The organism is Streptomyces sp. NPDC052043 (assembly GCF_044548235.1).
Taxonomy (GTDB): domain Bacteria; phylum Actinomycetota; class Actinomycetes; order Streptomycetales; family Streptomycetaceae; genus Streptomyces.
On record NZ_JBIUBT010000002.1, the window covers coordinates 115,344 to 576,716 of the forward strand.

374 protein-coding genes, 1 tRNA gene, 12 pseudogenes and 1 riboswitch (2 of these 388 running past the window's edge) are annotated in these 461,373 nt (G+C 71.8%); of the genes and pseudogenes, 204 read left to right on the forward strand and 183 right to left on the reverse strand.

The features are described from left to right. The 4 genes from ACIHCX_RS05270 to ACIHCX_RS05285 form a co-directional block, all read left to right on the forward strand. Positions 1-130 carry the end of a DUF5998 family protein gene (locus ACIHCX_RS05270; protein ID WP_400026764.1) on the forward strand. Its footprint begins 467 nt before the window's first position, so 130 of the gene's 597 nt are visible here — the last part of the coding sequence; its start codon lies off the left edge, out of view; the stop codon is at positions 128-130. Beyond that, positions 130-1,341 (forward strand): alkaline phosphatase family protein, encoded by a 1,212-nt coding sequence (locus tag ACIHCX_RS05275; RefSeq protein WP_400026766.1) that lies wholly within the window; start codon positions 130-132, stop codon positions 1,339-1,341. Before ACIHCX_RS05270 ends, ACIHCX_RS05275 begins: the two co-directional genes overlap by 1 nt. A gap of 70 nt (positions 1,342-1,411) precedes the next feature. Next, positions 1,412-2,062: a thymidine kinase gene (locus ACIHCX_RS05280; RefSeq protein ID WP_400026768.1), complete on the forward strand. Its 651-nt coding sequence runs from the start codon at positions 1,412-1,414 to the stop codon at positions 2,060-2,062. Between the two features lie 327 nt (positions 2,063-2,389). Beyond that, positions 2,390-3,592, forward strand: a complete 1,203-nt coding sequence (locus tag ACIHCX_RS05285; RefSeq protein ID WP_400026770.1) for an RNA-guided endonuclease InsQ/TnpB family protein — start codon at positions 2,390-2,392, stop codon at positions 3,590-3,592. A gap of 34 nt (positions 3,593-3,626) precedes the next feature. Here the strand turns inward: ACIHCX_RS05285 and ACIHCX_RS05290 are convergent, their stop codons facing one another. From ACIHCX_RS05290 to ACIHCX_RS05300, 3 genes are all read right to left on the reverse strand, one after another. Continuing rightward, positions 3,627-4,883, reverse strand: a complete 1,257-nt coding sequence (locus ACIHCX_RS05290; RefSeq protein WP_400026772.1) for an MFS transporter — start codon at positions 4,881-4,883, stop codon at positions 3,627-3,629. 2 nt (positions 4,884-4,885) lie between these two features. Continuing rightward, positions 4,886-5,488 (reverse strand): ArsR/SmtB family transcription factor, encoded by a 603-nt coding sequence (locus ACIHCX_RS05295; protein WP_400026774.1) that lies wholly within the window; start codon positions 5,486-5,488, stop codon positions 4,886-4,888. Positions 5,489-5,585: 97 nt separating this feature from the next. Beyond that, positions 5,586-7,040, reverse strand: coding sequence for a PLP-dependent aminotransferase family protein (locus tag ACIHCX_RS05300; RefSeq protein ID WP_400026776.1), 1,455 nt, complete (start codon positions 7,038-7,040; stop codon positions 5,586-5,588). A 157-nt stretch (positions 7,041-7,197) separates the two neighbouring features. Between ACIHCX_RS05300 and ACIHCX_RS05305 the strand changes: the two genes are divergently transcribed. Next, a complete protein-coding gene (locus tag ACIHCX_RS05305) occupies positions 7,198-7,749 on the forward strand; it encodes a YitT family protein (protein ID WP_400026778.1) in 552 nt (183 codons plus the stop codon). A 27-nt stretch (positions 7,750-7,776) separates the two neighbouring features. Here the strand turns inward: ACIHCX_RS05305 and ACIHCX_RS05310 are convergent, their stop codons facing one another. Next, positions 7,777-8,580: a VOC family protein gene (locus tag ACIHCX_RS05310; RefSeq protein WP_400026780.1), complete on the reverse strand. Its 804-nt coding sequence runs from the start codon at positions 8,578-8,580 to the stop codon at positions 7,777-7,779. Between the two features lie 302 nt (positions 8,581-8,882). On the opposite strand from ACIHCX_RS05310, the gene ACIHCX_RS05315 reads away from it, so the two are divergent. Then, positions 8,883-9,734, forward strand: coding sequence for a sulfurtransferase (locus ACIHCX_RS05315; protein WP_400026782.1), 852 nt, complete (start codon positions 8,883-8,885; stop codon positions 9,732-9,734). A gap of 201 nt (positions 9,735-9,935) precedes the next feature. On the opposite strand, the gene sepH is transcribed toward ACIHCX_RS05315, so the two are convergent. Further along, positions 9,936-10,955 (reverse strand): septation protein SepH, encoded by a 1,020-nt coding sequence (sepH, locus tag ACIHCX_RS05320; RefSeq protein WP_400026784.1) that lies wholly within the window; start codon positions 10,953-10,955, stop codon positions 9,936-9,938. Between the two features lie 497 nt (positions 10,956-11,452). On the opposite strand from sepH, the gene ACIHCX_RS05325 reads away from it, so the two are divergent. Continuing rightward, positions 11,453-12,334 (forward strand): hypothetical protein, encoded by an 882-nt coding sequence (locus ACIHCX_RS05325; RefSeq protein ID WP_400026786.1) that lies wholly within the window; start codon positions 11,453-11,455, stop codon positions 12,332-12,334. Here ACIHCX_RS05325 and ACIHCX_RS05330 read toward each other — a convergent pair. Beyond that, positions 12,258-13,577 carry a D-arabinono-1,4-lactone oxidase gene (locus tag ACIHCX_RS05330; RefSeq protein ID WP_400026789.1) on the reverse strand — a complete coding sequence of 440 codons (1,320 nt, stop codon included), beginning with the start codon at positions 13,575-13,577 and terminating at the stop codon, positions 12,258-12,260. The two genes, ACIHCX_RS05325 and ACIHCX_RS05330, sit on opposite strands and share 77 nt — an antisense overlap. Continuing rightward, complete coding sequence (locus tag ACIHCX_RS05335; protein WP_400026791.1) at positions 13,537-14,775, reverse strand: MFS transporter; 1,239 nt, start codon at positions 14,773-14,775, stop codon at positions 13,537-13,539. Before ACIHCX_RS05335 ends, ACIHCX_RS05330 begins: the two co-directional genes overlap by 41 nt. Positions 14,776-14,922: 147 nt before the next feature. Here ACIHCX_RS05335 and ACIHCX_RS05340 point away from each other — a divergent pair, with 147 nt between their 5' ends. After that, positions 14,923-16,050, forward strand: coding sequence for a ferrochelatase (locus ACIHCX_RS05340; protein ID WP_400026793.1), 1,128 nt, complete (start codon positions 14,923-14,925; stop codon positions 16,048-16,050). An 8-nt stretch (positions 16,051-16,058) separates the two neighbouring features. Beyond that, positions 16,059-16,874 (forward strand): inositol monophosphatase family protein, encoded by an 816-nt coding sequence (locus ACIHCX_RS05345; protein ID WP_400026795.1) that lies wholly within the window; start codon positions 16,059-16,061, stop codon positions 16,872-16,874. Between the two features lie 93 nt (positions 16,875-16,967). Here ACIHCX_RS05345 and ACIHCX_RS05350 read toward each other — a convergent pair whose 3' ends face one another. Continuing rightward, entirely contained in the window at positions 16,968-17,141 is a 174-nt protein-coding gene (locus ACIHCX_RS05350; protein ID WP_019981855.1) for a hypothetical protein, read from the reverse strand. Positions 17,142-17,564: 423 nt separating this feature from the next. Between ACIHCX_RS05350 and ACIHCX_RS05355 the strand changes: the two genes are divergently transcribed. The 4 genes from ACIHCX_RS05355 to ACIHCX_RS05370 all read left to right on the forward strand — a co-directional run bounded on the left by ACIHCX_RS05355 (position 17,565) and on the right by ACIHCX_RS05370 (position 21,173). After that, on the forward strand, positions 17,565-18,218 hold the full coding sequence (locus ACIHCX_RS05355) for a response regulator transcription factor (protein WP_306189769.1): 654 nt from the start codon (positions 17,565-17,567) through the stop codon (positions 18,216-18,218). Positions 18,219-18,224: 6 nt separating this feature from the next. After that, positions 18,225-19,472, forward strand: a complete 1,248-nt coding sequence (locus ACIHCX_RS05360; protein WP_400026798.1) for a sensor histidine kinase — start codon at positions 18,225-18,227, stop codon at positions 19,470-19,472. 392 nt (positions 19,473-19,864) lie between these two features. Further along, entirely contained in the window at positions 19,865-20,161 is a 297-nt protein-coding gene (locus ACIHCX_RS05365) for a DUF4193 domain-containing protein (protein WP_005481602.1), read from the forward strand. A gap of 13 nt (positions 20,162-20,174) precedes the next feature. Beyond that, on the forward strand, positions 20,175-21,173 hold the full coding sequence (locus ACIHCX_RS05370) for a hypothetical protein (RefSeq protein WP_400026800.1): 999 nt from the start codon (positions 20,175-20,177) through the stop codon (positions 21,171-21,173). Positions 21,174-21,238: 65 nt separating this feature from the next. On the opposite strand, the gene ACIHCX_RS05375 is transcribed toward ACIHCX_RS05370, so the two are convergent. Continuing rightward, positions 21,239-21,715 carry a DUF3093 domain-containing protein gene (locus ACIHCX_RS05375; protein ID WP_400026802.1) on the reverse strand — a complete coding sequence of 159 codons (477 nt, stop codon included), beginning with the start codon at positions 21,713-21,715 and terminating at the stop codon, positions 21,239-21,241. Positions 21,716-21,773: 58 nt separating this feature from the next. Here ACIHCX_RS05375 and ACIHCX_RS05380 point away from each other — a divergent pair, with 58 nt between their 5' ends. The 8 genes from ACIHCX_RS05380 to ACIHCX_RS05415 all read left to right on the forward strand — a co-directional run bounded on the left by ACIHCX_RS05380 (position 21,774) and on the right by ACIHCX_RS05415 (position 29,132). Beyond that, positions 21,774-22,358, forward strand: coding sequence for a PaaI family thioesterase (locus tag ACIHCX_RS05380; protein WP_400026804.1), 585 nt, complete (start codon positions 21,774-21,776; stop codon positions 22,356-22,358). Next, positions 22,355-22,906 carry a dUTP diphosphatase gene (dut, locus tag ACIHCX_RS05385; protein ID WP_400026806.1) on the forward strand — a complete coding sequence of 184 codons (552 nt, stop codon included), beginning with the start codon at positions 22,355-22,357 and terminating at the stop codon, positions 22,904-22,906. The genes ACIHCX_RS05380 and dut overlap by 4 nt, the downstream gene beginning before the upstream one ends. 1 nt (position 22,907) lies before the next feature. Further along, a complete protein-coding gene (locus ACIHCX_RS05390) occupies positions 22,908-23,675 on the forward strand; it encodes a DUF3710 domain-containing protein (protein WP_400026808.1) in 768 nt (255 codons plus the stop codon). Between the two features lie 182 nt (positions 23,676-23,857). Further along, positions 23,858-24,550, forward strand: coding sequence for an ABC transporter ATP-binding protein (locus ACIHCX_RS05395; protein WP_400026810.1), 693 nt, complete (start codon positions 23,858-23,860; stop codon positions 24,548-24,550). A gap of 138 nt (positions 24,551-24,688) precedes the next feature. Continuing rightward, a complete protein-coding gene (locus tag ACIHCX_RS05400) occupies positions 24,689-27,232 on the forward strand; it encodes an ATP-binding protein (protein WP_400026812.1) in 2,544 nt (847 codons plus the stop codon). Then, positions 27,229-27,912, forward strand: a complete 684-nt coding sequence (locus ACIHCX_RS05405) for a response regulator (protein WP_400026814.1) — start codon at positions 27,229-27,231, stop codon at positions 27,910-27,912. Before ACIHCX_RS05400 ends, ACIHCX_RS05405 begins: the two co-directional genes overlap by 4 nt. Positions 27,913-27,953: 41 nt before the next feature. Then, positions 27,954-28,352 (forward strand): OB-fold nucleic acid binding domain-containing protein, encoded by a 399-nt coding sequence (locus ACIHCX_RS05410; RefSeq protein ID WP_390827755.1) that lies wholly within the window; start codon positions 27,954-27,956, stop codon positions 28,350-28,352. Between the two features lie 3 nt (positions 28,353-28,355). Beyond that, complete coding sequence (locus ACIHCX_RS05415; protein WP_400026817.1) at positions 28,356-29,132, forward strand: DUF3159 domain-containing protein; 777 nt, start codon at positions 28,356-28,358, stop codon at positions 29,130-29,132. Between the two features lie 94 nt (positions 29,133-29,226). On the opposite strand, the gene ACIHCX_RS05420 is transcribed toward ACIHCX_RS05415, so the two are convergent. After that, positions 29,227-29,895, reverse strand: a complete 669-nt coding sequence (locus ACIHCX_RS05420) for a potassium channel family protein (protein WP_400026819.1) — start codon at positions 29,893-29,895, stop codon at positions 29,227-29,229. Beyond that, positions 29,895-30,566: a potassium channel family protein gene (locus tag ACIHCX_RS05425; RefSeq protein WP_400026821.1), complete on the reverse strand. Its 672-nt coding sequence runs from the start codon at positions 30,564-30,566 to the stop codon at positions 29,895-29,897. The genes ACIHCX_RS05420 and ACIHCX_RS05425 overlap by 1 nt, the downstream gene beginning before the upstream one ends. A 410-nt stretch (positions 30,567-30,976) precedes the next feature. Between ACIHCX_RS05425 and ACIHCX_RS05430 the strand changes: the two genes are divergently transcribed. The 5 genes and pseudogenes from ACIHCX_RS05430 to ACIHCX_RS05450 all read left to right on the forward strand — a co-directional run. Beyond that, on the forward strand, positions 30,977-33,037 hold the full coding sequence (locus ACIHCX_RS05430) for an APC family permease (RefSeq protein WP_400026823.1): 2,061 nt from the start codon (positions 30,977-30,979) through the stop codon (positions 33,035-33,037). A 122-nt stretch (positions 33,038-33,159) separates the two neighbouring features. Continuing rightward, positions 33,160-34,545 carry a class I SAM-dependent RNA methyltransferase gene (locus ACIHCX_RS05435; protein WP_400026825.1) on the forward strand — a complete coding sequence of 462 codons (1,386 nt, stop codon included), beginning with the start codon at positions 33,160-33,162 and terminating at the stop codon, positions 34,543-34,545. Positions 34,546-34,898: 353 nt separating this feature from the next. Beyond that, positions 34,899-35,732: a PIG-L family deacetylase gene (locus ACIHCX_RS05440; RefSeq protein ID WP_400027687.1), complete on the forward strand. Its 834-nt coding sequence runs from the start codon at positions 34,899-34,901 to the stop codon at positions 35,730-35,732. Between the two features lie 293 nt (positions 35,733-36,025). Continuing rightward, positions 36,026-37,036 carry a YHYH protein gene (locus tag ACIHCX_RS05445; protein WP_400026827.1) on the forward strand — a complete coding sequence of 337 codons (1,011 nt, stop codon included), beginning with the start codon at positions 36,026-36,028 and terminating at the stop codon, positions 37,034-37,036. A 42-nt stretch (positions 37,037-37,078) separates the two neighbouring features. Then, positions 37,079-37,230 (forward strand): annotated as a pseudogene (locus tag ACIHCX_RS05450) (DNA-binding response regulator); the annotation flags it as partial. Between the two features lie 187 nt (positions 37,231-37,417). Here ACIHCX_RS05450 and ACIHCX_RS05455 read toward each other — a convergent pair. Then, positions 37,418-37,846, reverse strand: a complete 429-nt coding sequence (locus ACIHCX_RS05455; RefSeq protein ID WP_400026829.1) for an organic hydroperoxide resistance protein — start codon at positions 37,844-37,846, stop codon at positions 37,418-37,420. Positions 37,847-38,060: 214 nt separating this feature from the next. Here ACIHCX_RS05455 and ACIHCX_RS05460 point away from each other — a divergent pair, with 214 nt between their 5' ends. The 3 genes from ACIHCX_RS05460 to ACIHCX_RS05470 all read left to right on the forward strand — a co-directional run bounded on the left by ACIHCX_RS05460 (position 38,061) and on the right by ACIHCX_RS05470 (position 40,218). Further along, positions 38,061-38,759: an alpha/beta fold hydrolase gene (locus ACIHCX_RS05460; RefSeq protein ID WP_400026831.1), complete on the forward strand. Its 699-nt coding sequence runs from the start codon at positions 38,061-38,063 to the stop codon at positions 38,757-38,759. Positions 38,760-38,768: 9 nt separating this feature from the next. Beyond that, complete coding sequence (locus tag ACIHCX_RS05465) at positions 38,769-39,443, forward strand: winged helix-turn-helix transcriptional regulator (RefSeq protein WP_400026833.1); 675 nt, start codon at positions 38,769-38,771, stop codon at positions 39,441-39,443. A gap of 253 nt (positions 39,444-39,696) precedes the next feature. Next, entirely contained in the window at positions 39,697-40,218 is a 522-nt protein-coding gene (locus tag ACIHCX_RS05470; RefSeq protein WP_400026835.1) for a hypothetical protein, read from the forward strand. Between the two features lie 90 nt (positions 40,219-40,308). Here ACIHCX_RS05470 and ACIHCX_RS05475 read toward each other — a convergent pair whose 3' ends face one another. Continuing rightward, positions 40,309-41,421, reverse strand: coding sequence for an aminotransferase class V-fold PLP-dependent enzyme (locus ACIHCX_RS05475; protein ID WP_400026837.1), 1,113 nt, complete (start codon positions 41,419-41,421; stop codon positions 40,309-40,311). Between the two features lie 137 nt (positions 41,422-41,558). Then, positions 41,559-41,701, forward strand: a riboswitch (cobalamin riboswitch). A gap of 36 nt (positions 41,702-41,737) precedes the next feature. Between ACIHCX_RS05475 and ACIHCX_RS05480 the strand changes: the two genes are divergently transcribed. Both ACIHCX_RS05480 and ACIHCX_RS05485 read left to right on the forward strand, forming a co-directional pair. Then, positions 41,738-41,956: a CbtB-domain containing protein gene (locus tag ACIHCX_RS05480; protein WP_400026839.1), complete on the forward strand. Its 219-nt coding sequence runs from the start codon at positions 41,738-41,740 to the stop codon at positions 41,954-41,956. A gap of 21 nt (positions 41,957-41,977) precedes the next feature. After that, positions 41,978-42,733 carry a CbtA family protein gene (locus ACIHCX_RS05485; protein WP_400026841.1) on the forward strand — a complete coding sequence of 252 codons (756 nt, stop codon included), beginning with the start codon at positions 41,978-41,980 and terminating at the stop codon, positions 42,731-42,733. Between the two features lie 68 nt (positions 42,734-42,801). Here ACIHCX_RS05485 and ACIHCX_RS05490 read toward each other — a convergent pair whose 3' ends face one another. Next, positions 42,802-43,374 (reverse strand): histidine phosphatase family protein, encoded by a 573-nt coding sequence (locus ACIHCX_RS05490; protein ID WP_400026843.1) that lies wholly within the window; start codon positions 43,372-43,374, stop codon positions 42,802-42,804. Positions 43,375-43,382: 8 nt separating this feature from the next. Next, positions 43,383-44,147, reverse strand: coding sequence for a DeoR/GlpR family DNA-binding transcription regulator (locus ACIHCX_RS05495; RefSeq protein ID WP_400026845.1), 765 nt, complete (start codon positions 44,145-44,147; stop codon positions 43,383-43,385). A 90-nt stretch (positions 44,148-44,237) separates the two neighbouring features. On the opposite strand from ACIHCX_RS05495, the gene ACIHCX_RS05500 reads away from it, so the two are divergent. The 12 genes from ACIHCX_RS05500 to fxsT all read left to right on the forward strand — a co-directional run bounded on the left by ACIHCX_RS05500 (position 44,238) and on the right by fxsT (position 63,153). Continuing rightward, the gene (locus ACIHCX_RS05500) at positions 44,238-45,548 is read left to right on the forward strand and encodes an MFS transporter (protein WP_400026847.1); all 1,311 of its coding nucleotides are present in this window, start codon (positions 44,238-44,240) and stop codon (positions 45,546-45,548) included. A 777-nt stretch (positions 45,549-46,325) separates the two neighbouring features. Next, positions 46,326-47,345: a glycoside hydrolase family 11 protein gene (locus ACIHCX_RS05505; RefSeq protein ID WP_400026849.1), complete on the forward strand. Its 1,020-nt coding sequence runs from the start codon at positions 46,326-46,328 to the stop codon at positions 47,343-47,345. A gap of 43 nt (positions 47,346-47,388) precedes the next feature. After that, on the forward strand, positions 47,389-48,381 hold the full coding sequence (locus tag ACIHCX_RS05510) for a polysaccharide deacetylase family protein (protein WP_400026851.1): 993 nt from the start codon (positions 47,389-47,391) through the stop codon (positions 48,379-48,381). A gap of 486 nt (positions 48,382-48,867) precedes the next feature. After that, positions 48,868-49,257 (forward strand): cell division protein SepF, encoded by a 390-nt coding sequence (locus tag ACIHCX_RS05515; protein WP_400026853.1) that lies wholly within the window; start codon positions 48,868-48,870, stop codon positions 49,255-49,257. 49 nt (positions 49,258-49,306) lie between these two features. Then, the gene (locus ACIHCX_RS05520) at positions 49,307-49,693 is read left to right on the forward strand and encodes a nucleotide pyrophosphohydrolase (RefSeq protein WP_400026855.1); all 387 of its coding nucleotides are present in this window, start codon (positions 49,307-49,309) and stop codon (positions 49,691-49,693) included. Positions 49,694-49,874: 181 nt separating this feature from the next. Next, positions 49,875-50,381, forward strand: coding sequence for a DUF6099 family protein (locus ACIHCX_RS05525; RefSeq protein WP_400027689.1), 507 nt, complete (start codon positions 49,875-49,877; stop codon positions 50,379-50,381). A gap of 42 nt (positions 50,382-50,423) precedes the next feature. Further along, complete coding sequence (locus ACIHCX_RS05530; protein WP_400026857.1) at positions 50,424-51,347, forward strand: LLM class F420-dependent oxidoreductase; 924 nt, start codon at positions 50,424-50,426, stop codon at positions 51,345-51,347. A 224-nt stretch (positions 51,348-51,571) separates the two neighbouring features. Next, positions 51,572-53,056, forward strand: coding sequence for a 3' terminal RNA ribose 2'-O-methyltransferase Hen1 (locus ACIHCX_RS05535; protein ID WP_400026859.1), 1,485 nt, complete (start codon positions 51,572-51,574; stop codon positions 53,054-53,056). After that, on the forward strand, positions 53,053-55,677 hold the full coding sequence (locus ACIHCX_RS05540) for a polynucleotide kinase-phosphatase (protein WP_400026861.1): 2,625 nt from the start codon (positions 53,053-53,055) through the stop codon (positions 55,675-55,677). Before ACIHCX_RS05535 ends, ACIHCX_RS05540 begins: the two co-directional genes overlap by 4 nt. A 184-nt stretch (positions 55,678-55,861) precedes the next feature. After that, a complete protein-coding gene (locus ACIHCX_RS05545) occupies positions 55,862-57,409 on the forward strand; it encodes a hypothetical protein (protein WP_400026863.1) in 1,548 nt (515 codons plus the stop codon). Then, on the forward strand, positions 57,406-58,527 hold the full coding sequence (locus tag ACIHCX_RS05550) for an AAA family ATPase (protein ID WP_400026865.1): 1,122 nt from the start codon (positions 57,406-57,408) through the stop codon (positions 58,525-58,527). The genes ACIHCX_RS05545 and ACIHCX_RS05550 overlap by 4 nt, the downstream gene beginning before the upstream one ends. Next, on the forward strand, positions 58,528-63,153 hold the full coding sequence (gene fxsT / locus ACIHCX_RS05555; RefSeq protein WP_400026867.1) for an FxSxx-COOH system tetratricopeptide repeat protein: 4,626 nt from the start codon (positions 58,528-58,530) through the stop codon (positions 63,151-63,153). It abuts the gene before it with no gap. Between the two features lie 171 nt (positions 63,154-63,324). Here fxsT and ACIHCX_RS05560 read toward each other — a convergent pair whose 3' ends face one another. Further along, on the reverse strand, positions 63,325-64,668 hold the full coding sequence (locus ACIHCX_RS05560) for a cation:proton antiporter (protein WP_400026869.1): 1,344 nt from the start codon (positions 64,666-64,668) through the stop codon (positions 63,325-63,327). Positions 64,669-64,836: 168 nt separating this feature from the next. Here ACIHCX_RS05560 and ACIHCX_RS05565 point away from each other — a divergent pair, with 168 nt between their 5' ends. The 13 genes from ACIHCX_RS05565 to ACIHCX_RS05625 all read left to right on the forward strand — a co-directional run bounded on the left by ACIHCX_RS05565 (position 64,837) and on the right by ACIHCX_RS05625 (position 78,880). Further along, positions 64,837-66,039, forward strand: a complete 1,203-nt coding sequence (locus ACIHCX_RS05565) for an alpha/beta fold hydrolase (protein ID WP_400026871.1) — start codon at positions 64,837-64,839, stop codon at positions 66,037-66,039. After that, positions 66,036-67,145, forward strand: a complete 1,110-nt coding sequence (locus ACIHCX_RS05570) for a caspase family protein (protein WP_400026874.1) — start codon at positions 66,036-66,038, stop codon at positions 67,143-67,145. Before ACIHCX_RS05565 ends, ACIHCX_RS05570 begins: the two co-directional genes overlap by 4 nt. A gap of 107 nt (positions 67,146-67,252) precedes the next feature. After that, positions 67,253-67,489 carry a hypothetical protein gene (locus ACIHCX_RS05575; protein ID WP_400026876.1) on the forward strand — a complete coding sequence of 79 codons (237 nt, stop codon included), beginning with the start codon at positions 67,253-67,255 and terminating at the stop codon, positions 67,487-67,489. A gap of 73 nt (positions 67,490-67,562) precedes the next feature. Then, positions 67,563-69,317 (forward strand): aKG-HExxH-type peptide beta-hydroxylase, encoded by a 1,755-nt coding sequence (locus ACIHCX_RS05580; RefSeq protein WP_400026878.1) that lies wholly within the window; start codon positions 67,563-67,565, stop codon positions 69,315-69,317. Between the two features lie 79 nt (positions 69,318-69,396). Further along, a complete protein-coding gene (locus ACIHCX_RS05585) occupies positions 69,397-70,620 on the forward strand; it encodes an arginine deiminase (RefSeq protein ID WP_400026880.1) in 1,224 nt (407 codons plus the stop codon). A 135-nt stretch (positions 70,621-70,755) separates the two neighbouring features. Then, a complete protein-coding gene (locus tag ACIHCX_RS05590; RefSeq protein ID WP_400026882.1) occupies positions 70,756-71,352 on the forward strand; it encodes a helix-turn-helix domain-containing protein in 597 nt (198 codons plus the stop codon). A 135-nt stretch (positions 71,353-71,487) separates the two neighbouring features. Further along, positions 71,488-72,609, forward strand: a complete 1,122-nt coding sequence (locus ACIHCX_RS05595; protein ID WP_400026885.1) for an ABC transporter substrate-binding protein — start codon at positions 71,488-71,490, stop codon at positions 72,607-72,609. Positions 72,610-72,612: 3 nt separating this feature from the next. Beyond that, the gene (locus tag ACIHCX_RS05600; protein WP_400026887.1) at positions 72,613-73,491 is read left to right on the forward strand and encodes an ABC transporter permease; all 879 of its coding nucleotides are present in this window, start codon (positions 72,613-72,615) and stop codon (positions 73,489-73,491) included. Next, a complete protein-coding gene (locus ACIHCX_RS05605) occupies positions 73,488-74,279 on the forward strand; it encodes an ABC transporter permease (protein ID WP_400026889.1) in 792 nt (263 codons plus the stop codon). The genes ACIHCX_RS05600 and ACIHCX_RS05605 overlap by 4 nt, the downstream gene beginning before the upstream one ends. Next, positions 74,269-75,441 (forward strand): ABC transporter ATP-binding protein, encoded by a 1,173-nt coding sequence (locus ACIHCX_RS05610; protein WP_400026892.1) that lies wholly within the window; start codon positions 74,269-74,271, stop codon positions 75,439-75,441. The genes ACIHCX_RS05605 and ACIHCX_RS05610 overlap by 11 nt, the downstream gene beginning before the upstream one ends. Beyond that, positions 75,438-76,841, forward strand: coding sequence for an NAD(P)/FAD-dependent oxidoreductase (locus ACIHCX_RS05615; RefSeq protein WP_400026895.1), 1,404 nt, complete (start codon positions 75,438-75,440; stop codon positions 76,839-76,841). Before ACIHCX_RS05610 ends, ACIHCX_RS05615 begins: the two co-directional genes overlap by 4 nt. 15 nt (positions 76,842-76,856) lie before the next feature. Beyond that, positions 76,857-77,237, forward strand: a complete 381-nt coding sequence (locus tag ACIHCX_RS05620; protein ID WP_400026897.1) for a cupin domain-containing protein — start codon at positions 76,857-76,859, stop codon at positions 77,235-77,237. Continuing rightward, positions 77,234-78,880 carry an amidohydrolase gene (locus tag ACIHCX_RS05625; RefSeq protein ID WP_400026899.1) on the forward strand — a complete coding sequence of 549 codons (1,647 nt, stop codon included), beginning with the start codon at positions 77,234-77,236 and terminating at the stop codon, positions 78,878-78,880. The genes ACIHCX_RS05620 and ACIHCX_RS05625 overlap by 4 nt, the downstream gene beginning before the upstream one ends. Before the next feature lie 9 nt (positions 78,881-78,889). On the opposite strand, the gene ACIHCX_RS05630 is transcribed toward ACIHCX_RS05625, so the two are convergent. The 4 genes from ACIHCX_RS05630 to ACIHCX_RS05645 all read right to left on the reverse strand — a co-directional run bounded on the left by ACIHCX_RS05630 (position 78,890) and on the right by ACIHCX_RS05645 (position 85,040). Beyond that, a complete protein-coding gene (locus ACIHCX_RS05630; protein ID WP_400026901.1) occupies positions 78,890-80,119 on the reverse strand; it encodes a cytochrome P450 in 1,230 nt (409 codons plus the stop codon). Positions 80,120-80,150: 31 nt separating this feature from the next. Continuing rightward, entirely contained in the window at positions 80,151-81,374 is a 1,224-nt protein-coding gene (locus ACIHCX_RS05635) for a cytochrome P450 (RefSeq protein ID WP_400026903.1), read from the reverse strand. A 34-nt stretch (positions 81,375-81,408) separates the two neighbouring features. Further along, positions 81,409-84,456, reverse strand: coding sequence for an amino acid adenylation domain-containing protein (locus ACIHCX_RS05640; RefSeq protein ID WP_400026905.1), 3,048 nt, complete (start codon positions 84,454-84,456; stop codon positions 81,409-81,411). Between the two features lie 89 nt (positions 84,457-84,545). Then, on the reverse strand, positions 84,546-85,040 hold the full coding sequence (locus tag ACIHCX_RS05645) for a pyridoxamine 5'-phosphate oxidase family protein (RefSeq protein ID WP_400026907.1): 495 nt from the start codon (positions 85,038-85,040) through the stop codon (positions 84,546-84,548). Positions 85,041-85,237: 197 nt separating this feature from the next. Between ACIHCX_RS05645 and argF the strand changes: the two genes are divergently transcribed. Further along, a complete protein-coding gene (argF, locus tag ACIHCX_RS05650) occupies positions 85,238-86,245 on the forward strand; it encodes an ornithine carbamoyltransferase (protein ID WP_400026909.1) in 1,008 nt (335 codons plus the stop codon). A 113-nt stretch (positions 86,246-86,358) separates the two neighbouring features. Next, positions 86,359-87,810, forward strand: a complete 1,452-nt coding sequence (locus ACIHCX_RS05655; RefSeq protein WP_400026911.1) for an amino acid permease — start codon at positions 86,359-86,361, stop codon at positions 87,808-87,810. Here ACIHCX_RS05655 and ACIHCX_RS05660 read toward each other — a convergent pair. Continuing rightward, positions 87,770-88,195, reverse strand: coding sequence for an ATP-binding protein (locus tag ACIHCX_RS05660; RefSeq protein WP_400026913.1), 426 nt, complete (start codon positions 88,193-88,195; stop codon positions 87,770-87,772). The genes ACIHCX_RS05655 and ACIHCX_RS05660 overlap by 41 nt on opposite strands. Positions 88,196-88,511: 316 nt before the next feature. On the opposite strand from ACIHCX_RS05660, the gene ACIHCX_RS05665 reads away from it, so the two are divergent. Both ACIHCX_RS05665 and ACIHCX_RS05670 read left to right on the forward strand, forming a co-directional pair. Next, positions 88,512-89,339 carry an enoyl-CoA hydratase family protein gene (locus ACIHCX_RS05665; protein WP_400026915.1) on the forward strand — a complete coding sequence of 276 codons (828 nt, stop codon included), beginning with the start codon at positions 88,512-88,514 and terminating at the stop codon, positions 89,337-89,339. Positions 89,340-89,357: 18 nt separating this feature from the next. Next, positions 89,358-91,625 (forward strand): bifunctional salicylyl-CoA 5-hydroxylase/oxidoreductase, encoded by a 2,268-nt coding sequence (locus ACIHCX_RS05670; RefSeq protein WP_400027690.1) that lies wholly within the window; start codon positions 89,358-89,360, stop codon positions 91,623-91,625. Positions 91,626-91,663: 38 nt separating this feature from the next. On the opposite strand, the gene ACIHCX_RS05675 is transcribed toward ACIHCX_RS05670, so the two are convergent. Then, positions 91,664-92,485 (reverse strand): PaaX family transcriptional regulator C-terminal domain-containing protein, encoded by an 822-nt coding sequence (locus ACIHCX_RS05675; RefSeq protein ID WP_400026917.1) that lies wholly within the window; start codon positions 92,483-92,485, stop codon positions 91,664-91,666. Positions 92,486-92,642: 157 nt separating this feature from the next. Beyond that, positions 92,643-94,274, reverse strand: a complete 1,632-nt coding sequence (locus ACIHCX_RS05680) for an AMP-binding protein (protein WP_400026919.1) — start codon at positions 94,272-94,274, stop codon at positions 92,643-92,645. A 123-nt stretch (positions 94,275-94,397) separates the two neighbouring features. Here ACIHCX_RS05680 and ACIHCX_RS05685 point away from each other — a divergent pair, with 123 nt between their 5' ends. From ACIHCX_RS05685 to ACIHCX_RS05700, 4 genes are all read left to right on the forward strand, one after another. Then, complete coding sequence (locus ACIHCX_RS05685; RefSeq protein WP_400026921.1) at positions 94,398-95,537, forward strand: acyl-CoA dehydrogenase family protein; 1,140 nt, start codon at positions 94,398-94,400, stop codon at positions 95,535-95,537. Continuing rightward, a complete protein-coding gene (locus tag ACIHCX_RS05690; protein ID WP_400026923.1) occupies positions 95,534-95,938 on the forward strand; it encodes a RidA family protein in 405 nt (134 codons plus the stop codon). Before ACIHCX_RS05685 ends, ACIHCX_RS05690 begins: the two co-directional genes overlap by 4 nt. A 125-nt stretch (positions 95,939-96,063) precedes the next feature. Then, on the forward strand, positions 96,064-96,489 hold the full coding sequence (locus tag ACIHCX_RS05695; RefSeq protein WP_400026925.1) for a DUF6299 family protein: 426 nt from the start codon (positions 96,064-96,066) through the stop codon (positions 96,487-96,489). A 264-nt stretch (positions 96,490-96,753) separates the two neighbouring features. Then, the gene (locus tag ACIHCX_RS05700) at positions 96,754-97,293 is read left to right on the forward strand and encodes a hypothetical protein (RefSeq protein ID WP_400026927.1); all 540 of its coding nucleotides are present in this window, start codon (positions 96,754-96,756) and stop codon (positions 97,291-97,293) included. Positions 97,294-97,477: 184 nt separating this feature from the next. On the opposite strand, the gene ACIHCX_RS05705 is transcribed toward ACIHCX_RS05700, so the two are convergent. The 6 genes from ACIHCX_RS05705 to ACIHCX_RS05730 form a co-directional block, all read right to left on the reverse strand. Beyond that, complete coding sequence (locus tag ACIHCX_RS05705) at positions 97,478-98,236, reverse strand: DUF899 family protein (RefSeq protein ID WP_400026929.1); 759 nt, start codon at positions 98,234-98,236, stop codon at positions 97,478-97,480. A gap of 165 nt (positions 98,237-98,401) precedes the next feature. Next, entirely contained in the window at positions 98,402-99,295 is an 894-nt protein-coding gene (locus ACIHCX_RS05710; protein ID WP_400026931.1) for a hypothetical protein, read from the reverse strand. 525 nt (positions 99,296-99,820) lie between these two features. Then, positions 99,821-102,112, reverse strand: coding sequence for a UvrD-helicase domain-containing protein (locus ACIHCX_RS05715; protein WP_400026933.1), 2,292 nt, complete (start codon positions 102,110-102,112; stop codon positions 99,821-99,823). Continuing rightward, positions 102,109-109,050, reverse strand: coding sequence for a DEAD/DEAH box helicase (locus tag ACIHCX_RS05720; RefSeq protein ID WP_400026936.1), 6,942 nt, complete (start codon positions 109,048-109,050; stop codon positions 102,109-102,111). The genes ACIHCX_RS05715 and ACIHCX_RS05720 overlap by 4 nt, the downstream gene beginning before the upstream one ends. Positions 109,051-109,156: 106 nt before the next feature. Beyond that, positions 109,157-109,723, reverse strand: a complete 567-nt coding sequence (locus tag ACIHCX_RS05725) for a hypothetical protein (protein WP_400026938.1) — start codon at positions 109,721-109,723, stop codon at positions 109,157-109,159. Positions 109,724-109,791: 68 nt separating this feature from the next. Then, the gene (locus ACIHCX_RS05730; protein ID WP_400026940.1) at positions 109,792-111,018 is read right to left on the reverse strand and encodes an AAA family ATPase; all 1,227 of its coding nucleotides are present in this window, start codon (positions 111,016-111,018) and stop codon (positions 109,792-109,794) included. A 294-nt stretch (positions 111,019-111,312) separates the two neighbouring features. On the opposite strand from ACIHCX_RS05730, the gene ACIHCX_RS05735 reads away from it, so the two are divergent. Further along, the gene (locus tag ACIHCX_RS05735; protein ID WP_400026942.1) at positions 111,313-112,368 is read left to right on the forward strand and encodes a beta family protein; all 1,056 of its coding nucleotides are present in this window, start codon (positions 111,313-111,315) and stop codon (positions 112,366-112,368) included. A gap of 144 nt (positions 112,369-112,512) precedes the next feature. Here the strand turns inward: ACIHCX_RS05735 and ACIHCX_RS05740 are convergent. Next, positions 112,513-112,581 (reverse strand): annotated as a pseudogene (locus tag ACIHCX_RS05740) (VOC family protein); the annotation flags it as partial. A gap of 4 nt (positions 112,582-112,585) precedes the next feature. Next, complete coding sequence (locus ACIHCX_RS05745; RefSeq protein WP_400026944.1) at positions 112,586-113,107, reverse strand: ATP-binding protein; 522 nt, start codon at positions 113,105-113,107, stop codon at positions 112,586-112,588. Positions 113,108-113,254: 147 nt separating this feature from the next. On the opposite strand from ACIHCX_RS05745, the gene ACIHCX_RS05750 reads away from it, so the two are divergent. After that, positions 113,255-114,133 carry a helix-turn-helix domain-containing protein gene (locus tag ACIHCX_RS05750; RefSeq protein WP_400026946.1) on the forward strand — a complete coding sequence of 293 codons (879 nt, stop codon included), beginning with the start codon at positions 113,255-113,257 and terminating at the stop codon, positions 114,131-114,133. A gap of 1 nt (position 114,134) precedes the next feature. Continuing rightward, positions 114,135-114,323 (forward strand): DUF397 domain-containing protein, encoded by a 189-nt coding sequence (locus tag ACIHCX_RS05755; protein ID WP_400026949.1) that lies wholly within the window; start codon positions 114,135-114,137, stop codon positions 114,321-114,323. Between the two features lie 61 nt (positions 114,324-114,384). On the opposite strand, the gene ACIHCX_RS05760 is transcribed toward ACIHCX_RS05755, so the two are convergent. The 4 genes from ACIHCX_RS05760 to ACIHCX_RS05775 form a co-directional block, all read right to left on the reverse strand. Beyond that, the gene (locus tag ACIHCX_RS05760; RefSeq protein ID WP_400026951.1) at positions 114,385-119,547 is read right to left on the reverse strand and encodes a class I SAM-dependent DNA methyltransferase; all 5,163 of its coding nucleotides are present in this window, start codon (positions 119,545-119,547) and stop codon (positions 114,385-114,387) included. 34 nt (positions 119,548-119,581) lie between these two features. Continuing rightward, positions 119,582-122,629 carry a DEAD/DEAH box helicase gene (locus ACIHCX_RS05765; protein ID WP_400026953.1) on the reverse strand — a complete coding sequence of 1,016 codons (3,048 nt, stop codon included), beginning with the start codon at positions 122,627-122,629 and terminating at the stop codon, positions 119,582-119,584. Between the two features lie 71 nt (positions 122,630-122,700). Then, the gene (locus tag ACIHCX_RS05770; protein ID WP_400026955.1) at positions 122,701-124,071 is read right to left on the reverse strand and encodes a protein kinase; all 1,371 of its coding nucleotides are present in this window, start codon (positions 124,069-124,071) and stop codon (positions 122,701-122,703) included. 196 nt (positions 124,072-124,267) lie between these two features. Further along, positions 124,268-125,029 (reverse strand): DUF6338 family protein, encoded by a 762-nt coding sequence (locus ACIHCX_RS05775; RefSeq protein WP_400026957.1) that lies wholly within the window; start codon positions 125,027-125,029, stop codon positions 124,268-124,270. 281 nt (positions 125,030-125,310) lie between these two features. Between ACIHCX_RS05775 and ACIHCX_RS05780 the strand changes: the two genes are divergently transcribed. Then, the gene (locus ACIHCX_RS05780; protein ID WP_400026959.1) at positions 125,311-128,031 is read left to right on the forward strand and encodes a CHAT domain-containing protein; all 2,721 of its coding nucleotides are present in this window, start codon (positions 125,311-125,313) and stop codon (positions 128,029-128,031) included. Between the two features lie 5 nt (positions 128,032-128,036). Continuing rightward, positions 128,037-128,600, forward strand: a complete 564-nt coding sequence (locus ACIHCX_RS05785; RefSeq protein ID WP_400026961.1) for a flavoprotein — start codon at positions 128,037-128,039, stop codon at positions 128,598-128,600. Positions 128,601-128,742: 142 nt separating this feature from the next. Here ACIHCX_RS05785 and ACIHCX_RS05790 read toward each other — a convergent pair. From ACIHCX_RS05790 to ACIHCX_RS05800, 3 genes and pseudogenes are all read right to left on the reverse strand, one after another. After that, positions 128,743-128,964, reverse strand: a pseudogene (locus tag ACIHCX_RS05790) (plasmid mobilization relaxosome protein MobC); the annotation flags it as partial. 840 nt (positions 128,965-129,804) lie between these two features. Further along, positions 129,805-130,452, reverse strand: coding sequence for an ATP-binding protein (locus ACIHCX_RS05795; RefSeq protein WP_400026963.1), 648 nt, complete (start codon positions 130,450-130,452; stop codon positions 129,805-129,807). A gap of 50 nt (positions 130,453-130,502) precedes the next feature. After that, positions 130,503-131,390 (reverse strand): hypothetical protein, encoded by an 888-nt coding sequence (locus tag ACIHCX_RS05800; protein ID WP_400027692.1) that lies wholly within the window; start codon positions 131,388-131,390, stop codon positions 130,503-130,505. Positions 131,391-131,646: 256 nt separating this feature from the next. On the opposite strand from ACIHCX_RS05800, the gene ACIHCX_RS05805 reads away from it, so the two are divergent. The 4 genes and pseudogenes from ACIHCX_RS05805 to ACIHCX_RS05820 all read left to right on the forward strand — a co-directional run bounded on the left by ACIHCX_RS05805 (position 131,647) and on the right by ACIHCX_RS05820 (position 133,814). Continuing rightward, positions 131,647-131,931, forward strand: coding sequence for a helix-turn-helix domain-containing protein (locus ACIHCX_RS05805; protein WP_400026965.1), 285 nt, complete (start codon positions 131,647-131,649; stop codon positions 131,929-131,931). Positions 131,932-132,275: 344 nt separating this feature from the next. Then, positions 132,276-132,365 (forward strand): annotated as a pseudogene (locus ACIHCX_RS05810) (helix-turn-helix domain-containing protein); the annotation flags it as partial. Between the two features lie 18 nt (positions 132,366-132,383). After that, complete coding sequence (locus tag ACIHCX_RS05815) at positions 132,384-132,512, forward strand: hypothetical protein (RefSeq protein WP_400027727.1); 129 nt, start codon at positions 132,384-132,386, stop codon at positions 132,510-132,512. Between the two features lie 627 nt (positions 132,513-133,139). Beyond that, a complete protein-coding gene (locus ACIHCX_RS05820) occupies positions 133,140-133,814 on the forward strand; it encodes a tyrosine-type recombinase/integrase (protein WP_400026968.1) in 675 nt (224 codons plus the stop codon). 124 nt (positions 133,815-133,938) lie between these two features. Here ACIHCX_RS05820 and ACIHCX_RS05825 read toward each other — a convergent pair whose 3' ends face one another. From ACIHCX_RS05825 to ACIHCX_RS05845, 5 genes are all read right to left on the reverse strand, one after another. Then, positions 133,939-135,468 (reverse strand): helix-turn-helix domain-containing protein, encoded by a 1,530-nt coding sequence (locus tag ACIHCX_RS05825; protein WP_400026970.1) that lies wholly within the window; start codon positions 135,466-135,468, stop codon positions 133,939-133,941. 437 nt (positions 135,469-135,905) lie between these two features. Then, positions 135,906-136,409 carry an XdhC family protein gene (locus ACIHCX_RS05830; RefSeq protein WP_400026972.1) on the reverse strand — a complete coding sequence of 168 codons (504 nt, stop codon included), beginning with the start codon at positions 136,407-136,409 and terminating at the stop codon, positions 135,906-135,908. Positions 136,410-136,577: 168 nt separating this feature from the next. Continuing rightward, positions 136,578-137,804 carry an MFS transporter gene (locus ACIHCX_RS05835; RefSeq protein WP_400026974.1) on the reverse strand — a complete coding sequence of 409 codons (1,227 nt, stop codon included), beginning with the start codon at positions 137,802-137,804 and terminating at the stop codon, positions 136,578-136,580. Positions 137,805-137,872: 68 nt separating this feature from the next. After that, positions 137,873-138,829, reverse strand: coding sequence for an EamA family transporter (locus tag ACIHCX_RS05840; protein WP_400026976.1), 957 nt, complete (start codon positions 138,827-138,829; stop codon positions 137,873-137,875). Between the two features lie 153 nt (positions 138,830-138,982). Continuing rightward, on the reverse strand, positions 138,983-139,627 hold the full coding sequence (locus tag ACIHCX_RS05845; RefSeq protein WP_400026978.1) for a disulfide bond formation protein DsbA: 645 nt from the start codon (positions 139,625-139,627) through the stop codon (positions 138,983-138,985). Positions 139,628-139,899: 272 nt separating this feature from the next. Between ACIHCX_RS05845 and ACIHCX_RS05850 the strand changes: the two genes are divergently transcribed. Continuing rightward, on the forward strand, positions 139,900-140,787 hold the full coding sequence (locus ACIHCX_RS05850) for a LysR family transcriptional regulator (protein ID WP_400026980.1): 888 nt from the start codon (positions 139,900-139,902) through the stop codon (positions 140,785-140,787). A gap of 128 nt (positions 140,788-140,915) precedes the next feature. Here ACIHCX_RS05850 and ACIHCX_RS05855 read toward each other — a convergent pair. Further along, a pseudogene (locus tag ACIHCX_RS05855) lies at positions 140,916-141,324 on the reverse strand (methylenetetrahydrofolate reductase); the annotation flags it as partial. Positions 141,325-141,632: 308 nt separating this feature from the next. On the opposite strand from ACIHCX_RS05855, the gene ACIHCX_RS05860 reads away from it, so the two are divergent. Then, positions 141,633-142,523, forward strand: a complete 891-nt coding sequence (locus ACIHCX_RS05860) for an aminoglycoside phosphotransferase family protein (RefSeq protein ID WP_400026982.1) — start codon at positions 141,633-141,635, stop codon at positions 142,521-142,523. A gap of 773 nt (positions 142,524-143,296) precedes the next feature. Here the strand turns inward: ACIHCX_RS05860 and ACIHCX_RS05865 are convergent. From ACIHCX_RS05865 to ACIHCX_RS05875, 3 genes are all read right to left on the reverse strand, one after another. Continuing rightward, entirely contained in the window at positions 143,297-144,298 is a 1,002-nt protein-coding gene (locus ACIHCX_RS05865) for a TniB family NTP-binding protein (protein WP_400027693.1), read from the reverse strand. 32 nt (positions 144,299-144,330) lie between these two features. Beyond that, a complete protein-coding gene (locus ACIHCX_RS05870; protein WP_400027695.1) occupies positions 144,331-145,848 on the reverse strand; it encodes a Mu transposase C-terminal domain-containing protein in 1,518 nt (505 codons plus the stop codon). A 362-nt stretch (positions 145,849-146,210) separates the two neighbouring features. After that, a complete protein-coding gene (locus tag ACIHCX_RS05875; RefSeq protein ID WP_400026984.1) occupies positions 146,211-146,963 on the reverse strand; it encodes a TnsA-like heteromeric transposase endonuclease subunit in 753 nt (250 codons plus the stop codon). A gap of 289 nt (positions 146,964-147,252) precedes the next feature. On the opposite strand from ACIHCX_RS05875, the gene acnA reads away from it, so the two are divergent. Both acnA and ACIHCX_RS05885 read left to right on the forward strand, forming a co-directional pair. After that, the gene (gene acnA / locus ACIHCX_RS05880) at positions 147,253-149,985 is read left to right on the forward strand and encodes an aconitate hydratase AcnA (RefSeq protein WP_400026986.1); all 2,733 of its coding nucleotides are present in this window, start codon (positions 147,253-147,255) and stop codon (positions 149,983-149,985) included. Positions 149,986-150,451: 466 nt separating this feature from the next. Further along, a complete protein-coding gene (locus ACIHCX_RS05885; protein WP_400026988.1) occupies positions 150,452-153,739 on the forward strand; it encodes a GH92 family glycosyl hydrolase in 3,288 nt (1,095 codons plus the stop codon). Positions 153,740-153,811: 72 nt separating this feature from the next. On the opposite strand, the gene ACIHCX_RS05890 is transcribed toward ACIHCX_RS05885, so the two are convergent. Beyond that, entirely contained in the window at positions 153,812-157,615 is a 3,804-nt protein-coding gene (locus ACIHCX_RS05890) for a GH92 family glycosyl hydrolase (protein WP_400026989.1), read from the reverse strand. Between the two features lie 456 nt (positions 157,616-158,071). Between ACIHCX_RS05890 and ngcE the strand changes: the two genes are divergently transcribed. The 10 genes from ngcE (at position 158,072) to ACIHCX_RS05940 (ending at position 171,170) form a co-directional block, all read left to right on the forward strand. Continuing rightward, the gene (ngcE, locus tag ACIHCX_RS05895; RefSeq protein WP_400026991.1) at positions 158,072-159,520 is read left to right on the forward strand and encodes an N-acetylglucosamine/diacetylchitobiose ABC transporter substrate-binding protein; all 1,449 of its coding nucleotides are present in this window, start codon (positions 158,072-158,074) and stop codon (positions 159,518-159,520) included. A gap of 55 nt (positions 159,521-159,575) precedes the next feature. Beyond that, complete coding sequence (locus ACIHCX_RS05900) at positions 159,576-160,502, forward strand: carbohydrate ABC transporter permease (protein ID WP_400026993.1); 927 nt, start codon at positions 159,576-159,578, stop codon at positions 160,500-160,502. A gap of 3 nt (positions 160,503-160,505) precedes the next feature. After that, entirely contained in the window at positions 160,506-161,429 is a 924-nt protein-coding gene (locus ACIHCX_RS05905; protein ID WP_400026994.1) for a carbohydrate ABC transporter permease, read from the forward strand. A gap of 328 nt (positions 161,430-161,757) precedes the next feature. Beyond that, positions 161,758-162,957 (forward strand): ROK family protein, encoded by a 1,200-nt coding sequence (locus tag ACIHCX_RS05910; protein WP_400026996.1) that lies wholly within the window; start codon positions 161,758-161,760, stop codon positions 162,955-162,957. Positions 162,958-163,092: 135 nt separating this feature from the next. Beyond that, entirely contained in the window at positions 163,093-164,193 is a 1,101-nt protein-coding gene (locus ACIHCX_RS05915) for a substrate-binding domain-containing protein (RefSeq protein WP_400026998.1), read from the forward strand. A gap of 203 nt (positions 164,194-164,396) precedes the next feature. Beyond that, on the forward strand, positions 164,397-165,188 hold the full coding sequence (locus ACIHCX_RS05920) for an ATP-binding cassette domain-containing protein (RefSeq protein WP_400026999.1): 792 nt from the start codon (positions 164,397-164,399) through the stop codon (positions 165,186-165,188). Then, complete coding sequence (locus tag ACIHCX_RS05925; RefSeq protein WP_400027001.1) at positions 165,185-166,474, forward strand: sugar ABC transporter permease; 1,290 nt, start codon at positions 165,185-165,187, stop codon at positions 166,472-166,474. Before ACIHCX_RS05920 ends, ACIHCX_RS05925 begins: the two co-directional genes overlap by 4 nt. A 188-nt stretch (positions 166,475-166,662) precedes the next feature. After that, positions 166,663-168,630, forward strand: coding sequence for a 1-deoxy-D-xylulose-5-phosphate synthase (gene dxs, locus ACIHCX_RS05930; protein ID WP_400027002.1), 1,968 nt, complete (start codon positions 166,663-166,665; stop codon positions 168,628-168,630). 173 nt (positions 168,631-168,803) lie between these two features. After that, complete coding sequence (locus ACIHCX_RS05935; protein ID WP_400027004.1) at positions 168,804-170,318, forward strand: amino acid permease; 1,515 nt, start codon at positions 168,804-168,806, stop codon at positions 170,316-170,318. A 123-nt stretch (positions 170,319-170,441) separates the two neighbouring features. Further along, the gene (locus ACIHCX_RS05940; RefSeq protein ID WP_400027006.1) at positions 170,442-171,170 is read left to right on the forward strand and encodes a sulfite exporter TauE/SafE family protein; all 729 of its coding nucleotides are present in this window, start codon (positions 170,442-170,444) and stop codon (positions 171,168-171,170) included. 580 nt (positions 171,171-171,750) lie between these two features. Here ACIHCX_RS05940 and ACIHCX_RS05945 read toward each other — a convergent pair. Together ACIHCX_RS05945 and ACIHCX_RS05950 are read right to left on the reverse strand one after the other, a co-directional pair. After that, on the reverse strand, positions 171,751-172,146 hold the full coding sequence (locus tag ACIHCX_RS05945; RefSeq protein WP_400027008.1) for an NTP pyrophosphohydrolase: 396 nt from the start codon (positions 172,144-172,146) through the stop codon (positions 171,751-171,753). 132 nt (positions 172,147-172,278) lie between these two features. Further along, complete coding sequence (locus ACIHCX_RS05950; RefSeq protein ID WP_400027010.1) at positions 172,279-173,355, reverse strand: LCP family protein; 1,077 nt, start codon at positions 173,353-173,355, stop codon at positions 172,279-172,281. Positions 173,356-173,772: 417 nt separating this feature from the next. Between ACIHCX_RS05950 and ACIHCX_RS05955 the strand changes: the two genes are divergently transcribed. Continuing rightward, positions 173,773-177,561 (forward strand): CDP-glycerol glycerophosphotransferase family protein, encoded by a 3,789-nt coding sequence (locus ACIHCX_RS05955; protein ID WP_400027012.1) that lies wholly within the window; start codon positions 173,773-173,775, stop codon positions 177,559-177,561. 157 nt (positions 177,562-177,718) lie between these two features. Here ACIHCX_RS05955 and ACIHCX_RS05960 read toward each other — a convergent pair whose 3' ends face one another. Then, on the reverse strand, positions 177,719-178,630 hold the full coding sequence (locus tag ACIHCX_RS05960; RefSeq protein WP_400027013.1) for an endonuclease/exonuclease/phosphatase family protein: 912 nt from the start codon (positions 178,628-178,630) through the stop codon (positions 177,719-177,721). Positions 178,631-178,681: 51 nt separating this feature from the next. Here ACIHCX_RS05960 and ACIHCX_RS05965 point away from each other — a divergent pair, with 51 nt between their 5' ends. Further along, entirely contained in the window at positions 178,682-179,875 is a 1,194-nt protein-coding gene (locus ACIHCX_RS05965) for a hypothetical protein (RefSeq protein ID WP_400027015.1), read from the forward strand. A gap of 43 nt (positions 179,876-179,918) precedes the next feature. After that, positions 179,919-181,475 (forward strand): hypothetical protein, encoded by a 1,557-nt coding sequence (locus ACIHCX_RS05970; RefSeq protein WP_400027017.1) that lies wholly within the window; start codon positions 179,919-179,921, stop codon positions 181,473-181,475. 11 nt (positions 181,476-181,486) lie between these two features. Here the strand turns inward: ACIHCX_RS05970 and ACIHCX_RS05975 are convergent, their stop codons facing one another. The 5 genes from ACIHCX_RS05975 to ACIHCX_RS05995 form a co-directional block, all read right to left on the reverse strand. After that, positions 181,487-182,698: a hypothetical protein gene (locus tag ACIHCX_RS05975; protein WP_400027018.1), complete on the reverse strand. Its 1,212-nt coding sequence runs from the start codon at positions 182,696-182,698 to the stop codon at positions 181,487-181,489. 271 nt (positions 182,699-182,969) lie between these two features. Next, on the reverse strand, positions 182,970-185,099 hold the full coding sequence (locus ACIHCX_RS05980) for a 3-hydroxyacyl-CoA dehydrogenase NAD-binding domain-containing protein (RefSeq protein WP_400027020.1): 2,130 nt from the start codon (positions 185,097-185,099) through the stop codon (positions 182,970-182,972). Continuing rightward, positions 185,096-186,325: a thiolase family protein gene (locus tag ACIHCX_RS05985; RefSeq protein WP_400027022.1), complete on the reverse strand. Its 1,230-nt coding sequence runs from the start codon at positions 186,323-186,325 to the stop codon at positions 185,096-185,098. Before ACIHCX_RS05985 ends, ACIHCX_RS05980 begins: the two co-directional genes overlap by 4 nt. 117 nt (positions 186,326-186,442) lie before the next feature. Then, entirely contained in the window at positions 186,443-187,483 is a 1,041-nt protein-coding gene (locus ACIHCX_RS05990; protein WP_400027024.1) for a LacI family DNA-binding transcriptional regulator, read from the reverse strand. Then, positions 187,480-189,870: a glycoside hydrolase family 2 protein gene (locus ACIHCX_RS05995; protein WP_400027026.1), complete on the reverse strand. Its 2,391-nt coding sequence runs from the start codon at positions 189,868-189,870 to the stop codon at positions 187,480-187,482. The genes ACIHCX_RS05990 and ACIHCX_RS05995 overlap by 4 nt, the downstream gene beginning before the upstream one ends. A 112-nt stretch (positions 189,871-189,982) precedes the next feature. Between ACIHCX_RS05995 and ACIHCX_RS06000 the strand changes: the two are divergent. Then, a pseudogene (locus ACIHCX_RS06000) lies at positions 189,983-190,220 on the forward strand (carbohydrate ABC transporter permease); the annotation flags it as partial. Here the strand turns inward: ACIHCX_RS06000 and ACIHCX_RS06005 are convergent. From ACIHCX_RS06005 to ACIHCX_RS06015, 3 genes are all read right to left on the reverse strand, one after another. Continuing rightward, the gene (locus ACIHCX_RS06005) at positions 190,217-191,506 is read right to left on the reverse strand and encodes a ribonuclease D (RefSeq protein WP_400027027.1); all 1,290 of its coding nucleotides are present in this window, start codon (positions 191,504-191,506) and stop codon (positions 190,217-190,219) included. The pseudogene ACIHCX_RS06000 and the gene ACIHCX_RS06005 sit on opposite strands and share 4 nt — an antisense overlap. Positions 191,507-191,863: 357 nt before the next feature. Beyond that, positions 191,864-192,526 (reverse strand): response regulator transcription factor, encoded by a 663-nt coding sequence (locus ACIHCX_RS06010; RefSeq protein ID WP_100572546.1) that lies wholly within the window; start codon positions 192,524-192,526, stop codon positions 191,864-191,866. A 357-nt stretch (positions 192,527-192,883) separates the two neighbouring features. Beyond that, positions 192,884-193,567, reverse strand: coding sequence for a DUF3000 domain-containing protein (locus ACIHCX_RS06015; protein WP_400027030.1), 684 nt, complete (start codon positions 193,565-193,567; stop codon positions 192,884-192,886). A 123-nt stretch (positions 193,568-193,690) separates the two neighbouring features. Here ACIHCX_RS06015 and hemE point away from each other — a divergent pair, with 123 nt between their 5' ends. Then, positions 193,691-194,761 (forward strand): uroporphyrinogen decarboxylase, encoded by a 1,071-nt coding sequence (gene hemE, locus ACIHCX_RS06020; protein ID WP_400027031.1) that lies wholly within the window; start codon positions 193,691-193,693, stop codon positions 194,759-194,761. A gap of 156 nt (positions 194,762-194,917) precedes the next feature. On the opposite strand, the gene ACIHCX_RS06025 is transcribed toward hemE, so the two are convergent. The 8 genes from ACIHCX_RS06025 to ACIHCX_RS06060 all read right to left on the reverse strand — a co-directional run bounded on the left by ACIHCX_RS06025 (position 194,918) and on the right by ACIHCX_RS06060 (position 204,313). After that, complete coding sequence (locus ACIHCX_RS06025) at positions 194,918-198,253, reverse strand: FUSC family protein (RefSeq protein WP_400027033.1); 3,336 nt, start codon at positions 198,251-198,253, stop codon at positions 194,918-194,920. A 24-nt stretch (positions 198,254-198,277) separates the two neighbouring features. Next, on the reverse strand, positions 198,278-199,228 hold the full coding sequence (locus ACIHCX_RS06030) for an urease accessory protein UreD (protein WP_400027034.1): 951 nt from the start codon (positions 199,226-199,228) through the stop codon (positions 198,278-198,280). Beyond that, the gene (gene ureG / locus ACIHCX_RS06035; RefSeq protein ID WP_400027035.1) at positions 199,225-199,890 is read right to left on the reverse strand and encodes an urease accessory protein UreG; all 666 of its coding nucleotides are present in this window, start codon (positions 199,888-199,890) and stop codon (positions 199,225-199,227) included. The genes ACIHCX_RS06030 and ureG overlap by 4 nt, the downstream gene beginning before the upstream one ends. 22 nt (positions 199,891-199,912) lie before the next feature. Then, complete coding sequence (locus ACIHCX_RS06040) at positions 199,913-200,728, reverse strand: urease accessory protein UreF (protein ID WP_400027037.1); 816 nt, start codon at positions 200,726-200,728, stop codon at positions 199,913-199,915. A 3-nt stretch (positions 200,729-200,731) separates the two neighbouring features. Continuing rightward, complete coding sequence (ureC, locus tag ACIHCX_RS06045) at positions 200,732-202,450, reverse strand: urease subunit alpha (RefSeq protein ID WP_400027038.1); 1,719 nt, start codon at positions 202,448-202,450, stop codon at positions 200,732-200,734. Further along, the gene (locus tag ACIHCX_RS06050; RefSeq protein WP_400027040.1) at positions 202,447-202,851 is read right to left on the reverse strand and encodes an urease subunit beta; all 405 of its coding nucleotides are present in this window, start codon (positions 202,849-202,851) and stop codon (positions 202,447-202,449) included. The genes ureC and ACIHCX_RS06050 overlap by 4 nt, the downstream gene beginning before the upstream one ends. Positions 202,852-202,879: 28 nt before the next feature. Then, positions 202,880-203,200: an urease subunit gamma gene (locus ACIHCX_RS06055; protein WP_400027042.1), complete on the reverse strand. Its 321-nt coding sequence runs from the start codon at positions 203,198-203,200 to the stop codon at positions 202,880-202,882. Between the two features lie 84 nt (positions 203,201-203,284). Then, on the reverse strand, positions 203,285-204,313 hold the full coding sequence (locus ACIHCX_RS06060) for an urea transporter (RefSeq protein ID WP_400027044.1): 1,029 nt from the start codon (positions 204,311-204,313) through the stop codon (positions 203,285-203,287). A gap of 352 nt (positions 204,314-204,665) precedes the next feature. On the opposite strand from ACIHCX_RS06060, the pseudogene ACIHCX_RS06065 reads away from it, so the two are divergent. The 3 genes and pseudogenes from ACIHCX_RS06065 to ACIHCX_RS06075 all read left to right on the forward strand — a co-directional run. Beyond that, positions 204,666-204,815: pseudogene (locus ACIHCX_RS06065) on the forward strand (VapC toxin family PIN domain ribonuclease); the annotation flags it as partial. Between the two features lie 275 nt (positions 204,816-205,090). Beyond that, entirely contained in the window at positions 205,091-206,245 is a 1,155-nt protein-coding gene (locus ACIHCX_RS06070) for a glutathione-independent formaldehyde dehydrogenase (RefSeq protein ID WP_400027045.1), read from the forward strand. A gap of 318 nt (positions 206,246-206,563) precedes the next feature. Further along, positions 206,564-207,139, forward strand: coding sequence for an NADPH-dependent FMN reductase (locus tag ACIHCX_RS06075; protein WP_400027047.1), 576 nt, complete (start codon positions 206,564-206,566; stop codon positions 207,137-207,139). A 98-nt stretch (positions 207,140-207,237) separates the two neighbouring features. On the opposite strand, the gene ACIHCX_RS06080 is transcribed toward ACIHCX_RS06075, so the two are convergent. Together ACIHCX_RS06080 and ACIHCX_RS06085 are read right to left on the reverse strand one after the other, a co-directional pair. Continuing rightward, the gene (locus ACIHCX_RS06080; RefSeq protein ID WP_400027049.1) at positions 207,238-208,608 is read right to left on the reverse strand and encodes a glutamine synthetase; all 1,371 of its coding nucleotides are present in this window, start codon (positions 208,606-208,608) and stop codon (positions 207,238-207,240) included. A 79-nt stretch (positions 208,609-208,687) separates the two neighbouring features. Continuing rightward, positions 208,688-209,455 (reverse strand): FadR/GntR family transcriptional regulator, encoded by a 768-nt coding sequence (locus ACIHCX_RS06085; protein ID WP_400027051.1) that lies wholly within the window; start codon positions 209,453-209,455, stop codon positions 208,688-208,690. Between the two features lie 111 nt (positions 209,456-209,566). Between ACIHCX_RS06085 and ACIHCX_RS06090 the strand changes: the two genes are divergently transcribed. Together ACIHCX_RS06090 and ACIHCX_RS06095 are read left to right on the forward strand one after the other, a co-directional pair. Continuing rightward, complete coding sequence (locus ACIHCX_RS06090; RefSeq protein ID WP_400027053.1) at positions 209,567-210,448, forward strand: carbon-nitrogen hydrolase family protein; 882 nt, start codon at positions 209,567-209,569, stop codon at positions 210,446-210,448. Between the two features lie 102 nt (positions 210,449-210,550). Further along, the gene (locus ACIHCX_RS06095; RefSeq protein ID WP_400027054.1) at positions 210,551-211,909 is read left to right on the forward strand and encodes an APC family permease; all 1,359 of its coding nucleotides are present in this window, start codon (positions 210,551-210,553) and stop codon (positions 211,907-211,909) included. A gap of 28 nt (positions 211,910-211,937) precedes the next feature. On the opposite strand, the gene ACIHCX_RS06100 is transcribed toward ACIHCX_RS06095, so the two are convergent. The 8 genes from ACIHCX_RS06100 to ACIHCX_RS06135 form a co-directional block, all read right to left on the reverse strand. Continuing rightward, positions 211,938-212,843, reverse strand: a complete 906-nt coding sequence (locus ACIHCX_RS06100) for an endo alpha-1,4 polygalactosaminidase (RefSeq protein ID WP_400027056.1) — start codon at positions 212,841-212,843, stop codon at positions 211,938-211,940. After that, entirely contained in the window at positions 212,840-213,502 is a 663-nt protein-coding gene (locus ACIHCX_RS06105) for a spherulation-specific family 4 protein (protein ID WP_400027058.1), read from the reverse strand. The genes ACIHCX_RS06100 and ACIHCX_RS06105 overlap by 4 nt, the downstream gene beginning before the upstream one ends. Next, positions 213,499-214,422 (reverse strand): NAD-dependent epimerase/dehydratase family protein, encoded by a 924-nt coding sequence (locus ACIHCX_RS06110; protein WP_400027059.1) that lies wholly within the window; start codon positions 214,420-214,422, stop codon positions 213,499-213,501. Before ACIHCX_RS06110 ends, ACIHCX_RS06105 begins: the two co-directional genes overlap by 4 nt. A 7-nt stretch (positions 214,423-214,429) precedes the next feature. Continuing rightward, a complete protein-coding gene (locus tag ACIHCX_RS06115; protein ID WP_400027061.1) occupies positions 214,430-215,143 on the reverse strand; it encodes an NDP-sugar synthase in 714 nt (237 codons plus the stop codon). Positions 215,144-215,177: 34 nt separating this feature from the next. Next, positions 215,178-216,179, reverse strand: coding sequence for a GDP-mannose 4,6-dehydratase (locus ACIHCX_RS06120; RefSeq protein WP_400027063.1), 1,002 nt, complete (start codon positions 216,177-216,179; stop codon positions 215,178-215,180). 130 nt (positions 216,180-216,309) lie between these two features. Beyond that, entirely contained in the window at positions 216,310-217,713 is a 1,404-nt protein-coding gene (locus ACIHCX_RS06125) for a hypothetical protein (RefSeq protein WP_400027064.1), read from the reverse strand. Continuing rightward, entirely contained in the window at positions 217,710-219,266 is a 1,557-nt protein-coding gene (gene pelF / locus ACIHCX_RS06130; protein ID WP_400027065.1) for a GT4 family glycosyltransferase PelF, read from the reverse strand. The genes ACIHCX_RS06125 and pelF overlap by 4 nt, the downstream gene beginning before the upstream one ends. An 82-nt stretch (positions 219,267-219,348) precedes the next feature. Continuing rightward, positions 219,349-221,475, reverse strand: a complete 2,127-nt coding sequence (locus tag ACIHCX_RS06135; RefSeq protein ID WP_400027067.1) for a hypothetical protein — start codon at positions 221,473-221,475, stop codon at positions 219,349-219,351. A gap of 437 nt (positions 221,476-221,912) precedes the next feature. Here ACIHCX_RS06135 and ACIHCX_RS06140 point away from each other — a divergent pair, with 437 nt between their 5' ends. From ACIHCX_RS06140 to ACIHCX_RS06150, 3 genes are all read left to right on the forward strand, one after another. Then, a complete protein-coding gene (locus ACIHCX_RS06140) occupies positions 221,913-222,167 on the forward strand; it encodes an STAS domain-containing protein (protein ID WP_400027069.1) in 255 nt (84 codons plus the stop codon). A gap of 152 nt (positions 222,168-222,319) precedes the next feature. Then, positions 222,320-223,144: a hypothetical protein gene (locus ACIHCX_RS06145; RefSeq protein WP_400027070.1), complete on the forward strand. Its 825-nt coding sequence runs from the start codon at positions 222,320-222,322 to the stop codon at positions 223,142-223,144. Continuing rightward, entirely contained in the window at positions 223,141-224,064 is a 924-nt protein-coding gene (locus ACIHCX_RS06150; protein ID WP_400027072.1) for a nickel/cobalt transporter, read from the forward strand. Before ACIHCX_RS06145 ends, ACIHCX_RS06150 begins: the two co-directional genes overlap by 4 nt. 4 nt (positions 224,065-224,068) lie before the next feature. Here the strand turns inward: ACIHCX_RS06150 and ACIHCX_RS06155 are convergent, their stop codons facing one another. The 8 genes from ACIHCX_RS06155 to ACIHCX_RS06190 form a co-directional block, all read right to left on the reverse strand. Continuing rightward, the gene (locus tag ACIHCX_RS06155) at positions 224,069-225,346 is read right to left on the reverse strand and encodes an MDR family MFS transporter (RefSeq protein ID WP_400027073.1); all 1,278 of its coding nucleotides are present in this window, start codon (positions 225,344-225,346) and stop codon (positions 224,069-224,071) included. Positions 225,347-225,379: 33 nt separating this feature from the next. Then, the gene (locus ACIHCX_RS06160) at positions 225,380-227,176 is read right to left on the reverse strand and encodes an ABC transporter permease subunit (protein WP_400027075.1); all 1,797 of its coding nucleotides are present in this window, start codon (positions 227,174-227,176) and stop codon (positions 225,380-225,382) included. A gap of 89 nt (positions 227,177-227,265) precedes the next feature. Continuing rightward, complete coding sequence (locus tag ACIHCX_RS06165; RefSeq protein WP_400027076.1) at positions 227,266-228,786, reverse strand: ABC transporter substrate-binding protein; 1,521 nt, start codon at positions 228,784-228,786, stop codon at positions 227,266-227,268. 116 nt (positions 228,787-228,902) lie between these two features. Next, complete coding sequence (locus tag ACIHCX_RS06170) at positions 228,903-229,379, reverse strand: GNAT family N-acetyltransferase (protein ID WP_400027696.1); 477 nt, start codon at positions 229,377-229,379, stop codon at positions 228,903-228,905. A gap of 51 nt (positions 229,380-229,430) precedes the next feature. Continuing rightward, the gene (locus ACIHCX_RS06175; RefSeq protein WP_400027078.1) at positions 229,431-230,951 is read right to left on the reverse strand and encodes a catalase; all 1,521 of its coding nucleotides are present in this window, start codon (positions 230,949-230,951) and stop codon (positions 229,431-229,433) included. Between the two features lie 145 nt (positions 230,952-231,096). Next, entirely contained in the window at positions 231,097-231,915 is an 819-nt protein-coding gene (locus ACIHCX_RS06180; protein WP_400027080.1) for a rhomboid family intramembrane serine protease, read from the reverse strand. Positions 231,916-232,065: 150 nt separating this feature from the next. Continuing rightward, positions 232,066-233,475, reverse strand: coding sequence for an FAD-dependent oxidoreductase (locus ACIHCX_RS06185; RefSeq protein WP_400027082.1), 1,410 nt, complete (start codon positions 233,473-233,475; stop codon positions 232,066-232,068). A 40-nt stretch (positions 233,476-233,515) separates the two neighbouring features. Then, positions 233,516-234,556 (reverse strand): DUF4349 domain-containing protein, encoded by a 1,041-nt coding sequence (locus ACIHCX_RS06190; RefSeq protein WP_400027084.1) that lies wholly within the window; start codon positions 234,554-234,556, stop codon positions 233,516-233,518. Positions 234,557-234,716: 160 nt separating this feature from the next. Between ACIHCX_RS06190 and hemG the strand changes: the two genes are divergently transcribed. Both hemG and hemQ read left to right on the forward strand, forming a co-directional pair. Further along, positions 234,717-236,171 (forward strand): protoporphyrinogen oxidase, encoded by a 1,455-nt coding sequence (gene hemG / locus ACIHCX_RS06195; RefSeq protein WP_400027086.1) that lies wholly within the window; start codon positions 234,717-234,719, stop codon positions 236,169-236,171. 4 nt (positions 236,172-236,175) lie between these two features. Further along, a complete protein-coding gene (hemQ, locus tag ACIHCX_RS06200) occupies positions 236,176-236,907 on the forward strand; it encodes a hydrogen peroxide-dependent heme synthase (protein ID WP_400027088.1) in 732 nt (243 codons plus the stop codon). 160 nt (positions 236,908-237,067) lie between these two features. Here hemQ and ACIHCX_RS06205 read toward each other — a convergent pair whose 3' ends face one another. The 6 genes from ACIHCX_RS06205 to zapE form a co-directional block, all read right to left on the reverse strand. After that, complete coding sequence (locus tag ACIHCX_RS06205; RefSeq protein WP_400027090.1) at positions 237,068-237,922, reverse strand: TIGR04222 domain-containing membrane protein; 855 nt, start codon at positions 237,920-237,922, stop codon at positions 237,068-237,070. A gap of 118 nt (positions 237,923-238,040) precedes the next feature. Beyond that, positions 238,041-239,423: a DUF692 domain-containing protein gene (locus ACIHCX_RS06210; RefSeq protein ID WP_400027092.1), complete on the reverse strand. Its 1,383-nt coding sequence runs from the start codon at positions 239,421-239,423 to the stop codon at positions 238,041-238,043. A gap of 315 nt (positions 239,424-239,738) precedes the next feature. Next, positions 239,739-240,488, reverse strand: a complete 750-nt coding sequence (locus ACIHCX_RS06215) for a peptidyl-tRNA hydrolase (RefSeq protein ID WP_400027699.1) — start codon at positions 240,486-240,488, stop codon at positions 239,739-239,741. Positions 240,489-240,576: 88 nt separating this feature from the next. After that, positions 240,577-241,455, reverse strand: a complete 879-nt coding sequence (locus ACIHCX_RS06220; protein ID WP_400027094.1) for a polysaccharide deacetylase family protein — start codon at positions 241,453-241,455, stop codon at positions 240,577-240,579. Positions 241,456-241,574: 119 nt separating this feature from the next. Next, entirely contained in the window at positions 241,575-242,576 is a 1,002-nt protein-coding gene (locus ACIHCX_RS06225; protein ID WP_400027096.1) for a slipin family protein, read from the reverse strand. A 140-nt stretch (positions 242,577-242,716) separates the two neighbouring features. Further along, positions 242,717-243,835, reverse strand: coding sequence for a cell division protein ZapE (gene zapE / locus ACIHCX_RS06230; RefSeq protein WP_400027098.1), 1,119 nt, complete (start codon positions 243,833-243,835; stop codon positions 242,717-242,719). Positions 243,836-243,872: 37 nt separating this feature from the next. Between zapE and ACIHCX_RS06235 the strand changes: the two genes are divergently transcribed. The 4 genes from ACIHCX_RS06235 (at position 243,873) to msrB (ending at position 247,276) form a co-directional block, all read left to right on the forward strand. Next, a complete protein-coding gene (locus tag ACIHCX_RS06235) occupies positions 243,873-244,712 on the forward strand; it encodes a pyrimidine reductase family protein (protein ID WP_400027100.1) in 840 nt (279 codons plus the stop codon). A 207-nt stretch (positions 244,713-244,919) separates the two neighbouring features. Beyond that, positions 244,920-245,393, forward strand: coding sequence for an indole-3-glycerol phosphate synthase (locus tag ACIHCX_RS06240; RefSeq protein WP_400027102.1), 474 nt, complete (start codon positions 244,920-244,922; stop codon positions 245,391-245,393). A 72-nt stretch (positions 245,394-245,465) separates the two neighbouring features. Further along, positions 245,466-246,854, forward strand: a complete 1,389-nt coding sequence (gene murC / locus ACIHCX_RS06245) for a UDP-N-acetylmuramate--L-alanine ligase (protein WP_400027104.1) — start codon at positions 245,466-245,468, stop codon at positions 246,852-246,854. A gap of 14 nt (positions 246,855-246,868) precedes the next feature. Continuing rightward, the gene (msrB, locus tag ACIHCX_RS06250; protein WP_400027106.1) at positions 246,869-247,276 is read left to right on the forward strand and encodes a peptide-methionine (R)-S-oxide reductase MsrB; all 408 of its coding nucleotides are present in this window, start codon (positions 246,869-246,871) and stop codon (positions 247,274-247,276) included. 68 nt (positions 247,277-247,344) lie between these two features. Here the strand turns inward: msrB and ACIHCX_RS06255 are convergent, their stop codons facing one another. After that, positions 247,345-250,083, reverse strand: coding sequence for a SpoIIE family protein phosphatase (locus tag ACIHCX_RS06255; protein WP_400027108.1), 2,739 nt, complete (start codon positions 250,081-250,083; stop codon positions 247,345-247,347). Positions 250,084-250,264: 181 nt separating this feature from the next. On the opposite strand from ACIHCX_RS06255, the gene ACIHCX_RS06260 reads away from it, so the two are divergent. The 5 genes from ACIHCX_RS06260 (at position 250,265) to ACIHCX_RS06280 (ending at position 254,747) form a co-directional block, all read left to right on the forward strand. Beyond that, a complete protein-coding gene (locus tag ACIHCX_RS06260) occupies positions 250,265-250,630 on the forward strand; it encodes a DUF6479 family protein (protein WP_141357191.1) in 366 nt (121 codons plus the stop codon). Positions 250,631-251,007: 377 nt separating this feature from the next. Further along, positions 251,008-252,201, forward strand: coding sequence for an ABC transporter ATP-binding protein (locus ACIHCX_RS06265; protein WP_400027111.1), 1,194 nt, complete (start codon positions 251,008-251,010; stop codon positions 252,199-252,201). Beyond that, positions 252,198-252,914 (forward strand): ABC transporter permease, encoded by a 717-nt coding sequence (locus ACIHCX_RS06270; protein WP_400027113.1) that lies wholly within the window; start codon positions 252,198-252,200, stop codon positions 252,912-252,914. Before ACIHCX_RS06265 ends, ACIHCX_RS06270 begins: the two co-directional genes overlap by 4 nt. Continuing rightward, positions 252,911-253,579, forward strand: coding sequence for an ABC transporter permease (locus ACIHCX_RS06275; RefSeq protein WP_400027115.1), 669 nt, complete (start codon positions 252,911-252,913; stop codon positions 253,577-253,579). The genes ACIHCX_RS06270 and ACIHCX_RS06275 overlap by 4 nt, the downstream gene beginning before the upstream one ends. Before the next feature lie 208 nt (positions 253,580-253,787). After that, positions 253,788-254,747 (forward strand): ABC transporter substrate-binding protein, encoded by a 960-nt coding sequence (locus tag ACIHCX_RS06280; RefSeq protein ID WP_400027117.1) that lies wholly within the window; start codon positions 253,788-253,790, stop codon positions 254,745-254,747. A 111-nt stretch (positions 254,748-254,858) separates the two neighbouring features. Here the strand turns inward: ACIHCX_RS06280 and ACIHCX_RS06285 are convergent, their stop codons facing one another. After that, entirely contained in the window at positions 254,859-255,314 is a 456-nt protein-coding gene (locus ACIHCX_RS06285) for a tellurite resistance TerB family protein (RefSeq protein ID WP_400027119.1), read from the reverse strand. A gap of 228 nt (positions 255,315-255,542) precedes the next feature. On the opposite strand from ACIHCX_RS06285, the gene ACIHCX_RS06290 reads away from it, so the two are divergent. The 7 genes from ACIHCX_RS06290 (at position 255,543) to ACIHCX_RS06320 (ending at position 264,628) form a co-directional block, all read left to right on the forward strand. Beyond that, on the forward strand, positions 255,543-255,899 hold the full coding sequence (locus tag ACIHCX_RS06290; protein ID WP_400027121.1) for an ArsR/SmtB family transcription factor: 357 nt from the start codon (positions 255,543-255,545) through the stop codon (positions 255,897-255,899). Further along, positions 255,889-258,483, forward strand: coding sequence for a magnesium-translocating P-type ATPase (gene mgtA, locus ACIHCX_RS06295; RefSeq protein ID WP_400027123.1), 2,595 nt, complete (start codon positions 255,889-255,891; stop codon positions 258,481-258,483). The genes ACIHCX_RS06290 and mgtA overlap by 11 nt, the downstream gene beginning before the upstream one ends. Positions 258,484-258,779: 296 nt before the next feature. Then, complete coding sequence (locus ACIHCX_RS06300) at positions 258,780-259,427, forward strand: ScbR family autoregulator-binding transcription factor (RefSeq protein ID WP_400027125.1); 648 nt, start codon at positions 258,780-258,782, stop codon at positions 259,425-259,427. Between the two features lie 124 nt (positions 259,428-259,551). After that, the gene (cyc2, locus tag ACIHCX_RS06305; RefSeq protein ID WP_400027128.1) at positions 259,552-261,714 is read left to right on the forward strand and encodes a germacradienol/geosmin synthase Cyc2; all 2,163 of its coding nucleotides are present in this window, start codon (positions 259,552-259,554) and stop codon (positions 261,712-261,714) included. 34 nt (positions 261,715-261,748) lie between these two features. Continuing rightward, complete coding sequence (locus tag ACIHCX_RS06310) at positions 261,749-262,306, forward strand: PDZ domain-containing protein (protein ID WP_400027130.1); 558 nt, start codon at positions 261,749-261,751, stop codon at positions 262,304-262,306. Between the two features lie 158 nt (positions 262,307-262,464). Continuing rightward, positions 262,465-263,601, forward strand: a complete 1,137-nt coding sequence (locus ACIHCX_RS06315; protein WP_400027132.1) for a M24 family metallopeptidase — start codon at positions 262,465-262,467, stop codon at positions 263,599-263,601. A gap of 46 nt (positions 263,602-263,647) precedes the next feature. Continuing rightward, positions 263,648-264,628, forward strand: a complete 981-nt coding sequence (locus tag ACIHCX_RS06320; protein WP_400027134.1) for an aminoglycoside phosphotransferase family protein — start codon at positions 263,648-263,650, stop codon at positions 264,626-264,628. A gap of 37 nt (positions 264,629-264,665) precedes the next feature. Here the strand turns inward: ACIHCX_RS06320 and treZ are convergent, their stop codons facing one another. After that, positions 264,666-266,420, reverse strand: a complete 1,755-nt coding sequence (gene treZ, locus ACIHCX_RS06325) for a malto-oligosyltrehalose trehalohydrolase (protein ID WP_400027136.1) — start codon at positions 266,418-266,420, stop codon at positions 264,666-264,668. A 172-nt stretch (positions 266,421-266,592) separates the two neighbouring features. Between treZ and ACIHCX_RS06330 the strand changes: the two genes are divergently transcribed. Continuing rightward, on the forward strand, positions 266,593-267,144 hold the full coding sequence (locus ACIHCX_RS06330; RefSeq protein WP_400027138.1) for an FHA domain-containing protein: 552 nt from the start codon (positions 266,593-266,595) through the stop codon (positions 267,142-267,144). Positions 267,145-267,193: 49 nt separating this feature from the next. Here the strand turns inward: ACIHCX_RS06330 and ACIHCX_RS06335 are convergent, their stop codons facing one another. The 3 genes from ACIHCX_RS06335 to glgX all read right to left on the reverse strand — a co-directional run bounded on the left by ACIHCX_RS06335 (position 267,194) and on the right by glgX (position 273,149). Beyond that, entirely contained in the window at positions 267,194-268,444 is a 1,251-nt protein-coding gene (locus ACIHCX_RS06335) for a M14 family zinc carboxypeptidase (protein ID WP_400027140.1), read from the reverse strand. Positions 268,445-268,501: 57 nt separating this feature from the next. Continuing rightward, entirely contained in the window at positions 268,502-270,856 is a 2,355-nt protein-coding gene (gene treY, locus ACIHCX_RS06340) for a malto-oligosyltrehalose synthase (protein WP_400027143.1), read from the reverse strand. Positions 270,857-271,031: 175 nt separating this feature from the next. Further along, the gene (glgX, locus tag ACIHCX_RS06345) at positions 271,032-273,149 is read right to left on the reverse strand and encodes a glycogen debranching protein GlgX (RefSeq protein ID WP_400027145.1); all 2,118 of its coding nucleotides are present in this window, start codon (positions 273,147-273,149) and stop codon (positions 271,032-271,034) included. Positions 273,150-273,586: 437 nt separating this feature from the next. Between glgX and ACIHCX_RS06350 the strand changes: the two genes are divergently transcribed. Beyond that, complete coding sequence (locus ACIHCX_RS06350; protein ID WP_400027147.1) at positions 273,587-274,855, forward strand: SAV2148 family HEPN domain-containing protein; 1,269 nt, start codon at positions 273,587-273,589, stop codon at positions 274,853-274,855. A 109-nt stretch (positions 274,856-274,964) separates the two neighbouring features. Continuing rightward, positions 274,965-275,687 carry a 3'-5' exonuclease gene (locus ACIHCX_RS06355; protein WP_400027149.1) on the forward strand — a complete coding sequence of 241 codons (723 nt, stop codon included), beginning with the start codon at positions 274,965-274,967 and terminating at the stop codon, positions 275,685-275,687. Between the two features lie 98 nt (positions 275,688-275,785). Here ACIHCX_RS06355 and ACIHCX_RS06360 read toward each other — a convergent pair whose 3' ends face one another. Continuing rightward, a complete protein-coding gene (locus ACIHCX_RS06360; protein ID WP_400027151.1) occupies positions 275,786-276,649 on the reverse strand; it encodes a phosphotransferase in 864 nt (287 codons plus the stop codon). 144 nt (positions 276,650-276,793) lie between these two features. Here ACIHCX_RS06360 and mgt point away from each other — a divergent pair. After that, a pseudogene (mgt, locus tag ACIHCX_RS06365) lies at positions 276,794-278,033 on the forward strand (macrolide-inactivating glycosyltransferase). Between the two features lie 21 nt (positions 278,034-278,054). On the opposite strand, the gene ACIHCX_RS06370 reads toward mgt, so the two are convergent. Further along, positions 278,055-280,316: an MMPL family transporter gene (locus ACIHCX_RS06370; RefSeq protein WP_400027153.1), complete on the reverse strand. Its 2,262-nt coding sequence runs from the start codon at positions 280,314-280,316 to the stop codon at positions 278,055-278,057. Positions 280,317-280,738: 422 nt separating this feature from the next. Here ACIHCX_RS06370 and ACIHCX_RS06375 point away from each other — a divergent pair, with 422 nt between their 5' ends. Continuing rightward, the gene (locus ACIHCX_RS06375; protein ID WP_400027155.1) at positions 280,739-281,287 is read left to right on the forward strand and encodes a DUF1697 domain-containing protein; all 549 of its coding nucleotides are present in this window, start codon (positions 280,739-280,741) and stop codon (positions 281,285-281,287) included. A 60-nt stretch (positions 281,288-281,347) separates the two neighbouring features. On the opposite strand, the gene ACIHCX_RS06380 is transcribed toward ACIHCX_RS06375, so the two are convergent. After that, positions 281,348-282,175: an aldo/keto reductase gene (locus tag ACIHCX_RS06380; RefSeq protein ID WP_400027700.1), complete on the reverse strand. Its 828-nt coding sequence runs from the start codon at positions 282,173-282,175 to the stop codon at positions 281,348-281,350. A 67-nt stretch (positions 282,176-282,242) separates the two neighbouring features. On the opposite strand from ACIHCX_RS06380, the gene ACIHCX_RS06385 reads away from it, so the two are divergent. Further along, positions 282,243-283,307 (forward strand): ketopantoate reductase family protein, encoded by a 1,065-nt coding sequence (locus ACIHCX_RS06385; RefSeq protein ID WP_400027157.1) that lies wholly within the window; start codon positions 282,243-282,245, stop codon positions 283,305-283,307. 43 nt (positions 283,308-283,350) lie between these two features. Then, the gene (locus ACIHCX_RS06390) at positions 283,351-283,980 is read left to right on the forward strand and encodes a DsbA family protein (protein WP_400027160.1); all 630 of its coding nucleotides are present in this window, start codon (positions 283,351-283,353) and stop codon (positions 283,978-283,980) included. A 205-nt stretch (positions 283,981-284,185) separates the two neighbouring features. Here ACIHCX_RS06390 and ACIHCX_RS06395 read toward each other — a convergent pair whose 3' ends face one another. The 13 genes from ACIHCX_RS06395 to ACIHCX_RS06455 all read right to left on the reverse strand — a co-directional run bounded on the left by ACIHCX_RS06395 (position 284,186) and on the right by ACIHCX_RS06455 (position 297,959). Further along, positions 284,186-284,932: a sirohydrochlorin chelatase gene (locus ACIHCX_RS06395; protein ID WP_400027162.1), complete on the reverse strand. Its 747-nt coding sequence runs from the start codon at positions 284,930-284,932 to the stop codon at positions 284,186-284,188. Positions 284,933-284,938: 6 nt separating this feature from the next. Further along, the gene (locus ACIHCX_RS06400) at positions 284,939-285,829 is read right to left on the reverse strand and encodes an ABC transporter permease (protein ID WP_400027164.1); all 891 of its coding nucleotides are present in this window, start codon (positions 285,827-285,829) and stop codon (positions 284,939-284,941) included. Next, positions 285,816-286,595, reverse strand: coding sequence for an ABC transporter ATP-binding protein (locus tag ACIHCX_RS06405; RefSeq protein WP_400027166.1), 780 nt, complete (start codon positions 286,593-286,595; stop codon positions 285,816-285,818). Before ACIHCX_RS06405 ends, ACIHCX_RS06400 begins: the two co-directional genes overlap by 14 nt. Positions 286,596-286,631: 36 nt before the next feature. Next, positions 286,632-287,744, reverse strand: a complete 1,113-nt coding sequence (locus tag ACIHCX_RS06410) for an aliphatic sulfonate ABC transporter substrate-binding protein (RefSeq protein WP_400027168.1) — start codon at positions 287,742-287,744, stop codon at positions 286,632-286,634. Positions 287,745-287,967: 223 nt separating this feature from the next. Continuing rightward, positions 287,968-289,302: a sulfate adenylyltransferase subunit 1 gene (locus ACIHCX_RS06415; protein WP_400027170.1), complete on the reverse strand. Its 1,335-nt coding sequence runs from the start codon at positions 289,300-289,302 to the stop codon at positions 287,968-287,970. Positions 289,303-289,304: 2 nt separating this feature from the next. Further along, positions 289,305-290,249, reverse strand: a complete 945-nt coding sequence (gene cysD, locus ACIHCX_RS06420; RefSeq protein ID WP_400027172.1) for a sulfate adenylyltransferase subunit CysD — start codon at positions 290,247-290,249, stop codon at positions 289,305-289,307. Beyond that, positions 290,246-290,830, reverse strand: coding sequence for an adenylyl-sulfate kinase (gene cysC, locus ACIHCX_RS06425; RefSeq protein ID WP_400027702.1), 585 nt, complete (start codon positions 290,828-290,830; stop codon positions 290,246-290,248). The genes cysD and cysC overlap by 4 nt, the downstream gene beginning before the upstream one ends. A 27-nt stretch (positions 290,831-290,857) precedes the next feature. After that, on the reverse strand, positions 290,858-291,568 hold the full coding sequence (locus ACIHCX_RS06430; protein ID WP_400027174.1) for a phosphoadenylyl-sulfate reductase: 711 nt from the start codon (positions 291,566-291,568) through the stop codon (positions 290,858-290,860). After that, complete coding sequence (locus tag ACIHCX_RS06435; RefSeq protein ID WP_400027176.1) at positions 291,565-291,747, reverse strand: hypothetical protein; 183 nt, start codon at positions 291,745-291,747, stop codon at positions 291,565-291,567. The genes ACIHCX_RS06430 and ACIHCX_RS06435 overlap by 4 nt, the downstream gene beginning before the upstream one ends. Next, positions 291,744-293,435: a nitrite/sulfite reductase gene (locus ACIHCX_RS06440; RefSeq protein WP_400027179.1), complete on the reverse strand. Its 1,692-nt coding sequence runs from the start codon at positions 293,433-293,435 to the stop codon at positions 291,744-291,746. Before ACIHCX_RS06440 ends, ACIHCX_RS06435 begins: the two co-directional genes overlap by 4 nt. 433 nt (positions 293,436-293,868) lie before the next feature. Then, positions 293,869-294,444, reverse strand: coding sequence for a GNAT family N-acetyltransferase (locus ACIHCX_RS06445; protein ID WP_400027181.1), 576 nt, complete (start codon positions 294,442-294,444; stop codon positions 293,869-293,871). Positions 294,445-294,535: 91 nt separating this feature from the next. Beyond that, positions 294,536-295,873 (reverse strand): hypothetical protein, encoded by a 1,338-nt coding sequence (locus tag ACIHCX_RS06450; RefSeq protein WP_400027183.1) that lies wholly within the window; start codon positions 295,871-295,873, stop codon positions 294,536-294,538. Between the two features lie 451 nt (positions 295,874-296,324). Beyond that, the gene (locus ACIHCX_RS06455; protein ID WP_400027185.1) at positions 296,325-297,959 is read right to left on the reverse strand and encodes an acyl-CoA dehydrogenase family protein; all 1,635 of its coding nucleotides are present in this window, start codon (positions 297,957-297,959) and stop codon (positions 296,325-296,327) included. Between the two features lie 246 nt (positions 297,960-298,205). Between ACIHCX_RS06455 and ACIHCX_RS06460 the strand changes: the two genes are divergently transcribed. Continuing rightward, a complete protein-coding gene (locus tag ACIHCX_RS06460) occupies positions 298,206-299,273 on the forward strand; it encodes a YihY/virulence factor BrkB family protein (RefSeq protein ID WP_400027187.1) in 1,068 nt (355 codons plus the stop codon). Positions 299,274-299,339: 66 nt separating this feature from the next. On the opposite strand, the gene ACIHCX_RS06465 is transcribed toward ACIHCX_RS06460, so the two are convergent. Continuing rightward, positions 299,340-300,314 (reverse strand): LysR family transcriptional regulator, encoded by a 975-nt coding sequence (locus tag ACIHCX_RS06465; protein ID WP_400027190.1) that lies wholly within the window; start codon positions 300,312-300,314, stop codon positions 299,340-299,342. A gap of 95 nt (positions 300,315-300,409) precedes the next feature. Here ACIHCX_RS06465 and ACIHCX_RS06470 point away from each other — a divergent pair, with 95 nt between their 5' ends. Both ACIHCX_RS06470 and ACIHCX_RS06475 read left to right on the forward strand, forming a co-directional pair. Next, the gene (locus ACIHCX_RS06470) at positions 300,410-301,519 is read left to right on the forward strand and encodes a YeiH family protein (RefSeq protein ID WP_400027192.1); all 1,110 of its coding nucleotides are present in this window, start codon (positions 300,410-300,412) and stop codon (positions 301,517-301,519) included. A gap of 96 nt (positions 301,520-301,615) precedes the next feature. After that, a complete protein-coding gene (locus ACIHCX_RS06475) occupies positions 301,616-302,332 on the forward strand; it encodes a helix-turn-helix domain-containing protein (protein ID WP_400027194.1) in 717 nt (238 codons plus the stop codon). Here ACIHCX_RS06475 and ACIHCX_RS06480 read toward each other — a convergent pair. Then, positions 302,315-302,719, reverse strand: coding sequence for a VOC family protein (locus tag ACIHCX_RS06480; RefSeq protein ID WP_400027196.1), 405 nt, complete (start codon positions 302,717-302,719; stop codon positions 302,315-302,317). The genes ACIHCX_RS06475 and ACIHCX_RS06480 overlap by 18 nt on opposite strands. Before the next feature lie 93 nt (positions 302,720-302,812). On the opposite strand from ACIHCX_RS06480, the gene ACIHCX_RS06485 reads away from it, so the two are divergent. Both ACIHCX_RS06485 and ACIHCX_RS06490 read left to right on the forward strand, forming a co-directional pair. Then, entirely contained in the window at positions 302,813-303,475 is a 663-nt protein-coding gene (locus tag ACIHCX_RS06485; RefSeq protein WP_400027198.1) for a ThuA domain-containing protein, read from the forward strand. A 241-nt stretch (positions 303,476-303,716) separates the two neighbouring features. Beyond that, positions 303,717-305,381 carry a carboxylesterase/lipase family protein gene (locus ACIHCX_RS06490; protein WP_400027200.1) on the forward strand — a complete coding sequence of 555 codons (1,665 nt, stop codon included), beginning with the start codon at positions 303,717-303,719 and terminating at the stop codon, positions 305,379-305,381. A 47-nt stretch (positions 305,382-305,428) separates the two neighbouring features. Here ACIHCX_RS06490 and mmuM read toward each other — a convergent pair whose 3' ends face one another. Together mmuM and ACIHCX_RS06500 are read right to left on the reverse strand one after the other, a co-directional pair. Continuing rightward, entirely contained in the window at positions 305,429-306,367 is a 939-nt protein-coding gene (gene mmuM / locus ACIHCX_RS06495) for a homocysteine S-methyltransferase (RefSeq protein WP_400027202.1), read from the reverse strand. Between the two features lie 44 nt (positions 306,368-306,411). Continuing rightward, entirely contained in the window at positions 306,412-306,843 is a 432-nt protein-coding gene (locus tag ACIHCX_RS06500) for an ASCH domain-containing protein (protein WP_400027204.1), read from the reverse strand. A gap of 150 nt (positions 306,844-306,993) precedes the next feature. Here ACIHCX_RS06500 and ACIHCX_RS06505 point away from each other — a divergent pair, with 150 nt between their 5' ends. Then, positions 306,994-307,947, forward strand: coding sequence for a GNAT family N-acetyltransferase (locus ACIHCX_RS06505; RefSeq protein WP_400027206.1), 954 nt, complete (start codon positions 306,994-306,996; stop codon positions 307,945-307,947). A gap of 127 nt (positions 307,948-308,074) precedes the next feature. Here the strand turns inward: ACIHCX_RS06505 and ACIHCX_RS06510 are convergent, their stop codons facing one another. The 10 genes and pseudogenes from ACIHCX_RS06510 to ACIHCX_RS06555 form a co-directional block, all read right to left on the reverse strand. Further along, entirely contained in the window at positions 308,075-309,202 is a 1,128-nt protein-coding gene (locus tag ACIHCX_RS06510; protein ID WP_400027208.1) for a lytic polysaccharide monooxygenase, read from the reverse strand. 47 nt (positions 309,203-309,249) lie between these two features. Continuing rightward, complete coding sequence (locus ACIHCX_RS06515) at positions 309,250-310,401, reverse strand: cellulose binding domain-containing protein (RefSeq protein ID WP_400027210.1); 1,152 nt, start codon at positions 310,399-310,401, stop codon at positions 309,250-309,252. A gap of 181 nt (positions 310,402-310,582) precedes the next feature. After that, the gene (locus ACIHCX_RS06520; protein ID WP_400027212.1) at positions 310,583-310,711 is read right to left on the reverse strand and encodes a hypothetical protein; all 129 of its coding nucleotides are present in this window, start codon (positions 310,709-310,711) and stop codon (positions 310,583-310,585) included. 362 nt (positions 310,712-311,073) lie between these two features. Beyond that, positions 311,074-311,847, reverse strand: coding sequence for an alpha/beta fold hydrolase (locus ACIHCX_RS06525; RefSeq protein WP_400027214.1), 774 nt, complete (start codon positions 311,845-311,847; stop codon positions 311,074-311,076). Further along, on the reverse strand, positions 311,840-312,025 hold the full coding sequence (locus ACIHCX_RS06530) for a DUF397 domain-containing protein (protein WP_400027216.1): 186 nt from the start codon (positions 312,023-312,025) through the stop codon (positions 311,840-311,842). The genes ACIHCX_RS06525 and ACIHCX_RS06530 overlap by 8 nt, the downstream gene beginning before the upstream one ends. Further along, positions 312,022-312,174: pseudogene (locus ACIHCX_RS06535) on the reverse strand (transcriptional regulator); the annotation flags it as partial. The gene ACIHCX_RS06530 and the pseudogene ACIHCX_RS06535, both read right to left, overlap by 4 nt. A gap of 32 nt (positions 312,175-312,206) precedes the next feature. After that, the gene (locus ACIHCX_RS06540) at positions 312,207-312,683 is read right to left on the reverse strand and encodes a hypothetical protein (RefSeq protein WP_400027218.1); all 477 of its coding nucleotides are present in this window, start codon (positions 312,681-312,683) and stop codon (positions 312,207-312,209) included. A gap of 264 nt (positions 312,684-312,947) precedes the next feature. Then, a complete protein-coding gene (locus ACIHCX_RS06545) occupies positions 312,948-313,529 on the reverse strand; it encodes a hypothetical protein (RefSeq protein ID WP_400027220.1) in 582 nt (193 codons plus the stop codon). Beyond that, the gene (locus tag ACIHCX_RS06550; protein WP_400027222.1) at positions 313,522-314,076 is read right to left on the reverse strand and encodes a SigE family RNA polymerase sigma factor; all 555 of its coding nucleotides are present in this window, start codon (positions 314,074-314,076) and stop codon (positions 313,522-313,524) included. The genes ACIHCX_RS06545 and ACIHCX_RS06550 overlap by 8 nt, the downstream gene beginning before the upstream one ends. A gap of 118 nt (positions 314,077-314,194) precedes the next feature. Next, on the reverse strand, positions 314,195-315,439 hold the full coding sequence (locus ACIHCX_RS06555; protein WP_400027224.1) for an FAD-binding protein: 1,245 nt from the start codon (positions 315,437-315,439) through the stop codon (positions 314,195-314,197). A 159-nt stretch (positions 315,440-315,598) separates the two neighbouring features. Here ACIHCX_RS06555 and ACIHCX_RS06560 point away from each other — a divergent pair, with 159 nt between their 5' ends. The 5 genes from ACIHCX_RS06560 to ACIHCX_RS06580 all read left to right on the forward strand — a co-directional run bounded on the left by ACIHCX_RS06560 (position 315,599) and on the right by ACIHCX_RS06580 (position 322,941). Next, positions 315,599-316,297, forward strand: a complete 699-nt coding sequence (locus ACIHCX_RS06560) for a pyridoxamine 5'-phosphate oxidase family protein (RefSeq protein WP_400027226.1) — start codon at positions 315,599-315,601, stop codon at positions 316,295-316,297. Between the two features lie 35 nt (positions 316,298-316,332). Beyond that, positions 316,333-317,688, forward strand: a complete 1,356-nt coding sequence (locus ACIHCX_RS06565) for a radical SAM protein (protein ID WP_400027228.1) — start codon at positions 316,333-316,335, stop codon at positions 317,686-317,688. A 215-nt stretch (positions 317,689-317,903) separates the two neighbouring features. Next, the gene (locus ACIHCX_RS06570; RefSeq protein ID WP_400027230.1) at positions 317,904-319,460 is read left to right on the forward strand and encodes a cellulose binding domain-containing protein; all 1,557 of its coding nucleotides are present in this window, start codon (positions 317,904-317,906) and stop codon (positions 319,458-319,460) included. Positions 319,461-319,695: 235 nt separating this feature from the next. Further along, a complete protein-coding gene (locus ACIHCX_RS06575) occupies positions 319,696-322,080 on the forward strand; it encodes a phosphoketolase (RefSeq protein ID WP_400027232.1) in 2,385 nt (794 codons plus the stop codon). 168 nt (positions 322,081-322,248) lie between these two features. Beyond that, on the forward strand, positions 322,249-322,941 hold the full coding sequence (locus tag ACIHCX_RS06580; RefSeq protein WP_400027234.1) for a response regulator: 693 nt from the start codon (positions 322,249-322,251) through the stop codon (positions 322,939-322,941). A gap of 56 nt (positions 322,942-322,997) precedes the next feature. Here ACIHCX_RS06580 and ACIHCX_RS06585 read toward each other — a convergent pair whose 3' ends face one another. Further along, a complete protein-coding gene (locus tag ACIHCX_RS06585) occupies positions 322,998-323,672 on the reverse strand; it encodes a CBS domain-containing protein (RefSeq protein WP_400027236.1) in 675 nt (224 codons plus the stop codon). Between the two features lie 231 nt (positions 323,673-323,903). On the opposite strand from ACIHCX_RS06585, the gene ACIHCX_RS06590 reads away from it, so the two are divergent. Both ACIHCX_RS06590 and ACIHCX_RS06595 read left to right on the forward strand, forming a co-directional pair. Beyond that, positions 323,904-324,797, forward strand: a complete 894-nt coding sequence (locus ACIHCX_RS06590) for a pyridoxamine 5'-phosphate oxidase family protein (RefSeq protein ID WP_400027238.1) — start codon at positions 323,904-323,906, stop codon at positions 324,795-324,797. A gap of 465 nt (positions 324,798-325,262) precedes the next feature. After that, positions 325,263-326,270 carry an Acg family FMN-binding oxidoreductase gene (locus ACIHCX_RS06595; protein WP_400027240.1) on the forward strand — a complete coding sequence of 336 codons (1,008 nt, stop codon included), beginning with the start codon at positions 325,263-325,265 and terminating at the stop codon, positions 326,268-326,270. Between the two features lie 49 nt (positions 326,271-326,319). On the opposite strand, the gene ACIHCX_RS06600 is transcribed toward ACIHCX_RS06595, so the two are convergent. Then, positions 326,320-326,742 (reverse strand): pyridoxamine 5'-phosphate oxidase family protein, encoded by a 423-nt coding sequence (locus ACIHCX_RS06600; protein ID WP_400027243.1) that lies wholly within the window; start codon positions 326,740-326,742, stop codon positions 326,320-326,322. A 249-nt stretch (positions 326,743-326,991) separates the two neighbouring features. Between ACIHCX_RS06600 and ACIHCX_RS06605 the strand changes: the two genes are divergently transcribed. The 5 genes from ACIHCX_RS06605 to ACIHCX_RS06625 all read left to right on the forward strand — a co-directional run bounded on the left by ACIHCX_RS06605 (position 326,992) and on the right by ACIHCX_RS06625 (position 334,859). Next, positions 326,992-330,723: a nitrate reductase subunit alpha gene (locus tag ACIHCX_RS06605; protein WP_400027245.1), complete on the forward strand. Its 3,732-nt coding sequence runs from the start codon at positions 326,992-326,994 to the stop codon at positions 330,721-330,723. A gap of 1 nt (position 330,724) precedes the next feature. After that, entirely contained in the window at positions 330,725-332,473 is a 1,749-nt protein-coding gene (gene narH, locus ACIHCX_RS06610; protein ID WP_400027247.1) for a nitrate reductase subunit beta, read from the forward strand. Beyond that, a complete protein-coding gene (gene narJ, locus ACIHCX_RS06615; protein WP_400027249.1) occupies positions 332,470-333,132 on the forward strand; it encodes a nitrate reductase molybdenum cofactor assembly chaperone in 663 nt (220 codons plus the stop codon). Before narH ends, narJ begins: the two co-directional genes overlap by 4 nt. Next, positions 333,129-333,899, forward strand: coding sequence for a respiratory nitrate reductase subunit gamma (gene narI / locus ACIHCX_RS06620; protein ID WP_400027251.1), 771 nt, complete (start codon positions 333,129-333,131; stop codon positions 333,897-333,899). Before narJ ends, narI begins: the two co-directional genes overlap by 4 nt. Positions 333,900-334,007: 108 nt before the next feature. Next, on the forward strand, positions 334,008-334,859 hold the full coding sequence (locus ACIHCX_RS06625) for a GNAT family N-acetyltransferase (protein WP_400027253.1): 852 nt from the start codon (positions 334,008-334,010) through the stop codon (positions 334,857-334,859). An 84-nt stretch (positions 334,860-334,943) separates the two neighbouring features. Here ACIHCX_RS06625 and ACIHCX_RS06630 read toward each other — a convergent pair whose 3' ends face one another. Continuing rightward, a complete protein-coding gene (locus tag ACIHCX_RS06630) occupies positions 334,944-335,237 on the reverse strand; it encodes a hypothetical protein (protein ID WP_400027255.1) in 294 nt (97 codons plus the stop codon). A 344-nt stretch (positions 335,238-335,581) separates the two neighbouring features. Here ACIHCX_RS06630 and rsgA point away from each other — a divergent pair, with 344 nt between their 5' ends. The 3 genes from rsgA to ACIHCX_RS06645 all read left to right on the forward strand — a co-directional run bounded on the left by rsgA (position 335,582) and on the right by ACIHCX_RS06645 (position 338,723). Further along, entirely contained in the window at positions 335,582-336,712 is a 1,131-nt protein-coding gene (gene rsgA, locus ACIHCX_RS06635; protein WP_400027258.1) for a ribosome small subunit-dependent GTPase A, read from the forward strand. A gap of 86 nt (positions 336,713-336,798) precedes the next feature. Beyond that, positions 336,799-338,199, forward strand: coding sequence for an AlkA N-terminal domain-containing protein (locus ACIHCX_RS06640; RefSeq protein ID WP_400027704.1), 1,401 nt, complete (start codon positions 336,799-336,801; stop codon positions 338,197-338,199). Further along, positions 338,196-338,723 carry a methylated-DNA--[protein]-cysteine S-methyltransferase gene (locus tag ACIHCX_RS06645; RefSeq protein ID WP_400027260.1) on the forward strand — a complete coding sequence of 176 codons (528 nt, stop codon included), beginning with the start codon at positions 338,196-338,198 and terminating at the stop codon, positions 338,721-338,723. The genes ACIHCX_RS06640 and ACIHCX_RS06645 overlap by 4 nt, the downstream gene beginning before the upstream one ends. A gap of 5 nt (positions 338,724-338,728) precedes the next feature. Here ACIHCX_RS06645 and ACIHCX_RS06650 read toward each other — a convergent pair whose 3' ends face one another. Then, positions 338,729-339,718 carry a helix-turn-helix transcriptional regulator gene (locus ACIHCX_RS06650; RefSeq protein ID WP_400027262.1) on the reverse strand — a complete coding sequence of 330 codons (990 nt, stop codon included), beginning with the start codon at positions 339,716-339,718 and terminating at the stop codon, positions 338,729-338,731. Positions 339,719-340,142: 424 nt separating this feature from the next. Between ACIHCX_RS06650 and ACIHCX_RS06655 the strand changes: the two genes are divergently transcribed. From ACIHCX_RS06655 to ACIHCX_RS06665, 3 genes are all read left to right on the forward strand, one after another. After that, positions 340,143-341,924 (forward strand): protein phosphatase 2C domain-containing protein, encoded by a 1,782-nt coding sequence (locus ACIHCX_RS06655; protein WP_400027264.1) that lies wholly within the window; start codon positions 340,143-340,145, stop codon positions 341,922-341,924. Between the two features lie 64 nt (positions 341,925-341,988). Then, positions 341,989-343,731: a pyruvate dehydrogenase gene (locus ACIHCX_RS06660; protein WP_400027266.1), complete on the forward strand. Its 1,743-nt coding sequence runs from the start codon at positions 341,989-341,991 to the stop codon at positions 343,729-343,731. A gap of 257 nt (positions 343,732-343,988) precedes the next feature. Further along, on the forward strand, positions 343,989-344,399 hold the full coding sequence (locus tag ACIHCX_RS06665) for an ATP-binding protein (RefSeq protein ID WP_400027269.1): 411 nt from the start codon (positions 343,989-343,991) through the stop codon (positions 344,397-344,399). A 66-nt stretch (positions 344,400-344,465) separates the two neighbouring features. On the opposite strand, the gene ACIHCX_RS06670 is transcribed toward ACIHCX_RS06665, so the two are convergent. Both ACIHCX_RS06670 and ACIHCX_RS06675 read right to left on the reverse strand, forming a co-directional pair. After that, on the reverse strand, positions 344,466-345,503 hold the full coding sequence (locus ACIHCX_RS06670; protein ID WP_400027271.1) for a DUF2637 domain-containing protein: 1,038 nt from the start codon (positions 345,501-345,503) through the stop codon (positions 344,466-344,468). A gap of 328 nt (positions 345,504-345,831) precedes the next feature. Next, positions 345,832-346,665: a (2Fe-2S)-binding protein gene (locus ACIHCX_RS06675; protein WP_400027273.1), complete on the reverse strand. Its 834-nt coding sequence runs from the start codon at positions 346,663-346,665 to the stop codon at positions 345,832-345,834. 163 nt (positions 346,666-346,828) lie between these two features. Here ACIHCX_RS06675 and ACIHCX_RS06680 point away from each other — a divergent pair, with 163 nt between their 5' ends. Beyond that, positions 346,829-347,644, forward strand: coding sequence for a GntR family transcriptional regulator (locus ACIHCX_RS06680; protein ID WP_400027275.1), 816 nt, complete (start codon positions 346,829-346,831; stop codon positions 347,642-347,644). 47 nt (positions 347,645-347,691) lie between these two features. Here the strand turns inward: ACIHCX_RS06680 and ACIHCX_RS06685 are convergent, their stop codons facing one another. Together ACIHCX_RS06685 and ACIHCX_RS06690 are read right to left on the reverse strand one after the other, a co-directional pair. Further along, positions 347,692-348,471: a hypothetical protein gene (locus tag ACIHCX_RS06685; protein ID WP_400027277.1), complete on the reverse strand. Its 780-nt coding sequence runs from the start codon at positions 348,469-348,471 to the stop codon at positions 347,692-347,694. A gap of 167 nt (positions 348,472-348,638) precedes the next feature. Next, complete coding sequence (locus tag ACIHCX_RS06690) at positions 348,639-350,312, reverse strand: PucR family transcriptional regulator (protein ID WP_400027279.1); 1,674 nt, start codon at positions 350,310-350,312, stop codon at positions 348,639-348,641. 345 nt (positions 350,313-350,657) lie between these two features. Between ACIHCX_RS06690 and ACIHCX_RS06695 the strand changes: the two genes are divergently transcribed. The 5 genes from ACIHCX_RS06695 to ACIHCX_RS06715 all read left to right on the forward strand — a co-directional run bounded on the left by ACIHCX_RS06695 (position 350,658) and on the right by ACIHCX_RS06715 (position 357,383). Further along, the gene (locus ACIHCX_RS06695) at positions 350,658-351,548 is read left to right on the forward strand and encodes an FAD binding domain-containing protein (RefSeq protein WP_400027280.1); all 891 of its coding nucleotides are present in this window, start codon (positions 350,658-350,660) and stop codon (positions 351,546-351,548) included. Then, positions 351,548-352,159: a (2Fe-2S)-binding protein gene (locus ACIHCX_RS06700; RefSeq protein ID WP_400027282.1), complete on the forward strand. Its 612-nt coding sequence runs from the start codon at positions 351,548-351,550 to the stop codon at positions 352,157-352,159. The genes ACIHCX_RS06695 and ACIHCX_RS06700 overlap by 1 nt, the downstream gene beginning before the upstream one ends. A 2-nt stretch (positions 352,160-352,161) precedes the next feature. Continuing rightward, positions 352,162-354,543 (forward strand): xanthine dehydrogenase family protein molybdopterin-binding subunit, encoded by a 2,382-nt coding sequence (locus tag ACIHCX_RS06705; protein ID WP_400027284.1) that lies wholly within the window; start codon positions 352,162-352,164, stop codon positions 354,541-354,543. Between the two features lie 156 nt (positions 354,544-354,699). Further along, a complete protein-coding gene (locus tag ACIHCX_RS06710) occupies positions 354,700-356,157 on the forward strand; it encodes an NCS2 family permease (RefSeq protein WP_400027286.1) in 1,458 nt (485 codons plus the stop codon). A gap of 74 nt (positions 356,158-356,231) precedes the next feature. Then, entirely contained in the window at positions 356,232-357,383 is a 1,152-nt protein-coding gene (locus ACIHCX_RS06715; protein WP_400027288.1) for an XdhC family protein, read from the forward strand. A gap of 7 nt (positions 357,384-357,390) precedes the next feature. Here ACIHCX_RS06715 and ACIHCX_RS06720 read toward each other — a convergent pair whose 3' ends face one another. From ACIHCX_RS06720 to ACIHCX_RS06730, 3 genes are all read right to left on the reverse strand, one after another. Beyond that, complete coding sequence (locus tag ACIHCX_RS06720; RefSeq protein WP_400027289.1) at positions 357,391-357,834, reverse strand: SRPBCC family protein; 444 nt, start codon at positions 357,832-357,834, stop codon at positions 357,391-357,393. A 73-nt stretch (positions 357,835-357,907) separates the two neighbouring features. Next, positions 357,908-358,693 carry a polysaccharide deacetylase family protein gene (locus ACIHCX_RS06725; protein WP_400027291.1) on the reverse strand — a complete coding sequence of 262 codons (786 nt, stop codon included), beginning with the start codon at positions 358,691-358,693 and terminating at the stop codon, positions 357,908-357,910. A 69-nt stretch (positions 358,694-358,762) separates the two neighbouring features. After that, positions 358,763-359,065, reverse strand: a complete 303-nt coding sequence (locus tag ACIHCX_RS06730) for a DUF3040 domain-containing protein (protein ID WP_400027293.1) — start codon at positions 359,063-359,065, stop codon at positions 358,763-358,765. A gap of 151 nt (positions 359,066-359,216) precedes the next feature. Here ACIHCX_RS06730 and ACIHCX_RS06735 point away from each other — a divergent pair, with 151 nt between their 5' ends. Next, positions 359,217-359,894, forward strand: a complete 678-nt coding sequence (locus ACIHCX_RS06735) for a phosphoribosyltransferase (RefSeq protein ID WP_400027295.1) — start codon at positions 359,217-359,219, stop codon at positions 359,892-359,894. A gap of 25 nt (positions 359,895-359,919) precedes the next feature. Continuing rightward, positions 359,920-360,399 (forward strand): TIGR03668 family PPOX class F420-dependent oxidoreductase, encoded by a 480-nt coding sequence (locus ACIHCX_RS06740; protein WP_400027297.1) that lies wholly within the window; start codon positions 359,920-359,922, stop codon positions 360,397-360,399. A gap of 111 nt (positions 360,400-360,510) precedes the next feature. Here the strand turns inward: ACIHCX_RS06740 and ACIHCX_RS06745 are convergent, their stop codons facing one another. The 3 genes from ACIHCX_RS06745 to ACIHCX_RS06755 all read right to left on the reverse strand — a co-directional run bounded on the left by ACIHCX_RS06745 (position 360,511) and on the right by ACIHCX_RS06755 (position 365,461). Further along, positions 360,511-361,344 carry a S1 family peptidase gene (locus ACIHCX_RS06745; RefSeq protein ID WP_400027299.1) on the reverse strand — a complete coding sequence of 278 codons (834 nt, stop codon included), beginning with the start codon at positions 361,342-361,344 and terminating at the stop codon, positions 360,511-360,513. 290 nt (positions 361,345-361,634) lie between these two features. Then, complete coding sequence (locus tag ACIHCX_RS06750) at positions 361,635-364,487, reverse strand: AAA family ATPase (RefSeq protein WP_400027301.1); 2,853 nt, start codon at positions 364,485-364,487, stop codon at positions 361,635-361,637. 134 nt (positions 364,488-364,621) lie between these two features. Beyond that, a complete protein-coding gene (locus ACIHCX_RS06755; protein ID WP_400027302.1) occupies positions 364,622-365,461 on the reverse strand; it encodes a response regulator transcription factor in 840 nt (279 codons plus the stop codon). A 133-nt stretch (positions 365,462-365,594) separates the two neighbouring features. Here ACIHCX_RS06755 and ACIHCX_RS06760 point away from each other — a divergent pair, with 133 nt between their 5' ends. Together ACIHCX_RS06760 and ACIHCX_RS06765 are read left to right on the forward strand one after the other, a co-directional pair. Beyond that, the gene (locus ACIHCX_RS06760; protein WP_400027304.1) at positions 365,595-367,268 is read left to right on the forward strand and encodes an AMP-binding protein; all 1,674 of its coding nucleotides are present in this window, start codon (positions 365,595-365,597) and stop codon (positions 367,266-367,268) included. Beyond that, positions 367,265-368,884, forward strand: coding sequence for an AMP-binding protein (locus ACIHCX_RS06765; protein ID WP_400027306.1), 1,620 nt, complete (start codon positions 367,265-367,267; stop codon positions 368,882-368,884). The genes ACIHCX_RS06760 and ACIHCX_RS06765 overlap by 4 nt, the downstream gene beginning before the upstream one ends. Before the next feature lie 63 nt (positions 368,885-368,947). On the opposite strand, the gene ACIHCX_RS06770 is transcribed toward ACIHCX_RS06765, so the two are convergent. The 3 genes from ACIHCX_RS06770 to ACIHCX_RS06780 all read right to left on the reverse strand — a co-directional run bounded on the left by ACIHCX_RS06770 (position 368,948) and on the right by ACIHCX_RS06780 (position 370,959). Further along, positions 368,948-369,763 (reverse strand): SAM-dependent methyltransferase, encoded by an 816-nt coding sequence (locus ACIHCX_RS06770; RefSeq protein ID WP_400027307.1) that lies wholly within the window; start codon positions 369,761-369,763, stop codon positions 368,948-368,950. An 81-nt stretch (positions 369,764-369,844) separates the two neighbouring features. Further along, entirely contained in the window at positions 369,845-370,096 is a 252-nt protein-coding gene (locus ACIHCX_RS06775; RefSeq protein ID WP_400027309.1) for a DUF397 domain-containing protein, read from the reverse strand. Then, positions 370,093-370,959 carry a helix-turn-helix domain-containing protein gene (locus ACIHCX_RS06780; RefSeq protein ID WP_400027311.1) on the reverse strand — a complete coding sequence of 289 codons (867 nt, stop codon included), beginning with the start codon at positions 370,957-370,959 and terminating at the stop codon, positions 370,093-370,095. The genes ACIHCX_RS06775 and ACIHCX_RS06780 overlap by 4 nt, the downstream gene beginning before the upstream one ends. Before the next feature lie 366 nt (positions 370,960-371,325). On the opposite strand from ACIHCX_RS06780, the gene gcl reads away from it, so the two are divergent. Further along, positions 371,326-373,110 (forward strand): glyoxylate carboligase, encoded by a 1,785-nt coding sequence (gene gcl / locus ACIHCX_RS06785; protein ID WP_400027313.1) that lies wholly within the window; start codon positions 371,326-371,328, stop codon positions 373,108-373,110. Between the two features lie 138 nt (positions 373,111-373,248). Here the strand turns inward: gcl and ACIHCX_RS06790 are convergent, their stop codons facing one another. From ACIHCX_RS06790 to ACIHCX_RS06800, 3 genes are all read right to left on the reverse strand, one after another. Further along, complete coding sequence (locus ACIHCX_RS06790) at positions 373,249-373,485, reverse strand: hypothetical protein (RefSeq protein ID WP_400027314.1); 237 nt, start codon at positions 373,483-373,485, stop codon at positions 373,249-373,251. Positions 373,486-374,076: 591 nt separating this feature from the next. Next, positions 374,077-374,970: a 2-hydroxy-3-oxopropionate reductase gene (locus tag ACIHCX_RS06795; protein WP_400027315.1), complete on the reverse strand. Its 894-nt coding sequence runs from the start codon at positions 374,968-374,970 to the stop codon at positions 374,077-374,079. A gap of 67 nt (positions 374,971-375,037) precedes the next feature. After that, a complete protein-coding gene (locus ACIHCX_RS06800; protein WP_400027316.1) occupies positions 375,038-375,877 on the reverse strand; it encodes a TIM barrel protein in 840 nt (279 codons plus the stop codon). A 170-nt stretch (positions 375,878-376,047) separates the two neighbouring features. On the opposite strand from ACIHCX_RS06800, the gene ACIHCX_RS06805 reads away from it, so the two are divergent. From ACIHCX_RS06805 to ACIHCX_RS06835, 7 genes are all read left to right on the forward strand, one after another. After that, the gene (locus tag ACIHCX_RS06805; protein WP_400027318.1) at positions 376,048-376,299 is read left to right on the forward strand and encodes a hypothetical protein; all 252 of its coding nucleotides are present in this window, start codon (positions 376,048-376,050) and stop codon (positions 376,297-376,299) included. Then, positions 376,299-376,658, forward strand: a complete 360-nt coding sequence (locus ACIHCX_RS06810; RefSeq protein ID WP_400027320.1) for a helix-turn-helix domain-containing protein — start codon at positions 376,299-376,301, stop codon at positions 376,656-376,658. Before ACIHCX_RS06805 ends, ACIHCX_RS06810 begins: the two co-directional genes overlap by 1 nt. Positions 376,659-376,778: 120 nt before the next feature. Continuing rightward, entirely contained in the window at positions 376,779-377,288 is a 510-nt protein-coding gene (gene uraD, locus ACIHCX_RS06815; RefSeq protein WP_400027321.1) for a 2-oxo-4-hydroxy-4-carboxy-5-ureidoimidazoline decarboxylase, read from the forward strand. 22 nt (positions 377,289-377,310) lie between these two features. Then, complete coding sequence (uraH, locus tag ACIHCX_RS06820) at positions 377,311-377,733, forward strand: hydroxyisourate hydrolase (protein WP_400027324.1); 423 nt, start codon at positions 377,311-377,313, stop codon at positions 377,731-377,733. Positions 377,734-377,739: 6 nt separating this feature from the next. Further along, positions 377,740-378,678, forward strand: a complete 939-nt coding sequence (gene pucL / locus ACIHCX_RS06825; protein ID WP_400027325.1) for a factor-independent urate hydroxylase — start codon at positions 377,740-377,742, stop codon at positions 378,676-378,678. Positions 378,679-378,847: 169 nt separating this feature from the next. Then, on the forward strand, positions 378,848-380,233 hold the full coding sequence (locus ACIHCX_RS06830) for an 8-oxoguanine deaminase (RefSeq protein WP_400027327.1): 1,386 nt from the start codon (positions 378,848-378,850) through the stop codon (positions 380,231-380,233). A gap of 321 nt (positions 380,234-380,554) precedes the next feature. Continuing rightward, positions 380,555-381,886, forward strand: coding sequence for a nucleobase:cation symporter-2 family protein (locus ACIHCX_RS06835; RefSeq protein ID WP_400027706.1), 1,332 nt, complete (start codon positions 380,555-380,557; stop codon positions 381,884-381,886). A 139-nt stretch (positions 381,887-382,025) separates the two neighbouring features. Here ACIHCX_RS06835 and ACIHCX_RS06840 read toward each other — a convergent pair whose 3' ends face one another. Both ACIHCX_RS06840 and ACIHCX_RS06845 read right to left on the reverse strand, forming a co-directional pair. Continuing rightward, complete coding sequence (locus tag ACIHCX_RS06840) at positions 382,026-382,673, reverse strand: hypothetical protein (protein WP_400027329.1); 648 nt, start codon at positions 382,671-382,673, stop codon at positions 382,026-382,028. 87 nt (positions 382,674-382,760) lie between these two features. Next, the gene (locus tag ACIHCX_RS06845; RefSeq protein ID WP_400027331.1) at positions 382,761-383,366 is read right to left on the reverse strand and encodes a histidine phosphatase family protein; all 606 of its coding nucleotides are present in this window, start codon (positions 383,364-383,366) and stop codon (positions 382,761-382,763) included. Between the two features lie 138 nt (positions 383,367-383,504). On the opposite strand from ACIHCX_RS06845, the gene ACIHCX_RS06850 reads away from it, so the two are divergent. After that, complete coding sequence (locus ACIHCX_RS06850) at positions 383,505-383,708, forward strand: hypothetical protein (RefSeq protein ID WP_400027332.1); 204 nt, start codon at positions 383,505-383,507, stop codon at positions 383,706-383,708. Between the two features lie 58 nt (positions 383,709-383,766). Here the strand turns inward: ACIHCX_RS06850 and ACIHCX_RS06855 are convergent, their stop codons facing one another. Both ACIHCX_RS06855 and ACIHCX_RS06860 read right to left on the reverse strand, forming a co-directional pair. Beyond that, positions 383,767-383,973 carry a DUF397 domain-containing protein gene (locus ACIHCX_RS06855; protein WP_400027334.1) on the reverse strand — a complete coding sequence of 69 codons (207 nt, stop codon included), beginning with the start codon at positions 383,971-383,973 and terminating at the stop codon, positions 383,767-383,769. After that, positions 383,970-384,832, reverse strand: a pseudogene (locus ACIHCX_RS06860) (helix-turn-helix domain-containing protein). Before ACIHCX_RS06860 ends, ACIHCX_RS06855 begins: the two are co-directional and overlap by 4 nt. A gap of 158 nt (positions 384,833-384,990) precedes the next feature. On the opposite strand from ACIHCX_RS06860, the gene ACIHCX_RS06865 reads away from it, so the two are divergent. Further along, complete coding sequence (locus ACIHCX_RS06865) at positions 384,991-385,464, forward strand: ATP-binding protein (protein ID WP_400027336.1); 474 nt, start codon at positions 384,991-384,993, stop codon at positions 385,462-385,464. Here the strand turns inward: ACIHCX_RS06865 and ACIHCX_RS06870 are convergent. From ACIHCX_RS06870 to ACIHCX_RS06915, 10 genes are all read right to left on the reverse strand, one after another. After that, entirely contained in the window at positions 385,461-386,120 is a 660-nt protein-coding gene (locus ACIHCX_RS06870; RefSeq protein WP_400027338.1) for an HAD family hydrolase, read from the reverse strand. The two genes, ACIHCX_RS06865 and ACIHCX_RS06870, sit on opposite strands and share 4 nt — an antisense overlap. Positions 386,121-386,225: 105 nt before the next feature. Then, positions 386,226-386,804: a hypothetical protein gene (locus tag ACIHCX_RS06875; RefSeq protein WP_400027340.1), complete on the reverse strand. Its 579-nt coding sequence runs from the start codon at positions 386,802-386,804 to the stop codon at positions 386,226-386,228. A 124-nt stretch (positions 386,805-386,928) separates the two neighbouring features. Beyond that, positions 386,929-387,753 carry a hypothetical protein gene (locus ACIHCX_RS06880; protein WP_400027342.1) on the reverse strand — a complete coding sequence of 275 codons (825 nt, stop codon included), beginning with the start codon at positions 387,751-387,753 and terminating at the stop codon, positions 386,929-386,931. Between the two features lie 26 nt (positions 387,754-387,779). Further along, on the reverse strand, positions 387,780-388,514 hold the full coding sequence (locus ACIHCX_RS06885; protein WP_400027343.1) for a hypothetical protein: 735 nt from the start codon (positions 388,512-388,514) through the stop codon (positions 387,780-387,782). Further along, complete coding sequence (locus tag ACIHCX_RS06890; protein WP_400027345.1) at positions 388,511-389,815, reverse strand: putative T7SS-secreted protein; 1,305 nt, start codon at positions 389,813-389,815, stop codon at positions 388,511-388,513. The genes ACIHCX_RS06885 and ACIHCX_RS06890 overlap by 4 nt, the downstream gene beginning before the upstream one ends. A 2-nt stretch (positions 389,816-389,817) precedes the next feature. After that, positions 389,818-390,135, reverse strand: a complete 318-nt coding sequence (locus ACIHCX_RS06895; protein WP_400027347.1) for a hypothetical protein — start codon at positions 390,133-390,135, stop codon at positions 389,818-389,820. Positions 390,136-390,290: 155 nt separating this feature from the next. Continuing rightward, positions 390,291-390,914: a hypothetical protein gene (locus ACIHCX_RS06900; protein WP_400027348.1), complete on the reverse strand. Its 624-nt coding sequence runs from the start codon at positions 390,912-390,914 to the stop codon at positions 390,291-390,293. A 462-nt stretch (positions 390,915-391,376) separates the two neighbouring features. Next, positions 391,377-392,198 (reverse strand): hypothetical protein, encoded by an 822-nt coding sequence (locus tag ACIHCX_RS06905; RefSeq protein WP_400027350.1) that lies wholly within the window; start codon positions 392,196-392,198, stop codon positions 391,377-391,379. Continuing rightward, positions 392,198-393,463, reverse strand: a complete 1,266-nt coding sequence (locus tag ACIHCX_RS06910) for a VWA domain-containing protein (protein WP_400027351.1) — start codon at positions 393,461-393,463, stop codon at positions 392,198-392,200. The genes ACIHCX_RS06905 and ACIHCX_RS06910 overlap by 1 nt, the downstream gene beginning before the upstream one ends. Positions 393,464-393,472: 9 nt before the next feature. Further along, on the reverse strand, positions 393,473-395,005 hold the full coding sequence (locus ACIHCX_RS06915; RefSeq protein ID WP_400027353.1) for an IucA/IucC family protein: 1,533 nt from the start codon (positions 395,003-395,005) through the stop codon (positions 393,473-393,475). A gap of 111 nt (positions 395,006-395,116) precedes the next feature. Here ACIHCX_RS06915 and ACIHCX_RS06920 point away from each other — a divergent pair, with 111 nt between their 5' ends. Together ACIHCX_RS06920 and ACIHCX_RS06925 are read left to right on the forward strand one after the other, a co-directional pair. Continuing rightward, positions 395,117-396,622 (forward strand): IucA/IucC family protein, encoded by a 1,506-nt coding sequence (locus ACIHCX_RS06920; RefSeq protein ID WP_400027355.1) that lies wholly within the window; start codon positions 395,117-395,119, stop codon positions 396,620-396,622. Between the two features lie 543 nt (positions 396,623-397,165). Next, on the forward strand, positions 397,166-399,571 hold the full coding sequence (locus tag ACIHCX_RS06925; RefSeq protein WP_400027708.1) for a lamin tail domain-containing protein: 2,406 nt from the start codon (positions 397,166-397,168) through the stop codon (positions 399,569-399,571). Positions 399,572-399,688: 117 nt separating this feature from the next. Here the strand turns inward: ACIHCX_RS06925 and ACIHCX_RS06930 are convergent, their stop codons facing one another. The 4 genes and pseudogenes from ACIHCX_RS06930 to ACIHCX_RS06945 form a co-directional block, all read right to left on the reverse strand. Next, positions 399,689-401,653, reverse strand: coding sequence for an FAD-dependent oxidoreductase (locus tag ACIHCX_RS06930; protein ID WP_400027356.1), 1,965 nt, complete (start codon positions 401,651-401,653; stop codon positions 399,689-399,691). Positions 401,654-401,673: 20 nt separating this feature from the next. Beyond that, complete coding sequence (locus ACIHCX_RS06935) at positions 401,674-402,252, reverse strand: TetR/AcrR family transcriptional regulator (RefSeq protein ID WP_400027358.1); 579 nt, start codon at positions 402,250-402,252, stop codon at positions 401,674-401,676. A 121-nt stretch (positions 402,253-402,373) separates the two neighbouring features. Beyond that, positions 402,374-402,655: pseudogene (locus ACIHCX_RS06940) on the reverse strand (glycosyltransferase); the annotation flags it as partial. 83 nt (positions 402,656-402,738) lie between these two features. Then, a pseudogene (locus ACIHCX_RS06945) lies at positions 402,739-403,191 on the reverse strand (NAD-dependent epimerase/dehydratase family protein); the annotation flags it as partial. Between ACIHCX_RS06945 and ACIHCX_RS06950 the strand changes: the two are divergent. Continuing rightward, positions 403,099-404,475, forward strand: a complete 1,377-nt coding sequence (locus tag ACIHCX_RS06950; protein WP_400027359.1) for a glycosyltransferase 87 family protein — start codon at positions 403,099-403,101, stop codon at positions 404,473-404,475. The pseudogene ACIHCX_RS06945 and the gene ACIHCX_RS06950 sit on opposite strands and share 93 nt — an antisense overlap. 35 nt (positions 404,476-404,510) lie before the next feature. Here ACIHCX_RS06950 and ACIHCX_RS06955 read toward each other — a convergent pair whose 3' ends face one another. Then, positions 404,511-404,954 (reverse strand): GtrA family protein, encoded by a 444-nt coding sequence (locus tag ACIHCX_RS06955; RefSeq protein ID WP_400027361.1) that lies wholly within the window; start codon positions 404,952-404,954, stop codon positions 404,511-404,513. A gap of 451 nt (positions 404,955-405,405) precedes the next feature. Here ACIHCX_RS06955 and ACIHCX_RS06960 point away from each other — a divergent pair, with 451 nt between their 5' ends. The 3 genes from ACIHCX_RS06960 to ACIHCX_RS06970 are packed head-to-tail and all read left to right on the forward strand — an operon-like array spanning position 405,406 to position 407,782. Further along, complete coding sequence (locus ACIHCX_RS06960) at positions 405,406-406,599, forward strand: molybdopterin-dependent oxidoreductase (RefSeq protein ID WP_400027363.1); 1,194 nt, start codon at positions 405,406-405,408, stop codon at positions 406,597-406,599. A gap of 2 nt (positions 406,600-406,601) precedes the next feature. Next, positions 406,602-407,105, forward strand: coding sequence for a hypothetical protein (locus ACIHCX_RS06965; protein WP_400027710.1), 504 nt, complete (start codon positions 406,602-406,604; stop codon positions 407,103-407,105). Then, the gene (locus ACIHCX_RS06970; RefSeq protein ID WP_400027365.1) at positions 407,102-407,782 is read left to right on the forward strand and encodes a class I SAM-dependent methyltransferase; all 681 of its coding nucleotides are present in this window, start codon (positions 407,102-407,104) and stop codon (positions 407,780-407,782) included. Before ACIHCX_RS06965 ends, ACIHCX_RS06970 begins: the two co-directional genes overlap by 4 nt. A 62-nt stretch (positions 407,783-407,844) precedes the next feature. Here the strand turns inward: ACIHCX_RS06970 and ACIHCX_RS06975 are convergent, their stop codons facing one another. Further along, positions 407,845-408,438 (reverse strand): YbhB/YbcL family Raf kinase inhibitor-like protein, encoded by a 594-nt coding sequence (locus tag ACIHCX_RS06975; RefSeq protein WP_400027367.1) that lies wholly within the window; start codon positions 408,436-408,438, stop codon positions 407,845-407,847. Between the two features lie 205 nt (positions 408,439-408,643). Between ACIHCX_RS06975 and ACIHCX_RS06980 the strand changes: the two genes are divergently transcribed. Next, positions 408,644-409,558 carry a HipA family kinase gene (locus ACIHCX_RS06980; protein WP_400027369.1) on the forward strand — a complete coding sequence of 305 codons (915 nt, stop codon included), beginning with the start codon at positions 408,644-408,646 and terminating at the stop codon, positions 409,556-409,558. A 103-nt stretch (positions 409,559-409,661) separates the two neighbouring features. On the opposite strand, the gene aceB is transcribed toward ACIHCX_RS06980, so the two are convergent. Next, positions 409,662-411,287, reverse strand: coding sequence for a malate synthase A (gene aceB, locus ACIHCX_RS06985; protein ID WP_400027371.1), 1,626 nt, complete (start codon positions 411,285-411,287; stop codon positions 409,662-409,664). A 223-nt stretch (positions 411,288-411,510) separates the two neighbouring features. Beyond that, on the reverse strand, positions 411,511-412,110 hold the full coding sequence (locus ACIHCX_RS06990) for an NTP transferase domain-containing protein (protein ID WP_400027373.1): 600 nt from the start codon (positions 412,108-412,110) through the stop codon (positions 411,511-411,513). A 192-nt stretch (positions 412,111-412,302) separates the two neighbouring features. On the opposite strand from ACIHCX_RS06990, the gene ACIHCX_RS06995 reads away from it, so the two are divergent. Next, complete coding sequence (locus ACIHCX_RS06995; RefSeq protein ID WP_400027375.1) at positions 412,303-412,617, forward strand: DUF5955 family protein; 315 nt, start codon at positions 412,303-412,305, stop codon at positions 412,615-412,617. Between the two features lie 108 nt (positions 412,618-412,725). Here ACIHCX_RS06995 and ACIHCX_RS07000 read toward each other — a convergent pair whose 3' ends face one another. Together ACIHCX_RS07000 and ACIHCX_RS07005 are read right to left on the reverse strand one after the other, a co-directional pair. Next, positions 412,726-413,364 (reverse strand): response regulator, encoded by a 639-nt coding sequence (locus ACIHCX_RS07000; protein ID WP_400027377.1) that lies wholly within the window; start codon positions 413,362-413,364, stop codon positions 412,726-412,728. After that, positions 413,361-414,548 carry a sensor histidine kinase gene (locus tag ACIHCX_RS07005; RefSeq protein ID WP_400027379.1) on the reverse strand — a complete coding sequence of 396 codons (1,188 nt, stop codon included), beginning with the start codon at positions 414,546-414,548 and terminating at the stop codon, positions 413,361-413,363. Before ACIHCX_RS07005 ends, ACIHCX_RS07000 begins: the two co-directional genes overlap by 4 nt. A gap of 135 nt (positions 414,549-414,683) precedes the next feature. Here ACIHCX_RS07005 and ACIHCX_RS07010 point away from each other — a divergent pair, with 135 nt between their 5' ends. Together ACIHCX_RS07010 and ACIHCX_RS07015 are read left to right on the forward strand one after the other, a co-directional pair. Continuing rightward, positions 414,684-415,718 carry an ABC transporter permease gene (locus tag ACIHCX_RS07010; protein WP_400027381.1) on the forward strand — a complete coding sequence of 345 codons (1,035 nt, stop codon included), beginning with the start codon at positions 414,684-414,686 and terminating at the stop codon, positions 415,716-415,718. Then, the gene (locus tag ACIHCX_RS07015) at positions 415,715-416,434 is read left to right on the forward strand and encodes an ABC transporter ATP-binding protein (RefSeq protein ID WP_400027383.1); all 720 of its coding nucleotides are present in this window, start codon (positions 415,715-415,717) and stop codon (positions 416,432-416,434) included. Before ACIHCX_RS07010 ends, ACIHCX_RS07015 begins: the two co-directional genes overlap by 4 nt. Before the next feature lie 110 nt (positions 416,435-416,544). On the opposite strand, the gene ACIHCX_RS07020 is transcribed toward ACIHCX_RS07015, so the two are convergent. Further along, positions 416,545-417,348, reverse strand: a complete 804-nt coding sequence (locus ACIHCX_RS07020) for an IclR family transcriptional regulator (RefSeq protein WP_400027385.1) — start codon at positions 417,346-417,348, stop codon at positions 416,545-416,547. 236 nt (positions 417,349-417,584) lie between these two features. On the opposite strand from ACIHCX_RS07020, the gene ACIHCX_RS07025 reads away from it, so the two are divergent. The 5 genes from ACIHCX_RS07025 to ACIHCX_RS07045 all read left to right on the forward strand — a co-directional run bounded on the left by ACIHCX_RS07025 (position 417,585) and on the right by ACIHCX_RS07045 (position 423,125). After that, the gene (locus tag ACIHCX_RS07025; protein ID WP_400027386.1) at positions 417,585-419,069 is read left to right on the forward strand and encodes an NCS1 family nucleobase:cation symporter-1; all 1,485 of its coding nucleotides are present in this window, start codon (positions 417,585-417,587) and stop codon (positions 419,067-419,069) included. A gap of 93 nt (positions 419,070-419,162) precedes the next feature. Continuing rightward, a complete protein-coding gene (locus ACIHCX_RS07030) occupies positions 419,163-419,888 on the forward strand; it encodes an aspartate/glutamate racemase family protein (protein ID WP_400027388.1) in 726 nt (241 codons plus the stop codon). Between the two features lie 208 nt (positions 419,889-420,096). Then, complete coding sequence (gene allB / locus ACIHCX_RS07035) at positions 420,097-421,443, forward strand: allantoinase AllB (RefSeq protein ID WP_400027390.1); 1,347 nt, start codon at positions 420,097-420,099, stop codon at positions 421,441-421,443. Between the two features lie 5 nt (positions 421,444-421,448). Beyond that, a complete protein-coding gene (gene alc, locus ACIHCX_RS07040; RefSeq protein ID WP_400027392.1) occupies positions 421,449-422,564 on the forward strand; it encodes an allantoicase in 1,116 nt (371 codons plus the stop codon). Positions 422,565-422,729: 165 nt separating this feature from the next. Then, positions 422,730-423,125, forward strand: coding sequence for a ribonuclease domain-containing protein (locus ACIHCX_RS07045; protein WP_400027394.1), 396 nt, complete (start codon positions 422,730-422,732; stop codon positions 423,123-423,125). 148 nt (positions 423,126-423,273) lie between these two features. Here the strand turns inward: ACIHCX_RS07045 and ACIHCX_RS07050 are convergent, their stop codons facing one another. From ACIHCX_RS07050 to ACIHCX_RS07065, 4 genes are all read right to left on the reverse strand, one after another. After that, positions 423,274-424,254, reverse strand: a complete 981-nt coding sequence (locus ACIHCX_RS07050; RefSeq protein ID WP_400027396.1) for a hypothetical protein — start codon at positions 424,252-424,254, stop codon at positions 423,274-423,276. Next, positions 424,251-425,750, reverse strand: coding sequence for a M48 family metallopeptidase (locus tag ACIHCX_RS07055; protein WP_400027398.1), 1,500 nt, complete (start codon positions 425,748-425,750; stop codon positions 424,251-424,253). Before ACIHCX_RS07055 ends, ACIHCX_RS07050 begins: the two co-directional genes overlap by 4 nt. A 260-nt stretch (positions 425,751-426,010) precedes the next feature. Next, positions 426,011-426,976 carry an NADPH:quinone reductase gene (locus tag ACIHCX_RS07060; RefSeq protein WP_400027400.1) on the reverse strand — a complete coding sequence of 322 codons (966 nt, stop codon included), beginning with the start codon at positions 426,974-426,976 and terminating at the stop codon, positions 426,011-426,013. An 86-nt stretch (positions 426,977-427,062) separates the two neighbouring features. Next, the gene (locus ACIHCX_RS07065; protein ID WP_400027401.1) at positions 427,063-428,085 is read right to left on the reverse strand and encodes a Gfo/Idh/MocA family oxidoreductase; all 1,023 of its coding nucleotides are present in this window, start codon (positions 428,083-428,085) and stop codon (positions 427,063-427,065) included. A 117-nt stretch (positions 428,086-428,202) separates the two neighbouring features. Between ACIHCX_RS07065 and ACIHCX_RS07070 the strand changes: the two genes are divergently transcribed. The 8 genes from ACIHCX_RS07070 to ACIHCX_RS07105 all read left to right on the forward strand — a co-directional run bounded on the left by ACIHCX_RS07070 (position 428,203) and on the right by ACIHCX_RS07105 (position 439,873). Continuing rightward, entirely contained in the window at positions 428,203-428,952 is a 750-nt protein-coding gene (locus ACIHCX_RS07070; RefSeq protein WP_400027712.1) for a GntR family transcriptional regulator, read from the forward strand. A 225-nt stretch (positions 428,953-429,177) separates the two neighbouring features. Next, positions 429,178-430,182 carry a sugar ABC transporter substrate-binding protein gene (locus ACIHCX_RS07075; protein WP_400027403.1) on the forward strand — a complete coding sequence of 335 codons (1,005 nt, stop codon included), beginning with the start codon at positions 429,178-429,180 and terminating at the stop codon, positions 430,180-430,182. Then, positions 430,179-431,243, forward strand: coding sequence for an ABC transporter permease (locus tag ACIHCX_RS07080; protein WP_400027405.1), 1,065 nt, complete (start codon positions 430,179-430,181; stop codon positions 431,241-431,243). Before ACIHCX_RS07075 ends, ACIHCX_RS07080 begins: the two co-directional genes overlap by 4 nt. Next, a complete protein-coding gene (locus ACIHCX_RS07085; protein ID WP_400027407.1) occupies positions 431,240-432,031 on the forward strand; it encodes an ATP-binding cassette domain-containing protein in 792 nt (263 codons plus the stop codon). The genes ACIHCX_RS07080 and ACIHCX_RS07085 overlap by 4 nt, the downstream gene beginning before the upstream one ends. A 142-nt stretch (positions 432,032-432,173) precedes the next feature. Then, positions 432,174-433,322 carry an ROK family glucokinase gene (locus ACIHCX_RS07090; RefSeq protein WP_400027409.1) on the forward strand — a complete coding sequence of 383 codons (1,149 nt, stop codon included), beginning with the start codon at positions 432,174-432,176 and terminating at the stop codon, positions 433,320-433,322. Beyond that, positions 433,319-433,900, forward strand: a complete 582-nt coding sequence (locus ACIHCX_RS07095; RefSeq protein ID WP_400027410.1) for a sugar kinase — start codon at positions 433,319-433,321, stop codon at positions 433,898-433,900. The genes ACIHCX_RS07090 and ACIHCX_RS07095 overlap by 4 nt, the downstream gene beginning before the upstream one ends. Positions 433,901-434,003: 103 nt before the next feature. Further along, a complete protein-coding gene (locus ACIHCX_RS07100) occupies positions 434,004-436,967 on the forward strand; it encodes a DEAD/DEAH box helicase (protein ID WP_400027412.1) in 2,964 nt (987 codons plus the stop codon). Between the two features lie 1,058 nt (positions 436,968-438,025). Then, positions 438,026-439,873, forward strand: a complete 1,848-nt coding sequence (locus ACIHCX_RS07105) for an SWIM zinc finger family protein (RefSeq protein WP_400027714.1) — start codon at positions 438,026-438,028, stop codon at positions 439,871-439,873. 30 nt (positions 439,874-439,903) lie between these two features. Here ACIHCX_RS07105 and ACIHCX_RS07110 read toward each other — a convergent pair whose 3' ends face one another. Continuing rightward, the gene (locus ACIHCX_RS07110) at positions 439,904-441,013 is read right to left on the reverse strand and encodes a PP2C family protein-serine/threonine phosphatase (protein ID WP_400027414.1); all 1,110 of its coding nucleotides are present in this window, start codon (positions 441,011-441,013) and stop codon (positions 439,904-439,906) included. A gap of 144 nt (positions 441,014-441,157) precedes the next feature. Here ACIHCX_RS07110 and ACIHCX_RS07115 point away from each other — a divergent pair, with 144 nt between their 5' ends. Beyond that, positions 441,158-441,280, forward strand: coding sequence for a hypothetical protein (locus ACIHCX_RS07115; RefSeq protein ID WP_400027416.1), 123 nt, complete (start codon positions 441,158-441,160; stop codon positions 441,278-441,280). Between the two features lie 66 nt (positions 441,281-441,346). Beyond that, positions 441,347-442,888, forward strand: a complete 1,542-nt coding sequence (locus ACIHCX_RS07120) for a substrate-binding domain-containing protein (protein WP_400027418.1) — start codon at positions 441,347-441,349, stop codon at positions 442,886-442,888. 75 nt (positions 442,889-442,963) lie between these two features. Here the strand turns inward: ACIHCX_RS07120 and ACIHCX_RS07125 are convergent. Next, positions 442,964-443,037, reverse strand: a tRNA-Met gene (locus ACIHCX_RS07125). Between the two features lie 262 nt (positions 443,038-443,299). Between ACIHCX_RS07125 and asnB the strand changes: the two genes are divergently transcribed. Next, on the forward strand, positions 443,300-445,138 hold the full coding sequence (gene asnB / locus ACIHCX_RS07130) for an asparagine synthase (glutamine-hydrolyzing) (RefSeq protein WP_400027420.1): 1,839 nt from the start codon (positions 443,300-443,302) through the stop codon (positions 445,136-445,138). Positions 445,139-445,211: 73 nt separating this feature from the next. Here the strand turns inward: asnB and ACIHCX_RS07135 are convergent, their stop codons facing one another. Further along, positions 445,212-447,698 (reverse strand): ABC transporter permease, encoded by a 2,487-nt coding sequence (locus tag ACIHCX_RS07135; protein WP_400027422.1) that lies wholly within the window; start codon positions 447,696-447,698, stop codon positions 445,212-445,214. Next, positions 447,695-448,510 carry an ABC transporter ATP-binding protein gene (locus ACIHCX_RS07140; RefSeq protein ID WP_400027424.1) on the reverse strand — a complete coding sequence of 272 codons (816 nt, stop codon included), beginning with the start codon at positions 448,508-448,510 and terminating at the stop codon, positions 447,695-447,697. Before ACIHCX_RS07140 ends, ACIHCX_RS07135 begins: the two co-directional genes overlap by 4 nt. Before the next feature lie 441 nt (positions 448,511-448,951). Here ACIHCX_RS07140 and ACIHCX_RS07145 point away from each other — a divergent pair, with 441 nt between their 5' ends. From ACIHCX_RS07145 to ACIHCX_RS07160, 4 genes are all read left to right on the forward strand, one after another. Beyond that, positions 448,952-450,247, forward strand: a complete 1,296-nt coding sequence (locus ACIHCX_RS07145; protein ID WP_400027425.1) for an alpha/beta fold hydrolase — start codon at positions 448,952-448,954, stop codon at positions 450,245-450,247. 64 nt (positions 450,248-450,311) lie between these two features. Next, positions 450,312-450,947 carry an MBL fold metallo-hydrolase gene (locus ACIHCX_RS07150; RefSeq protein WP_400027427.1) on the forward strand — a complete coding sequence of 212 codons (636 nt, stop codon included), beginning with the start codon at positions 450,312-450,314 and terminating at the stop codon, positions 450,945-450,947. A gap of 58 nt (positions 450,948-451,005) precedes the next feature. Then, the gene (locus tag ACIHCX_RS07155; protein WP_400027428.1) at positions 451,006-451,785 is read left to right on the forward strand and encodes an exodeoxyribonuclease III; all 780 of its coding nucleotides are present in this window, start codon (positions 451,006-451,008) and stop codon (positions 451,783-451,785) included. Between the two features lie 296 nt (positions 451,786-452,081). Next, entirely contained in the window at positions 452,082-452,531 is a 450-nt protein-coding gene (locus ACIHCX_RS07160; RefSeq protein ID WP_400027430.1) for a DUF6278 family protein, read from the forward strand. 362 nt (positions 452,532-452,893) lie between these two features. On the opposite strand, the gene ACIHCX_RS07165 is transcribed toward ACIHCX_RS07160, so the two are convergent. Next, on the reverse strand, positions 452,894-453,655 hold the full coding sequence (locus ACIHCX_RS07165; protein WP_400027432.1) for a hypothetical protein: 762 nt from the start codon (positions 453,653-453,655) through the stop codon (positions 452,894-452,896). A gap of 134 nt (positions 453,656-453,789) precedes the next feature. On the opposite strand from ACIHCX_RS07165, the gene ggt reads away from it, so the two are divergent. Beyond that, on the forward strand, positions 453,790-455,601 hold the full coding sequence (gene ggt / locus ACIHCX_RS07170) for a gamma-glutamyltransferase (protein ID WP_400027433.1): 1,812 nt from the start codon (positions 453,790-453,792) through the stop codon (positions 455,599-455,601). Between the two features lie 94 nt (positions 455,602-455,695). On the opposite strand, the gene ACIHCX_RS07175 is transcribed toward ggt, so the two are convergent. Together ACIHCX_RS07175 and map are read right to left on the reverse strand one after the other, a co-directional pair. Continuing rightward, entirely contained in the window at positions 455,696-458,260 is a 2,565-nt protein-coding gene (locus ACIHCX_RS07175; protein ID WP_400027434.1) for an ATP-dependent Clp protease ATP-binding subunit, read from the reverse strand. A gap of 285 nt (positions 458,261-458,545) precedes the next feature. Then, positions 458,546-459,313, reverse strand: a complete 768-nt coding sequence (map, locus tag ACIHCX_RS07180; protein WP_400027435.1) for a type I methionyl aminopeptidase — start codon at positions 459,311-459,313, stop codon at positions 458,546-458,548. Between the two features lie 43 nt (positions 459,314-459,356). On the opposite strand from map, the gene ACIHCX_RS07185 reads away from it, so the two are divergent. From ACIHCX_RS07185 to ACIHCX_RS07200, 4 genes are all read left to right on the forward strand, one after another. Then, positions 459,357-459,608 (forward strand): helix-turn-helix domain-containing protein, encoded by a 252-nt coding sequence (locus tag ACIHCX_RS07185; RefSeq protein WP_390833402.1) that lies wholly within the window; start codon positions 459,357-459,359, stop codon positions 459,606-459,608. A gap of 275 nt (positions 459,609-459,883) precedes the next feature. Beyond that, complete coding sequence (locus ACIHCX_RS07190; RefSeq protein ID WP_400027437.1) at positions 459,884-460,117, forward strand: hypothetical protein; 234 nt, start codon at positions 459,884-459,886, stop codon at positions 460,115-460,117. Positions 460,118-460,265: 148 nt separating this feature from the next. Beyond that, complete coding sequence (locus ACIHCX_RS07195) at positions 460,266-461,108, forward strand: nitrilase-related carbon-nitrogen hydrolase (RefSeq protein WP_400027439.1); 843 nt, start codon at positions 460,266-460,268, stop codon at positions 461,106-461,108. Further along, positions 461,105-461,373 carry the 5' end (the start) of an aspartate aminotransferase family protein gene (locus ACIHCX_RS07200; RefSeq protein WP_400027440.1) on the forward strand. Its footprint extends 1,015 nt past the window's final position, so the window shows 269 of its 1,284 coding nt (coding positions 1-269); the start codon lies at positions 461,105-461,107; its stop codon lies beyond the right edge, outside the window. Before ACIHCX_RS07195 ends, ACIHCX_RS07200 begins: the two co-directional genes overlap by 4 nt.

The following is a 461,373-nucleotide window of genomic DNA, read 5'->3' on the forward strand; positions in this document are numbered from 1 at the left end:
CACGGGCAACTCGACGGCGGACGACCTCAGCCTGCGCGTCAGCGAGGCCGGTGACGGCCCCGAGACGGTGCGGCAGGCCCTCGCCTTCGCCCAGGCGATCTCCGAGGCGACCGCGGACCTGACCCGCTGATGACCCGCCCCTTCTTCCCCGACGACGCCGCCACCGCCTGGGGCCACCCGGAGCCGCTGGCCATCGCGTCCGCACCCGTCCCCGAATACGGAACCGGCTCGCTCGCCGACCTGCTGCCCACGCTGGCCGCCGGCATGGGCGTACCGGGGACGACGGCCGTGATCGGCGAGCTGGCCCCCGTCGACCGCGCCTGCGTCTTCCTGATCGACGGCCTTGGCTGGGAGCAGCTGAAGGCGCACCCCACCGACGCGCCCTACCTGACCGCCCTGCTCGGCAGCTCGCGCGGCGGCACCGGCCGCCCGATCACCGCCGGATACCCGGCGACCACGGCGACCTCGCTCGCCTCCGTCGGCACCGGCCTGCCCCCGGGCGCGCACGGCCTGCCCGGCTACACCGTGCGCAACCCGGCCACCGGCCAGCTGATGAACCAGCTGCGCTGGCAGCCGTACAGCGATCCGCGCGCCTGGCAGCCCCACCCCACGGTCTTCCAGCTCGCCCAGCAGGCGGGTGTGCACGCCGCCCAGGTGTCCTCCCCGGCCTTCCAGAACACCCCGCTGACCAAGGTCGCCCTCAGCGGCGGCACGTTCGTGGGGCGGCTGACCGGTGAAGAGCGCATGGACCTCGCGGCCGAGCAGCTCGCCGCAGCCGACCGGACCCTGGTCTACACGTACTACTCCGAACTCGATGGCGCCGGCCACCGCTACGGCGTCGACTCCGACACCTGGCGCGGACAGCTGATGCACGTCGACCGGCTCGTCCAGCGCCTGGCCGAACAGCTCCCGCCGCACAGCGCGCTCTACGTCACCGCCGACCACGGCATGCTCGACATCCCGTTCGACGAGCAGCACCGCATCGACTTCGACGAGGACTGGGAGCTGCGCGCCGGCGTGGCCCTGCTCGGCGGCGAGGGACGCGCGCGGCACGTGTACGCGGTGCCGGGTGCCGAGGACGACGTGCTCACCTGCTGGCGCGAGGTGCTCGGCGAGCAGTTCTGGATCGCCTCCCGGGACGAGGCGGTCGCGGCGGGCTGGTTCGGGCCGCGGGTCGACGAACGGGTGTACGCGCGGATCGGCGACGTGGTCGCCGCTGCCCGCGACGACGTCCTGCTCATCGCCTCCGAGCAGGAGCCGAAGGAGTCGTTGATGGTCGGCAACCACGGTTCGATGACCCCTGCCGAGCAGCTGGTCCCCCTGCTGGAAGTACGCTCCTGAGGTCCCTTCCCCTGCGCCGTACACCACCGTCCGCCACACTCGACACTCGCCGAAAGGTGCCCAACTGCTCATGCCCGAGCTGGTGTTCTTCTCCGGAACCATGGACTGCGGGAAGTCGACACTGGCTCTCCAGATCGAGCACAACCGCTCCGCGCGCGGACTGACGGGCATGATCTTCACCCGCGACGACCGGGCCGGGCAGGGCAAGCTGTCCTCGCGGCTCGGCCTGGTGACGGACGCGGTCGAGGTCGAGGACGGCGTGGACCTGTACGCCTACATCGTCGACCACCTCTCGCAGGGCAGGCGCGCGGACTACGTGATCGCGGACGAGGCCCAGTTCCTCGCGCCCGTGCAGATAGACCAGCTCGCGCGCGTGGTCGACGACCTGGAGATGGACGTCTACGCCTTCGGCATCACGACGGACTTCCGCTCCAAGCTGTTCCCCGGCTCCCAGCGCCTGGTCGAACTGGCCGACCGCGTCGAGGTCCTCCAGGTCGAGGCCCTGTGCTGGTGCGGCGCCCGCGCCACCCACAACGCCCGTACGGTGGGCGGCGTCATGGTGGTCGAGGGCGCCCAGGTGTTCGTCGGCGACGTGACCCGTTCCATGGACGAGATCGGCTACGAGGTCCTGTGCCGCCGCCACCACCGCCGCCGCATGACGGCCGCCTCGGCCCGCGCGGTGGCACTGTCCCCGGACGTGCTGCCAGTGGCTTCTGACTGAGGTTGTTCCGACGGGCGTTCCGGCGGCGTCGGTGACGGTGACCTGCGTGCCGACCGAACCCTGACTTCACCTGACTCTTGCGAGGAAGCCCCGGCGTTCACGCCGGGGAGGAAGCGCATCCTGTGGCAGCGCCGCGGAGCGTCGCCGCACCCGGACGCCCGGGGCGCGGAGTGCCCCGACAGCCGGCCGGCGGAGCCGGGCGAACGTGTGTGCGCCCGTTCGCCGGTCGGGGTGGCCGTGGCGGAAGGGGTGTGCGGGTGTGCGGGCGCCGTACGTACGGTCAGTTGGCTGGAGCCGGCTGATCGAGACAGGGCGGGGGTGACGGGTGTGGCTGTGGTGCGGGAGGCCGAGGGGGCCGAGCACGCCCGGTATACCTACCGGCTGCGGGTGTCGGCCACGGCCCGGGCGGGGTTGGAGGCGGAGTGGGGGCGGTGCCGGTGGCTCTGGAACGAGTGCGTGGCCCGTTCCAGGAAGGCCCACGCAGAGGGTGAGGAGTGCGGTCCGGCCCGGCTGGACCGGATGCTGACCCGGGCCCGCGCGGTGACACCGTGGCTGGCCGCAGGCGCCTCGGTGCCGCAGCAGCATGCCGTCCGCGACTTCGCCGCATCCCGCGCGAAAGCCCTGAAGGACGTCAAGAACCGGCTGCCCGTCAGACGGCGGGCCGGTATGCCCCGGCACAAGAAGAAACACGACGTCGACCCGACCATGACCTACACACGGCGCGGCTTCCGCCTCAAGGACGGACGCCTGCACCTGGCGGGCGGGATCGTCCTGACCGTGGTGTGGTCCCGTCCTCTTTCGGCCGAACCCTCCTCGGTGCGCGTCTACCGTGACCACCTCGGCCACTGGTACGCCTCGTTCGTCATCCCCGCACCGCTTCAGCCGCTCCCGCCGACCGGCCGCGTGATCGGCATCGACTGGGGCGTCCGGGAGACCGCCACCACCACCTCCGACGCCCACGACCTCCCCCACCCTCAGCACGGTCGGAGGGCAAAGGAGAAGCTGTCCCGGTACGACCGGATGATGGCCCGGCGCAGGCCGAAGAAGGGGCAGGCCGCGTCGAAGGGTTACCGGGAGGCGAAGAGGTGGCGGGCGAAGACCTACGCGAAGATCGCCCGGCAGCGGCAGGACACCGTCCGCAAGTGGGCCAAGAAAGTCGTGCACGACCACGATGCGATCGCGGTGGAGGACTTCCGGCCGAAGTTCCTCGCCAGGACGTCGATGGCCCGCAAGGCGGCCGATGCCGCGATCAGCGTCACGAAGCAGGCCCTGATCGAGATGGGCCGCAAGCACGGGCGGGATGTGCGTCTGGTGCATCCCGCGCACACCACCATGGACTGCGGGACGTGCGGAGCGAGAACCAAGCACGCGCTGCCGCTGTCGGAACGCACCTACACCTGCACCGCGTGCGGAGCGGTCTGTCCCCGGGACAAGAACTCCGCCCGCGTGATGCTCGCCCGGGCAGGTCTGGACCCGGCTGGTGTCGAGGGCGCAAGACCTCCTGGAGCGCTGCTCCAGGAGGCGGCCTGAGCCAGGAATCCCCTCCCTTCAGGGAGGGGAGCAGTCAACCACGATGCGGTGGTGAAGCTTCCGGCGCTGCTTCGCCAGGCTCTTGTGCCAGTCGCGCAGTGAGTGATTCGGTCGGCCGGCGGATGGTGCGGGTGGCCAGGTAGAGCGCCGAGGAAGCCATCAGGACCGCCATCACGGCGAGCATGATGCGATAGTCCACCAGCGCGATCAAAGCCGCTCCGGCGGCGATGGCCGCCGTCTGCGGTACCCCTATCAGCACGTTCAACGCGGCATCGGTTCGCCCCATCAGAGAGGCGGGCGTGCGCCGTTGGAAGAGGGTCATGGTGCCCGCAATGATCAAAGGCAGGCTGGCGCCGATGAACACGGTGCCCGGCGCGACCGCGAGCAAGGAGGGGATGGCACTCAGCAGGAAGCCTGCGGCGGCGAAGGCCAGGCCGAGGACCACCGTCAGCTCTTCCCCTGCACGCCGCATGAGCACTGCGGCGGCAACGCCGGCTCCTATCGCCCCCGCACCTTGCAATGAACTGAGGACACCGAGGAAGGCCGGTGGGCGGTGCAGCCCCGTGTCGACGACAGCGAAGAGCACTGACTCGGAGAAGCCGAAGGCGACAATGGCGAGCACGACGGCGACGGTCACCTGGCGCAGGGTGGGGGCCCGTGCGATGAACCGGAAGCCGGCGGTGCTCTGGAGGCCGGTTTCCTCCTGCTGAGCCGGCTGCGGCCGATCCTCCTGCTGTCGGATCAGTGCAATCAGCAGGGCTGCGAGAGCGAAGGTCGCTGCGTCGCCCACCACCAACGGACCCAGGCCGAATGCGGACAACACCCCCGCACCCAGGAGCGGGGCAATCAGCCGCAGACCCTGCAGCAAGGTCTGCAGGAGGCCGTTGACGTCACCCAGATGCTTCGGCGGGATCAGCGTCTGGGTGAGTGCGGTCATGGCCGAGCCGGTAGCGCCGTTGGCCAGCCCGTACAGAGTCATGACGACGTAGCAGATCCAGACGCTGTGGCGGTCGTGCACCAGTAGCAGCGGCAGGACCAGCACTGCGGAGACCAGGTTCAGGACGATCAGTAGCGGCCGACGACGCAATCGGTCCACCAGCACGCCGCCCAGAGGCGCCCCCAGGGTGCCGAGGATGAAGGCGAAGAAGGTGAGGCCGGCCGCTGAATTGCTGCCCGTGAGTTCCTTCACGTGGATGCCGAGGGCGATCCATAAGGCATTGCTCCCGGCCACGTCGGTCAGCCTGGCAAGGAGGAGCAGGCGGACGTCGTGGCGAGCGAGTAGTGCACGCACGGTCAATCCTCCTGGGCGGACAGGGCGTCGGCGGGGAACGTGAACTGGATCAGCTCCATTGCCACGGCGCCCTCGGGTCGCAGCGACGGACAGTCAAGGCGCTCGCGGTAGCGAAAGGTGAGGGCAGTCAGCTCTTCCTTGAGGGATTCGGCTTCCTCCGGGGTCAGATAGAAGACCGTCTCGGCAGCATTGGTGATCTTGGTCCAATGCTCGGGGAACGCGTGCCGCATGGCGCCGATCTTGCGGATCCGATCCAGCCAGGAGTCCCACACCATGGCGCTGAGCGCAGCTGCGGCGATCGCCCCTTCGGGGGTGACATCGTCGATCGTGAAGCCGATGTGGGCACGCCGCCAGGGCCGACTGCGGCCGGTGCCGCCTCCCGCTTCCTCGACGAAGCCGTACTTTGCGAGGGTGCGCAAGTGGAAGGCGCAGTTCGTCGGGGACTCTCCCACCATCTCGGCAGCTTCGGTCGCGGTCAGCGGCTCGCGCCGGTTCAGCGCTTCGAGCAGAGCGAGGCGGGTGGGGTGTGCAACGGCCCGCATGGCCTTGGGGTCGGTGAGCTTGCGATGCCCACGTGGAGCAGCGCCTGCAGCTTCGGAAGACATGTTTCGAGACTCTACGCTCGAAACATGTCTTTCGAAAGGTGGTGCTGTGCATCGGTCGGACCACCGGAGTCCACGCGGCGCTGCCGAGGCCGCGCGCTCACGCGACGGGTGCGGGGGTGTGGGTTCCGGTGGCGCCCTGGGTGAGTGCCAGCCGTGCCTGGGCGAGCCTGCGGATTGCCTCGGTGAGCTGACTCGAAGGGAGCGTGTACGGCAGCCGGATGTGGCGTTCGAATGCCCCGCCGACTCCGAATCGTGGTCCGGCCGCGATGGTCACTCCGTAGTCCGGCGCGATCGCCGCCAGCCTTGAGCTGACGGGCTCGGGGAACATGCCCCACAGCGTCACGCCTCCAGCTGGTCGCGGTGCGTGGACGTCGGGCAGATACTCGGCGAGCGCTTCCGTCAGTGCGTCACGGTGAGAGCGTAGGTGCTGGAGGGCGTCGGGCCGTTCGGTCTGGCGCCCGTTCAGGAGTACGGCTGTTGCCAGCTGTTCGACCACGGGTGTGCCGAGGTCTGTGGCGGGGCGGGCTTGTTCGACGCGCTCCAGGAGTGAGGGCGTGGCGCGGATCCAGCCGGTGCGCAGGCCGCCCCAGATGCTCTTGGAAACCGAGCCGACGCTGACAGCGGTAGGCATGTGTACGGCGCAGGGTTCCGGTCTCGCACCGTCCAGAGCCAGATCGGTCATGGTCTCGTCGATGATCGTGGGACACGCCAGCCTGAGCCGGCGGCGCACGCTCGCGGACATGCACATCCCGGTCGGGTTGTGAAAGTCGGGTATCAGGTAGGCCAGTTGAGCCGCACGCCCTGCTGCCTGGAGCTGCGCGGTGTCCCAGCCGCACGTCCCCACGGCGACGGGCAGAAGCCGGGCGCGCGCTTCAGCGAATGTCCTGATCGCGTGCGGGTAGGTGGGATGGTCGATCAGGACCTTGTCGCGTGGCGACAGGAGTGTTCGTGCCAGGAGGCCGAGCGCGTGCTGGGCACCGCTGGTGATCATGATGTGATCGGGTGCGGTGGGCAGCCCTCTGCGCCGATACCAGTCGGCAACCGCTTCGCGCAGCTCTGCGGTGCCGTATCGGTCGTATCCGTGTCGCTCGAAGTACCGCGGCAGCTGTTCGAGAGCTGCCGCGTAAGCGGCGTGGAGGATCTCGACGGGTGCCGGTGGCGCGGCGAACGACAGGTTGATGGTCGCCGACTCCGTGCCGGCCGGGCGCTCGGACGGCGTGGCATGGGGGAGCCGCACGGTCGCCCTGGCGCGCGCCCTCGTGGCGAGGTACCCGTGCTCGACCAGCGTGCGGTATGCGGCACCGACGGTGGTTCTGCTGGTACCCAGCGCGGTAGCCAGGTCACGTTCGCTCGGCAGCGCCGCCCCCAGGGGGAGACGTCCGTCCAGGACCAGCAGCCGCAGCCTGTCGGAGAGGCGCTGGTGTGCCGGCCCGGGCCCGGCCTGCCAGGCCCCCAGCATGCGTGCTACCGCGTGCGAACTGATCTTCATCGTGCCAGCGTAATCAATCTGGCTATGGAATCGGAGTCCAGATGGCGCGGAGGCTTGCGCCATGGCTCCCCCTGCTTCCCCTTCACCCCTGTCCGTTCCGTCCCGTCCCGACCGCCCGGTGATGATGCGCATGAACGCCTTCGCTCAGATCAGGGCGGGCCGAACGGCGCGTCGTATCTCCCAGCTCCTGGTCGGCTTGGTGGGGTACGGCGCCGCCGTCATGGTGCTCGTCCAGTCCGGTCTTGGCGCGGCCAGCTGGAGCGTACTCACGGACGGCACGGCCAGGGCCCTTGGCATCTCCTTCGGATGGGCCACAAACCTGATCTCGTTCCTGGTCCTTCTCGCCTGGATACCCCTGCGGGAACTGCCGGGGCTCGGCACACTGCTCAACGTCGCGATCGTCGGCTTCGCCGCGGACGCCACCGCGGCCGTGCTCCCCACCCCTCAGGGGACGCTCGCTGAGATCGGTTACCTTGTCGTCGGCCTCGTCGCACTGGCCTTCTTTGACGCGCTGTACCTCGGTGCTCAGTTCGGGTCGGGTCCACGCGACGGCATCATGACGGGGCTTGTCCGAGTCACCCGCCTGCCTGTCGCCGTGGTGCGTACCGGCATCGACGTCGCTGTCGTCGGCATCGGCTGGATTCTCGGTGGACCCCTCGGGCTCGGGACCGTGCTCGTCGCACTGTGCATGGGGCCTCTCGTCGGCTGCTTCCTGCCGTTCCTGACGGTTCGCCTCCGCGCTGCCACGGCAGGCGAACGGCGCAGCCGATGACCGCCGCCACGCTGCTGCCGCGTCGCTTCACAGCGAACGGGCCATCAGGGCGAACCGGGCCCCCTCGGGATCGGTCACGGTGGCCACGCGGCCGTGGGTGGTGTTCCGGGCGGGGGTGAGGACACGGCCGCCCAGGGCGACGAGACGTTCGGTCGCCTCGTCGGTGTCGGCGACCTCGAAGTACGTCATCCAGTGCGGGCCCCGGTCGTGCGGTAGGGCCCGGCCCACCCCGTGCACTCCGGCGACCGGACGGCCGTCGAGGTGCAGGGCCACCCGGTCGGCATCGGCGGAGCCGTGCGGCTTTGGCTCGTAGCCGAACAGCCTGGTGTAGAACGTGGCGGCGCCCGCGGTCTCGTAGGTCAGCAGCTTGTGCCACACCGGTGTGCCGGGCACGCCGGCGACCTCCGTGCCCGGGTGCGCCTCGGCCTGCCACAGGCCGAAGACCGCGCCCCACGGGTCGGAGCCGATCGCCAGCCGCCCGTTGCCGCCCCCCTCCAGCGGGCCCACCCCGATCGTGCCGCCGCACAGCCGCACCTGCTCAGCCGTCAGGTCCACGTCGTCCGAGGCGAGATACGGCGTCCACGCCACCGGCAGGTGCTCGCCGGGCGGAAGTTGTCCGATACCTCCCACCTCGCGGCCGTCCAGCAGGGCCCGGACGCCGGGGCCGAGCCGACGGGGTCCGGGCTGGAACTCCCAGCCGAAGAGTTCCCCGTAGAAGGCCTGGGCGGCGGCCATCCCCTGGACCATCAGGCTTACCCGGCAGGGTGTTCCGGGTCTGTTGCGGGCGTGTGCCCGGCCGTTCGGGACATCCGGCTCCGGTGCCTCGGTCATCGTCACCTTCCCCTCGGCCCCTGCGACGGGCGCCTCGATTCCGTTCCCCGGACCCGTTGCCGACGCTCCGTCACCCGTGCCGGGCGCGCGCGGGCGCGCACCCCGAGGTGCCTGCGAGGCCGGGTCCTGTCCGGAATGTGCCCGGTGTGCGGTGTCCGGCCTGTTTCGTCGCGCTTACCGAAGGATGTCGATCGGCTGTACAGCATGTGTCCGATCCCGTACGCCTCGTGATCGGACCTGTCCGGCCGAGCAGAGTAGCCCGACCTGGACGATGCGGCCACCCCGTGCGCAAGGATGGGGCCATGAACGCCATCATCTCCGCATCCGATCTCGCGAACGCCCTCGCGGGGCCGCGGCCTCCCGTGCTGCTCGACGTCCGCTGGCAGCTCAGCCTGGCCGCGGCGGCCGGCGCGGCGCCCTTCGACGGGCGCGCCGCCCATGCGGCCGGGCACATTCCCGGCGCCGTCTTCGTCGACCTGGACCGTGAACTGGCCTCGCCGCCGGGCAAGGGCGGCCGCCATCCGCTGCCCGACCTGGAGGTGTTCGGCGCCGCGATGCGCCGTGCCGGGGTGTCGACGGCCCGGCCGGTCGTTGTGTACGACGGCGGACTGGGGTGGGCGGCGGCCCGCGCGTGGTGGTTGCTGCGCTGGACCGGACGCCCCGACGTGCGGGTCCTGGACGGGGGCCTGGCGGCCTGGGAGGGCCCGCTGGAGACCGCCGTGCCCGAGCCGGCCAAGGGCGACTTCGTGCCGGAGCCCGGCGCGCTGCCGCTGCTCGACGCCGACGGGGCCGCGGCGCTGGCGCGGTCCGGGGTGCTGTTCGACGCGCGCGCGGGGGAGCGGTACCGGGGCGAGGTGGAGCCGATCGACCCGGTGGGCGGCCACATCCCGGGCGCGGTGTCCGCGCCGACCACCAAGAACGCCGGCCCGGACGGGAAGTTCCTGCCGGCCGAGGAACTACGGGCGCGATTCGCGAAGTTGGGCGCGGCTGACGGTCGCGACGTCGGTGTCTACTGCGGCTCCGGTGTCTCCGCGGCGCACGAGATGCTGGCGCTGGCCGTCGCCGGGATCCCGGCCGCGCTGTACGTAGGCTCGTGGTCGGAGTGGTCCTCGGATCCGTCCCGGCCGGTCGCGGTGGGGCCGGACCCGCAGTGACGGGACCGGCAGTGACGGGACCGGCAGTGGCAGGCCGTCAGGTCGCCGGCTGGGAAAGATACTCATAACGAGTGACGGTCGGTCAGTCGGAACGGCCAACACCGAGCCACCCGACCACCAGGCCCCCAGCGGCGACGCCACGCACAGGGAAGGGCCGCACCAGTCGGGTGCCCTTCCCTTGTACGGCCGTGCTGGTGCCCGCTATTCCTGCTTCTTGCGGCGCGTGCCGAACACGATCTCGTCCCAGCTCGGCACGGCGGCACGGCGGCCGGGCCGGACCCCGTCCGCCTCGGCCTGACGGTCGGTGGCGCCGGTGAGGCGGTCGCGGTGGCTGGTGACGGAACGCGGCATGAGGACGTCCGCGTAGGCGGAGCCGGCCGAGGCCGCGGGGGCCGGGGGCTCCTCGGTCACCAGGTCCTCTTCGGGTTCCTCCACGGGCTCCGGTGCGCGCTCGGGCACCACCAGGTCGCCGCGGAAGCTCGGCACCGCCTCCAGGAGGCTGGTCAGCGTGTCGCGTTCGCCCACGCTCTCCTCGGCGGGCTCGGGCGCCTGACCCGGCAGCGCCGGACGGTCCCGGTCGAAGGAACGCTCGCGCGGCAGACGCGCGATGCGCGGCACGAACGGAAAGCTGGGTTCCGGGGCGCCGAGGTCGTCGGACTCCCCGATCAGGGCGCGTGCCTCGTCGTCCACGGCCTGCACCAGGCGCCGCGGCGGGTCGTAGGTCCAGCTCGCCGAGTGCGGTTCGCCCGCGACCCGGTAGACCAGCAGGACCTCCCAGGTGCCGTCGTCGCGGCGCCAGGAGTCCCACTGGGCGGTGTCCTTCTCGGCGCCGCGCAGCAGCAGCCGCTCCTGGACGGTCTCGCCGAGCAGCGGACCGGAGTTCTCGCCGGGGCGGCGGACGGGGGTCTTGCGGGCCCGCTCGGCCATGAAGGCGCGCTCGGCGAGGACGGGGCCCTCGAAGCGCCGTACCCGGTCGACGGGAATGCCCGCGAGCTGGGCGACCTCTTCCGCGGTCGCGCCCGCTCGTATCCGGGCCTGGATGTCGCGGGGGCGGAGATGGCTCTCCACCTCGATCTCGATCTGGCCGAGGCGGGGACGGTCGCCGCGCACGGCGGCTCGGAGTCGTTCGTCGATCGGAAGCGTGTACTCCGTGCTGTCCGCAGCCTTGAGCACCAGCCGTGTGCCGTCATTGGAGACGGCCACGACACGCAGTTCGGGCATGGGGACCTCCCGGGTGGTGCCTGCCGACGTCACGTGCGTCGCTGCTTCCGCTAGTCGAGTGTGGCCTGCCCGGGTGCAGCCTGCCACAACCTTGCCGAGTTGCCCGGCGTGTCGGGCACGGGCCCTGGAACGCCGTTATGGCACGGTTACCTGTTTACAACGCTAAGTGACCAACTCCGTCACCCTGTGCAACCAGCCCCTCCCGGCGGTCCAGCAAGGTCCCGGACACCCCGAAGGGAGGCCGGGCCCAGGGCCCATAACGGTACTCCATTCGGGCCACGTGCGTGGAAGGGCACGCCGCCCGACTTCTCGCCAGGAGTGGCACTCGGCCGCCCCCGACCGGTGCTTCGATCATGCCCGTGGCGAACTTCACTTAATCACCGCAAACGGAACTAACGGTTCTGTCGGTACGTCCCTTTCTCGTGCAGCCGGCCGGTCATCCACCGAGGACGCGGCTGTGTACGGCCGTGTACGACAGAGGCAGGCAAGGTCCGGTGATGAGCGAAAGGTCCGACGGCGGTGGGGTGCCGAGCGCGGGGGAGCAGACCAGGAGGAGACGGATCGACCTGAGCGTCGCCCAGGTCGCGGGCAGCGCCCTGGCGGCGGTGGTGGCCGCGAAGCTCGCCTCCTACTTCGGCGTCTACGGCACGATCCTCGGGGCCGGTGTCGTCAGCGTCCTGGCCACCTGCGGCGGCTCGGTCTTCCAGCACTTCTTCCGGCGCACCGGCCAGCAGCTGCGCGAGGCGGCCACCTCGTCGACCGCCTTTCCGGGGGCGGTTCCCGAGCCGGTCCCCGGGCCGGTTCCGGCGGGCGCCCCCGCCGGGCGGAGCACACCGCCGGTGGGCGAGTTCACCGAGGGGACCGTCTACCGGGCCCGGATCAAGAGCTGGAAGCGGCCCGTGGTCGCCGCCACCCTCGTCTTCGGGGTCACCATGGCCGGAATCACCGCCTACGAACTGGTGTCGGGCGACAGCTTCAGCGGCGGCCGGGGCACGACGGTCGGCGACGCCGTGAGCGGCCACCACAGGCCGCCCGTGACGTCCGACGAGCCGGTGCCCGCCTCCTCGCCCACCGGCACGCCGGGGACCGGGGACGGGACGCTGCCGGGCGGCACCGCCTCCGACGGCCCCGACCGGGGGACCGGGGTGAGCCCGACGCCCACGCCCGGGGCCACGGGGAGCAGCGGAGACGGCGGGAGCGCCGGGGACACTGGGGGCGCGGGCTCCGACGGCACGGGAGCGGGCGCGGGGGCGGACCGGCCGTCCGGCGCCGGAACCACGGCCCCGGCACCCGGCGCGAGCGCTACGGCCCCAGCACCCTCCGCAAGTAGTCGTTCTGGAACAGCCGGTGGGGATCCAGCCGGTCCCGCAACGCCGTGAACTCCCCGAAGCGCGGGTGGACCGCGGCGAGGTGGCCGGCGTCCCTGGTGTGGATCTTGCCCCAGTGCGGCCGGCCCTCGTACGCGGTGAGGATGCTCTCCGCGGCCGTGAAGTACCGCTGGTAGGGGGTGCCCCGGAACATGTGGACGGCGATGTACGCGCTGTCCCGGCCCGAGGCGGTGGACAGGGTGATGTCGTCGGCGGGCGCGGTGCGCACCTCCACCGGGAAGCTCACCCGCAGTCCGGAGCGGTCGACCATCGCCTTCAGCTCGCGCAGGGCGTCGGGCAGGGCCTCGCGCGGCACGGCGTACTCCATCTCCAGGAAGCGCACCCGGCGCGGCGAGGTGAAGACCTTGTAGGGGATGTCGGTGTACGTCCGGGCGGACAGCGCGCGGCTGGAGATCCCGGCGATCGACGGGATGGCGGCGGGCACCGCGCGGCCGACCCAGTTGGCCACCTGGAAGACGCCGTTGGAGAGGAACTCGTCCTCGAACCAGCCGGCCAGCCGCCCCACCGGCCGCTCCGGTCCGGCGCTGCGGTTGTTGCGCTTGGTGTTGGTGCTGCCGGTGTGCGGGAACCAGTAGAACTCGAAGTGCTCGTTCTCCGCCCAGAGTTGGTCGAACTCCGCGAGCACACGGTCCAGCGCCATCGGCTCCTCGCGGGCGGTGAGCAGGAAGAGCGGCTCCACCGCGAAGGTGAGGGCCGTGACGATCCCCAGCGCGCCCAGGCCGATGCGGGCGGCCGCGAAGACCTCCGGATGCTCCTTCGCGGAGCAGGTGAGCACCGAGCCGTCCGCCGTGACCAGCTCAAGGGCCGTGATCTGGGCGGCGATCGAGGCCGACGCGCGGCCCGTGCCGTGGGTGCCGGTGCTGGTCGCCCCGGACACCGTCTGCTCCATGATGTCGCCCATGTTGGCGAGCGAGAGTCCCTCGCGCGCGAGAGCGACGTTGAGCCTCTTGAGCGGGGTGCCGGACTCGACCGTGACCGTCATGGCCTCGCGGTCGATCCCGCGTATGCCGGTCAGCAGCTGCGGGCGGATCATCACGCCGTCCGTCGCGGCGATGCTCGTGAAGGAGTGACCGCTGCCGACGGCCTTCACCCTCAGCCCGTCCTCGGCGGCCTGCCGTACGGTGGCGGCGACGTCCTCCACCGTCGCCGGTGCGACCTGCCGCCCGGGGCGTGCGTCGACGTTGCCGCCCCAGTTATGCCACGTGCCGTTCCTCGCGCTCGTCGTGCTGCTCAACGAAGCCTCCCCGACGCGGAGCCGGCCTGCTCAGCCGGCGGTACCCGAGGAAACCGACCGCGACCGCGACGGCTCCGGACACCACCGGAACCCCGTACCCGGCGCTCGCCCCGGCCGCGTCGATCACCCAGCCGGCCACCGAGGAGCCCAGTGCCACCCCGACCGCGAGCCCGGTGCTCACCCAGGTCATGCCCTCGGTCAGGTGCGAGCGTGGTACGTGCTCTTCGACGAGGGCCATCGTCGTGATCATCGTGGGAGCGACGGACAGGCCCGCAACGAACAGCGCCACGGCCAGAAACGGCAGGTTTCCGACCAGTAGGAGGGGGATCATACTCACGGCCATCGCACAGATGCCCAGCAGCCAGTGCCGGGCCGGCGGTCCCGCGAAGCGCAGCAGGCCGAACACGACGCCCGCCGTGCAGGAGCCCGCCGCGTACAGGGCGAGCACGAGGCTCGCGGTGCCCTTGTGTCCCTGCTCGTCGGCGAAGGCGACGGTGACCACGTCGACCGCCCCGAAGATCGTCCCGGTCGCCACGAAGGTCGACACCAGCACCTGGAGTCCGCGCGCACGCAGGGCCGAACCGCCGCCGTGGTGCTCGCGCGCGTGCGGCGCGGGCTCGGTGGCGCGCTGGGCGGTCAGCCAGAACACCCCCACCGCCAGGAAGCACGCGGCCAGCAGCGGCCCCGCCTCCGGGAACCAGGCCGTGGACAGTCCGATGGAGACGATCGGTCCGAAGATGAAGCAGGCCTCGTCCACCACGGACTCGAACGAGTAGGCGGTGTGCAGCTGCGGTGTCCCCCGGTACAGGGCCGCCCAGCGCGCGCGGACCATCGCGCCCAGACTGGGCACGGAGCCGATCCCGGCCGCGCAGACGAACAGCACCCAGTCCGGCCACCGGAAGTGCGCCGCGAACAGCAGGACCGCCGCGGCGGTCAGTGAGACGAGCGTCGCGGGGCGCAGTACCCGGCGCTGCCCGTGCCGGTCGACCAGCCGGGAGATCTGCGGGCCGAGGACCGCGGCGGCCAGGGCGATGGTCGCCGACAGCGCGCCCGCGAGCCCGTAGCGCCCGGTGAGCTGGGAGGTCATCGTGACCACGCCGATGCCCATCATCGACAGTGGCATCCGGCCGAGGAACCCCGCGGCGGAGAAACCCCTGGAGCCTGGAGCGGCGAACAGGGCACGGTACGGGCTGGGCACAGGGTCTCCGCGAATCCGGTAAGGAGTGAGGGAAGCTGATCCAGCTTACGGATCGGCCGACTCCCGGTGCACCGCGCCCCTGTGCCCTGCCCGGCACCCCTGCGGGCCGGGATCCCGCCCGTCGGTGGGGGGTGGCAGGATCGAGGCATGCCTGACGTGCTCGACGCCACCCCGTACGACGCCCTGCTCCTGCTCTCGTTCGGCGGCCCCGAGGGGCCGGACGACGTGATCCCGTTCCTGGAGAACGTGACGCGCGGGCGCGGCATCCCCACCGAGCGCCTGAAGGAAGTGGGCGAACACTACTTCCGGTTCGGCGGGGTCAGCCCGATCAACGCCCAGAACCGCGCCCTGCTCGACGCCCTGCGCAAGGACTTCGCCGACCACGGCCTCGACCTGCCGGTCTACTGGGGCAACCGCAACTGGGCCCCGTATCTGACGGACACCCTGCGGGAGATGGTCCGCGACGGCCGCCGCCGCATCCTGGTCCTGGCCACCAGCGCCTACGCCTCCTACTCCGGCTGCCGGCAGTACCGCGAGAACCTCGCCGACTCGCTGGCCGCCCTCGAGGCCGAGGGGCTGGAGCTGCCGAAGGTCGACAAGCTGCGGCACTACTTCAACCACCCCGGCTTCCTGACGCCCATGATCGAGGGCGTCCTCGAGTCGCTCGCCGACCTCCCCGAGGACGTCCGCGACGGCGCGCACATCGCCTTCTGCACCCACTCGATCCCGGTCTCCGCCGCGGACACCTCCGGGCCGGTCCCCGGCCACGGGGACGGCGGGGCGTACGTCCGCCAGCACCTGGACGTGGCGCGGCTGATCGCCGACGCGGTCCGCGAGCGCACCGGCGTCGACCACCCCTGGCAGCTCGTCTACCAGTCGCGCTCCGGTGCCCCGCACATCCCGTGGCTGGAGCCCGACATCTGCGACCACCTCGAGGAGCGGCAGGCCGCGGGCGCCCCGGCCGTGGTCATGGCGCCCATCGGCTTCGTCTCCGACCACATGGAGGTCCTTTACGACCTCGACACGGAGGCCACGGCCAAGGCCGCGGAACTGGGCCTTCCGGTGCGCCGCGCCGCCACCGTCGGCGCCGACCCGCGGTTCGCCGCCGCCATCCGCGACCTGATCGTGGAACGTGCCGCCACCGAACGCGGACAGCGGGTTGCACCGTGCGCCCTGGGCTCGCTCGGCGCGGACCACGACCTCTGCCCGGTGGGCTGCTGCCCCGCCCGCACGCCCCGGCCGGCCGCCGCGGGCGCCGACAGCCCCTACGCGTGAGGAACCCCGTGACCGACACCCTGCCCGCAGAACTGCTGCAACTGGCCCGCCAGGCGGCCGGGCGCGCCGGAGAGCTGCTGCGCGACGGCCGCCCGGCGGACCTGGCGGTGGCCGCCACCAAGTCCAGCCCGGTCGACGTCGTCACCGAGATGGACATCGCCGCCGAGGAGCTGATCACCGGCCTGATCTCCGACCGCCGCCCCGAGGACGGCTTCCTCGGCGAGGAGGGCGCCTCCGTCGAGGGCACGAGCGGCGTCCGCTGGGTGATCGACCCGCTCGACGGCACCGTGAACTACCTGTACGGACTGCCGACCTGGGCCGTCTCCATCGCGGCCGAGCAGGACGGCGAGGCGGTCGTCGGGGTCGTGGTCGCCCCGATGCGCGGCGAGGCGTTCCACGCCGTGCGCGGCCGCGGGGCCTGGGCCACCGGAGCCTGGGCCGGCGAGCGCAAGCTGGCCTGCCGCGCCGCGCCGCCCCTGGACCAGGCCCTGGTCTCCACCGGCTTCAACTACGTGGCCGAGGTCCGCGCCCACCAGGCCGACGTGGCCCGCCGGCTGATTCCGCTGGTGCGCGACATCCGCCGCGGCGGCTCGGCCGCGGTGGACCTGTGCGACGTGGCGGTGGGCCGCCTGGACGGCTTCTACGAGCGCGGTCTGAACCCGTGGGACTACGCCGCCGGCGACCTGATCGCCCGGGAGGCGGGCGCCGTGACCGGTGGCCGCCCCGGAGAGCGTCTCTCCCGCGACCTGACGGTCGCGGCCACTCCGGGCGTCTTCGAGCCCCTCCAGGGCCTCCTGGAGGAGCTCGGGGCCTGGCACGACTGAGGGCACGGCAGGAGCACCACGCGGGAGCACCACGCAGGAGCGGGACCCAGGCGCTGGATTCGCCGGGGTCCCGCTCTCACGCGTGCAGGCTGATCAGACGCCGGACACGCCGACCTCCACACCGTGTTCGGCGGCGAGGCGGCGCAGGTCGTCGAGTTCGGCCAGCTCGACCTCGACGAGGAAGTCGTCGCCCTCGTCACGAGCCCGGGTCAGGTCGGACTCGGTCGCCTTTATGCGCTGTAGAAGTCCTGCGGTGAATGCGTCCATGCTGCGCCCCCTCGTCCTGGGTCGGTGGGTCGGTGGCACGGGGGTGTGCCGTTCGGAAGGGGCGATCACGTCTCAGCAGGTGCCCGGCGCTGCCCGACCGGGCGGCGACGGCGCTGGACACCCACACCCACTCTGCGGAAGCGGATCGCGGAGTACCGCATGGTGCTGCGGCACATGCAGAGCGTGATCGCGGGGTGTAAACCCGTCCTCCCCCGACTCATCGCGGTGGAAACCTCGACCGGACAAGAAAATTCGGGATTCGCGGCCTCTTCGCCCGCCGCTCGCCCGCCGTGCACCGGCCGCTTCCACGGCTTACCGCCGACTTATGGCCGAAAAGGGCAGGATGGAAGAACACACTCACGAAGACCCTGCCGGCGTGCGCCCCGAGCGGCGCTACGCGGGTGGACACAGGAAGGACCAGACGTGCGCGTACTCGTCGTCGAGGACGAGCAACTGCTCGCCGATGCGGTGGCCACCGGACTGCGCCGGGAGGCCATGGCCGTCGACGTCGTGTACGACGGTGCGGCCGCCCTGGAGCGCATCGGCGTCAACGACTACGACGTGGTCGTCCTCGACCGGGACCTCCCGCTGGTGCACGGCGACGACGTCTGCCGCAAGATCGTCGAACTGGGCATGCCGACGCGCGTACTGATGCTCACCGCCTCCGGCGACGTCAGCGACCGTGTCGAGGGCCTGGAGATCGGCGCCGACGACTACCTTCCCAAGCCCTTCGCGTTCAGCGAACTGACGGCACGCGTGCGGGCCCTGGGCCGGCGCACCAGCATGCCCCTGCCGCCCGTCCTGGAGCGCGCCGGGATCAAGCTCGACCCCAACCGCCGCGAGGTCTTCCGCGACGGCAGGGAGGTTCAGCTCGCGCCGAAGGAGTTCGCGGTCCTCGAGGTCCTCATGCGCAGCGAGGGCGCCGTGGTCTCCGCGGAGCAGCTGCTGGAGAAGGCCTGGGACGAGAACACCGACCCGTTCACCAACGTCGTGCGCGTCACGGTGATGACCCTGCGGCGCAAACTCGGCGAGCCCCCGGTGATCGTCACGGTGCCCGGCTCCGGCTACCGGATCTGATCCGCCGTGGCCGCGACCCCGGCGCCGCCCCAGGCGCCCCCGAAACCCACCTGGGACCCCAGAAGGCCGGAGCCCGCCTTCCCGTGGCTGCGCCCGACCATCCGGATACGGCTGACACTGCTGTACGGCGGCATGTTCCTGATCGCCGGCATCCTGCTGCTGTCGATCATCTACCTGCTCGCCGCGCAGGCCCTGCGCACCGGCAACCAACCGCTGTTCAAGATCGTCGACTTCAACGCCCTCAGGGTCACCAGCAACGACTGCCCGGGCGTCGACAACGGCAACCTGTCGTTGTCGGAGTTCAACGCCGCGATCAGCGCCTGCATCGACCACCAGCGTCAGGTCGCCCTGGACAGCCTGCTCAGCCGCTCGCTCCTCGCCCTGCTCGGGCTCGCCGTGATCGCCTTCGCGTTCGGCTACGCGATGGCCGGCCGCGTGCTGTCCCCGCTCGGCCGGATCACCCGTACCGCGCGGGCCGTGGCCGGCTCCGACCTGTCCCGGCGGATCGAGCTGGACGGCCCGGACGACGAGCTGAAGGAGCTCGCGGACACCTTCGACGACATGCTGGAGCGGTTGCAGCGGGCCTTCACCGCCCAGCAGCGCTTCGTCGGCAACGCCTCGCACGAGCTGCGTACCCCGCTCGCGATCAACCGCACGCTCCTGGAGGTGCAGCTCTCCGATCCGCACGCGCCGGTGGAGCTCCAGCAGCTCGGCAAGACCCTGCTGGCCACCAACGAGCGCAGCGAGCAGCTCGTCGAGGGCCTGCTGCTGCTCGCCCGCAGCGACAACCAGATCGTGGAGCGCAAGCCGGTGGACCTCGCCGAGGTCGCCTCGCAGGCCGTCGACCAGGTGCACGCGGAGGCGGAGGCCAAGGGGGTCGTGATCCGCGGCGAGCGCAAGCCGGCGGTCGTCCAGGGCAACGGCGTGCTGCTGGAGCGGATCGCCCTGAACCTGGTGCAGAACGCGGTGCGGTACAACGTGGCCGAGGAAGGCTGGGTGGAGGTCACCACCGACGTCCAGCACGGTCAGGCGATACTCGTCGTCACGAACACCGGGCCGGTCGTCCCGGCGTACGAGATCGACAACCTCTTCGAGCCCTTCAGGCGGCTGCGCACCGAGCGCACCGGCAGCGACAAGGGCGTCGGCCTGGGCCTGTCCATCGCCCGCTCCGTGGCGAGGGCGCACGGCGGCCACATCTCGGCCCAGCCGCGCGAGGGGGGTGGGCTCGTGATGCGGGTGATGCTGCCGATCTGACATCATTGCGCCGACACGCGGGGATGTTCGCTTTAGGCGGAAATTCCCGGGACCGTTCCGGGTCTCACCGTGTGTGATCGATCACAGGGGCGGATTTCCAGCCATCCACGCTCCGTGGCCAAGTGGGCCGTGAAATGCCGGAAAAATCCCGGTTTTCAGAGGGCGTGATCACGGGAAGTACACGGTGAGACCGCTTTGGAGCGGGACATTCGGACCGTGTACGGTCCCCATCGCCATCCAAGCCGATCACTCTTGAGGAGTGCGGTTGGGTGTCGATTGAGTAACAGACCTTGATGTGAGGCAAAATCTCCGCCTCAGGTCGGGCACAAGTCCGGCCTCTCACGCGTTACGTGCGCTGGAGACACCGCATACACCCAGAGGGGGAGAGCGACATGGCAACCGACTACGACACCCCACGCAAGACCGACGACGACGTCGACTCGGACAGCCTGGAAGAGCTGAAGGCCAGGCGGAACGACAAGTCGACCTCCGCCGTGGACGTCGACGAGTTCGAGGCCGCCGAAGGCCTGGAGCTGCCCGGAGCAGACCTCTCGAACGAGGAACTGGCCGTCCGGGTGCTGCCCAAGCAGCAGGACGAGTTCACCTGCATGAGCTGCTTCCTGGTGCACCACCGCAGCCAGCTGGCCCGGGAGAAGAACGGCCAGCCGATCTGCCGCGACTGCGACTGAGGCAGGGTCGGCCGTGACTGGCTCGACCCCTCCTTGGAAGCGCCGCATCCCCCGCGGGGGAGCGGACTCGGGGCCGTCCGACGGCCCTCACGGCGCGCGTGACGAAGAGCGAGGGCCTTCCCGTGCATCCGACCCGGACGGGTCGGCGGGATCGCCCGCGCTCGCATCGGTCCCCGGGCGCGGTGACCCCGCCGTCCCGGCGGGTGGATCCGCGCCCGTGGCCCGGCGTCAGGCCGCGGCGATCCGGCACCGGGCCCGGAAGGCGCAGGACGCGGCCAGAACGGGCGCCCGCGTGGGCGGCAGCCACGCCAGGGCGGCCCTCTCCTACCTCACCGACCGTGTCATCGACATGGCCCCGCGGATCCCCGTACGGGACCTCACCACGCTGCGCCGGCAGTTCCCGGGCCTCGGGCCCGAACAGCTCGCGGACAAGCTGGTGGCGGGCGCGGCGGGAGCCTCCTCCACGGTCGGAGCGGCTGTCGGGGCGGCGGCGATGCTGCCGGTACCGCCCGCGATGCCGACCCAGCTGGCCGCCGAGGTCACCGGAGTCGCGGCGGTCGAACTCAAACTGATCGCGGAACTCCACGAGGTGTACGGGGTGCGGCCCCCCGGACATCTGAAGGCCCGCAGCACCGCGTATCTGTCGGTCTGGTCGCACGAGCGCAGAATCGACGTGCGGAACCCGTCGTCGATCGACGTGGCCCTCGGGGGCCGGATGAGGCGCCAGCTGCGCCGACAGATCATGAAGCGGACGGCGCGGGGCCTGCCCAAGCTGACGCCCTTCATGGTGGGCGCGGCGGCCGGTGCCGTCATGAACCGTCGCGAGACCAGACGCCTCGCCGCCCGCATCCGGGCCGACCTGCGCAAGATCCAGGTCCCGTGGGACGAACTGCCCCCGCTGCCGCCCCTGGAGACGCCCGGGCACCCGCTGCCGCTCCAGGACACCACCGGCGGTTCCGACACCGCCGACGGTTCCGACACCACCGGCGGCTCCGGGGAACCCGGGAGCTGACGAGCCCCCGCCCCAGGACCCCGTGGACGAGGCCGTACGGCCTCGGGACCGCGCGGCCCCCGGGATTACGCGGCCTCGGGCGCCGCGGCCGTCCGTGCCGCACGCAGCGCCTCAGCCAGCCGCTCCGGCTCCCGCGTCGACAGGTACAGGTAGGGCGTCGGGTCCTCCGGGTCGGTGACCTCCACCCGCAGCGCCCCCGGAATGTAGGCGCGCAGCAGCAGGAAGGCGCGGGTGTCGGCCTTGTACGTGCGCCAGGCGCGCGCCTCCTCCGCGTCCAGCACCTGAGCCTCGCCCAGCGCCGCGACCGGGATCTTCGCCTCGCCCGCGATCAGCTGGTCGCCCACGACCCGGATGCGCGGCGAGCCGTAGGAACTCACCACGACCGCCGTCGCCGCGGTACCGCCGACCAGGCCGCCCAGCAGCGGCAGGGTGCCGAACGGAAGCAGGACCAGGGCGCAGGAGACGCCCATCAGAAGGCTGATCAGCCACCAGGAGCGGGGCGCGGTGAGGCGTTCTTCGTACGGCTGGGCGGAGAGCTGCATGAAACCAAGCTTGGCACGGTGTCGGGCGTACGCCGACGCGCGGGTAAGGTCTGCGCCTGTGAGTGGTAGTTCCGCAGCTCTTCAGCCCCCGCCCGACGCCGTGGACCCGGTCCGGCACCCCGACGCCCCCGCGCCCGGAGAACTCCTCGGCTCGCACTACGCCGCGTGCTTCGGCTGCGGCGGGGAGCAGCCGCACGGACTGCACCTCCAGGCACGGGCCGGGGAGGGCGTCGGCATCACCGCCGAGTTCACCGTGCAGCCCGCCCACCAGGGCGCGCCCGGACTCGCCCACGGCGGGGTCCTCGCGACCGCCCTCGACGAGGCCCTCGGCTCGCTGAACTGGCTGCTGCGGACGATCGCCGTGACCGGGCGGCTGGAGACGGACTACGTGCGTCCGGTGCCGGTCGGCACCACCCTGCATCTGGCGGCCGAGGTCACCGCGGTGGCCGGCCGGAAGATCTACTCCAGGGCCACCGGACGCGTCGGCGGCCCCGACGGGCCGGTCGCCGTCCGCGCCGAGGCCCTCTTCATCGAGGTCAAGGTCGACCACTTCGTCGATCACGGCCGTGAGCAGGAGATCCACGCCGCCATGAGCGACCCGGACCAGGTCCGGCGCGTCCGCGCCTTCGAGGTGAACCCGTGAGCCGTGAGCCCCTGAACGTGCTGATCCGGCGTGTCGACGCCGACGTACCGCTTCCGGCGTACGCGCACCCCGGTGACGCGGGCGCCGATCTGCGCACCACCGCGGCGTGCGAACTGGCGCCGGGGGAGCGGGCCGTTCTGCCGACGGGAGTGTCTGTCGCGCTCCCCGAGGGGTACGCGGCCTTCGTGCACCCGCGTTCCGGACTCGCCGCCCGCTGCGGTGTCGCCCTCGTGAATGCCCCGGGGACGGTTGATGCCGGGTACCGTGGGGAGATCAAGGTGATCGTGGTGAATCTCGACCCGCGCGAGTCCGTGCGGTTCGAGCGCTTCGACCGGATTGCCCAACTGGTCGTCCAGCAGGTCGAGAGGGTCCGCTTCCAGGAGGTGGCGGAGCTTCCCGGCTCGGCGCGGGCCGAGGGGGGCTTCGGGTCCACCGGCGGCCACGCCGCCGTGGACGGCGTGAGCGGCACAGACGGCCGGGCTGCCGTAGGCGGCGCGGCGGGTGGGAATCGATACGCTTCGGTCGTATCCGACCGGGAAGGACAGTGACGTGTTCGGACGTCGCAAGAAGAAGGGTGCCGCCGAGGACGCGGCCGGCGAGGCCGAGCAGGTCGTCGACAGCGTCGACACCGAGGCGGACGTAGACGTGGAGAGCGAGCGCGAGCGAGTGCGGCTCGAGCCCGAGCCGCGGCCCGACGGGCCCTGGGACCGCTCCGAGGTGCGCGAGCCGGCCGAGGGCCGGGTGGACCTCGGCGGCCTGTTCGTGCCGGGTGTCGAGGGCATGGAGCTGCGGGTCGAGGTCGCGGGCGACGCGATCGTCGCGGCGACCGTCGTCCTGCAGGACAGCGCCGTCCAGTTGCAGGCCTTCGCCGCCCCCAAGCGCGAGGGCATCTGGGGCGAGGTGCGCGAGGAGATCGGCAGCGGCATCACCCAGCAGGGCGGCATCGTCGACGAGGTCGAGGGGCCGCTGGGCTGGGAGCTGCGCGCGCAGGTTCCGGTGCAGCTTCCGGACGGAACGGGCGGCTACCAGGTCGTGCGGTTCGTCGGCGTGGACGGTCCCCGCTGGTTCCTGCGCGGGGTGATCTCCGGGCAGGGCGCGGTGCAGCCGCAGGCGGCCGGACTGCTCGAGCAGATCTTCCGGGACACGGTCGTGGTCCGCGGCGAGGGCCCCATGGCGCCCCGCGACCCGATCGTCCTGAAGCTGCCGAACGACGCGCAGATGGTGCCCGAGGGCGTCCAGCAGGACGAGGGCCAGTCCCGCTTCTCCGGCGGGATGGGTCAGCTCCAGCGCGGCCCGGAGATCACCGAGGTCCGCTGAGAACGGTCATCGACAGGACCCAGGGCCGTACCTTCGGGGGTGCGGCCCTCTGCCGTGCGCGGACCTTCGTGCGGCCTGGGTCGGAAACCTTCGCGAACGTCCGTGCGTTGGGATGTTGAAGGGACGCGCGCGGCTGGTGATACTGGCGCCCGGTCCACGGGGGACGGAAACGGGGAGGGCACATGAGCCAGGTGATCACCGAGACGATGGTGCGCGTCGAGGACGTCCACAAGTCCTACGGGCACGCGGCGGCCGCCGTGCACGCCCTGCGCGGCGTCTCCTTCGAGGTGCCGCGGGGCGAACTGGTCGCCCTCAAGGGCCGCTCGGGCTCGGGCAAGACCACGCTGCTCAACATCGTCGGCGGGCTGGACGAGCCGGACCGGGGCCGGGTCCACGTCGACGGCCGCGACCTGTCCGAACTCGGCGAGGACGGCCTCCTCGCCCTGCGCCGGGACCGCATCGGGTTCGTCTTCCAGTCCTTCGGGCTCATCCCGATCCTCACCGCCGCGGAGAACGTCGGCGTGCCGATGCGGCTGCGCCGCGCCGATCCGCGCGCGCGGGAGGAGCGCGTCGAGCTGCTGCTGTCCCTGGTCGGCCTCGCCGACCACGCCCGGCAGCGGCCCGGTGAGCTCTCCGGCGGCCAGCAGCAGCGCGTGGCCATCGCCCGCGCCCTCGCCAACGAGCCGGCGCTCCTGATAGCCGACGAGCCGACCGGCCAGCTCGACGCGGAGACCGGCCACGCCGTGATGGAGCTGCTGCGCGCGGTCGTCCGCAGCGAGCAGGTCACCGCACTGGTCGCGACCCACGACGCGACCCTGCTGGACCTCGCCGACCGGGTCCTGGAGCTGCGCGACGGGAAAATCGTCGAATCGTGACGCCCTGACGCCCTGACGCCGTGGACGTCAGGGTTGCGTCAAAGACGGTCATCCGCCCCTGCGCGACCCTTTATGTCGCGAATATCGGCCGTAGGGTCGACGCGGCACACACAGCCGTGACGGGAAGACAATGGGGCCATGGGACGCGGCAAGCTTCGGATCTACCTCGGTGCGGCGCCGGGCGTCGGCAAGACGTACGCGATGCTGTCCGAGGCGCACCGCCGGGTTGAGCGGGGCACCGACTGCGTCGTGGCGTTCGTCGAGCACCACGACCGGGCGCGCACCGAGGTGATGCTGCACGGCCTCGAGCAGGTCCCCCGCAAGGAGCTGGAGTACCGCGGGGCCACCTTCACCGAGATGGACGTCGACGCCGCGCTGCGCCGCGCCCCGGCCGTCGCCCTGGTGGACGAACTCGCCCACACCAACATCCCCGGCTCCCGCAACGCCAAGCGCTGGCAGGACGTCGAGGAACTGCTCGCGGCCGGTGTCGACGTCATCTCCACGGTCAACATCCAGCACCTGGAGTCCCTCGGCGACGTGGTCGAGTCGATCACGGGCGTACGGCAGCGCGAGACCGTTCCGGACGAGGTGGTGCGGCGGGCCGACCAGATCGAGCTGGTCGACATGTCGCCGGAGGCCCTGCGTCGCCGGATGGCACACGGCAACATCTACAAATCGGACAAGGTCGACGCCGCCCTGTCCAACTACTTCCGGCCCGGCAATCTCACCGCCCTGCGCGAACTGGCCCTGCTGTGGGTGGCCGACCGGGTCGACGAGTACCTCCAGCGCTACCGCAGCGAGCACCAGGTCTCCAGGATCTGGGGCTCGCGCGAGCGGATCGTGGTCGGCCTGACCGGCGGCCCCGAGGGGCGCACGCTGATCCGCCGGGCGGCCCGGCTGGCCGAGAAGGGCGCCGGAGGGGAGGTCCTGGCCGTCTACGTCGCCCGAAGCGACGGACTGACCTCCGCCTCCCCGAAGGAGCTGGCCGTCCAGCGCACCCTCGTGGAGGACCTGGGCGGCACCTTCCACCACGTCGTCGGCGACGACATACCGGCCGCGCTGCTCGACTTCGCCCGCGGGGTCAACGCGACCCAGATCGTGCTGGGCTCCTCGCGCCGCAAGACCTGGCAGTACGTCTTCGGACCGGGCGTGGGCGCCACGGTGGCCCGTGAGTCGGGCCCCGACCTCGACGTGCACATCGTCACCCACGGGCAGGTCGCCAAGGGGCGCGGACTGCCGGTGGCCCGGGGCGCCCGGCTCGGCCGCGCCCGGATCGTCTCGGGCTGGACGGTGGCGGTCGCCGGACCGGTGGCCCTCGCGCTGCTGCTGAACACCGGGGACATCGGCCTGGCCAACGACATGCTGCTGTTCCTGGCCCTGACGGTGGCCGCGGCCCTGCTGGGCGGGCTGCTGCCGGCGCTCGCCTCGGCCGCCGTCGGATCGCTTCTGCTGAACTACTACTACACCCCGCCCCTGCACCGGCTGACCATCGCCGATCCCAAGAACATCGTCGCCCTCGCGATCTTCGTCGGGGTCGCCGTGTCCGTGGCCTCGGTGGTGGACCTCGCGGCCCGCCGCACCCACCAGGCCGCCCGGCTGCGCGCCGAGGCGGAGATACTGTCCTTCCTCGCGGGCAGCGTGCTGCGCGGCGAGACCAGCCTGGAGGCGCTCCTGGAGCGGGTCCGCGAGACCTTCGGCATGGAGTCGGTGGCGCTCCTGGAACGGCAGAGCGACGTGGACCCCTGGACCTGCGCCGGCCGGGTGGGCACCGGCGGACCCCTCCAGCGCCCCGAGGACGCTGATGTGGACATGCCCGTCAGCGACCACATGGCGCTGGCGCTGACCGGACGGGTGCTGCCCGCCTCCGACCGCCGGGTGCTGGCCGCCTTCGCCGCCCAGTCCGCCGTCGTCCTGGAGCGCCGGCGCCTCCAGGAGGAGGCCGACCGGGCCCGCGCCCTCGCGGAGGGCAACCGGATCCGCACCGCGCTGCTCGCCGCCGTCAGCCACGACCTGCGCACGCCGCTCGCCGGGATCAAGGCGGCCGTCTCCTCGCTCAGGTCCGAGGACGTCGCCTGGTCCGAGGAAGACCGCGCGGAACTGCTCCAGGGCATCGAGGAGGGCGCCGACCGGCTCGACCACCTCGTGGGCAACCTGCTGGACATGTCCCGCCTCCAGACCGGCACCGTCACCCCGCTGATCCGCGAGATCGACCTCGACGAGGTGGTGCCGATGGCGCTGGGCGGGGTGCCCGAGGACAGCGTGCACCTGGACATCCCGGAGTCCCTGCCGATGGTCGCCGTCGACCCCGGACTGCTGGAGCGCGCGGTCGCCAACCTGGTCGAGAACGCCGTGAAGTACAGTCCGCCGGACGAGCCGGTGCTGGTGTCGGCCAGCGCCATGGCCGACCGGGTCGAGGTCCGGGTCGTCGACCGCGGACCGGGCGTCCCGGACGCGGCCAAGGACCGCATCTTCGAGCCGTTCCAGCGGCACGGCGACGCCCCGCGCGGAGCCGGCGTCGGCCTCGGTCTCGCCGTGGCACGCGGCTTCGCCGAGGCCATGAGCGGCACGCTCGATGCCGAGGACACGCCCGGCGGCGGTCTGACGATGGTCCTCACCCTGCGGGCCGCGAAGAGCCTTCGCGTGCCCGCACGACTCGCAGAACCAGAAAGGCAAACCACATGACGCGGGTGCTGGTGGTCGACGACGAGCCGCAGATCGTGCGCGCCCTCGTGATCAACCTCAAGGCACGCAAGTACGAGGTCGACTCCGCCTCCGACGGCAGGGCCGCCCTCGACCTCGCCGCCTCCCGCCACCCCGATGTGGTCGTCCTCGACCTGGGCCTGCCCGACATGGACGGCGTCGAGGTGATCAGAGGCCTGCGCGGCTGGACCCGGGTGCCGATCCTGGTGCTGTCCGCCCGGCACTCCTCCGACGAGAAGGTCCAGGCGCTGGACGCGGGCGCCGACGACTACGTCACCAAGCCGTTCGGCATGGACGAGCTGCTGGCCCGGCTGCGGGCGGCCGTCCGCCGCGCCGAGCCCGTCGGGAGCGGCGAGGACGGCGTGCTGGTGGAGACCGAGGACTTCACCGTCGACCTGGCCGCGAAGAAGGTCAACCGGGCCGGCAAGGACGTACGGCTCACCCCGACCGAATGGCATCTGCTGGAGGTCCTGGTGCGCAACACCGGCCGGCTGGTCAGCCAGAAGCAGCTGCTCCAGGAGGTGTGGGGCCCGTCGTACGGCACGGAGACGAACTATCTGCGCGTGTACATGGCGCAGCTGCGCAGGAAGCTGGAGGCCGACCCCTCGCATCCCAAGCACTTCGTCACGGAGCCGGGGATGGGCTACCGCTTCGAGAAGTGAGCGGTTACGTCGCCCTCGGGGCACCCCGGTACGCTTCAGACATGAGTGCTGTTCCCCGTTCCGAAAAGCCGGTGGGGCGGTTCCGGCGCATGCTCGACCGGCTTTCCTCGTCGCAGGAGGACCTGGAGTCCGAGGAACTGCGGGAGGACGCCGAGACCGCGGGCTGTACGCGCATCGGTGACTGCCACGACCGGCAGATCGTCACCGTTACTGGTACCTTGCGCACGGTCACCCTGCGTCCGCGTGCCGGAGTCCCGGCCCTGGAGGCCGAGTTGTTCGACGGCACGGCCGCCCTGGACGTGGTGTGGCTCGGCAGGCGCTCCATCGTCGGGATAGAACCGGGGCGCAGGCTGATCGCATCGGGCCGGATCTCGATGAGTCGGGGCCGCCGGGTGCTGTTCAACCCCAAGTACGAACTGCGACCCCTCGGACGGGAGTAGCCGGTGACGTCACTCGACAAGCCGACCGAAGACACGACTGCCGACGATGATGCCCGGGCGGTGACGGAGGCCGCGCTGTTCGAGGCGTTCGGCGGGGTGCGGGGCATGGTCGAGACGGTGCTGCCCGGCCTCCTCTTCGTCACCATCTTCACGCTCAACAAGGACCTGCACTGGTCGGCCATCGCCGCGCTGGCCGTGTCGCTGCTCCTCGTCGTGGTCCGGCTGGCGATGCGGGACACCGTCAAGCACGCCTTCAGCGGTGTCTTCGGCGTCGCCTTCGGCGTCGTCTTCGCGATGATCACCGGCAACGCCAAGGACTTCTACCTGCCCGGCATGCTCTACACGCTGGGCCTGGCCGTGGCGTACCTCGTGACCACGCTGGCCGGGGTCCCGCTGATCGGCCTGATGCTCGGCCCGGTCTTCAAGGAGAACCTCTCCTGGCGCACCCGCAACCCGGGCCGCAAGAAGGCCTACGCCAAGGCGAGCTGGGCCTGGGGCCTGATCCTGCTCGCCAAGTGCGCGATCCTCTTCCCGCTGTACTGGTGGGCCGACACCACCCAGCTCGGCTGGGTCCTGGTCGCCCTGAAGATCCCGCCGTTCCTGCTGGCGGTCTGGCTGACCTGGGTCTTCCTCGCGAAGGCGCCCGCGCCCATCGACGTGTTCGCGGAGCTGGAGGCGCAGGAGAAGGCCGAGCAGCAGGCCGAGGAGGAGCGCAAGGCGGCCCTGGCCCAGGACCACGGCGAGGCACCGGCCGCCGGCCGACACCGCCGCCAGAGCTGAGCGACGCCCGTACGACGGCGGGGGGGCACCCGGATCTCCGGGTGCCCCCCCGCCGTCGTACGGGCGTCGCTGCTCGGTGCTCAGCGCTCGGTGCTCAGCTCTCCCGGCGCACCGACAGCAGGTCCTCCAGCTGCTCCTCACGGGCCTGCGCGGCCACGAACAGCAGCTCGTCGCCCGCCTCCAGGGAGTCCTCCCTGGACGGGGTGAGCACCCGGGTGCCGCGGATGATGGTGACCAGCGAGGTGTCCTCGGGCCACTCGACGTCCCCGACCTGGGTGCCGGCCAGGGCCGACTCCTCCGGCAGGGTCAGCTCCACGAGGTTGGCGTCGCCGTGGCTGAAGCGCAGCAGCCGGACCAGGTCGCCGACGCTCACCGCCTCCTCGACCAGCGCGGACATCAGACGCGGGGTGGAGACGGCCACGTCCACGCCCCAGGCCTCGTTGAACAGCCACTCGTTCTTCGGGTTGTTCACACGGGCCACCACCCGCGGCACGCCGTACTCCGTCCTCGCCAGCAGCGAGACGACCAGGTTCACCTTGTCGTCGCCCGTCGCGGCGATCACCACGTTGCAGCGCTGAAGCGCCGCCTCGTCCAGCGAGGTGATCTCGCAGGCGTCGGCGAGCAGCCACTCGGCCTGCGGCACGCGCTCGACCGAGATGGCGGTCGGCGCCTTGTCGATGAGAAGGACCTCGTGGCCGTTCTCCAGCAGCTCGCTCGCGATCGAGCGACCGACCGCGCCGGCACCGGCAATGGCGACCCTCATCAGTGACCGCTCTCCTCTTCCGGGCCCTCGGCGAACGCCGCCTCGACCTTCTCCACGTCGTCCGTCCGCATCATCACGTGCACGAGGTCGCCCTCCTGGAGCACCGTCTGCGAGCTCGGCAGGATCGACTCGCCGAGGCGGGTCAGGAACGCCACCCGGACGCCCGTCTCCTCCTGCAGCCTGCTGATCTTCTGGCCCACCCACTTCGGGGAGGCGTGCACCTCGGCGAGCTGGACGCCGCCGGTGGGGTCGCGCCACAGCGGCTCGGCGCCCGAGGGCAGCAGCCGGCGGAGCATCTGGTCGGCCGTCCAGCGGACCGTGGCCACGGTCGGGATCCCCAGGCGCTGGTACACCTCGGCGCGGCGGGGGTCGTAGATACGGGCCGCGACGTTCTGCACGCCGAACATCTCGCGGGCCACCCGCGCGGAGATGATGTTCGAGTTGTCGCCGCTGGAGACGGCCGCGAAGGCACCGGCCTCCTCGATGCCGGCCTCGCGCAGGGTGTCCTGGTCGAAGCCGATTCCGGTGACCCGGCGGCCACCGAACCCGGGGCCCAGCCGACGGAAGGCGGTGGGGTCCTGGTCGATCACGGCGACCGTGTGCCCCTGCTGCTCCAGGGTCTGGGCGAGAGCGGAGCCCACTCTCCCACAGCCCATGATGACGATGTGCACGACCGTCCTTCCGATGTCAATAGCGACTGCTCAGTCCCATCAGGGTCTCAGACAGAGGGACAAGCTACACATGCCCCGTTCGGGGCGGGCACCCCCCTGCCGCATCCTTAACGCGTCCCCGACAAGCGGCGCCTCACTCGACCCCGAGGGTTCCGGCACCGAGTGATGCTGCGCACGCTGCGCAGGGTCAGGAATCCGAGGCCGAGCAACGCGGTGGCCGCGCCGATCAGCTCCGCGGTCGAGGACATGGGGCCTCCGAGGGGCGGCGGGGAGCGGGGTCCAGACATCTAGGCACGGCGTGCGCCCCACCCGCGGAATCCGCAGGTTCCGCACGGCCGGAATTCACTCGTGAGGCAGATCCTGGACGGCAGGTGCACGACCCGGGGGGCAAAGGCCTACGATCCTCTGTTGTGTCCAAACTGACCGACGTGCCCAAACGCATTCTGATCGGGCGCGCACTGCGCAGTGACCGGCTGAGCGAGACGCTCCTGCCGAAGCGCATCGCCCTACCCGTCTTCGCCTCCGACTCGCTCTCCTCCGTGGCCTACGCGCCCGGCGAGGTGCTGCTGGTCCTGTCCGTCGCGGGCGTGTCGGCGTACCACTTCAGCCCGTGGATAGCGGTCGCGGTCGCGGTGCTGATGCTGACCGTGGTCGCCTCCTACCGGCAGAACGTGCACGCCTACCCGAGTGGCGGCGGCGACTACGAGGTGGCGACCACCAACCTCGGCTCCAAGGCGGGCCTGACCGTCGCCAGCGCGCTGCTGGTCGACTACGTCCTGACCGTCGCCGTCTCCATCTCGTCCGGCATCGAGAACCTCGGCTCGGCCGTCCCGTTCGTCGTCCAGCACAAGGTGCTGTGCGCGGTCGTCGTGATCGTGCTCCTGACCCTGATGAACCTGCGCGGGGTGAAGGAGTCGGGCACGCTCTTCGCCATCCCCACCTACGTGTTCGTCTCCGGCGTCTTCATCATGATCGTGTGGGGCGCCGTCCGCGGGCTCGTCCTGGGCGAGACCATGCGGGCGCCGACCGCCGACTTCCACATCAAGGCCGAACACCAGGGACTCGCCGGTTTCGCCCTCGTCTTCCTGCTGCTGCGCGCCTTCTCCTCCGGCTGCGCCGCGCTCACCGGCGTCGAGGCGATCTCCAACGGCGTCCCCGCCTTCCGCAAGCCGAAGTCCAGGAACGCCGCGAGCACGCTGGCGATGATCGGCCTGCTGGCCGTGACGATGTTCTGCGGCATCATCACGCTGGCCATGACGACCGGCGTGCGCATGTCCGACAACCCGGCCTCCAACCTCCTGCGGGGCGGCGTGCCGGTCGGCCCGGACTACGTCCAGAACCCCGTGATCTCCCAGGTCGCCGAGGCCGTCTTCGGCAAGGGCAGCTTCCTGTTCCTCGTCCTGGCCGCGGCGACGGCGCTGGTCCTCTTCCTGGCCGCCAACACCGCCTACAACGGCTTCCCGGTGCTCGGCTCGATCCTCGCCCAGGACCGCTTCCTGCCCCGCCAGCTGCACACCCGCGGCGACCGGCTCGCGTTCTCCAACGGCATCGTGCTGCTCGCGGGCGCCGCCGCCCTGCTGGTCGTCGTCTACGGCGCCGACTCCACCCGGCTGATCCAGCTGTACATCGTCGGCGTGTTCGTGTCCTTCACCCTCAGCCAGGTCGGCATGGTCAGGCACTGGAACCGCCACCTGTCCACCGAGCGGGACCCGGCCAAGCGCAGCCACATGATCCGCTCCCGCGCCATCAACACCTTCGGCGCCTTCCTCACCAGCACGGTGCTGGTCGTCGTCCTCGTCACCAAGTTCACGCACGGCGCCTGGGTGGCCCTGCTCGGCATGTGCATCTTCTTCGCGACGATGACCGCGATCCGCAAGCACTACGACCGGGTCGCCGAGGAGCTCACGGCCCCCGACGACCCGGGCGACGACACCGTCCGGCCCTCCCGCGTCCACTCCGTGGTCCTCATCTCCAAGATCCACCGTCCCACCCTGCGCGCCCTGGCGTACGCCAAGCTGATGCGCTCGGACACCCTGGAGGGGCTCACCGTCAACGTGGACCCGGCCGAGACCCGGGCGCTGCGCGAGGAGTGGGAGCGGCGCGGCATCGACGTACCCCTGAAGGTGCTCGACTCGCCCTACCGCGAGGTCACCCGCCCGGTCATCGAGTACGTGAAGAGCCTGCGCAAGGAGTCCCCGCGCGACGCCGTTTCGGTGATCATCCCCGAGTACGTCGTCGGTCACTGGTACGAGCACCTGCTGCACAACCAGAGCGCGCTGCGCCTGAAGGGACGGCTGCTGTTCACTCCGGGTGTGATGGTCACCTCGGTGCCCTACCAGCTGGCCTCCTCCGAGGCGGCCAAGCTGCGCGCCCGCAGGCGCCAGGACTGGAACGCGCCCGGTGCGGTGCGGCGTGGCCCGGCCCAGGAGCGCCCGAAGGAACAGAAGGAGTCGCCGGCCGCGAAGGGCTGACGGGGGTGCCGCCCGGGGGGCGCCGCCCCTCATGGTGAACGGCCGGACGGCGTCCACGTAGACTGGTGGGCTGTTGTCCGGCCGTCCGCCGTCCGCCTTCCCCGATCTGGAGTCACCCCACCATGCAGGCAGAACCGAAGAACGCGCAGGTGGGACCCGAGCCGGACGGCTCACGGGCGGGCCGGGAGCAGGACGGCTCGCTGGTCGGGCGGGAGTACGAGGTCGAGGTCGGCCCCGTCGCCCACGGCGGCCACTGCATCGCCCGTACCGCCGAGGGCCAGGTGCTGTTCGTACGGCACGCGCTGCCCGGTGAGCGGGTCGTGGCCCGGGTCACCGACGGCGAGGAGGGCGCCCGGTTCCTGCGCGCGGACGCGGTACGGATCATCGACGCCTCCAAGGACCGTGTCGAGGCCCCCTGCCCCTACGCCGGGCCCGGCCGCTGCGGCGGCTGCGACTGGCAGCACGCCAAGCCGGGAGCCCAGCGGCGGCTCAAGGGCGAGGTGATCGCCGAGCAGCTGAAGCGGCTCGCGGGCCTCACGCCCGAGGAGGCCGGCTGGGACGGCACCGTGATGCCCGCCGAGGGCGACAAGCTGCCCGCGGGTGAGGTCCCGCAGTGGCGGACCCGCGTGCAGTACGCGGTTGACCCCGCCACGGGGAAGGCGGGCCTGCGCCGCCACCGCTCGCACGAGGTCGAACCGGTCGACCACTGCATGATCGCCGCAGCCGGGGTGAGCGAACTGGGCATCGAGCGGCGCGACTGGACGGGCATGGAGTCCGTCGAGGCGATCGCGGCCACGGGCTCGCAGGACCGCCAGGTGATCCTGACCCCGCGCCCGGGTGCCCGCCTGCCCCTGGTGGAACTCGACAAGCCGGTCTCCGTCCTCCGGGTCGACGAGAAGACCGGCGGCGTGCACCGCGTCCACGGCCGCCCGTTCGTCCGCGAACGCGCCGACGGCCGTACCCACCGGGTGGGCGCCGGCGGCTTCTGGCAGGTCCACCCGAAGGCGGCGGACACCCTGGTCACGGCGGTCATGCAGGGCCTGCTGCCCCGCAAGGGCGACATGGCCCTCGACCTGTACTGCGGCGTCGGCCTGTTCGCCGGCGCCCTGGCCGACCGCGTCGGCGACAAGGGCGCGGTGCTCGGCATCGAGTCCGGCAAGCGCGCGGTGGAGGACGCCCGGCACAACCTCGCCGGCTTCGACCGCGTCCGCATCGAACAGGGCAAGGTCGAATCGGTCCTGCCGCGCACCGGCATCACCGAGGTCGACCTGATCGTCCTCGACCCGCCCCGCGCGGGCGCCGGCCGCACCACGGTCGCCCACCTGACCTCCCTCGCCGCCCGCCGCATCGCCTACGTGGCCTGCGACCCGGCCGCCCTGGCCCGCGACCTGGCGTACTTCCGCGAGGGCGGCTACCGGGTACGGACGCTGCGGGCGTTCGACCTGTTTCCGATGACGCATCACGTGGAGTGTGTCGCGATCCTCGAACCGGCCGCCAAGGGCTCCTGACCTGCGGCTTTGCGTGAGCGCATCATGTGCGGTGTGGGCGTTACGGGCGACATCTTGGCGCTGAAATGACGCTCTCCGAGGCATCTTGACGCTCATTTGGCGCTCCCTCTGATGGGGGGTCAGGTCCTGTGGGGGGTGGTTCACATGCCCTGCCCACCTGGCCAAGCCCCGCGCCGGGAACAGGCGGTCCGGTCGGCTCGGTTGCATTGACCGAGGGACCGGTGCCGCACGGGCGGGGGCGACCGCAAGGTCGTCCGCCCCACCAGGATTCGGGCCCCGAACGCGGTACGCCCGCCGCGCACTCGGATCTAGACGTATGTCTGCAGGAGGACAGTTTCATGACTGACCGTTTCATGACTGACCGGCCCTTGACGCTCATGGCCGTACACGCCCACCCCGACGACGAGGCCACCGGAACCGGAGGGGTCCTCGCGCGGTACGCGGCGGAAGGCATCCGCACGGTTCTCGTGACGTGTACCGACGGCGGTTGCGGAGATGGGCCCGGAGGCGTCAAGCCCGGCGACCCCGGCCACGCTCCGGCCGGGGTCGCCGCGATGCGCCGTCAAGAACTCGAGGCGAGCTGTGAGGTCCTGAAGGTCAGCGATCTGGAGATGCTGGACTACGCCGACTCCGGGATGATGGGCTGGCCCAGCAACGACGCCCCCGGATCCTTCTGGCAGACCCCTGTGCAGGAAGGCGCGGCCCGACTCGCGGAACTCATGCGGTACTACCGACCCGATGTGGTCGTCACCTACGACGAGAACGGCTTCTACGGCCACCCCGACCACATCCAGGCCCACCGCATCACGATGGCGGCGCTGGAGATGACCACGCTGACACCGAAGGTGTACTGGACCACGGTGCCCCGTTCGGGGATGCAGCGGTTCGGCGAGATCATGCGCGAGTTCCAAGGGGACATGCCGGAGCCGGATCCCGCCGAGACCGCCGCGCTGGCCGAGATCGGCCTTCCCGACGACGAGATCACCACGTGGGTGGACACCACCGCGTTCAGCGGTCAGAAGTTCGACGCGCTGGCCGCGCACGCCAGTCAGGGCGAGAACATCTTCTTCCTCAAGATGGGCAAGGAGAGGTTCGGCGAGTTGATGGGCATGGAGACCTTCGTCCGTGTCCAGGACGCCACCGGTGCAGCCGTACCCGAGAACGACCTCTTCGCCGGCCTGCGCTGATCGCCCGTCCGACGCGGCCGCCTGCGTCTCGCGGGTGTCTTCACTGAGGCGTCCGTGAGACGGGCGGACGGTGAGTTCGTCCATCTGGCCGCGGTGGGCTGCGTGTTCGACGAGGTGTCGGCGGTCGCCGCAGTCCACCCGGACCGTGCGATGGAGCCAGGACGGGTGCTCACTCAGTTGCCCGTTCGCGTCGGTGGGACAGCGGCACGCGGGTGTGGTGAGGTGATGCGGGCGGCTGGGACGTGGGCCGCTGGTGTGACGTCTTCCGGTCCTTGTCGAGATGGGGAGCATTCATGCATGGCCTGCTCAAACCCGCTGTGGTGACGGCCAGTGCGGTCTGCACGCTGGTGGGTCCGTCGATGGCTCCGGCCGGCTCCACCGCCGTGACTCATCCCGTGCGGGCGGTCACGGATTCGTGGAGCGAGGGCGAGAACACCCCGATCACGCGCCTGTACACACCCGCCACCGGCACGTCGATCGCGTCACCCGCGCGCAACACCCTGTATGCCTGCCGCGGGGGAACCCTCACCCGGCCCGACCGCCCGTGGATCGACGCGCACGGTGTGATCGACGTGCTCAAGCGCCCCTTCGTGTCGGGGACCATGCGCTGGCACAGCAGGCTGCGGGTGACGACGACCGCGACCAGGAGGCACTTCAAGGGCAACGGGCTCCCGGACCATGCGACCGGGCACTTCCCCGTCCAGAAGGGCACCCCCGCCTACAAGTACTACGCGGAGATTCCCGCGCACGGGTACCCCAACGCCGCGGCGATCCCCATCAAGCCGTGGAACCTCGATGTCACCGTTCCGCGTAATCCGTCCGTCGCGGCGAAGCCCACGTGCATCGACCAGCTGACGACGGGGATGGCTCTGGCGGGCGGCACCTTCCATCTGGAGGTGGCCACCGACGCGCAGGACCGTCCGGTCGACCCGAACGCGGCCCTGCCCCTCGACCGCTGCTGGGGCCATCCGTACGACACGCAGTACCACTACCACGGCCCCTCGCAGACCTGCTTCGGCAAGGCTTCCAGAGGGCCCGCGCATGCCCGTGGCCGACACTCACCGCTCGTGGGATACGCCATCGACGGCTTCGGGATCTACGGGCCGCGCGGCGAGGACGGAAAGATCGTCAGGAACCGGGACCTGGATGTCTGCCACGGCCACACGCACGCGATCACGTGGGACGGCCGGAAGGTCGTCATGTACCACTACCACCTCAACGGCGAGTATCCGTACTCGATCGGCTGCTTCCGCGGGACACCGGTGACGGTCCCCGGCTCCGGGCACGGCTGGCGCCACCGGTAGAAGCCGACTCCGGCCGCGACGAGGTCCGGCGCGGACGGCCCCGGCGGACGGCCCGGGCTGCCGGTGCTGGTTCTTTCTCCGCACGTGAACAGCTGTACGTGCGGGTGCTGTTGGCGGACGGCAGCGGCGACGCCGGCTATCTGCTGAAGGACTCGGTCTGCGACGCGGAGCACTTCATCGAGTCGGTACGCCGTCACCGCCGTCGCCGCCTGGGGCACCGCAATGGGGCCCGCACGTCATCTCACAGCCGTTGAAGCGCAGTTCGTGCGGCGAACAGCCGGCGCGTCCTCGCCGTACTGGCCTCCCTCGACCGCGGCTGACCCGGGCCGGTCGTGCGGGCTCCGACTCTCGGGGCTTACAGATCTCGGAGCGGGGCCGGTGTCACAGGTGTGTGCCGTTGATCTGCAGGGTCACGTCGATGTTGTCGCGCGTGGCGTTGGAGTACGGGCACACCTGGTGGGCGGTCCTGGCCAGTTCGACGGCCTGAGCGTCGGTGACCGAGGGCAGCGAGATGCGCAGCTCGACGGCGAGCTTGAAGCGACCGCCGTCGATCGGGATCAGCGAGACCGACGAGTCGATCTCCGCGTCGTCCGCCTTGAGCCCGCCGCGCTGCCCGACCAGGGCGAGCGTCGCGCCGAAACAGGCGGCGTACCCGATCGCGAAGAGCTGCTCGGGGTTTGTGCCCTCACCGTCCCCGCCCAGTTCCTTGGGCTGTCGCAAGTCCAGATCCAGTCGTCCGTCGTGCGTGCGCCCGTGGCCGTCCCTGCCTCCGGTGACGTGCGCCTGGGCCGTGTACAGCGCCTTGCTCATCCTGAACTCCCTCGTGTCGCTACCGTAATTCGAATCTGACACTTCAAAAACAAGAAGTCAATAGCTAGGATCGGCAAGCCGCCGACTGGTTGAACGGCTGCGCCGTGGCCGGCGCCCGCCACCTCGTGATCCGTCTGGCGGCCGATGACCACGGCGCGGGACTCGAGGAGTTCGCCGACCGGGTTCTGCCGCTGCTTCGCGAGGAGGATCTCCGATGACCACGTTCGTTCTCGTGCACGGTGCCTGGCACGGCCCATGGGCCTGGGACCGAATCGTCCCCCTGCTGCACGCCGCCGGGGCCCGCACGCTCACCCCGGACCTCAGCACCGTCGGGGACCACGGGCTCCACGACCACGCCGAGGCGGTCGTCGCCGCCCTCGACGCCGTTCAGGAGGAGGGCGCACTCGTGCTGGTCGGGCACAGTTACGCCGGCCTGGTCGTACGGGAGGCGGCCGACGCACGGCCCGACGCCGTCGGCCACATCGTCCTGGTGGACGGATGGGCGGGGCTCGATGGCGCCAGCATGTTCAGCCTGGCCCCCGGCGCCTTCGCCGACGCGGTCCGTACGGCGGCCCAGACGCTCGGGGACGGCTGGCGGATCCCGGCCCCGCCCCCGGCGGCGTTCGGCATCGTCGACGCCGACACCGCGGCCTGGCTGGCCGCGCGCCTGCTCCCCCAGCCACTGCGCACCTTCGCCGAGCCCACCCGCCTGAGCGGGGCCGTCGACCGGATTCCTGGAACGGCCGTCATCTGCGAGCCGCAGACCTACCCGTTCGACCGGTTCGGCGAGGCCGTCGGGTACCGGACGCGCGGGCTGGACGGCCCGCACGACGTGATGCTGACCGATCCGGAGCCGCTCGCCCGGATGCTTCTGGAGGCTCGTTCATTCAGGAACGGGAAGCGCGAAGTTTAGAATGGCGAAGTGGAACAGCGGACGTACCACCAGTATTGCGCGACCGCGCGCACCCTCGACCTCGTCGGCGAGCGCTGGACGCTGCTGCTGATCCGCGAGCTGCTGACCGGTCCCAAGCGGTTCGGCGACCTGCAGGCCAGCCTGCGCGGCCTCGGCACCGGACTGCTGGCCGCCCGCCTGAAGCATCTGGAACGCGAGGGGCTGGCGCACAAGATCACGCTCCCGCCGCCGGCCCGGACCCCCGCGTACGCCCTCACCGAGGCCGGCGAGGAACTCGGCCCGACGATCCTGGAGCTGGCCCGGTGGGGCCTGAAGTGGGCGATGGGCGAACGGCGCGCGACCGAGACGTTCCATCCGGGCTGGGCCGTGCTCGGCCTGCGGGCCTGCTTCGACGCCGAGGCCGCCGCCGGACTCCGCGCGGTGTACGAGTTCCGCGTCGACGACGAGTTCTTCCACGCCCGGATCGACGACGGGACGATCGAGGCGCTGCACGGACCGGCCCAGCATCCCGACGCGACCGTCACGATCAGTCAGGAGGCGTTTCTCCGCCTGACCGGCCAGGACCTCACGCTCGCCGAGGCGATCGAGAGCGGTGTCGCGTCGGCGTCCGGCGACAGCGATGCTCTGCGCAGCCTGAGGGGCCTGTTCCGCCTGCCGCCCCCGCGTGCCCGGACGGCGAACTGAGCGTTCGACCGGACGGGGGAGAACCCCGGATGACACGCGCCACGCCGTGTTTTCGCCTGGCTGGGCTCACGATGTCACGCCTGGGACCTATCTGACATGACAGTAATGGGGGCTCTCGTTACGTTCGTCGCAGGTCGGTCGCCCGGCCGACGTCCGTGAGACAGAGAGAAGCGACATGCGCACGCGCACCATTGCTGTGGCCGCTGCCGGAGTAGGCGCGGCACTCCTCACAGCCAGCGGTATCACCTACGCGATGACATCCGGATCCGCCCCGGCGTCCGCGTCTGCTCACAAGGCGGCCGTATCCGTCCGGCCGGCGGCCAAGCCCCTCCAACAGGCCGCCCCCGCCCCGGCCCGTCCGGTCGCCGGCAGCGTGAACGAGGAGAAGGGCGGGGACCGCGGGGGCGAGGATCGCGGGGGCGAGGGCCGCGGGGGCGAGGACCGCGACCGCGAGGGCGGCGGGCGTGACCGCGGCCATCGGGACGAGGGGAGGGTCTACTTCAACGACCGTGCGTACTCCGCCGCCGCCGACGGCTGCGTCACCGCGGCCAGCGGACTGGGCTCCAGCAGCTTCAACGTCTTCAACGACAGCTGGAAGACCGTCGAGGTCTTCCGCGGCTTCACCTGTGACAACGGCGCTCCGGTCGCCACCGTGGGCCCCCACGGCGACACCAACGGCGTGGTGACCCGTACCGTCCACGGGGGTCTGATGTTCGGCGACGACGGCGTCGTGGGCAGCTTCAGGGTGCTCAACGGCCACGACGACGAGTGGTGACGGCGCGGCCCGGAGCACGGGAAAGAACTCGGCCCGCCGTAATCGGGCCGAAGTTCCCGGCAGCGCCGCCTCGTTCGCCGAGCCGGGGGTTCACCCCCTCAGGGACGACAGTGCGGCGGCGACCCGTTCGGTTGCCTCCGGCGGGGTCGAGGCGTGCGGGGAGAGCCTGAGCGAGTCGGCGCGCACCGTCGCGGTGACACCCTCGGCGTGCAGCGCCTTGGCGACCACGGACGGATCCTGGTCCGGCATGGTGAAGGAGAGGATGCCCGCGCGCCGTGCCGGGTCGGCGGGGGACAGGACGCGGCCGCCGCACGCCTCGACGGCCGCGGTGAGTTCGGCGATCCGTGTGGCGATCGCGGTCTCGATCGCGGCGACGGTGTGCCGCTCGACGACGTCCAGCGCGGCCGCGAACGCGGCGGCCGTCACCGGGCTCAGGTTGGTGATCGACCACCGTCGTGCGTCCGGGGCCGGCGGATGCTCGGCCCCGTCGAAGAGGCCCACGTCCTCGACGCCCGTCCAGCCGGTGAGGACCGGCTCCAGGGATTCCAGGGCGCGGTCCGACAGGGTGGCGAAGCCGGTCGACCATCCGGCCCGCAGCCACTTCTGGCCGCCCGCGACCACCACGTCGGCGGCGTCCCAGGGCAGGGCGGCGACCCCGAACGCCTGGATGGCGTCCACGATCAGCAGCCGGTCGGGTCCGATCGCCTCGCGCAGCGCCGCCAGGTCGGCGCGGAACCCGGTGCGGAAGTCCACGGCGCTGACCGACACGGCCACGACGTCGTCGCTCAGCGCGGCGCGGACCAGGTCGGGGGTGACGCCCGAGCCGGGTGCGGGGTCGAGCCAGCGCGGCGTGGCCCGGCCCAGGTCCGCGGCGCGGCGCCACGGGTAGTGGTTGGCGGGGAAGTCGGTGCGTGGCGCGAGGACCACGCCCTCCCGTACGCCGAGCGCGGCGTGGAACAGACCGGTGGACGCGTTCGGGAGCAGCACGGTGTGCCGGGCGTCGGCCCCCGCGAGGCGGGCGGCCGTCTCCCGTGCGGTGTCCTCCGCGCGCATCAGGGTGTCCACGGTCGTGTGGTCGGCGCGGGCGGACGCCTCCAGGGCACGCGCGGTGGCCGTGACGGCGTCCCGGGAGGGCGGCCCGAAGCGCGCGAAGTCCAGGTACTCGGCGGGCGTGTCGAAATGGTCGGCGTACGACGTGAGCACGGGGCTCGTCCCTCCGGGGTGGTGCGTGCGGATCGAGAGCGCATCTTGCCACAGCGGGGCCGGGGGCCGGGGCCTGGTCCTCGTCGACGCGTTCGCCGGTGGAGGAGATCACGTCCGGGGGCATGGTCTTGGCCGGGCGGGCGGCACGCGATACCGTCTGTGCGATATCGACGACGGTACGACGGAAGCCGGTGGGAATCCGGCACGGTCGCGCCACTGTATGCGAACGCCCGCTGAAGCGCTCGTGAGTCAGACCCGTGGCTGTCGTCCTGTGTACCACCGAGATGGGACGCGAACTCCCAGAGGAGGTTCTGCCATGGCGCAGACCGTCGCCCAGCCGACTGCCACCCCCGCCATTCCCGCCACGCTGCCGCTCAAGGCGATAGCTCCCTGGGCGGTCTTCTTCGGTGTTCTCATGCTGGTCCTGCTGTACTTCGTCGGCGCCGAGCAGGGCGCCACCTCCGTGTTCAGCGGCACGGACGTCCACGAGTGGGTGCACGACGCCCGCCACCTGCTCGGCTTCCCCTGCCACTGACGCGAGGGACCCCGCACGCTCATGAACTCCGCAACGGTAAGAAACCTCCTGGTGCGGGGCATGCTCGCCGGCCTCGCCGCCGGTGTGCTCGCCCTCGTCGTCGCCTACTTCCTCGGGGAGCCGCTCGTCGACAAGGCGATCGGATTCGAGGAGGCGCACGCCCACTCGCACGACGAGATGGAAGTCGTCTCCCGCTCCCTCCAGTCCACCGCCGGTCTCGCCACCGGCGTCCTCGTCTACGGGGTCGCCTTCGGCGGCATCGCCGCGCTCGCCTTCTGCTTCGCGCTGGGCCGCGTGGGCCGCTTCTCCCCGCGGGCGACCGCGCTGCTGCTGTCCGGCTGCGCGCTGCTGGCCGTGTACGTCGTGCCGTTCCTGAAGTACCCGGCCAACCCGCCCGCGGTCGGCGAGGAAGACACCATCGGCAAGCGGACGACCCTGTACTTCCTGATGATGCTGCTCAGCGTGTTGCTCGCGATCGGCGCCACCATCCTGGGCAAGCGCCTCGCGCCCGCCCTGGGCACGTGGTACGCGACGGTGGCCGCGGTGGCCGCCTTCGTCGTGGTGATCGGCCTCGCGTACGCCTTCCTGCCGGTCGTCAACGAGGTGCCGGCGGACTTCCCGGCCGCCGTGCTGTGGCGGTTCCGGCTCTCCGCCCTGGCCATGCAGACCGTCCTGTGGGGCGGTTTCGGGTTGCTCTTCGGCGAGTTGGCCGAGCGACTGCTGCATCCCAGGCCCGCGACCACCGCGTCCGGGCAGCCGGTGCCGGCCGCGCACTGAACCCTCCCGGACACGACAGGCACACGACAGGGCCCTTCCGGAACCGTCCGGGGGCCCTGTCGCGTTCCTCAGCGCGCCGCCAGCGGCTGTCCGAGCCGCAGATTCCAGCGACCGGCCCGTCCGCTGAGTTCGGTGGCCGTCAACGGCGGTACGTCCAGCCGCCAGAAGCCCGCCGCGGGCAGCCCCAGTACCTGGACGACCGCGGCCCGTACGACCTCCGGCTCGACCACGGCGAGCGTACGGCCGTCCAGGTCCCGTGCGGTGTCCAGCCAGCGCCCGACCCGCTCGCACACGTCCCGCACCGACTCCCCGCCGTGCGGTGCGCAGCCGGGGTCGGTGAGCCAGCGACCCACCGCCTCCGGCTCGGTGGCCATCACCTCCTCCAGGGTGCGGCCCCGCCAGCGGCCCGGGTCCAGACCCGCCAACTCCGCCGCCACCACGCCGTCGAGGCCGAGCGCCGAGGCCGTCTGCCGGCAGCGCCGGCTCGGGGACAGCAGCACGCGGGCCGCCGCGGGCAGCGATCCGGCCGCCGAACGGGCCCCGGCCGCCCCGCCGGCGTCGATCGCGTCGCCGTCGTCGAACCGGGCCTGGCGCAGCGACGGGCTCGTCGCGGGCGAGACGAGAAGGACACGACTGGTCAACGTCACTCCTACCGCGCGGTGTTGACGGCGGTGCCCGCGGCGCGGATCGCCTCGATCGCGTCCGGTGGCGCGGCACCGTCGGTGACGAGGGTGTGCAACCGCGCGACCGGTGCGACGAAGGCGTGCGCCGTCCGGGACAGTTTGCTGCCGTCGGCCACGGCGAGCACCCGCCGGGCGGAGTCGATCGCGGCCCGCTTCACCGCCGCGTCGTCCAGGTCGTAGGCGGTCAGGCCCTGTTGTGCCGTGAGCCCGCAGCAGCCGATGACGGCGGTGTCGAAGCGCAGGGCCGCCAGGGAGGCCAGGGTCAGGGGTCCGGTGAGGCCCCCCTCGCCGGGGCGGGGCCGGCCGCCGGGCACCAGGAGCGTGGTCTGCCCGGGACTGTCGGCGAGCGCCTGGACGGCCTGGAGCGACAGCGGCATCACGGTCACCCGCCGGCCGCGCAGCGCACGGGCCACCTCCAGGCAGGTGGTGCCGCTGTCGAGGACCACCGTCTCCCCGTCGGCGATCAGCGCGGCCACGTCCGCGCCGATGCGCCGCTTGACCTCCGCGCCCTCCTGCGCGCGCAGGTCGAAGGGGGGCTCCTCGCCGCGCAGCAGCAGGCTGCGGGCGCCGCCCCGGAAGCGTTCCAGCACGCCCTGGGCGGCCAGGGCCTCCAGGTCGCGGCGGATGGTCATCTCCGAGGCTCCGGTGAGTTCGGCCAGCTGGCCGACGCCGAGGCTGCCCGCCTCGCGCACCGCGTCCGTGATCTGCCTCAGACGGCCCGTGTTCCGCATGCCCGCGATTGAACACCATGCGCCGACAAACAGAAACCCTGTGAGAACAGGCGCTTTTCAAACATGCTTTGTGTTCGATACGTTCGGTCCATGCAGCTCTCCCTGCGCGCCGCACGTCTGGCGACCTTCGCGTACTTCATCCTCAACGGGACCCTGCTGGGGATGTGGATCGTGCAGATCCCGCCCATCGAGCACCGCGTCGGCGTCAGCCACGCCGTCCTGGGCGGCTTCCTGCTCCTGCTCGGGGCGGGCGCCTTCGTGGGGATGCAGGTGGCAGGACCGGTCGCCGACCGCCTCGGCACCCGGATCGTCGTGCCCGCCTCCGGTGTGCTGTGCAGTGCCACCCTGGCGCTGCCCGGACTGGCCTCCGAGCCGTGGATGCTCGCCTGTGCCCTGATCGTGCTCGGTTTCGGCAACGGCTGCCTGGACGTGAGTATGAACGCCCACGCCGTCCAGGTCGAGAAGGCGTACGGACGCCCGGTGATGTCCGCGTTCCACGCCACGTTCTCCGTCGGTGGCGTGGTGGCCGCTCTCGCGGGTGCCGCCGTCGCGAGCGCGGGCTGGACCCCGGCGGCGACGCTCGGCGCGGCGGCCGTGCTGGGCGTGCTGGTCTCCGTGTGCGCCGCCCCGGGGCTGCTGCCCGCCGCCGCGAGGCCGGCCACGGAAGCGGGAGCCGGGCACGGAGCCGAGCGCGGAGCCGAGCACGGGGCCGGGTCGGAGTCCGGCGGGCCGGCCGGGCAGGTGGCCCCGGCGGGCACCCGCATCTGGATCCTGGCCGTCCTCGCGCTGCTGGTCATGCTGTGCGAGGGGGTCGCCAACGACTGGAGCGTGCTGCACCTGCGGACCGTCCTCGGCGCCTCCGACAGCACCGCGGCCTTCGCCTACGGCGCGTTCGCCGCGACGATGACCATCGGCCGCCTCCTCGCCGACCGCCTCTCGGCCCGCTTCGGCCCCGCCGCGATCCTGCGCCACGGCGGCGCGGTGGCCGCCGTCGGCATGACCGCGGCCGCCCTGTCGCCGTGGGTTCCGCTCGCGCTGGCGGGTTGGGCGCTCTTCGGTGCCGGCCTCTCCGGCTGCGTCCCCCAGCTCTTCAGCGCCGCAGGCCACGTCGACGCCGACGCCGCCGGTGCCAACGTCTCCAAGGTCGCCGGGCTCGGCTACCTCGGCATGCTCGCGGGACCGGCCGTGATCGGCTGGCTCACCCGCCTGATCCCGCTGAACCTGACCTTCTTCCTCCCCGTGGCCTGCTGCGCCGTCGCGGCCGTGACGGCGGGAGTGCTGCGACCGCGGCGGGCGCTCGCGGTCGCGACCGGGGGGCCCGTCCCTGCAACCGGGAGTCCTGCCGCGTCATCCCTCCGGGGCGAGCGGGGGGCCGCCGAGGGTCGAGGCGCGGGCCACTAGGACGGGGCGCAGCCGCCGGGAGCGGCCCGGTTTGCCGTGCTGGGAGGACGTCCTGACCCCGCCCGGCCGTACGGTTCTGGCCACCCGCGCGGCGAGGGCCGAACGGCTTCTGAGGCCCCGGTCGGGACCGCGGGTCCGGGTTTGGCTGTCCGCGGGACACCTGCTCGGGGACCGGGTCGGGCGGACCGTGCACGCGGCGGACCTGGACACGCTGCGGCGGGCGGCCGTCGAGCGTGGTGCGCGGCCGGCGGGCCGGCGGCCGTTGGGCGGAGACTCCGCGACCGTGCCCGTCGAGGTGCCCGGCGGCCGGGATCCGGCCACGGTCGCGGTGTGGTGCGCCGCCGTGGCCCGGGCCGAACCGGACGCCTCGCTGGAGCTCACCTCCCGGACCCCGGCGGGGCGCGCACCGTCCTGGTGGAGATCGGCTCGGGCACCGTACGGGCCAGGGTCCTGGAGCCCGTACCGGACGCCCCGGAGCGCGGGGGGCCCGAGAGATTTTCGAAACTTTCGATGGTGTCGGGCCTAAAGTTGATCTGGGGCTTGGCGGTCGAGTCGGGTATGCCCGGGCGGCTCCGGCAACTATGGCTCTGTACAGGGAAAATGTGCTTCCTCGAGGTCTCCGTGTCGAGCGAACGTTTCGAAATTACGACCGAAACTGTTGACAGCCGACGGGCCCGGCTCAACACTTCTCACCGCTGCGTCACCTCCTGGCAGCCGGCCGTTCCCCGCGGTTCTGCCGTGCTGCCCCCCACCCCTTCACGAGGAGGAAGCACGGACATGAACACCCTCGTCCAGGCGAACGGCCGCAGACACGGTCGCTTCACATGGTTCATCCGGAGCCTCTGCTCCGCCGCCCTGGTTGTCATGGCCGCGATGACTCTGCCGGGCACCGCCAGCGCCGACACGGTCATCACGTCGAACCAGACCGGCACCAACAACGGTTACTACTACTCGTTCTGGACCGACGGCGGCGGCTCGGTCTCCATGAACCTGGCCTCCGGCGGCAACTACAGCACCCAGTGGAGCAACGTCGGCAACTTCGTGGCCGGCAAGGGCTGGGCCACCGGCGGACGCAAGGCGGTCAACTACTCGGGCAGCTTCAACCCGTCCGGCAACGCCTACCTGGCCCTCTACGGGTGGACCACCAACCCGCTCGTGGAGTACTACGTCGTCGACAACTGGGGCACCTACCGGCCCACCGGAACGTTCATGGGCACCGTCACCAGCGACGGCGGCACCTACGACATCTACAAGACGACGCGGGTCAACGCCCCCTCCATCGAGGGCACCCGAACCTTCGACCAGTACTGGAGCGTCCGTCAGTCGAAGAAGACCGGGGGGACCATCACCACCGGCAACCACTTCGACGCCTGGGCGAGCAAGGGCATGAAGCTGGGCAGCTTCAACTACATGATCCTCGCGACCGAGGGTTACCAGAGCAGCGGGAACTCCAACGTCACGGTGAGCGACGGCGGTTCCGGCGGTGGCGGCAACGGCGGGGGAACCGGTGGTGGAACCGGCGGCGGTGGCGGCGGCTGCACCGCGACCCTCTCCGCCGCCGAACAGTGGAGCGACCGCTACAACCTCAACGTCTCCGTGAGCGGCTCCAGCAACTGGACGGTGACGATGAACGTACCGTCGCCGGAGAAGATCATCGCGACCTGGAACATCAGCGCGAGCTACCCCAGTTCGCAGGTGCTGGTCGCCAAGCCCAACGGCAACGGCAACAACTGGGGTGTGACCATCCAGACCAACGGCACCTGGACCTGGCCGACGGTCTCCTGCAGCGCGAGCTGACCCCGCCGACCCCGAAGGCCTCTTCAGAAAGGTCCCACGCCGCATGAGAACCAGACCACTCGCGTCACTGCGGTCCGTGGTCGCGGGACTGGCCGTCGCGGCACTGGCCGCGGCGGGCTCCCTCGCCGTCGACGCCGCTCCGTCGTACGCGGCCACCTGCAACGGCTACGTCGGACTCACCTTCGACGACGGTCCGTCCAACGACAACACCCCGGCCCTGCTCAACGCGCTGAAGCAGAACGGGCTGCGGGCCACGATGTTCAACGAGGGCCAGTTCGCGGCCTCCTACCCGGCCCAGGTGCGGGCCCAGGTGGACGCCGGCATGTGGGTCGGCAACCACAGCTACACCCACCCGCACCTGACCCAGCAGAGTCAGGCGCAGATCGACTCGGAACTCTCCCGGACCCAGCAGGCCATCGCCGCCGCGGGCGGCGGCACGCCCAAGCTGTTCCGGCCGCCCTACGGCGAGACCAACGCGACCCTGAAGTCGGTGGAGGCCAAGTACGGCCTGACCGAGATCATCTGGGACGTCGACTCGCAGGACTGGAACGGCGCGAGTACCGACGCGATCGTGCAGGCCGTCTCCCGGCTCGGCAACGGCCAGATCATCCTGATGCACGAGTGGCCCGCCAACACGCGCGCCGCGATCCCGCGGATCGCGCAGACGCTGGCCGCCAAGGGGCTGTGCTCCGGCATGATCTCCCCGCAGACGGGCCGCGCCGTGGCCCCCGACGGAGGCGGCTCCGGCGGTGGCGGCGGTGGTGGCACCGGTGGGTGCACCGCGACGCTGTCCGCGGCTGAGCAGTGGAGCGACCGCTACAACCTGAACGTGTCGGTGAGCGGTGCCGGCAACTGGACGGTGACGATGAACGTTCCGTCGCCGGAGAAGATCATCGCGACCTGGAACATCAGCGCGAGCTACCCCAGTTCGCAGGTGCTGGTCGCCAAGCCCAACGGCAACGGCAACAACTGGGGTGTGACCATCCAGACCAACGGCACCTGGACCTGGCCGACGGTCTCCTGCAGTACGAGTTAGTCGTCCGGTGGCGCGGCGGACCACGGCCGCCGCGCCACCGGCGGTTCGCGATCGACGCGAGCGCGCGCGGAGGCCACCGGAAGCGGGCCTCCGCGCGCTCAACCCTTTGTGGGCGCCGCCAGTCGGACATCCTGGCTCGGCACTCGTACGGCCGGTTCCGGGGCGGACACCACCGACAGTGTCCGCCGACCGGGTGCCTCCAGCTGTTGCTCTGCCAAGTGCACGACATACGACGGTAATCAGGTCTGGTGAGCGGCGTGCTGCGCGCGGTGAAGAGCGCGGTGTGAACGCGGTAAGAAGCCTCTTTCGGGAAGGAACCGGTCAGGCGGGGCGCTGCGGACGAATCCTGTCGGTCGAGGCGATGTCCCTTTCGGACACTCTCAGGACCTCTGGTCGCGCACCGTGTCGCTGTTGGGCCGAAAGGGTGACGTGGCGTAAGAATTGGCTGGTGCACGTGAAGGAAGCGAGACAGGGCGGGGGGAGCCGGTGAACCGTCAGGACGTCACCGATGAGCAGTGGGAGGGGCTCGCCCAGGTGGTTCCGCTGCGGGGCCGCGACGCCTGGCCGTCCGCGGTGGACCACCGCGTGCCCCCGGAGGCGACGACGGAGGCGCGCCGCCGCTTCGTCGTCCTGCGGGTCAACGTGTTCGCGGACGCCCGTGACGTCGCCGAGACCCTGATGGCGGGCATCCCGGTCCTCCTCGACCTCACCGGCGCCGAGGGCGAGGTCGCCAAGCGGGTCCTGGACTTCAGCACCGGCGTCGTCTTCGGCCTGGGCAGCGGGATGCACCGCGTCGACCGCAACGTGTTCCTGCTCACGCCGCCCGGCACCGAGGTGGGCGGACTCGTGCCGGGCGCCGCGGTTCCGGGCGGGTGAGCCCCGGCGCCGCGAAGGTGCGGGAGCCGTGGATGGTAGACCTGGTGGCGTGACTGAGGAATCCGAGCATCCGGATCTGGCGGGATTGCAGCGGCGGTTGGCGGAGTTCGCCGCGGCGCGCGACTGGCAGCCGTTCCACACGCCGAAGAACCTGGTCGCCGCGCTCAGCGTGGAGGCCTCCGAACTGGTCGAGATCTTCCAGTGGCTGACTCCGGAGGAGTCGGTCGGCGTCATGGCGGACCCCACGACCGCGCACCGCGTGCGCGACGAGATCGCGGACGTTCTCGCGTATCTGCTGCAACTGTGCGAGGTGCTCGGCGTCGATCCGCTGGCGGCGCTGGCGGCGAAGATCGACCGGAACGAGCGGCGGTTTCCGGTGCCGGGGGAGTCGGCGGACTCGGGAGGCCCGGGGGAATCGGCGGAATCGGGGGAGTGACGGGCGAAGTCTACCCTCCGTCGTCACTCTCCGAAATCGTTCACCCAGTCGAAATCGATTTGTTGTCCGCAGATTTCCGTCTTCCTCTGGCTTTTCGCCCCATGCACCCTCACTCTGGGTAGTGAACAAGGGAGTTCGGGCGGACGTGCGAACAGCACGTCGGGACAGACAGGGGCAGCGCATGGACGCGGTGCGGCTCATCCTGGCGAGCAGGCGTGCCCTGGCGGGGGGCGGCGAGGCCTCCGTCATCCTGGCCGAGGTCTGGCAGGCGCATGCCCTGGCGCAGGCGATCGGCAGCCGCCTCGCCGTCTCCGGACCGCCCGAACTGCGGGGCGAGGCACTGGGGCTGACCGAGCTGGCGGGCCGGGGCTGCGGGGTCCTCGACGCGCCGGACCTCGAACCGGAGGACTTACGGGCGGCTCGGCTCACCGAACTGGACGACGCCCGGCAGGCGTTGCTGAGCCTGGACGCCCTGCTCGGCGAGGCCGGCATCGCGCTCGTCGGCATCGCGAGCTCGGCCGCCGACGAGGCCATGTACTGGCAGTGCATGGAGGCGATCGACGCGGCGGACGAATCCCGGGACCGGATCCGCGAGATGGTGCGGAAACTGGCCGCGCGGGAGGAGGCGCCGCCGGAGCCGGAGGCGATTTCACCCGACCGGGGGCGGGAGGGCGGCGGGCCCCGGTGAGGCCCCCGCGCCCGCGCGTCCGACGGCGTGCAGGATGGGGGCATGGATCTTCGCATCTTCACCGAGCCCCAGCAGGGCGCGACCTACGACACCCTGCTCACCGTGGCCAAGGCGACCGAGGACCTCGGGTTCGACGCCTTCTTCCGCTCCGACCACTTCCTGCACATGGGCGACGTGGACGGCCTGCCCGGACCCACCGACGCCTGGATCACCCTCGCCGGACTCGCCCGCGAGACCAGGCGCATCCGGCTCGGCACGCTGATGACGGCCGCCACCTTCCGGCTGCCCGGCGTGCTCGCCGTCCAGGTCGCCCAGGTGGACCGGATGTCCGGCGGCCGGGTCGAACTGGGCCTGGGCGCGGGTTGGTTCGCCGAGGAGCACCAGGCGTACGGCATCCCCTTCCCGAAGGAGAAGTTCGGCCGTCTGGAGGAGCAGCTGGCCATCGTCACGGGGATGTGGGCGACCGAGGTCGGCAAGACCTTCGACTTCCGCGGGACCTACTACGAGCTCACCGGGTCGCCCGCGCTGCCCAAGCCCGCGCAGACGAAGATCCCGGTGCTCGTGGGCGGCCTCGGAGCCACCCGCACGCCGCGGCTCGCCGCGCAGTACGCCGACGAGTTCAACGTCCCGTTCGCCTCGATCGAGGACAGCGAGCGGCAGTTCGGCCGGGTCCGGACCGCCGCGGAGGCGGCCGGCCGACGCCCCGACGACCTGACGTACTCCAACGCCCTCGTCGTCTGCGTCGGGCGGGACGACCGGGAGCTCGCCCGCCGTGCCGCCGTGATCGGCCGCGAGGTCGACGAACTGAAGGCCAACGGCCTGGCAGGCTCCCCGGCCGAGGTCGTCGACAAGATCGGCCGCTACGCCGCGATCGGCGCGAGCCGGATCTACCTCCAGGTCCTCGACCTGTCCGACCTGGACCACCTGGAACTGATCTCCACCCAGGTGCAGTCGCAGCTGTCCTAGCGCCCGCGGCGGTCAGTGCGGTCAGTCGGGCCGGCGGCGTGGGCGACATCCCGTCAACAGCGCCCCGGGCCGCGGGAAGTGGCCGGTGAATATTGGAGGGCGCTGGTCCGGCCCCCTGTGCGAAGGTGAGGGCGTCGTCCTGCCGAGCCCCCGGGAGCACCGTCCTCGGGGGCTTCGGCGTACCCGGCACCGCAGCCGTCCGTCCAGCCGGAGAGGCCCTCCGCATGTTCCTGACCATCACCACCACCGGTACCCCCGAACACCCGGCGACCGACCTCGGTTTCCTGCTGCACAAGCACCCGGACAACGCCCAGGCGTTCTCCACCTCCCACGGCACCGCGCACGTCCTCTACCCGGAGGCGGACGATCGGCGCTGCACGGCGGCGCTGCTGCTCGAGGTCGACACCGTGGCCCTGGTCCGGCGGAGCAAGGGCAAGGGACGCGGCGGCGCCCCCGACGCGGCGCTCGCGCAGTACGTCAACGACCGCCCCTACGCGGCCTCCTCGCTGCTCGCCGTGGCGCTGAGCGGCGTCTTCTCCAGCGCCCTGCGCGGGGTGTGCCGCGCGCGCCCCGAACTCCCGGCACGGCCCCGCCCGTTGCGGATCGAGGTACCGGCGCTTCCGGCCCGCGGCGGCCCCGCCCTCGTACAGCGCCTGTTCGCCCCGCTGGGTTGGACGGTCACCGCCGAACCGGTCGCGCTGGACGCGGAGTTCCCCGAGTGGGGCGACTCGCGGTACGTGCGGCTCGTGCTGGAGTCGGAGGCGATCACCCTGGCCCAGGCTCTGCGCCACCTCTACGTCCTGCTCCCCGTTCTCGACGACGCCAAGCACTACTGGGTCGCCCCGGACGAGGTGGACAAGCTGCTCCGGGCGGGCGAGGGCTGGCTGCCCGCGCACCCGGAGCAGAAGCTGATCACCAGCCGCTACCTCTCGCGCCGCTGGTCGCTGACCCGGCAGGCGATGGAGCGCCTGGAACTGGTGCGGCTGGCCGAGACCGACGACAGCGGGGTCGAGGAGCTCGACAACGCCGTGGCGGCGGAGACCGAGGCGGAAGAGAGGCCGACGCCGCTGGCCGTGCGGCGGCGGGACGCGATCGTCGCCGCGCTGCACGAGCGCGGCGCCGCCCGGGTCCTCGACCTCGGCTGCGGGCAGGGCCAGTTGGTGCAGGCGCTGCTGCGGGACGCGCGGTTCACCGAGATCGTCGGCGTCGACGTGTCGGTACGGGCCCTCACCATCGCCGCCCGGCGGCTGAAACTGGACCGGATGGGGGAGCGGCAGGCCGCCCGCGTCACGCTGCGGCAGGGCTCGCTCGTCTACACCGACAAGGAGCTGAAGGGCTACGACGCCGCTGTGCTGAGCGAGGTGATCGAGCACCTCGACCTGCCCCGGCTGCCCGCCCTGGAGTACGCGGTGTTCGGCGCGGCCCGCCCCCGCACCGTCCTCGTGACCACCCCGAACGTCGAGTACAACGTCCGCTGGGAGACCCTCCCCGCCGGGCACGTCCGGCACGGCGACCACCGCTTCGAGTGGACCCGCGAGCAGTTCGGCCGGTGGGCGCACACCGTGGCCGAACGCCACGGCTACGACGTCGAGGTCCGCCCCGTCGGCCCCGACGACCCCGAGGTCGGACCGCCCACCCAGATGGCCGTGTTCACCCTCAGCACCACCAAGGACAGCAGAGACGGCGAGAAGGAGGCGAAGGCGGCATGACCGAGACACGGACCGAGACACGGACCGAGACGCAGGCCGGGACACAGAGCGACACACAGACCGGCACACCGGGCGGGACACGGACCCCCACCACACGAGGACGCGTCCTGCCCGTGACCGACCTCTCCCTGGTCGTCCTCGTCGGCGCCTCCGGCTCGGGCAAGTCCACCTTCGCCCGGCGCCACTTCAAGCCCACCGAGGTCCTCTCCTCGGACTTCTGCCGCGGCCTGGTCTCCGACGACGAGAACGACCAGGGCGCCACCCGCGACGCCTTCGACGTGCTGCACTACATCGCCGGCAAGCGCCTCGCGGCCGGCCGCCGTACCGTCGTCGACGCCACCAGCGTGCAGCAGGACGCCCGGCGGCAGCTGATCGACCTGGCGAAGAGCCACGACGTGCTGCCCATCGCCATCGTGCTCGACGTGCCGGAGGAGGTGTGCGCCGAGCGCAACGCGGCCCGCGCCGACCGGGCCGGCATGCCCCGCCGGGTGATCCGCCGGCACACCCGCGAACTGCGGCGCTCGCTGCGGCACCTGGAGCGCGAGGGTTTCCGCAAGGTGCACGTGCTGCGCGGAGCCGAGGAGGTCGAGAACGCGTCGGTCGTCACGGAGAAGCGCTTCAACGACCTCACCCACCTCACCGGCCCGTTCGACATCATCGGCGACATCCACGGCTGCTCCGCCGAACTGGAGGCGATGCTCGCCAAGTTGGGCTACACCGACGGAACGCACCCCGAGGGCCGTACGGCGGTCTTCGTCGGCGACCTGGTCGACCGCGGCCCGGACAGCCCGGGCGTGCTGCGCCGGGTGATGTCCATGGTGGAGGCGGGCGACGCGCTGTGCGTGCCGGGCAACCACGAGAACAAGTACGGGCGTCACCTCAAGGGCCGCAAGGTCCAGCACACCCACGGACTCGCCGAGACCGTCGCGCAGATGGAGGGGGAGAGCGAGGAGTTCAGGGCGCGGGTACGGGAGTTCATCGACGGCCTGGTCAGCCACTACGTCCTCGACGGCGGCCGGCTGGTGGTCAGCCACGCCGGCCTGCCGGAGAAGTACCACGGCCGCACCTCCGGCCGGGTGCGCTCGCACGCGCTCTACGGCGACACCACCGGGGAGACGGACGAGTTCGGGCTGCCGGTGCGCTACCCGTGGGCGGAGGACTACCGCGGCCGGGCGGCCGTGGTCTACGGCCACACCCCGGTCCCGGAGGCCACCTGGCTCAACAACACGATCTGCCTGGACACCGGCGCGGTGTTCGGCGGCAGGCTGACCGCGCTGCGCTGGCCGGAGCGGGAACTGGTCGACGTACCGGCCGAGCGGGTCTGGTACGAGCCGGCCAGGCCGCTGCGCACCGAGGCGCCGGGCGGGCACGACGGGCGTCCGCTGGACCTTGGTGACGTGCACGGCCGCCGGGCCGTGGAGACCCGGCACGCCGGGCGGGTCGCGGTCCGCGAGGAGAACGCGGCGGCGGCCCTGGAGGTCATGAGCCGCTTCGCGGTCGACCCGCGGCTGCTGCCGTACCTGCCGCCGACCATGGCGCCGACGGCGACCTCCGGGGTCGACGGCTACCTGGAGCACCCGCAGGAGGCGTTCGCCCAGTACCGGGAGGACGGGGTGGCCCGGGTCGTGTGCGAGGAGAAGCACATGGGCTCGCGGGCGGTGGCCCTGGTCTGCCGGGACGCGGAGGCGGCGCGCGCCCGGTTCGGCGTGGAAGGCCCGACCGGGTCCCTCTACACCCGCACCGGCCGCCCCTTCTTCGACGACCCGTCGGTCACCGAGGAGATACTCGGCCGGCTGCGTACGGCGCTCACCGAGGCGGGCCTGTGGGCGGAGCTGGACACCGACTGGCTGCTGCTCGACAGTGAGCTGATGCCCTGGTCGCTGAAGGCCTCCGGGCTGCTGCGCTCGCAGTACGCGGCGGTCGGCGCGGCCTCCGGCGCGGTGTTCCCGGACGCGCTGTCCGCCCTGGAGGGCGCAGCGGCACGCGGTGCCGACGTGACGGACCTGCTGGAACGCCAGCGCGGGCGGGCCGCCGACGCGGCCGCGTTCACCGCCGCCTACCGCCGCTACTGCTGGCCGACCGACGGTCTGGACGGTGTCCGCCTGGCACCGTTCCAGATCCTGGCCGTGCAGGGACGCAGCCTGGCCGGACTGCCGCACGACGGGCAACTGGCACTGATCGACCGACTCGTGGAGCACGACGCCACCGGCCTGCTCCAGACCACCCGCCGCCTGTACGTCGACGTGGCGGAACCGGAGTCGGTGCGGGAGGGCGTCGACTGGTGGCTGGAGATGACCGGCCGCGGCGGCGAGGGCATGGTCGTCAAGCCGCTGGGCGCGCTGGTGCGCGGCGAGACGGGCCGTCTGGTGCAGCCCGGCATCAAGTGCCGCGGCCGGGAGTACCTGCGGATCATCTACGGTCCCGAGTACACCCGCCCGGACAACCTCGCCCGCCTGCGCCACCGCTTCCTGAACCACAAGCGCTCCCTGGCGGTGCGCGAGTACGCCCTCGGTCTTGAGGCCCTGGACCGCCTGGCCGACGGCGAACCGCTGTGGCGGGTGCACGAGGCGGTGTTCGGCGTGCTCGCGCTGGAGTCGGAGCCGGTGGATCCGCGTCTGTGAGGCGGCCGGCCGCGGGGCGGTGGCCGCCGTGCCGGCCGGCGGCTGGTTCCGGCCGGCGCCGCCCCCTGGGCGGGGCCTGGCCGGACAGCTGGATTCCGTTCCCATCCGTCCCTGGTTAACCGCTGGTTGCCGTGCTAGCTTCGCTGGTTGGTCCGGCAAACGTACCGACTCAGGGGGAAAGTCGGTGAAGACAGGCGCGGAGTTCGGCGAGCATGAGGACGATCCCGGGCGTGCGCGAGGTCTTGAGCTGCTCTTACGCCTGACCGACGCGCTGTGCGAACTGGGCTGCATGGAGGACGCGCAGGGACGGGTGCAGTTCGCCGCCGTGCTGGGCGACCAACTGCACCGGCAGGTCGACGTGCGTGGCGTGCGACTGCGCGAGGACGTGGCGACCCTGGTGCGCGTGGCGCTGAGCGTGTCCGGCGGGGAACACGTACTGGTGGGCGTGGTCCGCATCCTCGAAGGAGCCGCCGCGGGGGACGAACTCGACCGGCTGATCGCCCCGGCGGCCCCCATGCCGGGGCCCCAGACCCCGCCCGGCCCTCTGTCCAGGGACGACGAGAAGAGCGCCCGTATCGCCCTGGCCCGGGGTGGACTCCCCTCGGTCCGGCTGCGTGACGAGCTGGTCGGCGAGCTGGGCGGCCTCGACCTCCCCACCGGGCTCTCGCCCGACCAGTTGTTCACGCATCTCCTGGAGTGGAACGCGCAGCCCGACGAGCTGCCGCCCACGGTGCTCCTGCTGGACCGGGCGGCTCGGCTCGCCGGGACCCCCGACCACCGCGCGGCGCTGACCGGATGGGTCGACGACTGGGCCGCGCGGTCCGGGCACACGGCCGAGGTGGCGGCGCGTCGCGCCGAACGCGCCACCGTGGTGAACGACCCGGACATTCCGCGCTGTCTGGTCGTCGCGGTCGAGCCGGCCGGGGACGGCACCCTGGACGTTGTCGTACGGACCTGGCTCAACTCCGCGCCCGGCCACTGGAATCCGCAGCCCGCCGAGCCGGTCACCACAACCCTGGAGGGCCTCGGGCCCGCCGTCGAACGCTCGTTACGGCAGGGCGCCCGCCTGTGGACGGATCAGAACGAAATCGGCAGCAGCGGGGGACAGCAGCCGCCGTACGTGGAGTTCGTCCTGCCGTACGACCTCCTCAATCACGATGTGGCCGGGCTGACGCTTCGCATCGGTGACGGCAGGCCATTGCCGCTCGGGCTGAGGTACGGGGTGCACCTCCGAAGCCTGGAACGGATGCGCACCGACGACGAGCAGGTCCGCCACCAGTGGCAGGAGCGCTGGCGGATCCTGCGCACGAACGGCGTCACGGTGCACGGCTGGAGCGAACCGGACGGCCGGCGGATCGACGCGTGGCAGACCGCGCTCGCCGGGGAGGCAAGGCATACGGCCGTGGTACTGGACGCCCCGGCCGGCGAGAGCGCGCTGGCAGCGCTCAAGGCGGCCATCGCCGAAGGGATCGGGCTCGCGGTCTGGGACCGCAGAGGAAGCTTCGCCGAGGAGAGGCGCGAAGTGGTGACCGCGGTGTTCGCGTCGGTGCCGGTGCCGGCCAGGATCCCGACGGCCATCCACCGGCTCCGCAGACAGGCAGAACTCAACACACGCGGCCAGCACCTCCTGCTTGGCCGACACATCGGGTTTTTCTGGGACGATCCCACTCGAGTCGTCGACATCCACACCACCGGCACAGGCGATCTCGCCACCGAGGAGGCACCGGCATGAGCGCGAACGAGCAGGCGCACCCGGACGACTGGCGTGTGTTCCATGCGGCCGGCGGGGCACCGGACAGCCCACCCCGGCTGCCGCCGGCACCCCCCTGGCGCCGCTTCCGTGGCGGCCCGCCCGAGCAGGTGCCCCCGGACGACCATGAGGCCGGACTGCGCCGTCTGGGTCGCGACGACGACAGCGTGCAACTCGGGCCGGACGAGATCGACATCGTCAACGGGGCCCTGGTCCTGCGCAGGCCCCTGTTGATCACTGGGCCGCCGGGCATCGGCAAATCGACCCTCGCCTATCTGCTCTCCCGGGAACTCGGGCTGGGGCGCGTCCTGGAGTGGAACATCGTCAGCCGCACGACCCTGCGCGACGGTCTGTACATCCACGACGCCATGGGGCGAGCCCAGGCCATCGCCGCCTGGCAGGCCGGGGTGCGGCACGCGGCGGACCCCGCGCGGCGGGACGATGCCGGGGCGGAGCAGCCGGGCGACGCCGACCGCGCCGAGGCCGCCGTCAACACGGCGACCGACGCGACGGAACGTCAACTTCTCCCAAGGCTGGGGGACTTCATCACCCTCGGTCCTCTGGGTACCGCGCTGCTGCCCTACGATCGTCCGCGTGTCCTCCTTGTCGACGAACTCGACAAGAGCGACATCGATCTACCGAACGACCTGCTGCACGTCCTGGAGAACGGAAGCTATGACATCCCCGAGCTGGTGCGCGCCGCCGCTGACGCGGCGTACGTCCACACCAGCGATCCTTCAGGCCGCGCCCTCGTGCGCGGCGGGCATGTCGAGTGTGCGGAGTTTCCGGTCGTGGTGATCACCAGCAACGGCGAGCGCGAGTTCCCGGCCGCCTTCCGTCGCCGCTGCATCCCCCTGGAGATGCGCGCCCCCTCCAGGGAGCGGCTCCTGGGCATGGTCGAGAGGCACTTGGGGATCCGGTCGCCCGGGGCCGAGGAGATGGTGGACCTGTACGTCCAGCGGGTCCAGGCGGGCGGAACCCACTCCGTGGATCAGTTGCTCAACGCTGTCCAGATGACTACGGCGGGTGGTTTTCAGGCCGATGGGGATGGGCGTAAGCTCGTGGAAATGCTCCTCCGCGACCTTGCGAAGGGCCGCTGAATGACCGGCTTCCCCCAGGAGCGCGCATCCGGACCCGGCGACGGCTACCCCGTATCGGGGACGTCGCCTCCTTCGGCGTTCCCCGAGCCTGCCAGGCAAGCGAGCGAGTACGTCGCCGCCGATCGGGCTGTCCGGGGACCAGACCCGTACACCGGCGCGCGGTCGCTCTCCGGGGAACACTCCGGGCCGCACTGGCAGGAACTCGCCGACGCCGTCTGGCTCGCCGCCCACTGGGCCCGGCACAGCCGTCCCGCCACTCAGGAGGGTACGGGCGTGCGAGGTCCCGCCGACGGCCGCACCCACCCGTTCGCGACCGGCCCGGAGGCGGCCGGGGACGAACGGGAGCCGGAGCCGTCCCGCACGGCCGTCGACCGGTCCTCCGCCCAGGACGCGGCGCTCGCGGGCGCGGGCTCCCAGGACCGAGGCGGCGTTCCCGGCGTACGGACCGGGGCCGACGAGCCGACCGCCCGTACCGGACCGCGCGGTGCCGGTGCCCCCTTTCACGCTCCGTCGGCCGTGTCGCCGGACCCGGAGAACCTGTTACCCGACCCCGACGGCTGCTTCACGCTGCACCTGGGCCCGCCGCTGCTTCCCGGGGCCGAACAGGCCCACTCGGGCACCGGCCGCCGCACGGCCCTGCTCGCTCGCGCCCTGCACCGGCTGGCCCGCCGCATTCCGTCCCGCGACACCTTGGAACTGGACGAGGAGACCACCGCCGAGCGAGGGGTCGTCGACGGCCTGTGGATGCCCTTCCTGCGGCCCGCCCGCACCTCGGGCTTCGACCTGGTGCTGCTCACCGACAGCGCTTTCACCATGCGGGTCTGGGAGGACACCGTCGCTCGCCTCGCGGAGGCCGCCGAGTACAGCGGAGCCTTCCGGGCCGTGCGCACTGTTGCGGTGGACGTGCCGCGCACTGGTGCCGCCACCCTGCGCCGGGGCACCGGCCGGGCCGCCGCCGACCCCTCCGAGTTGCTCGACGGGCGCGGCGGCCGAATCTTCCTCGTCGTCACCGACGGACTGGCCCACGGCTGGGCCGCCGCCACCGCCGACGAACTCCTCGGCCGCCTGGCGCACTCCGGCCCGACGGCCTTGGTCCACCTCCTGCCACCCCATCTGCGCCACCGCTCCTCGCTCTACCCCTACCAGGCGGTCCTGGAGGGCGGCGGGTTCGGTGCCCCCAATGACAGCCTGGGACACTGGGCGCCGCCCGGCGGCCCCGACCCGCTGCGGCCGCTTCCCGACACCGGCGACGGCTCCGTCCCCGTACCGGTGCTGTCGCTGAAGCCCGGTTCCCTCGCCGCCTGGGCCGACCTCGTCACCGGAGAACGCGGAGTGCGCCGCGAGCTGCCCGTCGTCCTGGCCGGCACCCTCACCAAGGGCTCGCCCGCACCCGGACTGCGCGCTCCGCGCTTCCCCCGCGCGGCCGCCGCCGCGGTCCGCCGCTTCTTCACGCTCGCGACCCCGGCCGCGCGCCGCCTCGCCACCCAACTGGCAGCGGTTCCTTTCGAGTTCGAACTCGTGGAACAACTGCGGCGACGCACCATGCCGGAGACCGGACCCGACCATCTCGCCGAGATCCTGATGGGCGGCCTGATCGACTGGGACAGCGGTGGTGAGGGCCGCCCCGAGTTCGCCGACGGCATCCGCGAAGCACTGCTCGCCACCACAACCCGCAGCCAACTTGCCCGTACCGTCAGCCTGGTGGGCGATCTGCCCGCCGCGGGCGAGAGGGGCGTCGCACTGCGCGCCGCGCTGCGCGACCCCGGTGGGACCAGACTGCCCGATCCGGCGGAGCGCGGGTGGGCGCGCAGCGAACTCGCCGTGATGCGGGCGCTTTCGGGGCCGTACTCCGAACGTGCCAAACGCATCGAACCGAACCTGATCTCCCGGCTCGCGCCCGCACCAACCCGTCCGGCCGAACGAGCAGGTGCCGGATCGCTCTCCGGTACGCCCGCTGAGGTGAACCGGTCGGCCGCAGGGGTCTTGGAAGACGGTGGAGAAGGCAGTGATCCAGCGTCGAACGCCCCTGAATCACCTGGAGAGACCGTGGCGAGCCCGGTAACCGAAACGTCCGAACACGAAACCTCGGAGGCCCAGCAGTCCATGCAGCCCACCACGACCGCGAGGCCGGCCGCTCGTATGGTGAACGTTCCCTTGCGGAACAACTCGTTCGTCGGCCGCCAGGCGCTGCTCAGTACCGTGGAGGAGCAGCTCGCAGCCCAGGACACGGCCGCCGTGCTGCCCCACGCGCTGCACGGGCTGGGCGGCGTCGGCAAGTCGCAGCTGGCGCTCGAGTACGTCTACACCCACCAGCACGACTACAAGGTGATCTGCTGGATCGCCGCCGAGCGGGAGAGTCTCATCCTGACCTCGCTGTCCCAGCTGGCGGCGCAGCTCGGACTCGCCCTGGCAGGACAGGACGGCAGTACCCCCACCGCCAACACCGCGGTGCCCGCCGTCCTGGAGGCGCTGCGCACGGGGGCGCCCTACGACAACTGGCTCCTCGTCTTCGACAACGCCGAGCAGATCGAAGTGGTGCGCAAGTACTTCCCGACCAACGGGCCCGGCAAGGTGATCGTCACCTCTCGCAACCGCGCCTGGGAACGGGTGGCCACCCCGCTGCCGGTGAACGTCTTCGAGCGCGGGGAGTCGATCGAGCTGCTGCGGAAGCGCTCGCCCGACCTCACCACGCAGGAAGCGGACCGGCTGGCCGACGCCCTCGGTGACCTCCCGCTCGCGGTCGAGCAGGCGGGCGCCTGGCGAGCGGTCTCCGGCATGCAGGTCGACGACTACCTCGACCTGCTCGAGCAGCGCCGCCCGGAGATCCTCGAACTCGACCCGGCCCCCGACTACCCGGTCTCCGTCGCCGCTGCCTGGGACATCTCACTTGATGATGTCCAGAACAGGAACCCCGGTGCCCGGCAGTTGCTGGACATCTGCGCCAGCATGGCGCCCGAGCCCATTCCCCGGTCCATGCTCCGCGGCAGCCGCGGGGTGAGTATCACGCCCGAGGTGGACCCGCTGCTGCGCGAGCCGATCAAACTGAACCGCGCCATCCGCGACCTCACCCAGTTCTCCCTGGTCCGGGTCGACCCACGCTCCAACACGCTGCAGATGCACCGCCTGCTGCAGACGGTGCTCCTGGCCAAGCTGAGCGCCGAGGAACGCCGGGCCATGCGGGAGGCGGCCCACCAGCTGCTGTCCGCGGCCAAGCCGGGCCAGCCCTCCTTGCCCCTCGATTGGCGCGCCTACCAGGAGCTGTTGCCTCACGTGCTCACCTCGCAGGCCGTGACGAGCGCCGACAAATGGGTCCGCGAACTCGTTTTCGAGACCTCGATGTTCCTCTACTACTGGGGCGACCACGCGGGTGCCGCGGCGCTTGCCCGGCAGGCCTACAACGCCTGGCTCGCGGCCTCCGGAGAGGAGGACATCGACGTCATCCGCGTGGCGAGGCACCTGGCGTTCACGCTGCGCGTGCTCGGCGACATCACGGAGTCCGTCCCCTTGAACGAGGCGGCGCTTGAGGTCTCCCGCAACGCTGACGTCGAGCCCGAGCATCTGATCGACTCCATCGTGGAAATGGCGGACGCCCGTCGCTACCAGGGGCGGTTCGATGAGGCTCGGGTGCTGGGCGAGGAGGCCACCAGGCTGGCCCGGTCACGGTTCGGCGCGGACGACACGATCACGCTGCGCGCCACCCACAGCTGGGGCGTCGACCTGCGGTTGTGCGGCCGGGTCAGGGAGGCGCTGCCCCTGGACCAGGAAAACGTGCGGCAGCGCGAACTACAGTTCGGGGCGGACAGCTTCCTGACCCTCAACTCGCTCAACGGTCTCGCTGCCGACATCCGGGAGAGCGGCGACTACATCGGCGCCCGCGACTTCCAGGAGGACGTGTACCGGCGGGCACGTTCGGCCTTCGGTGAGGAACACCCGCTCACCCTGCGCATTGCCCGCAACCTCGCGGTCTGTCGGCGACGCGCCGGGGCGTTGCGGGAGGCCGCCGAGCTTTCCGCGGAGGCGCTGCAAAGCTTCGTCGCCCGCTACGGGCGGGACCACGCCGACTCGCTGTCCACCGCGAGCAACCTGTCCGTCGACCTGCGACTCACCGGGGACGTCGAGGGCTCCCGGGTGCAGGGCGAGGAGGCTGCTCAGCGCTATGTGGAGCGGCTCGGTCCGGACCACGCGTTCACGCTGCTGACCAAGGCCAATCTGGCCGCCACCATGCGGGCGATCGGCGCCCTGGAGGCCGCCGAGGAACTGGAGGACGAGGCGGAGCGCCGGCTGACGGCGATGGTGGGCGCAGAGCACGTGTTGACGCTGACCGTCGGCATCGGCCGGGCCAATACGGCTTACGCCCGCCTGGACTTCGAGCAGGCCCACCGGATCGACGAGGCCAACTTGCCGCGGCTCGCGGAAGTCGTGGGCGAGACTCACCCGCTGACCCTGTCCTGCATGGCGAATCTCTCTCTCGACCTGCGCGGGCTGGGCCGAGGGGCCGAGGCGGAGGAGACGCGGCGCAAGGCGATGGACGCCCTGTCCGGGATCGTCCCCTCCGACCACCCCTGGCTGAAGGCGGCCGACCGGCGTCGCCGCGTGGAGTGCGACATGGCCCCGATGCCGCTGTAGCAGGCACCACACGCCGCTCGGAGGAGGGGCCCCGGCGTCAGCCTTCGGGCCTGTCGTCCCGGTGCCCGGGCACCGGCCGACCGGACTGCGCATCGCTGTCCGAGGGGTGAGCGCCCGGGCGGTCGTGCTGCGGCGGCTCGGGTGGTGTCGTCCGGGACCGCCGACAGCTCGTCAGCCGACGTTCGTGCCCGGGACGTTCGGTGTGCCGTCGTCCTCCTGAGGATGGTGGGGCACACGGGGGTTGAGGGATTCGTCCGGGAGGGTTGCCCTGGTGACCTTGGGGCGTTCGGCGAGATGGCGGACCATGGTCAGGAGCGGCTGGGTGAGCAGGGTCGTGGCCAGCGCCATCAGGACCAACACCGAGTAGAGGGGCCGGCTCAGCAGACCCGCCTGGAAACCCGCGTTCAGTGCGATCAACTCCGTCAGGCCACGCGTGCTCATCAGTACCCCGACCGTCCGTGCGTCGTCCCGGCCCAGGCCGCCCAGCCTCGCGGCCACCGTTCCGCTACCGGTCTTCGTCGCGATCGCCAGCACCGTGACCACCGCCAGCGTGAGCCAGCCCGTGCCATCCAGTCCGTCCACGGCGACGGCCTGACCGGAGGTGACGAAGAAGAACGGCAGGAGCAGTGAGCTGACCTCGTGCAGGGGCCGCACGAGGTCCGGGTCCAGCGTGCTGCCCCGCTCGCGCGGCACCACGACCCCCGCGAGCAGCGCACCGAAGATGACGTGCAGTCCGAGGGAGTGCGTCACCCAGGCCGAGCCCAGGGCGAAGCCGATGAGCAGGGCGAGCCGTAGCGAGGGCTCCATGTGCGTGCGCCACAGCAGCCGACGCAGCAACGGCCGGGCCGCCACCAGCATCAGCGCGACGAAGCTCGCGGCGAGCACCACGCGCCACTGCCATCCGAGCGACTGCTTCCCGTCGTCGTCGTGCATCAGGACCCCGGCCAGTACGGTCCAGCCGACCACGTCGAGCAGCCCGGCCGCAGAGACCGCCACCACCCCGGGTACCGTGCGGGCCAGCCCGTTCTCACGCACGATCGCCGTCAGCACCGGCACCGCGGTTATCGACAGCGCCACGCCCGCGAACACCACCGTGGCCGGGCTGAGCTGACGGGGCATGCCCAGATCACGCAACTGCTCCTGGAACAGCAGAGCACAGCCGCTGCCCACGGCCATCGGTACCACGAACGACGCCACCGCCACGATCACGGCCGAACGCGCCCGGCTGCCCAGCAGGTGCAGGTCCAGTTCGTAGCCCACCTCGAACAGGAAGACCACAAGGGCGAACTGCGCGAACCCGGTCAGTGCCGGACCGATCTCCTGAGGGAAGAGCACCTTGCTCGTATCGGGTGCCACACTGCCCAGCAGTGAGGGGCCGAGTGCGATGCCGGCTGCCAACTGCCCGACGATATAGGGCTGTTTGAGCCGTCGCGCCACGTAGCCCGCCGAGTGGGCGGCGACCAGGATCAGAGCCGAGGCTCCCACCACATGCATGATCATCGCATCAGGGCTCATGGCGTCCCCTAGTTGTCCGCCGGCCGCGGTCGGGGCCGGGATGCGGTCCAGGTGCGGGCCTCGCACGTCCGCTCGATCGGGCGCTGATCTCAACCTCCGTATGATACTGGTAACTTGGCGTAGCAACGGCAGTCGTACACAACACGGCACGGGTGTCACGGGGGGCACATGACGGCGGTCGTCTTCATCCACGGCACCGGGGTCCGTGAGCCGGGCTTCTCCGCGCTGGCGGGGCGCGTGGCGGCCGGGCTGAGCGCGCTGCGCGACGGACTTCGCATCGTGCCCTACTACTGGGGCGGCACGCACGGCGCCACGCTCGCCGCGGGCGGGGTGAGCCTGCCGGCCGGGGCGGGCACCACCCGCGGCCTCGCCGAGTCTCCGGGGCAGCCGGACGGCGAGGACGACGAGGACGACGAGGACGACGAGGAGGGGACGGCCGCCGCCTGGGCCGCCCTGTATGCCGACCCGTACGCCGAACTCGCCCTGGCCGCGGCGGGCGCCGTGCCCGCCGCCGAACTCCCGCCCGGCTCCGTACCGCCGGAACAAGGGCTCCAGTCCCGGCTGTCCGCGCTCGCCGCCCAAGGTGACGCGCCCGCGGCCGAGCTGGGCCCCGGCCTGGCCCGTGCCGCCGGCCGGCTGGCGGCACACCCGCTTCTTGGCCGCGCCGCCGCCACCGTCGACCCGGGCGACCTCGCGACGCTCGGCGCCCGCAGCCTGACCGCGCGCGTCGTCGCCGACCTCCTCGACGCCGACTCCCCCCTGATCCCGGACGGCGACACCCGTGACGCCGTCACCGCCCGGCTGGCCGAAACGCTCGGCGCGCCGCCCGAGGGTACGGAACGCGGGCTGCGCTCCCTGCTGCTGCACACGGCGGGCTCGGCCGCCTCGCGTGTCGTCGTGCGCCGCAGACGCGCCCTCACGGAGGCAGCCCACCCGGCCGCCGGAGACGTCCTGCGCTACCTCAGCCGCGGCGCGGCCGTCCGTGCCGACCTGCGTGCCCTGGTCGCCGGACTGGAGCCGCCCGTCGCCCTGGTCGGACACAGCCTCGGCGGCATCATCGCGCTGGACACGCTGGTCTCCGCCCCGCTGCCCGCGGTCCGTCTGCTCGTCACGGCAGGCTCCCAGGGCCCCTTCCTGTACGAGTCCGGCTCCCTGCCCTCCCTCGATCACCCCGCGCCCCTGCCGCCGCACGTCCCCGACTGGCTGAACCTCTACGACCCCCGCGACCTGCTGGGCTACGTCGGGGCGGGTGTCTTCCCGGGCCGCGTCACCGACGTGGCCGTCGACAGCCGCCAGCCCTTCCCTGCCGCGCACAGCGCCTACTGGGCCAACCGCGCGGTCTACCGGCACATAGTGGAGCGACTGCCGTGACGGGCCCGGCGCCGCTCGCCCCGCGGGTCGACCCGGCCCGTGTGCACGCCCTGATCGTCGGCATCGAGGCCTACGACGCCGGCGCCGCCTGGGACCTGCCGGGCCCGGCCCGTGACGCCGTGCGATTCCACCGGCTGCTGCGCGCGGCGGGGGTTCCCGAGACCCAACTGCACCTCCACCTCGCCCCGTTGCCGCCGTACGCGCCCGACGTGCCGTACTCGGGCGCCGACCACGCCACGCTGCGCCGCCTCCTCGTGCGGGACCTGCCGGCCCGGCAGGGCGACGTCCTGTGGGTGTGGTGGGGCGGGCACGGGGTCCTGGACCGCGCCGGCCACCTCCGGCTGTTCTGCGCGGACGCCACCGTCGCCGACAAACTGGGCATCGATCTGGACTCCGCGCTCACCCGGTACGCCGGGGACGCCGTGCCCGCGTTCGGCGAACAACTGTGGGTGGTCGACGCCTGCGAGACCTTCGAGGAGGCGCTCGGCTTCCGCGAGGCGCTGCCGCCCGATGCCCTGCCCGTCGGGCGGCGCAGCCTCGCCCATCGGCAGACCGTGCTGCGTGCCGCGGGCCGGGGCCTGGCCGCCGCCAACGACCCCGTACGCCGCACCGGGCTCTTCTCCGACGTCCTGCTCGCCCTGCTGGCCGACCGGGCCGACGTCCTGCCCGCGCCTCCCGAGCCGGACGAACTGTTTTCCGCCGTCCGGGAACGCGTCGCGGCCCTCAGGGGCGAGGGCCGGACTCTGCAACACCCTGAGATCCGGCTGCAGAGCCCCGAACGCACCGAGATCCTGCCCGCGCCCGCACCGGCCCCGCCGCGCCGTCCGGCCGCCTTGCTCCAGCGGGCCGTGGAGGCCCTGCTGGCCTATCCGCTGATGAGAGACCCGGCCGAACGGCAGTCGGTGGTCGCCGCGTTGGACCCTTCCATCACGGGGACGCTGGCCCGTCACACCAAGGCCCGCACGGACGCCGTCAACATTCTCAACGGGCTCGCCCGGCGCCGCCCGGAAGCCCTGTGGGACCTGTTCGACATCGTGGTGTCCGTCGATGACGATCCGGAACGCAAGGAGGAACTCGCCCAGGCTTTCCGGGAATTGGCTGCCTGACAAAGCGGTCGAACAATACCGAAGTGATCGGGTGGCGTGATCGTACGGTTTTCGACATGGGTCGGAATGGCCATGATGGAAAGAAGTACGGGGCATCGAGTGCCACCGTGCGAGAAGGGGGACGCACCTTGGACCAGCCGCCCGCTCCGCATATCGTCGAAGCCGCCGCCCGCGCGCCAGGCGCCGAGGACTGGCAGTCGGATCTGGCGAACCTCGCTGCCCTGCCCCTGACCGCTGTGGACGGTCTCGCCCCGCTGCGCCCCGGCGCACGGCTGCTCGAAGAGGTCCTGCGCGCCCGCGGCAGCTTCAGAGGAGGTGGCGAGCCGACCGGGCGGGCCGAATGACCGCCCGCCCGCGCTGCCGGACGTGCCGTGCCGCGGCTCCGTATGACCACCCCCGACTGGAGGTCACCCGCGCATGTCGAGTGAGCAGCACCAGGCCACCTTCCGCATGCCCGCCGACCTGTTCGCGGAACTGGCCGCCGGCGGCGGCTCCGCGCAGGCCGTCGCCTTCCTCGCACGCGGGGAGCGGGCGCGCCGGCTGCTGCTCCTGCGCACGCTCCTGGACCACGTCCGGGCGCTTCCCACCCCGTTGACCCCCGCGGCCGAGGCATGGCGGGTCCTGAAGGAGGCGGCGGAGCGGGCGCCGGGGCCGGTCGACCGGCTGCTCCTCGCCCCGGCGACCGGCGCCTGGATCGCCCACCTGCTGCGCCGCAGGCACGGCACCGCGACCGGCCCGCCGCTGTGGGTGGAGGCGGGCCACCTCAACGCCCTGGCGATCGCGGCCTCCGTGTGCGCCGGCACCGACGCCGTCCTGCGGGTCGCGCTCACCGACGGCGGTCTGTTCCTGCCCGGCCTGGGGCTGGCCCGCCTCCGGGCCGCGCAACAGGAGCCGGCGGTCGGCCTGGCCCGCACCCGCGCGGGAGAACTCACCCTCACGGCTCCGGGACACGACGGCAGCCCCACATCCCTGACCTGCCGTCCGGCCACGGTGCCGCTACGCGGCGGGCCGGGCGCCGAGGCGGTGTCCAGGGACGACCGGGACGGCTGGACGCCCCTGCGCACCCTCACCCACCGCGGCCCCGCCGGAGCCGTCGCCATCCCCCTGGACGACCTCGGGCCCTACCGCGACCTCGACGACCCCCTGCCGCCGGCCCGGCTGACAGCGGCGGAGGCCACGACGTGGCAGCGCCTGTTCGAGGAGGCCGCCGCGCTGCTCGCCGTGCCGGGCGGGACGGGACCCGGGCGGATCGACCCGGCCGCGATCCGGGCCGTCGTTCCGTTCGGCCGCACCGGCCCCGCGCCCTCCGACCCACTGACCACGCTGGTGTCGGCCTCCAGCGGTGACTCCTACGGCGGCATGGTGGTCGCCCGTCCCGCCGCCGCGCTCGCGCTGGCCGAGACGCTGGTGCACGAGTTCCAGCACAGCAAGCTCGCCGCCCTGATCCACCTCTTCCCGCTGCTCGACGACGACCGGGAGGAGCGCTACTACGCCCCCTGGCGCGCCGATCCCCGCCACCTCACCGGCCTGCTGCACGGCGCTTACGCGTTCACCGGCGTCGCGGGCTTCTGGCGGGACCGTCTGAACGCCGCCCAGCACCCCGGGCAGGCCGGGACGGCCGGCTATCACTTCGCCCTGCGCCGCACCCAGAGCCGGATGGTCGTGCGCACGCTGCTGACCAGTGGCCGCCTGACCGCCCAGGGCCACGCCCTCGTCTCGGGACTCGCCCGCACCCTGGACGGCTGGCTGCGTGAACCCGTGCATGCGGCCGCGCTCGGCCGTGCCCGTACGGCCGCGGCCCTGCACCGTACGGAATGGCGGCTGCGCAACGTCGCTGCGCCGGCCCCGTCGCGGCGTTCCGCGCAGGGTGCCGGGGCCGGCCCGGCCACGGAGCCCGTGCTCCGTCCCCGCGCGGACCGTACCTTCTGGCCGGACGTACGCACTCTTGCCTTCGCCGTCCGCCCCGCGGTTCCCCGCACCCCCGACGAGTACCTCGCGGCCGGCGACCCGGCGACGGCTCTCGTCGGATACACCGACGCGCTCGCCCGGGATCCGGCCGAACCGCACAGCTTGGCCGGCTGGATCGTCGCCCGCGCCGCCCTCGGCCGGGACCGTGCGGCCCGCCGGATGCTGGCCCGGCCGGAACTGCTCCAGCCGTCACCCACCGGCTGAACGGCACCACGCGCACAGCAGGGCGCGGGAAACGGAGGACGGGAGGGTGAAAACGGACGTCGTTGGCCAGGATGGAGGCATGGGATTCCATGTCGACTCCGAGGCCGGGCGGCTGCGCCGCGTCATCCTGCACCGACCCGATCTCGAGCTCAAAAGGCTCACCCCCAGCAACAAGGACGCCCTCCTCTTCGACGACGTGCTGTGGGTGCGCCGGGCGCGTGCCGAGCACGACGGGTTCGCCGACGTGCTGCGCGACCGCGGGGTCGCCGTGCACCTCTTCGGCGATCTGCTGACCGAGGCGATGGAGATCCCGTCGGCCCGCTCGCTCGTCCTGGACCGCGTTTTCGACGAGAAGGAGTACGGACCGCTCGCCACCGATCACCTGCGGGCGGCCTTCGAGACCCTCTCCGCCGCCGAACTGGTCGAGGCTCTGGTCGGCGGCATGACCAAGCGGGAGTTCCTGGCCGCCCACGCGGAGCCGACGTCGGTGCGCTTCCACGCCATGGAACTGGACGACTTCCTGCTCGGCCCGCTGCCCAACCATCTCTTCACCCGCGACACCTCCGCCTGGATCTACGACGGCGTGTCCATCAACGCCATGCGCTGGCCCGCCCGGCAGCGCGAGACCGTCCACTTCGAGGCGATCTACCGCTACCACCCCCTGTTCCAAGGCGAGACCTTCCATGTGTGGTCCGAGGGGCAGGCCGACTACCCGTCCACCATCGAGGGCGGGGACGTGCTCGTGATCGGCAACGGCGCCGTGCTCATCGGCATGAGCGAGCGGACCACGCCGCAGGCCGTGGAGATGCTCGCGCACAAGCTGTTCGCCGCCGGATCGGCCCGGACGATCGTCGCGCTCGACATGCCCAAGCGGCGTGCCGTGATGCACCTCGACACCGTGATGACCATGATCGACGGCGACACCTTCACCCAGTACGCAGGGCTCGGCATGCTCCGCTCGTACACCATCGAACCGGGCTCAAGCGACAAGGAGTTGAAGGTCACCGACCACCCCGCGGAGCACATGCACCGCGCGATCGCGGCCGCGCTGGGGCTCAGCGAGATCCGGGTCCTGACCGCCACCCAGGACGTGCACGCGGCCGAGCGTGAGCAGTGGGACGACGGCTGCAACGTGCTCGCCGTCGAGCCCGGCGTCGTCGTCGCCTACGAGCGCAACGCCACCACCAACACCCACCTGCGCAAGCAGGGCATCGAGGTCATCGAGATCCGCGGCAGCGAACTGGGCCGGGGCAGGGGCGGCCCGCGCTGCATGAGCTGCCCGGTCGAGCGGGACGCCGTCTGACGCCGTCCAGTCCGTGACGGGATCACGTTCCGGTGACGTCGGAAGGAGAGGGTTGTGTGGCAGGTCACCTGAGCGTACGGTCCGTATCACGTCAGCGAACAAAGTGTTCGCTGAAGACGCATCAGGTGTTCACTCATGACTGATCGCTCATTGCCGGACCCCTCCGACGCCGACGCCGCTGCCGACGCGGCGTTGGGGGTCCGTGTCCGGGAGTACCGGACGATGCGGCGGATGTCCCTGCGGGCCCTGGGGGAGGCCGCCCAGGCCAGCCCCGGGTTCCTCAGCCAGCTGGAACGCGGGCAGGCGAACGCCTCCATCGGCATGTTGCGGCGGATCGCCGCGGCGCTCGGCCTCACCGTGGCCGATCTGTTCGACCAGGACAGCGCGCCGGGTCCGAGGGTGGTGCGGCGGGCCGACCGGCCGATGCTGCACACCGCCCCGGGAAGCCGCAAGTTCCTCATCTCGCAGCGCCCGCTCAGTCATCTGGAGGTGTACGCGGGCGAGTTCGACCCGGGGACCTCCACGGGAGACGACGCCTACACTCATGGCGACTCCCAGGAGATCCTTCTGGTGGTCAGGGGAGCCGTGCGGGTCGAACTCGACGGTCAGGCCCACGACCTGGCGGCCGGTGACAGCATCGAATACCGCTCCTCGGTGCCGCACCGCGTGGTCAACAGCCACGAGGAGCCCGCCGAAATCCTCTGGATCATCAGCCCGCCGACTCCGGACTGATCCCCTCCCGCCGCACCCTTCCCCTCACCCACCCCGCAGCGCGCCACGCGCCCCTTCGTTCTGCCGTTCTTCCGTTCTGCGCTGTGTGCCCCTTGAGCCCCAGTGTCTCTTCGCCGTCCCTTCTCGGAGACAGTAATGCCCGGAATATCACGTAAAGTCCTCGGGTGTGCCGCTGCCGCCGGCGCCCTGCTGCTGACCCTCACCGGCTGCGCCGGTACCGGCCCGGCCGCCGCCGACGTCGACCTCGGCCCCGGACCGGCCGTGGCCGGCCAGGTGAAGAAGGGCGCGCTCGACGGCGTCACCCTCACCTTCGCCTCCTACGGCGGCATCTACCAGGACGGTCAGGAGACCGCCGCCGTCAAGCCGTTCGCCACCGAGTCGGGGGCGAAGGTGCTCTCGGACGGTCCCACCGACTACACCAAGGTCAAGGCCCAGGTCGACGCCAAGAACATCACCTGGGACGTGGTGGACGCCGACACGCTCTGGGCCAAGCGCCAGTGCGGCAAGATGTTCATGCCGCTCGACAAGGACATCGTCGACACCTCCAAGCTGCCCAAGGGCACGGCGGACAAGTGCTCCGTACCGGCCATGAGTTACGGCGTCGTCCTGATGTACGACAAGAAGAAGTTCGGCGACAACCCGCCGAAGGACTGGGCGGACTTCCTCGACACCAAGAAGTACCCCGGCAAGCGTGCGATCCCCGGCTTCGCCTCGGACGCGGCCCCGGGAGCGCTGGAGGCGGCGCTGATCTCCGACGGGGTCGCTCCCGACCGGCTGTACCCGCTGGACGTCGACCGGGCCCTGAAGAAGCTGACGAGCGTCCGCTCCTCGCTGGTCTTCTGGGACACCGGCGCCCGCTCCCAGCAACTACTGGAGTCCGGTGAGGTCTCCATGGCGATGGTGTGGTCCGGCCGCGCCTACTCGGCGGTCAAGAACGGCGCCCACTTCGCCCCGCAGTGGAACCAGTTCCTGCCGGTCTCCGACTCCCTCGCTGTCCCCGTCGGAGCCAGGAACCCCAAGGCCGCCATGGCGCTCATCAACTACTACCTGGGCGCCGACCAGCAGGCCAAGCTCACCGAGCTGACGTCGTACTCGCCGATCAACACCGACGCCAAGCCCAAGCTCGACACGCTCGCCACGCAGTACCTGACCACCACGCCGGAGCGGCAGGCGCAGGCGCTCGACATCGACAACGCCTGGTGGGCGAAGAACCAGGAGCAGATCATCCAGAAGTGGTCCGACTGGCTGGCGCGGTAACCCATGACCGCCCTGATCGAGATCGCCTCCCCGGCCACCGGCGGCCGGCCCCGCAAGGGTGCCGGCGGCCGGTGGGGATGGCTGCTGCTGCCCGCGCTGGTCCTGCTGGCCGTGCTCTTCCTGGTGCCGCTGGGCCTGATGGCCTGGCGCAGCGTCAGCGAGCCGACGCCCGGCGCGGGCAACTACTCCTGGTTCTTCACCAGCGACGTCGCCCTCGCCACGCTGGTCCGCACCCTGGCCGTCGGCGCCGTCGTCACCCTGGTGACCCTCGTGCTCTCCTACCCGTACGCCTACCTGATGACCGTCGTCGGCGCGCGGGCGCGGATCTGGCTCACCCTGCTGGTGCTGCTGCCCTTCTGGACCAGCCTGATGGTGCGCACCTTCGCCTGGGTGGTGCTGCTCCAGGACAGCGGCGTGGTCAACCAGGTCCTCGGCAGCGTGGGCCTCGGCCCGCTCCAGCTCATCCGCACCCCCACCGGCGTGGTGATCGGCATGTCGCAGGTGCTGATGCCGTTCATGGTGCTGCCGCTGTACGCGGTGATGAGCGGCATCGACCGCCGGCTCCTGGACGCCGCGCAGGGCATGGGGGCGCGCCCCGCCGTCGCGTTCCTGCGGGTGTTCGTGCCGCTGTCGCTGCCCGGGGTGGGCGCGGGCGCGCTGACCGTGTTCATCACCTCGCTCGGCTTCTACATCACCCCGGCCCTGCTGGGCTCGCCCGACCAGGCGCTGATCTCGCAGCAGATCTTCACCCAGGTCAACGGGCTGCTCGCCTGGGGCCGCGGCGGAGCGATGGGCGTGGTGCTGCTGGCGGTGACGCTGGTCCTGCTCGGGCTGGTCGGCGTCGTCCTGCGCTTCACCCGCAAGCGAGGAGGTGCCCGATGAGGACCGCACCCGCGCGGATCGCGCTGTGGGCGTTCAGCGCGCTGGTGGGCCTGTGGCTCATCGCGCCGACGCTCGTGGTGATCCCGCTGAGCTTCACCGACAAGGCGTCCCTGGTGTTCCCGCCGACCGGCTGGTCCACCCGCTGGTACACCAACTTCTTCACCGACCCCCGGTGGACCGAGGCACTGCTCTCCTCGCTCCAGGTCGGCGCCCTGGTCGCGGTGGTGGCCACCGTCCTGGGCACCGCCGCCGCGATCGCGCTCACCCGGTCGGGCTCACGCTGGGTGAAGGCGTCGTACGGGCTGCTGCTGGCCCCCATGATCGTGCCGACCGTGGTGGTCGCCATCGGCGTGTACGCGCTCTTCCTCCAGTACAACCTGCTGGGCACCCTGCTCGGCTTCGTCACCGCCCACACCGTGCTGGCCCTGCCGTTCGTGATCATCCCGGTGGCGGCGAGCCTGCGCGGCTTCGACCGGCGCCTGGAGGACGCCGCACTGATCTGCGGCGCCACCCGGTGGGGCGCCATCCGGCAGGTGACCCTGCCGCTGATCGCCCCGGGCGTCGTCTCCGGTGCCCTGTTCGCCTTCGTCACCAGCTTCGACGAGGTCGTGGTCTCGCTGTTCATCCAGAGCCCCTACCTGCAGACCCTGCCGGTCCAGATGTTCGCCAGCGTGACCCGGGACACCGACCCCACCATCGCCGCGGCCGCCACCCTGATCATCGTCTTCACCACGGTGCTCGTGCTGGCCGCCACCTTCGCCACCGCCAGGAGGAACCGTGTCCGCTGAGACCAGCCTCATCAAGGCGCGCGGAGCCCGTATCGAACTGGCGCAGGTGCGCAAGGAGTACGCGGACTCCGTCGCCGTCGACGACGTCTCCCTGGTCATCGAACCGGGCGAGTTCATGACCCTGCTGGGCCCCAGCGGCTCAGGCAAGACCACCACCCTCAACATCATCGCCGGGTTCACCGCCGCCACCTCCGGCACGCTGACCATCGGCGGCAAGCAGATGCAGGACCTGCCGCCGCACCGGCGCGACATCGGCATGGTCTTCCAGCACTACGCGCTCTTCCCGCACATGACCGTCGCGGAGAACGTCGCCTTCCCGCTCAAGCAGCGCAAGGTGCCGAAGGCCCGCCGCGCCGAGATGGTCGAGGCGGCCCTGGAGACGGTGCGGCTCGGCGGCTACGGCCACCGCAGGCCCCGCGAGCTGTCCGGCGGCCAGCAGCAGCGGGTCGCCCTGGCTCGGGCCGTGGTGTACGAGCCGAGCGTGCTGCTGATGGACGAGCCGCTCGGGGCGCTCGACAAGAAGCTGCGGGAATCCCTCCAACTGGAGATCAAGCGGGTGCACCAGGAGGTCGGCTCCACCTTCGTCTTCGTCACCCACGACCAGGAGGAGGCACTGGTCCTGTCGGACCGCATCGCCGTCTTCGACGACGGCGGCATCCAGCAGGTCGGCACCGCGAGCGAACTCTACGAACGGCCCCGCAGCCTCTTCGTGGCCGAGTTCCTCGGCGAGTCCTCCACCGTACGGGGACGCGTCGAGCCGGACGGCGACGACTCCTGCCTGCGCGTCGGCGACCGCACCGTACGCGTCGCCGGTCGGCTGCCCGGGGGCGGCGCGGCCGCCGTCGTGGTCCGCCCCGAGCACCTGCGGGTGCGGCCGGCCGCCGAACCCGTCGCCGCCGGGGCCAACGCGCTGCCCGCCCGCGTCACCCAGGAGATCTACCTGGGCTCCGGCCGCAAGCTCGAACTCGCCCTGCCCGACGGCACCGTGCTGCTCGCCCGCGAGCAGGCCGACCGGCTGTCCGGCGTCCGTCACGGCGACGAGGTCACCGTGGTCTGGGACGTCGAACGCGGCGTCCTGCTCGACGACCCCTCCGGCACCACCCACCCACCCACGTCCGGCGACCGGGTCCCGGTCGCCGCAGCGGAAGAGAGCGGACGATGAGCACCACCCCCGCCACCAGCCCCACCTTCGTCAACGGCGACGTCTCCTTCTGGTTCCGGGAGAGCGGCGTCCCCGCCCGCCGCCCCGCCCTGCCCGGCGACCTGGACGTCGACGTCGCCCTCGTCGGCGGCGGCTACACCTCCCTGTGGACGGCCTACTACCTGAAGAAGGCCCAGCCCGACCTCCGGATCGCCGTCCTGGAGAAGGAGTTCGCCGGCTTCGGCGCCTCCGGCCGCAACGGCGGCTGGCTCAGCGCCGAGCCGCCCGGCCAGATGCGCCGCTACGCGAAGTCGCACGGCAAGGAGCCGGCCGTCGCCCTGCAGCGGGAGATGTTCTCCTCCGTCGACGAGGTCATCCGCGTCGCCGCCGAGGAGGGCATCGACGCCGACATCCAGAAGGACGGACTGCTGCACGTCGCCACCAACGCCGCCCAGGAGCGGCGGCTGCGCGAAGGACTGCCGACGCTGCGCGCCGAGGGCTGGGGCGAGGACGACCTGGTCGAACTCGACGCGGACCAGCTCGCCCGAAGGGTCCGCGTGGCCGGTGCCCGCTACGCCCAGTGGAGCCCGCACTGCGCCCGTATCCAGCCCGCCAAGCTGGTGCGGGGCCTGGCCGACGTGGTGGAGCGGATGGGCGTCGCGATCTACGAGGGCACCGAGGTCACCGAGATCCGCCCGCGCGAGGCGGTCACCACTCACGGCACCGTCCGCGCGTCGTACGTCATCCGGGCGCTGGAGGGGTTCACCGCCGGGCTGCGCGGCCACCGGCGGGTCTGGCTGCCGATGAACAGCAGCATGATCGTCACCGAGCCGCTGCCCGCCTCCGTGTGGGACGAGATCGGCTGGCGCGGCGCCGAACTGATCGGGGACGAGGCCAACTCGTACTGCTACATCCAGCGCACCACCGACGGCCGCATCGCCATCGGCGGGCGCGGCATCCCGTACATGTTCGGCTCGCACGTCGACCAGCGCGGCGAGACCCGGGACGCCACCCAGGCGCAGCTCCTGGCCATCCTCAGGCAGCACTTCCCGGCCACCGAGGGCGTCGCGATCGACCACACGTGGTCCGGTGTGCTGGGCGTGCCGCGCGACTGGTGCGCCACCGTCCACCTGGACCGCGACACCGGCCTCGGCTGGGCGGGCGGCTACGTCGGGCACGGCGTGACCACCACCAACCTCGCCGGACGCACCCTGCGCGACCTGATCCTCGGTGAGAAGACCGACCTCGCCCGGCTGCCCTGGGTCGGCCGCAAGGTGCGCGGCTGGGAGCCGGAGCCGCTGCGCTGGCTCGGCGTGCGCAGCCTCTACGTCGCCTACCGCGCCGCCGACCGGCACGAGAACTCCGGTCTGGAGCGCACCTCCGTCATCGCACGCGTCGCCAACGTCATCAGCGGACGCTGAAAGGAGCGGACCACGATGGACACCACCACTCTCGTCCCCGCCGTCGCCTTCCTCGCCGACGCGGCGGGCGCCGACCTGCCCCCCGCGACGCCCAAGCCCACCAGCACCACCGGCCAGCAGGAGACCACCCGCACCCTGTGGCAGTCGCCCGACGGGCTGGTCGAGGTCGGCGTCTGGGAGTGCGACCCCGGCCACTTCACCGCCACCCGCGAGGGCTACGACGAGGTCTGCCAGGTGCTGACCGGATCCGCCACCGTCCGTACCGAGGGCGGTGCGGACGTCGAGCTGGGTCCCGGCGCCACCCTGGCGATGCCGGCCGGCTGGCGCGGCACCTGGAAGGTCCACGAGACCCTCCGCAAGGTGTACGTGGTGCGCACCCACGGGGCCGGCGCATGACCCTCGTCCTGCACGGCGGCCGGGTGTGGACCGGCGACCCGCGGCGCCCCGAGGCCACGGCCGTCGCCGTGTCCGGCGGCCGGATCACGGCCGTCGGCACCGACGCCGAGGTGCGTCGGGCCGTCGGCCGTCCGTCCGAGACGTTCGACCTGGCCGGCCGGACCGTGGTGCCCGGCCTCCAGGACGCGCACATCCACCCGGTCTGGGGCGCCCTGGAGGCGCTGCGCTGCGACCTCACCGGCGCCGCCGACGCCGAGGGCTGCCTCTCGGCCGTCCGGGAGTACGCGGCCGCCCACCCCGGCCGGCCGTGGATCCTCGGCGGCGGCTGGAGCATGGACTGCTTCCCCGGCGGCTGGCCCACCCGGGAGCCGCTGGACGCGGTCGTACCGGACCGGCCCGTCTTCCTGCCCAACGCCGACCACCACTCCGCGTGGGTCAACTCGGCGGCACTGGAGCGCGCCGGGATCGACGCGGCCACCCCGGACCCGCCGGCCGGGCGGATCGAGCGCGACGCCGCCGGCCGGCCCACCGGGGTGCTGCACGAGAGCGCCATGGACCTGGTGGCCCGGCTGCTCCCGCCGGACACCGTCGAGGACCAGCTCGCGGCGCTGAGCCACGCGCAGACCCATCTCTTCCGGTACGGGATCACCGGCTGGCAGGACGCCATCGTCGGCGCCTACGGCGGGGCCGGCGACACGCTCGCCGCCTACCGGCGGGCCGACGCGGAGGGGCTGCTGAGGGCCCGGGTCACCGGCGCCCTGTGGTGGGACCGCGACCGGGGTCTCGACCAGCTCGACGACCTGGTGGCGCGGCGCGGCGAGCCCGGCCGCCGCTTCCGGGCCGGCGCGGTGAAGGTGATGCAGGACGGCGTGCTGGAGAACGGCACCGGCGCCCTGCTGGAGCCGTACCTGGACTCCTGCGGGTGCGCCACCGGCAACCTCGGCCACTCCAACGTGCCCGCCGCGCTGCTCGCCGAGGCGGTGACCCGGCTGGACGCCGCCGGGTTCCAGGTGCACTTCCACGCGATCGGCGACCGGGCGGTGCGCGAGTGCCTGGACGCGGTCGAGGCCGCGGCCCGGGCCAACGGGGCCGGCGAGCGGCGCCACCACATCGCCCATGTGCAGCTGGTCGACGACGCGGACATCGACCGCTTCGCGGCGCTGGGGGTGGCGGCCAACGTCCAGTCGCTGTGGGCGACCCACCACCAGCAGACCGACGAGCTGACCAACCCGCTGCTGGGCGAGGCGCGGGCCGGCCGGCAGTACCCCTTCCGCCGGCTGCTCGACAGCGGCGCCCGGCTCGCCGGGGGCAGCGACTGGCCGGTCACCACCGCCGACCCCTGGCAGGCCATGCACGTCGCCGTGCACCGCACCGAACCGCCCGGCTCGGCGTACGCCGGATGGCCGGGCGCCGACCAGCCGTTCGTGCCCCGCGAACGGCTGGAGTTGGCCGACATCCTGCGCGCCTACACGGCCGGTTCCGCCTGGGTGAACGGCAACGACGACGAAGTCGGCCTGCTGGCCGAGGGCAGGGCGGCCGACCTCGCCGTCCTCGACCGTGACCTCTTCGCCCCGGACATGGGCGTGGCCGGCACCCGCGCCGTGCTCACCCTGGTCGCGGGGGAGGCCGTCCACACCGAGTGAGCGGCCGGCTCACCAGGTGACCGGCAGGGTGAGGGGCGACTTGCTCGGTGAGTCGTCCTCCCAGATGGGGTCGTGGCCCTCGGCCAGGCGCAGGTTCGGGAGCCGGTCGAACAGCGCCTCCAGGCACACGGTCATCTGGGCGCGGGCCAGGTGGGCGCCGATGCAGTGGTGCGCCCCGCGGCCGAAGGTGAGGTGGGGGTTGTCCGCGCGGCACAGGTCGAGCCCGTCGGCGTCGGTGAACACGCGCTCGTCGCGGTTGGCCGCGGCGAGCACGGGCAGCACGGCGTCGCCGGCGCGGATGGTCCGGCCGTGCAGCTCGATGTCCTCGACGGCCTGGAGGACGACGACGCCGTTCATCACCGGCACATAGCGCAGGAGTTCCTCCACCGCGCCCGGCATGAGGGCGCGGTGGTCGCGCAGGTGCGCGTACGCGCCGGGCCGGGTCAGCAGGGTCAGCACCGCGTCGGCCAGGAACATGGTGCTCGTGCGGTAGCCGGCGACCAGCATGGACAGTCCGAAGCTCACCGCGCTCTCGTGGTCCAGGGCGCCGCGCTCGCACGCCTGGACCAGCAGGGTGAGCATGTCGTCGCCGGGCTCGCGTCGCTTCTGGTCGAGCAACGCGGTGATGTACTCGCGCAGTTGGGAGGTGGCCTCGCGGCCCTCCGCCAGTGTGAGGATGGCCCCGAGCGCGGCGTCCGCCCTGGGCAGGAAGTAGTCGCTGTCCTCGTAGGGGATGCCGACGAGATCGCACATCACCATGACGGGGAAGGGCTCGAGGAACCGGACGACCAGATCGCCGGGCCGGTCGCTGTCGACGAACGGATCGAGCAGCCGGTCGGCCGACCGCCGCACGCGCGGCAGCCGGCTCCGCACGGACCGGACGCTGAACGGCCCGCTCAGGGCCCTGCGCAGCGCGGCGTGCCGGGGGCCCTCCAGTTCCATCATCGTGATCAGGCCCGGCTCGTCACCGGGCACATGGCCGGGGCGGGGCGGCCAGTCGGTGATGCTCGGCCTGATCAGCCGGGCGTCGGCGATCAGTTCCCTGACGTCCTCGTAGCGGGTGGCGTACCAGGCGGTGGCTCCCATCGGCAGCCTGACCCTGGCCAGGGGGCACTCCCGGCGCAGCCGGTGGTACTCCTCGGGCGGGCCCATGGTGCCCGGGGGCGGGAGGGGCAGCTCGATAACGGGCACGCCGGGCACGCCGGGCGCGTCGACGACGGGTTCCGGTGTGGTGTTCACGGGAGACCTCCCCTGGTGCCTGCGGGCGGGCTCACCAGCCGACCGGGAGGGTCAGCGGTGACTTGGTGACGGACTGGTCGTCCCAGACGGGATGTTGCCCCTCGGCCGGGCGCAGTCGTGGGAAGCGGTCGAGCAACGCCTCGAGTCCGACGGTCAGTTCGGCGCGCGCCAGGTGGGCGCCGACGCAGTTGTGGGTTCCCCGGCCGAAGGAGAGGTGGGGGTTGTCCGCGCGGCACAGGTCGAGCCGGGCCGCGTCGGCGAACACGCTCCCGTCGCGGTTGGCGGAGGCCAGCACGGGGATGACGGCCTCGCCCCGTCGCACGGTCTGCCCGCCCACCTCGATGTCCTCGGTGGCCAGCAGCAGCACGGTGCCGTTCATCACGGGCATGTACCGCAGGAGTTCCTCCACCGCGCCGGGCATGAGGTCGCGGTGGTCGCGCAGCCGGGCCCACTGGTCCGGCCGGCCCAGAAGGGTGTGCACCGAGTCGGCCAGGAAGAAGGAGCTGATCCCGAAGCCGACCGTGAGCATGGAGAGGCCGAAGGCCGTCACCTCCTCGTCGGTCAGCGTCCCGTCCTCGCACTGGCGGACCAGCGGGGTCAGGACGTCGTCGCCGGGCCGGCTCCGCTTCCGCGCGATCAGCTCGGCCACGTACGCGCGCAGCAGGTCGGTGACCCTGCGTCCCTGCTCAGCGGTCACCATGCCGCCGAGGGCCGCGTCCAGGACCGGCAGGAACCAGTCCCGGTCCTGCCAGGGGATCCCCACGAGGTCGCACAGCACGAGCAGCGGGAACGGATCGGTGAATCCGGCCACCAGGTCGCCGGGAGGGCCGTCTTCCTCGAACTCGGCCAGCAGCCGTTCGGCGAGTGCGCGGATGCGCGGCAGCCGGGCCCGGACGGCTCCGGAGCTGAACGCCGAGGCCACGGACCTGCGCAGCGCCAGGTGCCGGGGGCCGTCCAGTTCCGCCATGGTGACCAGGCGCGGCCCGTCGTCGGTGGACGGGCCGGGGCGGGGCGGCCAGTCGTTGATCGTCGGCCTGATCAGCCGGGGGTCGGCGAGCAGCGCCCGGACGTCCTCGTACCGGGTGACGTACCAGGCGGTCGCGTCCATCAGCAGTCCGACCCTGGCCACGGGACGGCTCTCGCGCAGCCGCGCACACGTCTCGGGCGGCCCCATGGTGCCCGGTGGCGGGAGCGGGAAGTCCAGGACGTCCGCCCCGGGTCCTGGCGCCCGGGTGCCGGGTGACTGTGGGGTCATGCTGGCTCCTCCGGCGTGGGCTACGGGTGTTCGGCTACGGGCGCTCGATGTAGCCGGTGGCGTAGAAGTACTCCAGGTAGCGGTCCAGCAGTTCCGCGTCGACGGGCGGGCAGCGCAGGCCCGTGCCGGCCAGGTCGTGCTCGACGTTGGCCCGCCCCACGGACGGGAAGGTGCCCTCGAAGTACATCTCCTTGACGGACATGTCCGCCTGCTTGCAGCGGTCCACGCACAGGGAGACGAACGGGGCGGTGGGGCTCGTGGGGTGCCGTGCGACATGGCGGACGAGTTCGTCCACCCACTCCTCGTAGGGCAGCCGCCGGATCCGGTGGCCGCCCGCGTCCATCCGGTCGAGCATGTCGCGCAGGCTCGCCGGGCGGGGGTTGGTGAGGTGGTAGGTCCGGTGGGTGGTGCGGTGCGCGGTGGCGATGTGCACCACCGCCTCGGTCAGGAAGTCCACCGGGACGAAGTCCAGCGGCAGCGGGATGTCGGGGGCGAGACGGGTCTCGGTGATCGTCTTGAACAGTGAGCAGATCGCGGTGTCGGTGTTGCACGCGCCGGTGCGCCGGTCACCGGTGATCTCGTACGGCCGGTGCACCGCCACCGGCAGGCCCTGGCCGGCGGCCTCGCGCAGCACCTCCTCGGCCACCCACTTGCTCTCGGCGTAGCCCATGGTGAGCCGGTCGGCGTGGTCGAGCGGCAGGTCCTCGTCGACGTGCCGCACACCGGCGGTGCCGAAGCCGGCCAGCACCGCGATGGTGGAGAAGAAGTGCACGGGCACGGCACGTTCGGCCGCCAGGCCGACGAGCTGCCGGGTGCCCTCCACGTTGGCGCCGCGCAACGCCTCGTACGGGTAGAGGAAGTTGACCTGGGCGGCGGCGTGGAGCACCAGGTCGAGGGAGGCGGCCAGCTCCTCGGCGCGGCCCGGCTCCAGGCCGAGGCCGGGCTCGGCGAGGTCCGCGGGGAAGCACACGACGCGGTCGGCGGCGTCCGTGCCGGCGAGGCCGAAGCGGGCCAGGTTCCGCAGCACCTTCTGCCGGGCGTGCGCGGCGTCCCGGCCGCGTACCGGGCAGTGCACGCGGGCGCCGGTGCGACGCAGCAGCCGGTCGAGCAGGAAGGCGCCGAGGAAGCCGGAGGCGCCGGTCAGCAGCACCTCCCGGGGGCGGTGCCAGTCCGGTTCCGGACCGCGCGGCGACGGCAGGGCGAAGCCCAGCCGCGCCTCCGCGCCGAAGTCGACGGTGCCGGCGTCGGGGGCCGCCCGGGTCCGCCGGTCCTCGACCGAGGTGAGGGCGGCGACGGCGGCGGTGAAGTCCTCCAGGGTGGGGGAGCGCAGCAGACTGTGGACCAGGGTGCGGCCGTTGCGGGCGTCCAGGCCGAAGGCGGCCAGTGTGCGGGTGACGGCCTCGGCCGCGAGCAGGGAGTCGCCGCCGAGGTCGAAGAAGCTGTCCCCGGGCGCCGGACGCACGCCCAGTACCACCTGCCACACCCGCGCCGTCGACTCCTGCGGGCCCGGTTCCGGGCGCCGCCCGGGCGCCGGGGCGGTGGCCGCGCCCGTGGCCGCCAGCAGGCGCAGCCGGCGGCGGTCGACCTTGCCCCCCGAGGTCACCGGGAACCGCCCGACCTCCACCAGCCGGGCAGGCACCGCGGCCGCGGGCAGCCACGCGGTGAGACCCGCGCGGATGCGGTCCAGCGGCAGCGCACGGCCGGGCCGGGCCGGAGTCACGTACCCGACCAGGGTGTCGCCCTCCAGTTCGACGACGGCCTCGCCGACCGCGTCGTCCGCCCGCAACCGCGCCTCCACCTCGTCGGGCTCGATGCGGTGGCCGCGCAGTTTGATCTGCCGGTCCACCCGTGCCCGGTACTCGAGGACGCCGTCCGCGCGCCGGACCACCCGGTCACCGGTGCGGTACAGGCGCGTACCGGGCTCGAAGCGGTTGTCCACGAAGCGCTCGGCGGTCAGCGCGGGATCGCCGAGGTAGCCCAGTGCGAGCCCGTCCCCGCCGACGAGGAGTTCGCCCTCCTCGCCGACGTCCGCGAGGGTGCCGTCCGCCCGTACGACGTAGCAGGTGGAGTTCTCCAGCGGCCGGCCGATCGGCACCGCCGTCGCGCCGGGCGGCAGTCCGTCCACCAGGTGCGCGGTGGAGACGACGCTGTTCTCGGTCGGACCGTAGAAGTTGACCACGGTGGTGTCCGGGCAGGCCGCCACGATCGCGCGGGCCAGCTCCGGGTCCATCGCCTCGCCGCCCGCCGAGGCGAACCGCAGGGACCGCAGGGCCGACGGCCTGGTGCGCCCGATGTGGTGGAACACCCCGGTGGTCAGATAGGCGATGCTGACCCGTTCGGACAGCAGCCGGGACTCCAGGGCGGCCGGGGACAGCAGTTCCTCCTGGTCGGCGATCACCACGCAGGCCCCGGCGAGCAGCGGGGACCAGATCTCGATCGTGGAGGCGTCCGAGGACAGGCCGTAGGCGTGCAGCACCCGCTCACCGGGGCGCGGCCGCTGCCACACCAGGTCGGAGGCGGCCAGCCGGACCACGCCGCAGTGCGGGACCGCCACGGGTTTGGGACGGCCGGTCGAGCCGGAAGTGAACATCACGTACGCGCAGTCCCCGGGACGCGCCTCGGTCCTCGGGAGCGCGGCCGGCGCGGCCGGCGCCGACCCGTCCAGGGCGATGCGGGTGCGCACCCGCCGGATCCGGCACACACTGCCGGGCAGCGTCACCACGGTGTGCACCCCGGCGTCTTCCGCCATCGCCTGGAGCCGCCCGGGCGGGGAGGCGTCGTCGAGCGGGACGTACGCAGCACCGGTCTTGAGGATGCCCAGGAAGGCGATCAGCGCCTCCGGCGACCGGCCCCCGCACACGCCGACCCCGTCGCCGCGCCGCACCCCGGAGGCGAGCAGCCGGGCGGCCAGCGCGTCGGAGCGGTCCTTCAGCTCGCCGTAGCTCATGCCGCGGCCGTGCTGTACGGAGGCGGTCGCCCGCGGGCGCAGCGCGGCCTGGGCGTCGAACAGCTCGTGCAGACAGCGATCGCGCGGGTGCCGCACCGCCTCCGCGTTCCACGCCGGCGCTGCCGGAAGCCTCATCGAGTCAGTGACCATGGGATGTCCCGTCTGTGCCGCACGTGAACCACCTGCCGCACGGAGGACTAGAGGACCAACGGAGGAGTGGAGGACTAGCCGTCGAACTCCGCGGCGAAGGCGGAGAAGTCGGCCGTCCTCCACCGCTCGGGCCGCATGCGGATGAAGATGTCGTCGACCAGTTGCCCCTGGTTGGCCGCCAGGTACGCCGTGGCGGTGTCCGCGTCCAGATAGCGGTGGGCCAGCGCCTCGTGCTCGGCCGGGGGCACCGGATCCTCGACGCCCACCACTGGCCCCTCCACGCTCACATAGCGGTACGGGGCCGACTCGTCCTGCACGCAGAGGCTGAACCGGCCGGCCTCGCGGACGAGGCGGGCCTTCAGCGTCTTGCGCCCGGTCTCGATCGTCACCGGCCCACCGGGCCGGTAGGAGTACCAGAGCGGGACCAGCAGGGGTCCGCCCTTGCCACGAGGTTCGTTCACCCCCAGGATTCCCACGTGGAGACCTGCGAGGAACTCTTCCCGGGCTTCGACCGACATCCTGAGATCCACGGGTACCACCTCGATCGGGCAGAGAGTCGCGCCTGGCATCCTCGGGTGACACGGACGCCCTGCGGGTCCCGGCGGCCGAGCCGGCGCAGGAGTGCGGGACCGGGCCACGACTCCCAGAGTTCAACAGACCGGGACGGTTCGCATCCCGGACCCGGCGAGGGCCCGTATATAAATGTGGAACATCGTATAGACTTCCATAGTCCGCATCCCTTCCACCCGTCCCCAGGAGCCCCCCGATGGTGCACGTCCCGACCGGCTTCGCCGGCCGCCACTTCCTCAAGGAGCTGGACTTCACCGCGGAGGAGTTCCGCGGCCTGGTGGAGCTGGCCGCCGAGCTCAAGGCCGCCAAGCGGGCCGGCGCCGAGACGCAGTACCTGCGGGGCCGCAACATCGCGCTGATCTTCGAGAAGACCTCGACGCGCACCCGCTGCGCGTTCGAGGTGGCCGCCGCCGACCAGGGCGCCTCGACGACGTACCTCGATCCGTCCGGCTCGCAGATCGGGCACAAGGAGTCCGTGAAGGACACCGCCCGCGTCCTCGGCCGCATGTTCGACGCGATCGAGTACCGGGGCGACAGCCAGGACACCGTCGAGGAGCTCGCCGCGCACGCCGGCGTCCCCGTCTACAACGGGCTCACCGACGACTGGCACCCCACGCAGATGCTCGCCGACGTGCTCACCATGACCGAGCACTGCGCCAGCCCGCTGCCGGAGATCGCCTTCGCCTACCTCGGCGACGCCCGCTTCAACATGGGCAACTCCTACCTGGTCACCGGCGCCCTGCTCGGCATGGACGTACGGCTCGTCGCCCCCAAGAGCTACTGGCCCGCCCAGGGGATCGTCGACCGGGCCCGTGAGTTGGCCGCCTCCAGCGGCGCGCGCATCACCCTCACCGAGTCCCTGGAGGAGGGCGTGCGCGGCGCCGACTTCGTCGCCACCGACGTCTGGGTCTCCATGGGGGAGCCCAAGGAGGCCTGGGACGAGCGGATCGAGGCCCTGGCCCCGTACGCGGTGACGATGGACGTGCTGCGCGCCACCGGCAACCCGGACGTGAGGTTCCTGCACTGCCTGCCCGCCTTCCACGACCTCGGCACCGAGGTCGGCCGTGAGATCCACGAGCGCCACGGCCGCACCTCCCTCGAGGTGACCGACGAGGTCTTCGAGTCGGCCCACTCGGTCGTCTTCGACGAGGCGGAGAACCGGCTGCACACCATCAAGGCGATCATGGTCGCCACCCTGGCCTGACCCTCCGTAACGCCCGCATGTCCGACCGCCGGTCGCGGAACCACCCCCTTCCGCGGCCGTCGTGACCCCCACCCGGGTCGCCCCGCACCACCAGAAACGAGCACCACCCCCGCATGTCCGCTCCCCGCATCAAGTCCCCGGCCCTCCTCGTCGCCGAGTCCGGCGCCGACCGTGCGGGCCACGGCCTCAAGCGCACGATGGGCCTGTTCCAGCTCGTCTGCTTCGGCATCGGCGCGATCGTCGGCACCGGCATCTTCGTCGGCCTGTCCGACTCGGTCGCCCAGGCCGGTCCCGCCGTCGTCGTCTCCTTCGTGCTGGCCGCGATCACCTGCGTGTTCACCGCCTTCTCGTTCGCCGAGCTCGGCGGCGCGATCCCCGTCTCCGGATCCTCGTACTCCTTCGCCTACGCGGGCATCGGCGAGACCACCGCATTCCTCGTCGGCTGGTGCCTGCTCCTCGAGTACGGCATCTCCATCTCCGCCGTCGCCGTCGGCTGGAGCCAGTACGTCAACGAACTCCTGCACAGCCTCACCGGATGGCAGCTGCCGGCCGCCCTGTCCGCAGGACCCGGCGACGGCGGGATCGTCAACGTCCCGGCCGTCCTCGTCATCGCCATGGCCTGCCTGCTGCTGGTGCGCGGAGTGCGCGAGAGCGCCCGGGCGACCGCCGCGATGGCCGTGCTCAAGCTCGCCATCCTCGTCGCCTTCTGCGTCATCGGCTTCTCCGCCTTCCGGCACGGCAACCTCACCCCGTTCTCGCCGGCCGGCCTCGGCGGCATCGGCGCGGGCACCACGGCCGCGTTCTTCTCCTACATCGGCTTCGACGCGATCACGACGGCCGGTGAGGAGGCCAGGAACCCCCGCCGGGACATCCCCGTCGCGATCCTCGTCTGCATCGGCCTGGTCACCCTGCTGTACTGCGCGGTCGCGCTCGCCGCGATCGGTGCCATCGGCGGCGACCAGGTCGGCGGCCGGCCCGCGGCCCTGTCGTACGTCGTCAACACCGTCACCGGCTCCACGGTCGGCGGCGCCGTGATCGCCTTCGGCGCGGTCGTCGCCATCGCCTCCGTGGTGCTGACCGTGACGTACGCCCAGTCCCGCATCCTGATGTCGATGTCCCGCGACGGCCTCGTGCCGCCCGTCCTGCAGAGGGTCTCGCCGCGCGCCTCGGTGCCCGTCGCCGGCACCCTGATCGTCGGCGTGGTCTTCGCGATCCCCGCGGCGTTCGCGTCGCTGGACGTCGTGGTCAACCTGTGCACCATCGGCACCCTCGCCATCATGGGCGTCGTCAACATCACCGTGATCACGCTGCGCCGCCGCGAGCCGGGCCTCGCCCGCACCTTCCGGGTGCCGCTCTACCCGGTGCTGCCGGTGCTCGGCGTCGGCTGCTCCCTGTACCTGATGTACGAGACCGGCTGGACGACCTGGATCCAGTTCGCCGGCTTCCTCGTGGTCGGCCTGCTGGTGTACGCCGGCTACGGACGCCGGCACTCCCGGCTGGCGGCGCAGGCCGGGGCTGCGGAGGTCACGCCGGGCGCGGCCGCGGCGGAGTCGCGGACAGTCTGAACCACACCGCCTTGCCCGAGGCGGTCCGGCGGTGCCCGCAGGCGGAGCTGAGGGTGCGGATCAGCAGCAGGCCCCGCCCGTGCTCCTGCCAGGGGTCCGGGGCCGCGAGGCCCGGCCGGGTCAGGGCGCCGGGCGGGTCCGGGTCCGGGTCGTGCACCTCGACGTGGCAGCCGGTCGGCAGCAGCTCCACCACCAGCTCTATCGGGCCCCGGCCCGCGGCGTGCTCCACCGCGTTCGCGACGAGTTCCGCGGTGAGCAGCTCCGCGGTGTCGCTGTCGGCCGTGTCCTCCAGCTCGGTCAGCGCCGCACGGACCAGGGCGCGGGCCACCGGCACGGCGGCCGCCGAGTGCGGCAGCGCGACGCGCCAGGACGGGTGGGGCGGCACGAAGTGCCTCCGGGAGGGGCGGTGGCCGGGCGACGGGTGGGCCGGGGCCGAAGGGGGCTCGGGCAAGGTGGGTCCGTTTCGGGGCGGGGGGCGCCCCGGTGATCAGCACCAGGTTGTCCCGCTTTCGACGAGGGGAATGGTACGGGGGCCCGCCACGCGATCTTGAGGCGGCCTCGGCTCCGGGACCGCCGGTGCCGCGCACGCACATGTATCGCGCACTCGTGACGACAGTCATGAACAGGTGATAACTTCGGTGGGGTGAGCCGAGCCGCCGCGGCGGCGGTGCGTGGCAGTCCCCCCGAGGAGGCCCTACGTCATGAGTCCCTTCACCGGCTCCACCGAGCGCACCTCCCACTGGCGCCATCTGCGCGTCGAGCGCGCCGACGGCGTCGCCACGGTCACCCTCGCCCGCCCCGACAAGCTCAACGCGCTCACCTTCGGCGCCTACGCCGACCTGCGCGACCTGCTCGCCGAACTGTCCCGCGAGCGGGCCGTGCGCGCCCTGGTACTGGCCGGCGAGGGCCGCGGCTTCTGCTCCGGCGGCGACGTGGACGAGATCATCGGCGCCACCCTGAGCATGAACACCTCCGAGCTGGTCGACTTCAACCGGATGACCGGGCAGGTCGTGCGGGCCGTACGGGAGTGCCCGTTCCCGGTGATCGCGGCGGTGCACGGGGTGGCGGCCGGGGCGGGAGCGGTCCTGGCGCTGGCCGCGGACTTCCGGGTCGCGGACCCCACCGCCCGGTTCGCCTTCCTCTTCACCCGCGTCGGCCTGTCCGGCGGCGACATGGGCGCCGCCTATCTGCTGCCCCGCGTGGTCGGGCTCGGCCACGCCACCCGGCTGCTGATGCTCGGCGAGCCGGTCCGGGCGGCCGAGGCCGAGCGGATCGGCCTGATCAGCCACCTCACCGACGAGGGCAGCGCCGACGAGGCCGCACGGGCCCTGGCCCGCCGGCTGGCCGACGGCCCCGCCCTCGCCCACGCCCAGACCAAGGCCCTGCTCACCGCCGAACTGGACATGCCCCTGTCCGCCGCGGTCGAACTGGACGCCTCCACCCAGGCCCTGCTGATGAACGGCGAGGACTACGCCGAGTTCCACGCGGCCTTCACCGAGAAGCGCCCGCCGAAGTGGCGGGGGAGGTGACCGCGGGTGACCGGTGCCATGAGGGTCGCGGTCATCGGCGGCGGACCCGGCGGCCTGTACGCCGCGGCCCTGCTGAAACGGCTCGAACCGGCCCGTGAGATCACCGTCTGGGAGCGCAACGCGCCCGACGACACCTTCGGGTTCGGCGTCGTGCTCTCCGACGAGACGCTCGGCGGCATCGAACACGCCGACCCGGTGGTCTACGAGGCCCTGCGCCGGGAGTTCGTGCGCTGGGACGACATCGACATCGTGCACCGGGGCGTCCGGCACACCTCCGGCGGCCACGGCTTCGCCGCGCTCGGCAGACGGCGGCTGCTGCGCATCCTGCACGACCGCTGCCGCGCACTCGGCGTCGACCTGCGCTTTCGCACCGAGGCACCGGACCCCGAGCGCCTGACACGGACGTACGACCTGGTCGTCGCCGCCGACGGCGTGCACAGCGCCACCCGCGAGGCCTACGCCCACGTCCTGCGTCCCCGGGTGACCGGCCACCGCTGCCGCTACATCTGGCTGGCCGCCGACCACGCCCTCGACGCCTTCCGCTTCGAGATCGCCGAGACCGAGCACGGCGTGATGCAACTGCACGGCTATCCGTACGCGCCGGACGCCTCCACGGTCATCGTCGAGATGCGCGAGGAGGTGTGGCACGCGGCCGGCTTCGACCTCATGGACGAGCAGGAGTCCGTCGAGCGCTGCGCCAAGATCTTCGCGGACGCGCTCGGCGGGCGGCCGCTGCGCTCCAACAAGTCCGCGTGGACCACCTTCCGCACGGTCGTCACCGAGCACTGGACGCACGGCAACCTCGTGCTGCTCGGCGACGCCGCCCACACCGCCCACTTCTCCATCGGCTCCGGCACCAAGCTCGCCGTCGAGGACGCCCTCGCGCTCGCCGCCTGCCTGGACGAACAACCGTCGCCGGCCGAGGCACTCGCGGCCTACGAGGAGGAGCGCAAACCGGTCGTCGCCTCCACCCAGCGTGCGGCCCGGGCCAGCCTGGAGTGGTTCGAGAACCTGGACCGCTACCTCGACCAGCCGCCCCGCCAGTTCGCCTTCAACCTGCTCACCCGCAGCCGCCGCGTCACCCACGGCAACCTCCGGCTGCGCGATCCCCGCTTCACCGACGCCGTGGAGCGCGAGTTCGGCTGCCCGCCCGGCACGCCACCCATGTTCACCCCGTTCCGGCTGCGCGGACTGACCCTGCGCAACCGGGTCGTCGTCTCGCCCATGGACATGTACTCGGCCACCGACGGCGTCCCCGGCGACTTCCACCTCGTCCACCTGGGCGCCCGGGCGCTCGGCGGCGCGGGCCTGGTGATGACCGAGATGGTCTGCGTCGGCCCCGAGGGCCGGATCACCCCGGGCTGCGCCGGCCTGTGGACCGCGGGGCAGGCCGAGGCCTGGCGGCGGATCACCGACTTCGTGCACGGACAGGCCCCGGACACCGCGATCGGCGTGCAACTCGGCCACAGCGGACGCAAGGGCTCGACCCGGCTGATGTGGGAGGGCATCGACGAACCGCTGCCGGAGGGCAACTGGCCGCTGGTGGCCGCCTCCCCGCTGCCGTACCGGCCGGACAGCCAGATCCCGCGCCCGCTCACCCGGGCCCAGCTCACCGACGCCCGCGAGCAGTTCACCGCCGCCGCCCGGCGTGCCGCCCGGGCCGGCTTCGACCTGCTCGAACTGCACTGCGCCCACGGCTATCTGCTCTCCGGGTTCCTCTCTCCGCTGACCAACCGGCGCACCGACGCCTACGGCGGCTCACTGGACAAGCGGCTGCGCTTCCCACTGGAGGTCTTCGACGCCGTACGCGGAGTGTGGCCCGAGGATCGCCCGATGACCGTGCGGATCTCCGCCACCGACTGGGCCGAGGGCGGCACGAGTGCCGCCGAGGCCGTGGAGATCGCCCGCGCCTTCGCCGCGCACGGTGCCGACGCGATCGACGTGTCGACCGGACAGGTGGTCGCCGACGAACACCCCGAGTTCGGGCGGTCGTACCAGACGCCGTTCGCCGACCGGATCCGCCACGAGGTGGGCGTACCGGTGATCGCGGTCGGCGCGATCTCCTCCTGGGACGACGTCAACTCCCTGATCCTGGCCGGGCGCACGGACCTGTGCGCGCTGGCCCGCCCGCACCTGTACGACCCGCACTGGACCCTGCACGCCGCCGCCGAGCAGGGCTACGCGGGCCCGGCCGCCGTCTGGCCCGCGCCCTACCGGGCGGGCAGCCGCCGCCCGCAGACCGGCCGTACCGACGCGCCCAAGCCCCGCCTGCAACTGGGGGGTTGAGCGCTGTCGGAGCCTCGGGGCCGCGGAGCCACGGAGCCTCAGAGCCCGGCGAACTCGGCGCCCGCGTCCCGCAGCCGCTCGTGCAGCCCCTGGAAGACGGCGGCCGAGCGGGCGCCGGGCCAGTCGGCGGGCAGCAGGCGCGCGGGCAGTCCCGGGTCGGCGTAGGGCAGATGGCGCCAGGAGTCCAGGGCGAGGAGGTAGTCGCGGTAGGCCTCCTCCGGCGGGGTGTCCGCGCGCTTCTCCCAGGCGCGCAGCACGCGCGCGTGCCGGTCGAGGAACGCCTCGTGCTGCGCGGCGATCGCGGCCAGGTCCCACCACCGCCCGACCGCCTGAGCGGTCGGCGTGAAGCCCAGGTGCTCGCCGCGGAAGAAGTCCACGTACGGGTCCAGGCCGAGCCGCCGCAGCGTGTGCCGGGTCTCCTCGTACAGGCGGGCCGGGGCGATCCACACGCCGGGCGCCGCCGTGCCGAAGCCGAGCCCGGACAGCCGGGAACGCAGCACGTGCCGCTTGTTGCGCTCCGACTCCGGCACGGAGAACACGGCGAGCACCCAGTCCTCGTCCCCGGGGTGCGCCGTGGCATAGATGCGGCGGTCGCCGTCGTCGAGCAACTGCCGGGCCTCCGCGGACGGTTCGTAGCCCGCCGCGCCCTGTGCCGTACGGGCGGGCAGCAGCAGCCCGCGCCGCTTGAGCCGCGACACCGAGGAGCGCACGGACGGCGCGTCCACCCCCACGGCGGCCAGCAGCCGGATCAGCTCGGCGACGGGCACGGGGCCGGGCACGAAGCGGCCGTACGCGCCGTAGAGCGTGACGATGAGGGACCTCGGGGCGTGTAGCGCCTGCTGCTCGGACACGTTGATCATTTTAGGTCGTCGGTATCACTGCTGGTCACCGTCACGGCTGGTCACCGACGGGGCCGCGTGCGGTCACCGCCGAGTACCGGCACCGCCGCGCGGTCGCCGCCGTTGTCCGTCACTGTGTTTCGCCGGCACGGCCGTTGACCGTCACCGCGGTTCGCCGTCACCGCTGGACGCCGTCGGCGCGCAGCCGGAACCGCTGGAGCTTGCCGGTGGCCGTGCGCGGCAGCGCGTCCAGGAAGACGATCTCGCGCGGGCACTTGTACGGGGCCAGCTCCGCCTTGAGGTACGCGCGCAGCGCCTCCGGGTCCCGGCCCGCGCCCTGCCGCAGGACGGCGTAGGCGACCACGAGCTGCCCGCGCAACTCGTCGGGCCGCCCGACGACCGCCGCCTCCACCACGTCCGGGTGGCGCAGCAGGGCGTCCTCGACCTCAGGACCGGCGATGTTGTACCCGGCCGAGATGATCATGTCGTCGGCGCGGGCCACGTACCGGAAGTAGCCGTCGGGCTCGCGGACGTAGGTGTCGCCGGTGACGTTCCAGCCGTCCCGCACGTACACGCGCTGCCGCGGGTCGGCGAGGTAGCGGCAGCCGACCGGCCCCTGGACGGCGAGCAGCCCCGGCACTCCGTCCGGCACCGGCTCGCCGTGCTCGTCCTGCACGCGCGCGTGCCACCCCGGCACGGGCACCCCGGTCGTACCGGGCCGGATGTCGTCGTCCGCCGCCGAGATGAAGATGTGCAGCAGCTCGGTGGCGCCGATGCCGTTGACGATGCGCAGCCCGGTCCGCTCGTGCCAGGCGTGCCAGGTGGCCGCGGGCAGGTTCTCCCCGGCGGACACACAGCGCCGCAGCGAGGAGACGTCGTGGGAGTCGAGCGCGTCGAGCATCGCGCGGTAGGCGGTGGGGGCGGTGAACAGCACGGACACCCGGTGCTCGGCGATCGCGGACAACAGCTCCCGCGGATGGGCCTGTTCGAGCAGGAGGGCGCAGGCGCCGGCGCGCATCGGGAAGACCACGAGCCCGCCGAGCCCGAAGGTGAAGCCGAGCGGGGGACTGCCCGCGAACACGTCGTCCGCGCGCGGTCGGAGCACATGGCGGGAGAAGGTGTCCGCGACGGCCAGCACGTCCCGGTGGAAGTGGACGCAGCCCTTGGGCCGCCCGGTGGTCCCCGAGGTGAACGCGATGAGCGCGACGTCGTCGGCGGCGGTGTCCACGGCCCGGTACGGCACACCCGGCGCCGGACGGCGCAGCAGGTCGTCGGGGGCGTCGCCGCCGTACGTCGTGACGACGAGTCCCGGTACCTCCGCCTTGGCCAGGTCGTCGACCGCCCGGACGTCGCACAGCGCGTGCCGGACCCGGGCGATCTCGCACATCGTGCGCAGCTCGTGCGGACGCTGGTGGGCCAGCACGGTGACGGCGACCGCGCCCGCCTTGAGCACGGCCAGCCAGCAGGCCGCCAGCCAGGGGGTGGTGGGGCCGCGCAGCAGCACCCGGTTGCCGGGGACCACACCGAGGTCGCCGGTCAGCACGTGTGCGATGCGGTCGACGCGGGCGCGCAGGTCGCCGTAGGTCCACGTCCGACCGGCGGCGGTACGGAACGCCGGGCGCCCGGCGTCGGGACGGTCCAGCAGCTCGGCGGCGCAGTTGAGCCGGTCGGGGTAGCGCAGTTCCGGCAGCTCGAAGCGGAGCTCGGGCCACTGGTCCGGGGGCGGCAGGTGGTCGCGCGCGAAGGTGTCGACATGCGCCGAGGCGGTCTGCCGCGCGGTGCCGTCCCTGCCGGAGTCCAAGGTGTCCACGGCCGTTCGCCCCCTTGTCGTGGTGGGCTCGCACAAGGAGCGTATCGTGTTGGTGACGACAGTCAATGGCACGCGATACGGTGGAGGTGCCCCGGTCGACCGTGAGGGAGAGGGGACCGGCGAATGCCCGCATTCTCGCTCGAACCGGAACAGGCGGCCTGGTGTGCCGAGTTGCGCGCCCTGTCCGCCGACCGGCTGCGCCCGCTCGCCGAGAAGGGCGAGCCGGGCCGCGTCAACCGCGCGCTCCTCACCGAACTGGGCCGACTCGGCCTGCTGGAGCGCCTGTTCAGCTCCGGCGCCCTCGAGCTGTGCCTCATGCGCGAGTCCCTGGCGCACGCCTGCACCGAGGCCGAGACCGCCCTCGCCCTTCAGGGCCTCGGCGCCCACCCCGTCCACGCCCACGGCACCCCCGCCCAGCTCGCCCACTGGCTGGCGCGGGTGACGGACGGCGACGCGGTCGCGGCCTTCGCGCTGAGCGAGCCCGGCGCGGGCTCGGACGCGGCGGCGCTGGCGCTGGCCGCCCGCCCGGACGGACCCTCCCGCTGGCGGCTCACCGGCGAGAAGTGCTGGATCTCCAACGCCCCCGAGGCCGACTTCTACACCGTCTTCGCGCGCACCACACCGGACGCGGGCTCCCGGGGCGTGACCGCGTTCCTGGTGCCCGCCGACCGCCCCGGCCTCACCGGCACCGCGCTGGAGATGCTCTCCCCGCACCCCATCGGCGCGCTCGACTTCGACGGCGTGCCCGTCACGGCCGAGGACGTGATCGGCGAGAGGGACCGCGGCTTCCGGGTGGCCATGGGCACCCTCAACCTGTTCCGCCCGAGCGTCGGCGCCTTCGCCGTGGGCATGGCGCAGGCGGCGCTGGACGCCACGCTCGCCCACACCGCCCACCGGGACGCCTTCGGCGGCAAGCTGAGGGACCTCCAGACGGTCGCCCACCAGGTCGCCGAGATGGCCCTGCGCACGGAGGCGGCCCGCCTGATGGTGTACGCGGCGGCGACGGCGTACGACGAGGGAGCCCCCGGCGTCCCCGGACGCGCCGCCATGGCGAAGCTGCTCGCCACCGAGACCGCGCAGTACGTCGTCGACACGGCCGTCCAACTCCACGGCGCCCGCGCCCTGCGCCGCGGCCACCTGCTCGAACACCTTTACCGCGAGGTGCGGGCTCCCCGGGTCTACGAAGGGGCGAGCGAAGTGCAGCGGGGGATCATCGCGAAGGAGCTGTACGCGGGGCTGGGCGAGCACGGGGAGACCCGGTGACCGCCGACCGTGTGAACCCGCCCGCGCTGTCCCCGCCCACCGGCTTCTCGCACGCGGTGGTCGCCACCGGCTCACGGCTGGTGTTCCTGGCGGGCCAGACGGCACTGGACGCCGACGGCAAGGTGGTCGGCGAGACCCTGCCCGAGCAGTTCGAGCGGGCGCTGAGCAACCTGCTGACCGCGCTCACGGCGGCCGGCGGCACCGCCTCGGACCTGGCCAGAGTCACCGTGTACACCACGGACGTCGCCGCCTACCGCCTCCACGCCGCCGCGCTCGGCCGCGTGTGGCGCCGGTTGGCCGGCCGCGACTATCCCGCGATGGCGGTGGTGGGGATCGTACGGCTGTGGGACGAACGCGCCCTGGTCGAACTCGACGGCTTCGCGGTGCTGGGCGACGGCTGATCGGGCGCTGTCGGCCAAGTGGTCGACCGGCACGCGCCGCCGAAGAGTGAGGGTGACGGGCGCCGTCAAGGGCGCCGGGTACGAGTGGAAGCCCCTGTTCCAGAGCCACCCCGGGAGGTTCTTCCATGCCCCTGCGTCCCGCACTCGGCTCCTTCGGCGCGGCGGCGGCAGCCGTGCTCGCGCTGAGCACACCCGCCACCGCCGCTCCGGGCGACCATGTGACCATCAGCCGGACGGCCCATCTGTCGGCGGACGGCACCATCATCGTCTCCGGCACCTACCGCTGCTTCGACACACGCGGCCCGGTCTTCGTCGGCGCCGCCATCAGCCAGGCACCCTCGACCACCCGCTACGGCATCGGCGGCACCCGCGCCGTGTGCGACGGCGCCTACCACCGCTGGTACAACTCCGGCACCGTGACGGCGGACCGGCTCACCCCCGGCCCGGCCCGCGTGGAGGTCGCCCTGGTGGAACTGCGCCCCCACGGGAACCTGCCGCTGCCGGACATCCACGCCACACGCCACCGCACCGTGGCGCTCGTCAAGGACTGATCCCGCACCGGGCTGCCCGGTACCCGCGCCTGCGGGGCAGCCCGGACACGCCGGCCTCGCCAAGATCGTCTCGTTTGTGACCTGCGACGACGGAAGTCTCCCGGCCCTTGTAACCACGGCGCCGTGGACTGCGTCCTGCCTTGAGGACGGCACCGGAGAACGCCGGCCCACCGCCCGGGCATCGCGGGAAGGACTTCAAGGTCACGGTGGGCACCATGCGGGGCCAGGGGGTTTCGCAGTTGCAGACGAAGAGGGGGGATGAGGGTGTCCAACCCTTGTCCGAAGGACGGCCCGGAGACGGCCTGGCAGCGGTCGGCCGAGAGGAAGAAGGAGGGTCGCTCCACGCGGGGGTTCGGCGGCCTGCTCGCCGTCGTCGTGATCGGCGCCGCTGTCTCCGGCTGCGGGAGTGACGACAAGAGCGACAAGGCCGACTCGGCCGCGAGCGCACCGGCTTCACCGTCGGCCAAGGCGTCCGAGGAGGCGCCCGCCGCCACACACGCGGCGGATCCCGCACCCACGCAGAAGGCCGAGCCGACCACGGTGCTCACCCTCACGGGCTCCGGAACCAAGGACACGAAGGCGTTCAAGGTCGGCGAGGAGTGGACGCTGTCCTACACGTTCGACTGCACCAAGGCCATGGCCGCCGTCGGTGGCAAGGGCAACTTCATTGTTTTCGACAAGGAGGACAAGCTCGTCAACGAGTTGGACAAGACCGGCAAGGGCAGCAGTACGCAGCACACCTCGGGAACCCGTCGGCTTCAGATCATCAGTGAGTGTGACTGGTCCGCGAAGGTCACCACTTAATTCTCCCTGAGGCTCCACCTGTTGGGGCCGTTCGCCCACCGCGGACGCATCCCGAAGGCGCCGCCGCACCCCGCCCGGACCCGCATCGACGCGGGCCGGACGGGGCGCGGCGGCAGCCGTGTGGGCGGTTCGCAGGACACGCAGGGCCCTGACCACGCCGCCGCGACGCCCGTCGGGCGCGGGTTCACGAGCAGCAGCCTGAGCCGCCTGTGCTGGGCTGTCCGCCGTGGAGGTCGTCGTCGTGGCCGGCGGCGATCCGTGCCCATTGCGCGGTCGGCCGTCCGTCCTTGCGGAACTGCTGGCCACGCGTCTCGTACGGCTGCGGCCAGCCGGGCGGGGAGTCCTCCCAGGTCTCCTGCCGTCCGTAGACGGTCATGTCGAGGATGCCGTAGGAGGGCGCCATGGGTTCGACGCCGCGGCCGGTGGTCCAGTACGTCTCAAAGACGCGGTCCCCGTCGCGGAGGTAGATCGCTTTCATCCCGAAGCCGCGGCCGGCGAGGAGCCGTTCGTGAGACTCGGCGGGCACGGAGTACCAGGGCATGTCCCAGCCCATGAAGCGGCGGTAGCGGTCGGACTCCTCGTAGGGGCCCTGGCAGAAGACGGCGAAGGTGACGTCACGCTGGTGCAGATGGGACAGTTCGCGGACCTGGCCGGTGAAGAAGGTGCAGCCCTCGCACTGGTCGGCGGCGCGCTGGCCGTCGTGCCACATGTGATACGACACGAACAGTTGGGTGCGGCCCTCGAAGACGTCGATCAGGGGAACGGCTCCGTTGCCTCCTGCGAGCGGAGTCGATGGGTCCACCTCGGTCATGGGCAGTCGCCGCCGTGCGGCAGCGATCGCGTCGCTCTCTCGGGTGTGCTCCTTCTCCCGGGCGCGCAGGGTGTCGATGGCGGCCAGCCACTCCCGGCGGGAGACGACCGGCGGCTTGTTCTCAGCAGTCATGTCCGTACTGACCCGACAGCCCGCAAGAACTCATCGGTGGAGCCCGAGATGGGAATCTCGCTTGGCGCCCGCCGAGGCCGGGTCAGGGCGTCTCATTACCCGAGAACGCACGAGCCCTGCCCGCGCGGGTCCCTTTCGGCCGAGGTGTTCTCGGTCGCGTGGTTGTCACCCCGCCTTCGCGGGGTCAATCCCGTACAGGGTGGAGGCGGCCACGGCCTGCTCCACGCCACAGGCCTTCTGCTCGTCGGCCGGGGCGGCCCACAGCGGTATCAAGCGCGACGCGGCGGACGACGAGTCCATCCGCAGGTAGTGGCAGACATCGTTGATACGCAGAGCGAGGACGTACACGTCACCGCCCTCAGCCGTACCGGACATCGTGCTCACGGTGTCCTCGGCGGCGATCAGCCGCTTGTCCTTGAGGAAGTCCAGGGCGCCCTCCGGCGTATGCGCATACCCCGTGGTCGCCAGCTGCCGGTACGCGTACGCGCCGGTGGGCTGCCGCGCGAGGAGCGCGCCCATCTGCGCCGTCAGGCTGCCGGGCTTGCCGTCGGTCCGCGAAGCCGGGCAGGTCATGGCGGACTGGTCCACGCTGTGGGGGCCGAAACTGAACGTGTAGCGGTAGCAGCGGACTGGATAGGCGTCCGCGGCGACGGTCTCCCCGCCGGGCGGCACCAGCCCCAACATCACCTTTGCCGTGTGGACGTTGCCGTCGGTCGGACCCTGCCCCGTGCTGAAGCCCAGCAGTGCTCCGCCGTGCGCCTCGACCTGGGCGACGAGCGTGCCCTCGGTGAACTGCCCCCCGTAGGTCTGGCCGCCCGAGTAGAAGCCCGCGTTCAGGTCTCCCCGCAGGTTCTCGGCCAGCTTGGCGGCCTGTGCGTCGACGGCGGATGTGTCCGGAGCGTTGATCCACTGGTAGAGCAGGGTGCCGGCCACTCCCGTGGCCCAGGCGACGAGTGCGGTCACCGTGAAGAGCAGGACCCGCGACATGGCACCGCGCTCCCGGGCCTGCCCGCAACCGGACTGCCGGTCCTGTTGAGCCTCCGCAGTGTGCGTCGTCATGTTTTTCCCCCGTCGGCAGGACGTCTCGAAAGGCTTCGCTGCCGCCGAATCCTGCCAGTTGCCCCCGCGAGGCCTGTGCGCGGCCACATGGTGGGAGCACCGCTTTCCAGATCAACGCGCATCCGGTGGCCGCGCCCGGTCGGCGGAACGGCTCGGGGCGAATGAACGCCGTCGACAGCGCGCAGCCCCGGTGCCGTGGGCGGCGGCGATCGACCGGCGCCGCCGCGAGTACGCGAAATGCCCGGTCGCCGCCACAATCGTCGCGGTGACCGGGCTGACGGACCTGATCGAGGCGCCGCCGGTCAGATGTCCCGGAAGAGAGCAGCCGGCTCTGTGACCCGCGGCGATGGCCGGTCGCGTGGCGCTGACCTGCGCGAATGGACTTTCGGTTGTTTCACGCTCGTGCCTGTTGATGCAGCCGGAAGTCCCAGGAAAGTCCCAGGGGACTCCCCTCGCTCGTGGCCGACCATTCTTCAAGCCCCATAACGGGCAGGCCAAGGCCGAAACCTGCTGTGAGGCCGAGTGTCACCCGCCGCTGCGCTCCGTTTCCACCCACGAGCTGTCGAGGAACGGGCTGGGCCTGCCGTGCCAGAAGACGTCCACGCTGTCGCGTGCCCGGGTCGCGGCCACGAAGAGCAGGGATCTGGCCCGCTGCATCTCGTGCTGGTAGCGGGTGGGTTCGCGGTCACGCAGCCGGCTCACGTCCGCACGCGGAACGAGCCCGTCGGTCACGCCGGCGATGATCATCCGCTGGTACTCCAGCCCCTTGAACCGGAACATCGTGCCGATGTGCACGCCGCCGGAGCCGTTCGGGCCGTCGGAGCGGATCTCCACGGAGTCGATGCCGTGTAGCTTCAGCGTGTACCCCATCTCAGCCGCCATCTGATTGGTCGGGACGCACACCGCGATCTGCTCGTGTGGGACGGCCGTGTCCGGGTCCGCGTCCCACCCTGCGATCAGCGAGGCCACGCCTTCCCGCTCGGCCTCCCAGTCCGGGTAGGCGTGCCCGGCCGGGAGCCCGCCGTTGAGAACGGACCGATAACCGGCGAGTGTCTCCGTGCCGCCGTCGAGATCGTCGTAGGCCGTCTCGCCGAGGACTCCGAGGGCCGAGCGCAGGATCTGCCGTGTGGTGCGGTAACTGAGGGTCAGCTTCGCGGACCGACCGCGGATGTTGACGCCCAGACTGCCGAGCGTCACCTGGTTCTTGTAGATGCGCTGGTGGGTGTCGCCCACCAGGAACAGGTCGTCCGACGTGCGGGGGGCCATGGCACGCAGCATCTTCCAGTGGGCGGGGCGCAGGTCCTGGGCCTCGTCCACCACGATGTGGTGATAGCGGTGGCGCAGTCGGCCACGGGAGGTGTCCTGCAGGTGGATGTTGTCGAGGCCACCCCCTTCCTCCCGCTGCCTTGCGATGTTCAGGATGCGCTGTTCGCGGCCCATCTCCAGGCGTGCCGCGCGTTCCGCCACCTGGTCCCAGGTCTGCCTGCCGAGCCGGTCGAGCCGCTGGGTGAAGCGTTCGGCGAGCTGCCAGATTTCCGCCCGCTCGCCGCGGCCGATGCTCTTGCCGCGCCCGGCCCGCCGGGCACGGAAGTAGTCGGTGCGGTTGCCGACTGCCTGGCCGAGGATGACCTGGGTCCACTCCTCGTGCAGGAACTCCGGGTCCCAGGTGGCCTCGCCCAGTTCGTCCAGCAGCGCACGCCACTCGCGTACGGCCTGTCCGTCGTCGATGGCCTGCTTGCCGTTGCCGGGTTCGGCTTCGCGGACGACGCGCAGCGCCAGCTGGTCGACGTGACTGACGTCGACCCTGCCGAGCAGTTCCTCGCCGCCCAGCTCCAGCAGCCGGGAGCGCAGGTCGGCGGCGAGGTTCTTGTTGTAGGTGGTCAGCAGGACCGGCTTGTCGTGCCCCGGGGGGAGCTGCCGAACGAGGTGCCGTACCCGGTGCAGCGCGACGACGGTCTTGCCGGTGCCGGGGCCGCCGCCGACCCGGGCCGGGCCGCTGTAGCGGCGCTCGACGAGTTTGGCCTGGGTGGGGTGCAGGAAGCTCTTCCACCGGCCGAAGTCACCGCTCTCCAGCGCTCCGCGCAGGTCCTCGTCCGTGGTGGTGACGACCGTCGCCGGCCGCCGGGCGGCGGCCGCGAAGTCGTCCGGGTCGACCGGCTCGGCGGCAGCCACCGGCCTGGTCACCTGGTCGAGCACGTCGTCGTACGACGCGCCGTCGAACAGCGCGATCAGCACCTCTCCGGTCAACTGCGGTGCGTACTCGACGAGTCCGAGCAGCTGGTCCTCGGTGGTGAGCGTGCGGATGACGGGCAGCAGGGGTTCCGCGACGCCGAGGTCGGACAACTGGCGGTCGGACCAGGCCGCGAACAGCGGCTCGGACCGTGGTGCGGCGGGGGGTGGTCCGGGGACGGTCGGCGGGAGCGGCTCGGGCGCGTCCGATGTCCGGGCCGACGCGCCGGGCAGCCGGCCCAGGACGCTGTCCTCGACCACCTCCAGATCGACGTACTCGATGCCGCCGGTGACCTGGTTGACGCCATACGAGAGCCGGTTGTAGACGTCCTTGCGGTGCTTGACGGAGACGATCAGCCAGTCGTCGTCGGCGAGGCGCAGCAGCAGGGCCCGGTACTCGTCGTTGACGCGTGCGGACCAGAGCCGGTGGTCGCCCTTGAGCCGCTGGAGTTTGAGGCCGGCGGTGTTCGGGTTCGTCCTGAACTTGTGCTGGAAGTCGAAGAAGGCGCCCTTGACCGTGCGGGGGAGCTTGAGGATCTCCTTGTCGGCCCGGTCGAGCAGGCGCAGTGTGACGCCGGAGGTGGTCATCGCTTCGGCTCCCCGTCGCTGGTGGTGTCCTTGTCCTTGTCACGGTCTCGGCCGTCGAGCCGGGCGATCAGCTCCGCGCTGTCCCAGTCGGCCGCCGTGCGGACCGTCCAGCTGGCCGCCGTGAACGCGCGTTCCTGGTCCTCGGCCTCGTAGTCCGGCTCGTCGCCGCTCGGCCGGGGGGCCCGGACCACGCCGGTCCGGGCGTGCGGCCAGGCGAGTTCGGTCTGCCAGCCGTGGCCGTCCAGCTCGTAACCGTCGCGCGGGACCGGCACCGCCGCAGAGGCCAGCGCGTGCGCGAGCGCGGCGAGCCCCGGCTCCTCCGGGTCCAGCAACTCGATGACCCGGTCCCAGCCGGGGTCCCGCCGGTGGTCCGTGCCGCTGCGACGTTCCGCCGCCGGCTCCCGCGCGGCGGTCTCGTCCCCGGTGACGGCGGGGACGGCCGGTACGGCGGTGATTCCCACAGCGGAGGGCTCCTCCTCGGGCCGATGGACCGGGACGCGGGTGGACGTGAGCCAGCCCTCTCCGCCGGTCACGACGAGGGCCTCCGGACCGAAGCCGTCGAGCATGCCCGACGTCAGCTGCACGCTGTCACCGCCGCCGTGTTCGAGGAACTGCAGCACGTTGCCCCACCAGAGCCAGGCGCGCCAGCGCCGCTTGTGGGCCGGCCCGTCCTCCAGGGCCGTACCGCTGTCGTCGAGGACGGCCAGTCCCGTCCACACGGGCGGGGTGCGCCTGCCGTCGGCGGCCAGCACCAGGCGGCAGCCCGACGCGTCGGAGCCGTACAGCAACCGGACCGGCCCGGCGCTCCCGGCGGGCACGCCCTCGCGCAGCGCCTCCCGGATGCCCGCCACGGCCTCGGCGCCGGCCAGGGCGGATCCACGGACGCCGTCCGCTCCGCTCATGCCCGCGGCCACCGCCTCCGCCCGCCGCCGCCAACGCTCGGGATCGGGCGAACGCAGGTAGGCCAGGAGCGTCCGGGCCGGGTTGACCCACATCGTCTCGGCCAGCTCGCCGGGCAGCCCGCGGCCCACCCGGTCGTAGTAGTCGCGGGAGCGTTGTCGGCCGGTGGTGCCGTACGGCGTCCAGACGGAGGTGTCCGCGCCGGTCTCCGCGTATCCGGTGTCGTCGATCCGACGCCGCCACGCCATCACGTCGTGGTAGGTCAGCTGGAACACCCGCAACCCCTCGGCCCGGAGCCGGGTGCGCTTCATGGCGTCGTCCGCGAGCCGGTTGTGCTCGGGGGTGGCGTGGTACGCGTAGCCGTCGAGGTACAGCGCGACGCGGGGGCCGGGGGAGTCCAGCCGCTCCAGGAGTATGTCGGGCCGGGTGCCGTCCAGCGCGCGCTGCTGGGAGACGCGCCAACTCACGGTGGACCCGTCCGGTGCGGTGAGCCTGAGGTCCAGGGCGTAGGTGCCGGCCGAGGTGGTGTAAGCGTCCGCCGCGGCCTTCGACTCCGGCAGCTTCGCCCAGTCCCGCAGCGTCTCGACGAACAGCACCTCCAAGTCGCTCTCGGCCTGCCGCTGGAGCGGAATGTCCTGGGTGGTCGTCACCCGTGAGGTGCGCCAGCGTTCTCCGTCGGCACCGAGCAGTTCGTCCAGCATCTGCCGGACCTCGTTGCGGCTGACCTTGTCGTAGTCGGCGGCCGGCACCCGCCGCAACAGGCACCGATGGCAGCCGTCCATGCCCTTCTCCTGGCACGGGCAGTGCTCGATGACGTGGCGTGCCTGGTGCAGTACCTCCCGGAAGCCGTCCGCGGAGGCCAGCCGGTGCAGGTACCCGGTGCCGCCGGGCAGCCGGTCGTAGACGACCAGGAAGCGCCGGGGCCAGTCGTCCTCCGGGTCGCCCGCGTCGTCGGGCATGGTCGCCTCGGCGATGTCGATGTGGTCGGGATCGCCGCCGTAGCGGGCGGCGATCCCGGTGAACAGGACGGCGGTGAACGACGCGAGGCGCTCCCTGACGCGGGCCACCGAGGCGGGCAGCAGGATGCGGACGGCCTCGGTGGTCAGTTCGTGGGCCAGCAGCAGCGGCACGTCCCGGCCCGCGCCCTGTCCCTGGACCGGGGCCGCCGCGGCGCCGCGCAGCCGACGGCGCGGGCACCACAACAGATGGTGCGCCGAGGCCGGGGTACTCGTCGCGCCGGACTCGGTGAGCGCGTGCTGGGGCACGTCCACCACCGGTCTGCCGTCCGCCGTCGCGCCGCCGCACGAGGTGCAGACGTAGAACGGGTTGAGGCGGACGTCCTCCCCGGCGAGCGGCACTGTGCTGCTGCCGTCCTCGCGGTCGAGCCCGAGGTTCAGCGTCCGGATCGTGGCGTGGCGGGTGAAGTCCACGCCGAACACGGCCTCGTCGTGCCGCCAGGATCCGGGTACGAGACGGTCGGGGTCGATGTCGACGGTGGTGAGGGTCGCGTAGTGCCTGCGGTCACGTTCGTCGCGGTCGTCGCGCACCCGGGCGTCCTCCCGCCTGTCGCGGGACAGCACGCGCCGGGGCCGCAGCACGTACTGGACGCAGCCGGCGTCGGCGATCTCCCTGCCCCGGCAGCGCGGACAGGGCGTCGTGTCGCGCTCGGCGTTCTCGGTCCGCACGTAGCCGCAGGCGGGACAGAGCCGCCACACCGACCAGGCGCGCCGGTCGGGACCGCCGATGTCGAGGGCGCGCACCACGTGCCGGTAGCCGTTGACGTAGAAGCTGTTGCCGGGGGCGAGTTCGGTCAGGGCGAGGGCGCTGGACCGTTCGTAGTCGCGGGTCTCGCTGCGGTACACCTTGGTACCGGCCGGCCGGGCCCCCTCCTCCCGCGAGCCGTCCTCCTCGTCGTCGGGGGTCTGCGACCAGTAGAGCGTCGCCTCCAGGCGGGTGGTGGTGTCCGTCAGGCTGTAGTTCGGCAGCAGTCCGAGGTCCACCAGGGTCGCGTGCGCGGGGGACTGGCTCAGTTCCCGCAGCAGATCACCGGCGGCACGACGCTCGGCCAGCAGTTCGCGCCGCTCCCGGTCCTGCGCGTCGTCGGACCGGGCCAGCTGCCCGGCCGCCTCGTCGATCGCCGCGATCCTGTGGCGCACCTCCTCGCGCCGGCCGGTCCAGTCCTCCTCCGCCTCCTGCAGCACTCGGACGATTCCGCCGGTCGCGTACGCGCGCAGTTCGTCCGCCGCGTGCTCCGAGACGCCTTCCGCGTCGGTGTCCGGGCCGTCGCCGGTGGGGAACAGCGCGAGGAACTCCTCCACGAGGGCCGCCCCGTGCGTCTGCGCGGCGTCCGCGAGGTCCTGGCACCATCCGCTCGTGCCGAACAGGGCGGACGACAGCCGGGGCACGGGAGCGAGGGGCTCACCGTCCGAGGTCCGCAGCTCCCCGCGGGCCGCCAGGTCCAGGAGCCGGGCGGTGTACTGGCGGCGCAGGATCTCCACGGCCGACAGGTAGCAGCCCGGCGGCAGGATGGTCCCGGCGATCATCTCGCGTGGCTGGTCCAGGTAGTACAGGTCGCGTGCCCGGCGTCCGCCGAACGCGACCACTAGCGCGTTGCCCGTGCGCCGTCCGGCACGCCCCGCCCGCTGCACGTAGTGGGCCGGCCCGGCGGGCAGGGAGCCGAGCAGGACGGCCGACAGGTCGCCGATGTCGATGCCGAGTTCCAGGGTGGGCGTGCACGACAGGACGTTGGGGTCGGCGTAGTGCGTGCCCGCCTTGAAGGCGCGCTCGACGCGCTCGCGTTCGGGACGGCTGAGCATGCCGGTGTGCTCGGCCGTCACGACGCGGAACGTGCCGCCCGTCAGGTACAGGTGGCGGTAGTAGTCCCGGCGGTAGTCCCGCTCCCGTACGGGCCGGCCGGGGCGGGAGCCTTCGACCCCGGTGACGGACATGTCGGGCTGTGGCGCGGTGAGCCGCCCTCTGCACCGGTAGCGGGGGCAGGGGTGGCCGTACCAGCGGGTGCGCCGTTCGGGGACGACGACCTGCTGCCAGCCGCAGTCCTCGCAGGCGACGAAGGCCTTGTTGGCGACGGCGTCGTCGAGCAGCCGCACCTGGATGTGGCCGGGCTGGAGCCCGTACACCCGGGTCTGCCGGTCGCGGGTGGTCCGCGCCGACAGGACACCGGCGTCGGCGAGGTGGAGCAGCAGCCTGCGCAGGTAATCGGTCGCCCCGGCGGCGTCCAGGCCCAGGCACCTGCGGGTCCAGTCCTGGTACCAGCCCAGCCGTCCGGTGACCGCGTCGAACTCGGATCCGTCCTTCTGCCCGTCCAGCAGGAACCGGGGCGGAGCGACGCCCTCGGGGAAGGCGGGCATGCCGTCGGGCCGGCGCCCGGAGATGAGGTAGCGGCTGGTGCCGGCCTCTTTGATCCAGGTGTCGAGCCAGTGGTGGCGCACCGCGCCGCGCAGCCGCAGCCGCTCCAACAGGCCCCGGACGTAGGCGAGGTAGCGTTCGGGCGTGGGCAGCCCGCCCACGGCTGTCAGTTGGCCGGGCAGGGCCAGGTGCAGGTCCCGTGCCAGGTCGGTGACACCGTCGGGGTCGGTCACCGTCACCTCGGCCGCCGCGGTCCGCGTCAGTTCGAGGGTGCGGCCCATGCGGCTGCGCAGCCCGAACTCCATGACCGTCGCGAAGGCCAGCCGCTCGCCGATCAGCCGCCAGGTCCGCGCGTCGCCCGTGCCGCGGCCGGACAGCAGCCGGTCGACCCCCGGCTCGTCGTGGAGGTCGGGAGGCACTACGGCAGCCAGCGCCTCGGGGTCGTCCACCGACTCCAGGACCAGGCCGATCAGGTCGTTGAGGGATGTCGGAGTCCCGGATTCGTCCAGGTTGTGCGCGAGCAGCGAGCGCAGGGAGAACTTGTACGAGGCGTTCGCGACGTATCCCGCCCGGTGCGCCGCGTCCTGGGTCGAGTCGTTGAACAGCAGCGTCTTGCGTTCCTCCGGGACGAGCGCGATGTCGCCGCCGGTGAACAGCTGGGTGACCGTCGCCGAGGCGAGGGCCGCCTGGGCGGTGCCGAGGAAGCGGATGCTGTTGTCGGTGTGGCAGGCCGGGCACCGGTCGTCCTTCGCGGCCCGGTCGGCACTCTTGCGGTCAAGCACGGCCAGCGCGAACCAGGCGTCGACCAGTTCCCCGTCGTCCGCGAGGGTGGGCAGCCGGTAGGTGCCCCGTCCGCCGTCCAGGACGACGACGGACAGCGGGTCGACGCCGCCGTCCGAGGGCCGGGCGCCGGTCAGCGCGTCGAGTGTCCGCTGCCGCTCGCCGGGGGTGGCGGCGATGAAGTAGCGCAGGCGCCGCTTGTCCCGGCCGACTCCGGCCCGCCAAATGCGGTCCTGGGTGGTCACGAGCTGCTGCGGGTCGGCCTCGGGGGACAGGGCGGCCCATCCGGAGCGTCCGCAGTTGCGGCAGTAGACGGCCGGCAGGTGCGCCTGGGCGGGGCGCGGGGCGGTGTCGGCGCCCGGCAGGGGCTGCGGCCGGCGGCTCGACGCGTACGACGGCACGCTGCCGGAGGAGGTGTCCGCGTCCTCCTCGCCGGGCGGCGCGGCGTTGAGCGCGGCCCGGCGCGCGGCGGTGCGGTCGTCCTCGTACCAGCGGAACTCGGGAGCCGGTCCGACTCCGCGCAGCACGCGCGTCACGGGCCGCACCCACAGGTGCGCCTCGATGTGCAGCAGCGGCCGGGGCGCGCGCTCGTCGGAGTCCGGGTCGCGGGCGGCGGACAGCAGTGCCACGAACCGGGACAGCGCCTGGAGCGCCAGCCGGGGGTTCTCACGCGCGGTGCGGCCCCAGGAGTAGCCGAACGACCGGCCCAGCCGGTCCCGCAGCGTCCACTCGTCCAGCGGTTCGCCGTCGAGCAGCGACAGGACGCCGAGGGTGAAGTCGTGCCGCTTCAGCAGCCGTCCGACGCGGAAGGCGTCCAGACCGGAACGGCCCAGCAGCCGGGTGGCGAGCGCGTCCAGGTCCAGCAGGTCGGGCCGGGCCTCGACGTCCGGTCCGCCGGACACCGCGACGACCTCCTGCGGGCTCGGCGGTTCGGGCAGCTCGTAGTCGACGGCGCCGGTGAACTCGTCGGGAGTCATCCGCTCCTCGCCGACGACCGCGTCCGCCGGGAACGGCATGCCGAAGACCCGCGCCGCCACGTCGAGGATGCCCCCGGCCTCCTTCCCCGGCGCTCCCTCGCCGAGGGTCGCCGAGGTCGCCACCGGGCAGATCGACCCCAGGGGCCGGCCGGGCCGGGCCGCTCCGGTGGCGGCGGCGAGCCTGCGCAGCAGCATCGCCACGTCGGTGCCCTGCGCGCCGTCGTAGGTGTGGAACTCGTCCAGCACGACGTACGCGGGATCGGCTCCCTCCCACAGCCCCCGGTCCTCGCCGCGCTGGAGCAGCAGGTCGAGCATCTTGTAGTTGGTGATCAGCACGTCGGGCGGTGTCAGGCGCATCTCCTCGCGCCGCGTCATCACCCGCCGGAAGTCGGTGTCGGGCCGGTCGCCGATGTACAGACCCGCCGTGACCTGGGCCAGCTCCGGGCGCGCCAGGTACTCGGAGATGCGCCCCGCCTGGTCGGTGGCGAGCGCGTTCATGGGATAGAGCAGCACCGCCTTGATCCCGCGCAGCCCTTCGGCCTTCCGGCGCCGGCAGTGGTCCAGTACGGGGATCAGGAAGGACTCGGTCTTGCCGGAGCCGGTACCGGTGGTCACTAGGGTCGGCCGTGCGGGCCCGCGCAGCGTGGACAGCCGTGCCCACGCCTTGGCCTGGTGCCGCCACGGCAGGAACCCGGGAAACCCGGCGGACCATTCCACCTCCCGCCGCCAGCCGTCGTCGGCGACATGGAACGGTGTACGGATCCTCACGTAGGGCCCGCGGAAGATGCCGGTCTCGGGGTGCCCGAGGAAGCGTTCGAGAGCGCCGCGGGTGGTCTCGTCGGCGAGGGCGTACGTCGTCGTGAGGTACTGCGTCAGACTGCCGCGGAGCTGTGCGGCGGCCATGGTGGGCTTCACGACGGTCCCCCTTGCGATGCCGGTGCCCTGGTGATCGGTACCACCGTATAGGGGCTGACCGACAGGCCAGGCGGTCGGTGTCCGGGCCTGGTCACGTCCGCCCGGACTACTTCCAGCCCGCCAATTCGTCGGCGAAGTCGCGGAACGAGCGGTTGTTGCCGCTGGGGCGCGCGCTGACGTGACCGAGTCGGACCGCCGCGTCCATGATCCGCGGGGAGTGGGATTCGAGGTAGACCGGCTTTCCCAGGTACTTCTTCAGGTGTTTCTTTGGGGCCTCGAAACCTCCCAGGTCCTTGCCGCAGTCCTGGGGCCGCATCGCCCAGCCGGGCTTCACTTTGGGGAAGGCCTCCGGGAACTGCATCAGCCAGCCCTCCATCTCGAACGCGGCCAGTGCCAGGGCGGACTTGCAGGGGAGCCCGGCCCGCAACTCTGCCGTGATCCGGGCGCGTACTTTGTCGTACTCCCCGTTGGTGACGCCGTCCATGTCTGCATGCACCACGATGCCAACCAACTCGGCGCCGCAGTCCTTGGCCTTGGCCAGCGCACTCTTCTTGAGCTTGTCGACCCGCGGACTGAGCTGGTAGATGGCCGACGCCAGCCTAATCTCGTCATTGATGTGCTCGATATTCGGGCAAGTCCCGGGGTAGAGAGCCGGTATCAGCTTCTTGAGCACTCCGCAATCGTTCCGGCTCTCGCCGGCGACGACGATGACCGACTGTCTTTTGCCCGGGCGCCGAGGGCTCACAGCGAGCCTCCGACCGAGCCGGAGTACCAGAGATCACCGAGCGGTTCGTACTCGGACTCCTTCACGACCTCCCGAATCCGGCCTGGCATGCGGTCTGGGATGACGGAGGCGCCGCTGACACGACGCCCGCAGGGCACCCACTCGTCGGCGTCCAGCTTGTTCACGAAGACCGGGGAGTGGGTGGTCACCAGGTACTGGCTGCGCTCGCTGGCCTCGCGGAGGCGTTCGGCCAGGAGCTCCAACGCGTGCGGATGGATCCCGTGATCGACTTCCTCGATGCAGGTGAGCAGCGGCGGGCTGGGGTCGTGGAAGATCGCGAGCATGCACAGGATGCGGACAGTGCCCCAGGAGGCCTCCGTCAGCCGGGTCCGGCCGCGCAGCCCTTCTTCCTCCAGTTCCACCGCGGTCTGGTAGGAGGCGAAGTCTGGCGGTGTGACGAGATGGATGTCCCGGATCTGGGGCACGACGGTTCTGACGTCGTCCAGGAGCATCTCCCAGGCTTCGCCGTCCTCCCGTTGCTTGAGCCCGCGAAGGAAGTCGGCGAGGTTCGAGGCGTTGCTGTCCAGGTGCTGCCACCGCGACTCGCTGATGCCATGGGGCTTCCGTGCCTCGCGTACGTCCGGGTCGAACACCCGGATCTGGGAGAGGTGGCGCTTTACATCTGTCACAGCGCGAGCCGAGGGAGCGGTGTGCGGAAGTGCCGGCACCGGTCCCTGGTGGAGGGCCGACGCCATGCGGCCGACGTCGACCGTCTCGTCGGTGTGGTCTCCCGGCAGGTCGCTGTCGACCTTCACGGCGCTGCTCGTCAACTCCACCGAGGTCTGGCCGCCCTCCGTTGGATGCTGGACGAAGCGCTCGCGGCGGTACATCGCGTAGCGCTTGCGTGAACCCTCGGGCAGACGAGGCCGCGAGATGCTCAGCTCGTAACGGTCAGGTGCGTCCTCCGAGGCGAAGTCCGACCAGAGCCCCTCGACACCCACGCTGATACGTGACACCGGGCTCCGTCCGCCGCGAAAGGCCAGGACGTCGAATCCGCCGCGCTTCTCCAGCGCCGCCTCGATACCCGTCTCCGCCACGTCGCCCAGGAACTCCAGGGATTGCAGCACGTTCGACTTGCCCGCCGCGTTCGGGCCGGACAGGACGGTCAGCGAGCCGAGTGGCAGCTTCACGTCGGTGAGGGTGCGGAAGTTCCGCACGGTCAGACCGAGTATCCGGTGGTTCACGCCTCGCGCCCCTCGTGGAACGGCCGGGCGGTCGTGCCCGGTCAGCGAACTGGTCGGCGCACGGCGGTCGGTCCCGAAGGGGGCCGCTGAGTGCCACTCAGCTCCCCATGTGCATCGTCCGCTTGGCACGTCCGACCACCGAGCATGACGAAGCGTACAACTTGCGTCACACCGTCACCACGTACTTGAACACATCGGCCATGCGGGCCGAAATCGCTCTCTTTTCAAGCGCTTCGAGGTGAACGGACCCTGGTCGCAAGGGACGCGCACGGACGGTGCCGAGGGGGAGCCGAGATGTCCGGACCGCTTTATGTTCCCGTTCTGCCGGCCCGGCCGCACGCGGCCGGGGCCTGTCGGCGGCTGTGGCCGGACGTCCGGGCCGCGATCAGGCCGCTGTGGAACCTGCCGCCCTTGCCCGGAGTGGCCCCGGAGACGCTGGCCACGGTGGTCGGCAAGTACGTCGATCCGGTGAGTGCCGTCAGCCGTCACGGCGGATGGATCGATGCTCCCTTCGACGGGGACGCCCAGACCGCCGTCCTCGCCGAAGCGCTGTCCGTCTACTGCGAGTTGGGGCGGCTGCGGCCGGTCACCGGACCGGAGAGAACCGAGGCGCAGCAGGTGGCGGCCGTGGAGACGGCCCGGCGCTGCCTGCGCGGACTGGGCGTCCGGGTGCGGGTCACGGGCGAGTGGGACGGTCGCCTCGGGGAGGACGTCCGGGGTCTGCTGGCCCGGACCGGTCCTGAGGTGTCCGTGGATCTGCTGCTCGACATGGGCGCGGTCCTCGACGACCGGCCCGACGCGGGCAAGGAGGCGCTGCGCGCCCTCGACACGCTGATGCCCTTGGCGGTCTGGCGGAGCGCAACTCTGCTGGGAGGAGGCTTTCCCCGGGTCACCGCCGACATGCTTCAGGAAGGATCGTGTGAGGAGTCGCGGGCGGAGTGGCGCATGTGGCACGAGGTGCGCGCGACGGGCAGGGCCTATACTCCGCTGCTCGGTTACGGCGACTACGGGGTGCAGCCCCCGAGTGCCCTGTCGCAGGCCCCGGCACCCGGGAGGAAGGGCGGCCCGCCCTGGGGTGTGCTCCGCTACACCACCGAGAGTTCGTACCTCCTGTTCAAGACACTGACCCGGGGGCCCGACCGGATCGCCGTCAACCGCAGTGCGGCCAGTCGGATCATCGAACTGCCCGAGTTCCGGGGAGCGGGGGCCGGACAGGGCGAGGAATGGCTGAGCGACTGCGCGAACGGTCCGCTGTCGACCAGCGACGGCGTGGGCGGGCCCACGGAGTGGCTGCGGGCGGGAAACCTTCAGCACATGACGTACGTCGTACGGAGCCTGCCCGGTGGCTGAGCGGGCCCGCCGGGACCGGCCGCCCGAGCCCGACCACCCTGTCCGGGGCTCAGACGAAGTGGTGCGCCGCGCGGGCCTGACCAGGGTTCACACCTCGACGACCCAGTGGTCCACCAGCACGCCACCGCCTGCGTGAAGGCGCGGTCAGGCGGGCTGCCACAGTTCGACCCGATTGCCCTCAGGATCGGTGACCCAGCCGAATCGGCCGACGCCGGTCTCACGCCAGGCGCAGTTCCGCCCAGACCGTCTTGCCCGGCGCGCCCACGCGCGGCGCGACCGCCCAGCGGGTCGCCAGTCCCGCGACGATCAGCAGACCCCGGCCGAACTCCGCATCGCCGGGCGGTTCCAGGTCGGAGAGCAGGGGGACGCGTTCGGTCCGGGTGTCGGTGACCTCGACGAGCAGGGTGTCGGTGCCGTGGGTGAGCCGGACGTGGAAGTCCCGTCCGGCGACGTGCCCGTGCCGTACGGCGTTGACGGCCAGCTCGGCGGTGATCAGGGTGAGTGCGTCGTTGACCCGGCCGTCGTACGGGTGTCCCCACGCGTCGAGCCGGTGGGAGACCAGTCTGCGAGCGAGGCGCGCGCCGCGGGGCGAGGAGGTGAAGGCCATCGCGAACTCGTGGAGGGGGCGGAGGGTGTCGGACCCGGTGTCCGTCCGGGTCGCCGCCTCGACCGAGGCTCCTGTCTCGACTTCTGCTGTGACCTTGGAAGTTCGCCGTGCGGAGGAATTTCGGCTGTTCATGTGGCTCACGCTGCCGGTGCCGTCCTAGCGTTGCCAGATACGGCGCGCACACGGAGCGTTGCTGTAGGTGGCTGGTGTGCGGGTGTAGGCGGGACGGAGCGTGACGGTCGGCGCGGGGGCGCGTCGGCCGGGGGAGGTGGTACGGGGATGAGTGAACCGACGAGGCTGGTGGACGAGGGGTCCGAGAACGACGGCAGCAACGGGGACGGACGGCGGCCGGAACCGGACGTCAGCCCAGGTGTTTTGCGGGTCTTCGGGCGCCAGCTGAAGCGGTTCCGGGTGCGGGCGGGACTGGAGCGGCCCGAGTTCGGCTCGCTGACGGGCTATTCGGTCTCGACCATTGCAGCGTACGAGCAAGGACGCCGGGTGCCGCCGCCGAGGTTCATCGACCAGGCGGACGAGGCGCTGGATGCGGGCGGGGTCCTCCAGGAGATGAAGGAGGAGGTGGCTCGGGCGCAGTATCCGGCGTTCTTCCGGGACGCGGCTCGGTTGGAGGGGGAGGCGGTTGAGCTGTGGGTGTACGCGACTCAGGCGGTGCCCGGACTGCTTCAGACGGAGGAGTACATGCGGGCGGTGTTCGGCATGTGGCGTCCGTTGCTGGACGAGGAGACCGTGGAACAGCGGGTCGCGGCCCGTCTCGCGCGCCAGCATGTATTCGAGCGCAGGCCCGCGCCCCTGCTGAGCTTTGTCATCGACGAGGCGGTTGTGCGTCGACCGTTGGGCGGCTGGTCGGTCATGCGTGGTCAACTGGAGCAGTTGATGCTCGTCGGCGCGTTCCGGAACGTCGAGATTCAGATCATGCCGCTTGACCGAGAGGGCAATGCAGGCGTGGACGGGCCGTTCACCTTGTTGTACCGCTCTGGAGGTGATCAAGTGACTTACCTGGAAGCTCAGGGACGCAGCACAATGGTCAGTGACCGGCGGGAGGTTCAGGGAGTCGCGTCGCGGTACGGCATCATCCGTGCGCAGGCTCTCACTCCGCGCGAGTCGCTGGCCTTCGTTGAGAAGCTGCTTGGAGAGGTGTGAAGTGAACGAGACTCCGGGTGAACTGCCCTGGCGTAAGAGCAGTTATAGCGGTGGGGCTGGAGGAGAGTGTGTCGAGGTCGCCGGCTGCGCCCACGTCGTCCGCGTTCGTGACTCCAAGGACACAAGCCGACCCGCCCTCTCGGTCGCTGCTGCCGCCTGGGCGGCGTTCGTCGGCTTCGCCGCTCAGTAGGCAACAGGTCTGCCCTCGGTAACGCACCGGGGGTAGACCTGTATCGCGTCGTGTCTGTCGACTACGCCTTCTCCTTCTCGTGGACCGGTGGAGTCCAGCGCCCAGCGCCGATCTCGGCGTCCAGTCGCGCCTGGAAGTGGGTGTGCGCTGCCCGCATCTCGGCCTCGCGGTCGGCCCTGTAGAAGGGGGCCTGGTAGCCCTCGGGGGGCGGGGTGTGTTCCGGGTTTTCCAGGTGGGCCATGAGATCGAGGTAGTCCTGCTTGGTCTGGCCGTGGCCGTAGGTGTTGAAGTCGGCAGCGATCTTGCGGCCGTTGGCGTCGAACCAGGTCGCCGACTCGTAGTCGTAGAGCTGGGGGTAACGCGACTTGAAGATGGCGGCGAGCTGGTCGGCGGTGATGCCGAGCCAGACGGAGACCAGGGCATCGAGTTCTACGAGGGCGGCTCGGCGTTCGTGTTCGCTGCGGAGGGGGGTGCTGTATTCCCACACTGGCTTGAGGTTGGCGGCGAGGGGCTTCAGACGTGGCCATTTGGGATTGGCCCAATCCTCGTAGCCCGCCCAGCTGGGGTCGAACAGTTCTTCCCAGAGCGGTGCGTAGTGGGTAGTCAGGGCATTCAAGCGAAGAGTCCGCAACAAAAGGGCAGATGCTAGGGGGTGTGCAGGGTCTGGGGCGGGCATCTTGCGAGCCTCGGCGAAGTGGAGATTGGCGTTGCCGGTGATGCGAAGCAGATAGTCCAGTGGGAGAGTAGCCCAGAAGCCCGCGTTAAGTGCGGTCATTCGGTTGTTCGTGAAGGCCAGCGAGTTTACGGCATCGATGTGAGCTGGACCAGGCGGAATAAGGGCCGCTTGCAGGCTGCGGCTGGTATTGTAGGGAATCAACTTTCGCCAAGCCAGTCTGAAGTACGAGGTGGATGGCCTTTCGAGCCATGAGTCCTGGGCTGTCAAATATGTTTCCATGTCGGTGGCTCGTACGTAGTTGCTTACGGGGACGCACGTCGATGGGAGTTCGGTCGGCGCGAATTCCTTCCAGTGTCTCTGGTTTCGGCAGGGGATCATCGGCTCTTTGTAGAAAGGATTCGCGCATGAAAAGTGCGGCCCTTGCAGGATTACATCTGTTAGCGTGGAGACGTTTTTGTTTTCCCAGCGAATCAGACCTTCTTTCTTTGCGCCGCTTTCGTGGTACCCGCTTGAAGTCATCGGACTGTAATCGGCCAGGGTCCTGCGGTATGCGGTCAGTGCTTCGATCGCCCCTTGCTCGCCGATGAGCACTGGATACAGCAGAGTAGTCTGAGCTGCTCCCCCCGCTGAGTCTGTCAGAGAATTCCAGCTGGATAGCAAAATCATATCCACATGAACCACGCGCTCGCGGTGGGGGCGGATATCCCACGAGCTGCTGTGCTTGATGCCGGGTGTTGCCCCTTGTCCGTCATGAGTGAGGGACAAGGGCAGCATGTCTGCGTCTCGGAGCTGACTGACGTGCAGGAAGTTCGGTTCCTGTGATGTGCTGTAGATATGCATCCCGAATTCTTGGGAACGGGATAGGTCTTCGAATGCCCAGTTCGCTGAGTTAACGAAGTGTCCATGGACCCGAAGGTGGCGGTAGGCGGCTGATCGGATTAGACCCTCGCGTGCACCGCTGAAGTGCGTGTCCGGGTGAATTAGGCCCGCGCTGCCATGGAGTGCGATGTGCTGCCAGACTTGAGCCATGAAGGCGCGGTAGAGGTCACCTTGGGTGCCGAGAAGAAGGGGGTACGTGGCCGGGCTGCCCAACATGCCCACGGCCCCCGCATGCATCACCAACTCACGCAGGAGAAAGTTCAAGCTGGCTGCATGGTTGGCCAGCAGGTCTTCCTTGCGTAGCCGCCACTCCGCAGTACTTGGTTTCTCCGCCAACATGAACCACGGCTCCAACTCCGCCAGAACCAGATCCTCCTGCCACTGCGGCCTCACCCAAGGCGGATTCCCCACCTGCAACTCAAACCCACCCCGCGCAAACACCTGCGCGAACTCCAGCTCCCAGTGGAAGAACCCCTGCGCCCTCGCCACGTCCCTCGCCGCGCCCGCCCACAGGAACCGCTCCTCCAGCGACTGGAACCGGTCCATGCCCATCCACTCGGGCAGCTCGTCCTCGTACACGGACAGGTCGTCCAGCGTCTCGAACGTCGACACCAGCGACTCCTCCGGCACGTCCTGCGTGCCCAGCAGCGCCTGGGCGAAGTCGATCCAGTCGTCCAGGTCGGCGAGCGCGATGACATCGCGGCGCTCACCCCTGATCTGCTCCGCGCGGCGGCCGGTGCGGCGGCGGGACACGGAGTCCCGCGTCAGCGTCATCTGCTGGGGCTCGGCCATGAAGCCGGGCAGAGCGTCCGCCTCCCAGGCCAGCAGAACATCGTCAGCGCCGCTCTCCTCACCACCCACCACGCTCACCGCCTCCAACTCCGCCGCCCGTGCCGCCAGTGCCTTCGCCCGCGCGTACCGCTCGTCCGTACCGTTCAGCAGCGCGGCGTTCTGCACGGGCCAGAACCACAGCGCGCACCACGCGTCCATCAGCGTCTTGAGGCGCCAGTAGGGGGTGTCCTCCGCCTGGAGGTCGGCCAGGATCACGTCCCGCTGCACGGCCGTCTTCGGCCGGCGCAGCCAGTCGTCCTCCGCTCCCCACACCCGGATGTCCCGGGAGATGTCCCGCTCCGACAGCTCCAGCCGCCGCACGACCAGACCCCACAGGTACTCGGCCCGCCGGGCCAGCCCCTGGAGCTTGGCCGTCTGCTTCGCCGTCGGGGACTTCGTGACCGCCTTTCGCCACGCGGCCAGCGCCTTCGCCTCCGCCGGGGCGAGTGCCTTCGCCTCCTTCTCGGCGGCGACCGCGCCCCACTCCTTCGCCGGGAGGAGGAAGTGGTGCACCGCGCCCTCAGGAAGCGGCGCGCCCCCCACCGCCTTCGCCAGCGGGAAGCGTTCCGGGGTGGTCCCCAGCCAGCCGCCTTTCTTCAGCCGCTCGGCCGCGTACACCTCGCGCCGGCCGCCGATGAGGGAGTTGCCGCGCCGCAGGTGCAGTCCGAACCAGGGGGCCTCCATGCCGGGGTGCATGGTGTTGAGCCACAGCGACACCTCCGCCAGCTCCACGGCCGTCTCGTTGAGGTCGACGCCGTAGGAGTTGTGCAGCGCGATGTACGCCTTCGCCTTCTGGAGCTCGACCGCGTACTGGTCGGTGTCGATCGACCGCCGCAGCTCGGCCTGCCTGCGCCGCAGGTACTCCGCCGCGACCTGGTTGATCGCTTCGTTGAGGAAGGCGCCCGAGCCGAGGGCGGGTTCGCAGATCCGCCAGTCCAGGAGGTCCTTCGCCTCCGTGGTGTCGGTGAGGAGCTGCTGGAGGGCCAGCTGCACGGTGACCCGCGTCAGCGACTCGGGCGTGTAGTACGACGCGGAGGTCTGCCGGTCCCGCCCGGAGAGGCGGTACACGAACGTGCCCGGCGCGTACCGCACGCGCAGGTCCTCACCGGTGAGCCGGTCCCGGCGCCGTACGAACACGGAGTCGTCGTAGTCGGCGATCTTCGACGCGGGGACGAGCCAGGAACCGTCCTTCGGGTCACCGTGCCTGGCGACCTCGTACAGCTCCTCGCCCGCGATGAAGCCGCTGTACGACATCAGGCCCTCGTAGACCGCGCCGAGCTGGTTGATGCCGAGCTGCGCGTACGAGATGAAGCCGCCGCGCTCCCCTCGCTTCCCCTGGGTGATCATCAGGCTGTGCAGCACCTGGTGGAGGGTGGCGTTGCGTAGCCGGGTGTCCAGGTGGCGGACGGACTCGCCGCGCGCCAGGGCCTCGTCGGAGTCGTATCGCGGGTCGGGGAGGCTGTCCGCGCCGATCAGGCGGATGGCGTCGCGCTCGAACAGCTTGCTGTGCAGCGGCTCGAAGCGCAGGCCGACGTCCTCGCTGGTCCGCGCGTCCACCGCGTCGGTGTCGGCCGGCTCCACACCGTGGGTGCGGCGCGGGCGGTAGCCGTCCTGCACCTTGCGGAACAGCAGGTCCAGGGACTCGTACAGGTAGAAGCCCTTGCGGGCGGTGTCGCCCACCGGCTCCCGCTCGGCGACCAGCTCGCCGAGCCGGCCGAGTCCGTACCCCTGCTGGTACTCGGGATAGTCGGCGGGCAGGATGCCCAGCTCGGGGCGGGCCTCCGCGTACAGCAGGAACAGGATCCGGTAGAGGTAGCGCAGCGACTCACGGGTCAACCGTCGGCCCAGTTCCGGGAGCTCGCCGATGTCCTCGGGGCGGACGCCCTGATCGCGCAGCCGCTGGAGCACCTCGTTCGCGATCAGCTCGACGCTCTTGCGCAGGCCGTCGCGGAGTTCGCTGGAGACCCCGACCGCGTGCTTGGCGGACTTGCCGACCAGTTCGGCCAGCGGGTTCTCGCCGCCCTCCTCCGGTGCGCGCAGCGAGTCCGCGCCGAACAGCGCGGCCACGGTGTCGAGTTCGCCGCCCGCGCGGGTGTCGTTGCGCTGGAGCGCGGTGTCCAGGGAGACGCCGAGGTAGCGTCCCTCGCCCCACACCGCGCGGTCGGCGAGGACGATCACCCCGCCGCCGAGCAGCAGCACGTACCGGGGCGGCTCCTCGCAGGCGAACAGGAAGGAGGCGAGCTTGGCGCCGGCCTTCACGGGGTGCGGGCCGTCCAGCGGCACCGGTTCCAGCAGGCGCCCGCGGTCCTTCGGGTCGAGAGCGGCGTCGGGTTCGGCGGCCCAGCCGCAGTCCAGCGCGACCAGGCCCTTCTCGGCGTGGGCGACCGGGACCTCGTACGCCTGGCCCGCGCGCTCGACGGAGAGGACGCGCGGCTTGGCGTCGTAGCCGAGCGCGCGCAGCACCTCGGCGTTGAGGGCCCGCACCTGCTCCCGCCACTCCGGCTTCCCGTAGGTCAGGACGTCGTCGTCGGTGTCGCGGACGGTGATGATGCCGTCCTCGTCCTCGGGGAGGGCGAAGGAGGACCGCGCGCGGAAGTAGCCCCGGCGCAGCTCCCGCAGTCCGGCGCGCGGGGTCACCGGGAGTTCGGTCCGGCCGGGCGTGGGCGCGGCGGAGGTCTCCTCCTCGGTTCCGCCGTCGTGCCCGGCGGGCGGCTTCGCCGCCTCCTCGCGCTCCTTCCACCGCTGGAGCAGGCCCGACTTGAGATCCTTCGGCAGCACCTCGGCCAGGTAGTGAGCCGAGAAGTAGTCGCCACGGTTGACCAGGGAGTCGTACGTCATGACAGGGCTTCTCTCAGAGGGTCACAGACCGGGGTCACAGGGCGGCGGGCGGGGGCGAGTGGCGGAAGGCGGACGACGACGGGGCGGCCAGGGAGACGGGGGGCGCTCCGTCACCGTTCCCGCGGCCGGCGTCCGCGTCGGTGTCCGGGACCAGCACCGCGAGGACCCGCAGCAGGGGCCTGCCCGTCGTCAGCAGCGAGTCGGCGAGATCGGCGAGGCGTTCCCGGGTGCGTTCCCCGTCCAGCGTGGGCTGTTCCCAGGCGCCGAGCCGCAGCTTGTACTCCTCGACGGGCCGGCGCAGCGGCTCGTCCCAGGCGTCGCGGTGGGCGTCGAGGAACGCCCCGGCCGTCTCCAGCACCCGGGGGAGAGCCGCGCGCAGGGGCCCGGGATCGCGGTAGCCCCGCTTGTTCGCCATGGCGGGGCCGACCCCGGCGCGCCGCAACAGGGACACCATGTCGTCGACGGCCAGGCCCTCTCGGGCGGCCTCCCGCCAGGTCACACCCATCCACTTCACGACGGTGGGTCGGCCCAGCTTGTTGGAGTACACGCCCTGGACCAGGTAGACCGGCTCCGCCACGTGCGCCGTGATCATCGGCGCCTCCTGTCGGCCGAGGCCGACCAGGACCTTGTCGGTGAGCCATTCGACGACCGGGTGCAGGTCCGTGAGCAGGGAGATCTCGGGCCAGCTCGACGCGGACGACTGCCGGGCCCGCTGGAGGGAGTGCTCGGCGAGGCGGCGGTTGAAGGTCACCAGCAGCCGCTCCCGCAGCCGCTGCTCGCGCAGGTAGTCCGAGGGCAGTGCCTTGAGGCGGTGGACGAGTTCCGCCGGGGGGCGGAAGGAGATCAGACCGGACTGCTGGTCGCGGTCCAGCTCCAGCCGGTCGCGGGCGTCCGGGTACACCTCGCGCAGCGCCTCGTCCACGAAGTGGGCGGTGGAGTCGAAGAGACGGGGGAGCACCGGGCTCGCGCCGGCACGGTCGTCCGGTGACGGCGCATGGGCCGCGGCCGGGGCGCCGTCCCCGTCCGCTCCCGGGTCCCCGGCCGTCCCCGCCGTCGCGTCCACCGAGCCGAAGAAGTCCGCGAGGAAGTCGTCCAGACCGGCGTCCTGCCCGTCGGCCCCGGCGCGGGGCGTGTCCAGGGACTCGTCGACGGTCCTGCCCCGCAGCAGGTCCTGGATGAGGGACCGCTCCTCCGCCTCCGCCCGGTACAGGCCCGTCACCGCCTCCGCCGTGCCCAGCGCGCGGTGCGCCTGGTCCTCGCGTTGCAGCAGCCGCTCGGCGACGACCGTGTCGTCCTTCGCGCCCTCCACCTCACTGGTGAGGATCAGCGCCCGGAACTCCGGCGGGTGGGCCTGCCCGTACCGGTCGATACGGCCGTTGCGCTGCTCGATGCGGATCAGCGACCACGGCACGTCGTAGTGCACGAGCTGATGGCACTGCCGGTGCAGGTTGACGCCCTCGGAGGCCACATCACCGGTGAGCAGGACCCGGACGGGCGTGTCGGCCAGGCCGAACTCCTCGACGCGGTCCATCTGCTGCTCGTCCGAGAGTCCGCCGTGCATGACGCGGACGCAGTCGCGGGCAGCGCGGCCACGGAAGCCGAGAGCGGCGGGCAGTACCCCGGCCAGCCACTCCAGGGTCTGGACCCGCTCGGAGAACACCACGACCCGCGCCTCGGATCCGGGTCCCACCCCGATCTCGTCGCGCAACTGCAGCACCAGGGCGCCGAACTTCGCGGAGTCCGCCTCGGTGAGGCCGGCGGCCAGCTCCGACAGTCGCCGCAGGGCGGCGAGTTCGGCCTCGCTGCCGCGCCGGTCCTCCTTCTTCTCCAGCGTCCTGATCCGCGCGGAGACCGTGGCCCGCAGCGCGGCCGGGGAGGACAGGAACGACTTCAGCAGCGTGTAGGGGAAGAGGGGGACGGCGCTGACCGAGGCGCCGCCGTCACCGGGCAGCCAGACGGCGGCCAGCTCCTCGAAGATCCGCTCCTCCGCCGGGGTGGCCGGGCAGTGCACCGAGCGGGAGGGGCCCCGGTCCGCCCACTGGCCCTTCATCTGCTCGCGGACCTCCGGGCTGATCTTCGTCCGCCGGATGAACAGGTGCTCGATGTCGGCGGCGCGGTAGTTCTCCGCGTCGCGGATCGCCACCGGGTCCAGCAGCCGGATCAGTTCGGCGAAGGACCTCGCGTCACCGTTGTGCGGGGTCGCGGAGGCCAGGATCAGGGCGTCCGTGCGGGGGGCGAGCGTGCGCGCGAGCTGGTTGCGCAGCGAACCGCGGTTGATCAGGTTGTGCGACTCGTCGATGACGACCGCGTCCCAGCGGATCTGCTCCAGGTGGTGCCGGTACTGGTCGGTGTTCTTGAGGGTGTCGATGGAGACGATGACCCGCTTGAACGAGGTGAACGGGTTGCGGCCGGCCGGGATCTCCCGCTGGACGCGCTCGATGCCCACCGAGTCCAGACGTACCAGCGGGATCGCGAACCGCGTCCACAGCTCGTGCTGGAACTGCTCCAACACGTGCTGCGGGGTGACCACCAGGATGCGCTCGCCCCGGCCGCGGCGGATCAGCTCGGCCAGGGTCAGACCGATCTCCAGTGTCTTGCCGAGCCCGACCACGTCCGCGATCAGCAGCCGCGGGCGCAGATTGGCGCCGGACAGGGCCAGCTGGGCGGGCCGGCGCTGATAGGGGAGCGGGTCCATCAGGAACGAGTCCGCGAGCGCCAGGCGGTGCTCCGACTGGGGCAGGGCGGTGCGGCGCAGCACCGCCTCCAGGAACAGCCGGGAGCGGCGGTAGTTCGGGGAGTCGTCCATGACGAGTTCGGTCGCGCCCGGGTCGAGCAGTTCGATCCGGTCCAGGCCGGAGAAGAACACGGCCTCCTGGTCCCGGACGAACTCCGACACCCCGGTGACCTCGATGCGCGTGCCGTCGTCGGACGTCGGCATCGAGCTTCTGACCAGCCACTCCTCGTCCCGCACCACCACCAGGGCACCGGCCGGGTACTGGTCCTGCCCGGTCGTGGCACCGGTCTGTTCCGCACCGGTCTGTTCCGCGTCGGTCTGCTCCACGCTGGTCTGGACGGCGGTCACCGGTGGCCTCCTGAAGCGGGTCGATCGTGCGGGTGCGGGCCCTCTCCAGGGCCCGCCCATTATCGCGGGTCTCAGGGGCGTACGGGGCAGAAGGGTGTACTGGCCGCATACGCCTCGCGCAGCCGCCGGGCGGTGATCCGGGCCTGCGCCGAACTCCGCAGGGAGGGCCGGTCCGCTCTGCCGCGCCCGGAGGAGCGGCGGGGGGACAGCGGAGCGGCGGACGTCGCGGCGGTCGGATCCTGGCCCGGACCGGCGGCCATGCCCCTGGCCCGAGCGGCGGGTGCGGAGTCGGCAGGGGCGGCGGCGGACGGCTCCACAGGGGTGCCGTCACGGCGGAGCAGGAGACGGGGATCGGCGGGCGTCCGCGCCGGAGCGGGCACCGGTGGAATCTCGGAACCGGCCGGGGAGCCGTCCTGCCGTCGGTGAGCCGGCCGGGAGTCCGCCGAGTCTTGTTCCCGCCCGGTCGGCGGGGGCACGGGGGGAGTCCAGGCCGCCCCGGGCTCCGTGCGGACCTCGGGTCCGGACGCACGGCCGACGGCGAGGAGATCGTCCAGGACGTGGGTCGGGGCGGCCGTGTACGTGGTGAGCCTGCGGCGTGCCTGGGCGACCTTCAGCCCCTGTGCCTCGATCAGCGCGCGGCACCTGCGGACGACCTCGGGGAGATCCGGCCGGTCCTGGGGGCGGTGGGCCAGCATGGCGGTGAGCAGTGGCACGAGCTCGTCCGGGACCCCGGACAGATCCGGTGCGACCGTGGGGTCGACGACCTGGTGGAACAGGAGATGGATGTTGTCGGCACGGTAGGGCGGATGGCCCGAGGCGGCGAACAGCAGGACCGCGCCCAGCGCGTACACGTCGACCGCCGGTGTCAGGGGCTTCTCGCCGTTCGCCTGCTCGGGCGGCATGCAGGAGGGTGTGCCGACGACCGTGTGCGGCGCGGTCAGCGACACGTTCGACTCCGCGAACACCGCGAGCCCGAAGTCGATCACCTTCGGTCCGTTCGGGCCGAGGAGTACGTTGGCCGGCTTCAGATCGCGGTGCAGCAACCCCTGGCGGTGCACGGTGGCCAGGGCCTCGGCCAGCGTCGCGCCCAGAGCCGCCGTCAGCAGCGCGGGGAGCGGACCGTGGGCAGCCACGTACCGGCTCAGGTCGAGGCCCTCGACGTACTCGGTCGCCAGCCACGGGCGCTCCGCCTCCGGGTCGGCGTCCAGGAGGGCGGCGATCCGGGCGCCCCAGATCGTCTTGAGGATCTCCACCTCCTGCGCGAACCTCGTCCGCGTCTCGGAGTCGACCACGGACGGCTTGATCACCTTCACGGCGGCCGGTTCCCCGCCGGGCGACTCGCCCAGGTACACCTGGCCCATCCCGCCCTGCCCGATCCGGCCGAGCAGTTCGTATCCGCCCAGCTCGGCGGGATCGTCGGGACCGAGGGGGGCGATGTGCACCTGAGGCCTCACTTTCAGCACGGTCGAGGGGCGGGCAGCCCCTGCCAAGCTAGACCACGCTCTGAGGGAAGGGCATGCCACTCAGCTCGGGTGACGCGGGCGAGCCCTGATCCGGATCGTGGCGAAGGTGCGACGGTTCCGCAGGGCGGACGCCTCGCGTCACTCTTCGTCGGTCGTGCCGGTTCCGGTGTCCGGCTCAGCGACCGGAGGCGGCGTCGGCGGAGCCTGCGTCGGCTCGGGCCGACTGCCGACGGGCCGGTACCCCCTCTTCCCGTTGGGGTCCAACTGCGTTCGTGTCTCGGTCACCTGCCGTGTCTCCCTCTTCGGTCTCGGAAGGTACCTCGACGAAGTCGAGGAACTCCACATCATCCATCCGAATATAGATCCCGCCGGAACGCGGCAGTGGACGTTCGAACGATCCGGCGCTGGACACGGCCCATGTGGTCTGCAGATACAGGTCTGCGGCTTCCGGGTAGCCGGAGGTGTAGGACCTCTCCCCGTAATACCCGCCCACCCAGTGACCGCTCTTCAGGCGGGCGCGTACCAGACAGTGGCTCCGACGCTGGAAGACCTTGTCCCATGCCGTGGGGGTCGGGTCGTAGGTGGACCGGCTTCCTCGCGAGCCCAGCCATGAGGTGAGCCAGGCGGCAGCGGCCGGCACCACGATCAACAGGGTTGTCGCTGTCAGCGCGGTGACGCGAGGGTTGTCGGCTGCGCCGGTCAGCCAGCCTCGGCGACGGTCGTAGACGAGGTGCACCAACCACGGGCCGGCGAGCAGGACGTAAAGGGTGTCGAGAGCGATACCTGCGGTGATGGCTCGGAGTATGCGCTCTCCGAGGTCTCTGTGACCCGGGACCGGACCGCGGGCGCGTTCGCGGACGAACTGGTAGGTCACGCCGGGGAGTACCAGAAGAAGAACGATCACGACCTGGGTGACAGTGGTGGGCGCGTGCGGCATCGTCGTATGCCCTTCCGAACAGCGGGTGCAGGATCCTCGCGACCTGATGGCCTGATGTTCCCTGATTCCGCGATGACTTGCGGGTACCGCAGACATACTTGCGTAGCGACTGCTCACTGTCGGGGAGGCCGGGACAACTGATGCGGGACCATCTGCTTCGCATACGCACCACGTGGGTCGACAGTCTCGCAGCTCGGGTCTGCCACGGACTCAGACCCGAAACATGCCGTTCCGACATGTTCCCCTCGTGGGTCGCGAATGATCAACTAACGCTTGCCACCGTGCTGACCCGCATCGCCACGGAGGACATCGGGTGCAGTTCTCCGCGGATCATCGGCGATCGCCTCCGATCGACCGGCCTCGTCGCCCCAGGGGCGCCCGAATCAGTGGTGACCTACGACCTCGTCATGCCTGTCCTGCGCACGGTTCGAAGGGGTGGGGCGCCGTGGGAACGCTGGTGGGACGTGGGCAGACTGCATGCCTTGCTGATCGAGTTGTGGGCGGGACGCCGACTGTCTACGCACTCACGCGAGAAGGTCCGCGACGAGCTCACAGCAATCTGGTGCCTTGAGGACGACCTGCTTGTCGACGTCGCCCTGAACAACGCGGTGGATCCCTTCGCCTACCTGCCCCCGGATCTCCTGCACGAGTCCGCCACCGGAACGGCGAAGGCGTGCGCGGAGTTCCTCGTCACCAGAGGCTTGATGAAGATCACTCTCCCTGATGCTTTTCTGGGCACCAGGCCGGGGCTGGATGACAGACCGGACCTCACGGAGGTCGCGAAGCGCTGGCACCACCGCGTCGATCTGGAAGAGACCGTACAGCGCGTCAGGGACCTCTCACCAGAGCTCTTGACGGGTTTACGCACGGACCTCGACGCGTGGGACGCCCAGATGGGTCAGCTGACATCTCACCTGACGGCGCATGAGCTCAAGCTGATCGTGCCCATGACGGACGATGAACGGTACGTCGAGGAGTGCCTTCGGGCGGGCTGGGGCATGCATCGAGCCGAACTGGAATCAGATGACTCTCTATTGTGGCAACCGGATTCCGTCGCCCAGAATGACTCAGTGCCCGACTGGATGGCCGAGGAAATCATTACATGCGGAACCCGCTTCTTCCACAAACAGGCAGGTCCTCACCCCGTCTGGCTGGCCACAGTGGAGACGGACACGCATATGGCGGCCGTGCGGATGTTGATGGAGCCGCCAACGCGGTATGGCATCGGACTTGAGGACTACGGTGACGGTCTGAGGCTGTGGTTCGAGTTCCCCACGCTTCCGGCCGACCCCGACCCTCCGTTCCGGGCCCCGTACACCTACTCCCTCTCCTGGGTGGAGCACGCTTGGGAGCTCCTGCACCTTGCGATTGTTGGTTACGCCCGCCTCAGCGTCGTCCGGCTTGTCGGCGACGGTGAGCTCAGGGCCGTGGGCAGCATTCGGATCGGTCTGCCGGAAGAAGTGCGCGCCCGGGCCAAGGAAGCCGCGATCGCAGCGCTCCGTCGGTTGGTCGGGGACGAGACACAGACGATCAGGCAGAGGAGCGCCCTTGAGGGCCACGATCAGGCCGCAGAGGTCGCCTTCCAGATCTGCGAGATCGCGAAGGGCGAGGACATTCATGACGAGCTCGCCCTGGAGTCCGACGTTGCTGAGTACCAATCCTTCATGACAGCCGCCCGTCATCTCGCCTGGGTACGTGCTCGGCTTGCCGCCGACCTGCTCGACGGGAAAAGCCCATTGGAGGGGGGTGCGGAGCTGAAGGCGGCTGTCGAGGGCAGGCAGCGCACTCTGGAACTCCTTCGGGCGGCCACGGGGCGAGGGAACGGCAAGGCGCGATGGAGTGACCGCTCCGACAAGCCCTCTGTGGACGAACAAACAGCGTTCGTCCACCTCATCAACCGGTACGGAACCCTTCAGCTCGCGGTGTGCCGGACCCGTGCGGGCCACTCGTATTTTGATCTGGTTACGTGCGAGGAGTTTCCCCTTGGGCCTCTCGCCGGCGCGGTCGATGAATGGACACGGCAAGCACCGGATCACCCTCGACGTGTGTGGCACGACTACCTGGAGCAGTTGGTCGCCGAGTGCGGTGGGCCGGCACAAGCCATCATCGAGACGGCCGCACCCCATGAGTCACGTCGGTTGGTGCTCAGCCCCACGGCTCCGCTGGAACTCCTGCCCCTCCACGCAGCTCCGCTCGACAGCGCCCGCACCTCCACCCTGATCGATGCTTTCGATCAGGTGGTATATGCCCCTACAGCTCGACTCGTGTCCGCCATCGAGAGATCCCAGCGGCAAACGGCCGTGGTCGAGGTGCTGGTGGTGGCACACGGAGGTGGGCATCTCCCTGGCCTTGAACTGATTGGCGGCCCACTGTGCGAAGCCCACGTGATCGCAGGTCTTCACAACAGCGTGGAAGTTGTCACGCAGGAGGAGGCGACTCCCGCCCGGGCTCTGTTCATGATGCCCATGGCCCGGATCGTCCACGTCGCGGCACACGGCCTCACACACCCGAATCGCTGGGCTGCCGGACTCGCTCTGCACGGCGGTTCGCTCGGAGAGGCCATGCTCACTTCCAGCGAGATCCTCGCCGACGGAGTCTTCTCCAGTGTCGACCTGGTCGTCCTGAACGCTTGCAGAACGGGCACGCACGAAGGCACCGGCCGTACCGTGCAGACCTTGCGCAGCATCGAGTCCGCGTTTCTCGCCCGCGGCGCGAAAGCGGTCATCTCCACCCTGTGGGACATCACTGATCTGCAAGGCGTCGTGTTCTCCGCTGTGCTCCACGCACACCTCGGCGTCGGCGCGGACTCCCACACCGCTTACGCCGACACCATCCGCTACCTACGTGGACACCGCTGGCGAGTGTCCTCTGAGGCAGTTCCGGTGTTCGCCGCCGAATCAGCCATCGACGCAATGCTTCCGAACTGGCGAAGCCACCTTGACCAACAAGCTGCCGATAACCCGCTGTTCTGGGCCGCATTCAAGATTACCGGAGTTGTCTGAGTCACATGAAGCGCCTGCTCCATCGCGTGCAGGCTACGCTCAGCCCAGGGCCAACTTTTGGAAGGCGTTTCTGCCGACCGTCAGGGGCTGTCGGTCTCGGGGACGTCGGCACACTGATCACTGCCGCGCAGCAACGGCACTGGGACGTCGGGGTCGTTGCTACCTCGCAGGGGCTCAGGTTTCTCGACGCGGAAACGATCGAAGCGCAGACCGGCTACCTGATCCGCTCAGCCTGGCGCACACCCGGAGAGGCTCGCCCCCTGCCTCCTGCGGACGCCATCGCCGTAGCCTCGGCCACGGTCGACAAGTGGGCCGCGGGCATCCCCAACACCCTCGCTCTGGGCATCCTCTGCGAGGCGTATGGCATGGGCATCCCCATCGCTGTCCTGCCCTGCTTCAACGCAGCCCAGGCCGCTCACCCGGCCTACCGGCAGAGCCTGAAACGGCTAACCGGAATGGGCGTCCAGGTCGGCTCGTATGAACCGCACCGACCAAAGGCCGGGGGAGGCGCCGACCGCTTCCGCTGGACGGAGGCGCTGGACCTGCTGGACCCCAAAGTGACACCGTAGTAGCCCGCGAATTCTCACTTGCCGCGGAGGCGACATGCGAGGAGCTGGTCGGTGGCCTCTTGGACGCGCTGGACTGCGAGTCCAGCGGCCGAGACGACGGTGTCGAGGTCGGCGGGATGCTCCCAGAGTTGAGCGCTCGGGCGACCTGATTGAGATTGTTGCCGACATGGCCCAGGTGCCGACGGGCGGCGAACAGCTTGGAGACCAGCTCGCGGCGACCGGCGATGGCAGCTGCGGTGTTGTCGAGGTCCCTGGCGGCTGCGAGCCCGCTGCGCGTGAGGAAGGCAGGCAGGATGCTCTGCACGGCAGACGCGGCGACGGTGAGCAAAGTCTTCTCCTCGTCGTTCAGACGCACACTGCACACGTGAACGCTTGTGTGTGGTCGGCTTCGGCTGGCGCTTGCGCACGGTCCTCTTCGGAACGGGGCGCAGGTCCTGCGACGAGCGTCGTCGGCTGCAACCCGGCCTCGGTGGCTGTCTCCCTGACTTGCGCCCCGCGGTGCAGGACCGCTCTCGCTTCCCCCGGAGCGGGCACGGCCGATGGCGCCTTCCCTGACGGGGAAGAGTGTCTTGGCCGATAACTTGCTCGGCCTCGGCCGGGCTCGGCGGAAGCTACGCTTCCGCCCCAACTTGCTCCGCTTGAGACCGAGTGCTTCGTCGCCAGAGGCACATCGGCGACGGGTCGTGATGTGAGTCGTGCATTGGGTTCTCCGGCGAGCTGGTGGGCGAGCGGTCGGATCGAGCTGTGTGCCGTGGCAGTTGTGCGCTCACGCGGCATGGGGGGATCGTGCATGACAGTCCGAGACTTCCACGCGTCCTGAGGACGGGGACCGGTCCTCGGTCCCCGTGGCCCGATACGTTCGGGGACCGTGCTCTCGGCTGTCGGTCCCGAGAGGACTACCGCGGTCCCGGCCCCATTGTTTTCGTCTTCTATGAATTTCTTGGGGACCAGCAGGCGGCTGGCCTTTGGCCCGCTGACCTGCGTCTTTGTGGGGACCGGTTCCCACAATCGATCGGTCCCGTGGGGACCGGTCCCCGAACTGTGCGGGGACCGTGCGTTGTTTGACGGGGACCGGTCCCCACGTGGTCCTCGGGCCGTTGGGGGCCAGCCCCCGGTCCCCAACGTTGGTGCTGCCGGTCCCTGGTTCGAAAGGAGTGCGGTCCCAGCGGCTGTCTCCTGCGGGACGGCAGGGTGTCGTCGAAGCTCACGCGGAGAAGCGGCGTCTTCGGTCGGGGCCGGTGAGGATGACGCGTTCGGTCATCTCGGCGAGGCGGGAGGCGACGCGGTCGCCGAGGGTGGTGCGCAGCTCGGCGGTGGGGAGGTTGGTGGTGATGAGGGTGGGGAGCAGGTGCTCGTACCGGTGGTTGATCAACCGGTAGGTCAGCTCCTCGGTCCACTCGCTGGTCTTGGCCGCGCCGAGGTCGTCCAGGAGCAGCAGCGGGCAGCGGGCCAGGGTCTGCAGGTCGCGTTCGGCGTCGTGGCCGATGCGGGGGCGCAGGCGGGCGTAGAAGTCGGCGGTGGTGGTGGCTTCCCAGCGCAGGCGGACCCCGCGGGCGAGGAGGGTGCGGACGGCGCCGTACGCCTGGTGGGTCTTGCCGGTGCCGGTGGGGCCGGCGATCAGCAGCGACGGGCCTTCGGCGATGCCCGGTCCGCCGGGACCGGGGCGTCCGGCGCGGGCGATCTGGTCGGCCCAGGCGGTGATCCGGGGGTGGTCGGCGAGGGCGTTGCGGTAGCGGGCGGGGATGCGGGCGGCTGCCGTCTCCAGTGCGGTGACCGGTTCGTTCGGCGGGGCCGCTGCGACGGCTTCGGGGTCGATGCCGCGGGCGGTCAGGATTGCGCCGAGGCGGGCCATCGCAGGGCCACCGGACTGCGGTGAGCGGGTGCGTGTGGCGGTCGTGGTGCTCAGAGTTCACCTCCGTAGGCTGCTGCGGTGTCGGCAGGATTCGTCCATGCCTGGTGGGAGGCGGCACGCGCGGTCGCGTTCATCGCTTCGTGGATGAGGCTGGGCAGCACGCTCGGGTGCAATCCCTTGGTCCGGTGCCGGGTCAGTCCGGCTCGGATGTGGTCGGGGTCTATGCCTTCCGCGAGGAGAGTCCTGACCTCGCGCCCGAGGTGCCCCAGCACGCTGGAGGGCGGGCGTTCTGCGCACGCGGCGGCGTACTCACGGATGAGGACGTTTGCCGAGACGGTCTGGGGTGCGGGGGCGCCCGCGCCCCCCGAAGGGGTAGATCCTAGATCCCTGTTCCTAGATCCTAGATCCGGACCGTGAGGGCTCCCGGAGGGCTCCGTGAGTCCTCCCTGAGCGCGCGATGAGGGCTCCGTGAGTGGGGTCTGACCTGTGCTTTCTCCCACTGGTGCGTTCTCCGACCCGCCTCCCGGAGGATTCACTGAGGGCTCCGTGACTCCTCCGTGTGTCACCGGTGAGGGCTCATGCGGGAGGTCCAAGTCGTGCTGGGGGCAGTCGGGGTGGCGTACTCCGCTGGGCCGGTTGATCTTCTGGTGGCGGTCGAAGGTGACGATGTGCAGGTACCGCTTTCCGTCGCCGCCCTCGTAGCGGCAGATCAGCCCGGCGTTCTGGAGCTGGTTGAGGTCGTCCTCGACGCCCATGGGGCCGTGACCCGGACGCAGGGACCACAGCAGGCCGGCGATCACCGCGGCCTGATCGCGGAACCGGCCGCGGTCGTCGGCCTGGGTGAGGAGCCCGAAGAAGGTCCGCTCGGCGGAGAGGGACACCATCGCGAGGGACTCGGAGTAGAACGCTTCGGGCTTGATGGTGCGGATACGGGCGATGTCGATCGACCACCTTCGTCACGGATCGGGGTGTTGTCCGGCAGCGCGCCGGGGTGTGGACAACACAGCCACACCCAGGGTGCAAAAGTCCAGAGTTGGTTCTAGAACTCTGTACTGATTGCGCTGGTCCGGAAAGACAGTAAACCCAGATCGCCGGTGAGGGAAATCGCTCCTGTAAAAACCGGCGTGCGGAGCATCGCTCACAGCAGACAGGTAAGTGTTTCCCACGCTTGGAAAAGCAAGCTACAACACACCAATGCCACCGCGCCCCCTCGAAATCGGTCCCGCAGGACAGGCCGCCGCACGGGCCATCGAGCGCCTTCGCGCAGCCCGCGGCTACTCGCAGCGCCAGCTCGCCGCTCGCGTCACAGCCCTAGGCCGGCCCATGACCTTCACCCAGCTCTCCCGCATCGAACGCCAGGGCTGGCGCTGCGACATCGACGACCTCGTGGCCATCGCCACCGCCCCCGGTACACCCCCGCGCGCCCTCCTTGGTGATGCCGGCAAGCCTCAGAAGGCAGTCGAGGCGGGGGCAACATAGTCGACGATCGCCGGTTGGCCAAACCGGTGATCCTCCGGAGCATTGAGCATCCCGGAACGCCCGTCGTTCTGTCCGGGCCGACCTATGTTTATTTCGTGAGAGGAACTTCCCTCATCGGTTCCGGATAAAAGTCCCTGCCTCTCCTGGAAGGAAAAGGGCCAGAAGTTACATGCTGTTCTGACCGTGCCCGTGCGCAGGTGATCGGGTCGATATTCGCTGTCCCTGAAATCTCCACGGGCGCGACCTCGCATCTCACAGAAAGCCTTTCATGCCCGCGCAACCGTTGCCAGCTCCTTTCGCCTCTCGCCCGGCCCCCCCAGGCTGCGCGCGCAGCGTTCCTGACCGTGAAGGACGCTGCCGAGTACCTCGGCCTCTCACCGCACACGCTCTATGTCTGGCGGCACCGGCGGCAGGGACCGCCCAGCTTCCGGATGGGGCCTCGCGGTCGAGTTATGTACCGACGGAACGCCCTCGACGCCTGGATCCGCGAACAGGAGCAGGCCGACTCCCGCTCCAACCCGGCTCTCAGCCCTCTGATCGCAGCCTCGCAGCGCAAGTCTGGCGCCTTCCTCGACGCCTGATACGTCCCGCGCCGCAGAACGCCGTTCAGCCACCCATCGACAAAGGAGACTCACCTGGCCGGCTACATAGAAGACCGATGGCTGAAGAAGCGTCCCAATCCGGAGACCGGCAAGCGCGAACGCACAGCCCTGTATGGCAAGTCCACCCGCTACCGCGTCAAGGGCATCCCCGGAGTCAAGGACCGGTCCTTCGACACGCTCCAGGACGCCAAGACCTGGCTTGCCCAGGCCCAGACCGACGCACGCCGAGGCGAGTTCGTCGATCCACGTGACGGAGCCATCTCCCTCAAGGTCTATGTTTCGGTCCACTGGTGGCCCACCCAGAGCGGTGACCCGTCCACCCTGGAGCGCATCGAACAGCGGGTACGTCGGCACATCGTTCCCCACCTCGGCACGCTGCCGCTCAACAGCGTCGGAACGGAAGCGCTGCGGAGCTGGAAGAAGCAGTTGGAGAAGGATCTCGGTCCCACCTCCATCCGGCTCGTCTGGGCGACGCTGTCCGGCATCCTGCAGGCGGCCGTCGAAGACCGCCGGCTCGCACGCAACCCCTGCCGCGCCAGTACGGTTCGACCTCCGGCAGCAGCTGCCGGGCGGGTCGAAGCGTGGCCGCCAGAGCGAGTGCTCGCGGTGCGTGCCGCTCTGCCGGAGCGCTACCGAGTCCTCATTGAGATCGGTGCGGGACTCGGGCTCCGGCAAGGAGAGGCGTTCGGCCTGGCCAGGGAGGACATCGACTTCGATCAAGACGTCGTCCGGATCCGACGGCAGGTCAAGATGGTGCGGACGAGGCTGTGCTTCGCACTTCCCAAGGGGCGCAAGGTGCGTGACGTGCCCCTGCCTCCCAGCGTGGCCAAGGCCCTGTGGCGGCACATCGACCTCTTCGCGCCCGTGCCGATCACCATGCCGTGGGATGACCCGAGCCCTCCGCAGACACCGGTGGAAGCCAAGCATCGCCGGCCGAGGACGTACAACCTCCTGGTGACCGGACGCGAGCGGAAGGCGATCAACCGGAACTACTTCAACTCCTACGTCTGGAAGCCCGCTCTGGCCGAGGCCGGCGTGATCGCCCCGCTGGAGGAGAGCGCTCCGGACGGAGCCCGCGTGTGGGAGCCCTCGCGAGAGCACGGCTACCACGCCCTGCGTCACTTCTACGCCTCCGAGCAGTTGGAGGCCGGTGAGTCGGTCGTCTCCTTGGCTCGGTGGCTCGGCCACTCGGACCCCGGGTTCACGCTCCGGAAGTACGCCCACTTCCTGCCCCGCGCGGGCGCACGTGGCAGCGCCGCCATCGACGCCGTCTTCGGGTAGCCCCCAAGCAACTGGGAACAGCCCGGCCCCGGCCCAAAGTCCCAGAGAAGTCCCAGAGGCGCCGCCGCACCCCTTCCAGACCCGCATTCGTGCAGGTCACGTAGGGTGCGGCGGCAGCCGTTGGTCAGATGTCCCGGAACGTCTCGATCTGCGCTCCGATCGAGTTCAGCCGCTCGGCGAGGTCCTCGTAGCCGCGGTTGATGACATACACGTTGCGCAGCACCGACGTGCCCTCGGCGGCCATCATGGCCAGCAGGACGACCACGGCGGGGCGCAGGGCCGGCGGGCACATCATCTCGGCGGCGCGCCAGCGGGTCGGGCCCTCGACCAGGACCCGGTGCGGGTCGAGGAGTTGCAGGCGGCCACCCAGGCGGTTCAGGTCCGTCAGGTAGATCGCCCGGTTGTCGTAGACCCAGTCGTGGATCAGGGTCTTGCCCTGCGCGGAGGCCGCGATGGCCGCGAAGAACGGGACGTTGTCGATGTTCAGGCCGGGGAACGGCATCGGGTGGATCTTGTCGATCGGCGCCTCCAGCTTGGAGGGCCGGACGGTGAGGTCCACCAGCCGGGTGCGGCCGTTGTCGGCGAAGTACTCGGGCGTGCGGTCGTGGTCGAGGCCCATCTCCTCCAGGACCGCCAGCTCGATCTCCAGGAACTCGATCGGCACCCGGCGCACCGTCAGCTCCGACTCGGTGACGACGGCGGCGGCCACCAGGCTCATCGCCTCCACCGGGTCCTCGGAGGGGGAGTAGTCGACGTCGACGTCGATGTCCGGCACGCCGTGCACGGTGAGCGTGGTGGTGCCGATGCCCTCGACCCTGACGCCGAGCACCTCGAGGAAGAAGCACAGGTCCTGGACCATGTAGTTGGAGGAGGCGTTGCGGATGACGGTCACGCCGTTGTGGCGGGCGGCGGCCAGCAGCGCGTTCTCGGTCACGGTGTCGCCGCGCTCGGTCAGCACGATCGGGCGGTCCGGGCGGACGGCGTGGTCGACCACGGCGTGGTACTGGCCCTCGGTGGCGGTGATGTCGAGGCCGAACCGGCGCAGCGCGATCATGTGCGGCTCGATGGTCCGCGTGCCGAGGTCGCAACCGCCCGCGTACGGCAGCTTGAATTGGTCCATCCAGTGCAGCAGCGGCCCGAGGAACATGATGATGGACCGCGTACGGCGGGCGGCCTCGGCGTCGATGGCGTCCAGGTCGAGGTCGGCCGCCGGCACGATCTCCAGGTCGGTGCCGTCGTTGATCCAGCGGGTGCGCACGCCGATGGAGTTCAGCACCTCCAGCAGGCGGTACACCTCCTCGATCCGGGCCACCCGGCGCAGTACCGTGCGCCCCTTGTTGAGCAGCGAGGCGCACAGCAGCGCCACGCACGCGTTCTTGCTCGTCTTCACGTCGATCGCGCCGGAGAGCCGGCGGCCGCCCACCACCCGCAGGTGCATGGGGCCCGCGTAGCCCAGCGAGACGATCTCGCTGTCCAGGGCCTCGCCGATGCGGGCGATCATCTCAAGGCTGATGTTCTGGTTGCCGCGCTCGACGCGATTGACGGCGCTCTGGCTGGTGCCGAGCGCCTCGGCCAGCTGTGCTTGCGTCCAGCCCCGGTGCTGCCTGGCGTCACGGATGAGCTTGCCGATGCGTACGAGGTAGTCGTCTGCCATGAGGTTGAGGTTATCTCAGATATGAGATGGCGCCTCTTGGGGGGTCCATTCGGGTGATGGGCCGTCAGTGAGGCTCTGCCCAAAGGGTTCGACGCCGCCCGAAAGGTTCGGGTATTTCGGGTCTGTCCATCGGTGTGCCGCTGTGCAGGGTGGGTGGGGGTGCGAGTGGCGTGCGGCGGTGTGTGGCGGTGCGCGGGCGGTATGCGGCGCTGTGCGGGTGGCGCGCCGACGGCAGGTGGTGCTCTGTTCGGGTGGCGCGCCGACGGCAGGTGGTGCTCTGTTCGGGTGGCGCGCCGACGGCGGGTGGTGCTGTTCAGGTGACGTACGCGCGGTACGTGAACAGTATGCGGCGCCGGGCGGCCGGCGCTCGTCGGTCGCCCCGGTCGATGTCCTTTGACAGCGAAGTTAGTCGGTTGCGATGCCCTGACCTTGAGCGACTAGGTTCGATGGCAAACGATCGCTCTCGGTGGGTGCCTCTCGTGTTCCGTCTCAAGCGATCTGGGGTGCGGACCGTGCCCGGGGACGTACAGGGTGCGGCCGAGCAGGTCGTCCGGGCCGTCGACGACCTGGGCCAGGGCTGCGGGCCGTCCCAGTACGACCGCGTCGAGGGCGTCGAGGAGGTACGGTTGGGCAGCGGGCTCGACCCGCTGCACCAGGACGTCGACCCCTCGTTCACCGGTCCGGGGGACGGCGGGCAGGTCGTCGGGACGCGGTCCCAACCGGGTGCGGGCCGGGCCGCGGCCGTCCCGCAGCAGCCCGACGCAGGTCTCGTAGACGGCCTCCTGGACGCAGCAGCCGCCCGGGATGCCGCCGGCCGCGCGTCCCTCGAGGTCGACGGCGAGCGCGGAGCCGGGTGACGACGGTGCGTCGACGACGGTGGCGAGGGCGAAGGGGCGGGCCGCGCGGCACCAGTCGTACAGCGTCTGCGCGATGTTCAGCATGGCCGACTTCCAGAAGGTGAGGCACTGTGGAGGGCCGCCGCAGCGTCAACGGGGGGATGGAGGCGGCGGCGGCCCATTGCACGGTCGCCGGATGTGGCCGGCCACCGTATGTTTCGCGGCCCGGGCGGCCGGTGGCGCACCGGCCACCCACGATTCACGGCGAGACCCTCATCCGGCGGTGGGGGCTAGGTCGTCCTCGGACACGCTGTCCGGGGTCTTCTTCCCCCAGCCCGTGCCGAGCCGCAGCAGCAGCGAGGCCGCCGCCAGGACCACACCGAACCAGATGACGCTCGTGACACCGACGTGGTCGATAAACAGGCCGCCGAACAGCGCTCCGAGCGCGATGCAGGTGTTGTACGCCATGGTGTTGAGCGACATGGCCGCTTCGAAGGTCTCGGGTGCGGCGGCGAGCGTCATGTTGATCTGGGACAGCTGCACGGCACCGAAGGAGAGGCCCCACAGGACCAGCGCGATGACGGCGCCCAGTTCACCATTGCCGACGGTGCGCAGCAGCAGCAGGGCGACCAGGAGTCCTACGAGACCGATGACGAAGGTGCCTCGCAGGCTCTTGTTCACCGTGTGACCGGCGATGAAGTTCCCGACAGCACCACCGATACCGAAGATGATCAGGACGGTGGTGATGAAGGCGGACGAGGCGTTCGCGGTGTCCTCCAGGTAGGGGCGCACGAACGTGTAGGCGACGAAGTGCCCGAGCACGAAGAAGACGACGATGAACAGTACGGTCCGCAGCTGCCCGTTCTTGACCGGCAGGTTGAAGACCTCCCGGACGGACACGGCGTTCTGCGACGGCATGGACGGGATGAGGGCCGCGACCGCGACGAAGACCAGCACGCTGAGGCCGGCCCAGATGCCGAAGGTGGTCCGCCAGTCCGTCTGCGCCTCGATGATCGTGCCGAGGGGGATACCGACGACCGTGGCGATGGAAATGCCGGACATCACCACCGCCGCGGCCCGGTTCGCGTGCCGCTCGGGCACGATCCGCATGGCCATGCTCACGCCGATGGCCCAGAAGACGCCGCTGGCGAAGCCCATGCAGAGCCGCGTGCCGAGAATCAGGGGGTAGTTCGGCGAGATGGCGGTGATGAGGTTGCCCAGGGCGAGAACCGCGAGCAGCGTGGTCAGCAGGGGGCGCCGGTTGACGCGCCTGGTCCAGGCCACGATGAACGGTACGCCGAGGCCGGCCGCGACGCCCTGGGCGGTGACCATGAGACCGGCGACGCCGACGGAGATGTCCAGGCTCTCGCTCAACGGAGTGAGCAGGCCCACGGGCATCAACTCGGTAGTGAGGAAGACGAAGAGGCTGGCCGTGATGGCGGCGACACCCAGCCATCCCTTCAGGGAAGAGCGTGAACTCTCTTGTACTTGTGCGGACATGACAACTCTCCAGCGGTGTGCTCATGTGTGGGTATGTGCGATGAGAGGCGTGCGGGATGTCAGGTGCGTCAGAGGCGGGTTTCGCCCTGGCTCATGGCGTGCTTCGGTCCGCCCGGCGCGGGGCCATCAGTCCCGGCGGGGTTCCCGGCCACGGCTCCGCGTCGCCTGGGCGGCCGGGGCTGCGCGAGCACCACGGCCACGAGGATCACCAGGATTCCGACAGTCTGCAGGATCGAGAAGGTCTCGTCCTGGAAGGCCAGCCCCAGGATGGTCGCGACCACCGGGCTGCCGAGGGCGAGGAAGGAGACCGCCAGAGCGGGCAGCTTCTCGATGCCGCGGAACCAGAGCGCGTAACTGATCACCGCGCCGAACACGATGAGATAGGCGAACCCGAAGACGTTCGTGCCCGTGAGGAAGGTCGGCAGCCCTTCGACGGACAGGGTGAACGGCAGGGACACCAGCCCGCCCGCCGTCAGTTGCCAGCCGGTGAAGGGGAGCAGGCCCACTCGCGCCGGGCGCCCCCAGCGTTTGGTGAACGTGATACCGGTGGCCATGCAGGCCGCGCCGCCCAGTGCGGCCAGGACGCCGACGGTGTCCAGTGCCGTTGAGCCCTGGAACACGAGCAGTACGACACCGGCCGCGCCGAGGGCGCATGCGACCACGTGCACGGCGCGTATCTTGTCGCCGATGACCAACGCCGCCAGGATCAGCACGATCATCGGCTGCACGGCCATGATCATCGCTGCGACGCCGCCGGGAAGTCGGTAGGCCGCGACGAATAACAGCAGGTTGAACGCACCGATGTTGAGCGTCCCGAGCACCAGGGAACGCCACAGCCATTCCCCTTTCGGCAGCACGCGGGAAATGAGCAGCAGGATCAGGCCCGAGGGAAGTGCCCGCACGGTGGTGGCGAGCAGCGGACGGTCCGACGGAAGCCATTCGGTCGTCACGAGGTAGGTGCTGCCCCAGATCGCCGGCGCGAGCGCCGTCATGGCTGAGGTGAGGAACTGCCGGCCGCTGTTCATGCCACCTCGCCCCCCGGACCAGAACACCTGTCACCGAATGTGCCGGTTCCAGGAAGCGAATCTGCGTTCACGTCAATCATTCCCTGAGAGTGAAGGTCTGTCCGCAGCCGGACCGCTCGGCCTTGTGCTCCTGCGGAAGGGCAGCAGCTCGGGCTAGCTGAAAATGGCATCGCGGTCGCGCGTGCGCTTCAGCTCGAAGAATCCGTCGGTGTCGGCCATGGCGAGAACGGCGTCCCAGAGGCGTCCGGCGGCCTCACCGCACGGGGCGGGGGAAACGACCGGCCCGAAGAACGCGATGAGTTCGCCGTCGGCGCCGGGAACGTGAATGACCGGAGTGCCGACCTCGGAGCCGACGGGGTCCATGCCGGCGTGGTGACTGAGGCGCAGCTCCTTGTCGTACTCCGTCGTGTCCGCCACCTCGACGAGTTCCGCGGGCAGACCGACGTCGGCGAGGGCCGCGAGCATCATGTCCCGTCCCAGGCCTCCCTTCTCGTGGTGGATCCGGGTTCCCATCGCGTTGTAGAGCGGCCGCAGCACTTCGGTGCCGTACCGCTCCTCGGCGGCGATGCAGACCCGCACGCAGCCCCAGCCGTCGATCTGGCCCTGCCGGTATTTCTCCGGCACTTCCCGCCCCTCGTTGAGGACCGAGAGGCTCATCACGTGGAACCGCGTTTCGATGGACCTCGTCTGCTCCACCTCGAGCAGCCACCGCGACGTGATCCACGCCCACGGGCAGCGGGGGTCGAACCACATGTCGACGGCGGTCTCCGCCTGCTGACTGGACGGCGTGCTGGTCATGACGGGCCGGTCCTTTCCGTTGAAATTCGAATTGGTGCTGCCCGGATCCATTCATCGGCGCCGAATGTCTGCGGCGGGGAAAAGCCCGCGCTCACGCCGTGAAAAGCCCGCCGGAACATACGAGGGGAAATTGCTTGACCGACGGTCCTTCCAGCGCCACGGAGGGGCATTCCGCGAGCCCGGACGAGGCACGCTCTGATTCTGACCCGCACGCCATCAATGAGTCCAACACATGTTTGTCATCTTATTTATCTTGAAGCAAGATGAATCCCATGGAGCTCCAGCAGATGCGCTATGTGCTCGCCGTCGCCGAGACGAAGAGCTTCACTCGTGCCGCCGAGCGCTGTCTCGTCGTCCAGTCCGCCCTCAGCCATCAGATCGCGCGTCTGGAGCAGGAGCTGGGCACCAAGCTCTTCGAGCGCACCACCCGCCGGGTGCGGCTGACGTCGGCAGGCGAGGCGTTCCTCCCGGCCGCCCGCCAGTGCCTGGCCGCCGCCGAGCGCGCGACCGTCGAGGTCGCCGCCGCCATCGGCGAAGTCCGCGGACTGCTCTCCGTCGGCGTCATTCCGTCCGTCGCCGCCGTCGACATCCCGGGCACCCTGCGCCACTTCCGGCGACAGTATCCGAAAGTGCGCATCAGCCTGCGCGTGGGCGCCAGTGACGAACTCGTCGAGCAGGTCAGGGAAGGGGGCATCGAGGTCGCTTTCCTCGGGCTCCCCACCACGGTGCGGCCCGAGGGGGTCAAGGCCCATGTGATCGGGCGCGACCGGCTCGTCGCCGTGGTGGCACCCGATCACCCCCTCGCCAGTGAGGGACCGGTCGATCTGCGACGACTCTCCTCGGAGGAGTTCGTGGACCTACCGGCGAAGACCGCCGGCCGCATCCAGTCCGACCTGGCCTTCTCCGCCGCCGGGCTCACCCGTGACGTCGCATTCGAAGTGACCAACGCGGACTTCCTGGCACGACTGGTCGGACAGGGCCTCGGCGTGGCGATGCTGCCCTCCGCATACGTGCCCCAACTCAGCGGCGTGACCACGATCCAGGTCACCGACGCACCGGCCCGCGTCGAGTACGTCGTCTGGACCCCCGACAGCCGCACCCCCGCGGCGACCGCGTTCCTTCGCCTGCTCGACATCCCGGACGTCCGCGAAGGTGCCTGAGACCGCGGGGTGTTGGGCCGGTGCCACCACGGCGCGAAGGGGCCCCGGCGGGCTGCCTCCTCCGCGCCGGAGTGACGGGCGACGTGCCTCAGGCGCACACCGTCAGCGGCCCCCGCCAGGGTGTACCGCGCACTCCCCGCCCCCAGGACGCGACTGTGGATCTCGAGCGTCGCCGTCGACCTGTTGAGCGTGATGTAGTGCAGTCCGGGAGCGCCTTCGGCGAGCAGTCGCTCGGCCATGGCCGTGGCGTACTCGACACCGACGCGGTGTCCCCGCGCGGGATCGCCCCGCGCGGCCTACAGAGCGTGCGCCAGCTCCTCGGGGAAGGCGGCGCCGCTGAGTTCAGCGAAGCGGCCGATCTGGCGGACGTCGGTGGCGGGCATGACCTCCGGGGATGATCGGGATGTCGCAGCCCGCCGCGGCCACCCTGTCGCGCAGCCGCAGATAGTCCTCGACGTCGAAGAACATCTGCGTGATGGCGTAGTCGGCCCCCACCCTGCACTTGGTAACGAAGTGCCGGATCTCGCTGTCCCAGTCGGCCCTGGTGGAACGGCCATCCCCTCGACCGCGCCCGAACCAGCCACCTCACCCAACTCGACCTCGACCTCGCTGCGTGATCCCGAATAAGCCAGCAGGATCGGTGACAGAGTTCTTACCGGCCCCCCGATCTGGTCCGAAGCCGCAGCTGTGACCTGGGGCGACCAGAACGGTTGAGACACTTGGGTGGCCGAAAAAATCTCAGTTGATCTGGAACCTGGCGTCTGAATACTGGCTGTCGTCTCAGTTGATCTGGACTGCTTCCGTCGTTTCGAGCTGGACTAGTTGAAGTGCCTGCGAGATTGACCATGCACGATGACCAAGTGGACGTGACCACCGACATCGTTGCGACCTTGATCCAAGAACAGTTCCCTCAGTGGAGCGGCAAGGCGATCCAACTGCTGTCGTCGACGGGGACGGTCCACGCCATCTTCCGCATCGGGGGCGACCTCTCCGCGCGTTTCCCGCTGCGTCTGACTGATGCCGCGGAGGCGCTGGCGGTTCTGGAACGGGAGGCCCAGGCGAGCGCGGAGCTGGCGCAGGTGTCTCGGTTCCCCGTTCCGGAACCCGTCGCCCTCGGAAAGCCTGGAGTGGGTTACCCCATGCCGTGGTCGGTCCAGACATGGTTGCCGGGAACGGTCGCCTTCGATGCCGACCCGAGTGGGTCGGACGCTTTCGCCGAGGACCTTGCGGCCTTCATCGCAGCCCTGCGGGACGCCGAGACGCGGGGGCGGCGTTTTAGTGGCGAGAATCGTGGCGGCGTTCTCGCTCACCACGACGACTGGATGGCGAAGTGCTTCGAGGAGAGCAAGGGGATGCACGACGTGCCCCGGCTGCGCCAGGTGTGGAGCCACCTCCGGGAGTTGCCACGCACGGCTGCCGACGTGATGAGCCATGGTGACCTGATTCCTGGCAACGTACTGGTCACGGGAGACCGGCTCAGCGGCGTACTCGACACCGGCGGCTTCGGCCCGGCCGACCCCGCGCTGGATCTGGTCAGCGTCTGGCACCTGTTGCAACCGGGCCCACGGGAAGTGCTCCGGCGGACACTGGTCTGCGACGATCTGGAGTGGGAGCGCGGCAAGGCATGGGCCTTCGAACAGGCGATGGGTCTTGTCTGGTACTGCGCCGAGAGCAATCCGACGATGAGCAGAATGGGGCGCCGAACACTCGACCGCATTCTGGAGTTGACGAAGTGATGTCGCCCCGATCGTCGGCCGTGGCAGAGACGATCGCTTGTCGCCCCCACCGACAGGGCGCCAACGTGAACAGATCGACTGAGACGGGACATCTCGGCTCGATTCAGGGAATTACCGAAAGGACCCCTGGGTAGAGCGGGGGCTTCCTTTTGCGGCATTGTGCCGTGGAGGGCAGTACTGACGGACGTAGTGGCGGAGCATCCTGTAGGACACGGAGGCTTCGTAGTCGTCCATGAGCCTCAGCCATATCTGTTTCGGCCCGAGGCCCTCATCTGCCATGGCCCGGATGTCCTTGATGAGGTCGTTGTCGAAGCCTCCATAGCTCCGGTCGACTCCTCGGGGAGGAGGTTGCATGGTGTCCAGGGCGAGGCGGACGAGACGTCGAGGGACTTGGTGCCGTAGGGCCAGGTCCTGAATGGTGTGACCTCTGCGGGCGTCGATGTAGATGAGCAGGGGGAGATGGGGCTGGCCGGGGAACAGCTCTGTCCGAGATGTGCGTGGGTTGGGTTTCATGCGGCCGCGCGGGGAACTGGCGTCAGCGAGTGCCCGGTCCAGGGACTCCTCGGAGCGTCCGGAGACAGCGGCCAGACGGGCGAGCTGGGGCTTGCCGAACCAGAAGGGCGGTCCGTTGAGGAAACAGTGCAGATAGCTCGGCTTGAGATGGTTCGCGCGGGCGAGGCGGCGGACGTAGGAGTCGGTGATCTCGCCGGCGCAGGGGCGTAGTCGAACCGGCAGTGGAGCCAACCGGTGGGGCAGCTCAGGCGCTGGGCGGGTCACTTCAGCTGGTTCTTCTTCGGCGTTTCCGCAGCGTGGTCCAGGGGGACTGCGTCAAGGCCGTTCTTCGTCACGCGTTCTGTGCCGTTGAGGATCGCGTCGATCGCGGCGCCTCGGATCGCGTGGGACAGCGCGCCGATCATGCCGTCAGTTCGTTTGTGGAGGTACCGGTCCAACTTGACCAGACTGCCAGGTGGATGGTCGTGCAGGAGAAGAGTCTGTTCCAGGGTCGCGACCAGGCCCTTCCACTCGTCACCGTAGGGGAACGGGCGGGTGGGGACGAGGGTGAAGCGGCTCGCGATCTGGGCGCCCCGGGTGCCTGCCAGCAGTTCGCTGGTTTCGAGGTTGATGCCCGCGTAGACGAACGTCGCGGGGAGACGTTCGGAGAAGTACTTCAGGGTGTCGGAGACCTCGGCACCGGCTCGTGTGACCTGCGAGACGTTGTGGATTTCGTCGACCAGAACCAGGCCGGTGCGGGTGTCCGTGCAGACGCCGACCACCGCTTCGATGATGTCGGTCATGTTTGATCTGGCCCGGATCGGCAGACCCAGAAAGCGCGCGAACTCGGCCGCGATCATGCGTGCGGTCGCCGCGGGCGGGACGGTGATGTAGAGCACGGGGATGCGGTCGGCGACGTTCGGGTGGCGGGCCCGGTCGAGGAGTTCGTGGGCGAGCCCGAGCTGGGTGAGGGCGCTGGTCTTGCCCGTGCCGGGCAGCCCCGAGACCATCAGGCCGCGACGAGCGCTGATCGCGTGCCGGTTGAGCAGGACCAGCCGTCGGCCGCAGACCACCGTCTTCTCGACGAACGAGGTGGCGACCACGAGCATCCGGGCGTGATGATCGAGCCGGTCCTCGTCATAGAGCGCCCGCTCGACCGGAGACAGTTTGCCCAGCTCAGCGAGGGTCAGCAGGACCGGGGGCTGGGGTGGGCCCGCAGTGAACTTCCGCCATCCCTCCAGGGTCGTCAGTTGCCGGTTGGTCTCGGCATCGGTTTCCCGCAGAGAAGTCGGCCGGGCTGCGGGTTCGGAGATGGTCACGGACGCCTCCAGGGGTTGGCGAGCGGATCAAACAGGCCCAGCGGGATGACCTTCGCCGACTCGGTGTCCGCCTGGTCGTCCTGAACTGCTTCGGCGGTGGGCGGATCGGGGACCGGCCGGTCGGAGGCAGTGGCCCGGGTCTGCGCGGCGACGCGCCGGGACCGTTTTGCCGCACGACCCTTCCGCTGGGCCGATCCGTCGTGGGCCCGTCGCAGCAGGTCAGCGGCGGCATCGGCGATCTGTGCCTCGGTCCCGTCTGGGACCTGTTCGCGGGCGTGGTCCCAGGCCATCTCGCCGAACGGGACGCCGACGCGGTGCAGATGTTTCCAGAACACCGTGATCCAGCGGGCCGGCTCGCTGCGGCGGTCGCGTAGCCAGACACGGGAGACGTCGTAGGGGTCGTAGTGGATCTCCCACAGCCCCTTCTTCTCCGCCACCCCGGAGTGCTGGCGGCGCAGCGGGGCCAGCTTGGCGTCGTCGTAGGTTCGGTGGTTGATCCGGATGCCGTAGGAGTTGATCGCCTGCCAGCGTTCGGGCAGCAACTCGACGTAGTCCTCGCCGCTGAACGGGGCCGGAACGTAGCCGCACGATTCCAGCAGCGTCGCGTACTTCTCGTTCGGCGTGAACGCGCGCTTCGGTGAGTCCGGGTCTCGCAGCGCGTCGTGAGGGCGGTTCTGCCAGATGACGATCCACTCGTCGAGCAGGCCCTGGAGCTCGGGCAGGGACCACAGCGGTCCGTTCTCCAGGCCCCGGCCCCGGCGGTCCACCGACCGGCCGGTGTAACCCGCGACGAACTGCGCGAACAGAGTTGCCACCGAACCCAGTGTCTTCTCGATCGCACCCTTCTCGAAGGGCGACGCCTTGTGCGTCGGCTGGAGGCTGATGCCCAAGTAGCGGCAGGACGCGCGGAAGTTGTTCGATATGAAGACCTTGCCGTGGTCGCAGACGATCGTGTCCGGCACGATCACCGGCCTCCCAGCCGCGTGCTCCAGCCGCTCGTCCAAGGCCATCAGCCGTCGGTGCGGCAGCGCCGATCTCGACATCCGAAGAGCTTCCGGCCAGCCGGGACGCATGATCTCCGGGGTGATGCTCCGGGCCAGCAGTGCGGAAGCGTCGGCCGCTTTCGTCGTCGGCCGCAGGACTGCGGCGGCCAGTGACCTGGTCGCCAGGTCGATCATGGCGGTCAGCTCGACCTTCTCGGTAATGCCGTCGTCGAGCCGGACCAGGACGTCCAGCGGTGTGGAGTCGATCTGCATCCACTCGCCCGGCGCGCAGGCCGGCACCTCCCCGAACGGTCCGGCCGGACGCGCGTTCACCGAACGGCGCGTGCTCGCTGAGCCGGTCGCATGGGTGCCGGCGGCCAGCTTGTCGAACAGCCGGTAGAGCGTGCGCTGGGAGGGCACCTCGATGTCCTGGGCGTCCTCACGGGAGGCCAGGATCTGCGTCGCCTGCCAGACCACGAACCCGATCGTCCTCGACGACGCCTCGGCCGTCTCGTCGATCGCCTGCCGCATCGCCTCGACCACCGCCGGGGTCACCCGGCCGAAGGACGGCATCTGCTTGGCCGACCGGCCATCGGCCAGTCCGACCAGCCCGTCCCGCTGATAACGCTGGCGCCGCTGCTTGACACCGCTGGCCGTCATCGCGTGCCCGGCCCCCGTCAGCTCGGCCGCCTTGGCCCGCTCCCGCTGAGCCAGCGAGTTCCGTTCCGGGTCGAACTCCGAGCGCGGAACCGTCCCCGCAGGAGCATCCGGCGGCAAGCCGTCCAGAACCTCCAGAATGTGCCTCTCCCACCAGCGGGCCTGTTCAGCAGCCGTCTGTGGGAACTCCGCGATCCTGGCCGTTGGAGGCACCCGCCGCTCTTTACCCACCCCTGTCACCGGAGGCCCCCATCCGCCAGACGCACGACGGTGGACGGCCCCAGCAACTCAACCGCCATTCCGTCGGCCGCCAGCTTCTGGAGCCAGAGCAGATGGAACAAGACGGGGAGCGTCCCAAGTCGGTCACCAGCCGCATCCGCCCCGGACATCAACGGGACCGGTGCCGCGAAGACCTCCCGGAGCCGGTCCACGACCGGCCCGCGTCGGCACCGGGGATGCCGGTAGCGCGACAGCCACCGCACGTTCGCCAGCAGCACTTCGTCCGGAACACCGACCCGCTCGAAGCCCCACCCCGCCTGACGGCAGGCCAAGCGCGTTACCTCGAACGCCTCCGCATCCCTCGGCTCGATCCGCTCATCGGCGCGGACATCGACGACCACCGCCGAGCCGTCCGTGCGGCGCACGAAGTAGTCCGGCGCGTGCCGGCGCTCACGCTCGCCGTCGTGCCAGTGCAGCCAGAACGGCTGCGAGGCGATCCCCATCACCCCGGGATCGAAGTCCATCAGCACAAGCCGGTCCCGCTCCAGCCACGACTCGAAACCGACGTGCCGCCCGGTCGTCGCCGCCCAGTACCAGCCCGGAAAGTGACGCTCACCGCGCGACCAGCGAAACGGCCGTACCGCGGGCACGTCCTCGAACCGCGCCGTCACGCAGTCCAGCAGCGGGCGCCGCCGACACTCGCGTACAGCGTCCACGTACGACAGCTCGACATAAGGCTCCGCAAGATCCACTCCGACCGGTACGGTCACCCAGCACCCCCAGTACGTCCCCTCGTACGACTAGGTTCGCTGGCAAGGAAGTGAGAACGACTGGGTTCGCTGTCAAACGCCTCGATTGGATGACAGCGGACAGTCGATCCGCGCATGACCATCCGGCCCCCATGTATTAGAGTTATCTCGACATCGAGATATCTGCCGGGGTGCACCACAGCCGCCACTCAGTAAGGGTGACCTAACTTAGCCTTACCTTACTGGATCGCTCGAGTTGCCGTGGCGGCAGGATCGTGGTGGTACGCGCACATGAATGAAGGAGACTGTCGTGTCGGCGAACAGCTTCGACGCCCGCAGCACGCTGCAGGTGGGCGACGAGTCGTACGAGATCTTCCGGCTTGACAAGGTCGAGGGCTCGGCCCGACTGCCTTACAGCCTGAAGGTGCTGCTGGAGAACCTGCTCCGCACCGAGGACGGCGCGAACATCACCGCCGACCACATCCGTGCCCTCGGCAGCTGGGACTCCCAGGCCAAGCCGTCGCAGGAGATCCAGTTCACGCCGGCCCGCGTGATCATGCAGGACTTCACCGGCGTGCCCTGTGTCGTCGACCTCGCCACCATGCGCGAGGCCGTCAAGGAGCTCGGCGGCGACCCGGCGAAGATCAACCCGCTGGCCCCGGCCGAGCTGGTCATCGACCACTCCGTCATCGCCGACAAGTTCGGCACCAACGACGCCTTCAAGCAGAACGTCGAGCTGGAGTACGGCCGCAACAAGGAGCGCTACCAGTTCCTGCGCTGGGGCCAGACCGCCTTCGACGAGTTCAAGGTCGTCCCGCCGGGCACCGGCATTGTCCACCAGGTCAACATCGAGCACCTGGCCCGCGTCGTCATGGTCCGCGACGGCAAGGCCTACCCCGACACCCTGGTCGGCACCGACTCGCACACCACCATGGTCAACGGCCTCGGCGTCCTCGGCTGGGGCGTCGGCGGCATCGAGGCCGAGGCCGCCATGCTCGGCCAGCCGGTCTCCATGCTGATCCCGCGGGTCGTCGGCTTCAAGCTCACCGGCGAGCTGTCCGCGGGCACCACCGCCACCGACCTGGTGCTGACCATCACCGAGATGCTCCGCAAGCACGGCGTGGTCGGCAAGTTCGTCGAGTTCTACGGCGAGGGCGTGGCCGCGACGAGCCTGGCCAACCGCGCCACCATCGGCAACATGTCGCCGGAGTTCGGCTCCACCGCCGCGATCTTCCCGATCGACGACGAGACCATCAACTACATGCGCCTGACCGGCCGCCCCGAGCAGCAGCTGGCGCTCGTCGAGGCGTACGCCAAGCAGCAGGGCCTCTGGCTGGACCCGAGCGCCGAGCCGGACTACTCCGAGAAGCTCGAGCTGGACCTGTCCACCGTCGTGCCGTCCATCGCCGGCCCGAAGCGCCCGCAGGACCGCATCATCCTGGCCAACGCCGCCGAGCAGTTCAAGCAGGACGTCCGCAACTACGTCGACACCGTCGACGAGGCGGGCGTGGAGTCCTTCCCGGCCTCCGACGCCCCGGCCGTCCACCCCAACGGCGCCCCGTCCAACCCGGTCCCGGTCACCGCCCCCGACGGCACCACCTACGAGCTGGACCACGGCGCGGTCACCGTCGCGGCCATCACCTCGTGCACCAACACCTCCAACCCGTACGTCATGGTCGCCGCCGCGCTGGTGGCCAAGAAGGCGGTGGAGAAGGGCCTGACCCGCAAGCCGTGGGTCAAGACCACGCTGGCGCCGGGCTCCAAGGTCGTCATGGACTACTACGACAAGGCCGGCCTGACCCCGTACCTGGACAAGCTGGGCTTCAACCTCGTCGGCTACGGCTGCACCACCTGCATCGGCAACTCCGGCCCGCTGCCGGAGGAGGTCTCCAAGGCCGTCAACGAGCACGACCTCGCGGTCACCTCGGTCCTCTCCGGCAACCGCAACTTCGAGGGCCGGATCAATCCCGACGTCAAGATGAACTACCTGGCGTCCCCGCCGCTGGTCGTCGCCTACGCCATCGCCGGCTCCATGAAGGTGGACGTCACCCAGGACGCGCTCGGTGTCGACCAGGACGGCAACCCGGTCCACCTGAAGGACATCTGGCCGACCGAGGCCGAGGTCAACGACGTCGTGGCCAACGCCATCGGCGAGGACATGTTCTCCAAGTCCTACTCCGACGTGTTCGCCGGCGACGCCCAGTGGCAGTCGCTGCCGATCCCGACCGGCAACACCTTCGAGTGGGACGCCGAGTCCACCTACGTCCGCAAGCCCCCGTACTTCGAGGGCATGACGATGGACCCGGCCCCGGTCGGGGACATCGCCGGCGCCCGGGTGCTCGCCAAGCTGGGCGACTCGGTCACCACCGACCACATCTCCCCGGCCGGTGCCATCAAGGCCGACACCCCGGCGGGCCAGTACCTCACCGAGCACGGCGTGCAGCGCCGCGACTTCAACTCCTACGGTTCCCGCCGCGGCAACCACGAGGTGATGATCCGCGGCACGTTCGCCAACATCCGCCTGCGCAACCAGATCGCGCCGGGGACGGAGGGCGGCTACACCCGGGACTTCACCCGGGCCGCCGAAGGTGACGGGGGTGCTCCGGTCTCCTTCATCTACGACGCCTCGCGCAACTACATCGAGCAGGGCATCCCGCTGGTCGTCCTGGCCGGCAAGGAGTACGGCTCCGGCTCGTCCCGCGACTGGGCCGCGAAGGGCACCGCGCTGCTCGGCGTCAAGGCCGTCGTCGCCGAGTCCTACGAGCGCATCCACCGCTCGAACCTCATCGGCATGGGCGTCCTGCCGCTCCAGTTCCCGGAGGGCCAGTCGGCCGCCTCCCTCGGTCTGACCGGCGAGGAGACCTTCTCCATCACCGGTGTCACCGGGCTCAACGACGGCCGCACGCCGAGCACGATGAAGGTCACCACCGACACCGGTGTCGAGTTCGACGCGGTCGTCCGCATCGACACCCCCGGTGAGGCCGACTACTACCGCAACGGCGGCATCATGCAGTACGTGCTGCGCAGCCTGATCCGCAAGTAACCGATCAGGCAGGGCAGTTGGGCCGCATCCCCGGCAACGGGGGTGCGGCCCCGCCCTTTTGGCGCCGGACGTGTGCCGGACGTGTGCCAGGGCGTGCGCTGGACGTGCGTCAGGCGTTTACAGCCGCCGCCGTCCACGCTAGCTTCACTCACCAGTGAGGTGGGAGCGCTCCCACAGTGACGGACCGGAACCCGTCGCTCGGAGCTCTCCCACCTCACCCACCGGTGACGCCGGCTTGTGCGACACCCTGGTGCGACAACGTTGTCGTAGTTGGTCTGTGCATGACTCTACTGCGCCTGCCGACAACGATGTCAATGCCCTGTGTCCAGGACTTCGCCCGCGTGAGTACGGGGCGCGCCGGCGCACCGGTACGCGGTCTTCCGTGATGCCACCGGCGCACGCTACTGTCCCTGAGGCTTGTGCGACCCGTGGTGCGCGACCCGTCCGGAGGAGGAGGGGCCGCGTCATGCGATTCCGTCCGACATCATCCCTGCTGCTGGCCGCGGTGCTCGCGGTCGGCGGTGCCACCCCCGCCCTTGCGGCGACCACCGCACCACCCGGTTCCTCACACGGCCTGGTCACGGATCCGACCGGGTACGTCGATCCGCTGATCGGCACCAGGAACGGCGGCAACGTCTTCCCCGGTGCCGTCACCCCGTTCGGGATGCTCTCCTTCAGCCCGGAGAACACCAACGGCGACGCCACGAGGACGGCCGCGCCCGGTGGCTACCAGTACGACGCCACCCGCATCCGCGGCTTCAGCCTCACCCACATGTCCGGCACCGGCTGCGCGGGCGGCAGCGGTGACATCCCGTTCTTCCCGTACGCCGGAGAGGTCACCTCCTCGCCCGCCGCCGACACCAAGGACGCCGTCTACGCCTCGGGCTTCAGCCACACCGACGAACACGCGGAGCCCGGCCACTACACGGTGGGCCTCGCCTCCGGCGTCACCGCCGACCTCACGGCGACGGAGCGCACCGGCTCGGCCCGCTTCACCTACCCGCAGGGCAAACCCTCCTCCCTGCTGATCCGGACCGCCAACTCCGAGGTGGGCTCGACCGATTCGTCGATCACCATCGACCCGGCCAAGCGCACCGTCTCCGGGTCCGTCACCTCCGGCAACTTCTGCGGCTACCTCGACCCCGAGGGCCGCCGCGCCTACTACACCCTGTACTTCACCGCCCGCTTCGACCGGGCCTTCAAGGCGACCGGCACCTGGCAGGACGACAAGCTGAGCCCGGGCTCGACCTCGGCGAGCGGTGGTGCCGGAGGCTTCTCCAGCGGCGGCAGGCCCGTGGCGGGCAAGGGCGCCGGCGGCTATGTGGAGTTCGCGCCCGGCACCGGCCCGGTCGGCGTCAAGGTCGGCATCTCCTACGTCAGCCGGGCCGGCGCCGAGGCGAACCTGGCCGCGGAGAACCCGCCCCAGCGCTCCTTCGACTCGGTCAAGGACGCGGCCCGCCGCGCCTGGCGGGACCGACTGGGCGCGATCCGCGTCGGCGGCGGCACCGACGACGAGCGCACCACCTTCTACACCGCGCTCTACCACTCCCTGCTGCACCCCAACGTCATCAGCGACGCCGACCGCAGATACCGCGGCGCCGACGACAAGGTGCACACCGTGGGCCGCGGCCACCAGGCCCAGTACGGCACCTTCTCCGGCTGGGACCAGTACCGCGACCAGGTGCAACTGCTGACCCTGCTCAGCCCGGACACCGGCTCGGACGTGGCCCAGTCCCTGTACGAGCTGGCCCGCCAGAACGGCGGTGTGTGGGACCGCTGGCTGCACGGCGCGAGCGGCACCCACGTCATGAACGGCGACCCCTCGCCGACCGCCCTCGCCGGCATCCACGCCTTCGGCGGCACGGACTTCGACCTGAAGGGGGCCCTCGCCTCCCTGGTGAAGGCGGCGACGGTGCCGACCGAGCAGGACCTGTCCCCGGCGGGCAAACCGGTCCTGTCGGCGGGCCAGCGGCCCTCCCTGGACAAGTACCTGAAGCTGCACTACATGCCGTCCGTCTCCAACGCCTGGGGCGGCGCCGCCGAAACGCTGGAGATGTCCACGTCCGACTTCGCCCTGACCCAACTCGCCGAAGCGGCCGGGCAGAAGAAGACCGCCGCCGCCTTCACCGAGCGCGCCCAGTGGTGGCAGAACAACTTCAACGTCGCCGCCCACCCCTCCGGCGGCTACATCGCCAACCGCAAGGCCGACGGGAGCTGGGTCACCGGCTTCACCCCGGACACCGGCAACGGCTTCGTCGAGGGCACGGCGGCCCAGTACACCTGGATGGTCCAGCACAACCCGGCCGGCCTTTTCGCGGCGATGGGCGGCCGGGAGGCGGCGCTCGCCCGCCTGGACGACTTCTTCCACGACGCCGACGGCGGCTGGGCGTTCACCGGTGGCGGCGGCGCCAAGTCCGAACTCGACAACGAGCCCTCGATCAACGTCCCCTACCTGTACGACTACGCGGGCGCGCCCTACAAGACGCAGGAGACCGTCCGCGCCGCCATGCGGCAACTGTGGACGACGCAGCCGGGTGGCATCCCCGGCAACGACGACCTCGGCGCGATGTCGGCCTGGTACGTCTTCTCGGCGATGGGGATGTATCCGCAGGTACCCTCCCGCGCCGAACTCGTCCTCGCCTCCCCGCTGTTCGAGCAGATCGACATCCACCGGACGCACGGCAAGGACATCTCCGTCCGCGCCACGGGTGCGGCGGCCGGATCCCCGTACATCCGGTCCCTGAAGGTGAACGGCAAGGTGAGCGAGCGCCCCTGGCTGCCGGCGAGCTTCGTCCGTGACGGCGGCCGGCTCGACTACACCCTCTCCGCCACCCCCGACCGCGCCTGGGGCAGCGCTCCGTCGGCCGCCCCGCCCTCCTTCCGGGAGGGTGAGCAGTCGTACCAGATCGGTGTGGGCCCGACCACGGCGACGCTCGCGCCCGGCGACACCACGACGATCGACGTGCGGGCCCTGTCACTGAACGGCGGCCAGGGGCCCGAGGTCCGCTTCAGTGTCCGGACCCCGTCCGGCATCACGGCGACCCCCGCCGAGGGCACGGTGACCGGCGGCGCCCAGCAGATCACGCTCACCGCCGCGCCGGACGCCGAACAGGGCTTCTACGACGCGAACGTCACGGTCACCTCCGGCAGCCAGTCCTACGAGCAGCCGGTGTCCCTCACGGTGGCGGCCCCGGGCAGCCTGCTGGCCGCCTACGACAACACCGGGATCTCGGACGACGAGGGCGACCACGACGAGGCCGACTACGACGGGGGCGGCTGGAGCTACTCCCGCCAGGCCCTGGCGGCGGCCGGCCTGGCGTCGGGCGGGCAGGGCACGGTGGACGGCCTGGCGTTCACCTGGCCGGACTCGCCGAGCGGACGCCCGGACAACGCCGCCGCGGCCGGTCAGAGCATCGAACTGGCCTCGCCCGCGGCCCGGTTGTCCTTCGTCGGCAGCGCGGTCAACGGCAACCAGCAGACCAAGGCCACCGTCACCTACACCGACGGCACCACCGGCACCGTCGACCTCTCCTTCACCGACTGGACCGTCGGCGGAGGCGGCGGGACCGTCCAGTACGGCAACACGGTGGTGGCCAAGACCACGTACCGCAACGTCGCGGGTACCGACAAGGACGTGGTGACGACCTACGTCTTCGCCACCCAGCCGTACGAGGCCCCGGCAGGCAAGCGGATCAGCAGCGTGCGCCTGCCGGACAACACCGACCTGCACGTCTTCGCCCTCGCCACGGACTGACCTCTGTGCCGAGCAGCACGAAGGGGCGGGGCCCGTCGGCCCCGCCCCTTCCTCATGCCGTACGGAGGTGCGTCAGGCCAGCAGCTCCACCTCCGCCAGCGTGGAGGCGCTGTCCAGGACCAGGCGGTACTGCTGGTACATGCCCGGTGCGGCGATCGTGAAGGGGCGGGTCTGCTTGTCCCAGGCGAAGGACTCGCCGGAGCGCTTGTCCACCGTCTTCCAGGTCTTGCCGTTGGTGGAGGCCTGCAGCGTCCAGCCGGTCGGGGCCTTGGTGCGGTCGGCCGGCGAGGTCAGGGTGTACTGGACGGCCTTGACCCTGCCGGACACCGGCAGGTCCACCGACGTCACGGTCGCCTCCGTGGCCGACGTGTCGTCGAACAGCGGCCCGTCCCCGTCGAGGACGTCGGACCGGGGCGACGGCGCCTTGTTGCCGGTCGTGATCGACACCGGCGCCGCGCTCTTCCCGGTGCCCCAGGACGACGGCCGCGGACCCATGTCGAACTCCAGGGTGCCGCCCCGGGACAGGACGGAGTGGGGCAGGCTCGTCGAGTTCCACGCCTTGCCGTTGAGCCGCACGCCCTGCACGTACACGTTCTTCGCGCTGTTCTTCGGCGCCTTGATCACCAGGTCGTGGCCGTTCTCCAGGTGCACGGTCGCCTTGGTGAACAGCGGGGAGCCGACGGCGTACTCACCGCTGCCCATGACCAGCGGGTAGAAGCCGAGCGCGGAGAACACGTACCAGGCCGACTGCTCGCCGTTGTCCTCGTCGCCGAGGTAGCCCTGGCCGATCTCGCTGCCCACGTAGAGCCGGGAGAGCACCTCGCGGGCCTTCGCCTGGGCCTTGGCGGGCTGCCCGGCCGCGTCGTACATGTAGATCACGTGGTGGGCGGGCTGGTTGGAGTGGCCGTACTGGCCCATCCGCACGTCCCGCGCCTCGGTCATCTCGTGGATGATGCCGCCGTAGGAGCCGGCGACCTCCGAGGACCCCGTCTCCGGCGTGGCGAAGTACGTGTCGAGCTTGTCCGCGAGGCCCTTCTGGCCGCCGTACAGGTTCGCCAGGCCCCGGCTGTCCTGCGGGGCGGTGAAGGCGTAGCCCCAGCCGTTGGTCTCCGTGTAGTCGTAGCCCCACACGCGCGGGTCGTACTTCGACGGGTCGAGGCGCCAGTCGCCCTGGGCGTTGCGGCCCTGGAAGAAGCCGATCCGCGAGTCGAACAGCTTGACGTAGTCCTGGGCCCGGTTGCGGAAGTACTCCGCTTCCTCCTGGTAGTGCTTCTCGCCGGTCTTCTTGTAGAGGGCCTCGCCCATCTGCGCGATGCCGTAGTCGTTGTTGTAGCCCTCCATCGCCCAGGACAGGCCCTCGCCGGTGGCGGTGCTGGTGTAGCCGAGGAAGGGCGAGGTGGTCATGCCCTTGCGGCCCACGCCCGAGGAGGGCGGTACCACCGTCGCGTTCTTCACGGCCGCTTCGTACGCCGTCTTCGCGTCCATGGGCACACCCTTGACGTAGGCGTCCGCGAAGGCCACGTCCGAGGAGGTGCCGGTCATCAGGTCGGCATAGCCCGGGGACGACCAGCGGGCGGTCCAGCCGCCGTCCTTGTACTGCTGCACGAACCCGTCGACCATCTCTCCGGCCTGACCGGGCGTCAGCAGGGAGTACGCGGGCCAGGTGGTCCGGTAGGTGTCCCAGAAGCCGTTGTTGACGTACACCTTGCCGTCGACGATCTTCGCGCCGGTCTGCGTCGGGGTGTTCTGGCCGGCCGCGGGCGAGAACGGGGAGGCGTACCGGTCCTTGCCGCCCACCTTCTCGGAGCCCGAGTTCGGGTACAGGTACAGCCGGTACAGGTTGGAGTAGAGCGTGGTCAGCTGGTCGGGCGTGGCGCCCTCGACCTCGATCTTGCCGAGGAGTTGGTCCCAGGAGTGCTGGGCGGCCGCCTTGACGGTGTCGAAGGAGGTGCCGTCCGGGATCTCCTGGCGCAGGTTGTCCTTCGCCTGGTCGACGCTGATGAGGGAGGTGGCAAGGCGCAGGGTGACCGTGCGGTCCTTGCCCGCGTCGAGGCGCACGGTGCCGGTGACGCCGGCGGCCGAGCCGCTGGTCACGGGCTTGTCGAAGACGCCGTAGACGAACAGCCGGGTGGCGCCGGCGGACAGCCCGGACTTCACGTCCGAGTAGCCGGTGACGACGCCGTGCGCGGTGTCCAGAGTCAGACCGCCCTGGTTGGTGACGTTGTCGAAGATCACGCTTGCGTCGTCGCCCGGGTAGGTGAAGCGCAGCGCGGCGGCGTGGTCGGTCGGCGCCATCTCCGCCGTCAGGCCGTTCTCGAAGCGCACCCCGTAGTAGTACGGCCGCGCGGTCTCGTTCTCGTGCCGGAAGGCGAGGGCGCGGGCGGCGCGGCCGGTGTCCGGGGTGCCGGCGGCGGCGGACGGCATCACCTGGAAGGTCTGCCGGTCACCCATCCAGGGGCTGGGCTCGTGGCTCGCGCTGAACGCCTGGAGGGTCGGCAGGTTGGCGTCGTTGTTCGCGTGCGCGTACTCGTACAGCCAGCTCTGCGAGGACGCGTTGGTCACCGGCGTCCAGAAGTTGAAGCCGTGCGGCAGCGCGGTCGCGGGGAAGTTGTTGCCGCGCGAGAAGCTGCCGCTGGAGTTGGTGCCGCGGGTGGTCAGCACGTAGTCCGAGAGGTGCGCCTTCGGCTTCTCCTGCGGTACCTGGGCGATCACCACGTCGTCCAGCCAGCCGCGGAACTTCGCCGGGCCGGTGGGGGAGTCGTAGGCGAGCAGGATCCGGTCGATCGTCCTGCCGGCGGCGACCGAACCGATCCGGGAGAGCACGTTGTTCCACTGGTTGACGTACAGCGTCTTGGACTCGCCCTGGCCCTGCGGGCTCAGGGGGAAGCCGTGCTGGTCGCTCGCGCCCAGTTGGCTGAGGTAGGTGCCGTCGGTGAAGGCGAGGTCGACGGCGACGTTGGTGGCGTCGTAGTCGCGGTCGCCGTCGGCCATCGACGGGTAGAGCCGGTACGACAGCTGGGTGTCGGGCAGCACCGCTATGTTGACGTCGAAGACCTTGTTGTACGAGTACGCCCGGCCCTTCGCGGTGTGCCGGCCGGCGTAGCGCAGGGCGCTCTTGCCCGTGTAGCCGGCGCCCGACTTCGCGGTCGGGGAGCCGCTCGGGCCGCGGTCGACCAGCGAGAGCATGTCCTGCGGGACGGGATCGCCGTCGCCGCCGGTGGAGAACTGCACCTCGGCCAGCTGGAGGATGTCCGGGGCGCCGTTGTTCTTCGTCACGTCGAGCCGGAAGTGCTGGTACTCGGCCGGCTCGGCCAGGTCGTAGGTGTTGGTCTGGAACCGTTCGGCGAAGCTCTCGCCGGAGCGGGTGTCGACGGTCTTCCAGTCCTTGCCGTCGGTGGAGCCCTTGAGGGTCCAGTCCTTCGGGTCGCGCTCGGCGTGGTCGTTGGCCGAGGTGAAGGCGTAACGGGCGATCTTCACCGGCTTGTCGAAGTCGAACTCGACCCAGCCGGTGGGCTCGAACGCCAGCCACTTGGTGCCGGACTCGCCGTCGACGAGGTTCTCCTTCACCTCCCCGCCGTCGGTGTTCTCCGCGCTGGCCCGGACCTCGGTGATGTGGTCGGCCACGTTGCCCGGGATGCCGGTGCTGTAGCCGCCGTCCACGCCCGAGGCGCGCTTGGCGCCGTCCGGACCGGTGTCGACGGTGTTCAGCCAGTCCGGTGCCGGATCGCCGGCCTCGAACGAGGAGCTGAACTCCCGTGCGGCGGCCGGGGCCTTGCCGGGCAGGGCGACCGCGGCCCCCTGCGAGCCGAGTGCCGTGACGAAGGCGGCCGTGATGACGACCGCCGGACCCCATCTGTGCCGTACTCTGCGCTGCATGCGCGGCGTCCCTCCCTGCGTCGGACAACGTTGTCAGCTCTTTACGCAAGGACCAGTAGGGAGCCAAGTGACCAGGGATGTCAAGGGTGTTGGGTGTGGCATTCGGGCGCAAAGCCACGGATATATCCGTCAACGGGAGCCCACAGGCGGCTCATATTCCGCGTGAGGTCTCAACTCGGAAAAGACCCGCGGTGAACCTTGCTCTCGATCTTGCTCCGCTGGCGGGAAGTGGACTATACCTGTCGGCGTCCGCGCGACCGCACGATCGGCCGGAAGCGGACCCGGGGGAGTTCGGAAAGGAGGTGCGACGTGCGAAACGCGTCCGCCCTCTGTCTTCAGGCCGACCTCGGTGAATGGCACACAACGCACTTCCTGCACGACCCAGCTTGACCCGACCGCGGTGCCGGGGAGGATCCGGTTCACCGCCTGAGTCCTGGAGAAGGCGAGGACTTGAGCATGGGATCCACTTCCGCCGAGAACCACGGGGGCGTCGGCCGCCGGGCTCTGATCAAGCGGTCCGCCGCACTCGGTCTCATCAGCGTTCCCGCGATGGGCTTCCTGTCCGCCTGCGCCAGTGGTGGCGGCGGCGACGACCAGAAGAAGGCCAAGACCGGCAAGAAGACCGCGAAGAACCCGCTCGGTGTCAATGACACCGCGCAGATGGAATTCGTCCTGTTCGACGGCGGCTTCGGCAAGGAGTACGCCCAGGACGCCGTCAAGATCTACGACCAGAACTTCCCCAAGGCGAAGACCAAGTTCTCCGCCATCCAGAAGATCGCGTCGACGCTCCAGCCGCGCTTCAACCAGGGCAACCCGCCGGACCTCATCGACAACTCCGGCGCCGAGCAGATGGACATGGGCGGTCTCGTCGGCAAGAACCAGCTCGCGGATCTGACCCCGCTGCTGGACGCGCCGTCCTACGACGACCCGAACAAGAAGGTCCGCGACACGCTGCGCCCGGGCATCGTGGAGATGGGCCAGTTCGACGGCCAGCCGGTCTGGATCATGTACTACGCCTACACGGTGTACGGCGTGTGGTACTCGCAGAAGGCCCTGGACTCGCTCGACGAGCAGTACCCGGAGACCTGGGACGCGATGCTCAAGGTCTGCGAGAAGGCCAAGAAGAAGGGCATGGCCGGCTGGACCTACGCCGGCAAGTACCCGTACTACCTGCCCTTCTCGCTCTACCCGATGATCGGCAAGGTCGGCGGCCGCGATGTCCTGGACGCCATCGACAACCTCGAGCCGAACGCCTGGAAGCACCCGGCGGTCAAGGCCTGCTTCGAGGCCTACTACGAGCTCTACAAGAAGGGTTACGTCCTCAAGGGCACCCCGGGCCTGGACCACATCCAGTCGCAGACCGCCTGGGCCAAGGGCAAGGCGCTGTTCATCCCGAACGGCTCCTGGGTGGAGAACGAGTCCGCCAACGTCATCCCGAAGGACTTCGACCTCGCCGTCTCCGCGCCCACCGGCATCGACAGCTCCGACAAGATGCCGTTCGGCACCATCTGGGCCTCCGGTGGCGAGCCGTTCATCGTGCCGGCCAAGGCCAAGAACCCCGAGGGCGGCATGGAGCAGCTGCGCATCATGCTCAGCGAGGCCTCCTCGAAGAACTTCACCGCCAAGGTGAAGTCCCTCACCGCGTACAACGGCGGTACGGACGGCCTCGACCTCACCCCCGGACTGAAGTCCGGAGTCGCGGCGCTGGACAAGGCCGGCTCCAACGTGGTGAACCCGCGGCTCCAGGACTGGTACGTGCAGCTCCAGAAGGAGAAGATCGGTGTGTCGGGCATCGGCGAGATGATGGCCGGCCGCCTCACCCCGGCCGAGGCCATCAAGAAGATCCAGGGCTTCGCCGACGAGGCCGCCAAGGACCAGTCGATCAAGCACTACAAGCACCAGTAGTCCTGAGGATCCGTCACCAGCGGTACCACCCGCCCAGAGATCGGGGTCGGCAGCAATGCAGCACGGCAAGTACCGGTTCATCGTGGGGTTCCTCGCGGTTCCCCTCGGGCTGTACGCGCTTTTCGTCGTCTGGCCGTTCATCCAGTCCATCTACTACTCGTTCACGGACTGGACCGGTCTGAGCCCCGATTTCCAGATGGTCGGCTTCGACAACTACCAGAGGATGCTCCACGACGACATCTTCTGGAAGTCGTTGCAGCACAGCCTGCTGTTCGCGCTGCTGCTACCGCTGGTGACGCTCGGTCTGGCGCTGTTCTTCGCCTTCATGATCAATGTGGGCGGGCGGCGTCGCAGGGGAGGACCGGCCATCTCCGGTGTCCGCGGCTCCTCCTTCTACAAGATCGTCTACTTCTTCCCGCAGGTGCTGTCCATCGCGATCGTGGCCATCCTGTTCGCCTTCGTGTACAACCCGGACAGCGGCGCGATCAACTCCCTGCTGCGCGGGATCGGGCTCGACAGCCTGCAGCCGCTGTGGCTGGGCGACCCGAGTCTCGCCCTGTGGTGCGTCATGGCGGTGCTCGTCTGGTCCACGGTCGGCTTCTTCGTGGTCCTGTTCTCGGCCGGTATGGCCTCCATCCCGGCGGACCTGTACGAGGCGGCGCTGCTGGACGGCGCCAGCCGGTTCGCCACCTTCTTCCGGATCACCCTGCCGCTGCTGTGGGACACCGTGCAGTCCGGCTGGGTGTACATGGGCATCCTCGCCCTCGGCGCGGAGTCGTTCGCGGTCGTACAGATCATGACGACCGGGCCGGGCGGCCCCGACTACTCGACCACCGTCATGGTCCTGTACGTGTACCAGAAGGCGTTCCGTGACGGTCAGGCCGCCTACGCCACCACGATCGGCGTCGCCCTGCTCATCGTCACGCTGGCCTTCGCCGCCGTCGTGATGCGGCTGGGCCGGCGCGAGCGGCTGGAGTTCTGACCCATGAAAACGACCGAGACCCCCGCCCCCGTTCCGGCCGAGTCCGGTGCCGGTCTCGCCACCGCCGGCGTACCGGCCGAAAAGCCGGACGGACGGAAGAAGGACGGCTCCGTCCTCAACGTCTTCTCGCACGGCATCCTGATCATCTGGGCGATTATGGTGGTCACACCGCTGGTCTGGGCGGTGATGACGTCCTTCAAGGACGACGGCTCCATCTTCGGCTCGCCCTGGTCGCTGCCCGACAGGCTGCACTTCGAGAACTGGTCGCGGGCCTGGACCGAGGCCAATATGAGCTCGTACTTCCTCAACACCGTTCTGGTGGTGGGGGGTTCGCTCATCGGCACTCTGGTGCTCGGCTCGATGGCGGCGTATGTGCTGGCCCGTTTCGACTTTCCGGGCAACCGGTTCATCTATTACCTTTTCATCGGCGGCATGAGTTTTCCGATCATGCTCGCCCTGGTCCCGCTGTTCTATGTGGTGAACAACATGGGACTGCTGAACACCATTCATGGTCTGATCCTGGTCTACATCGCCTATTCCCTGCCGTTCACGGTGTTCTTCCTGACCGCGTTCTTCCGGACCCTGCCGACCTCCGTGGCGGAGGCCGCCTTCGTGGACGGCGCCTCGCACACCCGGACGTTCTTCCAGATCATGCTGCCGATGGCCAAGCCCGGCCTGATCAGCGTGGGGATCTTCAACTTCCTGGGTCAGTGGAACCAGTACCTGCTGCCGACGGTGCTCAACACCGACCCGGACAAGCACGTGCTCACCCAGGGTCTGGTGCAGTTGGCCGTGAGCCAGGGGTACAAGGGCGACTGGTCCGGTCTGTTCGCCGGACTGGTGATGGCGATGCTGCCGGTGCTCGCCGCGTACATCGTCTTCCAGCGCCAGGTGGTGCAGGGGCTCACGGCGGGCGCCTTGAAGTAGCCCCGGCGCCCCACCACTCGCGCGCGCCGTCCCGAGCCTCCTGCCGCCCCGGCCCTCCTGGCGTCCCGGCCCGCCGCCTGTCCCGCGCCCGTTCCGCCGTCCGAGCACGCCGCCCTCGCCGCCCCTCTCCGGGGCGTGCGGGGGCGGCTCGCGTATGTGCGCACCCGCGTCCGCACGCGCGCGCGTGGCACGGCTCCGTCAGCGTGTCCAAGGGCCCGGATACCGTTCAACCTCTTGACGGGAGGGGACCCGAACAGCTCAGCTTAGAGTTCACTAGTTGGACATGGACGGGGCCTCACTGAAGCGGCCCCGCGCTCAGGAGGTCGTCGTGGAGACTCCAGGGTCGCAGTCGTCGCTGCACCGAGCCAACCTGGAGCGGGTCGTACGTGCCGTGCGTCTTGCCGGATCACTCACGCAGGCGGAGATCGCGCGGACCACGGGCCTGTCCGCGGCGACGGTCTCCAACATCGTGCGCGAGCTCAAGGACGGTGGAACGGTCCAGGTCACGCCCACCTCCGCGGGTGGGCGCCGGGCCCGCAGCGTGTCGCTGAGCGGGGACGCCGGCATCGTGATCGGCGTCGACTTCGGGCACACCCACCTGCGGGTCGCGATCGGCAACCTCGCCCACCAGGTGCTGGCCGAGGAGTCCGAGCCGCTGGACGTGGACGCCTCCTCGACGCAGGGCTTCGACCGGGCGGAAGAGCTGGTCAACCGCCTGATCGCGGCCACCGGCGTGGACCGTTCCAAGATCGCCGGCGTGGGTGTCGGCGTACCCGGCCCGATCGACGTCGAGTCCGGCACGCTGGGCTCCACGGCCATCCTGCCGGGCTGGACGGGCGTCAGGCCCGCCGAGGAGCTGCGGGGGCGCCTCGGCGTGCCGGTGCACGTGGACAACGACGCCAACCTGGGCGCCCTGGGCGAGCTGGTCTGGGGCAGCGGGCGGGGTGTGCGCGACCTGGCCTACATCAAGATCGCCAGCGGGGTCGGCGCGGGACTGGTGATCAGCGGCAGGATCTACCGCGGCCCCGGCGGCACGGCGGGCGAGATCGGGCACATCACGCTCGACGAGTCCGGCCCGGTCTGCCGCTGCGGGAACCGCGGCTGCCTGGAGACCTTCACCGCCGCCGGGTACGTGCTCCCGCTGCTCCAGCCCAGCCACGGCGCCGGGTTGACGATGGAGGGCGTCGTACGGCTGGCGCGGGAGGGCGACCCGGGCTGCCGCCGGGTGGTCGCCGACATCGGCCGGCACATCGGCAGCGGCGTCGCCAATCTCTGCAATCTGCTCAACCCCAGCCGGGTGGTGCTAGGAGGCGACCTCGCCGAGGCCGGTGAGCTGGTGCTGGGCCCGATCAGGGAGTCGGTCGGACGGTACGCCATCCCCAGTGCCGCGCGCCAACTCGCCCTGCTTCCCGGGGCACTCGGGGGCCGTGCCGAAGTGCTCGGGGCGCTCGCCCTGGCGCTCAGCGAGATGGGCGATTCGACACTTTTGGACGGAACGCTGCACGCGGCCACTCCTGCCTTCACTTAGAGAACGGATGGCACCGTTGCCATCTCGTTAAGTATTTACTTCTTGACGTCGTACGCGCGGCCGGGATTGACTGCCAGCCACCTCGGCCGCAACGACGCGGCCTCGTCAGGGAGGTTTGAAGAAGTGAACACGCGTATGCGTCGTGCGGCTTTCGCCGTTGCTGCTGGTGCCATGGCCGTCTCGCTCGCCGCATGTGGCAGCGCCAAGGAGTCCGGTGACGGCGCCTCCAAGTCGGCCGGCGGCGAGAAGAAGGGCGACGCCATCAAGGTCGGTCTGCTGCTGCCGGAGAACCAGACGGCCCGTTACGAGAAGTTCGACCGCCCGCTGATCGAGAAGAAGGTCGCGGAGCTGACGGACAACAAGGGCAAGGTCGTCTACGCCAACGCCAAGCAGGACGCCACGCTGCAGAGCCAGCAGGTCGAGACGATGATCACCAACAAGGTGGACGTGCTCATCGTCGACGCCGTGGACGCCGCCGCCATCAAGAGCTCGGTGCAGAAGGCCAAGGACGCCGGCATCCCCGTCGTCGCCTACGACCGCCTGGCCCAGGGCCCGATCGACGCCTACACCTCGTTCGACAACGTGACCGTCGGCAAGACCCAGGGCGAGGCGCTGCTCAAGGCGCTCGGCGACAAGGCCAAGTCCGGCAAGATCGTCATGATGAACGGCTCCTCCACCGACCCGAACGCCAAGCAGTTCAAGGACGGCGCCCACTCGGTGCTCGACGGCAAGGTGAACGTCGGCAAGGAGTACGACACGGCCGAGTGGAAGCCGGAGAACGCCAACAAGAACATGGAAGGCGCCATCTCCGCCATCGGCAAGAAGAACATCGTCGGCGTCTACTCCGCCAACGACGGCATGGCCGGCGGTATCATCACCGCCCTGAAGGCCGCCGGCATCTCCGTGCCGGTCACCGGCCAGGACGCCGAACTCGCGGGCGTGCAGCGCATCGTCTCCGGTGAGCAGTACATGAGCGTCTACAAGCCGTACGCCCCCGAGGCCGACGCCGCCGCCGAGATGGCCGTCGCCCTCGCCCAGGGCAAGTCGCTGGACTCGGTCGCCAAGGACAAGGTCGACAGCCCCACCACCAAGGGTGTCCCCTCGGTCCTGGTCGAGGTCACCTCGCTGACCAAGGACAACATCCAGGACACCGTCGTCAAGGACAAGGTCTACACCGTCGCCGAGATCTGCACCGCCCAGTACAAGGCGGCCTGCGACAAGATCGGTCTGAAGTAACCGGACCGGTCCGCGGCAACGCGACGCAAGCGCCTCCCGCGCCGGGGGAGTTCAGGGGAGTGCACCTCTGAACCCCCTGGGGGAAGCGCCCCAGGCTCCGCCGGCGCCCCGCGTGTCCAGCCCCGCAAGCTCGTGCGGGGCGCCGGACGGAACAACCCCCCAAACTTCTGCACAACCTCCCGCCGGGTCAGGCGGCGAAGGAGATGGTTCACTTGTCCGCTACGCCCGTGCTGGCGTTGCGCGGGGTCTCCAAGCGGTTCGGTGCCGTGCAGGCGCTCACCGACGTAGAGCTTGAGGTCCACGCCGGTGAGGTGGTCGCCCTGGTGGGCGACAACGGCGCCGGAAAGTCCACGCTGGTCAAGACGATCGCCGGCGTGCACCCCATCGATGAGGGACGCATCGAGTGGGACGGCAACGCAGTCCAGATCAACAAGCCGCACGACGCCCAGAACCTCGGTATCGCGACGGTCTACCAGGACCTCGCGCTGTGCGACAACATCGACGTGGTCGGCAACCTCTTCCTCGGCCGGGAGATCCGCCGCCGCGGCGTCCTGGACGAGGTCGAGATGGAGCGCCGCTCCCGCGAACTGCTCGACACGCTGTCCATCCGCATCCCCAGCGTCCGCATCCCGATCGCCTCGCTCTCCGGCGGTCAGCGCCAGGTCGTGGCCATCGCCCGTTCCATGCTCGGCGAGCCCAAGCTGGTCATCCTCGACGAGCCCACCGCCGCCCTCGGCGTGGAGCAGACCGCGCAGGTCCTCGACCTGGTCGAGCGGCTGCGCGAACGCGGTCACGCGGTGATCCTCATCAGCCACAACATGGCCGACGTCAAAGCGGTCGCGGACAAGGTGGCCGTGCTCCGCCTGGGCCGCAACAACGGTGTCTTCGAGGTCAAGACGACCTCCCAGGAAGAGATCATCTCCGCCATCACCGGCGCCACGGACAACGCCGTCACCCGCCGTGCGGCGCGCACCAACGGGGAGATCACGAAGTGAGCATCGACAAGACCTCCACGCCCCCCGAGGACAGCGCGCTGGAGAACTCCGAGGCGGCGGCAGGCGCGGCGACGGCCGTGGACCCCCGCCTGCTGGTGCGCGAGCAGGGCTTCGCGGGCTATCTCACCGAGTTCAAGCGGAAGATGAAGGCCGGTGACCTGGGCTCCGTTCCGGTCATCATCGGCCTGGTGATCATCTGGATCATCTTCCAGAGCCTGAACTCCAACTTCCTCACCCCGGGCAACCTCACCGACATCTCCGTCGCCATGGTCGGCACGGGCATGATCGCCGTCGGCATCGTGTTCGTCCTGCTGCTCGGCGAGATCGACCTGTCGGTCGGCTCGGTCTCCGGTGTCGCGGGCGCCACCTTCGCGGTGCTGAACATCACACACGGGATGAACGAGGTGCTGGCCCTGGTGCTGGCCATCCTCACCGGCACCGTGGCCGGTACCGTCCACGGCTTCTTCTTCGCCCGCATCGGCGTCCCCGCCTTCGCCGTGACGCTGGCCGGACTCCTGTTCTGGCAGGGCTTCATGCTCCAGATCCTCGGGAGCAACGGCACCATCAACCTCGACGACGGCATCGTCACCAATCTCACCGGCTACTACTTCAGCGACGTCGCCGCCGCCTACGGGCTGGCCGTCGTGGCCGTCGCCGGGTACTTCCTCACCGCGTACCTGGGCAGCCGCCGCCGGGAGGCCGCCGGGATCCCGTCCCGCCCGCTCAGCGACATCCTGGTGCGCACCGCGCTGCTGGCCGTCCTCTCCTTCGCCGTGGCGATCGTCTACAACCAGTACAAGGGCCTGCCCCTCGCCGTGGTGATCTTCCTCGCGGTGCTGGTGATCACCGACTTCGTGCTCCGCCGCACCGCCTACGGCCGCAAGGTCTTCGCGCTCGGCGGCAGCGTCGAGGCCTCCCGGCGGGCCGGCATCAACGTGGAGCTGGTCCGGATCTCGGTCTTCGCGATCGCCGGAACCTTCGCCGCGATCGGCGGCCTCTTCGTCGCCTCGAAGATCGCCTCCGCCAACCAGGGCGCGGGCACCGGCGAGTTCCTGATGAACGTCATCGCCGCGGCCGTGATCGGTGGCACGTCCCTCTTCGGTGGCCGCGGCCGCACCTGGGACGCGCTCCTCGGTGTGCTGGTCATCGTCTCGATCCAGTACGGCCTCGCACTGGAGGGCGTCGGCGCGCCGGTCCAGTACATGATCACCGGTGGCGTCCTGCTGGCGACGGTGGTCATCGACGCCGTGACCCGCAAGACGCAGAAGTCGGCGGGCCGCGCGTAAGCTCGCCCGATCCAGGCTGTGCCCGGCACCCACGGTGGTGCTGGGCACAGTCGTTTCATGCCGGACGCGGCACCGGTACCGCCGTCCGAGTGAGGTACGACCCCCGGCCCGGGCACCGGCCGCTGGGACGGAACATTAGACTCGACGAGCCCGACAACAGCTCGATCAGCTCTACGAAGGAGGCACGGGTGCCGCTGCTGACCCGCATCAGGGGACCGCGCGATCTGGACCGGCTCAGCCTGGAGGAGCTCGACCAGCTGGCGCAGGAGATCCGTACCTTCCTCGTCACCGAGGTCTCCAAGACAGGCGGCCACCTGGGCCCCAACCTCGGTGTGGTGGAGCTGACCATCGCCCTGCACCGGGTCTTCCAGTCGCCGAAGGACAAGGTGCTGTGGGACACCGGCCACCAGTCCTACGTGCACAAGCTGCTCACCGGCCGCCAGGACTTCTCCAAGCTGAAGATGAAGGGCGGCCTGTCCGGCTACCCCTCGCAGGCCGAGTCCGAGCACGACGTCATCGAGAACAGCCACGCGTCCACCGTGCTGGGCTGGGCCGACGGCATCGCCAAGGCCAACCAGCTGCTCGAGCGGGACAGCCACGTCGCCGCGGTCATCGGCGACGGCGCGCTGACCGGCGGCATGGCCTGGGAGGCGCTGAACAACATCGCCGACGCCAAGGACCGCCCGCTCGTCATCGTCGTCAACGACAACGAGCGCTCCTACGCGCCCACCATCGGCGGCCTGGCCAACCACCTGGCGACCCTGCGCACCACCGACGGCTACGAACGCTTCCTGGCCCGCACCCGGGAGGTCCTGGAGCGCACCCCGGTCGTGGGCCGGCCGCTGTACGAGACCCTGCACGGTGCCAAGAAGGGCCTGAAGGACTTCATCGCCCCGCAGGGCATGTTCGAGGACCTGGGCCTGAAGTACGTCGGCCCCATCGACGGCCACGACATCGAGGCCCTGGAGTCGGCGCTGGCCCGCGCCAAGCGGTTCAACGGTCCCGTCATCGTGCACTGCCTCACCGAGAAGGGCCGCGGCTACCAGCCCGCCCTCCAGGACGAGGCCGACCGCTTCCACGCCGTCGGCAAGATCCACCCCGACACCGGACTGCCGATCTCGACCTCCGGCGCCGACTGGACCTCCGTGTTCGGCGACGAGATGGTCAGGCTCGGCAAGGAGCGCAAGGACGTCGTCGCCATCACCGCGGCCATGCTCCAGCCGGTCGGCCTGGACAAGTTCGCCAAGGCCTTCCCCGACCGGGTCTACGACGTCGGCATCGCCGAGCAGCACGGCGCCGTCTCCGCGGCCGGCCTCGCCCACGCCGGGGTGCACCCCGTCTTCGCCGTCTACGCCACCTTCCTCAACCGCGCCTTCGACCAGGTCCTGATGGACGTGGCCCTGCACAAGTGCGGGGTGACCTTCGTCCTGGACCGGGCCGGTGTCACCGGCACCGACGGCGCCTCCCACAACGGCATGTGGGACATGTCGATCCTTCAGGTCGTCCCGGGGCTGCGGCTGGCCGCCCCGCGCGACGCCGACCAGGTCCGCGCCCAGCTGCGCGAGGCCGTCGAGGTCGAGGACGCGCCGACCGTGGTCCGCTTCTCCAAGGGCGCCGTCGGCCCCGCCGTGCCCGCGGTGGGCCGCGTCGGCGGCATGGACGTCCTGCGCGAGCCCGGCACCGACACCCCGGACGTCCTCCTCGTCTCCGTCGGCGCCCTCGCCCCGATGTGCCTGGAGGTGGCCACGCTCCTCGACAAGCAGGGCATCACCACCACCGTCGTCGACCCGCGCTGGGTCAAGCCCGTCGACGACGCCATGGCCCCGCTCGCCGCGCGGCACCGCGTGGTCGTCACCGTCGAGGACAACTCCCGCGTCGGCGGCGTCGGCTCGGCGGTCGCCCAGGCCCTGCGCGACGCGGGCGTGGACATGCCGCTGCGCGACTTCGGCATCCCGCCGCGCTTCCTCGACCACGCCTCCCGCGCGGAGGTGCTGGCGGAGATCGGCCTGACCGCGCCGGACATCGCCCGTCAGGTCACGGGCCTGGTCTCCAAGCTGGACGGCCGGTTCGAGCGGCCGGAGCCGACGGTCGAGGCGGCGGTCGACGCGGAGGTCGAGGCGCAGGTCGACGCGGCGGTACAGCCCGCGCGCGACTGAGCAGCGGAACCGCCGGGACCGTCGGCTGACGGCACGGGCCGGTCGTACCCCCTCTTACGGGTGGCGCGACCGGCCCGTCTGCGTGAACCTGCGAGTGCCGGGGCATACGCATCCCCAGCTCTCTCGATCATGCCGAGCCATGTCGAGGACGACCAGCAGGGGAGGTCACGCCCGTGAGCAGCACGCTCTTCAGGACGAAGAACGTCGAGCAGTCGATCCAGGACACCGAGGAACCCGAGCACGCTCTCAGAAAGTCCCTCTCCGCCCTCGACCTGACCGTCTTCGGCGTCGGTGTCATCATCGGCACCGGCATCTTCGTCCTCACCGGCACGGCGGCCAGGAACACCGCCGGCCCCGCCGTCTCCCTGTCCTTCGTCGTGGCCGGGGTGGTCTGCGCGCTCGCCGCGCTCTGCTACGCGGAGTTCGCCTCCACGGTTCCGGTGGCCGGCTCCGCCTACACCTTCTCCTACGCCTCGCTCGGCGAGTTCCCCGCCTGGATCATCGGGTGGGACCTGGTGCTGGAACTCGCGCTCGGCACCGCGGTGGTCGCCGTCGGATGGTCCGGGTACATCCACTCGCTGCTCGACAACGCGGGCTGGCACCTGCCCGAGTACCTCAGCGGCCGGGACACCGCGACCGGTTTCGGCTTCGACATCCTCGCCGCCCTCCTGGTCCTGGTCCTCACCGTCATCCTCGTCCTCGGCATGAAGCTGTCCGCGCGGGTCACCACGGTCGTCGTCGCCGTCAAGGTGGCGGTGGTGCTCGTCGTGATCATCGCGGGTGCCTTCTTCGTCAAGGGCGGCAACTTCGACCCGTTCATCCCGAAGCCGCAGCCGGTGCCCGCGGGCGGCACCCTCAAGGCACCGCTCATCCAGCTGATGTTCGGCTGGGCGCCCTCGAACTTCGGTGTGATGGGCATCTTCACCGCCGCGTCCGTCGTCTTCTTCGCCTTCATCGGCTTCGACGTCGTGGCCACCGCGGCCGAGGAGACCCGCAACCCGCAGCGCGACGTGCCGCGCGGCATCCTCGGCTCGCTGGTCATCTGCACCGTGCTCTACGTCGCCGTGTCGATCGTCGTCACCGGTATGCAGAAGTACAGCGCGCTGTCCGTGGACGCGCCGCTCGCCGACGCGTTCAAGGCCACCGGGCACCCGTGGTACGCGGGCCTGATCAGCTTCGGCGCGGCCGTCGGACTGACCACGGTGTGCATGATCCTGCTGCTGGGGCAGGCCCGGGTCTTCTTCGCGATGAGCCGGGACGGGCTGCTGCCCCGGTTCTTCTCGCACACCCACCCGCGGTTCCGCACCCCGTACCGGCCGACCATCCTGCTCGGCGTGGTCATCGCCGTCGTGGCCGGCTTCACCAGCCTGAGCGAACTCGCCGAACTCGTGAACATCGGCACCCTGTTCGCGTTCATCGTGGTCGCGATCAGCGTGATCATCCTGCGCAACACCCGCCCCGACCTGCCCCGCGCCTTCCGCACCCCCTGGGTCCCGGTGATCCCGGTCCTCTCCGTCTGCGCCTCCTTCTGGCTGATGCTCAACCTCCCGGCCGAGACCTGGCTCCGCTTCGCCATCTGGATGGTCATCGGCTTCGTCGTGTACTTCCTCTACGGCCGCACCCACAGCAGGCTCGGCCAACGCCAGGCGCTGGAGCGCCGCGGGGAGGGTGAGGCGGGCGCCTCCTAGCGGACAGCGGCGAGGCCGTTCGACGGGCCCCCCGGGCGGCCGGCGTCCTGCTGCTCGGTAGTGTTCGGGCAGCTACGGGGACGGACGGGCCACCCCGGCGGCAGCGGGCCGGAGGGGGAGCAGGTGACAGCGACCCTGATCGCCGAGGTGGCGCTGGTGACGACGCTGGCGTCGTTCGCGCAGGCGCTGAGCGGCTTCGGGTTCGCGCTGGTGGCGGTGCCGTTGCTGACGCTGCTGACCAGCCCTCAGAACGCCGTCGTGGTGGTCACCGCGCTGGGCGGGGTGCTCTCGCTGGCGGTCTGCGTCCACCAGCGGGAGCACGTCGGTGTGCGCACCGCGGGGCTGGTGAGCGCGGCGGGACTGGCCGGCATGCCGCTCGGGCTGCTCGCGGTGACGGTGCTCGGCGCCCGCTCGCTGTCGGCCCTCATCGCCTGCGTGGTGCTGGTGTTCGCCGTCCTGATCGGCCGCGGCCTGACCTTCCGGCGCGGGACGGGCCCCACGATCGCCTCGGGTTTCGCCAGCGGGGCGCTGCTGACCGCGACCGGTATGAACGGACCGCCGCTGGTCGCCACCTTCCAGGCGATGGGACTGGCGCCCCGCGAGTTCCGGGCCACGCTCCAGGCCACGTTCTGCGTCCAGGACGCCCTGGCCCTCGCCGGATTCCTCGCCGTCGGCCGGCTGACCGCGGACAGCCTGCTGCTGACCGGCGTGGGGCTTCCCGGCCTGCTGGTGGGCTGGTGGCTCGGCGACCGCCTCTTCGCCCGCACGGACCCCGCCCGCTTCAAGCGGATCGTCCTCGGCGTCCTGGTGGCCAGCGCCTGTGTGGCCCTCTACCAGGCCACACCGAACTGACCCACCCCGACCACACGCTTTCCCCCTGCCCGGCCCCGCGACCGACTCCCCGGCCCGAAGCCACCGCGGCCACCGGTCCGGGGCCCAGGCTGGGGCTGGGGCCGGGCCGTGGGGACTTGGGACGGGGTCCTGGGCCGAAGCCGGGGCCAGTTCGGTCGGGGCTGGAGCCGGGCTCCGGTCCGGAGTCGGAGCCGAGGGGACTCGGGCCCACGCTGGGGCCGGGGTGGGACTCGGGCCGGGGCCTGGGCCGGGGCCGAGGCCGGGAACGGAGCGGGGCTCGGGCGCGGGCCGGGGTAGGAGTTGGGTCGGGTTCCTGGGCTGAGGCCGGGGCCAGTTCGGCGCTGGGGCTGGAGCTGGGGCTGGAGCCGAAGTCGGGGCGGGACTCGGGCCGCGGCCAGAGCCGGGCTCGGGGCCGAGGGCGGGCCCTGGGACACAGCCTGAGCGGGACTCGGGACTCGGGACTCGGGACTCGGGACTCGGGACGGGGCCCTGGGCCGAAGCCGGGGCGGGACTCCGGACGGGTCCGGGCCGAAGCCGGCGCCGGCGTCGAATGTGGGCCCTGGGGCCGAGGCTGGGCGGGCTACGGCTCGGAGCTGGGTTTCGAGGTGGGGCCGTGCAGCGTGCGTGGGCCCAGTGTGGTGGCGCCCGTCGACGCGACCCGGCGGCGGAGTTCGCGGTCGGCGGTGACGACCACGCGGACCCGGTCCGCCGCGGCGGCGACCAGGCCGACGATGTGGTCGTCACCGCTGCCGGGGGCCTCCTCGACCCGTACGCCGGGCACGGACGGCACGCCCCGCGCGGCGCCCTCCAGGACCAGGACGATCTCCAGCGGACCCGGCACACCCGGAACGCCTTGCTCGGCGTACCCGGCGAGCCGGTCGCGCAGGCGTTCGGCGGCGGCCCGCCGGTCGCGCCACCACCCGTCGGGTACGGAGCCGACGACGTTGGCCCCGTCGACGATCAGCAGGGTCGGCATCCCGGGTCGTTCCTTCCGGTCGGGACCGGACACGCTACCGGTGCCGCTGACGTGGTGGGCCCGCGGGCTCGTCGCCCGACCCGCCCCGCCCGGCGGGCACCGGCTCCGCCGCGTGGATCTCCGCCGCGTGGATCAACCGCCCGTCGCCGGGGACTTCCGGGCGGACTCCGGGATGGCGGTGTCGTCGTGGAGCGCCTTCCACAGCTCGGTCGCCTGAGGCTCCGCGGCCACGACGCGGTTGGGGTCGGTCTTGTCGTACATCACCGGCAGCATGATCGTCTCCATGCTGGACGGGTCGACCCCGTTCAGACTGCGCCCGAACTCCGCCAGCTTGGTGAGGGAGGCCAGCTCGGAGTCGGTGGTGAGGGCCGCGGTGAGCTTGTCGGCGATCGTGTACGCCTTGGTGGGGCTGCCCAGGAGGTCCTGCTTCTTGATCTCGCCCAGCAGGTCCAGCATGAACTGCTGCTGGAGGCTGATGCGTCCGAGGTCGCTGCCGTCCCCGATGCCGTGTCGGGTGCGGACGAACTGGAGGGACTGGGTGCCGTCCAGGCGGTGAGTGCCGGCGGTCAGGTCCAGGCCGCTGGACTTGTCGTGGATGTCCTGGTCCACGGTGACGGTGACCCCGCCTACCGCGTCCACCAGCCCCTTGAAGCCGGCGAAGTCGATCTCCATGTAGTGGTCCATGCGGATGCCGGACATCTTCTCCACGGTCTTCACCACACAGGCCGGGCCGACCTGCCCGTAGATGGAGTTGAACATCACGCGGTTCGCCGACGCCACCGTGGTGCCGTCGGACTTCGTGCACTCGGGCCGGGTCACCAGGGTGTCGCGGGGAATGCTGATGGCGACGGCCTCGGTGCGGCCCTCGGGTATGTGCATCACCAGCGCGGTGTCGGAGCGGGCGCCGGCGACCTTTCCGGTGTTGAGCGCGGCGTTGGCGCCGGCGCGGGAGTCGGAGCCGAGGATCAGGAGGTTCTGCCCGGAGGTGGGCAGCTTCTCGGGCCGGTCGTCGCCGATGGCCCGGTCGATGTCGACGCCCTTGATGTTGCTGTCCAGGCTGTTGAAGAGCCAGTAGGCGACGCCGCCCGAGACCAGCACCAGCACCAGCAGCGTCAGCAGCACGATGCTTCCCCAACGCCGCTTGCGCCGCGGGGGGTGCTCGCCGTCCGGCGCCTCGGCGGCACGCGGGGGCTCCATCGTTTTCGACATCGGGTTCGGTTCCTCTCCATACGGGCTCCGCTCCGGCGGAGTGGCAGGGCCCGGGTGGGGGAGGCCGGCCCACTGCGTGGTCAATGCAGTGGGGAGAACTATAAGCAACTCCACCTGCGGTTCCTGCCGGTGGGCGACCTGGGGGGCGGTTCGTCGGTCCCACGTCCCGCTCTCCCTTGACCTTCCTTAAGATCGACATAAGATGTCGAAATCGTGAACGGCGGATGAGGGGGGCTCAAGCCCGTCTTCACGAGAATCGTGCGATGTTCCACGCGGCCAGGAGCCGCGCGGGCACGCCGAGCAGCGGGGGTAGGCGTCCACTGTGGAGTGGTGTGCCGTCCGGTGGGCGAAGTGCATTAGTGGGAGTACGAGTTGGCGGTCCATCCGCGTCTGAGTGTTGTCGTTCCGTTTCAGGACGTGGAGGTCTACCTCGCGGAGTGCCTGGAGTCGATGGCACGTCAGTCGTTCCGTGACTTCGAGGTGATCCTCGTCGACGACGGCTCCACCGACGGGTCCACCGCGATCGCCGAGGACTTCTGCGCTCGTGACCCGCGCTTCCGGCTCCTCCGTCAGGAGTCGCACGGCCCCGGCCACGCCCGCAACACCGGCCTGCGCGCGATGCACCCCGAGGGCGAGTTCCTCGCCTTCGTCGACGGCGACGACGTCATCCCCGAGTACACCTACCAACTGCTGGTGCGCACCCTGGAGGAGTCCGGCTCGGACTTCGTCTCCGGCAACGTGCAGATGATGAACTCCACGAAGAAGTGGCAGTCCCCGCTGCACAAGGGCCCGATGCAGAAGAACCGGCGCGGTACCCACATCACCAGGTTCGAGGCGCTGATCTACGACCGCACCGTTTGGAACAAGGTGTTCCGGCGGTCCTTCTGGGACCGGCACTCCATCGAGTTCCCCGAGGGCGTCCTGTACGAGGACTCCTGGGTCAACATGTTCGCCCATTTCCGGGCCGACAAGGTCGACGTCGTCACCGACATCGTCTACTTCTGGCGCCGCCGGGAGGGCGGGGCGGCCCCCTCGATCACGCAGCGCCACACCGAACTGTCCAACCTGCGCGACCGGGTCCTGGCGGTGCAGTCGGTCAGCCGCTTCCTCGCCGTCCAGGGCTCGGACGTGTACGAGGAGAGCAAGCGCAAGTACGACCTCGCCTGCCTGAAGTCCGACCTGATGCTCCATCTGAAGGTGCTGCCGGAGGCCGACGAGGAGTACCGCGAGGCCTTCATGCAGTGGGCCAACGAGTTCCTCGACGAGGCCGACCTCACCATCATCGACGAACTGCCCGCGGAGGCCCGGGTCAAGTGGCACCTGGTGCGGGCCGGGCGGCTGACCGAGCTTCTCGAGGTCATCGCGTTCGAGCGGCGCGGCGGCCCGATGCCCGTGCACCGGCGTTTCCACCGCTACCTGAACTACCCCTACCTCGGGGACCGGGAGGTGGGCCTGGACAAGAAGGCCTACCGCCTGGACAAGGAGTTCTCCCTGCACGGTTCGCTCACCGGCGCCCGCTGGAACGGCGACTCCGATCTGCTGACGCTCACCGGCACCGCGTACATCCGTTTCATCAATGTGCACAAGAAGCACATGTCGGTGAAGGCGATCGCGCTGCGCAACAAGAAGCAGGGGCGGACGCTCGTCGCCCCGGCGAAGACGACCTACGCCCCGGAGGCCACCGAACAGTCGCAGCAGAATCGTTACTGTTACGACTGGGCCGGTTTCGAGGCGCGCTTCGACACGAGCCGCCTGAAGCAGAAGGACAAGTGGGTCGAGGGAACCTGGGACATCGCCGCCGGTGTCCTCAGCCGCGGGCTGTTCCGCTACCAGGGCGTCGACCGGGGCGCCGCCAACAGCGCCGCCAACCCGCCGTACCGCTACGTCGACCGCAACACCCGCGTCCTGCCGCTGTTCGTGCAGGGCAAGCTCAAGCTGCGCGTGGAGATCGTGCGCTGCCGGATCACCGGACACCGCCTCGTCGGTGAACAGCTCGAGATCCGGGGCGTCTACCTCGGCCCGACCGTGCCCGCATGGGGCAAGTTCCGGATCACCGACATGGGCGGTGCCGGGCGCCACGACGCCGGGGTGCGCTTCACCCCGGGCGGCGAGGGCTGGAGCACCTTCACCACCCGGCTGCCGCTGAGCGCACTCGTCCCGGGTTTCCGGGCCGGCGCGCAGGACCAGGAGGAGATCCCGCGGTCCTGGAACATGGGCGGCAACGGCTGGAAGACCACCTTCCACGTCGAGGGCCGGAAGATGACGATCTACCCGGTCATGGCCGAGGGCACGGCCGACGGGCACTACCGCATGCCCGCCTCGCTCCAGACCCGTGAAGGCGACCGCGAGCTCGTCGTGCACCGCAACGGCTCGGGCTACCTGGTCCTGTTCGAGCGCGCGACCCTGCCCACGGTGACCCGTTTCGCCTGGCGCGAGGACGGCTCGCTCGAGGTCGGCGGCCGGTACGCGGCCGCGGACCGGCTCTCCGCGGCCGAGCACCAGGCGGCCCACATGGTCGTGCGCTCACGGGCGCACGGCGCCGAGCGCGAGGTCCCCCTCGTCTGGGACGGCGACGACTTCCGCTGCGTGCTGACCCCCGCCGCGATGCGGACCCTGGCCGGCGACATCCCGCTCGCGGCCGGCCGCTGGGACTTCTTCCTGCGCCGCCAGGACCTGTCCGCGGTGGCCCGCGAGGACCGGCTCGACGACCTGATGATGAAGATCGAGCAGGATCTCGTGGCCGCGTTCCCGCAGGACTACGAGGCGAACGAGCGCCGCTACGAGCTCCAGGCGGAGGCCTACGACCGCCTGAGCCTGCTCGTCCACTCCGCCATGCCCGACGACGCCCGCGGCCCGTACCGCCAGAAATTGCTGCGCACCAAGGCCTATCCGGCGGCCCGTCGCACACCGGTGCGCCCCGCGGTGCTCTTCGACACCTTCAAGGGCACCCAGTACTCCGACAGCCCCCGGGCCCTGCACGAGGAACTGATCCGGCGCGGCGTCCGCCTCGACCACCTGTGGGTCGTACGGGACGACCAGGTTCCGCTCCCGTCGAGCGTGAAGGCCGTCCGCATGTGGTCCCCCGAGTGGTACGAGGCCCTGGCCACCAGCCGGTACGTGGTCGCCAACAACCACCTCCCCGACTGGTTCGTCAAGCGCGAGGGCCAGGTGGTCGTGCAGACCTGGCACGGCACACCGCTGAAGAAGATCGGCCACGACATCGAGGCCATCCACTTCGCCGACCAGCGCTACCTGGAACGGGTCGAGAAGGAGGTGCGCAACTGGGACATGCTGGTCTCGCCCAACAGCTTCTCCACCCCGATCCTCAAGCGCGCCTTCGGCTTCCCCGGCGAGATGGTCGAGTGCGGCTATCCGCGCAACGACATCCTGCGCCGCCCCGGCACGGAGCAGCGCGAGCAGTGGATCCGCCGGCGCATCGGGCTGCCCAGGGGCAAACGCGTCGTCCTGTACGCCCCCACCTGGCGCGACGACCAGTTCTACGCACCGGGCAAGTACAAGCTCGACTTCCGCGTCGACCTCGCCGACGCCCGCGCCCGGCTGGGCGACGACCACGTGCTCCTGGTCCGGCGCCATCCCAACGTGGTGGACCCGGTGCCGGGGGCCGGGGACGGCTTCGTCTTCGACGTCTCCGACTACCCGGACATGGCGGACCTCTCCCTCATCACCGACGTGATGATCACTGACTACTCGTCCCTGATGTTCGACCACGTCAACACCGGCCGCCCGATCCTCTTCTTCACCTACGACCTCGACCACTACCGCGACACCCTGCGCGGCTTCTACTTCGACTTCGAGCGCAGCGCGCCCGGCCCCCTGGTGTCCAGCTCGGAGGACCTGGTGACCGCCATCCGGGACATCGACCGCATCCAGGACGCGTACGCCGAGCGCTACCGCCGGTTCCAGCGCGAGTTCTGCGACCTGGACGACGGGTATGCCGCCGCACGGCTCGCCGACCGCATGCTGGTCGCGGGCGGCGACCTCGCGCCCGAGGACGCGCACGCTCCGGCGGTGGGCACGGTCGGCACCCGGCACGCGGGCCGCGCGCTCACCCCGCTGTACGGGGACGCCCAGGACCGGTACGCCCAGGCGGTGCCGATGAGGCCGACACGGCTCCGGCGGCCGCTGGAGCGGGCGATCCGGCCGGATCCGGACGGCGACCGTACCCACGAGGGCGTGATCGTGTGACGCCGACGAAGAGTGGCCGGGCCCCTGGATGTTCGTCCGGCCGGCCGGCCGCCCCGAACAGCCGTCGACGGCCATGACCGCGCCCGTGGAGCAGCCGGAGGCGGTCACTGCGTCGGGTACCTCCGCACGCCCGGACGGGGGTTCCGCCGGCGCTTCCTCATCCCGTGCGCACCTGGAGCAGCAGGGCGAAGTGGTCGGAGGCGCCGGTGTCGCGCACGGTGCACCGGACGCGGGGAAGTCCGGTGAACAGGTAGTCCAGCTTGTGCCCGGAAAGATGCGTGGCACGGCCGGAACGGGACGACGCGGACGCCTGGTCGCACTCCTGGTGCGTGCCGTAGGGGCCGCCCGACCAGACCCACGAGGAGGGATTGCGCGGTCCCGGCGGATCCACGTTCAGATCACCGCCGTAGACGGTGCGCCGCGCGGGTACCGCGGCCGCCAGCGCCCTGAGCTGGTCGTCGCGCAGCTCCCAGTCCGGATGGGCCCGGTCGCTTCCGCGCGGGCTGAGGTGGGCGGTGCACACCCGCAGGCCACGCGACGCGACGGTGGCACACAGGATGCCCCGCCGCAGTCCCACGGTGGGCTGCTGGGCGGTCACCGTGGCGACAGCGGACAGCCGGTACGACGAGAGCAGCGCGAAACCGGCGGCGCCCTGCCCGGGTTCGGCGCAGCGGACGCCGCTGGTGCGACCCGAGGCGTCGCGCCAGGTGTACGGCCGGAACTCCGTGTGCCAGGTCCGGCCGAGGGCCGCGCGTACCGTCTCCAGGTCACCGGCACAGGCCTCCTGAAGCAGGACCACGCGGGCCCCGGACCGGGTGACGAGCCCTTCCAGCTCACCCCGCTTCACGGCGCGGCTCCCGGTGCCCCGGCAGTTCCACTGCTCCACCCCGCACATGTTCCAGGTCGCCACGGTGAGCGTCCGCTCCGCCGCGGAGGACCGGGCAGGACCGGACGCCCGTCCCGCGGTCAGTGCGGCGGCGAGGCCCAGCAGCGCCGCCGCGGCGGCGACCACCCTGCGCCCGGGACGTCCGCGACGGCGGGGAACGGGTCGGGGGATGGTCCAGGGCATCGGGACATCATGACCGGTCGATCCGTCACACGCCAACGAGTGGAACCCACCATGTCTCAAGCACCCGCGAAGGGCCGCCAGGTGATTCAGGGGACATACGTCTCCGGCGGCTGTCCCGTCGAGTACCGGTTCTCCCACGCGAGGAGCGGCAACCGGCACCTGATGGTCGTCTTCGCCAACCTCTTCGCCCCGGACGACTACGGCTGGGCGACGGGCATCCTCGACAACCTCCGGTCCAACATCCTGTGGATCCGCGACCGGTTCGACGGCGGCAACACGTACTACCTGTGCAAGGACATGGACTTCGCCGTCGAGCGGTCCGTGATCGGGCTCATCTCGAAGGTGATGACGTCCCTGGGGCTCACACCCGGCGACGTCACGCTCTGGGGGAGCTCGAAGGGCGGGAGCGCGGCGCTGCACTTCGGCCTGCGGTACGGATTCCGCAACATCGTCGCCAGTGTTCCGCAGTTGCGGATCGGCACCTTCGTGCGCGACGTGTATCCGCAGACCGGCCGGCACCTGCTGGGGGAGTCGATGCCGGAGGACAACGTCGCCCTCCTCGACTCGGTCCTGCCCGGCCTGCTGGAGTCGGGTGCGAACCGGGACGCGCACATCTACCTGGTCTCCTCGCCACAGGACGAGCAGTACGCCGACCAGGTGGAGCCGTTCCTCGGGCTGCTGCGGCGCTACCCCAACTTCAACTTCATCCTCAGCGAGTCGCCGTTCATCAGCGACCACGGGAAGGTGACCCAGCGCAACGCGCCGCTTCTCCTCGGGATCGCCTATCTGCTCGTCGAGGGGATCGCCCCCCGGATCGGCCTGACCGGCCACGGGTACGAGGAGCCCGACGCCGACAAGGCGCAGATCGACGCCTTCCTGAAGTCGACGTCGGTGGTGCGGGACCAGTTCGCCCCGCCCGTCGTGACCGTGCCCGCGGCGGACGGGGAACTGCCGCCCACAGGTGTCCACTTCGCGGGGCGCGCGCCCGGCGGCGTGCGCGTCAGCATCTGGGAGAACGGCACCTACCTTGCGTCCGCTCCGGTCGCCGCCGACGGTGGCTGGGCCTGGCACCGCGACACACCGTGGAGCACGGGCCCGCACCTGGTCAGGCTCTTCGCCGTGGACGCGGACGGCCGTCAGTCCGGGCGTACCGATGTCCGCTTCACCGTGTCCGGGAACGCGGCGGTGCGGCCGGACGCGCTCGCCGTGAACGTCCCCACGGGCGCGGCGTCCACCGGGCACTGAGCCCAGCCGAGTTCGCAGCACTTCAGAGACTGGATCCACGTACATGTCCAAAGCGCCCGCACACGGCCGGCACCTGCTCGTCGGCATCGAAGCCTCGGGGACGTTCCCGGTCGAGTACCGGTTCACGCACGCCAAGAGCGGCAACCGGCACCTGGTCGTCGTCTTCGCCAACTTCTCGGCGCCCGAGGAGTACGGCTGGTCGAACGGCGTCTTCGACAACGTGCGCGCCAACATTCTCTGGATCCGTGACCGCTTCGACGGGATGAACAGCTACTACCTGTGCAAGGAGATGGACTTCACGCTGGCGGAGTCCGTCGCCGCGCTGATCCTCAACGTCATGAGGTCCCTGTCCCTCACCCCGGACGACGTAACCCTGTGGGGCGGCTCCAAGGGCGGCAGCGCGGCACTCTACTTCGGGCTGCGCCACGGCTTCCGGAACATCGTTTCCATCGTGCCGCAGTTCCTGATCGGGACGTATGTGCGCAAGACGCACCCCAGGGTGGCCGCCTTCATGCTGGGGGCGGGGGTGCCGGAGGAGAACGTGCGGGCCGTGGACGCGATCCTGCCCGAACTGGTCCGCTCCGAGACCAGCCGGACCGCCAACATCTACCTGCTCTCCTCCCCGCAGGACGAGCAGTACGGGGAGCAGGTGGAGCCCTTTCTGGGCCTGTTCCAGCGGTACGAGAACTTCAACTTCATCCTCAGCGAATCGCCGTTCATCACCGACCACACCCAGGTCACCCGGCGCAACGTACCCGCCCTGATGGGCATCCTGAACCTGCTCGTGGACGGCCTCCCACCGCGCCTCGGCCACGTCCGCAACGGCGCCGAGGAACCCGACCGCGACCGGTCGGCCATCGCGTCCTACCTCGCCGCCACCTCCGTGGTGCGCGGGGACGAGTTCCCGCCGCCGGTGGTGACGGCTCCGGCCTCGCGGGAGGAGGTCCGCCGGGACGCCGTACGGTTCACCGGCCATGCCCCGGGCGCCGTCCGGGTGGTCTTCTGGGAGCACGGCAAGTACCTGGGGCAGGCGGATGTCGCCGCCGACGGCGACTGGTCCTGGAAACCGGGCAGGGCCTGGAGCCTGGGCCGGCACTCCGTGAGGCTCTACGCGGTCGACGCGGCCGGCTTCCAGACTGCGCGCGTCGGGGTGGACTTCACCGCTGTGGACGGCGCGGCCGCGGCCGTCCCGGCGGCCCCCGCGGCACCGCCTGCGAGCCGGGGTCCCGTGCCGCCGGCCGCGGCGGACGGCCCGCCGGCACCGGTGGTGTCGGAGCCCCTGGCGCACGAGCAGGTGACGGACCCTCGGGTGGTGTTCGCCGGATCCGCCCCGGACGCCACCGAGGTCGGCTTCCGGGAGAGGGACGTGCCGCTGGGACGTGCCTCCGTCGCCCCGGACGGCACCTGGTCGTGGGACTCCGGCCGGCCCTGGAGCGAGGGCCTGCACGTCGTCGACGTCTGCACGGTGGACGCCTTGGGCGGGGAGTCGTCGGGGACCCGGGTCCTCTTCAGCGTCATGCCCGCCTCCGCCGGGGCGGCGACGGCGCCGTACCGCGCGGGGAGTCGCCAGGGACTTTCGCAGCAGGCCCCGGTGCTGTGACCCTTTCGGAATCAGTGGCTCGCCGTACTGCCGTCGTGCGACGAGCCCTGGACGTCGTGCCTGTCCCGGTCGTCGTGGCCGGGTGGGAACGACGCGGCAGCGGACAGTACGCCGAGCACGTAGGGCATGTCGTCCTTGTCCGCGCCGATCAGCACACGCGCCCCGGGCACCGGTCCGCTCAGGGCCTCGCACTCGGCGACGGTGAACGGTCCCCGATCCACCCCGTCCGGCTCGCGCGGAGAGCTGTGGAACCGCACCCCTAGCGGGTCGTCCCGGTGCGGTGTCCGCACCCGGATCAGCCGCAACCGCCCGGGGAACCGCTGGACTCCGAAGGTGCCGGTACCGGTGGCCGGTCCGGGCGGCACGGCGGCGAGTCCCTGCGGGCCCGCCCGGAGCCACCCGATCGACAGCGCCTTCCACGGACCCGGTCCCCACACGACACCCGGGAAGCGGTGCTCGTCCACCGGTACGACCGGCTCCATCCGCTCCACCTCCGGCAAGCTGCGCCGCACCCACCGGTAGGCCCAGAGGGCCGCGCCCACCGCGCTCACCGCGCCCACGACACCCGCGGTCCACGCCACCGTGCGGACGGAATGCGAGTTCGTCGCGATCAGCGCGCCCAGGGCCCCACCCAGCCCTGCCAGGGTGAAGGTCACTCCCGGCGCCGTCGTCTGCCACGGCCGGTTCAACCGGGACGCGCCCCCGCGCACGATCCGCCACAGCCCCGCCCACAAGGCCGCCAAGCCCAGCCCGGCGAGGACCGCGCCGAATGCGGCGGGCGGCGTGAACCCCCAACCAGGGTAGTGCGCCGCGTGGAGCGTCCGCTCCTGACCGCCGGCCGACACCTTCAGGAGCCGCAACGAGTCACGCCACCAGTACAGGGTCGCCTTTCCCTGCCCACTGGCGGCCTCGACGACGTCCTGGTCGTCGCTCCTGACGTTCAGCGACACATCCAGCGTGCGCCCGCCGGACCGGCCGAACTCGAACTGGTAGCGGGCCCCGGTCTTCTTGTTCAGCTTCAGCATCACGTCGTTCACCGTGACGTGCTCCGCCCGCAGGCAGAAGGGCTCCTGGTACCTGTTCCCGCACACCTTCAGACGGCCCGTGTCCCGCCCTTCGGCATCGTGTATCTCCAGGCGTCGGAAGGCGTGGTCGTCCGCGCCTTTGCGCTCCGCGATCTGTGCCATCTGCCAGGCCGACCCGAGCAGCACGACGGCCACCACGACCCGAACCGTCCCCCATACCAGGTCATGCTTTCGCCCGTGCACAAGCCACACCCCCTTGTCCCCCGACGCCCTCGCGCCAGTGCGGCAGATCGAAAGTCTGCCACCAGGGCGAGCGCCGGGCGAGCGGGGGGTGACGCGCTTGCCGACCCACCCTGCCGGCGAAGTCAGGAGCTACGGCTGGAGTGCCAGGCGGTACGCGTCCGCCCCCGCCGCTGCGATGAGCGACAGGGGCGGACGGCAGCGCGGGGCCGCCGCGGGCCGGGAGGTGTTACGCCGGAACGCTCGCCACCCCGGGCTCCAGGAACCGCCTGCCGTTCACGCGTTCCGAGACGCCCTCGCGGTCCAGGTACGGCGTGATGCCGCCCAGGTGGAAGGGCCAGCCGGCGCCGGTGATCAGGCAGAGGTCGATGTCCTGCGCCTCGGCGACGACACCCTCGGCCAGCATCAGGCCGATCTCCTGCGCGACCGCGTCGAGCACCCGCGCCCGCACCTGCTCCTCCGTCAGGACCGTGTCGCCCTGCTTGAGGAGGGCGGTGACCTCCGGGTCCAGCTCGGGCCTGCCGCTGTCGTGGACGTAGAAGCCGCGCTTGCCGGCCTCGACGACCGCCTTGAGGTTCGCGGAGACCGTGAACCGGTCCGGGAAGGCCTGGTTGAGGGTCTCCGAGACGTGCAGGCCGATCGCCGGGCCGACCAGTTCGAGCAGGACCAGCGGGGACATGGGCAGGCCGAGCGGCTCCACCGCCCGCTCCGCCACCTCGACCGGGGTGCCCTCGTCGATGACGTTCTGGATCTCGCCCATGAAGCGGGTCAGGATGCGGTTGACCACGAACGCCGGGGCGTCCTTGACCAGGACCGCGGTCTTCTTCAGCTTCCTGGCCACGGCGAACGCGGTCGCCAGCGAGGCGTCGTCCGTCCGTTCGCCGCGGACGATCTCCAGCAGCGGCAGGATCGCGACCGGGTTGAAGAAGTGGAAGCCGACGACCCGCTCGGGGTGCTTCAGCTTCGACCCCATCTCCGTCACCGACAGGGAGGAGGTGTTGGTGGCGAGGATCGCGTGCGCCGGGGCGACCGCCTCGACCTCGGCGAACACCTTCTGCTTGACGCTCATCTCCTCGAACACGGCCTCGATGACGAAGTCCGCGTCCGCGAAGCCCTCCGCCTTGTCCAGGACACCGGTCACCAGGGCCTTGAGGCGGTTGGCCTTGTCCTGGTTGATCCGGCCCTTGCCGAGCAGCTTGTCGATCTCGGCGTGGACGTAGCCCACGCCCTTGTCGACGCGCTCCTGGTCGATGTCGGTCAGGACGACCGGCACCTCCAGGCGGCGCAGGAAGAGCAGGGCCAGCTGGGAGGCCATCAGGCCCGCGCCGACCACGCCCACCTTGGTCACCGGGCGCGCCAGGTTCTTGTCCGGGGCGCCGGCCGGGCGCTTGCCGCGCTTCTGCACCAGGTTGAACGCGTAGATGCCGGCGCGCAGTTCACCGCTCATGATCAGGTCGGCGAGGGCCTGGTCCTCGGCGTCGAAGCCCCGCTGGAGGTCGCCGCTCTTCGCGTCGGCGATGACGTCCAGGGCGCGGTAGGCGGCCGGAGCCGCGCCGTGCACCTTGGAGTCCGCGATGAACCGGCCGCGGGCGACGGCCCGGTCCCAGGCCTCGCCCCGGTCGATCACCGGGCGTTCGACCTCGATCTCGCCCTTGAGGACCGCCGTCGTCCAGGCCAGCGACTGCTCCAGGAAGTCGGCGCCCTCGAACAGGGCGTCGGCGATGCCGAGTTCGTGGACCTGCTTGCCCTTGAGCTGCCTGTTCTGGTTGAGGCTGTTCTCGATGACGACCGTGACGGCCTTGTCCGCGCCGATCAGGTTCGGCAGCAGCGTGCAGCCGCCCCAGCCCGGGACCAGGCCCAGGAACACCTCGGGGAGCGAGAACGCCGGGAGGGCCGCGGAGACCGTGCGGTAGGTGCAGTGCAGGCCGACCTCGACGCCGCCGCCCATCGCCGCGCCGTTGTAGTACGCGAAGGTGGGCACGGCCAGCTGCGACAGCCGCTTGAAGACCTCGTGGCCGCCCCTGCCGATGGCCAGCGCGTGCTCGCGCTCCTTGAGCAGCTCGACACCCTTGAGGTCGGCGCCGACCGCGAAGATGAACGGCTTGCCGGTGATGCCGACGCCGACGATGTCGCCGTCCGCGGCCTCCTTCTCCACCTGGTCGAGCGCCGCGTCCAGGTTGGCCAGCGAGGCCGGGCCGAAGGTGGTCGGCTTGGTGTGGTCCAGGCCGTTGTCCAGGGTGATGAGGGCGAAGCGGCCCGCTCCTCGGGGCAGGTCGAAGTGGCGTACGTGCGCCTGCGTGACGACCTCGCCCGGGAACAGCTCGGCCGCGCCCTTCAACAGCTCAGCGGTGGTGCTCACTTGTCGCCTCCGGCAGCGCTCTCGAAGTGCGGGTTCTCCCAGATGACCGTCGCGCCCATGCCGAAGCCGACGCACATGGTGGTCAGACCGTAACGGACCTGCGGCTGCTCCTCGAACTGGCGGGCCAGCTGCGTCATCAGGCGGACGCCGGAGGAGGCGAGCGGGTGGCCGAACGCGATCGCGCCGCCGTACTGGTTGACGCGCGGGTCGTCGTCCGCGATGCCGTAGTGGTCGAGGAAGGCCAGGACCTGCACGGCGAAGGCCTCGTTGATCTCGAACAGGCCGATGTCGGAGATCGACAGGCCCGCCTTGGCCAGGGCCTTCTCGGTGGCGGGGATCGGGCCGTAGCCCATGACCTCCGGCTCCACGCCCACGAAGGCGTAGGAGACCAGGCGCATCTTGACCGGCAGGCCGTGCTCGCGGGCGAAGTCCTCGCTCGCGATGATCGAGGCGGTCGCGCCGTCGTTCAGACCGGCCGCGTTGCCCGCGGTGACCCGGCCGTGCACGCGGAACGGCGTCTTGAGGGTCGCCAGGTTCTCCAGGGTGGTGCCCGGACGCATCGGCTCGTCCGCCGTGACCAGGCCCCAGCCGGTCTCGCCGGCCTCGGGGGTCGTACGGCGCACGGAGATCGGCACCAGGTCGGCCTGGATGCTGCCGTTGGCGTAGGCCTTGGCGGCCTTCTCCTGCGAGCGCACCGCGTACGCGTCGGCGCGCAGCTTGGTGAGGTGCGGGAAACGGTCGTGCAGGTTCTCCGCGGTCATGCCCATGAACAGGGCGGACTCGTCGACCAGCTTCTCGCTCACGAACCGCGGGTTGGGGTCCACGCCCTCGCCCATCGGGTGGCGGCCCATGTGCTCGACACCGCCCGCGATGGCGACGTCGTACGCGCCGAACGCGACGGCGCCGGCGACGGTGGTCACGGCGGTCAGCGCGCCCGCGCACATCCGGTCGATGGAGTAGCCGGGGACCGACGTGGGCAGGCCGGCGAGGATCCCGGCGGTGCGGCCGATGGTCAGGCCCTGGTCGCCGATCTGCGTGGTCGCGGCGACGGCGACCTCGTCGACCTTCTTCGGGTCGAGGCCGGGGTTGCGGCGCAGCAGCTCCCGGATCGCCTTGACGACGAGGTCGTCGGCGCGGGTCTCGTGATAGATGCCCTTCGGGCCCGCCTTGCCGAACGGGGTGCGGACGCCGTCGACGAAGACGACGTCCTTGACGGTACGAGGCACGATGGCTCTCCTCCAGGGTGCGGGACGGCACTGCCGCGCAGCGCTGAGCGCGCGCTCAGCACCATGCTACTCATGAGTAATGTGACTGCCCAGTCCCCACGCCCACAGCGGCGAACGTCACACCGCCGGCGGCACCACCGGTGGTGCCGTCGAACCCCGCGGGGCCAGCACCGGAGTCGGCACCGGATGCGGTCCCGGATCCTCTTCGAGCAGGACGCCGAACAGGGTGCGGGCCACGTCCGCGCCGAAGCCGTGCACGTCGTGGCTCATCGCGGACAGCGTCGGGTGGGTCAGCCGGCACAGCTGGGAGTCGTCCCAGGCCAGCAGGGACACGTCGGCCGGGACGCGCAGGCCCATCTCCGCCGCCACCGACAGCCCGGCCACCGCCATGATGTCGTTGTCGTAGACGATCGCCGTGGGCCGCTCCGGCGGGGCCGCGGACAGCAGCGACCGCGTGGCCCGCGCCCCCGTCTCGCCGGAGAAGTCGGTCGCCACCTGCCACGCACCGGCCAGCTGAAGGCTCCGTGCCGCCGCGTCGAAGGCGGCCGCGCGGATCGCCGTGTGGCCGAGGGCCGCCGCGCCGCCGACCCGGGCGATCCGCCGGTGCCCGAGCGCCGCCAGATAGCGCACGGCCTCGGTGACCGCGGCGGTGTCGTCGGTCCACACGGAGGTGAGCCCGCCGGTCAGCGACGGGTCTCCCACGGCGACCACGGGCAGCCCGATCCGCCGCGCCACGGCCGGCCGGGGATCGTCGGTGCGGAAGTCGACCAGGATCGAGCCCGCGACCTGCCGCGCCTTCCACCACGTCTCCAGCAGGCCCGCCTCCTCCCGCGGTTCGCGTACCAGCCGCAGCAGCAGCGAGCAGGAGTGCTCGGCCAGGACGCTCTCCACCCCCGAGATGAACTCCATGTAGAAGGGTTCGAGCCCGAGCAGCCGGGCCGGCCGGCAGATGGCGAGCCCGACCACGTCCACGCGGGAGCCGGCCAGCGACCGGGCGGCCGGGTTCGGCGCCCAGCCCAGTTCGCGCGCGGCCCGGAAGATGCGGTCGCGGGTCGCCTCCGACAGGCCCGGCTTGCGGTTGAAGGCCAGCGACACCGCCCCCTTGGACACCCCGGCACGGGCGGCGACGTCCTTGATGGTGACCCGGGGTGCCGTCATCGGGCGGGCTCCACGCAGAACAGGGCCGACCGGACGGCGTCGGCCGCCTCCTGGCCGCCGGGGCTCTTCCAGCCGTCGACCCCGATGGTCACCTGTTCCCCGGGGAGCAGGGTGACCAGTCCCTTGTCGGCCCGCGCGGCCGGGTCGAGACGGTCGGCCTGGAGCAGCAGGTCCCGCACCAGGGTGCGGGCGGTCACGGTGACCGCGCCGGGCGCGACGGACACGTCGAACTCCGGCCGCGGCCAGGGGATGTCGCGGTCCGGCACCGGGAAGTGCAGGGCGCGCAGCGTGTCCGCCTCCGCGACCAGGAACTCCTTCGGGCCGGCCGGCACCAGTTCGGGCGGGACGGCGACGTTCGCGACCGAGCGCGCCGCGACGTGCAGGGCCGTGCGCGTGGAGGCGACCACCTCGCCCGCGACGGACATCCGGCGCAGGGTGAGTTCACCGGCCCACGGCGCGGCCTTCTGGTTGACCGCGGCCAGCACAAGGCCGCCGTCCTGCTCCCCGAGCGTCAGCAGCCGGTCCGCGTAGAGCCGTTTCAGCTCGTGGTAGAGCGGCTTCTCCCGCCCGTCGCCGTCGATCGCCGCCCAGGACGTCACCGGCCAGCAGTCGTTGAGCTGCCACACGACCGTGCCCGCGCACACCGGCCAGTGCGAGCGCCAGTGCTCGATGCCGGCGGCCACCGCACGGACCTGGTTGAGCTGGGTGAGATAGTGCCAGCGGTCGAAGTCCCCCTCGGGTGGCGCGAAGTGCCGGGCCAGGCCGCGCTCCAGCTTGCCGTTGCCGTCGTCGGCCTTCTGGTGGTGCAGCATGCCGGGGGAGTCCGGGGCGAGCTCCTCGCCGGGCAGGGCGCGCCGCAGGGTCGCGTACGCGGGCGGCGCCTGCCAGCCGAACTCGGCCACGAAACGCGGCACGCTGCCCCGGTAGTCCGCCCAGTCGCGCCGGTTCCACACCTCCCACGAGTGGTGCGTGCCGTGCGCCGGGTCGTTGGGGTGGTGCGCCCAGGACCCGGACCAGGGGCTGCCCGCCGTGTACGGCCGGGTCGGGTCGAGTTCGGCCACCACCCGGGGCAGCAGCCCGAGGTAGTACCCCTCGCCCCACGAGTCGCCGGCCAGCTCCGGCGCCCAGCCCCAGTCCCTGAAGCCCCACAGGTTCTCGTTGTTGCCGTTCCACAGCGCGAGCGAGGGATGCGGCATCAGGCGTACGACGTTCTCGCGGGCCTCGGCCTCCACCTCGCCGCGCAGCGGCTGTTCCTCGGGGTAGGCGGCGCAGGCGAACGGGAAGTCCTGCCAGACCAGCAGGCCGAGTTCGTCGCAGGCGTCGTAGAAGTCCCCGCTCTCGTAGATGCCGCCGCCCCAGATCCGGACGAGGTCCACCCCCGCCGCGGCCGCCTGGCCGAGCCGCTCCCGGTAGCGCTCGCGGGTGACCCGGGAGGGGAACACGTCGTCCGGGATCCAGTTGACGCCCCGTGCGAAGAGCCGCTCCCCGTTGACCACGAGGGTGAAGCCGCTGCCGTGCGCGTCGGCGGAGGTGTCCAGCTCCACGGTCCTGAAGCCGATCCTGTGGCGCCGGACGTCCAGCACGTCCGCGCCGTGCAGCAACGTCAGCTCCAGCTCATACAGCGGCTGTCCGCCGTACCCCCGGGGCCACCACAGGTCGGCGTCCGGCACCTGGAGCCGCACGACCCCGGACGGGCCGTCGACCGCCGCCCGCGCCCGCACCCCTCCCACCCGGGCCTCGACGGTGAGTTCGGCCTCGGCGCGGGTGCGCTCCACGTCGACGCGCACCTCGACCACGCCCGTGCCCTCCTCCACGGTGACGACGGGGCGCACCCGGTCGAACCGGGCCGTGGACCACGACTCCAGCCGCACCGGGCGCCAGATGCCAGCCGTGACCAGGGTCGGTCCCCAGTCCCAGCCGAACGAGCAGGCCATCTTGCGGATGTGGGCGTACGGCTCGGCGTAGGCGGCGGGCCGGTCACCGACCTCTGCGCGCACGGCCTCCGCCTCGGTGTACGCGGAGTCGAAGCGCACCGCCAGGCGTCCCTGGCGCCCCGTCACGTCGAAGCGGTACGAGCGGTGCATGTTGCGCACCCGGCCCAGCGCGCGGCCGTCCAGGGTGATCTCGGCGGCGGTGTCGAGCCCGTCGAAGACCAGCTCGGTCCGCTCGTGCTCCGAGGCGATGTCCAGCCGCCTCTCGTACGTCCACTCCCGGTGGCCCACCCAGGCCACGTCCGCCTCGTTCCGGCCGAGGAAGGGGTCCGGGATCAGCCCCGCGGCCAGCAGATCCGTGTGCACGCAGCCCGGCACGGCCGCCGGCAGTGCGGTATCCGCGTCGTCGGGGTGTCGCAGGGTCCATCCCTCGGTGAGCGGTGTGGTGCGAAGCATGCGCTCTCCCTCAACCGGTCCAACCCAACTGGCCTGTGCTGTGGCAGCGTTGACGAGATGGGGACTTTACCGGTTGAGGAAGCGCTGTCAGCGGGCCGAACCAGCCAACCGGCTGAAACCCGCGATCGCGACGGCCGTGCTCGTGGAGGGGATCACCGTCTGCGACGACTTCTGCGTCCCCTTCCTCCGCACGCCTCTGCACGCCCTCCGAAGACGTTGGCGTGATCTCGACGCCCCCGTTCCGCTTCCGGGGCCCCTTCGGGGCCCACCGGGAGACGCTCTCGGCAGGAGCGGTCCTCGCGATCCTGCCGGCCCCGACCGTCTTCCTGTTCCTCCGGCGGCGCGCCTACGCGCTCCGCGCCGACAGCGCCTTCACCAGCACCGGGGTGACCTGCTCCACCTGCCACGGCCGCGCACCGTACCCGGCGAGGGCGGCACCGACCGAGTCGGCGTCGGCGTCCTTCGGCGGCTCCCAGCACAGGCGCCGCACGGTGTCCGGCGCGACGAGGTTCTCCTGCGGCATGTGCAGCCGCTCGGCCAGCTCCGACACCCCGGCCTTGGCGGCGGCGAGCCGTGCCGCCGCCACCGGGTCCTTGTCGGCCCACGCCCGCGGCGGCGGAGGCCCGGTCACCTGCTGCCCCTGCTGCGGCAGCGCCGACTCGGGCAGGGACCTCGCCCGCTCCACCGCGCCCTGCCACTGCTCCAGCTGCCGCCGGCCGGTGCGGTGCCCGAAGCCGTTCAGCGCGGCGAGCGCGTGCATGTTGGCCGGCAGGGCGAGCGCGGCCTCCACGATGGCCGCGTCCGAGAGCACCTTGCCCGGCGAGACGTCCCGCCGCTGGGCGATCCGGTCCCGGGTCTGCCACAGCTCCCGCACGACGGCGAGCTGCCGCCTGCGCCGCACCTTGTGCATGCCGGAGGTGCGCCGCCAGGGGTCCTTGCGCGGCTCGGCCGGCGGCGCCGAGGCGATGGCGTCGAACTCCTGGAGGGCCCACTCCAGCTTGCCCTGCCGGTCCAGCTCCTTCTCCAGGGCGTCGCGCAGATCGACGAGCAGCTCCACGTCGAGCGCCGCGTACCGCAGCCACGGCTCGGGCAGCGGCCGGCTCGACCAGTCGACGGCGGAGTGGCCCTTTTCCAGGACGAAGCCCAGCACGCCCTCGACCATCGCGCCGAGCCCGACCCGCGGGAACCCGGCGAGCCGGCCGGCCAGCTCGGTGTCGAACAGACCGGTGGGCAGCATGCCTATCTCGCGCAGGCACGGCAGGTCCTGGGTGGCGGCGTGCAGCACCCACTCGACGCCGGACAGCGCCCCACCGAGCCCGGACAGGTCGGGGCAGGCGACGGGGTCGATCAGCGCGGTGCCGGCGCCCTGGCGGCGCAGCTGCACCAGGTAGGCGCGCTGGCCGTAGCGGTAGCCGGAGGCCCGTTCGGCGTCGACGGCGACGGGGCCGGAGCCGGCCGCGAACGCGGCGGTCACCTCGGCGAGCGCGTGCGCGTCGGTGATCACGGGTGGGATGCCCTCTCGGGGTTCGAGCAGGGGGATCGGCGCCCCGGTGCCGGAAGATCCGCCGTCGTCCGGAGGGGCGCCTCCGGTGGTTCGCAGTGAGCTGTCTGCTGCGGTCTCTTGGGCGTCGGTCACATGTCAAGAGTATCCGTGGATGGGCGGCGCCCCCCCCCCGGGCCCCCCGCCGGGGGGGCCCGGGGGGGGGGAAACCGGCGCGCCCGGGTTGTTTTCGGGGGACCACCCCCCGCGGGGACCCCCCGGGGGGGCCCCGTTGGTTGGGTGGTGGGGCTCCGCGTTCGGGGGGGGGGGGGGGGGCGGGCGCCGGGGGGTCGTAAACCGGTCAGGCAGGTGATGTGTCCGGTGCACGACCGGCAGGGGGCACGCGCGAGGCGCGACCGGGGGAGCGGAGGATCGGGGACAGGGGCGGGCGGATCGGGAAAGGGGCTGGTCGGGGCAGTCGGGGCAGTCGGGACGGTCCGGACGGTCGGAGAGTCAGTGGATGATGCCGGTCCGCAGGGCCACGGCGACCATGCCGGCCCGGTCGCCGGTGCCGAGCTTGCGGGCGATGCGGGCGAGGTGGCTCTTGACGGTCAGCGCGGACAGGCCCATCGAGACGCCGATCGCCTTGTTCGACTGGCCCTCCGCGACCAGCCGCAGCACCTCGACCTCGCGGCCGGACAGCTCGCGGAAACCACCCGGGTGGCTCGGGGCACCCGGGGGGCGGCGGTGCAGTCGGGCGGCCGCGGCGCCGATGGGGGCGGCGCCCGGCCGGGTGGGGAGCCCGACGTTGGTGCGGGTGCCGGTGACGACATAGCCCTTGACACCGCCGGCCAGGGCGTTGCGGACGGCGCCGATGTCGTCGGCGGCGGACAGGGCGAGACCGTTGGGCCATCCGGCGGCGCGGGTCTCGGACAGCAGGGTGAGCCCGGAGCCGTCGGGCAGGTGGACGTCGGCCACGCAGATGTCGCGTGGATTGCCGATACGGGGACGGGCCTCCGCGACGGACGACGCCTCGATGACGTCACGGACTCCGAGCGCCCACAGATGACGGGTGACGGTGGAACGGACGCGCGGGTCCGCCACGACGACCATGGCGGTCGGCTTGTTCGGGCGGTAGGCGACCAGGCTTGCGGGCTGCTCGAGGAGAACGGACACCAGGCCTCCTGGGGGTGGGGGGACGGGGCCGGCTTGTGGGGATGAAGCCGGGAAGAACCGTGTTTGCAAGGTCACAGTCGTCTTCGGCAGCAAACCCGGTGTCCTTTAGAGAATGATCACGATCTGGTGAGTGGCAGAGCGTTTAATTCGAACATATTGCCGATAATCCGAAGGTCGAATCGGTCCGCTTGGGTCGTTCTCGGGGTCGTTCGAGAGCGATACCTGCCGGAAAGTGGCCGTATCGACAAAGAAACGGCAAGAAGCCGGTAAGGCGCCCGGACGGGTGTACGCGCGCGTGTGCCGGTCCGCCGTCAGCGCCGTCACCGGTCGGTCGTCGGCGCCGTCAGCGGTCGGCCGTCAGCGCGGCTGCGGGCCGCGCCGCTGTGGCAGCGTGACCACCGACGCGTCGCCAGGACCGGCCGGCGGCAGCCCGGCGACCTGCGCGAGCAGGTCGCACCAGGACGCCAGGTGCGACGCGGTGTCCGGCACCCCGCCCAGCCCCTCCCGGGGCGTCCAGGAGGCGCGGATCTCGATCTGCGAGGCGGACGGGCGCGCCGACAGCCCGCCGAAGTAGTGCGAGCTCGCACGCGTGACGGTCCCGCTCGGCTCGCCGTACACCAGCCCGCGCGCCTGGAGCGCCCCCGTCAGCCACGACCAGCACACGTCCGGCAGCAGCGGGTCCGCCGCCATCTCCGCCTCCAGCTCCGCGCGCACCAGCGTCACCAGCCGGAACGTGCCCCGCCAGGCGTCGTGCCCGGCCGGGTCGTGCAGCAGCACCAGCCGGCCGTCGGCCAGGTCCTGCTCCCCGTCGACGACCGCGGCCTCCAGCGCGTACGTGTACGGGGCGAGCCGCTGCGGCGGCGGGACCTGCTCGATCTCCAGCTGCGGCCGCAGCCGCGCGGCCCTCAGCGCGTCGACCGCCGCCCGGAACGGCAACGGAGCCTGAGCCGTCCTGCCCCCATCACCGTCCCCTTTTCCCGGATCCTTCGGATCATCCATTCCGCCAGTGCCGTCCGACAGTCGTCCCTGAGCCGCAGCCATGCCGGGAAGATTAAGGGGAACCGGGCCTTCGTGCAGGCAAGACACCCCGCCGTCGGGGGCGGTGCCGTCCGGGGCCGCACACCGGGGCCTTCGCCTCATCGGGGGCATGCGAGACTTGCGGGCGTGAGTGCCAACCAGACGCCCGCAAGCCGGCAGCCGCAGACAGCCACCTACGACTCCGCCTTCCTGAAGGCGTGCAGGCGTGAACCCGTGCCGCACACCCCGGTGTGGTTCATGCGGCAGGCGGGGCGCTCCCTGCCGGAGTACCGCAAGGTGCGCGAGGGCATCCCGATGCTCGAGTCCTGCATGCGTCCGGAGCTGGTCGCCGAGATCACCCTCCAGCCGGTCCGCCGGCACCACGTGGACGCGGCGATCTACTTCAGCGACATCGTCGTGCCCCTCAAGGCCATCGGCATCGACCTGGACATCAAGCCGGGCATCGGACCGGTCGTCGAGAAGCCCGTCCGCACCCGCGCGGACCTGGCCCGGCTGCGCGACCTGACCCCCGAGGACGTCTCCTACGTCACCGAGGCGATCGGCCTGCTCACCAGCGAACTCGGCGCCACCCCGCTCATCGGCTTCGCCGGCGCCCCCTTCACCCTCGCGAGCTACCTCGTGGAGGGCGGTCCCTCCCGGACGTACGAGAACGCCAAGGCGATGATGTACGGCGACCCCGAGCTGTGGGCCGACCTGCTCGACCGCCTCGCCGCCATCACGACCGCCTTCCTGAAGGTGCAGATCGAGGCCGGCGTGAGCGCCGTGCAGCTCTTCGACTCCTGGGCCGGCGCCCTCTCGCCCGTCGACTACCGCCGCTCGGTGCTGCCGGCCTCCGCCAAGGTCTTCGAGGCCGTCGCCGGGTACGGCGTCCCGCGCATCCACTTCGGCGTCGGCACCGGCGAGCTGCTCGGTCTGATGGGGGAGGCGGGCGCGGACGTCGTCGGCGTCGACTGGCGGGTCCCGCTCGACGAGGCCGTGCGCCGCGTCGGCCCCGGCAAGGCGCTCCAGGGCAACCTCGACCCGACCGTGGTGTTCGCCCCCCGGCAGGCCATGGAGGCCAAGGCCCGGGAGGTGCTGGACGCGGCCGCCGGCCTGGAGGGCCACATCTTCAACCTCGGCCACGGCGTCATGCCCTCGACCGACCCCGACGCGCTCACCCACCTCGTCGACCACGTCCACACCCAGACCGCCCGCTGAGCCGCCGCCCCTTCCCCCGGTGCCTGCGCACCGGGGGAAGGGGCGCGCGTCAACGGCTCCTTCGGCGGCGCGCGGCCCGCTGTCGGTAGAGGTTGTCTTCACCGGACAGGACAACCACAGCGTTGCCCGCACCCGGCTGGAGCCCCGCTCCTATGGTCACTGCGCCGGCGTGACCTTCTCAGAACCCGGGCTGAGGTCATCGATCAGGATGACGACGGTCTGATTGATGCGTACTACGTCTCTCACCGCCGGCTTGCGCATGAGATCGTCGATCCTCTCCGACGGCAGGGTGTCCTCGATGTCGTGTGTGTCACCGGGTCCCTCGCCGCTGACCACACGTGTGAGGCTGGAGATGTTGTCCCTGCTGATGAGCATCATCTGGTTGAGGGTCTCTGTCGGAAGTTCGCTGGTATCAGGGCGTGCGGGTGGGCTGACCGCGCCGATCAGGTGGCGGGTGTAGTAGCTGAGGGCCCACAGCGCGGTCAGGCGGCGTTCGACGCCGTCGCGCCTGAGGGCGTTGGCTGCTCGGCGGAGGGGCGCCACGCTGTTGTGGAGACGGTGCATGTGTTGGTCCAACTCGAGTCCGTGGCGGCTCAGGGTGCCGCGGTCGGAGTCACCCTTGAGGATGGACGCAGAGCTGTCGATGATGGCGTCGATCGTATGGAGCACGGCCACCAGGTCGCCTCGCACCTTCTCGCGGGTCCTGGTAGGCATCAGGAAGGCAGCGGCGGCCAGCGCGATCACCGCCCCGACAAGGGTTTCCAGCCCCCGCAGCTCCAGTGCCACAGGGCTCAGCTTGCCCAGGTACTGGTAGAGCAGGGAGATCATCATCGTGACCCAGAAGACCGCCCAGGTGTAGGAGAAGCTCAGGCTGTAGTTGACGCCGAACACGCAAACGGCCACGAGGGGAAGGACCACGGCGGGGTTGCCTCCGGTGAAGCCGGCCACGCCGAACCCGATGACGGCTCCGATCAAGGTGCCGATCAGACGTTGGATCCCTTTGACGATGGTTTCGTCGGCGGTTTCGGTGCCGCTGAAGACGACGAAGGCCGCAATGGCTGCCCAGTACTGACGCCCGGGGGAGATGGCCGTGCCGGCGAGCAGGGCCAATCCGGTGGCGACGGCTGCCTGGATGGCTTGGCGGGAGGTCGGTGCGAGCCTGCCCTGGTCGAGCCGGCGGGCGCCGGCCGCAGTGGTGTCGGCGGTGACCTCGGCGGCGGACGTGACGGAGTCGTCCGTGGTCTTCTCCGTCTCCTCGTGAGTGGTGTCGAGAGCACTGAGCAGTTCGCTCACAGCTGTGTGCACGCGCCGGGCGGGTTCCGGCCAGTGCTCGGGGGAGAGGCGCTCGGGTACGGCGGAGTCCCGAGGGGCTGCCGACACGCCGGCTGAGGTCATGCTGGAGCCCTGGTGGCGGACCTGCTCCTGGGCCCCTTCGAGCAGCCCGGCCAACTCGGCACGGAGCGCCCGGGGGACCCGTGTCCCTTCACCGGCGATGCGGCGGGTTGCTGCGGCCAGGTTCCCGGCGGCGAGTTCAGCGTCGAAGAGGCGCAGCCTCAGGTCGCTCGGTGGGGGCGTGCCGTTCATCGCGGTCGGGTCGGTAGCACGGAGGCGGCCTTCCAGGAAGGCCCCGCATTGGCGGAGCTGGCGCAGGTCGGTCCGCACAGCGTGAACCAGGTCGGGATCCCATCTGCCGGCGGAAACCGCGTCCACCAGCGGGTCGAGAAGTGTGGCGACCTTGGCGTAGAAGGTTCGGACGCCGAGACGCAGCGTCTTGGCCGGGCGCTCCGGGACGAGGTGGAAGCGGACCAGGTAGGCCCAGGCGGTGCCCACAACTGTGGCCAGCGCCAGCCAGGCGACCTGGCTGATGGGAAATTGCAGGAGGAGTGCGAAGTAGCACGCCATGAACAGCAGCATTCCCAGGGCGATGAAGCGCGGGCCGAACCGGCGGACCCAGACTCCGATCAGCACGACGACCACGAGGGCGACGATGGACGCTGTTGGCGAGGGCTCGGCGGCAGCGCCGATGGTGGCCCCGACCATCGCCGGGACGACCATCAACGCGGCCGTGATCCTGCGCCCGCGCAGGGTCGGATCGCGGGGCATCCCGGAAGCCGCCATTCCGACCGAGCCGCCCAACACGGCCACAGGTAGCGCGTTGGGGCCGACGCCGGCGCCGATCAGTATCCCGTACAGGGTGCCCACGCTGGCGGCGGCGGCGAGGAGAGCGCGGAGGCCGCTGGTCAGACGGTTCAGGCCGGGGTCGGTGACCACCAGTCCATGCCGCAGACGGACAAGAAGGCGTGTGATCAGGTGGAGACCACCGGTGTCCTCTGCCGTTGACTCGCCGGCCGGGAGAGCGACGCCGTAGGGTCCACGATCACCCGGATGCCGGATGGGTTGGTAGTCCAGGTCACGGCTGACCGCGCTCACCACCTGGTGGGCGCGGAAGGCGAAGGGCAGCCACTCCTGATACCGCTTGTAGGCGGCGTCCGGATCCTCGGGGTCGACGTGGGCGAGTTCCTCCATGGCGTGGTTCATCTGGAGGAACCGTCGGAGCCAGAGGTCTTCGGTGGTGGCTTGGCCCCGGTAGGAGCGGTCAAAGGTCTCGAAGTCCACCGTCTCGGGGACCTCTGTGCTCCGCCACCGCAGCGAGTCGTGCAGGTAGGTCGCGAAGCGGTTGAATCGCAGGGTCAGCATGCTGAGGGCCGGTTCCCGCGCGGCGAGGTGTCCCGAGGGCAGGCCCCAGCGCAGCGCGGCGACCACCCCGCTCAGCATGTCCAGGGAGTACGGCAGCGAGAAGTGGTCCCGGCCGCTTTGGAAGTAGTAGGCCACGTGGTGCAGACGCAGGCCGTCGATGTAGGAGGAGAACGCGTCGTTCAGCGTGTCCAGGTGGGAGTCGATCCCTGTGGGCTGCCCCTGTGGAAAGTAGGGCGCCAGGCTGGCGACGGCGTCACTTCCGGCCGGGGCGACGTAGAGGTTGGCCGAGAGTTTGCTCAGGTCCCGCACCACCTGGAAGATGTTGATCAGGAATGTCAGCGCCAGGCTGATCAGCACCAGGCTGGTGAGGGTCTCGAGGATGCTGACCGTCCTGAGGGCGTGGGTCTCGGGTGTGATCTGAGAGGTTCCGACCGTGGCCAGCTGGGCTGCGCTCAGATACAGTGCCGCGAAGATCCCGCCGTGCAGGTCTCGGCCGTCGTACTGAAAGTTCCGTCCGGACATCTGGCCGTAGTAGATGAGGCCGTAGCCGACGATGGTGAACACCAGCCAGGTCACGAGAGACTGGGCGATCTGCAGCCCGGTGACCTGGCGCAGGACCCTGGGCCGCCACGCGCGGGGCAGGCGCCTGGTGATGCGGCGCAGCCCCCGCCATTGCAGGGCGCCCAGAGGGGTGGCGATGAAGCCGGCCTCGTCGTAGTTGAGCGACGTCAGGAAGAGGTCGACGAGCCCCGCCACGAGGATCACGATCCCGAGAACCACCCAAAGCCAAGCCATCTCTACACCTCAGCTACCTCATACCTATCCGTCCTTGCGCAGGTTCGGCGCGGGGACGCCGACCACAGCCTGGCGAGCCCGATCCCAGGCATGGCGAAAAGCGTCCTGGACATCCATCGAACGCTCGCCCAGCAGTCTCACCGACACGCCAGCGCCGTTCGGTAGTTCGCTGACCCCGCCCCGCACCGAGGTCTCATCGCCCAACAGTTCCCACAGGTGATCCGCCAGCACCGCCGGGGGCAGCTTCGAGGTGACGATGAAGAGCGTCGCCAGCACGCCACCGGCACCCAGACGTCCGGGGGACCGAGGGGTGGCGAGGGGCGGCGCGAGGCTGGTGCGGTCGGCGAAGACGAGGGTCTTGTCCGGACGGCTGACCTCCACGTCGGAGTGGAACAGGTCGTAGGCGTGCTTTTCCCCCCGAGCGACCCGGCCTGGCAGGAGGACCTCGCCGAGGATCAGCGTGGCCGACTCGGCGACGCCGGCCCGGATGCGCTGGTAGAAGCGGGAACCGCGGAACGGGATCACGGGGTCCGGCAGGTATTCGACGAGCGCCCCTTCGCGGGCGGTGATCTCGACCACCTGCGCGGCGTAGTTCTGCTCCATCCGGTAGACCTTGGTGGCCGCCTGGGAGGTCAGGTGAACGGCTGTGCGTGGCCCGCAGTCCAGCGTGACCCGGTAGCGGTCCCCTTGCAGGAGACCTCCGCCGAGCTGGATCGTGTAGAGGAAGGCCATGTCCGGGCGGCCCGGGTCGATGTAGAGAGGGTGGAGCAGGCAGAGGGGGCCGCTGGCATGCCGCCGCCGGATGCGCGTGATTCCGTCGTCGTCGGCAAGGTGGACGTCGAGGACTCCCACCTTGCTGGTGCTGCCGACGGGCAGGCCCTCGACCGGGTTGTCGAAAGGCTCGAAGCAGGGCGGCGGATCCAGGCGCGAGACCCAGTCGGGGACGACGAGGTGCTCGGAGGCGGTCGCGTTCATACCAGTTGTCGGGCGGCGAAGGCGGCTTCGAGGTGGTCGGCCACTTCCTCGATGCCCTGTCCGCTCAGGCAGTCGGTGAGCACGTACGGGCGCCCCTCACGGACCTGGGTCGCGTCGCGCTGCATGACGCCGATGTCGGAGCGCACGTAGGGGGCGATGTCCACCTTGTTGATGACCAGGAGGTCGGAGTGCGTGATGCCGGGACCGCGCTTGCGGGGGATCTTGTCACCCTCGCCCACGTCGATGACGAAGACGAAGTAGTCGGCGAGCGCCCGGCTGTAGGTCAGGGTGAGGTTGTCGCCGCCGCTTTCCAGCAGGACCACGTCGGTGTCGGGGAAACGCCCAGTGGTCTCCTCGACGGCGGCCAGGTTCATCGTCGGGTCGTCACGCACCGCGGTGTGCGGACACGATCCTGTCTCGACCCCGACCACCCGCTCGGGGTCCAGGGTGCCTGCCAGTGTCTGGCGGACATGGTGGGCGTCCTCTTGGGTGAAGATGTCGTTGGTGATGACCACCGGCCGGTGTCCGCGGGCGATCAGGAGGGGAACAAGCGCCTCGATCAGGGCGGTCTTGCCGGATCCCACCGGGCCGCCGATACCCACCCGAGGGGGGCCGGTGTCGGCCCTGGTGGACTCGTCGGCGTGGTGGTGACGGCCGGTCATGGCGATCCTCTTTTCTTCGTCGTCATGTGGTGAACAGCCTGACGTCGGCCCGCTCATGGCGCATGGCCATGATGTCGATCATGGGGGTGCAGCCGCCGATCTCTCCGATGTCCCTGCCCGGCGCGGCGGCCGCTTCCTCGGCGATCAGCGGCTTGACCCTGTGCAGCATCGTCTGCGCGACCAGGTGGTCGGTGACCCCCAGGCGGACGGCGGCTGCCCCGAAGCCCGCGGCCATGGTGTAGAGCTCGGTCGCCACCGCGTGCTCGACGGGGACGCCCAGGCCGGCCAGGACCAGCCCCAGGGCGACGGCCTGGTTCCCGGGAGTCGCGCCTTGGCGGACGCGCGCCAGGTAGGCCGGCAGGTGCGGATTGCCGAACAGCTTGCTGCTGACATTGAGGAGAGCTCGTCCCACCCGGGTTGCGGCCTCCCGCTGTTCTCTGGGCAGTTTTACTGCGCTGAGCCGGGTATCTGCGCGTTCGGCCATCTCCAGGTCATCGGTGGTGGCGGCTCGATGGGCGATGGCCAGGGCGATCCCGTCGGTTGGTGCGACGCCGTGGCGCAGGTGGTCGATGAGCAACGCCTCCAGCGTGAGAGGGTCAACCGATGTCTCGGCGGCGAAGGACTCCAGGCCGTAGGAGAGGGTGTAGAGCCCGGTCGGGAACAGCGAGTCGGCCAACTGCAGGCAGCCGAGGAAGGCCAACCGCCCGTCGTCCTCGTCACGAGGGCAGCCAACGGCGGGCCGGGCCGATCGGCCCGACCCCTTCGTCACCGCTGCGCCCACCTGCGTCGCGTGCGGCCTGGCGCCGGGGCAGCAGTCGGGGGAGGAAGAAATGTTCATCTCCTACACAACGCTGTAGAGCTGTGTGAGGGCGAGGGACTCGGCCGGGTCGACGGTGGCCAGCTCGCCGTCCACGTAGACCTTGTACGTCTCGGGGTCCACCCGGATCTCGGGGGTGGCGTCGTTGAGGACCATGTCCTGCTTTTTGACGCCACGGCAGTTCCGCACCGCGACCGCTCGCCGGTCCAGACCGAGCCGTCCCGACACATCCGCATCGATCGCGGCCTGGGACATGAAGGTGACCGACGTCCGCGCCGCCGCCTTGCCCCGGGAGCCGAACATCCCTCGGTAGGTCACCGGCTCGGGAGTGGGGATGGAGGCGTTGGGGTCTCCCATGATCGACCAGTTGATCATCCCGCCCTTGATGATCATCTTCGGTCGTACCCCGAACAGGGACGGGTTCCACAGCACGATGTCCGCCATCCGTCCCTGTTGGAGAGACCCGACAGTGTGGGCGATGCCGTGGGTCAGCGCCGGGTTGATGCTGAGCTTGGCCAGATAGCGCAGCACCCGGTGGTTGTCGTTGCCGGGGTTGTCCCCAGCCAGTGGGCCCTTCATCTTCTTCATCTTGTCGGCGGTCTGGACGCAGCGGAGGAATGTCTCGCCCACGCGGCCCATGGCCTGGGAGTCGGAGGAGTAGATGCTCAGCGCTCCCAGGTCGTGCAACACGTCCTCGGCCGCTTGCGTCTCGTCCCTGATGCGGCTTTGGGCGAAAGCCACGTCCTCGGGATTGTTGGGGCTGAGACGGTGGGTCACCATCGTCATCCACAACAGGTTGGGGGTGTTGTCGACCGCGAAGGGGCGAGTCGGGTTGGTGGATGCGGGCAGCACGTTGGGCTGGGAGGCGATGGCGATGATGTCCGGCGCGTGCCCCCCGCCGGCTCCCTCGGTGTGAAAGGTGTGGATGGACCGCCCGTCGATGGCGCTGAGCGTGTCGTCCAGGTAGCCGAACTCGTTCAGGGTGTCGGTGTGGATGGCCACCTGTACCCCGTACTCGTCGGCCACCGACAGGGCACAGTCGATCACCGCGCCTGTCGCGCCCCAGTCCTCGTGCACCTTCAGCCCGCAGGCTCCCGCCTCGAGTTGCTCACGCAGGGTTCCCGGCAGACTGGAGTTGCCCTTGGCGAGGAGGCCGAGGTTGATGGGCAGCGTCTCGCATGCCTCCAGCATTCGCGCCATGTGCCAGGGGCCTGGGGTGCAGGTGGTGCCCTTCGAGCCGTCGCTGGGCCCCACCCCGCCCCCGATCAGCGTGGTTACACCGCCGGTCAGGGCATGGTCGACCTGCTCCGGGGTGAGGAAGTGCACGTGGCTGTCGATGGCACCGGGCGTGGCGATCAGGCCCTCACCGTTGATGGCTTCCGTACCGGCCCCCACCAGCAGGTGGGCGTCGACATGGTCCATCACGAAGGGGTTCCCGGCGTTTCCGATGCCGGCGATCTTCCCGTCCTTGATGCCGATGTCGGCCTTGACGATCCCGATGGTGGGGTCCATCACGATCACATTGGTGATGACGGTGTCCAGTGCTCCCTCGGCGTTGGTCACCCCGGGGGTCTGGTTCATTCCATCGCGCAGAGTCTTGCCACCGCCATAGACGGCTTCGTCACCTGGTGTGATCAGGGAGCGTTCCACTTCGCAGACCAGTTCGGTGTCGGCAAGGCGGAACCGGTCCCCGGTGGTCGGCCCGTAGAGGTCGGTGTACTGCCTGCGGGAAATCTCGCTCACTTGCTGTCCCTCCTCTGATCCCCTGACCGGTCGGCAGAGTCGAGATAGCCCTGGGCTTTCGCGTTCGCCAGCGCTCGGCGGCGGGTGGCCGACGAGGTGAGCCCGCCGTTCACCAACCCGTTGAACCCCAGCATCCGCTTCATGCCGCCGTACTCCACCAGGTTCACGTCCCGTTCGTCGCCGGGCTCGAACCTGACCGCCGCACCGGCGGGGATGGCGAGGTGCATACCCAGGGCTGCCGGCCGATCGAAGTGCAACGCCCGGTTGGCCTCGAAGAAGTGGTAGTGCGAACCCACCTGGATGGGCCGGTCACCCGTGTTGGCCACTCGCAGGTGTGTCGTACGCCGGCCAGCGTTGATCTCGATCGGCTCGTCGGCGAGGAACGTCTCACCAACTGTCATGGTCTGGCTCCTCCGTCAGTCGGGTAGGTCATGAGGTCTTCGACTCGCCGGAAATCGGGTTCACGCAGGTCACGAGCTGGGTTCCGTCCTTGAACGTCGCCTCCACCTGCACCCGGGTGGCGATCTCCCGCACCCCGTCCATCACGTCGTCGGGAGAGAGCAGCCCTTCACCGATCGACGTCGCTTCCGGCACGGTCTTGCCGTCCCGGGCCGCTTCCAGTACCGCCTCGCAGATGAGTGCGATGGATTCAGGGACGTTCAGCTTGAGCCCCCGCCCCTGGCGTCGGCGGGCGAGTTCCGCCACCTGGTAGATCATCATCTTGTCCTGCTCACGCGGGGTGAGCAGCATGGAGGGAGTAAAGATCTCCGACACGGCTGGCTCTCCTTTCCTTGTCTCCTCTTTCGGTGCCTGACCGAGGTGCGGCCCATGGGGTCAGGCTCTCCCCGGCGACGACCTGGCCGAGCGCAGGTTGACCTCGGGTGTACCTGCGTCCGCGGGATGCACCGCTCGCAGGCGGGTGAGGGAGTCTGCCGCGAAAATGCACGCCCAGGTGGTCGCGACGAAGGGCGCGGTCAGTACGGGCAGACCGGCCGGCGAGAGGACTGTGGCGAACATGGCGTAGACCACGACACTGGTTGCGGCGGCGATCGCCGCGAAAACCGCCGACCACCGGCTGAGCAGGTAGTAGAGGCCGCCCAGGGCAATCGCGGTCAGCACCGCGTTGTAGCCCGGAATCCCGTCATGCAGAGTGCCGGCGGGCATGCCGAAGGCCCACCCGATTCCCAGGCCGATCAAGCTACCGATGGCCGCCACCACGGCCGACAGCCGTGAGTTCACCAGGATGCCGACGAGGAAGGCCACCCCCGTCCACAATCCGGTTTGCAGCAGGACCTGAGAGAAGCCGTTGAAGAATCCGAAGAGAAGGTCCGACGGTGTCAAGGCGCCACTGGTGTGCGGGATCCCGGCCGGGAGCTGCGGTCGGGCAGAGGCGGGCGAACTCGTGAAGTGGCTGAACTGTCGCAGGCCGGCGAGGAAGATCCACGCGGTCAGCACAAAAGCCGCCGTGAGGGTGGGGACGTGCTCGGAGTTGAGGAAGTCGTGGATGGCGGCGGTGAGGACCGCTGCCGCCATGGAGGCAAGAACCACATAACCGACCAGCGCGTAGCCGTGCCTCACGTAGGTGGCCAGGGCAATGGCCACCAGGGTTCCGTTGAAGCCGTAGAGGCCCCGCCGTACCGTCGAGCGGTCTACACCGGCCGCAAGGGCCGTGGCCGTGGACACCGCCACGCCCAGCAGAGCATAGAGGCCGGTCACGTAGCTACTCAGGAAGATGCCCACCAAGAACAGCAGCCCGGTGAGAGGGTTGTTCTGCAGGAACACCTGCCCGACACCGCGCAGAGCAGCATCGAAGAAACCACCCACAGGCGACTTTGAGATGCCTGTCAGAGAGCACGCCACCATGGCGACTCCTACGTCGGTGGTCCGGTGTGCTGGCTCCTTGAGGGGCAAGGCGCAGCGCGATTGGTCGGATTGCAGCCCTCGGGATCCCACCCTCGGGGGAAGGCGAGTCGCGGAAAGAAGTATATGCCTATTTGGTATAGGTCGACCACTTTATGTAGATATATTCCGTGCTCACCGTATTTGCCAGAGGGGCTCACGGATCGTACGCACCCCGTCCGAGAGGCACAGGGCGGTGCCCACCGTGATCACATTGCTGGGACACGGGTTCCTCTGGTTTCGCGCACGTCGCCGACGCGGCGGGACATCGGCCAGGAACTGGGGGAGGCGACCGGCGTTCCCACGGAAGGCGTCGCGCCGCCGGGTGGCCGACCTGATGATCGCTGCCTTCGCCGTGGCCGAGGACCTTCCCCTCTTCACCACCAACCCCGATGGCTTCAAAGGGCTGGACGATCTCCTCACCGTCGTACCGGTCACTCGCCCGAAAGTGCCCCACGGGAGCTGATGCCCATTTTCCGGGGACCCGGAGCTCCCATGGACAGGCTCCCCAGGGCGTCCCGTCCGCAGCTTGACAGGCGTGATGGGGGTGGGAGGGTGGAGGAGCGGTGGCGCGGCAGTTGTCCCCGAAGGCCGAGGACGTTGCGGAGCGCAGGATTGTTCCGCTGCCTGAGCGGGACGTGCGCGCCGGTTTTCGTCGCCTGAGTCATTCAGAGTGGCCTGATCCCCCTGCGCAGTTCCCGTTGCCGGCCATCGTGCGGTGAAACAATCGAAGGGGAAGTCATGAAGGCCGTTGTCTATGACGGGCCGCGCACCGTCAGTGTGAAAGATGTCCCCGACGCGCGCATCGAACGGCCCACCGATGTGCTGGTGAGGATCACCAGCACCAACATCTGCGGGTCGGACCTGCACATGTACGAGGGCCGCACGGACTTCGAGCAGGGACGGATCTTCGGCCACGAGAACCTGGGGGAGGTGACCGAGGTCGGCGCCGGGGTCGACAGGGTCAGGGTCGGGGATCTGGTCTGCCTGCCGTTCAACATCAGCTGCGGCTTCTGCCGGAACTGCGAGCAGGGGCTGACCGCTTTCTGCCTGACCACTGCCGACAACCCGAAGACGGCCGGTGCCGCCTACGGCTTCGCCGACATGGGCCCGTACAGCGGCGGGCAGGCCGAACTGCTCAGGGTGCCCTACGGTGACCACAACTGCCTGGTCCTGCCGGAAGAGGCCCGGGAGCGGCAGACCGACTACGTGATGCTGTCCGACATCTTCCCCACCGGCTGGCACTGCACGGAACTCGCCAGGATACAGCCCGGCGATACCGTGGTGATCTACGGTGCCGGCCCGGTCGGCCTGATGGCCGCACTGTCGGCGAACCTCAAGAGCGCATCCAAGGTCATGGTCGTGGACCGCCACCCGGACCGCCTCGCGCTGGCCGAGCAGATCGGGGCAATTCCCATCGACGACTCCAAGGCCTCGCCCGTCGACCAGGTCAACGAGCACACAAACGGCCTCGGGGCGGACCGGGGCTGTGAGTGCGTGGGCTACCAGGCCCACGATCCCCAGGGCCATGAGCACCCCAACATGACGCTGAACAGCCTGGTGGAGTCGGTGAAGTTCACCGGCACCATCGGCGTGGTCGGCATCTTCATCCCGCAGGACCCCGGCAGCCCCGACAAGCTCTACAAGCACGGTGAATTCGCCTTCGATTACGGTCTGTTCTGGTTCAAGGGCCAGTCGGTCGGCAACGGGCAGGCCAACATCAAGGCCTACAACCGCCAGCTGTGCAACCTGATCCAGCAGGGCAAGGCCACACCGTCCTGGATCGTCTCCCACGAGCTCCCGCTGGACCGGGCCGCCGAGGCCTACCAGCACTTCGACGCCCGTGACAACGGATGGACCAAGGTCGTCCTGCACCCCGACGGCGGCGCCCGTTGAACAGTCGTCACCGGCAACCCGCCCGGGGCAGGCACCGCAGAACAAGCCAGCATGCGGCCCCCGGCCGAGTACGACTCGGGGCCGCCAGGCCACCGTCGGCGCACGGCCAACACCCCTGACGTTGGGCGTGCGCCGACGGGCGCGCTCGGGCTATCGGGGTGAGCCCAGCATGACGGCACCGTGACGCGTACTCCTCCGTTTGGATCAGCCTGGAAGGCGGATTACCAACGACCGTGATTTCGTGCACCAGGAGGAAGTGCGCCCGCTTCCGGCGAGAGGCCCGGTGAATGCAAGGCGCGCGCATCGAAGCGAGGAGAAATGACCACGTACAAGGTCGGCTACATCGTGGGAAGCCTGGCGGCTCAATCCATCAACCGAACGCTTTCCAAGGCCCTGATCCGACTGGCTCCACCGGACCTGGAGTTCCATGAGATCCCGATCAGCGATCTCCCGCTTTACAGCTACGACTACGACAGTGACTTCCCCAGTGAAGGCAGGAGACTCAAAACTGCGATCTCTTCCGTCGACGCCATTCTATTCGTCACCCCGGAATATAATCGATCAATCCCCGGCGCTCTGAAGAACGCCATCGACTGGGCCAGTCGCCCTTGGGGAGACAATTCATTCACCCACAAACCGTCCGCGGTAATCGGAGCCTCCCCCGGTGCCATCGGGACAGCCATCGCCCAGCAGAGCCTTCGCAGCGTTCTAAGCTACTGCAACTCTCCACAAATGAACGCACCCGAAGCCTACATCAGGTTCAACTCGGAAGTATTCACGGACGATGGTCAGGTCACCAATAGTGATACGGAACAGTTTCTGACACGCTTTATGGAGGAATTCCGCGATCACATCGTGCGCGTGCTCTCCGTGCTGCCTCCCAGAAACGTGTGATGCCCTCGGCCGCGATCACCTGAACAGCACGCCCGTACGGAATCCCCAGCCCCACTCTCGGTTTCGAGAAGCCCTCTAGTAAGTACAGCGGTCGGGCGTCAGTACAGCAGTCGGGCGGCCGTCGCGATGCTCTGCGGCGTCGCCCCTTCGAACCGGGCGGCCTCCGCACGGCGTACCGCGACGACCGCGCCGAACAGCGACTCTCCGAGCGCTTCGCGCAGCACCGCCGAGCGCTCGAAGTGCGCCAGCGCCTCGGTGAGCGAGGCGGGCAGCCGTGTCACCCCTCCCACCTGGGCGGGGTCACCCACCACGGGCGGCGGGAGGGTCGCGGCGGCGTCGATTCCGGCGAGGCCGGCGGCGATGACCGCGCCCACCGCCAGATAGGGGTTGGCCGCCGCGTCGAAACTCTTGATCTCGGCGTTCGCCGCCCAGTCGGCGTCCGGTGCCCCGGCGACGAAGCGGATCGCGGCCTCACGGTTCTCCGGGCCCCAGCACTGGAAGGCGCCGGACCAGCGCGAGGGCTCCAGCCTCAGATAGCTGGCCGCGGCGGGCGCACCCAGGGCGAGCAGCGCGGGCAGCTCCCGTAGGACGCCCGCGAGGAACGCCTCGAAGACCGCCGTCATCCCCTGCGGGCCGTCCCCGTCCCGGCACAGGTTCCGGCCGTCCTGCCAGAGACTGAGGTGCAGGTGGCGCCCGTTGCCGACCGCTCCCGCCTCGACGACCGGGGCGAACGAGGCCGTCAGCCCGTGCCGCGCGGAGACCGCCCTGACCGTCTCCCGCACGAGCACCGCCAGATCGGCCGCTCCCACCGGGTCCTCGGGTGCCACGGACACCTCGAACTGGCCGGGCGCGTACTCCGGGTGCAGCTGCTGCACGGCGACACCCTGCGCGACCAGGGCGTCCAGCAGGTCGCGCAGGTAGTCGGACAGTTCGACGAAGCGTGCCATGCCGTACGCGGGGCCCGCGGCCGGGCGGGTCGGCGACGAGGACGAGGCCGGCGACGGGGACGTGTCCGCGTCCCGGCCGACCACCCACTCGGTCTCGAAGCCCATGCGCAGGGCGAGCCCGCGTGCGGCGGCCCACTCGGTCATCCGCCGCGCGAACAGCCGTTGGCAGCCGGGGTACGGGGCGCCCCGCTGGTCGTGGCGGTCGGCCGGCGCCCAGGCCCAGCCGGGCTGCGCGGCCAGCGGGGTCAGCCGGTCGAGGTCGGGCAGGAGCCGCAGGTCGCCCTCGGGGGTGCCGGGGTGCCCGCCGGTGGTGACGGAGTCGTCGGCCAGGAACAGATCGAAGACCGGCGGCATGGCGACACCCCACTGCACGGCGTCGGGCAGCGCCGAGACCGGCACGGTCTTGACGCGGGTGATGCCCGCGGTGTCCACCATGGTGAGGACGACCCCGCTCACCCCCTGCGCCGTCAGCCGGTCGGCCTGCTCGGCCGCCCGGGCCCGCTCCTTACGCGCGGCGGACATCGCATCCTCCTTCACCGCCTGCGGCCGTGGCCGGCTCCGCGGTCGTGCTCTTGAGTGTGATCGCCGCCGGGGGCGCGCGTCAGCGCCGGTCGAGGAGGTCCATGAACATGCTCTTGTGGAGGTCCTCGACATGCCGGCGTGCCACCTCGGCCGCCTCCGCCGCGTCCCCGCGCTCGATCGCCTTCACCAGGGCGCGGTGCTCGTCGTTGGAGTGGCGCAGGAAGTCCAGCGGGTAGGGCAGGTAGTAGCGGTACAGCTCCCGGAGGACGGCGCCGTAGGGCTCGGCGACGGAGTCGAGGCCGGTCGCGGCGGCCACCGCCCTGTGGAACCGCTCGTCGCAGCCGTGGAACTCCGCCCAGCTCGGGGCCCGGTCCATCTCCTCGACCAGCCGGTCCAGTTCCCGCGCGGACTCGGTGTCGAGACCGCGGACCGCGGCCAGGTGGGCGACCCCGCACTCCAGGACGAGCCGGTGGTCGATCAGCTGGTGCACGTCGGCGGATGCCGCCCGGTACGTCTCGACGGCCCCGACCGTGGAGTGCGCGGGCCGCTCGGCCACCAGCGTTCCTCCGGTGCGTCCGCGTCTGCGCTCCAGCACGCCCTCCTTGCACAGGGCCACCAGGGCCCGGCGGACCGTGATCTCGGAGACGCCGAGGGCCTCGGCGATCCGGTCGCTGCCGGGCAGCCGCTCACCGGGCGCCAGCAGACCGAGATCGACGGCGAGCGCGATACGGGCCCGTACGGCGTCCAGGGCGGACAGCCGCCGGATGGCGGTGAGCGGCGGCGCGTCCAGACCGTGCGTGGCCTGCTTCTCGCGCGCCGGACGGGAGTTCACGGGGGAGCCGGGCATGGCGACACCGTACTCAAAAAGTGCTCATCTTGAACACTCTTGTTTAAGTGCTCATCGTGCTCTATTTTTTTTGGCCATCAGGCCATCTGCTGTCCGAAAGTGGTGACTCCCGTGTCCCGGCCCCTGCCCATCGCCCTCGCACAGGCCCCTCCGCGCTCCTCCCGCGCGCCGCTGGCCGGCTTCGCCGACGAGGTCGAGGACCTCCTCGCGCGATTCCCCGGGACCCGGCTGGTGGTCCACCCCGAGCTGCACCTGTGCGGCGTGGAGGGCTCCCGGGAGGAGCGGGAGGCCCAGCTGCGGGAGGCCGCGGAGCCGCTGGACGGCCCACGGTCCAGGATGCTCGCCGAACTCGCGGGGGACCTGGGCGTCTGGCTGCTGCCCGGCAGCGTGTGCGAGCGCGGCCCGGGCGGCGAGCTGTTCAACACCGCGCTGGCCTTCTCGCCCGAGGGCCGGCTCGCGGCCTCGTACCGCAAGATCTTCCCCTGGCGCCCCTACGAGCCCTACGACCCCGGCGACCGCTTCGTCGTGGCCGACCTGGCCGACGCGGGCCGGATCGGCTTCGCGATCTGCTACGACGCGTGGTTCCCCGAGGTCTCCCGGCATCTGGCCTGGATGGGCGCCGAAGTGATCGTCAATCCGGTGATGACGACGACCGCCGACCGCGCCCAGGAACTGGTCCTGGCCCGGGCCAACGCCCTGGTGAACCAGGTCTACGTGATCAGCGTCAACACCGCGGGCCCGGTCGGCACCGGCCGCAGCCTCGTGGTGGACCCGGAGGGCCGGGTGCGGGTCGAGGCCCCCGACGCCCTGCCCACCGTCCTCACCGATGTGCTCGACCTCGATGACGTCACCCGGGTCCGGACCCACGGCACGGCGGGCCTCAACCGCGTGTGGGACCAGTTCCAGGACGGCGACGCCCCGATCGAGCTGCCGCTGTACCAGGGCCGGATCGACCCCCGCCGCTGGAACCCGGACCGCCGCGCCGACGGCTGACCGCCCCGCTTGCCCGCCGCCGCCCCGTCCCCCGCGCCCCGGCGCCCGCCGACACATCCCCGCAAGCCCGCCCGGCCCCTTCGCGCCCCCTGGAGCCCCGCCATGGAACACCCCACCCCGACGCTGAACCGGACCCTGACCCTCAGATCAGTGGTCGCCTTCGGCCTCGCCTACATGACCCCCCTGATCGTGCTGGGCACGTACGGAGTCATCGCGCAGACGACCAACGGCACCGTGCCGACCGCCTATCTGCTGGCCATGGTCGCGATGATCTTCACCGCACACAGTTACGGCAAGATGGCCGCGGCCCATCCGGTGGCGGGCTCGGCCTACACCTACGTGCGGCGGGCCATCGACTCCAGGGCGGGCTTCCTCGTCGGCTGGGCGACGCTCCTCGACTACTTCTTCCTGCCCATGGTCATCTGGCTGATCGGGGGCGCCTATCTGCACGCCCAGTTCCCCGGCGTGCCCTCCTGGGTCTGGATCGTCGGCTTCATCGCGCTCACGACCGCGTTGAACGTGCGCGGCATCCGCACCGCGGAGAAGACCAACGACCTGCTCATGACCTTCCAGGTGCTCGTCATCGGCTTCTTCGCGCTCTTCTCGCTGCTCCACGTCTTCCGCCACTCGGGCACCGGAGCGCTGTTCAGCGCCACGCCGTTCCTCAACGACAACAGCACCCTGGTCGGCGTCTCGGCCGGAGCGGCCATCGCCGCCTACTCCTTCCTCGGCTTCGACGCCGTCACCACCCTGACCGAGGAGACCGTCGAGCCGCGGCGCACCATCCCCCGCGCGATCATCCTCATCGCCCTGATCGGCGGCGGCATCTTCGTCCTCCTCGCCTACACGACCCAGCTCGTCCACCCCGGGAGCACCTTCGCCGACCCGGACTCGGCCGCCTTCGAGATCGCCAAGACGATCGCCGGGAGCCTGTTCTCCTCGATCTTCCTGGCCGGCCTGGTGGTCGCCCAGTTCTCCTCGGGCATCGCCGCCCAGGCCAGCGCCTCCCGCCTGCTGTTCGCGATGGGCCGGGACGGAGTGCTGCCGCGCCGCTTCTTCGGGTTCGTCCACGCCCGGTTCCGCACCCCCGCCGTGAACATCGTGCTGACGGGGGCGATCGGGCTCGTCGCGCTGCGGCTCAACGTGGCGACCTCCACCTCGTTCATCAACTTCGGCGCGTTCACCGCGTTCACCTCGGTCAACCTCAGCGTGATCGCCATGTTCGCGCGCGAGCGCCGCGCGGGGCGCAGGCTCAACCCGCTCACCCACGTCGCCTTCCCGCTGATCGGCGCGGCGGTCGACATCTGGCTGCTGACCCGCCTCGACGGCAAGGCCATCACCCTGGGCCTGATCTGGCTCGCCCTGGGCGTGCTCTACCTCGCCTACCTCACCCGCCTGTTCCGCACCCCGCCGCCGGAGATCGACTTCACCGAGGAGACCAAGACCCCCGAACCGGTCTGACCGGGAGCGGGCCCGCGTCCGAGCCGGCTCAGCAGGGCTCGCGCCACACCCCCAGCTCCGGCTTCTTCCGCATCGACGACAGTCCCAGCCTGCGCGACTGCGGACAGAAGCGGTCCGCCGGCACCGCGTACTCCACGTGGAAGACGGCCTTGCCGGCCGCCACGAACGGGCTCAGCCGCTCGCACTCCCGGTACTGCGCGCACTCCTCGTTGACGGCGAAGTCGAAGTCGCCCACGAGCTGCGGGATCTGCGGCAGGTCGTTCTTGAGACCCACCGACAGGCCGCGCTCGTGGGCGATCTCGGCGATCATGCGGTTGTAGCGGAGCTGGTCGCGTGCGGTGAGCGGGAAGCCGGTGGGGTTGGAGTAGCCCTCCACCAGGTCCGGCTCCACCGCGTCGAAGCCCTTGTCCCGGCACATGTCGAACCGCCGCTCCATGATCGGGCGCAGGACGGAGACGCGGCGGATGTCGAGCCAGCGCTCGCCCTGCCACCCGTTGGCCTCGCCGAGCAGCGAGCGTGGGAAGGCGTCCTTGTCGGGACGGAAGTCCTCCCAGGCGCCGACGTTGATGTAGCAGATCACCTTGCGGCCGGCCCGGTGCAGGCGGGCCACGTCCGCCGCGGTGTTCTCGAAGCCGTCGATGTCGTAGACGGGCACGTCGACCGAGGGGTCGGCCCTGGCGTCGAGCTGCCACTGCCAGGTCAGGCCGGGCCGCGGCCGCCACAGCGCCTCACGAGGGGCGCGGGAGGCAGCGCCGGCCGTCGTCCCAGAAGGCGTCGCCTCCGGGTCCGTCGGGTGGCCGGGGCCGCCCGGTGCCGTCCTCGAGCCGGGCCGTGCGGCCCCGCCCTCCTCCCCGCCGGCGCCGGAGCACCCGGTCAGCAGGGAGGCCGCCAGCGCGGCCAGTGCCGCCGCGCACGTCAGTGTCCTGATCCTCATCGCACCGTCCCGGTCAGCGCCGGCGTCAACCCGGCCCAGGGGTTCGGCTGTTCTCCCGTCACCGGCCCGCAGACCGCCGCCCCGCGCGCGCACGCGGTCCGCACCGCGAGCGGCACGAGCGCCTCGGGCACGCCGTAGACGAGGTGGCAGAACCGCTCGGCGGGCTGCCGTGCCGTCCAGGCGGGACGGCTGAAGGCCGACACGTACGTCGACCAGTGGCCCTCGAAGGTGACCGTCAGATCGGCGATGCGGGCATAGCCCGGCGCCGGATGGACGCCCGGGTTCAGCACGACGGTCCCGGCGCCGAGCCGGCGGGCCGACCGGACCAGCTTCCGGCAGGCCGGCAGCCCGTCCGGCGCCGCCGTCACGCGGTCCAGGAAGCAGCCGTCGGCCGCGTACCACTCGCGGTGCCGGCGCACCTCGTCGGCGACCTCGGCCGCGGCGCGCGTTCCGTAGTCGGTGTCCACGTAGCCGAGCAGCCGGGCACCGGCCGCCCGCAGCGCCTCGGCCACCGCCGTGAACGCCGGGTCCGGACCCGCGCCCGGCCCGCTGGCCGGATTCAGCACGACCGCGTACGTGCGCGCCGCCCCCCTGATCAGACGGTGCCAGGCGCCCGGGTCCTCGGCCGGATGGACGTACAGCGGAACCAGCAGACTCACCGGACGACCTCGACTCCCGGGGCGTGCGCTCCCGGCTCGGCGGCGGTCCACAGCGCGGCCAGCGACTCGCCGAGGGTGTACGACGGCCGCCAGCCCAGGGCCTCGGCGGCGGCGCCGATGTCGGAGCACTGCCAGGACACCCGCGCCGATCGGGCGGAACCGCCCCCGTCCTCCTCGACACGGCCCCGGAAGCCGGCCAGGGCGGTCAGCTCGCGCACCAGACGGCGTACCCGGACGGCCTCGCCGCCGCCGATGTTGAGCACCGGTGGCAGCGGACCGTCGGCCGTGACCGCCAGCGCCACCGCCCGGGCGACGTCGCGCACGTCCACGAAGTCCCGGTGGGCGGACAGGTCGCCGAGCCGCAACACCGCCTCCGGGTCCGGGCCGGCGTCGCGCAGCAGCGCGGTGATCCGGCCGGGCAGTCCGGTGACCGGTGCTCCCGGGCCCACCGGGTTGCCGACGCGCAGCACCACCGCGTCCAGACCGGAGGCGGTCACGGCGACCGTGCCCGCGAGCTTGGTGGCGCCGTACGGGCCGAGCGGGCAGGTGGCGGCCGACTCGGTCGCCTTCGTGCCGGGCCGCCCGGGGCCGTACTCGGCGGCCGAGCCGAGGTGCACCAGGCGGGCGGCGGGGGCCGCCTCGCGCAGCGCCGCGCACAGGACGGCCGGGCCGCGGGCGTTGACCTCCGCGAGCGCGACACCGTCCCCGCCGGTCACACCCGCGCAGTTGACCACGGCGTCCGGTGCCGCCCGCACCAGGAGTTCGGCCAGGCGCTCCGGCGGGTCGCCGGCGAGGTCGACCCCGACGTCGGCGTCCGGGGAGCGGCCCGCGGTGAGCACCCGCGCCCCCGGCAGGGCACGCAGACGGGCCATCACGTGCTGTCCCAGGTAGCCGGTGGAGCCCAGGGCGAGGATGCGCATGCGTGGTTCAGGCTCCTTTGAGCAGCAGGGACTTGCGGGTGGTGAACTCGGCGTTGGCCTGGTCGTAGTCGTCGGGCCGGCCGATGTCCAGCCAGTATCCGTCGAACTCGTAGGCGTGCGGCGGACGCTGGTCCGCGAGCAGGTCCAGGACCAGTTCGTCGAAGCCCAGCGGCAGGCCGGGCGTGTAGCTGTCGAGCGTCGCACGGGACAGTCCGTAGACCCCCATCGAGACCCGGTAGTCCAGGCTCGGCTTCTCGGTGAAGGCGACGACCCTGCTGGCGTCGGTGGTCAGCACCCCGAAGTCGATGTGCACCTTGCGGGCGTACGTGGCGATGGTCAGCGGCGCGCCCGAGGCCCGGTGCCTGCGCAGTACGTCCGCGTAGTCGAGGTCGGTCAGGACGTCGCCGTTCATCACCAGGAAGGTATCCGGCAGCCGGTCGAGCATCGTCAGCAGGGGACCCATGGTCCCCAGCGGGCTGTCCTCGGTGGAGTAGTCGACCTTCATCCCCCACTGCGAGCCGTCGCCGACGTAGGCGCGGATGATCTCGCCCAGGTGGCCGATGGCGATGGTGCACGTGGTGAATCCGGCCGCGGAGAGCTGGCGCAGCACGATCTCGAGGATGGCGTGCTGGTCGCCGATGGGCACGAGCGGTTTGGGCAGCGCCGTGGTGTAGGGCCGCAGCCGGACGCCCTTGCCTCCTGCCAGGATGACTGCGTGCATGGGGCCTCTCCTTCGTGGACGGGCCGTACGAGGGTCAGATGTTGTAGATGCCGGTCTTGTAGCGGGCCAGGTTGGCCGGGTCGCGGAAGAACTCCACGGTGTGGGCGAGCCCCTGCTCCAGGGTGTGCGCGGGCCGCCAGCCGGTCGCCTCGGCGAGCCGTGTCGCGTCCGCGACCAGCCGCATCACCTCGGAGGCCGCGGGTCGCAGGCGCTCGGCGTCCTCGCGCACGTCGACGGCGGTGTCCATGACCTTGCCGATCAGCGTGACCAGGTCGCCGACCGAGATCTCCCCGCCGGTCCCGGCGTTGAAGGTGCGCCCGACGACCCGTCCGGCCTCGGCCGTGCCCACCGCGAGGAACGCCCGCGCGGTGTCCGCGACGTAGGTGAAGTCGCGGGTGGGACGCAGATCGCCGAGGGTGATGGTGCGCTGCCCGGCCGCCACCTGGCCGATGACGGTGGGGATCACCGCGCGCATCGACTGCCGCGGTCCGAAGGTGTTGAACGGCCGCAGCGTCACCACCGGCGTGCCGAAGCTGGCGTAGTAGCTGTCGGCGAGCCGGTCCCCGCCCGCCTTCGAAGCGGCGTACGGCGACTGCGTGTTGATGGGGTGGTCCTCGGTGATCGGCACCGTACGCGCGGTGCCGTACGTCTCGCTGGTGGAGGTGTGCACCAGCCGGGGTGTGCCCAGGGCGCGCACCGCCTCCAGCACGTTGAGCGTGCCGGTGACGTTGGTGTCCACATAGCTGTGCGGCGCCTGGTAGGAGTACGGGATCGCGATGAGGGCCGCCAAGTGGTAGGCGCAGTCGGCCCCTTCGAGCAGGCCGCGGACCGAGCCGGGGTCGCGCACGTCGCCGAGCACGATCTCCACCTGGTCCAGGACGTCGGAGGGCAGGGTCTCCAGCCACCCGTAGGAGGAGAAGGAGTTGTACTGGGCCATCGCCCTGACCCGGTGGCCGGAGGCGACGAGCACTTCGGTGAGGTGCGAGCCGATGAAGCCCTCGGCTCCGGTGACGGCGGCGAGCGGTGCGGATGTCAACTCTGGTGTCCCTTCAGGGCGTTCGGTGGATCACCGCAGAGAGCCGCGGTGCTGCGGCAGTCGCGGTGGGGCGGAGGGGGCGGTGGCACGGGGAGCCGCGGCGGCCGGAGCGTTCCGCGGTCCGGGGCGGTCACAGGTGCGGGGCGGGCCGGCCGAGCCGCCACAGCACGTACCCCGACAGGCACAGCGCCGCCGCCGCGCAGTACGGCGTGAGCACCGCGGGCCCGGGTGGCAGCCGCAGCAGGGTGGCCGCGCCCGCGCAGCCCGCGGCGAGCAGGCAGACGACCGCGGGCGGCCAGGCCACGCCGAACGCCTGGAGCAGCAGGGCCGTCCACAACGCGGCGGCGAGCAGCAGTAGTTCGGCCGGGTCGGCCCCGGTGAGCAGGGCCGCGGGCAGCAGCGGCAGGAGGTAGGCGGACAGGCAGAGGCCGAGGACCCCCACCGAACGCAGCAGGAAGGCGGCGGGTGTGGCCGTACGCCGCAGTGCCGCCAGCGACCAGCCGCGGTAGCGGTACAGCAGCCACTCGGCCGGCCCCATGCTCACGGTCAGCACGATCACCGCGTACGGGTGCCGGCGGCCCTCCAGCAGCACCAGCACCGCCGCCGCCAGGCCGAACAGGGCATAGGGGAGCGAGGCGGTGAGCGCCGGGCGTGGGCCGTGGGCGGCGGCCGGGGCGGCGAGCAGGACCCGCACGGCCCGTACGGTGGCGGCGAGCGTGGCCAGCAGCGCGAGCAGCGGCAGACCGGCGCGGAGCAGCGGTCCCGGCTCCCACCACGGCAGCACCGCCGCACCCGCGACCAGCGGGGTGAGCGCGGCCAGGAGCCACCGCTCCCGGGCGAGCACCAGCAGGACGCCCGCCGCGGCGAGGTACGCGGACTGCGCGGCCACCACCCAGAGCACCTGCCCCGTGCCGGAGAACGGCACCGCGGCGGCCGTGGCCGTCACCGCCCCCAGCGGCGCCCCCACGAGCAGGGTGCGCCCGGCCTCCCGCGGCGCCGCGGCCTTCCGCAGGTGCGCGCGATGCCCCACCGCCTGGCCCCAGGACCAGGACACGATGAGCGCCACGACCAGGGCGGGGGCGTGGTCCTCGGCGTGCCAGAGCGGGGCGGCGAGCAGATAGGCCAGCCCCGGCAGGGCGAACAGGACGCCGCGCAGCAGACAGCGCACATGGTCCGGACGCCATGGGTCCGGGGCCCGGGCAGGCTCGGGAAAACTCCGCGGCACCCGCTCGTAGAGCGCCGAGGCCAGGGAGAACAGGTTCGGATGCCCGTACCGGCGTCGGACGACGTCGGTGGACAGGCCCTCGGCCTCCAGCAGCGCGGCCACCTCGTAGGGGTGCACCGCGGGACCGACGCGGTCGGCCAGCACGGCGGCGAGCCGGTCGACCTGGTCGTCGTCCGGGCCGTGCCCCGGCCGCCGCAGGGCGAGGGTGCTGTCGTCCGTCCGGTGCGGGCGCGGCGCCTTCCGGGCGAGCCGGAGGGCGAGCGTGTCCGGCCCGGACGCGTCCGGTTCGAGTGCCATCGGTCCGCTCATATCGCCACGCTCCCGGTGACGGGGCCGGCCGGGCTGACAGGGCCGGCCGGGGCGGCGGGAGCGGCCGGGGCCCCCGGGGCGGCGGCGTCCGCCGCCGGGTGGGTGCGCGGTCCGCGCTCCGCCAGGTCCAGGTAGATGGCGCGGAACGTCTCGATGGTCCGGCGCAGGGTGAACTGTTCGATCACGCGCAGCCGGGCCGCCTCCCCCATCGCCCTGCGGCGCCCGGGGTCGTCCAGCAGGCGCAGCGTGGCGGCGGCCATGGCGGCCGGGTCGCGCGGCGGCACCACGAGACCGGTGTCGCCGACGGCCTCCCGTACCCCGCCGACGTCCGTGGAGACGGTCGCCCGCCCGCACGACATGGCCTCGATCAGGGTGAACGGGAGCCCCTCGCTGATGCTGGAGAGCATCACCACGTTGCCGGCGGCGTAGGCGTCCTTGATGTCCTTCACCCGTCCCTCGAACCTGACCGCGTCCGCCTGCCCGAGCTCGGCTGCCAGGGCCTCGCAGCGGGCCCGGTACGCTTCCCCGCCGCGCGGCGTGCCGCCGAACAACCGCAGCCGGGCCTCGGGCAGTTCGGTCCGGACCAGGGCGAAGGCGCGGATGAGGGTCTCCAGGTCCTTGATCGGGTCCACCCGGCCCGCCCAGCTGAGGGTGGGCACCTCCGGCTCCGGTCCGGCCGGCGGGAACGCGGCCGGGTCCACGCCGTTGTAGACGGTGCGGATCGACTCCGGTGCGGCGCCGCCCTCCTCCTCCCACAGCCGGTTGTAGCGGTTGCCCGGGGTGATCAGGGTGGCCCTGCGGTAGCTCTCCTGGGTCAGCAGCCTGAAGAAGCCCAGGACGAGCGCCTTCACCGGCCAGCGGTAGGGGGCGGTGCGGTGACCGAGATAGCGCTCGCGCAGATACACCCCGTGCTCGGTCAGCAGCAGCGGCACCCCGTGCTCTTCGAGGGCGGTCAGACCCGGCAGGACGGCGACTCCGCCGCTGACCGCGTGCGCCACCCCGCTCGTGGGCGGCGGCGCGGCCAGCGGGCGCAGCGCGTGTTCGAGCAGCCCGACCGCGGTGAGCGCGTCGTGCAGGGTCGGCCGGGCCTCGCGCACCAGCAGTCCCGGCCGGTTCCAGACCGCGGTCAGGACGGAGAGGGCCTGGTCGCCGCGGAGGAAGGCGCTCAGGCCGCCGTCGGCGGCGGCCCGCGCCATCGTGCGCAGCGCGGGCGCGAACCCGTCCTCCGCGCACGGGTCGAGCAGCGCGGTCAGGAACCGCTCGTAGGCGCCGGTGAGCCGGTTGCGCGCGCGTCCTCGCGGTGGGCGGCCCTCGGGAGGGTCGGCCCACAGCGGGACGGTGACCAGGCGCGACACATGTGCGGGCAGGTCCCACACCAGCGGCTCGCGGCCGGTGCCGGTGACGGCGAGCACGTCGAACTCCAGGTCGGGCATGCCGTGGACGAGCTGGTCGCACCAGACGCTGACGCCGCCGTGACTGTGGGGATAGGTTCCTTCGGTGAGCAGGGTGACGCGCGTCGGGACAGCGGGGCGCGCGCCGTGCTGAATGTGCATCGCAGTGCTCCACGGCCGAGGTGTGAGTGGTCGTGCCGGTCCCGGCCGCCGGGTGGCGGCCGGGACCTGTGGGTGGCGTGCTTCAGCCCGCCGTGTTCTGCGCGGGCGGCTCGCTCACACCCGCGGGGACGCGGGTGCGGGGTGCGGGAACGGTGACCGGGCCGTGCTGGGCCGCCTTCGCGGCGGTGTGCGGTGCGGCGGCGGACGACGGCAGCCCGAGCGTGAGCGGCTGCCCCGTGGAGGCCGTCCAGCCGGACAGCGCGCCCGCGTACGCCGAGCCGAAGGCGTGGCCGGACAGAGTGGTGCCGGCCGGCATCGTGGCGGTGACCGTCACCCCGGCGGGGGCCGAGACCGTGACCGTGCCGCCGATGCGGTACGCCGTCACCTGCCCGTTGCCCAGAGCCGTCCGCCAGTCCGCGCGGCGCTGCATCTCGACGCCGATGTCCTTCATCCGCGGGTTCACCACGGGGGTGTCGTCCGCGAACAGCGCGCGGTAGCCGTCGAGCACGCCGGCCATGACCGGGTAGGCGAGGCGGTCCTCGGCGAGATTGGACTGGTGGATGAAGTGCGGCTTGGGATCGCCCGCGAGCACGTGCCCAAGGGCGATGCGGGTCTCCAGCGGCACGATGTGGTCGGTGTAGCCGGTGGCGAGGTCCAGCGGGGCCGGCAGGCAGGTGGTGGTGGCCGGGTTGTCCTCGCAGATGCCGCTGCCGCCCTGGGCGCGGCTGGTGTAGATCCAGTTGTACTCGTCGACCTGTTCGGCCGCCCGCCCGGCGTTGTAGAAGATGTTCATCGGGTAGCGGGAGACGGTGGTGGCGCTGCCGACCTTGCGCAGCACCGGGTCGCGGGAGTTGTCCGAGGCGAGCCAGGACACGCCGTTGTCGGTGAGCGCGGGTGCCAGGTTGGGGTTGTCGTCGGGCTGCTGCGGCAGCACCTTCAGACCAGAGTGCTCACCGGTGACCAACTCGTCGTTCTGCAAGGGCAGTCCGACGCTCTGACCCCACTGCCGGTTGTGGGCGATCTCGTCGGAGATGTCCTTGCGGCTGACCCACTTGGTGCTGCCGTCCGCGTTGGACGCGCACCGCCAGGGCACCACGGTGACGTCCTGCTCGCAGCCGAGGAAGGCGTGCGTGTAGGTGTGGTTGACCCAGCGGAACTCGCCGCGCTCGGCGATCAGCCGGTCGGCCGGCGCGTCGGCCCCGTTGTGCTCGGCGCGCTGGTCGACGCTGCCGACGCCGTTGTAGACGAGGTCGAGGGTGAAGTGGTGGTCGCGCTGCCAGGCGACGGCGTGGTCGACGTCCGCGGCGGTCATCCGGATCGGGTCGGGCGTGCCCGCGCCGTCCGGGCAGTCGACGTCGCCGGGCGTGCAGTTGAGTTCCGTGTCCCAGCGGTCGTCGGCGGCGAAGACGTCGTCGACGTGGACGGCGAAGTAGTTGCGGGAGGCGCCCAGGTGCACCCCGCCGGTCATCCACTCGACGATGCCGCGGGCCAGCAGCTGGAACTGCTGTTGGTACTGGTTGTAGACGAAGGTGACGACCAGTTCGCGCCGCCCGTCGTGCCGGTACTCGCCGACCAGCGAGCCGCGTGCCGACTGCCCCGGGACCGGAGCCTCGAGGTAGGGCGTGAAGTCCGCCCCCTCGGCAGGACGCGCGAGGTAGGCGTAACTCTCGGACACCGTGGGCGAGATGTCCTCGAAGGGCACGGCGCCCTTCAGATAGCCGAAGGCGCCCGCCTTGCCGGCGGCCGTCACCTCGGCCTGCACGCCGTCGACGTCGCCGGAGTAGTCCGGGTACTGCAACCCCGCCTCCGGGCGGGCGTAGGTGTAGGCGTCGACCTGCGGAATGTCGTACGTCCGCTCGTAGTCCGCGAGCGCCGCCATCTCGGGCGAGTCCGCCGGGAACGGGTTGTCGTTGGGCAGCACGACGGCCTGGAACCTGGCCCGCGGCCGTCCGTCCACCGTGTCCGCGAGGAAACCGGCGTCGATCACGGGTCTGCCCGACTGGTTCAGGTCGATCGTGGTGTAGGGCGTCCCCGCGGTGTCCAACTCGGCCGCGATCGCGCCGGTGGCCGGGCCGCCGTCGCTCACGATCAGCGTCCGCAGATCGACGCGTGGCGCGGTGCCGTCGGCGTGCGCGGCCCCCGCGGGCATGCCGAGCGCGGCCACGAGCGCGCTCACGGTGAGTGCGGTCGTGCGCATGGTCCTTTTCATGCGGTCGAAGTCCTCCCCCCGGGCAGGGGTGAGTACAGCTCCCACGGAGCGGACGCACCCCCCTCGCTCGACGCCGGCCGTCCCCTCGAAGACCGGTCGCCGAGGCATCCGTCTGTCACATGGTGACGTCTTTGTGTGATTTTTGTGACCAATTTGCGGGGAGTGGCGGAAACTCGCAGGTACACGTCACGTTGGATCCGAACGGGAAGGCTCTTCCGGGGCCGGAGTCGAGGCCTGTGGCACCGTCCGGCCCAACGATCACTCTCCCAGGTCGAGGCGCAACCGGAACCCCGCCCGCCTCATCCGGTCCACCGGCACCGGCCCCACCGGGACGCGCGCACCGCTTGTCGGCGAATGGATCAAATCCGGTCACGCCGGGTCGAGTTGGAATCGGTCGCAGGCCTGGGCGCGGGTGGGGCCGGCGGGGAGGTGGCCGAGTGCGCGGCGACGGCGGTCGGCTCGCGGTCGTGGTCAGTCGTTCGCGCATACGTCTCATCGTCGACCTGACCGGGGCGACCTTCATGGACTCCACCGGCCTCGGGCTCCTCGTCGGCATTCACAAGCGGATCCGTGCGCGCGCCGGCGTCCTGAGGCTGGTCATCGTCAACCCCGACATCCGGCAGATCTTCACCATCACGAGCCTGGACCAGATCCTCCCGATCTACGGGTCCGCGCAAGCCGCGATGGGGTGAAACGACCCTTGCCCGTACGTGCTTCGGGGGCCGCACGTTCATCTGGCCTCCACATGATGGTCGGTCACGTGTCCGGTCGGTTGGACAGAGTGCCGTGTGAACGTCGCGTCATCGAACGCCGAGCCTCACCGACCGCACGAAAGAACCGCACCGTGTCCCTGCAGCTTCCCGCCCGTTCGAGGGCTTCGGTCCGGCTGTCGTCGGGCACCGTTCTGGCGGGGGCGGCGTTGGCGGTGCTCACCGTCTTCGCGGGGCCGGCTCCTTCCGCGGCCGCGCACCCGTTCGGTCCACCGTCCACTGCCAGGGTCAGCGTCCAGGGCTCCCGTCTTCTGCTCGCCTGGAACACCGACAAGCTGGACTGGGTGACGCTCGGCCAGTCCCTCGGGGTTTTCGATGCCCAGGGTGGGGGCGGCTCCCCGGCGCTGTCGTTCGAGCAGCGACTGCGGCAGTCGCCGGCCGTTCGGGCCTACCTGCTCAAGCACATCGCGGTCGGTCAGGACGGCCGGCCCTGCCGGGGGACCGTGGTCGGGGCGATGAAGGACTTCCCCGCCCAAGGGGCCCAGCTCGCCTTCGCCTGTCCGGACCCCGTGGTCGAGGTGGACGTCACGATCAGCGCCCTCACGGACCTTCACCCGGCATACCGGACCATGCTCACCTCGGAGGGGCCGGCCCAGTCGGAGCAGACGCTGTTCACCTCTGCCCAGCCGACCGCACACGTACGGTTCACGGCCTCGGGGGGAAGCGTCCGCAGGACGGTCGCGGTCTTCTCCGCCGGCACTCTCGCCGCCGCCCTGGCCATCGGCGGGTGGGTCCTCCACCGCTTTCGCCGCCGCACGGCTGCCCGTGCCGGCACCACCACCTCGGGACCCGGCCTGCCCGCCGCGTCCCCGGCAACCCCGGACGGCCCAGGTGCGCAGGCCCTGACGAGCGCCGACCCCGCTACAGGCACAGGTACAGGCACCAGGAGCAACGCATGACAGGCATCGGACGTCTCGACAACCACCTGATAGCCCTTTTCGACGGGCACGCGCTCTTCTGGGTCGCCCTGGTCGTCGCGCTCGGCGTCGGCGCCGCTCACGCCGTTGCCCCCGGCCATGGCAAGAGCATCACCGCCGCGTACCTGGTGGGAACGCGGGGCCGTTACAAGGACGCGGTACGCCTCGGCGTGATCGTTGCCACGATGCACACCTTCTCGGTGCTGGTGCTCGCACTGCTGTGGGTGGGCGTCAGCAGCACGGCGGTCAGCACCAAGACCGCCACCGCGTGGATGCAGGCCGCCGCAGGAGTGGTCGTCGTGATCGTGGGGGTGGGCCTGATCCACCGGCAGCTCCGCGGCCGTGGGCATGCCCACGGTCACAGCCACTCCCATGGGCATTCCCACGAGCACGAACACGGGCACGAACACGGGCACTCCCACGAGCACCACGACCACGGGCACACCCATGAGCACCGCGACCACGAGACGGACTCGCGGGACGCCACCGCCGCCCACGCCCACCACCACGTGGAGCAGCTGACCAACCCGTGGTCCCGCCAGGGCCTTGCGGCACTGGCGCTCTCGGGCGGACTGCTGCCGTCGCCGTCGGCGTTCCTGATCTTCGTCAGCGGTCTGCTGACGGGCCGGGCGCTCGGCGCGCTGGCCATCGTGCTCACGTTCGGCGTCGGGATGGCGCTGACCCTCACGGGTGTCGGAGTGGCCACCATCCGCGGATTCACCGTCATGGAGAAGCGGTTCCGCGGCCGGACCGCCGCCGCCAGACTCAGGACCTGGACCCCGCTTCTGGCCGGTCTCGCGGTGGCGACGGCGGGGTGTCTCTACGTCTTCGCCGCGGTCTCCACCCTGACGGACGACGGGGACGACCTGGCTCCGGCCTCCAGCACGGCGACGTTGCCCTGACAGCTCATGGCCGAGCGGCAGGCCCCGGCCCGCGCGGCAGCAGTGCCACGGCCAGCGCCGGCACGGCGGCGAGGACCAGCCACGGCACGGCGGGCGGAAGCCCCGTGTCGAGCAGGGACCCGGTGGCCGAGCTGCCGATGAGCACGATCAGGCCGGAGACGGAGGACAACGCCCCCGTGTAGAGGCCGATGCGTCCCTCCCCGGCGAGGTCGGGCACCCACGCACGGGCGGTGGGCACGATCAGCATCTGGCCGAGGGTGAGCAGGACGACGAACCCGGCGGCCGGCAGCAGACCCGCGAGGCCCGTCCAGCCCGCCGGGCGCGCCGCCGCCACGACCGCGAACCCGGCGGCGACCAGCAGCAGCCCGGCGGCAATGGAACGGCGCAGGTCGAGCCGGTCGCCCGCCCACCCGGTGACCGGGAGCTGCGCGAAGACGACCAGCAGGGAGGACAGGGCGAACAGCCAGGACAGGGGAGCCTGCGAACCCGTGGCTCGCTCCACTTCGTCCGGCAGGGCGAGGTAGAGCTGGTTGTAGGCGAGCAGGTAGGCCCCGTACGCGCAGCACAGCGCCAGGAAGCGGCGGTGGCGCAGCACCTCGCGCACCGCACCCCGGTCCCGCGACCGCGTGCGGCCGGGGATGTGCCGCGGCATCAGCCGCGCGTGGCCGGCGAGGACGAGCACGAAGACCCCGGCCCCCGCGAGGCAGGCGGTACGGAAGTCCACGGCGAGCAGCAGGCCGCCGAGCAACGGGCCGACGAAGGCACCGGCCTGGCCCGCGGCGGAGAACAGGGCCAGGACCCGGGTCCGGGAGCCGTTGCCCTTCTCCTCCCACCCGACCGCCTGCCGCGCCACCTCCGACTCCACGGCAGGGGAGAACAGCGCGGCGGCGAAACCGATCAGCAGCACCGCGCCGATCACCGCCCAGGTCTCCTCGGCGAACCCCAGCCAGACGAACCCGGCGATCCGCAGCACGCAGCCCGCCAAGATCACCGGCCGCACCCCGTGGCGGTCGACGAGCCGGCCTCCGACCACGAACAGCCCCTGCTGGCTGAAGGTTCTGAGACCCAGCACGAAGCCGACCGTCCAGCCCGCCATGCCGATCGCCGTGCCGAGATGGTCGGCGAGAAACGGCAGGACGGCGAAGAAGCCGATGTTGAAGGCGAGTTGGGTCAGGATCAGGAGCCGCAGCAAGGGCGAGAGGTGCTTCCAGACGCGTTCCTGCGGCGGCCTGGGGCCGGTGCCGGAGCGCTTGGTCAGGAGGCGGGAGAACACGTCGGGCATCACGAGGTCGAGTCCGTCAGGGGGCGTCGGAGGTCAGGGGGCGTCGGAGGGGGAGGAGGCCAGGACGGTGTGCCGGGTGGGCTCGGTCTGTGGCGCGACCGGTCCGGGCCCGGTGGGCCGTGAAGTCGGCCGTTTCCTCCTCCGCCCTGGCCGGGGCAGCCGTGCCCCGCCCGCCGCCGTGACGGCCAGCGCGCCGAGCAGGGCGAGCACGACGGCGGGCGCCAGGACCGCCCACGGGGCGCGTTCGGCGTAGGGCTGGTTCTCGGCGAGCAGCAGGCCCCACTCGGGGGAGGGCGGCTGGGAGCCCAGGCCCAGGAAGCCGAGAGCGGCGAGGCTCAGGGCGATTCCGGGCAGCCGGAGCAGGGCGTGGCGGACGACGGGAGGCAGGACGGCGGGCACCAGTTCGTGCCGGAACAGGTACCCCGGTCCCGCGCCGAGCGCGCGGGTCGCGGTCAGGTGGAGGGTCGCGCGCTCCTGTCGCAGAAGGGCGGAGGTGTGCGTGGCCAGCGGCGACCAGGCGACGACGGCCACGGCCAGCGCCGGTGTCCACGGTCCGCTGCCCGCGATGCCGGTGACCAGGAGCGCGGCCAGTGCGGGCGGTACGGAGTTGACCGTGTCGACCAGCGGCCCGGACAGCCGGGGCAGCAGGCCCAGCACTACGCCGCCCACCAGGGCGACGACGCTCACGGCGAGGGCGATGCCGAGCGTACTCAGCGTGCCGTGCGCGATCCGGGCCAGCACGTCCCTGCCGAGGGCGTCGGTGCCGAACGGGTGTGCGGCGGACGGGGCCTGGAGGCGGGCGGTGGTGTCCAGCGCGAGCGGGTCGCGGGGGAGGCCGAGAGCGATCACGGTGGCGAGCAGCAGCCCGTACACCAGGGGCACGACACGTGGTGCGGGCGGGGCCGGACGGTGCAGGGAGTGCAGGGCGCCGTCGCGCAGCGCGGGCCCGATCAGCCGCCGCGTCCCCGCCCGTGCCAGGAGAGCGGCCGCGGCCGCCAGGATCATGAGCACGAGCGTGCCGGTCTGCAGGACGGGCAGATCCTGCGCGAGGGCGGCCCGCAGGGTGAGCCGCCCCAGTCCCGGGATGTCGAAGATCTGCTCGACGGCGACGGATCCGCCGGTCAGGCCGACCACGAACAGCGCCAGGTTGGGCAGCAGCGCGGGTACGCAGCGGCGCAGCGCCTGCCGGGCCACGGACTTCGACGGCACCCCGCGCGCGGCGGCGGCAAGCGCCCATGGTTCGGCGAACGCGGCGGGCAGCAGGTCGTCCAGCATCCGCCCGAGGACCGCGCCCACGGGCAGACCGAGGGCGAGCGAGGGCAGCAGCATCCACTGGGGGCCGTACCAGCCGAGCGCGGGCAGCCAGCCGAGTTGTACGCCGACGACGGAGGCCAGTACGGAGGCGACGAGGAACTCGGGCAGCGCGGCCAGCATCGCGGACCCGGTACCGCCGGGCCGGCGCTCGCCGAGTCGCCGCCGTGCGCCCAGCAGGAGGGTGCGCGCACACACGACCCCCACCGTGATCGCGGCGACGGCGACGGCGCCGGCCATCAGCAGCAGGGACGCGCCGAGAGCCTGGAGAACGGCCGGCAGCACCTCGGTGTCCGACACCCAGGACCGGCCGGCGTCCGCGCGCAGCAGCCCGCCCAGCCAGCGCCCGAGCAGTGCCAGGGGGCCGTCGTCCAGGCCGAGTCCGTCCCGGATGGCGCGCAGGGTCTCGGGGGTCGGGGCCCGCTCGGCCGAGCGCGCCTTGAGCACGGTCAGGGCGGGGTCGGTGCGCGAGAGCCACGGCAGCAGGCCGATCGCGCACACCACGGCGGCCGTGAGCACGGTGCGCCACAGCAGGGTGAGGCCGCCGCCCCGCGCGAACGTGCGCAGGGCGGCGGTGGCTCGGCTTTCGACGGGTGTGGTCGGGGAGGTCAGAGCCGGGTCCCGGTGCCGACGAAGTCACGTTCGTACGGGTCGAGCACGGCGCCCTTGACGGAGGTGCCGACGCCCGTGACGACCTTCAGGTGCACCAGCGGGATCACCGCGTCCGTGCCGAGGATCGCGGACTCCGCCTTCATCGCCGCGTCCTGCCGCTTGGCGGGGTCGGCGTCGGCCTGCGCGGCGGCGACCAGCCTGTCCACGTTCTTGTCGCACAGCAGCGACAGGTTGTACGAGCCGTCGCAGGTGTAGTCGCCGGCCAGGACGGTGACCGGGTCACCGGTGTCGAGCATCATATTGCGGGAGGCGACGGAGGCGTCGAACTTCCCCGCCAGCAGGTCGCTTTCGAGCTGCGCGTAGGCGCGCACCTCCAGCTTCACCGTGAACCCGGCCTTCTTCAGCTGCTGTTGGAGCACCTGGGCGGCCTCGGGCAGCTCGGGCCGGTCGTTGTAGGTGGCGATGGTGATGCTCGCGCCCTCGGGGTCGGCGGCCTTCGCCCGGCCGGCCGGCGCGGTCCGCTTGCCGGCCGCCCAGCTCAGGGCGGGGCCGTAGAGGCCCTGGGCGGGCTCGGCGTATCCCTCGTACACGCCCTTGGCGACCGCAGTGGTGTCGATCGCCTCGCGCGCGGCGGCCCGCAGCCCCGCGTCCTTGAACACACCTGTCCGGGTGTTGAGGTACAGGCTGGTGTTCCGGGCGGTGTTGACCTCGTGCACGGTGTCCTTGTCCAGCGTGGTCACCTGAGCGACGGGGATCGCCTCGGCGATGTCCACGTCACCGGTGCGCAGTGCGTTGGCACGGGCGGTGCCGTCGGAGACGAACTTCGCGTCGATGCCGGAGGCCTGGGCGCGGCCGCCCCAGTAGTCGTCGAAGCGGTCCAGGGCTGCCGCGGTGTCACCGGTGATCCTGGTGAGCTCGAAGGGGCCGGTGGCGGTGCCCACCGGGTTCACCTTGCCGTCCTTGCCGTATGCCTTCGGGGAGAACACCGCGAGGCTCGGGTTGCTCAGCCGCAGCGGCAGTACCGGGTCGGCCTCGGCGGTGCTGACCTTGACCTGGTCGTCGCCGACGGCCTCGGCGGTCAGCTTCACGCCGGAGACGGCGGCCGGGGCCGGGTCGGCCTCGGCGGTGTGGGCGAGTGCGGAGGCGACGGCCTGCGCGGAGACGGCGGTGCCGTCCTGGAACTTCGCGTCCCGCAGCGTGAACACCCAGCTCTTGCCGCTCTGGTCGCTGCTCCACGACGTGGCGAGCGCGGGTACGGCGCTGCCGTTGGCGTCCAGCCTGGTCAGCCCTTCGGCGACACCGAGGCGCGAGAGGTCGAAGGCGTCCTGGCCGTACGGGGAGTAGTTCTCCGCCGGCGGGAAGGCGAGCGCGACACGCAGACGACGTCCCTCGTTGCCGGTGCCGGAGTTGGTGCCGGAGGAGCCCGAGGACGAGTCGTTGCCGGAGGAGGAGAAGCAGCCGGAGAGCAGGGGGGCGAGCAACAGCCCGGCTATCAGCCGTGGACGAGGAGGTCTCATGTTCCTGGTTCTGTCTGTTTCTGGGAGCCGGACTCTTCGACCGACGCCGACCGACGCCGGCCCGTGCCGACCGGCGTCGACCCTACCGACCAACGTCATATGAATATCATGTTCGTTTACGCGAGGGGGATCTCGAAGTGCACGACGCCGCTGCCGCCGCCGGGCACCTCCTCCCGCTCGTCGCACACGATCTTGCCCAGCGTCTGCCATAGGCCCATGGCGCCGGGCGAGTGCGGGTACGTGTGCAGGTACACGGCGCTGTATCCGCCGTCCGCGCGGGCGAAGTCCAGCAGCCCCTCCACCAGTCGCCGGGCCAGCCCGTGCCGGCGGTGTTCCGGGCGCACGTACACCCGCCGCAGCTGGGCGGTCTCGCCCGACGGGTACCGCTCGGCGAGCCACGCCGGGTTCGGCGGATGCTCGGGGCCGCGCGCGTCGAGCGCCGCCGTGCCCGCCACCGTCCCGTCCTGCTCGTCCACCGCGACCAGCAGGGTGTGCCGGGGCGGGGTGAGGTAGAAGGGCGCGGGGTCGATGATGTCGGCATGCCAGCGCGGCACGTATCCGGTGTCGAAGTCGCGATAGACGGTGTCGAGCATCACGGCCCGGGCCTCGTCGAGGTCCGCGGCCGTGGCGAGCCGCCGGGAACGTCAGGCCTTGCGCTGCATGCTGCGTCGTGCGGGGCTTCCCTGCTCGGCGGCCTTGAAGTCCTTCTCGTCCGCCTTGGACCGCACACCGTCGGCGATGCGCTTGCCGACCGTCTCGTCGATGTTCGACCAGTACGTGAAGGCCCGCTCCAGGACCGGTTCGGTGACGCCGTTGAGGAGGTGTCCGACGACGTTGTCGACCAGACGGTCCCGGGCGGCGTCGTCCAGGACCTGCCGGACCAGCGTGCCGGGCTGCCCCCAGTCGTCGTCCTCGGGGTGGGAGACGTACGCGGCACGGACGATCTCGCCGTCGGCCGCCCAGCTGGGCGGCGGGCCGAAGCGGGCGGGGTCGGCGACGGGACCGCCCTTGGAGTTCGGGGCGTACACCGGATCGGTCGTCTTCCGGTACGCCATCGCCCCGTCCTTCGAGTAGCTGTGGACGTCGACGAGGGGCGCGTTCACGGGAAGCTGCTGGTAGTTGGTGCCGATGCGGTGCCGGTGGGCGTCCGCGTAGGAGAACAGCCGGGCCAGCAGCATGCGGTCCGGGCTCGGGCCGATCCCGGGGATGAAGTTGTTGGGCTGGAACGCCGCCTGCTCGATCTCCGCGTGGTTGTCGGTCGGATTGCGGTCCAGGGTCATCCGGCCGACCGGGATGAGCGGGTAGTCGCCATGCGGCCACACCTTGGTGAGGTCGAACGGGTTGAAGCGGTAGTGCGCGGCCTCCGCGTACGGCATGACCTGCACGTACAGCGTCCAGCTGGGGAAGTCGCCGTCGCGGATGTGCTCGAAGAGGTCGCGCATGTGGTAGTCGGTGTCGACGGCGGCCATCTGGTCGGCCTCGTGCTGGGTGAAGAACTCGATCCCCTGGTCGGTCTTGAAGTGGTATTTCACCCAGAACCGCTCGCCCTTGGCGTTGATCCACATGTAGGTGTGGGAGGTGTAGCCGTTCATGTGGCGCCAGGTGCGGGGGATGCCGCGGTCTCCCATCAGCCAGGTCACCTGGTGCGCGGACTCCGGCGAGAGCGTCCAGAAGTCCCACTGCATGTCGTTGTCGCGCAGGTTGTTGTCCGCGCGGCGCTTCTGGGAGCGGATGAAGTGCTGGAACTTCATCGGGTCCTTCATGAAGAACACCGGCGTGTTGTTGCCGACCATGTCGTAGTTGCCCACGGTGGTGTAGAACTTGATCGCGAAGCCGCGGGGGTCACGCCAGGTGTCGGGGCTGCCGCGCTCGCCGGCGACCGTCGAGAAGCGGATGACCAGGTCGGTGCGGGTGCCCGGCTGGAACACGGCTGCCATGGTGTAGGCGCTGACGTCCTCGATCACCTCGAAGTGGCCGAAGGCGCCGCTCCCCTTGGCGTGCGGCTGGCGCTCGGGGATCCGCTCCCGGTTGAACTGGGCCATCTGCTCGATCAGGTAGGCGTCCTGCAGCAGGACCGGCCCGCCCGGGCCCAGGGTGAGCGAGTGTTCGTCACTCTCCACCGGCGCGCCGGAGTCGGTCGTGGTGGCGGGATGGAACTCCGTCATGAGTCTGCCCTTTCGCTGTGCCGGTCCTCCATGCCCTTCCGTTTGCGTGACCGTAAGAATACGTTCTAAACACCCTGATACGCACCTTTTGGGTGAACATTGCCGTATTCGGCCCGAAGGTGCCCATGGTGATGCCGAGGTCGCCCTACCAGGCCCGCCGTGTCTGCCGGCCGTAGAGGATGCGGGGCGGTTCGGGTGGTGGGGGCGTGCCCGGTTTGAGGGGCCAGGCGAGCAGCATGCCCACGATGAAGCCGACCACGTGGGCCAGATACGCCACGGCACCCGCCTCGGCGACGGCCAGGCCGGAGGAGTAGAACGCCTGGAGCACGAACCAGGAGCCCAGCACCACCCAGGCCGGCAACCGCAGCGGCAGGAAGAGGAGGAAGGGGACGAGGATCCAGACCCGTGCCCTCGGGTAGAGCAGCAGGTAGGCGCCGAGGACGCCGGCGATGGCTCCCGAGGCGCCGATCAGGGGCGTGGCCGAGTGGGAGTTCATGAGCGCGAACCCGTATGCGGCGGCATATCCGCAGACCAGGTAGAACAGCAGGTACCGCACGTGGCCCATGCGGTCCTCGATGTTGTTGCCGAAGATGAGCAGGAACAGCATGTTGCCCAGCAGGTGCAGCCAGCTGCCGTGCACGAACATCGCGGTGAGGACCGACAGCACGGGCGACTTGTCGTAGGGGGGCGGCCCCACCACGCAGCCCGGGCCGTGCACGCCCACCCCGACGGCGCCCGTCGGGACCAGCGACGGCAGCTGGTGGTGGATCAGCTCTCTGGGCACCAGCGCCCACTGCTCCGTGAAGGCCTGCAGATGACACAGCTGCGCCAGCGTGCCGCTGCCCGTGACGGATCCGGCGATGCCGGGCGTGAGCAGGAACACGACGACGTTCGCGGCGATCAGCGCGTAGGTCACCCATGGGGTGTGCCGCGTCGGGTTCACATCATGGACGGGAATGACCACGGAGAAGTACTGCCCGCGATGCGCTCGCCGAATCGGTGAACGCCGCCGTCCGCGTGTACGTACGTCCACTCGAGCACCCGCGGCCCGGGGAAGGCGGGCCGCGGGGACGACGTGCGGAGCAGGCGCCGCGACGGCGTCGGCGGCGCGGGGTCAGGGCGTGCTGTCGCGGACCTTCGCCGCGGCCTTGCGGGCCGCCACGAGCACCGGATCCCACACCGGGGAGAACGGCGGCGCGTAGCCCAGGTCCAGGGCCGTCATCTGCTCCACCGTCAGACCGGCCGTGAGGGCGACCGCGGCGATGTCGACCCGCTTCCCCGCGCCCTCACGGCCGACGATCTGTGCGCCCAGCAGGCGGCCGGTACGGTGTTCGGCGATCATCTTGACGGTCATCGGGGCGGCGCCCGGGTAGTAGCCCGCGCGGCTGGTCGACTCGACGGTGACCGTCTCGAACCTCAGGCCCGCCCGGCGGGCGTCCTTCTCGCGCAGCCCGGTGCGCGCGATCTCCAGGTCGCACACCTTGCTCACCGCGGTGCCGACCACGCCCGGGAAGGTGGCGTAGCCGCCGCCCGCGTTGGTGCCGATGATCTGGCCGTGCTTGTTGGCGTGGGTGCCCAGCGGGACGTGGCGCTCCTGTCCGGAGACCAGGTCCAGGACCTCCACGCAGTCGCCGCCGGCCCAGATGTTCTCGTGGCCGCGCACCCGCATCGCCCGGTCGGTGAGCAGGCCGCCGTGCGCGCCGAGCGGGAGTCCGGCCGCCCGCGCGAGCGCGGTCTCCGGGTGCACCCCGATGCCCAGTACGACCACGTCCGCCGGGTACTCGGCGTCCGCGGTGACCACCGCCCTGACCCGCCCGTCATCATCGGTGAGCACCGCGGTCACCTCGGCGTCGCCGACCATGGTGATGCCCAGGCCCGACATGGCCCGGTGCACCAGGCGGCCCATGTCGGGGTCGAGCGTGGACATCGGCTCCCGGCCGCGGTCGACGACCGTCACCTCGTAGCCGCGCTTGATGAGCGCCTCGGCCATCTCCACCCCGATGTACCCCGCGCCGATCACCACCGCCCGGCGGCCACGCGTGCGTGCGAGGCTGTCCAGCAGGGCCTGGCCGTCGTCGAGGGTCTGCACCCCGTGCACGCCGGGCGCGTCGGCGCCGGGCATGTCGGGCCGGACCGGGCGGGCCCCCGTCGCGATCACGAGTTTGTCGTACGACGTCCAGGTCTCCGCGCCGGAGTCGACCTCCCGCGCGCGCACGCGCCCGGCGGCCACGTCGATCTCCGTCACCTCGGTGCGCATCCGCAGGTCGATGCCCCGCGCGCGGTGCTCCTCCGGCGTGCGGGCGATCAGCAGGTCCCGCTCGTCGACGTCGCCGCCCACCCAGTACGGGATGCCGCACGCCGAGAACGAGGTGAAGTGGCCGCGTTCGAACGCCACGATCTCCAGCTCGTCCGGCCCGCGCAGCCGGCGTGCCTGCGACGCCGCGGACATCCCCGCGGCGTCGCCGCCGATCACGACAAGGCGCTCCTTCGTACCCAGGTCACCCCGTGCCGCGCTCACGTCCATGCGCACACGCTACGGGGGGAACACGGGGAGAACCGCGGTCTCAGTCCCGGGAGTCCGCTTCGCCGTCGGGCTCCGCGGCCGGGGGCATGGGCTCCCCGGCCGGGGGCGCCGGCGCCCGCCGGGAGCCGGGCAGCGCGCCCAGCGCCGTCATGGCAGGCGTGTCGTCGGCGGGCCGCCGCGGCAGCCGGGGCCGTACGACCCGCAGCCACAGCGCCGCGACGAGAGCCGCCGCCACGGCGAACGGAAGCAGCGCCCCGATGGCCAGGGCGATCCAGCGGAGCACGGTGACGAACACGTGCCAGCCGCCCGCCAGCGCGTCCACGAACCCGGGCCGGTCCTCCTCGGGAGCGGGCGCCTTGGGCTGCGTCCGGGACAGCGACAGCGTGATGGTCGCCAGGCTCGTGCGGTCCTTCAGCGACGCCTGCTGGGCCAGCAGTGCCTCCAGATCGGACTCGCGGCGGCTCAGCTCGCCCTCCAGGCTGACCACGTCGCTCAGCTGGGTCGCCTGGTCCATCAGCTCGCGCACCCGCGCCACACTCGTGCGCTGCGACGTGATGCGGCTGTCCACGTCGACGACCTGGTCGGTGACGTCCTGCGCCTTCGCCGTGCGCTCGATCAGCTTGCCGGTGCCCTGCAGGTCGCCGAGGACCTCGTCGTACTTCTCGGCGGGCACGCGCAGCACCACACGGGTGCGCTCGTGGCCCTCCGCGTCGAGGCTGGTGTTCTCGTCGCCGACGTAGCCCCCGGCGTTCTCGGTGGTGGTGCGGGCGGTGTCGAGGGCCTTCGACACGTCCTTGACCTCCACGGTGAGCGAGGCGGTGCGGATGATGTGGCTCACCGCGGTCCGGGGCGGCGCGGTGGCCCTCGCCTCGGAGGCCCGGTCGCTGCCGCTGCCCGGCGCGTCCCTCTGATTCTCGCTCCCGGCCGCGTTTCCCTGGCTCTCGCTGCCGGCCGCGTCCGCGGCGGACTTGGCCGCGGAGCCGCCGCTGTCGCCCGCGCCGCACCCGGTGAGCGACAGGGCGGCGGCGAGCAGCAGCCCGGCCAGGGCGGAAGCGGGCCGGACGGAACGTCGTGTGCGCATGTGGCATACCCCCGAGGGTCCTCGTGACCACTGACGCTTCTTCGACTCCCGGGCCGCACGAGACGTTGGCCGTAAACGGTTCCGATGCGGTCACGTTCACGACTCGGGCCGGACACCGGGGCGCGGCGGGAGTGCCGGAGCGGTCTGAGAGAGTGGCCATATGAGCGCAACGGGTATGGGCACGGGCCATGTCGTCGTCATCGGGGCCGGGATCGCGGGGCTCGCCGCCGCACACCGGCTGTTGCAGCGCGGGGCACGGGTGACCGTGCTGGAGGCGGCGGAACGGGTCGGCGGCAAGCTGCTGCCGGGCGAGATCGCGGGCGTTCGCGTCGACCTGGGCGCCGAGTCGATGCTGGCCCGCCGGCCCGAGGCCGTGACCCTCGCGCGCGAGACGGGACTCGCCGACCACCTCCAGCCGCCCGCCACGGCGAGCGCCTCGATCTGGACCCGCGGTGCCCTGCGCCCCATGCCGAAGGGTCACGTCATGGGTGTCCCCGGCGCCGCCTCCGCGCTGGCCGGCGTGCTGTCCGAGGAGGGCCTCGCCCGCATCGGGCGCGACGCCGAGCTGCCCCGCACGGAGGTCGGCGACGACGTGGCGGTCGGCGAGTACGTGGCGGCCCGGCTGGGCCGCGAGGTCGTCGACCGCCTGGTCGAGCCCCTGCTCGGCGGGGTCTACGCCGGTGACGCCTACCGCATCTCGATGCGCTCGGCCGTTCCCCAGCTCTTCCGGGCCGCGCAGACCCACGACTCGCTGCTCGAAGGGGTCCGCGAGATCCAGGCCGCGGCGGCCGCCGCGCAGCAGACCGGGCCGGTGTTCATGGGCATCGAGGGCGGTGTGGGCCGGCTGCCGCTCGCGGTCGCGGAGTCGGTGCGGGCCCGCGGCGGCGAGATCCTGACCGGCACACCGGTGACGGAGCTGCGCAGGCAGGACCGTACGTCCTGGCGGGTGGCCGCCGGTGACCGCGTACTGCACGCCGACGCGGTGGTCCTCGCCGTGCCCGCGCCCGTCGCCGCCGGGCTGCTGCGCGCCGAGTCCCCGGAGGCCGCCGCCGAGCTGCGGGCCGTCGAGTACGCCTCGATGGCCCTGATCAGCCTGGCCTACCGCCGCGCCGACGCCACCCTGCCCGAGGGCAGCGGCTTCCTGGTGCCCCCCGTCGACGGCCGCACCATCAAGGCGTCCACGTTCGCCTCCCACAAGTGGGGCTGGATCGCCGAGGAGGACCCGGACGTGCTGGTGGTGCGCACCTCCGTGGGGCGGTACGGCGAGACGGAGATCCTCCAGCGCGAGGACGCCGACCTCGTCGAGGTCTCCCGGCACGACCTGCGCGAGGCGACCGGCCTGGACGCCGAGCCTCTTCAGACCCGCGTCACCCGCTGGACCGACGGCCTGCCGCAGTACCCCGTCGGCCACCACGCGCGCGTGGCCCGCATCCGCGAGCACGTCGGCAAGCTGACCTCTCTGGCGGTGTGCGGCGCGGTGTACGACGGGGTGGGCATCCCGGCGTGCGTCGCGAGCGCGTACGCGGCCGTGGACCAGCTGGAGGGCGACCTGCGGGCCGTGCGGGAGCTCACCGCGGACCCGGTGCAGAGTCTGCACGGGGGAGCGGGAGAATAGCATCATGAGTGACGACGCCCCTACCACCGAGTCCGGCAGGATCCCGAACAAGGGCAAGCTGGCCAAGGACCTCAACGAGGTCATCCGCTACACGCTGTGGTCCGTCTTCAAGCTGAAGGACCTGCTTCCCGAGGACCGCGCCGGCTACGCGGACGAGGTCCAGGAGCTGTTCGACCAGCTCGCCGCCAAGGACGTGACCATCCGCGGCACGTACGACCTCTCGGGCCTGCGTGCCGACGCCGACCTCATGATCTGGTGGCACGCCGAGACCAGCGACCAGCTCCAGGACGCGTACAACCTCTTCCGCCGCACGAAGCTCGGCCGCGCGCTGGAGCCGGTGTGGTCGAACATGGCGCTGCACCGCCCCGCCGAGTTCAACCGCTCGCACATCCCGGCGTTCCTCGCCGACGAGACGCCGCGCAACTACGTCAGCGTCTACCCGTTCGTGCGCTCCTACGACTGGTACCTGCTGCCCGACGAGGACCGCCGCCGCATGCTCGCCGACCACGGCAAGATGGCCCGGGGCTTCCCGGACGTGCGCGCCAACACGGTCGCGTCCTTCTCCCTCGGCGACTACGAGTGGATCCTCGCCTTCGAGGCCGACGAGCTGCACCGCATCGTCGACCTCATGCGCCACCTGCGCGGCTCCGAGGCGCGCCGGCACGTGCGCGAGGAGATCCCGTTCTTCACGGGGCGTCGCAAGGACATCGCCGAGCTGGTGGCGGGTCTGGCCTGATCAGCGGTGGCCGCGGGCCGGCCGGTCGCGCCCTTCAGGGCCTCGCGCAGTCGGTGTGCGCGCAGCCCCGGGAAGGCCGGGCCGACCGGGCCGCGGCTTTGTGCGCGGGGCGCACGTCCAGGGGTGCTCACCCAGGGTGCGAGGCCGACGCCGCGGTGGGCTACCGGTCCCGGAAGGCCCGGCGACGGGGGCGCCGGCCACGCGAGGAGCGGTCGGACGGGAAGTGGTCGGGCGAGGGCTGGTCGAGCGAGGGCCGGTCCCGGTGGGCGAAGGCCGCGCGCAGATTCGGCTCGCCGACGGCGCCGATGCCGCGGACGGCCACGGACGCCAGGTACGTACGCTCGTCACCGGTGCCGTTCACACGCCGGGTCAGCGCGCCGAGCAGGCGCTGTCCGGCGGGGGAGGCCCAGCGCGAGTACGGGTGGACCTCGAAGCGGGCGATGGCCAGGCAGCTCAGGGTGAGCGTGAGCGGCAGCGCGAACCAGAGGGCGATCAGCTCGCGGGGCATCCCGGTCGGGCCGGGCAGCAGCAGCGCGGTCGTACCCAGGGCGAGGACGGCCAGCGTGGCCACCCGCACTCGGCGGACCCCGGCCGCGATCGTGGACCCGTCCCCGTCCGGCACGGCGAGACCGGCGCTGACGAGCCGGTCGGCGAGGCCGCGCACCGCGTCCGCGGTGGCCGCGGCCGTGCGCACCGGCGCGATCCGTGACTGTCCCTCCGGGCCGATCGCCCCTATGACGGAGCGCTCCATCTCGTCCCGCCCGCGCGGATCGACGACCGTCGCCCAGCCGGTGTGTGCGAGCAGCAGCCGGCGCTGGCGTGCCATGGAGACCAGGGTCAGATCGGCGACCCGTGCGGGTCCGCCCGACAGGAACGCCGCCTCATAGAGCGTCAGATCGCGCTCCTGGCCCGCGTCCCCGTCGACTGCCGCGGCGCGTACCGAGGCCAGGCACAGCCGAGTGCACGCCGTGCCCGCGAAGGCCCAGGCCAGAAGCAGGAGAAGGACCCAGAACATGACGCGTTTCTATGCCAGAGGCCTGGGAAACGCCATGCCTTGTCCGTCATCCGGACAGAGTGTTGCCGGTATGTGACGTTCCGTTTGTTTCCCGCGGTCACGGCGTCAGGGCCGGTTCTCAGCGGCGCAGCAGGACCCTCTGCGCCGCGCGGGCCACCCGTGCCGCCGGGCGGCGCGACCGCGGCGCCGGTCCCGAGCGGTCCCGCCACCACTCCCGCACCTCCCGCCGGACCGCCGCGTCCCGGGGCCGGCCGGCGAGCAGCAGGGACTCCGCGAACTCCAGCGCGTCCTGCCGGTATCCCCCGGTCATCGGGTGCCTCTGCGCGTACGCGAGGAACGCGGTCCGGTACTCCTCCCCGAGCAGCACGGGCAGTTCGGGCGCCACCTTGGCCACGACGTCCGCCCGCTTCGCGGTCAGCGACCGTGCCTGCACGCCGATGCGCACCCGGTCGAACCCCTCCGGCACGGGCGTCCCGGCGACGAGCGCCGACAGCAGCGCGGTCTGCGCGAGGGCGACCCGCTGCCGCGCGGACTCCCTGCCGCCCGTCCGCCGGTCCGGTCCGTGCGCCGCGCGGTCGCCGGTGTCCGGTGCGGGGGCGGGACCGGCGCCGGTGGCGGGTGCGGGTGTGGGGGCGGAGTCGGTCGCCCGCCGGGCCGCCACCCGCCGGGCCGCCGTACGCCCCGACTCCACCGCGGTTCCGATGGCCGTCAACTCCCGCTCCAGTTCGTCCGGTGCGGGGAAGTTCTCGTCGCGCTCCAGCAGGACCCCCGGCGGGGCGACGCGTGAGGCGAGGTCGGTCAGGATGTCGAGGACCGACCGCGGCACCGGGTGGGCGTGGCTGTCGTGCCAGACGCCGTCACGTTCGAAGCCGCCCGCCACATGGACGTACGCGAGGGCCTCGACCGGGAGTTCGGCCAGCGCCCGGGCCGGATCCTCGCCCCGGTTGATGTGGTTGGTGTGCAGATTGGCCACGTCGATCAGCAGCCGTACCCCCGTGCGGTCGGCCAGCTCGTAGAGGAACTGGCCCTCCGTCAGCTCCTCGTCCGGCCAGGCCAGCAGCGCGGCGATGTTCTCCACGGCGAGCGGCACGGGCAGGGCCTCCTGCGCGATACGGACGTTCTCGCACAGCACGTCGAGGGCGTCGCGGGTGCGCGGCACGGGCAGCAGATGCCCGGCCTCCAGCCGCGGGGAGGCGGTCAGCGCGCCGCCCCCGCGGACGAACGCGATGTGCTCGGTCACCAGCGGCGAGCCGAGCGCCCGCGCCCGCTCGGCGAGGGCGGTCAGCCGCTCCTCGTCCGGCGGCTCGGCCCCGCCGAGACCGAGCGAGACTCCGTGCGGCACCACGGTCACCCCGCGGCGGCGCAGGCGCAGCAGCGACTCGGGGAGATGCGCGGGGCACACGTTCTCGGCGACGACCTCGACCCAGTCGACGCCCGGCATCTCCTCCACGGCGTCCGCGATCTCCGGCCGCCACCCGATCCCCGTCCCGAGCCGCTCCATCGTGCCCCGCCCCCTCTTGCCTCCACCGGTGAACGTGACGGGGGTATGGCCCGGCCGCCGGGCCCCGAACCCCGCCGCCCGCACCTTCAGAGCAACATTTGAGCTAGGACCCGAACCAGGACCCGTTGGGGCCCCAGGTTGAAGATCAAGCTAGTACCGCGGCGGGCAACGTTTGCCCGTCAAGGAGCGGCGTCCGGTGCGTGCTCTCGGTGTGCCGGCCGGAAGTCCTCGTACTGGATGTACTCGGGCTTTCGGCCGGTGCGGCGAGAGTGCGTGCCGGGCGTCGCGACGGGGCAAACGTTGCCTGTCGCGGCACTAGATCCGGCCTCGGCGCAAGGCGGGGTGTTCGGCGACGACCGTGCAGGAGCCGGGGGCGATCTCCGTGAAGCCGGCGTCGCGCACCACCGGCAGTCCGCCGGAGGTGAGGTCCCGCCAGTGGGCGTGACCGGCGGTGCGGACGGCGAGCGGGAAGCCCGCCTCCCGCCAGGCCGTGCGCTGCTCCTCGCCCAGCTCCCACCAGGCGAGCTGGGCGCCGTGACCCGCCTGGGCCATCGCCTTGCCCGCGGACATGTCCAGCAGCGGGCTCATCCACAGCACCGGGACGGCCGGGTCCGGCACGGCGGGCGGCTCCGGGTCGTCGAGCTCGGTGCCGGAGACCTGGAGCCTCGCCAGGTCCTTGGGCCAGCCGTCCAGCGGTACCGGCGGGAAGACCCGCACCTGCGCGGTCCCGCCGGTCACGGTGATGCCGGGCAGGGCCTCGGCCCGCCGCCACTCCGCGCCGCGCGCCCGCCGCACCACCTTGCGGATCCGGGCGTCCTGCCAGTCCCGTACGGCCCGCGCCCACTCCCCGTCACCGGCCGAGCGCTCGTCGGCGAGCAGCACCAGGACGGCCCGGGCCGCGGTCTCCAGGGCGTCCGTACGGGCCGGGGGAGCGGTCCGCTCGATCCGCGCCACCAGCGGCAGCACGAACTGCCGCGCCTGGTCGCGTGCGCCGGGCTCGGACCGGAACGGGCTGTCCTGCGGGGCGGTGGCCGTGGTGCTCTCGTCGGTGCTCACGGCAACCAGTCTGCCAGCCGGGCGATCCCCGCCCGCCGTCCCCCGGACCACCGTCCGTGGTCCTCCGCCCGCCGTCCCCCGACCCCCGACCGGTCCGTCAGGCGCGGTCGGTCGCGGCGCCGATCAGGTCGGAGACCTTGACCAGGCGGTAGCCCCTCTTGCGCAGCTCCGGCACGACCGCGCGCACCACGCGCTCGGTGGTGGGGGCGGCGCTGCGGGTGCAGTGCATGACCACGACCGAGCCCGGCCTGACCCCGTCCAGGACCTGCCGGACCACGGCGTCCGCGTCCGTCGCGAAGGCGTCCCCGCTGACCACGTCCCACTGCACCGCGGTGACGCCGAGACCGCTCAGCGCCCGCAGGGACTGCCGGTCGTAGCAGCCGCCGGGGAAGCGGAAGTACGGCATCGGGTGCGGCACGCCCGCCTTGCGGAACGCCTCGTACGCGCCCTCCACGTCCGACCGCATCCGGTCGGACGGCACCGTGGGCAGGCCGTAGCAGTTCGCGGTGAACGCGTAGTGGCTGTAGGAGTGGTTGGCGAGTTCGAAGAGGGGGTCGCTGCCGATGGAGCGGGCCTGGTCCGGGTACTGCTCGGCCCAGCGCCCCGTCATGAACACCGTGGCCGGCACCTTCAGGGCGCGCAGGGTGGCGATGAGCTGCGGGTTGTCGAAGTGCTCGCCCGCCGCCGCACGCGGTCCCTGGTCGGCGGTCATGTCGGCGTCGAAGGTGAGGGCGACCGTCTTCCCCTTCGTCCGGGGACCGTGGCTGAAGACGGGGGTCAGACCGCCGGGGCCCGGGGTGAGGGCCGGCGGCCGGGAGGGCGAGGGTTTGGCCGCAGTGGAGGGGGAGGCCGACGCGGATGGGGAGGGTGCCGTCAGCCCGGCGCGGGACGCCCCGGTGCCGCCGCAGGCGGCCAGGGCGGCGCCCAGCGCGCAGACAGCGGTGATGCGTCGTGCACGTCGTACAAGTGGGATCACCGGACGAAGATATGTCTTCCCTGGCCTTCCCTGATCGCGGGAACGGCGGCACGGCCGTGCGATCACCCGCCCGGTGGCCGCGTGCTCTCCGTTCCCGGCCGTAGGGCCTGTGGTGCGGGCTAGGTCCTGGTGCGGGCCGCGCTGCCGTCGGTGTCGGGGGTGACCGCGTCGGCGCTGCTTCGGACGGGGGTGATCGGCGCCGCCTCGGCGACGGCGCCGCCGGGATCCACGGGGGCCCGCACACCCTCGGACGCCCGGTCGTCCTCGGATGTCCGCTCACCTTCGAGCAGCCGTTCGGGCGTGCTGGGGGCCGTCGGCGCCACCCTCCGGTCCAGGCTCCCGTACGGCTCCGGCTCCGGCTCCCGCTGGGCCTTCTCCAGGAACCGCAGCAGCTCGACCGGGAAGGGCAGGACCAGGGTGGAGTTCTTCTCGGCGGCGACGGCCGTCACCGTCTGGAGGAGGCGCAGTTGCAGCGCCGCGGGCGTGTCCGCCATCTGCTGGGCGGCCTCGGCCAGCTTCTTGGACGCCTGGAACTCCGCGTCCGCGTTGATGATGCGGGCCCGCCGGTCCCGGTCGGCCTCCGCCTGCCGGGCCATGGACCGCTTCATCGTGTCCGGCAGGGAGACGTCCTTGATCTCCACGCGGTCGATCTGCACGCCCCACCCGACGGCCGGGCTGTCGATCATCAGCTCAAGACCCTGGTTGAGCTTCTCGCGGTTGGACAGCAGGTCGTCCAGGTCGCTCTTGCCGATGATCGAGCGCAGGGACGTCTGCGCCATCTGCGAGACCGCGAACTTGTAGTCCTCCACCCGGATGAGCGCGCTGGCGGCGTCGATCACCTTGAAGTAGACGACCGCGTCCACGCGCACCGTCACGTTGTCCCGGGTGATGCCCTCCTGGGCCGGGATCGGCAGCGTGACGATCTGCATGTTGACCTTGTAGAGCCGGTCCACGAACGGGACGATCACGGCCAGCCCCGGCTGGCGCGGCTCACCGGTCTGCCGCCCGAGGCGGAAGACCACCCCGCGCTCGTACTGCTTGACCACCCGCATCGCCGCGCTGAGGTACACGAACCCCACGCAGCCCGCGGTGATCACCGCGGTCACCACTTCCTGCACCATGACGAGGACTCCTCGACCGGTCGCCGGTATGCGTACTACGCACTCGATTCAACGATATGCCCGCTCCGAGCGCACGGTCGAGCCGCCGAACGGCCCGCGCTCGCACCGCGTCCCCGCCGGCGGCCGCCTCCGCTCCGTGGTCAGTGCGTCTCGACGAGTCCCCTGGCGTCCCGGGCGAGGGCGGTGAGGCGGGATATCGCGCGGAAGTACTTCTTGCGGTAGCCGCCGTTCAGCATCTCCTCGCTGAACAGCCGGTCGAAGGGCAGCCCGGAGGCCAGCACGGGCACCTCGCGGTCGTAGAGCCGGTCCGCGAGCACCACGAGCCGCAGCGCCGTCGACTGGTCCGGCACCGGCCGCACGTCGGTGAGGCACACGGCCGCCAGACCGTCGGTCAGGGCGCCGTAACGGCTGGGGTGCACCTTGGCCAGGTGCTCCAGCAGGTGCGGGAAGTCGTCGAGCGAGGCGTTCCCGGTGGCGTACGCCGCCTTCGTCACCTGCTCGTCGGAGTACGGCGCCGGCGCCTCGGGCAGGCCGCGGTGGCGGTAGTCCTCGCCGTCGATGCGCAGCGTCCGGAAGTGCGCGGACAGGCCCTGGATCTCACGCAGGAAGTCCACGGCGGCGAAGCGACCCTCGCCGAGCTTGCCCGGCAGCGTGTTGGAGGTGGCGGCGAGCGCGACGCCCGCGTCGACCAGCCTGCCGAGCAGGCTGGACACGAGCACGGTGTCGCCCGGGTCGTCCAGTTCGAACTCGTCGATGCACAGCAGGCGGTGGCCGGAGAGGGTCTCGACGGTCTGCTGGAAGCCGAGGGCGCCCACGAGGTTGGTCAGCTCGACGAAGGTGCCGAACGCCTTGAGCGCGGGCTCGGCCGGGGCGGCGTGCCACACGGAGGCCAGCAGGTGGGTCTTGCCGACGCCGTAACCACCGTCGAGGTAGACACCCCGGGGCCCGGCACCCGCGGCCTTGCCCTTCGCCCTGCCCTTGCTCCTGCCGAAGCCGAACAGGCCGCGCCGGCCCGAGCCGGTCGCGTGCGCCCCGCCGAGTCCGGCGGCGAAGTCGTCCAGGACCTCGACGGCCTCGGTCTGGCTGGGCTGCTTCGGGTCCGGGATGTACGTCGCGAAGCGCACCGCGTCGAAGCGCGGCGGCGGCACCATCTCGGCGACCAGCCGGTCAGCGGGGACGTGCGGCTCGCGCGTGCACAGGGACAGCGGGGCCGCGGCGGTCAGGGAGCTGAGCCCGGAGGCGGCTGGGGAGGACGACACGGTTCCCCATGGTAAGCGGCATGGAACACTGCACGTCATGCGACGCCTGTTCCCTGTGACCGACGAAACAGCAGCCCATCCCCCGGAAGGGACACACGAGGCCGGGGAGCACGGGGCCGGTGGTACGAGCGTGCCCGGCGCTCCCGTGGACCGGGAGTGGACCTTCGCCGAGCTGGCCGCCGCCTACGCCTACCCCGAGCCCCGGGCGGCGGGGGAGCCGTGGCTGCGCGCCAACATGGTCGCCACCCTGGACGGGGCCGCCCAGCACGAGGGCCGTTCGCAGCCCATCTCCAGCGCCGCCGACATGCGGATCTTCGGCACCCTGCGGGCGCTCGCCGACGTGGTGGTGGTCGGCGCGGAGACGGTACGCCAGGAGGGGTACCGCCCGGCCCGGGCCCGGGCGGAGTTCGCGGCGCTGCGGGAGGCGGCCGGGCAGGGCCCGGCCCCGGCGATCGCGGTCGTCACGGCGAGTCTGGAGCTGGACTTCTCGCTGCCCCTGTTCACCTCGCCGCTGGTGCCCACGCTGATCCTCACGGGCGCGGCGGCCGCCCCGGAGCGGACGGCGGCGGCGGAGAAGGCGGGCGCCCGTGTGGTGGTCGCCGGAGACGGCGTCGGCGTGGACCCCGTCCGCGCCGTGAGGGCCCTGGCCGGGCTCGGCCACACCCGCCTGCTCACCGAGGGCGGCCCCCGTCTGCTCGGCCAGATGGTGGCGTCCGGCGCCCTGGACGAGATGTGCCTGACGGTCTCCCCGATGCTCACCGCGGGCGACGCCCAGCGCATCGCCGGCGGCCCCTCCGTCGCGGTCCCCCGGCGCTTCACGCTGGAGTCCCTGCTGGAGGACGACGGCTTCCTCTTCAGCAGGTACCGCCGCCCCTGACCGGAGCCCCACCACCCGCCTGCCGGGGCCCGCGCCCCGGGTGAGCGGAATCATGAGCGGAATCAATTGTTCCGGTCCGTGCGCGGTGGGTGAGCGAAATCCCGCGATACCCGTGCGGTCACGGGGCAGGATGGTTTCCGCAGGGGCTGCTACGGCCCGTGGCGGAGACGGAGGGTCCAGGGACCCCCGGAGGAGAAAGGGCGCCTGGTGTTCACAAGCGTTTTGATGATCGAGAAGGCCCTGACGTCCGCCGACGTGGAGTTCGTCACCACCTTGCACGGCGAGGAGCCGGTCTTCTTCCACGTGCTGCTCCAGCCGCGCGGCGACCAGGCGGACCGGTTGCTGCGGGCCATCGACGACATCGCGCTCGGTGAACTGGACGAGGCGGCGCGCGAGGGCGAGACGCCGGAGGGCGCGGCCGCGCAGGGCGCCGGGGCGCAGGCCCTGGAGGTGTCCCTCATCGCGCTGCGCGCGGCGGGCAGCCGGGCCGAGGGCCGGCTCGTCGAGGACCATCCGCTGGACTCCCTGAAGAGCCTGGTCGCCGAGGTCGGTGCCGACGAGGTGATCGTCCTGACCGACCCGCACTACGTGGAGGAGTTCTTCCACCGCGACTGGGCCTCCCGGGCCCGCCACAAGGTCGGTGTACCGGTCCTGAAGCTCTTCTCCCACAGCAAGGCATAGGCTGGGGCGGCGCCCCCGCACGGGGGCGCCGCACCGTCGTACCGCAGCCGCACCACCTGGGGAGAACAGCACATGGCACCCGGCCTTCCTACCGCCATGGACCGACCGCACTTCATCGGCATCGGCGGGGCCGGAATGTCGGGCATCGCGAAGATCCTCGCGCAGCGCGGCGCCAAGGTGGCCGGCAGCGACGCCAAGGAGTCGGCGACCGTCGAGGCGCTGCGCGTGCTGGGCGCCACCGTGCACGTCGGGCACGCGGCCGGGCACCTCGCCGACGACGCCAGCTGCGTCGTCGTCTCCTCGGCGATCCGCGAGGACAACCCGGAGCTCGTCCGCGCGGCCGAGCTGGGCATCCCGGTCGTCCACCGCTCCGATGCGCTGGCCGCCCTGATGGCGGGCCTGCGCCCGATCGCGGTCGCCGGCACCCACGGCAAGACGACGACCACCTCGATGCTGGCCGTGTCCCTCGGCGAGCTGGGCCTGCGGCCGTCGTACGCCATCGGCGGCGACCTGGACGCCCCCGGCTCCAACGCGCTGCACGGCGACGGCGAGATCTTCGTCGCCGAGGCGGACGAGTCGGACCGCAGCTTCCACAAGTACGCGCCCGAGGTCGCCATCGTCCTCAACGTCGAGCTCGACCACCACGCCAACTACGCCTCGATGGACGAGATCTACGAGTCCTTCGAGACCTTCGTGGACCGGATCGTCCCCGGCGGCACCCTGGTGATCGCCGCCGACCACCCGGGCGCCAGGGAACTGACCCGGCGCGTGGCCGGTGCGGTGCGGACGGTGACGTACGGCGAGGCCGAGGACGCCGACGTACGGATCCTGTCGGTCGTGCCGCAGGGCCTCAGGAGCGAGGTCACCGTCCTGCTGGACGGCACCGAGTTCACCTTCGCCGTCTCCGTGCCCGGCCGCCACTACGCGCACAACGCGGTCGCCGCGCTGGCCGCGGGCGCGGCCCTGGGCGTCCCGCCCGCCGAACTCGCCCCCGCGCTGGCCGCGTACACCGGTGTCAAGCGGCGCCTGCAACTCAAGGGCGAGGCCGGCGGCGTCCAGGTCGTCGACTCCTACGCACACCACCCGACCGAGATGTCCGCCGACCTGGAGGCGATGCGCTCGGCCGCGGGCGACGGCCGGATCCTGGTCGTCTTCCAGCCGCACCTGTTCTCCCGCACCCAGGAGCTGGGCAAGGAGATGGGCCAGGCGCTGGCCCTCGCGGACGCCTCCGTCGTCCTGGACATCTACCCGGCCCGCGAGGACCCGCTCCCCGGCGTCACCAGCGAGCTGATCGTCGACGCCGCGCGGGCGGCGGACGCCGACGTGACGGCCGTCCACGACAAGGCCGAGGTGCCCGACGTGGTGGCGGGAATGGCGAAGGCCGGCGATCTCGTTCTCACCATGGGCGCGGGCGACGTCACCGACCTCGGACCGCGCATCCTGGACCGTCTGCCGAAGTGAGGGGCGCGAGACCCATGCCGTACGACGTCGAGAAGCCGGAAGAGCAGTGGCGGGCCGAACTGAGCCCGGCCGAGTACACCGTGCTGCGCAAGGCCGGCACGGAGCCCGCCTTCACCGGTGAGTACACCGACACCAAGGCCAAGGGCGTCTACTCCTGCCGCGCCTGCGGCGCCGAACTGTTCACCTCCGGCACCAAGTTCGAGTCCCACTGCGGTTGGCCGTCCTTCTACGACCCGAAGGACACCGACGCCGTGGAGCTTGTGGAGGACCGCTCCCACGGGATGGTGCGCACCGAGGTGCGGTGTGCTCGCTGCGGGTCGCACCTCGGGCACGTCTTCGAGGGCGAGGGGTATGCGACCCCGACCGACCAGCGGTACTGCATCAACTCGATCTCCCTGCGGCTGGCCCCCGACGAGGACTGAGGCGGCGGCGTCTTTCGGTGGGCGCCGGGAGACACGGACTCCGTCCCGGAGTGCGGGCGGCGCACCCGTCACAGGGTCTCGTCGTCCCACTGGTCGAGCAGCAGGTCGCCCAGTTGCGCGTCGGCCTGCGCCGCTCCGCCGTGCAGGGGCTGTTCGGTCCAGATGACCTTGCCGTGGGGGGTGTACCTCGTCCCCCACCGCCGGGCCAGCTGGGCGACGAGGAACAGGCCGCGTCCGCCCTCGTCCGTCACGGCCGCCCGGCGCAGGTGCGGTGAGGTGCTGCTGCCGTCGGAGACCTCGCAGACGAGGGTGCGGTCGCGCAGCAGCCGCACCCGGATCGGCTCGCTGCCGTAGCGGATCGCGTTGGTGACCAGTTCGCTGAGCATCAGCTCGGTCTCGAAGCCCACCTCCTCCAGCCCCCACACCTCCAGCTGCCGGGCGCACGCCGCGCGTACCGGGGCGACGGACGAGGAGTCGCGGGACACGTCCCACTCCACGACGTCCGCCGGGTCCAGCAGCCGGGTGCGGGCCACCAGCAGCGCGACGTCGTCGACGGGGCGCGGCGGCAGGACGGTGTCGATCACCGCCCGGCAGGTGTCCTCCGGGCTCCGGTCGGGCCGGCCGGCCAGGGTGTCGCGCAGCAGGGCGAGGGCGGTGCCGACGTCCCGGCCGCCCCGGTCCTTCAGCAGCCCGTCGGTGTACAGGACCAGGAGCGACCCCTGCGCCAGGTCCAGCTCGGCGGTCTCGACGGGCAGGCCCGCCGCCAGGCCGAGGGGCGGGGAGGCGGGCAGCTCGGGGAAGTGGACCGTGCCGTCGGGACGTACCAGCGCGGGCCCGGGGTGACCCGCCGTCGCCACGGTGCAGCGTCCGGCGACGGGGTCGTAGATCGCGTACAGGCAGGTGGCACCGGTGACCGCGTCGGCCTCGGCCCCGGGCTCGGGTGCCCGGTCCTGGTCGATCCGGCTGACCAGTTCGTCGAGGTGGGCCAGGATCTCGTCGGGCGGCAGGTCGAGGGTCGAGAAGTTGAGGACGGCGGTGCGCAGCCGGCCCATGGTGGCGGCGGCGTGCAGTCCGTGCCCGACGACGTCGCCGACGACGAGGGCCACGCGGGCGCCCGGCAGCGGGATCACGTCGAACCAGTCCCCGCTCACACCGGCCTGCGCGGGCAGGTAGCGGTGGGCCACCTCCAGCGCGTTCTGCTCGGGCCGCCCGCGCGGCAGCAGGCTCCGTTGCAGGGCCACGGCCACGCCGCGCGCGTGGGTGTAGCGGCGGGCGTTGTCGACGGACACGGCCGCCCGCGCGACCAGTTCCTCGGCGAGGGAGAGGTCGTCGTCATCGAAGGGGCCGCGCCGTTCGCTCCGCCAGAAGTCGGCCAGTCCCAGCATCACGCCCCGCGCCCGCATCGGCACGGCGAGGAGCGAGTTGATCCCGTGGCCGAGGATCCGTGTGGCCGTCTCCGGGTTCTGGACCCGCCATGCGTGGGCGTTGCCCAGATCGGCCTCCAGCACCGCGCGACCGCTCTCCAGCGCTGCCGCCATGGGGGTGCCGGGCAGCCAGACGACCCGCTCGCCCACCGGGAAGACGGGCGGGTCCGGGCCGTCGCCGAGGAGGGCGGCGCGGCGCAGGTCCGCCGTGTCCTTCGGTTCGTCGCCGCACAGCACGGGCTCCAGCAGCTCGACGGTGACCAGGTCGGCGAACCGGGGGACGACGACCTCCGCCAGTTCCTCGGCGGTCCGTACGACGTCCAGGGTGGTGCCGACCCGCACACCGGCGTCGTACAGCAGCCTCAGCCGCTCCTGGGCCTCCTCGGCCCGGCCCGAGAGGGCGCGCAGTTCCGTGGTGTCCCGCAGCGTCGTCACACTGCCGGCCGGTCCTCCCCGGCGGTCCGTGAGGCGGGTGTTGGCGACCAGCAGCCGGTCTCCGGCGAGGAGCACCTCGTCGTTGGCCACCCGGCCGGAGGACAGCAGCTCGGCCACCCGCGGCTCGAGGCCGAGCTCGGCGATCGGGCGTCCCTCCGCGTCCGTCGACAGGTCCAGCAGCCGCCGCGCCTCGTCGTTGGCAAGGAGCAGCCGGCCCTCGCCCGACCGGACGAGGACGCCCTCGCGCACGCTGTGGAGGACGGCGTCGTGGTGCTCGTACATCCGCGTCAGCTCGACGTGGCCCAGGCCGTGGGTCTGCCGCCGCAGCCGCCTGCTCGCCCACGCCGATCCGCAGGTGGCCAGGACGAGGGCTCCCCCGACACCTCCGAGCAGGAACGGCAGCTGGTGCCAGACCGTCGTGTTCACCGTCTCGAGTGTGATCGCGACGTCCACGACGCCGGCGACCGAGCCGTCCGGCCGGAAGACGGGGACGGCCGAGTCGACCGCGGGGCCGCGGCTCGCGGTGATGACCTTCGTGAAGGGAGTGCCCTCCGCCGCCTGCCGGTACGGACCGATGACGTGCTTGCCGATCAGGGCGGGGTCGGGATGCGTGAGCCGGATGCCGTCCGGCCGGTAGACGACGACGAAGGCCACTCCCGTCCGCTTCCTGGCCTCCTCGGCGCGTGGCTGGAGGATCGGCGTCGGATGGTGGCTGTCCAGCGCCGCCGCCGTCCCCGGGGCGCTGGCGAAGGCGTCGGCCACGGAGCGTGTGCGGTGCCGGGCGTCCGCCAGGCTGTTGCTCCGGGTCTGGAGCACCAGGACGACACCCGCGGCGACGATGAGCACCAGCAGGATCACCATCTGGAGGGCGAACGCCTGCGCGGCGAAGCTGCGCGCGCCCGGCACCGGGCGCCGCCACCTCGTGGGCTTGCGCGGAGATCCGGCCATATGCTCATTTTCCAGCACCGGCGGCCACGGCCAAGTCGCCGGCGGCTACCCGGTCGGCCACCGTCCCGGGGGGTGGCGGGCGCTTTGCGGGGCACTCTCACAGTGGGACAATGTGGGACACAGGTGGCGTCATCGGCGCCACCGGCACTCTTCGCTTTCCTTGGTGAGGCGGGTGGAAGACATGGACATAGCCTCCTACGCCGTGCTGGCCGTGGCACCCAATGTGTGGGCCACCTTCGGCGCCTTCATCGGTGGACTCGTCATCGTGATCGCCCTGGTGTGGGCCGTCGGCATGGGCATCGGGGTGATGCGCCGCGAGCCGGACCGGCCGACCGAGGCGGAGCAGCCGCACCTGCCGGTCACCGGCGCCGTCCACGAGATCAGGGAGATGCGGGAGCTGGACGAGCTCCACCCGGACGACGGGGAGCGGCTCATGCCGTATGAGCTGCACGCCACCGGAACCCGCCGCAGCCAGGACCAGCACCGGCGGCGCTGGCACCCGGGCAGCAGCGGATCCTTCGGCGGCGGCGGCCCCGGCCGGACCTGACCCGGCCATGGCCGCACCCGTCCAGGGGACGGGCCTCAAGGGGCCCGCCCCCGCGGCATGCCGGGGCGGCGGCGCCGGGGCGCGCCGGTGGCGCGGTGCGGCGCGGGTGGCGCGGATCGCGTCGACCGGCCGGTGTCGCCGGCGCGATGCTGGGTAGGCGTGGCTGTCGAAAGGCGCCACGGGGCCTGGGACCGTCCGGTCGGGCGGGCCCACGCGCCGTGGACTCACAGCTTGCGCACAGAGCGGTCAACGGGGGACGGGGGGTGTCGCGTGCGGACGTCGCACGGCACAAGGCGCTCGGACTCTCCTCGCAACGGCCCGCGTGACCGCGGCCGAGAGCGGACAGCTCCTGCCAGACCCGAAGGGTATTCGGCGTTTTGATACGGATAGATTCAGTCACCAAGCGGTATCCGGACGGCACCCTGGCGGTCGACCGGCTCTCCCTCGACATACCGGACCGCTCGATCACCGTCCTCGTCGGACCGTCGGGATGTGGCAAGACCACCACGCTGCGCATGATCAACCGGATGGTGGAGCCGACCGGGGGCACCATCCTCCTCGACGGCGTCGACATCCAGGAGCAGCCCGTCAACACCCTGCGCCGGTCGATGGGGTACGTCATCCAGAACGCAGGGCTCTTCCAGCACCGCACCATCGTCGACAACATCGCGACCGTGCCCCGCCTGCTCGGCTGGAGCAGACAGAGGGCCCGCGCGCGGGCGGCGGAGTTGATGGAGCGGGTCGGTCTCGATACCTCGCTCGCCAAGCGGTACCCGTACCAGCTCTCCGGCGGCCAGCAGCAACGCGTCGGTGTGGCGCGGGCGCTCGCCGCCGACCCGCCGGTGCTGCTGATGGACGAGCCGTTCTCCGCCGTCGACCCGGTGGTGCGCAAGGGCCTGCAGGACGAACTGCTCCGCATCCAGGAGGAGCTGGGCAAGACCATCGTCTTCGTCACGCACGACATCGACGAGGCCGTGAAGATCGGCACGATGGTCGCGGTCCTGCGCACCGGCGGCCGGCTCGCCCAGTACGCCCCGCCCGCCGAACTGCTCTCCGCGCCCGCGGACGACTTCGTCGAGGACTTCCTCGGCATCGACCGCGGCATCCGCCGGCTCTCCTTCTTCGCCTCCGGGGGACTGGAGCTGACGAAGACCCCGATCGTCCCCGCCGACTCCACCGCCGAGCAGGTCGCCGCCCGCGTCACCCCCGAGATGCCCTACCTCCTCGTCACCGACCCGGACGGCAGGCCCCTCGGCTGGAGCGAGCCGGACGCCCTGGCCGACGGCCCCGTCGACGCCGCACGGCTCCTGTCCCACGGGCGGCCCTTCGCGTACGGCACCGACTCGCTGCGCGCCGCCCTCGACTGCGCCGTGCTCTCGCCGACCGGCTGGGCGGTCGCCGTGGACGGCACCGGACGCGCGGTCGGTGTCGTCTCCCAGCAGACCATCGGCGAGGCGATCCGCAGCGCCCACGCCGAGGGGGGCACCGGGCCGGAGGCCGGCGCGGGGACCGCTGCGGGGGCCGCCGACGCCGGAGCAGAGACCGGCGCCGAGGCCGGTGTCGCCGGATGAACCGATTCTTCGACATTCCGAGCGACCTCCAGCACAGTTGGTTCGGCCTGATCGGACTGCACCTGCGCGAGGCCCTGCTGCCGGTCCTGGCCGGCCTCCTTGCCGCGCTGCCCGTGGCCCAGCTGTGCGTGCGGTTCCGGTGGCTGTACCCGCCCGTGTTGGGCCTGACGACCGTGCTGTACGCGATCCCGTCGCTGGCGTTCTTCGTCGTCCTCATCGACTACACCGGCCAGACCGAGCTGACCGTGATGATCCCGCTCGCCGTCTACAGCCTCGTCGTGCTCGTCCCGGCGATCGTCGACGGCGTCCGCTCGGTGCCGCCGGAGACGCTGGCCGCGGCCACCGCCATGGGTCTGGGACCCGTACGCCGGTATCTCCAGGTGCAGTTGCCGATCGCGGTGCCCGCGATCATCGCGGGGCTGCGGGTGGCCGCCGTCTCCAGCATCTCCCTCGTCAGCGTCGGGATGCTGATCGGCAACCAGGGCGCCCTCGGCAATCTGCTCCACGACGCGCAGATCTACGACCGGCCCGAACTCGCCTGGAACTCCGTCCTCACCACGGCGGCCCTCGCGGTCGTCGTCGACGCCCTGCTCGTCCTCGTACGCCTGCTGCTGACCCCCTGGATGCCGCGCGGCACCCGCCACCGCACCCCGTCGGACGCCGAGGCGCGGCCCGAGTCGGCCACGCCCGCACTGGAGGACGCAGCCCGGTGAACGTACTCCACTTCGTCAACGCCTTCTTCGGCGACGCCGCCCACTGGAAGGGCTACGACGGCATCCCCACCCGCCTCGTGGAACACGTCCAGTACTCCCTGACGGCCCTGGGCCTGGCCGCCCTCATCGGGCTGCCGGTCGGCCTGGTCACCGGGCACTACGGGCGCGGCGGCAACGCCCTCGCCCTGATCGCCACCGCCGGGCGGGCACTGCCCAGCTTCGGCCTGCTGGTGCTGATGGTGATCCTGCTCGGCTTCGGCAAGATCCCCGTGATGATCCCGCTGGTCGTCCTCGCCGTCCCGCCGATCCTGATCACGACCTACGAGGCGATGCGCTCCGTCGATCCCTCGCCGGTGGACGCCGCTCGTGGCATGGGCATGGCCGAGTCGCGCGTTCTGTTCCAGGTCGAGCTGCCCGTCGCGCTCCCGCTGATCCTCAGCGGACTGCGTTCGGCGGCCATCCAGATCGTCTCCACGGCCACCATCGCCGCGTACGTCACCCTCGGCGGCCTCGGCCGGTACATCGTGGACGGCCTCTACCAGCACGACTACGAGAAGGTCGCGGGCGGGGCCGCCCTGGTCGCCGTGCTGGCGCTGGCGACGCTCGCGCTGTTCTGGGCGGTCGCGCGACTGGCGGTCTCGCCCGGGGTGCGCCGTGGCGGCTGACCGCGGAGGACGGAGCGGCACCCCGGGTTCCGGACGCCCCGGAGGTGCCTCGCCGCCACCGCCCGCCACGCATCGAGGCCGATCGGTGACCCGGTCCCTCTTGACTGACGAAGAAGCGGCTGGATTGGATCAAACCGCGGCAATCGCACCCCGCGTGCCGCCGCCGCTGCCATGCGCCCGACCAACCTCTCAGCCGGGAACGGGAATTGTGACTTCCAACACGAAGAGCACCACGTCCAGCAAGAGCCACCTCGGGGCGGCCGCCATCGCACTCGCAGCCGTCTCGGCGCTCCTCGCGGGGTGTTCGTCCGGCGGCAGCTCCGGCAAGGACCCGCTCGCGGAGGGCAGCGCGGGCGGCGACACGGTCGTCGTCGGCTCCAACAACTTCGCCGAGAGCATCCTGGTCGCCGACATCTACGGCGAGGCCCTGAAGGCCAAGGGCGTCAAGGTCGAGTACAAGCCCAACATCGGCAGCCGCGAGACCACCTACGGTCTGCTCAAGAACGGCTCGGTCACCGTGCTGCCCGAGTACAACGGGGCGCTGCTGGCCTACCTCGACTCCAAGGCCGCCCCGACGACGGTCGAGGCGACCACGGAGGCCATCACCGCCAAGCTGGACTCCGGGCTGACCCTGCTCGACCCCGCGCCCGCGCAGGACAAGGACTCCGTCACCGTCAACGCCGCGACGGCGAAGAAGTACGGGCTCACCGAGAAGTCCACGATCGCCGACCTCAAGGACGCCGCCAAGGACCTGGTCATCGGCGGCTCGCCGGAGTTCCAGACCCGGCACCAGGGCCTGAAGGGCCTGACGTCCGAGTACGGCCTGGACTTCAAGTCCTTCAAGGCGCTGGACGCGGGCGGCCCGCTGACCCAGGCGGCGCTGAAGAAGAACACCGTGCAGGTCGCCGACGTGTTCACCACGGATCCGACCATCGCCAAGGAGAAGTTCGTCGTCCTCCAGGACCCGAAGAACCTCTTCGGCTTCGAGAACGTCCAGCCGCTGGTGTACAAGTCCGGCCTGGACCAGAAGGGCGTCGACGCGCTCAACGCGGTCTCCGCCAAGCTGGACACGGCCACCCTGCTGGACCTGGACACCCAGGTGCAGACGCAGCACAAGGACCCGCTCGACGTGGCCAAGGCGTGGCTGAAGTCCGCGGGCCTCGGCTGATCCACCGCGGTGGACACGGGCCCGCGGGGCCGTGACACCGCCCGCACGCCGGGTGCCGGACGGACGACCGTCCGGCACCCGGCGAGGCGCGGGCCCGAAGAAGCCGCCGGCTCAGAGGTCGAACTCGTGCGGCGGCAGCCCCAGGGCGAAGCAGGCCTCGCGGACCATGGCCTGCTCGGCCTTGTCGAAGTCGCCGTCCGCGCCGCCGATGACGATGCCGATCTGGACGACGGCACGGGCCTCGGCGGGCTTCTTCTTCGCCTTGGCGATCTCCTGCAACACGCTGACCTTGCCGAAGTCGAAGTCGGCGGTCAGCTTGCCCAGGTTGTCCTCGAAGCGGCGGCGCAGGTCGTCCGCGGGGAAGTTCTGCAGCACCTCGTTGCCGGCGATCAGCTGTGCGACACGCTGACGCTCCGAAGGGTCGACGGTGCCGTCGGCGGCGGCCACGAGGGCGCACATCGCCATGCTCGCGTCCCGGAAGGCGCCGCTCTTCAGGTCGTTCTTCTTCGCCACGAGCTGGGTCTGCATCTGCGTCGCGGAGTCCTTGATGCGGTCCCACAGGGCCATGTGCTCTCCAAGTGTGGTGTCGGGTGGCCTGACACGTTCGGTGCTGCATCTACAGCAACGTAGAAACTGACGGGGCGACGGATAAGTTCCGGCGGACGGGTCCAGGCGGGTCCAGGCGGGTCCAGGCGGGCCCGGACGGGTCCAGGCGGGTCCCGTCCGGGCCCGGCCGCCTAGACTGGTGCGGCCCGTACCGGCGTGCGGGCGTGCGCGAACAGGAGGAAGACGACCGTGGCGGCAGCCCGCAGTGGCTTCGAGGATCCGCCCGCCGACGTGCTCGCGGAGGCGGCCGCGGCCTTCGGGCTGCTCGCCTCGCCCGCCCGGCTGCACATCGTGTGGGCCCTGGCCCAGGGCGAGAGTGACGTCACCGGGCTCGCGGAGCGGGTCGGTGGAGCGCTGCCCGCCGTCAGCCAGCACCTGACCAAGCTGAAGCTCGCCGGTCTCGTCCGCTCCCGCCGCGAGGGCCGGCGGCAGGTCTACTTCGTCGACGACCCCGACGTGGTCGACGTCGTACGGCTCACGGTCGCCCGGCTCACCGACCGGGGCGCCGCCGTCGACGCCCCGGCGCGCCGCGTCCGTGGCCTCTGAACTGGCGGCGGCCCTCCCGGCCGCGCCCGACGGAACGCCCCTCCAGGTACTGCGACGGCTCGACAGCGGCCCGCGCGGGCTGACCGACGCCGAGGCGGAGACCCGGCTGGCGGAGGTCGGCGAGAACACGGTTCCCGAGGTGCGCGGCCCGTCCTGGCCCCTGCTGTGGGCGCGCTCCCTGCGGGACCCGTTCACGTCCGTACTGCTCTGCCTGGGCCTGGTCTCCACGCTCGTCGCCTCCTGGGGGACCGCCGCGGTGATCCTCAGCCTGGTCGTGGTCAGCTGTGTGCTGCGCGCGACCGGCGAACACCGGGCCGACCGGTCCATGGGCGCCCTCCGAGAGCTGGTCGCCGGCACCGCCACGGTGCTGCGGCGGACGGCCGACGGGCAACGGCCGCGCGCCCGGGAGGTCCCGGTCACCGAACTGGTGCCGGGCGACGTCCTCCGGCTCGGACCCGGCGACCTCGTACCGGCCGACGTGCGACTGCTGCACGCCCGGGGACTGACCGTGCACCAGGCGGCGCTCACCGGCGAATCCGCCCCGGTCGCCAAGGCGGCCGTGGAGGAACCGGGGCTCGCGGAACACGGCCCGTTCGGACAGCCGCACCTGTGCTTCCAGGGCAGCAGCGTCGCCACCGGCACGGCCACCGCCGTGGTGGTGCGCACCGGGGCGCGGACCCGGTTCGCCGCCGTCCACGGCACCGCGGGCCGCGGGCGCGCGGAGCAGGCCGGCCCCAGCGCCTTCGACCGCTCCGTGCAGGGCATCTCCTGGGTGCTCATCCGGTTCATGCTGCTGACGCCGCCGCTGGTGCTGATGGCGAACGCGGCGCTGCGGGGGCGCGGCCTGGAGACCCTGCCGTTCGCCGTGGCGGTGGCCGTCGGGCTCACGCCCGAGATGCTGCCCGTGATCGTCACCCTCTGCCTGGCCCGCGGCACCCGGCAGCTCGCGGGGGCGCACGGCGTCATCGTCAAGCGGCTGCCCGCACTGCACGACCTGGGCGCCGTCGACGTGCTCTGCGTCGACAAGACCGGCACCCTCACCCAGGACCGGCCCGTCGTCGAACGGGCCCTCGACGCGGACGGCCGCGACGACCCGGAGGTGCTGCACTGGGCCGCGGTCGGCGCCTGGTGGACCCTCCAGCTGGCCGAACTGCCCGCGCCGGACGCGCTCGACGAGGCGCTCCTGGAGGCCGCCGGAGCGGTCGGCGAGGACCACGACGGGATCGCGGCCATCCCCTTCGACCCGGTACGGCGCCTGGCCACCGCCGTGGTGCGGGGCCGGTTCGGCAGGCACGTCCTCGTCGTCCGGGGCGCCGTGGAGGACGTACTGGAGCGCTGCGTCCTCGAGCCCGCCGAGTGCGAGCGGCTGCGGGAACTCGCCGCGCACGAGGCGGACACCGGGCTGCGGCTGCTGGCCCTGGCCACGGCCGAGCGCTCCGCCCGCACCGGCGACTACACCCCCGCCGACGAGCGGGGCCTGACCTTCCGCGGCCTGATCGCCTTCCGCGACGCGCTCGCGCCGACCGCCGCCGAGGCCCTGCGCGGGCTCGCCGAGGCCGGTGTCACCGTGAAGATCCTCACCGGCGACCACCCCGGCACGGCGGCGCGCGTCTGCCGTGACCTGGGGCTCGACGTGGGGGAGGTGCACACCGCGGGCTCCGGACCCGGCCGGGACGGCGCCCTTGCCGCGGCCGCGACGCGTTCCACCGTCCTCGCCCGCTGCACGCCGGACGACAAGGCCCGGGTCGTCGCCGCGCTGCGGACCGCCGGCCACACCGTCGGCTTCCTCGGCGACGGCGCCAACGACGTGCCCGCGCTGCGGGCCGCCGACGTCGGCGTCGCCCCGCGGGCGGCCTGCGACATCGCCCGGGAGAGCGCCGACGTGGTGCTCGCCGACAAGGACCTCACGGCGATCGGCCACGCCGTGGTGGCCGGCCGGCGGGCCAGCGGCAACATCGCCTCCTACCTGCGCGTCACGCTCTCCTCCAACCTCGGCAACGTCATAGCGATGCTCGTCGCGGGCCTGCTGCTGCCCTTCCTGCCGATGCTCCCGGTGCAGGTGCTCGTCCAGAACCTCTGCTTCGACGCGGCCCAGTCGTCCTTCGCCCACGACCGTCCGGGAAGGGTGGTACTGCGCCGCCCGACCATGCTGCGGCCGCGCGCCTTCCTGCGGTTCATCACCGGGTTCGGCGCGCTCAACGCGGTCGCGGACTTCGCCACCTTCGCCGTCCTCGCCCTCGTCCTGTGGGGGCCCGACGCGCTGAACGACGAGGCCGTCTTCCACTCGGCCTGGTTCACCGAGAACCTGCTGACCCAGGCCCTGGTGATGGTGCTCCTGCGCACCGGCCGGAACGAGGGCGGCCGGCGGAGGCTGCTCGGACCCGTCGCCTGGGCCGCGGCCGTCCTCTCCCTCGTCGGGCTGCTGCTCCCGGTCAGTCCGCTGGGCCCGCTGCTGGGGATGACGGAGCTTCCCCTGTCCTACTACCTCCTGCTCGCCGCCGTCCTGGGACCGTACGGTCTCGCTCTCGCGGCGGCGGTCCGTCGGTACGAGCGGAGAGGCGCGGAAGCCGTCGAGCCCGGGTAGCAAGCCCGCCCCGGATCGGTCGGCCCCCCCGCCGCCGGCGGAAGGCGGTGTTCCTCGTGGGTCGTCCCGACCTGCGGGCGGCGGTACATGAGCGCGGGCACGCGCGGGCCTCGATACAGCGCGCGCCGTCTGCTTCGGCCGGCGGCGGGAGTCGCCGGGGCGCCGCCGGTGACGGCAGAGTGACGGCAGAGGGCCAAGGGGCCCTGGTGGACGCGTCGGAGCCGTGAGTTATCGTGTACGCGGAGTGAGAAACAAACGGCACGCCTCGTTCGTTACGGCCCGGGAGTGTTCGATCCATGCCGAGGCAGTTACGCGCCGAACAGACCCGCGCGACGATCATCAAGGCCGCCGCCGACCTGTTCGACCGGCACGGCTACGAACGGACCAGCCTGAGCGACATCGTCGCACACGCACACGTCACCAAGGGCGCCCTGTACTTCCACTTCGCGGCCAAGGAGGATCTGGCCCACGCCATCCTGGAGTTGCAGTCCCGGGCCGCCCAGCAGGTGACCAGCCACGTGGACGAGCAGGGCCACTCGTCGCTGGAAGCCCTGATACGCATCACCTACGCGCTCACCCGCCTCACCGTGGAGGGCCCGGTCACCCGCGCCGGACTGCGACTGGCCACCGGGGGAGTCGAACTGCGTCCGCCGCTGCGGCACCCGTTCACCGAGTGGCTGGAGATCGCCACCGGCAAACTCCTCGGCGCCGTCAAGGAGTACGAGATCCAGCAGGACGTCGACGTCCACGCCGTCGCGCACTCCCTCGTCTGCTTCTTCGTCGGCACCCGGGTCGCCGGCCGGCCCCTGGAACCCCTGGCGCGGCTGCCCCGCAGGACGACCGAGATGTGGCACCTGCTGATCCGCGGCCTGGTGCCGGTGCACCGCCGCCCCCGCTACCTGAGCCTCGCCACCCGGCTGGAGCGGGAGATCGTCGTCGTCTGACAGGTCGGGAGCCGACCGGCCGGCCGCACGGCGCGACACCCCGGTTCACGTGCGGATTCACGCGATGGAGTGATCGCGTTGGTGCGTACGGATGGTGCCGGAGCGTCGCGGGTAGGGCCCGGCCATGACGCAGCAGCCCTTCGAACTCCCGCACTTCTACATGCCGTATCCCGCGCGGCTCAACCCGCACGTCGACGAGGCCCGCGCCCACTCGACGCGGTGGGCGCGCGACATGGGCATGCTGGAGGGCTCCGGGATCTGGGAGCAGTCCGACCTCGACGCGCACGACTACGGACTGCTCTGCGCCTCCACCCACCCCGACTGCGACGGACCCGCCCTGTCGCTCATCACCGACTGGTACGTGTGGGTCTTCTTCTTCGACGACCACTTCCTGGAGACCTTCAAGCGCAGCCAGGACCGGGCGGGCGGCAAGGCCTACCTGGACCGGCTGCCCCTGTTCATGCCCCTCGACCTCGAGACCTCCGTTCCCGAGCCGCGCAACCCCGTCGAGGCCGGTCTCGCCGACCTGTGGGCGCGTACGGTGCCGTCGATGTCGGCCGACTGGCGCCGCCGGTTCGCGGTGGCGACCGAGCATCTGCTCAACGAGTCCCTGTGGGAGCTGTCGAACATCAACGAGGGGCGGATCGCCAACCCCGTCGAGTACATCGAGATGCGCCGCAAGGTCGGCGGCGCGCCCTGGTCGGCGGGGCTGGTGGAGTACGCGACCGCCGAGGTGCCCGCCGCCGTCGCCGGGACCCGGCCGCTCCGGGTGCTGATGGAGACCTTCTCCGACGCCGTGCACCTGCGCAACGACCTGTTCTCCTACCAGCGGGAGGTCGAGGACGAAGGGGAGCTGAGCAACGGCGTCCTGGTCCTGGAGACCTTCTTCGGGTGCACCACCCAGGAGGCCGCCGACTCCGTCAACGACGTCCTCACCTCCCGTCTGCACCAGTTCGAGCACACCGCGCTGACCGAAGTGCCCGCGCTGGCCCTGGAGAAGGGCCTCTCCCCGGCGGGGACCGCGGCCGTGGCGGCGTACACCAAGGGTCTCCAGGACTGGCAGTCCGGCGGCCACGAGTGGCACATGCGCTCCAGCCGGTACATGAACAAGGGGGCCCGGTCCACCGACCCGTGGCAGCGCCCGGCGGGCCCCGGTGCCTCGGCGGCCGACGTGGGCGCGCTGCTCGCGGCGGCCGGGGCGGAGAGGCTGCGCGCGTACACGCACATGCCCTTCGAGAAGGTCGGTCCGTCCCGCATCCCCGACCTGCGCATGCCCTACCCGCTGGGGCTGAGCCCGCATCTGGACCGCTCGCGGGGACGGCTCGTCGACTGGTGCCACGGCATGGGCATCCTCGAGGAGGGCGTGTGGGACGAGGACAAGCTCGCCGCCTACGACCTGGCGCTGTGCTCGGCCGGCATCGATCCGGACGCCACGCCCGAGGCGCTCGACCTGAGCGCGCAGTGGCTCGCCTTCGGCACCTACGGCGACGACTACTACCCGCTGGTGTACGGCCACCGCCGCGACCTGGTCGCCGCGAAGGCGACCACGGCCCGCCTGTCGGCCTGCATGCCCGTGGCGGGGGAGGCGGCGCCTGTCCCGCTCAACGCCATGGAGCGGAGCCTGACCGACCTGTGGGCGCGCACCACCGCGGAGATGACCGCCGATCAGCGGAGCACCCTGAAGCGGGCGGTCGACTCGATGACCGAGAGCTGGGTGTGGGAGCTGTCCAACCAGCTCCAGAACCGCGTCCCCGACCCGGTCGACTACCTGGAGATGCGGCGTGCCACCTTCGGCTCCGACCTCACCCTGAGCCTGTGCCGGACGGGACGCGGCCCGGCGATCCCCGCCGAGGTCTACCGCAGCGGCCCGGTCCGCTCCATGGAGAACGCCGCCGTCGACTACGCCTGCCTGCTGAACGACGTCTTCTCGTACCAGAAGGAGATCGAGTACGAGGGCGAGATCCACAACGCGATCCTGGTCGTCCAGCACTTCTTCGGCATCGACTACCCGGCCGCGCTCAAGGTCGTCCAGGACCTGATGAACCAGCGCATGCGCCAGTTCGAGCATGTCGTGGCCCATGAGATCCCCGTCGTCTGCGACGACTTCGCACTGTCCGAGGAGGCGCGGGCGGCCATGCTCGGCTATGTCGCCGACCTCCAGAACTGGATGGCGGGCATCCTCAACTGGCACCGCAACGCCGACCGCTACAAGGCCGAGTGGCTGGGCCGCCGGGCCCACGCCTTCCTCCCGGACCGCCCGCCGGCCCCCGCCCTCCCCGTGGGCTGACCGACCACCTAACTGCGGCAGCCGGAGGCGGTCGATGGAACAGACAGCGTTGCGTCCCAAGCCGATGCCCGGACGGGAGCCCGGTGGCGGCGGGCACGGCGGCCCGGTACGGCGCCCGCTCGCCCCGCGCCGCCGGGGCCGCCGGCTCGCGACCCTGGTGTGCGGGCTGCTCGCCGGGATCGTCCTGGTCCTGTCCGGGGTCGGCCTCGGGGCGGTGGGCGTCACGGTGATCGCCCGGGGCAGGCCCGTCGTCCCCGCCGAGCAGCAGCGGCAGGCGGTCACCCCGGGGCGCACGGATCCGGCACCCGCCTTTGCGCCCGCACCGGTGCGTCCGACGCTGGGCGTGGAGGTGGTGGACGGCGACGGGCCCGGAGCCCGGGTGGTCGGCGTCCACGTCCCCGGCCCCGGCTACACGGCGGGCCTGGTCCGCGGCGACGTGCTCCTCGCCTTCGGCGGAACACGGGTCGACACGGCGGCGGACCTGGCCCGCGCGGTCGCCGGGGCCCGCCCGGGACAGGCGGTGGTCCTCACCGTCCGCCACGCCACCGGCGGCTACCAGCGACTGACCACCACCCCGGGAATCACCACATGACACCTCCCACCCCACCCCGGGGCCCACCGTGCCGTGCCGGGTGGGGCCGGTCGGGTGAGTGGGGGCAGGATCCGGAACCGGCTCGCGTTGCGTGGCGTGGCCGGGCAGGATGCTGCCCGTAGCCTTCCTCACCGTTTCAGCCGCATACGGAGGACCGGATGACCGGTAGCGCGCTCGCGCCCTTCACCGCCGACGACTACAGGGCCCGGCTGGAACGCGCCGCCCGCGCGGCGGCCGACGCCGGACTCGCCGGACTGCTGGTGGCGCCGGGGCCGGACCTGGTGTGGCTGACCGGCTACGCGCCCCCCGCCGTCACCGAACGGCTCACGCTGCTCGTCCTCGCCGCCGGACGCGAACCCGTCGAGCCGGTTCTCGTGGTGCCCACCCTGGAGGCCCCCGACGCCGCCAAGGCGGCCGGCGCGTCCGCCCTGTCCCTGCGCGACTGGACCGACGGCACCGACCCCTACGCCGTCACCGCGGCCCTCCTCGACGACCGCGGCCGGTTCGGCGTCAGCGACAACACCTGGGCCATGCACCTGCTCGCCCTGCAACAGGCGCTGCCGGGAACCTCCTACGCATCCCTCACCGAGGCCCTGCCGATGCTGCGCGCGGTGAAGGACGCGGCCGAGGTGGAACTGCTCGCGGCGGCGGGGGCGGCCGCCGACGCCGCGTTCGAGGAGATCCGCACGGTGCGGTTCTCCGGCCGCCGCGAATCCGAGGTCGCCGCCGACCTCGCCGCTCTGCTGCGGCGCTTCGGCCACTCCCAGGTCGACTTCACCATCGTCGGCTCAGGCCCGAACGGCGCCAACCCGCACCACGAGGTGGGCGACCGCGTCATCGAACGCGGTGACATGGTCGTCCTCGACTTCGGCGGCCTGAAGGACGGCTACGGCTCCGACACCACCCGCACCGTGCACGTCGGCGAGCCGACCGACGAGGAGCGGCGGGTGCACGACATCGTCCGCGAGGCCCAGGAGGCCGGCTTCCGGGCGGTGCGCCCCGGCGTCCCCTGCCAGGAGGTCGACCGCGCCGCCCGCGCGGTCATCACCCGGGCCGGGTACGGCGAGTTCTTCATCCACCGCACCGGCCACGGCATCGGCGTCACCACGCACGAGCCGCCGTACATGATCGAGGGCGAGGAGCAGACCCTCGTACCCGGCATGTGCTTCTCCGTGGAGCCCGGCATCTACCTGCCCGGCCGCTTCGGGGTGCGCATCGAGGACATCGTCACCGTGACCGACGACGGGGGCCGCCGCCTCAACGACACGACCCGCGAGATGGTCATAGTGGACTGACCCACCGGCAGTCCCCACCCCGCAACCGCAACGACACGGCGCGACGATGACCCAGGCACCGACACCCACCGCGGACACCGTCCGCAGACTGGTCCGCACCCTGCTCAAGGAGGGCCCGGACACCGCCCACGGACCCGAAGTGCGGCCCGTCGCCGAGGGCGGCGAGCACTCCACCTGGTGGGTCGGCAGCCGCCATGTGCTGCGCCTGGCCCCCGACCGTGACGCCGCCGCCCGCCAGCGCCGCGAACTGCGGCTGCGCGAACTGGTCCGCCCGCACCTTCCGGTCGCCGTCCCGGCCAGCGTCGCGCACGGCGAGTGGGCGCCCGGGCTGACGTACACGCTGGACACCCGGATCACCGGCGGCACCACCGGCGGGCACGACGTCTCCGCCGTCGGCGAGGACGACCTGGCCGGGCTCTTCACCGGGCTGCGCGAGGTCCCCGCCCGGCAGGCCCAGACCCTCGGCGTCCCGCGCACCGCGCCGCGCTCCCTGGAGGCACTGCGCCGCATGGCCGTGCACGCCGCCGAACGCCTCGGCGCCGCCGACGAGTTCGACCCCGGGCGGATGGCCCAGCTCACCGCGCCCGCCGCGGCCCAGCTCGCCGCCCAGCCCGGCACCGCCGTGCTCGTCCACCACGACCTCAAGGGCGAGCACCTGGTGGTGAGCGCCGACGGCCGGGTGCGCGGGGTCCTCGACTGGACCGACGCCGTGGTCGGTGACCCGGCCGAGGACATCGCCGGCGTCGCCGTCGCGGTCGGTTCCCCCGCCGCGGTGCGCGCCGCCACCCTCGCCGGTTACGGCGCCCGGCCCTGCCTGCGCGGCCTGTGGCTGGCCCGCTGCGACACCGTGATCTGCCTCGCCGCACGCCTCGACGGCCGCGACGAAAGTCCGCTGCCGCTTCTCAGGTCCCAGCTGCGCCATGCCTGGGAGGCGATCCTGCTGGAGCGGGTGACGGAGTTCCGGGACGACGCCGGGGACACCGGGGACACCGGGGACACCGGAGCCAGGCGGGCCACCGGGGAATAGGGGCATAGGAAGCCGTCCGGGCGCCGTGGCGCCGTGCTCAGTGCTGCAACAGCACCGCGCACGACTCCGCGGGCACGTGCAGCATCCCGTCCGCCCCGGGTGCCACGACCGGCTCCCAGGCGGCCAGCACCTCGGTGGGGCGGCTGCCGAGGGGGATCTGCGCCGGCGCCTTGGCCAGGTTGAGCGCCACCAGCACGTCCCCGCGCCGGAAGGCGAGCCAGCGGGCCTCCTCGTCGTAGGCCACCTTGGTGTCGGCGAGGTCGGGGTCGGTGAGGTCGGGCTGCTCGTGCCGCAGGGCGGTCAGCCGGCGGTACCAGGCCAGCATGCGCGCGTGTGGCTCGCGCCCCGGCTCCGACCAGTCCAGGCACGAGCGGTCGCGGGTCGCCGGGTCCTGCGGATCGGGCACGTCCTCCTCCGCCCAGCCGTGCGCGGCGAACTCCCGCCGCCGGCCCCGGCGCACCGCCTCCGCGAGTTCCGGGTCGGTGTGGTCGGTGAAGTACTGCCACGGCGTGCCGGCCGCCCACTCCTCGCCCATGAACAGCATCGGCGTGAACGGCGCGGTCAGCGTCAGCGTGGCCGCGCAGGCCAGCAGCCCGGGGGAGCCGGCGAGCAGCAGGGACAGGCGGTCGCCGCGGGCACGGTTGCCGACCTGGTCGTGGGTCTGGCCGTAGCCGAGCAGCCGGTGCCCGGCCACCCGGGTGCGGTCCAGCGGGCGGCCGTGGTGGCGGCCCCGGAAGCCGGAGTAGGTTCCGTCGTGGAAGTAGCCGCCGGTGAGGGTCTTGGCGACCGCCGCGAGCGGGGCCCGCCCGAAGTCCGCGTAGTAGCCCTGGGACTCGCCGGTCAGCGCCGAGTGCAGCGCGTGGTGGAAGTCGTCGTTCCACTGGGCGTCCAGGCCGAGGCCGCCCTCCGTGCGCGGGGTGATGATCCGCGGGTCGTTCAGGTCCGACTCCGCGATCAGGAACGGCCGGTGGCCCAGGTCGGCGGAGAGCGCGTGCACGGCCGTCGACAGCTCCTCCAGGAATTGGCAGGCGCGCGTGTCCGCGAGTGCGTGCACGGCGTCCAGGCGCAGACCGTCGATCCGGTAGTCGCGCAGCCACGCCAGCGCGCTGCCGACCAGGAACCGGCGCACCTCGTCCGAGCCGGGCGCGTCCAGGTTGACGGCGGCACCCCAGGGGGTGTGGTGGGTGTCCGTGAAGTACGGCCCGAACCGCGGCAGATGGTTGCCCGACGGGCCCAGGTGGTTGTGCACCACGTCCAGGACCACGCCCAGGCCGAGTCCGTGGGCCCGGTCGACGAAGCGCTTCAGCCCCTCGGGGCCGCCGTACGGCTCGTGCACCGCCCACGGCGACACACCGTCGTAGCCCCAGCCGTGCCGGCCGGGGAACGGGCACACGGGCATCAACTCGACGTGGGTGACGCCCAGTTCGACGAGGTGCGGCAACCTTTCGGCGGCCGCGTCGAAGGTGCCCTCACGCGTGTACGTGCCGATGTGCAGCTCGTACAGGACCGCGCCGGGCAGCGGGCGCCCCTCCCAGGCGGCGGAGCGCCACGTGTACCGCGCGTGCTCGACGACCGCGCTCAGCCCGTCCGGACCGTCCGGCTGCCGCGGCGAGCGCGGGTCGGGCAGCACCGGGCCGTCGTCCAGCGCGAATCCGTACCGCGAGCCGTCGCGCGCCTCGGCCGCACCGGTCCACCACCCCTCCCGCTCCGGGTCACGCTCCAGCGCGTGCCCGACTCCGTCGCACTGGAGCGTCACACGGTCGGCCTGTGGTGCCCACACCTCGAACTGCACGGACGGTTCCCCTTCGTTCGCTCACCGTGACGTAGCCCGTCCATGGTGCGCCACGGGAGATCAATCCGTATCCGAATCCCCGCATTGCGGCGGGTGTCGCCGGATCGGCGCGGCCGGTGCCGGTGTCCGTGGTAGCTGGACACGGGGGGTCGGCTGACCGACAATCAGCGATGTGACGTCGCCCTCCGAGCCCCACACGTATCCCGCGCGGCTGTCCGACGCGGAGCGCGACAAGGCGCTGAAGGTGCTCCGTGACGGCGTCGCAATGGGCCGGCTGTCCCACGACACGTTCGTACGGCGGATGGAGCTGGCGCTGGCCGCCCGGCAGGCGGACGAACTCGCCGCGCTCACCTCCGATCTGCACACCGAGGGGCGCGTGTCCCGGCTGGTGTTCGGCACGGTCGAGGCGGTGTCGGGTTTCACGGTGCGGCTGCGCCGGGCCTGGCAGGCCGAGCGGCTGCCCAAGCTGCTGCTGCCGTTCCCCGGCAGCGGTCACCCGTTGCTGATAGGGCGTGACCCGGCCAGCGGGCTGCGGCTGACCCACGAGACGGTCTCCCGGGCGCACGCCGAACTGCGCCACCAGGGCGGCATATGGGTGCTGCGGGACCTCGGCTCGACCAACGGCACGACCGTCAACGGGCGGCGGGTGGTCGGCGCGGCCGTCGTGCGCGAGGGCGACCAGGTCGGGTTCGGGCAGATCGCGTTCCGGCTCGCCGCGAACTGAACCGGCCGCGAGCCGACCCGCCCGGTGCCACGCGCGCGTGTGCTCACGTTCAAGTGGGCCCCGGGCGGGCCTGGCAGGCCGCGGTGACCACGGTGCTGCTCTGGTGCTCGACCTGGTGCTCCAGGGGGACCCAGCGGGCGTGGAAGCGGTGCGCGAACGCCTCGCTCCAGGTGGTCACGAGGTGTTCCAGACCCGGGGCGGCGCGGTCGTCGGTCTCCCGCAGGGTCCGCAGGAGCATCGCCGCGGCCCGCAGCGGCAGCCGGCGGCCGAACGCGTCCACACTGCCGACGTACGCCATCGTGGTGTCCGCGGGTGGGGTGTGCATCCAGTCCGCGGCCAGTCCCGGCACCAGGCTCAGCCCCCACTTCGCCGCCCGCAGCAGCGGCCCGTCGGCCCCCCGCAGGCGCGGCAGCGCGTCGGTGAGCACCAACTCCACCTCCCGCGCGTCCCGCAGCAGCCGGTGCGCCAGGCGCCGTATCGCCGCCGCCGGGGCGGGATGCGGCGCGGGGTCGTCCACCAGGTCGCTCGCCCACATCGGCACCTCCACGACCGCGGTCATGCCGCCGTACCGGTGCGGGTGGTACCAGGTGCTGCGCCGGGCGTCGTCCGGCATGCTCGGATACGCCGGGCCCGTGCCGAGCCCCGGCATCACCCGTACCCCCGGCCCGGAGACCGGCCAGCCCGCCGCGTCCGAGGCGCCCGTCTCCACCGGTATGTGCAGCCGTGCCGCCGACTTGGCGAACGGCTCGGCGAGCCCGGGCACGTCCCGGGTCAGCTGCACCCAGCTGCCGCCCAGTTCGGTGCCGTGCAGCGTCACCTGGAGGTAGGGCCGCAGCTCGTCGATCACCCCGGTCAGCGCGCGCGTCTCCGGCGGCAGCCGGTCGGGCGGCAGCACGGAGGGCGACCACTCCGGCTGCTCGGGTCCCGCGGGCCGGAAGAAGCCGAGATGGTAGTCGAGCAGGCTGCGCGGGGCCGGAGTGACGTGCAGACTCGCCCCGTCCGGGTCCGCGCACAGCAGGAAGTGCCAGGAGGTGTCCGCCCGCAACCGCTCCTCGCGCAGCACCCGGTGCGCGACGGAGAGAAGGGTGGAGCCGCCGGTGGGCTCGTTGGCGTGGGCGCCGGCGACCACCAGTACCGCCCGCCGGGCGTGCCCGACGGACAGCAGGTGCAGCGGTCGCCCCGCGCGGGAGCGGCCGACCTGCCTCAGCTCGCACCGGTCCGGCCGGTACGCGGCCAACGCACGAGCGGACGCGACCAGTTCGGGAACGCTGGGATAGCGCAGCTCCGGCAGGAGACTCACCCCCGACCTGTCCTCCCGGCTTCGCATTCCGCAGTACCCCACGGACGCCGGATCCTGTCAAGCACGCTCCAGCAGTGCCACCGGCAGGTGCGCGAAGAGCTCCGCCACGCGCACCTGCCCCTGGAACTCCCGCCCCGGGGCCAGTGTGTCGGCCCACCGGCCCGGCGGCAGGGGCAGCCGGGTGTCCCGCCAGCCGCCCGCCTCCGCCAGCCGCAGCGACAGCCGGGTCACGGCCGTGACCACCTCCCCGGAACGCTCGAACGCCGCGCAGTGGGCCGCCGCCTGCCCCTCGGCGCGCAGCGGGGCGTACGCCGCCGACGGGCCGAAGACCTCCGGCCGGCGAGCCCGCAGCCGCAGCGCCGCCACCGTCACCGCGCCCTTGTCGCCGGCGTCGGCGGGCGGGAACCGCACCGGGCGCCGGTTGTCCGGGTCGACCAGGGCCCGGTACTCGGCCTCCGTGCCCTGGTACACGTCGGGCACGCCCGGCATCGTCAGATGCACCAGGGCGGTGCCCAGGACGTTCGCCCGGATGTGCGGTTCGAGCGCGGTGCGCAGGGCGGTCACCGGTCCGGCCGGCGCCCCGCACGGCCCCTCGGCGACGAAACGCTCCACCGCCTCCTCGTAGGCGGGCTCCTGCTCGGTCCAGCTCGTGTGCAGACCCGCCTCGCGCACATGCTTCAGCAGCGCCTGCCGCACCCGTTCCGCGTCCGCCGGGCCGAGGCCGAACACCGTCTGCCAGGCCGCCCACGCCAGTTGCCGGTCCGGCACGCCCTCGCCGCCGCCGGATACCACGTCGAGCAGGTCCGCCCAGATCCGCGGGCACTCGGTGAGCACGGCCAGCGCCGCGCGTACGTCGGCGCTGCGCTTGGTGTCGTGCGTGGAGACCACGGTTCCGGTGGCCGGCCAGTCGCGCTGCACCCGGGCGCAGTACGCGTGGAAGTCCTCCGGGGAGACCGCCGGGTGGCCGGGGTCGCCGCCCACCTCGTTGGCCGACAGCAGCGGCACGTACCGGTAGTAGGCGGTGTCCTCCACGGACTTGGCGCGCAGCGCGGAGGCGGCCTGCGCGAACCGGGTGCGCAACTCCACGGCGTCGGGTCCCGACCCGGCCCGCCCGACCACCAGATCGCGCACCACGTCGACGGCCTCGCCCTCCTCCGGCACCGTGAAGGCGAGCCGGGCCTCCCCGGCGGCCTCCTCGGTGACCACGGACGCCGGGTCCACGGAGGCGTAGGGCCGGTAGACCCGGAGCCGGACCAGCAGCTCACGCAGCGCGGTGCGCAGTGCCCAGGGAGCGCGGTCGCTCAGCGCCGGGTCCGGCGAGCCGGCGCACACCCGGCTCGCCACCCGGGTCAGCCGCTCCGTCTCGGCGGCCAGCTCGTGCGTGATCACCGTGTGCGCCGCCCGCCGCACCGTCGCCTCCCAGTCCCCGCCGCCGTCGTCGCGCGGAGCGGCGAACCGCCGGTACCGCTCGACCAGCTCGTCCGCTCCGGCCGGGTCGGTGAACAGGCCGTCGACGTGCCGCAGGGCGTCGTAGCCGGTGGTGCCCGCGACCGGCCAGGAGGCCGGCAGGTGCTCGCGGTCGGAGAGGATCTTCTCGACGACCGTCCAGCGCCCGCCGGTCGCCTCGTGCAGCCGCCGGAGGTAGGCGTCGGGGTCGGCGAGCCCGTCCGGGTGGTCGACGCGCAGCCCGTCGACCACCCCCTCCGCAAGGAGCTGGAGGATCTTGGCGTGGGTCGCCCGGAACACCTCCGGGTCCTCCACCCGCACCCCGATCAGCTCCGAGATGCTGAAGAAGCGCCGGTAGTTCAGCTCCGTACGGGCCAGCCGCCACCACACCGGCCGGTACCACTGCGCGTCCAGCAGTTCGGGCAGCGGCAGCCTCCCGGTGCCCTCGCGCAGCGGGAAGGCGTGGTCGTGGTAGCGCAGGACGTCGCCGTCGACCGTCAGTTCACCGGTCTCCCGGCCGACCGGGTGCGCGAGCACGGGCAGCAGCACCTTGCCGTCCTGGGCCTCCCAGTCGATGTCGAACCAGCGCGCGTACGGCGAGGCGGGGCCCTCCCGCAGCACCTCCCACAGGGTGTGGTTGTACCGCGGGGCCATGGCCATGTGGTTCGGCACGATGTCCACGACCAGGCCGAGCCCGTGCTCCCGCGCGGTGCGCGCCAGCGCCCGCAGGCCCTCCTCGCCGCCGAGTTCGTCGCGCACCCGTGTGGGGTCCACGACGTCGTAGCCGTGCGCGGAGCCGGGCAGGGCCTCGAGGACGGGCGACAGGTGCAGATGCGAGACGCCGAGCGAGGTCAGGTACGGCACGGCCCGCGCCGCGGCCGCGAACGGGAACGTGGGCTGGAGCTGGAGCCGGTAGGTGGCCGTGGGCACGACGGGTTCGCGGCGCTCGGATGCATCGGACGTCATGGAGAGCTACGTACCCGCCCGGCCGCCGTTGGTGTCACCCGGCCGCCATGTGCCCGGGGCCCCACCCCGGGCGGGTGCCCGCCATCGCCCGGGTGGGTGAACACCGCACCGGTTCCCCGGCTCCTCGCCCGGGTGGGGGAGGGCTGCGTCGGCTCCTCGCCCCGGTCGGTGAGCGCTACGCAGGCCGTCGCAGCACCGTCAGGCTGCGGTCCTTCAGGGTGAGCCGGTCCCCGGCCCGCACCTCGGGGCCGGTGCCCGGCGGGACCGGGTCCGTGCGCGCGGTGTCCACCACCACCTTCCACCGGCGCCCGTGATCGACCGGCACGGCGAAGTCGAGCGGCTTCGGCGCGGCGTTGAACATCAGCAGGAAGGAGTCGTCGGTGATCCGTTCCCCGCGTGTGCCCGGCTCCGAGATCGCGTTGCCGTTGAGGAACACGGTCAGCGCGGAGGCCCGCGCCGAGTCCCAGTCCTGCTGGGTCATCTCCCGGCCCTCGGGGGTGAACCAGGCGATGTCGGACAGCTCGTCGTGCGTGCCCTCCACCGGCCGTCCGTGGAAGAAACGGCGCCGCCGGAAGACCGGGTGGTCCCTGCGCAGCCCCGCCATCGCGCGGACGAAGTCCAGCAGCTCGCCGTCGGGCTCGCCCGGCTCCGGCCAGCGCACCCAGGAGAGCTCGTTGTCCTGGCAGTAGGCGTTGTTGTTGCCCCGCTGGGTGCGCGCGAACTCGTCACCGTGGCTGATCATCGGCACGCCCTGGGACAGCATCAGCGTCGCGACGAAGTTCCGCGTCTGCCGGGCCCGCAGCCGCAGGACGCCGGGGTCGTCGCTCTCGCCCTCGGTACCGCAGTTCCAGGACCGGTTGTGGCTCTCGCCGTCCCGGTTGTCCTCGCCGTTGGCCTCGTTGTGCTTGGCGTTGTACGACACCAGGTCGCGCAGGGTGAAGCCGTCGTGGCAGGTGACGAAGTTGATCGAGGCCAGCGGGCGGCGGCCGTCGTCCTGGTAGAGGTCGGAGGAGCCGGTCAGCCGGGAGGCGAACTCGGCGAGCGCCCGCGGTTCGCCGCGCCACAGGTCCCGCACGGTGTCGCGGTACTTGCCGTTCCACTCGGTCCACAGCGGCGGGAAGTTCCCCACCTGGTAGCCGCCCTCGCCGACGTCCCAGGGCTCGGCGATCAGCTTCACCTGGGAGACCACCGGGTCCTGCTGCACGAGGTCGAAGAACGACGACAGCCGGTCCACCTCGTGGAACTGCCGTGCCAGGGTCGCCGCCAGGTCGAAGCGGAAGCCGTCGACGTGCATCTCGGTGACCCAGTAGCGCAGCGAGTCCATGATCAGCTGGAGCACGTGCGGGGACCGCATGAGCAGGGAGTTCCCGGTGCCCGTGGTGTCCATGTAGTAGCGCGGGTCGTCGGTGAGCCGGTAGTAGCGCGGGTTGTCGATGCCCTTGAAGGACAGGGTCGGACCCAGGTGGTTGCCCTCGGCGGTGTGGTTGTAGACCACGTCGAGGATGACCTCGATCCCGGCCTCGTGCAGTGCACGGACCGCCGACTTGAACTCGAGGACCTGCTGGCCGCGGTCGCCCCAGGAGGCGTAGGCGTTGTGCGGGGCGAAGAACCCGATCGTGTTGTAACCCCAGTAGTTGTTGAGGCCCAGGTCGACCAGGCGGTGGTCGTTCACGAACTGGTGTACGGGCATCAGTTCCAGCGCGGTGACCCCGAGTTCGGTCAGATGGTCGATGACCGCCGGGTGGGCGAGCCCCGCGTAGGTGCCGCGCAACTCCTCGGGCAGCCCCGGATGCCGCATGGTGAGGCCCTTGACATGGGCCTCGTAGATCACCGTCTCGTGGTAGCCGCGGCGCGGCGGCCGGTCGTCGCCCCAGTCGAAGTACGGGTTGACCACGACCGACGTCATGGTGTGCGGTGCCGAGTCCAGGTCGTTGCGCCGGCCGGGGTCGTCGAAGTGGTAGCCGTAGATCTCCTCCCCCCACCGGATCGAGCCGCTGATCGCACGCGCGTACGGGTCGAGCAGCAGCTTCGCCGAGTTGCAGAGCAGGCCCCGCTCCGGGGCGTACGGGCCGTGCACCCGGAACCCGTACCGCTGGCCCGGCATGACACCGGGCACGTACGCGTGCCGGACGAACGCGTCGCTCTCCCCCAGTTCCACCGCCGTCTCCGAGCCGTCGTCGTGCAGCAGACACAGCTCTACTCGGTCCGCGGCCTCCGTGAAGACCGCGAAGTTGGTGCCGGCGCCGTCGTACGTGGCGCCGAGTGGGTACGCCTCTCCAGGCCAGACCTGCATGGACCAGACTCTTTCAGGTGTGCGGCGGCGCGGGTGGCGCCTTCGCCCCGAGTCTCCAGGAAAGTCGCCGAAGCACCTATGACACACGTCCGGGTGCCGAACCGGTGGGGTGGACGGACGGTGCCCACGGGACGAGAGGGCCCGGGCGGGCAGGGCGAGCGGGACGGTCAGGGCGGAGGGCGGCCACGGGGCCGGGCGTGCCCCAGGTCAACGGGCGGGCCGGCGATCACCCGGCGGGGTGGGGCACGGGTGCCGGGGCGTCGCCCGGGACGCTGACGGCGGCCGCTGCCGGTCACCGGCTATGAATCAGCTCACTCGCCCGGCCCCAGCCCGCGGGAACGGGTAGGAACCGTGCGGAAGTTGAGAAAGGAGCTGTGCATCCGGCTGCGTCGCGCGCCGCTCCCGGAGTACCCTTCCTTGATCGTTGGGGACGGGGAGTGCCCGGGGGAGCGGAAGGCGGTGCACGGGTGGGCTCGGGAGGCCTGGAGCTGCCCCCTGGTGACGAGGGTCACGAGGGGAGCCCCGCAGACGTCCCGTCCGGCGCGGTGTCCCTGGCCCGGCCGATGGACGCGGGAGCCATCGGGCCGGAGCTGGACTGGGACGCCGGGGCCTGGCGCGAGGTGCGCACACGCGCCCAGCGGGCCGGCCGCGCCTACATCTGGCTGAACCTCGTCGAACAGCGGCTGCGCGCCGTCGTGGCCGCCGTGCTGCGCCCCGTCTACGAGCCCGTCCACGGCGACGACTGGGTGGTGGCCGCCGCCGGACCGGCCGGCCAGGAGTGGGTGCAGCGGGCCGTCGCGGTGCGCGAAGTCAGCCGCCGCAAGGGCTACTTGCTCGACCCGGCCGACGACAACGTGATCAGCTTCCTCACCCTGCCGCAGCTGCGTGAGCTGGTGGTGCAGCACTGGCCGTGCTTCGCGCCGTACATAGACGAGCGCCGGGACGTCGAACTCGCCCTGGACGAGCTGGAGGTGGCCCGCAACGTCGTCTCACGCAACCGGGCCCTGTCCGAGACGGTGCTCGGCCAGGCCGAGCGGGCCTCCGCACGGCTGCTCGACATCCTCGGCACCGGCGGCGACGTGCCCTCCGCCCGGCGGCTGCCGGTCGACGCGGTCGAGGACCTGGTCGGCGACCGGTACGGGGACGTGGTCGCGGTGCATCCGGACCGGGTGCGGCTGCTGCGCCAGTTCCCGGCCGAGGACATCTTCGGCGGCGCGCGCCGTCTGGACGCCATCGGCATCGGCCTCAACCTGCTCGTGCAGAACTTCTCCGGCCGCCGGCTGGTGCGGCTCGCCGAGTCCGGCTGCCGGGTGCGGCTGCTGTTCCTGAACCCGGCCTCCAGCGCGGTGAAGCGGCGCGAGCGTGAACTCGGGCTCAAGCGGGGCGAGTTGAGCCGTGCGGTGGAGATGAACATCCTGCACATGCGCCGGGTACGCGGCCGGCTGCGCGATCCGGGCGCCTTCGAGATCCAGGTCTACGACGAGACCCCCCGCGTCACCGCCTACCTGGTGGACGGCGACGGCTCGGACGGCATCGCGGTCGTGCAGTCCTATCTGCGGCGCAGCCGGGGCATGGAGGCTCCCGTCTTCGTCCTGCGGAACGAGAACAAGGTGGTCAAACCCGGCGAGATCGACGAAGGCGGGCTTTTCTCCGCCTATCGCGAGGAGTTCGAGCTGATGTGGGTGGATTCGCGCCCGGTGTCCTGAAACGCCCTCAGTCCCCGCGCGGAAAGCGGAACGTGGTCCTCGGACTGTCAGTGGCCCATGCGATCGTGGAGGCCACTGGGGGAACGCACCACCGAGAAGGGGGGCCGCCATGGGCTGGCACCGGGAGCTGCTGATCGGCTTCGACCTGGAGACGACCGGGACGGATCCGCGCGAGGCGCGCATCGTCACCGGGGCCGTGATCGAGGTCAGGGAAGGGGAGCCGGGGGGACGCCGGGAGTGGCTGGCCGACCCCGGCGTGGAGATCCCGGCGGACGCGGTGGCGGTGCACGGGATCAGCAGCGAACGCGCGGCCGCCGAGGGCGAACCGGCCGACCGGGTCGCGGACGCCATCGCCGACGTCCTGACCGGCTACTGGAAGGCGGGCGTGCCGGTCGTGGCGTACAACGCGGCCTTCGACCTGACCCTGCTCTCCGCCGAACTGCACCGGTACGGACTGCCGTCCCTGAGCGACCGCCTGGGCGGGGCGCAACCGGGCCCGGTCGTCGACCCGTACACCATCGACCGCTGGGCCGACCGCTACCGCAGGGGCAAGCGCACCCTGGAGGCGGTCTGCGCGGAGTACGGCGTCGTCCTGGACGCCGCCCACGACGCCTCGGCCGACGCCCTCGCGGCGGCCCGGCTGGCCGCCGCGATAGCCGGCCGCCACTCCAAGGTCGCGGCCCTCGGCCCGGCGGAGCTGCACCGCCGCCAGATCGAGTGGCACGCCGCCTGGGCTGCGGACTTCCAGGACTTCCTGCGCCGCAAGGGCGACCCGGACGCGGTGGTCGACGGCGCGTGGCCGCTGCGCCAACCGGCGGGCGAGACCGTCTGAGCCCCGGCCGCCGGGGACACGGCCCGGGCGGCCGACGCGCCGGTCCGGCCACGCTCGCCGTGCCTGCGGACCGGCACGCAGGGTGCAGAGCGCAAAACTCAGAACGGATACCAGCGCACGGTGGTGTCCCCGTCCCGCAGGGACGCCACCCGGCGTTCGAACTCGGTCAGCGCCTTGGGGTTGCTGGGGGCGTGCTGGGCGACCCAGGCGCAACTGGCCGTCTCGCGGGCGCCGCGCAGCACCGCGCAGCCCTCCCACTCCCGTACGTCCCAGCCGTACGTCGCCGTGAAGGAGCCGTACGCCTCCGCGGGCAGGCCGTAGCGGTCCCGGGACAGGGCCAGGACCACCAGGTCGTGCTCGCGCAGGTCGAAGGAGAAGGTCTCCAGGTCGACCAGGACCGGCCCGTCCGGGCCGACGTGCACATTGCGCGGCAGCGCGTCGCCGTGGATCGGGCCCGGCGGCAGTTGCGGGGTGAGCGCGGCGGCGGCCGCGGCGAACCCGTCGCGGCGCTCCCGCAGGTACGCCGCGTCGGCCGGGTCGATCGCGTCGCCCGCGAGCCGCAGCCAGCGTTCCACGCCGCCGAGCAGCTCGCGTGGCGGCAGCTCGAAGTCGGGGGCGGGCAGGGCGTGGACCAGGCGGAGGAGTGCGGCCAGGTCCGCCGGCTCGGCGGGCCGCACCGGATCGGGCATCCGGCGCCACACGGTCACCGGATGCCCCTCGACGAGGATCGCCTCCGCGGCGGCGGCCCGCACCGCGGGGACACCGGCCTCGGCCAGCCACAGCGCGGTCCGCAGCTCGCGCCGCGCCCGGTCCCACAGCTCGGCGTCCCGGCCCACCTTGACCACGAGGTCCCCGGCGGCGAACACCGCGTTCTCGCCCAGGGCGAGCAGCCGCGCGTCGCGCGCCGGACCGGACAGCACCCCCGTCTCGTCCAGTACCTCCCGAGCCCGCGCCTCGTCCATCGTCCGCCTCCGTGTCCTCGTCCGGGCCCGGGCAGCCGCGCCGGGGCCCCGCTCTTTTCGCCGGGTCAGTGTCGCATCCGCACAGGTCGGGACCGGTGTCCGGTCCCCGGCGGGGGTGGTGCGCCCGGCGGCGCGGAAACCACGTTGCACGAGACGTCTCGTCTCGCCTAGGGTCCGGGGCATGCCCACACGCGCCCACATCGCCATGTTCTCCATCGCCGCCCACGGCCACGTGAACCCCAGCTTCGAAGTGATCCGGGAGCTCGTCGCACGCGGACACCGGGTGACGTACGCCATCCCGCCCGTCTTCGCGGACAAGGTCGCGGAGACCGGCGCGGAGGTGAAGCCCTGGCGCTCCACCCTGCCCTCGCCCGACGACGACCCCTCCGACTGGGGGAACACGCTGCTCGACAACGTGGAGCCGTTCCTGGACGACGCGATCCAGGCCCTGCCCCAGCTGATCGAGGCCTACCGGGACGACGAACCGGACCTCGTGCTGCACGACATCACCTCCTACCCGGCCCGTGTCCTCGCCCACCGCTGGGGCGTGCCGGCGATCTACCTCTCCCCGAACCTCGTGGCCTGGGAGGGCTACGAGGAGGAGGTCGCCGAACCGCTGTGGGCCGAGCCCCTGAAGACGGAGCGGGGCCGGGCCTACTACGCCCGCTTCGAGGCGTGGCTCGCGCAGAACGGGATCACCCAGCACCCGGACCCGTTCGTCGGCCGCCCCGCCCGCTCGATCGTCCTGATTCCGCGCGTGCTGCAACCGCACGCCGACCGGGTCGACGAGAAGGTCCACAGCTTCGTCGGCGCCTGCCAGGGCGACCGCACGGCGCAGGGCGACTGGGAACGGCCCGCCGGGGCCGAGAAGGTGGTCCTCGTCTCGCTCGGCTCGTCCTTCACCAAGCAGCCGGCCTTCTACCGGGAGTGCGTCGAGGCCTTCGGTGGGCTGCCGGGCTGGCACACGGTGCTCCAGGTCGGCAAGCATGTGCGTCCGGACGAACTCGGCGACATCCCCGCGAACGTCGAAGTGCGGTCCTGGGTGCCGCAGTTGGCGATTCTGCGCAAGGCCGACCTGTTCGTCACGCACGCCGGGGCCGGGGGCAGCCAGGAGGGCCTGGCGACCGCGACGCCGATGATCGCCGTACCGCAGGCCGTCGACCAGTTCGGCAACGCGGACATGCTCCAGGGCCTCGGTGTGGCCCGCCGCCTCGCCACGGAGGAGGCGACCGCCGAGACCCTGCGGGCCGCCGCCCTCGCCCTCGTCGACGATCCCGAGGTGGCGCGGCGGCTGAAGGACGTCCAGGCCGCCATGGCCCGGGAAGGCGGCACCCGGCGGGCGGCCGACCTCATCGAGGCCGAACTGCCCACCGGGCGGAGGTGAGGCGCGCTGCCCGCCGAGGGCTCACACCCCCAGCGGCTCGCCCTTGCTCGGAGCGGGCGGGACAGGCGGGGCGGGCGGGGCCGCGACCGCCTCCGGGGTTTCGTCGTGGGTGAGGTCCGGCAGGCGGTGCAGCCACCTGGGCAGGTACCAGTTGCGTTCGCCCAGCAGGGACATCACCGAGGGCAGCAGCACACCGCGGATGACCGTGGCGTCGATGAGCACCGCGGCCGCCAGGCCCACGCCCATCTGCTTCATCGACTGCATGGACAGCGTTCCGAAGATCGCGAACACGGCGACCATGATCACCGCGGCGCTGGTGACGACACCCGCCGTGGTGACCACGCCGTGCTGGATGGCGTCCTTGGTGCTCCGGCCGCGCAGCCGCGCCTCGCGGATCCGGGAGACCACGAAGACGTGGTAGTCCATCGACAGGCCGAACAGGATCACGAACAGGAACAGCGGCAACCAGGTGACGATCGCGCCGACACCGTGGGCGCCCACCAGGGACGCGCCCCAGCCGTGCTGGAAGATCGCGACGAGGATGCCGTAGGCGGCGCCCACGGACAGCAGGTTCAGCACGATCGAGGTGATCGCGACGGTCAGCGAGCGGAACGACAGCAGCATCAGCAGGAAGGCGAAGGCCACGACGAAGACGAAGACCGGCACGACGGAGCCGACGAGCTGGGCGTTGAAGTCGTGCGAGCCGGCGACCTGGCCGGTGATCGGCGCCTGGACGCCGTCGACCGTGCCCAGCGTGGCGGGCCGCACCTCGTCACGCAGCTTCTCCAGGCTCCGGCCCGCCTTGTCGAGGTCCGAGCCGCCGACCAGCGGGACGGAGACGAGGGCGACGTTCCGGTCCTCGTGCAGCCGCACGTCGACCGGGCCGCGCGAGGCGCCCGAGGCGACGGCCCGCACCTTGAACGCGGTCAGCGCCTGCTGTACGGCCGGGGCGTTGATGTCGTCGGCCTTCACGACCACCAGGGCCGGCTCGGAACCGCCGGGGAAGGCCTCGTTGAGCCGGTTGTACGTCTGCACGATGGGCAGCGAGTCGCCGAACTCCTGGTCCAGCGTGAGCTGCGAGGTCTTCATGCCCAGCGCCGGAGCCGCGACGGCGAGCAGCGCGCCCACGGCCACCACGGCCGACACCACGGGCCGCGCCAGCACCCGCCGCAGCACGGCCGTCCAGAACCTGCTCTCCCCGTTGCCGCGCCGGGTGCGCCGCAGGAACGGCACGCGCCCCTTCTCGACCCGCTCGCCCAGCATCGACAGCAGCGCCGGCAGCACGGTCACCGAGCCGACCATGGCGACGGCCACCACCATCAGCGAGGCCAGGCCCATCGCCTCGAACTCGGCGACCCCGGTGAACAGCATGCCCGCCATCGCCACGCACACCGTGACGCCGGAGACGATGATCGCGCGCCCGCTGGTCGCGGCGGCGATGCGCAGCGCGGTCCCCGCGTCGCGTCCGGCCATCCGCTCCTCGCGCTCGCGGCGCAGGTAGAACAGGCAGTAGTCGACGCCGACGGCCATGCCGACCAGCAGCATCACGGAGTTGGCGGTGTCGCTCATCGGCTGGACGTGGCTGACGATGCCCATCAGGCCCATCGTCGCCATGATCGCGGTGATCGCCAGCGCCACCGGCAGCAGCGCGGCCACCAGTGCGCCGAAGGCGATCAGCAGGATGCCGAGGGCCACCGGCACGGCGGAGAACTCGGCCTGCTGGAAGTCGTCCCCGAACGCGTCGGAGTACTGCTTCTGCATGCTGGCGCCGCCGATCTCCTCGATCCGCAGCGTGCCGTGGTCCTTCTGGACGTTCGCCACGGCCTTCAGCACGGGCTCCACCCGCTCGCCCGCGGTGTCCGCCTCGCCCCGCAGCGCGAACTGCACCAGTGCGCTGCGGCCGTCCCCGGAGATGGTCTTCGTGTCGTACGGCGAGGTCACGTCCGTGACCAGGCCGGTCTTCTCGACGGCCGTGATCACGTCGCCGACGGCCGCCCGGAAGCCGGCGTCCGTGGCCTTGCCGGAGCCGTCCTTCGCCTGGATCAGGACGGTCTCGCTCGCCGGTTCCTTGATCCCCGCGTCCTCGATGATCTTCGCGGCGGTGTGCGTCTCGCCCTTGAGCTGGTCGCTCTCCTTGACGTCCAGCCGGCCGGCCACCGAACCGAGCCCCATCGCCAGGACGACGAACAGCACCCAGATCCCGACGGCGGCCCATCGATGCCGGGCGCTCCAGCCGCCGGCCCGCGCGGCGAGGCCCCGCACCCGTGTCTCTCCGTTCACCATGACGGGCTTGCCCCTTCTTGAGAGGCCCTGGGGACCTCGTGCGCGGCGACGGCCCCCTGCCGTCGCCTTCCGCAACGACGGTAGGGGCCGGGCGGTGCCCCGCTCGTCGTGCTGACCGGTGAAGTGGTGCCGCCGGGGCTCCTCCTGCCGGACCCCGTTTCCTCCGCACAGCGGAGTAGGTGACCCCTTACACGTATCCGGGCTTCTCGGGGGCGCGTATCAGGGTGTCCGTTCCGCCGGAAGCGCTCGGCTTTGCGGTTACGCAACCTTGTTGAACAAATCACAGCCGCGTGCAGCGGTTGCTCCGGGCGCCGCGATCCGTCATCGTTTCGTCCGGCCCCGCCCCTCGGCAGGCGGCCGTCGTGCCCGCCCCCACGGGGCACGACCGCCGCTCTGTCAGGGGCGGGTTCTATCGTGGGCGGATGACGACGTACGCCGCGCTGCTGCGCGGAATCAACGTGGGCGGCAAGAAGGTCCCGATGGCCGAGCTGCGCACCCTGGTGGCCGAACTCGGCCACACGGGGGTGCGCACGCATCTGCAGAGCGGCCAGGCCGTGTTCGCCGCCGGTCACGGCGACGAGGAGTCGCTGGCCGCCGAGCTCACGGCGGCGCTGGAGAAGCGGTTCGGCTTCCCGGTGGACGTGATCGTGCGCGACCACGCCTATCTGCGGGCGGTCGCCGAGGCCTGCCCGTTCCCGGCCGCCGAGCTGGAGGGCCGGCAGCTGCACGTGACCTACTTCTCCGCGCCCGTCGCGGCGGAGCGCTACGCGGAGATCGACCGGGACACCTACCTGCCCGAGGAGTTCCGCCTCGGCGACCGGGCCCTGTACCTGTACGCGCCGGACGGGCTCGGCCGTTCCAAGCTCGCCGAGCACCTCTCCAGAAAGCGGCTGAACAAGGACCTGATCGCCACCAGCCGGAACTGGAACACGGTGCTCAAACTCGTCGAGCTGACCGCCCCGGACGCCTGACCCGCACGGACGCGACCCGCACGGACGCGACCCGTACGGTCACGACCCGGGCGGACGCGCTCACCCGAGAGCGCCCAGCCGGGACAGCTCGGCGGCGCCGAGGGACACCCCGGCCGCGTCCAGGTTCTCCTCCAGGTGGGCGAGCGTGCCCGTGCCCGGCGTCGGGCAGAGCACGGGGGAGCGGTGCAGCAGCCAGGCCAGGGCCACCTGTCCCGGTGTGGCGCCGTGCGCGGCGGCGATCCCGGCGCACTCCGGGTTCCCGGTCAACGTGCCGTTGCCCAGCGGGAACCACGGCAGGAACGCGATACCGCGCTCCTCGCACAGCTCCAACAGCGGCTCCGACGCCCGGGCGAGGAGGTTGTAGCGGTTCTGGACCGAGGCGACGGGCGTCGACTCCAGTGCGGTGGCGAGCTGTTCGGCGGACACGGTGTCCAGGCCGATGTGACGGATCTTGCCCTCCTTCCGCAACTCGTCGAGCACACCGAGCTGTTCGGCCATCGGCACCGCGGGGTCCAGCCGGTGCAGCTGGTACAGGTCGATCCTCTCCAGCCGCAGCCTGCGCAGGCTCGCCTCGCACATCGCGCGCAGTGCTCGTGGCCGCCCGTCGATGTGCCAGGCGCTGTCGCTGGTGCGGACCACCCCGCCCTTGGTGGCGATCACCAGGTCCTCGGGGTAGGGGTGCAGCGCCTTGGCCACGCGTTCCTCGGCGACGGACGGGCCGTAGTTGTCGGCGGTGTCGATCAGGGTCACCCCGCGCTCGACTGCCCGCCGCAGCACGGCCACCGCGTCTCGCGCGTCGCCGCGCGGGCCCCAGTAACCGGGGCCGGTCAGCTGCGCGGTGCCGTAGCCGAGGCGGCGTACGGGCAGGTCGCCGCCGAGCATGAACATCTCCGGGGGCACACGATCTCCTCGGTCGTCCGTTGGGGCGCTTGGTTCGCTGTGCAAGGCTCGTCCCATGCGATACATCATCATCGGGGCAGGGGCGGTCGGCGGTGCCATCGGGGGGCGGCTGGCGCAGAGCGGGCGTGAGGTCGTGCTGGTCGCGCGGGGAGCGCACCTCGCGGCACTGCGGGAGGGCGGGCTGCGGCTGAGAGTGCCGGAGGGCGAGCTGACGTACCGGCTGCCCGCCGTGGACGGGCCCGAGGCGCTCGGCGAACTGCGCGCCGACGACGTGCTCGTGCTGGCCGTCAAGACGCAGGACACCGAGGCGGCGCTGGCGGCCTGGGGGCCGGCGCCGGTCGCGGGCGGCGGCACGGCCGAGGGGACGCTGCCGCTGCTGTGCGCGCAGAACGGGGTGGAGGGGCAGCGGCTCGCCCTGCGCCGCTTCCGGCACGTGTACGGCATCTGCGTCTGGCTGCCCGCGACCCACGTCGAACCCGGCGCCGTCTCGGCCGCCGGCACCCCGCTCACCGGCATGCTGCACCTGGGCCGCTACCCGCACGGCACCGACGGCACCCTGCGGCGGATCTCCGCCGATCTGGAGGCGGCGCACTTCGAGGCACCGGTCGTGCCGGAGGTGACCCGCTGGCAGTACGCCAAGCTGCTCGGCAACCTCGCCAACGCCATCGAGGCCGTCAGCGGCCCGCTGGACAACGAGGCGGCGCGGGCGCTGTACGCGAGGGTGCGCGCCGAGGGCGAGGCGGTGCTCGCCGCCGCAGGCATCCCGTGGGCGAGCGCCGAGGAGCAGCGGGAGGCCCGCGGCGACAAGATCACCCTGGTGCCGCTGCCCGGCGCCCCGCGCGGCGGCGGCTCCTCCTGGCAGTCCCTCGCCCGCGGCACCGGCTCCATCGAGGCCGACCACCTCAACGGGGAGATCGTGCTCCTGGGCCGGCTGCACGGCATACCGGCACCGCTGAACGAACTGCTCCAGCACCTGGCCAACACCTTCGCACGGGAGCGCCGGCCGGCCGGCTCGCTGCCGGTGGCGGAACTGGTGCGGCTGGCGGACACGGTGGCCACCGCGGACCGGGCGGAACGGGCGGGCCGGGCGGACCAAGTGGCTCAGGAAAAGGCCTCCTGATTGGACCGCGATCCTGTGCCAATCGGCCGCTAGCGTCGACGGCATGACCCATGACTCGCCGACTGACTCGCCGACCCGCGTCGACCTCTTCTTCGACCCCGCCTGCCCCTTCGCCTGGATCACCTCCCGCTGGCTGCTTGAGGTGGAACGTGAGCGTCCGCTCGACCTCAGGTTCCAGGTCATGAGCCTGTACCTGCACAACACCGGCAACGAACTGCCGGACTGGTACCGGGAACTGGTCGACAGGTCGATCGGCCCGGTGCGGGTCGCGGTGGCCGCCGCCGAGCGGCACGGCGAGAAGGCGCTGCGGGACCTGTACACCGCGTTCGGCGTCCGCATCCACGAACGCCGGGTGGAGGACTTCGACGAGGTCGTCGCCGGGTCCCTGGCCGAGCTCGGACTCGACCAGGACCTCGCGGCGGCCGCGCACGATCCCTCCTACGACGAGGCGGTACGGCGCAGTCACGAGGCAGGCGCCGAGGCGGACACCGGCGCGTACGTGGGGACGCCCACCCTTCACGTCGACGGAACGGTCTGGTTCGGGCCGGTGTTGCGGGCCGTTCCGCGCGGGGCCGAGGCGGTCGAACTGTTCGACGCCTTCCGGGTTTTGGCGACCCGGCCGGACTTCTTCGAACTCAAGCGGACCCGCACCGGATCACTCCGCTTCGACTGAGCCGCGCCGAACCGGGCCTCGGCACACGGCATGGGCGGGATGATCCACATTCGGGCCCCCGCCCGCCGTACGGCAGTGACACTTGCGCACCGCCGCACGCTGTACTGAACGTCACCACCGCTCACCGATCAACGGCGGGCGCTGGTCGGACGGTTCGCGGACCGGCACCACGGGGGAGTGCCGGGCCGCGGCCCGTACCCGCCCGTCAGGCCCCCAGAGCAGCCGACAGCGGCAGCCGGGCGGCGTCGTAGCGCTCCAGCAGGACCCGCGCCACCTCCGGCGCCGGGCCGAGCACCCCGGCCAGCACGTCGGCCCCGGCCTCGGCCGCGCCCCGTGCGATGCGGTCCGGCAGGAAACCCGGTGCCAGCACGTACGGTGCGACCGCGACCTTGGCGCAGCCCAGCTCCCGCAGTTCCCGCACCGCGTCCTCGGTGCGCGGTGGTGAAGCGGAGGCGAACGCAGGCCGCACGGCGCACCAGCCGGTGTGCCGCCACTCCCGCGCGATGTCTGCGATCACTGCGATCGCCTCCGGGTCGGAGGACCCCGCCGAGGCCAGCACGACCCCGGTCGAGGACTTGTCGGCGGGATCGAGACCCGCCTCGTGCAGACGGCGTTCCAGAGCGTCCGTCAGCAGCGGTGAGGGGCCGAGGACCTCCGCCTGCCGGATCCGCAGCCGCGACGGCGCCCGGCGCAGCACCGAGGGGATGTCCGCCTTGGCGTGGAAGGCGCGGGTCAGCAGCAGCGGCAGGGCCACGACGTCCCGCACCCCGTCGGCCGCCAGGGCGTCAAGGACGCCCGGTACGGACGGGACGTTGAAGTCCAGGAAGCCGGTCTCCACCCGGAGCCCGGGGCGCAGCGCCCGGACCCGGCGGACCAGGGCGTGCACGGTCGCGGCATGCCGCGGATCGCGGCTGCCGTGGGCGACGACGAGGAGAACGGGCTGGTGGATCATGGGCGTTCAGCTCTTCACGAGAAGACCGCGGCCGCGCAGCACCCGCCGCTCCAGCGGACTGAAGATCAGCAGGTCGATGGCGATGCCGACGAACAGGATCAGGATGATGGCCTCGAACACCATGGCCATGGAGCTGGCGTTGCGGCCGTTCTCGAGCAGCGCGCCCAGGCCGATGCCCAGGTCCGGCGAGGAGGCGATGATCTCCGCGGCCATCAGCGAGCGCCAGGAGAACGCCCAGCCCTGCTTCAGACCGGCCAGATAGCCCGGCAGCGCGGCCGGAAGCACGATGTGCCGGGCGCCCCGGAGTCCCGTCGCGCCCATCGTGCGGCCCGCCCGCAGGAACAGCGGCGGCACCTGGTCGATGCCGGACACCAGGCCGTTGGCGATGGAGGGGACCGCGCCGAGCAGGATCACCGCGTACATCATCGAGTTGTCCAGGCCCAGCCAGATCACCGCGGGCGGCACCCACGCCACCGACGGCAGTGACTGGAGGCCGGACAGGATCGGGCCGATGGCCGCGCGCACGAACCTGACCCGGGCCACCAGCAGGCCCAGCGGGGTGCCGATCGCCAGCGCCAGCAGGAAGCCCAGCAGACCGCGCGAGACGGACGTCCAGATGAAGCCGAGCAGCTTGCCCTGCAACCAGGCGTCCTTGAACTCGCCGCCTACGTCGGCGGGCGAGGGCAGCCTGCTCGGGTCGTCGACCACCTTCAGGGAGATCAGCGCCTGCCAGAGCACCAGGACCACCGCGATCGCCACGACCGGTGGCAGGACCTTGTCGACGAGGGTCCGGCGCAGCGGGGCCCGGCCGGCCGCGGTGGTCTCCAGGGCGTCCAGACCGGCTTCCACGTCGGCCAGTTCGGCGCCGTGCGCCGTCTTCGTCTCAGTGCTGGCCATGTCGGCGGATCTCCCCACGCAGGACTTCGGTGATCTCCAGGGACAGTTCCGCCACGGGCGCGTCCTCGATGCGGCGCGGCTGCGGGATGTCCACCGTCCACTCCCGGGCCACCCGGCCCGGACGGGAGGACAGCAGCACCACCCGCTGGGCCAGCCGCACCGCCTCGCGCACGTTGTGGGTGACGAACAGCACCGACACCCCGGTCTGCTGCCAGATCCGGGTCAGCTCGTCGTGCAGGACGTCCCGGGTGATGGCGTCGAGCGCCGCGAACGGCTCGTCCATCAGGAGCAGGTTGCTCTCCTGGGCCAGCGCGCGGGCCAGCGCCACGCGCTGGCGCATTCCGCCGGACAGTTCGTGGACGCGCTTGCCGTGCGCGCCCTTCAGCCGGACGAGTTCGAGCAGCTCCTCGGCCCGGCCGCGCCGCTCCGGCTTCGCCACCCCCCGCAGTCTCAGGGCGAGTTCGATGTTCTTGCCCGCGGTCAGCCAGGGGAAGAGGGCGTGTTCCTGGAACATCAGGGCGGGGCGGCCGTCCGTCGTGATGGACCCGGCGGTCGGCTGGTCCAGCCCCGCCACCAGGTTGAGCAGGGTGGACTTGCCGCAGCCCGAGGCCCCCAGGAGGGTGACGAACTCGCCCGGAGCGACATCGAGGCTGATGCCGTCCAGGACGAGCTGCTGCCCGCCCGGTCCCGCGAAGGACTTCGAGACGTTCTCGAGGCGGGCCGCGTGCGTTACGGTCTCGGCGGCCCCGGCGAGGGTCGTGGCCATGGTCGTCACCTCCTGGGAACTCTTCGGCTTCGGGCTCTACTGGGCGCCGAGACCGGCGTCGTCGACGGTCGGTTCGCCCGCGGCCTTCAGCACCTTGTTCAGCGGGGCCAGGTCATAGATGCCGGCCAGCTCGGGGCTCTGCAGCAGACCCGCCTTGACGGCGTGCCTCGCCTCCGTGTCGAGGGTCGAGGCCAGCGGGTCGTCGGTGATCTGGATGGACTGCCACGCCGGGTCCAGGACGTCGCCCGGCAGTTCCTTGCCGGAGTCGATCCCGAGCTGCTTGTTCGCCGCGGTCTTCGCCTCGTCCGGGTGGCCGTTGATCCACTTGTTGGTCTCGACGGAGGCCTTCAGCACCGCCTCGACGGCCTTCGGGTGTTCCTTGAGGAACTTCTGCGACACGATGATGTTCGTGATCACGAACTTCTTGTCGGGCCACAGCGACGCCTCGTCAAGGAGCACCTTGGCACCCTCGGCGACCAGCTTCGACGCGGTCGGCTCCGGCACCCAGGCGCCGTCGATGGAGCCGGACCTGTAGGCGTCCGGGGTGATCTTGTTGTCGGTGCGGACCACGGAGACGTCGCCCTTGCCGCTGAGCGCGTCGACCTTCCAGCCCTGCTCCGCGATCCAGTTGAGGAAGGCCACGTCCTGCGTGTTGCCCAGCTGCGGGGTCGCGATCTTCTTGCCCTTGACGTCCTTCAGGGACTTGATCCTCGCCGGGTTGACGACGAGCTTGACCCCGCCGGAGGCCGAACCTCCGATGATGCGCAGGCTCTTGCCGTCCGACTTGGTGTAGCCGTTGATCGCCGGGGACGGGCCGATCCAGCCGATGTCGATGGAGCCGGAGTTGAGGGCCTCGATCTCGGACGGCCCGGCGTTGAAGACCGACGGCTTGACGATCGTGGCGCCCAGCTCCTTCTGGAAGAAGCCCTTCTGCACCCCGACCAGCGCGGTCGCGTGGGTCAGGTTGCCGAAGTAGCCGATTCTGACCGCGTCGAGACCGTCGGTCTTCTTCGCCCCGGCGGCCACCTTCTGCTGGGCGCCGCCGTCGTCGGACTGGGAGCCGTAGCCGCAGGCGGCGAGGGCGAGCAGGGGCAGGGCGGCGGCCATGGCGAGGCCGCGGCGGAGGGTGGACGAGCTGGTGGCAGGCACGGGAGGTTGTCCCCTCGTCGGCCCGGCGGTCACGGCGTCTCAGGCCGTGGCCGGGAGGTCGGCAGGTCTTCGTCGGTGCGGGTGGGGGGTGAGGGCGCGCGGGCGGTGCGCGTACGTCAGTCCGCACATCGGGCCACCCCACCCTGCCCGCTGCCGAGAGCGCCGCTGCCCACCCGGCCGCCCTCCTTGGCGAACGTCGAGTAGAAATCGGAGGAGTTCATGGTCAGAAGTCCCAGCCGTCCTCGTTCGCGGTGTCCTTGACCGGTGCCGGCATGGCGAACGACTCGCCGACCATCCCCGCGGTGAGCGTGGTGCCGTCGCCGGGGTCGATCAGGATGAACGAGCCGGTGCGGCGGGAGTCGGCGTAGGCGTCGACCGGCAGCGGCTCGGCGGTGCGGATCTTCACCCGGCCGATGTCGTTGGCGACGAGCTGCCCGGGGTGCGGGTGCAGGGACAGGTCGTCCAGGGTGAGCCGGGACGGGATGTCCTTGACGATCGCCTTGACCGTGCGGGTGCCGTGCTTGAGCAGCACCCGGTGGCCGACGGTCAGCGGCTGGTCGGCGACGTGGCAGACGGTCGCCTCCACGTCCTGGGTGGTGGCGGGCGCGTCCTTGCTGGGCACGATCAGGTCACCGCGCGAGACGTCGATGTCGTCCCGGAGCAGGACCGTCACCGACTGCGTCGTCCAGGCCACGTCGACCGGCTCGCCGAGCAGGTCGATGCCGGCGATCCGGGTGGTGCGGCCGGACGGCAGCACCGTGACCTCGTCGCCGACCCGGAAGCTGCCGGCGGCGATCTGGCCGGCGTAGCCGCGGTAGTCGGGGTGCTCGGCGGTCTGCGGCCGGATCACGTACTGCACGGGCAGCCGCGCGTGGCAGTGCGCCAGGTCGTGGCTGACCGGGACCGTCTCCAGGTGCTCCAGGACGGTCGGGCCGCCGTACCAGTCCATGGCCGCGGACGGTTCCACCACGTTGTCGCCGACCAGCGCCGAGATCGGGATCGCGGTGACCTCGGGAACGCCCAGTTCGGTGGCGTACGCGGTGAACTCCTCGGCGATCGCGGCGAACACGGACTCCCGGTAGTCGACCAGGTCCATCTTGTTCACGGCCAGGACCACGTGCGGCACCCGCAGCAGCGCGGCGATCGCCGCGTGCCGGCGGGTCTGCTCCACCACGCCGTTGCGGGCGTCCACCAGGATCACCGTCAGCTCCGCGGTGGACGCGCCGGTGACCATGTTCCGCGTGTACTGCACATGGCCCGGCGTGTCCGCGAGGATGAACCGGCGGCGCGGGGTGGCGAAGTAGCGGTAGGCCACGTCGATGGTGATGCCCTGCTCGCGCTCGGCGCGCAGCCCGTCCGTCAGCAGCGCGAGGTCCGGGGCCTGCTGGCCGCGGCTCGCGGAGACGCGCTCCACGGCCTCCAGCTGGTCGGCGAGCACCGACTTGGAGTCGTGCAGCAGCCGCCCCACCAGGGTGGACTTGCCGTCGTCGACGGAGCCGGCGGTGGCGAACCGCAGCAGGGTGGTGGCCGCGAGCTCCGCGGCGGTGATCGTGCTCACGGCTAGAAGTACCCCTCGCGCTTGCGGTCTTCCATCGCGGCCTCGGACAGCTTGTCGTCGGCCCGGGTGGCGCCGCGCTCGGTCAGGCGCGAGGCGGCGATCTCGGTGATGACCTTCTCGATGGTGTCGGCGTCGGAGTCGACGGCGCCGGTGCAGGACATGTCGCCGACGGTGCGGTAGCGCACGATCCGCTTCTCCACGCTCTCGCCGTCCTTGGGGCCGCCCCAGTCACCGGCGGTCAGCCACATGCCGCCGCGCTGGAAGACCTCACGCGTGTGGGCGTAGTAGATCCCGGGCAGCTCGATGCCCTCGCGGGCGATGTACTGCCACACGTCCAGCTCTGTCCAGTTGGACAGCGGGAACACCCGCACGTGCTCGCCGGGCGCGTGCCGGCCGTTGTAGAGGTTCCACAGCTCGGGCCGCTGACGGCGCGGGTCCCACTGGGAGAACTCGTCCCGCAGCGAGAACACCCGCTCCTTGGCGCGTGCCTTCTCCTCGTCGCGGCGCCCGCCGCCGAACACCGCGTCGAACCGCTCGGACCGGATCCTCTCGGTCAGCGGGAGGGTCTGGAGCGGGTTGCGGGTGCCGTCCGGGCGCTCCTTGAGGACGCCCCGGTCGATGTACTCCTGTACGGAGGCGACGTGCAGCCGCAGGCCGTGCCCTTCGACCGTGCGGTCGCGGTAGTCGAGGACCTCGGGGAAGTTGTGCCCGGTGTCCACGTGCAGCAGCGAGAAGGGGACCGCGGCGGGCCGGAACGCCTTCAGCGCCAGGTGCAGCATGACGATGGAGTCCTTGCCCCCGGAGAAAAGGATCACCGGGTTCTCGAACTCGCCCGCCACCTCGCGGAAGACGTGCACCGCCTCGGACTCGAGCGCGTCCAGGTGGGAGAGGGCGTACGGGCTGCCCGTGCCCTCGTCGCCCGCCGTGGTCTCGGCGACGGTCGTCATGCCAGTCCCCTTTCGCTGAGCAGCGCGTGCACGGAGCCCGCGGACTCCCCGACCGTCTGGTGCTGCGACTCGATGCGCAGATCCGGCGTCCGGGGCTCCTCGTACGGGTCGTCGACGCCGGTCAGGCCCGTCAGCTCGCCCGCGGCCTGCCGGGCGTACAGACCCTTCACATCGCGTACGGAGCACACCTCGACCGGGGTGGCGACGTGCACCTCCAGATACGTCGTGCCGTTCTTCGCGTGCCACGCGCGCACCGCGTCGCGGCTGTCGGTGTACGGCGCGATCACCGGGACCAGCGCCTTGACGCCGTTGCGGGCGAGCAGTTCGGCGACGAAGCCGATGCGCCGCACGTTGGTGTGCCGGTCCTCGCGGCTGAAGCCGAGGCCCGCGGAGAGGAACTCGCGGATCTCGTCGCCGTCGAGCACCTCGACGCGGTGGCCCTCCGCACGCAGCCGCCCGGCCAGTTCGTGCGCGATGGTGGTCTTGCCGGCACTCGGCAGACCCGTGAGCCAGACGGTGGCTCCGGTCGTCACGTGGTTCTCCCTGTGGGTGGAAGTGATCGTCGAAAGCACCGACAGCATCGACAGCGTCGTCGGTACGGTCATGGCTCAGCCGTGCAGTCCGCACTCGGTCTTGGAGCTGCCCGCCCAGCGGCCGGCGCGCGCGTCCTCGCCCTGAAGCAGGCGCCGGGTGCAGGGCGCGCAGCCCACGGAGCCGTAGCCGTCCATCAGCAACGGGTTGGTCAGGACACCGTGTTCGGCGACGTAGGCGTCCACGTCGTCCTGGGTCCAGCGGGCGATCGGGGAAATCTTGACCTTCCGCCGCTTCTCGTCCCAGCCGACGACCGGGGTGTTCGCCCGGGTCGGGGACTCGTCGCGGCGCAGCCCGGTCGCCCAGGCCAGGTAGCCCTCCAGGCCCTCCTCCAGCGGCCGCACCTTGCGCAGCCGGCAGCACAGGTCCGGATCGCGGTCGTGCAGCCTCGGGCCGTACGCGGCGTCCTGTTCGGCGACCGTCTGCCGGGGGGTGAGGGTGATGACGTGGACGTCCAGCACGGCCTCGACCGCGTCGCGGGTGCCGATGGTCTCCGGGAAGTGGTAGCCGGTGTCGAGGAACACCACGTCCACACCGGGCATCGCACGGGAGGCCAGATGGGCGACCACCGCGTCCTCCATGGACGAGGTGACGCAGAACCGGCGGCCGAAGGTGGCCGCCGCCCACTGGAGGATCTCCAGCGCGGAGGCGTCCTCCAGATCACGGCCCGCCTGCTCGGCCAACGCCTTCAACTCGGCGTCGCCCACGGTGTCCTGAATGACCGTCATAGCCGCTCGTCCCCTTCGTGGCCGGCGCGCTGGACGCCCCGAACGAGCAGGCCGAGGAACTTCAGCCGGAAGGCCCGGTTGCACCCCGCGCACTCCCAGGCGCCGTGGCCCTCCTCGCTGGGCCGGAGGTCCTCCTCCCCGCAGTACGGGCAGTAGAAGGGGGCGGCACGCTCGCTCATGACAGCTCCTCCTCGGACGCCCGCGCGGCCCAGGCGGCGAACCGCTCGCCGTCCTCGCGCTGCTCCTGGTAGCGGCTCAGGACCCGCTCGATGTAGTCGGGCAGCTCCCTGGCCGTCACCTTCAGGCCGCGCACCTTGCGGCCGAAGCCGGGCTCCAGGCCGAGCGCGCCGCCCAGGTGCACCTGGTAGCCCTCGACCTGCTCGCCCTTGTCGTCGACCACCAGCTGGCCCTTGAGGCCGATGTCCGCCACCTGGATGCGGGCGCAGGCGTTGGGGCAGCCGTTGAGGTTGATGGTGATCGGCTCGTCGAAGTCCGGCAGGCGCCGCTCGAGTTCGTCGATCAGCGTGGCGCCGCGCGCCTTGGTCTCGACGATGGCGAGCTTGCAGAACTCGATGCCGGTGCAGGCCATCGTGCCGCGCCGGAACGTGGACGGCCGGGCGGTGAGGTCCAGCGCCTCCAGACCGGCGATCAGCGAGTCGACCTGGTCCCCCTCGACATCGAGGATGATCATCTTCTGTTCGACGGTGGTACGGACCCGTCCCGAGCCGTGCGCCTCGGCCAGTTCGGCGATCTTCGTCAGGGTGGCGCCGTCGACGCGGCCGACCCGCGGGGCGAACCCGACGTAGTGGCGGCCGTCGTTCTGCCGGTGCACCCCGACGTGGTCGCGCCACTGCTGGACGGGCTGCTCAGGGGCGGGCCCGTCGACGAGAGGCCGCTTCAGGTACTCGTCCTCCAGCACCCGGCGGAACTTCTCCGCGCCCCAGTCGGCGACCAGGAACTTCAGCCGGGCCCGGTTGCGCAGCCGCCGGTAGCCGTAGTCACGGAAGATCGACAGGACGCCCTCGTAGACGTCCGGGACCTCCTCCAGCGGCACCCAGGCGCCCAGCCGCACGCCCAGCTTGGGGTTGGTGGACAGGCCGCCGCCGACCCACAGGTCGAAGCCGGGCCCGTGCTCGGGGTGGCGCACACCCACGAACGCGACGTCGTTGATCTCGTGGACCACGTCCAGCAGCGGGGAGCCGGAGATGGCCGTCTTGAACTTCCGGGGGAGGTTCGAGTACGCCTTGTTGCCCAGGACGCGGCGCTGCATCTCCTCCAACGCCGGGGTGGCGTCGACGATTTCGTCCTCGGCGATGCCGGCGACGGGGGAGCCGATCATGACGCGCGGGGTGTCGCCGCAGGCGGTGACCGTGGACAGGCCGACGGCCTCCAGCCGGTTCCAGATCTCCGGCACGTCCTCGATCCGGATCCAGTGGTACTGGATGTTCTGCCGGTCGGTGATGTCGGCGGTGCCGCGCGCGAACTCCTGCGAGACCTCACCGATGACGCGCAGCTGCCGGGTGGTCAGCCGGCCGCCGTCGATGCGCACCCGCATCATGAAGTAGCGGTCGTCCAGCTCCTCCGGCTCCAGGATCGCGGTCTTGCCGCCGTCGATGCCGGGCTTGCGCTGGGTGTACAGACCCCACCAGCGCATCCGGCCGCGCAGGTCGTTGGGGTCGATGGAGTCGAAACCGCGCTGGGAGTAGATCGTCTCAATGCGTGTCCGCACATTGAGACCGTCGTCGTCCTTCTTGAACTGTTCGTTGCCGTTGAGCGGGGTCAGATGCCCCACGGCCCACTGCCCCTCGCCGCGGTGACGGCTCACCTTGCGGCGGGGCGCGGTGGGGTTCTGCGGGGAGGCGGCCATGGTCGATACGTCCTTCGGAACAGCGGGAATGCGGCTCTGACCTGCGCGGCTGCAGCACGCATGGGCAGACGGGCAGGCATGCGCGTCTGTGCGCAGGGCTGGGGAAAGCAGGAAAGCGAGAAAGCAGGACTGCGGGAAGGCAGGGCAGCGGGAAAGCAGAAAAAGCGGGGAAAGCGGGAAACCGTGCCGGGCCCGTGGCCGTCAGGCCACGGCGGGTGGGGTCAGCTCGCCGGACAGATGGCGCTGGACATGCGGCCGTGGTCGACGTGCCGTCGGCTCACCAAGGCGATTCCAGTTCCAGACATGGTGGAAAGCCTGGCACGGAGATCTGGACAGCGTCCAGCTTCGTCCGTCATACGGACACCCCTGTCCCGGTATTCAGGACAGGGGTGTCGTCGGGCGCATCGGGCGCGATCGTGCGCGCGCCCGCAGGTCAGGCCGGGTACGCCCCCGGCCAGGGGCCCGGAGTGGCCACCTCGGGCTCCTCCTCGACCTTGGTGTCGAAGAGCTTGAATCCGCGGCGCTGGTAGTTGTCCATCGCGTACTCGCCGTCCTTGCTGCACGTGTGCAGCCAGACCCGCTTCGTCGGTGTCCGCCCGGGCCAGCGGTCGGCCAGGTCCCAGGCGCGGGCGGTGCCGCAGGACAGCAGGTGGCCGCCGATCCGCCGGCCGCGGAAGGCCTCGATCAGCCCGAAGTAGACGATCTCCACGACGCCCTCGTCCTGCGCCTCCAGCTCGACGTAACCCGCCGGCGTGCCGCGGTCGTACGCCACCCAGGTCTCGACACCCGGACGCTCCAGGTGCTCCCGCCACCGCGCGTACGTCCAGCCCAGCCGGTCAGTCCAGCGGATGTCGCCACCGACCGAGGCGTACAGGAACCGGCTGAACTCGGGGGAGGGAACCTCGGACCGGACGACCCGTACGGCGTCGCCCTCGGGCGCGGCGGCCGGCAGGAGATCGGCCGGGGAGGTCTGCTCCAGGGACCAGGTGGTCACGGTGATGCTCGTCATGCCGGTCAGGGAATCATCCGCGCCGGGCCCGTGTCGATGCCGATTGCGAGGCCCGCCCTCCGGTCGGACGGCGGGACTTTCGCAACAGGCCCTAGCGCAGCTCCCGTTCGACCGAGGACAGGGGCAGCGCGAACAGCATCCGGCCCGACAGGGACCAGACGTCGCCGGTCTCCTGCCAGTAGGACAGGGAGCCGGTGCCGTCGCCCCAGCAGCGGTGGGTGTCCTCCGAGCCGCACCCGACCGCCTTCGCGCCGCGTGCGTCCTGCCGCCACAGCGTGCCGTGGGTGCCCTCGTCCGCGGGGCGGCCCAGGTACCAGTCCGGCGGCGCGGACGGAGCCGGGCGGTGCGACAGGACGCCCCGGATGTCGTCCGTCTTCGTCACGTAGGCCTCGTCCGGGACCACGGTGGAGCCGGAGTCGGTGGCCAGCAGACCGGAGCGGGCGGGGTCCCCGCTGAAGGCGTAGCGCCACAGACGCGTGCGGCGGCCGTCGTCCGCGGGTACCGCCTGACTCGCCACCAGGCTGGCCGGCGTGGAACTGCGGTCCAGCGAGAGCCCGTCAGGACAGGGCCGCGTGGAGGGGTCCGCGCCGGCCGCCCGGACGCAGTTGCCGTCGGCCGGGCGGTAGGAGGCGACCGCGGGCAGCACCCACCGGTAGCCGTGCGCCGACCAGCCGCCCGCCACCCGGCCCACGGCGTCGCCGCCGACCGTGGCGCGGTGGATGCGCCGCAGGTCGTAGACGTACAGCGCGTCGCGCTCGGCGCCGGAGGTGGTGACCAGCAGCTTGTCCCGGTACCAGACCATCCCCGACACGTGCGAGACGAGCCCGCGGAAGTCGCGTCCGCCGTCGACCGGGACGACGAGCAGCGCCCAGGTGTAGGTGAGGTGGTCGGGGTCGTCGGCGTTGACGAAGGCCACCCGGGCCAGACCGTGGTGGTCGCCGGCCTCGCGCGTCCAGCCGGAGAGGATCACCCGGTGGTCGCCCCATCGGCCGCTGTCCTCGGCGTCCCCGGAGGTGGTCACCGACTCCGGCCGCCACCGGCGGGTGGCGGAATCGGCGGGGGCCCAGCAGTAGGCGCGCGTGACCGCCGGCTCGACGGGCAGCGCCTTCCTCTCCTCGGCGTCGCAGTCGTCCGCGCCGCGCAGCGAGCGGTCGGCGCCGCCGAGTACCGTGCCGACACCGACGGGCCGGCCCATCGACTTGGCGAGCCGGTCCAGGGACCGCTGCGGCACCGGCTGTTCGGTCAGCCGCAGACCGTCGAGCTCGGCGGACGAGGTGAGTGGCTTCAGGGCCCCGGGGTCGTCGGCGACCGTGGCCTGCGAGGTGCTGATCATGGTGGCGGCCGCGGTCAGCGCGAGACCGGCCCCGGCCAGGACGGCGCGCAGCGCCCTGCCCTGTCTGCGCCTGCGGTGTCTGCCGCGCTGCTTCATACAGCCCCCTTTTCAGGGCTCGGGTCGCCTCCGGGACGCCGCCGCGCTCCCACGGGCCAACTGCTACGGGAGGTCCGAGCGTTGACCGAGGAGCGGCTGGGGCGACCCTGGGGCGATGCTACGGCAGTCCGGCCCGCGGCAGGTCGAAGACCCTGCAAATATGCGGAAGATGCCACCCGGAAGCCGAACGCCTGACCTGACGGGCCCACGGGAGTCACCCACCCGCGCCCCTCACGGCACGGCGATGACGTGCCCCGGGCCGCCGGCGCCCCGCCGTGCCGGAGGCGCGCAGTCCACTCACACGCACGGGCAAGGCGCAAGCCGCTGCGACCCTGGTGAACGACCGTGAGTTCATTGAAACTTGTTCAACATCGCCGTGCGCGGCGAGTGCGGCCTGGAACGGGCCACAACAGCGGGGGTGGTGCCGTGTCGGCGCAGTGCCACCCCCGCGTCAGTGCGCGGGACGCGCGCGTTCCACCACCGCCGCCAGGTTCAGGGTGTGCGGGAGCGCCCCGAAGGCCGCGCCCCACTCGCCGCCCAGCCGCGAGGCGCAGAACGCGTCGGCGACGTCCGGCGGCGCGTACCGCACCAGGAGTGCCCCCTGGAGCACCAGCGCCAGCCGTTCGGTCAGCCGCCGGGCCCGGGCCTCGACGCCGTCCAGATCGGCGAGTTCGGTGAGCAGCCGCTTGATCGCCGCGTCGAGACGGTGGTCGGCGCCGCGCGCCTGGCCCACCTCCCGCAGATAGGCGTCGAGCGCCCCCGGCTCCCGCGTCAGCGCCCGCAGCACGTCCAGCGCCTGTACGTTCCCGGCGCCCTCCCAGACCGAGTTGAGCGGCGACTCGCGCACCAGGCGCGGCATCCCGGACTCCTCCACGTACCCGTTGCCGCCCAGGCACTCCGAGGCCTCCACCGTCAGCGGCGCGCACCGCTTGGTGACCCAGTACTTGGCGGCCGGCACCGCGATCCGCAGCAGCGCCCGCTCCTGCTCGCCCCCGTCGTCGTAGGCGGCCGCGAGCCGCAGCGCGAGTGTCGTCGCCGCCTCCGACTCCAGCGCGAGGTCGGCCAGCACGTTGCGCATCAGCGGCTTGTCGAGGAGCCTGCCGCCGAACGCCTCGCGGTGCGCGCAGTGGTGCACCGCCTGTGCCACCGCCTGCCGCATCAGCCCCGCCGATCCGAGCACGCAGTCGAGGCGGGTCGCCGCGACCATCTCGATGATGGTGCGCACCCCGCGCCCCTCCGCGCCGACCCGGCGTGCCCAGGTTCCGTCGAACTCGACCTCGGCGGAGGCGTTCGACCGGTTGCCCAGCTTGTCCTTCAGGCGCTGGAGAAGGAACACGTTGCGTGTGCCGTCCGGCAGCACCCGCGGCACCAGGAAGCAGGTCAGCCCTCCCGGCGCCTGCGCGAGCACCAGGAACCCGTCCGACATCGGCGCCGAGCAGAACCACTTGTGCCCGGTCAGCTCGTAGGCGCCGTCCTCGGCGAGCGGCCTGGCCGCGGTGGTGCCCGCCCGTACGTCGCTGCCGCCCTGCTTCTCGGTCATGCCCATCCCGAACAGCGCCCCGGCCTTCAGGTGCGCGGGCCGCAGTTCGCGCTCGTAGACCACGGACGTCAGCCGCGGCTCCCACTCGGCGGCGAGCTCCGGGTCGGTGCGCAGCGCGGGCACGGCCGCGTGGGTCATCGACAGCGGGCAGCCGGTGCCGGCCTCGGCCTGCGTCCACACCAGGAAGGCGGCCGCCCGCCGCACATGCCCGGCCGGGCGGTTCCAGGCGGCGGTCAGCCCGGCGGAGACGCCCTTGCCGAGGAGCCGGTGCCAGGACGGATGGAACTCGACCTCGTCGACGCGGTGGCCGTAGCGGTCGTGGGTGCGCAGCCTCGGCGGGTTCTCGTTGGCCTGCGCTGCCCACTCCTGCACCTGGGCCGAACCCGCGGCCCGGCCGAGCACCGTCAGCTCCGCGCGCACCTCGTCGTGCAGCTCCGCGTCCACGTGCCGTCCGACCGCCTCGGCCAGGGCCTGATCGGCGGCGAAGACGTCGTAGCCGACCAGCGGCGGCGGCTGGTTGGTCACGGTGTGCGTGCTGGGTGCCATACGACGGAACCTACCGCGCGGTACGGCGCCGGGCATCACGCGATCGCCCGGCACCGGGCCCGCCGGGCCCCGCCGGAGGTCCCGCCCGGCGACCGCTCCCCGGCGGGTGCGGGGGAGGGGGACCGACGGAGATACCTTTGGGTCGTGCAGCAGTCAGCCAGCGATTCCCCCGAAAGGCCCTCCGGCCGCCTCCACCGGGCACGAGCCCTCTACCGGAACGTATCCAAACGCAGGACCGCCTGGCTGTTGCTGAAGGACACCGTCAACTCGTGCATGGAGTACCGGATCCTGGGTCTTGCGGCCGAGGCGGCGTTCTTCTCCCTGCTGTCCGTGCCGCCGCTGCTGCTGAGCCTGATCGGACTGCTCTTCTACGTCGACTCCTGGACCGGCGCGCACACCATCGCCAGCCTGGAGCGCAACATCCTCGCCGCCTCCCACACCGTCCTGTCCGACCAGGGCGTCAAGGAGATCGCGCAGCCGATCCTGCGGGACGTGACGAAGAGCGGCCGTCCCGACGTGATCTCCCTCGGGTTCGTGTTCGCCCTGTGGTCGGGCTCGCGCGCGGTGAACGTCTTCATCGACACCATCACCGTCATGTACGGCCTCGACGGCGTGCGCGGCATCGTCAAGACCCGGCTGCTGGCCTTCGGGTTGTTCGTCGTGGCCCTGCTGATCGGCTCGGTCGCGCTGCCGCTGATGGTGGCGGGACCCGACGCGGTGGTGCGGATCGTGCCGTGGTCCACGACGGTCGTTCAGGTCCTGTACTGGCCGGTCGTGATCGTGCTGTCCGTGGTGTTCCTGACGACGCTGTACCACGTGTCCGTGCCGGTGCGCTCCGCGTGGATCGAGGACGTGCCCGGTGCCCTGGTCGCGCTGGCCATGTGGGTGGTGTGCAGCTTCCTGCTGCGCATCTACCTCACCAGCACCGTGGAGGGCCCGACCATCTACGGCTCACTGGCCGCGCCGGTCGCCGTGCTGCTGTGGATCGGTGTGTCCGCGTTCGCCGTGCTCGTCGGGGCGGCGGTCAACGCCGCCATCGACCGGGTCTGGCCGGCCGCCGCCACGGCCTCGGCGCGTGCCGCCAACGAGCGGGTGCGCGAGGCGCAGATCGCCGAGTACGTCGCCCGCGCCGCCGCGAACCGCGAGCACGAGCCCGACGACCCGGAGGACCCCGACATGCCCTCGGAGTTCCCCGAGCGGTGGTCGCGCTTCCTGCCCCCGGAGGACGTGACGGCACGGCTGCGGGCCCATGTGAAGAGCACGCACGCGCGGAGCCCGCACAAGGACGACCAGAAGGGCTCGTCGGAGAAGTGACGGGACGGGGCGGCGCGCGTCCGGCGCCCGCCGCCACCACCGTCACCGCCGCCACCGCGGCGAGCCCTACGGCCGTCGCGGTGGCCCGTCGGTCACCGCTCTGCGGGCCACCGCCACCAGTTCCGCCGCCGGGCCGACCAGCCGCCGCCCGGTCGGCCAGACCGCACGCAGCTCGCGCGCGAGGTCGACGCCCGCGACGTCGACGGCGACCAGCCGGCCCTCGGTGATGTCCCCGCGGACGGCCAGCTCGCTCAGGACGGACGGGCCGGTGCCGGCGATCACCGCGCCGCGTACGGCGGCCGTCGAGCCCAGCTCCACCAGCGGCCGGGCGCGGTCGCAGTCGGCCAGGTGCAGGGCGCGGTCCAGGGTCTGCCGGGTGCCGGAACCGCTCTCGCGCAGCACGAGCGGCGTGCGGGACAGCTCCCGCGCGGACAGCGGCTCGCGCAGGCGTGCCCACGGATGACTCGGGTCGACCACGACGACGAGCCGGTCCTCGGCCACCTGCCTCGTCGACATCACACGGGTCAGATGCGGGCCCTCGATGAACCCGATGTCGGCCTCCTGCGACTCGACCAGCTCGGGCACGTGCTCGCTGTTGGTCACCTGCAGCCCGATGTACAGCTCGGGCCGACGACTGCGCAGCTCGCTGATCCAGGCCGGCAGCAGGTACTCCGCGATGGTCAGGCTCGCGGCGACGCGCAGCTCCGCCTCCCGCCGCGCACGCAGCCTGTCCGCGCCGGCGAGCAGGTCGTCCAGCTCGTCCAGCACCTGCCGGGCGTGTCCGACGACGACCTGCCCGGCGAGCGTGAGCCGGGAGCCGCGACGGGTGCGGTCGACGAGTACCAGCCCCAGCCCACGCTCCAGCGTGGACAGCCGGCGGCTGGCGGACGGCTGCGAGATCCGCAGCCGTTCGGCCGCCCGGCCCAGGCTCCCCAGGTCGGCGACGAGGACCAGGAGCCGCAGCGACTCCAGGTCGGGTGTGCGCAGGGGAAGGGGAGCGGTCCGGGGCCGTGCGGGCACGGGTGGTTCTGGTTCTGTCACAGCCCAAGCGTATGAGTCGGTCATAGCGCTTCGCTATGAGCTCCTGCTCGATCGAGGGCTACAGCGGCAGGCGCGTGGGCCCCAGGGTGGTGATCATGAATGACGCAAGCCCCAGCCCGGCCCCTCCGGCCGGCACCGCGCGCCCGGCCGGCACCGAGCGCCCCGCCGACACCGCGGACCGCGTCGGCACCGCCCGCCGCGTCGGTACCGCCCGCCTGCCCGGGCTGGCCCTCGCCGTCGGGGTCGCCCTCGTCGCCACCGTGCTGGGCCGGCTGGTCCCGGTGGTCGGCGGACCGGTGGCCGGGATCGTGCTCGGGGTGCTGGTGGCGGTCGTCGTGCGGCCCGGGGCGCGGCTGCGGCCGGGGATCGCGTTCGCCGGACGCGGGGTGCTTCAGGGCGCGGTGGTCGTCCTGGGCGCCCAGCTGTCCCTGGGCCAGGTGCTGCGGGTCGGTGTCGGCTCGCTGCCGGTGATGATCGTCACCCTCGCCGCCTGCCTGGCCGCGGCGTACTGGATCGGGCGCCGTCTGGGCATCGTCGGGGACCTGCGCACCCTGATCGGCGTCGGCACCGGCATCTGCGGCGCCTCGGCGATCGCGGCGGTCACGCCGGTCATCGGCGCGGCCGAGGCCGAGGTGGCGTACGCCGTCTCCACGATCTTCGTCTTCAACATCGCCGCGGTCCTGACCTTCCCGGTCGTGGGACACCTGCTGGGCATGAGCCAGCAGGCCTTCGGTCTCTTCGCGGGCACCGCCGTCAACGACATGTCGTCGGTGGTCGCCGCCGCCACCACGTACGGCGGCGCGGCGGCGGACCACGCGGTCGTGGTCAAGCTGGCCCGCACCCTGCTGATCATCCCCATCTGCCTGGGCCTGTCCGCCCTCGCCCGCCGCCGCGCGCGGCTGGCGGCCGGCCCGGACGGCACCCCGGGCGCGGTCCGCGTCGGCCGGCTGGTCCCCTGGTTCCTCGTCGGCTTCCTGGTCCTGGCGGCCGTGAACACCGCCGGTCTCGTCCCGTCCGGCGCCCACGGCCCGCTCAGCACGCTCGCCGTGTTCTTGATCACCGTCGCCCTGTCCGCGATCGGCCTGTCGACCGAACCCGCCCGGCTGCGCCGCACCGGCCTCAAACCGCTGCTGCTCGGCGGCTGCCTGTGGCTGGTGGTGTCCGCCACCAGCCTCGCCACGCAGTTCCTGGCCCAGCACCTCTGACGACGGGGCCGCAGGGCCCCGCTCGCCGTCACGGCCGCTTGCGCGCTCCCTCGACCGCCGGCCGACGCGTGAGGACGGGGCCCTAGTCTTGCGTACGTGGCTGCCGAGACGACCGTGCGTCCCTCCGGGTACGTGGAGCGCCCCTCTCGGCTGCCCGGCGCGGTGGTGTGGACGAAGGCGCCGGCGGGGCCCGTGGCCCGGCCCGTGCTGCCCGACGGGTGCATGGACCTGCTGTGGAGCGAGGGGCGGTTGCTGGTCGCCGGGCCCGACACACGGGCGTACGAGCCCTCGGGGCCGTCCGCGCACTGGGCCGGCCTGCGGTTCTTCCCCGGCACGGCGCCCGGTTACCTCGGCGTGCCCGCCCACGAGTTGCGCGACCGGCGCGTCGAACTGGCCGAGCTGTGGCCCGCCGCGGTGGTTCGGCGCGTGCGCGGACGGCTGGACGCGGCGCGGGACCCGGCCGCCGCACTCGAAGCGGTGGCCCTGGAGCGTGCGGTCGAGGCCGGCCCGCCCGACCCGCTGCTGCGGCACCTCGTGGCGGCCCTGGACGCGGGCCGCTCCGTGGGCGCCGCCGCCGACGAACTCGGCTTCAGCGCCCGTCAGTTGCACCGCCGTTCGCTGGTCGCCTTCGGGTACGGGCCCAAGACGCTGGCTCGTGTGCTGCGTCTGCAGAGGGCGCTGGCGCTGGCCCGTGCGGGGGTGCCGCTCGCCGGGGCCGCGGCCCGCGCGGGCTTCGCCGACCAGGCTCACCTGGCCCGGGACGTACGGGAGTTGGCCGGGATGCCGCTGGGTGACCTACTGTCCCTGGGGTAGCTCGGCGAACAGGTCGACGCCGTTGCCGTCGGGATCGTGCACGACGGCGTACCGCTGGCCCCAGAAGGCGTCCCAGGGCTTGAGCTCCCCGTGGTGCCCGGCGCCGACCAGGTCCTCGTACAGGGCGTCCACAGTGGCGGGTTCCCCGCACCGGAAGGCGAGCGAGATCCGGCCGCCCGCGGACGGTGGCCGCCATCCGGAGTGGAACGAGCGGATGGTCGCCTCGGTGTCCAGGGCGAGCGTCAGCCCGCCGGGCAACTCGGCCTCGACGTGCGGCTGCTGTTCGGCACCCTCGGGGAAGGAGAGCCCGAGGCGGCGGTAGAAGGCGAGAGACGCGGCCAGGTCGGAGACGACCAGGCCGATCACGGCGAATCGTGGAGTAGCCATACGGTCACGGTAGGCACCGGTGCGACCGCCGGTCTTGAAGAAATCGGACACGAACCCGAAGGGGGCCGCGCGGGCGGCGTAGGGTCGTGCGCCATGGCCTGCCGACTCCTCGTCCACACCCGCACCGCCGCCTACCGCCACGACTCCATCCCGGACGCCGTCGCCGCGCTGCGCGCCCTCGGCGGCCCCGAGGCCTTCGAGGTCGAGCACACCGAGGACCCCGAGGCCCTCGCCCGCCCCCTGGACGGGTACGCCGCCGTCGTCTTCCTCTCCACCAGCGGCGAGGTGCTCACCCCGGCCGGCCGGGAGCGGCTCGCGGCGTACGTGGAGCGGGGCGGCGGGTTCGTCGGTGTGCACGCGGCGGCCTGTACGGAGTACGACTGGCCGTACTACGGCGAACTGCTCGGTGCCAGGTTCGCCCGGCATCCGGAGTACCAGCCGGGCCGGGTCCTGGTCGAGGACCCGGACCATCCGGCCACCCGGCACCTGCCCGCCGAGTGGGCCTTCACCGACGAGTGGTACGACTTCCGCACGAATCCGCGGGGCTCCGTACGGGTCCTGGCCCGCGCCGACGAGACGTCGTACCGCGGCGGCGGCATGGGCCCCGACCACCCCCTGGTGTGGTGCCGCGAACAGGGCCGGGGCCGCGTCTTCTACACGGCCCTCGGCCACGCCTCCGAGGCCTACGCGGACCCGGACTTCCGCGCCCACCTGCGCGGCGGGATCGAGTGGGCGACGGGGACCGCCACCGGGTGAGCCACGGCGCCCCGGGGGCACCGCCCGCCGCCGCGCTGCCGCGCCGTCTGCGGCCCTCCACTCCGGCGCCCGGTGCCCCGCGCCCCGCGCCCGCCGCCCCGCGCTCTGGCGCGCCCGGCACCAGGCGCCGGTGGCGCCCCACCGGACGGTGGTGTCGGCGGCCCGCGTGGCGGAATACCCGGAGACGGCGGAGCGCTTCCGTGGTACCGGTGTTGGACGCGGCGAAGGGCTGGTGGGCGCATTGACGGCCGACAGAGCGGACCCCGTGGTCACCACCCCCTACGGGGCGGTGCGAGGCAGACACGAGCACGGGGTGACCGTGTTCCGCGGCATCCCGTACGCCGCACCTCCCTTCGGCCCCCGGCGGTTCCGGCCGCCCGCGCCGCCCGAGCCCTGGGACGGTGTGCGCGACGCCGCCGCCTTCGGCCCGACCGCGCCGAAGCCTCCGTACTCCGAGGTCTTCGCCCGGTACCTGTCCGACCCCGTCGTCCCCGGCGACGACTGCCTCAACCTCAACGTGTGGACGCCCGACCCGGACTCGGCCGCCCGGCTCCCCGTCCTGGTCTGGCTGCACGGCGGCGCGCTGACCCGCGGCTCCTCGGCCGTGCCCGTGTACGACGGGCGTGCCTTCGCCCGTGACGGCGTCGTCCTGGTGTCCGTCAACTACCGGCTCGGCGTCGAGGGCTACGGACTGTTCCCGGACGCCCCCGCCAACCCCGGCCTGCGCGACCAGCTCACCGCCCTGCGCTGGGTCCACGAGTCGATCGGGGCCTTCGGCGGCGACCCGGACCGGATCACCCTGTGCGGCCAGTCGGCCGGCGCCATCAGCATCGGCGCCCTGATCGCCGCCCCGCAGGCCCAGGGCCTGTTCCGGCGCGCGGTCCTGCAGAGCGGGCCGCCGGAGGTCGCCGACCGCGCCAACGTACGGCGGATGGTGCGCCGCATGGCGACCCGGCTGAAGGTGCCCGCCACCGCCGAGGCGTTCGCCGCCGTCGACCGGGACCTGCTGCTGCGCACGCAGGCCGAGGCCGGCCGGCTGAGCAGCCCGGTCCTGGGCGGCCCCGCCTTCGGCATCGTCGTCGACGGCGACCTCGTCCCGCGCGACCCGCTCCAGGCCCTGCTGGAGGGCGACGCGGCGCGAGGAGCCGACCTCCTCATGGGCTGGACCCGCGACGAGTACCGGCTGTGGCTGGTCCCGGGCGGGCTGCTGGAGCGCGTCGACCGGCTCGGCGCCCTCGCGCTGGCCGGCGCCATGGCCCGCTGCCACTGCGGGCACGAGGTGGTCCGCGGCTACCGGGCGCTGCGCCCCGGCGCCGGCACCGCCGAGATCGTCGGCCAGATGGTCACCGACCACGTGCTGCGCCGCCCGCTGCACCGCCTGGCCGACGCCCGCCCGGGCTCGTCGTACGTCTACGAGTTCGCCTGGCCCTCGCTGCTCCCCGACCTCGGCGCCTGCCACGCCCTGGAACTCGGCTTCGTCTTCGACACCGGCGACCTCCCGGACTCCCGCAGGCTCGCCGGGGAGGGCGCCCCGCAGGAGCTGGCCGACGCCCTGCACGCGGCCTGGGTCCGCTTCGCCGCCGACGGCGACCCCGGCTGGCAATCCTGGGACACCACCCACCCGGTACGGGTCTTCGGCGACGGCCCCCCGCACACCGCGCACGGCCCGCGCGACGCCGAACTTGCCCTGTGGACGGCCGACGCCAGGTCCCGGGCCACCACGATCCGCACGACCACGACCAGGCTCCGGGTCCCCATGACCCGGGAGACCGCACCCCGGGAGACCGCTGCCCGGAACACCACCGCCGGTTCACCGCCCCCGCCCGACGGCTCCCGCACCCGCGCCGCCGAACTCCGAGCGGTGGTACGACGACTGCGCCGCTCGGGCGGCGTCCACGGGCACTGACGGACGGCTCCCCCGGCCGGTTCCGCGGCTCCGGCACACCTCCTCGGCTACGCCGCCCCCACCACCCGGGCGACCTCCGCGACGGCCTCCGGGCCCACCCGGCAGCAGCCGCCGATCAGCCGGGCCCCGGTGCCGCGCCACCCCCGGACCTGCTCGGCGGTGAAGGTGGACCGGCCGGTCCAGGCGCGGGACCCGGCGTCCCAGGACTCACCGCTGTTGGGGTAGACCACGACCGGCTTGCCGGTGACCCGGGCGGCCGTTCGCACCGCGGCCGCCGCGTCGCCGGGCGCGCAGCAGTTCACGCCCACCGCGATCACCTCGTCCGCCTCGGCGGCCAGGGCGAACGCCTCCGCGAGCGGCTGCCCGGCGCGCGTGCGGTCACCGGCGACGGTGTACGAGAGCCAGGCCGGCACCCCCAGCCCGCGCACCGCCCGCAGCAGCGCCCGCGCCTCGTCCACGTCGGGCACCGTCTCCAGCGCCAGCACGTCGGGCCGGGCGGCGGCCAGTGCCTCCAGGCGGGGCCGGTGGAAGCGTTCCAGCTCGTCGACGGTGAGCCCGTACCGGCCCCGGTACTCGGAGCCGTCGGCGAGCATCGCCCCGTACGGCCCCGCCGACGCCGCCACCCAGAGCGGCCGTACCACCCCGAGCGCGCGCGCCCGCCGCGCCGCCTCACGCGCCGACTCCACACTCAGTCGCATGAGTCCGGCCGCCCGCTCCCGCCCGATCCCCCGCCGCGCGAACCCCTCGAAGGTGGCCTGGTAGCTCGCGGTGATCGCCACGCTCGCCCCGGCCTCGAAGTACGCCAGGTGCGCCTGAGTGATCGCCTCCGGACGCTCGGCCAGCAGCCGCGCCGACCACAGTTCGTCGCTCAGGTCGTACCCGGCCGACTCCAGTTGGTTGGACATCCCGCCGTCCAGCACGACCACCCCGGCGGCGAGCGCGTCGGCGAGGGCGGGGGAGGTGACGCCGGGGGTGACGCTGTTCATGGCCCGACGCTAGCCGATGGCCGAGGGGACCGGTCCCGACGCGGTCACCGAGCCCGCTGTTCGCCGGGCTCGACCACCCGGAAGCGTTCGGCGACGACGAGGGTGTCCTCGTCGATGACGGGGGTACGGCCCAGGAACGCGCACACGCCGTCGCTCCGGAAGAACTCCTCGTGGGCCGCCCGCCACTCGGCCACGTCGGCGTAACCACGCCCCTCGGCCCGCGCGAAGTCGTCGTCGATCTCCTTCATGGGAACGACCCGCACGTCGACGAGTTCGATCGTGACGGCCGGACGCCCCTCGGAATCGAGCACCGAGAACCGTTGGCCGGTCTGCGGAACCGCCTCTTCGGCGTGCTCGTAGATCTCCAGGAGACCCGTGAGCGCGGTCTTGCGACCGTCCAGGATCGCCGCGACGCCACGATCCCGTTCCGGACCGGGAAGGGCGAGTTCAAGAGTCGGAAGGTCGTCATGTCCCATGCGGGGGAGGGTACGAAGCCCGGTCGTGTCGATCAATGGCGATTGCCGGGAACGGTGCGGCCGGAGCCGAATGCCGTCGCCCGCCTTCACCGCCGCCGCCCCCGGAAAACGGCTCGACGGCTGTGCGCGGTCCTGACACAGTGGCGCACCATGGCGAACCTCGAGCGTGTGACCCTCGCGGACGTACAGCTGATGCAGGGGCTGGCACAGCGCGTCACCGCCACCCGCCCGGACCTGGTGAGCAGCGACGCCTCGTTCGGCGAGCTGGCCTGGAACTGGGGCAGGGGACACGCGGCCGACGGTGCGAGCTGGCGGCGTCGGCTGTGGTTCTCCGGCGGGGACCTGGTGGCGTGGGGCTGGGCCTTTCTGCCGCGCCGGGTCAGGCGCAGTGACGGGTCGGTGAAGGACGTCACCGGCGCCTACCTGGCGTATCAGGTCCGTCCCGACCACGCCGGGCTGGTCGACGAGGTGATCGACTGGTACGACGGTACGGCGGCGGACGTCGAGCGTACGGTGCTGCCGTGCGCCGCCGACGAGTTCGCCCTGAAGCGCTGGGCGGCGCACGGCTACGAGCCCGACCCGGCAGCGCTCGGCGACACCGGGTCCTGGACCCAGCTCAACGAGCGGGACCTCACCGACGTGGAACAGCCGGTCCTGGCGGACGGATTCCGGTTCCGCACCGCCGACGAGGCCGGGCCGAAGGCCGCGGTCCAGGCCCATCTGGACGCCTGGGCCCCCTCGACGTACACGGCCGAGAGCTACGAGGGCGTCCGGCAGACGGAGGCGTACCGCGGCGACCTGCACCTCCTGGTGGAGGCGCCGGACGGAACGATGGCGTCCTCGACGATCATGTGGCTCGACGAGGCGAACAGGACCGCCGAGTTCGAGCCGGTCGGGACGCATCCGGACTTCCGGCGCCGGGGGTTGGCGAGGGCGATGCTCCTGCACGGGATGCGTCTGGCACGGGCGGCCGGGGCCACCCATGCGACGGTCGCCTGCCTCGGCGCACCGGGCCATCCCGCGGCCCGCGGGCTGTACTACAGCGTCGGGTTCCGCAAGTTCACGCAGGACGCACCGCTCATCAAGACCAGGACCGCGGGCTGAGGACTGCCATGTGCGACTGGCCGCCGCCCACTCGTCGACCGGAGCACCGGAGCGATGTGCTGACCCCGGAACGGGAGGGCGCGCCGGCTGGGTGCCGGCGCGCCCGGTGTCGGGGACGGTGCGGGTGTCAGCTCGCGGAGCAGCTGACCGAGCCGATCGGATAGTCGTTGCCCGTGGACGTGGCGGTGAACCCGAAGAAGACACTGCCGTCGGGCGGTACGGTCCGGTTGTAGTCGGCGGCCGTGACCGTGATCGTGCCGTCGCCGGCGGTGGTCAGGTTGCCGTTCCAGGCACTGTTGATCGTGGTACCGGTGCCCGGCTTCCACGTCACCGTCCAGCCGTTCAGCGGTGCCGTGCCGTGGTTCATCACTTCCACGGAACCCTGGAAGCCGCCGCTCCAGGAGCCCTCCACGTTGTACACGGCCATGCAGGAGCCGGTCTGCGGGTCGGACGGGGTCGGGGTCGGCGTCGGATCCGACGGGGTCGGGGTGGGAGTCGGGTCCGACGGGGTCGGGGTCGGCGTCGGGGTGCCCGAGCCGGAGCCGCGGATGCCGGTCACCTCTCCGTGGCCGCCGTCGAAGGCGATGTCCGAGCAGGAGAAGAAGTTCTCCTGGCTGTCCGAGCGGACCCACTGGATGAAGAGCAGCGCGTCGCCCGAACGGCCGGACGGTAGCGGGAGGTTCCAGTAGTAGTGGCCGCCGTCGGTGCCCGGCGAGCCCACCTGCGGCGGGTTGCTGACCGTCTGGATCAGGTCCAGGTCGGCCCAGCGCAGCTGGGACGTGGGCGACCAGCCGGGCTTGGTCAGGTAGACGCGGAAGTCACCCGGGTGGTGCGCCCAGTTGCTGTACTGGAGCTCCATCGTGGACCCGGAGGTCAGATGGGTCCGGGGCCAGTCCGCGCGGGCGGCGTTGTAGGCGGAGAAGTCGTACGGCGAGCGGTCGCCCGCGCTGCACAGGGTGCCGTCCGGCACGTAACCGTCGTTCCGGCCGCCCGCGTTGGAGTCGAGCACCGCGAACCAGTTGTACAGCGGCGTGGCACCGCTCTTGTTCAGGGCGTCCCGGCACGCGGGGTTCGTCGGGTCGAGGCTGCCGGTCGCCGTGCGGCCGTCCACGTAACACAGATAGGTGCGCGAACCGGGCATCATCGCCACGCCGTGCGCCTCGGCGCGGCCCTGACCGAGAAGGGTCAGGCCCAGTGCCGCGAGGAGGGTGGCGAAGGCCGCCGCCACCGATAAGAGTCTGCTGCGTCGAGCCACGTTCGATCCTTCCTTCCTGCTGGGGTGATCGTTGTTCTGCGTGCGTTTCACGCGGTGGTGCAGGCCGTGCCGTTGAGGGTGAAGGCGCTCGGTGCGGCGAAGGTGCCGCTGTAGCTGCCCTGGAAGCCGAACGTCTGGCTGCCGCCCGGCGCTATCTGCGTGTTGTGCGACAGGGCGGTCGCGGTGACGGCGCCCGAGGACGGGCTCACCGTGGCGTTCCAGGCGCTGGTGACGCTCTGCCCGGTGGGCAGCGTGAAGCCGAGGTGCCAGCTGTTCACCGCCGCCGAACCGGTGTTGCGGACGGTGACGTCGGCGGTGAACCCGCCCGGCCAGACGTTCGTGGCGTACGTCACCGAGCAGGCGCTCTGGCCACCGCCGTTGCCGCCCCCGCCGCCGTTGCCGCCTCCGCCGCCGTTGCCGCCCGTGCGGACCTCCGAGGAGAACGACGTCACGGCGAGCCCGGTACCGTTCTGCCAGGGCTCGAAGCCCGCCTGCACGCTCGTCAGGTACCAGTTACCGGCGGCCAGTTGGTGGGAGATCGCCTGCTGGACGAAGTCCATCACGTCGAAGCTCCAGCTGTTGATCGCCGACGGGGCGACGAAGGACAGCACGTCGTTGCCGCCGTTGTTGCCGGTCCACACCTGCCAGGAGCGGCCGGCGACCGTGGCCGTGCCGGTCTGCGAGCCCACCGGCTGGATCGGCCCGACCTTGTTGAACCAGACCATGATCTCCGTCCGGTTCACCCCGTCCTTGCGGGCCGTCGGGTCCAGCCAGATGTCGTAGGCGGCGTCGTAGACCGCGTCGCTGACATAGCTGTACGAGATGCTGGTGGGAGCGCTGGAGATGGTGTCGAGGCGGGCCGGGAGCGCCGTACCCGGCGAGCAGTTGGTGTAGTGGCACCCGTTGTAGACGGACGGGTACGACTTCGGTGCGCCGTTGGTGGCCACCGACCCGTCGGCCTGGTTGATCCGGAAGCCCGAGTCCGTGACGGTGATGCACTGGGCGGCGTTGGTGCCCCAGCGGTTGTTCTGGACGACATAGCGGCCCTGGATCGTGGTCGATCCGAAGGCGTCGCAGATCTGGGTGTCGGCGTGCGCCGCCGGAGCGGCCGCCAGGAAGGCGGCGACCAGGGCGAGGGCGGTGAGCAGCGCGCACAGTAAGCCGCGCGCGGGGTCGAGCCGATGGGGCAGCAGTCGCATAGGGGGCCTCTTCGAGGGGCGACGTCGTCGGGGAGGAGTGCTCCCGTTCGCGCTTCTGTGGGAGCGCTCCCATCGTTTTGAACCGGACTATAGAAGCGATGCATGTCCCTGACAAGACTGCGGGTGAGAAAAGCGGATCGGGTGAGGACTCGACGAGGGCCCTCACCCGATCCGCGATCGATCACTTGTGCGACTGGTGCCTCTTGTAGCGGTGTCCGTGGTGGCACTGATGCTTGAAGGAGGTGCGGTCGGTGGCGGTGTGCGTGGTGGGGTCGCCGCCGCCGCGGACGGTGGCACGGGCCTTTGCCACCGGTACCGCCGACATTGACGGTGAAGGTCGTCGGGGCGGTGGTTGCCGGCAGTGTGGTGACGACACGTCCCGCGGTGCCCCCGGCCCCGGTGAAGCCGCAGGCGGTGCCAGTGTTGTCGGCGCCCCCTGCGCCGTCCGCGGTGATCGTTCATGCAAGCACGCGGCCGTACACCTGACGGGCGATAAACCGTATTAAACGACCATAAGAGGTCATTCTGTGGTCATGGTGACGTGAGAGGAGCTGCGTGTCGGAGTGGATCGACGTTCACGCTGCGCGACGGCGACCGGCCGGCGGGGACGGCCGGGAAGCCGCCCGCACTGCCACGGTTCAGGGGCTGTTCCCGGTGCCTTTTCGGCGAGGACTACCAGTACCCCACAAGGCGGTCCGCGAACGCCTCGGGCTGCTGGACGGCGCCGATGTGCCCACCGGGGAACTCCGCGAAGCCGGCGCCGTACCGCTCGGCGAGGAACGCGGCGGTGCGATACAGGAGCTGTCCTCGTGAGTCGGCGCCGGCGGCGAGCGTGAGAGACGCCGAGGGAGGGGCCGCGGGCGGCACGTACGACGTGAACGGAACGAGCACATGGGCGAGGAAGAGCGCCATCGGAGAGGACAACTCCTCGTCACGGGAGAGGGGTTGGCCGTCCTGGCCGTCCTCTCCCGCCTCCCGTTCCTCCAACACGGCGGCGAGCCGCGCGCCCGCGGCCTGCGGGCCCGCCGCGCGGTACGTCTCGTACACCTCCCGGAACCGCTCACGCTGCCGTGCCCCGTCCGGCAGCGCTGCCACGCACGGAGGCTCGTGCGCGACGACGTGCCGCAGCCGCTCGGGATGACGGGCCAGCAGGTCCAGGGCGACGATGCCGCCTGAGCTGGTGCCGAGGACGTATGCCGACTCCCCGTCGGGCAGGACCTCGTCGAGCACCTGGCGCGCTCCGTCGCTCCACTCCTCGACCCGCTGGTCGGCGACGGGCTGTCCGAGCCGTCCGTGGGCGAGGCCGAGGGGGTCGTACGTCACGACGGTGAAGCGCTGGGCGAGACGCGTGGTCATCCGGTCCAGCCCCATGGGATGTCCGGCCCCGCCGGGGATGACGAGCAGCACGGGTCCGCTGCCGGACAGGTCGAAGCAGAGGTCACTCATGTGCGGCGAACTCCGTGAACTCCGACCAGGCGGTGGGGGAGAGGGCGAGCTGGGGCCCAGTGGTGTTCTTGGAGTCGCGAACGTGGACGGTGGCGGGGCAGGCGGCCGCCTCGACGCAGCCGCCGTCCCCGCTGCTGCTGTAGCTGCTCTTGAACCAGGCCAGTTCGTCGGTGCTCATAGCGCTCCTCGCGTTCGCTCCAGCAGGTTTCCGGTCTCGCCCGGAGAAAGAGCCTGTGAGCGCAGTTTCGCATAACGCATGTGGAGCACACTGATCGATTTCGGGTCCACGGGGAGTTGGCCGCTTCGCTGTCCTTCGCAGTACGCGAATTACTCGTGCTCCGCCCTGTCCGCGCCACCTTCTAGGAGGTGTACAGCGACTGCAACCTGGTCACCCGGCCCTTCCCGTCGAAGCTGAGGTCGTACCCCAGCCCCGAGCGGGAGGAGCTCGGCTCGGCCATCAGCCGGTTGACGAACTCGGCCTGGGAGTAGGGGGAGGGGGCGGAGTTGTCGCCCAGCGGGACCGATAGCAGCACCCGGGCGTCTGTGGCCATGAGCACCGTGGTGTAGGGCCCCTCACCGGGGATGATCAACCACGCCTCGTGCGGGCCCGTGGCGGCCACCTTCCGGGCCGTCCGCACTGACAGGTAGGTCCGTCCGCCGCTGATCCAGCCCTTGCGTATCTGCATGAACTGCTTGGTACCGGCCCAGCGCGTCGTGCCGGCCGGGGCGGTGCCCTCGCCGGGCGCGGCGGGCGCGGTCGTCGCAGTGGGCGGGCGCGTCGCAGTAGGCGGGTGCGTGGCGGTGGGCGGGGTCGTCGCGGTGGGCGGGGTCGGCACGGCGGCCTGTCCGGACGCCGACGCTGAAGCCGTCACCGGTGTTGCCGGGGCAGTAACGTCCGCCCGCCCGCCGCTCCCCTTGCCGGTGCATGCGGTCAGGGCGAGAGCGGTCAAGGCGAGAGCGGTCAGAGGAAGGGCGCCGGTTCGGCGGCGAGAAGTGAGCACGGCAAGGTCCCATCGGATCAGATGCGGTCGGGATACATGAGCTCTACGCCCTGGCCCGCCTCTGGGTTGCACTTCGATGCCGTGAATGCGGCGGCGGCCTCACACGATGGGCCAGTCGGTCTCCCGCAAGGACTCCACCCGGCCCTCGCTGTCGTAGTCGATCGCGAACATCCACCGCGGCCCGGCAGCCAGCCGGCTCACCAACTGGTCCAGCTGCATGTCCGCAGGGGACCCGCCGGAGAGCCGCCGTGCTTCCACCAGCGTCGCCCGCGGCAGGGTCAGCGTGTGCACCACACCCGTGGGCACCGCGGTCCCCCGGACGGTACGGAGCTGCTCGACGGTGACCCGCACCATGTCGCCCTGCGCCACCGCGCCGTACACGTAGCCCAGTTCACTGGCATACTCCTCGCCCGGTGCAGGCGACGGCGGCACGAAGCCTGAAACGGTCGGCGCCGGCACGATCGCGGCCGGCTCCGGCACCCCGGCGGCTCGGAACAGCGACAGACCGCCCACCACAGCGGCGGCCAGCAGCACGCCGCCGAACGCCACAGCCGCCCGTCGGCGGCGCATGCGCTGCTCACCACGGGCCCGCACCCGGTGCGCGGCAAGCGGCATCACCTGTTGCCGACCCGACTCCGCGAGTCCGGCCAGGCTCCGCTCCAGTTCTGTCCTGTCAGCCATGCCTCACCTCCGGCAGCCGGGCCGTCCGCAGATCGAGCTCCGTATCGGCCAGCAGACGTGCCAGCGCCGCCCGTCCGCGGCTCAGGTGCGCCTTGACCGTGCCGACGGGGCAACCGGTCTCGGCAGCCACCTGCTCCACCGTCAGATCACACAGATGATGCAGCACCACGGCCCGCCGCTGCGCCTCGGGGATCCGCCGCAGTGCCTGGACCAGCAGCACATGATGCGGTTCCGGCGGCGGTACGGCAGCGGGCGGACCCTGCCGCCGGACGAAGGCCAGCGCGGTGCGCGCCCGCCGCCACCGACTGACCGCCAGCCGCCAGGCCACCGTGCGCACCCACGCTTCGGGGGCACCGTTCAGGTCCAACTCGGCCCAGCGTTCCCAGGCCCGGGCGAAGGCCTCCTGCACCACGTCCTGAGACTCAGCCAGGTCACCTGTCATCGCGTACAACTGGCCGACGAGCCGGCCGACGCTCGCGGTGTAGAAGGCGTCAAAATCACGCTCGTCCACACCGCGGCCCGGCACATTCTGTGGTGGTGGTCGCATACCCCTTCTCACGCTGAACGGTGGCTGCGCGGCTCCAGTGGAGCTCCCTCGCGCGCGATGCGGCCGTGGAGGCCGCGTTCGTTGTACAAGGTGGTGTGGGTGTGGGCGCGGGTGTGGGTCACGGCGCCAGGAGGTCCGTGAGGAAGGCGTTCGTGAACTTGCCGGTCGGGTCCAGCTCCCGGGCCAGCGCCCGGAAGTCGTCCAGGCGCGGGTAGCGGTCGCGCAGCGCGGCGGACGGCAGGGCGAACACCTTGCCCCAGTGCGGGCGGGGGTCGAGGTCCGCCAGCGCCTCCTCGAGGCGGCGCACCACCGGCAGCACGGCGGCCGTGTCCTCGATCCAGGTGAAGTGCGCGGCGACGGTGTCCCGGCCGTAGGAGGGACTCAGCCACTGCTCGTCGGCCGCCACGGTACGGATCTCGCAGGTCTGGAGCACCGGGGCGACCGTGTCCCGGATCCCGTCGAGCGCGTGCAGGACGTCGAGGGCGTACCGGCGCGGCAGCAGGTACTCGGACTGGAGTTCGGCGCCGCTGCTCGGGGTGAACTCGGCCCGGAAGTGCGGCAGCCGCTCGTGCCAGGGGCCGGGCACGCCGAACTGCTCGGTGCAGTTTTCCGCCGGCATCCCCGGTACCGGGTGCAGCGCCACCTTGGCGGGCACCGCCCACGGGAACGCGGGCAGCGGCTGGTCGGTGCGCCGCTTGAGCCACACCTGGCGGAAGCCGGGGTCGCGCCAGTCGGTGAACAGGCTGACGCTGTACGCGGCGGCCGCCACCGTCTCGAAGTCCAGCCCCTCCAGGGGGAGTTCGGTGAACAGGTGCTGCTCGACCTCGTAGGAGGGCTCCAGGTCCAGGGTGAGCGAGGCGACGACGCCGAGCGCGCCGAGGGAGGTGACGGCACCGCCGAACCGTGCATCGCCCCGGCCGATGACGACCGTCGAGCCGTCCGCGGTGACGATCTCCACCTCCCGCACGGGGGCGGCCAGCGGACCGTTGCCCACGCCGGAGCCGTGGGTGCCGGTCGCCACCGAGCCGGCCACCGAGATGTGCGGCAGGGAGGCCATGTTGGGCAGGGCGAGGCCGTGCGCGTGCACCCGGCGGGCCAGCTCCGCGTACCGGACGCCGCCGCCCACCCGGACCGTGCGGGCGGCGGTGTCGACGTCCGCCTCCGCGGGCAGCGAGTCCAGGGAGAGCAGCGTGCCCCCGGCGCCCGGGTCGGCGATCTCGTTGAAGGAGTGCCCGCTGCCCAGCACCCGCACCCGCGTGCTGTCGGCCACCAGCGTCCGCAGCGCCTCCACAGAACCCGGCCGGACCACCTCCTTGGCGGTGTAGGTGATGTTGCCCGCCCAGTTGGTCACGGTCCTGGTCATCCGTCGTCCCTCCCCATGGCGTCACACGGCGCACGCGCTTCACCGGGGAACTTACCTGACGACCCATGGGAGTGCGGATTCAGTTGCGCGACCTCTCATTTGATTCGATTTGCGTGAAAGTGTGGCCGTCAAGCTGCGATATCAGTAAATTCTCAGGGTATGACTCACTCACCCCTGCCCGCGGACCTGCCCCAGACCGAGCTGACCCGCCATCGCCGCCTGCGCGAGCAGGGCAGCCCGGCTCGCGCCGACCTGGACGCGATACTCGACGCCGGTTTCGTCTGCCACCTCGGGGTCGTGGTGGAGGGGCGGCCCCTGGTCGTGCCGACCGTGTACGGGCGGGACGACCGGTGGCTCTACGTGCACGGCTCCGTCGCCAGCCGCAGCCTCGCCGGAGGCACCCCCGCCTGTGTGACCGTCACGCACGTCGACGGGCTGGTCCTCGCCCGCTCGGTCTTCGAACACGGTGTGAACTACCGCAGCGCGATGATCCACGGTGAGGCCCGCAAGGTCACCGACCCGGAGGAGAAACTGGAGGGGCTGCGCCGACTCACCGAGCAGTCGGCGCCCGGACAGTGGGAGTACGCCCGTCGGCCCCACCGCAAGGAACTCGCGGCCACCACGCTCCTCGCGCTCTCCCTCGAGGAGGCCTCGGTCAAGATCCGCACCGGTGCGCCCGACGACGGTGACGGACCGGACGCGGAGTCGGGACTGTGGGCCGGAGTGCTGCCGTTGGCCGCCTTCTGGGGCGCGCCCGTGCCCGACCCGGCGCTGCCGCCGGACGTCACGCCCCCGGCTCACATCGCGCGCCGCGAGGGGACCCGGCACCACCCGCACGTGAGCGTGGGCATACCGTGAGGAGTCGTACACGCGAGTCGGGAGGAGTCAACGGGATGGGCAGCCGTACCGAGCTGGTCGAGGATCTGATGGAGCGCTTCCCGCACGTGCCGCGGGAGGCCGTCTTCAAGGAGGACCTGCTCCGGGGCGGTGTGGCCTTCGACCCGTCCGCGCTCAGTGACAACGAGAGCGGCGAGGTCAAGCCGAAGTCGTACTTCATCTTCTCCTTCGACCACGGCACCCTGCCCGAGCTGGGGGAGGCCGCGCTGCGGCGGCCGCCGGAGGAGATCATCCTCACCGGCGGACCGTACGACCTGCGGCGGACCGTTGTCTCCGTTCGGGTGAACCCTGCCTCGCCCTACCGTGTGGCAGCCGACGGCGAGGGGCTGCTCGGCCTCTACCTCGACGGGAAGCGGATCGCCGACGTCGGTGTGCCGCCCATGCCCGAGTACTACCGGCACACGCTGTCCAACGGGAAGTCCGTGATGGAGGTCGCCCCGACCATCCAGTGGGGCTACCTGATCTACCTCACCGTCTTCCGGGTCTGCCAGTACTTCGGCGCCAAGGAAGAGTGCCAGTACTGCGACATCAACCACAACTGGCGCCAGCACAAGGCGGCCGGCCGGCCCTACACCGGCGTCAAGGACGTGGACGAGGTCCTGGAGGCGCTGGAGATCATCGACCGGTACGACACCCAGAAGGCGTCCACCGCCTACACCCTCACCGGTGGCGCCGTGACCTCCAAGGTGGCGGGCCGCGACGAGGCCGACTTCTACGGCCACTACGCCAAGGCCATCGAGGAGCGCTTCCCGGGCCGCTGGATCGGCAAGGTCGTCGCGCAGGCGCTGCCGAAGCCGGACGTGCAGCGGTTCAAGGACTACGGCGTGCAGATCTACCACCCCAACTTCGAGGTGTGGGACCGCCGTCTGTTCGAGCTGTACTGCCCGGGCAAGGAGCGCTACGTCGGCCGTGACGAGTGGCACCGCCGCATCCTGGACTCCGCCGAGGTGTTCGGCGCGCGCAACGTGATCCCCAACTTCGTGGCGGGCGTGGAGATGGCCGAGCCCTTCGGCTTCACCACCGTCGACGAGGCCATCGCGTCCACCACCGAGGGCCTGCGCTTCTTCATGTCGCACGGCATCACGCCCCGCTTCACCACCTGGTGCCCGGAGCCCACCACCCCGCTGGGCAAGGCCAATCCGCAGGGCGCGCCGCTGGAGTACCACATCCGGCTCCTCGAGGCCTACCGCGCCACGATGGACGACTTCGGCCTCTCCTCGCCCCCCGGCTACGGCCCGGCGGGCCCCGGACACGCGGTGTTCTCGGTCAGCTCCTTCATGGACAGCCTGCCGGCGGCCGACGAGACGCCGCGGGAGGCCGCGGAGCCGGGGGCGGGCGGGGCGGCGCGGTAGGATTTCGCGGTGCGTTTTCGGATCCCGTGAGTCGATTGGGGGCTTCGGTCCGTACTACGGAGCGGAGTTGCGTACCGCGGGATCCGTCACGGCAATTGGATGCGTGGCTTGTCAGTTGTGTCAAAGCCGTGAAAAGCTCTTGCCCTGCCGCGAGGTTCCCCCCAACTCCTCCCTGAATGCAGAGAGTTGTCCTCGCCCGTGGATGCAGGAGAACCATGCCCGACCTGCCGAGCCCCAAGGATGCCACCGAGGCCGCGCTGTTCGCCGAGTGCTGGGACGCCGTGCTCTCCTACGCCGACCTGTGCACGGCCGGCTCCGGCGCGGCCGGGCGACTGGCCACGGAGGCGTTCGCGGCGGGCGTGCGCGAGGTCCGGGCCGCCGAGGCCGGTGCGTCCCGGGGCCGCCGCACGCCCCGGCTGCCCTCGATCCCGCTGACGCTGACCGCTGTGCGCGCCACCGCCGCGTCCTGGGAGGCCGACGGTCTCGGCGACCGGCTCGACCCGGACCTGCGCCTGTGGCTCAACTCCGACCAGGCCGCCCGCTGGACCGGCCCGCCGCCGCGCCGCCCGCTCGCCCTGCGCGCCCTGCGGGACCTCCAGGAACCGGACGCCGCGCTGCTGTGGCTGGCCGAGGTGGAGGCACTGCCGTCGACCGTGGTGGCCCGCCGCCTGGGCCTTGACCCCGCACGGGTGTCCGAGGAACTCGACCAGGTGCGGAGCCTGTTCCGGGACCGCTGCCGCCGCAACCACCTCGACTCCCCGATGGACACGGAGTGCCGCCGCTACGCCGGGCTGCTGGACGCGGTCACCCGCCCCGGGTCCGCCGCCGGGACCCCCGACGACCTCTCCCGACACCTCGCCACCTGCGAGGGGTGCGCGCAGGCCGCCGCCTGCCTGCGGCCGCACCGGGGCGGACTGCCCGCCGCGCTGGCCGGCGGCGTCATCGGCTGGGGCGGCCAGGCCTATCTGGAGCGCCGCCGCCGGGCCGCCGAGGTCCGGCTCGGCGCCCGCCGCTCCGCGGCGGCGGACACCGGTGGCGGGGAGCCGCAGGAGGGTGCCGCGAGGGCGCGGGTCGTGCGCGGCGGCCTGCTCGTCGCGGCGGTCGCCCTGTCCGGGCTGGCGCTGGCCGTGTCGATGATGCCGTTCGGCGGCTCCGCGAACGACACCACGCGCGGTGAGGCCGGCAACCAGCCGGTTGCCGACGGCCGCCAGGCCGACGACCCGGCCGCCCCGCCGGTCGCCGAGCCCCTGCCGTCCGCCCCCGTCCCGGCCTCGGTGTCCGCGGTCCACGAGTCGTCCGCGAGCGGCGCGGCGACCCGGTCCGGCCGCACGAACCCCGACCCGGAACCGCAGGGCACCGCCTCGGCCACCGCCGACGGCGGCGACTCGCCGGACCCGGGGACGGACGGGCCCGGGACGGGCGGCCCGGGGAGCGGCGGGCAGGGGAGCGCCGGGACGGGCGTCTGCCGGGTCCAGTACGACCTGACGAACCAGTGGACCGACGGCTTCCAGGTCAAGGTCACCGTCACCACCGCCCGCTCCCTGGACACCTGGAGCCTCGCCTGGTCCTTCCCCGACGGGCAGCAGATCGGCCAGACGTGGGACGCGACCGTCACCCAGAACGGCTCCCGCGTCACCGCCACCGCCACCGACTACAACAAGTCCGTCCCCGCGGACGGCACCCTCTCCTTCGGCTTCCTCGGCACCTGGCACGGCCACAACTCCACGCCGTACGACTTCACGCTCAACGGCCACAGCTGCGCGGCGGTCTGACCCCGGGGCCACGGGCCACCCGATCCCGTGCTCCTGCCGGGCCACCCGATCCCGTGCTCCTGCCGGGCCGCCCGATCCCGGGCCGCGGACGGGGCCCGGCCCGAGGAGTGACCCGAACGGCCCTGTCGGGTACCCGCGCGGGACATGGAGGGTGGGAGGGTGTGCCGCCCACACGCGGCACCCCCGACCCGCACGCGGTACCCCCGACCGCGGTCCCGACCCGGAAGGAACCCCGATGTCCGTCGAGACGCAGCAGGCAGCCGCCGGGCTCACGGACGAGGAGCTCGCGACGCTGGACGCCCACTGGCGCGCCGCGAACTACCTCTCCGTCGGCCAGATCTACCTCATGGGCAACCCGCTGCTGGCCGAACCGCTGCGCCCGGAACACATCAAGCCACGCCTGCTCGGCCACTGGGGCACCTCGCCCGGCCTCAACCTGGTCCACACCCACCTCAACCGCGTCATCAGGGCCCGCGACCTGAACGCCCTGTGCGTCTGGGGCCCCGGCCACGGCGGGCCCGCCGTGCTGGCCAACTCCTGGCTGGAGGGCTCGTACACCGAGACCTATCCGGACATCACCCGGGACACGTCCGGCATGGCGCGGCTGTTCAAGCAGTTCTCCTTCCCCGGCGGGGTGCCCAGCCACGTCGCCCCCGAGACGCCCGGTTCCATCCACGAGGGCGGCGAGCTCGGCTACTCCCTGTCCCACGCCTACGGCGCCGCGCTCGACAACCCGGACCTGGTCGTCGCCTGCGTGATCGGCGACGGCGAGGCGGAGACCGGCCCGCTGGCCGCGTCCTGGCACTCCAACAAGTTCCTCGACCCCGTCCACGACGGAGCGGTCCTGCCGATCCTGCACCTCAACGGCTACAAGATCGCCAACCCGACCGTCCTGGCCCGCCTCCCCGAGGCGGAACTCGACGACCTGCTCAGGGGCTACGGCCACGACCCGATCCACGTCACCGGCGACGACCCGGCCCTCGTGCACCGCGTCATGGCCGCGGCCATGGACACCGCGCTCGACCGCATCGCCGCCTTCCAGCGCGCCGCCCGCGCCGACGGCGCCACCGAGCGGCCCCGCTGGCCCGTGATCGTGCTGCGCACCCCCAAGGGCTGGACCGGACCCGCCGAGGTCGACGGGCTGCCCGTGGAGGGCACCTGGCGCTCCCACCAGGTCCCGCTGGCCGGCGTCCGGGACAACCCCGAGCACCTGCGGCAGCTGGAGCAGTGGCTGCGCTCGTACCGCCCCGAGGAGCTGTTCGACGAGCACGGCGCCCCGCGCCCCGCCGTCCTGGCCTGCGTCCCGCACGGCAGCCGCCGGCTCGGCGCCACCCCGCACGCCAACGGCGGACTCCTGCTGCGCGAACTGCCCCTGCCCCCGCTGGAGAAGTACGCCGCCGAGGTCGACAAGCCCGGCGCGACCCTGCACGAGCCCACCCGCGTCCTCGGCGACCTGCTCGAGGACGTCATGGCCGCCACCGCGGACCGGCGCGACTTCCGGCTCGTCGGCCCCGACGAGACCGCCTCCAACCGCCTCCAGGCCGTCTACGGCGCCAGCGGCAAGGCGTGGCAGGCGCTGACCCTGCCGGTGGACGAGCACCTCGACCCGTACGGCCGGGTGATGGAGATCCTGTCCGAACACACCTGCCAGGGCTGGCTGGAGGGCTACCTCCTCACCGGCCGGAACGGACTGTTCTCCTGCTACGAGGCCTTCGTGCACATCGTCGACTCGATGGTCAACCAGCACATCAAATGGCTGCGCGTCACCCGCCGGCTGCCCTGGCGGGCCCCCATCGCCTCGTTCAACTACCTGCTGACCTCGCACGTGTGGCGTCAGGACCACAACGGCTTCTCCCACCAGGACCCCGGCTTCGTCGACCACATCCTGAACAAGAGCCCCGAAGCGGTCCGGGTCTACTTCCCGCCGGACGCCAACACCCTGCTGTCCGTGGCCGACCACGCCCTGCGCAGCCGCGACTACGTCAACGTGATCGTGGCCGGCAAGCAGCCCTGCTTCGACTGGCTGTCCATGGAGGAGGCCACGGTGCACTGCGCGCGCGGCGCCGGCATCTGGGAGTGGGCCGGCACCGAGGACGGCATCCGGGAACCGGACGTCGTGCTGGCCTGCGCGGGCGACGTGCCGACCCAGGAGGTGCTGGCCGCCGCCCAGCTGCTGCGCCGGCACCTGCCCGACCTGGCCGTGCGCGTGGTCAACGTCGTGGACATCGCCCGGCTGCTGCCCAGCGAGGAGCACCCGCACGGCATGACCGACTTCGAGTACGACGGGCTGTTCACCCGGGACAAGCCGGTGATCTTCGCCTACCACGGCTACCCGTGGCTGATCCACCGCCTGGCCTACCGGCGGGCCGGCCACTCCCACCTGCACGTGCGCGGCTACAAGGAGATCGGCACCACGACGACGCCGTTCGACATGGTGGTGAGCAACGACCTGGACCGCTACCGCCTGGTCATGGACGTCATCGACCGCGTCCCCGGCCTCGCGGTGCGCGCCGCGGCCGTCCGCCAGCGCATGGAGGAGACCCGGCTGCGCCACCACGCCTGGATCCGCGAGCACGGCGTGGACCTGCCCGAGGTGGCGGACTGGTCCTGGGACGGCTGACCGGGACCTGTCCCCCGGTGTGCCGGGCGGCGGGCAGGATCCCATCACCGGCGTGCGCGGACCAGGGCCGATCGGCCCTGGTCCGCGCACCCGGTTCGGTGAAGGATCCTGGAGACAGGCCGGCACACGCCGACACACCACACGCCGACACACCACAAGGAGCGACCGATGGCGGACCGCGAGCAGGCCGGACCCGACACCCCGATCCGGGTCTTCCTCCTCGACGACCACGAAGTGGTGCGGCGCGGGGTGCACGACCTGCTGAACGACGAACCGGACATCACGGTGGTGGGCGAGGCCGCCACCGCAGACCAGGCCCTGGTGCGCGTCCCCGCCCTGCGTCCGGACGTGGCGGTGCTCGACGTCCGGCTGCCGGACGGCGACGGCGTGACCGTCTGCCGCGAGCTGCGCTCCCGCCTGCCGGACCTGGCCTGTCTGATGCTGACCTCGTTCGACGACGAGGAGGCACTGCTGGACTCGATCATGGCGGGCGCCTCCGGCTACGTGCTGAAGCAGATCAGGGGCTCGGACCTGGTCTCGGCGGTGCGCACCGTCGCGCGCGGCCAGTCGCTGCTCGACCCCAGCGCCACCACGAAGCTCATGGCCCGGCTGCGCGGCGGGCAGCAGCCGGAGGAGGAGCCGGACGCGCTGCCCGGCCTGACCGACCGCGAACGGGAGATCCTCGCCCTGATCGGCGAGGGCCTGACCAACCGCCAGATCGGCCAGCGCCTCTACCTGGCCGAGAAGACGGTGAAGAACCACATCTCCCGGCTGCTCGCCAAGCTCGGCGTGGAGCGGCGCATCCAGGCCGCCGTCATCGCCACCCAGGCCAAGGACCGGCTGCGCGGGCAGACCCCCTGACCTCCGGGCGGCGTTCGGGTGCCGGCGGTACTACGGGTGACTCCCGTGCCGGTGCCTCAGGCGCGGTCGGCGCGTGTGCCGGTGGCGTCGTGCCGGTAGACGACGTCGGAGCTCACCGACACCACGCCGTCGACCCCGCCGCACAGGCGCTCGATCACCGGGATGAGGCTCCTGGCCTGCACGGTCCCCTTCAGTGAGACCCGCCCGTCGGACACCGCGACCGTCACGTCCGCCGGGGTCAGCCCCAGGGTCCGCGCGAGCACGTCCTGGGTGATCTCGTCGAAGACGGCCTCGTCCCGGCGGAGGAAGACCCGCAGCAGGTCGCCGCGGCTGACGATGCCCACGAGGGAGCCGCCCTCGTCGACCACGGGCAGCCGCTTGACCCGGCGCGCGTCCATCAGCCGCGCGGCCTCCACGACGGTCCACTCGGGGCGCGCGCACACCGCGGGCGCCGTCATCAGGTCCTCGGCGGTGCCGGCGCCGGACCCGCCGTGCTCCGCGCCCTCGGCCCGCGAGCCGGGCATCAGGCCGGCCGGGTCCGGGCGGCCGGCGACCGTGCGCAGCAGGTCCGCCTCGGAGACCACCCCGACGGGACGGTCCAGCGCGTCGACCACGGGCACGGCCGTCACCTCGTTGTCGGTCAGCGCTTTGGCGACCTGCTTGAACGGGGTGTCCCGGCGGACGCGGACGACTCCGCGGGTCATGAGGTCCTCCACCGTACGGTGTCGCATGACGTCTCTCCCTTCGGTCCGCTCGACCGGTTCGGGTGCGCCGGTCCACGGTTAGCCCGTGGGCCCGCACTGTCCACGGTGGCGGCGGCGCGCCCGCGCGGGCTTGGGCCCAACGCGCACGAAGACGGCGCCGTTCGTCCCTTCCGCGCGGGACCTCGGTCCCCGTTGGTGCGGGCGGCGGGGACGGGCGATCCTGGAGGGCGGACCCCCTTGCCCCAGGGAGGGATGGCCATGCACGCTGAGCTGGGCGACCGGCTGGTCGTCGAAAGCCCGGTCACCGGAGACATCCGGCGCGACGGCGAGATCGTCGGCCTGCACCACGAGGACGGCACCCCGCCGTACGACGTGCGCTGGTCCGACACCGGCGAGGTCACGCTGGTGTTCCCCGGGCCGGACACCCACGTCCGGCACCCCGGGACGGAGGACGAGGGGACCGCGGCCGGCGGACAGACCCCCGCGCGACCCTCCGGCGCCGGGTCGGCGCGGCCCGGGGACTTCGGCAGGCGGCTGGCGGCCGCCCGCAGGCAGCGGGGACTGAGCCTGGAGGAGACGGCGGGCCGGGCCCGGATGTCCCCGCAGTACCTCGCCTATCTCGAGCAGCGCCCGTCCTCGCCGGGGATGGGGACCGTCCTGCGGCTGGCCGACGCGCTGGGCACCACACTGGTCACGCTGACCGGCGGTGACCAGGACCTGCCACCCGGACAGGGACACGCGCTGCTCCACCCCCGGCTGACCTACCTCGGCCCGGACGAGTGCCGGGCGCTGCTGTCCACGCACGGAGTGGGGCGCGTCGCGCTGACCGGCCCGGACGGGCCCGCCGTCCTCCCGGTCAACTACGACGTGGTGGACGACGCCGTCGTCTTCCGCACCGCGCCCGACGCGGCCCCCGCCGAGGCCGTCGGCCAGGAGGTGGCCTTCGAGGTGGACCACGTCGACGAGACGATGAGCCGGGGCTGGAGCGTGCTGGCGGTCGGCCGCGCCGAGGCCGTCACGGACGCCGAAACGGTGCGCCGGCTGGAGGCACGGGTCCGCTCCGACCCCTGGGCGGGCGGGCCGCGAACCCTGTGGGTGCGCATCCGCCCGGCTCGGCTGACGGGACGCCGCATCACTCCCGCGGGGCGGTGAGCGCGGGACGGCGGTGAGCGCGGGGCCGCCCGCCGAGCGCGACCGAGGGCCCTGAGGCGCCGGACGGGTCCCGGCCTCGTCCTGAGGGGCCTACGGGTCCTGAGGATCCTCGCGTCCTGCGCGTCCTGCGCGTCCTGCCGTTCTGCGGTCCGTACGGACACGCATGGACGGGAAGGACAACCCGCTTCTCGCGGATCCTGATTGCGCGGTGCGCGGCTCGCGCCGCTTCTCCGCGTCTTCCGGTCCTTCCCGTCACTCTCATGACACCACACGGGCCGCCGCGGCACCAGGGCCGCCGCGGCACCAGGGCCGCCGCGGCACCAGGGCCGTCCGGCCCGGGCCGGCGGCCGCGGCCCCGGTCGGGACCTGCGGCCCTCCCGAGGGACCGCTGAGCCCTTCTGCCCCCGCACGGCGGCGAAGGAGGGTGGACGGGGAAGCGACAAGGGAGCCCATGGAGGAGCCGTCATGCGGACACCGGTAGTCGACGCGACCACCCTGGAGAGCCTGCTGTACTCGGCCGTGGCGGCTCCGTCGATCCACAACACCCAGCCCTGGCGGTTCGGCATGGACGCCGACACCCGGTCCATCCACGTCCGCGCCGCGTCACGGGCCCTGCCGCTGACCGATCCGCGGCAGCGCGCCCAGCACCTGTCCGTGGGCGCGGCCGTCTTCAACCTCCGGGTCGCCGCGGCGCACCTCGGCTGGGACCCCGTCGTGACGCTCCTGCCCGACCCGCGCGACCCCGACCTGCTGGCCACCGTCCGGCTGTTCGTGGCGGCGCCGGACGCACAGCCGTCGTACCGCTGTCTGTACGACGCGGTCGCGCGCCGGCACACCAGCCGGATGCCCTTCACCGGGCGGCCGGTTCCGGAGCACATCGTGCTGGACATGGTCAAGGCGGCGCGGATCGAGGGGGCACACCTGGACGTCCCCGACTTCGCCGGCACCCGGCACCTGCTGAGCCTGACCGCGCAGGCCGAGGCGCGCAACGCCGCCGACCCGGCCCGTACCGCCGAGACCAGGGCCTGGGTCAACGCGCCGGACCTGAGCCTCCCGCACGGCATTCCGCTCACCTCGCTGGGCCCGCGGGACAGGGCCGGTCGGATGCCCATGCGGGACTTCACCGGCCCACTGCCCGGGCTGCGCCCGCCCGCTCTGCGTTTCGAACGGCACGCTCAGGTGGCACTGTTGTGGACCGCGCACGACCGGCGGGAGGACTGGCTGCGCGCGGGGCAGGCGATGGAGCGGGCTCTGCTGGTGGCCACCCGGTACGGGGTGCGCACCTCGATGCTGCACCAGGCGATGGAGTGGCCCGACCTGCGGGCGACGATGGCGGCCCCGAGGCTCCGCTGCCGCCCCCACCTGCTGATCCGCTTCGGCTACGGCCCGGACGGCGGCCGCACCCCGCGCGCGGCCACCCGAGTGACCGACGCCGACGAGACAGCGGCGCACACCACGGGCCGGACCGGCTGAGGGCCGGCCCGGCCACTGCCCCGCCCGCCGACGTCGACCGGCGACGTCCTCAACTGGCGACGTGGAGATCCGTGAGTTCCCGACCGGTGACCATCGTGGCCTCGATGCGGATGAAGACGTCCTCCTCGATCGGCATCCAGGAACGCGGTCCGGTCTGCATGAGGCGCTCGTGCTCGACCGGATCGGTCACCACGGTCGCCCGGCCGGTGACGACGACACTCCAGCCCGACCGGCTCTCCGCGTCGAACGCGTCGGCCTCGAAGGCCACCACGACCCCGTCGACGGCGCGCACGAGGTCCGATCCCGCGGAGGTGCGCAGCAGCACGGAGGCGTCCGCCGCCAGGGCGAAGTTGACGGGGAGCACCGCGGGCAGCGCCTGCCGCGTGTAGACGACACGGCCCACCGGTACCTCGGCCATCAGGCGCAGGCACTCCTGCCGGTCCATCGAGCGAAAGCCATCATTGTCGGACACCCTTCCATGGTCGCCGCGCACCCGACCCGGCGTTAGGGCCTGTTGGCCCACATCTTCCGCCGGGTCCCGTGCGTCACCTGAGCACCCGGCGCCTCAGCACCCGGCAACCTCAGGGGGCGCGCCGGCCCGGTCGGTGGAATCCTTTGGTGCGCGGGTGCCGACCGTGCCGTGCGCGCTGTGCGGACGTGCCGCACGGACCCGCCAGGGAAGCGAGCGACCAACGGGCGGGACCCGGAAGGGAGCGGCGCGGTGGCCAAGGAGACCGATCCGGCGTCGAAGCGCACACGCGGAACCCCACAGCCGGGCCTGGACGGTGAACTGACGCAGGCACTGGTGCGCTCGCGCCGGTTCTTCACCCGGGCGGAGGTCTCCCCGGACCTGCGCACCCTGCACAGGACCGGCGGCCGCCAGGCGGACGACTTCTACCGGGACCGCTGGTCGCACGACAAGGTGGTGCGCTCCACCCACGGCGTGAACTGCACCGGGTCCTGCTCGTGGAAGGTGTACGTCAAGGACGGCATCATCACCTGGGAGGCCCAGCAGACCGACTATCCCTCGGTCGGTCCCGACCGCCCCGAGTACGAGCCGCGCGGCTGCCCGCGCGGCGCGGCGTTCTCCTGGTACACGTACTCGCCGACCCGCGTCCGCTACCCGTACGTGCGGGGTGTGCTGCTCCAGATGTACCGGGAGGCGAAGGCCCGGCTCGGCGACCCGGTCGCGGCCTGGGCGGACATCGTCTCCGACCCCGGGCGGGCCCGCCGGTACAAGGCCGCGCGCGGCAGGGGCGGCCTGGTGCGGACGAGCTGGGCGGAGGCGGTGGAGCTGGCCGCCGCCGCGCATGTGCACACCATCGAGGAGTACGGGCCCGACCGGCTGGCCGGGTTCTCGCCGATCCCGGCGATGTCGATGGTCTCGCACGCGGCAGGCGCCCGCTTCTACTCGCTGCTCGGCGGGGTGATGCTGTCCTTCTACGACTGGTACGCGGACCTGCCGGTCGCCTCGCCGCAGGTCTTCGGCGACCAGACGGACGTACCGGAGTCGGGGGACTGGTGGGACGCCGGCTATCTGATCATGTGGGGCTCCAACCTGCCGGTGACCCGGACCCCGGACGCGCACTGGATGACCGAGGCCCGCTACCGGGGCCAGAAGGTCGTCGCGGTCAGCCCGGACTACGCGGACAACGTGAAGTTCGCCGACGAGTGGCTGCCCGCGCGGCCGGGCACCGACGCGGCCCTGGCGATGGCCATGGGGCACGTGGTGCTCAAGGAGTTCTTCGCCGACCGCCGCACCCCGTACTTCGAGGAGTACGTCAAGCGGTACACGGATCTGCCGTTCCTGGTCGCCCTGGACGAGCGCGAGCCAGGGACGTACGCGCCGGGCAAGTTCCTGACCGCGGCCGACCTCGGCGGCGAGCCGGCCGCCGCCGAGCACGCGGAGTTCCGCACGGTCCTGCTGGACGGCGATGGCGGCCCGGTCGTCCCGGGCGGAACCCTCGGCGACCGGTTCGGCGAGAGCGGGGCCGGACGGTGGAACCTCGACCTGGCAGGCGTCGATCCGCTGCTGTCGGCCGACGGCGGCGGCGAGGACCCGGTGACGGTCGAACTGCCCCGCTTCGACGCCCCCGACGGCGGCGCGGGCGTGCTGCGGCGCGGCGTCCCGGTGCGGCGGATCGCCGGCCGGCTGGTCACCACGGTGTACGACCTGCTGCTCGCCCAGTACGGGGTGGCCCGCCCCGGACTGCCCGGCCGCTGGCCCGCGTCGTACGACGACGCCGACGAGCCGTACACGCCCGCCTGGCAGGCCGCGATCACCGGCGTGGACGCGGGGCGGGCCACCCGGATCGCCCGGGAGTTCGCCGCCAACGCCGAGGAGTCCCGCGGCCGTTCGATGATCGTGATGGGCGCGGGCACCAACCACTGGTTCCACTCCGACACCATCTACCGGTCCTTCCTCACCCTCACCACGCTGACCGGCTGCCAGGGCGTCAACGGCGGCGGCTGGGCCCACTACGTCGGCCAGGAGAAGGTCCGGCCGCTCACCGGCTACAACGTCCTCGCGACCGCCTCCGACTGGAACCGCCCGGCCCGGCAGATGATCCAGACGGCGTACTGGTACCTGCACAGCGACCAGTTCCGCTACGACCCGTTCTCGGCCGACACCCTCGCGGCGGCCGGTGCGGGCGGCCCCTTCGCGGGGAGGACCACCGCGGACCTGATCGCCGCCTCCGCGCGCATGGGCTGGATGCCCTCCTACCCGACCTTCGACCGCAACCCGCTCGACCTCGCCGACGAGGCCGAGGCGGCGGGCCGCCCGGTCGGTGAGCACGTGGTGCGGGAACTGACGGCAGGACGGCTGGGGTTCGCGGGCGAGGACCCGGACGCCCCCGCCAACTTCCCGCGCGTGCTGACCGTCTGGCGGGCCAACCTGCTCGGCTCCTCCGGGAAGGGCAACGAGTACTTCCTCAAGCACCTGCTCGGCGCCGACTCCTCCGTCAGCGCCGCCGAGGCGCCGCCCGGCGCGCGGCCCCGGGACGTGAGATGGCGCGAGGAGGCACCCGTCGGCAAGCTGGACCTGTTGCTGACGCTGGACTTCCGCATGACCAGCACGACCGTCTTCTCGGACGTGGTGCTGCCCGCCGCCACCTGGTACGAGAAGCACGATCTGTCGAGCACCGACATGCACCCCTACGTGCACGCCTTCAACCCGGCGATCGCCCCGCCCTGGCAGACCCGCACCGACTGGGACGCCTTCATCACCCTGGCCCGCGAGTTCAGCCGGCTCGCCGCCCCCCGCCTCGGCGTGCGCAACGACCTGGTCGCCGCCCCGCTGCTGCACGACACCCCGGACGAACTGGCCACCCCGCACGGCCGCGTACGGGACTGGAGGGCCGGCGAGTGCGCACCCGTGCCCGGGCGCACCATGCCCAGGCTGGTCACCGTCGAACGCGACTACGGCGCCGTCGCCGACAAGATGACCGCGCTCGGTCCGCTCCTGGACTCCCTCGGCGCCTCCACCAAGGGCGTCACCTTCCGCCTGGAGCGCGAACTGGAGTACCTGCGGCACCAGAACGGCCGGGTGCGCGGGGGAGTGGCCGACGGGCGGCCCGAGCTCACCCGGGACGTGCACGCCTGCGAGACGATCCTCGCCCTGTCCGGCACCACCAACGGCCGTCTGGCCACCCAGGGCTTCCACACCCTGGAGGCCCGCACCGGGGTCCGGCTCGCCGACCTGGCCGCGGAGCACGAGGGCAAGCAGGTCACCTTCGCCGACACCCAGGAAGCCCCCGTACCGGTCATCACCAGCCCCGAGTGGTCCGGCTCGGAGGCGGGCGGCCGCCGCTACGCGCCGTTCACCGTCAACGTCGAACGCGGAAAGCCGTGGCACACCCTCACCGGCCGCCAGCACTTCTACCTCGACCACGACTGGATGGCCGCGCTCGGCGAACAACTCCCCGTCTACCGGCCGCCGTTGGACATGCACGCCCTGTTCGGTGAACCACGTCTCGGGGAGAGTGGCGAACTCGGCCTGACCCTGCGGTACCTGACCCCGCACAACAAGTGGTCCATCCACTCCGAGTACCAGGACAACCTGTTCATGCTGTCGCTGTCCCGGGGCGGGCCCACCATCTGGATGAGCACCGAGGACGCGGCGAGAACCGGCGTGCGCGACAACGACTGGATCGAGGCGGTCAACCGCAACGGCGTCGTCGCCGCCCGCGCCGTCGTCTCGCACCGGATGCCGCAGGGCACCGTCTACATGCACCACGCCCAGGACCGCCTGATCGACGTGCCCCGCACCGAGACCACCGGCCGCCGCGGCGGCATCCACAACTCCCTCACCCGGCTGCTGATCAAACCCAGCCATCTCATCGGCGGCTACGCCCAGCTGTCGTACGCCTTCAACTACCTCGGCCCGACCGGCAACCAGCGCGACGAGGTGACCGTCATCCGCCGCCGCGCCGACCAGGAGGTGACGTACTGACATGCGCCCCATGGCCCAGATGGCGATGGTGATGAACCTCGACAAGTGCATCGGCTGCCACACCTGCTCGGTCACCTGCAAACAGGCGTGGACCAACCGGACCGGTGTCGAGTACGTGTGGTTCAACAACGTCGAGACCCGGCCGGGACAGGGCTACCCGCGCCGCTACGAGGACCAGGACACCTGGCAGGGCGGCTGGACCCTGAACCGGCGCGGCCGGCTCACGCTCAAGGCCGGCGGCCGCCTCAAGAAGCTGGTCAGCATCTTCTCCAACCCCAACCTGCCCAGCCTGGACGACTACTACCAGCCCTGGACGTACGACTACGAGACGCTGACCGACGCCCCGTTGCAGGAACACACCCCGGTCGCCCGCCCCAAGTCCCTCATCACCGGCAAGGACATGAAGATCTCCTGGTCGGCGAACTGGGACGACGACCTCGGCGGCTCCGCCCAGCACGGCGAGAAGGACGTCCTGCTCGGCGAGATCTCCGAGCGGATCAGGCTGGAGTTCGAGCAGACGTTCATGTTCTACCTGCCGCGGATCTGCGAGCACTGCCTCAACCCGTCCTGCGCGGCCTCCTGCCCCTCCGGGGCGATCTACAAGCGCACCGAGGACGGCATCGTCCTCGTCGACCAGGACCGCTGCCGGGGCTGGCGGATGTGCGTGACCGGATGCCCGTACAAGAAGGTCTACTTCAACCACCGCACCGGCAAGGCCGAGAAGTGCACTTTCTGCTTCCCCCGCGTCGAGGTCGGCCTGCCCACCGTCTGCTCCGAGACCTGCGTCGGCCGGCTGCGCTACATCGGCCTCGTCCTCTACGACGCGGACCGCGTCCTGGAGGCCGCCACCACCCCCGACGACACCGACCTGTACGAGGCCCAGCGCCGCGTCCTCCTCGACCCGGACGACCCGCGGGTCGCCGACGCGTGCGAGCGGGCGGGCATCCCCCGGGACTGGATCGAGGCCGCCCGCCGCTCCCCGGTGCACGCCCTGATCAACACCTACCGGGTGGCGCTGCCGCTGCACCCGGAGTACCGCACCCTGCCCATGGTCTGGTACATCCCGCCGCTCTCCCCGGTCGTCGACGCCGTGCGCGACACCGGGCACGACGCCGAGGACCACCGCAACCTGTTCGCCGCCGTCGACGCCCTGCGCATCCCGGTGGACTACCTCGCCCGGCTGTTCACCGCGGGCGACCCGGCCCCGGTGGACACCGTCCTGCGCAAGCTGGCCGCCATGCGCGCCTACATGCGCGACATCAACCTCGGCCGCGCACCCGACCCCGCCATCCCGCGGGCGGTCGGGATGGAGGAGGAGCAGATGTACGACATGTACCGGCTGCTGGCGCTGGCCAAGTACGACGAGCGGTACGTCATCCCGCCCGCGCACGCCGAACAGGCCCACGACCTGGAGGAGTCGGTCACCGAGTGCAGCCTGGACTACGAGGGCGGCCCCGGCATGGGAGGCTCCGGGCCCTTCGGCGAAACCTCCGGCGGCGCGGCGCCGGTCGCCGTGGAGACCTACCGGTCCCTGCGCGAGAGGCAGACCTCCGACACCCCGGCCGCCCCCGTCGACAAGGACACCCGCGTCAACCTGCTCAACTGGGACGGCAAGGGCTCCCCGTCCGGCCTGTTCCCGCCCGCCGACGCCGACGCCGACGCCGACGCCGACGCCGACGCCGACGCCGACGCCGACGGCGACGGGGACGGGAAGGGGGAGGGGAAGGGGGAGGGGGAGCCGAAACCATGAGAAGGAGAACCGGGCCCGCACCGGCCCGCACCGAGCCCTGGCACCCCTGCGCCTGGCAGCTCCAGTCCCTGCTCCTCGCCTACCCGGACGAGGAGTTCCCCGAGCGGCTCGCCCTGGCCCGCCGCGCGGCCCCCACCCTGCCCGACCGCGTCCGCGCCCCCCTGCTCCGCTTCACCGGGCACGCCGAGCACACCCCGGCCGGCGAACTCGCCGCCGCCTACGTCGCCACCTTCGACCACCGCAGGCGCTGCTGCCCCTACCTGACCTACTACGCGCACGGCGACACCCGCAGACGCGGTGTGGCGCTGCTCCGCCTGAAGCAGACCTACGCCGCCGCCGGCCTGCGCCTCGCCGACGACGAACTGCCCGACCACCTCGCCGTCGTCCTGGAGTTCGCGGCCGCGGAACCGGCCACCGGCCGGCGGCTGCTCACCGAGCACCGCGCCGGTCTCGAACTGCTCCGCCTGGCCCTGCGCGCCGAGGACTCGCCCTGGACGGCCGTACTGGAGTCCGTCTCCGCCACCCTGCCGCCGCTGAAGGGCGACGAGCAGCGCGCGGTCGCCCGGCTCGCCGCCGAGGGCCCACCCGAGGAACAGGTCGGGCTCGCCCCCTACACGCCCCCGCAGTTCATGCCCGGCCCGGCAGGAGGCCCGCGATGACGACCGCACCCGCGCAGCCCCTCACCACGGGCGCCCCGGCCGGCACCGGCGGCATCCTGCTGTGGGTGGTGCTGCCCTACCTCGCCCTCGCCGTCTTCGTCCTCGGGCACATCTGGCGCTACCGGTACGACAAGTTCGGCTGGACCACCCGCTCCTCCCAGCTGTACGAGAACCGGCTGCTGCGGATCGGCAGCCCGCTGTTCCACTTCGGCATCCTCGTCGTGCTCCTCGGCCACATCGGCGGGCTGGTCGTCCCCGAGAGCTGGACGCGGGCGGCCGGCATCAGCGAGAACACGTACCACTGGTTCGCCGTCGTCCTCGGCACCATCGCCGGGGTGTGCACGGTGGGCGGCCTCGCCATCCTCATCTACCGCCGCCGCACGGTGGGTTCGGTGTTCTCCGCCACCACCCGCAACGACAAGGCGATGTACGTCTCGCTCACCGCGACCATCCTGCTCGGCCTGTCCGCCACGGTCGCCGCCAACGTCGTCGGCGGCGGCTACGACTACCGGCGGACCATCTCCGTCTGGTTCCGGTCCATCTTCGCCCTGCAACCGCGCCCGGGCCTGATGAGCGGCGCGCCGCTGCTGTTCCAACTGCACGCCCTCAGCGCCCTGCTGCTCTTCGCTGCCTGGCCCTTCACCCGGCTGGTCCACATGCTCACCGCGCCGGTGGGCTACCTCACCCGCCCCTACATCGTCTACCGCAGCCGCGATCCCCGCCTCGGCACGAGACCGGCCCGCCGCGGCTGGGAACGCATCGGATGACGACGCGGCACGCGACAACCGGTTCACGTCGGTGCGTGACCACCAGCGACGCGCGGCGGCCGTGACAGGACGTAATACGGTGGCCATGGCTCCCGAGCTCCTGCTTGGATGCCCGGCGTGACGTCTGTGGATCTTGCTGATCGCCGTGAGCTGCTGGACCGACTTGAGCAGTACTACGACGCGGTTCCCCGCTCCGGAGCCCGAGCCGAAGACTTCGGGCCGCTGACCCTGTTCATACGAGAGGGGCAGGGCTGGCCCTTCTATGCACGTCCGAGTCTGGGATGTTCCGGAGCGGTGAGTGCCGCCGATGTGCACCGGGTCCGTGCCCGGCAGCGGGAACTGGGCATCCCGGAGAGTTTCGAGTGGGTCGCCGAGACCGCGCCCGCGCTGCGGGCCGCGGTCGAGCAGGCAGGGCTTGCGGTGCAGGAGCACCCCTTGATGGTGCTCGGTCCGGACGTACCGACTCCCGCCGTGCCCGAGGTGGCCGACGGCGTGGTGGTCCGGACCGTCGGGCCGGACGACCCCGCGCTGCCGAGCGCGCTGGCCGTTCCTCACCTGGCTTTCGCCGAGCCTGGCACCGGTGGTGGTTCAGCCGGCCTGGCTGAACTGGGCGAGGCGGTGCGGGGCCGTGCCGGTGACGGATCGGTGGAGCGTGCGGCGACACGCATCCTCGCCGGCCTGACGCGCGTTGCCGCCGCGGTGGAGGACGGCACGGCGCTGTGCGCTGGTCAGCACCAGCCGGTCGGAGCGGTCACCGAGATTGTCGGGGTGGGAACTTTGCCGACCGCGCGCCGTCGGGGTCTTGCGCACGCGGTCACCGCAGTGCTGGTGGCCGACGCCCGGTCGCAAGGCATCGAGACCGTCTTCCTGTCCGCGGGCGACGACGACGTGGCCCGGATCTATGCCCGGCTCGGCTTCAGCTCTGTGGCCACGGCACTGATCGCCGAGCCCGTCGAGTAGCCACTGGCGAGGCGCCCACGGCAATGATCGCCCCGGCACCGACGAAGGTCAGCCCTGCCACTGCGGCGAGCCAGGTACCGCGGCTCACTGATCGCCACCGAAGTGGTCACGGAGATCGTCACTGCAGTCGTCCTCCGTGCCGACCTGGATTCGCGAGAAGGCCAGCACTCCGTCTCCCTTGCCTTCCTGCTTGGCCTTGGCCAGCTGCCTCTCGATGTCCGCGATGCGCTCGGCGCACTCGGCACTGACGGACTTCTCGGGCTGCGGGTCCGGTGCTGAGGAGGCGTTCAGTGTGGCGGTGGCGGCGAGGCCGGCCGCGCACAGCACCGCCCACGCGGCAACCCACGCGCGGCGGCTCATCGGTATCGGCTTGGGCATCCAGGCATCCTACGAGCGCCGCGGAGGGCTGTCGCCGAATCAGGACTTCCTCGTCGACGAGACCAACGACCGAGCCGGCCGGCGTCGCCGACGAGGGCGGCAGGCAAGACGGCGCCGGAACGGAAAACCGGTGGCGGCTTCTCACCGCGCTCGCCTACCGTGAGGCGCGCGACGTGAGTTCTCGTGAGGAAGAGGAGGTGTGACCCATGGCTGTCTCGGTGATGGGCGCTGCCCGCAATCCCAGGATCATCCACTCCACCTCCGCGGCCACCGGCTGAGACCTCCTGCCACGCCCGCGCACATCCGCGCGGGCCGTCGGGGCCGCCCTCGTGAAGGGTTCCCCCTTGCGTTCCTCCGCTTCTTCCGTTCCGTCCGTTCCTTCCCTTCCTTCTTCCGTTTCGCCGCACCCTCTCGCCCCCTACGGCTGGGACGAGGGCTGGGAGTCGGTCTTCACCCCGTACACCGCCGAAGGCCTGCTGCCGGGCCGGGTGATCCGCGTCGACCGGGGGCAGTGCGACGTCGTCACCGCCGGCGGAGTGCTGCGTGCCGACACCGCGTTCGTCACCCCGCACGACCCGATGCGGGTGGTGTGCACCGGCGACTGGGTCGCCGTCGAGCCCGGCGGCAACCCACGCTACGTGCGGACGACACTGCCGCGCCGCACCGCTTTCGTTCGTTCCACCTCCTCCAAGCGGTCCGAGGGCCAGATCCTCGCCGCCAACGTCGACCACGCGATCGTCGCGGTGTCCCTCGCGGTCGAACTCGACCTCGGCCGTGTCGAGCGCTACCTGGCGCTGGCCTGGGAGTCCGGCGCGCAGCCGCTGATCGTGCTGACCAAGGCCGACCTCGTGCCGGACGCGACGGGGCTCGGGTATCTCGTCCAGGACGTGGAGACGAGCGCGCCCGGGGTGCCGGTGCTGCCCGTCAGCGCCATGACCGGGGACGGACTCGACGTGCTCCTCGCCGTCGTCTCCTCGGGCACCTCCGTACTGCTCGGATCGTCCGGTGCGGGCAAGTCCACCCTCGCGAACGTGCTGCTCGGCGAGGAGGTGATGACCGTTCAGGCCGCCCGGGACGTCGACGGCAAGGGCCGGCACACGACCACCACCCGCAACCTGCTCGCACTGCCCGGCGGCGGTGTCCTGATCGACACCCCGGGGCTGCGCGGAGTGGGCCTGTGGGACGCCGAGAGCGGGGTCGGGCAGGTGTTCTCCGAGATCGAGGAGTTGGCCGGGCGGTGCCGATTCCAGGACTGCGCCCACGACCGAGAGCCGGGCTGCGCGGTGCTGGCCGCCGTCGACGCCGGTGAGCTGCCCCAGCGGCGGCTGGAGAGCTATCGCAAGCTCCTGCGCGAGAACCAGTGGATCGTCGCCAAGACCGACGCGCGGCTGCGCGCGGAGATCCGGCGGGACTGGAAGCGCAAGGGCGCCGAGGGCCGGGCGGCGATGGAGGCCAAGCGGGGGCGGTGGAACTGAGTTCGCCATGAAGTTCGTCATGCCTGCCGCAGTGTCCGTTTTCCGCCAGCGGGAGCCCCGCGCGGAGGCGGACACTGGACGGCGTGATGGACGAGGACACCAGGTACGAGGCCGTACGCAGCCGGGACGGCCGCTTCGACGGGGAGTTCTTCTTCGCCGTCGAGACGACCGGGATCTACTGCCGTCCCAGCTGCCCGGCCGTGACCCCCAAACGGCACCACGTGCGGTTCTACGCCACGGCCGCCGCCGCGCAGGGCGCGGGCTTCCGCGCCTGCCGGCGCTGCCGGCCGGACGCGGTGCCCGGCTCCGCCGACTGGAACGTCCGGGCGGACGCCGTCGGGCGGGCCATGCGGCTGATCGGCGACGGCGTGCTCGACCGGGAGGGCGTCGCCGGGCTCGCCGCACGGCTCGGCTACAGCGAGCGGCAGGTGCGCCGGCAGCTCACCGCCGAGGTGGGCGCCGGGCCCGTCGCGCTCGCCCGCGCCCAGCGGGCGCACAGCGCGCACGTCCTGCTCCGGACCACGGACCTGCCGGTCACGCAGATCGCGTTCGCGGCCGGGTTCGCCAGCGTGCGGCAGTTCAACGACACGATGCGCGCCGTCTACGCCGCGACCCCCAGCGAGCTGCGCGCCACCGCCCACAGGACACGGGGCCGCCGCCCCGCGGCGCCCACCGCCGGGATCCCGCTGCGGCTCGCCCACCGGGGCCCCTACCAGACCGGGCCGGTCTTCGACCTGCTGGAACGCGAGGCCGTGCCCGGCGTCGAGGAGATCGGCGGGGCGCCCGGCCGGCGTACCTACCGGCGCACCCTGCGCCTGCCGTACGGCACCGGTATCGCCGCCGTGGACGAGCGCTCCGGCGCGCCGCGGTCCGGGTCCGGTGCGCACCCCGGTGGCTGGCTGGAGGCCCGGCTCCGGCTGACCGACCCGCGCGATCTGACCACGGCCGTGCAGCGGCTGCGCCGGCTGTTCGACCTGGACGCCGACCCATACGCCGTCGACGAGCGGCTCGGCGCGGACCCGCGGCTGGCCCCGCTGGTCGCCGTCCGGCCCGGCCTGCGCTCGCCGGGCTCGGCCGACCCGCCGGAGACGGCGGTCCGGGCGCTGGTGGGACCGGCGGCCGCCGCGGAGCTGGTACGGCGCTACGGCAAGGCGCTGGACGCTCCCGCCGGCACGCTGACCCACCTGTTCCCCGAGCCGGCCGTCCTCGCCGAGGCCGAACCGGACGGCCCCCTGGGCGCCCTGGCCGCCGGCCTCGCCGACGGCACGGTGCGACTGGACCCGGGCGCCGACCGCGACGACACGCACCGGGCGTTGCTCGCCCTGCCCGGCCTGGACCCGGCCACGGCCGCCGTCATCCGCACCCGGGCCCTGGGCGACCCCGACGTGGCCCCACCCGGCGCGGACGCCCCCGAAAGCTGGCGCCCCTGGCGCTCGTACGCCCTGCGGCACCTGCGTGCCGCCGAAGAGCTGGAGACCACCCCATGACCACGCACGTGCACACCACCCCCACGGGTACGAACCCCACCAGTACGACGTACTGGACCACCCTCGACAGCCCGCTGGGCCCCCTACTGCTGACCGCCGACAGCTCCGGCGCGCTGACCTCCCTGTCCGTACCCGGCCAGAAGGGCGGTCGTGAGGTCCAGGCCGACTGGCGGCACGACCCCGGGCCCTTCCACGCGGCGCAGGAGCAGCTCCGGGCCTACTTCACCGGTGAACTCAAGGAGTTCCGACTGCCGTTGAGTACCTCCGGCACCGCCTTCCGGGAGCGAGTGTGGACCGCCCTCGACGAGGTTCCGTACGGCTCGACCGCCACGTACGGCGAGATCGCCGCCCGTGTCGGCGCTTCCCGCGCCGCCGTTCGGGCCGTCGGCGGAGCCATCGGCGCCAACCCGCTCCTGGTGCTGCGCCCCTGCCACCGCGTGATCGGCGCGGACGGCTCCCTCACTGGCTACGCGGGCGGCCTGGAGCGGAAGGTGCGGCTGCTCACGCTGGAGGGCGCGCTGTAGGCGCGTCAGGGGTGCCGGTCCCGGGCCACCCAGCCCCGTTCGTAGGCGTGCCAGCCCAGTTGCAGCCGGGTGCTCACCCCGGTCAGCTCCATCAGCCGTCTCACTCGGCGCTGTACGGTCCGCAGCCCCAGGTCGAGCTGCTTGGCGACGCTCGAGTCGGTCAGCCCGGCCAGGAGCAGTGACAGCACCTCCAGGTCGATCGCGTCGGGGCCGTCCGGTTCCTCCTCGGTCACGCCGGACGCCCCGAGCCGCAGCGGCAGCGCCTCCCGCCACACCGATTCGAACAGCCCGTACAGCAGATCCAGCAGGCCGCTGGCGTGCACGACCAGCGCGGTGGGCTCCGGGGTGTGCCAGGTGAGCGGCACCATGGCGAGCGTGCCGTCGGCGACGACCAGTTTGGTCGGTACGGTCTCGGCGACCCGCACGTGTTCGTCCCGGCTGAGCGCGGTGGTCAGCTCGGCGACGCCGTTCGGCCGGTCCAGTACGGCGCGTTCCAGCACCACCCGGTAGCGGACGCCGCGGGCGACCGCCTGGTCCTCGGCGTGGTTCTCCAGTGCGGAGACGACGATCGGGTCGCCCGTGACCAGCGCGCACACCTCCTCTTCGGCCCCGAGTTGGAGCTGGAGGAAGCGCTGCGCGACGGCGGCGGCGCCGGTGACCACCTCGACCAGGTCGTGCGCCGTGGGCTCGGAGCCGGCCGCCCGGTACTCCTCGGCGAGCAGCGCGGCGGCCAGTTCCGCCTTCTCCAGCTCCTGGCGGTGCTGGGTGAGCAGGGCGCCCAGCGCCACCCCGGGCGGTGCGGCCACCCAGCGGCCGGGCCGGGCCGAGGACTGGGCCGCGAGTCCGTGTCGTTCCAGGCGGCGCAGGGCGTGCTCGGTCTCCCGCTCACCGAGCGGCAGCCGCCGCGCGAGATCGGGTACCTCGGCGGCGCCCATGGACACCAGGGCCCGGTATGCCGCCTCGTGCGTCCCGTCCAGACCTATCGCTGCCAGCATCAGCTGCTGTCCCTCCCCTTTCGGATCCACGGCATCACGTTCCGCGGCGCGTCGGCGGTGGCGGGAAACAGCCACGGCGCGAACCCGCCGCGGCACATCATCGCTGTACCACCGGTCACTCTGACAAGGTGGCGCCACCGAAGTACCGGCGGGACCGGGGTGCCCGGCCGTGGGCGTGGCCTGCGCGGATACGCCTACGGTGAGGCGGTTGGCGGCTGTGTCCCGCAGCGCCCGGACCGGGCACCGAGGCCCGCGCCGGGGCGCTGCGGGCGGCGGTGTTTCGGCCGACCGGAGGGTGATTCGGACCGGGATCAATCGGGTCTCGCCGGGCGGCTGTTCCGTGGGGATGGAGCCGCCCGGCGACTTGGTCCGGATTTGCCGATGCCCCGTTCCCACCGGGCTCGTGCGGTGGACAATTGGCGGCATGAGCCAGCAGGGGGGAAGGCCCACCGGTCAAGAGGACGACTGGTGGGGGCAGTTGTACGACGACTCCGCCGCGGACACCGGTCCCGCGGCCGGAGCGGATTCCCTGGACGACCGCTTCGCCTCGGCGTCCGGAACGGTCGGCGGGCCCCCGCGGGGCGCTCCGCTCCCCACCCAGGACACGGCACCGGACGACTGGTGGCGCCACACCCCCGAGGACACCCCACCGGGCCCGGCTGCGGGGGCCGCCTGGGATTCCGGGCCGGGGGAGTCCAGGGAGCCGTCTCAGCCGTCCATACCGCCGGTGGCCCCGGCGGCGGGGGCCGCTTGGGACTCTCGACCGACGAAACCCGACCGCTCGCCCTCGCCTCCGCCCACGCCCCCGCCGCCGAAGCCTCCGGCCGTCGGGGCCGCGGGTGGCTCCGGGCGTGCGCCGGTCGACGGGGAGGCACAAGCCGCACCCGGCGGAGGAGAGGCAGACAACGCACCGCGCGACGCGGAGACGCAGGCGGCATCAGCCGGCGCGGACGAAATGCAGGCGACACTGGGCAGTTGGGAGGCGGAGCCCGTATCGGCCGACGCGGTGGCGGAGGCCGTACCGGGCAGCTGGGAGGCACAAGACGCTCCGGACGGCGGGGAGGCGGAAGACGCACGGGCTGCCGAGGACGCGGAGGCTGCACGGGCCTCCGGGGAGACGCAGGCGGGTTCAGGCGGTGCGGGAAGTTGGGAGCGGGAGGCCGTCCGGGCCTCCGAGGCCCCGCAGGTCGGTGCGGGTGTCGTGAGGGGGCACGGGGTGTCCGGGGCGCGGGGTGCCGACGTCCGCGTCGGGTATGTCGGGTCCCGGCCGCCCACCTACGCGGCGGAGCCCACCGCGTTGCCGGCGGCCGATCCGGACGGGCTGGACGTCGCGGTGCCGGACACCGTGCTCGACGGGGCTGCCTACGGGGCCTGCACGCTGCGCGCGGTGTCGATCCGGGGGGATTCCGCGCGGTACCGGGGCGAGCCGCGCCGCGACGCGCTGCTCACCGCCCGCTTCGGCGCGGGGGACCGGGCGCTGGTGCTGGTCGCGATGGCCACCGGGGCCCGCGCCACCCCGGGGGCGCACCGCGCGGCCGCCGAGGCGTGCCAATGGATCGCGGAGGCCGTGGGCCGCAGCCACGCACGGCTGGCCGAGGACATCCGCACCGCCCGGCGCGGCGAGCTGAAGTCGGGACTGCACCGCCTCACCGACCGCAGCCTCGGCAGACTCCGCGCGGACGCCGCCGAACAGGGCGTCGACCCGGAGCAGTACACGGCGAGCCTGCGCTGCCTGCTCCTGCCCGCCGACCCCGCGTGCCGCGTCCGGGTCTTCTTCGGTGTCGGCGCCGGCGGCCTGTTCCGGCTGCGCGAGGGCGAGTGGCAGGACATCGAACCCGGGGTCGCCGACACGTCCGGCCACCCCGTGGTCGGTTTCGGCTCGCGGCCGTCCGAGACCCCGGACGGCGACCGGCTCACCATGGACCTCGGCATCCCCACCCCGCCGAACCCGTACGAACCGGCCCCGGCACCGCCCCGCGACCCCTTCCGCTTCCGCGCCTCCCTGGCCCAACCGGGTGACACGCTCCTGATGTGCACCGCCGGTCTGGCCGACCCGCTCCGCGGCGAGCCCGAGGCGCGCGCCCACCTCGCGCGACGGTGGTCCGACCCCGTCCCACCGGGCCTCGCCCCGTTCCTGGCGGACGCCCAGGTGCGGGTCAAGGGCTACGCGGACGACCGTACGGCCGCGGCCGTGTGGGAGGCGTGAGCGCCGGGCCTGTGCCTTCATGGAGGCGGAGGATCCGCGGCAGACCGAAGGGGTGCCGAGCGCCATGGCCAAGCAGAGCGTCGCAGAGCAGTTCGTCGACATCCTCGTCCGCGCCGGAGTCAAACGCCTGTACGGCGTGGTCGGGGACAGCCTCAATCCGGTCGTCGACGCGGTCCGCCGCAACGCCGCCATCGACTGGATCCACGTCCGCCACGAGGAGACCGCCGCGTTCGCGGCCGGCGCCGAGGCCCAGATCACCGGCCGTCTGACGGCCTGCGCCGGCTCCTGCGGGCCCGGCAACCTGCACCTCGTCAACGGCCTGTACGACGCCCACCGCTCCATGGCCCCGGTCCTCGCCCTCGCCTCGCACATCCCCTCCGGCGAGATCGGCCTCGGCTACTTCCAGGAGACCCACCCCGACCGGCTGTTCGCCGAGTGCAGCCACTACAGCGAGCTGATCTCCAACCCGAAGCAGATGCCCCGGCTGCTCCAGACGGCCATCCAGAACGCGGTGGGCCGCAGCGGCGTCAGCGTGGTGGCGCTGCCCGGGGACATCGCCGCCGAACCCGCGCCCGAGAAGGCCGCAGAGACCGCCATCGTCACCTCCCGGCCCACCGTCCGGCCCGGCGACGCCGAGATCGACCGGCTCGTCGAGATGATCGACGAGGCCGGGAAGGTCACCCTGTTCTGCGGCAGCGGCACCGCGGGCGCGCACGCCGAGGTGATGGAGTTCGCCGAGCGGATCAAGTCCCCGGTCGGACACGCCCTGCGTGGCAAGGAGTTCATCCAGTACGACAACCCGTACGACGTCGGCATGAGCGGACTGCTCGGCTACGGCGCCGCCTACGAGGCGACCCACGAGTGCGACCTGCTGATCCTGCTCGGCACCGACTTCCCGTACAACGCCTTCCTGCCCACCGACGTGAAGATCGTCCAGATCGACGTCCGGCCCGAGAACCTCGGCCGCCGCTCCCGGCTCGACCTCGCGGTGTGGGGCGACGTGAAGGAGACCCTGCGCTGCCTCGTTCCCCGGGTGCGGGCCAAGGCCGACCGGCGCTTCCTGAACCGGATGCTCAAGAAGCACGCGGACGCCCTGGAGGGCGTCGTCAAGGCGTACACGAGGAAGGTGGACAAGCACGTCCCGATCCATCCCGAGTACGTGGCCGCCGTCCTGGACGAAGTGGCCGACGACGACGCCGTGTTCACCATCGACACGGGGATGTGCAACGTCTGGGGCGCCCGCTACATCTCGCCCAACGGGCGCCGCCGCATCATCGGTTCCTTCTCGCACGGCTCGATGGCCAACGCGCTGCCGATGGCGATCGGCGCGCAGTTCACCGACCGCCGCCGCCAGGTGGTGTCCATGTCCGGGGACGGCGGCTTCGCCATGCTGATGGGCGACTTCCTGACCCTGGTCCAGTACGACCTGCCCGTGAAGGTGGTTCTGTTCAACAACTCCTCCCTGGGCATGGTGGAGTTGGAGATGATGGTGGCAGGCCTGCCCGCCTACGGGACGGCCATGAAGAACCCCGACTTCGCCGCTGTCGCCCGCGCCTGCGGCGCCCACGGCATCCGGGTGGAGAAGCCCCGGCACCTCGCCGGCGCGCTGAAGGAGGCCTTCAGCCACAAGGGCCCCGCCCTCGTGGACGTCGTCACCGACCCCAACGCCCTGTCGATCCCGCCGAAGATCAAGGCCGAGATGGTGACCGGGTTCGCGCTGTCGGCCTCGAAGATGGTGCTGGACGGAGGCGTGGGCCGGATGGCGCAGATGGCGCGTTCCAACCTGCGCAACATGCCGCGGCCGTGAGCCCGCCCCGGACCCGGCGGCACCGGACAACTGGGCGTGGCCCATTCCACATGACTGGCCCGCGCCCGACGGGGCATGGATCTCCGTGAACGTGTTCGAACCGGAGGGGAACCGACATCGGCACGCGGACGGGGGACATGGAGAGGCAGGCACGAGGGGGCGGTCCCGCGAGGGTCGGGGCCTCCTCGGCTCGGACGGCGGAGGAACACACGCAGAGACCGGGGGGAGGCCCGGCGGGCGGGCAGGCGGACGGAACGGTGGACGGCTTACCGCGACCGCCCGTCGCGCCCCAGCTCAGGCGCAGACTGGGGCGGGCCGATCTCAAGGCGGTGCCCGAGGTGCGCCGGGCGCTGCGCGCACTGCTGCGCCACTGGGGCGGGCCCGACACGTCTCAGGTCGCGGAACTGCTCACCAGCGAACTGGTCACCAACGCGCTCGTCCACACCGACGACGACGCGATCGTGACGGCCACCGTGTCACCGCGCGGACTGCGGGTGGAGGTACGGGACTTCGTGGCCCGTCGGCCCAGGCCCCGGGCACCGGGGACGGGCGACGGCACCGGCGGCCGGGGACTGGTCCTGGTGCAGTCCCTCGCGGACACCTGGGGCGTGAGCACGCACGACGTCGGGAAGTCCGTCTGGTTCGAACTGGGCGCGGACGCCGCATGAACGGGTGGGGGGCGCGGCCCGCACGGCCGCGCCCCCCACCCGTTCACCGATCCGGTCGACTCGTTCCTAGCCGAACTGCTGCTCCAGGTCCTTCAGCTTGCGCTCCAGGGAGTCGAGGCGCGGCAGCGCCATTGTGTCGTCCTCCGCGGTGAGGTCGAAGGAGGAGCTCTCAGAGCCCTTGCGGACGGGCTGAAGGGACGGACGCGCGAGCACGGGAAGCTCCGCCGCCGCTATGGCAGGCTCCGTAGCGACCTGGGCGGAGCCGCGCTCCAGGGCCTGCTGCTCGACCTGCCGGCCGCCGCGCCCGATGAAGCCGCGGTGGCCCCGGCTGAGCGCCTTCAGCTGCGCCCGCTCCATGCGGTCCTTATCGCGGCGCAGCCGCCGGGTCTCCGCCTTCTGTCGCTCGTCCTCACGCACCTCGTCGACCGCCTCGTCCAGGCTGCGCACGCCCTCGAGGAGCATCAGCGACCAGGCCTTGTAGGTCTCACGGGGGGCCCGCAGCCAGCGCACTATGCGGATCTGCGGCAGCGGGCGCGGCACCAGGCCCTGCTCGCGCAGGGCGGCCCGGCGGGTCTGCTTCAGCGCCCGGTCGAACAGGACCGCGGCCGACAGCGACATGCCCGCGAAGAAGTGCGGCGCCCCCGCGTGGTCGATGCCCCTGGGCGCGTGCACCCAGTTGAACCACGCCGCGGCGGCCGCGAACATCCACACGAGTATCCGGGAGCCGAGCGCCGCGTCACCGTGGCTCGCCTCGCGCACCGCGAGCACCGAACAGAACATCGCCGCGCCGTCCAGGCCGAACGGCACCAGGTACTGCCAGCCGTCGGTCAGGCCGAGGTTCTGCTCACCGAAGCCGACCAGGCCGTGGAAGGAGAGGGCGGCGGCCACCGCCGCACAGCAGAACAGCAACACGTAGGAGGCCGTGCCGTAGACGGCCTCCTTGCGCCTGCGGCGCTCCTCGCTGCGCTCCCACGAGTCGTCCGCGCTCGCGTTCTCCCCGGAGGAGCGCTTGCCGCGCACCACCACCGCAACCGCCGTCAGCACGCCCACGAGCAGCACGGCGCCCGGAAGCAGCCAATTCAGCGATATGTCGGTCAGTCTCATCTGGGGTCCCTTGCATTGGGATAGGGCGTGACGCCCGCCATGGTTGCCCAATCCCGTCGGCCCTCAGGGGTTTTCGGGGCAAGAGGCCGCCAAGGAGGTGCAAGGGGGATGCCCGGGGCGGCGTTCTGCTCGAACTGCCGCTTGAGGGGCGGGAGTTGAGTTCGAATAAGACTACCCGTGCCGGTGGTTCCGTGGAAATTTCCCGCGGCAGGTGAGGGATTCGTGAATCACCTGTGACCTTGTGGGTGTCCCAGTCGGGGGTGATCTTACGCGATCACGGGGGCGCGTCCGACCGCTGGGGCGGGGTCGGGCAGCGCGTGACGGAGGCTCAGCCCACCGCGGCCGCCGCCAGTTTGGCGATCCGGTCCGCGTCGCGGGTGCGCGGGCAGGTCGCGCAGAGGTCCTCGGGGCGCACGGTGTAGAACATGCAGCAGCTGGCCCGGTCGCGGGTGGGCATCAGCTCGCCGTTCGGCCCCGTCAGTTCCCGGAAGGCGGCGGAGCCGACGTACGGCCGGGTCGCTCCTGGCAACAGCAGTTCCAGCTCGTGCACCGCCCGCCGCTGTTCGCCGAGCAGATGGGCGACGTACCAGAGGCCTTCGACGATCTCGTCGGTCGCCATGCCCCACAGGGCGCGTCCGCGCCGCCGCATGCGGGGTCCGAATCCGGCCAGTACCGGCTCCAGGTGCTCGGCGACGGCCGAGCGCAGTTCGGCCCGCAGCGCCTCCTCGTCGCGCACGACGCGCGCGCCGGGTAGTGCGGCCGCCGGGTCGCCCGGCAGGCAGGCGAACGAGGCGGGGCGCACGGCCATGCGGCCGGCGGTCCGGTCGTAGGAGACCTGGGTCACGGGGAGGCGGGGCACCCGGCGGTGCAGGAACCACGGCACGGTGAACAGCAGGCAGGCGGGCCATGCGTAGCGGTGCAGTCCGAAGCTCGCCACGACGTCCGGGCGGGCATGGGTGCCGTAGTCCCGCAGCACCTGGGCGTCGTCCCAGGCCAGGAACGCGTCCAGGTCGCTGCCGCCCGACGCGAGGGAGGCGGCCGAGGTCCAGCCGCCGCCGTCCGGGACCGGCTCGCCGGGGCCGGTCTCCGTCACCGTGAGCCCGGGGAAGACCTCGGTGAGGCGGGCGTAGGCGTCCGCTACGGCCGAAGAGGGCACAGGCATGCCGGACCACCGTTTCCCGCTCGAATGAAGGTAAGGCTCACCTTACTTCAGCTCTCGGGAATGTGAAGCCTTGGCCTACATTGCCTAAGGTGCTTGACGGCTGGATGACAACCCGCCGTAATGACCACAAGCATCTCAAGCACCGCAAGCCCGGAGGAGAACCGTGAAGCAGGGCGCGCAGGACTCCACCGGCATCCGGGCCCCCGGGGCCGGCGGGGACACCGTGCCCCGTGTGCCGCGCCAGCCGCAGGCCGCGGATCCGCGGTCGGAACGGGAGGCCTCCGCCGCCGCGGACCTCCAGGAGCCGGGCGTGCGCGGCGAGCACACGCACGGCGAGCGGCCCGTCCGACGCCCCCTCGTGCGGCGCTCCTCGGTGCGCGGCCAGGTCCTGCAGGCCCTGCGCACCGCCCTGGTGGCGGAGGAGCTGAGACCCGGCGAGGTCTACTCCGCGCCCGCGCTCGGCGAGCGGTTCGGGGTCTCCGCGACCCCTGTGCGCGAGGCGATGCAGCAGCTCACGCTGGAGGGCGCCGTCGAGGTCGTGCCCAACCGGGGCTTTCGGGTGATCGAGCGCGGCGACCGCGAGCTCGCCGAGCTGGCCGAGGTGCGGGCCCTGCTCGAGGTGCCGGTGATGCTGCGGCTGGCCCGCCACGTGCCCGTCGAGCGATGGGCCGAGCTGCGGCCGCTCGCCGAAGCCAGCGTGCGGGCCGCCTCCTCCGGGTGCCGGGCCACCTACGCCGAGGCCGACCGCGCCTTCCATTGCGCGGTGCTGTCCCTGTCCGGGAACGAGCAGCTCGTCCAGATCGCCGAGGACCTGCACCGCCGCGCGCAGTGGCCCCTCGTCGGCGGCTCCACCCGCCCGGCCCACGCGAACCTCGTCGCCGACGCGGCCGAACACACGGCCCTCCTGGACGCCCTCGTCGCCCGCGACCTGGACGTGGTACGCGCCCTGGTCGCCAAGCACTTCGCGGGCGCGGACTGAGGGCGCGGGCCGAGGGCGCGGGCCATGTGCGGGCCGCGCCCCCCCGCTCAGGCCGTGGCCGTGCCCGTCGCGGGTGGGGTCGGTGCCGGGGCCAGCTGTCGGGCCAGCCACGTCGGCACACCCCCCAGTAGCCGGAACAGCCGCCGTGCCTCCTCGCGCAGGCGGGAGGCCTCCGGTTCGGTCTCCGCGTCGGCCAGGGAGACCAGGGCCGGCGCGGTGCCGACCAGGTAGCCCAGTTCCTCGCGGATCCGCAGCGACTCGGCGAATCCGTTCCGGGCCTCGGCCAACTCGCCCTCCCGCATGGCCAGTCCGGCCAGATGGCGCCAGGTGAAGGAGAGCAGCAGCGGGTCGGTGTGGGCGATCGCACCCGCGTGCGCGCGGCGGTACGCGGCGTGCGCGGCCTGCGGGGAGCGGGTGAGGTTCTCGGCGATCAGGCCGCGCCGGAAGTCCAGCAGGGCGCGCCCCACCGCCCCGGGCGGGACCAGCGCCGCGGCCCGGCCGAGCGCCGACCGTGCCTCGTCCGCCCGGTCCCGGACGCCGTGCAGCGTGGCCGCGTAGGCAAGGTACCCGCGTTCACAAGCGGCGGCGCCCCGCTCCTCGTCGGTGTCGGCCAGCGCCTCCGCGGAGCGCAGCGCGTCCTCGGCCTCCTCCCAGCCCGCCTCGGTGTAGAGGCAGCGTTCGACCAGCAGCACGGTTCTCTGCAGCGCCGCGGCCGCGGTGGCCGACTGGAGCAGCGCCGCCGCGTCGGCCCAGCACGCGCGTGAGCGCAGCCGCCATACCGCGGTCTGGAGTGGATCGTCACCAGGGGTCGTTCCGTTACCAGACATGGCGGTATGCGCCACGTTGCCCTCCCCGAGCACGCCATCGAGCCTTGAGTGGTGGCGGCATCTCAGCACGAAATGCGTGGCCCGGCCAAGAGGATGGGTGAAAAATTTCACAAAGTCGTGCGACGGAAGAGGCCGCAGGTGGCGCGGCCACCTCGTCCGCCGCGGCCTCAACTCATGCGCAGCGCCAGGAAGAAGTCCAGCTTGTCCTCGAGGCGGGACAGGTCACGACCCGTCAACTGCTCGATACGCCCGACCCGGTAGCGCAGCGTGTTGACGTGCAGGTGGAGCCGGGTGGCGCACCGGGTCCAGGAGCCGTCGCAGTCGAGGAAGGCCTCCAGGGTGGGGATCAGCTCGGCGCGGTGCCGGCGGTCGTACTCCCGCAGCGGGTCGAGCAGCCGCGCGGTGAAGGCGCGGCGCACGTCGTCCGGGACGAAGGGCAGCAGCAGGACGTGGGAGGCCAGCTCCTGGTGCCCGGCCGCGCAGACGCGTCCCGGTCGCGCCGCGGCGACCCGCCGGGCGTGCCGGGCCTCCTCCAGCGCCCCGTGCAGCCCCTCGGCCGAGTGCACGGCCGCGCTGACGCCCAGGGTGAGCCGCCCGTCGCCGTCGAGACCGGCCGACAGCGGTTCGCGTACGGCCTCCAGCAGCGCGTCGGCGAAGGTCTCGGTCTCGGGGCCGTCGTGCTCGGCCGAGACGGCCGGGAGCGGAACGAGGGCGACCGCCTCGTCGTCCGTGTGGGCCACGGCGATCCGGTCGGAGGGCTCGGGACCGGTGCTGCGGGGGTCGACGAGGATCTCCTCCAGCAGCGACTGGGCGATCCGCCCGCCCTCGCTCCGCCCGTCGTCCCACTCGACGCGGGCCACGACCACCTGCCAGTGCGGGGCCGCCCCGAGGCCGGGCAGCAGCACCGGCGCGGCCACCCTCAGCCGCGCGGCGATCTCCGCGGGCGGCGCGCCGGTCTGCACCAGCTCCAGCACCTCCTGGGCCAGCCGCCTGCGCACCGTGCGGGCCGCGTCCCGGCGGTCCCGTTCGACCGCGATCAGCTGGGTGACGCCCTGGAGCAGGTCCAGCCGCTCCTCGGGCCACTCGCCCGCGTCCGCCTCCACGGCCAGCAGCCAGTCCGACAGCGCCGTCTCGCGCGCGTCCCGCGCGGCCCGCGCGGAGCGGCCGCCGCCGCGGATGGGGAACAGGGAGTACGTCGTCGGCCCCAGCGCCACCCGGTGCGGGCCGTGCCGGCCGGTACGGGCGGCCGCCAGGTGCTCGGCGGCGAGCCGGGAGCACATGTCGGCGGCCGGCGTCGGACCCGCCACCTTGGGCCCGGCGATCAGCCGGCCGGTGGGGGAGAGCAGCCAGGCCCGCAGGTCCAGGTCGGAGCCCAGCAGGTCGAGCACCACGTCCGGGCCGCCGCCCGCCGGTCCTGCCGTCATCATCCTGCGGTGCCGCTCCACCACGGCCGCCAGGTCACCGGCGCGCTCGCCGGACACCTGCCGCACGACATGCTCGGTGATCGTCGCGAACGCCACCGACTCCTCCACCGTGAACAGCGGGAGCCGGTGCCGGGCGCAGGCCGCCACCAGGTCGTCGGGCACCGGCCCGAGCTCGGCCGTACCGGCCGCCAGCGCGGCCACCCCGGCCCGCACCAGGATCCGTACGAACGGCTCGGAGTCGGCGGGGTCCCGGCGCCAGGCGAGCCCGGACAGCACCAGCTCACCGCCGGAGAGGTAGCGGCTGGGATCGCGCAGGTCGGTGGTCATGACGCCCCGGACGGTGCGGTCCAGCTCGTCCTCCCCGCCGAGCAGCTTCAGGCCCAGCGCATCGGTGTCCAGCAGTGCGCGCAGCCGCATTCTCGTCGCCGCCGTTCTGTGTCTCGAAAAGTACGATGGATCATGTGGCGAGGGCCCGGCCGCGCGGCCGGGCAGCAGCTCCGCCAGGAGGCGGGGTCCGCGTCCTCCCGGCGTCCTCTGTTTCCAGGGGAACCGAAGAGGTTTCCGAAGGCCCCGGTTCATACGAATCTACAAGATGCCCGCGCTGGCCAGCCAAACCCTTCATGTTTTCGGTGACTGACCGCGCCGGAGCGGTGAACGGTGTACTGACCCCACTCCGCGTAAAAGGGACAGGAGCGAGCCGGGCCCGCCGCACACGGATTGGCTCAATCTGTACGACTCACGAGACGAAGAAGAGAGCCGGTCATGGACTTCCTTCGCCCCGCCAGCTGGGAGGAGGCGCTCGCCGCGAAGGCCGAGCACCCCGCAGCTGTGCCGATTGCGGGTGGCACCGACGTGATGGTCGAGATCAACTTCGACCACCGCCGGCCCGAGTACCTCCTCGACCTGAACCGCGTCTCGGACCTCCACGAGTGGGAGGTCGGCGAGGACGGCGTACGGCTGGGCGCCTCCGTACCGTACTCGAAGATCATGGAGAACCTGCGGGCCGAGCTGCCGGGCCTGGCCCTCGCCTCGCACACGGTGGCCTCCCCACAGATCCGCAACCGCGGCGGCGTCGGCGGCAACCTCGGCACCGCCTCCCCGGCCGGCGATGCCCACCCCGCCCTGCTGGCGGCCGGCGCCGAGGTCGAGGTGGAGTCGGTCCGCGGCTCCCGCCGCATCCCGATCGACGCGTTCTACACGGGCGTCAAGCGCAACGCCCTGGAGCCCGACGAGCTGATCCGCGCCGTCCACGTCGCGAAGGCCGACGGACCGCAGCAGTTCTCCAAGGTCGGCACCCGCAACGCCATGGTCATCGCCGTGTGCGCCTTCGGCCTCGCCCTGCACCCGGAGACCCGGACGGTACGCACCGGCATCGGCTCGGCCGCACCCACGCCCATCCGGGCCAGGGCCGCCGAGGACTTCCTGAACGCGGCGCTCGACGAGGGCGGCTTCTGGGACAACGGAAAGATCATCACCCCGTCGGTCGCCCAGCAGTTCGCGCAGCTGTGTTCCGCCGCCTGCAACCCGATCGACGACGTCCGGGGCACCGCGAGCTACCGCCGACACGCGGTGGGCGTCATGGCCCGCCGGACACTCACCTGGGCCTGGGAGTCGTACCGCGGCGCCCGCCGCACGAACGAGGGGGCCGCGTGATGCGCGTCAACTTCACCGTCAACGGACGCCCGCAGCAGGCCGACGACGTCTGGGAGGGCGAGTCCCTGCTGTACGTCCTGCGCGAGCGACTGGGACTGCCCGGCTCCAAGAACGCCTGCGAGCAGGGCGAGTGCGGCTCCTGCACGGTGCGCCTGGACGGTGTGCCGGTGTGCTCCTGCCTGGTCGCCGCGGGCCAGGTCGAGGGCCGCGAGGTCGTGACCGTCGAGGGCCTGGCGGACTTCGCCAGGCAGCGGTCGGGCGGCACGGACGCCTGTGGTGCGGACGCCTGCGGCGCGGGCGACCGCGGCACCGCGCTGGAGGACGCCCAGCGGTGGCAGGCGCGGGGCCCAGGCGCGCGGACCGGAGTCGCCGGAGTGGAGGGAGAGCTCTCGCCGATCCAGCAGGCGTTCATCGACGCGGGCGCCGTCCAGTGCGGCTTCTGCACCCCGGGCCTGCTGGTCGCCGCCGACGAGATGCTGGAGCGCAACCCCAACCCGACCGACGCGGACATCCGCGAGGCCCTGTCGGGCAACCTGTGCCGCTGCACGGGCTACGAGAAGATCATGGACGCGGTCCGCCTGGCGGCCGCCCGGCAGTCAGAGGGGGTCTGACCATGGCGGCCACCGGCGCTCCCACGAAAATCACCCAGGGCTCGCAGACCAGAGGCGGCATCGGCGAGTCCACGCTCCGCCCGGACGGCATCCTCAAGGTCACCGGCGAGTTCGCGTACTCCTCCGACATGTGGCACGAGGACATGCTCTGGGGCCAGATCCTGCGCTCCACGGTCGCGCACGCCGAGATCGTCTCGATCGACACCGCCGAGGCCCTCGCCCTGCCGGGCGTGTACGCCGTGATGACCTACGACGACCTGCCCACCGAGGTGAAGAACTACGGCCTGGAGATCCAGGACACCCCCGTCCTGGCCCACGGCAAGGTCCGCCACCACGGCGAGCCCGTCGCCGTCGTCGCCGCGGACCACCCCGAGACCGCCCGCCGCGCCGCCGCCAAGATCAAGGTGGAGTACCGGGAACTGCCGGTGATCACCGACGAGGCCTCCGCGACCGCGCCGGACGCCGTCCTCGTCCACGAGAACCGCACCGACCACCACGCGGGCCACGTCCCGCACCCCAACATCGTCCACCGCCAGCCGATCGTCCGCGGCGACGCCGAACAGGCCGCGGAGCGAGCCGACTTCGTCGTGCGCGGCGAGTACACCTTCGGCATGCAGGACCAGGCCTTCCTCGGCCCCGAGTCCGGACTCGCCGTGCCCGAGGAGGACGGCGGCGTCCACCTCTACATCGCCACCCAGTGGCTGCACAGCGACCTGCGCCAGATCGCCCCGGTGCTCGGCCTGCCGCCGGAGAAGGTCCGCATGACGCTGTCCGGCGTCGGCGGCGCCTTCGGCGGGCGCGAGGACCTGTCGATGCAGATCCACGCCTGCCTCCTCGCGCTGCGCACCGGCAAGCCCGTCAAGATCGTCTACAACCGGTTCGAGTCCTTCTTCGGGCACGTCCACCGCCACCCGGCCAAGCTCTACTACGAGCACGGAGCCACCAAGGACGGCAAACTCACCCACGTCAAGTGCCGGATCGTGCTCGACGGCGGCGCGTACGCCTCCGCCTCCCCGGCCGTCGTCGGCAACGCCGCCTCGCTCGGCGTCGGCCCCTACGAGGTCGACGACGTCGACATCGAGGCCGTCGCCCTCTACACCAACAACCCGCCCTGCGGCGCCATGCGCGGCTTCGGAGCGGTCCAGGCGTGCTTCGCCTACGAGGCGCAGATGGACAGGCTCGCCGACGCCGTCGGCATGGACCGAGTGGAGTTCCGGCAGCTGAACGCCATGTCCCAGGGCACGCTCATGCCCACCGGGCAGCCGGTCGACTCGCCGGCCCCGGTCGCCGAACTCCTGCGCCGCGTCAAGGCGATGCCGATGCCGCCGGAGCGCCAGTGGGAGAGCTCCGAGGGCGCCGACGTCCGGCAACTGCCCGGCGGCCTGTCCAACACCACGCACGGCGAGGGTGTCGTCCGCGGGGTGGGCTACGCGGTCGGCATCAAGAACGTCGGCTTCTCCGAGGGCTTCGACGACTACTCGACCGCCAAGGTCCGCATGGAGGTCGTCGGCGGCGAGCCGGTCGCCACCGTGCACACCGCGATGGCGGAGGTCGGCCAGGGCGGCGTCACCGTCCACGCGCAGATCGCCCGCACCGAACTCGGCGTCGCCCAGGTGACCATCCACCCGGCCGACACCCAGGTGGGCAGCGCCGGTTCGACGTCCGCCTCCCGGCAGACGTACGTCACCGGCGGCGCCGTCAGGCACGCCTGCGAGCTCGTGCGGGAGAAGGTCCTGGAGATCGGGCGCCGCAAGTTCGGCTCCTACCACCCCGCCTGGGCCACCGCCGAACTCCTCCTGGAGGGCGGCAAGGTCGTCACCGACGGCGGCGAGGCGCTCGCCGACCTGGTGGACGTCCTGGAGGACGAGGCCGTCGAGGTGGAGGAGGAGTGGCGGCACCGGCCGACCGAACCCTTCGACCTGCGCACCGGCCAGGGCAACGGCCATGTCCAGTACTCCTTCGCCGCGCACCGCGCCGTCGTGGAGGTCGACACCGACCTCGGCCTGGTGAAGGTGATCGAACTGGCCTGCGCCCAGGACGTCGGCAAGGCGCTCAACCCGCTGTCCGTCGTCGGCCAGATCCAGGGCGGCACCACCCAGGGCCTGGGCGTGGCGGTCATGGAGGAGATCGTCGTCGACCCGAAGACGGCGAAGGTGCGCAACCCGTCGTTCACGGACTACCTCATCCCCACCATCCTCGACACGCCGACCATCCCCGTCGACGTGCTCGAACTCGCCGACGACCACGCGCCGTACGGGCTGCGCGGCGTCGGCGAGGCCCCCACCCTGTCGTCCACGCCCGCCGTCCTGGCGGCGATCCGCAACGCGACGGGGCTGGAGCTGAACCGCACCCCGGTCCGGCCGGAGCACCTCACCGGCATGTGATCCCGCGGCGTCCGAACCGCTCAGCCCTCGGGGGGAGTTCGCTCCCCCCGGGTACCCCACCCGTTCGTCTCGGGCCGTCCCCCGGGTCGTCCATTCCCAGATCCCGTATGCCGTCGACGGCATCGGGTACCCCTGTGAACCTTGGGAGATGGCCCCATGACCGAGCAGTCAGTGGAGCCGAGGACCACCGCCGAGGACGCGGGCGCGGGCAGCCGCGTCCCGGCGGGCCGGTCCTGGCTCGACCGCTACTTCCACATATCCCGGCGGGGATCCACGGTCGCGCGTGAAGTGCGCGGCGGCGTCACCACCTTCATGGCGATGGCGTACATCCTGCTCCTCAACCCGCTGATCCTGTCCGGCAAGGACGCCGCCGGTGACACCCTCGGCCAGAAGGCCCTGATCACCGCGACCGCGTTCGCCGCGGCCCTCACCACCCTGCTGATGGGAGTCGTCGGCAGGGTGCCGCTCGCCCTCGCCGCCGGCCTGTCCGTGTCCGGCGTACTGTCCTCACAGGTCGCGCCGCAGATGACCTGGCCGCAGGCGATGGGCATGTGCGTGATCTACGGCGTGGTCATCATGCTGCTGGTGGTCACCGGCCTGCGCGAGATGATCATGAACGCGATCCCGCAGGCGCTCAAGCACGGCATCACCATCGGCATCGGCCTGTTCATCGCGCTCATCGGCTTCTACAAGTCCGGCTTCGTGCACCAGGGCAAGTCCACCCCCCTCACCCTCGGCCCGGCCGGCGAACTCGCCGGCTGGCCGGTGCTGCTCTTCGCCTGCACCCTGCTGCTGATCTTCGTGCTCCAGGCCCGTGACGTCCCCGGCGCCATCCTCATCGGCATCGTCGGCGGCACCGTGGCGGCGGCCGTCCTGAACGGCGCGGGCGTCGTCAAGGCGGACGCCTGGGTGGGCGGCGCGCCCGCCCTGCACGGCAGCGCGGTGTCGATGCCCGACTTCTCGCTCTTCGGGCACGTCGAGTTCGGCGGCTGGGGCCAGGTCGGCGCGATGACGGTCGGCCTGATCGTCTTCACCCTGGTCCTCGCCGGTTTCTTCGACGCGATGGCCACCATCATCGGCGTCGGCACCGAGGCGAAGCTCGCCGACGACCAGGGCCGGATGCCCGGCCTGTCCAAGGCGCTGTTCATCGACGGCGCGGGCGGCGCGATCGGCGGTGTCGCCGGCGGGTCCGGGCAGACCGTGTTCATCGAGTCGTCGACCGGCGTCGGCGAGGGCGCCCGTACGGGCCTCGCCTCGGTCGTCACCGGCCTGTTCTTCGCGGCCTGCCTGTTTTTCACCCCGCTCACCGCGATCGTCCCGCAGGAGGTCGCCGCCGCCGCGCTGGTGGTCATCGGGGCCATGATGCTGATGAACGCCCGGCACGTGGACTGGGCCGACCGGTCCACCGCGATCCCGGTCTTCCTCACCGTGGTCCTGATGCCGTTCACGTACACCATCACCACCGGAGTCGCGGCCGGCGTCATCTCGTACACCGCCATCAAGGCGGCCCAGGGCAGGGCCCGGGAGATCGGCGCCTTCATGTGGGGCCTGACGGCCCTCTTCCTCGTGTACTTCGCCCTCCACCCCATCGAGAACTGGCTGGGCGTGCGCTAGGGCCTGTTGCGCCCTAGGGCCTCGCGCCCGCCGCCGACGAGCCCTCCCCACGACCGCCGCAAGGAGACCGACAGATGCTGGACATCGCCGAGGAACTGGACCGGTGGGTCGCGCAGGGACGCGACTTCGCCGTGGCCACCGTGGTGGCCGTCGGCGGCAGCGCACCGCGCCGGCCGGGTGCCGCCCTCGCGGTGGACGCCGACGGCACGGCCATCGGCTCGGTCTCCGGCGGCTGTGTGGAGGGCGCCGTGTACGAGCTGTGCCGGCAGGCGCTCCAGGACGGCGAAACCGTCCTGGAGCGCTTCGGCTACAGCGACGAGGACGCCTTCGCCGTCGGGCTGACCTGCGGCGGCGTCATCGACATCCTCGTCACCCCGGTGCGGGCCACCGACCCGGCCCGTACCGTGACCGCGTCCGCGCTGACCGCCGCCTCGCGGGGGGAGGCAGCGGCCCTGGCCCGGATCGTGTCAGGCCCAGGCCAACTGCTGGGCCGGGCCCTGCTGGTCCGCCCGGACGGCTCCCGGGAGGGCGGCTTCGGCGGCCACCCGGAACTGGACCGCACGGTCGCCGGCGAGGCGTCCGCCTTCCTGGACGCCGGGCGCACCGGCACCCTGGAGATCGGCGAGCGGGGCTCGCGCTGCGGCGCCCCGCTCACGGTCCTCGTCGAGTCCGCGGTGCCGCCGCCCCGGATGATCGTCTTCGGGGCGATCGACTTCGCCTCGGCGCTGGTGCGGATCGGCACGTTCCTCGGTTTCCACGTCACCGTGTGCGACGCCCGGCCTGTCTTCGCCACCCGGGCGCGCTTCCCGGAGGCCGACGAGATCGTCGTCGAGTGGCCGCACGAGTACCTCGCCCGGACCGGCGTCGACGCCCGCACGGCGCTGTGCGTCCTGACCCACGACGCCAAGTTCGACATTCCCCTGCTCAAGCTGGCGCTACGCCTTCCGGTGGCCTACGTCGGCGCCATGGGCTCGCGCCGCACCCACCTCGACCGCAACCGGCGGCTGCGCGAAGTCGGCGTGAGCGAGCTGGAGTTGGCGAGGCTGCGATCCCCGATCGGGCTCGACCTCGGAGCCCGTACACCCGAGGAGACGGCCCTGTCGATCGCCTCCGAGATCGTCGCCGAGCGGCGCGGCGGCAGCGGCGCGCCCCTCGTCGGCGCGCACACCCCGATCCACCACGACGCAGTGCCGGCCGGCGCCCGGCGGATCGGTTCGGTTGCCTGACGAGGCGTCAGCCGGGCTGCCTGAGCAGCCGGTTCAGGGCCCGTCCGAACACCGATCGGGCCACGCCGCGCAGGGGCTCGTCGAACAGGGTCGGCAGGAAACGGACCCGCAGCTCCTCCCGCCAGACCACCCGCGTACGGCCCCCGGGACCGGGCCGCACCTCGAACTCGACCCAGCCCACCACCACCCGGCCCCGCTTCTCCACCCGGCACAGTCCCGCCTCGCCGTCGGCCGGCGGACGCCACACGGTGACCTCCATCGGATCGTCGAAGCCGAGCGGACCGATCCCCGAACGGGCCACGAACACCGTGCCCGTACGGGTGGGCGCGGGCGTGACCTCGGTGATACGGGTCAGCGGCACCGCGTCGGCATGCCGCGACCACCGCGTGATCCGCCGCCACGCCTCGTCGAGGGGGAGCGGCGCGGTGCGTTCGAGCGAGAAGTTCACCACGCCACGATCGTAGGCAATGAGGGGCCTCCCCCTGTGCGTTCGCCCCCCGCTCACGCGGTTGGCTCAACAGACCCTAGGGTCGGTACACCTTGCCCGGCTCCGCCCTGCCCGGTGCCAGCAACTGCGGCACGGTGACGAAGACGTACCCCCGCTCCTTCAGCGCGTCGATGATTCCGGGCACCGCGGGCACCGTGCCCGCGTAGATGTCGTGCAGCAGGATGATCCCGTCCCGGGAGGTCTGGTCCAGGACGCGCCGGGTGATCAGCTCGGAGTCGGTCGTGGTGTAGTCCTTGGCGGTCACGCTCCACAGCACCTCGGACATGCCCAGTTCCTTGGATATCCGGTGCACGGTGTCGTCGGTGCGGCCCTGCGGCGGGCGCATCAGGGTCGGCTTGCGTCCGGTCAGCCGCTCTATCTCCTCGTTCGGGCGCCGTATCTCCTCGCGTACCCGCTCCGCCGGTATCCGGGTCAGGATCTGGTGGTCCCAGGTGTGGTTCGCCACCTCGTGGCCCTCGGCGGCCATGCGCACGACCAGCTCCGGGTACTTCTCGATGTGCCGGGCGCCGAGCAGGAAGAAGGTCGCCGGTACCTGCTTCTCCTTCAGGATGTCGAGCAGCCGGGCGGAGTTCTCGCTCGGCCCCGCGTCGAAGGTCAGCGCGACGCACTTGGCGTGACGGCAGTCCACCGTGCCGAACCCGGCCGGCGCGCCCGGCGCGGGGTGCGCCCGTGCGTCGCTCGGCGCCGTACTGTCGCGTGCGCAGCCGGTGAGCGCCAGACACGCGGCCGCCAGTGCCGTCAGTGCCGCCAACGCCCGGAACCGGGCCTCCGTTTTGATCGTCTTCCTGGTTGCGAAAGGCATGTCGGGACTATAAACCGCAGGTATAGACGCGGTGTATAGCGGGGTCGAACAGGGGAACGGCGCGGCGCGTCAGGACTCCGTCCGGCGGCACAGCAGCCGCAGGGCGGAGAACAGCGTCACCGGCCACACCGCCGCGAACGCCCAGATCACCGCCGGCTCCGCGGTGACGGCACCGGCCGTCAGCAGGGCGACGGAGACCGTTGCCAGCAGCACCACGGTCCACGGCCGAGGAGCGTAGGACGCCACCCGGGAGAGGTCCCGGCGCCTGCGTCCGGACCGCATCCGCCGGACCAGACGGCGGTCATGGCTGAGGGCGCGTTCTATCTCGTTCAGGATCCGCTGTTCGCGATCGGGGAGTCGGCCTGTCGACACTGTTGCTCCTACGGGGAACCGGTCTGCCGTGAGTCCTCTCCGACTGCCCCTCACACCCCGGACTAACCGGACCGGCCGGACGGCGCCCGCGGGACGGGGTCGGCCGCATGCGGCGGGGTACCCGGCCCGCGGGGCGGAAGGAGGGACGCCCATGAGGTTCCGTGACCGCGCTCAGGCCGGCCGCCGACTGGCCGAACGGCTGCGCGCCCGGTGCGAGGCGGGCGCCCTGCCCGACCCCGTGGTGCTGGCGCTGCCCCGCGGCGGCGTCGCGGTGGCCCGGGAGGTCGCGCGGGCGCTGGACGCCCCGCTGGACGTGGTCGTGGTCCGCAAGATCGGCGCCCCCTCGCAGGAGGAGTACGGCCTCGGCGCGATCGCCGGGGACGACCCGCCGCTGTTCGACAGGACGGCCCTGAACCTGCTCGGCCTGACCGAGGAGGACCTCGCCCCGGTGGTCGAGCGCGAACGCGCCGAACTGCACCGCCGCGCCGACCGCTACCGCCACGGCCGTCCCGCCCCGGACCTCGGCGGACGTACCGCGATCGTCGTCGACGACGGTCTGGCCACCGGTTCCACCGCGCGCGCCGCGCTGCGGCACGTGCGGCGCCGGGCGCCCGCGCGCACGGTCCTCGCCGTCCCCGTCGGCGCACCCGACGCCGTCCGGGCGCTGCACGCCGAGGCCGACGAGCTGATCTGCCTCCACCAGCCGCTCATCTTCACCGCCGTGGGCGTCTGGTACGACGATTTCGAGCAGCTGACGGACGAGGAGGTGTTGCGGGTCCTGACGGAGGGCCGAGAGACGGCGGACGGCTGGGAGGCGGCGGACGGCTGAGAGACGGCAGAGGGGAGACACGCACGTGCCCCGCATGGACCCCGGTGAGGCGCGACGCCGGTTCCTCGCCGCGAGGGTGGCGCGACTGGCCACGGTGGACGCGGCGGGCCGCCCGCACCTGGTGCCCACGGTGTTCGCCGCCCTCGGCGACGAGGGCATCGTGACGGCCGTCGACCGCAAGCCGAAGACCACGACCCGGCTCGGACGCCTGCGCGACATCGAGGCCACCGGGTCCGTGTCCCTCCTGGTGGACGACTACGACGAGGACTGGAACCGCCTGTGGTGGGCCCGAGCCGACGGCGACGCGAGGATCGTGCCGCCCGGCGCGGAGGACGAGCGGACCGCGGTGGAGTACGGGACCGCGCTCGCCCGGCTGCTGCGCAAGTACCCGCAGTACCGTGAGATCCCGCCGCACGGAGCGGTGATCGCGATCACCGTCCGCCGCTGGTCCGGCTGGCAGGCCACCGAACCACCCGCCGCCGGACCGGACGGGCCAGGGCCCTGATGACGGAGGCCCGGCGGCCACGGAGACCGATCAGGCTTTGGAAAGGGGGCGTTGCGGGCCGCTCGTGGTGGCTCGCAACGCCCCCTGGCTTTCACCGGGGCACGGCTCAGGTCAGGACCGGACCTGCTCGGTCACGAGGCTGGAGAAGGAGGCCAGCCGGGTGTAGACACCCGGCCGGCCCGCCTCGGCACAGCCGTTGCCCCAGGAAGTGATCCCTGCCAGGACGCCCCCGATGAGCAGGGGACCGCCGCTGTCGCCCTGGCAGGTGTCAACGCCGCCGGACGGGTATCCGGCGCAAACCATGTCGCTCGCGACGAAATCGGAGCCGTAGGAGTGGCGACAGTCGGTGTCGGACACGACGGGCACCGTCGCCACGCGCAACCGGCCGGCGCCCCCGCCGTTCTCGCCGGTGGTGCCCCACCCCAGGACGCGGGCCGTCATACCGGGCGCGTACACGCCGGTGGCGGTGGGGGAGACGTACCGCGCCGTGGCGTACGGCATCGGCGACTTCAGGGTGAGCACGGCCACGTCGGCGCCGTTGGCGGCGTCCGTGTAGCCGGGGTCGAACCAGATTCCGCGGACCTCGCCGACCGTGCCGTCGGTGCCGTCGAGGCGGGTGCGGCCGCCCACCACCCGTACGTTGTCCGTGGTCTCGCCGACCACGCAGTGCGCGGCGGTGACCACCTTCGTGGGCGCGACGAGGGTGCCGCCGCAGAACTGGCTGCCGGACGCGTCCGTGATCTGCATGACGAACGGGTACTCCGCCGTCGTGGTCGTCGTACCGCCGACGACGGGCCGGGGGGAGGAGGCCGTGGGGGAGCCGGCCGTGGGGGAGGTGGCCGTGGAGGAGGCGGCGACCGCGGAAGGGGCGGTGGGCAGTGCGGCCGCGGCAGCGCCGACCACGACCGCGGCGGCGGTCCGTCTGGCGCGGGTGAGGCCGAACATGCGTCTCCTTGGGGCAGGCCGGTGGGGGATCGCGCGGGCGGGGGAGCACGGGAGCCGTGGGATCCGTGCTCGGTCCCGTGTGCCCGGGCGAGCGGCACGTCCCTTACGCTAGGACCGGGCCCACCCTCCTCCAATGAGGGAACCCCCTAGGGGAGTTGGGCAGGGAAAACCCTCGGTCCCACCCGGTGCCCCGGCACGGCCCGGTGGTCTTCGCTCCTCCTGCCGCGCCCTTTGGCGCCGTTCTCACTGGTCTCACTGGCGTCCACGCGGTCAGTCAACCCGCGCCGCGCTCACTTCGCGCGCCGGCCTGCCGCCAATCGGACGATGTCGACGCGCGAACGGATCCCCAGCTTGCGGTAGACCCGGGTCAGGGTCGCCTCCACCGTCTTGACGCTGATGAACAGCCGTGCGGCGATCTCCCGGTTCGTCGCGCCCTCCATGACCAGCGCCGCCACCTGACGCTCCATCGCCGCCAGCCCGTCCAGCGCCGCCGGGGCCACCTCCGGCTGCCGCGCGGACCGGGCGGTGGCGGCCTCCTCCACCCGGCGCAGCCACGGCAGCGCGCGGCAGCGCCGGAACAGCCGCGCCGCCTCGGCGTACGACGCCGGTCCCGGTACGAGGGGTGTCCCCGCCCGGCCGACTCCCAGGGCCGGGGCGAGGGCGCGCAGCCGGGCCAGTGCGAACGCGGCGCGGGCCTCCTCCAGACCGTTGCCGAGTTTCGCCAGCCGGTCCTGGGCGGACGTCACCTGGGCCACGGCGGCGTCCTGGTCGCCGCGGGCCGCCCGCACCTGCGCCTCGGACCGGTCGAGGACGGCCAGCACGCTCTCGCGGCCGAGGCGCAGCGCGTGCTCGCGGGCCACGTCGATGACGCGCTGGGCCTCGGCCCGCTCCCCGGTCCGCACCAGGGCCTCCGCGAGGTCGCCGTGCCAGCGGCCACGCGCCGGATCGGTGATGCCGAGCCCCAGTTCCAGCTCCCGCACCCGGCGCAGCGCCGTCACGGCTGCCTGGTCGTCCCCGGCCACCAACTGGGCGTGTCCCAGGGCGGTCAGGGCACGCGAGAGATACATCTGGTCGCCGTCCTCCTCGGCGTGCCCCACCGCCTCCCGGGCCAGCGCCAGCGCCCGGTCGGTGCTGCCGCCGGACGCCTCGGCGAGGGAGGCCAGGGTGGCCGAGGCGCTCTCGCCGATGCCGGTGTCCCGGGCCATCCGCAGACTCTCGCGGGCCAGGTCCAGGGCCCGGCCGCAGTGGCCGGAGCGCAGCTCGGTCTCGGCGAGCAGGCGCAGGAAGTGCACCTCGCTCTCGACCATGCCGCGCCGCCGCACCTCGCGCAGCAGCGCGGTGATGGTCGCCCGGGCCTCGGCGAGCCGGTCGCTCATCAGCAGCCAGCGGTAGCGGGCCGAGCCGACGCCGTTGTGATGGCAGGCGACGTACGGGTCCTGAGGCTCCCTCAGCGCCCGCTTGATGGTGGCCGGGGCGTTCGGATGCCCCATCAGGGTCTCGGTGGAGGCCTGGAAGGCGAGCGCCATCAGTTCGTTGCGCCGGTCCCGGCCGCGCGCCGCCAGTTCGGCGGCGTGCGCGGCCTCCTGGCGGGCCTCGGCGAAGTCGCCCTGCACGACCAGGCCGCGCCAGGCCAGCTGGTAGTGGACCAGGGCGAGCAGCCGAGGGTCGTCGCCCGCGTCGGCCAGCGCCTGCGGGAAGACGGCGTCCACGTCCCCGAGGGCCTGACCGGCCGACTCGATCACCACCATCCAGGCCCGCACCCGTTCGGCGGGCACGGTGGCCCGGGTCAGCACCTCACGGGCGATGTCCCGGGCGAGGTCCACCTCGCCGGCCGTGATGGCGTCCTCGGCGGCCTGCAACCGCCGATCGTCCGGGCCTCCCGGTCCACCGCCGGGCGGGGTGTGCCGGGCGGCGAGCAGCCCCAGCGAGGCGGCCACCGAGGGCGCCCCGCGGTCCCGGGCCAGCGCGGCGGCCTCGGCGAGCCGGGCGGCCACCTCCGGGTCGGTGCCGGTGGTGGCCAGTGCCAGGTGCCGGGCCCGCTCGATGGGGTCGGGGGCGGCGGTGGCCAGGGCGGCGTGGGCGGCGCGCCGCTCCTGGGCGGGCGCCTCCGCGTACAGCGCGGCCGATATCAGCGGGTGCGCGAACCGTACGGCCGGGCCCTCCGGCTCCGTGGCCAGCAGCCCGAGTTCGGCGGCCTGCGCGCACTCGGCCTCGGCGTTGCCGCGGCCGGCCGCGTGCAGCAGGGCGGGGGTGGGGCGGGCGCCGGCGCTGGCCACCAGGAGGGTGCGGCGGGCCTCGTCCGACAGCATCTCCAGGCGGCTCAGGACGAGGGCGCGCAGCGAGGTCGGCACCGGCAGCGGTTCGCCCGGCCGGGGCGGGGTGGGGCTCTCGGCCAGGGCGCGGCCCAGCTCCAGCGCGAAGAGGGGGTTGCCGCCGCTGGTGCGGTGGATGTCGCGGACCGTGGAGCGGGGCAGGCCGGCGTACCCGCGGTGGCCGAGCAGGGCGGAGACCTGGGTACGGGTCAGCGGGCCCAGCCGGACGGAGAGGGTGTCGGGCGGGCAGGCGCGCAGATGGCGGTCGTACCGCTCCGCCTGTTCCGGCTCGGTCCGTACCGCGCACAGCATCTGCACGGGTGTCTCGCCGAGGCGCCGGGCGGCGAAGCCGAGCAGTTCGGCGCTGGCCGCGTCCAGCCACTGGAGGTCGTCGGCGACGATCAGGACCGGGCCCTTCGCGGCGAGCGCGCGCAGCGTGGACAGCACGGCCAGGCGCAGGGCGAGACCGTCGCGCTGGAGGGTGGACTCGCCGCGGCCGGTGAGCGCCGACTCCAGCGCGGTGTGCTGGGCGGCGGGCAGCTTGCCGGACACCTCGTCCAGGACCAGGCCGAAGAGGTCGGCCAGGGCGAGGAAGGGCAGGTGGGATTCGGACTCGGTGGCGGAGCAGCGCAACACGGTGCGGGCGATCGGGGCGTATTCCGCGGCCAATGCCCGCAGCACCGTCGACTTTCCAATTCCGGCCGGCCCGTGCAGCAGCACACTTCCACCGCGCGCGAGCTGCTCCCGTGCCGCCGCGGACGGCTCCTCCTGGCCGATGACCAGGTCGGAACGGTAGTTCGCAGGGCCCTTCAAGTCCCGTCGCACGGTCACCGCTCCCCTCGAGTGTCGTGGTCGGGCCAAATTCTAGGCAACCTGCCCGTGAATTTCGGACAGCCGGCGTGGTGAGGGAAATAACAGCGCCTGCGGCATGCCCATATTCAAAGCGCCAGTGAATGAATAAGTCACTAGGGCAGGAGTCCTGCCCGGCGGGCTGTGGACACGGCCTCTCCCCGGGTGTGGGCACCCAGTTTGCGCATGGCCGAGCGGAGGTAGCCCTTGACGGTTTCCGGGCTCAGGCCCAGCCGGGCCGCCGCGGCCGCGTTGGTCGCGCCCGCAGCCACGCAGGTCAGCACGTCGAGCTCGCGGGGGGCCAGGCTCACGCCCGGCACCGGAGCGGACGCCGTGGTCAACAGGCCGCAGGCGTCGAGGAGCTCGGCGCGCAGGGCCGGGTCGGAGATACGCGGGGCCAGCGCGCGCAGCGCCGCGTGGGCCTCGCGGACCTGCTCCCAGACGGCCCCGTCCGCCGGATCCCGAGGGGCGGGCGCCGCACGGGACGCCGCCAGCAGGTCCCACGCCTGCTCCTCCGCCACCAGCGCCTGCTCCACGTCCCGCGCCGCCTCCACGGCCGCGCTCAGCGTCCGGTCGCCCAGCGGCTGGGCCGTCCGCAGCGCGCCGTACAGCACGCCGCGCACCCGGCGCCGTACGACCACCGGCACGGCCAGCACCGAGCGCAGCCCCTCCGCGGCGACCGGGATGTCGTACTCGTGGCTGATCCGCGGGGACAGCGAGTAGTCCGTGACCGCGCACGGACGGGCGAGCGCCACCGCCTTGCCGCCCAGCCCGTTGCCGGAGCTCACCGCGAGCGCCCTGAGCGCGAGCGTCGTCGTGCCGCTCAGCTCGCTGATCCGCACCCGCGGCCGGCCCGGCTCGACCAGGCCGCCGAAGGCGACCGGAAGGCCCGTCGCACGCCGCAGCCGTACCAGCGCACCACGGATCTCCGCCGCCCCGGACGCGTCCGCCCTCACCGCTCGCCCCTTCGCCGTGGACCGTCATGGACCTGCCCGCTCACCACCCCCGTTCGGGGGTGGTGAGACGCACATCACGGATTACACGATGACAGAGAGCCGCCCGGCAATGGTCCGGGACCAAGGAGGACAGATGACGACGGCGACGGAGCTCTTCCGCAGGGCGCGGGACTTCCTGCTCGAACACCGTGAGGACTACGCCACCGCCTACGCCGGCTTCGAGTGGCCCCGCCCCTCCCCCTTCAACTGGGCGCTGGACTGGTTCGACGCCGTCGCCGAGGGGAACGACCGCACCGCCCTGCACATCGTCGAGGAGGACGGCACCGAGACCCGCCTCTCCTTCGCCGAGATGTCCGAGCGTTCCAGCCGCGCGGCGAACTGGCTGCGCGAGCGCGGCGTCGCCGCCGGGGACCGCGTCCTCGTCATGCTCGGCAACCAGGCCGAGTTGTGGGAGACCGCGCTCGCCGCGATGAAGCTGCGCGCGGTGGTCATCCCCGCCACCCCGCTGCTCGGCCCCGCCGACCTGACCGACCGCGTCGAACGCGGCCGGGTCAAGCACGTGATCGCACGCGCCGCCGACACCGCGAAGTTCGCCGACGTCCCCGGCGCCTACACCCGTATCTCCGTCGGCGGCCCGCCGCAGGAGGGCTGGGCGCCCTACGAGGACGCGTACGCCGCCCCCGCCGCGTTCGTCCCGGACGGGCCCACCCTCGCCGACGACCCGCTGATGCTGTACTTCACCTCGGGCACCACGGCCCGCCCCAAGCTGGTCGAGCACACCCACGTCTCGTACCCCGTCGGGCACCTGGCGACCATGTACTGGATCGGCCTGAAGCCGGGGGACGTGCACCTGAACATCTCCTCGCCCGGCTGGGCCAAGCACGCCTGGTCGAACCTGTTCGCCCCGTGGAACGCCGAGGCGACCGTCTTCATCCACAACTACACCCGCTTCGACGCCGCCCGCCTGATGGCCGAGATGGACCGCGCGGGCGTCACCACCTTCTGCGCCCCGCCGACCGTGTGGCGCATGCTGATCCAGGCCGACCTCACCCAGCTGCGCACCCCGCCCCGCGAGGCCGTGGCCGCGGGCGAGCCGCTGAACCCCGAGGTCATCGAGCAGGTCCGGCGCTCCTGGGGCGTGACCATCCGGGACGGCTTCGGGCAGACCGAGACCGCCGTGCAGGTCTCCAACAGCCCCGGCCAGCCGCTGAAGACCGGCTCCATGGGGCGGCCCAGCCCCGGCTACCGCGTCGAACTGCTCGACCCGGTCTCCGGCGCGCCCGGTGCCGACGAGGGCGAGATCGCGCTCGACCTGTCCGCGCGCCCGGTCGGACTGATGACCGGCTACCACGGTGACCCGGACCGCTCCGCGGAGGCGATGGCCGGCGGCTACTACCGCACGGGAGACGTCGCCTCCCGGGACGAGGACGGATACCTGACGTACATCGGGCGGTCCGACGACGTCTTCAAGGCCTCCGACTACAAGATCAGCCCGTTCGAGCTGGAGAGCGCCCTGCTGGAGCACGAGGCGGTGGCCGAGGCGGCGGTCGTGCCCGCGCCGGACCCGCTGCGCCTTGCGGTGCCGAAGGCCTACGTCGTCCTCGCCGAGGGCTGGGAGCCGGGCACCGGCACCGCGAAGGCGCTCTTCGAGCACTCCCGGGAGGTGCTCGCCCCCTACAAGCGCATCCGCCGCCTGGAGTTCGGCGAGCTGCCCAAGACCGTCTCCGGCAAGATCCGCCGGATCGAGCTGCGCGAGGCCACGGCCGAGGGCTCGGCGAACGAGTACCGCGAGGAGGACTTCCGGTGAGCGAACAGTCCTGCGCACGGTCCTACGCCCACGGAACCAGCGGCACCCCGCTGCTGGGTGACACCATCGGCGCCAACCTCGACCGGGCGATCGCCGCGTTCGGCGACCGCGAGGCGCTGGTCGACGTACCCTCCGGGCGCCGCTGGACCTACGCCGAGTTCGGCGCGGCGGTCGACGAGGTGGCGCGCGGGCTGCTCGCCAAGGGCGTGGTCAAGGGCGACCGGGTCGGGATCTGGGCGGTCAACTGCCCGGAGTGGGTGCTCGTCCAGTACGCCACCGCGCGCATCGGCGTCATCATGGTGAACATCAACCCGGCCTACCGGGCCCACGAGGTGGAGTACGTGCTCCGGCAGGCCGGCGTCTCCCTGCTGGTCGCCTCGCAGGCCCACCGGGGCACCGACTACCGGGAGCTGGTCGAGCAGGTCCGCGGCGCGTGCCCCGAGCTGCGGGAGACCGTCTGGATCGGCGATCCGTCGTGGGACGCGCTGACGGCCGCCGCCGCGAAGGTGCCGGTGGAACAGACGGCCGCGATACAGGCCGAGTTGAGCTGCGACGACCCCATCAACATCCAGTACACCTCGGGTACCACGGGCTTCCCCAAGGGTGCCACGCTCTCCCACCACAACATCCTCAACAACGGCTACTGGGTGGGCCGTACGGTCGGCTACACCGAACAGGACCGGATCTGCATCCCCGTGCCCTACTACCACTGCTTCGGCATGGTCATGGGCAACCTGGCGGCGACCTCGCACGGCGCGTGCACGGTCATCCCGGCGCCGTCCTTCGACGCGAAGGCCACCCTGGAGGCGGTCCAGCGGGAACGCTGCACCTCGCTGTACGGGGTGCCGACGATGTTCATCGCGGAGCTGAACCTCCCCGACTTCGCCTCGTACGACCTCACGTCCCTGCGCACCGGAATCATGGCGGGCTCCCCCTGCCCGGTGGAGGTGATGAAGCGGGTGGTCGCCGAGATGCACATGGCGGAGGTCTCCATCTGCTACGGCATGACCGAGACCTCGCCGGTCTCCCTGCAGACCCGGATGGACGACGACCTCGAGCACCGCACCGGCACCGTCGGCCGGGTGCTGCCGCACCTCGAGGTCAAGGTCGTCGACCCGGCCACCGGTGTCACCCAACCACGCGGCACGGCAGGCGAGTTGTGCACCCGCGGCTACAGCGTGATGCTCGGCTACTGGGAGGAGCCCGAGAAGTCCGCCGAGGCCGTCGACCCGGGCCGCTGGATGCACACCGGCGACCTCGCGGTGATGCGCGAGGACGGGTACGTCGAGATCGTCGGCCGCATCAAGGACATGATCATCCGCGGGGGCGAGAACATCTACCCGCGCGAGATCGAGGAGTTCCTCTACGGCCACCCGAGGATCCGTGACGTCCAGGTGGTCGGCGTGCCGCACGAGAAGTACGGCGAGGAGGTGCTGGCCTGCGTCGTCCCGGTGGACGCGGCCGACCCGCCGGCCCTGGAGGACCTGCGGGCCTTCTGCGAGGGCCGGCTCGCCCACTACAAGATCCCGAGCCGGCTGAGCATCCTGGACTCCTTCCCGATGACGGTCTCCGGGAAGGTGCGCAAGATCGAACTCCGCGAGCGCTACGGCGTATGAGCCACGACCGACCCGGCCGGCACCTCAGCCTCCCCTGACGTCCCGGCCGGTCTCGGGAACCGGCTAACGCTTGATGCCCACGCCCGCCAGCAGGCTGATCTGGGCGTCCGTGGGCTCCGTCCCGTCGGCGGGTTCGGCGGGACGCCAGCGATGGCAGCAGACGATGCCGGGGTCGATCAGGTCGAGTCCGTCGAAGAAGCGGCTGACGTCGCCGTGCGAACGGAACTGCACGGGAGACCCGGACTTGGTGTAGACCTCCGCGACCTTGTTCCAGGTGACGGGGTCGAAGTCGGGCGTGCAGTGGTTCATGGCCAGGGCACTGCCCACCGGGAGCGGGTCGAGCAGCCGGCGGACGATGGCGTACGGGTCGTGCGGGTCGGTGATGAAGTGCATCAGGGCGTTGAGGGAGAGGGCGATGGGCCGGCCGAAGTCCAGGACCTCCGCGTCCCGCACGGCGCTCATCAGCGCGTCGGGGTCCCTGACGTCGGCCTCGACGTAGGCCGTGCGTCCCTGCGTCGTGCTGCGCATGAGGCGTTCGGCGTACTTGAGGACGAGCGGGTCGTTGTCGGCGTACACGATGCGGGCGTCGACCGCGACGGACTGGGCGACCTGGTGCAGGTTGGGCTCGGTCGGGATGCCCGTGCCGATGTCGAGCCACTGGCGGATGCCGTGCTCCTGCGCCAGGACCCGGGTGGCCCGGTGCATGAACGCCCGGTTCTCGCGGGCGGTCACGTAGAGGCCGGGGTGGGCCTCGGCGGCGACCAGGGCCGCCTCCTTGTCGATCTCGAAGTGGTCCTTGCCGCCGAGGAAGTAGTCGTACATCCGGGCCGAGTGCGCCTTGCTCGTGTCGAGATCCCGGCCGGCCTGCCTGGTACCCATGTTCTCCCCTTCACGCGTGTGTCTGTCGGCCCGCAGGCCAGGTACGGGACCGGTGTCGTCGGCCCGGTGACCGCGGGTGGTTCACCCGGCGGCCAAGTGGTCGGCCAGGCCCTCCTTGACCCCGCGGACGAACGCGGCGATCTCCTCCGGCGCGTAGATCAGCGCGGGCCCGGCCGGGTCGGTCGACTGCCGTACGGCCACGCGGCCGTCGGCGAGCTGCTTCGTCTCGACGCACTGACCGCCGTTCGGTCCGCTCCAGGGGCGCTCCCAGCCCTGCTCCCCGAGGTCGAGGGCCGGCATGCCGTTGTAGACGCCGTCGTCGGTGATCGTCATGAGTACTCCTTGCGCATGTGGTTCAGGAGCGCCCTGCTGTCCTGGGACGACGTCAGGAGCGCCATACGGGAATGCGCCTCGAGGTGGGCGACGACGTCCGCGCGCTGGTCCAGGTAGACGGAGGCGGACAGGAGTTCGCTGTAGACGATGTCGGGCAGCTCGGGTTCCTCGAACCGGAAATACGTGAACGGGGCACACGCCCCGACATGCGCACCGGCGGAGAAGGGCACGATGTCGAGGCTGACGTGCGGCAGCTCGGACACGTCGAGGAGCCGTTCGATCTGCTCCCGCATCACGCCAGGACTGCCCACGGCCCGGTGCAGGACGGCTTCCTCCATGACCACCCACAGCAGGGGGGCGTCCTCCCGCTCCAGCAGGCTCTGGCGGCGCAGCCGCAGCTCCACGCGGCGCGCGAGCTCCTCCTCGCTGCCGTTCGGCAACCCGCCGCGCAGCACGGCGCGCGCGTAGTCGGGAGTCTGCAGCAGGCCGGTGACGTACTGGGGCTCGTACGTGCGCAGGTACTTGGCGCCGGTCTCCAGGCTCACGTAGGCGGTGAACCAGCTGGGGACGGCGTCGCGGTAGGAGTGCCACCAGCCGGGCTCGTTGGCCTGCTCGGCCAGGTCGACGAACTCCTCGATCTCCTGGCGGCCCGCGCCGAAGGTCTCCAGGAGCTTCTCCACGTAGAGAGGCTTCAGCGCGACCTCGGCCTTCTCCAGCCGCCGGATCGTCAGGCTCTTCACGCGCAGTGCCTTCGCCGCGTCCTCCAGCGAGGCCCCGGCTGCCAGCCGCATGTCCTGCAGCCGGCGGCCGAGGATCATGCGCAGGACTGTCGGCGCGCTGGTGCCGGAACGGGCCTCACTCACGCCCAACCTCCTGAGGTGTCATCAACACCACCATCCTGGCAGCGACTTGAGGACAACGCCAGGGTGATATCCGCGCTGCTGAAATTATCAGGGAGCCGGTTGCAGTCTGCGCGCGATCACGCGCGGTCAGGTGGCGACGCCGTGCGCGACCGGCTCCGGTTCGTTCCCGCGCGCCAGGGTGCCGAGCTGCCCCACTCTCCCTTGTTCCTGTCTCTTGACGGCCTTCGTGTGCCCACCTACATTGCTTCCAGTATATAGAAAGTAATTTCCGCTATACGGAAGAGCGACCGTGAGGGCGCGGCGGGCGTGCGATCCGGCAGCTGGACACAGCAGAAACAGCCGAAGACAGCCGAAGCAGGAGTATCGATGGCTCGTATGACCGCTGCCCGTGCGGCAGTTGAGATCCTCAAGCGCGAGGGCGTCACCGCCGCGTTCGGTGTGCCGGGCGCGGCGATCAACCCCTTCTACGCGGCGCTCAAGGCGTCCGGCGGCATCAACCACACCCTCGCCCGCCATGTGGAGGGCGCCTCGCACATGGCCGAGGGCTACACGAGGACCCACGCGGGCAACATCGGTGTCTGCATCGGCACGTCCGGCCCCGCCGGCACCGACATGATCACGGGCCTGTACTCGGCCACCGGCGACTCCATCCCGATCCTGTGCATCACGGGCCAGGCCCCCACCGCCGTGATCCACAAGGAGGACTTCCAGGCCGTCGACATCGCCTCCATCGCCAAGCCGGTGACCAAGATGGCCGTCACCGTCCTGGAGGCGGCGCAGGTTCCCGGCGTCTTCCAGCAGGCCTTCCACCTGATGCGCTCCGGCCGCCCCGGCCCGGTCCTGATCGACCTGCCCATCGACGTCCAGCTCACCGAGATCGAGTTCGACCCGGAGACGTACGAGCCGCTGCCCGTCTACAAGCCGGCCGCGACCCGCGCCCAGATCGAGAAGGCCGTCGCGCTGCTCAACAAGTCCGAGCGGCCGCTGATCGTCGCGGGCGGCGGAGTCATCAACGCCGACGCCTGCGCACTCCTCGTGGAGTTCGCCGAGCTGACGGGCACTCCGGTCGTCCCCACCCTGATGGGCTGGGGCGTCCTGCCCGACGACCACGAGCTGAACGCGGGGATGGTCGGCCTCCAGACCTCGCACCGCTACGGCAACGCGACGTTCCTGGAGTCCGACTTCGTCCTCGGCATCGGCAACCGCTGGGCCAACCGCCACACCGGCAAGCTGGACGTCTACACGGCCGGCCGGAAGTTCGTCCACGTCGACATCGAGCCCACCCAGCTCGGCAAGATCTTCGCCCCGGACTACGGCATCGCCTCCGACGCCAAGGCCGCGCTGGAGCTGTTCGTCGAGGTGGCGCGGGAGCTGAAGGCTGCCGGACGGCTGCCCGACCGCTCCGCCTGGGCCGCCGCCGCCCAGGAGAAGCGGGCGAGGCTCCAGCGCCGTACGCACTTCGACGACATCCCCATCAAGCCGCAGCGCGTCTACGAGGAGATGAACAAGGCCTTCGGGCCGGAGACCCGGTACGTCTCCACCATCGGCCTCTCGCAGATCGCCGGCGCCCAGATGCTGCACGTCTTCAGGCCGCGGCACTGGATCAACTGCGGACAGGCCGGCCCGCTCGGCTGGACCGTCCCGGCCGCGCTCGGCGTCGCCAAGGCCGACCCGGAGGCGTCCGTCGTCGCCCTCTCCGGCGACTACGACTTCCAGTTCATGATCGAGGAGCTGGCGGTCGGCGCGCAGCACAAGATCCCCTATGTGCACGTGCTGGTCAACAACTCCTACCTGGGCCTGATCCGCCAGGCGCAGCGCGCCTTCGACATCGACTTCCAGGTCAACCTGGAGTTCGAGAACATCAACTCGCCCGAGCTGGGCGTCTACGGCGTCGACCACGTCAAGGTCGCCGAGGGCCTGGGCTGCAAGGCGATCCGGGTGACCGACCCGGGCGAACTCGGCGCCGCCTTCGAGCAGGCCAAGAAGCTCGCCGCCGAGCACCGTGTGCCGGTCGTCGTCGAGGCGATCCTGGAGCGCGTCACCAACATCTCGATGTCCGGCACCAACGACATTGGCAACGTCGTCGAGTTCGAGGACGTCGCCACGGAGCCGGGCCACGCGCCGACCTCCATCAGGCCACTGAAGGTCTGAGACCCGGACGACCAGCGAAGAGGGCGGCCCACCCACGGGGGGCCGCCCTCTTCGTGCTGTTCCGGCACACTCCGGCGCCGTCACACGCAAGCGCGAGGAGTTCGCCTGCTCCTCCGGGGTGTCGGTGCTGGGGTGGGTTCAGGAGTCGTCGTGTTCCGGCAGGCCCGGCCAGTCCTCGGGGCCGCCGCCCTGCCACTCGATGAGGTCGTCCTCCTCCACCTCGACGCGGTCCAGGTCGGCCAGGCGGAGGATCTCGACCACGTCGTCCAGATGGGAGGCGAGTCCGAGGGTCACGTCGCCCTCGGTCACGCGCCGGGAGCCGTCCAGGGCCGGCGCGTGCACCACGATGTGCGGATGCCGCGTGGGGTTGTCCATGCCCTCAGCCTCCTGCGCCGGCCCACGGGCCGCACCCCGGGGGCGCCGGGCGAACGCCGAGGAGCGCCGGACCCGGGTTCCCACCCGGGTCCGGCGCTCCTCCTCCGGTCTGTCTGGTTGCCGTCCGGCGGCGCGAGGCTGGGCGCGACAGGACATTCGCGCCGCCGGACGGGTCGGGGGGCCTCGCGGCAGGCCGGGTGCGCGCGAGGCGGCCGGCCGGGACCGCGGCGGGTGCGACGGCTTCGGGACGCCCTCCCTCGGGTCGGGAGAACGCTCCGTCGCTTTCACCACCGCACTGGCTCACACACCGCCGCGGTCCCGCGCCCGCACGGCCGTCGGGCGGCCACCCCTCATCCGGGTCGCCCGACGGCCCGGGCGGGCCGTATGCGTACGGGGTCCGGGGCATGACCTCCCGGCGGACCCCGTACGCGGCTCGTGGTGCCGGTCCGCGCGTGGAGCGCACACCGCTTCCACGTCGCCTGCCGTAGTCCACAGTTCGTTGCACGAGGGGATGGTTCCGGACGGCGCCGCCGCCTGGGCGCGACATGACAGGTGTCGGCGGCGGCGCCGTCCGGAGGTCTGGGGGGTCGGTCAGAGCTGAGCGCCGGAGAGGCGCTCCACAGCCCGCAGCAGGGCCGAGTGGTCCAGGCCGCCGTCGCCCTGCTCGCGCAGGGAGGCCACCAGTTGGGCGACCACCGCGCCGACGGGCAGGGCGGCACCCACGGTGCGGGCCGCGTCCGTCACGATGCCCATGTCCTTGTGGTGCAGGTCGATCCGGAAGCCCGGCTTGAAGTCCCGCTGGAGGAAGTTGTCCTTCTTCCGCGTCAGCACGGTCGAACCGGCGAGACCGCCGTTCAGGACGTCCAGCGCCGCCTTCAGGTCCACGCCCGACTTCTCCAGGAAGACCACGGCCTCGGCGCACGCCTGGATGTTCACGGCGACGATCAGCTGGTTGGCGGCCTTCACGGTCTGGCCGGAGCCGTGCGGGCCGCACAGCACGATGGTCTTGCCCAGCGCCTCGAACAGCGGCTCGGCCGCGTCGAAGTCGGCCTGCCCGCCACCGACCATGATCGACAGCACCGCCTCGACGGCGCCCGCCTCACCGCCGGACACGGGGGCGTCCAGGACCCGGATGCCCTTGTCCTGGGCGGCGGCGGCCAGGTCGATCGAGGTCTGCGGGGTGATCGAGGACATGTCGATCAGCAGTGCGCCGGAGCGCGCGTTCTCCAGGATGCCGTCCGGGCCGTACGCGATGGCCTCGACCTGCGGCGACGCGGGCACCATCGTGATGATCACGTCGGCGTCCCGGACCGCCTCGGCGATCGAGCCCGCCGCGGTGCCACCCGCGGCGGCCAGCCGGTCCAGCTTCGCCTGCTCCAGCGTGTAGCCGGTGACGTCGTAGCCCGCCTTGATCAGGTTCTCGGACATGGGGGAGCCCATGATGCCGAGGCCGATCCAGGCAACCTTGGGAAGGGTGGTGGTCATGTGCGGGTGCCTCTCTAACTTCTGTGCTGCGTCTGGGAGTCGGGGCCCGTCGAAGGTGTACGGCGGGTCAGCGGGCCGCTCGGGCCGCGGCCGGCAACCACCCGAAGGCCTCGGCGCTCGGCCTGTCGCCCGGCTTGTACTCCAGGCCGACCCAGCCGTCGTAACCGGCCTTGCCCAGCTGGTCGAGGAGGTCCTCCAGCGGGAGCGAGCCCGTGCCGGGCGCTCCGCGGCCGGGGTTGTCGGCGATCTGGACGTGGCCGGTCCTCGCCGCGTACCGCTCGATCACCGACGGCAGGTCCTCGCCGTTCATGGACAGGTGGTACAGGTCCATCAGGAACCTGGCGTTGCCGAGTCCCGACGCCGCGTTCACCCTGTCCACCACCTCGACGGCGGCGGGCGCGCTCACCAGCGGGTACAGCGGCGACTCCGGCTTGTTCAGCGCCTCGATCAGCAGGATCGCGCCGATCCGGTCGGCGGCCCGGGCCGCGAGGACCAGGTTGTCCAGCGCGAGCGCGTCCTGCTCGGCCGGGTCCACGCCCTCGACCCGGTTGCCGTACAGGGCGTTGAGGGCCGTGCAGCCGAGGGACCGGGCGAGGTCCGCGGCCACGTCGATGTTGGCGCGGAACCTCTCCGCCTCCTCACCGGGGACGGACAGCGCGCCGCGGTCGGGGCCCGGGAGCCTGCCGGCGTAGAAGTTCAGGCCGGTGAGCTGGACGCCCGCGTCCTCGATCGCCCTCTTCAGGGCGTCGGTCTCGGAACGCTCCGGGGTGGGGGAGTCGATCCACGGCCACCACAGTTCGACCGCGGTGAAGCCGGCCGCGGCGGCGGCCGCCGGCCGCTCCAGGAGCGGGAGTTCCGTGAAGAGGATCGACAGGTTGACGTTGAAGCGCTGGTCTGCGAATCCCATCAGGGCCGCGCTCCCTTCCGTTGTCGCCGTATTCCGTATAGTGGAAGTTCGTTTCTGCTTAATGGAAGACTGCCGGGGGTGTGGTGGCTTGTCAAGGGGGTGCGGGTTTCCGGGTGGATCCCGGCCGCCGGGGACTGCCCGGAAACCGGCCCGCACGTTAGGTTGAGCGCGTGCGATTGAGAGTGGAGTTCACGACCGAGCCCTTCGACCTGGACGAGGCTCCGGCGCACGCGCTGGTGGCGCGGGAGGTCGTCGAGATCGCCGAGCTCGACGCCGTGGACGTCGGTCCGTTCGGCAACACGGCCGAGGGCGGTGCCGACGTCGTCCTGGACGCCGTGGACACCCTGCTGCGCAGGACCCTCCGGGCCGGCGCCACCCGGATCTCCCTCCAGGTCACCGTGATCGGGGAGGACGGGAGGTGATGGGGGAGGAGCCGTTCATCGCGGCCCTGAAGCCGCTGGTCGACGCGATCGGCGGCCGGATGCTCCCGCCCGACGAGGCCGGCCCCGACGATGTCGTCCTCTCCTGGGAGGGTGCCGTCGCCGTCGCCGTACGCCTGCCGCAGCTCGCCGACTCGCTGGACCACATCCTGGCCGCCATGGAGCGCAGGAAGGGCATGCCGCTCGCGGACCTGGACCGCAAGTCCAAGCAGGAGGTGGTGCGGGTGCTGGAGGCGCGCGGCGCCTTCTCCGTACGGCACGGCGTGGAGACCGTGGCGAGCGCACTGGGCGTCAGCCGCTTCACCGTCTACAACTACCTCAACCGCGAGAAGCGGGGCTGAGTCGCCGCCGGGACCGGTATCCCGGATTTCTCAACAAACTGTTGACGCGGTGTTCGTCAGGGCGTTAGCTATCCGCAGCCCGTTCCACGTGCAGGCCGTGAACAGCCCACGGAGGCTCCCGTGACTTCGAGCTCAACGCCGCCGGGCCTCGCCCGATTCAACGCCCTCCCCGAAGACGCGGCCCGAACCGCCCTTCTGGAGGCGTGCGCCAGCACGGCGTGGGCCGACCGGCTACTGGCGGCCCGCCCCTACGACACCCCCGACGACCTCGACGCCGCGAGCGACGCCGCCATGGCGGAGCTGGCCCCTGCGGACCTCGAGGAGGCGATGGCCGGCCACCCACCGATAGGCCGCCCCAAGCCCGGCGACCCGGCCTCGGCCCGCGAACAGCGCGGCATGGCCGGCGCCTCCGAGGAACTCAGGGCCGAGATGCTCGACCTCAACCTGGCCTACCAGGAGAGGTTCGGCCACGTCTTCCTCATCTGCGCCACCGGCCGGACCGGCGAGCAGATGCGCGACGCGCTCAAGGAGCGGATCGGCAACGCGCCGGAGCAGGAACGCGAGATCGTCCGCAGCGAACTGGGGAAGATCAACCGCATCCGGCTCGCCCGACTGCTCGAAGACGCCTGAGAAGACGCCCGAAGAGGAAACCATGAGCACCGAGACCACCGCCTCCGTGTCCACGCACATCCTGGACACCTCCGCCGGCCGCCCCGCCGAGGGCGTCGCCGTCCACCTCCTGGCCCGCTCGGGCCGAGAAGCGGACTGGCAGGCGCTCGGCGGCTCCTCGACCGACGCCGACGGGCGGTGCAAGGACCTTCCGGTGCCGCCGGAAGGAACCACCCACGTACGGCTCGAGTTCGCCGTGGAGCCGTACTTCGTCCGGAAGCAAGAGCCGTACTTCGCCGAGAAGCAAGCCGATGCGCAGCAGGACGCCCCCGCGAATCGGGACAGCGGTGCACCGTCCGTGTTCTTCCCCGAGGTGGCGATCACCTTCGCCGTCGTACCGGGCGAGCACTACCACGTACCGCTGCTGCTCAACCCGTTCGGCTACTCCGTTTACCGAGGGAGCTAGCTACACATGACCACCCACTCCAGCCCTGCCCGTCCTGTGGTTCTGGGACGGAACCAGTACGGCAAGGCCGAGAACCGAGTCGTCAGGATCACGCGGGACGGCACCACCCACCACATCAAGGACCTGAACGTCTCCGTCGCCCTGTCCGGCGACATGGAGGAGGTCCACTACTCCGGCTCCAACGCTCACGTCCTGCCGACCGACACCACCAAGAACACGGTGTTCGCGTTCGCCAAGGAGCACGGCATCGAGTCGGCCGAGCAGTTCGGCATCCACCTCGCCCGCCACTTCGTCACCTCGCAGGATTCCATCCACCGGGCCCGTATCCGCATCGAGGAGTACGCCTGGGAGCGCATCGGGACCGCCGACGCGGACTCCGCGGCCGACCAGGGCGGGCACTCCTTCGTCCGCAAGGGCCAGGAGACCCGGCTGACCCAGATCACCTACGACGGCGAGAGCTGGGAGGTCGTCTCCGGCCTCAAGAACCTGACCGTGATGAACTCGACCGACTCCGAGTTCTGGGGCTACGTCAAGGACAAGTACACCACCCTCAAGGAGGACTACGACCGCATCCTGGCCACGGACGTCTCCGCCCGCTGGCGGTTCAACTGGACCGACGACGAGCAGCAGACGCCGCACTGGGAGAAGTCCTACGAGCAGGCGAAGCAGCACATGCTCCAGGCGTTCGCCGAGACCTACTCCCTGTCGCTCCAGCAGACGCTCTACCAGATGGGCGCCCGCATCATCGACAACCTCGGCGAGATCGACGAGGTCCGCTTCTCCCTCCCGAACAAGCACCACTTCCTGGCGGATCTGGAACCGTTCGGGCTGAAGAACGACCGCGAGGTGTACTACGCCGCCGACCGGCCCTACGGGCTGATCGAGGCCACCGTGCTCCGGGACGGCTGCGAGGCACGGATCCCGGTCGACCTGACCAACCTCTGACGCGGGACGCGCGCCACCGGACCCGCTGCGGAGCGGTGGCGCGCCGACCTCCACCACCTCGGCACCCGGAGCAGCACCGCTCCGGCACTCAAATCCTCCCAGGGTCCTGCCGTGCCCTCCCCGTGGACGCGCCCCGTCCACGGGCCGCCACCGAAGACAAGGAAGCGCCATGGCACCATCGGCAGCCCAGCGCGTCGTCATCGAGAACTGCGCGATCGCGACCGTGGACGCGGACGACACCGAGTACGCCTCCGGACACCTCGTCCTCGCCGGCAACCGGATCGAGTCGGTCGGCGCGGGCAAGGCCCCCGAGGGGCTGAAGGACGTGGTCCGCCGGATCGACGCGAGCGGCCATCTGGCCACGCCCGGCCTGGTCAACACCCACCACCACTTCTATCAGTGGATCACCCGGGGCCTGGCCACCGACCACAACCTGTTCGACTGGCTCGTCGCGCTCTACCCGACGTGGGCGCGCATCGACGAGGAGATGGTGTACGCGGCCGCCCAGGGGTCGCTGGCGATGATGGCCCGCGGCGGCGTCACCACCGCCATGGACCACCACTACGTCTTCCCGCACGGTTCCGGGGACCTGTCCGGCGCGATCATCCGGGCGGCCCGCGAGATGGGCGTACGGTTCACCCTCGCCCGCGGTTCGATGGACCGCGGCGAGAAGGACGGCGGACTGCCGCCGGACTTCGCCGTGGAGACGCTCCAGGGCGCGCTCGCCGCCACCGAGGAGACCGTCGCGCGGCACCACGACGCCTCCTTCGACGCCATGACGCAGATCGCCGTCGCGCCCTGCTCCCCCTTCTCCGTCTCCACCGAACTGCTGGGACAGGCCGCGCAGTTGGCCCGCCGGCTCGGCGTACGGCTGCACACGCACGGCTCGGAGACGGTCGAGGAGGAGAAGTTCTGCCACGAGCTGTTCGGCGTGGGCCCCACCGCCTACTTCGAGTCCACGGGCTGGCTGGGCGAGGACGTGTGGATGGCGCACTGCGTCCACATGAACGACTCCGACATCGCCGCCTTCGCCCGTACGAAGACGGGCGTGGCGCACTGCCCCTCCTCCAACGCCCGCCTCGCGGCCGGAATCGCGCGGGTCCCCGACATGCTGGCGGCCGGCGTCCCGGTCGGCCTCGGTGTCGACGGCACCGCCTCCAACGAGTCCGGCGAACTGCACACCGAACTGCGCAACGCCCTGCTGATCAACCGCCTCGGCGCGCACCGCGAGGCGGCCCTGAACGCCCGCCAGGCACTGCGCCTGGGCACCCACGGCGGTGCCCGGGTGCTCGGCCGGGCCGACCAGATCGGCTCGCTGGAGCCGGGCAAGCTGGCCGACCTGGTGCTGTGGAAGCTGGACACGCTCGCCCACGCCTCGATCGCCGATCCGGTGACCGCCCTGGTCCTCGGCGCGGCGGCACCGGTCACCGCCTCCTTCGTCGACGGGCGGCAGATCGTCGAGGACGGCCGGCTGCTGACCACCGACGAGGACGCCGTCGCCCGCGCCACACGGGCCGAGGCACAGCGGCTGGCGCGGATCACGGCGCAGAGCTGACCGAGAGAGAGGACTCCGGCCGGGAGGGACGGCTCCCGGCCGGTAGCCGCAGACCCGAGCGGGGTCCGCGGCGAGCCGGCTCCGGGGCGCGCACGGACGCGCGCGTCCCGGAACGGTCTCCGTTCGCCCCGCGGGCCCGCCAAGGCCCGTCCCCGGTCCCGCACGACCACACGCACCACCTCCATGACACCCACGTCGAAGACGGCGTGTTAACCGACCGGAGGAGCCGCCGTGGCCGCTCACCCCACGTCCCGTGACGAGGCGCGACAGTCAGCCGAGTCCACCACTCATCCCGTGGACGAGAAACTCCCCGTCCTGAAGATGGCGACCAGCGGCCTTCAGCATGTGGCCGCCATGTACGCGGGCGTGGTCGCCCCGCCCCTGATCGTCGGCGCGGCCGTGGGCCTGTCCGGCACCGAGCTGACCTTCCTCACCGGGGCCTGCCTGTTCACGGCCGGTCTCGCCACCTTCCTCCAGACCCTCGGCATCTGGAAGATCGGCGCCCGGCTCCCCTTCGTCAACGGCGTCACCTTCGCCGGGGTCGCCCCGATGACGGCGATCGTCGCCGCCACCAAGGACAAGTCCGACGCCCTGCCCGTCATTTTCGGCGCGGTGATCGTGGCGGGCGTCCTCGGCTTCCTGGCCGCGCCGATCTTCTGCAAGGCGATCCGCTTCTTCCCGCCGGTGGTCACCGGCACCGTGATCACCCTCATCGGTGTCTCCCTGCTGCCGGTCTCCTTCGGCTGGGCCCAAGGCCCCAACCCGGCCGCGCACGACTACGGTTCGGCGACGAACCTCACCCTGGCCGGCATCACCCTGGTCATCGTGCTGCTGCTGCGCCGCTTCACCCGCGGCTTCGTCAAGCAGATCGCGGTCCTGCTCGGGCTGATCGCCGGCACGGTCATCGCGATCCCGTTCGGCGTCACCGACTTCGGCCCGGTGGCGGACGCCCAGGTGGTCGGCTTCCCGACCCCCTTCCACTTCGGCGCGCCGCAGTTCCAGCTCGCCGCGATCCTGTCGATGTGCGTGGTGATGGTGGTCTCGATGACCGAGTCCACCGCGGACATGCTGGCCCTCGGTGAGATCGTCGAACGCCCGGCGAACGAGAAGACGATCGCCGCCGGGCTGCGCGCCGACACCCTCGGTTCCGCCCTCAGCCCCCTGTTCAACGGCTTCATGTGCAGCGCCTTCGCGCAGAACATCGGCCTGGTGGCCATGACCCGGATCCGCAGCCGCTTCGTGGTGGCCTTCGGCGGCGGCTTCCTGGTCCTGATGGGCCTGTGCCCGATGGCCGCCTCGCTCATCGCCGTCGTACCGCGCCCGGTGCTCGGCGGCGCGGGCGTGGTCCTGTTCGGCTCGGTCGCCGCCAGCGGCATCCAGACCCTGGCCCGGGCCGGCCTCGACAAGGACAACAACGTCCTGATCGTCGCCGTCTCGATCGCCGTCGGCATCATCCCGATCACCACGCCGGACTTCTACCACGCCTTCCCCGAGACCGCCCGGATCGTCCTCGACTCCGGCATCTCCACCGGTTGCGTCGCGGCCGTGCTGCTCAACTTCGTCTTCAACCACCTGGGCAGGCCGCGGTCGGTGGACGCCCAGGACGTCACTCACCCGATGGAGGCGGGGGAGGAGATCGCGGTGGTGCGCTGAGCCCCGGGAGGGGCACGGCCGCCGTACCGGTCGTCGGGAGGGGCACCGCCGTGCGCCGTGCCCCTCCCGCCGCTCTCCGCGTCGATTTCTCGTGCGCCGCTCGGACCCACCGGTCCTGGCACGTCCGTCAGCGCGTCCGTCACACCCTGCGCGGTGAGGCCAGCAGGTAGCGGACCCTCGTGCGGGGCTCGGTGTACTCCCCGGCCTGCCAGCCCGCCCGCTCCAGCGCCGCCGCGCACGCCCGCAGCGCCGCGGCGTCCGGTCCGTGCACCGCGACCGCCTCCGGCTGCGGGGTCTCCCGCACCCGGTAGCCGTCCGCGTCCGGCGCCGCGGGCCGCAGGCCCGCCGCCTCCAGGGCGAGCGCGGCGGCCCGCACCAGATGCGCGCGCTCCCAGTCGCAGGGCCGTTCGACGGAACCGTCCGGGTTGGTCATCCGGCGCAGCTCCAGCAGCCCCTGCCAGGCGCTGTGCACCTCGCGCACCCGCCCGGGACCGTCGTACGGGTCCTCCTCACCGCCGACGCGGGCGGCGAACACACCGGTACCGGCGGGAACCTCCCCGGGGGCGGGCGCCCTTTCCGCCGCCGCCGCCGCCTCCTCCTCCTTCGCCGCCCGTATCCGATGCCCGGCCGGGGTCAGGAAGTGGTCGTGCGGAGGGCGCGGGTGCCGGAACGCGAGCCCCCGCTTCACCAGCGCCGCGAGCTGCGCCTCCGTACCCCTGAGCCGGCCGGTCACGGGGTCGGCGGCGTCGATGACGCGGCGCTGCGCGGCGGTCGGCGGTCGTGTCACGGCGTGGCCTCCCCGCATCGTCGGAACAAGTCCTCGAACAGCTCGTGCGAAGAGTACGACCCGGGTCCGACAACGAACCGCCGCCGCTCACGCCGACGGGGCCGCCCGGATGTTCCATCCCGCGACCACCGGCCGCCCGTGCTCCGTGCCCAGACGGCACACCGTGCCCGTGGCCAGCTGGAACAGCGCGCCCGCCGACGGCGGCAGCCCGAGCCGCCGGGCGGTGAGCACGCGCAGGAAGTGCCCGTGCGCCACCAGCACGACGGCCCCCTCGGTGTTGGCCAGCGCGGCGTCCACCTTGCCCAGCATCCGGTCGGCCCGCTCCCCGACCTGCTCCACGCTCTCCCCGGGATGCTCGGGCGGCCCCGGGGCGACCCCGTCCGTGAACAGGAACCAGTCGGGCCGCGTCCGCTGGATCTCGACGGTCGTGACGCCCTCGTAGCCGCCGTAGTCCCACTCCCGCAGATCCGCGTCGACCCGCGCGTCGTGGACCCCGATCAGCTCGGCCGTCTCCCGCGCCCGCTGCGACGGGCTGACGAACGCGGCCCCGATACGGTGCGAACGGATCAGCGGCACCAGCCGCCGCGCCTCCTCCCGCCCGTGCTCGGTGAGCGGCACGTCCGTCCACCCGGTGTGCCGCCCGGACCGCGACCACTCGGTCTCCCCGTGCCGTACGAGATAGAGATCACCCATGCGTCACAGGCTACGAGGCCGCGCTCCCGCTCCGGTGGACTCACGCGCCCACGGGGCGGCATCGCGGGCGGGGCACTTTCGGAGCACGGATCGGCAACGCAGCGTCCCGACCGCACCGCCGGCGGGGAAGGTAGCGCTATGTCGGCGTGCGGATGTCTGAACCCGATCGGAATGCTGGCCGATCTGGTCGGCAACACCCTCCTGGCCCTGGCCGTGTTCGTACTCGCCCTGATCTGCCTGATCGGCCTGCTGCTCGGCGCGCTCGTCGCCCTCGGTCACCTGGCCCGCCGCGAGCCGGGCGACGGCCATGAAGACGAAGCAGCAGGATCGCGCACACGGTGAGTCCACCCATGCCCTGCGTTCAGGACGGACCTGGACGCGGGGCGCGGGTGGCCGCACGTCAGTGAGGGGCCGTGTAGGAAACGAAGGCAGCCCACTCCTGAGGTCCGAAGACGATGCTGGGCCCGTTCACGTTCTTCGAGTCCCGGACATGGACGGTGCCAGGCGCGGATGCGACCTCCACACAGGCGGGGCCGTCGTCGGTGCTGTAGCTGCTCTTGAACCACTTCAACCCGGAGCCGTGACCGGTCGAAGGCTTCACGCTCATGTCTCTCCAAGCACTTTCTCGATGAAGGCCAGCGATTCTCGCGGCGGAAGAGCCTGAGCCCGGATGACCCCATAGCGCAACTCAAGAATCTGGATCTCCTTGGGCTCCGAGATGAGGCGACTGGTGCGCTGAACCTCGTTGTGCCCCACCGTGGTGCCCTCCTTGAGTCGCAGCAGGTGGAAGGGGCCGCCGAGACCGGCATTGTCCTCACGATCCATGGGCAGCACCTGGATCTCCACGTTCCGCATCTGCCCGACTTCCAACAGACGTTCGAGCTGCTTCCGCATGACCATTCTGCCCCGACTCGTCGCCGCAGGGCCGCCTCGTCGTGCACAAAGCTGAATGCTGGCGTCCTCCTGCTGGAGTTGACGCACTCTTGCCGGGCCAGGCGGGCGGCGACGCGTTGCTCCACCTCCTCCTCCGAGAAAGCAGGCCGCCTCGACCCGAACACGGCCCGCAGGTACTCCTCGGTCTGAAGAAGCCCGTTGACGACGGAGTTGTCGTAGGCGCAGATCTCCACCGCCTCCCCCTCCAACTTCGCCAGATCTCGGACCTTCTTTGGGTACCGAGCCTCCAGCACATCCTTCTTCAGTCCCGAGATCAGTCCGCCCACCCCGAGTACCTGATCCGCCCCGTCCAGGAACGGCTCCTTCGGAGCCCGCCGCCCCCGCTCCACCGAGGACACCTGCTCCTCGCTGTACCCGATGGCCGCGCCCAACTCGGCCTGGGTGAGCCCCGCCCGCTCCCGGCATCCCTTGATGACCTTGCCGACGGTCCGCAGCACGGCGGCCGACTCATCATCACCGCCGAACGTCTCCGATCCGTCCGCGACCTGCTGTTCCGGCCCCGTCGCACCCACGTCCCGACACCTCCCACGTACGTCCTGAGCTCAACCGCCGGCCGACGCGACACGTCACACGGCGCAGCCCGGACAGACCCGGATGATGACCGGACAGTGACGCTGCGTACTGCCTGTGGTGGTGTTCAGCGTAGGGAGCGATGACCACGCTCAGTGACATGAATGCTGAGATTTCACCCCCGGGGACGGCTAACAACCACCGCGTGGAAGTCGCCGCGCCCGCACGTCACTTCACGATCCGCTTGTCCGCCACCCGCAGAGGCGCCCGGCTCGCCCGCCGTCTGGCCTGCGAACAACTCGACGCCTGGGGCTGGCCGTACGACTCCGAGGCCCACCGCACCGCCGCTCTGCTCGTGGGTGAGCTGGCGGCCAACGCGGCCCCGCACGGCCGGGAGAGGGGGCGCGACTTCCGGCTGCGCCTCACCCTCGATCCGGAGGAGTCCGCGCTCCGCATCGAAGTGACGGACCCGCGCCCCGACCGCCGGCCACCCGTGCCCGGCTTGCTGCGACCAACCTCGTCCGAGGGGGAGTCGGGTCGCGGGCTGCTGCTGGTCGAGGCACTGGCCGACCACTGGGGCGCGACGTTCGGGGACCCGTACACAAAGACCGTGTGGTGCGAAGTAACCCTTTAAGGCGTGTTGTCGCGCTGGCCTCGGGACCTGGTCAGGAATCCCTGCGTGATCAGCAGGCTTCGCACCTCTGCCAGGGACGTGGCGCACATGTGTGCCTGGCTGAGCGCTTCTTCCGGGTGGGTTGTCGTCAAGCCGATCACAGTGCAGCCGGCTGCCAGGGCCGCATGGATGCCTGCGGGGGCGTCCTCCACGACCAGACACGCGCCGATGGCGACGCCGAGCCGGGACGCGGCCAGGGTGAAGCAGTCCGGCGCGGGCTTCGCGAGTTCGACATCGTCGCCGTAGACCCGCACAGCCGGCAGGGGGAGTCCCGTTGCCGCAAAACGGTGCTCAACGAAGGCCCGGTCGCCGGAGGTTACGATCGCCCACGGATTGTCAGCGAGCTCTTCCAACAGCTCTGCAGCTCCGTCGACCGGCAGGATGTCGTCCCGCTCCCTGGCCAACAGGTCGTCGAGCACCATCCGCTCGACGACCGGGTCCAGATGCGTAGCCGCGTCCCGGACGGTGTCCTCGGGGCGCCGTCCGAAGGTGAGGCGCCATACCGTCTCGGCGTCCAGGCCTCGCGCCTGGGACCAGGAGTTCCAGACTTTCCGGTGAGCGGCTGCCGAGTCCAGCAGTACTCCGTCCACGTCGAACAGCACAGCGGAGATCGTCATCCCAGCATGTTCCCAGGTAGGGGCAGCCCAGCGGGAAGGGTGTGTCCCAGCGAAGCATCCTGCTTCGCGGGGACACACCGGCAATGGGGCCGGGAACCAGAACCTCTACGCCTCCTCTCCAAGCCGCTTCCAGGTGTGGGTGTCCAGGCCGTCGTGAGGGCCGATGCGGGAGATTTCGCCACCGCCACGTCCGAAGGCCACAATGACGGGACGAGCTCTGCGGCTGGCGTATGGGGACGTCCAGGAGGCGACGACCTTGCGCTGCTCGGGAGCGTTGATCCGTCGGTTGCCGATGAGGACGTGGCCGACGTCCTGCCCGAGATGGACTGTGACGCAACTGATCCAGAGGGCCCTGTTGATGGATTGCGGTGGATTGTCGCGGCGAGTGAGGCTGAGCGCGCCCCCGCCACTGCGGACTTCGATCACGTCGACGTCGGCGGTGGCGTCCACTGGGCCAATTCCGCCGCCCACGTACTGCCACTGCTCGTCGTACCACTCCAGAAGCGCGAGGTGCTCACGCGCCCGCGCGGACTTCGGACGCCACACGATCCGCACCGCCCCGACTCCTGCGGCGGCGTCGAGGTCGACCGACACCACCGTCAGCAGGCGCCGCGGCAGCCATCGTGGCTGCGGCGCCGCACCCTCCAACACCCGCCGTACCACGCCTGGCAGAAGAGCTTCCACCCAGCGCCCCACCCACAAGGCCTCTCCCCATGCCCGCATACGCCTGCGGTACCCGGTGCGCCAGGACATCAAGCTACGGAGCCGCCGAGGACAATCTCAGGCGGTTGTCGGTACCGCCTGCGGCTCAGTCGAGGGGGACTTCCTCGACCACGCTCTCCTTGAACCGCCACGAGCCCTGGTTCCCCCACGCCTCGGCACGCAGCCCCGTCTCCCAGGCGATTCGGGCCGCCCGCTGCTGCGACAGGTCGGAGTAGTCCCCCGGGGTCACCTTGATGTAGCCCCGACGGTCGACGGGGTACGTACGCAGAGCCTCGCGCAGCTTCTCCTCCTGCTCCGCCTGCCGGGCGAGAGCCTCGTGGTCGGGGGCTGCCTTCTTCCGTCGGTCCCGTCGCCTCGCGGCGTCCGAGCCCCGCCAGGTCATCCAGCCGACGCCGCCGACCGCGGCGAGAGCGAACCCCCCGGCAGCGAGCACGTTGCCCGTTGCGCCCATCTGATCCGGTGTCCGAGGGCGGAGTTCGCCGTCGGGGTCCTCGACCACCGTGAGCACCTGGCCGACGTCGAAACGATCCTTGGCCGTCGTCATCGCGGGTCCCGGGACCTTGGTGCCGTCCTGGTGCTTCAGTTCGTAGTTGTAGTCACGGGCCTTGCTCACACCGGGCGGGTCGAGCCACTTCTTTACGACCGTGACCGTGACCGTTTCGCCTCGCTGCTCAAGAGTGAGATCGTCGCGGGCGATGCTGGCGACGGTTACCGACAGCAGCGAGGTGGCGACGATGAACAGGGTGGCGTACACGCTCGATTCTGTGGCCCCCAGCTTCTCGATGAGCAGGATGGTGACAAAGCCGTGCACAATCCACAGGAGGACCTGGAGACCGGTGCCGACGTGGTCCGTCAGGAAGAACATCCCCGCGATCGCAGCGAGCACGTAACAGCCGATCGCAACAGCCATCGGCATGCGGTATCGCGTACCAGCGCTCATGCTTGTTTCGCCGTCCCTTCAGCGCGCGGACTGTCGGTCGGCCGCGTGTTCTCCTCGACCGGTTCATCAACGGAGACCGACTTCATGATGCCGCTGAGCACATTGAGGTACTCGGTCCAGTGCTCGACGTCCTGGGTCGTGAAGACGAACAGAGCCGAACCCGGGCCGGTCTTCAAAGGCACGCAGAACTGCGCCTGCCGGACCGTGGCGGGTACAGGGTCGTCCAGACCGAAGAACGCGCCAGGGACGAGCAGATCCTGATCACGGATGCACAGGGCCGAAGGGCCGTACGGCAGCATGACCAGACCGACCTCGGCGTCCGGAAACATCTCGCGCCACTGAACCGCCGTACGCTTCGCCGTCCCCTGTCTGTCCTGGTTCTCCGGGCCGGCCATCGGTCTCTCGACGAGCACGCACAGTATGCACTGAGACAGTTCCCCGTCGGACATGCGCAAGAGGCAGCTCGACACGTGTTCGGCGCCTGCCGAGACCATCGCCTGCAGGAAGTACTCACCCGACACGACGAGGCTGAACTTTTGTTCCGGTGTGGCGGTGGCGAAAAGCAAGTCAGTGGCGTCCGCCATCTTCATCATGCGTGCCTCGGAGTCCTCGTTGAGATCGAACTCCAGGAAGCCAGGTGGGAGTGTGAACCAGAGGTCGGCTCCATCCGTGGCGGAGGGGGCAGCCGCTTCGGACTCTGCCGTCGTGTTCAGGCTGATGGACGCCGTCATTTCGTCAGCTCCCAGCCACCCAGGCCAATGAGACTGCCGATGGCGACGGCGCCGCCGAACTTGCCGCCGCTGGTACCCACGGCGATGTTGCCCGTGCCGGTGCCCCAGGTGGCTGCGTTGGTCCCGGCGGCGGTCTTCTTGTAGGCGTTGATCGCGGTCGGAGCCGTCAGTGTGAGGGTGGTTCCGGCCTGGATGTACTCCGTCGCGGTCAGGGCGGCATTGCGTGAGACTCCAAGCTTGCTGGCAACGGCCATCACCGGTTTGTCGATCGCTCTGACGACAGGGTCCGCCTCCTTCGCCGCTTGTTTCGTCACTGCGGTGGCCGTCTTGATCCCGACTTTGCTGCCCTTGGCGAGACCACCAGCCGCTCGCGTGGCTTTCCAACCGGCCTTGACCCCTGCTGCGCCCGGCACCATGCCGAGTGCGTCGCCGCCCAACGTGAGCCAGTTGCCGAGCCGCTCTCCGGTGGGAGGAAAAAGCCCCGACGCACCGTAGGACGCCGCATGCGCAAGGAACGCGACAGCGCTCAGCCCGACTGCCAGCGGAGCCAGAACCGGGCAGAAGATGGCGATGACGCCGACGACGGCCGCCGCGACGCCGATCCAATCCGCGTGGTCCTTGATCCAGTTGCCGACTTCGGCGAGCAGATCTCCCACCTGGCCCGGCAGGTCCGCCAGCGCCTTGCCGAGGTTTTCCATGGCGTGGCCGAGTTTCTCCCAGGTGCCGGGCTCGTTCGGGGCGATGTCCATCGCGGTCTTCAGGCGCTCGGCCGTGCCCTTGCCGTACTCCTGGTAGCTCTTGGCCATCCTGCGGCCCTTGCGGCGCAGTTCGTCCAGCTCCAGCGTTTTGGTGTTCACCGCGCGGTTGGCGTCCTGGACCTTGTCCTTGTGGTCCTGGGAGTCCTTCGTGTCCTGGTCCGCCCGATTGAGATTGTTGACCTTGTCGTAGGCCTTGCCCAGTTGGTCGTTGATCTCGGCGGCCTGGGCCTCCAGCTTCGTGGCGGCCTTCTGCTTGCGTTCCATGTACCCCGCCCAGTCCTCCAGGGCGGTGGCGGAGTCCTGGAACGAATCGCGGGCGTCGTCCATGCGCGGGCGGAATTCGTCGTCGAACTTCTTCCGGAACTCCTCCGCCGCCTCGCCCTCCCAGTCGCCGGCGCCCGTACCGTGCAGTACCTGGCAGATCTCGTCGAGGGCCTTCGCCGTCCTGCGGACCGTCTTGGCCACGTCGTCGGCCACCGTGTGGTCGCCGGGGCAGGGCACGAAGCCCAGGGCCGGAAAGTCCTCCAGCTTTGCTTCGGCCATGGTTACTTCTCCGCTCCCTTACCGCCGTCCTTGCCCTTCTTCCGGTTCGCTTCGGCGAGTTCGGCGTCCAGATCCTCGAAGGCCTGCTTGACCGTGAGCAGTGCCTTGGACGCCTTTCCGGAGAACTTCGTCAGCTGCTTGATGCCGTACGACCACTCGTCACCGAAGTCGTCCATACGCTTGGCGAGTTCGGGTACACCCATGGAGTCCCCGGTGACCCGCTCCATGTCCCGTCCCGGCTTCTTCATGAGGTGGGCTATGTGGTCGAGGTTGTGCCTCACTCGGTTCAGCACCGCGTAGTCGATCGACAGGTCACTCATGTCGCCCCCGGTTCGTCGATGCCTGACCCGCAGATGAGTTGATACGTAACACCGAAGCGGTGAGCGCGGCCATGGGCGGCCGGGCGTGGCGGTTCACGTGTGGACTCCAGGTGGGGCCAGAGGTGTTTTGATCAAGGCGATGCTATCCACGACTGTCAGTCGAGCGGCACTTCCTCGACCACGGTCTCCTTGAACCGCCACAAGCCCTGGTTCCCCCACGCCTCGGCACGCAGCCCCGTCTCCCAGGCGACACGGGCGGCTTGGTGCTGCGACAGGGCGGGGTAGTCCTCCGGGCGCAGCTTGATGTACCCATGATGGTCAGAGGGGCAGGTCCGCAGGGCCTCACGCAGCTTGTCCTCCTGCTCGGGACGGACCTTGTGTTCGCGGGTCGCCATTTTCCGCGTGTCCCGCCGTCCTGCCGCGTCCGATCCCCGCCAAGTCGTCCAGCCGACGGCGACGAGTGCGGCAAGGGCGAGTGCCCCGGCACCCAGCAACTCGGCCGTGGGGTCGGCCTGTCCGGGCGGGCGAGGGCCGAGTTCTCCCTCGGGGTCCTCGATGACGGTCAAGACCTGGCCGACGTCGTAGAGGTCGGACGTCGTTTGCATGTCGGGTCCCGGGACCCTGGTGCCGTCGCGGTGTTCCAGCCTGTAGTGCGAGAGCTGGCCCTTGCGTCCCTGCGGCGGGTCGAGCCATTCCTTCACGACTGTGGCGCTGACCCTTTCACCGCGGTGCTGGATGGTCAGGTCGTCGCGAGCCATGCCGATGACGTGTACGCACATCACGGACACGATCGTGATGAACAGTGCAGCGGACAGAGCCGATTCCCTGGCCCCCCAGCTTCTCGATGAGCAGGGCGAGAACGACGCAGTGCACAATCCACAGAAGGACCTGGACAACGGTGCCGACGTGGTTCGTCAGGAAGAACATCCCCACGATCGCTGCGAGCACATAGCAGCCGATGGCGACAGCCAGGGTGACGGGAAACCGCGTACGCCTTCTGCGCGCCTCGGTCTCCGGGGCTGCGCTCATGTCCTGTTCTCCCTTTCTGGTCAGGGGTTTTCGGTACGGTACCGGCGGCAGTGGTCCAGCCCTTCCCCGGCCGCCCCCGGCAAGGGAGTGCCGGTCGGCTGCCAGGCAGGGGCGAAGGCGTTGCGCGAGGCCCGGGCATGAGAGAAGCCCGCCCCCTGTAATGCACCAGGGGGCGGGCCTTCAAGAAGGGGAGTGCCGGGCGGAGGCGTACGTCAGTAGCCCTGCGGCACCCGCGAGGGGCGTCCCGAGCCGCGGGTCAGCGCGTACCCGCCGATGCCCGCGAGCGCGGCCAGCACGCCGCCGATGCCGGTCCACACCCAGCGGTCGGACCACCAGCCGCCGGACCAGCCGCCGTCCGGCTCGATGCTCGAGAGTACGGCCGGCTTCTTCGACCCCTCGCCGTCGTCCGAACCGCCGCCGTCCTGCTCGGACTTGACCGCGATACCCGGGGTCAGCGGCTGCGCGAGCGAGCCGTCGACCGCCGCGGCGCCGCCGATGTCCTTGGAGTCGGCCCTCACCTCGGCGCTCACCGGCAGACCCAGGTCGGAGGCGGGCAGGCCGACCACGGTGAGCCGGATGTAGTACGTGCCCGGCAGCGGGTCGTTGGCCCACGGCTCCGACCAGGCCCGGACCGTGCGCAGGACGCAGGCCAGGTCGATCGAGGCGGTGCCCTCGGCGGCGGTGCGCGTCTGGGCGCCGTACTGGCAGGACTGGCGGCGCCGCAGACCGTCGTAGACGTCGATCTGCCAGGTCTGCGAGGCGTGCGTCTCGGGCAGCTTCACCGTCGCCTTGACGGTGGGGCGCTGCCCGGCGTCCGCGGCGAACGACCAGTACAGGTAGTCGCCGGTGGAGCCGCTGGCGGTCGCCTGCTGCCCCTGCTCGATCTCGGTCGCGGTACGGAACGAGGTGCCCGCCTGGCTGGGCGCCCCGCTGTCGCCGGACGGGTCCGCCGACGGTGACGAGTCGGCCGCCGCGGGACCCGCGGCCAGCCCGAGCGCCAGCAGGGTGGCACTCAACACACGGGTGGTACGCATCAGTTCGTCCTCCAGATCGCGAGCCGCCAACGCGAGACCCAGCCCCACAGCAGACCCGCGACGAAGCCGGTGAGCACCAGCGCGCCGAGCAGCCACCAGCCGCGGCCGAGTCCGAACGAGGCCACGTCGCTCGACGTGCCCGGACCGTCCACCACGTCGACGGTCAGTTCCAGCGGCAGACCCGGCGAGGTCTTCACCCCGGAGGTCGGCGAGAACGCGTTGGTGATCTGAAGGCACACGGTCTCGGCGGGGGCGCTCTCGTCGTCGCTCTCGGGCTTCGGGTAGCGCAGACCCGTGGAGATCACGTCCGTGCGGCCGTTGCCCGCCGCCTCACCGCGCACGATCTCCCGTCCGCGCTCGGTCACGGCCCGCACCAGCAGGCCGTAGTCCGGGTCGACGGCCCGGTCCGCGGCGACGCTCACCGAGGCCCGCAGCTCCTGCCCGGGGTTGACGTCCACGCGGTACCAGCGCTGCTGCCCGAACTCCTCGCGGTCCGTGTACAGGCCGGACTTGAGCGTCGGCGCCTTCGCGCACTCGGTGGCACCCTCCGTGGCCACCGGCGTCACCACCGGGTCGGCGGCGCGGTCGACGACCTGACGGACGCGGTCGCTGAGTTCCTCCTTGTGCTGGACGGAGGTGTAGGTGCCGCCGGTCGCCTCCGCGATGCAGATGAGCTGGTCGCGGGTCTTGGCGTCCGGCACCAGGCCGAGGGTGTCGATGGTCAGACCGATGCCCTTGGCCGCGATCTCGCGGGCCACCTCGCACGGGTCCAGCGGCTGACAGGTGTCCTCACCGTCGGTGATCAGGACGATCCGGCGCATGCCGTCGCCGCCGTCGAGGTCGGTGGCCGCCGCCTGCAGCGCGGGCCCGATCGGCGTCCAGCCGGTCGGCGCCAGCGTGGCCACCGCCGTCTTGGCCTCGGTGCGGTTCAGCGGGCCGACCGGGTAGAGCAGTGCGGTGTCCTTGCAGCCCTCCTTGCGGTCATTGCCAGGGTAGTTGGCACCGAGGGTGCGGATACCGAGCTGGACCTCCTCGGGGGTCGCGTCGAGCACCTCGTTGAACGCCTGCTTGGCCGCGGCCATCCGCGTCCCGCCGTCGATGTCGCGGGTCCGCATGGATCCGCTGACGTCCAGGACGAGTTCGACCTTCGGGGCGTCCTGCCCCTCCATCTCGTCGGCTGTCGCACCGGCGGGACAGGCCATCCCGGCCGTCAGGGCGGCGAGCAGAGCACAGACTCCTGCCGCCAGCCGTTGTCTTGTGATCATCGGCGGATCCTATTGATCGGATGGACCGGGGACCAAAACGAGCGGGTTGGGCAGCCCGGTCCACTGGTCTCCGGGAGTGTGCGGAGACAGCCGCATCAGCGTCAACGCCTTCGCGGGAAGCGGCTGTTCGCACAGCGCCACGAGGTCCGGGGTGCGCGGCAGATCCCGTACGGCCGGGCCCAGTGCCGCCCGCAGCGCGGCCGCCGATCCGGCCGTCTGCGCCAGCGCGCCCGCCACCAGCGAGCCGAACAGCTTGCGGCGCAGGGCGGTCGGGTCGTCGGTGAGGTTCCGGGCGGGCAACTCCGGTACGGGGATGCCGTGTCGGGTCAGCCGGGCGGGGCTGATCCGGATGTCGGCGAGGTCGCGGTAGACCAGCCGCAGCGGGGAGCCGGACCCGGACAGCACGACGAGCAGGTTCTGCCCGTGCGCCTCCAGGGCCACCCCCAGGTCCAGCAGACGCAGTCCGACGCTCAGCGCCAGGTGCGCGAACTCGCCCGCCCAGGCAGGTGAGTCGGGCAGGCCCGTGGTGGGCAGCGCCGCCACCGGCACGACGTGTTCCCCGGGTGCGGCGTACGTCCGCGGCGACTCGCGCCACAGGGCCGCCAGATCGGGGGAGCCCGAGGTCGCCGCGCCCAGGGTGCGGGTGATGTGCAGCAGGCCGTCCGTACGGCCCGCCAGGTCCACGGCGAAGGCCGACAAGACGGCGGAGGCGGTCACCGAGCCGACCGAGATGTCCCGCACCGAGGACGTCAGCCGGGCGCTGAGCGCGGTCTTGACGTGCGTCCCGCCGGGCACGGCCAGGGTGCGCAGCGACATCAGCGGACGGGCCGTGAGGACACCCTCCCCGCGTGGCTGCCCGAGCACGTGCGCCGCCTGCCAGGGGTGCACGGGGATCAGCAACCGCCCCCCGTCCCGCAGGTCCTGCGGCCACTCCCCGCTCACCAGGCACTCCCGCTCCGGCACCGGCAGCAGGCCCAGTTCGACCGACGGCCGGTGCTCGGGCCCGTACGCGAGCTGCTCGGCGACCGAGAAACCCGGCCGGGAACGGCAGTTGGGGTGGAAGGGATGGCCGTCGACCACCCGCTGCTCCCACTGCCAGTCCGCCACCGGCCACTCCTCGTGGTGCGCCTCCTCACCGGGGGGCTGATCGGCCCGCGACAGCGCCAGCGAGGCGACGCTGTGCGCCAGTTCGGCGGCGAGGGCGTCGCCGTGCGGCACGGCGAGGTCCCTCGTCAGCCGCGCCGGATCCTCGTGCGCCGTCCCGGCCAGACGTACGGCGGTGACGTACGCGGAGGTGGCGTACGGGTCGCACGGGGGCCCCTCCAGCCGGCGGCCGTCGCGCAGCCGCAGCACGAGCGCGTCCCGCGTGCGCTCCCGGCCGGTGATCCACGGCAGCGGCTCGTGGGCGAGCGCGCGCCACAGCCGGGTCAGTACGGCGGCCCGCGCGCCGTGCAGCAGCGCCGCGTACCGTGAGACCAGGTCGGGCCGCACGGCGGCCAGCTCCTCGGCGACCGCGGTCTCGATGGCTGGGGGACGGTGCACGGTCGGACTCCTCCGATAGCGGGCGGGCGTCACGTCGGCGCGTGCCGGGCAGACATACTGATCCCCTTCGCACCGTGTGGACTTATGGACCGAACGGACCGAGTAAAACGCATGGAGCTCACACCCCCCACCGACGACATCGCGGAGCGCGCCGACGCGTATGCGGCCGCGCCCCTGCTGAACTGCCTGATCCGCGAGGTCGCGCAGCCCCATCCGGATCGGGGCGGGCGCAGCACGTACCGGCTGCCGGGCGGGGACCGGCTGCTGCGGGTGCGCGACGGGCGGCGGCCCACCGCGCCGGAGGTGTACGCGGCAGGCGGCTGGCAGCGGATCGAACACCCGGAACTGGTCAAACTCGTGGCCGAGGAGCTGCGCCGGCACACGGGCCTGTCCAACGACGAGTTGCCCGCCGAGATGATCGACAGCCGGGAGGCGGTGGCGGCGCTGCTCGCCGCCCGCGACCGCGTGCCGGCGCCCGAGGACCCGTACCTGCGGTCCGAGCAGGCGCTCGTCACCGGCCACCCGTACCACCCGGCGCCCAAGGCGCGCGGTGGCGGGCCGGTCGCCTCCTGGCTGCCGTACGCACCCGAGGCGCACGCCCGTTTCCCCCTGGTGCTGCTCGGGGTGCGGGAGGACGTGGTCGCCGAGGAGGGCGACACCTCGGCACTCGACGCGCTGGGCCAGGCCCCGCCCGGCTACCGGCTGCTGCCCGCCCACCCCTGGCAGCTGGAACTGGTCGGCCGCGGCCTCGCCGGGGCCTTCGCCGACGGGCGGCTGCTGCGGCTGGGCACGACGGCCCGCGCGGTGTGGCCCACCGCGGCGGTCCGCACCGTCCACGTCCCCGGCGCGGACCTCTTCCTGAAGTTCAGCCTGGACGTGCGGATCACCAACGACGTACGGCGGCTGTGGCGGCACGACCTGCGCCGGCTGCGCCGCACCGACACGGCGGTCGCGGCCGCCTTCGCGCATCTGCCGGGCCCGGCGGCCTGGCTGTCCGACCGCGGCTACCGCACCGCCTCCTTCGCCTTCGAGGAACTGGCCGTCGTCGTCCGCGACGGACTGGACGGGCACCTGGTGCCCGGCGCGACCCCGCTGCTCGCCGCGGCCCTGGCCGAGGGCTTCGACGGCAACCCGCTGGACGGTCCGGCGGACCCGGCGCTGTGGTGGGAGGCGTATCTGCGCCAGGTCGTACCCCCCGCCCTCGGGGTCTTCGCGCGGCACGGCGTCGTCGTGGAGGCCCACCTGCAGAACTCGCTGGTCGCCGTGGACGCCTCGGGCATCCCCGTGCAGGCGCTGTTCCGGGACGCCGAGGGCGTCAAGCTGCTGCCGGACGTCTCCCGTGCCGCCGGATGGGAGCGACTGGTGTACTGCCTGGTCGTCAACCACCTCAGTGAGATCGCCGCCGCCCTCGCCGAACGCCACCCGGGTCTCGACCCCTGGCCCGCCGCCCGCCGTGAACTCGCGCGCCACGATGTGCCCGAGGCCGCCGCCCTGCTGACCTCGCCGACCGTGCCCGGCAAGACGAACCTGCTGCTGCGCTGGACCGGCGCGGACGGTGCCGCGGCCCGCTACCGGCAGCTGCCGAACCCGCTCGTGAGCGCCGGAACCCCAGGCTGATCGCCGGCCGGCCCCGGGCTGAACCTCGGCCGACCCCCGGTTGATCCCGGAGGGTCCGTGCCCGCGGCGTCGATGCCGAACGGCCCGCGAGCGACGGGCATTTCGCCGCGCCGAACCCCGCACCACCCCTGCCGTGACCAACCGCTCACCCGTTGGCTTCGGGACGAGTGGATCTTCGTCGACCGCCGTTCATCTTCCGGCGCTGGAATGTGGGGACCGGACCACCCGGACGGGATGTCACCTCATCCCCCTCGCGGCCGCTCCGTGGAGCGGCTGGCGCACACGCCCGGTGCGCCGGGCAATCCGATGTTGGCAACAGTTTGCCAAAGATCCAGCCCCAGGCCTCTTGCGCGACGGGTCTATGCGCGTAGCTTAAGCGCGTGCCAGACCCCGTCCGTTCAGAGCGGATCCGGGTCGGTCGGCGCTTCCCTCAACGCGCCCTCATCCTTTCCCGGTTCCCCAAGGAGCGTTCCTGTGTCGCACTCCAGCGATGAAACGATCCGCCCCGCGAAGCACCGCGCGGCTCCTCTGCGTAAGAGACTGATACCGCTGGCGATCACCGGCTCGGTGGTGCTGGCCGGAGTGGGCGTTCACTCCGCCTTCGCCACGCCGTCGGCCGACGCCGTCATCTCCGAGGTCTACGGAGGCGGCGGCAACTCCGGTGCCACCCTCACGAACGACTTCATCGAACTGGCCAACGCCGGCGGCGGCGACCTGGACCTTTCCGGCTATACCGTCCAGTACCTGTCCGGCAACCCCGGTCCGACCACCAAGTGGCAGGCCACCCCCCTCACCGGCACCCTTGCCGGCAACGGTCGTTACCTGATCCAGGAGGCCCCGGGCTCCGGCGGCACCGCCGCCCTGCCGACCCCGGACGCCGCCGGCAACATCAACATGTCGGCCACCACCGGCACCGTCGCGCTGGTCAAGGGCACTGACCTGCTGACCTGCGTGACCGCCGAGGACTGCGCCGCCGACTCCCGCGTCAAGGACCTGGTCGGCTTCGGCACCGCCGTCGTCCACGAGGGCTCCGGCCCGGCCGTGGGCGCCAGCAACACCGAGTCGGTCGCCCGCAAGACCCTGGTCGACACCGACGACAACGCCGAGGACTTCACTTTCGGCACCCCCACCCCGGAGAACTCCGCCGGCGACACCGCCGGTGGCGACCCCTCCCCGCAGCCGACCCAGACGCCTCCCGCGGACGCGATCTCGGCGAAGATCCACGACATCCAGGGCACCACCCGGCGCTCCCCGCTCGCCACCAAGGACGTCAAGGACGTCACCGGCATCGTCACCGGTGTCCGCACCACCAGCACGTCCTCGACGTCCAAGGGCTTCTGGATGCAGGACCCCAACGCGGACAACGACCCCCGTACCAGCGAGGGCATCTTCGTCTACACCAGCTCCACCCCCACGGTGAAGGTCGGCGACAGTGTCTCCGTCGCCGGTGTGGTCTCCGAGTACTACCCGGGCGGCTACGACGGCGGCATCCAGTCGATCACCGAGATCATCAAGCCGATGGTCACCGTGCTGTCCAGCGGCAACCCGCTGCCGGCCCCGGTCGTCATCGACAAGAAGAGCGTCCCCACCGCGTGGGCCCCCAAGGGTGACAGCAGCGGCAACATCGAGTACCTCGACCTCGAGCCGACCAAGTACGCCCTGGACTTCTACGAGTCCCTCGAGGGCATGAACGTCCAGATCTCCGACGTCCGTGTCGTCGGCGCCACGGACGCCTACCACGAGATGTGGGTCACGACCGACCCCGACCACAACAAGACCAAGCGCGGCGGTGTCTACTACCCGTCGTACGACGACCCGAACGTGGCTCGTCTCCAGGTCCAGGCGATCAACACCAACGACCCGTTCCCGATGGCGAACGTGGGCGACGAGCTCACCGGTGTCACCGAGGGCCCGCTGGACTACAGCCAGTTCGCCGGCACCTACATTCTCGAGGCCCGCAAGCTCGGCACCCACAAGGACAACGGCCTCCAGCCCGAGGTCACGAGCGAGGCGAAGTCCAACGAGGTCACCATCGGCACGTACAACGTGCAGAACCTCGCGCCGAGCGACCCGCAGGCCAAGTTCGACCGGCTCGGCCACAACCTGGTCACCAACCTCCGCGCCCCCGCCATCGTCGGCGTCGAGGAGATCCAGGACAACAGCGGCGCCGTCGACGACGGCACCGTGGACCCCGACAAGACGCTGGCCAAGCTCACCGACGCCATCGTCGCCGCCGGCGGCCCGCGCTACGAGTACCGTCAGATCAACCCGGTGAACGACAAGGACGGTGGCCAGCCCGGCGGCAACATCCGCACCGTCTTCCTGTTCGACCCGAAGCGGATCAGCTTCGTCGACCGGCCGGGTGGCGACTCCACCACCGCCGTCGATGTCACCGGCCCGAAGGGCAAGCCGGAGCTGACCGTCTCGCCCGGCCGGATCGAGCCGAACGACGAGGCGTGGAACAGCAGCCGCAAGCCGCTGGTGGGCGAGTTCCTCACGAAGAACAACAAGAAGATCTTCGTGATCGCCAACCACTTCAACAGCAAGGGCGGCGACCAGGACATCACCAGCCGCTTCCAGGAGCCGGTCCGCAGCTCCGAGATCCAGCGGGTGAAGCAGGCCACGCTGGAGAACGCCTTCGTCAAGAAGCTCGAGGCCGCCGACCCCAAGGCCCTCATCGTCTCCCTGGGCGACTACAACGACTACCAGTTCTCCACCGCGCTGAAGACCCTGACCGGTGACGGCAAGCAGCTCACCGACATGATCAACACCCTGCCGGTGGACGAGCGCTACTCCTACGTCTTCGACGGCAACTCGCAGGTGCTGGACCACATGCTGGTCAACCCCAGCATGCTGAACAGCGTCACCTACGACGTGGTGCACATCAACTCCGAGTTCGCCGACCAGGTCAGCGACCACGACCCGCAGGTTCTGCGTGTGAAGCCGTAAGGCCGGCGCAGGCCCGCCCGCTCCCGCGCCCAGTACGGCGGGGGTGGGCGGGCCTTTTCGCGTGCCGGATCGCTTCGCCCGTGGGTGCGCGATCCGGTCAGGCGGTGAAGTGACGCGTCACAGCCCGGCTGCCACCGTCAGGCCCTCCAGTACCGCTTCCTCCACGGTCCGAGGGCTGACGCAGTCCCCGACGGCGAAGACGCGGTCGGCCGGGAGACCGGTGGCGACAGGTTCGAGGTCGACGACCGGCTCGTGGCCCTGCGCGAGCACCACGGCCGCGGCGCCGTCGACCAGCACCGGCTCCTCGGTCAGCGTGTGCTGGAGGTAGACGGTGTCACTGTCCGCGCCGTGGATGCGTACATGGGGCACGATGTCGATCCGGGCCCGCGCCGCCTGCGCCAGCATGGCGGCGCGCACGTACTGCTGCAGGTGCTCACCCGCCGCGAAGCCCGTCACGCACAGCGTCACTTTCCGCCCCCGGGCCGCGAGGTGCAGTGCGACGCCCAGGCCGATCCAGTCGCCGCGCCAGTCCGCCACCACGATCCGCCCCCGTGGCACCTCACTGCCCCGGATCACCGCCCAGGCGTCCAGCACCACCGGGTCGTCCATCAGCTCCAGTTCGGGGCGCCGCGGCCGCGCCCCGGTCGCGAGGATCACCGCATCGGGTGCCGCGGCGGTCACGGCCTGCGCGTCGACCCGGGAGCCGACGACGACGCGGACTCCCGCACGCCGTGCCTCGCCCTCGAGATTGGTGATCGCTCCACCGAACTCGGCTCGCCCGGGCAGCAGTTGTGCCAGGAGTACCTGACCGCCCACCCGTCGGTCCGCCTCGTGCAGCTCCACCTCGTGGCCGCGGGCCGCGGCCACCGCCGCGGCCTTCAGACCGGCCGGCCCACCACCCACGACCAGCACCTTCTTGCGTCGCGTGAGGAGCGGCAGCGTGCCGAAGCGGCGTTCGCGCCCGGTCTCCGGGTGCTGGATGCACGAGATCGGATGTCCCTGCTGGAAGTGGCCGATGCACGCCTGGTTGCAGCCGATGCACGCCCGTATTTCCTCGGTGCGGTCCTGCTCCGCCTTGACCGGCAGCTCCGGGTCGCAGATCAGCGCCCTGGTCATCGCGCACGCGTCGGCCTGTCCGCCCGCGATGATCTGCTCGGCCTCCTGCGGCTGGTTGATCCGACCGGCCACCATCACCGGGACACCGACGACGGCGCGCACCTGGGCCGCGAGCGGCGCGGTGTAGCCGGCGGGGCGGAACATGGGCGGGGCGATGTGCTCGGCTCCGGACAGGCTGGCCGAACTGCCCGCGCATACGGAGACGTAGTCGAGCAGTCCCTCGGCGTCGAGCTCGGCGACGGTCTCCAGCACCAGCCCGGTGTTCAGTCCGTCATGGCTGAACTCGTCGCCGGAGATGCGCAGACCCACCACGAAGTCGGGTCCGGCCTGCCGCCGTACGCTGCGCAGCGCCTCGCGCAGGAACCGCAGCCGCCCCTGTCCGTCGCCGCCCCAACCGTCGGTGCGGACGTTGACCTTGGGGTTGAGGAACTGCGCGGGCAGGTAGCCGTGGCTGGCCACGACCTCGGCGCCGTCGAGCCCGGCCTCGTGCAGCCGGCGGGCCGCCTGGCCGTAACCGTCCAGGACCTCGCGGATCTCAGCGTCGGTCATGGCACGCGGCATGACGTGAAAGCGCTCGTTCGGCGTGGCCGACGGCGCCCAGGCGACCGGCGCGCTGCCGTCCCTGGACTCCAGGATCTCCCGGCCGGGATGGAAGAGCTGGCCGAAGACCTTCGCTCCGTGCCGGTGCACCGCCCGTGCGAGGCGGGCATAGGCTGGGACGCAGTCGTCGTTCGTGGCCATCAGTACGTGCGTGGTGTAGCGGGCCGACTCGTGCACCGCGGAGACCTGGAGCACGATCAGGCCCGTACCGCCTGCCGCCCGGGCCTCGTGGTAGGCGATCAGGTCCTCGGTGACCGAGCCGTCCCGGACCAGTACGGTGTCGTGCCCGGAGGACAGGATCCGGTTGCGCACCGTCACCCGACCGATCTGGAGCGGGCTGAACAGATGCGGGAACAGCACTCCCATGGAACGTCCCTTCCTGCAGCTCAGTCGCGGACGCCGAGGACGGCGCGCGCGGTGCCGAGCATCAGCTCGGCGTAGCTCTCGGCGGTGACCCCGGACCCGGCCGCCACCGCCATCTCGCAGCCGTCGACCAGCACGATCAGCGACCCGATCGCGAGGTCCACCGGCAGGGCAGGCGCGAACTCCTGGCTGCGCAGGCCCTCGTGGACGATCTCGGAGAGCATCGTCTGCCACTCGGCGTGTACTCGGCGTACACCGTCGCGCAGTTCCTCCCTCCGGGAGGCGCTGGCGCAGAACTCGATCCAGGTGGCGCAGCGTCTGGCGAGATTCGGATCGGAGGTGAGCGCCTGGACCAGCAGCTCGAAGCGCCGCCACGCCCCGGCCTCCTCCACGGCGGCTTTCCGCCAACGCCGGATCAGGTCGTCGATGGACCAGGCGAAGGCTTCGCGGAACAGGGCGTCGCGGGTTTCGAAGTAGTGCTGCAGGGAGCCGATGGACAGGCCGGCCGTGGTGGCGACGTCACGCAACCGGCCCGCGTCGAAGCCCCGTTCGGCCAGCACTTCGGCTGCCGCCCGCAGGATGCGTTCCCGTTGCTCGTCCATGCCGCTCCCCGGTACCTCGGTAGGTCGCAAATAATAAAGCATTATTGTGACCGCCGACACAATCCCGTACCCCTTGGGGGAGTTGCCCGTCCTGCTCACACCTTGAAAGGGGGCCACCAATGACCAGGAGGGCGGGGCCGTCCGTCACGGCGAGGTAGGCCGCGGCCAGCCGCTCGTCCAGGCCGCCGGGCGCCTGCGGGATCACCTCGATGCCGGGCGGCAGCCAGCGTCCGGGCGCGCCGTCCAGGATGAGCACTCGGCGGCGGGCCGGGCAGCGCAGCACGGTCTCGAGGGTGTCGGCGAGCGCCGCCTCCGCGAGAGCGGCGGCCTGGGCGGGGGTGAACGGCGGGGTGAGCCGGGTTGTGACGTGCCCGGACCGCGGCTCCTTGGCGATCGCCAACAGCGCGGTCGTCCGGCGTCCAGGTCGGCAACCTGGCGCGGGCCCGGCCGGACAGTCCCATGGCGGGCGTAGTCGTAGCGGCCCTCGCCGTAGTACACCATCGATCCGGCCAGGACGAGCTCGCTCACCCGCAGTCGGGCCATGGCCGTGAGCAGGACCGCAGTGCCCAGGTCGTTGCACGCGACGTACTCGGGAGCGTCGCCGAGGTCCCGGCCCAGGCCGACCATCGCCGCCTGGCGGCGGACCGCGTCCACCCCGCGCAGGGATTCCTCGACCACCGCTCGGTCCCGCACGTCGCCGCGGACGAACGCGACGCCGGACGGGAACCGCGACGACGCCTCGGGGGGCTGCGTGTCCAACACGCGCAGCCCGTGCCCGCTGGGTTCTGATCCGACACACGGCGCCGCGAGACCGTCCGGCGCGTTCGCGGCTGCCACTGTGGAGGTGTGGGAGTACGCACGCTCTGCGCCACGACGCTCCTCGCCGCCCTCACGGCCGTCGTCGCCCTGACCGTCCGCATGGGCGGTGATCTCGGCCATCCGGCTGCGCTGCTGTACTGGTATGCCGCCGCCTGGGTGCTCTTCGCCGGCGCGGCGTGGGTGGTGCGCCAGGTGCCGGTGCGCACCGCCGTGGCGCTGATCCTGGCCGGCGGGATCGCCTTGTGCGCGGCGGCGCTCTCGGCTCCGCCGCGCACCAGTGACGACATGTACCGCTACGCGTGGGACGGCCGCGTCCAGGCCGCGGGAGTCTCCCCGTACGCCTACCCGCCGGACGCGCCACAGCTGGCCCGGTTGCGTGATCCGTGGCTCTTCCCCGCCGGGACCGCGTGCCGTGGCTGGGACCTCCACTCGGTGGCCGGTGTGTGCACGCACATCAACAGGCCGTCCGAACGCACGATCTATCCGCCCGTGGCCGAGGGATGGTTCCTGCTGGTGCACGCCGTCTCCCCGGCGGGCGGGCGCCACAAGCCACTGCAACTCGCCGGTGCGGTGATCGCCGTCGCCACGACGGTGGCGCTGCTGCTGGTGCAGCGGCGTACGTGTGGTGACGCCCGACGGGTGGCACTGTGGGCCTGGTGTCCGGCGGTGCCGTTCGCCGCGGTCAACGACGCCCATGTGGACACCCTCGGAGTGTTGCTCACGGTGGCTGCGCTCGGCACGGCCGCGGGAGCACGCCGTGGAGCGCTGCTCGGGGCGGCGATCGCCGTCAAGCTGCTGCCCGTGCTCACCGTCCCCGGTGCACTGTCGGGGGTGCTGGCCCCCGGGCGCGGCCCGCGTGCCCGGCTGCGGGAGATGGCGAGCGTGCTGCTCGCGGCCGTTGGCGTGGTGGCACTCGCCTATCTCCCTCACCTGCTGGCGTCCGGATCCGGGGTCGTGGGCTATCTCCCCGGCTATCTGCGGGAGGAAGGGTACGAGTCGGGCAACGTCGGCCGGTTCGCGCTGCTGCGGCTGGTGCTGCCGGACGCGTGGGCCGGTCCGGCGGCTGTCGCCCTGGTGGCGCTCAGCGCCTGGTATGTCCTGCGGCGTGGCGATCCGGAGCGGCCGTGGCACGGATCGCTGCTGGTCACGGGCACCGCGCTGGTGGTCACCTCACCCGGGTACTACTGGTACGCGCTGCTTGTCGTGGCCCTCGTGGCCATGGGGGGTCGATGGGAGTGGCTCGCCGTCGCCGCCGCGGGCACCGCGCTGTATGTCGCGGGCGCCCTGCAATGGCATGGCGTCCAGGCCACCGCGTACGGGTCGGCCGCCGCGGCGGTGCTCGCCGGCGCACTCGTCCGAGCTCGTGCGCGTGGCGGCAAGGAGTGGCGGCGGGACGGTGCGTGAGGGCAGAGGTGCCGGCCACACCGGGGACGAGGGAGTCATCGGCGGTGGCGTCTGAAGACGACCATCCGCAGGACGGTGAAGCGCACCACGGTCACCAGGGCGAAGCTCGGTGCGAGCACCAGGGTCTCCGCCGCCGGCGAGGCGGTGGGCCGGTAGTGGCGGAAGAGCAGGACGGCCCCCGAGGTGACCAGGTACGCCAGGACGAACAGGCCCCCCGCGGCCAGATGCGCCTGGAGGACCCGGACCGCGGACCCGCGAAAAGTCAGCCGGCGGTTGGCCTCCGTGTTGAGGACGGTGACGACCAGAAGGGAGGCGAAATTGGCCAGGATGGGCGGCGACCAGTGGCGCAGGATCCAGTACAGCGTGGCCTGGGCCACCGTGGAGGCGACGCCGATTCCGGCGAACCAGAACATTTCCCTGGTCAGCGCGGTGCGGCCGGGCCGGGTGGAGGCGTTGCGCCGTGCGCTGAGGCGTCGCACCCCACCAGCATGAGGCCACCGTGCGACCCGTCGGTCCGCGCGGAGCGCCGGTTTCGACTGTTCGGCGGGCAACGGACACCCGTATGCACGCCGGACACGGAACGCCGACCCGATCTGTGCCAGTTTGTAGCTGACGGCTTGACATGCGCTGACGGCGCGGTGGATCTCGATCCACCCTCTGGGGGCGGCCCGGGAAGAGAGGCGGCAGCCGATGGACAGTGGCGGACCACCGCCGGCCCCGGGCTCCGGAGAGCCAAAGCGCCCGAGATCGGACGAGGGTCACGCGCCGGGGCGCCTCGAGCGCATGCGCGCTGCCGCGGCGGCGCGGGCCACCAGGGGGGCCGCTCGTACCCGGGCCCTCGTGCGGCGGGTCGAGCGAACTCCTCCGCCCCCGGGACCGTTCCGTCCCGGCTTCTGGCGCAGTCCTCTCCGCGGGCCCTGGCTGACGTCCGTGTTCGGCCTGGTGCTGCTGATCGGCATCCCGCTGATCTTCGTCACCGGGATGCTCTCCTACGCCTCCTACAATCCGGGGCTCGACCGCATCAACGACCAGACCCCGGGCAAGGGCCTGCTGGGCTTCTACCTCTTCGACTGGCCCACCGAGCCGTACTGGCTGTACCGGCTGACCCAGGGCGTGCACGTGACGCTCGGCATTGTCCTCGTGCCCGTCCTGCTGGCCAAGTTGTGGTCAGTGATCCCGAAGCTGTTCGAGTGGCTGCCGGTCCGCAGCATCGCCCACGGACTGGAGCGGTTGTCCCTGCTCATGCTGGTCGGCGGGGTGATCTTCGAGTTCGTCACCGGGATCCTCAACATCCAGCTCCACTACGTCTTCCCCGGCTCCTTCTACACCCTGCACTTCTACGGCGCCTGGGTGTTCATCGCCGCCTTCGTCGTCCACGTGAGCCTCAGACTCGGCCGGATGACCCGCGCCCTGCGCTCCCGCAGCCTGGCGGCCGAACTGCGCACCGACCTCGCCCACACACGGGCCGAGCCCCCCGACCCCGACGGCCTGGTCGCGACCGCTCCCGCGCCGCCGACGATGACCCGGCGCGGCGCGCTTGCCATGGTGGGGGGCGGATCGCTGCTCCTTCTCGTGGTCACCGCAGGACAGAGCATCGGCGGCCGACTCCGCGGCACCGCCCTTCTCGCGCCGCACAACCGCACTCCGGGCAGCGGCCCGGACGGCTTCCAGATCAACAAGACGGCAGCTTCCGTCGGCGTCACCCCCGCGCACGTCGGCGCCGGCTGGCGGCTGGAGATCCACGGCCCAGGTCCGACGCTGGTCTTCACCCGCGCACAGCTCCTCGCGATGCCCCAGCGTGCTGCCGCACTGCCGATCGCCTGCGTGGAAGGGTGGTCCACCGCCAACCAGCAGTGGAGCGGCCTTCGGCTGGCCGACCTCGCCGCCTTGGCGGGCCTCCCCGCCGCCGGAAGCGTCCTGGTGCAATCCGTCCAACCCCCCGGCCCCTACAGCTCGGTGGTGCTGCGGGGCAACCAGATCCACGATCCTCGATCGCTGCTCGCCCTGCGCGTCAACGGCGCGGACCTGTCGCTCGACCACGGCTACCCGGCCCGCGTCATCGTCCCGGCCAACCCCGGCGTGAACAACACCAAGTGGGTGCACCGGCTCACCTTCAGGACGTGACCATGGTGCGTTTCGCCCGCTGGTACGGCTCCGGCCCCCTCCACCTTCTCGTCCTGATCGCCTCGTTCGCGATCACCGGCTACGCCATGGTGCGCCTGTTCGCCGTCCGTCCGCTCGAGGTCGCGATCTGGTTTGTCGGCGCGGCGGTCCTCCACGACCTGATCCTGCTGCCCCTGTACTCGCTCGCCGACCAGTCGGCACGCGCTGTCCTGCGGCATCGCGCCACCCGCATGCCACAACCACCGTGGATCAACTACCTCCGCGTGCCCACCTTTCTCTCCGGTGTGCTCCTGCTCGTCTGGTTCCCCCTCATCTTCGCCTTGTCGACCCCCTACCCGGCTGCCACCCGGTTGTCCATGGACGTCTACCTCGGCCGGTGGCTGGCCATCACCGCCGTGCTCTTCGCCGCCTCCGCCGTGGCCTTCGCTCTCAAGCTCCGCCGTGTCCGCCGGGCCGCCCGCGCCGACGAGGAGCGACCTGCACCAGGTCGCGACGCCGCATCGTGACGACCGACGAGGACGGCTCGCACCGGGCCCGGGGAGACCCGTATGCGCTCGCCCTGCGGGCCGGCCACGGGCCGGTGTACCTGCGGCTGGCGGACGGGGGCCGGATCCCGATGCCGGTGCATCGCTGGTACGCGCATCCCACCGTGGCCGACGAATCCGTGCTCAACCGCTGCGTCGGCCCCGTTCTCGACGTCGGCTGCGGACCGGGTCGGCTGTGCCGGGCACTCCTGAGTCGTGGAGTCTTCGCGCTCGGCGTCGACGTAACCCCCCGCGCGGCGGCTCATACCATCGCTCTCGGCGGAATCGCACTGTGCCGATCGGTGTTCGACCGGCTACCGGCCGAGGGAGGCTGGCAGACCGTCCTGCTCATCGACGGCAACATCGGTATCGGCGGTGACCCGCGCGCCCTGCTGCATCGCTGTGTCCAGCTCACCGCCCCGGCAGGTGTTCTCCTCGTCGAGGTCGACCCGGACGATGTCGAGGAACTCTGCACCGCCTGGTTCGAAGACATCCACGGCCACGAGGGCCCGCCGTTTCGCTGGGCGCGTCTGGGAGCACCCGCACTCCACGGGATCGCCGAGGACCTCGCCCTCGGCGTCACCGACCGGTGGAGACACGGTCACCGGTGCTTCCTCGCCCTCGGCCGCCAGGACTCGACCCCGGGACGACCACGCTGAGGCGAGGCTGACCACGCCCGGGCGGGATGCGCAACACCAGGCCCTCCTGATCTCCGCTGCGGTCAGTGCCGCGTGTAGGGGGCGACCAGCACCGCGGTGGCATCGGCCCGGCTCCGTAGTTCTTTGAGGGACTGGCCCGGTGAGGTGCCACGGCCGAAGGCCGCAGGCAGGGGGTTGCGGAACGCGTACAGCGTGATCTGGTACTTGTGCGTGCGACCGGTGGGCGGGCAGGGGCCGTCGTACGTCGCCTCGCCGAAGTCGTTCAGGAGTTCCCGGGCACCGGCCGTCAAGGTGTGCGCCCGCGTTCCCGGCGCCGTGGCGGGAAGGCCGACCTGCAGCCAGTGGATCTTCTGGTTCGCCAGGTCGACCATGGACAGGGCGAGTTCGGCGGTCCCGGCGGGGACGTTCTCGAACCGGAGCTGGGGAGAGTAGTCGTGGGGGCTGTCACAGGTCATCAGGGGAAGGAAAGCGCCCGACGTGTCGAAACCCTGGCCCCGGCCGAGGGCGAAGGGACCTGTAGGCACCGCCGTCGTCCGGGAGAACGCGGTGGACGGGGCCGACGTCGCCCGGGTGTGCCCGGAGGACGACGAGCACGCGGCGGTCGTCAGCAGGCTTGCTGCGGCAATCGCGCCGGAGACAAGGAATCGACGCTTCATGATCGAACGGTATGCCAGGCGGACGCCGACCGCTCGACCGCGACGCCGAAGGGCGGCTTCCACGTGGCGACGTCGGCGCGGTGGCTCGGGCATTCCTCCCCGGCTGTCACGCTTGGTTAGTATGCTCACTTCATGCCGGAGGCCGGGAGTAAGGGGTGCACCTAGCCATGGAATGCAAGGTAAAAGAGTTGCGGGGCCTTCGGAAATGTTGAGAGAGGTCGCCGCAACCCGCTATGTCGCGCCCCTGCGGACCGGTGGTTCCGTGCCCGCAGTCGTTGAGGCCGACGACCTGGGCACGTACGTGGTGAAGTTCACCGGTTCCGCGCAGGGCCGCAAGGCGCTGGTCGCCGAGGTGATCGTGGGGGAGCTGGCGCGCGCCCTCGGGCTGCGCTTCCCCGAGCTGGTCCTCGTGCACTTCGACCCCGCGCTCGCCGCGCACGAACCCCACCAGGAGGTGCGCGACCTGCTCGACGCGAGCCCGGGCGTGAACCTCGGCATGGACTTCCTGCCGGGCGCCGCCGACTTCACCCCCGAGGTCGCCGAGCACTTCCCGGTGGACCCCGTGGAGGCGGGCCGGATCGTCTGGCTGGACGCGCTGACCGTGAACGTGGACCGCACCGTGCACAGCTCGAACCTGATGGTCTGGCCGACCTTCGGCACCGCGCCGCCCCGCCTGTGGCTCATCGACCACGGCGCGGCCCTGGTCTTCCACCACCGCTGGGACGCGTCCACACCGGAAAAGGCCTACGACTTCCGCCACCACGCCCTCGGCCGGTACGCACCGGACGTGCGGGCCGCCGACGCCGAACTGGCCCCCAGGGTGACCCGCGAGCTGCTGCGGTCCGTCCTCGACGAGGTGCCGGACGCCTGGCTCGCCGACGAGCCCGGCTTCGCCGGCCCGGACGAGGCCCGGCACGCCTACGTCGACTACCTCGCCGCCCGCGTCGAGGCCTCCGCGGACTGGCTGCCCACCGGCTTTCCCACCCGCGAGGAACTCGCGGCGGAGGAGTCCCGGCGGGTCGCGCGGACCCGGGCGGGCCGGCCGGACTGGCTCAAGCACGTCCCCGACCTGCACGGCAGACCGGCCGCGTCCCAGGACTGGTCCGTGCACCTGGGGTGACCGGTGAGCTCCGTGCGCCTGGGACGAGCTCCGTGCACATGAGCCGGGGCACGACGGCGAGCGGCCCCGGAGCGTTCCGGGGCCGCTGCGCGCGGTGTGGTCGTCAGCCCCTGAGCTGCTGGTACGCCGGCAGGGTCAGGAAGTCGGCGTAGTCCTCGTCGAGGGAGACCTGGAGCAGCAGGTCGTGGGCCTGCTGCCAGTGACCGGCGGCGAAGGCCTCGTCGCCGATCTCCTTGCGGATGTTCTCCAGTTCCTCGGCGGCGATCTCGCGGGCCAGCTCCGGCGTGACCTTCTCGCCGTTCTCGAACTCCACGCCCGCGTTGATCCACTGCCAGATCTGCGAGCGGGAGATCTCCGCGGTGGCGGCGTCCTCCATCAGGTTGAAGATCGCGACCGCGCCCAGTCCGCGCAGCCAGGCCTCGATGTAACGGATGCCGACCTGCACGGCGTTGACCAGGCCCGCGTACGTCGGCTTCGCGTCGAGCGAGTCGACCGCGATCAGGTCGGCCGCCTCCACGTGCACGTCCTCGCGCAGCCGGTCCTTCTGGTTCGGCCTGTCGCCGAGGACCTTGTCGAAGGACTCCCGGCAGATCGGCACCAGGTCGGGGTGGGCCACCCAGGAGCCGTCGAAGCCGTCGCCGGCCTCGCGGTCCTTGTCGGCGCGGACCTTCTCGAAGGCCACCTTGTTGACCTCGGCGTCCCGGCGGGACGGGATGAAGGCCGCCATGCCGCCGATCGCGTGCGCGCCGCGCCGGTGGCAGGTGCGCACGAGGAGTTCGGTGTAGGCGCGCATGAACGGGGCCGTCATCGTGACCGCGTTGCGGTCCGGCAGGACGAACCGGGGCCCGCCGTCACGGAAGTTCTTGACGATGGAGAACAGGTAGTCCCAGCGGCCCGCGTTCAGGCCGGAGGCGTGGTCGCGCAGTTCGTAGAGGATCTCCTCCATCTCGTACGCGGCCGTGATCGTCTCGATCAGGACGGTGGCGCGCACGGTGCCCTGCGGGACGCCGACGTAGTCCTGGGCGAAGACGAACACGTCGTTCCACAGTCGCGCCTCCAGGTGCGACTCCGTCTTCGGGAGGTAGAAGTACGGGCCCTTGCCGAGGTCGAGCAGGCGCTGGGCGTTGTGGAAGAAGTACAGGCCGAAGTCGACGAGGGCGCCGGGCACCTGCGTGCCGTCCGCGTCGACGAGGTGGCGCTCGTCCAGGTGCCAGCCGCGCGGCCGCATGACGACCGTGGCCAGTTCCTCGTTCGGGCGCAGCGCGTAGGACTTGCCGGAGCCGGGGTCCGTGAAGTCGATGTTCCGGGTGTAGGCGTCGATCAGGTTGAGCTGGCCGAGGACGACGTTCTCCCAGGTGGGGGCGGAGGCGTCCTCGAAGTCGGCGAGCCAGACCCGCGCGCCCGAGTTGAGCGCGTTGATGGTCATCTTGCGGTCGGTGGGACCGGTGATCTCGACCCGGCGGTCGTTCAGGGCGGCGGGGGCCGGGGCGACCTTCCAGGAGTCGTCCGCGCGGATCGCGGCCGTCTCCGGGAGGAAGTCGAGCGTGGAGGTGCGGGCGATCTCGGCGCGGCGCCGCGCCCGGTGGGCGAGGAGTTCGTCGCGGCGCGGCGTGAACCGCCGGTGCAGCTCGGCCACGAAGGCGAGCGCCGCGTCGGAGAGGACCTCGTCCTGCCGGGGCAGGGGCTCGGCGTCGACGATGGCCAGCGGGGACGGCGCTGGTGCGGGCATGAGCTGTCACTTCCTTCGGGGGAGCTTCTTCAGCGAACCACGTGTTCGGTGCCACCATGCCGCGGCACCGGGTGCCAAGAGCGATCAATGCGGCATATCGCACCCGCGGGGCAGGCGGGAGCTTCTGAAATGTGGATAGTAGTTTCCTCATGGTGGAAGTTCAAGATGTGTTGACGTCGAGATTCTTCGGGTCGAGGGAAGGTGGCGCTCGGTGCCATCCCCCTCACTCAAGGTGGCCCAGATCGGCCTCGGTGTCGATGTCGTACGCCCGCGCCACGTCCCCGCACTCGACGAGGACGATCGATCCCTCGTGCGCCCTCAGATAGGCACGTGCCCCCCGGTCGCCGGTCGCACTCGCCGCGACGCCGTCCCAGTGGGCCGCCCCGAGCAGCACCGGATGGCCGCGCACCCCGTCGTACGCCGCCGAGACCAGCGAGTCCTCGTCCCGGTACGCGGCCCGCACCCGGGCCACCGCCTCGGCGCTCACGCCGGGCTGGTCCACGAGCAGGACCAGGGCCGCCCGGGCCCCCGTACCGGACAGGGAGTCGAGTCCGGCGCGCAGCGAGGAGCCCATGCCCTGCTCCCAGCGCGGGTTGTCCACGAGCACACAGCCGGCCAGCGCCGCCCGCTGCCGCACCTCGGCCGACCGCGCGCCCAGGACCACGTGGACGCGCGCGCACCCGGCCGCCCGCAGGATCCCGACCGCGTGCTCCACCAGTGGCCGCCCCCGGTGCGTGAGCAGCGCCTTGGGCCGTCCGCCGAGCCGCCGCCCGCCACCGGCCGCCAGCACCAGTCCCGCGATCTCGCCCTCTGCGCGTGTCATGGGTCCTGCATACCCGACCACCCCTTCGGTCGCGCCCGTGTGCGGGGGCTGAATTTCGGTCCCCGCTGTGGCGCACCCCGGTCCGCGTGGCGTTTACTGATCGGCGTCCCCCGGCGCCCTACCCGCTCGACAGGGATGTCCGCCGGGACCACGGAGGGGATGGCGCACAACGGCGTGCGAGGGGGAGGGGCTGTGTTGCGGAGCTTGGACCGACGGCCGGCGACCGGCGGCAAAGAGGACCCCAGGGTGACGGAGCTGCGGACCGCCGTGGCTCGGCTGCGCCGCGAACTCGCCGCGCATCCCGCGGAGTTCTCCGACCGCGCCATCGCCGAGGACGAACTGGCCGCGCTCGCCGCGATGGCCGCCCACGGCACTCCCGAGATCCCGCGGCTGCGCCGCTCCCTGCTGCTGATCGCCGGAGCCATCGGCTCGGTCAGCGCCCTGGCGCGCGGACTGTCCCAGGTGCGTGCGGCGGTGGACCTGTTCGCGGAGCCGCCCCGCGGTTGACGAGCCCGTCAGCCACGGTCGGTGCCCAAGCCCGCAGGACCGGTGTCCGCGGCGCCCGGCCCCGTCCGAGCGTGTACCCGCGCCGGGCCCGGGCTCGTTCGTGCCCCGTCACGGTCTCAGGCGCCGGATGAGGCCCTGCCCGGTCGCCGCCGCCACCGCCGCGGTACGGGACTCCACGCCCAACTTGGCGTAGATGTGCACCAGATGGGACTTCACCGTGGCCTGGCTCAGGAACAGGCGCTTGCTGATCTGAAGGTTGGACAGGCCGTCGCGGACCAGTTCCAGCACCTCCAGCTCGCGGCGGCTGAGCGCGGCCGCGGGCGTGCGCATGCGGTCCATCAGACGGTGGGCGACCGCGGGGGCGAGGGCCGAGCGGCCGGAGGCGGCGGTGCGCACCGCGGCGGCCAGCTCCTGGGGCGGCGCGTCCTTCAGGAGGTAGCCCGCCGCGCCGGCCTCCACCGCGGCGAGGATGTCCGCGTCGGTGTCGTACGTGGTCAGCACCAGGACGCGCGGGGCGCCGGGCCGGGCGGTGATCGCCGCCGTCGCCTCCGCGCCGTGCGCGCCCCCGGTGCCGAACTGCAGATCCATCAGCACCACGTCCACACCGCCCGCCGCGGCCAGCTCCACGGCGCGCTCCGCGGTCGGCGCCTCCCCGACGATCTCGAAGTCGGGCTCGGTGGACAGCACCGCCTTCAGGCCCGCGCGGACCACGGGATGGTCGTCCGCCAGCAGCAGCCGGATCGTCATGCGCCGCCCCCGGAGTCCGGGTACGGCAGCGTGACCGCCACCGCGGCGCCCTGGCCGGGCGCCGACTCCACGGCGAACGTCCCGCCCAGCGCCTCGGCCCGCGAGCGCATCGCGGGCAGTCCGAAGCCGCCGTCCACCGCCCGGCCGTTCCGCGCGGCGGTGTGCTCGGCGCCGGGATCGAAACCGGAACCGTCGTCGACGACGTCCAACGCCACCGCCGTGTCCATGAAGCTCAGGGTGATCTCAGCGCGGCGGGCGCGGGCGTGCCGCACGGTGTTGCCGAGCGCCGACTGGGCGATCCTGAGGAGCGCCACCTCGTACGGGGTGGGCAGCTCGGCCGGAGTGCCGCTCACCGTGAAACGGACCTCGGGCGGGGCGGCCGCGCTCGAGCACAGCCGTTCCAGGGCTCCGGACAGCGAGCCGCGTTCCAGGTCCGGCGGGGTCAGCGCGTGCACGAAGCGGCGGGCCTCGGCGAGGTTGTCCTGCGCGGTCGCGCGGGCCTGCTCGATGTGCGCGGCGGCGTCCGTGGAGCCGTCGGGCAGCGCGCGCTGGGCGGCACGCAGCAGCAGCTGGATGCTGGACAGGCCCTGGGCGAGCGTGTCGTGGATCTCCCGGGCCAGCCGCTCCCGCTCGGCGAGCGTGCCGGCGGTGCGCTCGGCGTCGGCCAGTTCGGCGCGGGTGGCCACCAGCTCCTCGATCAGCGCACGGCGCCGCTCGCTCTCCCGGTACAGGGCCTCGTAGCCGAGGACCGTGGCGACGGCCACCCCCGCGCCGAGCAGCGGGCCGATGAAGGCGCCGGCGGTGAGCCGCTCCCCGTGTCCGAGGAAACCGGCGATGGCCGCGCCCGCGGTCGCCCCGACCGCGGGCAGGCTCCAGCGCACCGGCAGCAGGTGCAGCTGGAGGAAGTACAGGGGGAAGGCCGCCCACAGGGCTTCCGGGGAGAGCGCGAGCAGCACCAGCCAGGCCGCGCAGAGCGTTGCCAGCCACACCGCGGCCGCGCCCCGGGACCGGTGGGTGGCCGGGCTCAGCACCCCCCAGGCGAACACCGCGCCCGTGCCCAGCGCCGCCGACACGGTGGCCGGGCCGTGCGCGCGGGCCGCGGCGAGCACCAGGAGACCGGCGAACAGTGCGTACAGACACAGGCGCAGGGTGACGACGACGGGGGAGTGGGGGCGGACGTCCATGACGGATCCAGGGTAGGCGGACCGGGCGGGACACCGGTCAACCGAAAGTTCGAAAGGCGGGTGCGTCCTTCGATCCGCGACAGCCGTGCCCCGGCGCGATGCCCGGCGGGGGCGGCGCCGCGCAGGGTGGAGGACATGTTCGTCGCATGGAGAGACCTGCGGTTCGCCAAGGGGCGGTTCGCCCTGATGGGAGCCGTGGTCACACTGATCACCCTGCTCGTGGGGCTGCTGTCCGGGCTCACCGCCGGGCTCGCCCAGGAGAACGTCTCGGCGGTCGAGGGCCTGCCCGCCGACCATCTCGCCTTCGCCGCGCCGCCCGGCGGCCGGCCGGTGTCGTTCACCGGTTCCTCGCTGCCGCCGGAGGCCGTCCGGCGGTGGGCGGAGCGTGTCCCGTACGCGGAGCCGGTCGCGATCCGCACGCTCGACGCGGCCGCCGGAAGCCGTACGGCGGCGGTGTCCGTGTTCGCGGTCCGTCCGGCGGCCGGCATCGCACCGGACGGCGTGGCACCCGGGCGGGCCGTGCTCTCCGCCAAGGCGGCGTCCGAGCTCGGCGTCGCCGCCGGGGACCGGGTCCGTCTCGGCCCCGCCACCTGGACCGTGGCGGCCGTCGCGGGCGGTGCCTCCTACAGCCACACGCCGGTGGTGTGGACGGCGTGGGACGGCGGCCGGGCGACCGTGATCGTGCTGCGCACACAGGGTGCCGACGTCCCGGCCGGGGACCGGGCCGCCGGCACGAAGACCCTCGCCAAGGAGGACGCGCTGACCGCGATCGGCTCCTACCAGGCAGAGAACGGCTCGCTGCAACTGATGCGCGGCTTCCTGTTCGCCATCTCCGCGCTGGTCGTCGGGGCGTTCTTCACGGTGTGGACGATCCAGCGGTCCCCCGACATCGCCGTGCTGAAGGCGCTCGGGGCCTCCACCGGCCACCTGCTGCGCGACGCGCTGGGACAGGCCGCGGTGCTGCTTGCCGCCGGGACGCTGCTCGGCACCGGGCTCGCGACCCTGACCGGTGCGCTGGTGCGCGGCGGCGCGGTGCCTTTCGTACTCGATCCGCCGACCGTCCTGCTGCCCGCCGCGGTGATGGCCGCCCTGGGCGTGCTGGGCGCCGGCCTCTCCGTCCGGCGGATCACGGCCGTCGACCCGCTGACCGCGCTGGGAGGCGTGCGATGAGTCTGCTCCTCGACGACATCACCCTGACCTATCCCGACGGCGACGGCAGGCTCACCGCCCTGGACCGGGTGAGCCTGGAGGTGCCCGCGGGCACGGTCACGGCGGTGGCCGGGCCGTCCGGCTCGGGCAAGTCCAGCCTGCTCGCGGTCGCGGCCACGCTGATCACGCCGGACAGCGGACGCGTGTGCGTGGACGGTACGCCGACCGGGGAGCTGAGCGCCGCGGAGCGGGCGGTACTGCGCCGCCGCGGCGTCGGGATCGTCTTCCAGCAGCCCAACCTGCTGCCGTCGCTGACGGCCGCGGAGCAACTGGAGGTGATGGCCCGTCTGGACGGCCGCCGGGCGGCGGCGGGCCGGGTCCGCGAACTCCTGGCCGCCGTGGGCCTCGCCGACCTGGCGCACCGGCGTCCGCACCAGCTCTCCGGCGGTCAGCGCCAGCGCGTCAACATCGCCCGTGCGCTGGTGAACGAGCCCTCCGTCCTCCTGGTCGACGAGCCCACCAGCGCCCTCGACCACGAACGCGGCGCCGCCGTCCTCGACCTGCTGACCGGCCTCACCCGCGCCCGAGGCACGGCGACCGTCCTCGTCACCCACGACCGCGCGCACCTGGGCGCGGTGGACGCGGTACGGGAGATGAGGGACGGACGGCTGACCCCTCCGGCCACCGACCTCCCCGGCGCCGCGGGACGTCGCCCGAGCGAGCGAGGAGGGACCTGAACGCGGGGCCGCCCGACGGCGCGGGAACCGGGCCGGCGGAGAAGCCGGCCGGCCGAGGTCGCGCGTGAGTCGATCAGCCGGGGGCAGGGGCCGGCCCTCCCGGCCGGGCGTCAGGCCGCCGGGCCCGAGCTGGCGAGGGCCTTGGAGAGTTCGATCGCCACCTGCTGGAGGACCGGGACGATCCGTTCCGTCGCCGTGTCCGTGACCCGGCCCGCCGGGCCGGAGATCGAGATCGCCGCCGCGGTGGGGCTGTCGGGGACGGTGACCGCGAGGCAGCGGACCCCGACCTCCTGCTCGTTGTCGTCGACCGCATAGCCGAGCCGGCGCACCTCCTCCAGCGCCGCCAGGAACCCCTCCGGGGTGGTTATCGTCCTGTCCGTGGCGGCCGGCATACCGGTGCGGGCCAGCAGCGCGCGCACCTCGCTGTCGGACGTGTGCGCGAGCAGGGCCTTGCCGACACCCGTGGAGTGCGGCAGCACCCTGCGGCCCACCTCGGTGAACATCCGCATGGAGTGCTTGGACGGCACCTGCGCCACGTAGACGATCTCGTCGCCGTCCAGCAGCGCCATGTTCGCCGTCTCGCCCGTCTCCTCCACCAGCCGGGCCAGATACGGCCGGGCCCACGTGCCGAGCAGCCGCGAGGCGGACTCGCCGAGGCGGATGAGGCGGGGACCGAGCGAGTACCGCCGGTTCGGCTGCTGCCGCACATAGCCGCAGGCGACCAGGGTCCGCATCAGCCGGTGGATGGTGGGCAGCGGCAGCCCGCTCGCGGCGGAGAGCTCGCTCAGACCCACCTCGCCCCCGGCGTCCGCCATCCGCTCGAGCAGGTCGAAGGCACGCTCGAGGGACTGGACCCCACCAGTGGCAGTGGGGCCGGCGGAGACGGAGGACTTGCGCTCGTCTGACGGCGGCACGTCGCATTCCTTTCTGCGGGTGTGGCCGCATGCTACCGGCCCGGTCGGATACCCACCGAGGTCCGTCATGGGCCGTTCCTGGCGATCAGCAAGGGTTTGTCCATATCCTTGTCTGCATTTCGGGCGAACCCTTGACGGTGCTCTCGGTGAAAACTACGTTCTGTCCACCGGAAGTTTACTTCCGTTCTGTGGAAAACACCGAACGTTCCCCACCTTTCCCTCCCCGGGAGCCCCCTATGCCTCCTGCTGTGGATGACCGATCGTCCGTGGATGCCGGCAACACCGCCAGTTCCGGCCTGTACACGTACGATCTCGCCCCCACGAAGAAAGAAGGGCGCCGTTGGGGCGCCTACAACGTCTTCACGCTCTGGGCCAATGATGTGCACAGCCTCGGAAACTACGCCTTCGCGATCGGTCTGTTCGCGCTCGGCCTGAACGTGTGGGGCATCCTGGCCGCCTTCGCACTCGCCTCCGTTCTGCTCTTCCTCCTGCTCACCCTGTCCGGGTTCATGGGGCACAAGACGGGCGTCCCCTTCCCCGTCATGAGCCGCATCGCGTTCGGCATCAAGGGCGCGAAGATACCGGCCGGTGTCCGCGGCGCCGTCGCCATCGCCTGGTTCGGCATCCAGACCTACCTCGCCTCCTCCGTCCTGAGCGCGCTGCTGGTGGCCATGTTCCCCGGCCTCGGCCGCCTCCAGGCGCATTCCGTGCTCGGCCAGACCCTGCTCGGCTGGCTCACCTTCACCGCCCTGTGGCTCCTCCAGGTCCTCATCGTGAGCTACGGGATGCAGATGATCCGGCGCTACATGGCCTTCGCCGCGCCCACCACCCTGATCACCATGTCCGCCCTGGCCGTCTGGATGTTCTTCCGGGCGGGCGGCTCGATCTCCCTGTCCGACGGCCACCCGCTCGTGGGCGGCGCGATGTGGCTGCACGTCCTCCAGGCGGCCGCGCTGTGGGTGGTGATCTACGGGACCTTCGTCCTGAACTTCTGCGACTTCACCCGGTCGGCCAGGAGCCGCGCCTCGATCGTCCGCGGCAACGTGATCGGCATCCCGGTGAACATGCTCTTCTTCGCCGTCATCGTGGCGGTCCTCTGCGGAGCGCAGTTCAAGCTCGACGGGCAGATCATCACCAGCCCCACGGACATCGTCCGCACCATCCCGAACATGATCCTGCTGGCGGCGGCCTCGCTCGCCCTCATCGCCCTGACCGTCGCGGTCAACCTGCTGGCCAACTTCGTGGCACCGATCTACGCGCTGGTCAACCTCTTCCCGCGTCGGCTGAACTTCCGCCGGGCCGGCCTGGTGAGCGCGATCGCCGGCCTGGTGATCACGCCGTGGAACCTCTACAACAACCCGATCGCGGTGGAGTACTTCCTCGGCGGGCTCGGCGCCCTGCTCGGGCCGCTCTTCGGCGTGATCATGGCCGACTACTGGCTGCTGCGCAGGGCCCGGGTCAACGTGCCGGACCTCTACACCGAGGACGCGCGGGGCGAGTACCACTACCGCCACGGCTACAACCCGCGGGCCGTCTGGGCCTTCGTGCCCTCCGCGGCCATCGCCGTCGTCCTCGCCCTTGTGCCCGTCTTCCACGCGGTGGCCGGCTTCTCCTGGTTCGTCGGTGCCATCCTCGCCGCCGCCCTCTACGCGGCCATCGCCGACCGCAATGTCCTGATCCGGGACGTGGACGGCGAGGCCCTCGCGGTCGCCGCCGAATGAGCCGCGAACCAGCCGTGCACGAGCCGCCCGGCAGAGCCACTCAGCAGAGCCACTCAGCGGAACCACCCCAGCGGAACCACCAGAAAGCCGACCATGCGCATCCTCGTCGTGAACGTCAACACCACCCGGTCCATCACCGAATCGATCGGTGAGCAGGCGGCGGCTGCGGCGTCACCCGGCACCGAGATCGTCCCGCTGACCCCCTCCTTCGGGGCGGAGTCCGTGGAGGGCAACTACGAGAGCTACCTCGCGGCCGTCGCCGTGATGGAGACCGTCCGCGCCCACCCCGAACCCTTCGACGCCGTGATCCAGGCCGGATACGGCGAGCACGGCCGCGAGGGCCTTCAGGAACTGCTCGACGTACCCGTCGTCGACATCACCGAGGCCGCCGCGAGCACCGCCCAGTTCCTGGGCCGCACCTACTCCGTCGTCACCAGCCTGGACCGCACGGTCCCGCTGATCGAGGAACGCCTCCAGGTCGCGGGGCTGAGCGCCCGGTGTGCCTCCGTGCGCGCCAGCGGGCTCGCCGTACTGGATCTGGAGCGGGACGAGAAGGCCGCCGTCGCGGCGATCGCCGAACAGGCCGCCCGCGCGGTGGAGGAGGACCGGGCGGAGGTGATCTGCCTCGGCTGCGGGGGCATGTCCGGCCTCACCGAGCGCGTCGCCGAACGCACCGGGGTCCCCGTCGTCGACGGGGTGACCGCCGCCGTGACGATCGCCGAGTCCCTCGTCCGGCTGGGCCTGTCCACCTCCAAGGTGCGCACCTACGCGCCGCCGCGGCCCAAGCGGATGGTCAACTGGCCCCCGCGCACGCGTTGACGCAGGCCGCGCGACGCGGGTCGCGCATGACCCGCGCGGGCCGCCGGAGGCCAGGTCCGCTCCGCCAAGAAGGTCTTGACTCACGAGGTTCGGCCATGAAGACTCCGTATACAGGAAAGTCGTTTCCGCTCTCCGGAATTTCGCGGGTGGGCGACAGTGAAGGTGAACGACAGTGAACAGAGGAACAGCACCAGAGGAGGGGCGTCCGTTGCCCGACGTACAGCTCGTACTGCGCTCCACACGCGTCGTCACCCCCGAGGGCGTGCGCCCCGCGTCCGTCACCGTCGCCGACGGCCGGATCGCGGCCGTGCTGCCCCATGACGCCGAGGTGCCGGCGGGAGCGCGGCTGGAGGACGTCGGCGACGACGCGCTGCTGCCCGGCCTCGTCGACACCCATGTCCATGTGAACGACCCCGGACGCAGCGACTGGGAGGGCTTCTGGACCGCCACCCGGGCGGCCGCCGCCGGAGGCATCACCACCCTCGTCGACATGCCCCTCAACTCGCTGCCGCCGACGACCACCGTCGAACACCTGCGTGTCAAGCGGGAGGTGGCCCGCAGCAAGGCGCACATCGACGTCGGATTCTGGGGCGGCGCGCTCCCGGACAACGTCAAGGACCTGCGGCCTCTGCACGACGCGGGCGTCTTCGGCTTCAAGTGCTTCCTGTCCCCGTCCGGGGTCGACGAGTTCCCCGAGCTGAACCACGATCAGCTGAGCGCCTCCATGGCGGAGATCGCGGGCTTCGGTGGGCTGCTCATCGTGCACGCGGAGGATCCGCACGAACTCGGGATCGCCCCCCAGTTGAGCGGCCCGAAGTACGCCGACTTCCTCCGGACCCGCCCCCAGGTCTCCGAGGACAGCGCCATCGAGGGTCTCGTCGCCCTGGCCGGCCGGCTCGGCGCGCGGGTCCACATCCTGCACCTGTCCTCCTCCGGCGCGCTGCCGCTGATCGCCGCCGCCAAGCGCGAGGGCGTCCGCCTCAGCGTCGAGACCTGCCCGCACTACCTCACCCTCACCGCCGAGGAAGTGCCCGACGGGGCCAGTGAGTTCAAGTGCTGCCCGCCGATCCGCGAGGCCGCCAACCAGGACCTGCTCTGGGCCGCGCTCGCCGACGGCACCATCGACTGCGTCGTCACCGACCACTCGCCGTCCACCGTGGACCTCAAGACCCCCGACTTCGCCACCGCCTGGGGCGGCATCTCCTCGCTCCAGCTCAGCCTGTCCGCCATCTGGACCGAAGCGTCCCGGCGCGGGCACGGCATCGAGGACGTGGTCCGCTGGATGTCCGAACGCACCGCGCACCTCGCCGGCCTGGACCGCAAGGGCGCCATCGCGTCCGGCAGGGACGCGGACTTCGCGGTCCTGGCCACCGACGAGACCTTCACCGTCGACCCCGCCGCGCTCCAGCACCGCAACCGCATCACCGCGTACGCGGGCAGGACCCTGCGCGGCGTCGTGAAATCCACCTGGCTGCGCGGCGAACGCGTCTACGACCCCGCGCTCGAGGACCACTTCACCGAACCCACCGGCCGACTCCTGGAAAGGACGAACTGATCACCGTGACGGCGACCCTGAGCTTCACCGGCGACGCGAACCCCTACGGCGGCGGCGACCCCTACGCCGACTACCGTACGACCGACCTTCCCTTCACCAGGCACGCCAACCTGGCCGACCGTCGGCTCGGCGCGGGCGTCATCGCTTCCAACGACGAGTTCTTCGCCCAGCGCGAGAACCTGCTGGTGCCCGAGCGCGCCGAGTTCGACCCCGAGGACTTCGGGCACAAGGGCAAGGTCATGGACGGCTGGGAGACCCGTCGCCGGCGCGGTGTGTCGGCCGAGCACCCCTGGCCCACCGAAGACGACCACGACTGGGCGCTGATCCGGCTCGGCGCGCCCGGCGTCGTCCGCGGCGTCGTCGTGGACACCGCCCACTTCCGCGGCAACTACCCGCAGGCCGTCTCCGTCGAGGGCACCTCGGTCGACGGCGCCCCCACGCCCGAGGAACTCCTCGCCGGCGACGTCAAGTGGACGACCCTCGTCCCGCGCACCGAGGTCGGCGGCCACGCGGCCAACGGCTTCGAGGTGAACGCCGAGCAGCGCTTCACGCACCTGCGTCTCAAGCAGCACCCCGACGGCGGCATCGCGCGCCTGCGGGTGTACGGCGAGGTCGTGCCCGACCCGGCGTGGCTGGCCGCGCTCGGCACCTTCGACGTGGTGGCGCTGGAGAACGGCGGCAGCGTCGAGGACGCCTCCAACCTCTTCTACTCGCCCGCCACCAACACCATCCAGCCGGGCCGCTCCCGCAAGATGGACGACGGCTGGGAGACCCGCCGCCGCCGTGACCGGGGCCACGACTGGATCAGCTACCGCCTCGCCGGGCACACCGGGATCCGCGCCCTGGAGATCGACACCGCCTACCTCAAGGGCAACAGCGCGGGTTGGGCGTCGGTCTCCGTCAAGGACGGTGAGGACGGCGAGTGGACGGAGATCCTGCCGCGCACTCGGCTCCAGCCCGACACCAACCACCGCTTCGTGCTGCCCGCGGTGGCCGTCGGCACGCACGCGCGCGTGGACATCTTCCCGGACGGGGGCATCTCCCGGCTCCGCCTGTTCGGCACGCTGACCGAGCAGGGCGCGGCCGCTCTGGCGGCCCGCCACCAGGAACTGGGCGGCTGACCGTCCGTACCCGCGGGGCGGGCCGGCCGCACGGACCGGCACGCCCCGCCCGCCCCCGGCAGAGCTCGTACCTGGATTAACGTCCCGCGAATTCACCGAACTTGACGGTGAATTCCATGAACCTGTCATTGACATGTCCGTGTCTACGCGCGTCATGATGGGCGCATGAGATTCCCCCCACGCAGCACCCGCATCGGCGCCGCCGGCGCCCTCCTGTCCGCCCTCCTCGTCGGCGGTACCGTCGCCGCCGCCCCGGCTGACGCCGCCGCGACCGCGGTCGGCAGCATCTGCTACAGCGCGCTGCCCTCCCAGGCGTACGACACGCTCCGTCTGATCGACAAGGGCGGTCCGTTCCCGTACTCCCAGGACGGCGTCGTCTTCCAGAACCGCGAAGGCGTCCTGCCCCAGCAGTCGAACGGGTACTACCACGAATACACGGTGGTCACCCCCGGCTCCTCCGACCGTGGCGCCCGACGCATAGTCACCGGCCAGAAGACCCGGGAGGACTACTACACCGCGGACCACTACGTCACGTTCAAGCTCGTCAACTTCGGCTGCTGAACCACGCGTCCACCCAACACCCTCGCCCCGCGGACCCCCCCTCGCACACCGGCCGCGGGGCGAGCTGCTGCCCGGACCCGCCCCGGACGGGGCGGGTGTGCCAGGCGGCCGCCGCGGGTGTCGTGCGTGCCGCCGGTGGCGGTGCGGATCAGGGAAGCGGAGCGCTCAGCGCCCACAGTGCGGCGAGCAGGGTGGCCGCGCACAGCGCCATGCCCACGGCGGCCACCGCGGTCCCGCCGATGAGGAAGGCCCCCGCCACGCCGCCCATGACGAGTCCGCCGGCGGCCCCCTGTGCACCCGTCCACCACCAGGGCCGCGCGGAGAGCGCCGCGGTGTCGACCGGGGTGAAGGAGTCCTTCAGCGTCGTACGGACCGCCGCGTACTCGTCCAGGAACACGCGCCGCGGCGCACGGCGCCGCAGGCGCCCCAGCGGCACAAGACGGGTGCCGTCCGGCAGCCGCACCACCACCGCCCCGCGCGAGCCCGCTCGGTGATGGGCGCTCACCTCGACCGGGCCGCGGAGATCGTCGAGGGCGGGATGCCACATGATCCGCTGCCAGGCCTTCGGCCGGTCGCTCCCGCCCGCCTCGGTGAGCGCCAGCCACAGCGTCTCCGACAGCGCCTGCGCGGAGACGGGACGGAGACCGCAGTGCACCGTCGCGGTCATCGGGCGGCCCGGCCGCCGCGCCGCCCGCCGGAACCGCACCCCACGCCGGGCCCACACCGAGCACAGCACGGCGGCCGCGATCCCGGCGAGCAGGATGGGGACGAGCAGGTCGTCCTCGGCGGACGTCTCCTCCGGGTCGCCGGGAAAGCCCCGCGGGTTCGCCTCGTCCGGGTCGTAGACGACGGCGAAGTCACGGTCCTTGGCGTAGCGGTCGGTGTCGTAGATTCCGAAGCGCTGCACGTGTTCCCGGCCCGTGCGGTCCCTCCAGCGCACCCGGATGTCCTCGTCCTGCCCGATACCGTCCTCGACGACCACACCGGTGGTGCGGGCCGTGGCGCGCTCGCGAGCCTGGTCGTAGGCGTACGCGTGGAAACCCAGCCAGCCGGCGAGCAGGGCGAATCCGGTCAGGGTGGCCGTCACGCCCAGCAGGGCGACGCGCAGGGCGGGGCCGGGGCGTCTCATGTTCTCTCCGCCTTCTGGGTCCCGGTCTTCTCCAGCAGGGCGTGGACGGGCGCCGGGTCGCCGCCGTCCACGGCCGTGACGAGCACCTCGTACAGGTCGACGACCGCGCCGTCCGGCGCCCTGAGCACGGTGCTCATCCAGCGGCCGGCGTAGGACCAGCCGGCCTCCAGCAGCACCGGCGCCAGGGTTGCTCCCATGGCACCGGCCAGGACCTGGCGGCCGACCGCCTTGCGCACGGCGGCCGGCCGCCACCGGAGTCGAGAGTCGATCCGGCGGGCCAGGCGGTACCAGTCGGCGGCGGCGACGGCGTCCAGCGCCGCGTGCAGGGCCCGGACGGGGGAGGACTGCCCGGTCGCGGCCCGCAGCGCGGCCGCGCCGGGGCCGCCGTCGGCGGGGAGGCGGAACCTGTCGGGGTCGAGTTCGAGCAGGCGCACGGGCTTCAGGTCCTCGGGCCGCAGAGCGCTGCCCCGGACGCCGCCGCCCTCCTGGAGTGTCCCACCGGGTTCGTCCGCGCAGGCCAGGCGTTCGACGCACCACCGGGCGACCGCCTCGGCGTCCCGCAGGCCGAGCGGAGCCGAGCCGTACCCCGCATGACTGCCGGAGTGCGGCAGCGCGGCCAGCCGCACGGCCGACGCCGGGTGGGCGGCCGCCGCGTGGACGTCCAGGGCCTGGTCCTCGGCGTCCTCGTGGACGGCCCGGTTCCGCACCAGCGGGTCCTGGAGCGCGAGGTCGAACGCCTCGTAGAGGTCCACCGGGTACGTGCCGTCCTCGACCAGGTCCTCTACCCAGTCCTGCGCGATCCCGCCGAAAGCCGTCTCGATCACGGCGACCTGCTCGACGGCCTCGCGCACCGCCGTACCGCCGACCACCCGAGCGGCCTCGGCGTCGGCCGCCAACTCCGCATGCCAGAACGATGGTCGGGTCGCCCGCAGCAGGGGAACGGCCAAGGGGGCCAGCGGCCGCACGCGCCACTCCAGGCGTTCGGCGAGCGCACCGTGTGCCGCGAGCAGGGCACGGGAGCGACGGTCGTCGAAGTGGCGCTGGTGGGCCAGTTCGTGCGCGATCACCGCGGCCAGTTGGGTGGCCGAGAGTGCCCGGACCAGCGGCAGCCCGAGCAGCAGTACGTAGGCGTGTCCCCCCGTGACCCTCACGCGGCACGTGAGCGCCACCGGCTCCGGGAGGATCCGCACCAGCAGCGGAGCGCCGAATCCGGTCCGCGCCGCCACGTCCCGTACCAGGGCCGCCAGTTCCGGCTGGTCGTCCGGCTGTACCGCCCTGCCCGGCAGGGCGTCGGGCAGGAGGACCTGACGCAGGGCCGGCAGCATCCACAGGACCGACAGTGCGGCCAACTGCCAGAACCCCCAGGCCACCCCCGCGGCCACGATCAGGAGAACGGGGCCGAACAGAGGAAGCCGGGCGAGAGCGGACATGGCCGCGATGAGCAGCCAGGTGCGGACCGCCGAGACCTGCGGTCCTGCGGGTATGCGACCGTCCATCACACTCCTGTGGCGCCGTGAGGTGTCGGCGGATTCTGTCATAGCCAGGTCAAGCTTGTGGGCATCCGGTGGAGAAGGAGTGGGCGGTGGGTGAACCGGCGTGCGGGGTTCCCTCGCGGTGCCGGGGTCGTCGTGCCGGCCCTGACGGTTGCTCCGGCGGCGGCGCCTCGGGCCGTCCTGGCGGCGTCTGCTGCATCGGGCCGGGGGAGGCCGTCGTGGTCGGCCACCCCATCGCGGTGATGGGCGCCCGGCGGCTCCGGTCAGGGACGGAGCACCACGCGCCGCCCGTGGAGTTCGCCCCGCTCCATGCGCCGGTGGATCTCCGCCGCGGCGCTCAGGGGGTGGTACTCGACCGAACGGGGCCGCAGTCCGCCGGAGGCCAGGAGGTCGTTGACGGCGGCCGCCGCCTCGGCCAGCTCCGCGGCCGTGGCGTTGGAGATGGCGAAGCCGTGCAGGGAGCCGTCCTTCATGTAGAGCGGGCCGACCGGCAGGGTGGGTTCGTCGCGGGCGCCGGACAGGACGACGATGCGGCCGCGGTGGGCGAGGAGGTCGACCGCGGTCCTCAGGTCGTTGCGTCCCGAGGTGTCGACGTGGACGCCGACGCCGGACGGGGCGAGCCGCGTCAGCCGCGCCGCGAGGTCGCGGGCGTGGTAGTCCACCGCCTCCACCGCGCCCAGGGACCGGACGTGCTCGTGGTCGCGCGGCGCGGCCGTGGCGAGGACCCGCGCGTACGCCCGGTACGCGAACTCCACCAGCGCGCCGCCCACGTTGCCGGCCGCGCCGCCGACCAGGACCGTCTCGCCGGGGCGCAGTCCGCCGTGTGTGAAGAGGGCGAGATACGCGGTCGCGGCGGGGTGGAACACGGCCACCGCCTCCTCCGGGCGCACGTCCGCCGGCAGCCGGTAGAGGCGGTCGGCGGGCACCACGGCCTGTTCGGCGGCCGCTCCCTGCCGGCCGTCGTGACCGAGGCTGTTGCACCACACCGTCTCGCCGACGGCGAAACCGGAGCCCGCGGACGCCACCGTTCCCACCAGGTCGCGTCCGACCACGAACGGGAACGGCAGCGGTGTGCGGAACAGCCCCGACCGGACGAAGGTGTCCACCGGGTTGACCGTGGTGGCCACCACGTCCACCAGCACCTCACCCGGCCCCGGCACGGGAGCGGGCAACTCACCGAAGCGGATGACGTCGGGTGACCCCAGCTGTTCGACATAGACAGCACGCATGATCGCCGATTCTCCCACCGGACGGGCGAGGGGCTGTCGGCGGCGGCACCTGCGGACGGGTGGCGGTCAACGTGGCTGTCGGTCCGTCACCGGTAGATCGCCCGGTCGCCGCCCGGGATCTCCGCCAGGCTCACCGGGCGGTGTTCACGGCGGGAGATCTCGCAGGCCTCGGCGATGCGCAGGGCCTGCAGGGCCTCGCGGCCGTCGCACGGGTTGGACCGCTCACCGTGCAGCACCTGCACGAACGCGGCCAGTTCGGCCGCGTAGGCGGGGCCGAAGCGCTCCAGGAAGTCGGACCACGGCTTGTCCGCGGCCGGTGGGCCGGTCGGCTCGGTGGACGCGATCGGCGTGCGGTCGTCGAGGCCGACCACGATCTGGTCCCGCTCTCCGGCCAGTTCCATGCGCACGTCGTAGCCCGCGCCGTTGAGGCGGGTCGCGGTGGCGGTGGCGAGCGTGCCGTCGTCGAGGGTGAGCACTGCCGCACCGGTGTCGACGTCGCCCGCCGCGCGGAACATCGCGGGGCCCGCGTCGGACCCGGCCGCGTACACGCTGACGACCTCGCGGCCCGTCACCCAGCGCAGCACGTCGAAGTCGTGGATCAGGGTGTCCCGGAACAGCCCGCCGGACAGCGGGAGCCACTCGGGCGGCGGCGGTGCCTGGTCGGAGGTGAGCGCGCGGACCGTGTGCAGACGGCCGAGCCGTCCCGACCGCACCGCCTCGCGCGCGCCCGCGTAGCCCGTGTCGAAGCGGCGCTGGAAGCCCATCTGAAGCACCGTGCCGGCGGCTTCGACCTCGGCGAGCGCCTGTAACGTGCCCGGCAGATCCAGGGCGATCGGTTTCTCGCAGAACACCGGCAGCCCCGACCGCGCCGCCCGGCCGATCAGTTCGGCGTGGGCCGAGGTCGCCGTGGTGATCACGACCGCGTCCACGCCCCAGGTGAAGATCTCGTCCACCCCCGGGGCCGCCGTCTCGCCGAGCCGCAGGGCGAGCGCCTGTGCCCGCCCCGGATCGGCGTCCGTGAGGATCAGTGAGCCGACCTCACGGTGCCGGCTGAGTGTGTTCGCGTGGATGGTGCCTATGCGGCCCGTTCCGATGACCCCGATGCGCATGGAAACAAAGTGAGGGCGGACCCCGGACCCTGTCAATCCGCATGTCCGGACAATCGGACTACACGACTTCCCGTCAACGGGCCGCGGAGCTACGCTCGGGCCGTGCCGAAACCAGAAGTGGACCCCACCGTCCCACTCGAGCTTCATGTGGACCGGAGTTCCCCGGTACCGCTGTATTTCCAGCTGTCCCAGCAGCTCGAGGCCGCGATCGAGCACGGCAGCCTCACCCCCGGCAGCCTGCTGGGCAACGAGATCGAGCTCGCCGCGCGGCTCGGCCTGTCCCGGCCCACCGTCCGCCAGGCCATCCAGTCGCTGGTCGACAAGGGCCTCCTGGTACGCCGCCGCGGTGTCGGCACGCAGGTCGTGCACAGCCGGGTCAGGCGCCCGCTGGAGCTGAGCAGCCTCTACGACGACCTGGAGGCGGCCGGGCAGCTCCCGGCGACGAAGGTCCTGGTCAACACGGTGGTCCCGGCCTCCCCCGAGGTCGCTGCGGCCCTCGGGGTGGCCGAGGGCGAGGAGGTCCACCGCGTCGAACGGCTGCGCCTGGCCCACGGCGAGCCGATGGCGTACATGACCAACTACCTGCCGCCCGGACTGCTCGACCTGGACACCGGCCAGCTGGAGGCCACCGGCCTGTACCGGCTGATGCGCGCCGCCGGCATCACCCTGCACAGCGCTCGCCAGTGCATCGGCGCCCGCGCCGCCGAACCCGCGGAGGCCGAGCGGCTCGCCGAGGCCGAGGGCGCCCCGCTGCTCACCATGCAGCGCACCACCTTCGACGACACCGGCCGCGCGGTGGAGTACGGCACGCACACCTACCGGCCCTCCCGCTACTCCTTCGAGTTCCAGCTTCTCGTACGTCCCTGACCCCTTCGTACGTCCCTGGCCTCCCCGTACGACCCTGACCGCCCCGCCCCCGGCGGTCCCGGTGCGCTCCGGTCGCCCCTCGTCATGTCCGGACAATGTGACCCGTCACCGCTCCCCGCCCGCGGAACCAAAGGTTCCGGTGTCCGATAATGGAACGTTCGGGGCTGGTGGGATCGCCATCGGCCCCTCGCGTACGTTCGGGCACAGCGAGAAGGGCACGGCCTCGTGGCACGGTTTCCAACCTGGGTAGTCATCGCGCTGGCAGGGGCACTGTCCCTGTCGCTTGCGGGATGCAGCAGCACCGGCGGCAAGCGGGCGGAGGACGCCCGCAAGGCCGCGGCGGCCCAGGGCAGGGCCGCGGTGGACACCCCCCGCTGGACCTTCGCGATGATCACGCACTCCGGGGACGGTGACACGTTCTGGGACATCGTGCAGAGCGGCGCCAAGCAGGCCGCGGTCAAGGACAACATCAACTTCCTGTACTCGCACGACGCCGAGGCCCAGCAGCAGGCGCAGCTCGTGGACGCCGCGGTGGACAAGAAGGTCGACGGCATCATCGTCACCCTCGCCAAGCCCGACGCGCTCAAGGCCGCCGTGGCCCGCGCCGAGAAGGCCGGTATCCCGGTGATCACGGTCAACTCCGGATCGGCGCAGTCCAAGGCGTACGGCGCCCTCACGCACGTCGGCCAGGACGAGACCGTCGCCGGTGAGGCCGTCGGGCAGGAGCTGAACGAGCGCGGGAAGAAGAAGGTGCTCTGCGTCCTGCACGAACAGGGCAACGTCGGGCACGAGCAGCGCTGCGCCGGGGTGGCGAAGACCTTCTCCGGCACGGTCGAGAACCTCTACGTCAACGGCACCAACATGCCCGACGTGCAGGCCACGATCGGTGCCAAGCTCCAGGCGGACCAGTCCGTCGACGCGGTCGTGACGCTCGGCGCCCCGTACGCGGACACCGCCGTCAAGGCGAGGGCCGACGCCGGCAGCAGGGCCGAGGTCGACACCTTCGACCTGAACGCCAAGGTCGCCGCGGAGCTCAGGGACGGCACGCTCGGCTTCGCCGTCGACCAGCAGCCCTACCTCCAGGGCTACCAGGCCGTCGACCTGCTCTGGCTCTACAAGTACAACGGCGACGTCCTCGGCGGCGGCCGGCCGGTGCTCACCGGCCCGCAGATCGTCACCAAGGACCAGGCGGCCGCGCTGGAGGAGTACACGAAGCGGGGCACCCGATGAGCGGGACGAGTACGGACCGGCCCGCAACCCACACCGAGACCTCCGCTGCTGAAACGATTCTGCCGACCCCGGCGCTGCGCAGGCTGCTCACCCGCCCCGAGCTCGGCTCGGTCGTCGGCGCGATCGCCGTCCTCATCTTCTTCGCCTGCGCCGCGGACGGCTTCCTGCGCGCCTCCAGCCTCAGCACCGTCCTGTACGCGTCCTCGACGATCGGCATCATGGCGGTCCCGGTCGCCCTGCTGATGATCGGCGGCGAGTTCGACCTGTCGGCGGGCGTCATGGTGACGTCCTCCGCGCTGGTCTCCTCGATGTTCAGCTACCAGATGACCGCGAACGTCTGGGTCGGGGTCGGCGTGTCGCTGCTGGTCACCCTGGCGATCGGCGCCTTCAACGGCTTCATGCTGACCCGCACCCGGCTGCCCAGCTTCATCGTCACCCTGGGCACCTTCCTGATGCTGACCGGGATGAACCTCGGTTTCACCAAGCTGATCGACGGCACCGTCTCCACCAAGACGATCGGCGACATGGAGGGCTTCTCCAGTGCCCGCGCGGTGTTCGCCTCGACGCTCACCGTCGGCGGCGTCGACATCAAGGTCACCATCCTGTGGTGGCTCGGACTGGTCGCCCTCGCCTCCTGGATCCTGCTGCGCACCCGCACCGGCAACTGGATCTTCGCGGTCGGTGGCAACAAGGACGCGGCCCGCGCGGTCGGCGTACCGGTCACCGGAACCAAGACCGGGCTCTACATGGGCGTGGGTCTCGGCGCCTGGATCTGCGGGCAGCACCTGCTCTTCTCCTTCGACGCGGTGCAGTCAGGCGAGGGCGTCGGCAACGAGCTGATCTACATCATCGCCGCCGTGATCGGCGGCTGCCTGATCACCGGCGGCTACGGCAGCGCCATCGGCTCGGCGGTCGGAGCCCTCCTGTTCGGCATGACCAGCAAGGGCATCGTCTTCGCCGAGTGGAACCCCGACTGGTTCAAGTTCTTCCTCGGAGCGATGCTGCTCCTCGCGACCCTGCTCAACACCTGGGTCCGCAGGCGGGCGGAGGTCACCAAGTGACGCGGAACGAAGCACGCACGGCACTCGTGGAGCTGTCCGGCGTCAGCAAGCGCTACAGCGGTGTCCGTGCCCTGGAGGACGTCGGCCTGGAGGTCCACGCCGGGGAGATCACCTGCGTCCTGGGCGACAACGGCGCCGGCAAGTCGACCCTGATCAAGATCATCGCGGGGCTGCACCAGCACGACGGCGGTGTCCTGCGCGTCGAGGGCGAGGAGACCCGGCTCACCTCGCCGCGCGACGCGCTGGACCGGGGCATCGCCACGGTGTACCAGGACCTGGCGGTCGTCGGCCTCATGCCGGTCTGGCGGAACTTCTTCCTCGGCTCCGAGCCCCGCAAGGGAGTGGGCCCCTTCAAGCGCCTGGACGTCGACCTCATGCGCAGGACGGCACGGGCCGAACTGCTGCGGATGGGAATCGACCTGCGCGACGTCGACCAGCCCATCGGCACCCTGTCGGGTGGCGAACGCCAGTGCGTCGCCATCGCGCGCGCGGTGTACCTCGGCGCGAGGGTGCTCGTCCTGGACGAGCCGACCGCGGCGCTCGGCGTGAAGCAGTCGGGCGTGGTGCTGAGGTATGTGGCGGCGGCTCGGGACCAGGGGCTGGGTGTGGTGCTGATCACCCACAACCCGCATCACGCGTACCTTGTAGGTGACCGATTCGTCCTGCTGAGGCGAGGCACCATGGTCGGCCACCACACACGGGACGCGATCACCCTGGACGAGCTGACCCGGCAGATGGCCGGCGGCAGCGACCTGGACGATCTACGCCATGAGCTGCAAGGGGAGTGAGGGCCCGCGGGGTTGTGGCATCATGCCGCTCCGCAACGCGGGCGCGGCGAACCCCACACGTCCGCATCCCGTACAAACCGGGCACCGGCCCCTCGGTGCCCCGTACGAAGCCCTTACCCACCGTGCGGCAGAATCGGGCCCGATGAGCACCTACCGCGACCTCACCGCCCCCATCGGCTCCCGCCGCGCCCCCGTACTGCGCACGGTCGGTACCCGGGAGCGGCGCTCCCACCTGACCGCACCCCGCGTCCCCACGGTGGGCATCGACATCGGCGGCACCAAGGTGATGGCGGGCGTCGTCGACGCCGACGGCAACATCCTGGAGCGGCTCCGCACGGAGACCCCGGACAAGTCCAAGAGCCCGCGGGTCGTCGAGGACACCATCGTCGAACTGGTCCTGGACCTGTCCGACCGGCACGACGTGCACGCGGTCGGCATCGGCGCGGCCGGCTGGGTCGACGCCGACCGCAACCGCGTGCTGTTCGCCCCTCACCTGTCCTGGCGCAACGAACCCCTGCGCGACCGCCTCTCCGAACGCCTGTCCGTGCCCGTCCTGGTCGACAACGACGCCAACGCTGCCGCCTGGGCCGAGTGGCGCTTCGGCGCGGGCCGCGACGAGGACCACCTCGTCATGATCACGCTCGGCACCGGGATCGGCGGCGCAATCCTGGAGGACGGCCAGGTCAAGCGGGGGAAGTTCGGTGTCGCCGGAGAGTTCGGGCACATGCAGGTCGTGCCCGGCGGCCACCGCTGCCCGTGCGGCAACCGCGGCTGCTGGGAGCAGTACAGCTCGGGCAACGCCCTGGTGCGCGAGGCGCGGGAGCTGGCCGCGGCCGACTCCCCGGTCGCCTACGGGATCATCGAGCACGTCAAGGGGAACATCGCCGACATCACCGGGCCGATGATCACCGAGCTGGCCCGCGAGGGCGACGCCATGTGCATCGAACTGCTCGAGGACATCGGCCAGTGGCTCGGCGTCGGCATCGCCAACCTGGCCGCCGCCCTCGACCCGTCCTGCTTCGTCATCGGCGGCGGGGTCTCCGCGGCCGACGACCTGCTGATCGGCCCCGCGCGGGACGCCTTCAAACGGCACCTCACCGGCCGTGGCTACCGACCCGAGGCCCGTATCGCCCGCGCCCAGCTGGGCCCCGAGGCCGGCATGGTCGGCGCCGCCGACCTCGCCCGGCTGGTCGCCCGCCGCTTCCGGCGCGCCAAGCGGCGCCGAGTCGAGCGGTACGAGCGCTACGAGCGGTACGCGCAGGCGCGGCGCGCGGCCCAGGAGGCGCTGTGACGATGTCGCTGCCGCGGCAGGCGGCGCCGCCGGACGGGCGCCCCCCGCGGGTCGAGGACCGCCGGCGCCGCAACCGCCGCAGGGGCCTCACGCTGCTGATCATCGTGCTGCTCATCGGCGTCCCGGCCGGCTACCTGGTGATCTCCGCCAACCAGAGCCGCGACAGCGGCAAGGACAAGGAGGCCAGGTACGCGGCGAAGGGCCTCGCGCCCGGCTACCCGTCCAAGGTCCAGCGCCGCCTCTACCAGGTGCCGATCCCGCACCCGGCCGACATGGTCTCCTCCTACGAGACGAACAACTGGAAGACCAGCCGTCTCTACGTCCAGTTCCGGACCACCGAACCGGGCCTCACCTCCTTCCTGGAGGCCATGGGCGCCAACCGGGGCGACCTGAAGGAGGGCGCCGTCTCTGTCGGTGTCCGGGACAAGAAGACCACCGGCTGGACCTTCACCAGCGCCGGCCCCTGGTGGGGTCTCACCCACAGCCAGAAGAACCCCGCCCCCACGCAGGACGTGGTCGTGAACCTGTCCAACCCGGTCCTGCCGATGGTCTACGTCGTCTCCCGCACCGTCCCCTGATGCCGACCGCGGCCCCGCCCGGGCCGCCGGAGCCGATTGTCAGACCCCGCCCGTACAGTCGAAGACGACTGGGCCGGACGACGAGCGGGAGGTGACAGGACGTATGAGCGACACGGCGGTCGAAGCGACGGACGGCGCGGCGCACACGGAGTCCGTGTCCCCGCGCCTCGCCGCCGTCTTCCTCCCCGCCCCCCTTCCCCGCGACAGCCGCATCGCCTTCTGGGACCCGAGCGGCGACGTATGGGCGGGGAGCGCCCCCGCCGCCGATCCCACGGACGGCACCGGTCGAACGACCGGCGCCTGCTCGGAGCGCGCCGGTCAGGGGATGGCGACCACGCCCGGGCCGCACCCGGGCGGCGACACGTCCCTGCGCACGGAGCTCACTGTCGTGCGGCGGCACGGGGCGGTGGTCCGGCGCAGGAGCGTGCCCGCGCTGTCGCTGCCGGTCGAGGACGCGCTGCCGCACCTCGTGCGGGCACGGCACGATCCGGCGGCGCATCCCGCCGCGGCCTGCTGGGGCGCCGCCGCCCTGCACGCGCTGCGGCTCGTCGCCCGTGGACGGCTGCTTCCCGGTCTGACCGCCACCGGGCACGACGCCTGGCGCGCGGGGCCCCTCGACCCGGACGACATCGCCCACCTGCGCGCGATCGCCGCCGCCCTGCCCCACGAGGGCCACGCGGCCCCGCTGCCCGGCCCGGGCCCGCTCCGGCTGCCCGAACCGGAGGCGCTGCTGCGCACCTTCCTCGACGCGGTCGCCGACACCCTGCCCCGCACCCCGGCCGCGCCCCACACCTGCGGCAAACCCTTCGCCGCCCGCGCACCGCAGCGCCTGCCGCACGCCCACGACTGGGCGGCCGAGGTCGCCGCCGGCATGGACGCGGGCGTACGCGTCTCACTCCGCCTGGACCTGCCGGCGCACGGCCTGTTCGACGCCGACGCCGCCGACGAAGGGGACGGCGCCGCCCGCCGTGCGGGCGCGGCGATCGTCCAGGTGCACAGCCTCGCCGACCCCACCCTCGTCGCCGACGCGGCGGCCCTGTGGGCGGGCGAGGCGGACCCGGCGTTCGGCCCACGCGCACGCGTGGACGCCGCCCTGGCCGTACGGCGCGCGGCCCGCGTCTGGCCCCCGCTGGACCGGCTGTCCGAACAGGAGGTGCCCGACGTCCTCGCCCTCTCCGAGAGCGAGGTGAGCGACCTGCTCGGCGTGGCCGCGACCCGGCTCGCCGCGGCGGGCGTCGCCGTGCACTGGCCGCGCGACCTGGCCCAGGACCTCACGGCGACCGCGGTGGTGCGCTCCGCGCCGGGCTCCGCCAAGGACGGCACGGGCTTCCTCGAGAGCGAGGACCTGCTGCGGTTCCGCTGGCAGCTGGCGCTCGGCGGCGACCCGCTCAGCGACGCCGAGATGGACGCGCTCGCCGAGGCCCACCGCCCGGTGGTGCGGCTGCGGGACCGCTGGGTGCTCGTCGACCCGGCCCTCGTCCGCAAGGCCCGCAAGCGCGACCTCGGACTGCTCGACCCGGTCGACGCGCTCTCCGTCGCCCTCACCGGCACCGCGGAAGTCGACGGCGAGACGATCGAGGCGGTGCCCGTCGGCGCGCTGGCGACCCTGCGGGACAGGCTCACGGCCGGCGTACGCCCCGCCGAACCGCCGCCGGGCCTCGACGCCACCCTGCGCGACTACCAGCTGCGCGGCCTGGCCTGGCTCGATCTCATGACCTCCCTCGGCCTCGGCGGCTGCCTCGCCGACGACATGGGCCTCGGCAAGACGGTCACCGTCATCGCCCTGCACCTGAAGCGGGCGCACCGCGAACCCACCCTGGTGGTGTGCCCGGCCTCCCTGCTGGGCAACTGGCAGCGGGAGATCACCCGGTTCGCCCCCGGCGTCCCCGTCCGCCGCTTCCACGGCCAGGACCGCACCCTGGACGGCCTCGACGGCGGCTTCGTGCTCACCACGTACGGCACGATGCGGTCCATGGCACCCCGGCTGGCCGAGCAGCCCTGGGGCATGGTCGTCGCCGACGAGGCCCAGCACGTCAAGAACCCGTACTCGGCGACCGCGAAGGCGCTGCGGGCGATCCCGTCCCCCGCGCGCGTGGCCCTCACCGGCACCCCTGTGGAGAACAACCTGTCCGAACTGTGGGCCCTGCTCGACTGGACCACCCCCGGGCTCCTCGGCCCGCTCAAGTCCTTCCGCGCCCGGCACGCCCGCGCGGTGGAGACCGGCGAGGACGAGGAGGCCGTGCGGCGCCTGGGCCGCCTGGTGCGCCCCTTCCTGCTGCGCCGCAGGAAGTCCGACCCCGGCATCGTCCCCGAGCTCCCGCCGAAGACCGAGACGGACCACCCGGTCCCGCTCACCCGCGAGCAGGCCGCGCTGTACGAGGCCGTGGTCCGCGAGTCGATGCTCGCCATCGAGACGGCGGACGGCATGGCCCGGCGCGGACTGGTCCTGAAACTGCTGACCTCGCTGAAGCAGATCTGCGACCACCCCGCGCTCTACCTCAAGGAGGAACACGCCCGCGGCGGCGACGGGCCGGCGGCGCGCTCCGGGAAGCTGGCGCTCCTCGACGAACTGCTGGACACCCTGCTCGCCGAGGACGGCTCGGCGCTGGTCTTCACCCAGTACGTCGGCATGGCCCGCCTGATCACCTCCCACCTCACCACCCGCGCGGTCCCCGTGGACCTGCTCCACGGCGGTACGCCGGTCCCGGAGCGCGAGCGCATGGTGGACCGCTTCCAGAGCGGCGCGACCCCCGTCCTCGTCCTGTCCCTGAAGGCGGCGGGCACGGGCCTGAACCTCACCCGCGCGGGCCACGTGGTCCACTTCGACCGCTGGTGGAACCCGGCGGTCGAGGAGCAGGCCACCGACCGCGCCTACCGCATCGGCCAGACCCAGCCGGTCCAGGTGCACCGCCTGATCACCGAGGGCACCGTGGAGGACCGGATCGCCGAGATGCTCGCCGCCAAGCGCGCCCTGGCCGACGCGATCCTCGGCGGGGGCGAGGCGGCGCTCACGGAACTGACCGACCGGGAGCTGTCCGACCTGGTCTCGCTGCGGAGGGAGGCCTGATGGACGAGCGCCCCGCCGACGCGGCACGCCGGGCCCTGCGCGCCGCCCGGGAACAGCAGACCCGGCGACCCGAACCCGCGGACCACCGCGAACCCGTGCCGGGGGACCAGGCCGGCGCGGTGAACCGTCCCGGCGACGCCGCACGGGACGCCCTGCGGCGCGCGCAGTCCACGGCCCGCCGCGGCAACGGAACCGCCGACGCCGGGGCCGGCGCGGAGGACCCACCCGACCCCACCTCCCAGCCTTCGGCACCCACCGGCACCGGTGCGTCCTCCGGCGACCTGGCCCCTGCCGGCCCCTCGGCGTCCTGCGGCGCTGCGGAGTCCTCCGTTGGCTTGGCATCTCCAGGCGACCTGTCCGCCGATCTGGCGTCTCCCGCCGACCTGGCGTCTCCCGGCGGCCCGGCGCCCGCCGACGCCCCGGCGCCCTCCGGCACCTCGGCATCCTCCAGCGGCCTGGCGCCCTCCGGCGCTGCGGTGTCCTCCGGTGGCTTGGCATCTCCCGGCGGCCTGTCCGCCGACCTGGCGTCTCCCGGCGGCCCGGCGTCCGCCGACGCCTCGGCGTCCGCCGACGCCTCGGCGGCCACCGACGCCCCGGCGTCCTCCAGCGGCCTGGCGCCCGCCGACCCTTCGGCGTCCTCCGGCGACCTGTCTGGCGATCTGGCGTCTTCCGGAGTCCCGGCGCCCGCCGACGCCGCGGCGCCCACCGGCCCCTCGGCGCCCACCGGTGCAGCGGCGCCCACCGGCGACCCGGCACCTCCCGGCGACCCGGCACCTCCCGGCGACCCGGCGGGTGCCGGCGCACCGGGGCGGCCCGTGGGGGCGCGTCCCTCGGATGCTGCGCGTGAGGCGTTGCGTGGCGCCCTGGCCCGGCGTGCGGCCCGGGCGGCGGCCGCGCAGGCGGGAACCAGGACGGCCCGCCGTCCGGCTCCGGCCCCGCGCCGGACAATCCGGCCGGCACCGGCCGACCCCCGGTCCCGAACCGCTGCCGAAGACGGTGGCGCAGGCACACACGACACGGCACCGGCCGCAATGGACGCGCCCACCGGCCTCTTCCGGATGCCCCCGGCCGCGTCCGGCCACGATGCGGAGTCCGGCGGCGACGGCATGGCCGATCAGGAAAGCCCCGAGCCGACCCGGACACTTCGGTCCGCGCCCTCGCCGAGAGTGCCAGGACCGGCCCTGTGGAGCCTCTCCACTGCGGACGCCCCTACCGATGCCCCGACTGCTGCCCGGGCCGCCGCGTCGCAGGCGGCCCTGCCGAGGGCCCCGGAGGACCTCGTCCAGGCGGGCGTCCTCACCCCCACCCCGGCCGTCACCTCCGGCATCCGCCTCCCCTTCGCCGGCACCCCGAACGACACCTCACAGTCCGGCGCTCCCGGGGTCTCCTCGGCGGTGACGAGGAAGGGTGTCTCGGCAGGCACCCCGGACGTCCCCGCGGCGGCGGGGGAGGACGCCTCGACGGGCACGGGCACGGGCACCCCCCACGACCCTTCGTTGGGGGACGCGCACGGGCCCGAGGACGGCGCCTCGGTGGACGGGTGGACGCAAGGGCGTCGGACGTCCGGGGCGGCCCCGGACGGGACGGGCGGCGGAAGGGCCGCTGCCCCACCGGCGGCGGCCGGCTCCGGGACGCCCCGCAGCATGGCCTCCCCCCGCCGGGACGGCGAACTGCGGCGTACCTTCCCGGCGTTCCCGGCGCACGCGGCGCACGGCGACCGGTTCGCCGAGACCTGGTGGGGCAACGCGTGGGTCGACGCACTGGAGGAGGGCGCGCTGGACACGGCGCGGCTGGCCCGTGGCCGCGGGTACGCGCAGACGGGCCACGTGGACGCCGTCACCGTCACCCCGGGGCTGGTCCTGGCGTACGTGCAGGGAAGCCGACCGCGCCCGTACCGGGTCCAGGTGCGGTTGCGGACACTGGACGAGGCCGACTGGGACCGGTTCCTGGACACCGTCGCCGAGCGGCCCGGGCACATCGCCGCGCTCCTGGACAAGGAGATGCCCCAGTCCCTCGCCGACTGCGGGGTCCCCCTGCTCCCCGGCCCCGGCGACCTGGAGCCGCACTGCAGCTGTCCCGACCGCGGCCACCCCTGCAAACACGCCGCCGCCCTCTGCTATCAGACCGCACGCCTGCTGGACGCCGACCCCTTCGTCCTGCTGCTGCTCCGCGGCCGGGGCGAGCGCGCACTGCTCGACGCCCTGTCCCGGCTGAACGCCACCCGCGCGGCCCGCGCCGCGCAGGAGCGGGACCCGGAGCCGTTCCCCGGCGTCCGCGCGGGCGACGCGCTCGCCGAGCGGCAACGCCCACCGCTGCCCCCACCGCTGCCCGCGCCCGCGCACCCGGAACAGCCCCCGGCGTACCCGGCGGCACCGGGCGGACCCGATCCGTTTGCCCTCGACCAGCTGGCCACCGACGCGGCCGCCCGCGCCCACGCCCTGCTCACCACCGGCCGCGACCCGGTCGGCGGGCTCACACTGTGGCAGGACGCGGTACGCCTCGCCGCCGCCCGCCCCGGCTCCGGACTGACCGCGGCCACCCGCTCCCTGTACGCGGCGCTCGCCTCCGCCACCGGCCGCGGCACGGCCGAACTGGCGCGGGCGGTGGCAGCCTGGCGCCAGGGCGGTTCGGCGGGACTCGCCGTCCTGGAAGAGCCCTGGGACCCGCCGGCCGGCCGCTTCGACCGGGCGCGCCCGCTGCTCCTCGCCGCCGACCTGCCCGCCTTCCGCCCCTGGCGCAACCGGCTCACCCACCCCCGCGGCCACCTCCAGCTCCGCCTGGGCCGGGACGGCCTGTGGTACGCGTACGAGTCGGAGCCGGACCACGACGACTGGTGGCCCCGCGGCACCCCCGACCTCGACCCGGTCGGCGCCCTGACCGGCCTCGGCGCACCGGGCGCCCTCTGACGCGGCTGAAGGGCTGATCCACGCGAGGCCCTAAGGCCCGGCGGTGCGTTGCAGGGCGACCACGGCGGCGTCGTCGGCCAGCCGCCCGCCCACGTGGTCCAGCAGGTCGGCGCGCAGATGGTGGACCAGTGCCATGGGGCTGTCCTGCGCCCAGGAGACGATCCGCGCGGTGAGCGGGTAGAAGACGCCCGCGGGGTCGCGTGCTTCGACCACACCGTCGGTGTACAGCAGCAGAAGCTCTCCGGGCTCCAGCAGGAAGGTGTCCACCCGGTACTCCGGTGTGCTCAGCTCGCCCAGCCCCAGCGGCGGAGCGGGAGCGCTGGCGTGCAGCGTGACGACCTGCCGGCCCCGCAGCAGCAGCGGCGGCGGATGTCCGCAGGACACCATCTGCACTTGGGGCTGCGCGTCCGGGATATCGATGATCGCGGCGGTGATGAAGCACTCGCCCTCCTGACCCGGCTCGGTGGGCTCGGCCAGGTTCCAGCACACGCTGCGCTCCAGGTAGGCCATCAGCTCGGGCAGGGCCCCCTCCCGGTGCGCGGCCTCCCGGAACGCGCCAAGGAGCAGCGAGGCGTCGCCCATGGCGGTCAGGCCCTTGCCCATCACATCGCCGATGATCAGCCGGGTGCCGACCGGGGTGCGGACGGCCGCGTACAGGTCGCCGCCGATCAGCGCCTCCTCCTGGGCCGCCAGGTACACCGACGCCACCCGCAGCGGCCCGATGCGCCGGGGCAGGGGCCTGAGCACCACCCGCTGCGCGGCCTCCGACACTCTGCGCACCTGCTGGAGCTCACGGGTGTGCCGTTCGCGCAAATAACGGAACGCCGTCACGACCACCGAGACCACGATCAGGGAGATGATCTGCGCGCCGACGCTCTCCGTGGTCAGGAGGTGGAACACCGCACCGACGCAGAGCAGGGCCGCCACGGCGACGATGCTGACCAGGGCGGTCCGGAAGGGACTGGCGAAGGACGCGGTGATCGCGGGAGCCACGATCAACAAAGGGCCCAGCGGTACGTGGGGCCCGGTCAGAACGTCGGCGACGATGATGGCGGCTATCAAACCCAGCGGCACCGCGAGCAGAGCGTCACTGGCCTGCCACGAGTGGAAACGGTGCGAGATCCGCCGCCGAAGACGCATGCTTCCTGCTTACACCCCGCGCGGGGGCACGGCAGCCCGGAAGAATCACGTCAGCGGGGCGTGCGGCGGCGGCCAGGTCGAGCGGCACAAGCGCCGCCGAAACGCCCGACGCGGTGTATCCGCAGGTGAGGGTGGCGGCGGAGGGTGATCAGGCCGCTCCCGGCACCGATCGGCACGGCGGCCGCCGCCGGTCCCGTGGCGCCGGGCGGCAGGGCGGAGGCCTCACGGCGCATCCGCGTCACCCGGATGCCGAAGCTGAACACCTGACGAACAGTCGGGGACGATCGCCGCCGGGCCCCCCGAACCGCCGGGCGGGTCCGTACCGTCGGCCCCGTGGGATGGCTCGAGATCACCTTCACGGCCGCCGGCCTGGTGCTCGGCGTCGCCTCCATGATCACACCGTTCATCGCCGACCGGCGGGCCCGGCGCAGCAGACGCATCGGCTTCCGCAAGCAGATGGATATCGCGATAGGCCACAACGGCCAGGCAGGCGGGGCGGACCCGCGCCTCGGCCTCTTCAACGACCTGCCCACGATGCGCGACGCCACCCTCGTCCTGTTACGTATCGAGAACGACGGATCGCGACACGTCGAGGAGTCCGACTACATCGACCCGTCGGCGCAGTACGGGCTCACCGCCGAGTTTCCGGGGCGGCGCATCCAGGCGCAGGACGTCACGCTGCCCGACGAGCACGTCAATCTGATGGGCTACTTCGAGAACCAGCCCGGCCTGCTCGTCGCGGGCCCGAGCACCCTGCGCATTCCGCGCGTCCCGCTCAAGCCTGGCGCGTACTACAAGATCCTGGTGCTCCTGACGGGCGGCCAAGAGGGTGCCCCGGTCGCCGTCACCGGCGACGTCAAGGACGGCACGCTCCACGCGAACCACAGCCTGACACCCGACGAGAAGCCACCGGTGTTCAGCAAGCAGGCCCGCTGGACCACCGTCGTCCTCGGCCTCGCGCTGATCGCGGCGGCCACCCTGCCGCTCCTGCTGCCGGGCCCGCTGCCCGAGGACTGCGGAACGGGCCGGCTCAGGCTCACCGGTTCGACGGCGTTCGCGCCGGTGATGAACGAGCTGGCGCAGAGGTACCGGAACCACTGCGACGGAAAGCCGGACATCACCGTCGCCACGCACGGCAGCCGGACCGGAGTGCGCGAACTGGCCCTGTCCGGGGGCCGGCGCGAGCAGGGCGCGCCGGTGATCGCCTTCTCGGACGGCCCGCGCCCGGCGAGCTACACCCGGCTCAGCGAGAGACCCGTCGCCGTCTCCCTGTTCACGCTGGTCGTGCACGACGACGTCCACCTCACGAATCTGTCCGTGGCCGCTGTGCGCAGCGTCTACCGGGGCGAGATCCGCAACTGGTCGCAGCTCGGCGGGCCCGACCTGCCCGTGGTCCTGGTCAGCCGTACCTCTGGCTCCGGCACCCGCTCCGCCCTGGTCAGCCGCGTCCTCGGGGGCGCGGACGAACCGCCCGCGTCGTCGGACGACTGCGTCAACCGCACGGTCCGCGGCACGCCGGTGCTGCGCTGCGAGCTCGACTCGACGGAGCAGGTCCTCGACACCGTGGCCCGCACCGCGGGTGCGATCGGCTACAGCGAGCTGAGTGCCGCCTCCACTCCGGAGCGGCCGAAGGGGCTGCACCGCGTCGATCTCGACGGTCACGCCCCCGACCTGGACCGCATCGAGTCGAGCGGCTACCCGTACCGCGAGATCGAGTACGCGTACACCTACGGCCGCCCCCCGGCCGGTTCGCTGGTCTCCGACTTCCTCACGTACGCCGTCGACAACGGAACCGGCAAGAGCGTGGTCGCCACCCACGGCCATCTGCCGTGCGGAACACCCGTGGGAATGCGGATCTGCGGCGCGGCCGACTGAACGCCGGGAGTCCCCTCGGGACAGGGCCCTGAGCACATGCGAAAGGGCCCGGGACACCCGGGCCCTTTCCTTTCGTAGCGGGGACAGGATTTGAACCTGCGACCTCTGGGTTATGAGCCCAGCGAGCTACCGAGCTGCTCCACCCCGCGTCGACACCGCTACTCTACACACACTTCGAGGGAGACACCGACTTTGGGGGCGGGGACGACGTCCTCCGTCCGAGACCGCACCCGGTGCCGCGTCACGTCCACGGCGACCCTCTCCCGCCCCTGACCCCCGCGCCACCCCGCTTACCCCATTCGCCGGACAGCGCCCGCCCGATGGGAGGCGAAAGCCCGCGGGCCGGACCGGCGGCGCGCGATCTTGGGTATTCCTTTACCAAGTGCCGAGGCCGGACGCTGGAGGTAACACATGTGCGGGATCACCGGCTGGATATCCTTCGACCGTGATCTGCGGTCCGAGAGCGCGACCTTGGACGCGATGACCGAGACCATGTCCTGCCGGGGGCCGGACGACCGCGGCACCTGGGCCGAGGGGCCCGCGGCCCTCGGCCACCGCAGGCTCGCGATCATCGACCTTCCCGGCGGCCGGCAGCCGATGACCGTCCGGACATCCGAGGGCACCGTGGTGCTCGTCTACTCGGGGGAGACGTACAACTTCACCGAACTGCGCCGTGAGCTGACCGGTCTGGGCCACCGCTTCACGACCGACTCGGACACCGAGGTGGTCCTGCACGCCTACCTCGAATGGGGGGAGGCGCTCGCCGGGCGGCTCAACGGCATGTTCGCCTTCGCGGTGTGGGACGGCCGCCACGACCGGCTCGTGATGGTTCGCGACCGCATGGGCATCAAGCCGTTCTACTACTACCCGACCTCCGACGGCGTGCTGTTCGGCTCCGAGCCCAAGGCCATCCTCGCCCATCCGCTGGCCCCCGCCCGGGTCCGCCTCGACGGACTGCGGGAGATGTTCGCGATGGTCAAGACGCCCGGACACGCCGTATGGGACGGCATGCGCGAACTGGAGCCCGGCACCGTCGTCACCGTCGACCGGCAGGGGATGCGCCGACGCGTCTACTGGCAGCTCCAGACCCGTCCCCACACCGACGACCGCGGCACCACCATCGCCACCGTGCGCTCACTGCTCGACGACATCGTGCGCCGGCAACTGGTCGCCGACGTTCCCCGCTGCATGCTGCTGTCGGGAGGTCTGGACTCGTCCGCGTTGACGGCCCTGGCGGCGCGTCAACTGGGCGAGCGCGGTGAGAAGGTGCGCAGCTTCGCCGTGGACTTCGTGGGACAGGCCGACAACTTCACCGCCGACGAGCTGCGTGCCACCCCCGACGCCCCGTACGTGCACGACGTCGCCGATGCCTCCCGCACCGAGCACCAGGACATCGTCCTCGACGCGCGGACCCTCGCCGACCTCGACGTACGGGCGCGGACGATCCGGGCGCGCGACCTGCCCGTGGGCATCGGCGATCTGGACTCCTCGCTCTACCTGCTCCTCCGGGCGATCCGCGATCACTCCACGGTCGCACTGTCCGGCGAGTCGGCCGACGAGGTCTTCGGGGGCTACCTCCAGTTCTTCGACGAGGAGGCCCGGAGCGCCGACACCTTCCCGTGGAAGGCCCGGGCCTCGCGCTTCGGCAGCGATTCCGGCGTCCTGAGCCCCGCTCTCACCGAAGCCCTGGACCTGAGGACCTATGTCGCCGACAGCTACCGCACCGCCGTCTCGGACATCCACCGCCTCGACGGGGAGAGCGACTTCGAGTACCGGATGCGGAAGATCTGCCATCTGCACCTGACCCGGTTCGTGCGGGTCCTGCTGGACCGCAAGGACCGCCTGAGCATGGCGGTCGGGCTGGAGGTGCGGGTGCCGTTCTGCGACCACCGGCTCGTCGAGTACGTGTACAACGCCCCCTGGTCGCTGAAGTCGTTCGACGGGAGGGAGAAGAGTCTGCTCAGGGAGGCGACCGCCGACCTGATTCCGCAGTCCGTGTACGACAGGACCAAGAGCCCCTACCCGTCCACCCAGGACCCGCAGTACGCCGTCGCCATCCAGGAACACGTCAGGGACATCCTCGCCCGCTCGTCCCACCCGGTCTTCGAGCTGCTCGACCGGGACCGGGTGCAAGAGGCCGCCCACCGGGACGCCCCGCAGGTGACACTGGCGGCACGGCGCGGTCTCGAACGCACCGTGAACCTGGCACTGTGGCTGGACCTGTACAAGCCGGAACTGACGCTCACCTGACGCCTCGCCGACTCCTGGGCGGGAGCGGCCCAGCGGGCCCGGGCCCGCTCTGCTCCCCAGGCCGCAGACCCCGTCAGCCCTTCCGGCCCCGGAGGGCCGCTCGCGCCGGGAGGGTGACGGCGAGCAGGGCGAGTCCCACCGCGGCCGCGGCGAAGGACCCGTACACGAGCGGGGGTATGTACGGGGCCTCGCCGGTCAGGCCGCGCACCATCGGGATCAGGGTGACCGCGGCGATGGCCGTGCCCAGGACGATGCCGGCCACCGCCACCAGCAGGCCCTCCCAGCGCAGCATGTCCATCGCCTGACGCCTGGTGGCGCCGACGAGGCGGAGCATGCCGAGCTCGCGGCGGCGGTCCAGGACGGTCATCACGAGCGTGTTGACGGCGGCGAAGCCGCCCAGGACCGCGGCCATCGTGTAGTTGGCCCAGGCGTTGAGCTCGCGGTCGGTGGTCTGCTCGACCGCGTAGCCGGAGGCGTCGGTGACCCTGCCCAGCGGGGCGAGGGCCGTCGCCTCTCCGCCGCGCACCAGCAGCGTGCTGTCGAAGCCCGAGGTGACGTGGGCGGCCAGGGACGCGCGGTCCATGGTCACGGCCGCGAGTCCGAGCCCGCGGCCGTACACGGCGACGACCTCGGGGCTGGTCCTGGTGCCGTCCGGAAGGTACATCGTCAGCTTGTCGCCGACCTCGGCCTTCGCCGACGTGGCGAGCGTCTGGTCGACGGCGACACGGCCCTCGCCGACACGGTCCAGGTCGCCGCTGCGCACGTCGAGGTCCTGCACCTTGGCGAGCTGCGCGCCGGAGCCGGAGATGCCCGGGGCCGCCGAGCCCTGCAGCCACCGGTCGCCGCCGGAGCCGACGGACACGAGCACCTGCGTGTCGAGCAGGCCCACGGCCGCCTCGACGCCGGGTGTACGGGCGGCCCGGTCGACGGCCTCGGCGGGCAGCCCGGCGGGGTGCGTGACGACGTGGTCCGCGGTGACGCCGGCGCGCAGCTGCTCCGCGGCGACGCGGCTCTCGCTCGTGTGCAGGAAGACGAGCGTCGAGGCGAAGGCCATGGCCAGCACGATCGGGGTGATCGCGGAGGCCAGCCGGCGGGCGTTCGTACGGGAGTTGGCGGCGGCGAGCGAGGCCGCGGCGCCCAGGCCGCGCAGCACAAGCCCGAACAGGGCCGCGCACAGCCGCGCCACCAGCGGGCCGAGCAGCGCGACGGCGAGCATGAAGAGCATGACGACACCCAGGGCGGCGTTGGCCGCGTCCTCCCCGGCCGAACCGGCGGCGAGGACGGTGAGGAAGCCGCCGCCGACGAGGGCGCCCAGGCCCAGCACGGTACGGATCACGCCCGGCCGCAGCCGCTCCACCGACGCCTCGGTGAGCGCCTGCCCCGGCTTGATCCTCGCGGGCCGGCGCCCGGCCGCCCAGCCGGCGGCGAGCGCGGTCAGCAGCCCCATGCCGACGGCGACGACGAGCGGGATCCAGGAGACGTGCAGGTGCACGAGGCCCGGGACGGCTCCGCGGTTCTTCAACTGCCCGAACCACCAGTGCGCGAGCCCGATCCCGGGCAGGCAGCCGACCAGCCCGGCGAGCGGCGCGACGAGCAGCGCCTCGGCGGCGACCGCGCGTCGGATCTGCCGTGGCGTGGCGCCGACGGCGCGCAGCAGCGCGAACTCCCGGGCGCGCTGGGCGACGGACAGCGCGACCGTGCCGGACGCCGTGAAGACGGCGACCATGGCGGCGATCCCGCCGAAGGAGCCGCCGAGCCCGGTGAGCGTTTCCCTGGCGTACCCGACTCCGCGGTCCTCGACGGCGCCGCGGCCGTCGCCGGTGTGCACCTTCGCGCCGGAGCCGGCCAGCGCCTTCCTCACGCCGGCGGCGAGGGCGTCGGTGTCCGCCCCGTGCCCCGCCAGCACGGCGATGGCGTTGGCCTTGCCCGGATGCCCGGCGAGCGCGGGGGACTGGGCGTCGGCGAACCAGCCACTGGCGCCCTCGGCCGCGTCGCCGGGTCCGGCCTTCGCCAGCCCGGAGACGCGGAACCCGGCGCGCCCGGCGGCGGTGTCGAGCGTGACGGTGTCGCCGACGGCGGCCTTCGCGGCCCGTGCGGCGGCGGCGTCGAGCACGACCTCGCCGGTACGGGGCGCGGCCCCGGAGGTGAGTGCCGCGCCGGTGAACGCGTGCGATCCCCAGCCGTGGCCCGTCAGCGCGGTGTCGCCCCGGCGCACCGGGAACGTGAAGTCCGGCACCGCCGCCTCGGCACCGGGCACGCGGGCCGCCCTGCGGGCCAGGGCGGCGTCCACGCGTGCCGTGTCCGGCAGCAGGCCGGCCGCCTCGTAGCGGCTGTCGCCGCTGCCCACGACGAGACGGGCGTACTGGTCCGCCGCCACGACGACCGGCGCCTTCGCGTACCGCTCGGCCGGCACCGACGCGCGGGCGCCCGTCTCCAGGAGGATGCCGCAGGCCGAGACGATCAGCGCCGCCATCATCAGCGCGACGAAGGTACCGGCGAACGACGCCGGTCTGAAGCGCACGGCCGCGCGGGCGAGGCCGTTGGGGGCGAGGCTCCTCACGCCGCGGCCCCCGCCATCGCGCCCGTGCGGGAGGTGAGGGCGGCCATGCGTGCCGCGATCTGCTCCGCCGAGCCGCGGTCGAGGCCGCCGGCGAAGGCACCGTCCGCGAGGAACAGCACCCGGTCGGCCCAGGCGGCCGCGGCCGGGTCGTGGGTGACCATGACGACGGTGGCGCCGAGGGCGTCCACCGCGTGCCGGAGCAGGCCGAGGACCTCGGCGGCGGTGCCGGTGTCGAGGGCGCCGGTGGGCTCGTCGGCGAAGACCACGTCCGGGCTGGTGACCAGGGCGCGGGCGATGGCCACGCGCTGCTGCTGGCCGCCGGAGAGCTCGCCGGGCCGGCGCCTCGCCTTGCCGGCGAGGCCGACCTGCGCGAGTACCGCCTGCGCCCGGCCGCGGTCCTGGCGCTGCCCGGCGAGGCGCATCGGGAGCAGCACGTTCTGCTCCACGGTGAGGGAGGGCAGCAGGTTGAACGACTGAAAGACGAAGCCGAGGCGGCTGCGGCGCAGTTCGGTGAGTTGGTTCTCGCGCATGCCGGTGATCTCCGTACCGCCGAGGCGCACGGAGCCGGCCGACGGCCGGTCGAGTCCTGCGGCGCACTGCAGGAACGTGGACTTGCCGGAGCCGGACGGGCCCATGACCGCGGTGAACGTGCCGCGCGGCAGCGCGAGATCGATGCCCGCGAGGGCGTGCACGGCGCCGGCGCCGCGGCCGTACTGCCGCCGGACGCCGCGCAGTTCGACGGCGAGACCGGGCGTGCCCTGGGCCTCCGGCCGCTCTTCCGTCTTCCGTCGTGTGCCGCCGCGCAGCCTCATGTCCGTCCTCTCACGGTCTTTTCGAGCCGGTCTCCCCGAGCCGGTCTCCTTGAGCCGACGACTCGAAGCTACGGATCGCGGACGTCGCGGACCATGGCGGCTGCCGGCGGATCCAGGGTGGGGATAACCCGAGGCCGGGCGGCTTCCGGCCGTGCCGACGCAACACCGACGACGAGAGCGCCGCCGTGCACGCGGTTCGGCGTGGGCCGGGAGAGAGTCGCTGAAGGCGTTCCGTGCGGGCCTGCAAGGGCATGGACGAAAACGGCCTTCGCAGGGTCCGTCTGTACGATGCTCGGGCGTCTTGCCTCACGTACCCAACGTGAAGACGACGAAGAGGTGGTACGTGAAGCCGGACGCGGCGGACCTGCTTCCAGCAGCGGAGGCATGGGGAGGTCTCGCAGGGGGCGTGTGACAGATCGTGACAGATGAAGGTGTGGACCCGTGACCGAAGCCAGGATCGAAACGCTGCAATACCGCTTTGACGGGCCGGAACACCTCCCCGTCCTGATCTTGGGACCGTCCCTCGGTACCACATGGCACATGTGGGACCGGCAGGTCCCGGAACTGACGAAGCAGTGGCGTGTGTTCCGGTTCGACCTGCCCGGACACGGGGGAGCGCCCGCGCACCCCGCCGACTCGGTCTCCGACCTGGTCACCCGTCTGCTGGCCACCCTGGACGGACTGGGCGTGCAGCGCTTCGGCTACGCCGGCTGCGCGCTCGGCGGCGCGATCGGCATCGAGCTGGCGCTGCGTCACCCGGAGCGCCTCGCCTCCCTCGCACTGATCGCCACCTCGCCGCGGTTCGGCACCCCCGACGAGTTCCGGCAGCGCGGGGTGATCGTCCGGACGAACGGGCTCGACCCCATCGCCCGCACCTCCCCGGAACGCTGGTTCACCAGTGGTTTCGCCGCCGCGCAGCCCGCGATCACCGACTGGGCCGTGCAGATGGTGCGGACCACCGACCCCGGCTGCTACATCGCGGCCTGCGAGGCCCTCGCCGTCTTCGACTCCCGCGCCGACCTCGGCCACGTCGGCGTGCCCACGCTGGTCCTGGTGGGCTCCGACGACCAGGTCACCGGCCCCGCCGAGGCGCGCACCCTGGTCGCCGGCATCCGCGACGCCCGCCTGGCCGTCGTGCCCGGCGCCTCCCACCTGGTGCCGGTGGAGCAGCCCGGCGCCGTGACCGACCTGCTGGTGCGGCACTTCTCCACCGCCTGGCACCCCGGCTACGACTCGACCAGCGGACAGATGGCGATCGTCGGGCCCCCGGTCAGGCCGGTGCTCGCCGCGCCCGCGCAGGCCTCGCCCATCGCCGAGATCGCCCCGGCGCCCGTACCGGCCCAAGTACCGGGCGGACCGGACCGCTACGACACCGGTCTGAAGATCCGCCGCGAGGTGCTGGGCGACGCGCACGTGGACGAGGCGCTCGCCGAGGCGGAGGACTTCTCCGCCGACTTCCAGGAGCTCCTGACCCGCTACGCCTGGGGCGAGATCTGGGACCGGCCCGGCCTCGACCGGCGCACCCGCAGCTGCGTCGCCCTCACCGCCCTCGTCGCGGGCGGCCATCTCCAGGACGTCGCCGCCCACACCCGGGCCGCCCTGCGCACCGGCCTGACCCCGGACGAGATCAAGGAGGTGCTGCTCCAGACCGCGGTGTACTGCGGTATCCCCGCGGCGGGCGCCGCCTTCCGGACCGCCCAGCAGGTCATACACGAGGAGACGACCCTCGCGGAGTGATCCCGCGGGAGTGCCACCGGGGACCACCCGGGCGCCCGGCGCCCGGGTGGTCCAGGCTGGAGGCATGAGACTCACGAAGAAGACGCACGCCTGCGTACGCCTGGAGAAGGACGGGCGGACGCTCGTCATCGACCCCGGCGGGTTCAGCGAGCAGGACGCCGCGTCCGGCGCGGACGCGATCCTGGTCACCCACGAGCACGCCGACCATTTCGACGAGGGGCGTCTGCGGGCCGCCATGGAGTCCCGCCCCGGCACCGAGATCTGGACCCTGAAGTCGGTCGCGGAGCAGCTCGCCGCCGCCTTCCCGGGCCGTGTCCACACCGTCGGCCACGGCGACACCTTCACCGCCGCGGGGTTCGACGTGCAGGTCCACGGCGAGCTGCACGCGGTGATCCACCCGGACATCCCGCGCATCACCAACGTCGGCTACCTCGTCGACGGCGGCCGCGTCTTCCACCCGGGCGACGCGCTCACCGTGCCCGGTGTCCAGGTCGGGACGCTGATGCTGCCGGTAATGGCGCCCTGGAACAAGATCTCCGAGGTGATCGACTACGTCCGCGAGGTCGGGCCGCAGCGCGCCTACGACATCCACGACGCCCTGCTGACCGACCTGGCCCGCCCGATCTACGACCGCCAGATCGGCACCCTGGGCGGCGCGGAGCACCTGCGGCTGGCGCCGGGGGCGTCGGCGGAGGTCTGAGCCGGGCCCCGGAGCCGGGCAGCGGGCGCTGTCAGTGGCGCCCGGTAGGTTGTGGGGCATGCGCATCGCGACCTGGAACGTGAACTCGATCACCGCCCGTCTGCCCAGGCTGCTGGCCTGGCTGGAGAGCAGCGGCACGGACGTGCTGTGCCTCCAGGAGGCCAAGGTCGCCGAGGACCAGTTCCCGGTCGGCCCCCTGCGCGAACTGGGCTACGAGGCGGCGGTTCACGCCACCGGGCGGTGGAACGGCGTGGCAGTGCTCTCCCGCGTCGGGCTCGAGGACGTGGTCCGCGGCCTGCCCGGCGACCCCGGCTACGAGGGTGTGCAGGAACCCCGCGCCCTCTCCGCGACCTGCGGCCCGCTCCGCGTCTGGTCGGTGTACGTGCCCAACGGCCGCGAGGTGGACCACCCCCACTACGCCTACAAGATCCAGTGGTTCGAGGCCCTCAGGGCGGCCGTCGCCGGTGACGCGGGCGGCAGCCGCCCCTTCGCCGTCCTCGGCGACTACAACGTCGCGCCGACGGACGACGACGTCTACGACCGCGCCGCCTTCGAGGGCTCCACCCACGTCACCCCGGCCGAGCGTGCCGCCCTGACCGCCCTGCGCGAGGTGGGCCTCTCGGACGTGGTCCCCCGGCCCCTGAAGTACGACCACCCGTTCACGTACTGGGACTACCGCCAGCTCTGCTTCCCCAAGAACCGCGGTATGCGCATCGACCTGGTGTACGCCAACGAGCCCTTCGCCAAGGCGGTCACCGACGCTTACGTCGACCGCGAGGAGCGCAAGGGCAAGGGCGCGTCCGACCACGCTCCGGTGGTGGTGGACCTCGACGTCTAGGGCCTGTTGCGAAAGTCCCGTCGTCCGCCCGGAGGGCGGGCCTCGCGGCGTCAGGCGCGTGCTCTCGGCGTGCCGGGCCCTGGCCCTCGTACTGGATGTACTTGGGTCAGGGCCCGGTGCGGCGAGAGTGCGTGCATGGCGTCGCGGGGCAGGCGGGACTTTCGCAACAGGCCCTAGGAGGTCCGAGTCCGGGGCCGGCCGAGGCGGGCCCCGGGGCCGGCCGAGGCGGGCCCCGGGGCCGGCCGGGCCCGCGCGCCTGTGGTGCGCCCGGGCGTGTGAATGTCACCCTGGGGGGCATGGACATCCCTTTCCTGGACAGGTGGCGCAAACGGCAGGACACGTCCTTCGGTGCCGTGGTGTTCTCCGAGGGGTCCGAGGGAGCCGAGGGCCGGGCGGGTCTCACGCAACTCCTCTCCGAGTGCGAGCTGTTGCGCTCCCAGGTGTCCGGGGCGGGACTCAGGCTCGACGACTCCGCCGCGTCCCTCGAGGCGCTGGACCAGTTGCTGCCGCGCTGGCGGGACGACGAGGAGACCCTGGCCTGGCTCGGCAACGACGCCGGGCTGTACCTGGGCACGGTCGTCGTACGGACCGTGCCCGGCGCCGGCTGGGAGATCGGGCCCGGCGGCCGTCCGGTCGTCCGGCTGGCCTCCGGACGCGAGATCGACGTGGTGAGCGCCGGCCATGACTGGGCCGGCGCCGGGGCGCCCGAACTCTCCCAGCTGTACGCGGAGATCGCGGAGGACTGACCGCCGGGACGAGCGGGGCGCACGGCCGCCGAGGGGCGTTCCGCCACACCGCCGGGCCCGGCACGCCCGACCTCGACTACGATGTTTCGCTCGTCCCTTGTGGCGGTGACGCTTTGGCCCACCGTCATCGGGACGGGGACGCTGCTGCCGGGTGAGGCACCCCCAGGGCGGCCCCTCGACCGTAGGGGGCAGCAGGTCACAGAGCCATACCCGGCCGGCGGCAGCCGGAGATCACTGCTCGCGCAGGGGGACGGACCGACATGACGGGCCGTCCGCCGGCGGGAAGAAGGTCAGCTGCGCGCCGGGCGGGTTGTGCTTGACGCGGTTCCCCGCCGAACGGCCCACAGGCTCGCGGCCGCACGTCACTTTCCGGCGTCGCTCGTTGCGGGATCGGCTTCGGGTTCCGGCAGGGGCGCCCGAGCCACGCGGGTCACATCCGCCACGAGTTCGACCACGTCCGGGCCGTAGGCCTGGGAGCTGATCACCTTCAGCAGCAGTACGAAGGACCCGTTGCCGTACTTGCGGTGCAGCCGCTCGTGGTGGCGGGCCAGATAGCGGGTCGCGGCCTGGTTGTCGATCGCGCGCTGGCCGCAGAACAGGAACACCGGCCGGGTGCCGCTGCGCTCGCCGTCGGTGAGACGGGCCAGCAGCACGTACTCCGTGACACCCGCGTCCATGCGGTAGTGCTCGGTGCCGATCCGGAAGGCACTCCGGTCCGGGCCCCGTTTCTGGTCGGTGTTCACCCGCACGCCCGGCAGCAGGGCCGCCATGTGCGCCGCCATTCGCCGGTTGGACCCGGGACCTCCGACGCAGAACTCGGTGCGCTCGCCGAAGCCCTGATGGACCGTGTCCTGGGTGACCATCTGGACGTTCGCCCCGCAGCCCTTGATCAGCGCGGCGAGTTCCAGCAGGGCGAACACGTCGAACCGGTGCACCGCGAGTTCGGCCGTCGCCGGGTCGCGGTTGACCACCAGCAGCGACTCGGCGTTCTCGGGCAGCCCGAAGAAGGCCCGCTTGCGGCGCAGCCTGCGCCGCCACAGATAGGTGCGGGCCAGCCAGCCGACCGCGGCACTGACCGCTGTCGCGGCCACTCCCAGGACGATGTTGCGCACGTCGTCGTTCATGGCCGCGCATGGTAGCCGGTCAGCGCACCTGTGTTCGACACTCGACTGGCTCAGTTGTCCTGACGGGAGCATGGCAATCAATTAGGCTGCGCCAACGGTCAGGCAACCGAACCACAACCAACGTGGAGGTGCGGATGCGGCGTCCTGTCGCACGGAAACTGGCGGTCCTGGCGGTCTCGGCCGCCGTGGTGTCGGTGGGCGCCGCGGCCCCGCCCACCGCCCAGCCGGAGGCGAAGCCGAGACCGGTCCAGAAGGTCCCCCTGGCGGTCGGCTACGGCGGCGCCGTGGCCAGCGTCGACGCGGACGCCTCCGCCGCCGGTATCGAGGTGCTGAAGCAGGGCGGCAACGCCGTCGACGCGGCCGTCGCCACCGCCGCCGCCCTCGGCGTCACCGAGCCCTACTCCGCCGGCATCGGCGGAGGCGGCTACTTCGTCTACTACGACGCCCGCTCCCGCACGGTGCACACCATCGACGGCCGCGAGACCGCCCCGCGGACCGCCGACTCGAACCTCTTCGTGGAGAACGGCAAGCCGCTCGCCTTCGCCGACGCCGTCACCAGCGGCCTGAGCGTCGGCACCCCGGGCACGCCCGCCACCTGGCAGACGGCGCTGGACCACTGGGGCACCAAACGACTGGGCGCGGTCCTGAAGCCGGCCCAGAAGCTGGCCCGCGACGGCTTCACCGTCGACGAGACCTTCCGCTCGCAGACCGCCGACAACGAGGCCCGCTTCCGCAACTTCCCCGACACCGCCAAGCTGTTCCTGCCCGGCGGGAAGGTACCGGCGGTCGGCTCGACCCTGAAGAACCCCGACCTCGCCCGCACCTATCAGGAGCTGGCCGCCAAGGGCGTCGGCGCGATCTACCAGGGCGACCTCGGCAAGGACATCGTCAAGACCGTCAACCACCCGCCCGTCGACCCGAAGTCGGGCTGGAACGCCCGCCCGGGCAAGCTGTCCACCAAGGACCTCGCGGCCTACCGCGCCAAGCTCCAGGCGCCCACGCAGACCTCGTACCGGGGCCTGCGCGTGTACTCCATCGCGCCCTCGTCCTCCGGTGGCACGACCGTCGGCGAGGCGCTCAACATCCTTCAGCGCACGGACCTTTCGACGGCGAGCGAGGTCCAGTACCTGCACCACTACATCGAGGCGAGCCGGATCGCCTTCGCCGACCGCGGGCGCTGGGTCGGCGACCCCGCCTTCGAGAACGTGCCCACCAAGCAGCTGCTGTCGCAGAAGTTCGCCGACTCCCGCGCCTGCCTGATCAAGGACGACGCGGTCCTCACCAGCCCGCTCGCGCCCGGCGACCCGCGCCACCCCGAGGCCTGCTCCCGGGGCGGCACGGCCGCGCCGACGACGTACGAGGGGGAGAACACCACGCACCTGACGGTCGCCGACCGATGGGGCAACGTCGTCGCCTACACCCTCACCATCGAGCAGACCGGCGGCAGCGGCATCACCGTGCCCGGCCGGGGCTTCCTGCTCAACAACGAGCTGACGGACTTCTCCTTCGCCCCCGCCAACCCCGCCGTGCACGACCCGAACCTGCCCGGTCCGGGCAAGCGGCCGCGCTCGTCGATCTCGCCGACGATCGTGCTGGACCGGCTCGACCGGCCGGTGGTGGCGCTCGGTTCGCCGGGTGGCGCGACCATCATCACCACCGTGCTCCAGACCCTGACCGGGTTCCTCGACCGGCACCTGTCCCTGGTCGACGCGATCGCCGCGCCGCGCGCCAGCCAGCGCAACGCCGCCCAGACGGAACTCGAACCCGCCCTCTACGACAGCGTGGTGAAGAAGCAGCTGGAGGCGATCGGCCACTCCTTCACGCTCAACCCCGAGATCGGCGCCGCCACGGGCATCCAGAGCCTGCCGGACGGGCGATGGCTGGCCGCCGCGGAGAAGGTGCGCCGGGGCGGCGGCTCGGCGATGGTGGTCAATCCCTCACCGTGAACCGCCGGGCACGGTGACACGGCGGGGCCCGCCTCCCGGAAGGGACGGCGGGCCCCGGCCGTTCACCCGGCTCACGGCTCACGGCTCACCCGGTTCACTCCGTGGACGAAGGCTCCGTCTCCTTGTTCCAGGTGTCGAAGGTGAGCCGGTCGTCCTTCGCGTCCACCATGACCCGGCCGCCCTCGCGGACCCGGCCGGCCAGGAGCAGCCGGGAGAGCTGGTTCTCGACCTCCCGCTGGATGGTGCGGCGCAGCGGACGGGCGCCGTACTCGGGCTGGTGGCCGCGCCGGGCGAGCCAGTCGACGGCCGCCTCGGTGAACTCGACTGTGACGTCCTGCGCGTGCAGCAGCCGGCGCGTCTTCTCCAGCAGCAGATCGGTGATCTGCCGCAACTGCTGGGCGGTCAGCTGGCGGAAGACGACGATCTCGTCGATCCGGTTGAGGAACTCGGGCCGGAAGTGCTCGCGCAGCGGCCGGAGGATCTGCTCGCGCCGCGCCTCCTCGTCCGCCTCCGCGTCGCCCGCGCCGAACCCGATGCCGGCGCCGCGCCGGGTGATCGCCTCCGAACCGAGGTTGCTGGTCATCACGATGACGGTGTGGGTGAAGTCCACCGTGCGGCCCTGGGAGTCGGTGAGCCGCCCGTCGTCGAGCACCTGGAGCAGGATGTTGAAGACGTCCGGGTGCGCCTTCTCCACCTCGTCGAGCAGCAGCAGCGAGTACGGATGCCGGCGCACCACCTCGGTGAGCTGTCCGGCCTCCTCGTGGCCGACGTACCCGGGCGGGGCGCCCACCAGCCGGCTGACGGTGTGCCGCTCCTGGTACTCGCTCATGTCCAGGCGGACCATGCGGTCCTCGCTGGAGAACAGGACCTCGGCCAGTGCCCGGGCCAGCTCGGTCTTGCCGACGCCGGTCGGGCCGAGGAACAGGAAGCTGCCGATCGGCCGGTCCGGGCTGGCCAGCCCGGCGCGGGAGCGCAGCACCGCCTCGGCGACCGCGCTCACGGCCTCCTCCTGGCCGACGACCCGCCGGTGCAGGTGCAGCTCCAGGCCGAGCAGGCGCTCCTTCTCCTCCTGGGTGAGGCTGCTGACGGGGATGCCGGTCTGCCGCGACACCACCTCCGCGATGGCCTCCGCGGTGACCTCCAGATGCTGCCCCTCGTCGGCCTCGCCGCCGCCGGTGGCCTGGCCGATCCGCTGCTTCAGCTCGGTGATCCGGTCCCGCAACTGCGTGGCCTGCTCGTACTGTTCGTCCGCGACCGCCTGGTCCTTGTCCAGGGTGAGCTGCTCGACCTCGCGCTCCATGGCCCGTACGTCGGTGCCCTTGGTGCGTGCCCGCAGCTTCACTCGGGCACCGGCCTGGTCGATCAGGTCGATCGCCTTGTCCGGCAGACGGCGCTCCGTCAGATAGCGGTCGGACAGCTCCACGGCGGCCACCAGTGCCTCGTCGGTGTAGCGCACCTGGTGGTGGGCCTCGTAGCGGTCGCGCAGCCCGCGCAGGATCTCCAGCGCGTCCGCGACGGACGGCTCGGGCACCAGGATCGGCTGGAACCGGCGGGCCAGCGCCGCGTCCTTCTCGATCCGCCGGAACTCCTCCAGCGTCGTCGCGCCCACGATGTGCAGCTCGCCGCGGGAGAGGGCGGGCTTGAGGATGTTGCCCGCGTCCATCGCGCCGCCCTCGCCGCCCGCGCCGGCGCCGACGACGGTGTGCAGCTCGTCGATGAAGACGATCAGCCGGTCGGAGTTGGTGCGGATCTCGCTGACGATGTTGTTCAGCCGCTCCTCGAAGTCGCCCCGGTACCGGGTGCCCGCGACGACGCCCGTCAGGTCCAGGGCCACCACCCGGCGGCCGATCAGGATGTCGGGCACGTCCCCGTCGGCGATCCGCTGCGCCAGCCCCTCCACGATGGCGGTCTTGCCGACGCCCGCGTCACCGATGAGCACCGGGTTGTTCTTGCCCCGCCGGGAGAGCACCTCGATGGTCTGCTCGATCTCCTGCTCCCGCCCGATCACCGGGTCGATGCGCCCCTGCCGGGCCAGTTCGGTCAGATCGCGCCCGTACCTGTCGAGGGTCGGCGTCGAGGTGGACCGCTGCCGCTCCGCCCCGGACGGCGCGGGGGTTTCCGGGGTCTCGGGCGGCACGCCGGACGAGGAGAAGCGGGCCGCGTTCAGGATGTGCCCGGCCGCCGAGTCGGGGTTCGCGGCGAGCGCGCTGAGCACATGCTCCGGGCCGATGTAGCCGGCGCCGCTGGCCCGCGCCATGTCGTGGGCGTCGAGGAAGGCGCGTTTGACGGCCGGGGTGAGTGACAGGGAGGTCGGCGGCGGCGCCTCGCCCGCCGGGTGCTGCACGGGGCCGGCCCGCTCGTCGATCTGCGTCGCCAGAGAGTCGGGGTCCGCACCGGAGCGGCTGAGCAGACTGCGGGTGGGCTCGGCGGAGAGCGCGGCCCGCAGCAGGTGCTCGGTGTCCAGATCCCGGCTGCCGTGCTCCGCGGCGTACTGCGCCGCGCCCCGCACCAGCTCCCGGGCGGGCTGGCTCAGCAGCCGGCCGATGTCCACGTGCCGGGGGCCGGGGTGGGGTCCGCCGAAGAAGCGGGCGAAGAGTTCACCGAAGGGGTCGCGGTCGCGGTCGCCGTCGCCCTCCGGGCCGTTGAAGCCGCTGGTCATCGCTGTCCGTTCCGTCGCTGACAGTGGCTCCCGCCGGGTAACCGGGTGGGGGTCGTTTCATGCCACGATGGCACGCTCCGTTGGTTGCGGCACGTCCAGAGCGCCGGTGGGCCCGGGGTCGGCGGTGCTCCTGCGGCCGCGGGTCAGGCGGCTGTCGCGGCCGATGCGGCCATCGCGGGCGATGCGGCCGCCGCGGATGGTGCGGCCGTCGCGGGCAGTGCCGCCGTCGCGCCCAGGCGGTGGACCCGGACGTCGGTACGGCCCCGTTCCCCTGAGGCGGGCGGCCTACCGGTGCGTGAGCACGCGCGGGCCCGTTTCCATGATCGCCACCGTGTGCTCGACGTGGGCCGCGCGGGAGCCGTCGTCGGTACGCAGGGTCCAGCCGTCCGGAGCCGCGTGGTAGCCGTCCGTGCCGCCGGCGATCAGCATGGGCTCGATGGCGAGGACCATGCCGTGACGCAGGGGCAGGCCCCGGCCCGGCCGGCCCTCGTTCGGGACGCCGGGGTCCTCGTGCATGTGGCGGCCGATGCCGTGGCCGCCGAACCCGTCCGGGATGCCATAGCCCGCCGCGCGGCACACCGAGCCGATGGCGTGGGCGATGTCGCCGATGCGGTTGCCGACCACGGCCGCCTCGATGCCCGCGGCCAGCGCCCGCTCGGCGGTCTCGATCAGCCGCAGGTCCGCGGGGCGCGGCCGGCCCACGACGAAGCTGATCGCCGAGTCGCCGGCCCAGCCGCCGAGCGTCGCGCCGAAGTCCAGGGAGACGAGGTCGCCGTCGCGCAGCCGGTAGCGGGTGGGGATCCCGTGCACGATCGCGTCGTTCACCGAGGTGCAGAGCACGGCGGGGAAGGGGGTCGGAGCGAAGGAGGGCCGATAGCCGAGGAACGGCGAGCCCGCGCCCGCCTCCCGCAGGACGTCGTGGGCCACCTCGTCCAGTTCCAGCAGGGACACTCCCACGCCGGCGGCCTTGCGCGCGGTGGTCAGGGCCCGCGCCACGACCTGGCCGGCCTCGTACATCTCGTCGATCGACGTGTTCGTCTTCAGTTCCACCATGCCAATTACTATACCGGTATTTGAATCGCGGTAGGATGCCCGTATGGTCCGCACCCCCCTGACTCCCGAGGAACGCGAGCGCGGCGAGCGGCTCGGCCGCCTGCTGCGCGCGGCGCGCGGCGACCGCAGCATGGCGCAGATCGCGGCGAGCGCGGGCATCTCGGCCGAGACGCTGCGCAAGATCGAGACCGGCCGGGCCCCGACCCCGGCCTTCTTCACGATCGCCGCGCTGGCCCGGGTGCTCGGCCTGTCCATGGAGGAACTGGCCGAACGGAGCGCACTGGCCGGGGTATGAGAGCGCCCGCGCCGTCCGCGTCGGCCGGGGTAGGGGCGTCGGTGCCGTGACATCGGCCGGGACGCCGCGCGCGTGACCGTGGTCTGTCCGTGCCGCCCGCGGTGGTCGTCGGCGTGGGTGGAGCACCGCGGGCGGTACGGGGCTCAGTGGGTGGACGGCTTGTCGGACCGGGAGGGGCCGCCCGGGGGCGGAACCGACGGGCGGCCCGGTGTCGTGCAAGAGCCAAGCCGAGTTCGTCTGCGTGCCCTGTGGCTTCACCTGCAACGCCGATACCAATGCAGCAACCAACGTCGCGGCAGGACAGGGCGGGATCCCTCGCCCCGCCGGCCCTGGTCGCGCGGCACGAGTCGGTGGCCGAGCCCGCCCTGGACAGGCTGGTGCGGCTGACCTTCTCGGTCGCCCGGGCGTTCCGTGACGACGGGCTCCAGGCCGACCCCGCGCCCCGCGAGCTGCTGACCAGGGTGAGGGCCCAGGTCCCGGCCTCGCCGTCACGTCCCTCCCACCCGTAGCCGCGCTCACCCACCGGAGTGCGAAACACGATCGACTTCGCGGGTTGACGACAATGGTCTTGGCAAGCCAGGAGAAGAGGCTTACGTTCGTGCCTCTAGGCCTGTTCTACGGGCGTAGAGGCTCTGACGTACGTCGAAGGAGCAGCTCATGGCCAACGTCGTCCGTGCGGCCCTGGTCCAGGCCACCTGGACCGGCGACACCGAGTCCATGGTCGCCAAACACGAGGAGCACGCCCGCGAGGCGGCCCGTCAGGGGGCCCGGATCATCGGGTTCCAGGAAGTCTTCAACGCACCGTACTTCTGCCAGGTCCAGGAGCCGGAGCACTACCGCTGGGCCGAGCCGGTGCCGGACGGGCCCACCGTGCGGCGCATGCGGGAACTCGCCCGCGAGAGCGGCATGGTGATCGTCGTCCCGGTGTTCGAGGTCGAGCAGTCCGGCTTCTACTACAACACCGCCGCCGTGATCGACGCCGACGGCAGCTACCTCGGCAAGTACCGCAAGCACCACATCCCGCAGGTCAAGGGCTTCTGGGAGAAGTACTACTTCAAACCCGGCAACCTCGGCTGGCCCGTCTTCGACACCGCCGTCGGCAAGGTCGGCGTCTACATCTGCTACGACCGCCACTTCCCGGAGGGCTGGCGACAGCTCGGTCTGAACGGCGCCCAGCTCGTCTACAACCCGTCCGCCACCCACCGCGGCCTGTCCGCCCACCTGTGGCAGCTGGAACAGCCGGCCGCCGCCGTCGCCAACGAGTACTTCGTCGCCGCGATCAACCGCGTCGGCCGGGAGGAGTACGGCGACAACGACTTCTACGGAACGAGCTACTTCGTCGACCCGCGCGGACAGTTCGTCGGAGACGTCGCCGGCGACTCGAAGGAGGAACTCCTCGTCCGCGACCTCGACTTCGACCTCATCGAAGAGGTGCGGCAGCAGTGGGCCTTCTACCGCGACCGCCGCCCCGACGCCTACGAAGGGCTGGTGCAGCCGTGAGCGACCTGTACGACCGTCACCGGGCCGTCACACCCGACTGGCTGGCGCTCTACTACGAGGACCCGATCGAGATCACCCACGGCGAGGGCCGCCACGTCTGGGACGCCGACGGCCGGCGCTACCTCGACTTCTTCGGCGGAATCCTCACCACCATGACCGCCCACGCGCTGCCCGAGGTCACCAAGGCGGTGGGCGAGCAGGCCGGGCGGATCATCCACTCCTCCACGCTCTACCTCAACCGACCGATGGTCGAACTCGCCGAACG

Coding starts and splice junctions, on each gene's coding strand:
- ACIHCX_RS05850 (WP_400026980.1), top strand. CDS start 139,900: ATGGAGCTCCAGCAGATGCGCTATGTGCTCGCCGTCGCCGAGACGAAG.
- ACIHCX_RS06055 (WP_400027042.1), bottom strand. CDS start 203,200: ATGCTGCTCACCCCGCGTGAGCAGGACAAGATGATGATCTACCAGGTG.
- ACIHCX_RS06865 (WP_400027336.1), top strand. CDS start 384,991: ATGAATGCTGAGATTTCACCCCCGGGGACGGCTAACAACCACCGCGTG.
- ACIHCX_RS07060 (WP_400027400.1), bottom strand. CDS start 426,976: ATGCGTGCTGTCTATGTCGAACAGCTGGGGTCACCCGACGTCATCCGC.
- ACIHCX_RS07160 (WP_400027430.1), top strand. CDS start 452,082: ATGGACATCCCTTTCCTGGACAGGTGGCGCAAACGGCAGGACACGTCC.
- ACIHCX_RS06800 (WP_400027316.1), bottom strand. CDS start 375,877: ATGGGATTCGCAGACCAGCGCTTCAACGTCAACCTGTCGATCCTCTTC.
- ACIHCX_RS05615 (WP_400026895.1), top strand. CDS start 75,438: ATGAGCACCACCCCCGCCACCAGCCCCACCTTCGTCAACGGCGACGTC.
- ACIHCX_RS06890 (WP_400027345.1), bottom strand. CDS start 389,815: ATGGCCGAAGCAAAGCTGGAGGACTTTCCGGCCCTGGGCTTCGTGCCC.
- ACIHCX_RS06695 (WP_400027280.1), top strand. CDS start 350,658: ATGGACTTCCTTCGCCCCGCCAGCTGGGAGGAGGCGCTCGCCGCGAAG.
- ACIHCX_RS05870 (WP_400027695.1), bottom strand. CDS start 145,848: ATGCGGCAGGCGATCGACGAGACGGCCGAGGCGTCGTCGAGGACGATC.
- ACIHCX_RS06880 (WP_400027342.1), bottom strand. CDS start 387,753: ATGGCTGTTGCGATCGGCTGTTACGTGCTCGCTGCGATCGCGGGGATG.
- ACIHCX_RS05625 (WP_400026899.1), top strand. CDS start 77,234: ATGACCCTCGTCCTGCACGGCGGCCGGGTGTGGACCGGCGACCCGCGG.
- ACIHCX_RS07080 (WP_400027405.1), top strand. CDS start 430,179: ATGAGCGGGACGAGTACGGACCGGCCCGCAACCCACACCGAGACCTCC.
- ureG (WP_400027035.1), bottom strand. CDS start 199,890: ATGACCGGCCGTCACCACCACGCCGACGAGTCCACCAGGGCCGACACC.
- ACIHCX_RS07055 (WP_400027398.1), bottom strand. CDS start 425,750: ATGGACGGTCGCATACCCGCAGGACCGCAGGTCTCGGCGGTCCGCACC.
- ACIHCX_RS05805 (WP_400026965.1), top strand. CDS start 131,647: ATGCCACCGCGCCCCCTCGAAATCGGTCCCGCAGGACAGGCCGCCGCA.
- cysC (WP_400027702.1), bottom strand. CDS start 290,830: ATGCTGTCGGTGCTTTCGACGATCACTTCCACCCACAGGGAGAACCAC.
- ACIHCX_RS06450 (WP_400027183.1), bottom strand. CDS start 295,873: ATGAAGCAGCGCGGCAGACACCGCAGGCGCAGACAGGGCAGGGCGCTG.
- ACIHCX_RS06080 (WP_400027049.1), bottom strand. CDS start 208,608: ATGTCCGCCGCGCGTAAGGAGCGGGCCCGGGCGGCCGAGCAGGCCGAC.
- ACIHCX_RS07185 (WP_390833402.1), top strand. CDS start 459,357: ATGGTCCGCACCCCCCTGACTCCCGAGGAACGCGAGCGCGGCGAGCGG.
- ACIHCX_RS07155 (WP_400027428.1), top strand. CDS start 451,006: ATGCGCATCGCGACCTGGAACGTGAACTCGATCACCGCCCGTCTGCCC.
- ACIHCX_RS06315 (WP_400027132.1), top strand. CDS start 262,465: ATGACCGGTAGCGCGCTCGCGCCCTTCACCGCCGACGACTACAGGGCC.
- ACIHCX_RS06585 (WP_400027236.1), bottom strand. CDS start 323,672: ATGCGACACCGTACGGTGGAGGACCTCATGACCCGCGGAGTCGTCCGC.
- ACIHCX_RS07045 (WP_400027394.1), top strand. CDS start 422,730: ATGAGATTCCCCCCACGCAGCACCCGCATCGGCGCCGCCGGCGCCCTC.
- ACIHCX_RS06570 (WP_400027230.1), top strand. CDS start 317,904: ATGCCCGACCTGCCGAGCCCCAAGGATGCCACCGAGGCCGCGCTGTTC.
- ACIHCX_RS05645 (WP_400026907.1), bottom strand. CDS start 85,040: ATGCCAGGCGCGACTCTCTGCCCGATCGAGGTGGTACCCGTGGATCTC.
- ACIHCX_RS05900 (WP_400026993.1), top strand. CDS start 159,576: ATGCAGCACGGCAAGTACCGGTTCATCGTGGGGTTCCTCGCGGTTCCC.
- ACIHCX_RS06725 (WP_400027291.1), bottom strand. CDS start 358,693: ATGCCTTTCGCAACCAGGAAGACGATCAAAACGGAGGCCCGGTTCCGG.
- ACIHCX_RS06775 (WP_400027309.1), bottom strand. CDS start 370,096: ATGACGATCACCGACGACGGCGTCTACAACGGCATGCCGGCCCTCGAC.
- asnB (WP_400027420.1), top strand. CDS start 443,300: ATGTGCGGGATCACCGGCTGGATATCCTTCGACCGTGATCTGCGGTCC.
- ACIHCX_RS06135 (WP_400027067.1), bottom strand. CDS start 221,475: ATGAAAAGGACCATGCGCACGACCGCACTCACCGTGAGCGCGCTCGTG.
- argF (WP_400026909.1), top strand. CDS start 85,238: ATGGTGCACGTCCCGACCGGCTTCGCCGGCCGCCACTTCCTCAAGGAG.
- ACIHCX_RS06115 (WP_400027061.1), bottom strand. CDS start 215,143: ATGCACGCAGTCATCCTGGCAGGAGGCAAGGGCGTCCGGCTGCGGCCC.
- ACIHCX_RS06190 (WP_400027084.1), bottom strand. CDS start 234,556: ATGCGCACACGACGTTCCGTCCGGCCCGCTTCCGCCCTGGCCGGGCTG.
- ACIHCX_RS06205 (WP_400027090.1), bottom strand. CDS start 237,922: ATGTTCTGGGTCCTTCTCCTGCTTCTGGCCTGGGCCTTCGCGGGCACG.
- ACIHCX_RS06710 (WP_400027286.1), top strand. CDS start 354,700: ATGACCGAGCAGTCAGTGGAGCCGAGGACCACCGCCGAGGACGCGGGC.
- ACIHCX_RS05795 (WP_400026963.1), bottom strand. CDS start 130,452: ATGGCCCGCCTCGGCGCAATCCTGACCGCCCGCGGCATCGACCCCGAA.
- ACIHCX_RS05445 (WP_400026827.1), top strand. CDS start 36,026: ATGCATGGCCTGCTCAAACCCGCTGTGGTGACGGCCAGTGCGGTCTGC.
- ACIHCX_RS05455 (WP_400026829.1), bottom strand. CDS start 37,846: ATGAGCAAGGCGCTGTACACGGCCCAGGCGCACGTCACCGGAGGCAGG.
- ACIHCX_RS06660 (WP_400027266.1), top strand. CDS start 341,989: ATGGCCAAGCAGAGCGTCGCAGAGCAGTTCGTCGACATCCTCGTCCGC.
- ACIHCX_RS05860 (WP_400026982.1), top strand. CDS start 141,633: ATGCACGATGACCAAGTGGACGTGACCACCGACATCGTTGCGACCTTG.
- ACIHCX_RS05785 (WP_400026961.1), top strand. CDS start 128,037: ATGAAGCGCCTGCTCCATCGCGTGCAGGCTACGCTCAGCCCAGGGCCA.
- ACIHCX_RS07110 (WP_400027414.1), bottom strand. CDS start 441,013: ATGCGTCTTCGGCGGCGGATCTCGCACCGTTTCCACTCGTGGCAGGCC.
- ACIHCX_RS05310 (WP_400026780.1), bottom strand. CDS start 8,580: ATGACCGAGGCACCGGAGCCGGATGTCCCGAACGGCCGGGCACACGCC.
- ACIHCX_RS05775 (WP_400026957.1), bottom strand. CDS start 125,029: ATGCCGCACGCGCCCACCACTGTCACCCAGGTCGTGATCGTTCTTCTT.
- ACIHCX_RS07015 (WP_400027383.1), top strand. CDS start 415,715: ATGAGTCTGCTCCTCGACGACATCACCCTGACCTATCCCGACGGCGAC.
- ACIHCX_RS05340 (WP_400026793.1), top strand. CDS start 14,923: ATGCCTGACGTGCTCGACGCCACCCCGTACGACGCCCTGCTCCTGCTC.
- ACIHCX_RS06685 (WP_400027277.1), bottom strand. CDS start 348,471: ATGTCTGGTAACGGAACGACCCCTGGTGACGATCCACTCCAGACCGCG.
- ACIHCX_RS06980 (WP_400027369.1), top strand. CDS start 408,644: ATGTTGAGAGAGGTCGCCGCAACCCGCTATGTCGCGCCCCTGCGGACC.
- ACIHCX_RS07010 (WP_400027381.1), top strand. CDS start 414,684: ATGTTCGTCGCATGGAGAGACCTGCGGTTCGCCAAGGGGCGGTTCGCC.
- ACIHCX_RS06670 (WP_400027271.1), bottom strand. CDS start 345,503: ATGAGACTGACCGACATATCGCTGAATTGGCTGCTTCCGGGCGCCGTG.
- cysD (WP_400027172.1), bottom strand. CDS start 290,249: ATGACGACCGTCGCCGAGACCACGGCGGGCGACGAGGGCACGGGCAGC.
- ACIHCX_RS05695 (WP_400026925.1), top strand. CDS start 96,064: ATGCCCCTGCGTCCCGCACTCGGCTCCTTCGGCGCGGCGGCGGCAGCC.
- ACIHCX_RS06040 (WP_400027037.1), bottom strand. CDS start 200,728: ATGAACATTTCTTCCTCCCCCGACTGCTGCCCCGGCGCCAGGCCGCAC.
- ACIHCX_RS07190 (WP_400027437.1), top strand. CDS start 459,884: ATGCAGCAACCAACGTCGCGGCAGGACAGGGCGGGATCCCTCGCCCCG.
- ACIHCX_RS05825 (WP_400026970.1), bottom strand. CDS start 135,468: ATGGCAGACGACTACCTCGTACGCATCGGCAAGCTCATCCGTGACGCC.
- ACIHCX_RS05990 (WP_400027024.1), bottom strand. CDS start 187,483: ATGACGGCACCCCGGGTCACCATCAAGGACGTCGCCGCCCGTGCCGGG.
- ACIHCX_RS06485 (WP_400027198.1), top strand. CDS start 302,813: ATGGCCTGCCGACTCCTCGTCCACACCCGCACCGCCGCCTACCGCCAC.
- treY (WP_400027143.1), bottom strand. CDS start 270,856: ATGACGTCCGATGCATCCGAGCGCCGCGAACCCGTCGTGCCCACGGCC.
- ACIHCX_RS05665 (WP_400026915.1), top strand. CDS start 88,512: ATGAGTCCCTTCACCGGCTCCACCGAGCGCACCTCCCACTGGCGCCAT.
- ACIHCX_RS06735 (WP_400027295.1), top strand. CDS start 359,217: ATGAGGTTCCGTGACCGCGCTCAGGCCGGCCGCCGACTGGCCGAACGG.
- ACIHCX_RS06530 (WP_400027216.1), bottom strand. CDS start 312,025: ATGAGCACCGACGAACTGGCCTGGTTCAAGAGCAGCTACAGCAGCAGC.
- ACIHCX_RS05635 (WP_400026903.1), bottom strand. CDS start 81,374: ATGACCCCACAGTCACCCGGCACCCGGGCGCCAGGACCCGGGGCGGAC.
- ACIHCX_RS05640 (WP_400026905.1), bottom strand. CDS start 84,456: ATGAGGCTTCCGGCAGCGCCGGCGTGGAACGCGGAGGCGGTGCGGCAC.
- ACIHCX_RS06025 (WP_400027033.1), bottom strand. CDS start 198,253: ATGGCTTGGCTTTGGGTGGTTCTCGGGATCGTGATCCTCGTGGCGGGG.
- ACIHCX_RS06435 (WP_400027176.1), bottom strand. CDS start 291,747: ATGAGCGAGCGTGCCGCCCCCTTCTACTGCCCGTACTGCGGGGAGGAG.
- ACIHCX_RS06430 (WP_400027174.1), bottom strand. CDS start 291,568: ATGACGGTCATTCAGGACACCGTGGGCGACGCCGAGTTGAAGGCGTTG.
- ACIHCX_RS05970 (WP_400027017.1), top strand. CDS start 179,919: ATGTCCAAAGCGCCCGCACACGGCCGGCACCTGCTCGTCGGCATCGAA.
- ACIHCX_RS05400 (WP_400026812.1), top strand. CDS start 24,689: ATGGGACGCGGCAAGCTTCGGATCTACCTCGGTGCGGCGCCGGGCGTC.
- ACIHCX_RS06050 (WP_400027040.1), bottom strand. CDS start 202,851: ATGACAGTTGGTGAGACGTTCCTCGCCGACGAGCCGATCGAGATCAAC.
- ACIHCX_RS05595 (WP_400026885.1), top strand. CDS start 71,488: ATGCCCGGAATATCACGTAAAGTCCTCGGGTGTGCCGCTGCCGCCGGC.
- ACIHCX_RS05845 (WP_400026978.1), bottom strand. CDS start 139,627: ATGACCAGCACGCCGTCCAGTCAGCAGGCGGAGACCGCCGTCGACATG.
- ACIHCX_RS05535 (WP_400026859.1), top strand. CDS start 51,572: ATGTTCCTGACCATCACCACCACCGGTACCCCCGAACACCCGGCGACC.
- ACIHCX_RS05275 (WP_400026766.1), top strand. CDS start 130: ATGACCCGCCCCTTCTTCCCCGACGACGCCGCCACCGCCTGGGGCCAC.
- ACIHCX_RS06625 (WP_400027253.1), top strand. CDS start 334,008: ATGCCCGGCGTGACGTCTGTGGATCTTGCTGATCGCCGTGAGCTGCTG.
- ACIHCX_RS05655 (WP_400026911.1), top strand. CDS start 86,359: ATGTCCGCTCCCCGCATCAAGTCCCCGGCCCTCCTCGTCGCCGAGTCC.
- ACIHCX_RS06590 (WP_400027238.1), top strand. CDS start 323,904: ATGCACGCTGAGCTGGGCGACCGGCTGGTCGTCGAAAGCCCGGTCACC.
- ACIHCX_RS06060 (WP_400027044.1), bottom strand. CDS start 204,313: ATGGTGGCGTGCTCTCTGACAGGCATCTCAAAGTCGCCTGTGGGTGGT.
- ACIHCX_RS06885 (WP_400027343.1), bottom strand. CDS start 388,514: ATGACGGCGTCCATCAGCCTGAACACGACGGCAGAGTCCGAAGCGGCT.
- ACIHCX_RS06155 (WP_400027073.1), bottom strand. CDS start 225,346: ATGCCCGACGTGTTCTCCCGCCTCCTGACCAAGCGCTCCGGCACCGGC.
- ACIHCX_RS06645 (WP_400027260.1), top strand. CDS start 338,196: ATGACCACGCACGTGCACACCACCCCCACGGGTACGAACCCCACCAGT.
- ACIHCX_RS05505 (WP_400026849.1), top strand. CDS start 46,326: ATGAACACCCTCGTCCAGGCGAACGGCCGCAGACACGGTCGCTTCACA.
- pucL (WP_400027325.1), top strand. CDS start 377,740: ATGACCACCCACTCCAGCCCTGCCCGTCCTGTGGTTCTGGGACGGAAC.
- ACIHCX_RS06770 (WP_400027307.1), bottom strand. CDS start 369,763: ATGGGTACCAGGCAGGCCGGCCGGGATCTCGACACGAGCAAGGCGCAC.
- ACIHCX_RS06370 (WP_400027153.1), bottom strand. CDS start 280,316: ATGGTGAACGGAGAGACACGGGTGCGGGGCCTCGCCGCGCGGGCCGGC.
- ACIHCX_RS06745 (WP_400027299.1), bottom strand. CDS start 361,344: ATGTTCGGCCTCACCCGCGCCAGACGGACCGCCGCCGCGGTCGTGGTC.
- ACIHCX_RS05540 (WP_400026861.1), top strand. CDS start 53,053: ATGACCGAGACACGGACCGAGACACGGACCGAGACGCAGGCCGGGACA.
- ACIHCX_RS06790 (WP_400027314.1), bottom strand. CDS start 373,485: ATGGACAACCCCACGCGGCATCCGCACATCGTGGTGCACGCGCCGGCC.
- ACIHCX_RS06965 (WP_400027710.1), top strand. CDS start 406,602: ATGGTGCGTTTCGCCCGCTGGTACGGCTCCGGCCCCCTCCACCTTCTC.
- ACIHCX_RS06655 (WP_400027264.1), top strand. CDS start 340,143: ATGAGCCAGCAGGGGGGAAGGCCCACCGGTCAAGAGGACGACTGGTGG.
- ACIHCX_RS05890 (WP_400026989.1), bottom strand. CDS start 157,615: ATGCAGCGCAGAGTACGGCACAGATGGGGTCCGGCGGTCGTCATCACG.
- ACIHCX_RS05600 (WP_400026887.1), top strand. CDS start 72,613: ATGACCGCCCTGATCGAGATCGCCTCCCCGGCCACCGGCGGCCGGCCC.
- ACIHCX_RS06990 (WP_400027373.1), bottom strand. CDS start 412,110: ATGACACGCGCAGAGGGCGAGATCGCGGGACTGGTGCTGGCGGCCGGT.
- ACIHCX_RS05295 (WP_400026774.1), bottom strand. CDS start 5,488: ATGTCTTCCGAAGCTGCAGGCGCTGCTCCACGTGGGCATCGCAAGCTC.
- ACIHCX_RS06110 (WP_400027059.1), bottom strand. CDS start 214,422: ATGCGCATCCTCGCCCTGGGCTCCACCGGCTACCTGGGACAGCACGTG.
- ACIHCX_RS06935 (WP_400027358.1), bottom strand. CDS start 402,252: ATGGACGAGCAACGGGAACGCATCCTGCGGGCGGCAGCCGAAGTGCTG.
- ACIHCX_RS06930 (WP_400027356.1), bottom strand. CDS start 401,653: ATGGGAGTGCTGTTCCCGCATCTGTTCAGCCCGCTCCAGATCGGTCGG.
- ACIHCX_RS06395 (WP_400027162.1), bottom strand. CDS start 284,932: ATGATCCACCAGCCCGTTCTCCTCGTCGTCGCCCACGGCAGCCGCGAT.
- map (WP_400027435.1), bottom strand. CDS start 459,313: ATGGTGGAACTGAAGACGAACACGTCGATCGACGAGATGTACGAGGCC.
- ACIHCX_RS06030 (WP_400027034.1), bottom strand. CDS start 199,228: ATGAACGCGACCGCCTCCGAGCACCTCGTCGTCCCCGACTGGGTCTCG.
- ACIHCX_RS05760 (WP_400026951.1), bottom strand. CDS start 119,547: ATGACGTACGACTCCCTGGTCAACCGTGGCGACTACTTCTCGGCTCAC.
- ACIHCX_RS06355 (WP_400027149.1), top strand. CDS start 274,965: ATGGGCTGGCACCGGGAGCTGCTGATCGGCTTCGACCTGGAGACGACC.
- ACIHCX_RS05620 (WP_400026897.1), top strand. CDS start 76,857: ATGGACACCACCACTCTCGTCCCCGCCGTCGCCTTCCTCGCCGACGCG.
- ACIHCX_RS06235 (WP_400027100.1), top strand. CDS start 243,873: ATGCGACGCCTGTTCCCTGTGACCGACGAAACAGCAGCCCATCCCCCG.
- ACIHCX_RS06705 (WP_400027284.1), top strand. CDS start 352,162: ATGGCGGCCACCGGCGCTCCCACGAAAATCACCCAGGGCTCGCAGACC.
- ACIHCX_RS06405 (WP_400027166.1), bottom strand. CDS start 286,595: ATGGCCACGACCCTCGCCGGGGCCGCCGAGACCGTAACGCACGCGGCC.
- ACIHCX_RS06895 (WP_400027347.1), bottom strand. CDS start 390,135: ATGAGTGACCTGTCGATCGACTACGCGGTGCTGAACCGAGTGAGGCAC.
- ACIHCX_RS05670 (WP_400027690.1), top strand. CDS start 89,358: ATGAGGGTCGCGGTCATCGGCGGCGGACCCGGCGGCCTGTACGCCGCG.
- ACIHCX_RS05750 (WP_400026946.1), top strand. CDS start 113,255: ATGAGTGAACCGACGAGGCTGGTGGACGAGGGGTCCGAGAACGACGGC.
- ACIHCX_RS06560 (WP_400027226.1), top strand. CDS start 315,599: ATGACTCACTCACCCCTGCCCGCGGACCTGCCCCAGACCGAGCTGACC.
- ngcE (WP_400026991.1), top strand. CDS start 158,072: ATGGGATCCACTTCCGCCGAGAACCACGGGGGCGTCGGCCGCCGGGCT.
- narH (WP_400027247.1), top strand. CDS start 330,725: ATGCGCCCCATGGCCCAGATGGCGATGGTGATGAACCTCGACAAGTGC.
- ACIHCX_RS05950 (WP_400027010.1), bottom strand. CDS start 173,355: ATGTCGAAAACGATGGAGCCCCCGCGTGCCGCCGAGGCGCCGGACGGC.
- ACIHCX_RS06545 (WP_400027220.1), bottom strand. CDS start 313,529: ATGGCTGACAGGACAGAACTGGAGCGGAGCCTGGCCGGACTCGCGGAG.
- ACIHCX_RS07175 (WP_400027434.1), bottom strand. CDS start 458,260: ATGACCAGCGGCTTCAACGGCCCGGAGGGCGACGGCGACCGCGACCGC.
- ACIHCX_RS06595 (WP_400027240.1), top strand. CDS start 325,263: ATGCGGACACCGGTAGTCGACGCGACCACCCTGGAGAGCCTGCTGTAC.
- ACIHCX_RS05375 (WP_400026802.1), bottom strand. CDS start 21,715: ATGCAGCTCTCCGCCCAGCCGTACGAAGAACGCCTCACCGCGCCCCGC.
- ACIHCX_RS06255 (WP_400027108.1), bottom strand. CDS start 250,083: ATGGCCGGATCTCCGCGCAAGCCCACGAGGTGGCGGCGCCCGGTGCCG.
- ACIHCX_RS06500 (WP_400027204.1), bottom strand. CDS start 306,843: ATGGGACATGACGACCTTCCGACTCTTGAACTCGCCCTTCCCGGTCCG.
- ACIHCX_RS06170 (WP_400027696.1), bottom strand. CDS start 229,379: ATGCTCGACACCGTCTATCGCGACTTCGACACCGGATACGTGCCGCGC.
- ACIHCX_RS05500 (WP_400026847.1), top strand. CDS start 44,238: ATGCAGCTCTCCCTGCGCGCCGCACGTCTGGCGACCTTCGCGTACTTC.
- ACIHCX_RS07030 (WP_400027388.1), top strand. CDS start 419,163: ATGCGCATCCTCGTCGTGAACGTCAACACCACCCGGTCCATCACCGAA.
- ACIHCX_RS05715 (WP_400026933.1), bottom strand. CDS start 102,112: ATGACCACCTCCGGCGTCACACTGCGCCTGCTCGACCGGGCCGACAAG.
- ACIHCX_RS06850 (WP_400027332.1), top strand. CDS start 383,505: ATGTCGGCGTGCGGATGTCTGAACCCGATCGGAATGCTGGCCGATCTG.
- ACIHCX_RS06580 (WP_400027234.1), top strand. CDS start 322,249: ATGGCGGACCGCGAGCAGGCCGGACCCGACACCCCGATCCGGGTCTTC.
- ACIHCX_RS06085 (WP_400027051.1), bottom strand. CDS start 209,455: ATGCCCGGCTCCCCCGTGAACTCCCGTCCGGCGCGCGAGAAGCAGGCC.
- hemQ (WP_400027088.1), top strand. CDS start 236,176: ATGAGTGACGACGCCCCTACCACCGAGTCCGGCAGGATCCCGAACAAG.
- ACIHCX_RS07140 (WP_400027424.1), bottom strand. CDS start 448,510: ATGAGGCTGCGCGGCGGCACACGACGGAAGACGGAAGAGCGGCCGGAG.
- ACIHCX_RS05960 (WP_400027013.1), bottom strand. CDS start 178,630: ATGCCCTGGACCATCCCCCGACCCGTTCCCCGCCGTCGCGGACGTCCC.
- ACIHCX_RS06920 (WP_400027355.1), top strand. CDS start 395,117: ATGGAGCTCACACCCCCCACCGACGACATCGCGGAGCGCGCCGACGCG.
- narJ (WP_400027249.1), top strand. CDS start 332,470: ATGAGAAGGAGAACCGGGCCCGCACCGGCCCGCACCGAGCCCTGGCAC.
- ACIHCX_RS06515 (WP_400027210.1), bottom strand. CDS start 310,401: ATGCGACTGCTGCCCCATCGGCTCGACCCCGCGCGCGGCTTACTGTGC.
- ACIHCX_RS06270 (WP_400027113.1), top strand. CDS start 252,198: ATGAACCGATTCTTCGACATTCCGAGCGACCTCCAGCACAGTTGGTTC.
- ACIHCX_RS06870 (WP_400027338.1), bottom strand. CDS start 386,120: ATGACGATCTCCGCTGTGCTGTTCGACGTGGACGGAGTACTGCTGGAC.
- ACIHCX_RS06070 (WP_400027045.1), top strand. CDS start 205,091: ATGAAGGCCGTTGTCTATGACGGGCCGCGCACCGTCAGTGTGAAAGAT.
- ACIHCX_RS07165 (WP_400027432.1), bottom strand. CDS start 453,655: ATGAACGACGACGTGCGCAACATCGTCCTGGGAGTGGCCGCGACAGCG.
- ACIHCX_RS05995 (WP_400027026.1), bottom strand. CDS start 189,870: ATGCTTCGCACCACACCGCTCACCGAGGGATGGACCCTGCGACACCCC.
- ACIHCX_RS05675 (WP_400026917.1), bottom strand. CDS start 92,485: ATGATCAACGTGTCCGAGCAGCAGGCGCTACACGCCCCGAGGTCCCTC.
- gcl (WP_400027313.1), top strand. CDS start 371,326: ATGGCTCGTATGACCGCTGCCCGTGCGGCAGTTGAGATCCTCAAGCGC.
- ACIHCX_RS07100 (WP_400027412.1), top strand. CDS start 434,004: ATGAGCGACACGGCGGTCGAAGCGACGGACGGCGCGGCGCACACGGAG.
- cyc2 (WP_400027128.1), top strand. CDS start 259,552: ATGACGCAGCAGCCCTTCGAACTCCCGCACTTCTACATGCCGTATCCC.
- narI (WP_400027251.1), top strand. CDS start 333,129: ATGACGACCGCACCCGCGCAGCCCCTCACCACGGGCGCCCCGGCCGGC.
- ACIHCX_RS05315 (WP_400026782.1), top strand. CDS start 8,883: ATGAACGCCATCATCTCCGCATCCGATCTCGCGAACGCCCTCGCGGGG.
- ACIHCX_RS05885 (WP_400026988.1), top strand. CDS start 150,452: ATGCGATTCCGTCCGACATCATCCCTGCTGCTGGCCGCGGTGCTCGCG.
- ACIHCX_RS06075 (WP_400027047.1), top strand. CDS start 206,564: ATGACCACGTACAAGGTCGGCTACATCGTGGGAAGCCTGGCGGCTCAA.
- ACIHCX_RS06650 (WP_400027262.1), bottom strand. CDS start 339,718: ATGCTGGCAGCGATAGGTCTGGACGGGACGCACGAGGCGGCATACCGG.
- ACIHCX_RS06015 (WP_400027030.1), bottom strand. CDS start 193,567: ATGGCTGCGGCTCAGGGACGACTGTCGGACGGCACTGGCGGAATGGAT.
- ACIHCX_RS05815 (WP_400027727.1), top strand. CDS start 132,384: ATGTACCGACGGAACGCCCTCGACGCCTGGATCCGCGAACAGGAGCAG.
- sepH (WP_400026784.1), bottom strand. CDS start 10,955: ATGCCCGAACTGCGTGTCGTGGCCGTCTCCAATGACGGCACACGGCTG.
- aceB (WP_400027371.1), bottom strand. CDS start 411,287: ATGCCCGCACCAGCGCCGTCCCCGCTGGCCATCGTCGACGCCGAGCCC.
- ACIHCX_RS05560 (WP_400026869.1), bottom strand. CDS start 64,668: ATGAGCCCTGATGCGATGATCATGCATGTGGTGGGAGCCTCGGCTCTG.
- ACIHCX_RS05745 (WP_400026944.1), bottom strand. CDS start 113,107: ATGAACAGCCGAAATTCCTCCGCACGGCGAACTTCCAAGGTCACAGCA.
- ACIHCX_RS05325 (WP_400026786.1), top strand. CDS start 11,453: ATGAGCGAAAGGTCCGACGGCGGTGGGGTGCCGAGCGCGGGGGAGCAG.
- ACIHCX_RS06360 (WP_400027151.1), bottom strand. CDS start 276,649: ATGGACGAGGCGCGGGCTCGGGAGGTACTGGACGAGACGGGGGTGCTG.
- ACIHCX_RS06715 (WP_400027288.1), top strand. CDS start 356,232: ATGCTGGACATCGCCGAGGAACTGGACCGGTGGGTCGCGCAGGGACGC.
- ACIHCX_RS06675 (WP_400027273.1), bottom strand. CDS start 346,665: ATGCCTGTGCCCTCTTCGGCCGTAGCGGACGCCTACGCCCGCCTCACC.
- ACIHCX_RS06210 (WP_400027092.1), bottom strand. CDS start 239,423: ATGGAGCGGCTCGGGACGGGGATCGGGTGGCGGCCGGAGATCGCGGAC.
- ACIHCX_RS06100 (WP_400027056.1), bottom strand. CDS start 212,843: ATGAGGATCAGGACACTGACGTGCGCGGCGGCACTGGCCGCGCTGGCG.
- ACIHCX_RS05470 (WP_400026835.1), top strand. CDS start 39,697: ATGACATCCGGATCCGCCCCGGCGTCCGCGTCTGCTCACAAGGCGGCC.
- ACIHCX_RS05435 (WP_400026825.1), top strand. CDS start 33,160: ATGCAGGCAGAACCGAAGAACGCGCAGGTGGGACCCGAGCCGGACGGC.
- ACIHCX_RS05440 (WP_400027687.1), top strand. CDS start 34,899: ATGACTGACCGGCCCTTGACGCTCATGGCCGTACACGCCCACCCCGAC.
- ACIHCX_RS05605 (WP_400026889.1), top strand. CDS start 73,488: ATGAGGACCGCACCCGCGCGGATCGCGCTGTGGGCGTTCAGCGCGCTG.
- ACIHCX_RS06640 (WP_400027704.1), top strand. CDS start 336,799: ATGGACGAGGACACCAGGTACGAGGCCGTACGCAGCCGGGACGGCCGC.
- ACIHCX_RS06505 (WP_400027206.1), top strand. CDS start 306,994: ATGGCGAACCTCGAGCGTGTGACCCTCGCGGACGTACAGCTGATGCAG.
- ACIHCX_RS05460 (WP_400026831.1), top strand. CDS start 38,061: ATGACCACGTTCGTTCTCGTGCACGGTGCCTGGCACGGCCCATGGGCC.
- ACIHCX_RS06975 (WP_400027367.1), bottom strand. CDS start 408,438: ATGAAGCGTCGATTCCTTGTCTCCGGCGCGATTGCCGCAGCAAGCCTG.
- ACIHCX_RS06845 (WP_400027331.1), bottom strand. CDS start 383,366: ATGGGTGATCTCTATCTCGTACGGCACGGGGAGACCGAGTGGTCGCGG.
- murC (WP_400027104.1), top strand. CDS start 245,466: ATGGCACCCGGCCTTCCTACCGCCATGGACCGACCGCACTTCATCGGC.
- ACIHCX_RS06910 (WP_400027351.1), bottom strand. CDS start 393,463: ATGATCACAAGACAACGGCTGGCGGCAGGAGTCTGTGCTCTGCTCGCC.
- ACIHCX_RS06830 (WP_400027327.1), top strand. CDS start 378,848: ATGGCACCATCGGCAGCCCAGCGCGTCGTCATCGAGAACTGCGCGATC.
- ACIHCX_RS07025 (WP_400027386.1), top strand. CDS start 417,585: ATGCCTCCTGCTGTGGATGACCGATCGTCCGTGGATGCCGGCAACACC.
- msrB (WP_400027106.1), top strand. CDS start 246,869: ATGCCGTACGACGTCGAGAAGCCGGAAGAGCAGTGGCGGGCCGAACTG.
- ACIHCX_RS06480 (WP_400027196.1), bottom strand. CDS start 302,719: ATGGCTACTCCACGATTCGCCGTGATCGGCCTGGTCGTCTCCGACCTG.
- ACIHCX_RS06400 (WP_400027164.1), bottom strand. CDS start 285,829: ATGGCCAGCACTGAGACGAAGACGGCGCACGGCGCCGAACTGGCCGAC.
- ACIHCX_RS05735 (WP_400026942.1), top strand. CDS start 111,313: ATGTCCGGACCGCTTTATGTTCCCGTTCTGCCGGCCCGGCCGCACGCG.
- ACIHCX_RS05495 (WP_400026845.1), bottom strand. CDS start 44,147: ATGCGGAACACGGGCCGTCTGAGGCAGATCACGGACGCGGTGCGCGAG.
- ACIHCX_RS05710 (WP_400026931.1), bottom strand. CDS start 99,295: ATGACGACGCACACTGCGGAGGCTCAACAGGACCGGCAGTCCGGTTGC.
- ACIHCX_RS06555 (WP_400027224.1), bottom strand. CDS start 315,439: ATGACCAGGACCGTGACCAACTGGGCGGGCAACATCACCTACACCGCC.
- ACIHCX_RS06550 (WP_400027222.1), bottom strand. CDS start 314,076: ATGCGACCACCACCACAGAATGTGCCGGGCCGCGGTGTGGACGAGCGT.
- ACIHCX_RS05525 (WP_400027689.1), top strand. CDS start 49,875: ATGGACGCGGTGCGGCTCATCCTGGCGAGCAGGCGTGCCCTGGCGGGG.
- ACIHCX_RS05410 (WP_390827755.1), top strand. CDS start 27,954: ATGAGTGCTGTTCCCCGTTCCGAAAAGCCGGTGGGGCGGTTCCGGCGC.
- ACIHCX_RS06835 (WP_400027706.1), top strand. CDS start 380,555: ATGGCGACCAGCGGCCTTCAGCATGTGGCCGCCATGTACGCGGGCGTG.
- ACIHCX_RS06630 (WP_400027255.1), bottom strand. CDS start 335,237: ATGCCCAAGCCGATACCGATGAGCCGCCGCGCGTGGGTTGCCGCGTGG.
- ACIHCX_RS06125 (WP_400027064.1), bottom strand. CDS start 217,713: ATGAGCGGACCGATGGCACTCGAACCGGACGCGTCCGGGCCGGACACG.
- ACIHCX_RS07005 (WP_400027379.1), bottom strand. CDS start 414,548: ATGGACGTCCGCCCCCACTCCCCCGTCGTCGTCACCCTGCGCCTGTGT.
- ACIHCX_RS06575 (WP_400027232.1), top strand. CDS start 319,696: ATGTCCGTCGAGACGCAGCAGGCAGCCGCCGGGCTCACGGACGAGGAG.
- ACIHCX_RS06380 (WP_400027700.1), bottom strand. CDS start 282,175: ATGTTCATGCTCGGCGGCGACCTGCCCGTACGCCGCCTCGGCTACGGC.
- ACIHCX_RS06375 (WP_400027155.1), top strand. CDS start 280,739: ATGACGACGTACGCCGCGCTGCTGCGCGGAATCAACGTGGGCGGCAAG.
- ACIHCX_RS06260 (WP_141357191.1), top strand. CDS start 250,265: ATGGACATAGCCTCCTACGCCGTGCTGGCCGTGGCACCCAATGTGTGG.
- ACIHCX_RS05920 (WP_400026999.1), top strand. CDS start 164,397: ATGGTTCACTTGTCCGCTACGCCCGTGCTGGCGTTGCGCGGGGTCTCC.
- ACIHCX_RS05840 (WP_400026976.1), bottom strand. CDS start 138,829: ATGAACAGCGGCCGGCAGTTCCTCACCTCAGCCATGACGGCGCTCGCG.
- ACIHCX_RS05945 (WP_400027008.1), bottom strand. CDS start 172,146: ATGCCGACCCTGCTGATCGTCGACGGGGCCAACGTCGTCGGCTCCGTA.
- ACIHCX_RS07195 (WP_400027439.1), top strand. CDS start 460,266: ATGGCCAACGTCGTCCGTGCGGCCCTGGTCCAGGCCACCTGGACCGGC.
- ACIHCX_RS06900 (WP_400027348.1), bottom strand. CDS start 390,914: ATGTGCGTACACGTCATCGGCATGGCTCGCGACGACCTGACCATCCAG.
- ACIHCX_RS06905 (WP_400027350.1), bottom strand. CDS start 392,198: ATGCGTACCACCCGTGTGTTGAGTGCCACCCTGCTGGCGCTCGGGCTG.
- ACIHCX_RS05405 (WP_400026814.1), top strand. CDS start 27,229: ATGACGCGGGTGCTGGTGGTCGACGACGAGCCGCAGATCGTGCGCGCC.
- ACIHCX_RS05590 (WP_400026882.1), top strand. CDS start 70,756: ATGACTGATCGCTCATTGCCGGACCCCTCCGACGCCGACGCCGCTGCC.
- ACIHCX_RS05480 (WP_400026839.1), top strand. CDS start 41,738: ATGGCGCAGACCGTCGCCCAGCCGACTGCCACCCCCGCCATTCCCGCC.
- ACIHCX_RS07090 (WP_400027409.1), top strand. CDS start 432,174: ATGAGCACCTACCGCGACCTCACCGCCCCCATCGGCTCCCGCCGCGCC.
- ACIHCX_RS05365 (WP_005481602.1), top strand. CDS start 19,865: ATGGCAACCGACTACGACACCCCACGCAAGACCGACGACGACGTCGAC.
- ACIHCX_RS05300 (WP_400026776.1), bottom strand. CDS start 7,040: ATGGCGCAAGCCTCCGCGCCATCTGGACTCCGATTCCATAGCCAGATT.
- fxsT (WP_400026867.1), top strand. CDS start 58,528: ATGACCGGCTTCCCCCAGGAGCGCGCATCCGGACCCGGCGACGGCTAC.
- ACIHCX_RS05420 (WP_400026819.1), bottom strand. CDS start 29,895: ATGAGGGTCGCCATTGCCGGTGCCGGCGCGGTCGGTCGCTCGATCGCG.
- ACIHCX_RS05580 (WP_400026878.1), top strand. CDS start 67,563: ATGTCGAGTGAGCAGCACCAGGCCACCTTCCGCATGCCCGCCGACCTG.
- ACIHCX_RS05965 (WP_400027015.1), top strand. CDS start 178,682: ATGTCTCAAGCACCCGCGAAGGGCCGCCAGGTGATTCAGGGGACATAC.
- ACIHCX_RS06525 (WP_400027214.1), bottom strand. CDS start 311,847: ATGAGTGACCTCTGCTTCGACCTGTCCGGCAGCGGACCCGTGCTGCTC.
- ACIHCX_RS05485 (WP_400026841.1), top strand. CDS start 41,978: ATGAACTCCGCAACGGTAAGAAACCTCCTGGTGCGGGGCATGCTCGCC.
- ACIHCX_RS05565 (WP_400026871.1), top strand. CDS start 64,837: ATGACGGCGGTCGTCTTCATCCACGGCACCGGGGTCCGTGAGCCGGGC.
- ACIHCX_RS07065 (WP_400027401.1), bottom strand. CDS start 428,085: ATGCGCATCGGGGTCATCGGAACGGGCCGCATAGGCACCATCCACGCG.
- ACIHCX_RS06760 (WP_400027304.1), top strand. CDS start 365,595: ATGACGACGGCGACGGAGCTCTTCCGCAGGGCGCGGGACTTCCTGCTC.
- ACIHCX_RS05280 (WP_400026768.1), top strand. CDS start 1,412: ATGCCCGAGCTGGTGTTCTTCTCCGGAACCATGGACTGCGGGAAGTCG.
- ACIHCX_RS06150 (WP_400027072.1), top strand. CDS start 223,141: ATGACAGGCATCGGACGTCTCGACAACCACCTGATAGCCCTTTTCGAC.
- ACIHCX_RS06810 (WP_400027320.1), top strand. CDS start 376,299: ATGGGGGAGGAGCCGTTCATCGCGGCCCTGAAGCCGCTGGTCGACGCG.
- ACIHCX_RS06445 (WP_400027181.1), bottom strand. CDS start 294,444: ATGACGAGCATCACCGTGACCACCTGGTCCCTGGAGCAGACCTCCCCG.
- ACIHCX_RS05550 (WP_400026865.1), top strand. CDS start 57,406: ATGAGCGCGAACGAGCAGGCGCACCCGGACGACTGGCGTGTGTTCCAT.
- ACIHCX_RS05305 (WP_400026778.1), top strand. CDS start 7,198: ATGGTGCTCGTCCAGTCCGGTCTTGGCGCGGCCAGCTGGAGCGTACTC.
- ACIHCX_RS06795 (WP_400027315.1), bottom strand. CDS start 374,970: ATGACCACCACCCTTCCCAAGGTTGCCTGGATCGGCCTCGGCATCATG.
- hemG (WP_400027086.1), top strand. CDS start 234,717: ATGAGCGCAACGGGTATGGGCACGGGCCATGTCGTCGTCATCGGGGCC.
- ACIHCX_RS05905 (WP_400026994.1), top strand. CDS start 160,506: ATGAAAACGACCGAGACCCCCGCCCCCGTTCCGGCCGAGTCCGGTGCC.
- ACIHCX_RS06285 (WP_400027119.1), bottom strand. CDS start 255,314: ATGGCCCTGTGGGACCGCATCAAGGACTCCGCGACGCAGATGCAGACC.
- ACIHCX_RS05395 (WP_400026810.1), top strand. CDS start 23,858: ATGAGCCAGGTGATCACCGAGACGATGGTGCGCGTCGAGGACGTCCAC.
- ACIHCX_RS07050 (WP_400027396.1), bottom strand. CDS start 424,254: ATGAGACGCCCCGGCCCCGCCCTGCGCGTCGCCCTGCTGGGCGTGACG.
- ACIHCX_RS06320 (WP_400027134.1), top strand. CDS start 263,648: ATGACCCAGGCACCGACACCCACCGCGGACACCGTCCGCAGACTGGTC.
- ACIHCX_RS06300 (WP_400027125.1), top strand. CDS start 258,780: ATGCCGAGGCAGTTACGCGCCGAACAGACCCGCGCGACGATCATCAAG.
- ACIHCX_RS06700 (WP_400027282.1), top strand. CDS start 351,548: ATGCGCGTCAACTTCACCGTCAACGGACGCCCGCAGCAGGCCGACGAC.
- glgX (WP_400027145.1), bottom strand. CDS start 273,149: ATGCAGGTCTGGCCTGGAGAGGCGTACCCACTCGGCGCCACGTACGAC.
- ACIHCX_RS07150 (WP_400027427.1), top strand. CDS start 450,312: ATGAGACTCACGAAGAAGACGCACGCCTGCGTACGCCTGGAGAAGGAC.
- ACIHCX_RS05835 (WP_400026974.1), bottom strand. CDS start 137,804: ATGTCCGCACAAGTACAAGAGAGTTCACGCTCTTCCCTGAAGGGATGG.
- ACIHCX_RS06095 (WP_400027054.1), top strand. CDS start 210,551: ATGGAACACCCCACCCCGACGCTGAACCGGACCCTGACCCTCAGATCA.
- ACIHCX_RS06225 (WP_400027096.1), bottom strand. CDS start 242,576: ATGGTGCAGGAAGTGGTGACCGCGGTGATCACCGCGGGCTGCGTGGGG.
- ACIHCX_RS06310 (WP_400027130.1), top strand. CDS start 261,749: ATGGAACAGACAGCGTTGCGTCCCAAGCCGATGCCCGGACGGGAGCCC.
- uraH (WP_400027324.1), top strand. CDS start 377,311: ATGAGCACCGAGACCACCGCCTCCGTGTCCACGCACATCCTGGACACC.
- ACIHCX_RS05585 (WP_400026880.1), top strand. CDS start 69,397: ATGGGATTCCATGTCGACTCCGAGGCCGGGCGGCTGCGCCGCGTCATC.
- ACIHCX_RS05830 (WP_400026972.1), bottom strand. CDS start 136,409: ATGCTGAACATCGCGCAGACGCTGTACGACTGGTGCCGCGCGGCCCGC.
- ACIHCX_RS06565 (WP_400027228.1), top strand. CDS start 316,333: ATGGGCAGCCGTACCGAGCTGGTCGAGGATCTGATGGAGCGCTTCCCG.
- ACIHCX_RS06690 (WP_400027279.1), bottom strand. CDS start 350,312: ATGCGGCTGCGCGCACTGCTGGACACCGATGCGCTGGGCCTGAAGCTG.
- ACIHCX_RS05530 (WP_400026857.1), top strand. CDS start 50,424: ATGGATCTTCGCATCTTCACCGAGCCCCAGCAGGGCGCGACCTACGAC.
- ACIHCX_RS06470 (WP_400027192.1), top strand. CDS start 300,410: ATGAATGACGCAAGCCCCAGCCCGGCCCCTCCGGCCGGCACCGCGCGC.
- ACIHCX_RS06440 (WP_400027179.1), bottom strand. CDS start 293,435: ATGGCCGCCTCCCCGCAGAACCCCACCGCGCCCCGCCGCAAGGTGAGC.
- ACIHCX_RS07000 (WP_400027377.1), bottom strand. CDS start 413,364: ATGACGATCCGGCTGCTGCTGGCGGACGACCATCCCGTGGTCCGCGCG.
- ACIHCX_RS06390 (WP_400027160.1), top strand. CDS start 283,351: ATGACCCATGACTCGCCGACTGACTCGCCGACCCGCGTCGACCTCTTC.
- ACIHCX_RS05915 (WP_400026998.1), top strand. CDS start 163,093: ATGCGTCGTGCGGCTTTCGCCGTTGCTGCTGGTGCCATGGCCGTCTCG.
- ggt (WP_400027433.1), top strand. CDS start 453,790: ATGCGGCGTCCTGTCGCACGGAAACTGGCGGTCCTGGCGGTCTCGGCC.
- ACIHCX_RS06165 (WP_400027076.1), bottom strand. CDS start 228,786: ATGAGACCTCCTCGTCCACGGCTGATAGCCGGGCTGTTGCTCGCCCCC.
- ACIHCX_RS06855 (WP_400027334.1), bottom strand. CDS start 383,973: ATGAGCGTGAAGCCTTCGACCGGTCACGGCTCCGGGTTGAAGTGGTTC.
- ACIHCX_RS05685 (WP_400026921.1), top strand. CDS start 94,398: ATGCCCGCATTCTCGCTCGAACCGGAACAGGCGGCCTGGTGTGCCGAG.
- mmuM (WP_400027202.1), bottom strand. CDS start 306,367: ATGAACAGCGTCACCCCCGGCGTCACCTCCCCCGCCCTCGCCGACGCG.
- pelF (WP_400027065.1), bottom strand. CDS start 219,266: ATGCACATTCAGCACGGCGCGCGCCCCGCTGTCCCGACGCGCGTCACC.
- ACIHCX_RS05510 (WP_400026851.1), top strand. CDS start 47,389: ATGAGAACCAGACCACTCGCGTCACTGCGGTCCGTGGTCGCGGGACTG.
- ACIHCX_RS06385 (WP_400027157.1), top strand. CDS start 282,243: ATGCGATACATCATCATCGGGGCAGGGGCGGTCGGCGGTGCCATCGGG.
- ACIHCX_RS06185 (WP_400027082.1), bottom strand. CDS start 233,475: ATGGACGTGAGCGCGGCACGGGGTGACCTGGGTACGAAGGAGCGCCTT.
- ACIHCX_RS06455 (WP_400027185.1), bottom strand. CDS start 297,959: ATGGCACCCAGCACGCACACCGTGACCAACCAGCCGCCGCCGCTGGTC.
- ACIHCX_RS05705 (WP_400026929.1), bottom strand. CDS start 98,236: ATGACTGCTGAGAACAAGCCGCCGGTCGTCTCCCGCCGGGAGTGGCTG.
- ACIHCX_RS06175 (WP_400027078.1), bottom strand. CDS start 230,951: ATGACGGAGTTCCATCCCGCCACCACGACCGACTCCGGCGCGCCGGTG.
- ACIHCX_RS05350 (WP_019981855.1), bottom strand. CDS start 17,141: ATGGACGCATTCACCGCAGGACTTCTACAGCGCATAAAGGCGACCGAG.
- ACIHCX_RS07105 (WP_400027714.1), top strand. CDS start 438,026: ATGCCCCCGGCCGCGTCCGGCCACGATGCGGAGTCCGGCGGCGACGGC.